Origin of the sequence: Brevundimonas sp. 'scallop' (assembly GCF_011045535.1) — a bacterium.
Lineage (GTDB): Bacteria > Pseudomonadota > Alphaproteobacteria > Caulobacterales > Caulobacteraceae > Brevundimonas > Brevundimonas vesicularis.
This window is the reverse complement of sequence record NZ_CP039382.1, coordinates 506,569-953,910: the sequence shown is the minus strand read 5'-3', so window position 1 is coordinate 953,910 and position 447,342 is coordinate 506,569. Positions and strand designations below refer to the sequence as shown.

General features: G+C 67.0%; 444 protein-coding genes, 6 tRNA genes and 1 riboswitch (2 of these 451 cut by a window edge). Of the genes, 203 read left to right on the top strand and 247 right to left on the bottom strand.

The features are described 5' to 3' along the window. Positions 1-2,172 carry the 3' portion of an efflux RND transporter permease subunit gene (locus E4341_RS04665; protein ID WP_165115552.1) on the top strand. The gene continues 921 nt to the left of window position 1, outside the view, so 2,172 of the gene's 3,093 nt are visible here — the last part of the coding sequence; its start codon lies beyond the left edge, outside the window; the stop codon is at positions 2,170-2,172. 231 nt (positions 2,173-2,403) lie between these two features. Here the strand turns inward: E4341_RS04665 and E4341_RS04660 are convergent, their stop codons facing one another. From E4341_RS04660 to E4341_RS04635, 6 genes are all read right to left on the bottom strand, one after another. Continuing rightward, entirely contained in the window at positions 2,404-3,387 is a 984-nt protein-coding gene (locus E4341_RS04660; RefSeq protein WP_165115551.1) for a sensor histidine kinase, read from the bottom strand. A 227-nt stretch (positions 3,388-3,614) separates the two neighbouring features. Next, positions 3,615-6,254 carry a TonB-dependent receptor gene (locus E4341_RS04655; protein WP_165115549.1) on the bottom strand — a complete coding sequence of 880 codons (2,640 nt, stop codon included), beginning with the start codon at positions 6,252-6,254 and terminating at the stop codon, positions 3,615-3,617. Positions 6,255-6,457: 203 nt separating this feature from the next. Next, positions 6,458-7,702, bottom strand: coding sequence for a Na+/H+ antiporter NhaA (gene nhaA / locus E4341_RS04650; protein WP_165115547.1), 1,245 nt, complete (start codon positions 7,700-7,702; stop codon positions 6,458-6,460). A gap of 164 nt (positions 7,703-7,866) precedes the next feature. Then, a complete protein-coding gene (locus E4341_RS04645) occupies positions 7,867-8,190 on the bottom strand; it encodes a YnfA family protein (RefSeq protein ID WP_165115545.1) in 324 nt (107 codons plus the stop codon). Beyond that, the gene (locus E4341_RS04640) at positions 8,187-8,978 is read right to left on the bottom strand and encodes an RNA methyltransferase (protein WP_165115543.1); all 792 of its coding nucleotides are present in this window, start codon (positions 8,976-8,978) and stop codon (positions 8,187-8,189) included. The genes E4341_RS04645 and E4341_RS04640 overlap by 4 nt, the downstream gene beginning before the upstream one ends. 5 nt (positions 8,979-8,983) lie before the next feature. Continuing rightward, on the bottom strand, positions 8,984-10,003 hold the full coding sequence (locus E4341_RS04635; protein WP_165115541.1) for a S1/P1 Nuclease: 1,020 nt from the start codon (positions 10,001-10,003) through the stop codon (positions 8,984-8,986). Between the two features lie 213 nt (positions 10,004-10,216). Between E4341_RS04635 and E4341_RS04630 the strand changes: the two genes are divergently transcribed. Further along, positions 10,217-10,837, top strand: coding sequence for a DUF4168 domain-containing protein (locus E4341_RS04630; protein ID WP_165115539.1), 621 nt, complete (start codon positions 10,217-10,219; stop codon positions 10,835-10,837). 3 nt (positions 10,838-10,840) lie between these two features. On the opposite strand, the gene E4341_RS04625 is transcribed toward E4341_RS04630, so the two are convergent. After that, entirely contained in the window at positions 10,841-12,703 is a 1,863-nt protein-coding gene (locus E4341_RS04625; protein ID WP_165115537.1) for a monovalent cation:proton antiporter-2 (CPA2) family protein, read from the bottom strand. Positions 12,704-12,867: 164 nt separating this feature from the next. Between E4341_RS04625 and E4341_RS04620 the strand changes: the two genes are divergently transcribed. The 5 genes from E4341_RS04620 (at position 12,868) to E4341_RS04600 (ending at position 19,205) form a co-directional block, all read left to right on the top strand. Next, the gene (locus E4341_RS04620; protein WP_165115535.1) at positions 12,868-14,688 is read left to right on the top strand and encodes a von Willebrand factor type A domain-containing protein; all 1,821 of its coding nucleotides are present in this window, start codon (positions 12,868-12,870) and stop codon (positions 14,686-14,688) included. Between the two features lie 60 nt (positions 14,689-14,748). After that, complete coding sequence (locus E4341_RS04615; protein ID WP_055752885.1) at positions 14,749-15,156, top strand: CBS domain-containing protein; 408 nt, start codon at positions 14,749-14,751, stop codon at positions 15,154-15,156. Between the two features lie 76 nt (positions 15,157-15,232). Beyond that, entirely contained in the window at positions 15,233-15,802 is a 570-nt protein-coding gene (locus E4341_RS04610; RefSeq protein ID WP_165115533.1) for a hypothetical protein, read from the top strand. 89 nt (positions 15,803-15,891) lie between these two features. After that, entirely contained in the window at positions 15,892-18,276 is a 2,385-nt protein-coding gene (locus E4341_RS04605; protein ID WP_165115531.1) for an ATP-binding protein, read from the top strand. A gap of 50 nt (positions 18,277-18,326) precedes the next feature. Next, positions 18,327-19,205 (top strand): hypothetical protein, encoded by an 879-nt coding sequence (locus E4341_RS04600; RefSeq protein ID WP_165115529.1) that lies wholly within the window; start codon positions 18,327-18,329, stop codon positions 19,203-19,205. Positions 19,206-19,230: 25 nt separating this feature from the next. On the opposite strand, the gene E4341_RS04595 is transcribed toward E4341_RS04600, so the two are convergent. The 5 genes from E4341_RS04595 to E4341_RS04575 form a co-directional block, all read right to left on the bottom strand. After that, a complete protein-coding gene (locus E4341_RS04595) occupies positions 19,231-20,427 on the bottom strand; it encodes an acetyl-CoA C-acyltransferase (protein WP_165115527.1) in 1,197 nt (398 codons plus the stop codon). 47 nt (positions 20,428-20,474) lie between these two features. Then, complete coding sequence (locus E4341_RS15420; protein ID WP_240893615.1) at positions 20,475-21,497, bottom strand: flavin reductase family protein; 1,023 nt, start codon at positions 21,495-21,497, stop codon at positions 20,475-20,477. 155 nt (positions 21,498-21,652) lie between these two features. Beyond that, the gene (locus tag E4341_RS04585; RefSeq protein ID WP_165115525.1) at positions 21,653-22,279 is read right to left on the bottom strand and encodes a DUF1190 domain-containing protein; all 627 of its coding nucleotides are present in this window, start codon (positions 22,277-22,279) and stop codon (positions 21,653-21,655) included. A gap of 4 nt (positions 22,280-22,283) precedes the next feature. Continuing rightward, positions 22,284-22,697 carry a DUF350 domain-containing protein gene (locus E4341_RS04580; protein ID WP_017506364.1) on the bottom strand — a complete coding sequence of 138 codons (414 nt, stop codon included), beginning with the start codon at positions 22,695-22,697 and terminating at the stop codon, positions 22,284-22,286. Between the two features lie 26 nt (positions 22,698-22,723). Next, positions 22,724-23,371 carry a DUF2491 family protein gene (locus E4341_RS04575; protein ID WP_165115515.1) on the bottom strand — a complete coding sequence of 216 codons (648 nt, stop codon included), beginning with the start codon at positions 23,369-23,371 and terminating at the stop codon, positions 22,724-22,726. Positions 23,372-23,509: 138 nt separating this feature from the next. Here E4341_RS04575 and E4341_RS04570 point away from each other — a divergent pair, with 138 nt between their 5' ends. The 7 genes from E4341_RS04570 (at position 23,510) to E4341_RS04540 (ending at position 29,729) form a co-directional block, all read left to right on the top strand. Then, positions 23,510-24,190, top strand: coding sequence for a YjfI family protein (locus E4341_RS04570; RefSeq protein WP_165115513.1), 681 nt, complete (start codon positions 23,510-23,512; stop codon positions 24,188-24,190). Positions 24,191-24,206: 16 nt separating this feature from the next. Then, entirely contained in the window at positions 24,207-24,947 is a 741-nt protein-coding gene (locus tag E4341_RS04565; protein WP_165115511.1) for a PspA/IM30 family protein, read from the top strand. 3 nt (positions 24,948-24,950) lie between these two features. After that, positions 24,951-26,129 carry a glutathionylspermidine synthase family protein gene (locus E4341_RS04560; RefSeq protein WP_091748625.1) on the top strand — a complete coding sequence of 393 codons (1,179 nt, stop codon included), beginning with the start codon at positions 24,951-24,953 and terminating at the stop codon, positions 26,127-26,129. A gap of 71 nt (positions 26,130-26,200) precedes the next feature. Continuing rightward, the gene (locus E4341_RS04555) at positions 26,201-27,079 is read left to right on the top strand and encodes a hypothetical protein (RefSeq protein ID WP_165115509.1); all 879 of its coding nucleotides are present in this window, start codon (positions 26,201-26,203) and stop codon (positions 27,077-27,079) included. 145 nt (positions 27,080-27,224) lie between these two features. After that, complete coding sequence (dusA, locus tag E4341_RS04550) at positions 27,225-28,256, top strand: tRNA dihydrouridine(20/20a) synthase DusA (protein WP_165115507.1); 1,032 nt, start codon at positions 27,225-27,227, stop codon at positions 28,254-28,256. 61 nt (positions 28,257-28,317) lie between these two features. Beyond that, a complete protein-coding gene (locus E4341_RS04545) occupies positions 28,318-28,986 on the top strand; it encodes a hypothetical protein (RefSeq protein ID WP_165115505.1) in 669 nt (222 codons plus the stop codon). A 185-nt stretch (positions 28,987-29,171) separates the two neighbouring features. Continuing rightward, entirely contained in the window at positions 29,172-29,729 is a 558-nt protein-coding gene (locus E4341_RS04540) for a 3D domain-containing protein (RefSeq protein ID WP_165115503.1), read from the top strand. Positions 29,730-29,803: 74 nt separating this feature from the next. On the opposite strand, the gene E4341_RS04535 is transcribed toward E4341_RS04540, so the two are convergent. From E4341_RS04535 to E4341_RS04525, 3 genes are all read right to left on the bottom strand, one after another. Beyond that, positions 29,804-30,694, bottom strand: coding sequence for a hypothetical protein (locus E4341_RS04535; protein ID WP_165115501.1), 891 nt, complete (start codon positions 30,692-30,694; stop codon positions 29,804-29,806). A gap of 82 nt (positions 30,695-30,776) precedes the next feature. Continuing rightward, on the bottom strand, positions 30,777-31,100 hold the full coding sequence (locus tag E4341_RS04530) for an Mpo1-like protein (RefSeq protein ID WP_026108600.1): 324 nt from the start codon (positions 31,098-31,100) through the stop codon (positions 30,777-30,779). A gap of 47 nt (positions 31,101-31,147) precedes the next feature. Beyond that, positions 31,148-33,046 carry a DEAD/DEAH box helicase gene (locus tag E4341_RS04525; protein WP_165115499.1) on the bottom strand — a complete coding sequence of 633 codons (1,899 nt, stop codon included), beginning with the start codon at positions 33,044-33,046 and terminating at the stop codon, positions 31,148-31,150. 206 nt (positions 33,047-33,252) lie between these two features. Between E4341_RS04525 and E4341_RS04520 the strand changes: the two genes are divergently transcribed. After that, positions 33,253-33,462 (top strand): flagellar basal body rod C-terminal domain-containing protein, encoded by a 210-nt coding sequence (locus E4341_RS04520; protein WP_066623816.1) that lies wholly within the window; start codon positions 33,253-33,255, stop codon positions 33,460-33,462. Positions 33,463-33,466: 4 nt separating this feature from the next. Here E4341_RS04520 and E4341_RS04515 read toward each other — a convergent pair whose 3' ends face one another. Further along, positions 33,467-34,150: a helix-turn-helix domain-containing protein gene (locus E4341_RS04515; RefSeq protein ID WP_165115497.1), complete on the bottom strand. Its 684-nt coding sequence runs from the start codon at positions 34,148-34,150 to the stop codon at positions 33,467-33,469. Positions 34,151-34,208: 58 nt separating this feature from the next. Between E4341_RS04515 and E4341_RS04510 the strand changes: the two genes are divergently transcribed. The 5 genes from E4341_RS04510 (at position 34,209) to E4341_RS04490 (ending at position 36,893) form a co-directional block, all read left to right on the top strand. Next, the gene (locus tag E4341_RS04510) at positions 34,209-34,652 is read left to right on the top strand and encodes a VOC family protein (RefSeq protein WP_165115495.1); all 444 of its coding nucleotides are present in this window, start codon (positions 34,209-34,211) and stop codon (positions 34,650-34,652) included. After that, positions 34,652-35,113: an SRPBCC family protein gene (locus E4341_RS04505; RefSeq protein ID WP_165115493.1), complete on the top strand. Its 462-nt coding sequence runs from the start codon at positions 34,652-34,654 to the stop codon at positions 35,111-35,113. The genes E4341_RS04510 and E4341_RS04505 overlap by 1 nt, the downstream gene beginning before the upstream one ends. 60 nt (positions 35,114-35,173) lie before the next feature. Further along, positions 35,174-35,581, top strand: a complete 408-nt coding sequence (locus tag E4341_RS04500; RefSeq protein WP_165118559.1) for a VOC family protein — start codon at positions 35,174-35,176, stop codon at positions 35,579-35,581. A gap of 22 nt (positions 35,582-35,603) precedes the next feature. After that, positions 35,604-35,957, top strand: coding sequence for a DUF1428 domain-containing protein (locus tag E4341_RS04495; protein ID WP_112863566.1), 354 nt, complete (start codon positions 35,604-35,606; stop codon positions 35,955-35,957). A 69-nt stretch (positions 35,958-36,026) separates the two neighbouring features. Beyond that, positions 36,027-36,893, top strand: coding sequence for a Ku protein (locus tag E4341_RS04490; RefSeq protein WP_165115491.1), 867 nt, complete (start codon positions 36,027-36,029; stop codon positions 36,891-36,893). Here the strand turns inward: E4341_RS04490 and ligD are convergent. From ligD to E4341_RS04460, 6 genes are all read right to left on the bottom strand, one after another. Beyond that, complete coding sequence (ligD, locus tag E4341_RS04485; RefSeq protein WP_165115489.1) at positions 36,890-39,463, bottom strand: DNA ligase D; 2,574 nt, start codon at positions 39,461-39,463, stop codon at positions 36,890-36,892. The two genes, E4341_RS04490 and ligD, sit on opposite strands and share 4 nt — an antisense overlap. A 34-nt stretch (positions 39,464-39,497) precedes the next feature. Continuing rightward, complete coding sequence (locus E4341_RS04480) at positions 39,498-40,241, bottom strand: extensin family protein (RefSeq protein WP_165115487.1); 744 nt, start codon at positions 40,239-40,241, stop codon at positions 39,498-39,500. A gap of 56 nt (positions 40,242-40,297) precedes the next feature. Next, the gene (locus E4341_RS04475; protein ID WP_165115485.1) at positions 40,298-40,477 is read right to left on the bottom strand and encodes a DUF2256 domain-containing protein; all 180 of its coding nucleotides are present in this window, start codon (positions 40,475-40,477) and stop codon (positions 40,298-40,300) included. A 49-nt stretch (positions 40,478-40,526) separates the two neighbouring features. After that, positions 40,527-42,473 carry an RNA polymerase sigma factor RpoD gene (gene rpoD / locus E4341_RS04470; protein WP_091748719.1) on the bottom strand — a complete coding sequence of 649 codons (1,947 nt, stop codon included), beginning with the start codon at positions 42,471-42,473 and terminating at the stop codon, positions 40,527-40,529. A 74-nt stretch (positions 42,474-42,547) separates the two neighbouring features. Further along, positions 42,548-44,407 carry a DNA primase gene (gene dnaG / locus E4341_RS04465; protein WP_165115483.1) on the bottom strand — a complete coding sequence of 620 codons (1,860 nt, stop codon included), beginning with the start codon at positions 44,405-44,407 and terminating at the stop codon, positions 42,548-42,550. 265 nt (positions 44,408-44,672) lie between these two features. Further along, the gene (locus E4341_RS04460; RefSeq protein ID WP_165115481.1) at positions 44,673-45,509 is read right to left on the bottom strand and encodes an LD-carboxypeptidase; all 837 of its coding nucleotides are present in this window, start codon (positions 45,507-45,509) and stop codon (positions 44,673-44,675) included. 69 nt (positions 45,510-45,578) lie between these two features. On the opposite strand from E4341_RS04460, the gene murC reads away from it, so the two are divergent. Then, a complete protein-coding gene (murC, locus tag E4341_RS04455) occupies positions 45,579-46,988 on the top strand; it encodes a UDP-N-acetylmuramate--L-alanine ligase (protein ID WP_165115479.1) in 1,410 nt (469 codons plus the stop codon). A gap of 22 nt (positions 46,989-47,010) precedes the next feature. Here the strand turns inward: murC and E4341_RS04450 are convergent, their stop codons facing one another. The 12 genes from E4341_RS04450 to E4341_RS04395 all read right to left on the bottom strand — a co-directional run bounded on the left by E4341_RS04450 (position 47,011) and on the right by E4341_RS04395 (position 60,134). Beyond that, entirely contained in the window at positions 47,011-48,375 is a 1,365-nt protein-coding gene (locus tag E4341_RS04450) for a sulfite reductase subunit alpha (RefSeq protein WP_165115477.1), read from the bottom strand. Next, entirely contained in the window at positions 48,372-49,478 is a 1,107-nt protein-coding gene (locus E4341_RS04445) for an FAD:protein FMN transferase (RefSeq protein WP_205751357.1), read from the bottom strand. The genes E4341_RS04450 and E4341_RS04445 overlap by 4 nt, the downstream gene beginning before the upstream one ends. 10 nt (positions 49,479-49,488) lie before the next feature. Next, positions 49,489-50,289 carry a DUF4198 domain-containing protein gene (locus E4341_RS04440; protein ID WP_205751356.1) on the bottom strand — a complete coding sequence of 267 codons (801 nt, stop codon included), beginning with the start codon at positions 50,287-50,289 and terminating at the stop codon, positions 49,489-49,491. A gap of 11 nt (positions 50,290-50,300) precedes the next feature. Continuing rightward, positions 50,301-50,813, bottom strand: coding sequence for a DUF2271 domain-containing protein (locus E4341_RS04435; protein ID WP_165115473.1), 513 nt, complete (start codon positions 50,811-50,813; stop codon positions 50,301-50,303). An 11-nt stretch (positions 50,814-50,824) separates the two neighbouring features. Continuing rightward, a complete protein-coding gene (locus E4341_RS04430; protein WP_370458466.1) occupies positions 50,825-51,502 on the bottom strand; it encodes a PepSY-associated TM helix domain-containing protein in 678 nt (225 codons plus the stop codon). 67 nt (positions 51,503-51,569) lie between these two features. Then, complete coding sequence (locus E4341_RS04425; RefSeq protein WP_165115471.1) at positions 51,570-52,256, bottom strand: Fe2+-dependent dioxygenase; 687 nt, start codon at positions 52,254-52,256, stop codon at positions 51,570-51,572. A gap of 75 nt (positions 52,257-52,331) precedes the next feature. Continuing rightward, positions 52,332-54,698, bottom strand: coding sequence for a TonB-dependent siderophore receptor (locus E4341_RS04420; RefSeq protein ID WP_165115469.1), 2,367 nt, complete (start codon positions 54,696-54,698; stop codon positions 52,332-52,334). A 95-nt stretch (positions 54,699-54,793) separates the two neighbouring features. Continuing rightward, complete coding sequence (locus E4341_RS04415; protein ID WP_165115467.1) at positions 54,794-55,579, bottom strand: peptidase; 786 nt, start codon at positions 55,577-55,579, stop codon at positions 54,794-54,796. 61 nt (positions 55,580-55,640) lie between these two features. Next, positions 55,641-56,483 carry a transglutaminase family protein gene (locus tag E4341_RS04410; protein ID WP_165115464.1) on the bottom strand — a complete coding sequence of 281 codons (843 nt, stop codon included), beginning with the start codon at positions 56,481-56,483 and terminating at the stop codon, positions 55,641-55,643. A gap of 2 nt (positions 56,484-56,485) precedes the next feature. Next, entirely contained in the window at positions 56,486-57,424 is a 939-nt protein-coding gene (locus tag E4341_RS04405) for an alpha-E domain-containing protein (RefSeq protein WP_112863549.1), read from the bottom strand. After that, the gene (locus E4341_RS04400; protein WP_017504409.1) at positions 57,424-58,845 is read right to left on the bottom strand and encodes a circularly permuted type 2 ATP-grasp protein; all 1,422 of its coding nucleotides are present in this window, start codon (positions 58,843-58,845) and stop codon (positions 57,424-57,426) included. The genes E4341_RS04405 and E4341_RS04400 overlap by 1 nt, the downstream gene beginning before the upstream one ends. Before the next feature lie 80 nt (positions 58,846-58,925). Continuing rightward, positions 58,926-60,134, bottom strand: a complete 1,209-nt coding sequence (locus E4341_RS04395; protein WP_165115462.1) for an NAD(P)/FAD-dependent oxidoreductase — start codon at positions 60,132-60,134, stop codon at positions 58,926-58,928. A gap of 150 nt (positions 60,135-60,284) precedes the next feature. Here E4341_RS04395 and E4341_RS04390 point away from each other — a divergent pair, with 150 nt between their 5' ends. The 13 genes from E4341_RS04390 (at position 60,285) to E4341_RS04330 (ending at position 72,463) form a co-directional block, all read left to right on the top strand. Beyond that, positions 60,285-60,575 carry a YerC/YecD family TrpR-related protein gene (locus tag E4341_RS04390; protein WP_017504407.1) on the top strand — a complete coding sequence of 97 codons (291 nt, stop codon included), beginning with the start codon at positions 60,285-60,287 and terminating at the stop codon, positions 60,573-60,575. Positions 60,576-60,585: 10 nt separating this feature from the next. Continuing rightward, positions 60,586-61,467 carry an ATP phosphoribosyltransferase gene (gene hisG, locus E4341_RS04385; RefSeq protein ID WP_055752833.1) on the top strand — a complete coding sequence of 294 codons (882 nt, stop codon included), beginning with the start codon at positions 60,586-60,588 and terminating at the stop codon, positions 61,465-61,467. Next, the gene (gene hisD, locus E4341_RS04380) at positions 61,467-62,774 is read left to right on the top strand and encodes a histidinol dehydrogenase (protein ID WP_165115460.1); all 1,308 of its coding nucleotides are present in this window, start codon (positions 61,467-61,469) and stop codon (positions 62,772-62,774) included. The genes hisG and hisD overlap by 1 nt, the downstream gene beginning before the upstream one ends. After that, complete coding sequence (hisB, locus tag E4341_RS04375) at positions 62,771-64,207, top strand: imidazoleglycerol-phosphate dehydratase HisB (protein ID WP_165115458.1); 1,437 nt, start codon at positions 62,771-62,773, stop codon at positions 64,205-64,207. The genes hisD and hisB overlap by 4 nt, the downstream gene beginning before the upstream one ends. Further along, the gene (hisH, locus tag E4341_RS04370; protein ID WP_165115456.1) at positions 64,204-64,806 is read left to right on the top strand and encodes an imidazole glycerol phosphate synthase subunit HisH; all 603 of its coding nucleotides are present in this window, start codon (positions 64,204-64,206) and stop codon (positions 64,804-64,806) included. The genes hisB and hisH overlap by 4 nt, the downstream gene beginning before the upstream one ends. Further along, positions 64,800-65,537: a 1-(5-phosphoribosyl)-5-[(5-phosphoribosylamino)methylideneamino]imidazole-4-carboxamide isomerase gene (gene hisA / locus E4341_RS04365; RefSeq protein ID WP_165115454.1), complete on the top strand. Its 738-nt coding sequence runs from the start codon at positions 64,800-64,802 to the stop codon at positions 65,535-65,537. The genes hisH and hisA overlap by 7 nt, the downstream gene beginning before the upstream one ends. Before the next feature lie 31 nt (positions 65,538-65,568). Then, complete coding sequence (gene hisF / locus E4341_RS04360; protein ID WP_165115452.1) at positions 65,569-66,336, top strand: imidazole glycerol phosphate synthase subunit HisF; 768 nt, start codon at positions 65,569-65,571, stop codon at positions 66,334-66,336. After that, positions 66,333-66,956, top strand: coding sequence for a bifunctional phosphoribosyl-AMP cyclohydrolase/phosphoribosyl-ATP diphosphatase HisIE (hisIE, locus tag E4341_RS04355; RefSeq protein WP_165115450.1), 624 nt, complete (start codon positions 66,333-66,335; stop codon positions 66,954-66,956). The genes hisF and hisIE overlap by 4 nt, the downstream gene beginning before the upstream one ends. A 48-nt stretch (positions 66,957-67,004) precedes the next feature. Then, complete coding sequence (zwf, locus tag E4341_RS04350) at positions 67,005-68,465, top strand: glucose-6-phosphate dehydrogenase (protein ID WP_165115448.1); 1,461 nt, start codon at positions 67,005-67,007, stop codon at positions 68,463-68,465. Further along, a complete protein-coding gene (gene pgl, locus E4341_RS04345) occupies positions 68,458-69,174 on the top strand; it encodes a 6-phosphogluconolactonase (RefSeq protein WP_165115446.1) in 717 nt (238 codons plus the stop codon). Before zwf ends, pgl begins: the two co-directional genes overlap by 8 nt. 1 nt (position 69,175) lies before the next feature. After that, on the top strand, positions 69,176-71,065 hold the full coding sequence (gene edd / locus E4341_RS04340) for a phosphogluconate dehydratase (RefSeq protein ID WP_165115444.1): 1,890 nt from the start codon (positions 69,176-69,178) through the stop codon (positions 71,063-71,065). A 30-nt stretch (positions 71,066-71,095) separates the two neighbouring features. Continuing rightward, positions 71,096-72,067, top strand: coding sequence for a glucokinase (gene glk, locus E4341_RS04335; RefSeq protein WP_066623911.1), 972 nt, complete (start codon positions 71,096-71,098; stop codon positions 72,065-72,067). A 90-nt stretch (positions 72,068-72,157) separates the two neighbouring features. After that, a complete protein-coding gene (locus E4341_RS04330) occupies positions 72,158-72,463 on the top strand; it encodes a hypothetical protein (RefSeq protein ID WP_055752822.1) in 306 nt (101 codons plus the stop codon). An 80-nt stretch (positions 72,464-72,543) separates the two neighbouring features. Here the strand turns inward: E4341_RS04330 and E4341_RS04325 are convergent, their stop codons facing one another. Further along, positions 72,544-72,906 carry a hypothetical protein gene (locus E4341_RS04325; RefSeq protein ID WP_165115442.1) on the bottom strand — a complete coding sequence of 121 codons (363 nt, stop codon included), beginning with the start codon at positions 72,904-72,906 and terminating at the stop codon, positions 72,544-72,546. Beyond that, entirely contained in the window at positions 72,903-74,198 is a 1,296-nt protein-coding gene (gene hmgA, locus E4341_RS04320) for a homogentisate 1,2-dioxygenase (RefSeq protein ID WP_205751355.1), read from the bottom strand. Before hmgA ends, E4341_RS04325 begins: the two co-directional genes overlap by 4 nt. A 114-nt stretch (positions 74,199-74,312) precedes the next feature. Between hmgA and E4341_RS04315 the strand changes: the two genes are divergently transcribed. After that, positions 74,313-74,816, top strand: coding sequence for a hypothetical protein (locus tag E4341_RS04315; RefSeq protein ID WP_045811869.1), 504 nt, complete (start codon positions 74,313-74,315; stop codon positions 74,814-74,816). Here E4341_RS04315 and E4341_RS04310 read toward each other — a convergent pair. Beyond that, positions 74,813-75,070 (bottom strand): Lrp/AsnC ligand binding domain-containing protein, encoded by a 258-nt coding sequence (locus E4341_RS04310; RefSeq protein ID WP_039244189.1) that lies wholly within the window; start codon positions 75,068-75,070, stop codon positions 74,813-74,815. The two genes, E4341_RS04315 and E4341_RS04310, sit on opposite strands and share 4 nt — an antisense overlap. Here E4341_RS04310 and E4341_RS04305 point away from each other — a divergent pair. Both E4341_RS04305 and E4341_RS04300 read left to right on the top strand, forming a co-directional pair. Then, the gene (locus E4341_RS04305) at positions 75,057-75,923 is read left to right on the top strand and encodes an alpha/beta hydrolase (protein WP_165115440.1); all 867 of its coding nucleotides are present in this window, start codon (positions 75,057-75,059) and stop codon (positions 75,921-75,923) included. The two genes, E4341_RS04310 and E4341_RS04305, sit on opposite strands and share 14 nt — an antisense overlap. Before the next feature lie 71 nt (positions 75,924-75,994). Continuing rightward, complete coding sequence (locus tag E4341_RS04300) at positions 75,995-76,675, top strand: bifunctional 4-hydroxy-2-oxoglutarate aldolase/2-dehydro-3-deoxy-phosphogluconate aldolase (protein ID WP_165115438.1); 681 nt, start codon at positions 75,995-75,997, stop codon at positions 76,673-76,675. A 14-nt stretch (positions 76,676-76,689) separates the two neighbouring features. On the opposite strand, the gene E4341_RS04295 is transcribed toward E4341_RS04300, so the two are convergent. The 14 genes from E4341_RS04295 to E4341_RS04230 all read right to left on the bottom strand — a co-directional run bounded on the left by E4341_RS04295 (position 76,690) and on the right by E4341_RS04230 (position 91,447). Continuing rightward, positions 76,690-77,202: a periplasmic heavy metal sensor gene (locus tag E4341_RS04295; protein ID WP_165115436.1), complete on the bottom strand. Its 513-nt coding sequence runs from the start codon at positions 77,200-77,202 to the stop codon at positions 76,690-76,692. Beyond that, positions 77,199-77,600, bottom strand: coding sequence for a hypothetical protein (locus E4341_RS04290; protein ID WP_165115434.1), 402 nt, complete (start codon positions 77,598-77,600; stop codon positions 77,199-77,201). The genes E4341_RS04295 and E4341_RS04290 overlap by 4 nt, the downstream gene beginning before the upstream one ends. Continuing rightward, positions 77,597-78,169, bottom strand: a complete 573-nt coding sequence (locus tag E4341_RS04285; protein WP_165115432.1) for an RNA polymerase sigma factor — start codon at positions 78,167-78,169, stop codon at positions 77,597-77,599. Before E4341_RS04285 ends, E4341_RS04290 begins: the two co-directional genes overlap by 4 nt. Positions 78,170-78,234: 65 nt before the next feature. Next, positions 78,235-78,876 (bottom strand): EF-hand domain-containing protein, encoded by a 642-nt coding sequence (locus E4341_RS04280; RefSeq protein ID WP_205751354.1) that lies wholly within the window; start codon positions 78,874-78,876, stop codon positions 78,235-78,237. Positions 78,877-78,923: 47 nt separating this feature from the next. Further along, positions 78,924-81,848, bottom strand: coding sequence for a bifunctional [glutamine synthetase] adenylyltransferase/[glutamine synthetase]-adenylyl-L-tyrosine phosphorylase (locus E4341_RS04275; RefSeq protein WP_165115428.1), 2,925 nt, complete (start codon positions 81,846-81,848; stop codon positions 78,924-78,926). Between the two features lie 4 nt (positions 81,849-81,852). Next, on the bottom strand, positions 81,853-83,280 hold the full coding sequence (locus E4341_RS04270; RefSeq protein ID WP_165115426.1) for an ATP-binding protein: 1,428 nt from the start codon (positions 83,278-83,280) through the stop codon (positions 81,853-81,855). A gap of 3 nt (positions 83,281-83,283) precedes the next feature. Further along, complete coding sequence (locus E4341_RS04265; RefSeq protein WP_165115424.1) at positions 83,284-83,688, bottom strand: endonuclease domain-containing protein; 405 nt, start codon at positions 83,686-83,688, stop codon at positions 83,284-83,286. Between the two features lie 74 nt (positions 83,689-83,762). After that, positions 83,763-84,434 (bottom strand): response regulator transcription factor, encoded by a 672-nt coding sequence (locus E4341_RS04260; RefSeq protein ID WP_017504381.1) that lies wholly within the window; start codon positions 84,432-84,434, stop codon positions 83,763-83,765. A gap of 85 nt (positions 84,435-84,519) precedes the next feature. Beyond that, a complete protein-coding gene (locus tag E4341_RS04255; RefSeq protein WP_165115422.1) occupies positions 84,520-86,055 on the bottom strand; it encodes a Do family serine endopeptidase in 1,536 nt (511 codons plus the stop codon). 108 nt (positions 86,056-86,163) lie between these two features. After that, positions 86,164-86,670: a cytochrome c-type biogenesis protein gene (locus E4341_RS04250; RefSeq protein ID WP_165115420.1), complete on the bottom strand. Its 507-nt coding sequence runs from the start codon at positions 86,668-86,670 to the stop codon at positions 86,164-86,166. Then, positions 86,667-88,655, bottom strand: a complete 1,989-nt coding sequence (locus E4341_RS04245; RefSeq protein ID WP_165115418.1) for a heme lyase CcmF/NrfE family subunit — start codon at positions 88,653-88,655, stop codon at positions 86,667-86,669. Before E4341_RS04245 ends, E4341_RS04250 begins: the two co-directional genes overlap by 4 nt. Next, the gene (gene ccmE / locus E4341_RS04240; RefSeq protein ID WP_165115416.1) at positions 88,652-89,158 is read right to left on the bottom strand and encodes a cytochrome c maturation protein CcmE; all 507 of its coding nucleotides are present in this window, start codon (positions 89,156-89,158) and stop codon (positions 88,652-88,654) included. Before ccmE ends, E4341_RS04245 begins: the two co-directional genes overlap by 4 nt. Before the next feature lie 70 nt (positions 89,159-89,228). Continuing rightward, positions 89,229-90,047, bottom strand: coding sequence for a c-type cytochrome biogenesis protein CcmI (gene ccmI, locus E4341_RS04235; protein ID WP_165115414.1), 819 nt, complete (start codon positions 90,045-90,047; stop codon positions 89,229-89,231). Between the two features lie 44 nt (positions 90,048-90,091). Next, positions 90,092-91,447, bottom strand: a complete 1,356-nt coding sequence (locus E4341_RS04230; RefSeq protein ID WP_165115412.1) for a hypothetical protein — start codon at positions 91,445-91,447, stop codon at positions 90,092-90,094. A gap of 164 nt (positions 91,448-91,611) precedes the next feature. Between E4341_RS04230 and E4341_RS04225 the strand changes: the two genes are divergently transcribed. Genes E4341_RS04225 through E4341_RS04205 form a run of 5 tightly spaced genes read left to right on the top strand, consistent with a single transcriptional unit; the run spans position 91,612 to position 96,246 of the window. Next, positions 91,612-92,544, top strand: a complete 933-nt coding sequence (locus tag E4341_RS04225; RefSeq protein WP_165115410.1) for an ABC transporter ATP-binding protein — start codon at positions 91,612-91,614, stop codon at positions 92,542-92,544. Continuing rightward, positions 92,541-93,308: an ABC transporter permease gene (locus E4341_RS04220; RefSeq protein ID WP_055752804.1), complete on the top strand. Its 768-nt coding sequence runs from the start codon at positions 92,541-92,543 to the stop codon at positions 93,306-93,308. The genes E4341_RS04225 and E4341_RS04220 overlap by 4 nt, the downstream gene beginning before the upstream one ends. 42 nt (positions 93,309-93,350) lie before the next feature. Next, positions 93,351-94,409, top strand: a complete 1,059-nt coding sequence (locus E4341_RS04215; protein WP_165115408.1) for a hypothetical protein — start codon at positions 93,351-93,353, stop codon at positions 94,407-94,409. A 59-nt stretch (positions 94,410-94,468) separates the two neighbouring features. Then, positions 94,469-95,899, top strand: coding sequence for a metalloprotease TldD (gene tldD, locus E4341_RS04210; protein ID WP_165115406.1), 1,431 nt, complete (start codon positions 94,469-94,471; stop codon positions 95,897-95,899). A 59-nt stretch (positions 95,900-95,958) separates the two neighbouring features. Beyond that, positions 95,959-96,246 (top strand): hypothetical protein, encoded by a 288-nt coding sequence (locus E4341_RS04205; RefSeq protein ID WP_045809440.1) that lies wholly within the window; start codon positions 95,959-95,961, stop codon positions 96,244-96,246. 3 nt (positions 96,247-96,249) lie between these two features. Here E4341_RS04205 and E4341_RS04200 read toward each other — a convergent pair whose 3' ends face one another. Continuing rightward, complete coding sequence (locus tag E4341_RS04200; protein ID WP_165115394.1) at positions 96,250-97,161, bottom strand: TraB/GumN family protein; 912 nt, start codon at positions 97,159-97,161, stop codon at positions 96,250-96,252. Between the two features lie 187 nt (positions 97,162-97,348). Here E4341_RS04200 and E4341_RS04195 point away from each other — a divergent pair, with 187 nt between their 5' ends. Then, on the top strand, positions 97,349-99,418 hold the full coding sequence (locus E4341_RS04195) for a TonB-dependent siderophore receptor (RefSeq protein ID WP_165115392.1): 2,070 nt from the start codon (positions 97,349-97,351) through the stop codon (positions 99,416-99,418). A gap of 71 nt (positions 99,419-99,489) precedes the next feature. On the opposite strand, the gene E4341_RS04190 is transcribed toward E4341_RS04195, so the two are convergent. Next, positions 99,490-101,424 (bottom strand): peptide MFS transporter, encoded by a 1,935-nt coding sequence (locus E4341_RS04190; protein WP_066624011.1) that lies wholly within the window; start codon positions 101,422-101,424, stop codon positions 99,490-99,492. A 281-nt stretch (positions 101,425-101,705) separates the two neighbouring features. On the opposite strand from E4341_RS04190, the gene E4341_RS04185 reads away from it, so the two are divergent. After that, entirely contained in the window at positions 101,706-102,857 is a 1,152-nt protein-coding gene (locus E4341_RS04185; RefSeq protein ID WP_165115390.1) for an N-acetyltransferase, read from the top strand. On the opposite strand, the gene mscL is transcribed toward E4341_RS04185, so the two are convergent. The 7 genes from mscL to aroA form a co-directional block, all read right to left on the bottom strand. Beyond that, entirely contained in the window at positions 102,858-103,280 is a 423-nt protein-coding gene (mscL, locus tag E4341_RS04180; protein WP_066624021.1) for a large-conductance mechanosensitive channel protein MscL, read from the bottom strand. It abuts the gene before it with no gap. A gap of 23 nt (positions 103,281-103,303) precedes the next feature. Then, positions 103,304-103,594: an integration host factor subunit beta gene (locus E4341_RS04175; RefSeq protein WP_039244165.1), complete on the bottom strand. Its 291-nt coding sequence runs from the start codon at positions 103,592-103,594 to the stop codon at positions 103,304-103,306. A 328-nt stretch (positions 103,595-103,922) separates the two neighbouring features. Next, positions 103,923-105,626, bottom strand: a complete 1,704-nt coding sequence (rpsA, locus tag E4341_RS04170) for a 30S ribosomal protein S1 (RefSeq protein WP_066552585.1) — start codon at positions 105,624-105,626, stop codon at positions 103,923-103,925. 198 nt (positions 105,627-105,824) lie between these two features. Next, positions 105,825-106,469, bottom strand: a complete 645-nt coding sequence (cmk, locus tag E4341_RS04165) for a (d)CMP kinase (RefSeq protein WP_165115386.1) — start codon at positions 106,467-106,469, stop codon at positions 105,825-105,827. Positions 106,470-106,569: 100 nt separating this feature from the next. Then, positions 106,570-106,851, bottom strand: coding sequence for a hypothetical protein (locus tag E4341_RS04160; RefSeq protein WP_205751352.1), 282 nt, complete (start codon positions 106,849-106,851; stop codon positions 106,570-106,572). Continuing rightward, complete coding sequence (locus tag E4341_RS04155; protein ID WP_165115382.1) at positions 106,848-107,117, bottom strand: hypothetical protein; 270 nt, start codon at positions 107,115-107,117, stop codon at positions 106,848-106,850. The genes E4341_RS04160 and E4341_RS04155 overlap by 4 nt, the downstream gene beginning before the upstream one ends. Beyond that, positions 107,114-108,436, bottom strand: coding sequence for a 3-phosphoshikimate 1-carboxyvinyltransferase (gene aroA / locus E4341_RS04150; protein WP_370458480.1), 1,323 nt, complete (start codon positions 108,434-108,436; stop codon positions 107,114-107,116). Before aroA ends, E4341_RS04155 begins: the two co-directional genes overlap by 4 nt. Positions 108,437-108,558: 122 nt before the next feature. Here aroA and E4341_RS04145 point away from each other — a divergent pair, with 122 nt between their 5' ends. Together E4341_RS04145 and E4341_RS04140 are read left to right on the top strand one after the other, a co-directional pair. Next, positions 108,559-109,020, top strand: a complete 462-nt coding sequence (locus tag E4341_RS04145) for a TIGR02300 family protein (protein ID WP_055752793.1) — start codon at positions 108,559-108,561, stop codon at positions 109,018-109,020. A gap of 290 nt (positions 109,021-109,310) precedes the next feature. After that, positions 109,311-109,386, top strand: a tRNA-Ala gene (locus tag E4341_RS04140). 165 nt (positions 109,387-109,551) lie between these two features. Here the strand turns inward: E4341_RS04140 and E4341_RS04135 are convergent. Both E4341_RS04135 and rsgA read right to left on the bottom strand, forming a co-directional pair. After that, entirely contained in the window at positions 109,552-109,875 is a 324-nt protein-coding gene (locus E4341_RS04135) for a hypothetical protein (RefSeq protein WP_055803275.1), read from the bottom strand. Positions 109,876-109,955: 80 nt separating this feature from the next. Beyond that, a complete protein-coding gene (rsgA, locus tag E4341_RS04130) occupies positions 109,956-111,032 on the bottom strand; it encodes a ribosome small subunit-dependent GTPase A (RefSeq protein WP_165115378.1) in 1,077 nt (358 codons plus the stop codon). Positions 111,033-111,209: 177 nt separating this feature from the next. On the opposite strand from rsgA, the gene E4341_RS04125 reads away from it, so the two are divergent. Next, positions 111,210-111,461 (top strand): DUF2171 domain-containing protein, encoded by a 252-nt coding sequence (locus tag E4341_RS04125; protein ID WP_055805252.1) that lies wholly within the window; start codon positions 111,210-111,212, stop codon positions 111,459-111,461. A gap of 18 nt (positions 111,462-111,479) precedes the next feature. Here E4341_RS04125 and E4341_RS04120 read toward each other — a convergent pair whose 3' ends face one another. Beyond that, positions 111,480-112,133: a DUF1345 domain-containing protein gene (locus E4341_RS04120; RefSeq protein ID WP_165115376.1), complete on the bottom strand. Its 654-nt coding sequence runs from the start codon at positions 112,131-112,133 to the stop codon at positions 111,480-111,482. Positions 112,134-112,279: 146 nt separating this feature from the next. Between E4341_RS04120 and E4341_RS04115 the strand changes: the two genes are divergently transcribed. Together E4341_RS04115 and E4341_RS04110 are read left to right on the top strand one after the other, a co-directional pair. Next, positions 112,280-112,423: a hypothetical protein gene (locus E4341_RS04115; protein WP_165115374.1), complete on the top strand. Its 144-nt coding sequence runs from the start codon at positions 112,280-112,282 to the stop codon at positions 112,421-112,423. A 99-nt stretch (positions 112,424-112,522) separates the two neighbouring features. After that, the gene (locus E4341_RS04110) at positions 112,523-113,275 is read left to right on the top strand and encodes a DNA polymerase III subunit epsilon (protein ID WP_165115372.1); all 753 of its coding nucleotides are present in this window, start codon (positions 112,523-112,525) and stop codon (positions 113,273-113,275) included. Between the two features lie 52 nt (positions 113,276-113,327). Here the strand turns inward: E4341_RS04110 and E4341_RS04105 are convergent. Next, positions 113,328-113,402 (bottom strand) — tRNA-Val (locus E4341_RS04105). A gap of 136 nt (positions 113,403-113,538) precedes the next feature. Continuing rightward, on the bottom strand, positions 113,539-113,895 hold the full coding sequence (cpdR, locus tag E4341_RS04100; RefSeq protein ID WP_017506825.1) for a cell cycle two-component system response regulator CpdR: 357 nt from the start codon (positions 113,893-113,895) through the stop codon (positions 113,539-113,541). Positions 113,896-114,007: 112 nt separating this feature from the next. Here cpdR and E4341_RS04095 point away from each other — a divergent pair, with 112 nt between their 5' ends. Continuing rightward, positions 114,008-114,832, top strand: a complete 825-nt coding sequence (locus tag E4341_RS04095; RefSeq protein WP_165115370.1) for an N-formylglutamate amidohydrolase — start codon at positions 114,008-114,010, stop codon at positions 114,830-114,832. Between the two features lie 261 nt (positions 114,833-115,093). Here the strand turns inward: E4341_RS04095 and E4341_RS04090 are convergent, their stop codons facing one another. Further along, on the bottom strand, positions 115,094-115,777 hold the full coding sequence (locus E4341_RS04090; protein ID WP_055803258.1) for a DUF599 domain-containing protein: 684 nt from the start codon (positions 115,775-115,777) through the stop codon (positions 115,094-115,096). A gap of 139 nt (positions 115,778-115,916) precedes the next feature. On the opposite strand from E4341_RS04090, the gene ppa reads away from it, so the two are divergent. Continuing rightward, positions 115,917-116,477, top strand: coding sequence for an inorganic diphosphatase (ppa, locus tag E4341_RS04085; RefSeq protein WP_066552596.1), 561 nt, complete (start codon positions 115,917-115,919; stop codon positions 116,475-116,477). Positions 116,478-116,542: 65 nt separating this feature from the next. Here ppa and E4341_RS04080 read toward each other — a convergent pair whose 3' ends face one another. After that, positions 116,543-117,073 (bottom strand): GNAT family N-acetyltransferase, encoded by a 531-nt coding sequence (locus tag E4341_RS04080; protein WP_165115368.1) that lies wholly within the window; start codon positions 117,071-117,073, stop codon positions 116,543-116,545. Between the two features lie 135 nt (positions 117,074-117,208). Between E4341_RS04080 and hslU the strand changes: the two genes are divergently transcribed. Continuing rightward, positions 117,209-118,510, top strand: coding sequence for an ATP-dependent protease ATPase subunit HslU (gene hslU / locus E4341_RS04075; RefSeq protein WP_112863498.1), 1,302 nt, complete (start codon positions 117,209-117,211; stop codon positions 118,508-118,510). Here the strand turns inward: hslU and E4341_RS04070 are convergent. Further along, a complete protein-coding gene (locus tag E4341_RS04070; RefSeq protein WP_240893614.1) occupies positions 118,500-119,804 on the bottom strand; it encodes a YihY/virulence factor BrkB family protein in 1,305 nt (434 codons plus the stop codon). The genes hslU and E4341_RS04070 overlap by 11 nt on opposite strands. Positions 119,805-119,866: 62 nt before the next feature. On the opposite strand from E4341_RS04070, the gene prmC reads away from it, so the two are divergent. Both prmC and E4341_RS04060 read left to right on the top strand, forming a co-directional pair. Next, a complete protein-coding gene (gene prmC / locus E4341_RS04065; protein WP_165115366.1) occupies positions 119,867-120,778 on the top strand; it encodes a peptide chain release factor N(5)-glutamine methyltransferase in 912 nt (303 codons plus the stop codon). Positions 120,779-121,017: 239 nt separating this feature from the next. Continuing rightward, positions 121,018-121,374, top strand: a complete 357-nt coding sequence (locus E4341_RS04060; RefSeq protein ID WP_165115364.1) for an endonuclease domain-containing protein — start codon at positions 121,018-121,020, stop codon at positions 121,372-121,374. A 229-nt stretch (positions 121,375-121,603) separates the two neighbouring features. On the opposite strand, the gene E4341_RS04055 is transcribed toward E4341_RS04060, so the two are convergent. Then, on the bottom strand, positions 121,604-121,990 hold the full coding sequence (locus tag E4341_RS04055; RefSeq protein ID WP_165115362.1) for a hypothetical protein: 387 nt from the start codon (positions 121,988-121,990) through the stop codon (positions 121,604-121,606). An 88-nt stretch (positions 121,991-122,078) separates the two neighbouring features. Here E4341_RS04055 and E4341_RS04050 point away from each other — a divergent pair. Next, a protein-coding gene (locus tag E4341_RS04050; RefSeq protein ID WP_156796487.1) for an IS5 family transposase occupies positions 122,079-122,836 on the top strand; the annotation gives its coding sequence in 2 pieces (ribosomal slippage) (positions 122,079-122,400 and positions 122,400-122,836; 759 coding nt in all). Positions 122,837-123,425: 589 nt separating this feature from the next. Here E4341_RS04050 and clpB read toward each other — a convergent pair. Next, positions 123,426-126,014, bottom strand: coding sequence for an ATP-dependent chaperone ClpB (clpB, locus tag E4341_RS04045; protein WP_165115360.1), 2,589 nt, complete (start codon positions 126,012-126,014; stop codon positions 123,426-123,428). Positions 126,015-126,187: 173 nt separating this feature from the next. Here clpB and E4341_RS04040 point away from each other — a divergent pair, with 173 nt between their 5' ends. Continuing rightward, positions 126,188-126,829 carry a LysE family translocator gene (locus E4341_RS04040; RefSeq protein ID WP_240893613.1) on the top strand — a complete coding sequence of 214 codons (642 nt, stop codon included), beginning with the start codon at positions 126,188-126,190 and terminating at the stop codon, positions 126,827-126,829. Between the two features lie 22 nt (positions 126,830-126,851). Here E4341_RS04040 and E4341_RS04035 read toward each other — a convergent pair whose 3' ends face one another. Beyond that, complete coding sequence (locus tag E4341_RS04035; protein ID WP_205751351.1) at positions 126,852-129,155, bottom strand: outer membrane beta-barrel family protein; 2,304 nt, start codon at positions 129,153-129,155, stop codon at positions 126,852-126,854. A 160-nt stretch (positions 129,156-129,315) separates the two neighbouring features. On the opposite strand from E4341_RS04035, the gene E4341_RS04030 reads away from it, so the two are divergent. Next, positions 129,316-131,217, top strand: a complete 1,902-nt coding sequence (locus tag E4341_RS04030) for a BCCT family transporter (protein WP_165115358.1) — start codon at positions 129,316-129,318, stop codon at positions 131,215-131,217. Positions 131,218-131,222: 5 nt separating this feature from the next. On the opposite strand, the gene E4341_RS04025 is transcribed toward E4341_RS04030, so the two are convergent. Both E4341_RS04025 and E4341_RS04020 read right to left on the bottom strand, forming a co-directional pair. Next, the gene (locus tag E4341_RS04025; RefSeq protein ID WP_165115356.1) at positions 131,223-132,566 is read right to left on the bottom strand and encodes a S41 family peptidase; all 1,344 of its coding nucleotides are present in this window, start codon (positions 132,564-132,566) and stop codon (positions 131,223-131,225) included. A gap of 26 nt (positions 132,567-132,592) precedes the next feature. Then, positions 132,593-133,036, bottom strand: coding sequence for a MarR family winged helix-turn-helix transcriptional regulator (locus tag E4341_RS04020; protein ID WP_233156434.1), 444 nt, complete (start codon positions 133,034-133,036; stop codon positions 132,593-132,595). Positions 133,037-133,180: 144 nt separating this feature from the next. On the opposite strand from E4341_RS04020, the gene E4341_RS04015 reads away from it, so the two are divergent. Then, positions 133,181-134,821 carry a serine hydrolase gene (locus tag E4341_RS04015; RefSeq protein ID WP_165115354.1) on the top strand — a complete coding sequence of 547 codons (1,641 nt, stop codon included), beginning with the start codon at positions 133,181-133,183 and terminating at the stop codon, positions 134,819-134,821. Positions 134,822-134,910: 89 nt separating this feature from the next. Next, positions 134,911-135,381 carry a hypothetical protein gene (locus tag E4341_RS04010; protein ID WP_165115352.1) on the top strand — a complete coding sequence of 157 codons (471 nt, stop codon included), beginning with the start codon at positions 134,911-134,913 and terminating at the stop codon, positions 135,379-135,381. Here E4341_RS04010 and E4341_RS04005 read toward each other — a convergent pair. The 4 genes from E4341_RS04005 to E4341_RS03990 form a co-directional block, all read right to left on the bottom strand. Continuing rightward, positions 135,378-136,121, bottom strand: coding sequence for a DUF4893 domain-containing protein (locus tag E4341_RS04005; RefSeq protein ID WP_205751350.1), 744 nt, complete (start codon positions 136,119-136,121; stop codon positions 135,378-135,380). The two genes, E4341_RS04010 and E4341_RS04005, sit on opposite strands and share 4 nt — an antisense overlap. A gap of 60 nt (positions 136,122-136,181) precedes the next feature. Next, positions 136,182-136,856, bottom strand: a complete 675-nt coding sequence (locus E4341_RS04000) for a DUF4893 domain-containing protein (protein WP_165115348.1) — start codon at positions 136,854-136,856, stop codon at positions 136,182-136,184. 39 nt (positions 136,857-136,895) lie between these two features. After that, entirely contained in the window at positions 136,896-138,194 is a 1,299-nt protein-coding gene (locus tag E4341_RS03995) for a hybrid sensor histidine kinase/response regulator (protein ID WP_165115346.1), read from the bottom strand. A 71-nt stretch (positions 138,195-138,265) separates the two neighbouring features. Continuing rightward, positions 138,266-139,252, bottom strand: a complete 987-nt coding sequence (locus E4341_RS03990; RefSeq protein WP_240893612.1) for a DUF4167 domain-containing protein — start codon at positions 139,250-139,252, stop codon at positions 138,266-138,268. A gap of 371 nt (positions 139,253-139,623) precedes the next feature. Here E4341_RS03990 and E4341_RS03985 point away from each other — a divergent pair, with 371 nt between their 5' ends. Together E4341_RS03985 and E4341_RS03980 are read left to right on the top strand one after the other, a co-directional pair. Next, positions 139,624-140,856, top strand: a complete 1,233-nt coding sequence (locus tag E4341_RS03985; protein WP_165115342.1) for an NAD-dependent epimerase/dehydratase family protein — start codon at positions 139,624-139,626, stop codon at positions 140,854-140,856. A gap of 8 nt (positions 140,857-140,864) precedes the next feature. Next, positions 140,865-141,758, top strand: coding sequence for an SDR family NAD(P)-dependent oxidoreductase (locus E4341_RS03980; RefSeq protein ID WP_165115340.1), 894 nt, complete (start codon positions 140,865-140,867; stop codon positions 141,756-141,758). Between the two features lie 57 nt (positions 141,759-141,815). On the opposite strand, the gene E4341_RS03975 is transcribed toward E4341_RS03980, so the two are convergent. The 7 genes from E4341_RS03975 to E4341_RS03945 form a co-directional block, all read right to left on the bottom strand. Further along, entirely contained in the window at positions 141,816-142,427 is a 612-nt protein-coding gene (locus E4341_RS03975; protein WP_165115338.1) for a DUF1134 domain-containing protein, read from the bottom strand. Between the two features lie 124 nt (positions 142,428-142,551). After that, the gene (locus E4341_RS03970) at positions 142,552-143,892 is read right to left on the bottom strand and encodes an APC family permease (protein WP_165115336.1); all 1,341 of its coding nucleotides are present in this window, start codon (positions 143,890-143,892) and stop codon (positions 142,552-142,554) included. Positions 143,893-143,936: 44 nt separating this feature from the next. Further along, the gene (gene pheT / locus E4341_RS03965) at positions 143,937-146,360 is read right to left on the bottom strand and encodes a phenylalanine--tRNA ligase subunit beta (protein ID WP_165115334.1); all 2,424 of its coding nucleotides are present in this window, start codon (positions 146,358-146,360) and stop codon (positions 143,937-143,939) included. After that, a complete protein-coding gene (locus tag E4341_RS03960; protein WP_165115332.1) occupies positions 146,357-146,752 on the bottom strand; it encodes a hypothetical protein in 396 nt (131 codons plus the stop codon). Before E4341_RS03960 ends, pheT begins: the two co-directional genes overlap by 4 nt. Continuing rightward, positions 146,749-147,162, bottom strand: a complete 414-nt coding sequence (locus E4341_RS03955) for a hypothetical protein (protein WP_165115330.1) — start codon at positions 147,160-147,162, stop codon at positions 146,749-146,751. Before E4341_RS03955 ends, E4341_RS03960 begins: the two co-directional genes overlap by 4 nt. Positions 147,163-147,174: 12 nt before the next feature. Next, positions 147,175-148,251, bottom strand: a complete 1,077-nt coding sequence (gene pheS, locus E4341_RS03950) for a phenylalanine--tRNA ligase subunit alpha (protein ID WP_091748933.1) — start codon at positions 148,249-148,251, stop codon at positions 147,175-147,177. Between the two features lie 41 nt (positions 148,252-148,292). Continuing rightward, entirely contained in the window at positions 148,293-149,267 is a 975-nt protein-coding gene (locus E4341_RS03945; RefSeq protein ID WP_165115328.1) for a polysaccharide deacetylase family protein, read from the bottom strand. Between the two features lie 168 nt (positions 149,268-149,435). On the opposite strand from E4341_RS03945, the gene E4341_RS03940 reads away from it, so the two are divergent. Continuing rightward, positions 149,436-151,031, top strand: coding sequence for an ATP-binding protein (locus E4341_RS03940; RefSeq protein ID WP_165115326.1), 1,596 nt, complete (start codon positions 149,436-149,438; stop codon positions 151,029-151,031). Positions 151,032-151,122: 91 nt separating this feature from the next. On the opposite strand, the gene rplT is transcribed toward E4341_RS03940, so the two are convergent. The 5 genes from rplT to E4341_RS03915 form a co-directional block, all read right to left on the bottom strand. Beyond that, positions 151,123-151,476 (bottom strand): 50S ribosomal protein L20, encoded by a 354-nt coding sequence (rplT, locus tag E4341_RS03935; protein WP_017506327.1) that lies wholly within the window; start codon positions 151,474-151,476, stop codon positions 151,123-151,125. 55 nt (positions 151,477-151,531) lie between these two features. Then, complete coding sequence (gene rpmI / locus E4341_RS03930) at positions 151,532-151,729, bottom strand: 50S ribosomal protein L35 (protein ID WP_003166435.1); 198 nt, start codon at positions 151,727-151,729, stop codon at positions 151,532-151,534. Positions 151,730-151,891: 162 nt separating this feature from the next. Beyond that, complete coding sequence (locus E4341_RS03925) at positions 151,892-153,196, bottom strand: MFS transporter (RefSeq protein WP_165115324.1); 1,305 nt, start codon at positions 153,194-153,196, stop codon at positions 151,892-151,894. 84 nt (positions 153,197-153,280) lie between these two features. After that, on the bottom strand, positions 153,281-153,802 hold the full coding sequence (gene infC / locus E4341_RS03920; RefSeq protein ID WP_055752751.1) for a translation initiation factor IF-3: 522 nt from the start codon (positions 153,800-153,802) through the stop codon (positions 153,281-153,283). A 125-nt stretch (positions 153,803-153,927) separates the two neighbouring features. Continuing rightward, positions 153,928-154,890, bottom strand: coding sequence for a glycosyltransferase family 9 protein (locus E4341_RS03915; protein ID WP_165115322.1), 963 nt, complete (start codon positions 154,888-154,890; stop codon positions 153,928-153,930). 71 nt (positions 154,891-154,961) lie between these two features. Here E4341_RS03915 and E4341_RS03910 point away from each other — a divergent pair, with 71 nt between their 5' ends. Next, positions 154,962-155,702 (top strand): alpha/beta fold hydrolase, encoded by a 741-nt coding sequence (locus tag E4341_RS03910; protein WP_165115320.1) that lies wholly within the window; start codon positions 154,962-154,964, stop codon positions 155,700-155,702. A 1-nt stretch (position 155,703) separates the two neighbouring features. Here E4341_RS03910 and aguB read toward each other — a convergent pair whose 3' ends face one another. The 5 genes from aguB to E4341_RS03885 all read right to left on the bottom strand — a co-directional run bounded on the left by aguB (position 155,704) and on the right by E4341_RS03885 (position 164,012). Continuing rightward, positions 155,704-156,567: an N-carbamoylputrescine amidase gene (aguB, locus tag E4341_RS03905; protein ID WP_165115318.1), complete on the bottom strand. Its 864-nt coding sequence runs from the start codon at positions 156,565-156,567 to the stop codon at positions 155,704-155,706. Beyond that, positions 156,564-157,583 carry an agmatine deiminase family protein gene (locus E4341_RS03900; RefSeq protein ID WP_165115316.1) on the bottom strand — a complete coding sequence of 340 codons (1,020 nt, stop codon included), beginning with the start codon at positions 157,581-157,583 and terminating at the stop codon, positions 156,564-156,566. The genes aguB and E4341_RS03900 overlap by 4 nt, the downstream gene beginning before the upstream one ends. Positions 157,584-157,715: 132 nt before the next feature. Then, positions 157,716-161,039 carry a TonB-dependent receptor gene (locus E4341_RS03895; RefSeq protein WP_165115314.1) on the bottom strand — a complete coding sequence of 1,108 codons (3,324 nt, stop codon included), beginning with the start codon at positions 161,037-161,039 and terminating at the stop codon, positions 157,716-157,718. Between the two features lie 168 nt (positions 161,040-161,207). Further along, positions 161,208-162,296 (bottom strand): capsular biosynthesis protein, encoded by a 1,089-nt coding sequence (locus E4341_RS03890; RefSeq protein ID WP_240893611.1) that lies wholly within the window; start codon positions 162,294-162,296, stop codon positions 161,208-161,210. A 561-nt stretch (positions 162,297-162,857) separates the two neighbouring features. Continuing rightward, entirely contained in the window at positions 162,858-164,012 is a 1,155-nt protein-coding gene (locus tag E4341_RS03885; protein WP_165115310.1) for an OmpA family protein, read from the bottom strand. A 154-nt stretch (positions 164,013-164,166) separates the two neighbouring features. Between E4341_RS03885 and E4341_RS03880 the strand changes: the two genes are divergently transcribed. Continuing rightward, the gene (locus tag E4341_RS03880; RefSeq protein WP_165115308.1) at positions 164,167-165,075 is read left to right on the top strand and encodes an SDR family NAD(P)-dependent oxidoreductase; all 909 of its coding nucleotides are present in this window, start codon (positions 164,167-164,169) and stop codon (positions 165,073-165,075) included. A 145-nt stretch (positions 165,076-165,220) separates the two neighbouring features. Continuing rightward, positions 165,221-166,423: an acetyl-CoA C-acyltransferase gene (locus tag E4341_RS03875; RefSeq protein ID WP_165115306.1), complete on the top strand. Its 1,203-nt coding sequence runs from the start codon at positions 165,221-165,223 to the stop codon at positions 166,421-166,423. 159 nt (positions 166,424-166,582) lie between these two features. Here E4341_RS03875 and E4341_RS03870 read toward each other — a convergent pair whose 3' ends face one another. Genes E4341_RS03870 through E4341_RS03860 form a run of 3 tightly spaced genes read right to left on the bottom strand, consistent with a single transcriptional unit; the run spans position 166,583 to position 168,311 of the window. Next, positions 166,583-167,146: a demethoxyubiquinone hydroxylase family protein gene (locus E4341_RS03870; RefSeq protein ID WP_165115304.1), complete on the bottom strand. Its 564-nt coding sequence runs from the start codon at positions 167,144-167,146 to the stop codon at positions 166,583-166,585. A gap of 4 nt (positions 167,147-167,150) precedes the next feature. Then, on the bottom strand, positions 167,151-167,696 hold the full coding sequence (locus E4341_RS03865) for a disulfide bond formation protein B (protein WP_165115302.1): 546 nt from the start codon (positions 167,694-167,696) through the stop codon (positions 167,151-167,153). A gap of 39 nt (positions 167,697-167,735) precedes the next feature. Then, positions 167,736-168,311 (bottom strand): YqaA family protein, encoded by a 576-nt coding sequence (locus tag E4341_RS03860; RefSeq protein ID WP_165115300.1) that lies wholly within the window; start codon positions 168,309-168,311, stop codon positions 167,736-167,738. 87 nt (positions 168,312-168,398) lie between these two features. On the opposite strand from E4341_RS03860, the gene E4341_RS03855 reads away from it, so the two are divergent. The 11 genes from E4341_RS03855 to E4341_RS03805 all read left to right on the top strand — a co-directional run bounded on the left by E4341_RS03855 (position 168,399) and on the right by E4341_RS03805 (position 177,183). After that, positions 168,399-169,043 (top strand): exopolysaccharide biosynthesis protein, encoded by a 645-nt coding sequence (locus tag E4341_RS03855; protein ID WP_165115298.1) that lies wholly within the window; start codon positions 168,399-168,401, stop codon positions 169,041-169,043. 134 nt (positions 169,044-169,177) lie between these two features. Next, positions 169,178-170,287 carry a DUF5694 domain-containing protein gene (locus E4341_RS03850; protein ID WP_165115296.1) on the top strand — a complete coding sequence of 370 codons (1,110 nt, stop codon included), beginning with the start codon at positions 169,178-169,180 and terminating at the stop codon, positions 170,285-170,287. Between the two features lie 128 nt (positions 170,288-170,415). Next, complete coding sequence (hppD, locus tag E4341_RS03845) at positions 170,416-171,528, top strand: 4-hydroxyphenylpyruvate dioxygenase (RefSeq protein WP_165115294.1); 1,113 nt, start codon at positions 170,416-170,418, stop codon at positions 171,526-171,528. Then, a complete protein-coding gene (locus E4341_RS03840) occupies positions 171,529-171,714 on the top strand; it encodes a hypothetical protein (RefSeq protein WP_045810597.1) in 186 nt (61 codons plus the stop codon). 136 nt (positions 171,715-171,850) lie between these two features. Next, complete coding sequence (locus E4341_RS03835; RefSeq protein WP_165115292.1) at positions 171,851-172,885, top strand: hypothetical protein; 1,035 nt, start codon at positions 171,851-171,853, stop codon at positions 172,883-172,885. Positions 172,886-173,199: 314 nt separating this feature from the next. Continuing rightward, positions 173,200-174,276, top strand: coding sequence for an isoaspartyl peptidase/L-asparaginase family protein (locus E4341_RS03830; protein ID WP_165115290.1), 1,077 nt, complete (start codon positions 173,200-173,202; stop codon positions 174,274-174,276). Positions 174,277-174,333: 57 nt separating this feature from the next. Next, on the top strand, positions 174,334-174,600 hold the full coding sequence (locus tag E4341_RS03825) for a hypothetical protein (protein WP_017506239.1): 267 nt from the start codon (positions 174,334-174,336) through the stop codon (positions 174,598-174,600). Positions 174,601-174,643: 43 nt separating this feature from the next. Beyond that, positions 174,644-175,663 carry a fumarylacetoacetate hydrolase family protein gene (locus E4341_RS03820; protein ID WP_165115288.1) on the top strand — a complete coding sequence of 340 codons (1,020 nt, stop codon included), beginning with the start codon at positions 174,644-174,646 and terminating at the stop codon, positions 175,661-175,663. 63 nt (positions 175,664-175,726) lie between these two features. After that, positions 175,727-176,263, top strand: a complete 537-nt coding sequence (locus E4341_RS03815) for a CcdC protein domain-containing protein (RefSeq protein ID WP_165115286.1) — start codon at positions 175,727-175,729, stop codon at positions 176,261-176,263. Beyond that, on the top strand, positions 176,260-177,045 hold the full coding sequence (locus tag E4341_RS03810) for a hypothetical protein (protein ID WP_165115284.1): 786 nt from the start codon (positions 176,260-176,262) through the stop codon (positions 177,043-177,045). The genes E4341_RS03815 and E4341_RS03810 overlap by 4 nt, the downstream gene beginning before the upstream one ends. A 53-nt stretch (positions 177,046-177,098) precedes the next feature. Continuing rightward, positions 177,099-177,183: transfer RNA gene (locus tag E4341_RS03805), tRNA-Leu, on the top strand. A 12-nt stretch (positions 177,184-177,195) separates the two neighbouring features. Here E4341_RS03805 and E4341_RS03800 read toward each other — a convergent pair. Together E4341_RS03800 and E4341_RS03795 are read right to left on the bottom strand one after the other, a co-directional pair. After that, positions 177,196-178,047 carry an alpha/beta hydrolase gene (locus E4341_RS03800; protein WP_165115282.1) on the bottom strand — a complete coding sequence of 284 codons (852 nt, stop codon included), beginning with the start codon at positions 178,045-178,047 and terminating at the stop codon, positions 177,196-177,198. A 58-nt stretch (positions 178,048-178,105) separates the two neighbouring features. Next, positions 178,106-180,055, bottom strand: coding sequence for an AsmA family protein (locus tag E4341_RS03795; protein WP_240893610.1), 1,950 nt, complete (start codon positions 180,053-180,055; stop codon positions 178,106-178,108). 263 nt (positions 180,056-180,318) lie between these two features. Between E4341_RS03795 and E4341_RS03790 the strand changes: the two genes are divergently transcribed. Beyond that, entirely contained in the window at positions 180,319-180,624 is a 306-nt protein-coding gene (locus E4341_RS03790; protein ID WP_165115278.1) for a hypothetical protein, read from the top strand. Between the two features lie 75 nt (positions 180,625-180,699). On the opposite strand, the gene E4341_RS03785 is transcribed toward E4341_RS03790, so the two are convergent. Both E4341_RS03785 and E4341_RS03780 read right to left on the bottom strand, forming a co-directional pair. Next, a complete protein-coding gene (locus tag E4341_RS03785; RefSeq protein ID WP_165115276.1) occupies positions 180,700-182,811 on the bottom strand; it encodes a S9 family peptidase in 2,112 nt (703 codons plus the stop codon). 69 nt (positions 182,812-182,880) lie between these two features. Beyond that, positions 182,881-184,968 (bottom strand): S9 family peptidase, encoded by a 2,088-nt coding sequence (locus E4341_RS03780; protein ID WP_165115274.1) that lies wholly within the window; start codon positions 184,966-184,968, stop codon positions 182,881-182,883. Positions 184,969-185,083: 115 nt separating this feature from the next. On the opposite strand from E4341_RS03780, the gene E4341_RS03775 reads away from it, so the two are divergent. From E4341_RS03775 to E4341_RS03740, 8 genes are all read left to right on the top strand, one after another. Beyond that, positions 185,084-185,938: a GNAT family N-acetyltransferase gene (locus E4341_RS03775; RefSeq protein ID WP_165115273.1), complete on the top strand. Its 855-nt coding sequence runs from the start codon at positions 185,084-185,086 to the stop codon at positions 185,936-185,938. Beyond that, positions 185,935-186,393, top strand: a complete 459-nt coding sequence (gene tsaE, locus E4341_RS03770; protein ID WP_165115271.1) for a tRNA (adenosine(37)-N6)-threonylcarbamoyltransferase complex ATPase subunit type 1 TsaE — start codon at positions 185,935-185,937, stop codon at positions 186,391-186,393. Before E4341_RS03775 ends, tsaE begins: the two co-directional genes overlap by 4 nt. Beyond that, on the top strand, positions 186,386-187,477 hold the full coding sequence (amgK, locus tag E4341_RS03765; RefSeq protein ID WP_165115262.1) for an N-acetylmuramate/N-acetylglucosamine kinase AmgK: 1,092 nt from the start codon (positions 186,386-186,388) through the stop codon (positions 187,475-187,477). The genes tsaE and amgK overlap by 8 nt, the downstream gene beginning before the upstream one ends. Before the next feature lie 29 nt (positions 187,478-187,506). Then, a complete protein-coding gene (gene murU, locus E4341_RS03760; RefSeq protein ID WP_165118542.1) occupies positions 187,507-188,202 on the top strand; it encodes an N-acetylmuramate alpha-1-phosphate uridylyltransferase MurU in 696 nt (231 codons plus the stop codon). After that, entirely contained in the window at positions 188,199-191,264 is a 3,066-nt protein-coding gene (gene addB / locus E4341_RS03755; protein ID WP_165115260.1) for a double-strand break repair protein AddB, read from the top strand. The genes murU and addB overlap by 4 nt, the downstream gene beginning before the upstream one ends. Further along, on the top strand, positions 191,261-194,686 hold the full coding sequence (gene addA, locus E4341_RS03750) for a double-strand break repair helicase AddA (protein WP_165115258.1): 3,426 nt from the start codon (positions 191,261-191,263) through the stop codon (positions 194,684-194,686). The genes addB and addA overlap by 4 nt, the downstream gene beginning before the upstream one ends. A 116-nt stretch (positions 194,687-194,802) precedes the next feature. Then, positions 194,803-195,132, top strand: a complete 330-nt coding sequence (gene trxA / locus E4341_RS03745) for a thioredoxin (RefSeq protein WP_017506226.1) — start codon at positions 194,803-194,805, stop codon at positions 195,130-195,132. A 72-nt stretch (positions 195,133-195,204) separates the two neighbouring features. After that, positions 195,205-195,390, top strand: coding sequence for a hypothetical protein (locus tag E4341_RS03740; protein WP_165115256.1), 186 nt, complete (start codon positions 195,205-195,207; stop codon positions 195,388-195,390). Here E4341_RS03740 and E4341_RS03735 read toward each other — a convergent pair. Next, positions 195,387-196,673: a folylpolyglutamate synthase/dihydrofolate synthase family protein gene (locus tag E4341_RS03735; RefSeq protein WP_165115254.1), complete on the bottom strand. Its 1,287-nt coding sequence runs from the start codon at positions 196,671-196,673 to the stop codon at positions 195,387-195,389. The genes E4341_RS03740 and E4341_RS03735 overlap by 4 nt on opposite strands. 36 nt (positions 196,674-196,709) lie before the next feature. Here E4341_RS03735 and E4341_RS03730 point away from each other — a divergent pair, with 36 nt between their 5' ends. Continuing rightward, complete coding sequence (locus E4341_RS03730) at positions 196,710-197,153, top strand: DoxX family protein (protein ID WP_165115252.1); 444 nt, start codon at positions 196,710-196,712, stop codon at positions 197,151-197,153. On the opposite strand, the gene accD is transcribed toward E4341_RS03730, so the two are convergent. The 8 genes from accD to E4341_RS03690 form a co-directional block, all read right to left on the bottom strand. Continuing rightward, a complete protein-coding gene (accD, locus tag E4341_RS03725) occupies positions 197,108-197,998 on the bottom strand; it encodes an acetyl-CoA carboxylase, carboxyltransferase subunit beta (protein WP_165115250.1) in 891 nt (296 codons plus the stop codon). The two genes, E4341_RS03730 and accD, sit on opposite strands and share 46 nt — an antisense overlap. 10 nt (positions 197,999-198,008) lie before the next feature. Continuing rightward, positions 198,009-198,851: a tryptophan synthase subunit alpha gene (trpA, locus tag E4341_RS03720; RefSeq protein ID WP_165115248.1), complete on the bottom strand. Its 843-nt coding sequence runs from the start codon at positions 198,849-198,851 to the stop codon at positions 198,009-198,011. Beyond that, complete coding sequence (locus tag E4341_RS03715) at positions 198,848-199,327, bottom strand: hypothetical protein (protein ID WP_165115246.1); 480 nt, start codon at positions 199,325-199,327, stop codon at positions 198,848-198,850. Before E4341_RS03715 ends, trpA begins: the two co-directional genes overlap by 4 nt. After that, positions 199,324-200,526: a tryptophan synthase subunit beta gene (trpB, locus tag E4341_RS03710; RefSeq protein ID WP_153924874.1), complete on the bottom strand. Its 1,203-nt coding sequence runs from the start codon at positions 200,524-200,526 to the stop codon at positions 199,324-199,326. The genes E4341_RS03715 and trpB overlap by 4 nt, the downstream gene beginning before the upstream one ends. 89 nt (positions 200,527-200,615) lie before the next feature. Then, positions 200,616-201,257 (bottom strand): phosphoribosylanthranilate isomerase, encoded by a 642-nt coding sequence (locus tag E4341_RS03705; RefSeq protein ID WP_165115244.1) that lies wholly within the window; start codon positions 201,255-201,257, stop codon positions 200,616-200,618. Between the two features lie 40 nt (positions 201,258-201,297). Continuing rightward, positions 201,298-202,050: a pseudouridine synthase gene (locus E4341_RS03700; RefSeq protein WP_165115242.1), complete on the bottom strand. Its 753-nt coding sequence runs from the start codon at positions 202,048-202,050 to the stop codon at positions 201,298-201,300. A gap of 32 nt (positions 202,051-202,082) precedes the next feature. Then, positions 202,083-202,982 carry a class I SAM-dependent methyltransferase gene (locus tag E4341_RS03695; RefSeq protein WP_165115240.1) on the bottom strand — a complete coding sequence of 300 codons (900 nt, stop codon included), beginning with the start codon at positions 202,980-202,982 and terminating at the stop codon, positions 202,083-202,085. A gap of 4 nt (positions 202,983-202,986) precedes the next feature. Beyond that, the gene (locus tag E4341_RS03690; protein ID WP_165115238.1) at positions 202,987-203,787 is read right to left on the bottom strand and encodes an undecaprenyl-diphosphate phosphatase; all 801 of its coding nucleotides are present in this window, start codon (positions 203,785-203,787) and stop codon (positions 202,987-202,989) included. A gap of 138 nt (positions 203,788-203,925) precedes the next feature. On the opposite strand from E4341_RS03690, the gene E4341_RS03685 reads away from it, so the two are divergent. Further along, the gene (locus E4341_RS03685; protein ID WP_165115236.1) at positions 203,926-204,918 is read left to right on the top strand and encodes a cation diffusion facilitator family transporter; all 993 of its coding nucleotides are present in this window, start codon (positions 203,926-203,928) and stop codon (positions 204,916-204,918) included. A gap of 61 nt (positions 204,919-204,979) precedes the next feature. Then, positions 204,980-205,666 (top strand): glutathione S-transferase family protein, encoded by a 687-nt coding sequence (locus tag E4341_RS03680; RefSeq protein ID WP_165115234.1) that lies wholly within the window; start codon positions 204,980-204,982, stop codon positions 205,664-205,666. On the opposite strand, the gene E4341_RS03675 is transcribed toward E4341_RS03680, so the two are convergent. Continuing rightward, positions 205,663-205,998 (bottom strand): GIY-YIG nuclease family protein, encoded by a 336-nt coding sequence (locus tag E4341_RS03675; RefSeq protein ID WP_165115232.1) that lies wholly within the window; start codon positions 205,996-205,998, stop codon positions 205,663-205,665. The genes E4341_RS03680 and E4341_RS03675 overlap by 4 nt on opposite strands. A gap of 58 nt (positions 205,999-206,056) precedes the next feature. Here E4341_RS03675 and E4341_RS03670 point away from each other — a divergent pair, with 58 nt between their 5' ends. Together E4341_RS03670 and queG are read left to right on the top strand one after the other, a co-directional pair. Further along, a complete protein-coding gene (locus E4341_RS03670; protein WP_165115230.1) occupies positions 206,057-206,632 on the top strand; it encodes a DUF2239 family protein in 576 nt (191 codons plus the stop codon). A 22-nt stretch (positions 206,633-206,654) separates the two neighbouring features. After that, positions 206,655-207,764, top strand: coding sequence for a tRNA epoxyqueuosine(34) reductase QueG (gene queG / locus E4341_RS03665; RefSeq protein WP_165115228.1), 1,110 nt, complete (start codon positions 206,655-206,657; stop codon positions 207,762-207,764). A 44-nt stretch (positions 207,765-207,808) separates the two neighbouring features. Here the strand turns inward: queG and E4341_RS03660 are convergent, their stop codons facing one another. Together E4341_RS03660 and E4341_RS03655 are read right to left on the bottom strand one after the other, a co-directional pair. After that, positions 207,809-208,324 carry an FKBP-type peptidyl-prolyl cis-trans isomerase gene (locus tag E4341_RS03660; RefSeq protein ID WP_165115226.1) on the bottom strand — a complete coding sequence of 172 codons (516 nt, stop codon included), beginning with the start codon at positions 208,322-208,324 and terminating at the stop codon, positions 207,809-207,811. Next, complete coding sequence (locus E4341_RS03655) at positions 208,305-209,507, bottom strand: threonine ammonia-lyase (protein WP_165115224.1); 1,203 nt, start codon at positions 209,505-209,507, stop codon at positions 208,305-208,307. Before E4341_RS03655 ends, E4341_RS03660 begins: the two co-directional genes overlap by 20 nt. 174 nt (positions 209,508-209,681) lie before the next feature. On the opposite strand from E4341_RS03655, the gene E4341_RS03650 reads away from it, so the two are divergent. Together E4341_RS03650 and E4341_RS03645 are read left to right on the top strand one after the other, a co-directional pair. After that, the gene (locus E4341_RS03650; RefSeq protein ID WP_165115222.1) at positions 209,682-210,197 is read left to right on the top strand and encodes a hypothetical protein; all 516 of its coding nucleotides are present in this window, start codon (positions 209,682-209,684) and stop codon (positions 210,195-210,197) included. A gap of 115 nt (positions 210,198-210,312) precedes the next feature. Next, positions 210,313-210,510 carry a hypothetical protein gene (locus E4341_RS03645; RefSeq protein WP_039244035.1) on the top strand — a complete coding sequence of 66 codons (198 nt, stop codon included), beginning with the start codon at positions 210,313-210,315 and terminating at the stop codon, positions 210,508-210,510. Between the two features lie 16 nt (positions 210,511-210,526). Here the strand turns inward: E4341_RS03645 and E4341_RS03640 are convergent, their stop codons facing one another. The 5 genes from E4341_RS03640 to E4341_RS03620 form a co-directional block, all read right to left on the bottom strand. Beyond that, a complete protein-coding gene (locus E4341_RS03640; protein ID WP_045810625.1) occupies positions 210,527-211,060 on the bottom strand; it encodes a GNAT family N-acetyltransferase in 534 nt (177 codons plus the stop codon). A gap of 167 nt (positions 211,061-211,227) precedes the next feature. Beyond that, the gene (gene rpmA / locus E4341_RS03635; RefSeq protein WP_039244031.1) at positions 211,228-211,515 is read right to left on the bottom strand and encodes a 50S ribosomal protein L27; all 288 of its coding nucleotides are present in this window, start codon (positions 211,513-211,515) and stop codon (positions 211,228-211,230) included. Positions 211,516-211,614: 99 nt separating this feature from the next. Further along, positions 211,615-212,169 carry a 50S ribosomal protein L21 gene (rplU, locus tag E4341_RS03630; RefSeq protein ID WP_017506418.1) on the bottom strand — a complete coding sequence of 185 codons (555 nt, stop codon included), beginning with the start codon at positions 212,167-212,169 and terminating at the stop codon, positions 211,615-211,617. Between the two features lie 160 nt (positions 212,170-212,329). Next, positions 212,330-212,863, bottom strand: coding sequence for a phosphoribosyltransferase (locus tag E4341_RS03625; RefSeq protein WP_055754434.1), 534 nt, complete (start codon positions 212,861-212,863; stop codon positions 212,330-212,332). Beyond that, complete coding sequence (locus E4341_RS03620; RefSeq protein WP_165115220.1) at positions 212,856-213,794, bottom strand: MJ0042-type zinc finger domain-containing protein; 939 nt, start codon at positions 213,792-213,794, stop codon at positions 212,856-212,858. The genes E4341_RS03625 and E4341_RS03620 overlap by 8 nt, the downstream gene beginning before the upstream one ends. Before the next feature lie 71 nt (positions 213,795-213,865). On the opposite strand from E4341_RS03620, the gene E4341_RS03615 reads away from it, so the two are divergent. From E4341_RS03615 to E4341_RS03595, 5 genes are read left to right on the top strand one after another with little or no spacing between them, the layout of a single operon-like run. Next, entirely contained in the window at positions 213,866-214,576 is a 711-nt protein-coding gene (locus tag E4341_RS03615; RefSeq protein WP_165115218.1) for a cell division ATP-binding protein FtsE, read from the top strand. After that, a complete protein-coding gene (locus tag E4341_RS03610) occupies positions 214,573-215,487 on the top strand; it encodes an ABC transporter permease (protein ID WP_084375396.1) in 915 nt (304 codons plus the stop codon). Before E4341_RS03615 ends, E4341_RS03610 begins: the two co-directional genes overlap by 4 nt. Beyond that, positions 215,484-216,128, top strand: coding sequence for a YdcF family protein (locus E4341_RS03605; RefSeq protein WP_017506413.1), 645 nt, complete (start codon positions 215,484-215,486; stop codon positions 216,126-216,128). The genes E4341_RS03610 and E4341_RS03605 overlap by 4 nt, the downstream gene beginning before the upstream one ends. Next, entirely contained in the window at positions 216,129-216,866 is a 738-nt protein-coding gene (locus E4341_RS03600; RefSeq protein WP_066552743.1) for a 1-acyl-sn-glycerol-3-phosphate acyltransferase, read from the top strand. A 35-nt stretch (positions 216,867-216,901) separates the two neighbouring features. Beyond that, on the top strand, positions 216,902-217,681 hold the full coding sequence (locus E4341_RS03595; protein WP_112863418.1) for a MipA/OmpV family protein: 780 nt from the start codon (positions 216,902-216,904) through the stop codon (positions 217,679-217,681). 47 nt (positions 217,682-217,728) lie between these two features. Here E4341_RS03595 and hisC read toward each other — a convergent pair whose 3' ends face one another. Genes hisC through E4341_RS03570 form a run of 5 tightly spaced genes read right to left on the bottom strand, consistent with a single transcriptional unit; the run spans position 217,729 to position 223,966 of the window. After that, positions 217,729-218,832, bottom strand: coding sequence for a histidinol-phosphate transaminase (gene hisC / locus E4341_RS03590; RefSeq protein ID WP_165115216.1), 1,104 nt, complete (start codon positions 218,830-218,832; stop codon positions 217,729-217,731). A 14-nt stretch (positions 218,833-218,846) separates the two neighbouring features. Next, positions 218,847-219,533 (bottom strand): hypothetical protein, encoded by a 687-nt coding sequence (locus E4341_RS03585; protein WP_165115214.1) that lies wholly within the window; start codon positions 219,531-219,533, stop codon positions 218,847-218,849. Continuing rightward, positions 219,533-220,591, bottom strand: coding sequence for a DUF2125 domain-containing protein (locus tag E4341_RS03580; protein WP_165115212.1), 1,059 nt, complete (start codon positions 220,589-220,591; stop codon positions 219,533-219,535). Before E4341_RS03580 ends, E4341_RS03585 begins: the two co-directional genes overlap by 1 nt. Before the next feature lie 32 nt (positions 220,592-220,623). Next, the gene (gene ybaK, locus E4341_RS03575; protein WP_165115210.1) at positions 220,624-221,097 is read right to left on the bottom strand and encodes a Cys-tRNA(Pro) deacylase; all 474 of its coding nucleotides are present in this window, start codon (positions 221,095-221,097) and stop codon (positions 220,624-220,626) included. A gap of 1 nt (position 221,098) precedes the next feature. Beyond that, positions 221,099-223,966: an ATP-dependent DNA helicase gene (locus tag E4341_RS03570; RefSeq protein ID WP_165115208.1), complete on the bottom strand. Its 2,868-nt coding sequence runs from the start codon at positions 223,964-223,966 to the stop codon at positions 221,099-221,101. A gap of 151 nt (positions 223,967-224,117) precedes the next feature. Between E4341_RS03570 and E4341_RS03565 the strand changes: the two genes are divergently transcribed. The 3 genes from E4341_RS03565 to E4341_RS03555 all read left to right on the top strand — a co-directional run bounded on the left by E4341_RS03565 (position 224,118) and on the right by E4341_RS03555 (position 227,835). Beyond that, the gene (locus tag E4341_RS03565) at positions 224,118-226,532 is read left to right on the top strand and encodes a ligase-associated DNA damage response DEXH box helicase (RefSeq protein ID WP_240893652.1); all 2,415 of its coding nucleotides are present in this window, start codon (positions 224,118-224,120) and stop codon (positions 226,530-226,532) included. Further along, positions 226,529-227,281 carry a ligase-associated DNA damage response endonuclease PdeM gene (gene pdeM / locus E4341_RS03560; protein WP_165115204.1) on the top strand — a complete coding sequence of 251 codons (753 nt, stop codon included), beginning with the start codon at positions 226,529-226,531 and terminating at the stop codon, positions 227,279-227,281. The genes E4341_RS03565 and pdeM overlap by 4 nt, the downstream gene beginning before the upstream one ends. 92 nt (positions 227,282-227,373) lie before the next feature. Then, a complete protein-coding gene (locus E4341_RS03555) occupies positions 227,374-227,835 on the top strand; it encodes a hypothetical protein (protein ID WP_165115202.1) in 462 nt (153 codons plus the stop codon). Here E4341_RS03555 and E4341_RS03550 read toward each other — a convergent pair. From E4341_RS03550 to E4341_RS03540, 3 genes are all read right to left on the bottom strand, one after another. Then, on the bottom strand, positions 227,832-228,392 hold the full coding sequence (locus E4341_RS03550) for an HNH endonuclease (RefSeq protein WP_026108602.1): 561 nt from the start codon (positions 228,390-228,392) through the stop codon (positions 227,832-227,834). The two genes, E4341_RS03555 and E4341_RS03550, sit on opposite strands and share 4 nt — an antisense overlap. 141 nt (positions 228,393-228,533) lie before the next feature. Next, positions 228,534-229,193 (bottom strand): trimeric intracellular cation channel family protein, encoded by a 660-nt coding sequence (locus E4341_RS03545; protein ID WP_066552818.1) that lies wholly within the window; start codon positions 229,191-229,193, stop codon positions 228,534-228,536. Beyond that, positions 229,190-229,840: a DNA-3-methyladenine glycosylase gene (locus E4341_RS03540; protein WP_165115200.1), complete on the bottom strand. Its 651-nt coding sequence runs from the start codon at positions 229,838-229,840 to the stop codon at positions 229,190-229,192. Before E4341_RS03540 ends, E4341_RS03545 begins: the two co-directional genes overlap by 4 nt. A gap of 78 nt (positions 229,841-229,918) precedes the next feature. On the opposite strand from E4341_RS03540, the gene gluQRS reads away from it, so the two are divergent. After that, a complete protein-coding gene (gluQRS, locus tag E4341_RS03535) occupies positions 229,919-230,782 on the top strand; it encodes a tRNA glutamyl-Q(34) synthetase GluQRS (protein ID WP_205751348.1) in 864 nt (287 codons plus the stop codon). Here the strand turns inward: gluQRS and E4341_RS03530 are convergent. The 3 genes from E4341_RS03530 to E4341_RS03520 all read right to left on the bottom strand — a co-directional run bounded on the left by E4341_RS03530 (position 230,766) and on the right by E4341_RS03520 (position 235,466). After that, positions 230,766-231,575: a TIGR02186 family protein gene (locus E4341_RS03530; protein WP_039244008.1), complete on the bottom strand. Its 810-nt coding sequence runs from the start codon at positions 231,573-231,575 to the stop codon at positions 230,766-230,768. The two genes, gluQRS and E4341_RS03530, sit on opposite strands and share 17 nt — an antisense overlap. Continuing rightward, positions 231,575-232,498, bottom strand: a complete 924-nt coding sequence (locus E4341_RS03525) for a sulfite exporter TauE/SafE family protein (protein ID WP_017506607.1) — start codon at positions 232,496-232,498, stop codon at positions 231,575-231,577. Before E4341_RS03525 ends, E4341_RS03530 begins: the two co-directional genes overlap by 1 nt. Before the next feature lie 97 nt (positions 232,499-232,595). Further along, on the bottom strand, positions 232,596-235,466 hold the full coding sequence (locus E4341_RS03520) for a hypothetical protein (RefSeq protein ID WP_240893609.1): 2,871 nt from the start codon (positions 235,464-235,466) through the stop codon (positions 232,596-232,598). Between the two features lie 216 nt (positions 235,467-235,682). Between E4341_RS03520 and E4341_RS03515 the strand changes: the two genes are divergently transcribed. Both E4341_RS03515 and E4341_RS03510 read left to right on the top strand, forming a co-directional pair. After that, positions 235,683-235,901 carry a hypothetical protein gene (locus E4341_RS03515; RefSeq protein ID WP_045810644.1) on the top strand — a complete coding sequence of 73 codons (219 nt, stop codon included), beginning with the start codon at positions 235,683-235,685 and terminating at the stop codon, positions 235,899-235,901. 60 nt (positions 235,902-235,961) lie between these two features. Continuing rightward, complete coding sequence (locus E4341_RS03510) at positions 235,962-236,459, top strand: pyridoxamine 5'-phosphate oxidase family protein (RefSeq protein WP_091750666.1); 498 nt, start codon at positions 235,962-235,964, stop codon at positions 236,457-236,459. A gap of 64 nt (positions 236,460-236,523) precedes the next feature. On the opposite strand, the gene E4341_RS03505 is transcribed toward E4341_RS03510, so the two are convergent. The 6 genes from E4341_RS03505 to E4341_RS03480 all read right to left on the bottom strand — a co-directional run bounded on the left by E4341_RS03505 (position 236,524) and on the right by E4341_RS03480 (position 241,741). Further along, positions 236,524-237,000, bottom strand: a complete 477-nt coding sequence (locus E4341_RS03505; protein WP_165115196.1) for a hypothetical protein — start codon at positions 236,998-237,000, stop codon at positions 236,524-236,526. Then, positions 236,997-237,911 (bottom strand): ornithine carbamoyltransferase, encoded by a 915-nt coding sequence (gene argF, locus E4341_RS03500; protein WP_165115194.1) that lies wholly within the window; start codon positions 237,909-237,911, stop codon positions 236,997-236,999. The genes E4341_RS03505 and argF overlap by 4 nt, the downstream gene beginning before the upstream one ends. A 140-nt stretch (positions 237,912-238,051) precedes the next feature. Beyond that, entirely contained in the window at positions 238,052-239,227 is a 1,176-nt protein-coding gene (locus E4341_RS03495) for an aspartate aminotransferase family protein (protein WP_165115192.1), read from the bottom strand. 109 nt (positions 239,228-239,336) lie between these two features. Then, positions 239,337-239,861 (bottom strand): YcxB family protein, encoded by a 525-nt coding sequence (locus E4341_RS03490; protein WP_165115190.1) that lies wholly within the window; start codon positions 239,859-239,861, stop codon positions 239,337-239,339. Continuing rightward, complete coding sequence (locus E4341_RS03485) at positions 239,858-240,868, bottom strand: M28 family metallopeptidase (protein WP_165115188.1); 1,011 nt, start codon at positions 240,866-240,868, stop codon at positions 239,858-239,860. The genes E4341_RS03490 and E4341_RS03485 overlap by 4 nt, the downstream gene beginning before the upstream one ends. A gap of 42 nt (positions 240,869-240,910) precedes the next feature. Next, complete coding sequence (locus E4341_RS03480) at positions 240,911-241,741, bottom strand: ABC transporter permease (protein WP_045810698.1); 831 nt, start codon at positions 241,739-241,741, stop codon at positions 240,911-240,913. Positions 241,742-241,971: 230 nt separating this feature from the next. On the opposite strand from E4341_RS03480, the gene E4341_RS03475 reads away from it, so the two are divergent. After that, positions 241,972-242,508, top strand: coding sequence for a GcrA family cell cycle regulator (locus E4341_RS03475; RefSeq protein WP_017506617.1), 537 nt, complete (start codon positions 241,972-241,974; stop codon positions 242,506-242,508). A 215-nt stretch (positions 242,509-242,723) separates the two neighbouring features. On the opposite strand, the gene apaG is transcribed toward E4341_RS03475, so the two are convergent. Beyond that, positions 242,724-243,131: a Co2+/Mg2+ efflux protein ApaG gene (apaG, locus tag E4341_RS03470; protein WP_017506618.1), complete on the bottom strand. Its 408-nt coding sequence runs from the start codon at positions 243,129-243,131 to the stop codon at positions 242,724-242,726. Positions 243,132-243,212: 81 nt separating this feature from the next. On the opposite strand from apaG, the gene E4341_RS03465 reads away from it, so the two are divergent. Further along, positions 243,213-244,238 (top strand): 2'-deoxycytidine 5'-triphosphate deaminase, encoded by a 1,026-nt coding sequence (locus tag E4341_RS03465; protein ID WP_091750682.1) that lies wholly within the window; start codon positions 243,213-243,215, stop codon positions 244,236-244,238. Positions 244,239-244,320: 82 nt separating this feature from the next. Here E4341_RS03465 and E4341_RS03460 read toward each other — a convergent pair whose 3' ends face one another. Both E4341_RS03460 and E4341_RS03455 read right to left on the bottom strand, forming a co-directional pair. Next, positions 244,321-245,496, bottom strand: a complete 1,176-nt coding sequence (locus E4341_RS03460) for an MFS transporter (protein ID WP_370458479.1) — start codon at positions 245,494-245,496, stop codon at positions 244,321-244,323. Between the two features lie 125 nt (positions 245,497-245,621). Next, on the bottom strand, positions 245,622-246,098 hold the full coding sequence (locus E4341_RS03455; RefSeq protein WP_165115186.1) for a cupin domain-containing protein: 477 nt from the start codon (positions 246,096-246,098) through the stop codon (positions 245,622-245,624). Between the two features lie 42 nt (positions 246,099-246,140). On the opposite strand from E4341_RS03455, the gene dapE reads away from it, so the two are divergent. After that, positions 246,141-247,328 carry a succinyl-diaminopimelate desuccinylase gene (gene dapE / locus E4341_RS03450; protein WP_165115184.1) on the top strand — a complete coding sequence of 396 codons (1,188 nt, stop codon included), beginning with the start codon at positions 246,141-246,143 and terminating at the stop codon, positions 247,326-247,328. 120 nt (positions 247,329-247,448) lie between these two features. Continuing rightward, entirely contained in the window at positions 247,449-248,237 is a 789-nt protein-coding gene (locus E4341_RS03445) for a DUF4145 domain-containing protein (RefSeq protein ID WP_165115182.1), read from the top strand. A gap of 52 nt (positions 248,238-248,289) precedes the next feature. Here E4341_RS03445 and E4341_RS03440 read toward each other — a convergent pair whose 3' ends face one another. Next, positions 248,290-249,591 (bottom strand): amidohydrolase, encoded by a 1,302-nt coding sequence (locus E4341_RS03440; protein ID WP_205751347.1) that lies wholly within the window; start codon positions 249,589-249,591, stop codon positions 248,290-248,292. A 90-nt stretch (positions 249,592-249,681) separates the two neighbouring features. Between E4341_RS03440 and E4341_RS03435 the strand changes: the two genes are divergently transcribed. Together E4341_RS03435 and E4341_RS03430 are read left to right on the top strand one after the other, a co-directional pair. After that, positions 249,682-250,038: a hypothetical protein gene (locus tag E4341_RS03435; RefSeq protein WP_165115180.1), complete on the top strand. Its 357-nt coding sequence runs from the start codon at positions 249,682-249,684 to the stop codon at positions 250,036-250,038. Between the two features lie 46 nt (positions 250,039-250,084). Beyond that, the gene (locus E4341_RS03430) at positions 250,085-250,525 is read left to right on the top strand and encodes an SRPBCC domain-containing protein (RefSeq protein ID WP_165115178.1); all 441 of its coding nucleotides are present in this window, start codon (positions 250,085-250,087) and stop codon (positions 250,523-250,525) included. Here the strand turns inward: E4341_RS03430 and E4341_RS03425 are convergent. The 9 genes from E4341_RS03425 to E4341_RS03385 all read right to left on the bottom strand — a co-directional run bounded on the left by E4341_RS03425 (position 250,522) and on the right by E4341_RS03385 (position 259,816). Beyond that, a complete protein-coding gene (locus E4341_RS03425) occupies positions 250,522-251,499 on the bottom strand; it encodes a type II secretion system F family protein (protein WP_165115176.1) in 978 nt (325 codons plus the stop codon). The genes E4341_RS03430 and E4341_RS03425 overlap by 4 nt on opposite strands. 10 nt (positions 251,500-251,509) lie before the next feature. Continuing rightward, a complete protein-coding gene (locus E4341_RS03420; RefSeq protein ID WP_165115174.1) occupies positions 251,510-252,487 on the bottom strand; it encodes a type II secretion system F family protein in 978 nt (325 codons plus the stop codon). Positions 252,488-252,491: 4 nt separating this feature from the next. Continuing rightward, positions 252,492-254,159 carry a CpaF family protein gene (locus E4341_RS03415; protein ID WP_235551299.1) on the bottom strand — a complete coding sequence of 556 codons (1,668 nt, stop codon included), beginning with the start codon at positions 254,157-254,159 and terminating at the stop codon, positions 252,492-252,494. Between the two features lie 3 nt (positions 254,160-254,162). Then, positions 254,163-255,749, bottom strand: coding sequence for a cellulose synthase operon protein YhjQ/BcsQ (locus E4341_RS03410; RefSeq protein ID WP_165115172.1), 1,587 nt, complete (start codon positions 255,747-255,749; stop codon positions 254,163-254,165). A gap of 2 nt (positions 255,750-255,751) precedes the next feature. Next, the gene (locus tag E4341_RS03405) at positions 255,752-256,429 is read right to left on the bottom strand and encodes a CpaD family pilus assembly protein (RefSeq protein ID WP_165115170.1); all 678 of its coding nucleotides are present in this window, start codon (positions 256,427-256,429) and stop codon (positions 255,752-255,754) included. A gap of 8 nt (positions 256,430-256,437) precedes the next feature. Continuing rightward, the gene (locus tag E4341_RS03400) at positions 256,438-257,973 is read right to left on the bottom strand and encodes a type II and III secretion system protein family protein (RefSeq protein WP_205751346.1); all 1,536 of its coding nucleotides are present in this window, start codon (positions 257,971-257,973) and stop codon (positions 256,438-256,440) included. Positions 257,974-257,984: 11 nt separating this feature from the next. Further along, a complete protein-coding gene (gene cpaB, locus E4341_RS03395; protein ID WP_165115168.1) occupies positions 257,985-258,902 on the bottom strand; it encodes a Flp pilus assembly protein CpaB in 918 nt (305 codons plus the stop codon). 118 nt (positions 258,903-259,020) lie between these two features. Beyond that, complete coding sequence (locus E4341_RS03390) at positions 259,021-259,539, bottom strand: prepilin peptidase (RefSeq protein WP_165115166.1); 519 nt, start codon at positions 259,537-259,539, stop codon at positions 259,021-259,023. A 100-nt stretch (positions 259,540-259,639) separates the two neighbouring features. Further along, positions 259,640-259,816 (bottom strand): Flp family type IVb pilin, encoded by a 177-nt coding sequence (locus E4341_RS03385; RefSeq protein WP_165115164.1) that lies wholly within the window; start codon positions 259,814-259,816, stop codon positions 259,640-259,642. Positions 259,817-260,053: 237 nt separating this feature from the next. Here E4341_RS03385 and E4341_RS03380 point away from each other — a divergent pair, with 237 nt between their 5' ends. From E4341_RS03380 to E4341_RS03370, 3 genes are all read left to right on the top strand, one after another. After that, positions 260,054-260,479 (top strand): pilus assembly protein N-terminal domain-containing protein, encoded by a 426-nt coding sequence (locus E4341_RS03380; protein ID WP_165115162.1) that lies wholly within the window; start codon positions 260,054-260,056, stop codon positions 260,477-260,479. Positions 260,480-260,557: 78 nt separating this feature from the next. Beyond that, the gene (locus E4341_RS03375; RefSeq protein ID WP_240893607.1) at positions 260,558-261,028 is read left to right on the top strand and encodes a TadE/TadG family type IV pilus assembly protein; all 471 of its coding nucleotides are present in this window, start codon (positions 260,558-260,560) and stop codon (positions 261,026-261,028) included. Beyond that, entirely contained in the window at positions 261,025-261,579 is a 555-nt protein-coding gene (locus E4341_RS03370) for a TadE/TadG family type IV pilus assembly protein (RefSeq protein ID WP_165115158.1), read from the top strand. The genes E4341_RS03375 and E4341_RS03370 overlap by 4 nt, the downstream gene beginning before the upstream one ends. A gap of 2 nt (positions 261,580-261,581) precedes the next feature. Here the strand turns inward: E4341_RS03370 and E4341_RS03365 are convergent, their stop codons facing one another. From E4341_RS03365 to E4341_RS03335, 7 genes are all read right to left on the bottom strand, one after another. Then, complete coding sequence (locus E4341_RS03365) at positions 261,582-262,889, bottom strand: anthranilate synthase component I family protein (RefSeq protein ID WP_165115156.1); 1,308 nt, start codon at positions 262,887-262,889, stop codon at positions 261,582-261,584. After that, positions 262,886-263,680, bottom strand: coding sequence for a tyrosine-protein phosphatase (locus E4341_RS03360; RefSeq protein WP_165115154.1), 795 nt, complete (start codon positions 263,678-263,680; stop codon positions 262,886-262,888). Before E4341_RS03360 ends, E4341_RS03365 begins: the two co-directional genes overlap by 4 nt. 21 nt (positions 263,681-263,701) lie before the next feature. Then, positions 263,702-264,004 carry a transcriptional regulator gene (locus tag E4341_RS03355; RefSeq protein WP_165115152.1) on the bottom strand — a complete coding sequence of 101 codons (303 nt, stop codon included), beginning with the start codon at positions 264,002-264,004 and terminating at the stop codon, positions 263,702-263,704. Positions 264,005-264,006: 2 nt separating this feature from the next. Beyond that, a complete protein-coding gene (locus E4341_RS03350; protein WP_240893606.1) occupies positions 264,007-264,630 on the bottom strand; it encodes a hypothetical protein in 624 nt (207 codons plus the stop codon). Between the two features lie 140 nt (positions 264,631-264,770). After that, positions 264,771-264,950 carry a DUF1328 domain-containing protein gene (locus E4341_RS03345; protein WP_039243970.1) on the bottom strand — a complete coding sequence of 60 codons (180 nt, stop codon included), beginning with the start codon at positions 264,948-264,950 and terminating at the stop codon, positions 264,771-264,773. 97 nt (positions 264,951-265,047) lie between these two features. Further along, positions 265,048-265,458: a hypothetical protein gene (locus E4341_RS03340; RefSeq protein WP_091750734.1), complete on the bottom strand. Its 411-nt coding sequence runs from the start codon at positions 265,456-265,458 to the stop codon at positions 265,048-265,050. Continuing rightward, on the bottom strand, positions 265,458-265,802 hold the full coding sequence (locus E4341_RS03335) for a YqjD family protein (protein WP_017506144.1): 345 nt from the start codon (positions 265,800-265,802) through the stop codon (positions 265,458-265,460). Before E4341_RS03335 ends, E4341_RS03340 begins: the two co-directional genes overlap by 1 nt. 137 nt (positions 265,803-265,939) lie before the next feature. Between E4341_RS03335 and E4341_RS03330 the strand changes: the two genes are divergently transcribed. The 3 genes from E4341_RS03330 (at position 265,940) to E4341_RS03320 (ending at position 268,256) form a co-directional block, all read left to right on the top strand. Beyond that, positions 265,940-266,608, top strand: coding sequence for a fumarylacetoacetate hydrolase family protein (locus E4341_RS03330; RefSeq protein ID WP_165115150.1), 669 nt, complete (start codon positions 265,940-265,942; stop codon positions 266,606-266,608). After that, positions 266,605-267,240, top strand: a complete 636-nt coding sequence (gene maiA, locus E4341_RS03325; RefSeq protein ID WP_165115148.1) for a maleylacetoacetate isomerase — start codon at positions 266,605-266,607, stop codon at positions 267,238-267,240. The genes E4341_RS03330 and maiA overlap by 4 nt, the downstream gene beginning before the upstream one ends. 95 nt (positions 267,241-267,335) lie before the next feature. Further along, positions 267,336-268,256 carry an aldo/keto reductase gene (locus E4341_RS03320; RefSeq protein WP_197071015.1) on the top strand — a complete coding sequence of 307 codons (921 nt, stop codon included), beginning with the start codon at positions 267,336-267,338 and terminating at the stop codon, positions 268,254-268,256. On the opposite strand, the gene E4341_RS03315 is transcribed toward E4341_RS03320, so the two are convergent. Then, entirely contained in the window at positions 268,240-270,063 is a 1,824-nt protein-coding gene (locus tag E4341_RS03315) for a TonB-dependent siderophore receptor (RefSeq protein WP_165115144.1), read from the bottom strand. The two genes, E4341_RS03320 and E4341_RS03315, sit on opposite strands and share 17 nt — an antisense overlap. A 146-nt stretch (positions 270,064-270,209) precedes the next feature. Continuing rightward, positions 270,210-270,418: riboswitch (cobalamin riboswitch) on the bottom strand. A gap of 128 nt (positions 270,419-270,546) precedes the next feature. Between E4341_RS03315 and mutS the strand changes: the two genes are divergently transcribed. Beyond that, positions 270,547-273,165 carry a DNA mismatch repair protein MutS gene (gene mutS / locus E4341_RS03310; RefSeq protein ID WP_370458478.1) on the top strand — a complete coding sequence of 873 codons (2,619 nt, stop codon included), beginning with the start codon at positions 270,547-270,549 and terminating at the stop codon, positions 273,163-273,165. Positions 273,166-273,225: 60 nt separating this feature from the next. On the opposite strand, the gene lpdA is transcribed toward mutS, so the two are convergent. The 3 genes from lpdA to E4341_RS03300 all read right to left on the bottom strand — a co-directional run bounded on the left by lpdA (position 273,226) and on the right by E4341_RS03300 (position 277,676). After that, positions 273,226-274,632: a dihydrolipoyl dehydrogenase gene (gene lpdA, locus E4341_RS03305; RefSeq protein ID WP_165115140.1), complete on the bottom strand. Its 1,407-nt coding sequence runs from the start codon at positions 274,630-274,632 to the stop codon at positions 273,226-273,228. A gap of 178 nt (positions 274,633-274,810) precedes the next feature. Next, entirely contained in the window at positions 274,811-275,185 is a 375-nt protein-coding gene (locus E4341_RS15470; RefSeq protein WP_240893605.1) for a TonB-dependent receptor, read from the bottom strand. Beyond that, entirely contained in the window at positions 275,106-277,676 is a 2,571-nt protein-coding gene (locus E4341_RS03300) for a TonB-dependent receptor (RefSeq protein WP_240893604.1), read from the bottom strand. The genes E4341_RS15470 and E4341_RS03300 overlap by 80 nt, the downstream gene beginning before the upstream one ends. A 241-nt stretch (positions 277,677-277,917) precedes the next feature. Here E4341_RS03300 and E4341_RS03295 point away from each other — a divergent pair, with 241 nt between their 5' ends. Then, positions 277,918-279,018 (top strand): phytase, encoded by a 1,101-nt coding sequence (locus E4341_RS03295; protein WP_165115138.1) that lies wholly within the window; start codon positions 277,918-277,920, stop codon positions 279,016-279,018. A 41-nt stretch (positions 279,019-279,059) separates the two neighbouring features. Here the strand turns inward: E4341_RS03295 and E4341_RS03290 are convergent, their stop codons facing one another. After that, positions 279,060-280,010: a hypothetical protein gene (locus E4341_RS03290; RefSeq protein WP_165115136.1), complete on the bottom strand. Its 951-nt coding sequence runs from the start codon at positions 280,008-280,010 to the stop codon at positions 279,060-279,062. A 244-nt stretch (positions 280,011-280,254) separates the two neighbouring features. On the opposite strand from E4341_RS03290, the gene E4341_RS03285 reads away from it, so the two are divergent. Together E4341_RS03285 and E4341_RS03280 are read left to right on the top strand one after the other, a co-directional pair. Next, a complete protein-coding gene (locus E4341_RS03285) occupies positions 280,255-280,944 on the top strand; it encodes a response regulator (RefSeq protein ID WP_165115134.1) in 690 nt (229 codons plus the stop codon). Beyond that, a complete protein-coding gene (locus E4341_RS03280; protein WP_165115132.1) occupies positions 280,941-281,996 on the top strand; it encodes an ATP-binding protein in 1,056 nt (351 codons plus the stop codon). The genes E4341_RS03285 and E4341_RS03280 overlap by 4 nt, the downstream gene beginning before the upstream one ends. A 77-nt stretch (positions 281,997-282,073) precedes the next feature. Here E4341_RS03280 and E4341_RS03275 read toward each other — a convergent pair whose 3' ends face one another. From E4341_RS03275 to E4341_RS03255, 5 genes are all read right to left on the bottom strand, one after another. Next, the gene (locus E4341_RS03275; protein WP_017506134.1) at positions 282,074-282,346 is read right to left on the bottom strand and encodes an HPr family phosphocarrier protein; all 273 of its coding nucleotides are present in this window, start codon (positions 282,344-282,346) and stop codon (positions 282,074-282,076) included. Then, a complete protein-coding gene (locus E4341_RS03270; RefSeq protein WP_017506133.1) occupies positions 282,343-282,747 on the bottom strand; it encodes a PTS sugar transporter subunit IIA in 405 nt (134 codons plus the stop codon). The genes E4341_RS03275 and E4341_RS03270 overlap by 4 nt, the downstream gene beginning before the upstream one ends. A gap of 120 nt (positions 282,748-282,867) precedes the next feature. Continuing rightward, the gene (locus tag E4341_RS03265) at positions 282,868-283,296 is read right to left on the bottom strand and encodes an HPr kinase/phosphorylase (RefSeq protein WP_165115130.1); all 429 of its coding nucleotides are present in this window, start codon (positions 283,294-283,296) and stop codon (positions 282,868-282,870) included. Next, positions 283,293-284,903: an ATP-binding protein gene (locus E4341_RS03260; RefSeq protein ID WP_165115128.1), complete on the bottom strand. Its 1,611-nt coding sequence runs from the start codon at positions 284,901-284,903 to the stop codon at positions 283,293-283,295. The genes E4341_RS03265 and E4341_RS03260 overlap by 4 nt, the downstream gene beginning before the upstream one ends. Further along, positions 284,872-285,576, bottom strand: coding sequence for a response regulator transcription factor (locus E4341_RS03255; protein ID WP_039243953.1), 705 nt, complete (start codon positions 285,574-285,576; stop codon positions 284,872-284,874). Before E4341_RS03255 ends, E4341_RS03260 begins: the two co-directional genes overlap by 32 nt. A gap of 255 nt (positions 285,577-285,831) precedes the next feature. Here E4341_RS03255 and E4341_RS03250 point away from each other — a divergent pair, with 255 nt between their 5' ends. Then, positions 285,832-287,550 (top strand): hypothetical protein, encoded by a 1,719-nt coding sequence (locus tag E4341_RS03250; RefSeq protein WP_165115126.1) that lies wholly within the window; start codon positions 285,832-285,834, stop codon positions 287,548-287,550. 6 nt (positions 287,551-287,556) lie between these two features. Here the strand turns inward: E4341_RS03250 and E4341_RS03245 are convergent, their stop codons facing one another. The 3 genes from E4341_RS03245 to ahcY all read right to left on the bottom strand — a co-directional run bounded on the left by E4341_RS03245 (position 287,557) and on the right by ahcY (position 291,037). After that, positions 287,557-287,934, bottom strand: coding sequence for a zf-TFIIB domain-containing protein (locus E4341_RS03245; protein ID WP_055754375.1), 378 nt, complete (start codon positions 287,932-287,934; stop codon positions 287,557-287,559). Positions 287,935-288,391: 457 nt separating this feature from the next. Beyond that, complete coding sequence (locus tag E4341_RS03240; RefSeq protein WP_240893650.1) at positions 288,392-289,549, bottom strand: aminoacetone oxidase family FAD-binding enzyme; 1,158 nt, start codon at positions 289,547-289,549, stop codon at positions 288,392-288,394. A 96-nt stretch (positions 289,550-289,645) separates the two neighbouring features. Continuing rightward, positions 289,646-291,037, bottom strand: a complete 1,392-nt coding sequence (gene ahcY / locus E4341_RS03235) for an adenosylhomocysteinase (RefSeq protein WP_017506126.1) — start codon at positions 291,035-291,037, stop codon at positions 289,646-289,648. A 135-nt stretch (positions 291,038-291,172) separates the two neighbouring features. Between ahcY and E4341_RS03230 the strand changes: the two genes are divergently transcribed. After that, a complete protein-coding gene (locus E4341_RS03230; RefSeq protein WP_055807568.1) occupies positions 291,173-291,571 on the top strand; it encodes a hypothetical protein in 399 nt (132 codons plus the stop codon). A 9-nt stretch (positions 291,572-291,580) separates the two neighbouring features. On the opposite strand, the gene E4341_RS03225 is transcribed toward E4341_RS03230, so the two are convergent. Then, a complete protein-coding gene (locus E4341_RS03225; protein WP_165115122.1) occupies positions 291,581-293,758 on the bottom strand; it encodes a primosomal protein N' in 2,178 nt (725 codons plus the stop codon). Positions 293,759-293,788: 30 nt separating this feature from the next. Here E4341_RS03225 and fsa point away from each other — a divergent pair, with 30 nt between their 5' ends. Genes fsa through E4341_RS03210 form a run of 3 tightly spaced genes read left to right on the top strand, consistent with a single transcriptional unit; the run spans position 293,789 to position 296,104 of the window. Beyond that, on the top strand, positions 293,789-294,442 hold the full coding sequence (fsa, locus tag E4341_RS03220) for a fructose-6-phosphate aldolase (protein WP_026108568.1): 654 nt from the start codon (positions 293,789-293,791) through the stop codon (positions 294,440-294,442). 37 nt (positions 294,443-294,479) lie between these two features. Continuing rightward, entirely contained in the window at positions 294,480-295,193 is a 714-nt protein-coding gene (locus E4341_RS03215; RefSeq protein WP_165115120.1) for a DUF484 family protein, read from the top strand. Then, the gene (locus tag E4341_RS03210; protein ID WP_165115119.1) at positions 295,175-296,104 is read left to right on the top strand and encodes a tyrosine recombinase XerC; all 930 of its coding nucleotides are present in this window, start codon (positions 295,175-295,177) and stop codon (positions 296,102-296,104) included. The genes E4341_RS03215 and E4341_RS03210 overlap by 19 nt, the downstream gene beginning before the upstream one ends. Here the strand turns inward: E4341_RS03210 and E4341_RS03205 are convergent. Next, positions 296,101-296,457 carry a hypothetical protein gene (locus E4341_RS03205; RefSeq protein WP_165115117.1) on the bottom strand — a complete coding sequence of 119 codons (357 nt, stop codon included), beginning with the start codon at positions 296,455-296,457 and terminating at the stop codon, positions 296,101-296,103. The two genes, E4341_RS03210 and E4341_RS03205, sit on opposite strands and share 4 nt — an antisense overlap. A 202-nt stretch (positions 296,458-296,659) precedes the next feature. Here E4341_RS03205 and E4341_RS03200 point away from each other — a divergent pair, with 202 nt between their 5' ends. Then, complete coding sequence (locus E4341_RS03200) at positions 296,660-297,607, top strand: retroviral-like aspartic protease family protein (protein WP_165115115.1); 948 nt, start codon at positions 296,660-296,662, stop codon at positions 297,605-297,607. On the opposite strand, the gene E4341_RS03195 is transcribed toward E4341_RS03200, so the two are convergent. Continuing rightward, positions 297,608-298,399, bottom strand: coding sequence for an SDR family oxidoreductase (locus tag E4341_RS03195; RefSeq protein ID WP_165115113.1), 792 nt, complete (start codon positions 298,397-298,399; stop codon positions 297,608-297,610). 141 nt (positions 298,400-298,540) lie between these two features. Between E4341_RS03195 and E4341_RS03190 the strand changes: the two genes are divergently transcribed. From E4341_RS03190 to uraH, 3 genes are read left to right on the top strand one after another with little or no spacing between them, the layout of a single operon-like run. Further along, on the top strand, positions 298,541-298,918 hold the full coding sequence (locus E4341_RS03190; RefSeq protein ID WP_161639964.1) for a hypothetical protein: 378 nt from the start codon (positions 298,541-298,543) through the stop codon (positions 298,916-298,918). Positions 298,919-298,971: 53 nt separating this feature from the next. Continuing rightward, positions 298,972-299,526, top strand: a complete 555-nt coding sequence (locus tag E4341_RS03185; RefSeq protein WP_165115111.1) for a lipocalin family protein — start codon at positions 298,972-298,974, stop codon at positions 299,524-299,526. A 44-nt stretch (positions 299,527-299,570) separates the two neighbouring features. Beyond that, the gene (gene uraH / locus E4341_RS03180) at positions 299,571-299,969 is read left to right on the top strand and encodes a hydroxyisourate hydrolase (protein WP_165115109.1); all 399 of its coding nucleotides are present in this window, start codon (positions 299,571-299,573) and stop codon (positions 299,967-299,969) included. 48 nt (positions 299,970-300,017) lie between these two features. Here uraH and E4341_RS03175 read toward each other — a convergent pair. Next, positions 300,018-300,093 (bottom strand) — tRNA-Ala (locus E4341_RS03175). A 163-nt stretch (positions 300,094-300,256) separates the two neighbouring features. Between E4341_RS03175 and E4341_RS03170 the strand changes: the two genes are divergently transcribed. The 6 genes from E4341_RS03170 (at position 300,257) to E4341_RS03145 (ending at position 306,300) form a co-directional block, all read left to right on the top strand. Further along, positions 300,257-300,562 (top strand): YggT family protein, encoded by a 306-nt coding sequence (locus tag E4341_RS03170; RefSeq protein WP_017504977.1) that lies wholly within the window; start codon positions 300,257-300,259, stop codon positions 300,560-300,562. A 104-nt stretch (positions 300,563-300,666) separates the two neighbouring features. Continuing rightward, positions 300,667-301,548 (top strand): 3-hydroxybutyryl-CoA dehydrogenase, encoded by an 882-nt coding sequence (locus E4341_RS03165; protein WP_165115107.1) that lies wholly within the window; start codon positions 300,667-300,669, stop codon positions 301,546-301,548. After that, positions 301,545-302,102: a phthalate transporter gene (locus E4341_RS03160; protein ID WP_137720670.1), complete on the top strand. Its 558-nt coding sequence runs from the start codon at positions 301,545-301,547 to the stop codon at positions 302,100-302,102. Before E4341_RS03165 ends, E4341_RS03160 begins: the two co-directional genes overlap by 4 nt. 57 nt (positions 302,103-302,159) lie before the next feature. Then, on the top strand, positions 302,160-303,404 hold the full coding sequence (locus E4341_RS03155) for a DUF418 domain-containing protein (protein WP_165115105.1): 1,245 nt from the start codon (positions 302,160-302,162) through the stop codon (positions 303,402-303,404). Positions 303,405-303,445: 41 nt separating this feature from the next. After that, positions 303,446-305,329 (top strand): cobaltochelatase subunit CobT, encoded by a 1,884-nt coding sequence (cobT, locus tag E4341_RS03150; protein ID WP_165115103.1) that lies wholly within the window; start codon positions 303,446-303,448, stop codon positions 305,327-305,329. Next, on the top strand, positions 305,326-306,300 hold the full coding sequence (locus tag E4341_RS03145) for an esterase-like activity of phytase family protein (protein ID WP_165115101.1): 975 nt from the start codon (positions 305,326-305,328) through the stop codon (positions 306,298-306,300). The genes cobT and E4341_RS03145 overlap by 4 nt, the downstream gene beginning before the upstream one ends. Before the next feature lie 4 nt (positions 306,301-306,304). On the opposite strand, the gene E4341_RS03140 is transcribed toward E4341_RS03145, so the two are convergent. The 3 genes from E4341_RS03140 to otsB are packed head-to-tail and all read right to left on the bottom strand — an operon-like array spanning position 306,305 to position 310,277. Further along, positions 306,305-307,717: a trehalose-6-phosphate synthase gene (locus E4341_RS03140; RefSeq protein WP_165115099.1), complete on the bottom strand. Its 1,413-nt coding sequence runs from the start codon at positions 307,715-307,717 to the stop codon at positions 306,305-306,307. Positions 307,718-307,759: 42 nt separating this feature from the next. Continuing rightward, positions 307,760-309,544 (bottom strand): glycoside hydrolase family 15 protein, encoded by a 1,785-nt coding sequence (locus tag E4341_RS03135; protein WP_165115097.1) that lies wholly within the window; start codon positions 309,542-309,544, stop codon positions 307,760-307,762. A gap of 4 nt (positions 309,545-309,548) precedes the next feature. Further along, positions 309,549-310,277: a trehalose-phosphatase gene (gene otsB, locus E4341_RS03130; RefSeq protein WP_165115095.1), complete on the bottom strand. Its 729-nt coding sequence runs from the start codon at positions 310,275-310,277 to the stop codon at positions 309,549-309,551. 198 nt (positions 310,278-310,475) lie between these two features. Between otsB and E4341_RS03125 the strand changes: the two genes are divergently transcribed. From E4341_RS03125 to truA, 9 genes are read left to right on the top strand one after another with little or no spacing between them, the layout of a single operon-like run. After that, complete coding sequence (locus E4341_RS03125; protein WP_165115086.1) at positions 310,476-311,468, top strand: SIS domain-containing protein; 993 nt, start codon at positions 310,476-310,478, stop codon at positions 311,466-311,468. Between the two features lies 1 nt (position 311,469). Continuing rightward, positions 311,470-312,753: a glycosyltransferase family 1 protein gene (locus E4341_RS03120; protein WP_165115084.1), complete on the top strand. Its 1,284-nt coding sequence runs from the start codon at positions 311,470-311,472 to the stop codon at positions 312,751-312,753. A gap of 30 nt (positions 312,754-312,783) precedes the next feature. After that, on the top strand, positions 312,784-313,956 hold the full coding sequence (locus E4341_RS03115) for a polysaccharide biosynthesis/export family protein (RefSeq protein ID WP_165115082.1): 1,173 nt from the start codon (positions 312,784-312,786) through the stop codon (positions 313,954-313,956). 4 nt (positions 313,957-313,960) lie between these two features. After that, on the top strand, positions 313,961-314,539 hold the full coding sequence (locus E4341_RS03110) for a hypothetical protein (RefSeq protein ID WP_165115080.1): 579 nt from the start codon (positions 313,961-313,963) through the stop codon (positions 314,537-314,539). 33 nt (positions 314,540-314,572) lie between these two features. After that, positions 314,573-314,974 (top strand): acyl-CoA thioesterase, encoded by a 402-nt coding sequence (locus E4341_RS03105; RefSeq protein WP_161639946.1) that lies wholly within the window; start codon positions 314,573-314,575, stop codon positions 314,972-314,974. A 57-nt stretch (positions 314,975-315,031) separates the two neighbouring features. Then, complete coding sequence (gene def / locus E4341_RS03100; protein ID WP_165115078.1) at positions 315,032-315,607, top strand: peptide deformylase; 576 nt, start codon at positions 315,032-315,034, stop codon at positions 315,605-315,607. Continuing rightward, entirely contained in the window at positions 315,607-315,885 is a 279-nt protein-coding gene (locus E4341_RS03095; RefSeq protein WP_082854149.1) for a hypothetical protein, read from the top strand. Before def ends, E4341_RS03095 begins: the two co-directional genes overlap by 1 nt. An 18-nt stretch (positions 315,886-315,903) precedes the next feature. Further along, entirely contained in the window at positions 315,904-316,827 is a 924-nt protein-coding gene (gene fmt, locus E4341_RS03090) for a methionyl-tRNA formyltransferase (protein WP_165115076.1), read from the top strand. Next, the gene (gene truA / locus E4341_RS03085) at positions 316,827-317,570 is read left to right on the top strand and encodes a tRNA pseudouridine(38-40) synthase TruA (RefSeq protein ID WP_165115074.1); all 744 of its coding nucleotides are present in this window, start codon (positions 316,827-316,829) and stop codon (positions 317,568-317,570) included. Before fmt ends, truA begins: the two co-directional genes overlap by 1 nt. Before the next feature lie 18 nt (positions 317,571-317,588). Here the strand turns inward: truA and E4341_RS03080 are convergent, their stop codons facing one another. From E4341_RS03080 to E4341_RS03060, 5 genes are all read right to left on the bottom strand, one after another. After that, positions 317,589-318,632, bottom strand: a complete 1,044-nt coding sequence (locus tag E4341_RS03080) for an aspartate-semialdehyde dehydrogenase (protein ID WP_165115072.1) — start codon at positions 318,630-318,632, stop codon at positions 317,589-317,591. Between the two features lie 87 nt (positions 318,633-318,719). Then, positions 318,720-318,911, bottom strand: coding sequence for a hypothetical protein (locus E4341_RS03075; RefSeq protein WP_165115062.1), 192 nt, complete (start codon positions 318,909-318,911; stop codon positions 318,720-318,722). A 57-nt stretch (positions 318,912-318,968) separates the two neighbouring features. Further along, complete coding sequence (gene fabB / locus E4341_RS03070) at positions 318,969-320,186, bottom strand: beta-ketoacyl-ACP synthase I (protein ID WP_017504958.1); 1,218 nt, start codon at positions 320,184-320,186, stop codon at positions 318,969-318,971. Positions 320,187-320,252: 66 nt separating this feature from the next. Continuing rightward, positions 320,253-320,786, bottom strand: coding sequence for a 3-hydroxyacyl-[acyl-carrier-protein] dehydratase FabA (gene fabA / locus E4341_RS03065; RefSeq protein ID WP_055754351.1), 534 nt, complete (start codon positions 320,784-320,786; stop codon positions 320,253-320,255). A gap of 69 nt (positions 320,787-320,855) precedes the next feature. Further along, positions 320,856-321,428: an SH3 domain-containing protein gene (locus E4341_RS03060; RefSeq protein WP_240893603.1), complete on the bottom strand. Its 573-nt coding sequence runs from the start codon at positions 321,426-321,428 to the stop codon at positions 320,856-320,858. Positions 321,429-321,495: 67 nt separating this feature from the next. Between E4341_RS03060 and E4341_RS03055 the strand changes: the two genes are divergently transcribed. After that, complete coding sequence (locus E4341_RS03055; RefSeq protein WP_165115060.1) at positions 321,496-322,482, top strand: D-glycerate dehydrogenase; 987 nt, start codon at positions 321,496-321,498, stop codon at positions 322,480-322,482. Here E4341_RS03055 and E4341_RS03050 read toward each other — a convergent pair. After that, on the bottom strand, positions 322,479-323,687 hold the full coding sequence (locus tag E4341_RS03050; RefSeq protein ID WP_165115058.1) for a DUF6880 family protein: 1,209 nt from the start codon (positions 323,685-323,687) through the stop codon (positions 322,479-322,481). The two genes, E4341_RS03055 and E4341_RS03050, sit on opposite strands and share 4 nt — an antisense overlap. 119 nt (positions 323,688-323,806) lie before the next feature. Here E4341_RS03050 and E4341_RS03045 point away from each other — a divergent pair, with 119 nt between their 5' ends. Continuing rightward, positions 323,807-324,058 carry a hypothetical protein gene (locus tag E4341_RS03045; RefSeq protein WP_055807490.1) on the top strand — a complete coding sequence of 84 codons (252 nt, stop codon included), beginning with the start codon at positions 323,807-323,809 and terminating at the stop codon, positions 324,056-324,058. Between the two features lie 3 nt (positions 324,059-324,061). On the opposite strand, the gene E4341_RS03040 is transcribed toward E4341_RS03045, so the two are convergent. Together E4341_RS03040 and E4341_RS03035 are read right to left on the bottom strand one after the other, a co-directional pair. Continuing rightward, positions 324,062-324,799 (bottom strand): molybdopterin-synthase adenylyltransferase MoeB, encoded by a 738-nt coding sequence (locus tag E4341_RS03040; RefSeq protein ID WP_165115056.1) that lies wholly within the window; start codon positions 324,797-324,799, stop codon positions 324,062-324,064. A gap of 54 nt (positions 324,800-324,853) precedes the next feature. After that, positions 324,854-325,225, bottom strand: a complete 372-nt coding sequence (locus E4341_RS03035; RefSeq protein ID WP_240893649.1) for a BLUF domain-containing protein — start codon at positions 325,223-325,225, stop codon at positions 324,854-324,856. A 164-nt stretch (positions 325,226-325,389) separates the two neighbouring features. On the opposite strand from E4341_RS03035, the gene hslV reads away from it, so the two are divergent. Beyond that, positions 325,390-325,950, top strand: coding sequence for an ATP-dependent protease subunit HslV (gene hslV, locus E4341_RS03030; RefSeq protein ID WP_017504950.1), 561 nt, complete (start codon positions 325,390-325,392; stop codon positions 325,948-325,950). A gap of 13 nt (positions 325,951-325,963) precedes the next feature. On the opposite strand, the gene E4341_RS03025 is transcribed toward hslV, so the two are convergent. After that, complete coding sequence (locus E4341_RS03025; RefSeq protein ID WP_165115052.1) at positions 325,964-326,545, bottom strand: ClpP family protease; 582 nt, start codon at positions 326,543-326,545, stop codon at positions 325,964-325,966. Next, positions 326,545-326,751 carry a hypothetical protein gene (locus E4341_RS03020; protein ID WP_055754345.1) on the bottom strand — a complete coding sequence of 69 codons (207 nt, stop codon included), beginning with the start codon at positions 326,749-326,751 and terminating at the stop codon, positions 326,545-326,547. The genes E4341_RS03025 and E4341_RS03020 overlap by 1 nt, the downstream gene beginning before the upstream one ends. Positions 326,752-326,903: 152 nt before the next feature. Between E4341_RS03020 and hisS the strand changes: the two genes are divergently transcribed. After that, positions 326,904-328,394, top strand: a complete 1,491-nt coding sequence (gene hisS, locus E4341_RS03015) for a histidine--tRNA ligase (RefSeq protein ID WP_165115050.1) — start codon at positions 326,904-326,906, stop codon at positions 328,392-328,394. Between the two features lie 364 nt (positions 328,395-328,758). On the opposite strand, the gene E4341_RS03010 is transcribed toward hisS, so the two are convergent. Then, positions 328,759-330,882, bottom strand: a complete 2,124-nt coding sequence (locus tag E4341_RS03010) for a M13 family metallopeptidase (protein ID WP_165115048.1) — start codon at positions 330,880-330,882, stop codon at positions 328,759-328,761. Positions 330,883-331,038: 156 nt separating this feature from the next. Here E4341_RS03010 and E4341_RS03005 point away from each other — a divergent pair, with 156 nt between their 5' ends. Next, positions 331,039-332,874, top strand: coding sequence for a cation:proton antiporter (locus tag E4341_RS03005; protein WP_165115046.1), 1,836 nt, complete (start codon positions 331,039-331,041; stop codon positions 332,872-332,874). A gap of 191 nt (positions 332,875-333,065) precedes the next feature. Then, positions 333,066-333,707, top strand: coding sequence for a TetR/AcrR family transcriptional regulator (locus tag E4341_RS03000; protein WP_039243898.1), 642 nt, complete (start codon positions 333,066-333,068; stop codon positions 333,705-333,707). 66 nt (positions 333,708-333,773) lie between these two features. Here the strand turns inward: E4341_RS03000 and E4341_RS02995 are convergent, their stop codons facing one another. From E4341_RS02995 to E4341_RS02985, 3 genes are read right to left on the bottom strand one after another with little or no spacing between them, the layout of a single operon-like run. Beyond that, on the bottom strand, positions 333,774-334,355 hold the full coding sequence (locus E4341_RS02995) for a Smr/MutS family protein (protein ID WP_165115044.1): 582 nt from the start codon (positions 334,353-334,355) through the stop codon (positions 333,774-333,776). Continuing rightward, on the bottom strand, positions 334,352-334,591 hold the full coding sequence (locus E4341_RS02990; RefSeq protein WP_017504942.1) for a helix-turn-helix transcriptional regulator: 240 nt from the start codon (positions 334,589-334,591) through the stop codon (positions 334,352-334,354). The genes E4341_RS02995 and E4341_RS02990 overlap by 4 nt, the downstream gene beginning before the upstream one ends. 24 nt (positions 334,592-334,615) lie before the next feature. Beyond that, positions 334,616-335,221, bottom strand: coding sequence for a DUF2975 domain-containing protein (locus E4341_RS02985; RefSeq protein ID WP_055754340.1), 606 nt, complete (start codon positions 335,219-335,221; stop codon positions 334,616-334,618). A gap of 453 nt (positions 335,222-335,674) precedes the next feature. On the opposite strand from E4341_RS02985, the gene rdgB reads away from it, so the two are divergent. Together rdgB and hemW are read left to right on the top strand one after the other, a co-directional pair. Next, positions 335,675-336,277 (top strand): RdgB/HAM1 family non-canonical purine NTP pyrophosphatase, encoded by a 603-nt coding sequence (rdgB, locus tag E4341_RS02980; RefSeq protein ID WP_165118526.1) that lies wholly within the window; start codon positions 335,675-335,677, stop codon positions 336,275-336,277. Continuing rightward, positions 336,270-337,430 carry a radical SAM family heme chaperone HemW gene (gene hemW, locus E4341_RS02975; RefSeq protein WP_165115042.1) on the top strand — a complete coding sequence of 387 codons (1,161 nt, stop codon included), beginning with the start codon at positions 336,270-336,272 and terminating at the stop codon, positions 337,428-337,430. Before rdgB ends, hemW begins: the two co-directional genes overlap by 8 nt. Here hemW and E4341_RS02970 read toward each other — a convergent pair. Continuing rightward, positions 337,427-339,082 carry a GNAT family N-acetyltransferase gene (locus E4341_RS02970; RefSeq protein ID WP_165115040.1) on the bottom strand — a complete coding sequence of 552 codons (1,656 nt, stop codon included), beginning with the start codon at positions 339,080-339,082 and terminating at the stop codon, positions 337,427-337,429. The genes hemW and E4341_RS02970 overlap by 4 nt on opposite strands. Positions 339,083-339,238: 156 nt before the next feature. Here E4341_RS02970 and E4341_RS02965 point away from each other — a divergent pair, with 156 nt between their 5' ends. Continuing rightward, complete coding sequence (locus E4341_RS02965) at positions 339,239-339,730, top strand: hypothetical protein (protein WP_165115038.1); 492 nt, start codon at positions 339,239-339,241, stop codon at positions 339,728-339,730. Between the two features lie 143 nt (positions 339,731-339,873). Here E4341_RS02965 and E4341_RS02960 read toward each other — a convergent pair whose 3' ends face one another. Further along, a complete protein-coding gene (locus tag E4341_RS02960) occupies positions 339,874-340,128 on the bottom strand; it encodes a GlsB/YeaQ/YmgE family stress response membrane protein (RefSeq protein WP_039243891.1) in 255 nt (84 codons plus the stop codon). A 188-nt stretch (positions 340,129-340,316) separates the two neighbouring features. Here E4341_RS02960 and E4341_RS02955 point away from each other — a divergent pair, with 188 nt between their 5' ends. From E4341_RS02955 to E4341_RS02945, 3 genes are all read left to right on the top strand, one after another. After that, complete coding sequence (locus E4341_RS02955) at positions 340,317-340,697, top strand: helix-turn-helix domain-containing protein (protein WP_370458465.1); 381 nt, start codon at positions 340,317-340,319, stop codon at positions 340,695-340,697. A gap of 70 nt (positions 340,698-340,767) precedes the next feature. Continuing rightward, on the top strand, positions 340,768-341,553 hold the full coding sequence (hisN, locus tag E4341_RS02950; RefSeq protein ID WP_165115036.1) for a histidinol-phosphatase: 786 nt from the start codon (positions 340,768-340,770) through the stop codon (positions 341,551-341,553). Between the two features lie 75 nt (positions 341,554-341,628). After that, complete coding sequence (locus E4341_RS02945) at positions 341,629-342,198, top strand: hypothetical protein (protein WP_165115034.1); 570 nt, start codon at positions 341,629-341,631, stop codon at positions 342,196-342,198. Between the two features lie 4 nt (positions 342,199-342,202). Here E4341_RS02945 and E4341_RS02940 read toward each other — a convergent pair whose 3' ends face one another. The 3 genes from E4341_RS02940 to E4341_RS02930 all read right to left on the bottom strand — a co-directional run bounded on the left by E4341_RS02940 (position 342,203) and on the right by E4341_RS02930 (position 345,056). After that, entirely contained in the window at positions 342,203-343,237 is a 1,035-nt protein-coding gene (locus E4341_RS02940; protein WP_165115032.1) for an alpha/beta fold hydrolase, read from the bottom strand. Continuing rightward, positions 343,234-344,154 carry a class I SAM-dependent methyltransferase gene (locus E4341_RS02935; protein ID WP_165115030.1) on the bottom strand — a complete coding sequence of 307 codons (921 nt, stop codon included), beginning with the start codon at positions 344,152-344,154 and terminating at the stop codon, positions 343,234-343,236. Before E4341_RS02935 ends, E4341_RS02940 begins: the two co-directional genes overlap by 4 nt. A gap of 95 nt (positions 344,155-344,249) precedes the next feature. Continuing rightward, the gene (locus tag E4341_RS02930) at positions 344,250-345,056 is read right to left on the bottom strand and encodes a class I SAM-dependent methyltransferase (RefSeq protein ID WP_205751345.1); all 807 of its coding nucleotides are present in this window, start codon (positions 345,054-345,056) and stop codon (positions 344,250-344,252) included. 271 nt (positions 345,057-345,327) lie between these two features. Here E4341_RS02930 and E4341_RS02925 point away from each other — a divergent pair, with 271 nt between their 5' ends. Further along, on the top strand, positions 345,328-345,807 hold the full coding sequence (locus tag E4341_RS02925; protein WP_091750981.1) for an Hsp20 family protein: 480 nt from the start codon (positions 345,328-345,330) through the stop codon (positions 345,805-345,807). Between the two features lie 49 nt (positions 345,808-345,856). On the opposite strand, the gene E4341_RS02920 is transcribed toward E4341_RS02925, so the two are convergent. Both E4341_RS02920 and E4341_RS02915 read right to left on the bottom strand, forming a co-directional pair. After that, a complete protein-coding gene (locus E4341_RS02920) occupies positions 345,857-346,333 on the bottom strand; it encodes an RNA pyrophosphohydrolase (RefSeq protein WP_066628099.1) in 477 nt (158 codons plus the stop codon). Next, positions 346,333-347,523, bottom strand: a complete 1,191-nt coding sequence (locus E4341_RS02915) for a divergent polysaccharide deacetylase family protein (protein WP_165118522.1) — start codon at positions 347,521-347,523, stop codon at positions 346,333-346,335. Before E4341_RS02915 ends, E4341_RS02920 begins: the two co-directional genes overlap by 1 nt. Positions 347,524-347,725: 202 nt before the next feature. Between E4341_RS02915 and ppc the strand changes: the two genes are divergently transcribed. After that, positions 347,726-350,425 (top strand): phosphoenolpyruvate carboxylase, encoded by a 2,700-nt coding sequence (ppc, locus tag E4341_RS02910; protein WP_165115026.1) that lies wholly within the window; start codon positions 347,726-347,728, stop codon positions 350,423-350,425. Here the strand turns inward: ppc and E4341_RS02905 are convergent, their stop codons facing one another. Then, on the bottom strand, positions 350,426-351,391 hold the full coding sequence (locus E4341_RS02905; RefSeq protein ID WP_165115024.1) for a magnesium and cobalt transport protein CorA: 966 nt from the start codon (positions 351,389-351,391) through the stop codon (positions 350,426-350,428). It abuts the gene before it with no gap. Positions 351,392-351,529: 138 nt separating this feature from the next. Beyond that, a complete protein-coding gene (locus tag E4341_RS02900) occupies positions 351,530-353,716 on the bottom strand; it encodes a M3 family metallopeptidase (protein ID WP_165115022.1) in 2,187 nt (728 codons plus the stop codon). A gap of 129 nt (positions 353,717-353,845) precedes the next feature. Between E4341_RS02900 and E4341_RS02895 the strand changes: the two genes are divergently transcribed. Next, a complete protein-coding gene (locus E4341_RS02895) occupies positions 353,846-354,703 on the top strand; it encodes a glutamate racemase (protein WP_055754324.1) in 858 nt (285 codons plus the stop codon). Positions 354,704-354,707: 4 nt separating this feature from the next. Here the strand turns inward: E4341_RS02895 and E4341_RS02890 are convergent, their stop codons facing one another. The 5 genes from E4341_RS02890 to argH form a co-directional block, all read right to left on the bottom strand. Then, positions 354,708-355,697 (bottom strand): cation diffusion facilitator family transporter, encoded by a 990-nt coding sequence (locus tag E4341_RS02890; protein ID WP_165115020.1) that lies wholly within the window; start codon positions 355,695-355,697, stop codon positions 354,708-354,710. 78 nt (positions 355,698-355,775) lie between these two features. Beyond that, positions 355,776-356,432, bottom strand: a complete 657-nt coding sequence (locus tag E4341_RS02885; RefSeq protein ID WP_165115018.1) for a hypothetical protein — start codon at positions 356,430-356,432, stop codon at positions 355,776-355,778. A gap of 49 nt (positions 356,433-356,481) precedes the next feature. Then, entirely contained in the window at positions 356,482-357,756 is a 1,275-nt protein-coding gene (lysA, locus tag E4341_RS02880) for a diaminopimelate decarboxylase (protein WP_165115016.1), read from the bottom strand. A 1-nt stretch (position 357,757) separates the two neighbouring features. After that, entirely contained in the window at positions 357,758-357,988 is a 231-nt protein-coding gene (locus E4341_RS02875; RefSeq protein WP_055807399.1) for a hypothetical protein, read from the bottom strand. Further along, entirely contained in the window at positions 357,985-359,424 is a 1,440-nt protein-coding gene (gene argH / locus E4341_RS02870; RefSeq protein ID WP_370458464.1) for an argininosuccinate lyase, read from the bottom strand. The genes E4341_RS02875 and argH overlap by 4 nt, the downstream gene beginning before the upstream one ends. On the opposite strand from argH, the gene E4341_RS02865 reads away from it, so the two are divergent. Further along, positions 359,423-360,088, top strand: a complete 666-nt coding sequence (locus E4341_RS02865) for a TlpA disulfide reductase family protein (RefSeq protein WP_165115014.1) — start codon at positions 359,423-359,425, stop codon at positions 360,086-360,088. The genes argH and E4341_RS02865 overlap by 2 nt on opposite strands. A gap of 6 nt (positions 360,089-360,094) precedes the next feature. On the opposite strand, the gene E4341_RS02860 is transcribed toward E4341_RS02865, so the two are convergent. Beyond that, positions 360,095-360,406 carry a hypothetical protein gene (locus E4341_RS02860; protein ID WP_165115012.1) on the bottom strand — a complete coding sequence of 104 codons (312 nt, stop codon included), beginning with the start codon at positions 360,404-360,406 and terminating at the stop codon, positions 360,095-360,097. A 134-nt stretch (positions 360,407-360,540) separates the two neighbouring features. Between E4341_RS02860 and E4341_RS02855 the strand changes: the two genes are divergently transcribed. Further along, on the top strand, positions 360,541-361,008 hold the full coding sequence (locus E4341_RS02855) for a hypothetical protein (protein WP_165115010.1): 468 nt from the start codon (positions 360,541-360,543) through the stop codon (positions 361,006-361,008). Positions 361,009-361,085: 77 nt separating this feature from the next. Continuing rightward, positions 361,086-361,394 carry a hypothetical protein gene (locus E4341_RS02850; RefSeq protein ID WP_156494712.1) on the top strand — a complete coding sequence of 103 codons (309 nt, stop codon included), beginning with the start codon at positions 361,086-361,088 and terminating at the stop codon, positions 361,392-361,394. Between the two features lie 811 nt (positions 361,395-362,205). On the opposite strand, the gene E4341_RS02845 is transcribed toward E4341_RS02850, so the two are convergent. Beyond that, a complete protein-coding gene (locus E4341_RS02845) occupies positions 362,206-363,018 on the bottom strand; it encodes a hypothetical protein (RefSeq protein WP_165115008.1) in 813 nt (270 codons plus the stop codon). 1,059 nt (positions 363,019-364,077) lie between these two features. Next, positions 364,078-364,154, bottom strand: a tRNA-Met gene (locus E4341_RS02840). Between the two features lie 380 nt (positions 364,155-364,534). On the opposite strand from E4341_RS02840, the gene E4341_RS02835 reads away from it, so the two are divergent. The 4 genes from E4341_RS02835 to E4341_RS02820 all read left to right on the top strand — a co-directional run bounded on the left by E4341_RS02835 (position 364,535) and on the right by E4341_RS02820 (position 369,479). Beyond that, positions 364,535-365,578: a PQQ-dependent sugar dehydrogenase gene (locus E4341_RS02835; RefSeq protein ID WP_370458463.1), complete on the top strand. Its 1,044-nt coding sequence runs from the start codon at positions 364,535-364,537 to the stop codon at positions 365,576-365,578. Positions 365,579-365,636: 58 nt separating this feature from the next. Next, positions 365,637-365,858, top strand: coding sequence for a hypothetical protein (locus tag E4341_RS02830; RefSeq protein ID WP_165115006.1), 222 nt, complete (start codon positions 365,637-365,639; stop codon positions 365,856-365,858). A 205-nt stretch (positions 365,859-366,063) separates the two neighbouring features. Then, on the top strand, positions 366,064-367,269 hold the full coding sequence (locus tag E4341_RS02825) for an acetyl-CoA C-acetyltransferase (RefSeq protein ID WP_039243871.1): 1,206 nt from the start codon (positions 366,064-366,066) through the stop codon (positions 367,267-367,269). Between the two features lie 17 nt (positions 367,270-367,286). Next, positions 367,287-369,479, top strand: coding sequence for a 3-hydroxyacyl-CoA dehydrogenase NAD-binding domain-containing protein (locus E4341_RS02820; protein ID WP_165118518.1), 2,193 nt, complete (start codon positions 367,287-367,289; stop codon positions 369,477-369,479). Between the two features lie 71 nt (positions 369,480-369,550). Here E4341_RS02820 and E4341_RS02815 read toward each other — a convergent pair whose 3' ends face one another. From E4341_RS02815 to E4341_RS02780, 8 genes are all read right to left on the bottom strand, one after another. Then, the gene (locus E4341_RS02815) at positions 369,551-370,147 is read right to left on the bottom strand and encodes a hypothetical protein (protein WP_165115004.1); all 597 of its coding nucleotides are present in this window, start codon (positions 370,145-370,147) and stop codon (positions 369,551-369,553) included. Between the two features lie 174 nt (positions 370,148-370,321). Beyond that, positions 370,322-371,404, bottom strand: a complete 1,083-nt coding sequence (gene recA, locus E4341_RS02810; RefSeq protein ID WP_165115002.1) for a recombinase RecA — start codon at positions 371,402-371,404, stop codon at positions 370,322-370,324. Positions 371,405-371,573: 169 nt separating this feature from the next. Beyond that, complete coding sequence (locus tag E4341_RS02805) at positions 371,574-373,214, bottom strand: MHYT domain-containing protein (RefSeq protein WP_165115000.1); 1,641 nt, start codon at positions 373,212-373,214, stop codon at positions 371,574-371,576. Between the two features lie 79 nt (positions 373,215-373,293). Continuing rightward, positions 373,294-375,144 carry a M20/M25/M40 family metallo-hydrolase gene (locus tag E4341_RS02800; protein ID WP_165114998.1) on the bottom strand — a complete coding sequence of 617 codons (1,851 nt, stop codon included), beginning with the start codon at positions 375,142-375,144 and terminating at the stop codon, positions 373,294-373,296. A 66-nt stretch (positions 375,145-375,210) separates the two neighbouring features. Continuing rightward, positions 375,211-376,161 carry a right-handed parallel beta-helix repeat-containing protein gene (locus E4341_RS02795; RefSeq protein WP_165114996.1) on the bottom strand — a complete coding sequence of 317 codons (951 nt, stop codon included), beginning with the start codon at positions 376,159-376,161 and terminating at the stop codon, positions 375,211-375,213. Position 376,162: 1 nt separating this feature from the next. After that, positions 376,163-376,960 (bottom strand): PA-phosphatase, encoded by a 798-nt coding sequence (locus E4341_RS02790; RefSeq protein WP_165114994.1) that lies wholly within the window; start codon positions 376,958-376,960, stop codon positions 376,163-376,165. Then, positions 376,957-377,454: a hypothetical protein gene (locus E4341_RS02785; protein ID WP_165114992.1), complete on the bottom strand. Its 498-nt coding sequence runs from the start codon at positions 377,452-377,454 to the stop codon at positions 376,957-376,959. The genes E4341_RS02790 and E4341_RS02785 overlap by 4 nt, the downstream gene beginning before the upstream one ends. 75 nt (positions 377,455-377,529) lie before the next feature. Then, positions 377,530-377,808, bottom strand: coding sequence for a ribonuclease (locus tag E4341_RS02780; RefSeq protein ID WP_165114990.1), 279 nt, complete (start codon positions 377,806-377,808; stop codon positions 377,530-377,532). Between the two features lie 102 nt (positions 377,809-377,910). Here E4341_RS02780 and E4341_RS02775 point away from each other — a divergent pair, with 102 nt between their 5' ends. Continuing rightward, a complete protein-coding gene (locus E4341_RS02775; RefSeq protein ID WP_165114988.1) occupies positions 377,911-378,915 on the top strand; it encodes an LLM class flavin-dependent oxidoreductase in 1,005 nt (334 codons plus the stop codon). Here E4341_RS02775 and E4341_RS02770 read toward each other — a convergent pair. Next, on the bottom strand, positions 378,912-379,883 hold the full coding sequence (locus E4341_RS02770; RefSeq protein ID WP_165114986.1) for an alpha/beta fold hydrolase: 972 nt from the start codon (positions 379,881-379,883) through the stop codon (positions 378,912-378,914). The two genes, E4341_RS02775 and E4341_RS02770, sit on opposite strands and share 4 nt — an antisense overlap. A 47-nt stretch (positions 379,884-379,930) precedes the next feature. Between E4341_RS02770 and E4341_RS02765 the strand changes: the two genes are divergently transcribed. Then, positions 379,931-380,767, top strand: a complete 837-nt coding sequence (locus tag E4341_RS02765) for an aldo/keto reductase (protein WP_112863276.1) — start codon at positions 379,931-379,933, stop codon at positions 380,765-380,767. Here the strand turns inward: E4341_RS02765 and E4341_RS02760 are convergent. Together E4341_RS02760 and E4341_RS02755 are read right to left on the bottom strand one after the other, a co-directional pair. After that, positions 380,764-381,165 (bottom strand): HIT domain-containing protein, encoded by a 402-nt coding sequence (locus tag E4341_RS02760; protein WP_369814637.1) that lies wholly within the window; start codon positions 381,163-381,165, stop codon positions 380,764-380,766. The genes E4341_RS02765 and E4341_RS02760 overlap by 4 nt on opposite strands. Continuing rightward, positions 381,162-382,064: an SIMPL domain-containing protein gene (locus tag E4341_RS02755; RefSeq protein WP_165114984.1), complete on the bottom strand. Its 903-nt coding sequence runs from the start codon at positions 382,062-382,064 to the stop codon at positions 381,162-381,164. The genes E4341_RS02760 and E4341_RS02755 overlap by 4 nt, the downstream gene beginning before the upstream one ends. A 139-nt stretch (positions 382,065-382,203) precedes the next feature. Between E4341_RS02755 and mdh the strand changes: the two genes are divergently transcribed. Beyond that, positions 382,204-383,166, top strand: a complete 963-nt coding sequence (gene mdh / locus E4341_RS02750; RefSeq protein WP_165114982.1) for a malate dehydrogenase — start codon at positions 382,204-382,206, stop codon at positions 383,164-383,166. A gap of 213 nt (positions 383,167-383,379) precedes the next feature. Here mdh and E4341_RS02745 read toward each other — a convergent pair whose 3' ends face one another. Continuing rightward, positions 383,380-383,877: a YbjN domain-containing protein gene (locus E4341_RS02745; protein WP_165114980.1), complete on the bottom strand. Its 498-nt coding sequence runs from the start codon at positions 383,875-383,877 to the stop codon at positions 383,380-383,382. Between the two features lie 34 nt (positions 383,878-383,911). Beyond that, entirely contained in the window at positions 383,912-385,003 is a 1,092-nt protein-coding gene (gene zapE, locus E4341_RS02740) for a cell division protein ZapE (RefSeq protein ID WP_165114978.1), read from the bottom strand. 143 nt (positions 385,004-385,146) lie between these two features. Here zapE and E4341_RS02735 point away from each other — a divergent pair, with 143 nt between their 5' ends. The 3 genes from E4341_RS02735 to E4341_RS02725 all read left to right on the top strand — a co-directional run bounded on the left by E4341_RS02735 (position 385,147) and on the right by E4341_RS02725 (position 388,796). Beyond that, positions 385,147-386,193 carry an aspartate-semialdehyde dehydrogenase gene (locus E4341_RS02735; RefSeq protein WP_055807329.1) on the top strand — a complete coding sequence of 349 codons (1,047 nt, stop codon included), beginning with the start codon at positions 385,147-385,149 and terminating at the stop codon, positions 386,191-386,193. Between the two features lie 136 nt (positions 386,194-386,329). Then, on the top strand, positions 386,330-387,256 hold the full coding sequence (gene rarD / locus E4341_RS02730; protein ID WP_205751344.1) for an EamA family transporter RarD: 927 nt from the start codon (positions 386,330-386,332) through the stop codon (positions 387,254-387,256). Between the two features lie 25 nt (positions 387,257-387,281). Then, entirely contained in the window at positions 387,282-388,796 is a 1,515-nt protein-coding gene (locus tag E4341_RS02725; RefSeq protein ID WP_165114974.1) for a DHA2 family efflux MFS transporter permease subunit, read from the top strand. On the opposite strand, the gene E4341_RS02720 is transcribed toward E4341_RS02725, so the two are convergent. From E4341_RS02720 to E4341_RS02695, 6 genes are all read right to left on the bottom strand, one after another. After that, positions 388,781-389,914: a serine hydrolase domain-containing protein gene (locus E4341_RS02720; RefSeq protein ID WP_165114972.1), complete on the bottom strand. Its 1,134-nt coding sequence runs from the start codon at positions 389,912-389,914 to the stop codon at positions 388,781-388,783. The genes E4341_RS02725 and E4341_RS02720 overlap by 16 nt on opposite strands. Before the next feature lie 84 nt (positions 389,915-389,998). Beyond that, complete coding sequence (locus E4341_RS02715; RefSeq protein WP_165114970.1) at positions 389,999-390,268, bottom strand: ATP synthase F1 subunit epsilon; 270 nt, start codon at positions 390,266-390,268, stop codon at positions 389,999-390,001. Positions 390,269-390,270: 2 nt separating this feature from the next. Further along, positions 390,271-391,809 (bottom strand): F0F1 ATP synthase subunit beta, encoded by a 1,539-nt coding sequence (gene atpD / locus E4341_RS02710; RefSeq protein ID WP_066628188.1) that lies wholly within the window; start codon positions 391,807-391,809, stop codon positions 390,271-390,273. A gap of 37 nt (positions 391,810-391,846) precedes the next feature. Next, on the bottom strand, positions 391,847-392,725 hold the full coding sequence (locus E4341_RS02705) for a F0F1 ATP synthase subunit gamma (protein WP_066628192.1): 879 nt from the start codon (positions 392,723-392,725) through the stop codon (positions 391,847-391,849). A gap of 33 nt (positions 392,726-392,758) precedes the next feature. Then, a complete protein-coding gene (atpA, locus tag E4341_RS02700; RefSeq protein ID WP_055754289.1) occupies positions 392,759-394,291 on the bottom strand; it encodes a F0F1 ATP synthase subunit alpha in 1,533 nt (510 codons plus the stop codon). A gap of 72 nt (positions 394,292-394,363) precedes the next feature. Further along, complete coding sequence (locus E4341_RS02695; protein ID WP_165114968.1) at positions 394,364-394,918, bottom strand: F0F1 ATP synthase subunit delta; 555 nt, start codon at positions 394,916-394,918, stop codon at positions 394,364-394,366. A 344-nt stretch (positions 394,919-395,262) separates the two neighbouring features. On the opposite strand from E4341_RS02695, the gene E4341_RS02690 reads away from it, so the two are divergent. Both E4341_RS02690 and E4341_RS02685 read left to right on the top strand, forming a co-directional pair. Beyond that, on the top strand, positions 395,263-396,090 hold the full coding sequence (locus E4341_RS02690) for a TerC family protein (RefSeq protein ID WP_055807309.1): 828 nt from the start codon (positions 395,263-395,265) through the stop codon (positions 396,088-396,090). A 5-nt stretch (positions 396,091-396,095) separates the two neighbouring features. Next, positions 396,096-396,869, top strand: coding sequence for a glutaminyl-peptide cyclotransferase (locus tag E4341_RS02685; RefSeq protein WP_165114966.1), 774 nt, complete (start codon positions 396,096-396,098; stop codon positions 396,867-396,869). 68 nt (positions 396,870-396,937) lie between these two features. Here E4341_RS02685 and katG read toward each other — a convergent pair whose 3' ends face one another. Beyond that, complete coding sequence (katG, locus tag E4341_RS02680; protein WP_165114964.1) at positions 396,938-399,208, bottom strand: catalase/peroxidase HPI; 2,271 nt, start codon at positions 399,206-399,208, stop codon at positions 396,938-396,940. Between the two features lie 146 nt (positions 399,209-399,354). On the opposite strand from katG, the gene E4341_RS02675 reads away from it, so the two are divergent. From E4341_RS02675 to E4341_RS02665, 3 genes are all read left to right on the top strand, one after another. Beyond that, complete coding sequence (locus E4341_RS02675) at positions 399,355-400,254, top strand: hydrogen peroxide-inducible genes activator (RefSeq protein WP_066553170.1); 900 nt, start codon at positions 399,355-399,357, stop codon at positions 400,252-400,254. Positions 400,255-400,326: 72 nt separating this feature from the next. Beyond that, positions 400,327-400,578, top strand: coding sequence for a hypothetical protein (locus tag E4341_RS02670; protein ID WP_165114962.1), 252 nt, complete (start codon positions 400,327-400,329; stop codon positions 400,576-400,578). 93 nt (positions 400,579-400,671) lie between these two features. Continuing rightward, positions 400,672-402,045: an NAD-dependent succinate-semialdehyde dehydrogenase gene (locus E4341_RS02665; RefSeq protein WP_165114960.1), complete on the top strand. Its 1,374-nt coding sequence runs from the start codon at positions 400,672-400,674 to the stop codon at positions 402,043-402,045. 78 nt (positions 402,046-402,123) lie between these two features. Here the strand turns inward: E4341_RS02665 and acnA are convergent, their stop codons facing one another. Beyond that, a complete protein-coding gene (acnA, locus tag E4341_RS02660; protein WP_165114958.1) occupies positions 402,124-404,850 on the bottom strand; it encodes an aconitate hydratase AcnA in 2,727 nt (908 codons plus the stop codon). 208 nt (positions 404,851-405,058) lie between these two features. Between acnA and ccmA the strand changes: the two genes are divergently transcribed. The 6 genes from ccmA to E4341_RS02630 are packed head-to-tail and all read left to right on the top strand — an operon-like array spanning position 405,059 to position 408,252. Continuing rightward, on the top strand, positions 405,059-405,682 hold the full coding sequence (ccmA, locus tag E4341_RS02655; RefSeq protein ID WP_165114956.1) for a heme ABC exporter ATP-binding protein CcmA: 624 nt from the start codon (positions 405,059-405,061) through the stop codon (positions 405,680-405,682). Next, the gene (gene ccmB / locus E4341_RS02650) at positions 405,679-406,389 is read left to right on the top strand and encodes a heme exporter protein CcmB (RefSeq protein WP_165114954.1); all 711 of its coding nucleotides are present in this window, start codon (positions 405,679-405,681) and stop codon (positions 406,387-406,389) included. Before ccmA ends, ccmB begins: the two co-directional genes overlap by 4 nt. A gap of 39 nt (positions 406,390-406,428) precedes the next feature. Beyond that, positions 406,429-407,148, top strand: coding sequence for a heme ABC transporter permease (locus E4341_RS02645; protein ID WP_165114952.1), 720 nt, complete (start codon positions 406,429-406,431; stop codon positions 407,146-407,148). A gap of 4 nt (positions 407,149-407,152) precedes the next feature. Next, positions 407,153-407,371, top strand: coding sequence for a heme exporter protein CcmD (ccmD, locus tag E4341_RS02640; protein WP_091751486.1), 219 nt, complete (start codon positions 407,153-407,155; stop codon positions 407,369-407,371). Beyond that, entirely contained in the window at positions 407,368-407,928 is a 561-nt protein-coding gene (locus E4341_RS02635; protein WP_091751490.1) for a DsbE family thiol:disulfide interchange protein, read from the top strand. The genes ccmD and E4341_RS02635 overlap by 4 nt, the downstream gene beginning before the upstream one ends. A 45-nt stretch (positions 407,929-407,973) precedes the next feature. Continuing rightward, a complete protein-coding gene (locus E4341_RS02630) occupies positions 407,974-408,252 on the top strand; it encodes a hypothetical protein (RefSeq protein WP_066553196.1) in 279 nt (92 codons plus the stop codon). Here E4341_RS02630 and E4341_RS02625 read toward each other — a convergent pair whose 3' ends face one another. From E4341_RS02625 to E4341_RS02615, 3 genes are all read right to left on the bottom strand, one after another. Further along, the gene (locus E4341_RS02625) at positions 408,253-409,008 is read right to left on the bottom strand and encodes a M48 family metallopeptidase (RefSeq protein ID WP_165118516.1); all 756 of its coding nucleotides are present in this window, start codon (positions 409,006-409,008) and stop codon (positions 408,253-408,255) included. A 68-nt stretch (positions 409,009-409,076) separates the two neighbouring features. After that, positions 409,077-410,615, bottom strand: coding sequence for a cryptochrome/photolyase family protein (locus tag E4341_RS02620; RefSeq protein WP_165114950.1), 1,539 nt, complete (start codon positions 410,613-410,615; stop codon positions 409,077-409,079). Positions 410,616-410,627: 12 nt separating this feature from the next. Beyond that, positions 410,628-410,984, bottom strand: a complete 357-nt coding sequence (locus E4341_RS02615) for a thiol-disulfide oxidoreductase DCC family protein (protein ID WP_165114948.1) — start codon at positions 410,982-410,984, stop codon at positions 410,628-410,630. A gap of 95 nt (positions 410,985-411,079) precedes the next feature. Here E4341_RS02615 and E4341_RS02610 point away from each other — a divergent pair, with 95 nt between their 5' ends. Next, a complete protein-coding gene (locus E4341_RS02610; RefSeq protein ID WP_165114946.1) occupies positions 411,080-411,544 on the top strand; it encodes a DUF3429 domain-containing protein in 465 nt (154 codons plus the stop codon). Positions 411,545-411,618: 74 nt separating this feature from the next. Here the strand turns inward: E4341_RS02610 and E4341_RS02605 are convergent. Both E4341_RS02605 and E4341_RS02600 read right to left on the bottom strand, forming a co-directional pair. After that, positions 411,619-411,693 (bottom strand) — tRNA-Gly (locus E4341_RS02605). Positions 411,694-411,811: 118 nt separating this feature from the next. Further along, positions 411,812-412,594: an SDR family NAD(P)-dependent oxidoreductase gene (locus E4341_RS02600; protein ID WP_165114944.1), complete on the bottom strand. Its 783-nt coding sequence runs from the start codon at positions 412,592-412,594 to the stop codon at positions 411,812-411,814. 55 nt (positions 412,595-412,649) lie between these two features. On the opposite strand from E4341_RS02600, the gene E4341_RS02595 reads away from it, so the two are divergent. Next, positions 412,650-413,054, top strand: coding sequence for a YkvA family protein (locus E4341_RS02595; RefSeq protein WP_165114942.1), 405 nt, complete (start codon positions 412,650-412,652; stop codon positions 413,052-413,054). Positions 413,055-413,093: 39 nt separating this feature from the next. On the opposite strand, the gene E4341_RS02590 is transcribed toward E4341_RS02595, so the two are convergent. Beyond that, the gene (locus E4341_RS02590; RefSeq protein WP_165114940.1) at positions 413,094-414,095 is read right to left on the bottom strand and encodes an NADPH:quinone oxidoreductase family protein; all 1,002 of its coding nucleotides are present in this window, start codon (positions 414,093-414,095) and stop codon (positions 413,094-413,096) included. Between the two features lie 99 nt (positions 414,096-414,194). Here E4341_RS02590 and E4341_RS02585 point away from each other — a divergent pair, with 99 nt between their 5' ends. Beyond that, positions 414,195-415,064: an isoaspartyl peptidase/L-asparaginase family protein gene (locus E4341_RS02585; RefSeq protein ID WP_165114938.1), complete on the top strand. Its 870-nt coding sequence runs from the start codon at positions 414,195-414,197 to the stop codon at positions 415,062-415,064. On the opposite strand, the gene E4341_RS02580 is transcribed toward E4341_RS02585, so the two are convergent. Then, positions 415,061-416,782 carry an ATP-binding protein gene (locus tag E4341_RS02580; protein ID WP_165114936.1) on the bottom strand — a complete coding sequence of 574 codons (1,722 nt, stop codon included), beginning with the start codon at positions 416,780-416,782 and terminating at the stop codon, positions 415,061-415,063. The genes E4341_RS02585 and E4341_RS02580 overlap by 4 nt on opposite strands. A 247-nt stretch (positions 416,783-417,029) precedes the next feature. Between E4341_RS02580 and E4341_RS02575 the strand changes: the two genes are divergently transcribed. Beyond that, on the top strand, positions 417,030-419,894 hold the full coding sequence (locus E4341_RS02575; RefSeq protein WP_165114934.1) for a pitrilysin family protein: 2,865 nt from the start codon (positions 417,030-417,032) through the stop codon (positions 419,892-419,894). A 332-nt stretch (positions 419,895-420,226) separates the two neighbouring features. Here the strand turns inward: E4341_RS02575 and E4341_RS02570 are convergent, their stop codons facing one another. The 3 genes from E4341_RS02570 to E4341_RS02560 form a co-directional block, all read right to left on the bottom strand. Further along, positions 420,227-421,060, bottom strand: a complete 834-nt coding sequence (locus tag E4341_RS02570) for a serine protease (RefSeq protein WP_165114932.1) — start codon at positions 421,058-421,060, stop codon at positions 420,227-420,229. Between the two features lie 12 nt (positions 421,061-421,072). Beyond that, positions 421,073-421,513 carry a DUF350 domain-containing protein gene (locus tag E4341_RS02565; protein ID WP_091751531.1) on the bottom strand — a complete coding sequence of 147 codons (441 nt, stop codon included), beginning with the start codon at positions 421,511-421,513 and terminating at the stop codon, positions 421,073-421,075. 69 nt (positions 421,514-421,582) lie between these two features. After that, a complete protein-coding gene (locus E4341_RS02560; RefSeq protein ID WP_165114930.1) occupies positions 421,583-421,915 on the bottom strand; it encodes a metalloregulator ArsR/SmtB family transcription factor in 333 nt (110 codons plus the stop codon). 90 nt (positions 421,916-422,005) lie between these two features. On the opposite strand from E4341_RS02560, the gene E4341_RS02555 reads away from it, so the two are divergent. Together E4341_RS02555 and E4341_RS02550 are read left to right on the top strand one after the other, a co-directional pair. Next, the gene (locus E4341_RS02555; protein ID WP_165114928.1) at positions 422,006-422,917 is read left to right on the top strand and encodes an acyl-CoA desaturase; all 912 of its coding nucleotides are present in this window, start codon (positions 422,006-422,008) and stop codon (positions 422,915-422,917) included. Continuing rightward, positions 422,914-423,444: a hypothetical protein gene (locus E4341_RS02550; RefSeq protein ID WP_165114926.1), complete on the top strand. Its 531-nt coding sequence runs from the start codon at positions 422,914-422,916 to the stop codon at positions 423,442-423,444. The genes E4341_RS02555 and E4341_RS02550 overlap by 4 nt, the downstream gene beginning before the upstream one ends. On the opposite strand, the gene rlmN is transcribed toward E4341_RS02550, so the two are convergent. Further along, positions 423,401-424,561: a 23S rRNA (adenine(2503)-C(2))-methyltransferase RlmN gene (gene rlmN, locus E4341_RS02545; RefSeq protein ID WP_066553234.1), complete on the bottom strand. Its 1,161-nt coding sequence runs from the start codon at positions 424,559-424,561 to the stop codon at positions 423,401-423,403. The genes E4341_RS02550 and rlmN overlap by 44 nt on opposite strands. A gap of 80 nt (positions 424,562-424,641) precedes the next feature. Next, positions 424,642-424,941, bottom strand: coding sequence for a DUF6356 family protein (locus E4341_RS02540; protein WP_052247537.1), 300 nt, complete (start codon positions 424,939-424,941; stop codon positions 424,642-424,644). 171 nt (positions 424,942-425,112) lie between these two features. Between E4341_RS02540 and E4341_RS02535 the strand changes: the two genes are divergently transcribed. Beyond that, positions 425,113-426,444 (top strand): trypsin-like peptidase domain-containing protein, encoded by a 1,332-nt coding sequence (locus E4341_RS02535; protein ID WP_205751343.1) that lies wholly within the window; start codon positions 425,113-425,115, stop codon positions 426,442-426,444. 324 nt (positions 426,445-426,768) lie between these two features. Then, entirely contained in the window at positions 426,769-427,104 is a 336-nt protein-coding gene (locus tag E4341_RS02530; protein ID WP_165114922.1) for a DUF2794 domain-containing protein, read from the top strand. A gap of 53 nt (positions 427,105-427,157) precedes the next feature. Here the strand turns inward: E4341_RS02530 and E4341_RS02525 are convergent, their stop codons facing one another. Further along, on the bottom strand, positions 427,158-427,907 hold the full coding sequence (locus E4341_RS02525; RefSeq protein ID WP_165114920.1) for a Bax inhibitor-1/YccA family protein: 750 nt from the start codon (positions 427,905-427,907) through the stop codon (positions 427,158-427,160). Between the two features lie 130 nt (positions 427,908-428,037). Here E4341_RS02525 and thpR point away from each other — a divergent pair, with 130 nt between their 5' ends. The 4 genes from thpR to mmcB are packed head-to-tail and all read left to right on the top strand — an operon-like array spanning position 428,038 to position 430,226. Beyond that, on the top strand, positions 428,038-428,577 hold the full coding sequence (thpR, locus tag E4341_RS02520) for an RNA 2',3'-cyclic phosphodiesterase (protein WP_055754259.1): 540 nt from the start codon (positions 428,038-428,040) through the stop codon (positions 428,575-428,577). Next, complete coding sequence (locus E4341_RS02515) at positions 428,574-429,155, top strand: GNAT family N-acetyltransferase (RefSeq protein ID WP_165114918.1); 582 nt, start codon at positions 428,574-428,576, stop codon at positions 429,153-429,155. Before thpR ends, E4341_RS02515 begins: the two co-directional genes overlap by 4 nt. A 57-nt stretch (positions 429,156-429,212) precedes the next feature. Next, positions 429,213-429,737 (top strand): lipocalin family protein, encoded by a 525-nt coding sequence (locus E4341_RS02510; protein WP_165114916.1) that lies wholly within the window; start codon positions 429,213-429,215, stop codon positions 429,735-429,737. A gap of 45 nt (positions 429,738-429,782) precedes the next feature. Continuing rightward, positions 429,783-430,226, top strand: coding sequence for a DNA repair putative endonuclease MmcB (mmcB, locus tag E4341_RS02505; RefSeq protein ID WP_055754257.1), 444 nt, complete (start codon positions 429,783-429,785; stop codon positions 430,224-430,226). On the opposite strand, the gene E4341_RS02500 is transcribed toward mmcB, so the two are convergent. Continuing rightward, positions 430,223-431,005 (bottom strand): C40 family peptidase, encoded by a 783-nt coding sequence (locus tag E4341_RS02500; protein ID WP_165114914.1) that lies wholly within the window; start codon positions 431,003-431,005, stop codon positions 430,223-430,225. The genes mmcB and E4341_RS02500 overlap by 4 nt on opposite strands. A 70-nt stretch (positions 431,006-431,075) precedes the next feature. Between E4341_RS02500 and E4341_RS02495 the strand changes: the two genes are divergently transcribed. After that, positions 431,076-431,669 carry a hypothetical protein gene (locus E4341_RS02495; RefSeq protein ID WP_165114912.1) on the top strand — a complete coding sequence of 198 codons (594 nt, stop codon included), beginning with the start codon at positions 431,076-431,078 and terminating at the stop codon, positions 431,667-431,669. A 3-nt stretch (positions 431,670-431,672) separates the two neighbouring features. Here the strand turns inward: E4341_RS02495 and E4341_RS02490 are convergent, their stop codons facing one another. Continuing rightward, the gene (locus E4341_RS02490; RefSeq protein ID WP_165114910.1) at positions 431,673-433,058 is read right to left on the bottom strand and encodes a M17 family metallopeptidase; all 1,386 of its coding nucleotides are present in this window, start codon (positions 433,056-433,058) and stop codon (positions 431,673-431,675) included. A gap of 86 nt (positions 433,059-433,144) precedes the next feature. Between E4341_RS02490 and E4341_RS02485 the strand changes: the two genes are divergently transcribed. The 7 genes from E4341_RS02485 to E4341_RS02455 all read left to right on the top strand — a co-directional run bounded on the left by E4341_RS02485 (position 433,145) and on the right by E4341_RS02455 (position 439,542). Then, positions 433,145-433,981, top strand: a complete 837-nt coding sequence (locus tag E4341_RS02485; protein ID WP_165114908.1) for a tetratricopeptide repeat protein — start codon at positions 433,145-433,147, stop codon at positions 433,979-433,981. 42 nt (positions 433,982-434,023) lie between these two features. Then, positions 434,024-434,683, top strand: a complete 660-nt coding sequence (locus tag E4341_RS02480; protein ID WP_055754463.1) for an HAD-IA family hydrolase — start codon at positions 434,024-434,026, stop codon at positions 434,681-434,683. A gap of 56 nt (positions 434,684-434,739) precedes the next feature. After that, the gene (locus E4341_RS02475) at positions 434,740-435,195 is read left to right on the top strand and encodes an iron-sulfur cluster assembly scaffold protein (protein WP_165118514.1); all 456 of its coding nucleotides are present in this window, start codon (positions 434,740-434,742) and stop codon (positions 435,193-435,195) included. A gap of 95 nt (positions 435,196-435,290) precedes the next feature. Further along, entirely contained in the window at positions 435,291-435,521 is a 231-nt protein-coding gene (gene yidD, locus E4341_RS02470) for a membrane protein insertion efficiency factor YidD (RefSeq protein WP_039243812.1), read from the top strand. Between the two features lie 3 nt (positions 435,522-435,524). Beyond that, positions 435,525-437,453: a threonine--tRNA ligase gene (thrS, locus tag E4341_RS02465; RefSeq protein ID WP_165114906.1), complete on the top strand. Its 1,929-nt coding sequence runs from the start codon at positions 435,525-435,527 to the stop codon at positions 437,451-437,453. A 97-nt stretch (positions 437,454-437,550) separates the two neighbouring features. Further along, complete coding sequence (locus E4341_RS02460; RefSeq protein WP_165114904.1) at positions 437,551-438,051, top strand: ferritin-like domain-containing protein; 501 nt, start codon at positions 437,551-437,553, stop codon at positions 438,049-438,051. Positions 438,052-438,240: 189 nt separating this feature from the next. Then, positions 438,241-439,542 carry a HAMP domain-containing sensor histidine kinase gene (locus E4341_RS02455; RefSeq protein ID WP_165114902.1) on the top strand — a complete coding sequence of 434 codons (1,302 nt, stop codon included), beginning with the start codon at positions 438,241-438,243 and terminating at the stop codon, positions 439,540-439,542. Here E4341_RS02455 and dapD read toward each other — a convergent pair whose 3' ends face one another. From dapD to argB, 3 genes are read right to left on the bottom strand one after another with little or no spacing between them, the layout of a single operon-like run. Continuing rightward, a complete protein-coding gene (gene dapD / locus E4341_RS02450) occupies positions 439,543-440,412 on the bottom strand; it encodes a 2,3,4,5-tetrahydropyridine-2,6-dicarboxylate N-succinyltransferase (protein ID WP_165114900.1) in 870 nt (289 codons plus the stop codon). Beyond that, the gene (locus E4341_RS02445) at positions 440,409-441,083 is read right to left on the bottom strand and encodes a pyrimidine 5'-nucleotidase (protein ID WP_240893602.1); all 675 of its coding nucleotides are present in this window, start codon (positions 441,081-441,083) and stop codon (positions 440,409-440,411) included. The genes dapD and E4341_RS02445 overlap by 4 nt, the downstream gene beginning before the upstream one ends. After that, positions 441,080-442,009 (bottom strand): acetylglutamate kinase, encoded by a 930-nt coding sequence (argB, locus tag E4341_RS02440; RefSeq protein WP_017506718.1) that lies wholly within the window; start codon positions 442,007-442,009, stop codon positions 441,080-441,082. Before argB ends, E4341_RS02445 begins: the two co-directional genes overlap by 4 nt. Before the next feature lie 292 nt (positions 442,010-442,301). Between argB and E4341_RS02435 the strand changes: the two genes are divergently transcribed. Continuing rightward, positions 442,302-442,787, top strand: a complete 486-nt coding sequence (locus tag E4341_RS02435; protein ID WP_165114898.1) for a dTDP-4-dehydrorhamnose 3,5-epimerase family protein — start codon at positions 442,302-442,304, stop codon at positions 442,785-442,787. A gap of 61 nt (positions 442,788-442,848) precedes the next feature. Here E4341_RS02435 and E4341_RS02430 read toward each other — a convergent pair whose 3' ends face one another. Both E4341_RS02430 and E4341_RS02425 read right to left on the bottom strand, forming a co-directional pair. Then, the gene (locus E4341_RS02430; protein WP_165114896.1) at positions 442,849-443,832 is read right to left on the bottom strand and encodes an NAD-dependent epimerase/dehydratase family protein; all 984 of its coding nucleotides are present in this window, start codon (positions 443,830-443,832) and stop codon (positions 442,849-442,851) included. A gap of 94 nt (positions 443,833-443,926) precedes the next feature. Continuing rightward, positions 443,927-447,342, bottom strand: partial view of a glycosyltransferase gene (locus E4341_RS02425; protein ID WP_165114894.1) — the 3' portion only. The gene runs 598 nt beyond the window's last position; only the last 3,416 of its 4,014 coding nucleotides appear in the window; its start codon lies beyond the right edge, outside the window — the gene reads right to left on this strand; it ends in the stop codon at positions 443,927-443,929.

The window sequence follows — 447,342 nt, the reverse complement described above, 5'->3', positions numbered from 1 at the left end:
GACGACGCCCATCCCGAACTGACGATCCAACAGGTCACCGCCAGCGTCGAACAGATCGAGGAATCCTATCTGGCCTCGCTGGAGGCTTTGCTGCTGGGCGCCGTGCTGGCGGTCATCATCGTCTTCATCTTCCTGCGCGACTGGCGGGCGACCTTCATCGCGGCCATGGCCATGCCGATGTCGCTAATCCCGACCTTCGCCATCCTGGGCCCGCTGGACCAGTCGCTGAACGTGGTGACCCTACTGGCCCTGTCGCTGACGATCGGCATCCTGGTCGACGATGCGATCGTGGAGATCGAGAACATCGTGCGCCACATGCGCGACGGCAAACCGCCCTATAACGCCTCGCTGGAGGCGGCCGACGAGATCGGCCTGGCGGTCGTGGCCACCACTGCCACCATCATCGCCGTCTTCGCGCCCGTTGGTTTCATGCCCGGCATCATCGGGCAGTTCTTCAAGGCCTTTGCGCTGGCCGCGTGCGTCTCCGTCGCCTTCTCGCTGCTGGTGGCGCGCACCCTGACGCCGCTGATGGCGGCTTACATCCTCAAGCACACCAACCATGAGGATCGCGATCCGTTCTGGATGGGCGGCTATCTGAATGCGCTGCGCTGGTCGCTAGGCAACCGGTGGAAGGTGTTGATCCTCGGCGTGCTGTTTCTGTTTGGCTCCATCGCCACAGCCGTCGTCGCCAAGATGTCGTTCGAATTCATGTCGCCCGGTGATACCGCCCGCGCCGCCTTCCAGGTCGAACTGCCGCCTGGCGCGACGCTGGCCCAGACCGACGCCGTGGTTCGGCAGGTCACAAAGCGGCTGGAAGCCCGCCCCGAGGTCATCTCGGTCTATGCCGCCATCGGCGGTCAGGACGTGACCCAGGCTAATGTCTATGCCGACATGGTGCCCAAGGGCGACCGCGACCTAAGCCAGCAGGTCTTCGCCCGCACCATGGTGGACGAGCTGAAACAGATTCCCGGCGCCCGAATCCGCGCGGGCATCGCCCAGCAGGGCGGCGGGCCCGGCGACGGCACCAGCTACACCTTCTCGATCCTGAGCGATAACCCCGACGCCCTGAACGCTGCGGCGAGAAAGGTCGAGGAAGAGATGCGCGGCGTCCCCGGCCTGGCCAACGTCGTCAACTCGGCCGCCATCGCCCGACCCGAAATCCTGGTCACGCCACGTCCCGACGAGGCGGCCCTGGCCGGCGTTTCGGCGGGCGCCATCTCTCAAGCTGTGCGGGTCGCCACCATCGGCGACGTGGATCAGAACCTGCCCAAGTACAATCTCGGCGACCGCCAGATCCCGATCCGCCTGCAACTGACCGCAGATGCGCGTGAGGATCTGACCGTGCTGGAGAACCTGCGCGTGCCGGCGACGGGCGGAACTTCTGTTCCGCTCAGCGCCGTCGCCGATATCCAGTTCGGCGCCGGTCCCGCCACCGTCACCCGCCAGGATCGGTCGCGTATCGCCTCGATCAGCGCAGAGTTGGACGGCATCACCACCGGTGCGGCGGGCGCGGCCGTCAACCGCCTGCCCTCGGTCAAGAACCTGCCCGCCGGCGTGCGTCAGGTGCCGGCCGGCGACGCCGAGTTCATTCAGGAGATGTTGACCGGCTTCGCCATCGCCTTCGCCTCCGGCATCCTGCTGATGTATGCGGTTCTGACGCTGCTGTTCAAAAGCTTCGCCTATCCGATCACCATCATGGCGGCCTTGCCGCTGGCCATCGGCGGCGCCTTCATCGCCTTGGCTATCGGCGGCGCCAACTTCTCCATGTCGGCCCTGATCGGGGTGCTGATGCTGATGGGGATCGCGGCCAAGAACTCCATCCTGCTGGTGGATTATGTCATCATGGCCGAGCGAGAGGGCATGCCGCGCCACGAGGCCATCATGGACGCGGCGCACAAGCGCGCCCGGCCGATTTTGATGACCACATTCGCCATGGGCGCCGGCATGGTGCCCATCGCCCTTGGGGTGGGCGCCGACGTCCAGTTCCGCTCGCCCATGGCCATCGCCGTGCTGGGCGGACTGATCTCATCGACCTTCCTGTCCCTGCTCTACATCCCCGCCATCTTCACCATCGTCGACGACATCGCCGGCTGGGGCCGCCGCATCCTGAGCCGAAAGACGGCCGGGCAGCGGGAGTTGGCGAAACCGAGGGCGGGGACAGTGGTGGAGTAGCGCGCGGCGCTGTTCACACCGCACCTTCGTCACCGTCTCCGTCACCCTCGGCAAAGAACCCGAGGGTGACGGTTCTAAAAAAGGCAGGTTTCCCGCCTCGATCCGGACCGGAACAGACTGAGCGGAACGCGCAGCCGGTCTACCAATTCATGGAAAATGATGGCGCGGAGAGCCTATGCCTTCGCGGCACCTTCCCGACCGAGACCTTTTCGCGTGGCGGTATCTAACGAGTTAGGGCGCGACGGGCGCGCTGGGCCACGACAGGCGGGCGATCGCGCCGGGCGATGAGGGCCGCAGAGACCATTCTCCGCCGAGTTGGCGGGCCAGGGCCGTAATGATCCGCAGACCCAGGCTGGTCGGTTCGGCGCCCGTATCCTCGGCGACGCCCACGCCGTCGTCGGCGATGGTCAGGGTGCGCACCGTGCCGTCGTCGCACAGGTCGATCGTGATCCGTCCGGGCCGGTCAGGGAATCCATGCTCCAAGGCGTTGTTCACGCATTCCAGCATTATCAGCACCACGGGCGTGGCCTCCTCGGCCGACAGAACCACGTCGCCGCTGGAGATGGAGACAATCACGTCGTCACGCGCGGCCGCCGTCAGCGCATCGTCGACGATCGATCGCGCCAAATCCTGAAAAGCGGTGTTCTTCTGGTCTGCGTCGGCCAGACTGCGCTGGATGCGGGCCACCAGACCCGTGCGGGACGAGGCGTCGGCCAAAGCCTTTCTGGCGTCTGGGTCGGCGGCGGCGCGCGCCTCCAGGCTCAACAAGGCGCTGACCACCTGAATATTGTTCGACACCCGGTGCTGCACTTCTCTGAGCAGAATGTCGCGGCTTTCCGCGAGCGCAGCGTTGCGCTCGACTTCGCGCGCCAACTTTCCTGACGCCTTGTCCATGCCGACGATGAAGAAGATGTCGACGGCGACGACGAAGGCATAGAAGCCGATGGCGACGAAGGTCGCGACGCTGAGGTCGAACCCAGCCGGGCCGATCCAGAACCACCAGGCCGACAACCCCGACAGGGTCGCTGTCAGGACCGCCGGGCGCAGGCCCGCATAGAAGGCGACCAGCACGACAGCCGGAAAAAAGGTCAGATAGGGAAAGCCCGGCGGAAACCAGTGCGCCAGGCCGTAGCGAATGGCGAAGGCGACCAGCCAGGCGGCTATGGCGAAGGCATAACCGCGCCAGACGGGCGTTCGAAACTTCTGATGACGCATTCGCTTCCTCAATGGACGCAGTGCGTCGACAAAGCCTTGTATCGGGCAGTGGAACGTCCGCGTCCAGCATGGCTTGACGAGGGAAACCGGTCGATTGGCGAAAAGTCGATAAGGAGAGCCTGCTGTGACAACGCGAGGTCGCACCCGCCCACGGGCTTGATTGCACAGAAAAAGGGCCGGCCGGTCTCCCGGTCGGCCCTTGGTCGGTCAGCCTTGAGGGCTGGCGATCAGTATTTGACCTTCAGCGTCACGCCGTAAGTGCGCGGGGCGCCGAGGTAGGCGTTGTAGGTCGCCGTGTCGGTGGCCTGGTTGTAGAAGGTGCCGTTGGCTTGCGGCGTCGTGGTGTTGGTGAAGGCCGTGCCTTGCAGCGGCGCGGCAAAGCCGACCTGAGTGTATTCTTCTTCCAGCAGGTTCTGGCCCCAGACCTCCAGCGTCCAGCGTTCGTCGGCCGAACCGATCGAGACCCGGCCGTTGACGACGGTGAAGGCGTCCTGGTTCTTGTACGGCAGCAGGTCCGAGCCGGTGTTGTATTCGGTCGAATATTTGGCCGACAGGTTGAAGCCGCCGCGCAGGCCGCCGCCCAGTTCGCGATCGAACGCCAGGGCGCCGGTCAGCGACCATTCCGGAGCGAAGGACGCACGCGCGCCCGGCAGCAGCGACAACTGCGGGAAGCGGCCGGGGCTGGACAGGTCGCCGGCGCCGAACTGGCCGTATTTGGCGTCGGTGTAGGTCACGCCGCCCTGGAAGCTCAGGCCCTCGACCGGGGTGAACCAGACCATGTCGGCGTCGACGCCGCGCGAGGTCAGCTCCGGGATCGATTCCACCACGAAGGCGGTGCCCAGGAAGGTGTTCAGCTGGAAGTTCTCGAACTTCTGATCGAAGTAGGTGACGTTCAGCAGCATGGTGCGGTCGAACAGGGTCGTCTTGACGCCCGCTTCATAGCTGTCAACGGTCTCGGCCTTGAAGAACAGCGAGGCGTCCGGCGTCACGCCCGTCTGCACCCGGTCCATATTGTAGCCCGCGCCCTTGTAGCCGCGCGCATACGAGCCATAGACCATGATCGACGGGTTGAAGCGGTAGGACGCCTTGATCGTGCCCGACAGGTCGGTGTCGCTGAACTTCTCCTGGATCCGACGACCGTCGTACAGCGGGTTGGACCAGGGCAGACACAGCAGACCGAGCGCGGCGGCCGGCGTCGCGACGTTGGCGGTGCCGGGGATCGGCGACACGGTGCGATTGGCCGGGTTCTGATTGGCCAGGGCACCGCCGCAAGCTGCGCCGTTGGTGCCCAGATTGTCCTGAATCCCGAACAGACGCTTGCTGTCGTAGGTGTAGCGCAGACCCAGGTTGATATCGAAGGCCTCGGTCACCCGGTAGGTGTTGTTTGTGAACACGGCGACCGATTCCGACTTTTGGGAATAGTGGTCTTCATAGGCCTTGCCGACACCGAAGGTCGGGGCGGCGGCGCTGGGCGGCACCGCGCCGATCACGCACAGCGGCTGGCCCGCGGCCGCGCCGGCGGTGCCGACCAGGAAGCCGTTCGGATTGGTGAAGCAGCCCAGGCGCGACGGGCTGGGGCCGCCCACGGCCGCCGGTAGCGAGGCCGTCAGCAGCAGGGAGGCGAAGGCGTTGTAGTCCGAGCCATAGACGTAGCTGTCGTCGCGATAGACGCCTTCCTTGGTGGCGAACAGACCGACCAGCCAGTCCAGCTTGTCCGACGTGCCGGCCAGGCGGAACTCTTGCGTCAGGTTGTCGACGCCGTAGCCGTTGGAGCCGTCGTTGGCGCGGTACAGGATGTCGGCGCCGGTGTAGTCCAGGTCCATCCCTTGCTGGAACGACCAGTCGCGCCACGAGGTCTGCGACGTCAGGGTGGCGTTGATGCTGGGGAAGTCGATGGTCGCTTCCGCCGACAGACCCATGTCCTCGATCTCTTGCGGCGTCTCGCGGTTGGAATAGGCCAGACGCGAGAAGGGCACCGTGCCGAAGCCGGCGACCGGCGGACGCTGGCCCGGGCCGTTCGGGGCCGTCAGCGCGGCGATGAAGGCCTGGGTCGGGCCGACGCGCGTCTGCACGGCGACGCAGCAGTATTCCTCGCGCTTGGTGTAGTCGGCGATCAGGCGCACCGAGACGTCGTCGCTGGGCAGGATCAGCAGCTGGCCGCGTGTGGTCCAGTAGTCCTGGGTCTGGTCGTCCTTGCGGGTGTTGGGCCCGTCGCCGTTGTTGACGTCGTAAAAGCCGTCACGCTCGCGGTGCGCGACGAACAGGCGACCGGCCACCTGGTCGGTCAGGCCGCCGGTGACGGAAACCGAACCGCCGATGGCGCCGAAGTTGCCGCCGGTCAGTTCGCCCGAGATCGACGGATCGAACGAGGGGCGCTCAGTGATGATGTTGATGACGCCGGCCGAGGTGTTCTTGCCGAACAGGGTGCCTTGCGGGCCCTTCAGGACCTCGATACGGCTCAGCTCGCCCAGATCGCCGAAGCCGACCGAGTTGCGCGAGCGATAGACGCCGTCGATCACCACGCCGACCGAGCTTTCCAGGCCGGGGTTGTCGCCGACGGTGCCGGCGCCGCGGATGCGCACGGTGGTGGAGGCTTCCGACTGGGTCGAAGTGACGGTCATGCCCGGCGTCAGGATCTGCAGATCCTTGATGTCCTGCACGCCCGCGCCGTCCAGCAGTTCCTGCGACAGGGTCGTGACCACGATCGGCACGTCCTGCAGGCTCTGCTCACGCTTCTGGGCGGTGACGATGATGTCGTCGACGGTCGCCGGGGCTTCCTGCGCGGCGGCGACGCCGGCGAATCCCATGACGGCGGCGCCCATGACGGCGGCGGACACGGTGGTCCTGAGTTGAAGATTGCGGCGCATAGGCGTCCTCCCGGCTGAAGCCGCGACGCCAGTGGCGATCGCAGCGTTTCCTGTTCCCTCGACGTCCCCTACGTGGGGGATCATTCGTTAGGGACAGGCTAAGCGCGGTTCGGGCCGACCGACAAGCGAGCGTTGTTCGCCGCGACGATTTTTCGCCGCGGATTCGCCTTTGTGTGTCAGGGAAGCGACAGAAAACGCTGACGCTAGGTCAGTTTTTGCCCGTCTTTCGGCCCCAGAGGCTCGACCTCAGGATGCAGGGCGGCGGGATCCACCTGGCGGGCCCGACCGGCGAAACCCAGCACCAGGGCCGCCGCGATCGCCGACAGGATCGAGCCGCCGATAACGCCCAGCTTGACCTCGACCTGCTCGGGCGAATCGACCGCGCCGGGGAAGGCCAGGACGCCGATGAACAGGCTCATGGTGAAGCCGACCCCGCATAGCATCGAGACGCCGTAAACCTGCAGCCAGCTGGCGCCCGTCGGCCGCGCGCCGATCCTCAGCGCCGAGGCCAGCCAGGCGGCGCCCAGGACGCCGATTTGTTTGCCGAAGAACAGGCCCAGCGCAATGGCGATGACCAGAGGCGCGAACGCCTGCTCCATCGACAGACCAGCGAAGGACACGCCCGCCTTTGCGAAGGCGAACAGCGGCAGGACCAAAAAGGCGTTCCACGGATGCAGATCGTGCATCGCCTCCTTCAGCGGGCTTTGACCGTCTTCGGCGCGCCCCTTGATCGGCACGATCATGGCGAAGGCCACTGCGGTCAGGGAGGTGCTGAGGCCCGACAGCACGGTCAGATACCAGACCAGGGCGAACCCCAGCACCCAGAAGGGCGCGGGGATGCGGATGCGGTGCGCCGCGACCGCGCCGACAGCCAGAGCGCCCAGCGCCCAGAATAGCGGCGTCCAGTTCGCGCCCTCGCTGAACAGCACAGCGATCAGGGCGATGGCGCCGAGGTCGTCAACGATGGCCAGGGTCAGCAGGAAGACCCGCAGCGACGAGGGCAAGCCCTTGCCGACAAAGCCGAAGATGGCCAGCGCAAAGGCGATGTCGGTCGCCAGCGGAATGGGCCAGCCCGCATGCGGCGCGCCGATGGCGCCGGACAGCAGCAGATAGACCGCCGCCGGCCCCGCCATGCCGCCCAGCGCCGCCAGCACCGGCGTCGCCAGCTTCTTCGGGTCGCTGAGTTCGCCGCGCACGATCTCGTATTTGATCTCCAGCCCCACGACGAGGAAGAAGATCGCCATCAAACCTTCCTTGATCCAGTCGGAGATCGTCTCCTCCAACCGGATCGGGCCGATCTGCAAGACGTGGTCGCTCTTCAGCCAAGCGAAATAATCGGCCGACCAGGGCGAGTTGGCGATCGCCACGGCGGCGATGGCGGCCAGCGCCAGCGCCGAGCCGGATGCGGCCTCGGTCTTGAGGAAATCAAGTGTCAGTTTGCGCGCCACGGCGGCCTCCAAGCGAACGGAAGTTTCGTCGTGACGCCAGGTTATCGACGGGCGTCGGACCGGATTCGCAAACCAAACTCGGCGCGCCGGCCTGGCCGCACGGGGCGACCTGATGGCTGGAGCCAGAATAGAGGATCAGGGCGGCCAAGCCAAGCCGAAGCAGGCTAGCCTCGCGGGCCGAACAGAATGAGCCCGGCGCCGACCAGGCAGACAAGGCCGCCCAGGATGTCCCAGCGATCCGGCGGGGTCTTCTCGACCAGCGCCATCCAGATCAGGGAGGCGCAGATATAGACGCCGCCGTAGGCCGCGAAGGCGCGGCCCGCCGCGTCGCTGGGGACTAGGGTCAGGAGCCAGGCGAAGGCGATCAGGCAGGCGACGCCGGGCGCCAGCCACAGGGGTGAACGATCCAGCTTCAGCCAGGCCCAGAAAGCGAAACAGCCGCCGATCTCCGCCAGGGCCGCCAGCGGATAGATCAGCCAGGCTTTCACTCGGGCATGTCCGTCTTGGCCTTCGCCGCGCGTTCGGCCGCCAGCTTGGCCAGGACCCGGCCGCGGCCGCGCGACAGGGCGTGGATGGCACCGCGCATGGTGGCGACCTCTTGTTCGGAGAAGGCGGCGCGGCCCAGCATGACGCGCAGGTTCTGGCTCATCGAGCGCTTCTTCTCGGGCGGATAGAAGAAGCCGCCGTTTTCCAGCTCTTCCTCCAGATGCTCGTACATGCCGACCAGCAGGTCGTTCGACGCCGGCGGTTCGCTGTCGCGAAAGCGCGGCGGCGGGGCGTCCAGGATCAGGGTGCGCCATTCATAGGCGTTGATCGCCACGGCCTGGGCCAGGTTCAGCGAGTGGTGCTTCGGGTCGATCGGAATGGTGACGATGCCAGCGCACAGGGCGATGTCCGTCGTCTCCAGCCCGGCGCGCTCGCCGCCGAACAAGAGGCCCGTCTTCAGGCCCGAGGCCGTGTCGTCATAGAGGACGCGGCTGGCCTCGCGCGGCGTGCGCACGGGCTGGCGCGTCTCGCGCGGGCGGGCGGTGGTGGCGAAGACGGTGTTCAGGTCGGCGACGGCCTCGGCGACACTGTCGAACACCCGCACGCCGTCCAGCACCCAGTCGGCGCCCGAGGCCGTGGCCCAGGCCCGTTCCTGGGGCCAGCCGTCGCGGGGCGTCACCAAACGCAGGTCCGACAGGCCGAAATTGGCCATCACCCGCGCCACCGCGCCGATGTTCTCGGCCATCTGCGACTTGTCGAGGATGACGGCGGGAGGTGTCAGCTCGGACAACGAAATCAGTCCTCGCCCACCATGGCGATCCAGGGGTCGGCGGTTCCGGCCTCGACCTCGGCGACCTTGACGGCGGGCCAGCCGATGGAGGCGCTGCCGGATGCGGTCCAGGCGGAGACGATGAAGTCGCGCAGTTCGCCCGCGCCCGCCGCCAGACGTTCGTTGACGAAGGCCGCGCCGCGCGGATCGGCGTCGCGGAAACCGCCGGCCTTCTCCAGCCGATAGAAGGGGATCACCGTGCCGAGCGTCGTGGTCAGGTAGGAGACGGTGCGCGCCTTGACGTCGAAACCGTCCAGTTTGGCGGCGGGCATGGCGGCCTCCACAGCATCCAGTCGGGCGACGCGGTTGGTGAACTCGCCCTCGAACACGGCGTGGGTCTGGCGCGAGTTGGTGAAGCCTTCCGGGTTCGGGAAGTCGCCCCAGCCGTTGTAGTGAATGCTGGTGTGATGCGGTTGCGAACCGTCGCCGACGTAGTGGCCCATGACGCCGATGTCGCGCAGGATCAAGGCCTCGCGGCGGATGCGGTCGGCGCGATACCAGGCCTGACGCTCCATATTGGTCTCGCGCTGCTCGGCGGCGTTCAGCACGCGCCAATAGGCGAAGTCGCGGCCCAGCTGCTGCCAGGCGTCCATCATGGCGTAGGGCAGATAGCCGGCGTCGTTGACGTCCAGACCGGCCTTGGTCAGGGCGGCGTCATATTCGGACTTCAGGCGCGGCAGATCGTTGAGGCTCATGCCGCGCTGGTCGTAGACGCGCCCCTGATCGTCCAGGTCGACGAAGTGGGCGGTGTCGCGCTCGCGATCGTGCGGCTGGCCGGCGCCCTTCCAGCGGTCGGGCTCGCGCGCCAGTTCCCCCACATCGGCGATGGCGGCCGGGGTGCGCAGGAAGGCCGGCAGTTCGTCCGGCAGGGCCCGCATCGCCGCCACGCCGATCAGGCGGTGGCCGGTGTTGCCCCAGGCGGTGACGGTGACAGCCGGCGCGGCGACCGCGACGAGGGCCAGGGCGGCGATGGCGAGACGTTTCATGGACAAACCTCAACAAGGATCACGCCCGTCTAACGCATCCTTGATCGCGCCTCCAGCGTCCAAGGGGTGGTGTGAGGCGCATCGGCGCCTAGGTTATGAAGGCTCCCCCTTCGTCTGTTTCAGGCTCCACGCTCTGGGGAGCGATGATGTGATTGCGTCGTCGCCGTCGTCGGACGGCCCTTCCAGTGGACGCCAGACCGAAAGGACATTCCCATGCGCACGCCCCGCATCGCCCTTCTTGCTTCCGTCGCCCTTCTTGCGACCGCCGCGACCGCTCACGCCCAAAACGCATCAACGGCGGCGCAGACGCCGACGGCCGCGCCGATGGCCGGCTCGACCACATTCACCGATGACGAGCTGAAGAAGTTCGACGACGCCATGGCCAAGGTGAGAGCCGTCAGCGACACGCTGAACGGCGCCCAGCCGACGCCGGAACAGCAGGCGCAGATGGCCGCCGCAGTGCAGGATTCGGGGCTGGAGGTGACGCGCTTCAACACCCTGTCCAACGCCGTCGCCGCCGATCCGGCCCTGGCGGCGCGCATCCGGGTGGTGAACGCCACGCCGCCGGCGCCCGGCACCCCGGCCGCCGCCGTGACCGATGACGAACTGAACCGCTTCGTCACCGCCATGACTCAGATCCGCGCCGTCACAGCCGAGGTGCAGAACAACCAGGCGACGCCCGAGCAGAGCGCCAAATTGACGGCGGCGGTCGAGGCGTCCGGCCTGACGACCGAGCGCTTCAACGCCATCTCGCAACTGGTGTCCGCGACGCCCTACCTTCAGGCCAAGGCGCAACTGGCCGGCGCGCGTCTGGAGAAGGGCGTGAGCCAGTAGCGATCAGGTGTCTGCGGGCTCGCGCCGGGTGTCCGGCGCGGCCGGACCCGCCTCGTCCTCGTTCAGCAGACGGCCTTCGCGACGGGGCTTGATGTAGGGTGCGGGCTGGGGCGTCGGCATATTGCCGCGCATCAGCTGACGGCCGGCCTTGAGCCCGCCGGTCAGCTGCAGGTCAAGGCGGGCCTCGTCGCGACGGCGCACGTCGCCGATGGTCTCGGCCGCCTCATGCTCGTCCAGCCCCAGTTCAACCAGGGCGCGCTCGCCGAACTTGAGCGCCGACTCGAAGGTCTCGCGGATCTGGTAGTCCACCCCGGCCTGGATCAGGCGCATCGAATGCCCTCGGTCGAAGGCGCGGGCCATGATCCGGGTGGTCGGGAACTCCGACTTGACCAGTTCGACGATGCGGTCGGCGGCCTCGGGCTTGTCGACGCAGACCAGGACCATCTCGGCCTCCTCCGCGCCCGAAGCGCGCAGGGTGTGCAGCTGGGTGCCGTCGCCGTAGTAGACCTTGAACCCGAACTGGGAGGCGGCTTGGATCATCTCCACGTCGTTCTCGATGATCGACACGTCGACGTCGCGGGCCAGCAGGGGTTGGGACACGACCTGGGCGAAACGGCCGAAGCCGATGATCAGCACCTGGCCGCGCAGGTCCTTGGCGAAGTCCACGGCCTCGGCGCTTTCGGCGTCCTGGACCGGCTTGGGCGACAGACGCGCGATCAGCAGCGAGGTCAGGGGCGTCAGGGCCATCGACAAGATGACCACCGCCGACATCATCGCGCCGATGCGGGCGTCGAACAGGCCGGCGGCGACGGCGGCGCCGTACAGGACGAAGGCGAACTCGCCGCCTTGCGCGAACAGGCCCGCGCGCTCGACCGCCTCATGGTGCGAGGCCTTGAACAGGCGCGCGACGGCATAGATGCCCACGCCCTTGACCAGCATGAAGGCCACGACCCCGCCCAGCACCAGACGCCAGTCGGCGACGACCACCGACACGTCCAGCGACATGCCGACGCTGAGGAAGAACAGGCCCAGCAAGATGGCGCGAAACGGCTCGACGTCGGCCTCCAGCTGGTGACGGAAGGTGGATTCCGACAGCAGGACCCCGGCCAGGAAGGCGCCCATGGCCATGGACAGGCCGCCCAGCGACATGGCCCAGGCGGCGCCGACCACGACCAGCAGGGCCGCCGCCGTCATCACCTCGCGTCCGCCGTACTGGGCCAGGAGACGGAAGACCGGATTGACCAGATATTTGCCGGCCAGCAGCACACCGCCGACCGCCGCGACCGCGAAGCCGACGGTCTGCCACAGGGGCGGCGCCTGTTCGTTCGCCACGCCCAGCACCGAGGCCAGGACGGCGACGATGGCCAGGAGCGGCACGATGGCCAGGTCTTCGAGCAGCAGAATGGAGACCGCGCGCTGGCCCGGCCCGCCCGCGATTTCGCCGCGCTCTTCCAGCATCTGCATGATGACGGCGGTGGACGACAGGACGAAGCCCATGGCGCCGACGAAGGCGACGGGCGCGGAGAAGCCGGCCAGCATGGCGGTCAGGGTCAGGATCAGCCCGCAGAACAGCACCTGGGCCGCGCCGAGGCCGAAGATTTCCTTGCGCAGTCCCCAAAGCCGTTTGGGCCGCATCTCCAGCCCGATGATGAACAGGAAGATGACCACGCCGAACTCGGCGACGTGCAGGATGGTCTCGGGCTCGCGGAACAGCTTTAGGCCGAAGGGACCGATGGCGAGGCCCGCCGCCAGATAGCCCAACACCGATCCCAGGCCGATGCGCTTGAACACCGGCACGGCGAGCACGCCTGCGGCCAGCAGAGCGGCGGCCGCGCCCAGATCCAGTCCCGTCGTCGCCTCAGCCATCGCATCCCCCAAGCTTGGCCTCTATTGTGGAGGGCCTTAGCGGCGATTGCGAGAGGACACGAAAGACACGCTGAAAGATCATCGTGCGTCGAGGGGGATTTGGCGCCACAGTTTCGCCCCATGACGACCCGCGACTGGCGGCAACAAAACAACCGGAGGAAGCCATGTCACGCGTAATCAGGATCGCGGCCCTGTCCGTTCTGAGCCTGTCGTTCGCCGCGCCGCCGGTCGCCGTGCCGACCGTCGCCCTGGCCAAACCGCTGGATGGCGAACCGACGCCGGCGGCGTGCCGACCGCTGGGGTTTGAGCTGCCAGTTCGTCGTGAGGCGGAGGATGTCGTCGTCACGGCGTCGCGTATTCAGGGCCGTAGCTCGACGAGTGCGCCGCCGGCGCCTCCTCCTCCTCCTCCTCCTCCTCCTCCTCCTCCGCCGCCGCCGCCGCCGCCGCCTTCGTACGCCCCGCCGCCAGCCGCGATGGCAGGCAGCGTGGCGGTCACCGGCTCGCGTGTTTCGCCCATCACGCCGGCGCCAGCGCCACCTTCCGCGCCCGCCGACACCGAACGCTACCCTGATGCGACGCCCAATCCGGTGAAGCGGACCAGCGATCAGCCGGTCTCGACCTTCTCCATCGACGTGGACACGGCGTCGTATTCGAACGTGAAGCGCTTCATCGACGAGGGTCGTGCGCCGCCCAAGGATGCGGTGCGGGTCGAGGAGCTGATCAACGCCTTCGACTATGATTATGCCCGCCCGACCAGCCAGACCCGGCCCTTCGCCATCACCACGGCGGTCGCGGCCTCGCCCTGGGCTGACGGGCGTCAGATCGTGCACATCGGCCTGCAAGGATATGAACTGCCGGCGGGCGAGCAGCGGCCGTTGAACCTGACCTTCCTGGTCGACGTCTCCGGCTCGATGGGCTCGCCGGACAAGCTGGACCTGGCCAAGAAGGCGATGAACCTGGCCATCGACCGGCTGAGGCCGCAGGACACGCTGGCCGTCACCTATTACGCGGAAGGCGCCGGCACGACCTTGCAGCCCACGAAGGGCGACGAAAAGCTGAAGATGCGCTGCGCGGTCGCCAGCCTGCGGGCGTCCGGCGGCACGGCCGGGGCGACCGGCATGACCAACGCCTATGACCAGGCCCAGGCGAACTTCGCGCGTGACAAGGTCAACCGCATTCTGATGTTCACCGACGGCGACTTCAACGTCGGCGTGACCGACGACAAGCGGCTGGAGGACTATGTCGCCGACAAGCGCGGGACGGGCATCTATCTGTCGGTCTATGGCTTCGGGCGGGGCAACTATCAGGACGCGCGGATGCAGACCATCGCGCAGGCGGGCAATGGGGTCGCGGCCTATGTCGGGGACCTGAGGGATGCGCGCCGGCTGTTCGGAGCGGCCTTCGACAAGGGCGCATTCCCCATCGCCGACGACGTCAAGATCCAGGTCGAGTTCAATCCCGCGCGCGTCGCCGAATGGCGGCTGATCGGCTATGAGACCCGGCTGTTGAACGAGGAAGACTTCAACAACGACCAGGTCGATGCGGGCGAGGCCGGATCCGGCGCCAGCGTCACGGCCCTGTACGAGATCACCCCCGTCGGCGGCCCGACCCAGGTTCCCGAAAGGCGCTATCCCGATAACCGTATCGGGGTCGGCGGCGGCGATCCGAACGGCGAGATCGGCTTTATCCAGGTGCGCTACAAACAGCCGGGCCAGAGCCGCTCGGACCTGATCCAGCAGCCGCTGACCAACCGCGCGGGCGGGTCGGTCAGCGCCCAGCCGCCCGAAGCCACGCGCTGGGCGATCGCGGTCGCCGGCTTCGGTCAAAAACTGCGGGGCGATCCGTGGATGACGGCCGACTATGGCTGGGATCGGATCATCGATCAGGCGCAAGGGGCCAGGGGCGAAGACCCCTATGGCGATCGGGCCGAGTTCGTTCAGCTGGTGCGGGCGGCCCAGGGCCTTCCCCCTATGCGGACGCCCTGACCGGAACCGCCACGCTCGCGGCGGGTTTTCCAGCGCAACGCTTCAACCAAGGAACCCGCCATGAAGATCCGCGACGTGATGACCAAGGACGTGCATCTGGCCCGCCCCGCCGACACCATCCAGGACGTGGCCAGCCGCATGGCCAAGGGCGGCTTCGGCTTCGTGCCCGTGGCGGACGGCGATCAGCTGATCGGCACCATCACCGACCGCGACATCGTGGTGCGCGCCCTGGCGACGGGCGCCGCCTCGAGCGCCTCTGTGGTGGAGTTCATCACCCGCGATCCGCAGACGGTGCTGGACACCGACGACCTGAAGGTCGTGCTGGACCTGATGGGCGCCAAGCAGATCAGACGCGCCCCGGTCGTGGACAAGCATGGCCGCGTGGTCGGCGTCGTGTCGCTGGGCGACCTGTCGACCCGCGTGAAAGAGAAATACGCCGGCGAGACGTTGGAAAGCATCTCGCGTTAAGACCTGCGTAACCGCGCCCCGACACCGGGCGTCAAGGATCGTCGTTCATGCTGTTCTTCGAATATCGGAGGATGGCATGGCGCGCGCGCAGTTCCAGAAGGGTCAGAAGGTCTGGGTCGAGTGCGTCGGCGCCTGGGCCTTTATCGAACAGGTCCAGCCCGTGTGGGCCAAGGGGTTCGAAGAGCCCGTACGCGTCACCTATGACGTAGGTCTGGGCCGCGAGTTCACTGCCAACGAACTGTTGCTGGCGACCGACGATCCGGCCTCGGATCAGGGCTTGGGCGACTGGCGGCTGCTGCGGGCACGCAACAAGTGGCAGCTACCCGAGGATTGCCTGCACCACCCCCACCCCGGCACCTATCCGGTCGTCGTTACCGATCGGGCGGACTGGGGCGGTTGGCGCGTGCCGGGCGCCGAATACGACCGCGATCCCCAGCATATCGAGTTTCAGGCCCGGCTGATCGCCGCCGCGCCCCAGCTGATGCGCCTGGCCCAGGATCTGGTGGATCTGGTCGCCGAGACGCCGGACGATGCGCCGCCGGCCGTCCTGACCCTGGCCCGACAGGCGCGCGATGTGCTGCATGGGGTGACGCGTGTGCTGGAGCCCGCGCCCGAACGCCTGCTGTCGCCGGTCGCCGCCGCTTAAAAACCCGTTAAAAGCGCGCGCTGAGCCTCGACACGAATCCGCGACGCAGCCTAGATTCCCGCAACGAAGCGTTTTCGGAGGGTCGGGGCTTGCGGGACGAGGAGCGGCGGGAAAATCGGTCGGGGCGTCGCGCCTCCGACCGCGCCGCCGGCGCGCCCGCCTGGTTGCGGATCGCCGTCCTGGTCCTGGCGCTGATCGCGGCCGCCTATGCCCTGATGGCGTCGCGCGAGTTCAGCCAGCCGACCCGCGAAATCAGCCGCCTGGAAGCCGAAAATCTGAAGCTGAGCGCCGAATTGGTCGCCAGCCAGACCGCGGCGCTGATCCAGTCGGCCGATGCGGGCCTGGCCGCAGGCCGCACCGCCATTGTCGCCAAACGCGCCCCCATAGAGGTCGTGGAAACCGCGCAGGCCGCTGCGCCCAAGGTCGCCTTCACCCTGGTCGGTCCCGGCGAGACGGTGCAGGCCGCCAAGGGCGAAGGATCGGTCGTGGTCGGCCAGGCCAATGCCGACGGCCTGAGGCTGGAGGCGCGGATCGCGCCGGTCCTGCCGAAAGGCGGCGAGACGCGTATCGTGTCGGCGGGCGGCGTGGTGCTGGCCTCGGCGCGCGCCGCCGAGATTGGCCAACCCATCCGCACCCTGATCGGCGTCGATGCCTCGGCCTTGGTCGGTCAGGCCGAACCGCGCGCCGTGAAACTGGGCGACCAGGCCGGCCTTGCTGCCGCCGCTCAGGCCCGGGCGGGCGGTCCCTATGGGGTCGCGATCTCGGAAGGGACGACCGCCTCCTTCTTCGACGACGCCTGGGTGGTGCTCGCGCCGCTGCTGCTGGGGGTCGGGGTCGTGGTCCTGTTCGTCCTCTATGGCCTGCGCCAGACGCGCCAGCACCGCGAACGGGTGGCGACCGAAAAGCGGTTCCGCATCGCCGTGGAAGCCGCGCGGTGCGGGGTATGGGAGTGGGATCTGGCCAAGGGCGAGGTGTCGCTGTCGGACTATATGGCCGCGCTGCTGGGCTTTTCGCGCGGCGGTGTGACCGACGCCGAAGATGTGATCGGCCGCGTCCATCCCCGCTTTCAGGAAGATTTCCGCCACGCCCTGCGCCAGGCGGCGGCCTATGGCGCCTTTGAGATCACCTTCCCGGTGGCGGGCCCGGACGGGCGGGCGCGGTGGATCGACGCGCGGGGCCAGGCGCGCGGCGAGCGCGGCGATATGGGCTTTTCCGCCATCCTGGGCGTTGCGCTAGACATCACCGAGGCCCGCCGCGCCAAGGCCGCCGCCCAGGCCGCCGAAAGCCGGCTGCGCGACGGGGTGGAGAGCATCTCCGAAGCCTTCGTCCTGTTCGATCGTCAGGGGCGGCTGATCCTGTGGAACCAGGCGTTCGAGGACGCCTTCGGCTTCGATCACGGCGTGGTGCGGCGTGGCGCCATGAAGGACGAGCTGAACCGGATCGCCGGCCTGGCCATCAAGGCTGAGCGTCGTCCGGCCAGCGGTCGTGCGGGCCTGCGCGAGGTCGAGCTGAACGACGGGCGCTGGCTGCAACTGTCCGAGCGGTTCACCTCCGAAGGCGGCTCGGTCGTGACCGCCGCCGACATCACCGCCATCAAACGCCAGGAGGCCGAGCGCCGCCGCGCCGCCGACGATCTGCGGGCCACTGTCGACCAGCTGGAATCCAGCCAGGAAAAGCTGTCGCTGCTGGCGCGCAAATACGAGGTCGCCATGACCCGGGCCGAGGCCGCCAACCAGGCCAAGTCCGAGTTCCTGGCCAATATGAGCCACGAGCTGCGCACGCCGCTGAACGCCATCAACGGCTTCTCGGAGATCATGGCCAGCGAGCTGTTCGGGCCGCTGAACGAGAAATACAAGGGATACGCCGGCGACATCCTGAAGTCGGGCCAGCACCTGCTCAGCCTGATCAATGACGTCTTGGACATGGCCAAGATCGAGGCCGGCAAGATGACCCTGCACTATGAGCCGGTGTCCTTGCGCGAGGTGTGCGAGGACGCGGTGCGGCTGATGCGCGGCAAGGTGCAGGAGGCAGGCTTGAAGATCGCGGTCGAGGCCGGCGACCTGCCCGACATCGAGGCCGATCAACGCGGCGTCAAACAGGTGATGCTGAACCTGATCTCCAACGCCGTGAAGTTCACGCCTGAGGGCGGCTCCATCGTCGTGTCGCTGAAACCCTTCATTGGCGCGCAGGGCGAGGACCGCGTTCGCGTCGCCTGCGCCGACACCGGCATCGGCATCGCGCCCGAGGACCTGGTCCGCCTCGCCCGCCCGTTCGAACAGGTCGAGGGCCAGCATTCCAAGACCACTCAAGGCACCGGCCTGGGTCTGGCCTTGACCAAGTCCCTGATCGAGATGCACGGCGGCCAGCTGAGCATGGAAAGCCAACCGGGCGTCGGCACGGTCGTCAGCTTCGACCTGCCGGTGAAGCGCCCGGATCAGACCGTGCAGCCGATCCGGGCGGCGTTCGCGGCTTGAGCATGGTCTGCACTATTGCAGATTGACGCGATGCGGATCACGCTCACCCCATGATCATCAAGCTTTCCACATCGTTCGCCGTCGCCTTGGCGGCCATCGCCGCCGTGGGATCCTTACAAGCGCAGACTTCTGGCGCACTAGCCACGATTAGGGTGACAGGAGATCCCTATGACACACTGCCGAATGAGATCGTGATTGAACCCGATACACCGCACATCGGGCGAACCCGGCGGGAGATAGAGATGCGGACCTGGCGGGCTGTGAGGACATCCGAAGGCCGGACCGATAGCATCACCTCGGATCAATGCCCGGCCCTTCGCCACGCTGCCTTGGCGTTCGGCAACATATCCGGCCAAGCATTGCGGGCGCGCGCCCTGACCGTCGCGTCAGACCCCATTCCGATGGGACCGACGATGAAGGACGGCTTTTCAACGGAGGTGACGTTCACCGGGCTTCAGGGCGATGGCGCGAGCGTCGAGCTCACGGCCAAGGGCGGAGCTTTCGCCCAGTGGGGCCACGCCACCGTCGCCGCCCTGCTTGACTGTTGGGCGCCGCTTATTCCTTCACCGCCTTCTGACCTAACGCCGCTGCAGCTTTTGAGCGGCCTGGACCTGACCTCTTTCCGCAACTCGACTGGCCCTTCCAGAGCCGAAGGCTTGAAGCGTCCCCACGATTGGGGTTTCGCCCGCGTTGTGATCCGCGACGACGTCGTCGCCTTGGAACGCCCCGGCGACTGGATCGTCGGTTTGCGAACTATTCGATGGACGCCCGAAGGCTTCATCGTCTGCTTTACGGACAAAGCTCTGAACGGCAGTTCCTATAACGCGCAGAGCACCCTGCGGCTGACCAACGATGGCTTGGGAGGCTTCAAGGCGGAAGAAACGCTGGCGCCCGATCCCACCTGCTCGCCAAACGCAGGACAGGGCTGACCAGCCGCCAACGCCTGAGCCCCCCCTAAACCAACTCCACGCCCATCGCGGTGGCTTCGCCGCCGCCGATGCAAAGGGCGGCCATGCCGCGGGTTTTGCGGTGGGCTTTCAGGGCGGACAGGAGGGTGGTCAGGACGCGTACTCCTGAAGCCCCAAGCGGGTGGCCCAGGGCGCAGGCGCCGCCGTTGACGTTGATCTTGTCGTGGGGAATGCCGAGTTCCTGCATGGCGATCATCGGCACGATGGCGAAGGCCTCGTTGACCTCCCAAAGATCGACGTCGTCGGCGCTCCAGCCCGCCTTCTTCAGCGCCTTTTGCAGGGCGAAGACGGGGGCGGTGGTGAACAGGTGCGGCTCATGGGCGTGGGCGGCCTGGCTGACGACGCGGGCGACCGGCGTCAGGCCCAGGGCTTGGGCCGTCGACTGGCGCATCATGACCAGGGCGGCGGCGCCGTCCGAGATCGAGGCGGCCGAGGCGGCGGTGATGGTGCCGTCCTTACCGAACGCGGGCTTCAGATTGGGGATCTTGGACGGGTCGGACCGGGTCGGCTGTTCGTCGCGGTCGACGGTGACGGGACCTTTGCGCGTCTTGACCTCGACCGAGGCGATTTCGGCGTCGAAGGCGCCTGTCTCCTGGGCGCGCTTGGCCCGGCCGGCGCTCTCAATGGCGTAGGCGTCCTGCTGCTCGCGGGTGAACTGATAGGCCTTGGCCGTGTCCTCGGCGAACTGCCCCATCAGCTTGCCGGGGGTGTAGGCGTCCTCCAGCCCGTCCAGATACATGCTGTCGGAAATGACGTCGTGGCCGATGCGCGCGCCGCCCCGGTGCTTTTGCATCAGATACGGGGCGTTGGTCATGGACTCCATGCCGCCCGCCACGATCACATCGGCCGAACCAGCGGCCAGCGCATCGTGCGCCATCATCGCCGCCTGCATGCCCGAGCCGCACATCTTGTTGATGGTGGTCGCCTCGGTCGAGACGGGCAGGCCTGCGCCCATGCCCGCCTGACGCGCCGGCGCCTGGCCGAGGCCCGCAGGCAGGACGCAGCCCATGATGATCTGCTCGACCTTCTGCGGATCCAGGCCCGCGCGGTCCAGCGCCGCCTTGACCGCGACGGCGCCCAGGTCGGTGGACTTGGCGTCGGACAGCGCGCCCTGGAAACCGCCCATCGGGGTGCGGGCGTAGGAGACGATGACGACGGGATCGGCGGACGTGGTCGCGGACATGGGACGGCTTCCTCTATATTCGGGCGAGAGATAGCGATCCCGGACGGTCAGGAAAAGTGCAGCCGCCGATACTTGCCTCGGAAATAGAGCAACGGATCGCGGCGCGGCTCGAACCGGGCGCGCCGGACCCGGCCGATGATGACCAGGTGATCGCCGGCCTCGACGATCTGTTCGGTTCCGCATTCGAAACTGGCCAGGGCGCCCGAAAGGATGGGCGCGCCGGTTTCCCATGTCTCCCACGCCACGTCCTGGAACCGGTCGGCCTGAGATCGGGCGAAGACGCCGGAGGTCGGCTGCTGGCCGATATGCAGGACGTTGATGGCGAAATGTTCGGCCTGGCGGAAACGGTCGACATTGGTGGACGAGCGGGCCAGGCAGAACAGGATCAGCGGCGGGTCCAGCGACACCGAGGAGAAGGAGTTGGCGGTCAGGCCGACAGGCTGTCCGGCCTCGTCCAGGGTCGTGACCACCGTCACGCCGGTGGCGAAACAGCCCAGGGCGTCGCGCAGGGTGCGCGGGTCGGAACCGGCCTGGTAATGCAGGGCGTCGCGCGGGGCGTGGCGTTCGAGGAAGCCCAGGAGGGCGGCGTTCTCGGCCTCGACCGCGTCCGGCGCCTCGGCGCGCGCGATCGTCTGGATCGGAACGCCGGCCAACTGTGTCTCAAGCTCGAGCGAGACAGCCCCCTGCCCTTCGGCGACGACCACCAGACAGCTGGCCAGGGCCGGGCCGGTGACGGCGAGCGCAGGGACGACGGCCGCCAGCGTCGTGTCGGAACAGACGATGGCCGGGCGAGAGGGAAGCTCGGTCAGCAGTCGACGCAGGGCGGCGGAGCTGTCGTCCGCTTTATCAAAATCGGCTGCGAGCATGACGTGGCGGCCGGCCTCGACCAGCGCGCGCACCGACCGGCGCCAGTCGCCGGACAGATGCTCGGGCGCGCCGATCAGCAGGACGATGGGATCCTCGGGGTCGCCCCAGCTTTCGACGTCCAGGCCTAGAGCGAAATCGGTTGCGTTGGACGCAGTCCGACGCGGCTCAGATTTCGCTCCAGCATCCTCTGGAGCCTGATTCACGGCATCAGCGGGATCGCGAAGCGATCCCCCCTCAGCCGATCAGGCTCTAGGTTCGGGGGCGGCGATGCGGTCATGAGGCGGGGCGGTCCGGTCTGTCGTGAAGCGTGAGAGCGATCCCTATTAGGGGAAGACCGGCGCCGGGCGCCAGAACTGTATCAGCCGCCGTAGCCCCGGCCGCCGCCGCCGAAGCCGCCGCGCGAGACGACGGTGGTGCGGCTCTGCACCCGCGTCGGGGCCTGACGGGCGACGTCGCCATGCTCGCGCGCATTGGTCAGGGTCTTGCCGGTGCGATAGTCGCGGTAGGCGTAGCCGCCGCCATAGCCGTTGGACAGCCGCCCCTCGCGGTCGCGGTACAGCGGTCCGCCGCCGCGATAGCCGCCGCCGTTCAGCATCTGGCCGACGATGAAGCCGGTCAGCAGCGGGGTGAAGAAGGAGCCGCCGTTGTTGTTCGGCTGGCATTGCGACGGTCCCCACTGACCCTCGCACTCCTCGCGCGTGGCGTAGCGCGGCGCGGTCTTGGCGGCCTCCTGCTGAGCCTCGGTCAGGGCGGCGTCGCATTCGTTGTCGGGAATGTCGTTGGCGGCCTTGCACTCGTCCAACGACTGATAGGCCAGGGTCGGTTCGGGCTCGGGCGCAGGCACGCGCTGGGGCGAGCCGCAGGCGGCCAGCGAGAAGCTGGCGGTCGCCATCAGGCTGCTGACGTGCAGGACGCGCGAGCGCTTCAGCCGGCGCATGGTGTCGGTCTTGGCCAGGTTTTGGGGCAGGTCTTTGGGGTCGGTCATGGGTTCACGACGTCATGCAGGCGGCGTTGAGCAGGCCGACGCAGATGGAGATGGAGGCCAGATAGACGGCCGCAGCGATCTCGCCCGCCTCGATGCGGACGACCAGGTTGCGGAAGGCCATTCGGCTGATGGCGACGAAGACGACGATCTGGATCACGCCGGCCAGCAGAGCCCAGGCTGCGAACTCCATCAGGCTGACGGTGTGCGACAGGGCCGAGGCCAGAGGCAGGACATAACCGATCAGGGCGCCGCCCAAGGCGATGGCGGCGGCGGTGTTGCCTTCCCGGATCAGCGTATGTTCGTGATACGGCGTGACCCACTGGTAGATCAGTTTGAAGGCCAAGGTGAAGGCGCCCGCCATGGCGAAGGCGATCAGGAAGGCGATCGCCCCCTGCTGAAAAATGAACCAGTCGAACATCGGTCTTGCCCCCTAGGATTGCGCGCTCAGGCGCGGAACTCGGCCATTTCCAGCGGAATGCCGATCATGATTTCGTGCGTGGTGTCGCCGCCCTCGGGCTGCTGCTCAAGCGCCAGCATCAGCTCGCGCCCGCCGCCCAGTTCGCGCGCATACAGCATGCAGGTCTGGAAGATCTTGGCATAGGGCGCCGTCGCGGCGCGGTCGTCCCAGATCGTCTCCCAAAGGGTGACCGGCGGCTGGATCGCGTCGCTCTCGGCGAACCAGAAGCGGGGATAGTCGGGCAAATCTTCGGCCCCGCCGTGAAAGACCGGCGCCGACAGGCGGTCGCGCCAGATGCGGCGTTCGCGCTCGCCCGGCGGATAGGCCGAGGTCCAGGGCACGAACAGGCTGAAGTCGTAGGATTCCAGCCCGGCCTCGTCGTCGCTCATGGCCTGAAGCATGACGTGGTCGTCGGTGTAGAAGCGATGCACGAACTGACCGCTGTCCAGGCTGACCAGCCCCTGCGCCGATATGTCCAGCACGTCGCGATCCAGGCTGAAATGGGTCTCGTCGCCCAGCCGGCGCCAAGCCAGCGGATCCAGCGACACGGTGCGGCCCACGGTGATGTTGCGCACCGTCGCCAACCGATTGGCAGGCGCAGCCTTCTCCGACGATCCAAAAAGCTTCTTGAACATGGGCGACTATCTAGGCCCGATGCGCGCCGACGGCGAGCGAACAGAAGCGATGCGACCGAATGAGGCGGTTCATGGCGCGACATTCCGTCCGATCTTGCGTCAAGTCAAGCGTTCATGTTACGCGTTTCATGTAACGATATGCCGACCGACACATCGCCCTCTTCCGCCGCCAACGATCGCATTCGTGCGTGGCGACAGGCGCGTCGCGAGGCGGGCCTGGTCAAGCTGGAGCTTTGGGTGCCGGCCGCCGCGCGCGACGACGTCAAGGCGGCCGTTCGGGCCATCGTCACCGACTCAACACGCGGGCCGCAGCTTGCGGGGCGCCCGCGCCGCTCCACTTCCGATTCCATCACCCCTGGAGACGACCATCAAATGGACGCCGTGATCGAGACCCCCTGGACCGTACCCGCCATCAAGGCGGCGCTGGACGGCTCAACCCTGCTGCGTGACGGCGAAATGACCCTGCGCGTGGTCGAGGGCGCCGAGCCGGTGCTGCTGGCGACCATGCACGAATACGGCGACCTGCCGGTCTATCTGAGCGTCGGCGGCGCCCAGATCGTCTGTTCGGTGCTGCTGTGGCCCGTCGCCGAGCAGAGGGATCGCCACGCCTTCAACGAGTTTCTGCTGAAGGCCCAGCGTGTGGTGCCCCTGTCCAACTTCGCCATCACCAATGTCGGTGGCGAAGACGTGTATGAGCTGATGGGCGAACTCTCTTGCAAGACGACGCTTCAGACCATCCTCATCGAACTGCGCACCCTGGCCGAGAATGCGATCGACGCCACCGAACTGCGTGAAACCTTCGGCGCCGACGCCGCCTGATCCCGGAAGACCGACCATGTCCATGCTCAGAAAACTGTCCGCCCTGTTCCGCGGCTCGGCCCACGATGCGGCCCAGGGCGTCGTCGACGCCAATGCGCTGAAGATCCTCGACCAGGAAATCCGCGACGCCGACAACGCCCAGGGCAAGGCCCGCGATGACCTGGCCGGCCTGGTGGCGCGCCGCCGCATGGCCGAAAACGAGATGGCCAGCTTCCGCGACCAGGTCGCCAAATACGAAAGCTCGGCCCGCACAGCCCTGGGTCAGGGCAAGACTGATCTGGCGCGCGAAGTCGCCGGCCGCATCGCCGAGCTGGAGGCCGAGATCACCAGCCGCGGCCCGCTGATCGAGGACATGAAGACGGCCGAGACGCGCCTGCGCACGGCCATCGCCTCGACAGACCAGAAGATCGAGACGCTTCGTCGCGAGATCGACATCGTCAAGGTCAACGATTCCGTCCAGAAGGCCCAGACGTCGGTCGCCCTGAACTCGGCCGGCGCCCAGTCGCGCATCGGCTCGGCGGCGGACAGTCTGCAACGCATCAAACAGCGCCAGGCGATCCAGGAAGAGAAGCTGAACGCCAGCCAGGCGCTGGAGGATCGTCGCACCGGCGCGGACCTGGACGCCAAGCTGCGCGAGGCCGGCATTCTGCCCGGCCATTCCTCGGCCGACGACGTCCTGGCGCGCCTGAGCCAGCCTCAGGTGACGGTGGTCACGCCGCGCATCGGCCAATCCACGCCCGACAAAGACCCGGCCTGATCCATGGAGCGTCTGCGCTTCGATCCCCGCACCGACTGGGACGCCAAGGCCGAGGAACTCGGCTTCACCTGGCGCCACACCGACGGCAAACCCTATTGGGACGAGACGGCGGCCTATGCCTTTTCGCTGGCCGAGATCGAGGACGGGATCGAGGCGCCGACCGAGGAACTGCACGGCCTGTGCCTGGAGCTGGTCAACGAGGCGGTTCAGTCCGAGCGGCTGATGGAACAGCTCGATATTCCCGAGACCATGCGGGACTATGTGGCCGACAGCTGGAAGCGGGGCGACCCGTCCCTCTATGGCCGGTTCGACTTCGCCTATGCCGGCTCGGGGGACGGGACGGGTCCGGCCAAGCTGTATGAATACAACGCCGACACCCCGACCAGCATCTATGAGACGGCGGTGTTTCAATGGCTGTGGCTGGAGGACCAGATCAAGGCCGGCGCCCTGCCCGCCGATGCGGATCAGTTCAACAGCCTGCATGAGAAGCTGGTCGATCGCTTCCGCGCCATCTTCCCGAACGGCGGCTTCGTGCATTTCGCCTCGGACGCCGATTTCGTCGAGGACCGCCAGACGGTACGCTTCCTAGAAGACCTGGCCCAGCAGGCCGGGCTGGAACCCCAGTTCGTCGCTATCGACCAGATCGGGCTGAACGCCGACGGCCGGTTCGTCGACCACGAGAACTGGATCATCCAGGCGATGTTCAAGCTCTATCCCTGGGAGCAGATGCTGCGCGACGACTACGCCGCGCCCCTGCCGACGGCGGACGTGACCGTGCTGGAGCCGGCGTGGAAGAGCATCCTGTCCAACAAGGCCATCCTGCCTCTGTTGTGGGAGCGGCATGCGGGCCACCCCAACCTGCTGGAAAGCTATTTCGAGGGTGATCCGGCCGAGGCGGCGCTGGGCTCGTCCTATGTGCGCAAGCCGTTGTTCTCGCGCGAGGGCGACAATGTCGAACTGATCGACCAGGGCGTCAGCGCCGCAGAGGTGGTGGACGGCGGCTATGGCGAAGGACGTCACATCCGCCAGGCGCTGTGCGATCCGCCCCTGTTCGACGGCAACCATGTGATCGTCGGGTCTTGGGTCGTGGGAACCGAACCGGCGGGCATCAGCCTGCGCGAGGACACGGGGCGCATCACGAGGAACACCTCGCGCTTCGTGCCGCACTTCATCCGCGACTGAGACGCAGGCAGGCAACCAAGCCGGACGACCATCGTTTTGTCGGCTGACATCAACCGACAAGAAGCCTCCCCATGCGCAACGTCCGCCTCGCCCTGATCGCCACCACCGCCCTGACCCTCGCGGGCGGCGCGGCAGTCGCCCAGACGCAATATCCTTCGACGACCCAGGATCGGCTGGGCGCAGTCGTGGGCGCCCTGTTCGGCGATCGTCTGGGCCTGTCGGCGATGGATCAGGCCTGGCTGCGCGGCGGCCGTCCGCTGCGTGACGGCCAGAGCCAGTTCTCGACCCGCGTGGACGCCAGCGTGCGCGCCGGAAGCGTCTCCGCCTCGGCCGCGACCCGGCTGCGCGCCGACTATTCGGCGCTGGTCGATTTGGAGAACCAATACGCCGTCGGCGGCATCTCGGCCCAGGAACGCGCCGATCTGAACGCCCGCTACACCGCCCTGACCCAGACGCTGGAAGCCGGCGCCTCGGGCTATGCCGACATAGACACCGTCGCCCAAGGCCGTGCGGACTTCGAGACCCGCGTCAACGCCGCCGTGACCGCGCGCCGCATCACCCGCACAGAGGCGACGCGCCTGAAGTCCGACTATCAGGCCCTGATCCAGCTGGAGAGCCGCTACAGCGCCGATGGATCGATCAGCGCCAGCGAGCGCGCCGATCTGGACGCCCGTCTGGACGCCCTGGACCTGCGGGTCGGCGACGGCCCAGCCGGACAGACGCCGTCCGCCAACCTGCCCGCCCGCACCCGTCTGGCGAACCTGGAAACCGCCCTGACCGCCGCCGAGCGTTCGGGCGTCGTCAGCCGCACCGAGGCCGCCGACATCCGCGTCGAGGCCGGCGATCTCGCTCGCCTGGACGCCGCCTACAGCCGCACCAGCCCCTCGTCCGACGACACGGCCTACCTGAGCCGCCGCATCGGCGAACTGGAACTGCGCGCCCGCCGCTAAGCGTGACCAAAGCGTCCCGTGTGATCCGGCACGGGACGCCTCTCCGGCTACACCTGTGCATTGGGAGCTCTGATTTCACGGCAGCGCGGAAATGGCGTATGGGCACCCGCAGTCGCCCCTGCATCGCCGGTCAAGCCGCAACCCCATGTCCCTGAAAGCCTCCCGCACGCTGTCCATCGCCCCGATGATGGACTGGACCGATCGGCATTGCCGGGCGTTTCACAGGGCGTTGACGAGCCGGGCCTTGCTCTACACCGAGATGGTGACGGCGCCGGCGGTGTTGCATGGGGATCGCGAGCGGCTGCTGGGGTTCGATGCGCTGGAGCATCCGGTGGCCTTGCAGCTGGGCGGGTCGGATCCGGCGCAGTTGGCCGAGGCCGCCAAGGTCGGCGAGGCGTTCGGCTATGACGAGATCAATCTGAACGTCGGCTGCCCGTCGGACCGGGTGCAGTCGGGCCGGTTCGGGGCCTGTCTGATGCGCGAGCCGGAGCTGGTGGCGGACTGTATGGCGGCCATCGCCGAGGCCGTCAGCGTGCCCGCGACCGTCAAATGCCGCATCGGCGTGGACGATCAGGATCCAGCCGTCAGCCTGTTCGCCACGGTGGACGCCTGCGCCGCCGTCGGGATCGAGGTCTTCGTCGTCCATGCGCGCAAGGCCTGGCTGAAGGGGTTGTCGCCCAAGGAGAACCGCGACGTGCCGCCGCTGGACTATGATCTGGTGCGCCGGCTGAAGCGCGAGCGGCCGCATCTGAACATCTCGATCAATGGGGGCATCGCCTCAATGGACGCGGCCGAGGCGCATCTGGCCGAGGTCGACGGCGTCAAGCTGGACGGGGTCATGCTGGGCCGCGCCGCGTATCACGAGCCGGCCATTCTGGGTCAGGCGGATCGTCGCCTGTATGGCGCGCCGGTCGAGGACACCGACGCCTTCGCCGCGCTGGAGCGCTATCGGCCCTATATGGCCGCGCGTCTAGATGAGGGCGTCGCCCTGCCCGCGATGGCGCGGCATATGCTGGGGTTGATGCACGGCCGGCCGGGCGCGCGGGCGTTCCGTCGCATTCTGACGGTCGAGGCGATCAAGCCCGGCGCCGGCCTGGAGGTGCTGGACCGCGCGGCGGAGGCCGTGCGCGAGGCTGAGGCGAGGCGCGACACGGCGCCCGGCGACTGGGCGGCGTAACCCAATCTTCAGAGCTGGCCGGTAAGGTTAAGAGAACCCTGCCGTTTCGGACCCGCACGCCATGAAGACCCTGCTGATCGCCGCCGTCATCGCGACCGCCCTGCCCGCCACATCGGCCCTGGCGCAGGCTGACGGCCGGTTCGCCGTCGGCGCCCAGGTCGGCACGCCGGGCGCCGGCCTTCAGGCCCAGTTCGCGCTAAGCCCGGTCGTGGTGCTGCGCGGCGGCTATGACGTGCTGAAATGGGATCGGGACCAGACCTACAAGGGCATCGATTACGACGCCAAGATCGACTTCAAGTCGCCGGGCGCCTTTGTGGACCTGCATCCGTTCCGCAACGGCTTTCTGATCTCGGGCGGGGCCTATTTCGGCGATCGCAAGGTCGATCTGGATGCGACGCCCACCGGAAACGTCAATGTCGGCGGCGCGACCTTCACCCCGGCCCAGGTCGGGACATTGACCGGCCGCATCGACCTGGAGAGCACCGCGCCCTTCGTCGGCCTGGGCTATGACAACACCTTCACGCGCGGCGGAAGGCTCGGCTTCCGCATTCTGGCCGGCGCGGCCTTTGGCGATGCGCCGCAAGTGGATCTGGACGCTCACGGCGGGACGCTGTCGAACGACCCTACCTTCCGTTCGCGTCTAGATCAGGAAGAGCGTGAGATTCAGGCCGAGGCCGATGATTACAAGGTCCTGCCGGTGCTTCAGGCGGGCCTCAATTTCAAGTTCTGACGCCCGGGGCGTCGTGCCCAAGCGCTAAGGCTGGGGATAAATAAGTTATGCAAAACAGGGCATTAACCTAGAAACAAATCGTAACAGACGGCGCCGAGGCGGGTTTCGCCACTTTCTCGCCACAGGTTAACGCGACAAGGCCAGCGCCGGCGGCGTTGGGAGCCGGTGTCTCCTGAGCGAAACTCATGATCGGCGCCTCCGCTGCTATCGCCATGCTTTGGGCTGCCGTATCGTCTGTGACGAGCGGGCCTGTCCCCTACAAAGACGTCGTAGCGGCGGATCAAGTCAGGACTGAAACCCCTGCCGCCATCGTCGGTTCCGATGAAGTCGAGACCGCTCTGAACGCCGAACAGGCCGAGCTGATGGCCTCCGATCCGGACTGGCGCGCCTCGGCGCGCCTCTATCACGCAGGCGGCGGCGGCGCGACGGGCAACGATTCGCTGGGTTGCCGTCCGATCGCCATGCGCACCGTCGCGGTCGATCCCCGCGTGATCCCGCGCCGCACCAAGCTGTTCATCCGCGAAACGGTCGGCATGCGTCTGGCCGACGGTTCGATCCACGACGGCTACTGGTACGCCTCCGACACCGGCGGCGCGATCAAGGGCCAGAAAATCGACCTCTATACCGGCAACGGTCGTGGCTCGATGAACCAGGCGCAGCGCCTGAACATGCGCACCCTGACCATCGTGGACGCCGGCGATTTCGAAGGTTGCCCCCCGGCCTGGACCACCGCTTCCAACTGATCCGGCCGATCATGAAAAACGCCGGCTGACCGCGAAGGTCAGCCGGCGTTTTCGTGTCTGATGGCTTACGCCGATCAGTCCAACTCGGACACTTCCAGCGTCGACTGCACCATCGAGCCATTATAGGTGCCGACCCAGATGTCGTAGCGGCCGCTCTGCGGATTGGTGATCGTCACCTTCGGATCGACGCCGCCCGCGCCGTCGTCGTCGCAGTAGAAGCGGCCGTTAGGCGTATTGATCAGCAGGGTGGTGTCCTCGTCCGCGCGAACGCGGAAGGTCAGATCGGCGTCGCCCGGCTCGAAGAAGATCTGGATGTCCGGGGCCGAGCTGACCGAACCCTCGCAGCCCGCCTTGGCGGCCGAGGCGGGCGAGGAGCCGCCGGCCAGGATCGACTTGGTCCAGGGGTCGGGCGTGAAGCCGCCGCGCAGATTGGCCGTGCCGTAGTTGGGCTCAAGATCGATATTGGGCGCCGCGCCCGCCGTCGCAGCCGTGCCGCCCAGTTCGCTGATCTGCAGCGTCGACTGGACCATGTTGTCGTTATAGGTGCCCAGCCAGATGTCGTAGCGACCGCTCTCGGGATTGGAGATGGTCACCATCGGGTCCAGGTCGCCGCCGCTGTCGTCGTCGCAATACCAGCGGCCGCCGGGGCTGTTGACCAGCAGCGTCGTGTCCTCGCTGGCGACCGCCTTGATGGTCAGGTCCAGATCGCCGGCTTCGAAGTTCAGTTGCAGATCGGGCGCGGCGCTGACCTTGCCCTCGCAGCCCGACTGCGCCGCCGAGGCGGCGATCGAACCGCCCGCCAGGATGGACTTGGTCCAGGGATCGGGCGTGAAGCCGGTCTCCAGCCGCACCGAGCCGTAGTTGGGGTCCAGGGTGAAGTCGGGCTTGGCCCCGCTCTTCTGCGCCAGGCTGACGCCAGGGGCGAGCAGCACGGACGCGGCGGCGATGACGGCGATGGATTTCATGATGCTCCCTCCAGCAGCGGCGCAACGCCGCAGGGGGAGACTATTCCGTTTCGCCGAACCGTGCAGCTTGAAATGCGGTCTTTCAGAAGCGGCGCTTGCCCGTCACTGTCTCGAAGAACAGGCGAAAGTCGCCCATCAGGCTCCACAGCGGATATTTAAACGTCGCGGGCCGGTTCTTTTCGAAGAAGAAATGCCCGACCCAGGCGAAGCCGTAGCCCAGCAGCGGCATGGCGAGCAGCCACCAGGCGTTCCGCGTCGCCACGAAGGCGACGAAGGCCGAGATCACCAGAAAGGTGCCGACGACGTGGATGCGCCGACACGTCCGGTTGGAATGCTCGTGGATGTAATAGGGATAGAAGGCCTCGAACGAGGCGTAACGGCCCTCAGGTGCGGACGGCGTGCTCATGGGCGGAGGGTGCGCCTCCGCCCACGATCAGGCAAGTGCCGGCATGATCAGCCCTTGGGCTTGCCTTTGAAGCCGTCCTTCTTGAAGCCCGGTTTGGCCTTGAAGGGCTTCTTGGCATAGGGCTTGTCGCCCGAGGCGTTCGAGCGCGGATTGGCGCCGCCGTCAGCCTTCGGCGCCCAAGGCTTCTTCTTGAACGGCGGGCGGGCGTCGCCCTCTCCGCCATCGGCGCGCTTGTAGGGGGTCTTCTTGAAGGGACGGTCGCCATCCTCGCGCGGCTTGCCGGCGAAGCGGCTGGCCTTCATCGAGCCGGGCGTCGGGGCTTCCGACGGCGTGATCTTCACCTCGTCCTTGGAGGCGGCGACGGCTTCGCGGAAAGCCTTCTCGTGGGTTTTGGCGACCTCGAACCGCGTCTCTTCGGGGAAGGTGCGGATGGCGCCGATCTGAGGCTTGGAAATGCCGCCGATGCGGCAGATCAGCGGGATCAGCCATTTGGGGTCGGCGTTCTTGTTGCGGCCCACGTCCAGACGGAACCAGACCACATCATCAGCGCCCAGGCGGTCGCCCGGCCAGGGTTGAGCCGCCGTACCGTCGTCGTTGCGAACGGTGCGTTCGCGCTTGGCCGGACCGCGATCCGAACCCGGATCGGACAGTTCTTCCGGCGCCGGCTGTTCCTTGCGCAGCAGACGCACCAGGGCGGCGGCGATCTCGTCGGGCGTGCGCTCGGCGATCATCCGCTTTGCGACGACCATGTCCTCGTCGGAGACGTCAGCCTCGAAGAACTCGGGCGACAGCAGACGGCCTTCGTCGGCTTTGCGGATTTCATCGAAGGTCGGGGCGCCGGTCCAGACGGCGTCGACGCCGGCCTCGTCCATCAGCCGCTCAGCCTTGCGACGGCGCGAGTGCGGGACCAGCATGACCGAGATGCCCTTCTTGCCCGCCCGGCCCGTCCGGCCCGAACGGTGCAGCAGGCCGGCGCGGTTCATCGGCAGTTCGGCGTGGATCACCAGACCCAGGTCCGGCAGGTCCAGACCGCGCGCGGCGACGTCGGTGGCGACGCAGACGCGGGCGCGGCCGTCACGCAGCGACTGAAGCGCATCGGTGCGCTCGCGCTGACCCATTTCACCCGACAGGCTGACGGTCGAGAAGCCGCGCTCCAGCAGAGAGGATTGCAGGTGACGCACGCTGTCGCGGGTCGAGCAGAAGACCATGGCGCGCGGCGCCTCGAACCAGCGCAGGGTGTTGACCACCGCGTGCTCGATCTCGTTGGGCGCGATGCGATAGGCGCGGTATTCGATGTCGGCGTGCTGGCGCGTCTTGTCGGTCGCGTCGATGCGGACCGCGTCCTTCTGATAGCGTTTGGCCAAGGTGGCGATGTCGCGCGCGATGGTCGCCGAGAACAGCAGGGTGCGGCGTTCGGCCGGCGCCTGGTCCAGGATGTGCTCCAGGTCCTCGCGGAAGCCCATGTCCAGCATCTCGTCGGCTTCGTCGAGGACGGCGACCTTCAGCTCCGACAGGTCTAGGTTGCCCCGGTCGATGTGATCCTTCAGGCGGCCCGGCGTGCCGACGACGATATGGACGCCAAAGCCGAGCGCGCGAGCTTCACGCCGCGCATCCATGCCGCCGACGCAGGTGGCGATCTTGGCGCCGGAGTCGGCGTACAGCCATTGCAGCTCGGCCGCGACCTGCATGGCCAATTCCCGCGTGGGCGCGATGGCCAGGCAGAGCGGCGCGTCGCCGGGGCCGAAGATCGGCTTGTCGCCCAGCAGGGTCGGCGCAGCGGCCAGACCAAAGGCGACGGTCTTGCCCGAACCCGTCTGGGCCGAGACCAGCAGGTCGCGATCCGCATGCTCCGCCTCCAGGACGGCGGCCTGAACCGGAGTGGGTTCAGCATAGCCCTTGTTGATCAGGGCGCGGTCGAGCGCGGGATGGACGGCGGGAAAGGGCATAGGAAACCTGGGACAACGGACAAGGGCGGTCGCCGAAACGACCGCGCCCGGCCGAGGTCAGACCTCAGGCCGGGCGAATGATGGCGCTCTATACATCAATAAGGGCGCAAGCGGGGCGGAAAACGCCGTTCACCCTGTTCCTTCAGGCGACGTTGACCTGAAAGACGCAGTCTGGCGATCGAACCCACCGCGTCCGGAGCTTCGCCATGCAAGCGCTTTCCATAGCCGCCGCCGGAATGACGACCGCGCAGAACCGGTTCGACAACAGCGCGCGTCGCACCGCCACCGCGCCGTTGGACAATCTCGCCGAGGAAACCGTGGAGCGGATCCAGGCCAAGACCGCCTTCAACGCCAACGCCGCCGTTCTGCGCACCGCGGACGACATGACCGGCACGCTGCTGGACATGCTGGCCTGAAGCTTCAGACCGGCGCCTTCTCAGGCAGGTTGAAGAGGCCCGCGAAGCGGTCGAACACGGCCCGGTCGCCGGTCAGGGTCATCAGGTCGTCAGCCTCGAAGGCGGCAGGCGGAACCTTGCCGTAAACGCACGCGGCGACCAGCGGCGGTTGGGTCGTCAGGACGACATCGGCGGTGTCCGTGGCGCCGCGACGGGTCGTGATCGTCCCCTTTTCGATCTGAACGACAAAAGGTTCGTCGCCGAAGACGAAGCCGACGGTCATCGCAGCGTCTCCGGCCAGGGCCGGATCGAACATCGTCTCGAACGACTGCATGATCGACACCGCGCTGATCGGCAGTGTCGGGTCGTGGCGAGGCGAGCGCGCGGCCCAGCCGCCCAACACCATGAAGACCGGCTTGATCTCGTATCCCCAAGGCGTCAGCTCATAGACCTGGACCGAGGCGGGCGGCGGGAGCTTGCGGCGGGTCACGATGCCCGAAGCCTCCAGCCCCTCCAGTCGCTGGGTCAGCACGTTGGCGGAAATGCCGTGCAGATCATTTCGCAGATCACCGAACCGACGCGGGCCCATCATCAGTTCGCGGATCACCAGCAAGGCCCAGCGCTCGCCGATCAGGTCCAGCCCGTGTGCGGCGCCGCAGGCGTCGTGATATCGGCGACCAGCCCTATCGGTTATCTTTTCTAACTTCATAGTTGACTATCGTAATCATCGGAGTCAGGTTTCGCAAATAACAAGGAGAGGAAACGCCGTGGCCCAGCTGATTTTCATCAACCTGCCGGTCGCCGACCTGCCCCGATCGATCGCCTTCTATGAGGCCGTCGGCGCGACCAGGAACCCGATGTTCAGCGACGACACGGCCGCCTGTATGGTGGTGTCGGACGTGATCCACGTCATGCTGCTGACCCACGACAAATGGCGCACCTTCACCGACCGGGCGATCCCCGACGCCCATGCCTCGGCCCAGGTTCTGTTGTGCCTGTCCCGGGACAGCCGCGAGGCGGTCGACGCCGTCGTAGCCCAAGCGGAGGCCGCTGGCGGCGAGAGCGATCCGAACGCGCCCCAGGATTACGGCTTCATGTACGGCCGCAGCTATGCCGATCCGGACGGCCACATCTGGGAGGTGATGTGGATGGACCCGGCCGCCGTCGCCGCCGGTCCCGAAGCCTTCGCCGCCAACGCCATGGTGTCGTGATGGCCGACAGTCGTGAACTGAGCATCAGCCGTCTGATCAAGGCCTCGCCGGAGACGGTGTGGAAGATCTACACCGAGCGCACCGACGAATGGTTCTGCCCCCGCCCCTGGACCACGCCGGTCGTGGATTGGGACCTGCGCGTCGGCGGGCGGGCCAATGTCGAAATGGCTTCGCCAGAGGGCGAGCGGCATCCCTATTCCGGCGTGTTTCTGGAGGTGGTTCCGGGCCGCAAACTGGTCTCGACCGGCGCCTTTACAGAGGGCTGGGTTCCGCAGGCCGGCGACATGAATTTCGTGCGGATCGACACCTTCGAGCCCGAGGCCGGCGGAACCCGCTACACCGCCACCGCTCGGCATTGGGACGAAAAAGCCGCCGAAACCCACAAGGCCATGGGCTTCGAACAGGGCTGGGGCGCCGTCGCCGATCAACTGGCGGCGTTGGCGCAGGGAGATGCGGCATGAGCGACAAGATCATTCCCTGCCTGTGGTTCGACGGCTGCGACCGCCTTTTATGTCAGCCTCCTGCCCGACAGCCGCATCACCGCCGTCAACCGCTCGCCGGTCGATACGCCCTCCGGCGCTGAAGGCACGGTCCTGACGGTGCAGTTCGTGCTGGCGGGTCGCGAGTATCTGGCGCTGAACGGCGGACCGACCTTCCGCTTCACCGAGGCCGTCTCCTTCATGGTGATGACCGAGGATCAGACCGAGACGGACCGGCTGTGGGACGCCCTGCTCGCCGACGGCGGCAGCGAAAACGCCTGCGGCTGGCTCAAGGACCGCTGGGGTCTGTCGTGGCAGATCACGCCTCGTCGCCTGATGGAACTGACCACCGATCCGAACCCCGCGCGCGCCAAGGCCGCCATGCAGGCCATGATGGGTATGATCAAGATCGACATCGCGGCGCTGGACCGCGCCGTCGCCGACGTTTGAATCCAGAAAGAGGAGACGACTGATGACCTATGTGACCGGCTTCCTGACCCCCGTGAAAACCGAGGACAAGGCGCGCTACGTCAAGTCCGCCGAGGCCTCCTGGCCCCTGTTTCAGAAATACGGCGCCCTGTCCCAGGTCGAGACCTGGGGCGAGGACGTGCCGGACGGCAAGGTGACCAGCTTTCCCATGGCGGTGAAGCTGGAAGAGGGCGAGGTCGTCGTCTTCTCCTGGGTCACCTGGCCCGACCGCGCCACCGCAGATGCCTGTTTCGGCAAGATGCAGGACGACCCCGACTTTGCGAACATGGACATGCCCTTCGATGGCAAGCGCATGATGTGGGGCGGTTTCAGCGTCGCCTTCGAAGGCAAGGCCTGATGCCCAGGCGGCGGCCCTGTTCGAACGCAAATCGCCCTGACGCATTGTCACGGATCGAGGAGAACCGACATGGCCGCCCGCCCCACCTGGCAAGGACATCTGAAGCTGTCGCTGGTCACCTGTCCGGTGGCCCTCTACACGGCGACGACCAGCACGAACGACGTGCGGTTTCACCTGATCAATCCTGACACCAACAATCGCATCCGCATGGTGCCGACCGACCCGGACGCCGGGCCGGTCGAACGCAGCGATCTGGTGCGCGGCTATGAGGTGTCCAAGGACGAATACGTCCTGTTCGACGACGCCGACTTCGACAAGGTGAAGCTGGAAAGCACCAAGACCATCTCGATCGACAAGTTCGTCGATGAGGACGACATCGACCGACTGTATTGGGACGATCCCTTCTTCGTGGTTCCCGAGAAAGGCGCGGGCGTCGAGGCCTTCGCCGTCATCCGCGACGCCATGAAGAAGCAGGGCAAGGTGGCGCTGGGTCAGCTGGTCTTGCGCGGCAAGGAGCGCCAGCTGGCGCTGGAGGTCCGGGGCAAGGGACTGATCGCCTACACCCTGCGCGCCCATGACGAGGTGCGCGATTCCGACGATTATTTCGACGACATTCCGACGGTGAAGGCCGATCCCGACATGGTCGAGATCGCCGCGCGCATCATCGGCCAGAAGGAGGCGGACTTTGACCCGACCGATTTCAAGGACGGCTACGACGACGCCCTGCGCGCGATGATCAAGGCCAAGTCGAAGGGCGGCAAGGGCGTGGTCGATGTCGCCGAACCCGACGACACCAATGTCATCGACCTGATGGCCGCACTGCGGAACAGCCTGAAAGGGTCGGCGACGGGGACGAAGAAGCCAGCCGCGAAGAAGGCCCCGGCAAAGAAGGCGACGCCCAAGAAGGCTGCGGCAAGGAAGAAGACAGCGGCCTAGACGCCCATCGCTTTCAGCGCCGATTTCAAACTGACCGCCGAGGCGCGGAAATCGGCCCAGGGATCGGGCTTCTTCAGCAAGGCCGCATAGGTCCAAAGGTTGAATGCGGCGGGGTCCAGCCCGGCCTTCACCTGCCCCCACGACAGCGGGAAGGCGATCCCCGCCCCCGGCCGCGCGCGCGGCGACCAGGGCGCGACCGCCGTCGCCATTCGCCCGTTGCGCAGATAGTCGATGAAGATCTTTCCGCCCCGCGCCTTCTTGGCCAGGGTGGTTGTGAACCGGTCCGGCGCCTCGGCGCGGATGGCCTCGGCCACCGCCTTGGCGAAAGCCTTGTTCTGATCCCAGGTCACGCGCGAGCGGGCGTCGGTCTTGATCGGCACGACGACGTGCAGCCCCTTGCCTCCGGTCGTCTTGACGAAGGCGGCGAGACCCAGCGCCTCGATCTTCGCCTTCACGACCTTGGACGCGGCGATGACGTCGGCGAAGTCCAGCCCCTCGTCGGGATCCAGGTCGAAGGTGATCTGATCGGGGACTTCCGGCTGGCCGGGCGCACAGCCCCAGGGGTGCAGTTCCAGCCCGCCCGACTGGGCGATGGCGACCAGGCCGCCGACATCGACGGCGGCGACGTAAGGGGTCCGGGCCTTGACGTCGATCAGCTTCAGTCGCGGGTTTGACCCCGCCATGGCATGACGCTGGAAGAAGGTCTCGCCCCCGATTCCCTCGGGCGCCCGGATGATCGAGGTCGGCCGGTTCGCCACATGGGGCAATATCCGCTCGGCGGCCGCCTCGTAATACCGGGCCAGATCGGCCTTGGTGATCGCCGGCCGGTCGCCCACGGCGGGCCACAACACCTTGTCAGGGCTAGAGAGGGTCACGCCCGCCACGACCACCTTGCCGGGCTTTCCAGCCGGTCGCACCGTGGTCGTGGCCTTCTTCGCGTCGCCCATGTCGGTGGGCGGCTGCGGAGCCTCGGTGACCTCGGCGGCCGTCTTGTCTTCCCGCAAACCCTTGAACACCGCCTGCCGCAGCGATCCGGATTCGGTATAGCCGCCGTGCTCGACCTCGGCGACCAGCACCGGCTTGACCCAATGGATGTCCTTGGCCGCCTTGGGCGCGCCCGCCCCGGCGAAGGGGGATTTATCCGCCGCCACGCCCTTCAGCGCAGGAACAAGCGTCTTCGTCACCGCCTCGCCATAGCCGGTCCCGACCCGGCCCAGATAGCGCAGGCCGCCCTTTTCCCTGACCCCGACCAGCAGAGAGCGGAACCGCGTGCCGCCCTCGGACGACCAGCCGCCGATCACGACTTCATCGCGCCCGCGGCATTTGGACTTCAGCCAGGTCGATGACCGCCCGGCATGGTAGGGGGCATCCAGTTTCTTGGAGATCACGCCTTCCAGATCCATGCGGCAGGCGCTCTCCAGCACCGCCTGGCCGGTCGAGGCGAAATGCTCGACGTAACGCAGCCGCGCCCCGGCCGCCCCCGACCCTGGAGCGCCGATCCGGTCCACATAGGCCTGCAGTCGCGCCTTGCGATGCGACAGCGGCAGTTTACGCAAATCCTCCGCCCCCTCGAACAACAGATCGAAGGCGAAATAGACCAAGCCTTCCGTCTTCTCGTCCGAGATGGCCGCCTGCAACGCCCCGAAGTCCGGCATGTGATCGTCGTCCAGCGCGCACAGCTCGCCGTCGATCACCGCGTCGGGCCAGGTCGCCGCATCCGCCGCCAGATCCGCGAACTTGTCGCTCCAGTCCAGACCCTTGCGCGTCCGCAAGACCGCCCGACCGCCGCCCACGCCGATCTGGATGCGATAGCCGTCGAACTTGATCTCGTGCGCCCAGCCCGTCCCGCCCGGCGGATGGTCAGTCACCTTGCACAGCTGGATCGGCACGAAGGCCGGCGGCTTCTTGGCCTTCGCCGCCGCTTTCGAAGGCTTGGGCTTGGCCGGGCCTCTACGCCCGGTCGGCTTGGACGCCGTCCACTCCTTCGTCCCATCCGCGATCTCGGCCAGCGACCGCCCTGTCGTCACAGAGGCGTCGATTTCGGCCAGCGCATCACCCTCGCCCGCCACGGCGAAGTCGTCCTTCTCCTTTAGCAGCAGCCAATTGTTGCGTTTGGAGGCTTTGCCCCGATCGCTCTTCAGCCGGATCAGCGCCCATTTGCCCTTCAGCCGCTCGCCGTGAAGGATCATCTTGATCTGACCCTTGGCCCAGGCCGCCTCCAGGTCCGGCTCCTGCGGCTCCCAGGTGCCCACATCCCACATCTGCACCGTGCCGGCGCCGTAGTTGCCGTCGGGAATCGTCCCCTCGAACGACCCGTAATCCAGCGGATGATCCTCGACTTCGACCGCCAGACGTTTGACCGCCGTGTCGCGCGACGGCGCCTTGGTCACGGCCCAGGATTTCAGCACCCCGTCCGACTCGATACGGAAATCATAGTGCAGACGCGTCGCCGCGTGGCGCTGGATCAGATAGCGGAAGCCGCCCTTCGCACGCCTGGCCTTGGCGCCCTTCGGCTCGGGCGTTTCGCCGAACCGGCGCTTGGCCTGATAGGTCTTCAGTTCACCGCGCATAGGGGCGTAATCCGCCCCGCGCCAAAGCGTTGCCTCAGCGACAGAAGCGCGTGTCGGTCGCCTCGAGGTGCAGGTGGTCGTAGTGGACGGTATTGTAGTCGGGGCTGAGCGTCGTGCCGAAGATGCGACAGGCGTCGTCGCGGATGCGCTTTAGGAAGCGCGCCTCGGGCGTGTCGCCGCTCCAATCCTTGGTGACGGTGATGCGCCGCCCGTCTCTCAGCCGCACCCCGGCGAAGTCCAGCGCCGCCGCCTGGGAATGGGCGCTGATGCGGTTGGAGCCCACGCCGTTGTTCACGTTGCGACAGGCATAGGCCCCCATATGATCGATCTGCACGACGTCAGAGCCCAAAATCTCACGCGCCGCCGGCTCCAGCGACTGCCGACGCCAGATGCTCAGCGCCAGCGCGGTCTGGCAGGTCATCTCCCCATCGCCCGGCGCCATGCGCGCCACCGTCCCCAGGTCGGCGCCCAGCACCCCGCCCTTGCTCAGCCCGCAGGTCGCGGTGTTTTGGCGATCCGGCACGGGACTGAACCGCACGCGGGCAGCGTTCAACTCGGCCAGGCAACGGCCCAGATCGCCGCCTTCTCGCACGACCAGGGCCTGTGTCCCGCCGTCGATCATCCGATCCACCAGCCCCCCGACCAGCGGCGCCTCGGTGCGCGACGGATAGGGCGATGGGGGCCGCAATGGCTCGGGCGGCCGCCGTACGCAGCCGCTGAGGATCAGCAGGACGCCGAGGCCGATGAGAAAGGGAGAGACGCGCGACACGGAAAGCATGGCCGCGACGCTTAGCTGATTCCCGCCGCCGCCGTGGTCACGAGGCGGAGAGCCGTCTATCGGCGCTCTTCGGACGCGCCCTTGGCCCGGCACCGATCCGAACAGAACCGCACCTGATCCCAGTCCCGCGCCCACTTCTTGCGCCAGGCGAATGGCAGGCCGCAGCCGGCGCAGAGCTTTTGCGGCAGCTCGGACTTGGCCGGCGCCGTGCCGAGATTGACGTGTTTTCGGGCCATGTCGCCTGCCAGGAAAAAGGGCGGCCCGTCGGAGCCGCCCTTGATCGTATCAGCTGTCCAGGAAGGACCGCAGTTTGCGCGACCGCGACGGGTGCTTCAGCTTGCGCAGCGCCTTGGCCTCGATCTGACGGATGCGTTCGCGGGTCACCGAGAACTGCTGGCCGACTTCTTCCAGCGTGTGGTCCGTGTTCATGCCGATGCCGAAGCGCATCCGTAGGACCCGCTCCTCACGCGGCGTCAGGGACGCCAGCACGCGGGTCGTGGTCTCGCGCAGGTTCGACTGGATGGCGGCGTCGATCGGCAGGACGGCGTTCTTGTCCTCGATGAAGTCGCCCAAGTGGCTGTCTTCCTCGTCCCCGATCGGGGTTTCCAGCGAGATCGGCTCCTTGGCGATCTTCAGGACCTTGCGCACCTTCTCCAGCGGCATGGCCAGCTTTTCGGCCAGCTCTTCCGGCGTCGGCTCGCGGCCGATCTCGTGCAGCATCTGGCGGCTGGTGCGGACGATCTTGTTGATCGTCTCGATCATGTGCACCGGGATGCGGATGGTGCGCGCCTGGTCGGCGATCGAGCGGGTGATCGCCTGACGGATCCACCAGGTGGCGTAGGTCGAGAACTTGTAGCCGCGTCGGTACTCGAACTTGTCGACCGCCTTCATCAGGCCGATGTTGCCCTCCTGGATCAGGTCCAGGAACTGCAGGCCGCGGTTGGTGTATTTCTTGGCGATCGAGATCACGAGGCGCAGGTTGGCCTCGACCATTTCCTTCTTGGCCTGACGCGCTTCGCGTTCGCCCTTCTGCACCGTCTGGACGATGCGGCGATAGTCGTCGATCGGCAGGCCGGCTTCCAGCGCCACGGCGGCGACGTCGGAGCGGATGGTCGCGATCTGGCTGGCTTCGTTCTCGCTGAACTTGGTCCAGCGCACGCCCTGATCCTTGATCCGGTCGGTCCAGGTGGGGTCGAGCTCGGAGCCGAAATAGGCCTTGAGGAACTCGGGCCGCGAAATGCCGTAGCTGTCGGCCAGGCGCAACAGACGGCCTTCCAGACCGATCAAGCGCTTGTTGATCGCATAGAGCTGCTCGACCAGCGCCTCGATGCGATTGTTGTTCAGCTTCATCGTCTTCAGACGGTCCGAAATGGACGTCGTCAGCGCCTGATAGGCCTTTTCATCCTTGGCGCTCAGCACCTCGCCCTTCAGGCGTGTCTGAACCAGCTTGTCCTGCAGGGCGCGGAAGGCGCCGAAGTCCGCCGCGATGGCGTTCAGGACGTCCATCACCCCGTCGCGCAGCTCGGCTTCCAGCGCCGAGATCGACATGCCGCCGCCGTCGTCGAAGTCGTCGTCATCGTCGTCGTCGGACTCAGGCTTGTCCTCGGCGGCCGGCTTGTCCTCGGCCTCTTCTTCCTCTTCGCCTTCAGGCTGGGCGGCGCCCGGCAGGGACGAAGGGTTCAGAACGCCATAGGTGGCGTCCAGGTCGATGACCTCGCGCAGCAGGATGCGGTTGTTTTCCAGCTCGTCGCGCCAGACCATGATGGCCTCGAAGGTCAGGGCGCTTTCGCACAGACCCGAGATCATGGCGTCGCGGCCGGCCTCGATCCGCTTGGCGATGGCGATTTCGCCCTCGCGGCTCAGCAGTTCGACCGAACCCATCTCGCGCAGGTACATGCGCACGGGGTCGTCGGTGCGGTCATAGGCCGACTTGGCGGGCGTTTCGGCCACGGCGGTGCCGGCGGCAGCGGCCACGTCGGTGGACTGCTGCTCCTGCGCGTCCTCCTCGGCCTCCACGACGTTGACGCCCATTTCGGACAGCATCGCCAGGGTGTCTTCAATGGCGTCGGGCGTGACTTCTTCGGACGGCAGGACCTTGTTCAGCTCCTCCATCGTCACATAGCCGCGCGCCTTGGCTTGCTTGATGAACTTCTTGACGCCGGCGTCCGTCAGATCGAGCAGGGGCCCATCGGTCGAAACCTCGGTGTCCTGCGTCTCGGTCTGTGCGTTCATAGTCAGTCTGTCTCCAGCCGAGAGGGTGATCAGTCCGCCCCGGCGAAAAATACAATGCTTGGCGTGCCGTAAGGTTACGTGCCCGCGCTGTCTTCCCAAATCGTCCCGGCTTTGATCGCACGGCGAAGCGCATCCCGCTCGGCCTTCAGCCGGCGGAACGCCTCATCCTGCCCAGGCACATCACGTGCATGGGCCAAGGCGTCCTCCAACGCGGCGACCCGCGTCGAAGCGTCGAACGCCTGCGACCATCGGACCCTTGCCTCGGCGAGGGGCGCATTTGCGGCCAGGAATGGCGCGCCGGACTTTGCCGCCGCCTTCTCGACCTCGCGCACTAAGGCATCATGACCCGATTGCGCCAGATGGCGTCGCAGGGCGGCGGAGTCAAGGCTATGTCCCGACAGACGCAGGCGAACCAGCTCCTGCGCCAGTCCATCCAGCCCCTTGTCGCCGAATCCGTGGGCGGCGATCTCTTCCAGACGGTCGTCCATCCGTTCGGGGTCGTCGATGGCGCCGTGGGCCAGAGCGGCCGGCACCGGCTCGATGGCGCGAAACAGCGACTGCATCGCCTGGGCGCCCTCCGCCGTCTGACCCAGTTTGGGCGGCGGACCGAAACCGCGTTTGCCCTGCCCCGGCGTCCAGGGCGCGCGTTGAGGGCTGCGCGGGAACAGGGCGTCGAAACGGTCGAAGAGGTCGCGGCGGTATTGCTCCGCCAGATCTTTATCCTGGATGGCTGAGGCGGTGTTCCTCAGCCGCGCCTTGAAGCCGGCCTTGCGTTCCGGCGTGTCCAGCGGCTCCAGATCCTGTTCGCGGCGGAACAGCACCTCGGCGAACCCATGGGTTTCGGCCAGGGCCTGACGCAGCGCGGGCGCGCCCTTGTCGCGCAGGATGTCGTCGGGATCCTGCCCGGCGCCCAGCAGCGCGAACCGGAATGAGCGCCCTGGCTTCAGCAGCGGCAGCGACCGTTCGATGGCGCGATAGGCGGCGCGCAGTCCGGCCGCATCACCATCGAAGCACAGGATCGGCTCGTGAGACACGCGCCACAGCCGTTCCATCTGCTCCTCGGTCAGGGCGGTGCCCATCGGCGCCACGGCCGGCAGGCCCGCGCGCTGGCAGGCGATGACGTCCATATAACCTTCGACCACGATGATGGCCTGATCGTTCTTGGATTCCGCGCCCAGAATCCGTCGCGCTTCGGGCAGGCCGTAGAGAGTCGCGCCCTTATGAAAAAGCGGGCTTTCCGGACCGTTCAGATATTTGGCGCGGTCGTCGGGGTTCATGGCCCGGCCGCCGAAGCTGACGATCCGGCCGCGCGCATCCAGGATCGGGAACATCAGCCGGTCGCGGAACCGGTCATAGGGCTGGCCGCCGCTTTCGGGCGAGATCAGCAGCCCGGCCTCGACCAGTTCGGCCGGCTTGGCGCCGCGCTGGACCAAGGCCTGCTTCAGCCCCTCACGGTCGTTGGGCGCATAGCCCAGGCCGAACCGCTCCCACTGATCCTCGGGCAGGCCGCGCTTGTCCAGGTATTCGCGCGCTGCCTTGCCCGGCGTGCGGCGCAGGTTTGCGGCGAACCATTTCTGGGCCAGGTCCATCCAGTCCGACAGACCCGCCCGCTTCTGCTCGCGCTCGGCTTCCTTGGGGTCTTCGGCGGGAAGCTGCATCCCCGCCTCGCCGGCCAGGCGCTGCACCGCCTCGACGAAACTCAGCCGCTCGGTTTCCTGCAGGAATGAGATGATGTCGCCATGCTTGCCGGACGAGAAGTCGTGGAAGAACCCCTTGTCGTCATTGACGAAGAAGGACGGCGACTTTTCCTTCGAGAAGGGCGACAGGCCGACGTATTCGCGCCCCTGACGTTTCAGCTTCACCGTCCGCCCGATCACGTCGGACGGCCGAAGGCGGGCCTTCAGTTCATCGATGAATCTCTCGTCGAAACGCACCCGCGATCCTTAAGCCCTGCGGCCCTCAACGTCGATGGATGGGAAGACGATCAGGCGGCTCGTCCGGGCATCCCCCGATATCCGAACGAACCGCCGCATCGCAGAAGGCGCAAACCGCAGCGTCCCCCAACGCCTTGGCTAACGAAGTCCTAACGCCTCGCGGACCGGCATCTGAAGTCAGGACCGGCGTTCTGTCGAGAGGCGGGCAGCTCCGCCATAGCGAATAGAGGCGAGACTGTGTCCTTTTCGTCGCGCGTCGTTCGCCTTACGGGCGACCGAAGGGGACGATCTTGTTGGCGGCGTCATGCCCGATATCGGCGCTTCCCAGGAAGGGTATGCCCGAACGCAGGCACCAGTATCGAACGATTTCCTCCGGAGTCTGACCATAATCGGGATCGTTTGGCGTGACGTCCGAGACCCGTCCCAGGCGAATCCCGGCCACACGTCGGATGCTGGCCTGGCTGGTCAAGTGAAACATCATTCTGTCGATCCGGTAGGCGGCCTCGGACACCTCCTCCAGCATCAGGACGTGGTCGGACAGATCGGGCTCCAGCGGCGTGCCGGTCAGTTCGTTCAGGATGGTCAGGTTGAAGGCGACGGCCGGGCGCGGATCGGCCGCTAGCGACGGCTCGATCCAGTCGGTGCGTCCGGTGGTCAGCCAGGACAGGGCGCCGCGCGCGGTTGCGTCGTCGCGCACCGAATCCGAGGCCATCGGTCCGTGCGCCAGATGCTGGAATCCGGCCTTGTACATTCCGGCCAGCAGGCTGCCGGCATCGGAATAGCCCATGTAGCGCTTCTTGCGGGCGACGGCGTCCAGGCGCGGGATCACCGCATCAGCGATGCGACACGAACCGTATCCGCCGCGCGCGAACCAGATGGCGTCGATGCGGGGGTCGTTGGCCAACTCGACGAAGGCGTCGGCGCGCGCCCGGTCGTCGCCGGCGAAATGACCGTGTTTCAGAAAACAGGCGGGGTGAAAGACGACGGCGACATCGCGGTCGGGATGGTTGTGCGCCATCCAGGCCTCGACGGCCTCGGCGCGCTCTTTCGCAAAGCGCGAACTGGCGCAGACGACGCCGATCTTGAAACTGTTGGTGGTCACGTCCGTCTTCTTCGTCGTTTTTGCGATCCCCTACTGGCGGACCGGCCCGATCCCCTGTTCTAAGGGGGCATGAACCAAGACGCCTCCTATTTCTTCTGCGGCATCGGCGGGTCGGGCATGCTGCCTCTGGCCATGATCGTCCAGGCGCGCGGCGCTGTGATCGAAGGGTCGGACCGGGCGCTGGACCAGGGCCGCACGCCCGAGAAGTTCGACTGGCTGCGCGCCCACGGCGTGACCCTGCACCCCCAGGACGGGTCGGGCGTGACCCGCGCGGATCAGACCGTCATCGCCACCGGCGCCATCGAGGAGACGGTGCCCGACGTCGGCGCGGCCAGGCGCGCGGGCGCGACCATCAAGACCCGGCCCGAACTGCTCAGCGAACTCTTCAACGCCGCCCCGACCTCGGTCGGGGTCGCGGGCACCAGCGGCAAGTCCACCATCACCGGCATGATCGCCTGGATCCTGCATCAGACGGGCCGCGAGCCGACCGTCATGAACGGGGCGGTGATGAAGAACTTCGCCGACCCCGACCATCCGTTCGCCAGCGCCCTGATCGGCGGGCCGGACGTGTTCGTGTCGGAGGTGGACGAAAGCGACGGCTCGATCGCCCGCTACGATCCAACGGTGGCGGTGGTGTCCAACATCTCGCTGGATCACAAGTCGATGGAGGAGCTGCGCGACCTGTTCGGGGGCTTCACCGCGCGGGCGACGACGGCCGTGTTGAACCTGGACAACCCCGAGACGGCGGCCCTGGCCCAGGAATTGGCCCAGACCTTGCCGGCGGGCAAGGCGATCACCTTCGGCCTGGGCGAAGAGAAGGCCGACCTGTCCGCCCATGATCTTCAGCCCCTGCCGACGGGCATGCGGTTCCGGCTGATCGAAGGCTGGAGCGAACACGACGTGGTCCTGAACGTGCCCGGCGCGCACAATGTCGCCAACGCCCTGGCGGCGCTGGGCGCGACCCGGGCGCTGGGCGTGCCGACGGCCGAGGCGGTCAAGGCGCTGGAGACCTTCGCCGGCATCCGTCGCCGGATGGAAGTGGTCGGAACGGCCGGCGACATCACCGTCATCGACGACTTCGCCCACAACCCGGACAAGATCGCCGCCACGCTGAAGACCCTGCACGCCTTCGACGGGCGCCTGCTGATCCTGTTCCAGCCGCACGGTTTCGGCCCGCTGAAGCTGATGAAGTCGGAGTTCATCGACGGCTTCGCCGGCTTGATGCGCGAAGACGATGTGCTGCTGATGCCCGAGCCGGTCTATTACGGCGGCACCACCGACCGCAGCGTGGGATCAGAAGACATCGCCTCCGGCGTCCGCGCCGCCGGCCGTCAGGCCGAGGCGCTGCCGACGCGCGCCGACTGCGGCGACCGGATCGTCGAGATCGCCAAGCCCGGCGACCGGATCATCGTCATGGGCGCGCGCGACGACACCCTGTCGACCTTCGCGGCGGAACTGTTGGGGCGTCTAGGCGGGTAACCGCCATCGGCAAGGACAGGGTTCAGTACACGTCACGGCGATAGCGCCCGTCTTCCAGCAGTGTCAGCACCACGTCCGCGCCCAGCGCGCTTTCCAGCGCGGCATGCACGCCTTGCGACATGCCGTCCAGACTGCCGCAGACATAGATCGCCGCGCCGCGCGCGATCCAATCTCGAAGCTCGTCGGCCGCCGCCGCGACCAGGTCCTGCACATATCGGCCGTCGCCCGCATCGCGCGAGAAGCTCCGGTCCAGCCGCCGCAGCACGCCCGACGCCAGCCAGGCCTGCAACTCCGCATCGAAGAAGGCGTCGTGCGCCTGGGTGCGTTCACCGAACAGCAGCCAGGCCCCGCCCGTGTCGGTGCGCGCCTTCAGGTGCGCGCGCAGTCCGGCGATGCCCGTGCCGTTGCCGATCAGGATCATCGGCGTCTCGTCCGCCGGGCCGTGGAAGCTGCGGTTCGTGCGCAGCCGCATCCCGATCTCGCCGCCGAGCGACAGGTCTTGCGTCAGCCAGCCCGAGGCCAGGCCCGGCGCGCCGTCAGGATGGCGCATCAGTCGGATCAGGAACTCGACCCGGCCGTCCGACGGCAGGGAAGCGATGGAATATTCACGTGAACCCGGCGTGACGCCATCACGCTCAGGCAGGCCGACCTCGGCGATGTCGCCGGCCGACCAGTCGGACGTCGCGCCCACGGCCTCGAACGCCAGATGATAGGCCTCGCCGCCGGGACTGCCCGGATTGACCAGGGTGCGTTCGACCAGCCGCCAGGGGGCGTAGGCGGGCGGAGTCCAGTCGGGAGCCGTGACGCTGCCCGTGATCTGGTTCAACTGGTGCTGCCAGTGGCGAAGGGCGCCGGCCTCGCCGTTGTCGACCTCGACCATGTCGAACAGCGGTTCGGCGCCGGCGCGTCGCAGCCAGCCGTCGACCGCATGGCCGAAGCCGCAGAACTGGTCATAGCTGCGGTCGCCCAGCGCCAGCAGACCGAAGCGCAGTTCCGACAGGTCCGTCGCCTCGCCCATGACCTTGCGTACGAACCGGGCCGCGCTGTCGGGCGGATCGCCCTCGCCGGTCGTCGAGACGATCAGCAATGCGCGGTCCGCCGCCTTCAGGGTCTGCACATCCAGATCGGCGAGGGACAGCACCCGCGCGCCCACGCCGCCGTCGCTTAAGGCGCGCGCCGTCATCCACGCCAGTTCTTCGGCGAAGCCCGTCTGGCTGGCGAAGGCGATCAGCACCGGCTGGCCATCGCCTGCGCCCGCCAGGGCATCAGACCGCGCGCGGGCCGCCGCCCTCGCCTTGCGCTCACGCCAGACGATGACGGCGATCAGGGCCAGCCAAAGCGCCAAGGCCCCGACCGCCCACAGCCAGCGCTGCGGATCGGCTGTCACCCCGGACGATCTCCGTCGTCGTCGAGCAGGGCGGCGAAGGCCGGCGACATCCGCTCGACCGGGCCGCGCTCGGTGCGTTCGACGAAATGGGCCATCAGGCCGACGGCCTCGGCGTAGTCCGGTCCGTCGAACGGTCCCATGACGGTCAGGGCCGTGGCGTAGGCGTCGGCCATCATGGCAGAGGGGTGCAGGACGGTGACCGAACTCAGATTGTTGCTGACCGGCCGACCGGCCGATCCGTCGATGGTGTGGGGATAAATGCGCCCGTCATGGCGGAACGCGCGGCGATAGTCGCCGCTGGTCGCCACGGCGAGATCGAACAGGGCCGCCACGGTGTGGGGCGCAGGCGAACCCTCGACCCGCTCGATTTCGACCCACCAGGGCTGGGCGTCCGGCTTGACGCCGCGCCCCTTCAGCTCGCCCCCGATTTCGATCAGGTGCGAGGTCGCGCCCATGGCCATCAGGCGGTCGGACACGCGGTCCACCGCATGACCCTTGGCGATGCCGGAGAAGTCCAGCCTCATCCCGCCCATCTGCATCACCGCGCGCGCATCGCCGTTCAGCCGCAGCTTTTGCCAACCCGAGACGGCCGCAGCCGCCGCGATCTCGTCCTCGGACGGGACGGGCAACAAGGCCGAGCGCGGTCCGGGCGGGCCGAAGCCCCACAGATCGACCAAGGCGCCCAGGGTCGGATCGACCGCGCCGTTGGTCTCGTCACCCAGGGTCATCGCCGCATCCAGCAGATCCCAGAACGGCTGGGACACCGCCCAGACGCCGGCCGGCGCGGTGTTGAAGCGGCTGGTTTCGCTGGACGGCTCCCACGGGCTGAACAGACCGACGACGGTCGCCAGTTCCTCTTCGATCGCAGACCGGATCTCGGCCTCGCCCACGCCTGGCGGGGCGATGACGCGCGCGCTCCAGGTCGTGCCCATGGTTTCGCCGCCCAGCGAGCGGATCAGGTCGCTGGGCGGACGGGGCGGCGCGCCTTCGATCGCGGGCACGAGGACGCGGTTGTCGGCGCGGTCGCCCAGAGGGGCGGCGTCGCCGATATTGACCGTGGGCGGGGCGGCGCGGGAACCGCGCGAGGGGGGAATGTCGGACATGGCCCTTCGCTTAGGGCAGGACTTCCATCGCCGCCACATAGCTGGCGTTGGAATCCAGCGTTTCGCCCTGGCCTTCGGTGCGGACCGAGGCGTTCAGCCAGTACATGCCCGCTTCCGGCCAGGTGATGGTGAAAGCGCCCTCGGCGTTGGTTTTGAGCGTCGATTCTTCGGGGTTGTCGCGGTAGCGCAGACCACCGCGCGCCACGGTGACATCGACGTCCGCCGCCGGCTGGCCATTGTTCAGCAGTTTGAAGGTGGCGGGTTCGCCGACCACCAGATCGTTCGGGTGGGTGACGGGAACCAGCTCAAGCCCCTCGCCGGTCGTCTTGAAGACGGTGTCGGAGGGGTTGTTCAGGGTGACGAAGGTCTCGATGCGGCTGGCAGTGCGGGTCGCCTGAACATTGGTCGCGCCCTCGGGCAGGCCCGCCGGGTATTCCGAGGCCGCGCCGCGCCAGCGCTTCTGTTCACCGTTCAGGGTGTAGCTGGCCATCACGCCGTTCATGACGTTGGCGATCTTGTAGGTGCCGTTCTGGGTCAGATGGGCGTCGAAGGTCGAGCGATAGCGGCCCTGCATGGCGTTCTCGGGCTGGACCGCCGAGCCATCCGGCGCGGTGATGGTCAGGCCGGTCAGGCGCATGGCGGCGTGATCGGGGTTGAACACCTGGTTCGACATGCCGGCGTCGAATCCGACCCAGGCGTCCGTGCCCGACAGGGTCGAGGCGGTGGGCGCCAGCCAGGCGCGGTGGGCCTGGGCGGCCATGGGGGCGGCCAGCGCTGTGGCCAGCGTCAGCAGGGCGATCGTCTTCTTCATGGTCATGATCCTCAGCGAGAGACGGCGACGCGCACGGCGCCCAGTTCGGTGGAGCCGGTTCCGGCGCCGGTGTTGGCCACGCCCCAGCGGAAGGGTACGCGCACGACTTCGCGTCCGCCCAGTTCGCGGGCCGCCTCGACGACAATGTTGTACTGGCCGGGCTGAAGGTTGCGCAGGCGTGCGGCGGGCACGGTGACGGTCTGGCGGCCCGGCGCGCGCGTGGCGCCGGATACGCCGTCGGCCGGCAGGCTCATGGCCCGGCCGCCCTTGCGCCACCAGGTGCGCAAATCCTTCAGCCAGTCCTTGCCGTCGCCCTCGTTATTCCGGGTCTGCTGATACCAGACGGCCAGGGTGCGTTCGGCCGACTGGTCCGGCTTTTCGATCCACATCGCGACATAGGGGCGATGATAGGAAGCGGTGTTCAGACGCGGAATCTCGACCGACACCGTCAGGTCGGCGGCCATGGCGGGCGCAGCGGCGGCGGCCAGGCCGACGGTGGTGATGACGACGGGGAGAAGGTGCATCGGAAAACTCGTCAGTGAATGAAGATCAGGGCGATAACGACGGGGATCAGCAGGCCCAGCGCCGCCAGCGGCCAGGTCGAGGGCCGACCCTTGGCGTGCAGGACTATCAGACCCAGGCCCGTGACGGCGAAGATGACGCAGGCCGCCGCGAAGACGTCGATGAACCAGAACCAGACCACGCCGGCGTTGCGGCCCTTGTGCAGGTCGTTGAGGTAGGCGATCCAGCCGCGCGTCGTCTTCTCGTGCAGCGTCTCGCCGGTCGAACGGTCGATGGTGACCCAGCCGTCGCCGCCGGGCATGGCTAGGGCGACATAGACCTCTTCCGCCGTCGTCTCGGTCGGCTTGTCGGCGATCTCGACCTTTAGAGCCTCGGACGCCCAGCGGGCGACCGCGTCGGGAACGGGATCGGTCGTCTCCTGCGGGAAGCTGGCCAAACGCTGCAACAGGGGCGGCGGCAAGGTCGCGGTCTGTTCGACCGTGACCGGATCGCCGGGGATCGCGGCCGCGTGGTTCAGGGTGATGCCGGTGACCGCGAACAGGATCATGCCGATCAGGCTGACCGCCGCAGAAATCCAGTGCCAGCTATGCAGCTGCTTCAGCCAGAACGACCGCGCGCCGTTCAGCGCCGCCTTGGGTTTGGGGTCCTTGGCTGCGGTTTCGGCCTGACGCTGTGTGGCGAGTTCGGTCACGGCCTCGCTGTGCCATTGTTGCGAACGGGTTGCAATAGCATTTAGCGGCGTCGTGGCGCCTTGGGTGTCAGACCTCGGTCCAGCGCCGCAGCAGATTGTGATAGACGCCGGTCAGTTCGATCACCGCCTGATCCTTGGGCCCCTTTTCGGACGCCACGCGCTGGGTGGCGATGTCCAGGCGGAACAGGGTTTCGCGATCGGCGTCGTCGCGCACGAGGCTCTGCATCCACATGAAGGACGACACCCGCGCCCCGCGCGTCACGGGCGTGACCCGGTGCAGGCTCTTGGACGGATACAGGACCAGATCGCCAGCCGGCAGCTTGATCGCCTGCGACCCGTACATCTCCTCGATGATCAGTTCGCCGCCGTCGTAGTCCTCGGGCTCGGACAGGAAAAGGGTCGCCGACAGGTCGCTGCGAATGCGGATCGCCCCGCCGTTACGGGACTGGCGGATGGCGTTGTCGACGTGCAGGCCGAACTGGTCCCCGCCTTCGTAGCGGTTGAACAGGGGCGGAAAGATCGTGTGCGGCAGGGCCGCCGCCACAAACATCGGATTGGCGTTCAGCGCCTGGACCACCAGGGCCGAGACCTCCTTCGCCACGTCCGACTCTTCGGGCAGTTGAAGGTTCTTCTTCGCCGTCGCCGATTGATGGCCCGAGGTGGCGTTGCCGTCCGCCCACGGCCCGGCGTCCAGCCGCGCCCGCAGAGCCGCGACCTCTGCCTTGGAGAAGACTTCCGGAATCTGCAGCAGCACGGGCGTTCTCGCTGAAAGACGAAACGGCCCCGCGGGGGATCGCGGGGCCGTCAAACTAGGCCGGGGAAACGGCCTTTAGAAGCGCAGGTTCAGGGCCAGGATGGCCTGGCGACCTGCGGCCACGTCGGCGTGGTGAACGCCGTTGGTGCGCATGATGTATTCCTCGTCCGTCGCATTCTTGACGTTCAGCTGAAGCGTTGCGCGGTCCGTCAGATCATAGGCGGCGAAGGCGTCCACGCGGGTCCATTCGGACGCATAGATGCGGTTGTTCCCGCCGCCCGCGCCGCCTTGGTTCCCGCCCAGAGATTTGGATGTGTAGTAGACGCCGCCGCCGACCGTCAGCCGTCGCAGGACGCGATAGGTGGTGAACAGGCTGGCGCTATGCTTGGGCGTGTTGGCCAGCGGGTCACCTTCAAAGGCGCTGGGCCTGCACACCGGCGGCGTCACCGTGGCCTCGACCGTGCAGGCGCCATTCACCAGTTCGGAGTCCATGTAGGTATAGCCGCCGAACACGGTCCACTTCGGCGTGATGCTACCTGACACGCCCAGCTCGAAGCCGTTGACTTCGACCTCGCCTTCCTGACGGAAGATGTTGGGCTCAACCAGGATCAGGGCGTTCTTGCGGGTCAGATGGAAGGCGGCCGCCGACAGGGCGAGACGGTCGTTCAAGACATTGGCCTTGGCGCCGATCTCGAAGCTTTCGGTGTCTTCCGGATCCAGAACGGTGTTGGCGACGCCATCGACCGTGCCCAAGCCGCCCGAGGCGTTCTGGTCGCCCGCCGAAATGGTCGGCGGCGTCGAAGAGGTGGACCAGGACGCATAGACGCTGCTGTTCTGCGTCGGCTTGAACACCAGACCGACCTGATAGTTGGTGAACTCCCAGGTCTGTTCCGGAACGGCCGTATAGCCCGTCGTCGTCCAGACCCCGGCTGACTGGGTCGCCGCCGCGTTCACGCCCTTGACCGAATACTGGTCCCAGCGAACGCCCAGGTTCAGGATCAGTCGCTCGGTCAGGGTGATGCTGTCGTTGGCATAGACGCCGATGGCCTCGGTCGTGTTCGAACTGGTCGGGCCGCGATTGATCACGCCGGTCCAGGCGTCGTCGGGATTGGGGTTGTAGATCGGGGTGCAGTCTCCCGCGCCCAGCGACCCGGCGGCGGTCGGATACGACCCGCTGACGGTCGTCAGACCGGTCGGACAGGCCGAGCCCGAGGTGGTGTAGGTCGAATAGGAGGCGTTCTTGTTGTGCTCGCGCGACAACTCCACGCCGACATCGTAGCTGTGCTTGATCGAACCGATGGCGAACTGGCCGAAGACGTCCGTCACATTGGCCAGTGTGGTGACCGGGTTCCACCGGGTCTTGGTGCCCCGCTTCATCCAGTAGGTCCCGTCCGCCGCGCGTCCGACATAGCCGCCGTCGCCGGGATTGGTGACGATGTAGTCATTCAGCGTCTGCGAATAGCGGCTGACGTTGCGGATCGTGGCGAAGTCGTTGAGGCGATGCTCGGCCTTGAAGGTGAACGCATCCACCTCATTGGTCAGGTAGTCGCGCGCCTTCAGCCCGTAGAAGCTGTCATAGGGCACATCCAGAACGCCGCTGTCGGTCGTGCGTGACTGGATCTTGGTGAACAGCGGAATGCCGTAGTCGGGCATCTGGTCGCTGGTCAGGTGATAGTAGCTGAAGACCATCGACGACGGCGTGCCCAGGCCGGCGCCCAGGCTGATGGCCGCACCCCATTTGTCGTAATCGACGGCGTCGCGGCCGGGCACGTCGCCCTGGGCGCCCATCAGGTTGATGCGCAGGGCGGCGGTCTCGCCCAGCGGCAGGTTCGCATCGACCGTGCCGCGCAGATAGCCGTCCGTGCCCGCGCCCGCGCTGACATTGGTGAAGGCGTTCAGCTTTGGCGATTTGGAGGCCAGGTTGATGCTGCCGCCGCCCGAGCCGCGTCCCGAATAGACGGCGTCCGGCCCCTTGATGACCTCAACCTGCTCCAGGTTGAAGACCTCGCGCTGCTGGCCGCCCGTATCGCGGATGCCGTCCACGAAGATGTTGTTGCCCGACGACTGACCCCGGATGAAGGGACGATCGGCCAGCGGCTGACCGCCCTCGCCTGCCCCGAAGGTGATGCCGGGGGAGTTGGACAGCAGGTCCTGCAACGAAGAGGCCGAGGTCTGTTCGATGATGGCCTGGGGGATCACCGTCACGGCGCGCGGTGTATCCACCAGGGGCGCGACGAACTCGGGGCTGACGGGAGCCGGCTTCTTGAACTGACCGTTGACGTCGATCGTGCCCAGATTGGCGGGCTGGGACTGGTCGGCCGTGACGACCACGCCGTCCTCGGCGGTCACGTCAGCGGCGATGGCGGGGGCGGCGACCAGCATGCCGGCGGCGCTGGAGACGAACAGAAGCGAGCGGAGCGCGGCGGCGCGGGATTCGGACATACTCTTGCGACCTTTTGGTCTGATTTTGCGATGCGCTCGCAATAACCAGCTCCACAGGAAGGCACAAGACAATTGCGAACAAATCGCAATCTTAATTAGCCGACGGCGCTGATGCCCCTCTGAGGCGCCGACGTCTCGATATCGAGCCAGGTCGGATCAGGCATGGCGCGGTGGGCGGCGGCCAGGGCTTCGGACCAACGCCGGCCCAGGTCGCGGAAATAGGGATCATCCGCTTCGATGCGCCGCGCCGTGCCCGTCAGCTGGTCGCGCGGCATGACAATCAGGTCCAGCGGCGGGCCGACGGCGATGTTCGAGCGGATGGTCGAATCGAACGAGATCAGCCCCAGCTTCACCGCCTCGGACAGGGAGGTGGAGCTGTGCAGGGCGCGATCCAGAATGGGCTTGCCGTATTTCAGCTCGCCGATCTGCAGATAGGGCGTATCGGGTCCGCACTCGATGAAGTTGCCCTGCCCGTAGATCAGATACAGCCCCATCTTGCCGCCAGCGATCTGACCGCCCAGCAGCATGGAGGCGGTGACGTTCAGCCCGTCGGCGGTCGGCGTCGGCGGCGTATTGATGCTGGCGCGTACGCTGGCCATCGCATGACCCAGAAGTTGGGCGGCGCGAAACAGGGTCGGGGCGGTCTGTAGCGTTTCAAGCTCGGTGGAGTCCGGCAGTTTGACCCCGGCTGCGACCATGGCCAGCGCCGTCTGGGTGACCGACAGATTGCCCGCCGTCGCGACCGCCAGGATCCGCTCGCCCGGCGACTTGTAGATGTGCAGTTTGCGATAGGACGAGATGTTGTCCACGCCCGCATTGGTGCGCGTGTCGGCGATCATCGCCAACCCGTCGTCCACCAGCATGCCTACGCAATAGGTCACTTCGCTCTATTCGCTCCCCGCGTTGCGAATCCCCAGACGCTAACAGATTCGCGCGTCATGCCTATCGGGGCCATCCACTGGATTGCAGTTGTTGCTGGCTCTGTTGCACCGGCCGCACATTCAGGGCGACGGTCAGCTGCTCCTGGCCGCCGCCATAGCTCGTGCCCCGGATCGGGGTGGCGCCCCGTGCATCCAGGCCGACCGCGACCCGAACATAGTGTTCGGTCGGACAGATGCCGTTGGCGGGATCGAACCCGACCCAGCCCAGATTTTCGACCCAGGCCTCGGCCCAGGCATGGGCGGCGTCCTGATCGTGGCGTCCGTCCTGACGGCTGAGGTGGCCCGAGACATAGCGGGCCGGCACGCCCATCAGGCGCGCGGCCGAGATGAAGATCTGCGAATGGTCCTGACAGACGCCGCGCTTCTGGGCAAAGGCCTCGGCGGCGGTGTGGGAGGCGGAGGTCGAGCCGACCTCGAACGCCACCGTGTCCTTCAGCGCGCCCATCAACTGATGCATCCGGCCCAGCGTCGCGCCCTCAGGAATGGAGCGGGCGAAATCGACGATACCGGCGTCGGCCTTGGTCATCGGGGTGTCGCGCAGATAGACGATGGGCGACAGGCGTTCGGCCTGCCCTTTCACGACGCCGCCCGTCTCGACGGTCGAGACCTCGCCGGTGACGCGGATGGTCAGGGCGTCGGTCGGCCGCTCGGTGTAGAGGCTGTGAACGATGTTGCCGAACGCGTCCTCGCTGCGCCGTAGCCGGGCGTCCACATCGGTTTCGATCCGCCAGTCGCGGACCTGTTGGCTCTCACACGACTTGGGCGTCAGCCGCAGCATCTGGACGATGAACCGCGCGGGCCGGGCGTAGGCGTAGCGGGTGGAGTGATCGATCCGGATCCGCATGGTCAGACCAGATACTGTTCGTGGACGGCCGCGGCCAAGGCGTTGTTCTCGTTCAGGAAGCCCTGGATGTATTCGTGCAGGCCGGACTGGAAGATGTCCTCGATCTTGGCCTCGTTGAACTGGCTCAGGCGATTGGAGGCTAGCCGTTGCGCCGGGCCGCGCCGGCCATAATCGGTCGCCAGCTTCTCCAGATAGCTGACGATCATGCCCTGGCACGAGGCCAGCGAACGCGGCATCTGGCGGTTCAGCACCAAGAGGTCCGCCACCAGCCAGGGCCGCACGCTTTCGCGGTAAACCCAGCGATAGGCGGTCAATGCCGAGACCTCGCGCAGAAGGGTCGTCCACTGGAAGTAGTCCAGTTGCCCCCCCACCCGTTCGCCGGGCGGCAGCAGCAGGTGATATTTAACGTCCAGCAGGCGTGCGGTGTTGTCGGCCCGCTCGATCGCCATGCCCAGTCGCAGGAACCAGTAGGCGTCGTTCCTGAGCATGGTCCGCGACGAGGCGCCTTCGACCGCCAGGGATGTCGATTTCACGAAGTCGAGGAAGTTGGTGAAGTCGTCGCGCTTGGTCGGTTCGCCCAGCTCGTTCAGACCGTTCCAGGCGCCGTTGATCGCCTCCCACAGTTCGATGGTCAGGGCGGTGCGCACCGAGCGCGCATTGGTCCGCGCCTTGGTGATGCAGGCCTTGATCGAGGTCGGATTGTCGAAGCCGAAGGCCAGATATTCCCGCACGGACTTTTCCGACACGGTCCGGCCGGTCGCATCGAAGCCGGCTTTGACCCCCGATGAGGCGATGGCCCCGGCCCAGGCGGTGACGGTGGCCTGATCTTTCGCCGGCAGGGCGGCGAGACGGATCGCCGCCTCCAGAATGCGGGCGAGAAAGTCCGCCCGCTCCATGTAGCGGCCGGTCCAATAGAGGCTGTCTGCGGTGCGTGAAAGCATCAGTTGTCCAGCACCCAGGTGTCCTTGGTTCCGCCGCCCTGGCTGGAGTTCACCACCAGCGACCCTTCCTTCAGCGCCACCCGCGTCAAGCCGCCGGGCGCGACGCGCACGCCGGCCGGGCTGGACAGCACGAAGGGCCTAAGATCGACGTGGCGGGGCGACAGGGCCCCGCCGTTCAGCGTCGGAGCCGTCGATAGGCTCAGCGTCGGCTGAGCGATGAAGTCGTCGGGATCGGCGATCAGCTTGGCGCGGAAATCCTCGATCTCGGCCTTGGTCGAGGTCGGCCCGACCAGCATGCCGTAGCCGCCCGATCCGCCGACTTCCTTGACCACCAGTTCCGGGAGCTTATCCAGCACTTCCTTCAGGGCGTCCGGCTCGCGACAGCGCCAGGTCGGCACGTTCTGCAGGATCGCATCCTCACCCGTGAAGAAGCGGATGATCTCGGGCATGTAGGTATAGACGGCCTTGTCGTCGGCCACGCCCGTCCCGACCGCATTGGCCAGGGTCACCCGTCCAGCGAAATAGGCCGACATCAACCCCGGCACCCCGATGGTGGAGTTGGGCATGAAGGTCAGGGGATCGAGGAAGTCGTCATCGATACGGCGATAGATAACATCGACGCGCTTGGGCCCCTCGGTCGTGCGCATGAAGACCGTGTCGTCATTGACGAACAGGTCCGTGCCTTGAACCAGCTCGACGCCCAGCTTATCGGCCAGGAAGCTGTGCTCATAGTAGGCCGAGTTGAAGGGGCCGGGCGTCAGCACGACGATGGTCGGATCCGCCCCCGCCCCTGCCGGCGCTGAGGCCTGCAGCGAGCGCAGCAGCATGTCGGTGTAGATCTCGACGGGACGCACGGCGTGTTCCGCGAACAGGTCGGGGAACAGCCGCATCATCATCTCGCGGTTCTCCAGCATATAGGAGACGCCCGACGGCGTGCGGCAGTTGTCTTCGAGTACGTAGAAGCCGTCCTCGCCCGTGCGCACCAGATCCACGCCCGAAATATGACACCAGACGTCGCCCGGTGGACGACGCCCCTGCATCTCCGGCCGATAGTGCGGATTGGTCAGGATCAGATCGGCCGGGACGATGCCCGCCTTGATGCAGTCCTGCGGCCCATAGATGTCTTTCAGGAAGGCGTTGATGGCGGTGACCCGCTGCTTCAGCCCCTTTTCCAAACCGCCCCACTCGTCCGCGCCGATGATGCGCGGCACGACGTCGAAGGGGATCAGCCGCTCGTTGGATTCCTCGTCGCCATAGACGGCGAAGGTCACGCCCATGCGGCGGAAGAACAGCTCTGCCTGGCGCGAGCGCGCTTGCAGCAGGTCGGCCGGCGCGTTTTCCAGCCACGCCGCTAGCGTCTTGTAGCTGTCGCGGATCGCACCCGATCCACCGCCATTCATTTCGTCGAAAGCTCTCGTCATCCGCCCCCGCCGCGTTGAAGTCGCAGCTTGAACGGTCACGAACGTAAAGCGCAACAGTTTTGTTGCACTGCGGCGACGCCTTATCCGACGGCCACCGCCTTCATCGACACCGCCGGATCGGCCAGCTTGTCCACGTCCACAGGCGTCGCCTTGGCGATCAACTGCTTGCCGGCCATGAACTCGGGCGGAGCGTTGACGGCCTCGACGCAGACGATGCGGTCGCCGTTCAGATGGAAGACGGCAAAGCCCGACGCCGTCGGGTCGCCACGCACCACCTGTCGGTCGGCGTCGAACGGCAGGCCGGCGATCTGAAGCTTGACGTCATACTGGTCCGACCAGAACCACGGAACCTCGGGCGTCGGCCCGGCCCGTCCGACGATGGCGGCGGCCGCCTGTTTGGCCTGCTCCAAGGCGTTGGACACGCTCTCCAGCCGATGATGCATGCCGCCGTGGACCGGAATGGGTCGTCGCGTCATGTCGCCGATGGCGAAGATCGCCGGATTGCTGGTGCGCGCCTCGCTGTTCACCACCACGCCGTCGTCGCAGGTCAGGCCGGCCGACCGCGCCAGGGCGTCGCATGCCAGGGCGCCGACCCCCACCAACACCGCATCCGCTGACACCACCGATCCGTCGGCCAGGCTCACGCCGTCGCGGGCCACGGCGACCACCTCCGCGTTCGTCAGGATTTCGACGCCGTGCGCCCGGTGCTGCGCCGTGAAGAAGGCCGACAGGGTTTCGGACGCCACTCGCGCCAGCACGCGCGGCGCGCGCTCGATCACCACCGCCTCGGCGCCCAAAGCCCGCGCCGAGGCCGCCGCCTCCAGCCCAACATAGCCGCCGCCGACGACCGCCAGACGCTTGCCGGGCCCGAGGACCGCCTTCAGTCGCTCGGCGTCCTTCATCGTGCGGAGTTCCAGCAGATCGGGATGGTCCCCGCCCGGAACCGGCAGCTTGCGCGCCGTCGATCCGGTCGCCAGCACAAGAATGTCGTAGGTCTCGGACGACCCGTCGTGGAAGGCTACCGTCTTCGCTGCGGGGTCCACCGCCACGGCGACCATCGAGGGTCGGAAGTCGATGTTCTGCTCGGCGTAGAAACTCAGAGGCCGCAGCAGCAGCGCCTCCAGATCCGCCTCTCCCTTCAGCCAGGCCTTGGACAGGGGCGGCCGCTGATAAGGCGGCGCATCCTCCTCGCCGATCAGCACGATGGGCCCCTCATGGCCGTACTGCCGCAGGAAGGCCGCGACGGAGCCGCCGGCGTGCCCGGTGCCGATGATGAGAACCTTGGTCATGGGCGGACAGATAGAGCGGTGCGCGGGCGGGTGTAAGTCGTGATTGGTGAATCGTGAGCCGGGACTGACGTCTGCCCGTTCAATCACGAGTCACGCGTCACGTCTCACGAGCTCTTGACTGTTCCACCGTTACAGCATAGTGGAACGCGCATGACGACCCCGCCCGCCCGTGACGACCTGCATGACGCCCTGCTGTCGATGCAGACGCGCGCCGAGATCGACGCCTTTCTGGCCGATCTTTGCACGCCTGCGGAACTGCGCGCCTTCTCCGAGCGCTGGCAGGTCGCGCGCCTGCTCGACGCCGGCGGCAAATCCTATCGCGAGATCGCCGCAGAGGCCCATGCCAGCCCCACCACCGTCGTCCGCGTCGCCCGCTATCTGAAAGACATGCCGCATCAGGGCTATCGCCTCGCCCTGGACCGCCTGAAGAACAAGAACTGAGTATCCGAACATGAGCACCGTGCAGGGCCGGCTTCGCATCGCCGTCCAGAAATCCGGCCGTCTGGCCGACCGCAGCCTCGACCTGATCCGCGACGCGGGCCTGAAATGGGTCAAGGGTCACAACGACCTGCTTTACCGGGTCGAGAACTATCCGATCGACCTGCTGCGCGTCCGCGACGACGACATTCCCACCTTCGTGGCGGATGGCGTCTGCGATCTGGGCATCGTCGGCGAGAATGTGCTGGAGGAAGGTCGCAACGGCGGGCCCAACGCCTCGATCGTCATGCCGCTGGGCTTCGGTCGCTGCACGCTCAAGATCGCCACGCCTCCGACCCTGGCCTACGACGGCCCGGCCTCGCTGGACGGGCTGCGCATCGCCACCTCCTATCCTAAAATCCTGCGCCGCTTCCTCGACGAACGCGGGGTCAAGGCCGACATCGTGGTGATGCGCGGGGCCGTCGAGGTCGCCCCCCGGCTGAAACTGGCCGCCGCCATCTGCGACCTGGTTTCGACCGGCGCGACGCTGGAGGCCAACGGCCTGGGGGCCAAGGATACGGTTCTGGAAAGCCAGGCCGTGCTGATCCAGTCGCCTGTGGCGCCCGAGCCCGCCTTGCAGCAGCTGTTGGACAGCGTCATCGAGCGGATGGCGGGCGTGGTGTCCTCGCAAGGCGCCAAATATGTCATGCTGAACGCCCCGCGCTCGGCCTTGGACGAGATCACCGCCATCCTGCCCGGCGCCGGCTCGCCCACTGTCATGCCCCTGATGGGTCGCGACGATGCGGTCGCCGTCCACGCCGTCTGTCAGGAGGCCGTCTTCTGGGAGACGCTCGAGAAGCTGAAGGCCGCCGGCGCCTCGGCCATTCTGGTCCTGCCGATCGAGAAGATGATGTGATGAAACGCATCGACTGGTCTTCCCTCGACGCCGCCGGCAAGACGGCCGCCCTGGCCCGCCCGGCCCAACGCACCGCCGGCGACGTGACCGAGGTCGTGCGCACCATCTTGGACGACGTGCGCCAGCGCGGCGGCGCGGCCGTGACTGACTGGTGCCTGAAGCTGGACAAGGCGCCGCCCCGTCGCATCGCCATCACGCCCGAGACGGTGGCCGAGGCGCGCAACGCCCTGCCGCCCGGCGACGTGCGCGCCCTGCGCATGGCGGCCGACAATGTGCGCGTCTTCCACCAGGCGACCCGGCCCGAGGACACTCCGTTCATCGAGACGACGCCCGGCGTGCGGTCCAAACTGGCCTGGCGTCCCATCGCCTCGGCCGGCCTCTACATTCCCGGCGGCACCGCGCCGCTGTTTTCGTCCCTGTTGATGCTGGCCATCCCGGCCGGCGTTGCGGGCGTAGGCCAGCGCGTCGCCGTCACGCCGCCGAACAAGGATGGCGGCATCCACCCCGCCATGATCCTGGCCGCCGCAGAGGCGGAGCTGGACGCCATCTGGCTGATGGGCGGCGCCCAGGCCATCGCCGCCCTGACCTTCGGCGTCGAACTGGAGGACGGTGTTATCCCCGCCTGCGACAAGCTGTTCGGACCCGGCAACGCCTATGTAGCCGAGGCCAAGAAGCAGGCCTCCGCCCTGCCAGGCGGTCCCGCCGTCGACATGCCGGCCGGCCCGTCGGAGTTGATGGTCATCGTCGATCGCGACGCCGCACCCGAGATCGCCGCCGCCGACCTGCTCAGCCAGGCCGAGCATGATGCGGATGCGCAGGTTCTGCTGGTCTCCACCAGCCGCGCCACCATCGACTACATCCTGAGCGAGGTCGAGGTGCAGGTCGCAACCCTGCCCCGCGAAGCCATCGCCCGCGCCTCTCTGAACGAGGCCCGCGCCATCCTGGTCCGCGACCTCGACGCCGCCGCAGAAGTCGCCAACCTCTATGGTCCCGAACACCTGGCGATCCAGATCGACGATCCCGAGCCGCTGGTCGATTCGATCAAGGCCGCCGGGGCCGTCTTCGTCGGCCGGTTCGCCGCCGAGACGCTGGGTGACTATGCCGCCGGTCCCAGCCACGTCCTGCCGACCGACGGCGGCGCCCGCACCCTGGGCGGCGTCACCACCGCCAGCTTCATGACCACCATGTCGGTCCAGCTGGTCACCGAGGCGGGCGCCCGTCAGCTGGCCCCTATCGCCGCCCGTCTGGCCCGGATGGAGGGCTTGGATGCCCACGCCCGCGCCGCCGATCTGAGGGCTGAAGGATGACGCTGCCTGCTCCCTATCCGCCGCTGGTTTCCGGCGGCGAAGGTCTGGATCGCTATCCCGACGACGCCTCCGCCCTCGCCGCTCGCATGGCCGCCGTCTATGGCGTGCCTGCCGAACAGGTGCTGCCGGTGCGCGGCCTGACCCACGGGCTGGAACTGGCCTGGCGCCTCGCCGCTCGCGACGGGGGATCGGTCGAGGCCCCGAAGGCCGAACCCTATGACAGTCTCGCCGCCATCTATCCGGCCAAGGGCGAAACGGCCCCAGAGAAAAGTATCGTCGTCATCCGCGCCTTGGGCTCGCCCGAAGCCGTCGGCGAAATGGCCGCCCGCGTCGCCCCCGCCCTGCTGGTGGTGGACGAGGGATTGATTGAATTCTCCGACAGCGCCTCGGCCGTGACGATCGTTAGCGATCAGCCGAACCTGGTCGTGCTGCGCAGCCTGTCCCTGGCCTATGGATTGGCCGGCGCCCGCGTCGGCGCGGCGATCGCCAAAGCCCAGACCCTGGTGCGTCTGGCGTCAGTGCTGGAACCCTATGCCCTGCCCGAACCGCTGGTTCGGCTGGCGATGCAGGCGCTCGATCCGTCGCGGATGATCGAGACTGCCGAGCGGATCGCCTCGGTCCGGCGCGAGCGCGAACGGGTTGTGCGCGAACTGGGTCGCCAGATGCCGGTCGAACCGGGCGTCGGTCCCATCATCATGGCTCGCCCAGAGGAGCCTGCCGCCGCCCTGGCTGGTCTGAAAGCCTACGGCGTCGAGGCCGATCTGTCCGGCGAGCGTCTGCGCCTGCCGATCTCGATCAAGTCCGAGGTCAACGATTGGCTGCTCGCCGCCTTCGGCCTGACGCCCGCCAAGCGCCGCCCCGCCCGCGTTGGTCAGGCCGTGCGCGACACCAAGGAAACGCGCATCGTCTGCGCCGTCGATCTGGATTCGCCCGGTCCGGTGAAAATCGAGACCGGCGTCGGCTTTTTCGATCACATGCTGGAGCAGATCGCGGCCCACGGCGGCTTCTCGCTGCGTCTGCAATGCGAAGGCGACCTGCACACCGATCCGCACCACACGATCGAGGACAGCGCCATCGCCTTGGGCCAGGCGCTGAAACAGGCGCTGGGCGAGCGCAAGGGCATCGCTCGCTATGGCTTCGTCCTGCCGATGGACGAGGCGAATGCGACCGTCTCGATCGATCTTTCCGGCCGCCCGTATCCGCTGTTCGAGGGCACGTTCGAGACCCCCTTCATCGGCGAATACCGCACCGACCTGACCCCCCACGTCTTCCGGTCTCTGGCCGAGGCCATGGGCGCGGCCGTGCACATCAAGGTCACGGGCCAGGACGACCACCACAAGACCGAAGCCGTCTACAAGGCCTTCGGCCGCGCCCTGCGCCAGGCCATCCGGGTCGAGGGCGACGCCGTGCCGTCGACCAAAGGTGTGCTGTGACCGAGGTCGCCGTCATCGCATACGGCGCCGGCAATGTCGCCTCGGTCCAGTTCGCGCTGGAGCGGCTGGGCGCGACCGTGCGCCTGACCGACGATCCGACGGTGATCGCCGAGGCTGAACGGGTCATCCTGCCCGGCGTAGGCGCGGCCGGATACGCCATGAAGCGCCTGTCGGACTTGGGTCTGATTGAGCCGATCCGCGCCTTCCCACGCCCCCTGCTGGGTGTCTGCCTGGGTCAGCAACTGCTGTTCGGATCGAGCGACGAAGGCGACGGCGTCGATCTGCTGGGTCTCATTCCCGGCGCGGTGACCCGGCTGAGACCTGCGGGCGATCTGCCGGTGCCGCACATGGGCTGGAGCCGGTTGACGCGCGACCGCGACGACCCCTTGCTGGAGGGCGTCGCCGACGGCGCCTATGCTTATTTCGTCCACGGCTTCGTCTGTCCCGACGGACCAGCGACCCTGGCGCGCGCCGACTATGGCGGCGTCGTTCCGGCTGTGGTTCGATCCGCCAACCGCTGGGGCTGCCAGTTCCACCCCGAACGCTCGGCCGAGGCCGGGGCGACCATCCTCAAGAACTTCCTGGGCCTGTCATGCTGATCTACCCCGCCATCGATCTGAAGGACGGCGTCTGCGTGCGCCTGATGCACGGCGACTTCGCCCAGGTGACGCATTACGACCAGCAGCCGGCCGCCCGCCTGACGACCTTCGCGGCCGAGGGCGCGGAGTGGATTCACATCGTCGATCTGGACGGAGCCGAGGCGGGCGAGGCCCGCCAGCACGCCCTGATCGGTGAACTGACCCAGGCCATCGACGTCAAGGTCCAGTCGGGCGGCGGCGTGCGCAGCGCCGACGATGTAAAAAAGCTGCTGGACGCCGGCGTGTCGCGCGTCGTGGTCGGATCGCTGGCGGTGACCCAGCCCGAGGCGGTGGCGACCTGGTTGGAGACCTTCGGCGTCGAGCGCGTCACCCTGGCCCTGGACGTCAAGATCGAGGACGGCGTGCCCGTCCCGGCGCTCAAGGGCTGGACCCAGTCCTCGGGCATGACGCTTTGGGAGGCGTTGGATCGGTATCCCAAGGGAATGGCCAAACACCTGCTGGTGACCGATGTCGGTCGCGACGGCGCCCTGACTGGGCCGAACCTGGAGCTGCTGGCCGAGATCCGCAGCCGTCGACCGGATCTGGTGCTGCAGGCCTCGGGCGGCGTTTCCTCGCTGGACGACATCGCTGCGGTCAAGGCGCTGGGCTGTCACGGCGCCATCGTCGGACGCGCGCTCTACGAAAACTCCTTCACCCTGCCCGAGGCGATCGCGGCGGCCAAACGCTCGTGACGGCCCATCCTGCATCAAGCGGGGCGGCCAAATGACCGCCCGGCGGATCATTCCCTGCCTGGACGTGAAGGACGGCCGGGTGGTCAAGGGCGTCAAGTTCGTCGGTCACACCGATATGGGCGATGCGGCCGAGCTGGCCGCCCGCTATCGCGATGCGGGCGCCGACGAACTGGTCTTCTACGACATCACCGCCAGTCCAGAAGGCCGGACGCTGGACTACGGCTGGATCAGGGACATCGCCCGACTGCTGGACATTCCTTTCTGCGTCGCCGGCGGCATTCGCACCGTGGAGCAGGCGGCGCGCTGCCTGGATCACGGGGCGGACAAGGTCTCGATCAACTCCCCGGCTCTGGAACGGCCCGAACTGATCGCTGACATGGCTGCGCGGCTGGGCAGCCAATGCGTCGTCGTCGGCGTCGATAGCAGGTTCGAAGACGGCGAATGGGTGGTCCACAAATATACCGGCGACCCCGATGCACGCCGTCATGCCGGCAAACGCACACTGGACTGGCTGGACGAGGCGCAGAGCCTGGGCGCCGGAGAGATCGTGCTGAACTGCATCGATCAGGACGGGGTTCGGCGCGGCTATGACATCGAACAACTGTCCGCCGCGCGGGCACGCCTGACCATTCCCCTGATCGCCTCGGGCGGCGCTGGCGCGCCCGAGCATTTCAAGGCTGTGTTCGAGCAGGCTGACGTCTCCGGCGCCCTGGCCGCCAGCGTCTTCCACACCGGCGCCATCGCCATTCCAGACCTGAAACAATACCTGGCTGACCAAGGCCTGGAGATGAGATTGTGATCGACCCGAACACCATCGACTTCGCCAAGGGCGACGGCCTGGTTCCCGTCGTGGTGCAGGACGCCGCCACGCTGCAGGTCCTGACCCTGGCCTATATGGATCGCGCGGCGCTGGACGAGACGATCGCCTCCGGCGAGGCCACCTTCTTCTCGCGTTCGCGCGGAGGGCGTTGGAGGAAGGGCGAGACCTCGGGCGACCGGCTTCACGTCGTCTCTATCACGGCCGACTGCGACGCCGACGCCATCGTGTTGGGTGTCAGGCCAGTCGGAAACGCCTGCCACCTGGACCGGACGAGCTGTTTCGGCGAGGCCGACGCGCCGGGCCTGGGTCGGATCGCCCGGCTGGAGCGCACCATCGCCGAACGGGCCGCCGCCGATCCGTCCGAAAGCTGGACCGCCCGACTGATCGCACAGGGGCCCAAACGCATCGCCCAGAAAGTCGGTGAGGAGGGCGTGGAGACGGCTTTGGCCGGCGTCGCCGGCCCGGACGAGGAACTCGCCAGCGAGGCTGCGGATTTGATCTATCACCTGCTTGTTCTTCTCCATGCCCGTAACATGGTGTTTCAGGACGTGCTGGACGTGTTGGCCTCGCGAGCGGAAGCGGCCAAAGACAGCGGCTAGACCGTAAAGGCGTGCGTCCCGACAAATGGGATCATCGAGGGACAAGATATGGCGGCTCTCATTCTGTTTGGCGGCGGCGGCGATCTGGCGATGCGCATGCTTCTGCCGTCGCTCTATTTCCTCGAACACGACGGCCTGCTGCCTGAAGGGCTGAAGATCATCGGCGCCGCGCGTTCCGAAGAGAGCGCCGACGACTATATCGCCAAGGTGCACGAGGCGGTGAAGGCGCGCGCCGAGGCGGACAAGGTCTGGGACGAAGCCAGCTGGTCGCGGATGAAGGCTCGCCTGGACTATCTCGCCGTCGACGCCACCTCGCCCGAAAGTCTCAAGCCGCTGAAGGACAAGGTCGGCGACGGCGAGGTCACCTCCTTCCTGGCCGTCTCCCCCTCGCTCTATGCCCGCATTGTCACGGCGATGAAGGCGGCGGGTCTGGCGGAAAAGAACTGCCGCATCGTGCTGGAAAAGCCTGTCGGGCGCGACCTGAAGTCGTTCCTCGAAATCGACGACGCCGTGGCCCACGCCTTCAGCGAGAATCAGGTGTTCCGCATCGACCACTACCTGGGCAAGGAGACGGTGCAGAACCTGATCGCCCTGCGGTTCGGCAACACGATCTTCGAGCCGCTCTGGAACAACCTGTCCATCGACCACGTGCAGATCACGATCGGCGAGACGGTGGGGGTCGGCGATCGCTGGCCCTACTATGACGAATACGGTGCGCTGCGCGACATGCTGCAGAACCACATGCTGCAGCTGCTGTGCCTGGTGGCGATGGAGCCGCCCAGCGACCTGGACCCCGACTCGGTGCGCAACGAGAAGGTCAAGGTGCTGAGGTCCCTAAGGCCCGTCACGGTGGACGAGGTCGAGCGCGTGACCGTGCGGGGTCAGTATGTGGCGGGCGTCTCGGAGGGCAAGCCGGCCAAGGGCTATGACGAGGAGCGCGGTCAGCCGTCGGACACCGAAACCTTCGTCGCCGTTCGCGCCGACATCGACAACTGGCGCTGGGCGGGCGTGCCCTTCTTCATGCGGACCGGAAAGCGCCTGCCCGAGAAGCGCACCGAGATCGTTATCCAGTTCAAGCCAGTACCGCACTCGATCTTCGACCGCGACGACCGGGGCGAGGTTCAGGCCAACCGGATGATCATCGAGCTGCAGCCCGAGGAAGACATCTCGCTGACGGTGATGAACAAGCGTCCGGGCCTGGATCAGCGCATGCAGTTGCAGCCGATCAAGATGAGCCTGTCGTGGGGTGTGGACGGCAAGTCCGCCGCCCCGCCGCGCCGCCGCATCGCCTATGAGCGGCTGCTTCTGGATGCGATGGCCGGAGACTCGACCCTGTTCGTGCGACGCGACGAGGCCGAGCAGGCCTGGAAATGGGTGGACGAGGTGTCCGAGGCCTGGGCCGAATCCGGCCTGAAGCCCGACGACTACGTCGCCGGAACCTGGGGTCCCGACAGCGCCGACATGCTGATGGCCCGCACCGGCCGCGACTGGAACACCACAGATGTCTGAGACCCCCGTCATCGAAACCTTCGCCGGCGTTGACGCCTGGGCCGAGGCCATCGCAGCGCGGCTGAGCGAAACCCTGGCGGCCGCGCTTAGCGACAAGGGCGCGGCCCTGTTCGCCGGGCCGGGCGGTTCGACGCCCGCGCCCGTCTACCGCCGCCTGGCGGCCACCGATCTGGATTGGTCCAAAATCGCCGTGACCCTGGTGGACGAGCGGTATGTGCCCGAGACCTCGCCGGAATCGAACGCCCGTCTGATCCGCGACGTGCTGTTGCAGGACAAGGCGGCGACGGCCCGCTTCATCCCGCTCTATACGCCCGAAGTCACCGTGGACCGTGCGGCCATCGTGGCGGCCAAGGCCCTGGCCGATGCCGGCGGGCGGTTCGATGCGGCGCTGCTGGGCATGGGCGAGGATGGCCATATCTGCTCCATGTTCCCCGAAAGCCCGACGCTGAAGACCCTGCTGACGCCGACGCTGAAGCCGACCGTCCTGGGCGTGCCACATGGGCGCGACGGCATGGCGCCGACGCTCGAACGGCTGTCGATCAACCTGCCCTATCTGATGTCTGCGGGCCGGGTGATCCTGGGCCTGAAGGGCGCCGCCAAGCGTCATGTCTTCGAAGAACAGGCCCAGGGCGATCCAAAGGTTCAGCCCATCGCCGCCTTGATCGCCGCCGGCGTTCCCCTTGAAGTTCTATGGACGGAGGAAGGCTGAAATGGCGCTTCATCCCACCGTGGCGGCCGTCACCGCCCGCATCGTCGAAAAAAGCCGCGAGACCCGCGCCGACTACATCCGTCGCATGGACGCCGCGCGCGACAGCGGCGCTGGACGCGCCAAACTGTCCTGCGCCAACTGGGCCCACGCCTTCGCGGGCCAGACCATCGCAGACAAGCTGACGGCGATGGACGGGTCCAAGCCCAATCTGGGCATCGTCACCGCCTATAACGACATGCTGTCGGCCCACCAGCCGTTCGAGCGCTTCCCCGACGTGGTGCGCAAGGCCGTGCGCGAGGTCGGCGCCACGGCCCAGGTCGCCGGCGGCACCCCCGCCATGTGCGATGGCGTCACCCAGGGTCGTCCCGGCATGGAGCTGTCGCTGTTCAGCCGCGACCTGATCGCCATGTCGGCGGGCATCGCCCTGACGCACGACGCCTTCGACGCCGGTCTGATGCTGGGCGTGTGCGACAAGATCGTACCGGGCCTGTTCATGGGCGCCCTGGCCTTCGGCCATCTGCCGGTCGTCTTCGCACCCGCAGGGCCGATGCCGTCGGGCATTCCGAACGCGGAAAAGGCCCGCGTTCGGGCCGAATATGCGCAGAACAAGGTCGATCGTCAGACCCTGCTGGAAAGCGAGATCGGCAGCTATCACTCGCCCGGCACCTGCACCTTCTACGGCACCGCCAACTCCAACCAGATGATGATGGAGCTGGGCGGACTGCACATGCCCTCCACCGCCTTCGTCCATCCCGACACCGGCTTGCGCGACGCCCTGACGGCGGCGGCGGCGAAACGGGCGGTCGAACTGGCCCGCAGCGGCGAGTGCCGCATGGCCGACGTCATCGACGAGAAGTCCATCGTCAACATGATCGTGGCCCTGCTGGCCACCGGCGGCTCGACCAATCACGCCATCCACCTGGTCGCCATGGCGCGGTCGGCGGGGGTTCTGATCGACTGGACCGACATGGACGAGCTGTCGTCGGTCACGCCGCTGTTGGCGCGGGTCTATCCCAACGGCTCGGCGGATGTGAACGCCTTCCAGGCCGCCGGCGGCGTCGCCTTCATCGCGCGTGAGCTGGCGATGGCGGGCAATATCCACACCGACGTCACGACCATCATGGGTCAGGGCATCCAGGCCTATTTCCAGGAACCGTCGATGGTGGACGGCGAGCTGGTCTGGCGCGATGGGGTCCAGGAAAGTCTTGATCTCGATATCCTGCGCCCGGCGTCCAATCCCTTCGACAAGGAGGGGGGGTTGCGTCTGGTTCAGGGTGACCTGGGTCGTGCGGTCATCAAGATCTCCGCCGTCAAACCCGAGAACCGCATCGTCGAGGCGCCCGCCGCCGTGTTCGAAACCCAGGAAGATGCGCTCCAGGCCTTCCGGGACGGCAAGCTGTTCCGCGACGTCGTCGTGGTCCTGCGCTTCCAGGGACCCAAGGCGAACGGCATGCCGGAACTGCACAGCCTGTCGCCGGCCCTGTCGGTCATTCAGGACAAGGGGTTCAAGGTCGCCTTCGTCACCGACGGCCGCATGTCGGGCGCCAGCGGCAAGACGCCCGCCGCCATCCACGTCAGCCCGGAGGCCCTGGCCGGCGGTCCGCTGGCCCATGTTCAGGACGGCGACATCATCCGCCTGGACGCCGAAGCTGGCGTTCTGACCACCGTCGGCGTTCCCGACCTGACCGCCCGTCCGCTGGCCGCCCGGTCCGCCGCCAACGCCGAGGGTTCGTCCTGGGGCTATGGCCGTGAATTGTTCGGCGCCTTCCGCCATGTGGTCACGACGGCCGAACAGGGAGCGACGGTCTGTTTCGCCCTGCCGACCGGTTCGCGCGGCAACGACGACACCCCGCCCAATCCCAACTTCGTCGATCGGACCGTGGACGCCTGATCCACCGAACCGAGCGCAGGAAACGCCCCAATGAATGACAAGACCCTTCTGGTCGGCGATGTCGGCGGCACGAACGCCCGCTTCGCCGTGGCCCGCATGGTGGACGGCAAGCCCGTGCTGGACCATCACGAGAGCTTCCCGGCCGAGACCTATCCAACCTTCCTGGAAGGCGTCGCCGCCTTCATCGACGGCTGCGAGGTCAAGCCGACGGGCGGCGTGATCGCCGTCGCCGGCCCGGTCACGGACGGCGCCATCGACCTGACCAACTCGCCCTGGCAGGTGTCGGAGGCGGAGCTTCAGACGCTGGGCCTGAAGCCGGTCAAGCTGATCAACGACTTCGAGGCTCTGGCCTGGGGCGCGCCCATCGTGCCGGAAGATCAGTTGGAGAGCCTGGGCGGTCCGGTCGACGGCGATCCGCACTGCACCGTCGCGGTGCTCGGCCCCGGCACCGGCTTCGGGGTCTCGGCCCTGGTGCGCGATGCGGCCGGCAAGGAAATGGCCATGCCGTCCGAGGGCGGGCACGCCTGCTTCCCCCCCGGCGATCCGGTCGAGGACGAAATCCTGCGCATCCTGCGTCGCCGCTATGACCGGGTGTCGATCGAGCGCCTGATCTGTGGGCCGGGCCTGCTGAACATGCACCGGGCCCTGGCCGAGATCGACGGACGCGAGACCCACATCGACGATCCCGCTCAGATCACCGCAACGGCCCTGGCCGATCCGAACAGCCCGTGCGGCGCGACCCTGGCCCGCTTCTGCGCCATCCTGGGCGCGGTCGCCGGCGACATCGCCCTGACCACCGGCGCGCGCGGCGGCGTCTATATCGCCGGCGGCATCGTTCCGCGCATCCTGCCCTTCATCAAGGCCAGTCCCTTCCGCCAGCGGTTCGAGCGCAAGGGCCGGTTCAAGGAGTATATGCAGGACATTCCGACCAAGGTGATCATGCACAAACACGCCGCGCTTCTGGGCGCCGCGAGGGTCGCCTTCGCCCAGTCGGAGGGCTGACGCGGCGGGCGATCACGAAAATCTCACGGCGGCGTGAACCGAACCGTCACCGTAGCGTTTGAGAGTTTCCACCTAGGAGAGGAACCTCAAATGAAAAAGTTCGCCATCGCCGCCGCTTCGGTCTTCATGCTGGCCGGCGTCGCCGCCTGCGGTGAAAGCGCCGCCGACAAGGCAGCTGAAAAGCAAGCCGACGCCATCGAAGCGACGGGCGAAGCCCGCGCCGACCAGCTGGAATCGCAGGCCGCGACCGCTCCGACCGCTGCTCAGGCCGACGCCCTGAACGCCCAGGCTGACCAGGTCGAGAAGAACGCCGACCGCAAGGCCGACATGGTCGAGCAGCAAGCCGGCAACGCCGATGGCGGCGCCACGACGGCCAACACGCCTTCGACCCACTAAGGTCTGGCGACCGACTAAATCCGTTTACGGATGGATCAGCCCCCGTCGTTCGCGACGGGGGCTTTTTCGTGCCTGCGACCTCAGTCGATGCACAGGGTCGGGCCGGCCTTGCCGTCCTCGACCGTCGTATTGCAGCCGAAACGGTCGCTGGTCGCCTGGCAGACGCCGGTCGCCGCCGTCCCCGGCGCCACGCCGCTATTGCCCTCGATGCGGCAATCGCCCTGGCACTGATCGCCGTCGGTGCAGCGCTTGCCGGCGTCGGCGTAAGAGATGACGCACTGCCAGGATTGCATCCGCCCGACCTGTTTCATCGTGCCGCCGCGCGTGGCGCAGGACGCGGCGTCGGCGCTCTGCATCGGTGCATCCGACACCGCTCCCGTGGTCTGGGGCGAGCAAGCGGCGGCCAGGAGCGCGACGGCGGCGATGAGGGAAATGCGGATCATGAGATCTGTCCTTTGGTGAAGCCTGACCAGACGTCGTCGTAGTCGAGCTGCATCTGCGGTGATTTCGACGCCCATTTCGTGACGCGGATCGGCATGCGCGTCTCGAACATGAAGGCCAGGGTGTTTTCGATCTTGTGCGGCTTTAGTTCAGCCTTGATCGCGCCGTCATAGCTGGCCTGATCCGGGCCGTGGCCGCTCATGCGGTTGTGCAGCGACGCGCCGCCTGGCGCGAATCCGCCCGCCTTGGCGTCATAGGCGCCGGTCACCAGACCCATGAACTCGCTCATCACGTTGCGATGGAACCACGGCGGGCGGAAGGTGTCCTCGGCCACCATCCAGCGCGGCGGGAAGATGACGAAGTCGATGTTGGCGGTCCCCGGCGTCTCGGACGGACTGGTCAGGACCGTGAAGATCGACGGATCAGGGTGGTCGTAGCTGACGGTGTTGATCGTGTTGAACCGCGCCGTGTCATAGCGGCAGGGTGCCAGATTGCCGTGCCAGGCGACCACATCCAGCGGGCTGTGATCGAAGGTCGTGGTCCAAAGGCGACCGCCATATTTCTGGACGCACTCGGTTGGGTGATCCACGTCCTCATAGGCCGCGACCGGCGTTTCGAAGTCGCGCGGATTGGCCAGACCGTTCGACCCGATGGGGCCGAGATCGGGCAGGCGGAACGGGCTGCCGTAGTTCTCGCAGACATAGCCGCGCACCGGCCCGTCCACCTCGACACGGAACCGCACGCCGCGCGGGATCAGGACGATGTGACCCGGCCGGGCCTCGATGACGCCGAACTCGGTGACGAAGCGGTGGTCTCCTTCTTGAGGCACGATCAGCAGTTCGCCGTCGGCGTCATAGAAGACCCGGTCGGTCATCGACCGGTTGGCGACATACAGGTGAATGCCCGCCCCGGCCCCGCCGTCCGGTTCGCCGTTGCCGCCATAGGTCGTCAGCCCCTCGACCCAGTCGGTCGCAGCCTGCGGCATCGGAAGCGGGTCCCAGCGCATCCGGTTGGGATTGGGCGGCGTCTCGTCGAACGGACCGGAGCGGACCCGCCCCTGATCGGAGGGGGTGTAAGGTCCATGCTGGGCCGAGGGACGGAGGCGATAGAGCCAGCTGCGCCGGTTCTCGGCGCGCGGCGCGGTGAAGGCGGTGCCGGACAGCTGTTCGGCATACAGGCCCATCGGCGTCTTCTGCGGCGAGTTTCGCCCCACCGGCAGGGCGCCGGGCGCGGCCTCGGTCGCGAAATGATTGCCGAAACCGGTCATGTAGGCGGGCGCGTTGGATCGCGTCATGTCGTGTCTCCCTATGCCCCTCGTTTAGCCGTCCCCGGCGCCAGCGTCACCCTTTGCCCGTCAGGCAACAGCTTGGCGGTTGGCGCGTTTCTGTGGCCTCGCGGAGGGATTCCCATGACCTATCTGACCCGGGCGGTGTTCGCCTTCGCCAGCCTGCTGCTGTTGCTGGCGGCCATGGCCCTGATCGGGTTCGGGGTGAAGGATGCGCTGCACGGCATCGGTTCGCCCGACAAGTCCGGCGCCGACGCGGTTCTGGACGTGCTGGGCTATGTCATCGTCGCCATCGCCGTCTTCGACGTGGCCAAATACATCTTCGAGGACGAGGTGCGGCGCGGCAACGAAAAGCGCAGCGCCGCCGAGGCCCGGCGCAGCCTGACCAAGTTCCTGTCGACCATCGTCATCGCCCTGTTCCTCGAAGCGTTGGTCGTGGTGTTCAAGACGGCGCGCGAGGACGTGGCGCAGCTGCTTTATCCCACCGCCCTGCTGATCGCCTCGGTGCTGGTGCTGGTGGGCCTGGGCGTCTTCCAGCGCCTGTCGGCCACGGTCGAGGAAAAGGTCGGCGACGACGACGAGGCCGAGGACCGCAAGGACAAGGTCAGGCGAAAGGCCGCGCCCTAGCCTTTGCTCGGCAGGAAGGGCGAGAAGGTGATGACGGTGAAGGTGTCGCGCACGTGCGGCCGCGTCTGGACCTGTTTCGTCACAAACGTGCCGATGTCGGCGTCGCGCGGCAAGTTGAACTTGGCCAGCAGGTCGTGCTGACCCGAGGTGGAATAGACCTCCGAGACGTTCTCGACATTGTCCACGATATCGGCCGCCACGTCGTTGGCGTAGCCCAGCTCGCATTTGATGAAGACGAAGATGGCGGTCATCATGGCGGATCAGTCCTCTGGTTCGAGGGCGCTTCTAGCGGACGAAGACGTGACGGGTAAGCCGCAAGACACAGACGCTGGGTTGGAGGCGCAATACAACAACCGCGCCCTGGTCCCCGACCACCCCGCCGTAATGGCGCGCTGGAAGGCGGGATCGGAGTCCGCCCGCGCCGCTCATCCGCCCCAGGTCCTGAAATACGGCCCAGGCGAGCGCGAGCGGATCGACTGGTTCGACGCCGGGGACGGCGCGCCGGTCGTAGTCTTCCTGCACGGTGGATACTGGCAGGCGCTGGATGCGAGTTGGTTCAGCTTCGTGGCTCCGCCCCTGCTGGCCCACGGCGTCAGCGTCACCATCCCGACCTATGACCTGGCGCCCAGCGTGCGGCTGGGCCGGATCGTCGATCAGGCGCGGGCGGCGGTCGACCTGATCCGCGACCGCACCGGCGCCGCGCCTGTCGTTAGCGGCCATTCGGCGGGCGGGCATATGGCGGCCTGCCTGCTGGCGGACGGGCGGGCCTCGGCGGCTGTCGCCATATCGGGCGTGTTCGATCTGGAGCCGCTGATCCCCACCTCGCTCAACATCGCCCTGGATCTGAATACGGCCGAGGCCCAAGCCCTGTCGCCGATCCGCTGGCCGGCGCCGGCCAGCGCAGTTCTGGACTGCATCGTCGGCGGCGCCGAAAGCGACGCCTTCGTGGACCAGAGCCGCGCCATGGCCGCACGCTGGGGCGACGCCGGGGCCGAGACGCGGTTCGAGCCCCTGCCCAACCTGAACCACTTCACCGTCCTGGACCCGCTGTTCGACGCGGACAGCGCCTTGGTCATGCGTCTGACGGCCTTAGCGCAGGGTCGCTAACGCGGTTTGACTTGACCTTGCGTCCGCGACAGCGGAGGTCGGACGCGAACCTATCGCAGAGGAACCCGTCCATGGCCCATGATCGCGTCAGCGTGCTTCAGGCGCTTCAGACCCAGGGCGTGTGCCCGGTCTTCTATCATCCCGACGCCGAGGTCAGCCTGAACGTCATTCGCGCCTGCGCGCGCGGCGGAGCGCCGGTGGTCGAGTTCACCAATCGCGGCGACTTCGCCTGCGACCTGTTCGGCGAGATCAATCGCGAACTGATCAAGACCGACCCGAATGTCGTCCTGGGCATCGGTTCGGTCGTCGATACTGGAACGGCGTCGCTTTACCTGAACCGGGGCGCCCGGTTCGTGGTCAGCCCCTGCCTGATCCCCGACGTGGCCAAGGTCTGCAACCGCCGCATGGTCGCCTATTTCCCTGGTTGCGGGTCGGTGACCGACATCGGCGAGGCGCACGAACTGGGCTGCGACATCGTCAAACTGTTCCCCGGCTCGTCGGTCGGCGGCCCGGACTTCGTCAAGGCGGTGAAGGGCCCGATGCCCTGGGTCAAGATCATGCCCACCGGCGGCGTCGATCCGGACGAGGCGTCGATCGCCAAATGGTTCGGCGCGGGCATCGTCGCGGCGGGTATGGGCTCCAAACTGGTGACCGATGACGCCGTGAAGTCGGGCGACTGGGCCGCCATCGAGGCGTCGGTGCGTTCGGCGGTAAACGCCGTCGCCGCCTTCCGCGCGTCCAAGAAGGGCTGAGCGCTCAAGCGCCGTCAGCGGGGCGCGCGGTCGTCCGGCTGACGGTGATCTGGCCCGTGCGCGACGGCGCGACGGGCGGCGCCCTTACGCTTAAGGATCGGGGCCAGGGCCTTACGCTCCTCGGGCGTCAGCGTCGCCAGCACCGCGACCGCGCCGTTTTCCAGGCGCGTGCGGCCCCGCATCTCGGCGGCTCTGGACTGCTCCAGCAAGCTTTCGACCCGGGCCGCGTCCAGGGTCGGCTGACCGGCGACATCGATGGCCTCGCGCCGGGCGGCGCGGGCCGCCTCGAAATCAGGACGCGCCGCCAGGGCCGATTCTCGCAGCGAGGTGCGCACGCGCTGGCGCACGGCCGGATCCAGATCGGCCAGCACCTCGGCCAGCGGTCCCTCGCGGCCCGGACGGCGCTGATCCTCGATCCGGCGTTCGATCCGGTCGCGATTGACGACATAGGTGACCCCGCCCGCCACGGCGAACAGGTTCAGGGCCACCGAGACGGCCAAGGCGATCTTCAGGCTCTTAGACGTCATCCCAACAGTTCCGTGTCATCCACGCCCGTCAGCGAGGATTGGTAAAGCACCGCATCGGCGCGCGCGTCGGCGGTCAGATGGGTGGTCAGGCCGACGCCGGCGACCACGCCCGCACAGGCCGCGGCGGCCCAACCGGCGCCGAGGTACCAGATCGCCTTGCCCAGACGGCTTTTCGCCCGGGGCGCAGCCGCAAGGATGCGCGCGGTCAGGGCGGCGGACGGGACAGGTCTGGGCGCGGCGTCGAGCAGAGCGTCCAGCGCGGCCGCCTGATCAAGCACCGCCTTCAGCGACGGATTGGCAGCGATCAGGCTTTCGGCGAAGGCGCGCTCGGACGCGGGCCACCGACGCAGGTCGGCGCCATAAGCGTCCGCCAGTTCGCGCAACCGTTCCGCCTTCATCGTCCGTCTCCTCTAATCGACCCCGGACCGATGTCCGAAAGGGCCAGACGCAATGCGCGACGACCGCGCGACAACAAACTCTCCAGCGCCTCGACGCTGATCTCCATCAGGGCCGCCGCATCGATATTCGACAGCTCCTGATAATGGCACAGGACGATGGCCTCGCGCTGTCGGTCCGGCAGACGTTTCAGGGCCGCCGTGACCCGCACGCCCGTCTCGGCCGCCAGCAGACCGCGATCCGGCGCCGGGCCTTCGTCGGGACGATCCGGCGGCGTGTCGGTCGGGATTTCGCGCCGACGCCTCAGCCGATCGTAACAGAGGTTCAGCGAGACCCGGTGCAGCCAGGTGTCGAACCGGGCCTTGCCGGGCGTCCATCTGGGCGCCTGACGCCAGGCCTTGAGCATCGCCTCCTGGGCCACGTCCTCGGCCTCGACCGCATCGCCCAACATGCGCTGAGCCAGAGACAGGATGCGCGGCAGCTTGCGCGAGACGAGCGTCTGCGCCGCCGCCGGGTCGCCCTGCCCCACGCGTCGCACCAGATCCTCGTCGAGGTCGACGATCACGACCAAACCTGCCTCTTCCGCTACTGACGAAAGGGACCGGTGCGTTCACGACGGCCGACCCCGACACCGTCTTACTCCGAAGCCGGGACGGGGGAAGCGGGTTGTTGCGCCTGATGCTGAGCCTGGCGGGCCGCGCGGCGTTCCTGCCGTTGCTCACGCTGAGCAGACATAGCCGCCCGGCGCTCGTCGGCGGAGATTACGCCGTCGCGATCAGCGTCCATCTTGTCGAACCGCTCGCCCAGCTTGGCGGAGGCTTCGGCGATCACCACCGGCCCGCGTTCGCGTCCTTGTCCGTGCATGGCGTGATGCGCGCCGCCGCGACGACCCTCACGATGACCGGCGCGTTCGGCGCGCGGACCGCGATCCGGGCGTGCGGCATGGCCGGCGTCGAACTCGGCGCGGCTGATGGAGCCGTCGCCGTTCGCGTCCAGCTTGGCGAACCGATCGCCCGCGCGTTCGGCGCGACGGGCCTGCATGGCGGCGGCGCGTTCCTCGGGGCTGACCACGCCGTCGCGGTTCGTGTCGAGCGCGGTCAGACGCTCGATGCGCGCATCGACGAACTCGGCGCGGGTGATCTGGCGGTTCGGATCCGCGCGCATGTGATGCGGCGCGGGGGCGCCGGCGGCGGGGACCGGGGGAACCTGTGCGGTCGCGGCGCCGGCGGCGGCGGCCAGAGCGATGACGCCCAGGCCGGTCAGAAAGGTGTTTCTCATCTCGATCATCTCCACGGGCGCGTTTGGCGCCCTTTGACATTGCCCTGTCAGGAGATTGAACGCGGCGTTGCGGATTCTCCGTCGCGGCCTGCTGGAACCGCCCGCTCGAAGGCCTTTCGCGCCCGCGCGCGCAGGTCGGTCAGCTCGATCTTCAGCGTGTCGAAGTCCGGCGCGCCGGCGGCCTCGGCCAGGCGCAGCTGGAAGACGCCGGGCTCGCCCTCCGGATCGACCCGCCCATCGAAGGTGGCGGCCAGAAGATGGGCCAGGCGCTGCTGCACGCGCCAGGCCTCGGCCAGGACTGGGTCGTCGTGCAGGGCCTCAAGCGTCGACAGGGTCAAAGGCTCACCGATGGCGGCGGCCTGAAGCTGGCGGAACTGGGCCGCGAACTCGGCGTCCACCTGCCCGCCGGGCGATAGCTTCAAGTCCCAGAAGCCGTGCGGGCGACGCTCGCGATCCATCAGCGCGCGCATCTTTCGGATGTCGGCGGCGACATCGACGCCGGGACGCGGGCGACGCAAGGCGGCCTCGATAGCGGCCGAAACCTGGGCGCCGAACTTGGGATCGCTGGCCCAGACCACGCGAGCGCGAGTCAGGACCATGAACTCCCAGGTCTCGGCCTCCTTGGCGTAATAGGCGTCAAACGCCTTCAGCCGCACCGAAACCGGGCCCTTGGAGCCGGTGGGGCGCAGGCGCATGTCCACCTCATAAAGTCCGCCCTCCGCCGTATGCGCCGACAGGGCCGCAATCAGCCGCTGGGTGAAGCGGGCGTAGAAGACATCGGCGGTCCAGCCCTTGATCTCGGACGTCGCCTCGGGCGGCGCCTCGTACAGGGTCATCAGATCGAGATCCGATCCGGCGGTCATCTCGCGCGAACCGGCCTTGCCCAAGGCGACCACCGCGACCGCACCGGGGAAGGCGCCGCCCAGTCGTTCGGTCTCGGCCAAAGCGGCGGGCGACAGGGTGCGCATGGCGGCGTCGGCCAGGGCGGCGTAGGCGCGGCCCGCCGCCTCGGCCCCCGCCCGACCGGTCAGGGCGTGGATGCCGATGCGGAACATCTGCTCGCGATGCAGGCGGCGCACGGCGTTCATGGCCCCTTCGAAATCCTCGGTCTCGCCGGCCTCGCGCAGCATCTGTTCGGTCAGACCGGTCTCTTCGGACAGATCGACCAGGAAGCGGGCGTCCAGCACGCCGTCCAACGCCGCCGGTTGCCGGCCCAAGGTGCGCGCCAGACGCGGCGCGAAGGCCATGACGCCCAGCACCATCTCGAACAGTTTGGGCTGGTTCAGGAACAGGGCCTGGATCTGCACGCCCGCCGCCAGGCCGGAGAAGAAGACCGCGAAACGCCGGAACGCCTCGTCCGGCGCACCGGACCGGGCCAGGGCCTCCAGCAGGCGCGGCGCCAGGCGGGTGAACAGTTCGCGCCCCCGCGCCGTGCGCGTCGCGGGGATGCGGCCGTGGTGCCAGCTGCGGATCGTATCAGCGACCGACGGCGCCTCGGAAAAGCCCATGCGACGCAGGGTTTCCAAAGTCTCGGGATCGTTCTCGACCCCGGTGAAGACCAGGCTGCCGTAGCTGGAGTCCAGATCTTCGCCGCCCTCGAACAGTTCACCATAGCGGGCGTTGACCCGCGCCAGCAGGGCCTCGACCTGTCCGTCGAAGGCGGCCAGGTCGTTCGAACCAGCCAGGGCGGCGACGGCGGCGCGGCGTTCGGCGTCCTCGGGCAGGCGATGGGTCTGCTCGTCGTCGAGCATCTGCACGCGGTGCTCCAGCCCGCGCAGCTCGACATAGGCGGCGGACAGTTCCTCGCAGACCGCCTGGGGCACATGGCGCGCGTCGGCCAGAGCCTTCAACGCCTCCAGCGTGCGCTGTTTGCGTAAAACCGGATCGCGGCCGCCCAGGATCAGCTGCTGGGTCTGGGCGTAGAACTCGATCTCGCGGATGCCGCCGCGACCCAGCTTCAGATTGGCTCCTGCGGCCTGCAGCCCCTCGCCCGTCTTGTGGACGTGGATCTGTTTCTTGATCGACTGGATGTCCAGCACGGCGGCGTAGTCCAGGCTGCGGCGCCAGATGAAGGGGATCATGGCCTTCAGGAACCGGCCCGCCGCGCGCATGTCGCCCAGCACCGGCCGCGCCTTGATGAAGGCCGCCCGCTCCCAGTTCTGACCCACGCTCTCATAATAGGCCAGGGCCATCGGCCCGGCGACGACCGGCGGGGTCGAGGATGGGTCGGGCCGCAGCCGCAGATCGACGCGGAAAACATAGCCGTCGCCCGTTCGCTCGGTCAGCAGGGTGGCGATCCCCTTGCCGACGCGATTGGCGAAGTCCTGCATTTCCTCGCCTTCGCGCAGGGCCAGGCCCATCAGGCGCGGCTCGAAGAAGAGGGAGATGTCGATGTCGGACGAATAGTTCAGCTCATTGGCGCCATGTTTGCCCATGGCCAGGCCGAACAGGCCGGGAATAGGGCCGCGCGGATCGCCGGGCGGCGAGATCAGCCGGCCGCGCGCCCTCTGTTCGGCGGCGACCGCGCGCAGGGCGGCGCGGCACGAGGCGTCGGCGAACCGGGACAGGGCGTCGGTGACCTGGTCCAGATCCCACACCCCGCCCAGATCGGCCAAGGCGGTCAGCAGGTGCAGGTCGGCCTTCAGCACGCGCAGCGGGGCGCGCACCGCGTCCGGTTCGGCGTCCAGCGCGTCCGTGTCACGGATGATCCGCTCCAGCGCTTCGACCGGATCGGCTTCCAGCAGGCTTCGCAGATGGGCGGGCCGGCGGCGCATCAGACCGGCGAGATAGGGCGAAGCGCCGGCGACGGGGGCCAGGGCGGGCCAGGCGGCGTCCAGAGCATCGCGCCAGCCGTCGGCGTTGGCGGCTTCGATCAGGGTTTCTAGGAGGCGGTCGGCGGCGGCGATGTTTGTGACCGGACCGGCGGGCGTGAGGCTGTAGGCCAGCGGGATCGAGGTTTCTGGATGGGCCATCACATCATCCGCTCATCCCGGTCGAGGCCGGCGGCAGCACTAGCGCCACCCGCAACCCCGGTCCGAAGTCGCCATAGGCGCCTGGACCTTCGTCCAGCACGACCCGTCCGCCGTGGGCCTCGGCGACGGCGGTGACCAACGAAAGCCCCAGGCCCGAGCCGGGTTCGGTGCGGCTGTTGTCCAGGCGCACGAACCGCTGGACCACCCGCTCTCGGTCCTCTTCAGGCACGCCCGGTCCGGTGTCGGTGACCGAATATTCGATCTCGCCAGACGAGCGCCGTCGCGCGCGCAGCTTCACCGCCCCGCCGGCCGGGGTGTATTTGATGGCGTTGTCGATCAGGTTGGCCAGGGCCTGGGCGAGGAAGGGCTGGTTGCCTTCGATCATCAGCCCCTTTTCGACCTCGGACGAGAAGTCGATGTCCTTGTCCTCGGCTGCGGGTTCATAAAGCTCGGCCATGTCGGCGGCGAGGTCGGCGGCGTCCATGACCTTGGGGTCCGGCGCCCCGCCCGCCTGCAGCCGCGCGATGGCCAGGACGGTGTTGAACGTCTTCAGCAGATGGTCCGCCTCGTCCAGAGCGATGCCCAGGGCGTCCACCCCGTCGATCTTGCCGGCTTCGGCGTCGATCAGAGCGACCTCCAGCTTGGCCCGCATCCGCGTCAAGGGCGAGCGCAGGTCGTGGGCGATGGCGTCGCCGGCGTGGCGGATCGAGGCCATGGACGCCTCCAGCCGATCCAGCATGGTGTTCAGCCCCTGGCCCAGCTCGTCCAGTTCATCGCCGGTGTGTCGCACGGGCGCACGGACCTTCAGATCGCCTTCCTGCACCGACTGAACGACCCGGTTCAGCCCGGCCATGGCGTTTTCGACCCGCCGGCTGATGTAGAGACCGCCCGCCAGGCCCAGCAGCATGACCAGAGCCATGGCGCCCCACAGGGCCTGGGTCAGACGCGCCAGATAGGCTTCGATGTCGCCGATGTCCTGACCGACGAACAGATGTTCGCCGCCGGCCAGGGTGGTGATCACCCCGATGGAGCGACGCCGCTGGACCTTGCCCTGGGCGTCCGTGTCGGTCAGGCGGAAGGTCTCCCAGTCGCTGGCGCCGGCCGGCAGGCTGAGGTCGATGTCGATCGGGGATTCGGTGATGTTGCCGGTGATCGTCTTGCCGGCCTTGTCGGTCAGCAGATACAGATACGGCCCGCCCCGGATGGAGCGTTCGACCAAGGCCTGGTTCAGGGCGTCGATGCCGCGCGTGCGGTGGATCGCCGTCAGGGCGCCCAGCTCGATCTCCACATCCGCCTTGGCCCGGCCTTGAGCCTCCGACGCCGAGGCGAAATAGACATAGGCCAGGATCGCCCCCGCCGCCGCCACGAACAGCGCCAGGAACAGCAGCGTCAACCGGAAGGGCGTGCGGCGAAGGAGGGAGGGAAGGCGCATGACTCAGGAGATATCTTCTCCCTCCCCCCGCGGGGGAGGGTGGTCGCCGCGCAGCGGTGACCGGGTGGGGCGGGCAAGGCAACGCGCGCGCACATCTTCGACGACGTGAGCCAACTGATCTCGCACCATGAGATTGTCATACCTCAAGGTCAGGAGCCCTTCCCTGGCCAAAACAGCATCGCGCACACGATCCTGCCGCATGCGATCTTCACTGAGATGAGAGCCGCCATCGACTTCCACAATCACACCCCGAGACCAACAAAAGAAGTCGAGGTAGTAGCCGCGCAAGGGAACCTGTCGGCGAAAATGCAAATCGTCGCGTCTGAGTTCGCGTAAAGCGACCCAAAGACGCGCTTCCGATGGGGTGAGCGCCTTACGCATCGCGCGGGCTTTAGCGATGATCGCCATGTCGCCTTGCCCTCCCCACCCGGCCGCTAAGCGGCCACCCTCCCCCGAGGGGGAGGGAGAATTCCGTGCGCCGCTTAGGCCTCCAACCGATACCCGGCCCCGCGCACGGTCTGCAGCATGGCGCGGTCGAAGCCCTTATCGATCTTGGAGCGCAGGCGGCTGATGTGGACGTCGATGACGTTGGTCTGGGGGTCGAAATGGTATTCCCAGACCTTTTCCAGCAGCATGGTGCGGGTCACCGACTGGCCGGCGTGGCGCATCAGGAACTCGAGCAATTGGAACTCGCGCGGCTGAAGATCGATCTCGGTCGTGCCGCGATGCACCGTGCGGCCGATCAGGTTCATCTCCAGGTCGCCGACCTTGAGCACGGTCTGCACCCCGCCGGTCTCGCGACGACGCGCTAGGGCCTCGACCCGCGCGATCAGTTCGGCGAAGGCGTAGGGCTTGACCAGATAGTCGTCGGCGCCGGCCTTCAGGCCCGTGACCCGGTCCTCGACCTCGCCCAAGGCCGACAGGAACAGGACCGGCGTCTGATCGCCCCCCTTGCGCACCGTTTCGACCATGCCGACGCCGTCCAGGCGCGGCATCATCCGGTCCACCACATAAACGTCGTAGCCGCCCTTTTGCGACTCCAGCAGGCCAAAGGCGCCGTCCACGGCGTGGGTGACCTCATGTCCGGCTTCGGACAGGCCCCGCACCATGGCGGTCGCCGCCTCGGCGTCATCCTCGACCACCAAAATCCGCATCGAAACCCCTCCCGGAATCAAAATCGCCGCCGATGGTAGCGCATCGGCGGCGATAGGGTGAGTTAAGGCTTGGTCAGAATGCCGATCAGTTGCGCGGCAACTCCAGCACGACCGAAATCGCGCCGCCTCTTTGGCTACGAACCATGAGCAACACACCCGGGCGACCCGCCGCACGGGCTGCCGCAATGGCGCGCTCCAAATCGGCAGGCGACGTGACCACCTGATTGTTGGCGCGCTGAATGATCGACCCGACGGGAATGCCCAACTGAGCGGCCTTCGAACCAGGCACAGTTTCGGTCACGACGACGCCCTGCACATCATCCGCGAGACCGAAACGTTGACGCGCCGCTGCATTCAATGGCGACACCTTCATCCCTTCGACCGTCGCTCCTGACGAAGATCCTGGGACAGGAGCTTCGTCATTTCCGCCGGACGATGCAGCTAATTCTTCTTCAGAAGGTCGCTTCGCCGCGCGGATATTGATCTCCTGGCGACGCCCGTCACGGATGACGGTGAAGCGTACGCTCTGTCCTGCTTCGGTAGCGGCGACCATGCGACGCAACTCGGTCGAACCATCAATGTCGCGACCGTTGACCTGCACCACAACATCACCGACCTGGACACCCGCCTTCTGTGCAGGACCATCAGGCGTAACCTCTCCGACGTAGGCGCCTTTGGTGTTGGCTGGAAGCGCCAGCGCCTCGACGGCCCCTTTTGGAATGTCCTGAATCGCCACGCCGACGTAGCCGCGCTCTATTGACTGGCCCTGCATCAGGCGCGTGGTGACGTTTTTCGCTGTCTCCGCCGGAATGGCGAAGCCGATGCCGACCGAGCCGCCGGTGGGCGAATAGATGGCCGAGTTCACGCCGATGACGCGGCCGTGGATGTCGAAGGTCGGACCGCCCGAGTTGCCCCGGTTGATGGCGGCGTCGATCTGGATGTAGTCGTTGTAGCCCGACGGATCGATGTCGCGGGCCTTGGCCGAGACGATGCCCGCCGTGGCGGTGCCGCCCAGGCCGAAGGGGTTGCCGATGGCGATGACCCAGTCGCCCACCCGCGGCTCGGCCGTTTCTTCGAAGCTGACGTATTTGAAGTCGTTGCCCTCGACCTTGATCACCGCCAGGTCGGTGCCGGGATCGCGGCCGATCAGGCGGGCCGGCAGCTCGCGACCGTCCGACATCTTGACCTTGATCTCGGTCGCGTCGGCGACGACGTGGTTGTTGGTGACGATGAAGCCGTCCTGCGAGATGAAGAAGCCCGAACCGGCGCCCTGGGTCGTCTGCGGCTCGTCATTGCCCTGACCGCCACGGCCTTGCGGCGGCACGAACTGGAACGGCAGGCCGGGGATTTGGAAGGCGCCGCCCTGGGGCTGGTCCACCTTGACCGTCACGTCGATCTGAACGACGGCGGGCGAGACCTGGTCGAAGATGGTCGCGAAGCTGCTGGGCGCGCCCGGCGGGGGCGTGAAGGCGTCGCCATTGGCCGGGACCGGGGTGATCCGGTTCACCGCCTGCGGTTCCGCGTGCGCGCCGGGCCAGGTGATGACGCCGCCGGCGGTCGCCGCCGCCGCCAGGGTCAGGCCGGCCGCGGCCCCGAGAATGAACTCCTTGCGCTTCAGCATCGTGGTCCTTGCGATCCTCTTGTCCAGCGCCAGACGGGCGCCGGTTTCGCGATTGATATAGGCCGAACCGGCTTTGCGCCAATCCCGACCGCCGATCGTTGATCTCGACTAGCGCCCGTCGTGAGGCGAGGTTGCGTCAGGATCGCGGCGAAGCTTCTCATTTCGTAGAACTTCGTCCAGCCGGCGTTCTTCTTCTGGCGTGAGGGGGACGGCCTCAACCGGACGACGGCGTGCGCGCAGGGCCAGAACGGCGGCGGCCAGCAGCAACAGGGCGAACGGGCCGAACCACAGCAGGTAGGTCCCCGCCCGGACCGGCGGGGTGAAAAGCACATAGTCGCCGAAGCGCCGCACCAGATCGTCGCGCACGGCCTGATCCGAGGCGCCGGCCGCGATCTCCTCGCGGATCAGGCGGCGCATGTCGCCGGCGACGCCCGCCGGGCTGTCGGCGATGGCCTCGTGCTGGCAGACGACGCAGCGCACGTCCTTGAACAAAGCCTGGGCGCGGGCCTCCTGGGTCGCATCGGCCAGAGGACGGTCCGGTGCGGCGGGCGGCTCGGCCGCCGTCAGCATCAGCGCCATGACCGGCGCGGCCAGCAGGATCGCCAGGCGCCTCATGCGGTCTTGCGCCGGCGCGCGCCGATCCCGAGCCTGAGACGACGATCCAGCAGCGACAGCACCCCGCCCAGCGCCATGATCATCGGCCCCAGGAAGATCAGTCGCGCCCAGGGGTTCCAGTACAGACGCACGACCCAGGCCGGCTGTTCGGGACTGCCCGCCCGTTCGCCGATCACGACATAGACGTCGTCCAGGCCCCGGAAATCGAGGCCGACCTCGGTCGTGGTCTGGCCGCCCGCGGGGAAGAAGCGGCGTTCGGCGGTCACGGTGCTGGCGCGGCCCTGATCGTTCGTGGCGCGCACGGTCAGTCGGCCCTGCTCGGCCAGATAGTTCGGCCCCTCGACGACGCGGACGTCGTCAAGCGTGACGGTCCAGGGCCCGGCGGACACGCTCTGGCCCAGCGAGACGGCGCGGGCGGCCTCGGCCTTGAAGCCCGTCTCGACCACCGCCCCCAGGATGAAGACGCCCAGACCCAGATGCGCCAGGGTCATGCCCCAGGCGCCCAGCGGCAGCCCTTTCAGTCGGCGCAGCGTCTCGGCCATCGAGGCGCGGAACAGGCGCGTGCGCTCCGCGACCTCGGACAGCGATCCCAGGATCAGCCAGGCGCCCAGGCCGATGCCGGCGGCGGCGAAGGCCTTCTTCGGCTCCCATAGGGCGTAGGCCGCAAGCGCGCCGACGATCGCCAGACCCCCCGCGACCGCCAGACGCTGCATCGCGCCGGGCAGGTCGCCGCGCTTCCAGGCCAGCAGCGGGCCGGCCGGCAGGATCAGGAAGGCGACCATCATCAGCGGGGTGAAGGTGGCGGCGAAATAGGGCGGGCCGACCGAGATGGTCGCGCCGGACGCCGCTTCCAAAATCAGCGGATAGAGGGTGCCCAGCAGGACGGTCGCGGCCGCCGCCGTCAGGAACAGGTTGTTCAAGACCAGCGCCCCCTCGCGGCTGACCGGCGCAAACAGGCCGCCGCCCTTCAGCTGCGGCGCGCGCCAGGCGAACAGGGCGAAGGCGGCGCCGGCCGTCACGCCGAGGATGGCCAGCAGCATCAGCCCGCGCTGGGGATCGACGGCGAAGGCGTGGACGGATGTCAGGACGCCCGAGCGCACCAAAAAGGCGCCCAGCATCGAAAAGGTGAAGGCCAGCAGGGCCAGGAAGACGGTCCAGCCCGCCAGCGCGCCGCGCCGCTCGGTCACGACCGCGCTGTGCAACAGGGCCGCGCCCGCAAGCCAGGGCATGAAGGAGGCGTTCTCGACCGGGTCCCAGAACCACCAGCCGCCCCAGCCCAGCTCATAATAGGCCCAGAAGGAGCCCAGGGTGATGCCGACGGTTAGGAAGGCCCAGCTGGCCAGCGCCCAGGGTCGGACCCAGCGCCCCCAGGCGGGCCAGAAGGCGGTCTGCGCCCGTCCCTCGATCAGCGCCGCGACGGCCAGGGAGAAGCAGACCGAAAACCCGACGTAGCCGGCGTAGAGCAGCGGCGGATGCACGGCCAGGGCCGGGTCCTGCAACAGCGGGTTCAGCGACGCGCCCTGGAACGGCGCGGGGTCCAGACGGGTGAAGGGGCTGGAGGTGAAGACGGCGAAGGCCAGGAACAGCGAGCCCAGCGCGCCCTGTACCGCCACGGCCGAGGCCTTCAGCCCGAACGGCAGGCCGCGCGCCCGCGCCAACGCCCCGCCGAAGACGGTCAGCACCAGACACCACAACAGAAGCGACCCCTCGTGGCTGCCCCAGGCGCCGGCGACCTTGTACAGCATCGGCTTGTCGGTGTGGCTGTTGGCCGCGACGTTGGAGACCGAAAAGTCAGACACCACGAAGGCGTAGATCAGGGCTGCGAAACTGAGCGCGACCGCCGCAGCCGCCGCCAAAGCCGCGCCCTGGGCGGCCCCGGCCAAAACCGGGCTGCGCCGCGTGCGCCCGGCCGCCGAAAGCCCGGTTTGCAGGATCGACAGCGCCAGCGCCAGCGCCAGGGCGAAGGCCCCAAGCTCGGCGATCATAAGCGCGTCGGTGGGCTATCGGCCGGCGGCCTACTTGAGCGCGTTTCGGAGCCGTCCGGCCGCCACTCGCCTTTTTCCTTCAGACGGTCGGCGACCTCGCGCGGCATATAGTTCTCGTCGTGCTTGGCCAGGACCTGGCTGGCGTGGAAGGTGCGATCGGCGCCGAAGGCCCCTTGCGCCACGATCCCCTGCCCTTCGCGGAACAGGTCGGGCAGGTCCCCGTGATAGACGACGCGGGTCGTGGCGGCGTTGTCGGTGACGACGAAGGCGACCACGCCGTCGCCGGTCTTTTGCACGCTGCCGGCCTCGACCAGACCGCCCAGGCGGATGTTGCGCCCCTCCGGCGCCTTGTCGGCGGTAGCTTCGGACGGCGAATAGAAGAAGGTCACGCTGTCCTGCATCGCCCACAGCGACAGGCCGACCGCCAGCGCCAGGATCGGCGCCACGGCGGCGACGACCCACAGGCGGCGACGCGCCTTCGGCGATTTGGGCAGCCAGCTCATGCGACGGACATTCCGGATTCCAGGGACGGACCGGCGGCATATACCGCCGTCGTCGCGCAGGACCAACGCGTCATTGCGCGCTGTCCTTCGGCAGTCGGCGTTCCAGATCCAGACGGCGCGGATCGGCCGGGTCGAGCGCGGCGATCAGAGGCGTCCACAGGGTGCGGGCCTCGACGGCGTTGCCGCGCCGCAACGCGGCCTCGCCCAGGAAGAAGCGCGCGCCGAGCTGGTCGGGGTCCAGTTTCAAGGCCTCGCGGAAGGCGGCCTCGGCGTCGCCGCCGATCTGGTTGTCATTGGCGACAACAAGGCTTTCGCCCAGCCGCGCCCAGGCCTGGGCGTCGCGGGGGTCCAGGGCGATCAGACGGCGAAAGGCGGAGGCGGCGCCCAGCGGATCGCCGGCGGCAAACCGGGCCGCGCCCAGCATGGCCAGCGCCTGCCGATCCTTGGGCCGTTCCTGAACGACCCGCGCGGTCACCGCCGCCAGTTGCGCTGGCTCCAGCCGATCCAGATTGGCGGCCCAGTCGTCGACACGCCGCTCATAGGCCTGATCCGGCAGGCCGGGCGAGCCGGTGAAAACATAGAGGCCGAGAGCGGCCGCGACGGTCACGCCGATCCCGCCCAGCACCCAGAACCGATCGCTGGCGCCGGCCACCGGTGTCGTGGTCGCCGAAACGGCCAGAAGCCGCCGCCCCGCCTCGGCGCGCGCGCCCGCATAGGCCGCCTCGTCCAGCAGGCCGCGCGCCTTCAACCGATCCAGTTCCTCGATTTCGCGCGAGCCGGCCTGGGTTTCGGCTCCGGCCGCCGGATCGGCGCCGCGGCGCGCGCCGGTCAGCACCAGAAGGGCGGCCAGGGCCGCCGCCAGTCCCGTCATTATCCAGAACACGATCATCTTCGCCGTCTAACCCATCTGCGAAGGTCGGGCGAGGCGTCGTTTCAGCCCAGCCGCGCCATTTCCGCTGAGGCTGCGCGTCGCCTGACCGCGCGCGCCGCCTCCAGCGCCTCGATCACGGTCAGGAACCGCGCCGCGACCCCGATCAGACGCAGCACGTGGTCCGGATTTTCGGCCTCGCCGTCCGACAGACTGTTCAGCGCCTCGTCGGACCAGGTGGAGAGGTAGTCGGTCAGGTCGGCCTTCAGTCCCGAGCGATCGGCTTCGCAGCCGAAGGTGACGGCCGCGCCGCGCAGGGCCGCCACCGCCGCCAGCAAGGCCGCCGCAGCCTCGATCGGTTCGCCCTCGGCCGGCGCCTCCAGCCACGGCGACATCCGCGTCATGCGTCCGGTGATGACCTGACGCTTCATCGGCAGGGCGGCGTGGACGGCGCTGGAGGCGGACTTCATCAGACCCGAAAGCTGGCCCGACACCTGGACTCGCGCCATCCGCGCCGCCTTGCCCCAGCTTGAGTCGGGCCGCACCTGCAGGCTGAGGTCCATCTCGGCCAGCACGCCCGCGCACCAGTTGACGTCGTCCACCACGCCCAGCATCGCGGTCTCGCCGAGCGACGAACGGACCACGGCGGCGATCTTCTGCACCCGCGCCTGCACGGAGGTCAGCAGCCGCTCGACAAAGACGCCCATGTCGGAATGGCTGAGGGTGATTTCACGGTCGGCGAGGCGGCTGGTCCGCGTCACGACTCGCAGCATCCGCTCGGCGTCCGCCACATGGGCGAACAGGATGTCGATCATGCGCCGCCCGCCGTCCGGCGACATCGCCAGACAGTCCTGGATCAGCAGCCTCAGCCCCGCGAGCTGATTGTCGTCGGGACGTTCCAGCCAGACCGGCAGGCGCGGCAGGGCGCTGCGGGCCAGAGGCGTCAGGTCGAAACAGCCGGCCAATTCGACCGGAGTGGATGGGGGCTGGCCGTCGGCGGGACGCTGAAACTCGGGCCAGACGTCGCGCGGCCGGTCGCGCAGCACGGCGGCCGCCTTTGCGCACAGCCGATCGGCGGCCAGGGTCCATTCGCCGTCCACGGCCACAGCCCTGTCCAGCAGCGGCACGAAGTCCTCCTCGCCCTGCACCGCCTGGCGCCACACCCGTTTCAAGACCTGAGCCGGAAAGACCAGGGCGGGCACGCCGTCGGCGCGCGGCTGGAACAGTGGCAGCAGGGGCGCAAACGCCGTGCCGCGACGGGCGCGATCGCGCGCCTCTGTGGCGACGATGTTCGCCAGTTCGGCCGCCTTGTCGCCCTTCAGCGCCGCCACGGCTGCGCCCAGCATGCCCAGCGATGCGTCGGGACAGGCCTCGACGATCGCCGTCAGAGCGGCGTGGTGGGCGGCGGACAGGGACGGCACGAAAGCTCCTGCCAAAACTCAACTCAGGCCGGCACCGTGCGGCAATCGGGTTAACAACGACTTGGCGTCTATTGAGCGGCGCCGCCACTTGAGTCAGGCGTCAGGCACGCCATATTGCCGCCACACCCGGCCCGCGCCGCCGCGCGCGCCGGAAAGGAAAGCCTATGCCCGTAATCGAGATCGACGGCCTGACCAAGACCTACAAGTCGGGGCATCAGGCGCTGAAGCGCATCGACCTGACGATCAACAAGGGCGAGATTTTCGCCCTGCTGGGACCGAACGGCGCGGGCAAGACCACGCTGATTTCCATCGTCTGCGGCATCGTCACGCCCACGACCGGGACGGTGGTCGCCGACGGCCATGACATCCAGTCCGATTTCCGCGCCGCACGCACCAAGATCGGTCTGGTGCCGCAGGAGCTGACCACCGACGCCTTCGAGACCGTCCTGGCCACCGTCACCTTCAGTCGGGGCCTGTTCGGCAAGGCGCCGAACCCCGCCTTCATCGAGGGCGTGCTGAAAGACCTGTCGCTGTGGGACAAGCGCGACGCCAAGATCATGACCCTGTCGGGCGGGATGAAGCGGCGGGTGATGATCGCCAAGGCCCTAAGCCACGAGCCGGACATTCTGTTCCTGGACGAGCCGACCGCCGGGGTCGATGTCGAGCTGCGCCGCGACATGTGGGCCATGGTCAGAAAGCTGCGCGAGCGCGGCGTGACCATCATCCTGACCACCCATTACATCGAGGAGGCCGAGGAGATGGCCGACCGGGTGGGCGTGATCCTGAAGGGCGAACTGATCCTGGTCGAGGAAAAGTCGGCCCTGATGAAGAAGCTGGGCAAGAAAACCCTGACGCTGAACCTGATCGAGCCGTTGGCCGCCCTGCCCGCCGAACTGTCCGACTGGGACCTGACGCTGAAGAACGAGGGCGGCGAACTGGAATACAGTTTCGACGCCAACGCCGACGACACCGGCGTGCCCTCGCTGATCCGCCGGCTTGAGGCGCTGAACATCGGCTTCAAGGACTTGAACACCCGCCAGAGCTCGCTGGAAGACATCTTCGTCAGCCTGGTCCACCAGAACGGAGCCGCGGCATGACCTTCAACGGATACGGCGTCTGGGCCATCTATCGCTTCGAGATGGCGCGGGCGCTGCGCACCTTGTGGCAGAGCGTGGTCACCCCGGTGATCACCACGGCCCTGTATTTCGTCGTCTTCGGCGGCGCCATCGGCAGCCGGATGCAACAGGTGGACGGCGTACCCTACGGCGCCTTCATCGTGCCGGGACTGATCATGCTCAGCCTGTTCACACAGTCGATCTTCAACGCCTCGTTCGGCATCTACTTCCCCAAGTTCACGGGGACGATCTACGAAATCCTGTCGGCGCCGGTGTCGTCGCTGGAGATCGTGCTGGCCTATGTCGGCGCGGCGGCGACCAAGTCGGCGGTGCTGGGCCTGATCATTCTGGCGACGGCGGCCTTCTTCGTGCCGCTGCAGATCCTGCATCCAGTCTGGATGATGGCCTTCTTGATCCTGATTTCGGTGACCTTCAGCCTGTTTGGCTTCATCATCGGGGTCTGGGCCAATGGGTTCGAGCAGCTTCAGATGATCCCGATGCTGGTCGTGACGCCACTGACCTTCCTGGGCGGCGCCTTCTATTCCATCGACATGCTGCCGGACGGCTGGCGCACGGTGACCCTGTTCAACCCTGTGGTCTATCTGATCTCGGGCTTCCGCTGGGCCTTCTATGGTCAGGGGGATGTGGCCATCGGCGTCAGCGTCGCCGCCACCCTGGCCTTCTTCGCCGTCTGCCTGGGAATCGTCATGTGGATGTTCAAGACCGGCTACCGGCTCAAGAACTGATCCGTCACGAAACGGGCCAGATCGCCAGCGATTGAGAAGACCATGTCCGACGACCAGAAGACCCCGCCCCAGCCCTTCGCCCGCAAGCCGGTGACCTGGGGGCGCATGCCCGCGACGACCTTCCACGTCGGGCCGGTGCCGGTCGCGCCCAATCCGCTGGACCGCATTCCTAATCCGCCGCCTCGCAAGCCCACGCCGCAACAGCAGCAGGCCTCGATCCACACCCAGAGCCAGGCCTCCGGCGTCGCGCCGGCCAAGGGTCAGACGACGCCCGCCAATCCCGCCCCGCGTCCCGCGCCCCGTCCGCAGGGGTCAAGCATCCTGGGCGGATCGCTGATCCCGACGGCGCGCCCGGCCCAGCCCCAACCCCAGGCTCCAACGCCGCCGCAGCCCAGGCCGCAGCCGGCGCCGGCCGCTCAACCCGATCTGACCGTGCGGCCCCTGCCGGCGCCCGAGACGACGCCCGCCCCTGCGCCGAAGCCGGTCGCGGCCGAACCTGTCGCCGCCCCGCCAGCGGTCGCGGCCAGACCCGCTGTTTCGCCTGCGGCTGCGCCGATCACGCCCCGCTTCGCCCGTGCGCCCGCCAAGACCTCGCGCCTGCCGCTCTATGTCGGAGTCGGGGTCGTCGCCCTTCTGGTCGCCGGAGGCGGCCTGTGGTTCGCGATGCGTCCCGCCTCGACCCCCCCGGCGCCCACGCCCGCCGTCGTCGCCGATGCGCCTCTGACCGCCCCGCCGGCCGATACGGTTCCTGCCGACGCCGCCCCTGTCGCAGCCACCGAACAGCCCGCGCCCGCCGCGACGACCACAGCGACGCCGCCCGCCCCCGCCGCTTCCGCGCCGGCAACGACGACGCCGCGCGCGACGACGGCCGCGCCCCGCACGCAGACGCCGACCCAGACCCAGACGCCCGCCGCAACGACGCAACCGACGCCGCGGGCGCCGACGACGGCCACCCCGGCGCCGTCAACGCCGGCGCCGACCGTCACGACCGAGCCGCTGGTGATCGTGCCGACGGCGCCGACGCCCGCCCCGACCGCTGCACGTCCGTCGAGCAGCGATCCCGACGGTCCGGTGGTGACGCGGCCCCAGCCGCTGGACTGATCGGCGGTTTCGCGCGCCGGGCAGGTGACGAAACGGCCTTCAGCCCCTACCTACAGGCCATGACCGTTCACGCCTCCCCGCCGCCCATCCTCGACGCCGCCGGCGTCGATACTGATGAAGCCCTGTCGATCCTGAAGACGGCCCTGTCCGGCGCCGACGACGGCGAACTGTTCCTGGAGCGGTCCGAGAGCGAGAGCCTGGTGTTCGACGATGGCCGGCTGAAGTCCGCCGCCTATGACGCGACCGAGGGCTTCGGCCTGCGGGTCGTGGCGGGCGAGACCGCCGGGTACGCCCACGCCAACGAGATCTCGGCCGCCGCCCTGCGTCGCGCCGCCGACAGCGCCGCCCTGGCCAAACAAGGGCATGAGGCCCGGGTCGCCGAAGGCCCCCGCGCCACCAATCAGAAACTGTATGGCGAGGCCGATCCCCTCGCCTCGCCCGCCTTCTCCGACAAGATCGCTCTGCTGGCCGAGATCGACGCCTGGGCGCGCGCCCGTGATCCGCGCGTGGTTCAGGTGTCCGCCTCCCTGATCGGTGAACGTCGCGCCATCGAAATCCTGCGCGCCGACGAACGGGCGGTGCGCGATGTTCGCCCCCTTGTTCGGCTGAACGTCTCCGTAACCGTCGAACAGAACGGCAAGCGCGAGAGCGCCTCGTCCGGCGCCGGCGGCCGGGCCGGGTTCGAAGCCTGGGTCGCGCCCGAACGCTGGCAGGCCCAGGTAGACGAGGCCCTGCGTCAGGCCCTGGTCAATCTGGACGCCGTCGATTGCCCGGCGGGCGAGATGGACGTGGTCCTGGGCGCCGGCTGGCCCGGCGTCCTGCTGCACGAGGCCATCGGCCACGGCTTCGAGGGCGACTTCCACCGTAAGGGCTCGTCGGTCTTCAACGGCATGATGGGCCAGCGCGTCGCCGCCCCCGGCGTCACCGTGGTCGATGACGGCTCGATCGCCGGACGGCGCGGATCGCTGTCCGTGGATGACGAGGGCACGCCCACATCGCGCACCGTGCTGATCGAGGACGGGATCATGGTCGGGTTGATGCACGACCGGTTGTCAGCGCGGCAGCTAGGCGTCGCCGCGACCGGCAACGGCCGGCGCCAGTCATTCGCCCATATGCCGATGCCGCGCATGACCAACACCTTCATGGAAGGGGGCAAGGATTCGAAGGCCGACATGATCGCCAATACGAAGCGCGGCCTCCACGCCGCCAACTTCTCGGGCGGCCAGGTGGACATCACCAACGGCAAGTTCGTGTTCCAGTGCAATGAGGCCTATCTGATCGAGGACGGGGTGATCACCGCACCCGTTCGGGGCGCCACCCTGATCGGCGACGGGGCCACAGCCCTGACCAAGATCCAGATGGTCGGCGACGACTTCGCCTTCGATCCGGGCGTCGGCGTCTGCGGCAAGGCCGGACAGGGCGTCCCCGTCGGCATCGGCCAGCCCAGCCTCAAGATCGGCGGCCTGACGGTCGGCGGCACCGCCGTCTAAGCGAGCGGAACCGTATCGCTGCAAAGGGTGTTTCCCCGCCACACTGGAGAGGAAACACCATGCCTACTGAACGCGAAGTCCAACATCCCGATGGCCGGGTTGAACGCATCACTGAAACCAGCGCGGCGCCCACCACGGTCGTCGAGCGTCGCGGCAGCGGCATGGGCGCCATCGTCGCCCTGATCGTCGGCCTGCTGGCCGTGCTGGTGATCGGCTACTTCCTGATGAACATGAACCGCAGCGACGCGGTGAAGGACAACGCCATCGCCGGCGCGGCCGAGAGCGTCGGCAACGCCGCCGACAACATCGGCGAAGCCGCCCGCGACGCCGTTCCGGAACGCAAGTAAGCTTTAGCTCGCCGATTGAGCGGGGGCGGAGGGGCGCCATTCGGGACCGATCGGTTCCAGCCCCTCCGCCTCCAGCCGATCCAATACGCCGTTCGGCTCGGCCAATAGCCGCAAGGGCGCAATAGCGACGGTGACTCCGTCCTCGGCCAGCGCCTTGTCCACCGCCGTGTTCCATATTCGACGCAGATCGTCCGCCTGGGCCATCACCGACCAGTAGGAACAGGCCGTGGCCGCCTTTTCCAAGGGCGAATCCAACACCGCCGGAATCCGGCGCAGACGCCAGTTCTCCGCACGTTGCGCGCCCGCCTCGACCCCGGCCTCGGCCGCCGTCGCCGCAGCGTCGATGCAGTCGAGATAACGTTCGGGCGGCGTCGTCAGAACCTTTTCGATCAGCTCGTCACCCATGAAGATGCCGACGGGTTCAGCGGGCGTGCGATTGGCGCGCGTCGCCTGACGGACCAGGCCGGACACCGGACGCCCTCCACTGTTGTAACCGCCCAGTTCCATCAGATCGCCCGACAGGATCAGCATGCTGTCGCGGGTCGGGCCTTCGCCTGTCAGGCTTTCGACCCGGGCTTCAAGGTCAGGTGACAGATAGTCGGCGCTGGTGCGCCCATTCGGCAAACGGGTCAGCGTCCGAAACCGCCAGATCAGCCGGCCCACATCGGCCAGCGAGGCCCGCCCCTCGACGGGAAACAGAACGCGGTCCGCACGATCAACCGCCGAGATGAGAGCGTCGGTGCGCCACTCCATCTTTCTGGGCAAACCGTCGATCGATCCGACCAGGATCAGGACGCTGTCGCCGCGCCGCACCTCCCACATCGGCGCCTCGATCCGGCGGGCGGTGACGACGATATCCTCGACGGCGTCCGAAGGCGCGTCCTGCGCGATTGCAGGCGCGGTCGTCAGGGCCATCGCTGCAAGTAAAAGCACTAGAGAAGATGAGCGTCTGATCATTACATCGCTGTAAACTTTATTACAGTCACTGGTGTAATGAAATCGCTGTAATGATGTCGTCGATTTAATCCACCTTGCGGCCTTGTAACTGGAGATGAATGCGCCGGATCGGCACACCTCTCGCCAACACCCGAGGGGAAGACCAATGACAAAGACCCTGCTGCTGGCCAGCACCGCCCTGCTTTTCACCGCCGGCGCCGCATTCGCTGGCGACAAGCCGCAAGTCGCCGAGGCCCCGGTGCCGACCGGCCCGACCAACCAGGCGCCCCTGGCCGACGCCAGCCAGCGCGGCGTGCTGGTCTTCACGCCGGACTTCTTCGCCGCCCAGCGCCCCAATACGGCGCTCGACATGGTCAACCGCGTCCCCGGCTTCTCCATCGACAACGGATCGGGCGCGCGTGGCTTTGAAGGGGCGGTCGGCAATGTGCTGATCAACAACAACCGCCCCGCCTCAAAGAACGATTCGGGTTCGAACGTCCTGGGCCGGACCCTGGCCAATCAGGTCGAGCGCATCGAACTGATCCGGGGCGGTGCGCCGGGCATCGACATGCAGGGCTATTCCGTCGTCGTGAACGTCATCCTGAAGACGACCGACAGCCGCCAGTCGATCCTGACCTGGAACGCCATGCTGTTCGAAGGCGGCCATGACATCTATGGCGGCTCCTATCAGTTCACGCAGAACAAGGGCGATCGCAGCTGGGGCGTGACCCTGTCGGACGGAATGGGATCCAGCGATTCCAACGGCGTCGGCCGGTCGGTCCGTCGCAACGCCGCCGGCGATGTCATCCGCGACGAGCGGTACGAGAACGACGGCTGGGGCGGCGGCCAAGGTATTCGCGGCAACTACACCGGCCCGTTGTTCGGCGGAAAGCTGGAAGGCACCGCCCGCTATGGTCTGAACGACTATCAGAACTGGACCGAGCTTTCGTCGCCAACCTCCCTGCGCCGCAGCGACTATGCCGAAGACGGCGATTCCGGTGAGTTGGGCCTGACCTGGACCCGCACCCTGAACCCGCGCTGGACCCTGGAGACGCGTCTGATCCACGAATTCTCCAGCTTCGACAGCGTCTCGGGCAGCAACGAGACCCTAAACGGGACGGCGGCGCCGGAGCAGCAGTTCAAATCCAACGGCGACTCGTCGGAATCCATCCTGCGCGCCCTGGTGCGTCACGAACGCTCGCCTGCCCTGACGATCGAGGCCGGCGCCGAGATCGCCTACAATATGCTGGACGTGAACCAGGCCTTCACCATCGGCGGCGTCGGTGTTCCCCTGCCCAGCGCCTCGGTCAAGGTCGAGGAGACGCGCGGCGAGGCCTTCAGCAAGGCGACCTGGCGGATCAATCCGAAGCTGACGCTGGAGGGCGGCGTGCGCCTCGAGGCCTCCACCATCAGCCAGTCGGGCGATGCGGACCAGGAAAAGAGCTTCTTCTTCGCCAAGCCGCGGCTGCTGGCGACCTGGACGCCGATGGCCGACAACCAGCTACGTTTCCGCTTCGAGCGCGAACTGGGTCAGCTGGACTTCGGCGACTTCGCCGCCTCAGCTGAGCTGAGCGACGGCACGGTGTTCGGCGGCAACGTGGATCTGGAGCCGGAACAGCGCTGGATTTCCGAGCTGTCCTACGAACGCCGCTTCTGGGGCGAGGGCGTGGTCTCGATTGGCTATCGCCACGACCGCATCATCGACGTGATCGACCGCCTGCCCCTGCCCGGCGGCCTGTCGGCGACCGGCAACATCGGCGACGGAACGCTGGATCAGCTGTCGCTGAACGTGGTCGTGCCGCTGGACAAGGTCGGGATTTCCGGCGCCCGCTTCACCTTCAGGAACGACTGGAACAAGACCAACGTCAACGACCCGACCACGGGCGAGGACCGCCGCATCTCGGGCGTGCGCCCCAGCCAGGCCAATGTCGGCTTCCAGCAGGACATCACCTCGTGGAAGACCCAGTGGGGGATCAACTGGCTGCCGCGTCTGGGACAGGCGACCTACGATCCGGACCAGACCTTCGCCTGGCGCGGCGCGGACTATCTGGAGGCCTTCGTCGAATACAAGCCCAGCCCGACCCTGTCGCTGCGCGCCCAGCTGAACCTGTGGGACGACTTCACCCAGCAGCGCACGGTCTACGCCACACGCAATCCGCGCACCGTGGCCTTCGTCGAGGAGCGCTCCATCGACCCGCGCACCTTCGTCTCGTTGCGGGTCCGCAAGACCTTCTGAGGTCGCGCTTCACGCAGCAAAAAGCCCCGGCGGATCGCTCCGCCGGGGCTTTTCCATTGGTCAGGCGCGGATCAGTGGCTGGGCGTCGAGGCCGCAGGACGGGCGACGTTGCCGTCTTCCTGACCGCGATCGTTCAGCGCGGGGCCAGGGTGGTTGTCCCCGTCATTGGCGCCGTGCGACCAGCCCTTGATGAAGTGGCTGATGACGATAAAGGCCACACCGATACCCATGCCCCACAGGCCCAGCAGCTTGAACACTTCAAGCGAGGTCTGCAGCGCAAGGCCCGGGTTCAGCACCTGGCCGCCGACCGTCTCCGTACCCGCCAGGCCGGCGATCCAACCACCGACATATTGGGCGATGGAGCTGGCCAGGAACCAGACGGCCATCATGAAGCTGACCACCTTGGCGACGGACAGTTTGGTGATTTCCGACAGGCCCACCGGCGACAGGAACAGCTCGCCGGTCGTGTGGAACAGATAGAGCAGACCCAGCAGGAGCAGCGGCATCTGGAAGGCCGAGTTGGCCATGCCGGCGCCCCACACCACGATCATGAAGCCCAGTCCGACCTGGAGAAGGCCGAGGCCGAACTTCAGCGTGGGGTTGGGGTCCAGGTTGCGCTTGCCCAGGAAGGACCAGAGCGCGGCCATGATCGGCGCGAAGATCAGGATGAAACCCGCATTGAACGACTGGGTCTGGGCCGCCGTGATGGTGGCGTCGATCCAGGGACCCGACGTGCTGAGACCGGCGGCGGCGATCTGGGCCGGGGTACCGACGGTGACGCCCAGAAGCTGGAAGGCCTGTGGCGTGATGCTCAGATCGACGTTGCGGTCGGCGAACAGGTTCAGCGAGGTGCCGGCCTGTTCGAACAGGGTGAAGAAGACGACCGACCCGAAGATCAGCACCAGGGCCAGCATCATCCGCTCGCGCTGCGCCTTGTTCTCGCAAACCTTGACGATGACGTAGAGGATGAACAGCAGCGACGCGACGGTGGCGGCGCCCAAGACCCAGCCCACCAGGGCGTTGCGCTGAACCATGAACCAGACGACGCCGACGCCCAGGATGCTGAGCAGGTAGATCGACCATTCGCGGTTGATCGGACCCAGCATGGGCTTGCTCAGATTGGCTTCGGCCGGAGGCTCGCCCTTGCCTTGTAGCAGGGGTTTGCCCAGCACGAAGACCACCCAGCCCAGCGCCATGCCGACGCCGGCCAGGCCAAAGCCTGCCCACCAGCCGACGGTCTGACCCAAAAGGCCGCACAGCACCGCCGCCCAGAAGGCGCCGAGGTTGATGCCGTAATAGTAGAGGGTGAAGCCGGAATCCCGCCGCGGGTCACCTTGCGGATAGAGCTGTCCGACGATGGTCGAGATGTTCGGCTTCAGGAAGCCGACGCCCATGATGATGAAGGACACCGCCAAATAGAAGACGTTTACGCCCGCCATGTCGCGGGTCGCGTCGATCTTGTATTCGCCGGTCGGCAGCACGGCCGGCAATGGCGAGGCGGCCGGCAGGTTCTCGATCGCCAGGCCGTTCTCGGCGGCCTCGAAGGCGTATTTCTGGCCGTTGACGACGATCGACACTTCACGCGCCGCGCCGCGGCCTTCGGCGTCGATCTGATAGGTCTGACCGGCGTAGGTCAGGGTTTCGGTCGCGGGACGGCCCTCGAAAGCCATCATGCCGTGACCGGCGACCAGGAGCAGGGCGCCGAAGGCGACGGCCTTACGCGTGCCGATGAAGCGGTCGGCCATGATGCCGCCCAGCAGGGGCAGCAGATAGACCAGGGAGGTGTAGGAGCCGTAGGTCGACCCCGCCATGGCGTCGTCGAACAGGAAATGTTGCGTCAGGAAGAAGATCAGGATGCCGCGCATGCCGTAGTAGGAGAAACGCTCCCACATCTCGGCGAAGAATAGGATGATCAGTCCGCGCGGGTGGTTTTTGAGGATCTGCATCAGCACCGGCACGCCCGTGGCGAAGGTGATGATCAGTCCAAGGGCGACGACGATGTTCATGCGCGCGTCCCCCTAATCGTCTTCACGCGTCGTGTAAGTCGCGCCTTCCCCAAATCCGTCCTCAACGGCTCACTCCCAACTGCCGCGCCGCTTATCGGGCGCGCGAAAGGCGCATACCCAGCACAGCGGGCGAATCCGAACAAGTGTTAAGGCTGTCGCGGGGGCGGCCAGGCGACGTGTGAAGGAAGAGAAAAACAACCCTTAGGGATGTCTGATGGCGTATATCCTGCTAGGTCGTTCGTCAGAAACGCACACGGTTTCATAATGGGAAGGAGCGCCAGATGTCTGTCAGACCGATCGACGCTCCCGACCATGCGGCGCTGAACCGGCTGCATCGTCAGGTTGGCTGGCCCGAGCGGTCTCCGGCCGGATGGCGCTGGCTCGAGGCCAATCCTGCGCGATTGATGCTTGGCGCGCCGGCCGGCTGGGTGGTTGCGGACGAGAACGACAACGCCGTCGCCATGCTGGGTAACTTCATCCAGCGGTTTCGATACGGCGTCCAGGACCACTTCGGCGCCACCGGGTTTTCGATCATCGTGCCGCCCAGCCAGAAGGGCGCCAGCCGGCCGCTAATCCGCACCTTTTTGAAACAGCCAGGGCTGTTCGCCCGCTACACCTTCAACGCCAATGCGCGCTCGGCGCCGCTGTACGGCCTGTTCGACATGAAGCCCTGGCCGGCCCAAACCCACGGGTTGAAGCTGTCGTGGATCACCGATCGTCTGGCCTGCGCTCAGGGTCGAGGGCTGCGCCTGCTGCTGGGCCGCACCTCCGCCGAGACCGCCGCGCGACTGGGCGAACGGCTGATGAACGGGCGCGTGTTTCGCCAGACGCCGCTGGTGCTGCCGGCTGGGGTGACGGTGCTGCGCGACTTGTCGGACGCCTCGCCCTATGCGGACTTCTGGCGTCGGCTGTCGCAAGAAGATCGTCTGCTGGCGGATCGCGGTCCGGAAGTGCTGCGCTGGCGGTTGGCGGACCCCGACCTGACCCTGCCCCCGGTCATGTTGGCCTATGTCAAGGACAGCCGCATCGTCGGAATGGCGATGGCGCAGATGACCAAGACCAGCCTGATCGAGCCGCCCTATCTGGATATTCTCGATCTGATCGCGCTGGAGACGGCGCCCGAGGCGATTGGGCTTCTGACCCAGGCGTTGATCGACAACGCCCGCGCGCTGGGGGCCGCCAAGGTGCGGCTGCAGGTGGTGACGCCGCGCCTGCTGGCGCAGTTGGGCGATCTGGCGAAGACGGCTCGGCGCGAAGGCGGCTGGGGACACTGCCACGCCATCATCGACGATCCTGCACTGGCGGCCGCCTGGGCGCCGGCGCCGTTTGACGGCGACTACGGCATCTGTTCACGCACGCCGCCGATGCCCAAACCCTTGGCTGCCGCCGCAGTCACGCGCCCCACCTTGGGCGGGCGCGTGTCCAAGGCCTGATCAGGCGTTGGGGCGGGCCTTCAGCTCGTCGCGTATCTCGGCCAGCAGGGCTTCGGTCGCCGTCGGCGCGGCGGGCGCCGGATCGGGCTTGGCGGCTTCCTGACGACGCAGGGCGTTGATGCCCTTGACCACAAGGAAGACGACCCAGGCGACGATCAGAAACTGGATCACGGTGTTCAGGAAGGCACCGTATTGGATCGCCACCTTCTCGACGGCCTCGGTCGCCGGGTTCTCAGCCCTCAGCACCCATTCCAATTCCGAGAAATCGATGCCGCCGGTGATCAGGCCGATGGGCGGCATCACCACCTGATCGACCAGGCTTTTGACGATGCCGTTGAAGGCGGCGCCGATGATCACGCCGACCGCCAGGTCCACGACATTGCCCTTGACCGCGAACTCGCGAAACTCCGACAGCAGGCTCATGAGATTTCCTTGAGAAAGTTAGATCAGGCGTCGCCCGAGGCGTTCAGCCGCTCGCGCAGCTCCTTGCCGCTCTTGAAGAAGGGGACGGCCTTGGCGGGCACCTCGACGGTTTCGCCAGTACGCGGATTGCGACCCGCGCGCGCCGGGCGCGACCGCACAGACAGGGCGCCGAAACCGCGCAACTCGACCCGGCCGCCTTCGGACAAGGCCGAGGTCATGGTGTTGAGGATCACATTGACCAGCCGCTCGACCTCGGCGTGGGTCAGGTGGGTGTTTTCCGCTGCAAGCTTCTCGATCAGTTCGGACTTGATCATCTGCGCCCCCGCGAGCTCGGAATGACGGGCTGTTTCGCCCGCCGTCGATCCAGAGCCCACACCCTAACCTTCGACAGGCTCTGTAAAAAGCCCTTATCCGACAATGATGCGCGCCATTCTCAATAAAAATGTCCGGAAGTGCACACAGCAGTGTGCCAGACAGAGAAAAGGGCGACGGGATTGCTCCCGCCGCCCTCATTCGTTGTCGCTATCGCAGAGCGCGCGGCGCTCTGCTGCTTGAGCGAGATTGCCGCTATCGCAGAGCGCGCGGCGCTCTGCTGATTGAGCGAGGCGACCGAAGGACGCGATGCGCCCTTCGGCTTGAGCCTTACTCCTTGGTGCCGGCGTTCTTCAGCGCGGCGCCCAGGATGTCGCCCAGCGAAGCGCCCGAATCGGACGATCCGAACTGTTCGATGGCTTCCTGCTCGTCCTTCATTTCCAGCGCCTTGATCGACACCGAGACGCGGCGCGAGGCCTTGTCCACGGCGGTGATCATGGCGTCGACGCGGTCGCCGACGGCGAAGCGTTCCGGACGTTGCTCGTTGCGATCGCGCGACAGGTCCGACTTGCGAACGAAGGCCGTGACCGGCGCGTCGTCTTCACCGAACTTGACCTCGATGCCGCCCGACTCGATCGCCGTCACGGTGACGGTGATCTGCTGGCCGCGACGATAGGTGTCGCCCTCGCCGATCGGATCGCCGCCCAGCTGCTTGATGCCCAGCGAGACGCGTTCCTTCTCGACGTCGACGTCCAGGACCTTGGCCTTGACCATCTCGCCCTTGCGGTAGCGCTGGATGGCTTCTTCACCCGACACCGACCAGTCGAGGTCGGACAGGTGCACCATGCCGTCGATGTCGTTGTCCAGGCCGATGAACAGGCCGAACTCGGTGGCGTTCTTGACTTCGCCCTCGACGGTCGAACCGATCGGGTTGTTGGCGACGAAGGCGTCCCACGGATTGTCCTGAGCCTGCTTCAGGCCCAGCGAGATGCGGCGCTTGGAGGCGTCGACATCCAGAACCACGACGTCGACTTCCTGCGAGGTCGAGACGATCTTGCCGGGGTGGACGTTCTTCTTGGTCCAGGACATTTCCGAGACGTGCACCAGGCCCTCGACACCGGCTTCCAGCTCCACGAAGGCGCCGTAGTCGGTGATGTTGGTGATGCGGCCCGTGTACTTGGCGCCGACCGGATACTTGGCTTCCACGCCGTCCCAGGGGTCCGACTGCAGTTGCTTCATGCCCAGCGAGATACGCTGGGTGTCCGGGTTGATCTTGACGATCTGGACCTTGACGGTGTCGCCAACGGCCAGAACCTGGCTCGGGTGCGAAACGCGCTTCCACGACATGTCGGTGACGTGCAGCAGGCCGTCGATGCCGCCCAGGTCGACGAACGCGCCGTAGTCGGTGATGTTCTTGACGACGCCTTCGCGGACTTCACCCTCGGCCAGCTGACCGACCAGTTCCGTGCGCTGTTCGGCGCGGGCTTCTTCCAGGATGGCGCGACGCGACACGACGATGTTGCCGCGCGGACGGTCCATCTTCAGGATGGCGAAGGGCTGTTCCTTGCCCATCAGCGGGCCGACGTCGCGGACCGGACGAATGTCGACTTGCGAACCGGGCAGGAAGGCCGAGGCGCCGCCCAGGTCGACGGTGAAGCCGCCCTTGACGCGACCGACGATAGCGCCGTTGACCGGCTGGCCTTCGGCGAACACGACTTCCAGACGGGTCCAGGCTTCTTCGCGACGGGCCTTGTCGCGGCTGATGACGGCTTCGCCCAGGGCGTTCTCGACGCGCTCCAGGTAAACCTCGACGTTGTCGCCGACCTTGGGCAGGGCGCCGTCGTCGCCTTGGCCGAATTCGCGCATGGCGATGCGGCCTTCGGTCTTCAGACCAACGTCGATGATGACGATGTCTTTTTCGATGCCGACGACGCGGCCGTGGACGACCTGGCCTTCGCCGAAGTCGCGACCCGACAGTTGTTCGTCGAGCAGCGCCGAGAAGTCGTCGCGCGTGGGGTTGAGAGTATCAGACATGAAGCTCTGGTGTTTCCAGTGGGGCTGTGGCGCGTGACCGAAGAACGATCCCGCGCGAGGTGGACCCCTGACGCAGCGAAAGGCGGCGCGCGGGGCGATGGGAAAAGATGGAATCAGGTCGTCGGGATGCGAGACCGTTCAGAACGATCAAAACGCCCGCGGAGGCCGAGGGTGGGAGCGTTGGATTTGCGAAATGGGTCAGAGACCGTGTTTCGCGCGCGCCGCCTCGACGATACGGCGGGCCGCATCGAAGGCGGCCTCTATACCCAGATCGGTCGTATCCAGCAAGACCGCGTCATCGGCCTGAACCATCGGGGCCGCCCCGCGCCCGGCGTCGCGCTCGTCGCGGCGCTGGATGTCGGCCAGCATGGCGTCAAAGGCGATGTCCGATCCGCGCGCCGTCAGCTGCTTCCAGCGGCGTGTGGCCCGCACCTCGGGCGTCGCGGTGACGAACAGTTTGGCCTGGGCGTTCGGCGCAATCACCGTGCCGATGTCGCGTCCGTCGAGAACCGCGCCGCCCGCCTGGGCCGCGAAGGCCTGCTGTAGTTCCAGCAGAGCCGCCCGCACGCCGGCGAAGCTGGCGACACGGCTGGCGGCCTCGCCCGCCTCGCCTGTCGTCAGGCGCGGATCGTCCGACAGACCCGCCGCGTCGAGGCCCCGCGCCGCCTGCGTCGCCGCGGCCTCGTCATCCAGCGATCCGCCGTCCGCCAGCACCTTTGCGCCCACGGCTCGATACAGAAGCCCCGTATCCAGATGCGGCAGGCCATAGGTCTGGGCCAGACGCGCGGCGATGGTCCCCTTGCCAGAGGCGGCCGGTCCGTCGACGGCGATGATCAGGGTCAAGCAGGTCTCCGCAGCGCGTGGCGCATTTCAATCTCGATCCCAAACGCACGGGAGGCCGAACCTGATAGCGAGGATCGCCCGACCAATCCAGCCGAAGCCCTCAGTCCTGGCGTCCGACCAAATCACGAATTGCAAGGCTGGCCAGCAGGACCGCCAGGCCCGCCCCGGCCGCGACCGACGCCACATAGAAGCCGAGGACGCTCCAAAACAGCAGGGGTCGGTCCGCCAACAGAACGTCCGGCCCCTTTCGGTTGTTCAGCACCCCGGCATCCAGGCTTTGGACGATCTCTCGGGCTCCGATCACGCAGAACCAGCCGATCAGGATCGCGATCGCCAGCGTCAGGATCGGCTTGATCCAGCCCGACGGCCCCGGCCGGTTCACGACCATGCCTTCCAACGCGCCAGAACCACGACCGCGAAGGCCGCCAGACCCAGCCAAACCAAACAGGCGACGCCGTTCAGCGCCACGGTCGAATAGAAGAAGGCGTCGCCCTCGGCCCTGAGATGCACGGCGCCATGCTTGCCCGAGACCTGGCCTGTCGTCACCCCTTGCCAGACGATCCAAGCCGTCCAGCCGGCTCCGCCCAGACAGGTCAGAAAACCGAGGACCGCGATGCCTCGACCGAGGACGTCGCGCGCCGACTTCACGCGATCCGCCCGCCCAGCCCGTTCATCGTCTCGACGAAGCCGGGGAAGCTGGTGGCGATCATCCCAGGCTCGTCGACCGAGACCGGCTGTTCGGCGGCCAGGCCCAGGACCAGATGGCTCATGGCGATGCGGTGGTCGTGGGCGGTGTGGACCAGGCCGCCTCCACGCACGGACTCGCCCTGGCCGGCGCCGGTGACGATGAAGCCTTCCGGCTCCTCCTCGACCTGAACGCCGCAGGCGCGCAGGCCCTCGACCATCAGCGAAATGCGGTCGCTTTCCTTGACCCGCATTTCACCCACGCCGCGCATGACGGTGACGCCGTCCGCAAAGGCCGCCGTCGCCGCCAGGATCGGATATTCGTCGATCATGGAGGCGGCGCGATCCTCGGGCACGACCACGCCCTTCAGGGACGAGTGACGGGCGGTGATGTCGCCGACCTCTTCGCCCCCGGCCTCACGCCGGTTGGTGATGGTCAGGTCGGCGCCCATCTCGATCCAGGTGTCGAACAGGCCGGTGCGAAGCGGGTTCAGCATCACGCCCTCGACCGTGACCTCAGACCCCGGCACGATCAGACCGGCCGCCAGGGGAAACGCCGCCGAGGACGGATCGCCCGGCACGGCGACGAAGGTCCCGGTCAGGGCCTGTCCGCCCTTCAGCGTCACCTTCCAGCCCTCGCCCCTCTCCTCGACGCCCACCTCGGCGCCGAAGGCCCGCAGCATCCGCTCGGTATGGTCGCGGCTCTTTTCCGGCTCGACCACGGAGGTGACGCCCTCGGCGTTCAGACCCGCCAGCAGGATGGCCGACTTCACCTGGGCCGAGGCCACCGTCTGCACATAGTCGACGGCCTTCAGCGCGCCGCCGGTCAGGGCCACAGGAAGCCGATCCTCGGCCGCCTGCCAGTCGAACGCCGCGCCCATCTCGGCCAGCGGTCCCGTGACCCGCTTCATCGGACGCTTCCTCAGCGAACCGTCGCCATCGAAGGTCGCCGTTAGCGGATAGCCGGCCGCCGCGCCCATCAGCAGGCGCACCCCGGTTCCGGCGTTGCCGCAGTCGATCATCGAAGCCGGCGTCTTAAAGCCCCCCGCCCCCTCGATCCGCCATCTGCCGTCTCCGGTCCGCTGGACCTTGGCGCCGAAGGCTTCGACTGCACGGGCGGTGGCCAGGACGTCGTCGCCTTCCAGAAGGCCCTCGACCTCGGTCACGCCCGACGCCATTCCGCCCAGGATCATCGATCGGTGCGACATCGACTTGTCGCCCGGCGCGCGGACCTTTCCGGTCAGGGCGGATGCGCGGCGCGAAGTCAGTTGGGACGGCATGATCACCCGCTTCAGGCTGTATTGTGCGAAGGGCCGCGCGGGCGGCGCGAAAGACAGCTTTTGACAGCGGGTCAAAGGGGTGGCAAGGGACCGCCCCGAATTCAACCCGTTGAAAGCATCCAAACGTGGCCAATCCCGAACTGGGCGCCAAACAGGTCTGCCCCAACTGCCAGGCGAAGTTTTACGACCTGAACCGTCGCCCTGCACACTGCCCCAAATGCGGAACCGACTTCGATCCCGAAGAGGCGATGAAGCTGCGCAGCCGCCGCGCCCGTCCCGGCTATCCGTCCGACGATGAGGACACGGAAGATCAGGTCAAGGACAAGAAGGTCGACGGCGACGAGGACGAGGAAGACGACGTCAAGACGCCGGAAATCGACGAGGAAGGCCACGAGCCGATCCTGACCCCGGACGACGAGGACGAAGACTCCCCGGCTGACGCCTCGGAAGAAGCCGGCATGGGCTCGACCGACGGCGACGACGATCTGCTGGCCGACGACGATGACGACTCCGTGCCGTTCATCGAGGACGAAGACGACGACTCGATCGACGACGAGATCGCCAAGCCGTCGCGCGACGACGACTAAATTCTTGGGCCTATCGCGCTTCGCGCGACTTGAAGCCCGACTTGCTGTGGGCTTCTCGCGATCTGGCTCAGATTCTTGTTGCACCCGCCGCATTTCCCGTTAGGGAGACGCGGCGGGACAGCAGGCCTTTCACACCTTTCGGTTTGAAAAACCTGCGTATTTTCACCCTTGGGAACGCGGTGAAAATAAATCTCGAAACGGGCTTGATCGCAGAAAAAGCCTGACCTAGTTTCCGCCGCCTCGCCGGGGGCCATCGCAAGATGAACCGGGCGATCCAGACCGCCAGGTCCGGGGCTTTAGCTCAGTTGGTAGAGCGCTTGCATGGCATGCAAGAGGTCAGCGGTTCGACTCCGCTAAGCTCCACCATCGTCACCTCCGAGCACCGCAAGGTGTTCGGAGGGACGGCCATCCTCCCCGACATTTTCGATCCGCAGAAATCGCCATTCGGCGGGCGACCAGGCGCCCGTCTATTGTCCGATGACCGATGCGGCAGGCGGCTCGATCCGAACCTCCCGCCGCGATAGCCGCCGATCAGTTCTCGACTTCGGTCGACCCTTGCCGGAACTCTTCGGCCGGTACAAAGGCCGAGCCTTCTTCATCCAGCACCCAGACGCCGATCAGGGCGGGGTGATCCGGGGTGACGTCTTCGTCCAGCAGGTCGCCCTCATAGACGCCGACGTTGCTGTAATCGAAATCCAGCAGCAGCTGATCGGCCATGTCGATCATCTCGTCGGCCATGCGCCGTGCATAGCCCACCGCCTCGCTGGCGTCGGAAAAGTCGTCGGTCAGCGTGTTGACCTCTGCGGCCTCGCTGCCCTGAACGGCGCTGGTGGTGACGATGGTGAATGCGGACATGGTGATCTTTCTTGAGTCTAAGGACTTCACCTAGCCCGTTTGGCCCCGCAACACGTCGAAATTCGGTTGCGCCATCGACGCTATCGATCGGCCCCGCCGCGATCGTTGCGCTTCGTCGCGCGATAGACCTTCTGCAGGCCGCCCAGCCGCCGACGTTCCGCAGCCTTGGCGATCCGGTCCGCCTTGTCCCCCGCCGCCGCCAGTTCCGACTTCAGCTTCTGGAAATGCGCCCAGCGCGATCCCTCCAGCGTGCCGTCCGCCAGGGCCGCCTGGACAGCGCATCCCGGCTCGCTCACATGGCCGCAGTTGGTGAAGCGGCACTCCTGCATCAGGTGTTCGATATCGTCGAAGACCGCTTCCACACCCTCTTCGGCGTCGATCAGGCCCACTTCGCGGATGCCGGGCGTGTCGATGATGAGACCGCCGCCGGGCAGCGGGAGCAGCTGGCGGTGGCTGGTGGTATGCCGTCCCTGGTCGTCGGATGCGCGGATCGCCTGGGTCGCCATCCGATCCTCGTTCAGGAAGGCGTTGACCAGGGTGGACTTGCCGACACCCGACGAGCCGATCAGGACACAGGTCTCGCCCGGCTTCACCTGAAGACGCAGCGCCTCTAGGCCAACGCCTTCGCGCGCCGAGACGGTCAAGACCAGTGTCTGCGCCTCCAGCGCCGCCACCTGAGCGAGCTCGGCTTGGGGGTCGGCGCTGAGATCCGACTTCGTCAGAACGAGAACAGGCCGCGCTCCGCTGTCCATCGCGGCAGCCAGGAAACGCTGTATCCGGCGCGGATTCAGATCCGCATTCATCGAGGTGACGACAAAGGCCACGTCGATATTGGCCGCCAGGATCTGGGTTCGACGCACGCTGTCGGCCGCCCGCCGCACGAAGGCCGTGCGGCGAGGCAGGACGGCGTGGATGGTGGCGGCGCCGTCCTGAGGGTTCGGCGACAGCGCCACCCAGTCGCCCACCGCAGGGGGCCCAGTCTCCTGGGCTTCGTGCCGCAGTCGGCCGGACGCCTTGGCCTGAAGCTCGCCCGCATCCGTGACGACCAGATAGCCGTTGCGATGCTGGAGGATGACGCGGCCCGGCGTGTGACCGGCATGGGCATGCGGCGCAAACGCCGTCGCCCAGACCTCGGACCATCCATACTGTTCGATCAAGTCAACGGCATCCCTGTCGCTCGCGCTCCTCAGCCGGCTTGTGCTGAACACTGTCCCAAAGCCTTGCCAGTCGGCGGGGCCGCGAACAAGCATGCTCGCCGTCCCAGCGCCTCGGGAACGAAATGTCGGTCGGCGGCGCTCCGCTATCGAGACGATGTTCAGCGAGGAAAAACAGCGATGAGCGAGATCAAGGAAGGCATGGAAGTCATCGGAGCCGACGGCGTGCACGTCGGCGTCGTGGACCGGGTGGAGAGCGACCGAATCAAGCTGACGCGCCGCGAGAACACCGGCGCCCACGCCGATCACCACCACTATATCGAGAACGGTTTCGTCGCCGGCGTCGAGGGCGACAAGGTACGCCTGTCGGCCAACGCGGATGTCGCCGTCACGCTTGAAGAAGAGGAATCCGGTCGCCCGGTCGATCTCTGACCGAACGGCTCCGCGTGCCTAAAGCAGCGTCGCGGCCAGATTGACCGTCAGCGCCAGGATAACGGCGTTGAAGAACCAGGCGATCAGGCTGTGAAACGTCGCCAGACCGCGCAGCTTGCGGCTGGAGATCTGCACGTCGGCCGTCTGGTTCGCCACGCCGATGATCAGGGCGAAGTGTAGAAAATCCCAGTAGTCCGCGTCATCCTCACCCGGAAAGATCAGCCCGCCCTGATCGCCCTTGCCGTCGTCACTCGGGGCGTAGAAGCCGTGGGCGTAATGCAGGGCGAAGATGATGTGCACGTACAGCCACGACAGGCCGACGGTGCACACTGAAAAGACCGCCTGCCCGACGGTCGGCTTGCCGTCGCTGGCCACCATGGCGAGGACGAGGACCACGACGCTGGCTACGGCCGCCGCCATGCTGAGCGGCAGGACCATAACGCCCGCCTGATCCAGTTCCGCCGCGCGACGCCGCATCGCCTCCTGAGAACGCGCGCGGAAGATCCGCACAAAGGTGGCAACGAAAAAGGTCGCCACGCCCGCGTCCCAGCCGGCCGCCAGTCGCATCGGCCAGCCGACGCTGGCCGGCGCCAGCGCCGCGACGACCGCCAGGACCAGAAGCCCGAGCCATAGCGACAAATGCAGACGGAACAGGCGCGCGACAGATCCCATGCCGCGAGATTGCGCACTTCTAGCCGCACGTCCAGCGACCGCGCGGCCTGCGGAGAGGCTACGACAAAATGGATTTCGTCCCATTGAGGGACACGTCTGTCGGCGACGTCATAGAAGTGTCGCTTATCGTTTCGGGGGAAACGCGAATGCTGGTGTCGATCGTGATCGGCGAGGCTCTCTATCTGGCGCATCGCTGTCGGCGGCCCTTGATCGCCTCGCCCGTGGTGCTGGTCGGTCTGTGGGCCGTGATGACCGTCATGCCGCACGGGTCGATCCGTCTGCCGAACTGACGAGAGGCTGTCGGCGGTCTTTTCAGGCACCGGACCGAATCCGGCGTCCCAGGCGTTGTCAGGTGTGAACCCCACGCCGAGGACGCCCTGACCGACTTCATGCCATCCCCCCAACGCATCCGCGTCATCGACCTGGAGACGGCCGGATCCGGCCCTCAGGACGTCTGCGAGGTCGGCTGGCAGGACGTGGTGCGTGACGGGGCCGGCCCATGGCGTCTGGATATGACGCGCGGCGCCCGTTTCGTAAATCCCGGTCGGCCGATTTCGCCCGACACCATGGCGGTCCATCACATTCTGGACGAGTGGGTTCAAGACGCCGGCTATTGGAAGGCCGTCGCGCCGCCCATCCTTCGCCCGGAGACGGGCGTGATCGCCCTGGCGGCTCACCGGGCCAGCTTCGAGCAGCGGTATTGCACCCCTGCCCTGTCAGGCGGCGCAAGGTGGATCTGCACGTGGAAATGCGCCTTGCGGCTGTGGCCCGACCTGCCGCGCTTCTCCAACCAGATGCTGCGCTATGTGCGCCGGCCCGAGGGATTGGTGCACGAGCTGGGCCTGCCTGCGCATCGCGCCCTGCCCGACGCCTATGTCACCGCCCACCATCTGCGCGACCTGCTGAACCAAACGACCGTCGAGCAGCTTCTGGCCTGGAGCCGCGAACCTGGACTGTTGCCCCGCGTGCCCGCGGGCCCTGAACGCGGCAAAGCGTGGAGCGCGGTGGATGCTGACCGACTTCAGATCTTGGCGTCAGGACGCGACATCGACATCGCCTTCACCGCCGCGACGGAGCTTCGTCGCCGCGGCCTGACGACGGACACGGCCGTCCGGACGTCGGATCAGGGACGGCTGCTCTAGCGCGCAATCGCGAGCCAGGGCTGATGGCGACTGATCTGAAAAGAAAGGGAAATGGTGGACGCGACAGGGATTGAACCTGTGACCCCCTCGATGTCAACGAGGTGCTCTCCCGCTGAGCTACGCATCCGCCGTAGGGCTCCGAAAAACGTCTTCGGAGCGGGAAGAGCGGTCGTATAGCGGCGAGGCCGGTCGGCATCAAGCCGATTTAGCGGCAAGAATGCGATTTCTCGCCAAACGCTGCTCGGCCCAGCCGTCGTTAGTGTTCAGGCGGCGACCATCCGCTCGACCTCATTGACCAGATCGCGCAGGTGGACGGGCTTGGACAATACCTTGGCGTCCGGCGTGGCCTGGGCGGCGGTCAGGGCCACGGCGGCGAAGCCGGTGATAAACATGATGCGCAGGCCGGGTTGGCGGGCGGCGGCGACGCGGGCGACCTCGATCCCGTCGGCGCCCGGCATGACGATGTCGGTCAGCAGCAGGTCGTAGGGACCGTGTTCCAAGGCGTCGATCGCGTCGTCGCCGTTCTCGCAGTCGATGACCTGGTGGCCTGCCCGCTCCAGCGCGCGCGTCAGAAATCCGCGCAACGAACCGTCGTCTTCGGCCAGGAGAATACGCGCCATTCGAGAAACACCCTTGAAACAGACCGCAAATCTAGAGCCCGAACGGTAAACCGCCGATGAAATTCGCCGATCAGCCGACTTCCTTCCACAGCGAAACGCGCTAAGCGAAGGCATGACCGACGGCGGCGACAGCTTTTCGATCACCGCCCCGGCGGCGGACGCGCCCGCGACGGCGCTGATCTTCGCCTCGCCCCACTCGGGCGACCTCTATCCCGACGACATGGGCGCCGCGCCGGACCTGTCGCGCGCCAGCCTGAAAAGCGCCGAAGACGCCCTGGTCGGGCGCTTGGTCGCAGAGGGACCACGCAGAGGGGCCGCGCTGATCGAAGGGCGGATCGGCCGGGCCTATGTCGATCTGAACCGTGATCCCTCTGAGCTTGACCCGGTCTTGATCGAGGATCTGGAGGGGCCGGTGGGGGCCAAGACGGCCGCCGGTTATGGCGTGATTCCCCGATTGGCCGGCGACGGCACGCCGCTCTATGCGCGCCGGCTGACGCTGGCGGAGGCCACGCACCGCATCGCCAGGGTCCACGCCCCCTATCACCAAGCCTTGGGCGAACAGATGCAGACGACGCGCGCGACGCACGGACGAGCCGTGCTGATCGACTGGCATTCGATGCCGGCGCGCGCCGTCGGGGCCGAGGTCGTGCTGGGCGATCGATACGGCTCGGCCTGCAGTGCGCAGCTCAGCCGACGGCTGCGCGAGTTGTTCGAGGGCTTAGGCTGGCGCGTGGCGCAGAACCATCCCTACGCCGGCGGCTGGTCGACCCAGCGCTGGGGACGGCCGGACGAGGGCTACGAGGCCATCCAGATCGAGCTGAGCCGCAAACTGTATCTGGACGAGACGACGCTGGCGCCCAACGCGACCTACGCCAGGACGCAAAAGGCGCTGTCCCGCGTGATCGCCACCTTGTGCGCAGATGCGTGGTCGGCCTGACTGATCGCTGATCAGATCAAAAAAAAAGCCGCACCCGAGGGTGCGGCATTAAAAGTCTATAGGGAGGAAACGCCCAGGAAGGGCAAGACGCCCGGAGGCGTCAGAGGTCAACTTAGGTTGCGATGCACAATGGGTCAAGACCAATGCGCGCCTGCACGGTCACGCCTTGTTACGGAAATATGGCGGATCGCCCGACAAGACGGCGCTCTTTCGACCAAAGTCGGACGGGGCGCTCAATCTCGCAACTGCGAAAGGATCGGGTCAGTTGTCCAGCAGACGCCGTGCGTTGCGAATGGCGCGGGCGGCAGGTGACGCCTCTTGGCGATAGATCAACAGACCGAAGGATGAGGCGACGCCCAGCGCCAGCCACAGCGGTCCGAACAGCCAGGCCGCCGCCGCCAGGGCGAAATAATAGCCGCGCACACCCTGACTGAAGGAACTGAGCGCCGGGTTCAAAAGCTGGCCCGCCGCCTCGCTGAAGGCCTTGCGGTCGGTCTTGGTGTGGATCTCCGGCGCCGCGCCGATCAGCGCCAGGGCGTAGTTCATCTGGCGCAGCGCCCAGATAAAATCCAGAAAGCCGCGCGCCAGGCAGATCAGCACCAGCGCCAGCTTCGCCTCCAGAATCTTCATCGGCACGTTTTCGGCGCCGACGGCGGCGAACCCCTGAAGCGCGCTCTCGCCGCCGAACAGGATGCCTGCGACCGCCGCGATCAGCAGCAGGTTGGTGGAGGCGAAGAAGGAGGCGGAGTTGATCGAATGGCCCATCAGCTGGCTGTCAATCAGCTTCATCTCGCGATGGGTCATGGACTGCATCCAGGCCGCGCGGACATGCTCCATGTCCTGGTTCAGCGAGCCGCCCCGTCGGCTGATGAACGCCAGGATGGGGCTGTATCCCAGCCAGCAGATGAAGAAGAGGGCCAGCGCCGCCCAATCGGTCCAGGTCATGATCCAGATGTCCGCGATGATGCGCCGAGACGCAAGTCCGCCGGGCCCGTGTTCGCCACATGTCGCCCTTGCCGTGACGGGCCGGGGAGCCTATCACCCTTCGCCTTTCAAAGTTTCGCAGTCGCAGCAAAGACCCGCCATGAACCTCGACGCCATTCCCGTCGGCCCGAACGCTCCCTGGGACATCAACGTCATCATCGAAATTCCGCAGGGCGGCCTGCCGGTGAAATACGAGATGGACAAGGCCTCGGGCGCGCTGTTCGTCGACCGCTTCCTGCACACCGCCATGTACTATCCGGGCAACTACGGCTTCGTGCCGCACACCCTGTCGGACGACGGCGACCCCTGCGACGTGATCGTGCTGAACCCGACCCCTGTCGTTCCGGGCTGCGTCATCCGTTCGCGTCCTATCGGCGTGCTGAAGATGACAGACGAGGCCGGCGGCGACGAAAAGATCCTGGCCGTGCCGGTCGACAAGCTGAACCCCTACTACACCGAGATCGCCAGCTATCGTCAGCTGCCGGCCATCCTGATCGAGCAGATCGAGCACTTCTTCACCCGCTACAAGGACCTGGAGAAGGGCAAGTCGGTCAAGGTCGAGGGCTGGGGCGACGCCGGCGAGGCCGCCGACCTAATCGCCAAGGGCATGCAGGCCCACCAGGACAAGCTGGCCAAGAACAAGGCCGCCAACGCCGCCTGATCCGGGCGACAAGCGCGTGAAGCCTTAAGGCGTCCTCCGATCAGGGGACGCCTTTTTGCTGACCGTCAGACTCGCCACTCGTGTCGTAGAAGGGCGTACTGACACGTGTTGACGTAGATCGGCTGGCCCGCGGCGTCGTTCACGAACGAGATGAACTCGCGGAACAGTCCTTCTCGCCGCATGCCCAGCCGTTCGCAAAGCCTCTGTGACGCCAGATTGTCGTCCTCGACATAGGCGTACAGGCGACGGGCCGCCTTGTCCTTGAACAGATGGTCGACCAGGGCGCGAGCCGCTTCGGACGCATAGCCGGCGCCCCCATAGGCGCTGTTGAAGTTCCAGCCGATGGACCAGGTGTCCGGCGCCTCGAACGTTGCGAAGACATCACCGATGACATGGCCGTCGGCCTTGGACTGGACGGCGATATATTCGCCCTCGGCTCCGCGCTTGAGGACCTCCTCTTCGGCCGCCGCCATGTCCTGAAGCGTCATCGCGGCGAAACAGGCGGCGCGCGGCTGATGAAGGTAGGCGAACAGGTCTGCGGCGTCGCCGGCCTCAAAGCGTCGAATGGTCAGACGATCCGTTTGCAGAGGTGTCATCGTTGGCCTGTGGTGCAGCGTGCGCGGTCCTGACGACCGGCATGACGCCCTTTCGCCGATGACGATAGGATTTTGTGCACGCTGCGACGCCCCGCCCCTCTCCCGCAACGGTTCGGCCTCTCCTATCTGCGTCGCATGACCGAACTGACCCCCCGCGAGATCGTCTCCGAACTGGATCGCTATATCGTCGGCCAGAACGACGCCAAGCGCGCCGTCGCCGTCGCCCTGAGGAACCGCTGGCGCAGGAAGCGCGTGCCGGCCGACCTGCGCGACGAGGTGACGCCGAAGAACATCCTGATGATCGGCCCCACCGGCGTCGGCAAGACCGAGATCGCGCGCAGGCTCGCGCGGCTGGCCGGCTCGCCCTTCCTGAAGGTCGAGGCGACCAAGTTCACCGAGGTCGGCTATGTCGGCCGCGACGTGGATCAGATCGTGCGCGACCTGGTCGAAAGCGCCCTGATCATGGTGCGCGAGCGCCGGCGCGGCGACGTGCGGGCCAAGGCCGAGGCCGCCGCCGAGGACCGGATACTGGACGCCCTGGTCGGACCGGGCGCGGGGCCGGCGACGCGCGACAGTTTCCGAAAGAAGCTGCGCGCCGGAGAACTGGACGACAAGGAGATCGAGATCTCGCTGGCCGACACCGCTTCGCCGATCCAGGGGCTGGACATTCCGGGCGGCGGCAACGTCGGCCTGCTGAACCTGTCGGAGATGCTGGGCAAGATGGGCGGCGGGCGCACCAAGACCGTCAAGCTGGCCGTGCGCGACGCGACGACGCCCCTGATCGCCGAAGAGGGCGACAAGCTGCTGGACCAGGACAGCCTGACGCAGGAGGCGCTGAAACTGGCCGAGAACGAGGGCATCGTCTTCCTGGACGAGATCGACAAGGTGGCGGCCCGGCAAGGCGCATCCGGCGCGGACGTGTCGCGCGAAGGGGTGCAGCGCGACCTGCTGCCCCTGATCGAAGGCACCACGGTCTCGACGAAGTATGGGCCGGTGAAGACCGACCATGTGCTGTTCATCGCCTCGGGCGCCTTCCACGTCGCCAAGCCCAGCGACCTGCTGCCCGAGCTTCAGGGACGGTTGCCGATCCGGGTCGAACTGAAGGCTCTAACGCGCGACGACTTCAAGCGCATCCTGACCGAGCCGGAAGCCAATCTGATCCGTCAGAACCAGGCCCTGCTGGCGACCGAGGACGTGACCCTGACCTTCACCGACGATGCGGTCGAGGCGATGGCCGATGCGGCGGTGGCGGCCAACAGCGCGGTCGAGAACATCGGCGCGCGCCGGCTTCAGACCGTGATGGAGCGGGTGCTGGAAGAAACCAGCTTCAAGGCCTCGGACCTGTCGGGCCAGACCGTGACCTTCGACGGCGATGCGGTGCGCGAGAAGATGGACGCCCTGACCAAGGACGTCGATCTGAGCCGTTTCATTCTGTAGCGACGCGCTCGGCGGCCTTGCGGTTCTGGCGGCCGCGCAGGCGGTCCGCCACCCGCTCGGCCTGGCGCTGGGTGAAGGCGAGAGCTGCTGGGTTGCCGCGTCGGGCGCCGATGCTGTCGGCGACCTTGGCGCCGCGCTCGCCGATCGGCAGGGGCTTGCCGGTCGTGGTGTCCACGGCGGTCTGGTGCTCGATCTCGGCGTTCAGCTCGGCGCCCATCAGGATCACCTGCACCGACAGCCAGGTCCACAGCAGAAAGCCCATCATGGCCGCCAGCGGGCCGTAGCTGTCGGTCCGCACGAAGTTCGACAGATACCAGCTGAACAGGAAGGACACGGTCAGGCTGAGCACCGCCGAGAAGATCGCGCCCGGCGTGACCCAGCGCCAGCGCGCGCGCTGACGGCAGGGGCCATAGCGGTAGATGACGGTCAGGGCCGCGATATAGCCCGCCAGCAGCAGCGGCCAGCGCAGCGGGGCGATCAAGCCCCACTCCTCCTCCAGCCCGAACAGCCGCACCACCACCGGCACGCCGACGACCAGGACCGAGGTCAGCAGCACGGCGATGATAGCCCCGACGGTGAAGGCCATGCAGATCAGGTTGTAGCGCACGATGTTGCGGCGCTCGACCTCGTGATACGCGACGTTCAGGCCGTAGAACAGCACCTTGACCGCCCCGTTGGCCGTCCACAGCGACAGGGCCAGGGTCCAGATCAGGGTGAAGGTCAGCTGACTGTTGGAGTTCTCGGCCAGCCGCTGCATCTCCCCGCCCAGGAACTCGGCGATGCTGTCGGGCAGTAAGGCGTAGAGGAACTGCAGCCGGCCCCAGGCGTCGGCCGGATCGGCGAACAGGCCGTAGAGGGTCACGAACGTCCCGAGGAGCGGGAACAGCGACAGCAGGGTGAAGAAGGTCACGCCGCCGGCGACGAAGCCGACCCGGTCGCCGAAATAGGACCCGCCGGTGCGCCACACGATGTCGGACCAGCCCCTGTGCGGAATGTGCTCGGGCCGTTTGGCCATGCGGCCGCGACCGGGCTCCTGGGCCTCATAGTCCTCGGGCGTCGGGACCTTGGGCGGCAGGGGCTCGGGGCGGGGGGCGCGCAGCTCGACCCCGACCTTGTGCCCCTGGCTGTAGAGCAGGTGGGCGGCGCCGGCGCCGGCGGCCAGACCCCCGGCGGCGGCGGCCAGGAACTTCCACACCCGGCCGCGCTCGGCCTGCGCTGGCGCGCGGGCGAAAAGGTTGCGAAGCGGGGCGAGGCGGGAGGGGCGGCGCGCAGTCATCCCGACGCGAACGGTCAAGCTGGCCTCGCGTTCCTCCCGTCGCGCTTGAAATCGGCGCCGGGCCGGGCCAATCAACGCCCATGACCGACCCCATCACGCCCAAGTCCGACACCGACGCCCCGACCCTGCTGACCGCCTGGAAGGCGGCGCAGGCCCGGCTGAAGACCGGCCGCATCGACAGCCCCGCCATCGACGCCCGCCTGCTGCTGGAGGCCGCCGCCGGCGCCAGCCGCATGGACATCCTCACCGACCCCTATCGGCCCATCACCGCCGACCAGCTGAGCGCCTATGAGGCCATGGTCGAGCGCCGGCTGAAGCGCGAGCCCGTCTCGCGCATCGTCGGCAAGAAGGGCTTCTGGAAGATCATGCTGAACGTCACCCCCGACGTCCTCAGCCCCCGCCCCGACACCGAGACCCTGATGGACGTCTCCATGCTGGCCTTCGGCAAGACCGAGGCCTTCGACGCCATCGACCTGGGCACCGGATCCGGCGCGATCCTGTTGGCGCTTCTGGCCGAGCGGCCGGCCGCGCGCGGGGTCGGCACCGACATCTCGTCCGAGGCGCTGGCGGTGGCCAAGGAGAACGCCGCCAACCTGGACCTGAACGAGCGCGCGACCTTCCTGCGCACCGAATGGGCCGCGGGCTTCGGCGACGCCAGCTTCGACCTGGTGCTGTCCAACCCGCCCTATATCCCGACCGACCATATCGCGACCCTGGACCCGGAGGTCCGCGATCACGACCCGCACCTGGCCCTGGACGGCGGCCCGGACGGCTTGCAGGCCTATCGCGACCTGGCGCCCGAGGTGAAACGCATCCTGAAGCCGCTGGGCGTCTTCGCCGTCGAGATCGGCTTCGATCAGGGCCCGCAGGTCAAGGAACTGTTCGAGGCCGCCGGCTTCACCGACGTCAAGATCATCAAGGACCTGGGCGAACGCGACCGCGTCGTCACCAACGGCCCGGATCCCCGGACCAATCCCATCCCGCAGGACTGACCGAGATCAGACGGTCGGCTGACAAAAACACCGTCTAATTCGTCTAATTCGTCTGATCTGGCCCTCCCCGACCGTGCGATGCGTCCCCTGCGGACGAACCGAGACAGGATCGCACGGTTTGAGGGCGTGTGCAGGATGATGACGCTGGCGGGCGGCAGGGTATTGAAATCGTTGGCGGTATCCGTCGCAGATGCGCGGAATGGCGGCTCTGCGTTAGGGTGCGCCGAGAGGAGCCGCCCATGACCACCAACCGCCTGACGCCGCGCGCTCGCGGACTGCGCCAAGTCGGCGGGTTAGCCGAGGAGCGGATCTGGGCGCGGTTGCGCGACGGCGCCGTCGACGGTTGGAAAGTGCGACGCCAGCACCCGGTCGGCCGGTTCGTGGTCGATTTCGCCTGCGTGCCGCTGCGCCTGGTCATCGAGATCGACGGCGGAGTGCATGAGCGCGACGAGGTCGTCTTGAACGACCACTATCGCCAGCAGGCGATCGAGGCGCTGGGCTGGACCGTCATCCGCTTCACCAACGCCGAAGCCCTGGCCGACCCCGCCCGCATCGACGCCGCCATCCGCGACCGCGCGAAGACGCTGGGTCTATGACCTCCCTCTCCCATTGGGAGAGGGCTTGAGCGCCCGAGAGCGCAGCGAGCGGCCTTGCGCGAAAGGGTGAGGGTCGTCTGTCCCCGGCCATCCTCTGCGGCCCGACCGCTGCGACGGCTCGCGCCGACTTCAGCACTCGACCCTCATCCGTCCGCTTCGCGGCCACCTTCTCCCAATGGGAGAAGGATAGCTCTGACCTACCGCCAGCGCTCACCCTCTCAAGGCTGCCTTAAAAGGGCATCATATCTTTGAGCTTACCGATGATAGCATCGACAGCTTTGTCAGCGCCCTTCATCTGACGCTTCGCCGTCCGCACCGTATTTGCCATCAACTCATAGTAGCTCTCAGCATTGCGCGTTGGCGCGTATCCGCCACGCGATATGTCGACATCTGTAAATTTGTCTATCTCAGATTCCCACTCGTCGAAAATAACGACGTGATAGTCACTTTCCGAAAACTCAGAATTTCGTTCATAAATCTCAATGCTATAATCACCGAGAGTTGTCCGAATTCCGTCGTACACACGAGGCTCGACCCATTTAATCGTTTCATAGATCGTATTTTGGGCAAGTTCCTCGATCAAGACTCTATGTTTTTGCGTGGCATCTTCGATCATTTGACCACTTTCTCAAAACGAGTGCTAGGCTCAGGACCCATTGATGTGATGTGCTCGATCTGATTCAGGCTCTGTAAGGAGACTGGATATGAGCGACCTCTATTGGCTGACGGACGAGCAGATGGCGCGGCTGCAGCCGCACTTCCCCAAGAGCCACGGCAAGCCCAGGGTGGATGATCGTCGGGTGTTGAGCGGGATCATCTTCGTCAACCGCAACGGGCTTCGCTGGCGTGACGCGCCGCCGGTCTATGGCCCACACAAGACGCTGTACAACCGCTGGAAGCGTTGGAGCGAGGCCGGGATCTTCATCCGGATGATGGAGGGACTGTCCGGCGCTCAGGCCGAACGGCGCACCCTCATGATCGACGCGACCTATCTCAAGGCGCACCGTACGGCTTCGAGCCTCGCGGTAAAAAAGGGGGTCTTGGGCGGCTCATCGGACGCACCAAAGGCGGCATGAACACCAAGCTTCACGCCGTAACCGATGCGAACGGACGCCCCATCAGCCTGTTCATGACGGCAGGCCAGGTCAGCGACTACACCGGTGCTGCGGCCCTGCTGGACAGCCTTCCCAAGGCCCAATGGCTGCTGGGCGACCGGGGCTATGACGCAGACTGGTTCAGGGACGCTTTGGAGGCCAAGGGCATCACGCCCTGCATCCCCGGTCGAAAATCCCGGACCGCGCCTATCCGTTACGACAAGCGCCGGTACAAAAGCCGAAACCGCATCGAAATCATGTTCGGCCGGCTCAAGGACTGGCGTCGCGTCGCCACCCGCTACGATCGGTGCCCGACCGTCTTCCTGTCCGCCATCGCCCTCGCCGCTACAGTGCTATTCTGGCTATGAGTCCTGAGCCTAAGTCGCGTCGCTGACAGATGAAACGCAGAAAGAGTTTCAATCGCTTTGGGTGCGCTCACAGACTGAGAACCCTTTGATTGACTTCGGATTATCTTAGTCTGCAATAATGTTAGGGTATTGCCCATGCTATTTAGCGTCGCACGATCTGCTGCATCAAGCCGATCGTGTAGATCGTGCAGCCGCACTACGGATACTTGCGCCTCGCGCAAGCTATCGACAGCGTGGTTCCAGCCACCGCTTCCAATATGTCTAAGGCTCTCTTTCAGAGAAGAAACTAATCTGGTTACTTCAAATGCCGCATCAAAACGCAAAGCTTCGCTTTTTGCCTGCTTAGCAGCTATTTCCGCTGCGCGAGCAGCGGAGCGAGTTTTCTGAATTTGCCAGAACGTAAGCCCGAAACCAACGAACGTGAGGATGAAAGACCATCCTGACACTGATGCCGAGTTTTCAGCGGCGAACAACCATACTCGGAGCTTTTCCAGTCAGTGTTCCTCCAGCCAGCTAGTTTAAAAGACAATGTTCTTTTTCCAACGTCAATAGCTCTAGTATTGGCCATCATCTAAATGCCCAGTTGGCTTTAATGCACCCGCATCTTCCCGATCTCCAACCCGCCTTCGCCGGCGGTGACGGCGATCACGCCGCCGTCCTCGATCTCGCCAGCCAGCAGTTTGCGCGCGATCGGGTCGACCAGATCCTTCTGAATGACGCGTTTCAACGGGCGCGCCCCATAGGCGGGGTCGTAGCCGCGGTCGGCGAGCCAGGCCAGGGCGCTGTCGTCCAGGTCCAGGGTCAGGCGGCGGTCGGCGAGCAGCTTCTCGAAGCGTGACAGCTGGATGCGGACGATGCCGCCCATCTGGTCGCGACCCAGGCGGTGGAACAGGATGATCTCGTCGATCCGGTTCAGGAACTCGGGCCGGAAGTGGGCGCGCACGGCGTCCATGACGAAGGGGCGCACGGCCTCGACATCGTCCCCCTCGCCCTGATCGGCCAGATACTGGCTGCCCAGGTTGGAGGTCATGATGATCAGGGTGTTCCTGAAATCGATGGTGCGGCCCTGGCCGTCCGTCAGGCGGCCGTCGTCCAGCACTTGCAGCAGCACGTTGAAGACGTCGGGGTGGGCCTTTTCGACCTCGTCGAACAGGACGACCTGATAGGGGCGACGACGCACGGCCTCGGTCAGGGCGCCGCCCTCGTCGTAGCCGACATAGCCGGGAGGGGCGCCGATCAGGCGCGAGACGCTGTGTTTCTCCATATATTCCGACATATCCAGGCGGGTGATGGCCGCCTCGTCGTCGAACAGGAAGTCGGCCAGCGCCTTGGTCAGTTCGGTCTTGCCCACGCCGGTCGGGCCCAGGAACAGGAAGCTGCCCAGCGGACGGTTGGGGTCGTTCAGGCCGGCGCGGGCGCGGCGAACGGCGTCGGAGACGGCGGCCAGCGCCTCGTCCTGACCCACCACGCGACCGCCGAGCGCAGTCTCCATCTGGAGCAGTTTTTCGCGTTCGCCCTCCAGCATCTTGTCGACGGGCACGCCGGTCCAGCGGCTGACAACGGCGGCGATCTGTTCGGCGTCGACGACCTCGGGGGTCAGGGGGCCCTTGCCGGAGGTCTCATTGGCCTCGGCTTCTTCGAGCTGCTTTTCGATCTGGGGGATCTGACCGTAGGCGATCTCTGACGCGCGGCCCAGGTCGCCGGCGCGCTGGGCGTTGGCGAGTTCCAGGCGCAGGCGGTCCAAGGTTTCGCGCAGCTGGGCGCCCTGGCCGACCTTGTCCTTTTCGGCCTTCCACTGGGTGGTCAGGTCGTCGGACTGGCCTTCCAGATCGGCGATCTCGTCCTCCAGCTTTTCCAGACGGTGTTGGGAGGCCTGGTCGGTTTCCTTCTTCAGGGCCTCGCGTTCGATCTTGAGCTGGACCAGGCGGCGGTCGATCTCGTCCAGGGCCTCGGGCTTGGAATCCACGGCCATGCGCACGCGGCTGGCCGCCTCGTCGATCAGGTCGATGGCCTTGTCCGGCAGGAAGCGGTCGGTGATGTAGCGGTTCGACAAAGTGGCTGCGGCCACAATCGCGCTGTCGGAAATGCGCACGCCGTGGTGGACCTCGTACTTCTCCTTCAGGCCGCGCAGGATGGAGACGGTGTCCTCCACCGTCGGTTCGGCAACGAAGACCGGCTGGAAGCGGCGGGCGAGCGCGGCGTCCTTTTCGACGTGCTTGCGGTATTCATCCAGGGTCGTGGCGCCGACGCAGTGCAGCTCGCCGCGCGCCAGCGCAGGCTTCAGCAGGTTGGACGCGTCCATGGCCCCGTCGCCCTTTCCGGCGCCGACCAGGGTGTGCATCTCGTCAATGAACAGGATGATGCCGCCCTCAGCCGCCGAGACCTCGGACAGGACGGATTTCAGCCGCTCCTCGAACTCGCCGCGATACTTCGCGCCGGCGATCAGGCTGCCCATGTCCAGCGCCATGACGGTCTTGTCGCGCAGGGATTCGGGCACATCGCCGTTGACGATGCGCAGGGCCAGGCCCTCGACGATGGCGGTCTTGCCGACGCCGGGCTCGCCGATCAGGACGGGGTTGTTCTTGGTGCGGCGGGCCAGGACCTGGATGGTGCGGCGGATTTCTTCGTCGCGGCCGATGACCGGGTCGATCTTGCCGTCGCGGGCCGCCAGGGTCAGGTCGCGGGCGTAGCGTTTCAGGGCGTCATAGCCGTCCTCGGCGCCGGCGCTGTCGGCGGTCTTGCCCTTGCGCACCTCAGCGATGGCGGCCTCCAGCTTGTCGGCCGTGGCGCCGGAGGATTTCAGCACCTCGGCGGCGACCCCGCCTTCCCTGGCGAGCGCGGCCAGCAGCCGTTCGGTGGTGACGAACGCGTCGCCGGCGGTCTTGGAGGCCGCCTCGGCGGCGGCGAAGACGCGCGCGGTGTCTCCATCCAGATAGAGCTGGCCCGAGCCGCCGGTGACCTGGGCGCGCTTCTTCAGCGCGGTTTCGACATCGGCCTCGGCGCGGCGGGCGTCGCCGCCGGCGGCGGTGATCAGGTTGCGGGCCAGGCCGTCGCGTTCCTCCAGCAGCACCTTGAGCAGATGCTCGGGCGCGAACTGCTGGTGACGGCGGGCCAGGGCCAGCGACTGGGCCGACTGGACGGCCTGTTTGGCGCGGTCGGAATAGAGTTCGAGATTCATGGTTTCAGTCCCCTCGGGAGGCGGATGGATTTCAGCGCGCCCTCTGCCAAGCAGCGCGCCGTTGAGATCGAGGTGGGTGTGACGATCGGGTCACACAAGGGGTCCGCTGGGCGGCTTTCGGGGCTGTCCGTTTCGCCGCCGCGCGCCTAGGCTCTGGCGAACAGGAGCGCCTCGTGATCGCCCATTCCGCCTGGCCCGTCGATCCGGCCGTCGTCGGCCCCTTTCTGATCGCCGTGGCGCTGATCGAGCTGACGCCGGGGCCGAACATGGGCTGGCTGGCGCTGGTCGCCCTGGCGCGGGGACGGCTGGCCGGTTTCGCGGCTGTGGCGGGCGTGACCCTGGGGCTGGCGGTGTGGATGCTGGCGGCCGCCTATGGGCTGACGGAGGTCTTTTCCGTCTGGCCGCCGCTGTATCAGGGCCTGCGTTGGGCGGGCGTGCTGTTTCTACTGTGGCTGGCGTGGGAGGCCTGGCGCGCGCCGACGATCGAGGCGGCGCCGACGCCGGACGGCCGCTCGCTGCGCGGCCTGTTCGTGCGCGGCCTGATGGGCAATCTGCTGAACCCCAAGGCCGCGGTCTTCTACGTCGCCCTGCTGCCGACCTTCATGCGACCGGACCACGGCGCGCCGCTGAGCCAGGCCCTGACGCTGGGAAGCCTGCATCTGGCGGTCGCCGTCCTGGTGCACAGCCTGATCGTGATCGGCGGCGCGGGCGCGGCGCGACTGGCGCCCCGGATGCAGGGTCGCGCCCTGCGCGCGGTGATGGCCGGCGGCCTGATCGTGGTCGCCGCCTGGCTGGCCTGGGAGACGCGGACCTGAGCCCGCGCCTCCCGTCAGGTCGTCAGCCCCCGGTCGGGCCGGTCGAGAAGTCGAACTGTTCCGGCTGGCGGCGCGGACCGCCGAAGTTCCAGGTCAGGCCGATGTAGAAGGCCCGCAGCTTGATGTCCTGCTCCGAGCGTTCGCGGAACTGCGGCGTCTCGTAGATGGTCGTGGTGTTGAAGGTGTTGAAGATATCCCGCGCGGTGAAGTTGAACGACAGCTGCTCGTTCAGCTTCCTGCGATAGCCCAGATTGACCATGCCGCCGGCCTCGCGCCTTCCCTGGGCCAACAGGCTGTCGCCCTGCCAGAAGCTGGAGACCTGGACGAAGTCCTTGGCGGTCGGCTGCCAGTTCAGGCTGAGACGGCCGCTGGCCAGGGTGGCCTCGCGGTCGCCGCCGCCGACGACAGCGCCCGAGTCGATCTCCTGACGGAAGACGTTGACGCTGGCGCTGTAGCGCAGGGTCGGATGCAGACGCCCGTTCGCCGTCGCCTCCACGCCTAGGTCGCGACGCGAGCCCAGGTTTTCCGGACGGGTCAGGAAGACGCCGCCGCCGATGTCGGACGCCACGTCGGTGAAGGCCTTGTCGGTGTTCCGCAGATAGGCGGTGGCCTGATAGAAGCTCTGGCCCTTTCGCATCTGCCACATGGCCTCGAAGCTGTCGGTCTCCTGCGGCTCCAGATCAGGATTGCCCGAGCGGACGTTCAGCGGGTCCTGATAAACGACGAAGGGATTCAGCTGGCTGGGCTGGGGCCGCTGGATGCGGCGCGAATAGCTGGCGCGCAAGGTCTGTTCGGGCGTCAGCTGATACTGGAGGTGGGCGGTCGGATAGGCGCGGAAATAGTCCTGAGACGCCGAGGCGCCGCCGGTCAGATCCTTGATCTCGATGTCCGCCTGCTCAAGCCGCAGACCCAGTTGTGCCGACAGCTTCTCGCCCAGCGGCCGCTCATAGGTGGTGTAGAGGGCATGCACCGTCTGGGTCGCTTCGAAGCGGTTGTTCAGGGCCGGAACCGGCGCCAAGGCCGCCTGCGAGGGACCGCGCAGGAACTCGGCGTCCTGCTCGGGACGCTGGGCGTTCAGCTCATAGCCCAGGCGCAGCTTGCCGCCGTCGGACATCGGGCGGGTATAGGCGCTGGTGAAGCCCCAGGTCACCTGATCGACCGCGGTCCTGGTCCGTTCGTACAGAGCCGCGCCCGCCGGGGTCAGGAAGGTGGTCAGGGTCTGGCTGGTGGTGTCGTTGGCGTTGGAATCGTAGCGCAGTTCGTTGGACCACTCGTGGCCGTCGCCGTCGAAGCGGCGCAGAACGCGCGCCGTGGCGCCCCAGTTGTTGAAGGTGAAGTCGGAATCGCCGACCCGGCGATAGGCGCTGGTCACCGCGCCGGCGGCGTTGCGGGTTTCATACAGGCCGTCGCCCGACCCAGTGCCGTCGAAGGCCACGCCGCGCAGTTCGCCGGTCAGCTGGGTCTTGTCGTCCAGTTTGTATTCGGCGGTGAAGCGGGCGAAGGCGCCGTTCTGCTCGGACTCGACCGGCTGTTCGACCGTCGTTGTCGACACTACCGCGCCGGTGACCGGATCCAGCTGTTCGCGGACGCGGTTGAAGGTCAGTTCGGTCGGATCGGAGCGATAGCTGGCGTCGCCCGACAGGGTCAGGCGATCCTTCTGGTACGAGCCGCTGAGGCCCGCGTTCCAGCGGCCGTTGTCGCCGACGTTGACGCGCAGCGAGCCGGTCGTCTGGGTCCCCGGCTTGGGCGCCGTGGGCTTGGTGATCAGGTTGATGACCCCGCCCGAACCCTCGGGGCTGTAGGCGGCGGACGGATTGGTCATGACCTCGATACGGGCGTACTGGCTGGCCGGCAGCTGGATCAGGGCCTGACCGCGACCGGGGCCGGTCAGGATGCCGGACGGGCGGCCGTCGACCAGAATGGTGACATTGGCGTCGCCGCGAAGCGACACATTGCCCTCCGGGTCCACGTCCACCGACGGCACGTTGCGGAGCGCGTCGGCCAGACTGCCCGTCGTCGCCTGAAGATCGTTGGCCAGGCTGTAGCTGACCGAGTCGATCGAAGTGCGCACGTCATTGGCGCGGGCGTTGACGACCACGTCGCCGACGCTGGCGGGCTGCTGTTGCTGGGCCGGTTCGGTCGTCTGAGTGCGCGGCGCGGGCGTCTGGGCCGCCGTCGCCGGGGTTTGGGCGGCGGGCTGGCTCGTCGTCGCCGGCGGCGGGGTGTGCGAGGCGGTCTGGGACGAATTCTGGGATTGAGCCAGAGCGGCGCCGGGCAGGGCGACGGCGGCCGCACCCAGCATGAGAACGAGTTTGGAAGAGGTCATGCCCCGGCGATCCTGAAAGAGTGCGCGGGCGTCTGTTTGCGCCCGTCGATAAGCCTGACTATCGACGTTACTTTGAATCGCAAAGTTACATCTTCTTCATCGAGACGGCGCGGTTGTGGCCAAGCTGGGAACTGTCAGCTTCGCCATACGCTTTGACCCGATGCTGACCACGAAGATGAACCCCCGCGTGTTCTGGGGCGCGAGCGCCATCATCGCGCTGCTACTCCTTGTCGCTATCGTCGCGCCGGGAGAATCCGACCGCCTGTTCCAGAGTGTTCAGGCCTGGGTGATCGACACCTTCGGCTGGCTTTATATCGCCTCGGTCGCCGCCTTCGTGGGGCTGGTGCTGGTGCTGGCGATCGGCCCCACGGGCGCGCTGAAGCTGGGGCCGGACGACGCCGAGCCAGACTTTCCCTATCTGTCCTGGCTGGCCATGCTGTTCGCCGCCGGCATGGGGATCGGCCTGATGTATTTCGGCGTCGCCGAGCCGATCCAGCACTATATCAATCCGCCCGAGGGCGCCGGCCGCACCTTCGACGCCGCGCGTCAGGCCATGGGCATCACCTTCTTCCACTATGGGGCGCACGCCTGGTCGATCTATGCGCTGGTGGGCCTCAGCCTGGCCTTCTTCGCGCACCGCAAGGGTCTGCCGCTGACGCTGAGGTCGGGCCTGTCGCCCTTGTTAGGCAAGCGCGTCAACGGGCCGATCGGCGATGCGGTCGACATCTTCGCCATCTGGGGCACGGCGTTCGGCATCGCCACGTCTCTGGGTTTCGGCGTGTCGCAGATGAACAGCGGCCTGACCTATCTGCTGGGCATTCCCAACACGGCCTGGGTTCAGGTCGGGCTGATCGTCGTGGTCATGGCGGCGGCGACCGCCTCGGTCATGAGCGGGGTCGGCAAGGGGGTGCGCCGTCTGTCGGAGCTGAACCTGGTTCTGGCGGTGCTGCTGATGCTGTTCGTGCTGGTGGTCGGGCCGACCGGCTTCCTGTTCAAGGCCCTGGTCCAGAACTTCGGCTTCTACCTCAGCCATTTCGTCGAGCGGACCTTCACCCTCTACGCCTATGAGCCGCGCGCCTGGATGGCGGACTGGACCCTGTTCTACTGGGCCTGGTGGATCGCCTGGTCGCCGTTCGTTGGGATGTTCATCGCCCGGATTTCACGCGGGCGAACAGTGCGGGAGTTCCTGCTGAACGTGTTGCTGGTGCCGGCCGGCTTCACCTTCCTGTGGATGACGGTCTTCGGCAATACGGCGATCAGCCTGGACATGGGCCAGGCGGCAGGCGCGATTTCCAACGCCGTCTCGGCCGACCTGTCGACCGCCCTTTTCTACTTCCTGGAGCAACTGCCGGGCGCGGCCTTCACCTCGGGCCTGGCGATCCTGCTGGTGGCGGTCTTCTTCGTCACCTCCGCCGATTCGGGGGCCCTGGTGATCGACACCATCGCCTCCGGCGGCGCCGACGACACGCCGCGCTGGCAGCGGGTCTATTGGTGCCTGCTGCTGGGCCTGATCGCCGCCACCCTGCTGCTGGCGGGCGGGCTGGGCGCACTGCAGGCCGCCACCCTGGCCGCCGCCCTGCCCTTCGTCCTGATCATGATCCTGCTATCGATCGGCCTGGTGCGCCAAATGAACGCCGACGTCGCGGGTCGCAGTCTGGAGACCGAAGGCGCGCCCCTAGCGCAGCAGCTGAAACGCATCCTGGCCCCGGCCAGCCGCAGCGATATCAACGATGAGATCGAGCGCCACGGCCTGCCCGCGCTGGAAACGGTTCACGCCGCCATGGAGGCCGAGGCGGCGGACTCCGAGATCGGGCGCGACGACGGCGTCGCCTGGCTGACGGTCAAACAGGGCGAGCGCACCTTCATCTATCGCCTGGGCGCTCGCTCGCGTCCGCGTCCCGCCGTGACCCAGCGCGAGACGCCCGAAGGCCGCCGCCTGCTGGAATGGCGACTGACCGCCCAGACCGGCCAAGGCGAACGCCCCCACGACATCACCGGCTTCACCCGCGACCAGATCGTGACCGACGTGCTGGAAAAGCTGCAACGCTGGCGACTGGCGTAGAGACCTCAGGTCTTCGGGATGATGCGCGGCGCGGGCTCGTCCTTCCACCACAGCTGCAGGGCGCCGTCCTTGAAGCCGATGCGCAGGACGTCGAGACCCTCGACTGCAAACAGGCCGTCGGCGGTCAGCGCTTGCAGCTTGCGCGGCGCGGGCCACAGCGGGTGGCCGGGCCGGGCGACGACCAGGGCGCCGTCCTGCATCGTGACCACATAGTTGCGATAGGCGCCGGGCGCGGATTGCAGCAGGGCGGCGTCGGTCACGGGCGGGTTCAGGCGCGCCTCGACCGCAGTCAGGGCCCAGGCGTAGTCCGTCTTGGCGGCGTCGGACGTCGTCGTCGACAGCAAGCCGCGCAGGGCCTCGGCCTGGGCGGCGTCCAGCGCCTGGACGGAGGAAGTCGGGGTGTCCGGCGCCACGCCGACGCCCTCCCAGTTACCGCCGCTGACCGCGTGAACGGGTCGGCCGACCGACAGGCTGAGCATGAAGCCCGGCGCGATGGGTAAGAAGTCATTGTTGTTGGCGGCGCCCGCCGTCTTGGCTCCCACCAGCCGGCCGAGTTTGAACTTCTGAACGTCATAGGCGAAGGATTCCGCCGCAGAGGCCGAGGCCTGGTCGATCAGTACATACAGGGGCGTGCCGTTCAGTCGCCCGGCGGGCAGATTGTCGAGCGCGCGCGTCTGCACCGGCTCTTGCCCGGCCTTCAGGAAGGTGATCTCCAGCGTCCCGGCCTGAAGGAAGTGGCTGACCAGATACTGGACCGCCTCGGACGCTCCGCCGCCATTGCCCCGCAGGTCGATGATGACCGCGTCGCCGCCCTTCAGGAACCGCATGGCGTCGTCGTAGGCGCGGCCCGTTTCGTCCGAGACCCAATGGAAGGCGTCGATTTTCAGATAGCGGACGTTGCCGGGCAGGATTTCCATGGCGCTGAGACCGTGGTTGTCGCGACGGGCGGCGGCGGCGTCGATCTCTGAGAGGGCTTGGGTCGCGTCGGCGCCGGCCGAGGCGGCGGCGAAGCGATCGGGCGCATATTCCAGATAGACGTGACCGTCTTGGCTGGCGTCGCGCAGGTCGCCGCTGATCAGCCCCGCCAGTTCGTTGGGCGAGGGCACGTCGTAGCGGCCGGACGTTTGGGCGGCGTCCAACCGAGCAAGGATCGCCGGCGCCCGGTCGGGAAAGACGTAGGAGGACTGAATCGCCTGTCGGATCGCGCTCAGGACCGCAGCGCGCTGGGTCGCGGACAATTCAGCCTGGGTGGCGGCCGCGACGGGCGGACGGGACTGAGCGTGTGCGACGCCTTGGACGCCCATCAGGGCGAGCGCCATCGCAGCGGCGCTGAGCAGCTTAGATTGCATGATAGATTCCGGTGGAGGGGTTGAGGTTAGACGGCCGACTGCGTCTTTGCAGCGGCCTGAATGCGTTGGCCGAAGGGTTGATCCGTCAGGGCGGCGATGGCCTCCTTGACCACGCCGGAGAGGGGCGCCGACAGCTCTTGGTCCAATGTCTCGGCCGCCTGGTTCACGGCCGCCCATTGCCCTTGCAGACGCGGGATCATCGCTTCGGTCTTGGCGGTCAGCATCACGATCCGCTCTCGCGCGTCGGCGCCGGGCTTCAGCAGAACCAGCCCATCCTTGACCATCTGGGTCACGGTCTGACTGACGGCCGAATGGCTGATGCCGATCTGCTGCGCGATGGCCTTGATCGACTGCCCGCCGTCGCGCATCAGTACGCGAAGGATCGGCGTGTAGCGGGGACGCCAATTCAGGCCAGAGGCCGCATAGGCCGCCTCGACCTCTCCATCCAGAAGATCGATCAGATGACGCAAGAGCGTTCCAAGGGTGGGTGATGCAGACAACATGAGGGCTTATATATAAGCGCTTATATTTATCGTCAATCGTCCTTTTGTCAGCAGCGCTTGGCCTTGGGCTGGCGGGGCGCTAGCGTCCGGCGGTCTTCGCTGGAGTTCGCCATGTCCCTTCGTCTGTCGCGCCGCACCCTGTTCGCTTCCGGAGGCGCGGCGGCGCTGGCGGCGGGGCCAGTGTTCGCCCAGAACACGCCGGCGAACGATGATGCGTCGCTGGCGGCGGCGGTGGACGCCTATGTGGCCAAGTGCATGGCGGCTTGGCCGGATCAGCCGGCGCTGGGCGTCGCGGTGGTCAAGGACGGGGCGACCGTTCTGGCGCGCGGTTATGGCGTCAAGGTTCAGGGCAAGCCGGCCCGTGCCGATGAGCACACCCTGTTCGCCATCGCCTCCAACACCAAGAACGTCACCGCCGCCGCCCTGGCCATCCTGGTCGACGAGGGCAAGGTGAAGTGGGACGAACCGGTCCGGACCTATCTGCCCGGCTTCACCCTGTCCGATCCCTATATCGGCGAACACATCACGGTGCGCGATACGCTGAGCCACCGGGCCGGGTTCGGCCTGGGCGCCGGCGACCTGCTGTTCTGGCCCAACTCGGACCGCACCCGCGCCGAGGTGCTGGCCCAGGCGGCCTTCGTGCCGATTGAGGACGGATTTCGGGCGCGCTACCACTATTGCAACCTGATGTTCGTGGTCGCAGGCGCAGTGCTTGAGGCCGTGTCGGGGATGAGCTGGGAGGCCTTCATCCAGACGCGCATCCTGGACAAGGTCGGGATGACCGAAACCGTGCCGCTGGCGCGTCTGGCCGATGCGTCCAAGTCCGCCCTGCCCCACGGCCGGGTCGGGCCGCCGCTGCGCTATCAGGGGGCGATGACGCCGATCGCCAAGTCCATCGTCGAGGTGTGGAACTGGGATTCGGCGGCGGCGGCGGGGGGCATCTGCACCACCCCAACCGACTGGGCCAAATGGATCACCGTGCGGCTGAACGACGGCAAGCTGGCGGACGGGACGCGGCTGTATTCCGAAGATGCGGCGCGCGAGATGTATCGCCCCAACATCATCGTCGGCTCGTCGGCCGGCCCGACGGCGGAACTGCCCAACCGATCCATCGCCTCGACCTATGCGATGGGGCTGCAGGTTCAGGACTATCGCGGCGAGCGGATCGCCAGCCATGGCGGCGGCTCGCCCGGCGGGATTTCCGCCACCGTGCTGATCCCCGGCCGTAAGACCGGCTTCGGCGTCTTCTCCAACGCCGAGGAGAGCTTCCTGCTGCGCGCCTTGCGGTCCGGCATCACCGACATCTGCATGGGCAAGGTCGATGTGGACTGGATCTCAGACTCCAAGAAGCTGGAGGCCGAAGGCAATGCGAAATCCATCGCCGCCGCAGCCGAAATCGACGCCAAACAGGCGGCCGGCGCGCCCCCGTCCATGCCGCTGGAATCCTACGCGGGGACCTGGCGCGATCCGTGGTACGGCGACATCGTCATTGCGCCCAAGACCGAGGGACGCGGCCGAAACAGGAAGAGCGGCCTGTGGCTGAGCTTCACCCACACGCCCGCCCTGCAAGGCTGGCTGGAGCCGTATGACGGCGAGACCTTCCGCACCCGTTTCCCGGACAAGCGCGAGGAGGACGCCTTCGTCACCTTCTCGATCCTGACGGCCAAACCGGCGACCGCGACGATGAAGGGGGTCAGCCCCGACATCGACTTCAGCTACGACTATCAAGATCTGAGACTGACCCGCGTGTGACCTCGGACGACCCTGTGACCCAGGGTCGCAAACCGGAACGGCCCTGGCGTCCTGACGCTGTCTTCCCATCAATCGAAAGGGAGACCGTCATGTCCAAGACCCCAAACCCGCGCGCGCTGGATCGCGACGAGACGGATATGGTCGAACAGACGAAGGCGCTGGCCGAGCGTTCGCCTGCGGAACTGCGCGACCTGATCGGGCGGCTGCGCGCGCGGCGCGACCGGGTGCAGCGTCAGATCCGAGGACGCGTTCGTGCGGGAGAGAGCGGCCCAGATGCGGGCGCTCGCGAGAAGAAGGCGCTGCTGACCGAGGCCATCGCCCGCGTCGCCAATGAGATGGACCGGCGTAAATCCGGCCCTAAATCCGGCGGGGCGGCCGCGACCGATAATCTGCGCGATGCCGTTCGTCGCAAGGCCGAAAGCCCGACCTGGACCGGGCCGGACGATCGCACCGCCGATCTGGGACCCAGCGAAACGCCGAACACCAAGATCGCCCCGTCAGGCGCGCTTCACGCCGAAGGCATGCGCGCCGCGATCGCCCGCTCGACCGGCGCGCGCTAGCCGGTGATCTCCAGTAGCTCCAGCTTGGCTTCCTGCTTGGGCCACGGCAGGACCAGGCGCCAGCGGTTCTGGCCTATGCGTTCGATGACGCCGACCTGATCGCGTTCGGCCTTGTCGCCATAGGCGGGGAAGGTCTTTTCGTCGGCGCCCCAGGCCTGGGCGCCGACATAGACGGCGCGGCGGTCGGTGTCGGGATAGATCAGGCCGCGCGTGCGCTGCGATCCCGTCGTCTTGGTCAGGACTAGGTCGCCGCCGGGCGTTAGCTCGACCGAACAGGCAAACCAGGGATATTCGACATAAGCCAATCCCTGGCCCTCGACGCGGCGGCCCATCTTGATGGTGCGGCAGCGATAGGTTCCGGGGCCGGGTTGGATGCGGCCCGTCTGGGCGGCGTTTGGGTCGGCGAGCGGCCCCAGAGCCTCCACCTGACGCGAGAAGCCGCCATCCTCGGCCTCGGCGCGGGCCATACGCCAAGCCTGATCCAGCCGGCCAAGCAAGCTGGCGTCGGCGGCTTTGGCGACCTGACGCCAGGAGTCGGTTCCGCCCTGCATCCCCTCGTCGGAAGCGGCTGCAGACTGCGGCGTCGCCGTCGCCTCAGGTGCGGCCTGGGCCGGCACGCCTGGCGCGGGGGTGGTGACGGCGGCCGAGGCCTCGGTCGGCGCGGCGGGACTGTTGTCGCCACAGGCCGCCAGGGCTGTCGTGGTCATTAGGGCCAGAACGGCCAAAGGGGTGCGGCGCATCAGCGTCTCCATCGGTTGTCCTGACCGAACGTGACAGGGCGCCCGAGGTTCAGCCGAACCTTAGCCGCGCGGCGCCGGGACCAGTTCGATCAGGTCCAGATTGGATTCGGTGTTGGGCCACGGCAGGACCAGGCGCCACCGCGCCTCGCCGATGCGTTGCAGGATGGCGACCAAATCGCGGTCGGGGTTGCGGCCATAGGTGTTGGCGGCCGGCTCCTGCGCCAGGGCCAGCGAGCCGAGCATCACCATATGGCGGTCGTCTTCGGGAAAGAGCAGGCCGGAGGGGCGCTGCGAGCCGGTTAGCTTGGAGAACTTCAAGCCTTTCGGCGTCTGTTCGATGCGGCAGGCGAACCAGCCGTAGACGACATAGCCCAGCCCGTCCTCGCCCCCCTGGGTGCCCAGTTTGACCGTGCGGCAGCGATAGTCGCCGGGCAGGGGCGCGACGCCGGGCCAGTCGGCCTTGGGGTCGATCAGATCGCCCAGGCTGTTCAGGTCGCCGGAGCCGCGCTGACGCTTGGCCTGTTGCAGGGCCAGCGTCCAGGCGGCATCGACGCGGCGATAGCGATCCCGGTCGGCCGAGGTGATGACGCCGCGCCAGTCCATCAGCGCGCCCGATGCGCCGGACGGCGGCGGGGGTGGCGGCGGCGGGGTCGAGGCGCAGGCGGCGACGGCGCACAGGACGGCCAGCGGCGCCAGACGACGCGTGAGCGAGCGGAACGAGACGAACGGGGACATCGACGCTTCCCTTGGGGCGACCAGGCGAACTTAAGCCTCTTAGGCCCTCTCGCGACCGTCGGCGTCAACCTCCGGGCCGCCCAGCGCCGTATTCAGCGCCGCCGCCAGGGCCGCGAGATCCAGCGGCTTGGCCAGCCAAGCGTCGAAGCCGGCGGCGCGACCGCGCGCCCGGTCCGGCGCCGATACGGCCGCCGTCAGCGCAAGGACCGGCACATGGCGCGTCAGGCGATCGACGTCCAGCCGCGCCTTGACCTCATAGCCGTCCATGTCCGGCAGGCCGATGTCGAGCAGGATGACGTCGGGTCTGAGCGCACGCGCCAGATCCAACCCCTCCGGTCCCGTCGTCGCGGCGTGCAGGGTCAGGCCCAGGCCGCTCGCCGCCTGGCGCATCAGGGCGATGTTGGCGGGATTGTCCTCGATGTAGAGCACCACCGCCTGACGCGATGACGCCAGACCCGGCGCGGGGGCTGCCGGCAAACTCAGCGAAAAGATCGTGCCCGCGCCGGGGTTGCGCGCCATGGTCAGGGCGCCGCCCATCCGCTCGGTCAACCGCTGGACCGAGGCGACGCCGAGGGCGGTGCCGCCTCTCGCGTCGTGACCATCCAACGGGCGGAACGGTCGGTCGTCGCCCGCACCGACGGGGATCATGCCGGCGTCATGGATGGCGATGACGATCCGGTCCTCGGCGCGCGACATCTCCATGCGCACCGTGCCTCCGCCGGGCGAATGGCGCAGGGCGTTCTCGACCAAGCGGCGCAGGATGCGGCGGATCTGGCCCGGATCGGCCATGACGCACAGGCCGTGGGCGGGCGGCGGACAGGCCAGCGTCACCCCCGCCTCCCGCGCCTGCGCCTCCAGCCCATCGCAGACCTGACGCAGCGCCAGACGCAGATCGACGCGGTGCAGCGAAGGCGAACCGCCGCCGTCGCCGCCGCTCATGAAGGCTTCGGTTTCCTCGATCAGGGCCAGCAAGACACCGGCCGCGGCCTCGATCTGACGCACGGACTGAGTCTGGCGCGCGGTCAGGGGATTGGCCGGGTCGTCGGCGCGCAGCAACTGGGCGAAGCCCATGATCGTGGTCAGGGGACTACGCAGTTCGCGCCCGAGGGCCTGCATGATCTCGTCCCGCGTCCGAAGCTCGGCGGTCAGACGGTCGACCTCGCCGTCGGCCGTCGTCAGGGCGCGGCGCAGGCCTTGGGTCTGCTGGGCGATGCGGGCTTCGAGCCGGGCGTTCTCACGACGCAAGCCCTCGGCGACCCCGTGCGCCTGAAGCCAGAGCCAGATCTCCGCGCAGGTTCCCGCCAGCGCCAGGGACAAGACAAGTAAGACGAAATCCATGACGCCCCTCCGACGCGCCATATTGACGCGTCAGAGTTGCATTCAGGTAAATGCGCCCGCTTGGGTTGCTATCAGTCTTCGCTGGCTGCGGCGGCTTCGGGCTTGCGACGCGGCGCACGGCGACGCGGGGCCGCCTCGCCTTCGGCTTGCTCGGCCGGGGTCGACGACGCCGGCGCGCGGGTCAAAAAGCCCGGCAGGGCGGTCGGGGCGTCGCCCTCGTCCGCCGCGACAGCGGCGGCGCGGCGCGGACGGCGTGCGGGCCGTTCGTCGGCGGCCGGCGCCTCGACGCTGGGCATTTCAGCGACTGGGGCTTCAGCGGCGGGCGCTTCGCTGACGGTTTCGGCGCGGTCTGCCTCGCCGTAGGCGGGGGCGGCGCCCTCAGCGCCGTCTTGGGCGCTTTCCTGATTGTCGAAGCGACGATTGCGTTCCTCGCGGCGACGCTCCCAGCGTTCGCGACGGCTTTCGCGACGACCGCCGCCCTCGCCCTCGGCGCGGACCTCGTCGCCCTCTCGCGGCTCGCGGGGTTCGCGCGGCTGCTGGCTGTCGCGGTTCTGGTCACGATCACGGTTCTGATCGCGGTCGCGGTCGCGGTCGCGGTTGTCACGGTCCCGGTCGCGATTGTAATCGCGGTCGCGGTTCTGATCGCGGTTCTGGTTCTGCTCGGCGCGTTCGGCGGCCTCTGCGGCCTGACGGTCGGCGGCCTGCTGGGCGGCGACGAAGGCGGCGGCCTGGGCGCCGGATTCGTCCTCGAAGTCGATGTCGAAGCCCTGGTTGGACTGTTCGCGCGCGGCGATGTCCGAGAAGGACCGCTGCGGCTGGAGCGCGCGCAGGACGCGGTAATAGTGTTCGGCGTGCTGCTGATAGTTTTCGGCCAGCACCCGGTCGCCGCTGGAGGCCGCATCGCGGGCCAGCTGCTGATAGCGTTCGTACACCGTCTGGGCGTTGCCCCGGACCTTGATGTTCTCGGGGCCCTGCGAATCCCACGAACGATTCGGATTGGCGTTGTTGGCGTTGTTGGCGCCCGCCTTGTTCCGATTGCGTCCGCGCTGACGCTTCATGCCCTTGAAATCTCTCATTCGCGCTACCGTGTGCAGGGGCGGACCAAAGCCTGAAGGCCGGTTCCGTCCGTTTCGTGGTTCCGTCTCGCTCGGGGCCGATCCCCGATTGTCGAACTGTCGGAATGCCTTGTCGCCCGCATGGTGCGCCGGTCCTTTCGGGACCGACCGTCATGGCCGGCTCAAGCCGCGAACAGCCGGGTATGCGCCCGTAAAGCTGCGATTGAGTGGGAGACGGCAGAGACTTAACCCGAGTGGGCGGCCTTTCCAAGCGATATTCGTCAATGCGTCGCACCGAACCCTGCACAGCGCCGCTTTGCCAAGCCCGCCGGCTGGGCTAGGCATGACCTTTGAGACGACGACGAGGCTATCCCATGCGCGTGCTGGTTCTGGGCGGCGACGGTTTTTGCGGCTGGCCCACGGCCCTGCATCTGTCGGCCGAAGGGTGGGACGTGACCATCATCGACAACCTGAGCCGCCGAAACATCGACAACGAGCTGGAGGTCCAGTCCCTGACGCCGATCCGCACCATGGGCGAGCGGATCAAGGCGTGGAAAGAAGTCTCCGGCCGCGACATCGTCTTCGTCAACATGACGGTGGGCAAGGAATTCGACCGCTTGGTCGCCCTGATTCGCGACTTCGCCCCCGACAGCGTGGTGCATTTCGCCGAGCAGCGGGCGGCCCCCTATTCGATGAAGTCGGCGCGGCACAAGCTGTACACCGTCGACAACAACATCAACGCCACCAACCATCTGCTGGCCGCCATCGTCGAAAGCGGCCTGGACGTTCATCTGGCGCACCTGGGGACGATGGGGGTCTATGGCTACGGCACCGCAGGCCTGCGCATTCCCGAGGGCTATCTGAAGGTGACAGTGGATACCGACAACGGCCCCGCCGAGCAGGAAATCCTGTTCCCGCCCAATCCCGGCAGCATCTATCACATGACCAAGACGCAGGACGCCCTGCTGTTCCAGTTCTATGCCCGCAACGACAATCTGCGCATCACCGACCTGCACCAGGGCATCGTCTGGGGCACCCAGACCGAACAGACCAAACAGGACGAACGGCTGATCAACCGCTTCGACTATGACGGCGATTACGGCACGGTGTTGAACCGCTTTTTGATGCAGGCGGCGGTCGGCTATCCTCTGACGGTGCATGGATCGGGCGGCCAGACGCGGGCCTTCATTCATATTCAGGACACGGTGCGCTGCGTCGAACTGGCGCTGAAGAACCCGCCCAAACGCGGCGAACGCGTCAAAATCCTGAACCAGATGACCGAGAGCCGCCGCGTGCGCGATCTGGCGGCCATGATCGCCGACAAGACCGGCGCCGAAATCCACAATGTCGCCAATCCGCGTCAGGAGGCCGACGAGAACGATCTGGTCGTCGCCAACGACCAGTTCCGCGATCTGGGGCTCAAGCCGATCACCCTGGCGCAGGGTCTGATGGACGAGGTGACGGACATCGCCCGCCGCTATGCCGATCGGGCCGATCTGGGTCGGGTGCCATGCGTCTCCGCCTGGAACCAACGCCGGGCGGAGGCGCTGGAAAATGAGGCGCGGCCGACAGTTGACGCGCCGCCTTCCCAAGTTCTGACGGCCTGAGTTTCGTAATGCCTATCGTCTCCCCTCCCCTCGATCTGCTGGTCTTCGGCGGCGGCTATCTGGGACGGGCGGCGGCGCTGGAGGCCATGAGGCGCGGCGGGCGGGCGACCGCCACCTCGCGCGATCCCGAGCGGCGTCGCGCCATGGCGGCCGACGGGATCATGGCCATCGATCCGGGTGATACGGCAGCCCTCAAAACGGCGCTGGAGGCGGCGACGGCGATCCTGATCACCGCCGCGCCGGACGCCCAAGGCTGTCCCGGTCTGCGGGCCCTGGGGCCCCTTGCGGGCGACGCCTGGCCGGACTGGATCGGTTATGTTTCGTCCACCTCCGTCTATGGCGATCGGGCCGGCGGATGGGTGTTCGAGGACGGGCCGCTGAACGCCGCCAATCTGGAGGGCGCACGCCGCGTCCGGGCCGAACGCGATTGGCTGGATGGTGCGCAGGGGATGGGGCTGACGGTCCAGATCTTCCGCCTGCCCGGTTTCTACGGGCCGGGCCGCAGCGTGGTCGAGCGGCTGAAGGAAGGCACGGCGAAGCTGGTCAGGAAGCCCGGCCAGGTCTTCAACCGCATCCATGTAGATGACATCGTCTCGGGCCTGTTCGCCTCGATGGCGCAGCCGCGACCGGGCACCGCCTACAATCTGACCGACGACGAACCGTCGCCCGCCGATGTGGTGATGGAATGGGCGGCGGACCGGATGGGTCTGCCCCGCCCGCCAGAGGTGGACTGGACCGACGACAGCGTCAGCGAGGCGATGCGTCGCTTCTATCTGGACTCCAAGCGCGTCTCGAACGCCCTGGCCAAGGCCGAGCTGGGCTGGCGGCCCGCCTATCCCAGCTGGCGCGAAGGGCTGGCGACGCTGATGGACGCACCGCCGCCGCTGCGATTGGTTAGCTAACCCGCGAAACGGCCACGCGCTCAAGCCGCGAGCGACCGCGTCGCGAGCCCAGCGCGCTTAGAAGGGCAGCAGATTGCGCTGGCGGCTATAGCTCATGGTGCCGACGTTGGCGCCCAGGCGCAGGCCGACGCCGGTGCGGATGGGGGCCAGGACGATGCCGTCGGCGCGCTGATAGTTCACGCCCAGGCCCGCGACCAGATAGGCCGAGCCCTCGATGCCGGGATAGCGGCGATAGATCATGTCGGGGTGGTACAGGCCATAGACCAGGGTGAAGACGCGGCTGGCGTTGCCGCCCCAGTCCCAACCCACCGACGCGCCCTGCCAGAACACTTCCTGAGAGGCCGACAAGTCCTTCATGTGAAGGGCGCCGCGGCCGTAGCGGGCGCCGACAACGACGGCGCCGGAGCCTTCCTCGCCCGCGATATAGGCGGTCGGGCGGTCGCCCTGGTCGGCGAAGACGCGCTCGATCGCGCCGCCCACGACCTCAGCCGCGATGCCCAGCTCGCGCGAGCCGGCCGAAACCAGTTCATCGAAGCTGTAGGCCTGAGCCGTCTGGTCCGAGCGGATCGGATAATTGGGATCGCGCGGCGGCGCCGAGGCGCAGCCGCCCAGCGACGAGGCGCCGGCGGCGGTGGCGAGGCCCGAAAGGATCAGTTGGCGGCGATGCATGGAGGGCGCTCCGAAAGGCGACGAGAGGACGTCCGGCTGGCGCGCCGGTCTTGGCCTCACCGTCCCCGACCTTTGCGGCAGCCTTGCGGCTTCAAGGTTAACGGGGTCTTACCGGGCGCGCCGATCAGGCCGCAGCGCGCTTTCGCCGGACCAGCAGCCAGGCCAGGCCGATCAGGACCGCCAGCATTCCAAAGGCCTTTCCGGCCGTCAAAGGATCCTCGACCACGAAGATCACGAACAGGGTCGTATTGATCGCCAGGGCGATGATCGCCGGCAGGGGATAGAGCGGCATCTTCCACGGCCGGTCCAGATTGGGCTCGCGCACCCTCAGCACGATGACGGCGGCGTTCACCAGCACGCTCATCAGCGCCAGCAGTGACGTCGAAAAGGTCAGCAGGGTCTCATAGACCCCGATCGTCGCCAGCAGCCCGCCGGCCAGCACGGTCGCGATCAGGGCCAGACGCGGCGTGCCGTTGGCGGCGACACGGGTCAGGGCCGAGATCTGATACTCGCGCGCCATGGCGAACAGAACGCGCGGGAACACCATGACCATCGCATTGATGATCGTCACCAGCGACACCAGCGAAATGGCCGTGACGATGGGGCCCGCGACATCGCCGAACACCCGACCGGCCGCATCTGCCGCGACGAGGTTCGAGCCGGCCATCTCGGCCGGCGTCAGGACGTTCAGATAGGCCAGGTTGGCGAGCACATAGATCACCGTCACCACAGCGATGCCCGAGAAGGTCGCCCGCGCGATGGTCCGGCCCGGATCGACGACCTCTTCGCAGAAATAGGAGGCGCTGTTCCAGCCGTAGTAGGTACCGGAAATAGCCCTCAAGGCCATGACGATGCCGCCGAAGGTCAGGGCCGCCGCCGTCGCCGGCGCGATCTCGGTCGCCACGGGCGCGCCGCGCGGCGCCAGGAAAAGGCCGATGATCAGCACGGTGAACAAGGCCGCCTTGACCGCGCTGCCGACCTCCTGCGACCGACCGCCGACCCTGGTGCCCAGCCATTGCACGCTGCCCACCACGACCACGATCAACAGGGCGAGGACGCCGATGGGCACGCTGGTCGCGACGCCCAACCGGTGCAGATATTCGCCGAAGACCACGGCGATGAAGGCGATGCCGCCCATATTGCCCAGCCAGTCGCAGACGCCGACGGCGAGGCCGGTCAACGACCCGAAGGCGCGCCGGGCGAAGATATAGGGGCCGCCCGTCTTGCGGATCGAGGCGGCCAGTTCGACCGTCGACATGGCGTCGATCCAGGCGACCAGACCGGCGACGCACCACAGGGCGATGATGATCGTGGGGTTCTGAACCCCCTCGGCGACCACGCCGGGGGTGCGCAATATACCCTGACCGATGACGCCGCCGACCACGACGGCGACGCCGAACGTTACGCCCAGGACGCGCAGCAGATGGCCGCGATCCGGTTGGCCCGCCTGAGGTTCCGTCGTCATCGCCTATGTCCCCCGCGCCGCCCGAAAGACGGCGCTGCGCCCCCTCAAGCCCGCAGCCTGCCGCCCTGCTTTTCGACCGCTCCGACGACCTTGGCGGTCAAGGCCTCGATCTCGGCTTCGGTCAGAGTGGCCTCGCGCGGCTGGATCACGACCTCCAGGGCCACGGACTTGAAGCCCTCGTCCACGCCCTTGCCGCGATAGACGTCGAAGACGCGCACGTCGGCGATCAGGGCCTTGTCGGCGCCCGTCGCGGCCCGGACCAGATCGCCCACCGGCTTGGTGCCTTCGACCACGAAGGCGAAGTCGCGCGTCAGGGGCATGAGGGCCGACAGGTCCGCCGACCCGCGCGCCTTGCCGCTTTTGCCGCGCGGCTCGGGCACATTGTCCAGCACGACCTCGAAGGCCAGCATGGGGCCGTCGGCGTCCAGCGCCTTCAGAACGCGCGGGTGGAGTTCGCCGAACTCGACCATCACATTCTTGGGGCCGAGTTGCAGCCGGGCCGAACGGCCGGGGTGCCACCAGTCGCGGTTCTGGCCCTGGACCAGTTGCAGCGAGGCCACCGGGGCGCCGATCTCCTCCAGCAGGGTGGTCAGGTCGCCCTTGAGCGTGAACAGGGCGTCTTCGCCGGCGCCCGCCCAGTGACGGGCGGCGTGCGGGGCGACCAGACCGGCGATGACCGTGCGCTGATCCGCCGGACCGTCGCCCAGATAGATAGGGCCGATCTCGAACAGGGCGGCGTCGGCGAAACCGCGCGCGGCGTTCCGCGCCGCCGCCTGGACCAGGTTCGGCAGGGCCGACGGCCGCATGCAGTCCAGATCGGCCGCGATGGGATTCTCCAGCACCAGCCGGTCGTCGCCGCCGCCGAACAGGGCCGCCGTCGATTGCTTGGTGAAGGACCAGGTGACGGCCTCGGCGTAACCGAGGGCCGCCAGGGCCCGGCGCGCGGTGCGGACGCGGGCCTGGCGCGGGCTCAGCACGCCGCCGGCGGGGCGAGCGACCTCGGGCAGAGGCGTATCGGGCAGGCTGTCGAAGCCCTCGATGCGCGCAACCTCTTCCACCAGATCGGCCGGACCTTCGACGTCGCGACGCCACGACGGCGGGGTGACGAGCCAGGCCTCGGCCTGACCGGCGGGCGCAGCCTGAACCAGGAAACCGAGCTGGCCCAGGATGGTCCCGATCCGGTCGTCGGCCAGGTCCATGCCGCTGAGACGCTTCACATAGGCGGGGTCGAAGGCGAAGGGCGCGGGGCTGGCGGGCGGTTCGCCGACGAAGACGATTTCCGACGGCTCGCCGCCGCACAGGTCCAGGATGAGGCGCGTGGCCAGTTCCAGACCTGGCGTGACCGAGACCGGATCGACGCCGCGCGCGAACCGGTACTGGGCGTCGGAATGGATGCCCAGCGCACGGCCGGTCTGGGCGATGACCAGCGGGTCGAACCAGGCGCTTTCCAAGAAGACGTCCGTGGTGGTCTCATCGCAGCCGGTCGATTCCCCGCCCATGACGCCGCCCAGGCCGATGGGGCGCTCGCCCCCGCCGTCGGCGATGACGCAGTCGGCTGCGGATGCGGCGTAGGTCTTGCCGTCCAGGGCGATCAGATGTTCGTGGTCGCCGGTCGCGGCCGAAACCTGTCCCGCCCGCACCACGATCTCGGTCCCCGACAGCTTGGCGACGTCATAGACGTGCAGCGGCCGGGCGCGGTCATAGGCGATCAGATTGGTTACATCGACCAGACGGTTGATCGAGCGCAGGCCGATGGCCGTCAGACGCTTCTGCAGCCAGACCGGCGACGGGCCGTTTTTGACGCCGCGAATGACCCGACCGGCGAAGACCGGGCACATCTCGGGAGCCTCCAGCCGCACGCTGATCGGCGACGGGAAGGCCCCGCGCACCACGGCGATGTCGAAATGCTTCAGCTTGCCGACACTGGCGGCGGCCAGATCGCGGGCGATGCCGGCGACACCCAGCCAGTCGGGCCGGTTAGGCGTAACTTCGAAATCAATGACCGGCTCTGCGCCGAACAGGCCGGCGACCGGCGTGCCGACGGGGATCTCCGGCGGCAGTTCCTGAATGCCGTCGCTCTCGTCCGACAACTCAAGCTCCGAGGCCGAGCACAGCATGCCGTTCGACACCACGCCGCGCACCGGCTTCTCGACCAGGGTCACGCCCAGGCCCGGCACATAGGCGCCGATGGGCGCGTAGATGGTGGTCAGGCCCGCCCGCGCGTTCGGAGCGCCGCAGACGATCTCCTTCATCCCATCGACCGTCTCGACCTGGCAGACCTGCAACCGGTCGGCGTTGGGATGACGCTCGGCCGAAACGATCTTGGCCACGGTGAAGGGCGCCAGTTTGGCGGCAGGGTCGAGCACCTCCTCGACCTCCAGCCCGGCCATGGTCATGGCGTCGGCGATCTGATGAACATCCGCCTCGGTTTCGAGGTGGTCCTTCAGCCAGGACAGGGTGAACTTCATGCCGTCGGCCCCGCCACCGTCGGAACGGCCGCCAGTTGCTCTAGAATCTCGGTGGCTCCGGTGAAGCCGACATTGTAGAACTCGCAGCCCACGAAGGTGCAGTCATGCATCGGGATGGTGCCCAGCGCCTTGTCCCCCATCGGCTGAAGCAGAAGGTTCTTCATACCCCCGCGCGAGTCGCCGAAGTTCGTCTCATCGAACGTCGTGCCGGGTCCGACCAGAACGATCGCCGGGCCATCCAGCCGGCAACCGGTGAAGGTGCGCCCTACGACCGCACCCTTGTCACGGCAGTGCTGATAAAGATCGTGCAGGTTCAGATCGACGTTCTCGAATGTGGTCTGGGTCAGGTCGCTCGCAAGATTGACGGGACGGTTGATCGGAAGCCGGCTCATGCTTGGTTCTCCCGTGCGCTGAGGAGGTCGGCCTCGATCTGCTCAAGCAGATCCGGGGCGCCAGTGAAGCCAATCTGCACGAAGCGGCAGCGGACAAAGCGGCAGTTGGACATGCCCACGACGCCCGCGATCATATCGCCCATCGGCTGAAGCAGCAGCGTGCGCGGGTTGGACGCCACGCCCATGTTGCAACTGTCAAACGTCGTGCCGTTCATTACGGCCATGACCGCCGGTCCTTCGATCAGACAGTTCGTGAAGGTCTTGTCCTCGATGAACGTCTTTCCGGCGTTCATGTGATGAACGGCCAACGACGGGAGCCACACGGCCTCCTTTTCAAAGGTCGTGCGGGCCACCAGTTCGCGGCCGAATTTTTCTTCGGCCGACATTGGCGTTTCAGTTTGATCGGTCATCTTGAAACTCGTTCAGCTCAGGCCCGAGGCCGGGTTGGGGGCGGCGAAGGCCGAGAAGCCGTAGTGGGACAGCCAGCGGGTGTCGGCGTCGAACATGGGGCGCAGGTCGGGCACGCCGTATTTCAGCATGGCCAGCCGATCCACGCCCATGCCGAAGGCGAAGCCCTGATATTCGTCCGGGTCGATGCCGCAGTTCCTGAGCACATTAGGATGCACCATCCCGCAGCCCAGGATTTCCAGCCAGTCGTCGCCGGTGTTGAACACCAGTTTCCCGCCCGAACGGTCGCAGCGGATGTCCATCTCGGCCGAGGGCTCGGTGAAGGGGAAATGGTGCGGCCGGAACCGCGCCTGGACCGCGTCCAGCTCGAAGAAGCGGGCGATGAAGGTCTGGAGCGTGGTCTTCAGGTGACCCATGTGGATGTCGCGGTCGATCACCAGGCCTTCGATCTGGTGGAACATCGGCGTGTGGGTGGCGTCCGAATCCTTGCGGAAGGTGCGGCCCGGCGCGACGATGCGGATCGGCGGCTTCTGGCTCATCATGGTGCGGACCTGCACCGGGCTGGTGTGGGTGCGCAGGACCTTCCGCTCGCCCGTCTCGGGGTCCGGCTTCAGGAAGAAGGTGTCATGCATTTCCCGCGCCGGGTGTTTTGGCGGGAAGTTCAGGGCGGTGAAGTTGTGGAAGTCGTCCTCGATGTCCGGACCTTCGGCCACGGCGAAACCCATTTCGGCGAACAGGGCGATCATCTCGTCCATCACCTGCATGGTCGGATGGACCCCGCCCTTCCTGCGCGGACGCGCCGGCAGGGTCAGGTCGATGCGTTCCGACAGCAGGCGGGCGTCCAGCTCGGCGGCTTCCAGCGCGGTCTTCTTCGCGGCGATGGCGGCGGCGACGCGGTCGCGCAGGCCGTTGATCATCGGCCCCTGTTCGCGGCGTTCGTCGGGGCTCATCGCCCCCATGCCCTTCAGCAGGCCGGAGACGGAGCCGGACTTGCCCAGGGCGGCGACGCGCACCTCTTCCAGGGCGGCGACGGTTTCCGCGCCGCCGATGGCGTTGATCAGGTCGAGTTCGAGTGTGGCGAGATCGGTCATTTGCCCCGTGCCTTAACGGGTGGAAGCCGTTTCGTCACCCTTCAACGGGCCGATGCGATGGCCTGAAGTTCCGACGCCGGCGCCTTGTTGGCCGCAACGATCCAGGCAGGCGGTTCCGGCTCCCAGCGGATGGGCCGGCCGTCGGTCTGCATCCAACGGTGCAGCCACGAGATTCCGTTGGCGCGGACATAGGTGTCAGGGTGCTGATAGATCGGATCGGCCAGCGCCACTTCCAGCGGCACGAAGCGATAACCGCGCGCCAGATACAGGGCGTGGATCTGCGGATACCAGGCCTGGTTCAGGGTGTTTGCGTGCAGCAGCAGCACCTGCGCCGGTTCACGCCCGCCCGCCACCTCGGCGCTGTAGGGTTCGAAGAAGTCCAGCACCGTCGCCATATGCGCCACATAGGCCTGACCGATGCGCTGCATCAGCGCCTGATCGCCGATCTGCTCGGCCTTGCGATAGACGTCGGCGAACATCCAGTCGTTGTTGTCGAGGGTCACAGGCGCGATCGCATAGCCGCGCTGGGCCAGGCCGGCGGCGATGGCGTCGTGCTTTTCCTGCGTCTCGCCGGTGAACAGATAGGGGTGGCGGAACCAACGCAGGGTCTGGCCGCGCGCCTCAAGCGCCTGCCGAACGATCGGCGCCCCAGCGTCCACATCGGCCAGATAGGCCTCGACCGTCTTCGAGTGGATGTTCAGATGGATGTTGGTGTGGTTGCCCAGGTCCAGACCAGCGTCCAGCCAGACGTTCAGCACGCGCGGCAGGATCGTGGCGCGCTCGGCCTCGCACACCTTGCCAGCATTGACGAAGGCGACGCCATGCGTGTCCAGCGGCTTCAGCATGGCGACGAAGTCCTGGGTGATCGTCATCAGGCGCGCCGGATCGCACAGGGTCGCCGCATCCGTCTGGAACGGCAGATCGTCGAAGGTCACGGCGACGCGTCGGTCCTGCGCGGCGGCGGGAGTGATCAGGGCGAGGGCGGCAGCCAGGCCGCAGATCAGGGTGCGCATCATGCGGCGAGGCTATCGAAGTCGCGTGCGCGAGGGAATATCGCGCGCAATACGGACTTTCCATCCGCCCACGGATCGACTGTCGAAAACCCGCCGCGAAAGGTTCATGAACGGCAAAGCTGGCGTTAAATATCACCGTCTAATCAGGCCTCCGGACTCGCGAGGACCTTGATGCCGCTGATCGGTGATTTCGTCGACTTGATCGCGCCTGTGGCTCCGTCCACGCCGGGCGCCGATGTGTTCGAACGGTTCCAGACCGAGCCGAACACCCTGGCCCTGGCTGTCGTCGATGACGATGGCCGCCCCCTCGGCATCATCGAACGCAACGCCTTCACCCTGAGGATGGCGGCCGAGTTCGGACGCGCCCTGTATGCCCGAAAGCCCGCAGAAAGCCTGATGGATCGCAATGCGCCGGTGGCGGAGGCGGCGACCAGCGCCGAGGCCTTCTTCCACGCCTATGACGCGGCGGAACTGGGCGCCTTGCTGACGGGCTTCATCGTGGTGGCGGACGGCCACTACGTCGGCGTCGGCACGGCGCTACAGGTGGTTCAGGCGGGCGCGGCCCTGCACCGCCAGCGGGCCGAGGAAATGAGCGCCCTGGCCCGCGACCTGGCGCTGGCCGAGGCCGAGGCCGTCGCCTCCAGCCGGGCCAAGTCCGAGTTTCTGGCGGTGATGAGCCACGAGATCCGCACACCCCTGAACGGGGTGCTGGGCGTCGCAGCCCTGATGGACAAGAAGCTGGAGCAGGAAGAGCTGCGTCCCTACGTCCGCACCGTAATCGATTCGGGCCAGAGCCTGCTGCGGCTGCTGACCGACGCGCTGGACATGTCACGCGCCTCGGCCGGCATGCTGACGCTGGAGGAGGAGCCGCTAGACCTGTCGGCCGTCGCCTTCGACATCGACGCCCTGTGGCGCGCGCGGGCCGAGGAAAAGGCCCTGGCCCTGACCATCCGCACCGACCTGGCCGTTCCTTGCGTTCAGGCCGACGGGATGCGGTTGAAGCAGTTGCTCAACAATCTGATCGGCAATGCGCTGAAGTTCACCCTGACGGGCGAGGTCGTCGCCCTGATCGAAAGCCACGCCGACGGCGAGGTGATCTTCACCGTGGACGACAGCGGCCCCGGCGTGCCCGAGGCGGCGGCCGCGACCATCTTCGACCCGTTCAACACCGGAAAGGCCGGGCGCGAGGGGGCGGGCGCGGGCCTCGGTCTGGCCATCTGTCGTCAGATCGCCGAACGGATGGGCGGCGCGATCTCGCTGGGCGCCTCGCCCCAGGGCGGCGCGCGGTTCCAGGTGCGCCTGCCGCTGCGCGTCGCGACCGAGAGCGCGGCGCCCGCTCCGGCCATGGCTGAGCCGACCCCGCACGACACCCTGCATGTGCTGGTGGTGGACGACAACGCCACCAACCGCTTCGTCGCCGGCAAACTGCTGGAGATGTTCGGCTGCACCTGCGAGATGGCCGAGAATGGGCGCGAGGCGGTGGATGCCGTCAGCGAGCGTCCGTTCGACCTGGCCTTGATGGACATCAAGATGCCGGTGATGGACGGCGTCGCCGCGACGCGGGCCATCCGCGCCCTGCCCGGCCCGGCCGGCGCCCTTCCGATCCTGGCGCTGACGGCGAACGCCGATGAGCGCGACGAGCTGGACTATATCGCCGCTGGCATGAACGGGGTGGCGCAAAAGCCCATCCAGCCCGACGCCCTTCTGAACGCCATCCGCATGGTGCTGGCGCAGAGCCAAGCATCGCATGTCCCCAAGGCAGCCTGAAACGAAGAACGCCCGCCCCGGAAACCGGAGCGGGCGTCATTCTTGTTGCGCTACGCTCGCGACGCGATCGCTCGCGGCTTGAGCGCGGCCCTTAAGCCAGGGCGGCGCGGACCTTGTCGGCGACGGCCTTGAAGCCGGTCGCATCGGCGGCGATCGCGGCCAGAACCTTGCGGTCCAGTTCGATGCCGGCCTTGTTCAGGCCGTTGATGAACTGGCTGTAGGTGAAGCCTTCCAGACGGGCGGCGGCGTTGATGCGCTGGATCCACAGGGCGCGGAAGTTGCGCTTCTTGGCGCGACGGTCGCGATAGGCGTATTGCCCGGCGCGGTCGACGGCGGCCTTGGCCGTACGGATGGTATTCTTGCGGCGGCCGGAGAAGCCCTTGGCCTGCTCCAGAACCTTCTTGTGCTTGGCGTGCGAGGTTACGCCACGTTTAACGCGAGCCATGTCGCTATTCCTTCAAATTCTTTGGGATGGAGATCAGTCGTACAGCGCGCGCCGATCAGGCGTACGGCATGTAGGATTTGATCTTCTTGGCGTCGGCGTCGGCCATGACCGAGGTGCCGCGGTTCTGGCGGATGTATTTCGAGTTGTGGCTGATCAAGCGGTGACGCTTGCCCGCAACGCCGGCCTTAACCTTGCCAGTGGCCGTGAATTTGAAGCGCTTCTTGGCGCCCGACTTCGTCTTCAGTTTCGGCATTTCAGTCTCCTTTTTGAGGGGCTACCGGTCTTCGAGCTGCTTGAGCCCGTCGTGCGGTGTTTCCTCAGAGTTTAAGAACCGCCCAGGCATGCCTGTTCGCCTGGCGGTTCGGTACGCGAAGGCGCGGCTTCTACGTGAAGAGCGCCGCCATTGCAAGACGAGTCAGGCCGGGGCTTTGACGCCGCCCTCGCCGCTGCGAATGACGCGTCCGGCGTTGATCGCCATCAGGGCCGCCGGGATGGTCAGCAGCGCCCCGATCACGAAGGGCCAGTCATGCCCCAGCCCCGAGAACAGCGCGCCCGCGATCATCGGCCCGAAGATGCGCGCCACCGAGCTTGAGGCCATGTTCAGGCCCAGCATGGCCCCCTGCCGATCTGGCGGCGAGGCGCGGCTGATCATGGCCGAGATGTTGGGCATGGCCAGCGACATGCCGCACGCGCCGATCGCCATCACGATCGGAATGATCCAGCCCTGGACGACCGGGATCGTCAGGGCGCCCAGCTCGAGCCGTGTCGCGGGAAACCACGCGACCGGCGCCAGCACCTGCAACACCAGCGAGGTTCCAAACAGCAGCATGCCGGTGGCCAGCACGCGCGATTCGCCGAACCGCCGCGCCAGCCGCCCGGCGAAGAACCCCTGGTTCAGCGTGGAGACGATGCCCACGATCATGAAGCTGAGCCCCACCTCGCGCGCGCCCCATTGATAGCGGCTCTCGGACCACAGGCCGAACACGCTCTCCATCGCTGAAAACCCGGCCATATAGATCAGGGTCACGACCAGCACGCGCGACACCACGGCATTGTCGCGCGCATCCTTCAGCCCCGCCAGGAAGGCCGGACGCGGGGCGGCGGGATCGGCCTTGGCCCGGCTCTCGCGCAGGAAGACGACGACGCCGAGCGCCGCGACCGCCGCCAACGCCGCCGCCAAGAAGATCGGCAGCTGATAGCCCAGCCGTCCCAGCTGCGGCTGCGTCAGCAATCCGCCTAAACCCGGCCCGACAATGAAGCCCAGGCCGAACGCGGCGCCGATCAGACCCATCCGCCCGGCCCGCTGCTCGGGCGGGGTTACATCGGCGACATACCCCTGAACCGTCGAGATATTGCCCGCGCCCAGGCCGGTGAACAGCCTGACCGCGATCGCCAGCCAGATGTTGGGCACGAAGGCCAGCATCAGATAGCCCAGCGCATTGGCGATCAGGGTCATCAACAGCACGGGCTTTCGCCCGATACGGTCCGACAGCCGACCCCAGAACGGCTCGGCGAAGAACTGACCCAGCGAATAGGCCGAGAACATCAGCGTGATCTGCCAAGCCTCGGCCTTCAGGCTCTGGGCGAAGAACGGCAGCAACGGCACCACCAACCCGAACCCAACCAGATTGATGAACACCGTCGCAAACAGCACCGCCAGCGCCGGTGTCTTAAGCTTGGGCGGCGGGTTGCGCGCAGCGACCGTATCGGCGTTCGTCATTTCCCACGCTTAGCCGTTTCTCCAGCAAAGAAAAACGCCCCGGTCGCGGGACCGAGGCGTTTGGTATTCAGCGATGGATCGCGATCAGCGCGGGGCCAGGATCATGATCATCTGGCGGCCTTCCATCTTGGGCGAGAACTCGACCTTGGCGACTTCGTCGAAGTCGGCCTGGACCTTGTTCAGCAGCTTCATGCCCAGTTCGGGGTGGGCCATTTCGCGACCGCGGAAGCGCAGGGTGACCTTGACCTTGTCGCCTTCCTCGAAGAAGCGGTGCATGGCCTTGGCCTTCACCTCATAGTCGTGGGTGTCGATGTTCGGACGGAGTTTGATCTCCTTCAACTCGACGACCTTCTGGCGCTTGCGCTGCTCGGCCTTCTTCTTCTGTTCCTGGAAACGGTGCTTGCCGTAATCGAGGATCTTGGCCACCGGCGGCTCGGAGGTGGAGACGATCTCGACCAGGTCCATCCCGGCTTCCTCGGCGGCTTCCAGAGCAGCGGAGGTGGGCATGACGCCCTGTTTTTCGCCGTTCTGGTCGATGAGCAGAACGCGAGGGGCGCGGATATCCTGGTTCATACGCGGCCCGTCTTTCACGGGTGGCGCTTGCATGGGACGGCGAATGGGCGTCGTTTCCTTATGTGGTCAGAGAAGGCGTGTGTCGTGGTGAGCGAATGCACGCGGCGATCGCCACGTTCCCCTCAAGGCCGGCAATATGCGCCGCGAGCCCCGATTTTTCAAGGGTTCGCAGGCGTTTCGACGATGTAGGCGTCATGCAGCGCCAGCACCGCGTCGAAGACGTGATCTACCGTTAGGTCCTCGATCGGCGCGAACTGGCCGCGCGTCTCGTTGGACGCCGCCGTGCGCGTCTTGGGCCCCCACGGCCCATACAGCCACCACTCGGTCGGACCGAACAGACCCAGGGTCGGTCGGCCCAGCGCCGCCGAGACGTGCATCAGACCCGAATCGTTGCCGACGAACAGATCGGCCCGGTCGATGGCGGCGGCCGAGGCCAGGATGTCGCCCTTGCCGACGAAATCGATGCCGCGCGGCCCCGCCGCCTCCAAAGCCGGGGTCGCCGGGGGCCGGTCGCCCGGCCCGCCCACGGGCATGAACCGCCAGCCGTCAAAGCGCGGCTCGGCCTTCAGCTTCTCGACCAGGGCGCCCCAGCGGTCGGCGGGCCAGCTCTTGCCCGGCTGATGCGCGATGGGGGCCAGGGCGATTATCGGGCCGGGACCCGCGCCGCCCGCCAGCTGCGGATCGATCACGGCAGCGGCCTCGGCCCGCGCCTGATCGTCCAGGAAGATTTCGGGATCCAGCGGCGTCGGCGAACCCATCAGGCGCGACACCATCTCGACCTTGCGCAGGCCCGTCTCCCACGAGCGGTTATAGACGATGCGCCGCTTCGCCGGGATCAGATAGCTGAGCGCCGAACCCCGGATGTCGATGACCAGGTCCCAGCGCGTGCCGACGACCTGTTTCCACAGATCGAGCCAGTGGCCGGACAGCTTCTTCTTGTCCAGCACGATGGTGCGCACCACGCCGGGCGCATTGCGGAAGAAGGGCGCGGGCGGCCGACCGCACGCGACGGTGATCTCGGCCCCCGGGACCTGACGCGCGATCTCGCGGATCACGCCGGACGAGATGACGCAGTCGCCGATGCGGTTGGAGGTGACGAACAGGACCTGGGGTGCGGACATGGGTCTGTGTTTCGCCATCGCGCGTCGCGGTCAAGGGTGACGACGGCGGAAAGTCGGGGCAGAACGGCGCCATGACCGACATCCAGCACCTGTCCCGCCCCGATGGCGAAACCCTGGCCTTCAAACGCGTCGACGGCGACGGCCCGACCGTGATCTGGGTCGGCGGCTTCCGTTCGGACATGGAGGGGACCAAGGCCCTGGCCCTGGACGTCGCCGCGCGCGAACGCGGCTGGAACTTCGTCCGCTATGACCACTTCGCCCACGGCCAGTCCTCCGGCGATTGGCGCCAGGCCACCATCGGCCGCTGGCGCGAGGACGCCGTCGCCCTGATCGACAGTCTTTCCGGCCCGGTCATTCCGGTGGGCTCCTCGATGGGCGGCTGGGTCTCGCTGCTGGCGACCCTGGCGCGGCCGGACCGGATCAAGGGCCTTATTCTGGTCAATCCGGCCCAGGACTTCACCGAGCGGCTGATGTGGCCCGGCCTGGCGGACCACGAGCGTCAGGCCATCCTGCGCGAGGGCGAGACCCTGATCGTTGAGGAAGGGCTGGGCGAATACGTCCTGACGCGGCGCATGTTCGAGGAGGCGCGCGACTGGCTGCTGCTGGACGGCGTGATCGACGTCGCCGCGCCGGTTCACATCCTGCAAGGCCGCGCCGACGACGTCGTGCCCTGGCGACATCAGGTCGAGCTGGTCGAACGGCTGAAGGGCGGCGACGTGCGCCTGGACCTAATCGAGGGCGGCGATCACCGGCTTTCGACGCCGACGGACCTCGATCGACTGGTCGCGGCGGTCGAGGCGATGAGGGGCTAGATCAGCCCTTACCCGTCAGCGCCCCATACAGGTCCGTCCGCCGATCGCGGAAGAAGCCCCAGGCCGCGCGGTATTTGTCCAGCTCGTCCAGATCGAAGCGGTGCACCAGCACCCCCTCCTCCTCGGCGCCCAATTGCTCGACCAGTTCGCCCTGCTGATCGGCGATAAAGGAATGGCCGTAGAAGGTCTGGCCGACCTCGGTCACGCGCTCATGCCCGATCCGGTTGGCGCCGACGACCGGCACGGCGTTGGACACCGCGTGTCCCTGCATGGCGCGCCGCCACGGCTCGGCCGTGTGTAGGGTCGCATCATGCGGCTCGGTGCCGATGGCGGTCGGATACATCAGGACATCGGCGCCCATTAGCATCATCGCCCGCGCCGCTTCCGGGAACCACTGGTCCCAGCAGATCCCAACCCCGACCTTGCCGAAGCGCGTCTTCCAGACCTTGAAGCCCGTGTCGCCCGGCCGGAAATAGTATTTCTCCTGATAGCCGGGGCCGTCGGGGATATGGCTCTTGCGATAGACCCCCAGCGCCTCGCCGTCGGCGTCCAGCATCACCAGCGAGTTGTAATACTGCGGCCCGTCCTTCTCGAAGATGGACACTGGAATGGCCACGCCCAGTTCCTTGGCCACCGGCGCCATGGCCGTGACGCACGGATGTTCGCGCCACTCATAGGCCTGGCTGAACCAGTGCTCTTCCTGTGACACGCAGAAATACGGCCCCTGGAACAGCTCCGACGGCAGGATTACCTGCGCGCCCCGCCCCGCCGCCTCGCGCACGAAGGCGATGGTCTTGTCGATGTTCGCCTGCATGTCCTCGCCGTACGAGGTCTGGATGCCGGCGACGGTGATATTGCGGGTCATGCGGGCTCCTGCTGGGAGATGCAATGGAACGAGCCGCCGCCGATCAGGACGGCGTTGGACGGCAGCGGAATGATCTCGCGATCGGGGAAGGCGTCCTTCAACGCCTGACAGGCCATGTCGGCGGCGCGCGCATCGCCATAGGTCGGCACGACCACGGCACCATTGGCGATCAGGAAGTTCATGTGGCTGGCCGGGATCGGGCGTTCGTCCTCGTCCAGCACCAGGCCCGGCGACGGGATGCGCACGACCTTCAGCCGACGGCCCGCCGCATCGGTCACGGCGGCCAGATCGCGCGCCGTCGCGTCATAGACGTCGGCGTTGACGTCGTTCGTCCCCCAGGCGACCGGGCAGGCGACCACGCCCGGCGCGACGAACCGCGCCAGGTTATCGACGTGCCCGTCGGTGTGGTCGTTCAGCAAACCGTCGCCGAGCCACACCACCACCTTGGCGCCGACAGCCTTCTCCAGCGCCGCAGCCGCGACGGCCTCATCCTGGTTCCAGGCGGGATTGCGGTTCGGGTTCAGCAGGCATTGGCGCGTGGTCAGGACGGTGCCCTCCCCGTCATGATCCAGCGACCCGCCCTCCATGACAAAGTCGTTCCAGGTCAGGTCCACGCCCGCATGTCGGCCGATCTGGCCAGCGACCAGATCGTCGCCCGGCATGTCATATTTCCCGCCCCAGCCGTTGAACTTGAAGGCCGCGGCCGTTTTGGATCCCGCGCCGAAGATCGGCCCGGTGTCGCGCAGCCAGACGTCGCCAAACTGGCCGGCCACGACCTCGACATTGGCCACACCCGCAAAACGCGCCTGGGCGTCGGCCAGAGCCTCGGCCTTGCCGACCATCAGCTTGACCTGCTCGCGGCCCGGTCCGGCCAAGGCCCGCACCAGACCCTCGACCTCGTCCTGCGCCTGCTCCAGCGCCTCGAACCAATATTCCGCATGGCTGGGCCAACCCACCCACATGGCGCGGTGCGGCGCCCATTCTGCAGGGATGGCGGCAGCAGTCGGATCGGTCATGCGGGCGTCCTCAAGAAGGGCCGAACTGGGAGCCGCGCCATATGGCCCCAAGCGCCCCCGACTTCAACGTCGGCCACGAAAAAGGGCGGCCCGCGAACGGACCGCCCTTCGTCGTTTCAGTCAGACGTACGCTTAGAAGGAGTAGCGGACGCCGACCTTGATCTGCCAGACCGAGTTCGTGCCGAAGGTCGACGGCGAACGGTCCTGGAAGCTGTTGTAGGTGTAGAACTGGTTGCCCGTGCGCGTCGCCGTGATGTTGTTCGACGTATAGGGGAAACCGATCTGTTGGATCACGCCCCATTCGTCGTTCAGCAGATTGCCCAGGTTTTCGATGTCCATATAGCCGACCAGCTTGGCGCCGCCGGGGAAGAAGGCCGGCAGTTCCTGCTCGATGTGCATATCGACAGTGGTGACATAGGGCGACTTGAAGGCGTTACGCGGGGCGATCGAACCCGCGTAGTCGATCAGACCCGTACGCTTCAGGAAGGCGTTGAACGCGGCCAGGTCGAACGGCGTGGTCACGCCGCCCGAGGTCGTCGAGCCGTAACGCACCAGCGGGTCGCTCGTCGCCGTCACGTTTCCGCTGGAGTCGACTTGCGGCACGTAGAGCAGCTGACGCTGGGTGGTGATGTATTCGCCAGTCAGCGACGCCGGGCTGGTGCCGAAGGTGTAGCTGAACGGCAGACCCGAACGGCGCTGCGCATACATGTTGATGCGGGTGCGGTAGTCGCCGAAGAAGGCGCGAGAATAGCTGACGTTCAGCTTCAGCGCGTGCTCGATCTCATAGTTCGAGGTCGTCAGGGCCGGGTCGTTCGGGTCCGACAGGGCGATGTTGCCGTAGTTGGAGCTGGCGGTCGACGACGTGGCCGGCGAACGGTCGGTTACATCCAGGTAGGTGTAAGACAGGTTGAAGCCCGCACCTTCCAGCAGACCGTCGTACCAGTCTTTGCCCAGGGCGACAGCGAACTGATCCGTCTGGCCGCCATTGAAGTTGGTCATCATCAGGACCTGTTGGCCGGTACGGGTCGGGTTCGGACCGAAGACCGGGCGACCGTCAGGAGCCGTGCCGTTCTGGGTGCGCGCCAGCGACAGATCGACCCAACCGATCGCGTCCTGCAGTTCCGAGTGCACATATTCGGCCGTCAGGTTCCAGCCCTCGCCCATGCGGAAGCGGCTGAGATCGAACGCCTTAGTCGCGCCGATCGAGGTCTTCCAGATCGAGGGCGTCTTGAAGGCCGGATCGATCAGATTGATGTTGCCGGTGCCCTGATTGGCGCTGGCGGTCACGGCAGTCTGAGCAACAGGCTTGACGGCAAGACCATCGACATTCGTCAACGCGGCCTGCTGCGCGGCGGAGCAGACGGGGAAGGCGGATGCGAACTGCGATTGATACGTCGAGCTGATCTTACACTGGAACGAGCCGATCAGGTTGCCGGGGTTCGAATAGGAGTTCGAGATCCAAACGTTCGGCGAACCGCCCTGGAAGCGACCGAAGCCGCCATACACCGTCACATCCCACGGCGCGCGCCAGTTAAAGGCGAAGCGCGGCTGCAGAATGCCGACGCCGTCCAGATTCTTGTCGTTGCCAAAGCCGAAGCGTTGGACAAACCCGGGGTTCAAGAGCGGCTTGTCATCCGACGTATAGAGGTCGTAGCGCAGGCCGGCGGTGACCGTCAGGTTCGGCGTCGCCGTCCACTCGTCCTGGAAGTAGAAGCTGTTCTGAGCGTAGCTGAACGAAGCAGCGCCATCGGCCTTGTTGTTCGTGGCGGCGTTCGAATAGCCGATCGAGGCGGCCTGACGCGCTTGGAAGCTGGCGATCGAGTCGAACTCGTATTCAGCGTTCGCGACCTGCACGAACAGGTTGAAGATATCCTGCTCTTCACGCTCGATGCCGGCCGTGAAGCGGTGGCCGAAGCCGGCGTCATACTTGCCGACGAAGCGGTACTGCGTCGTATCGACCGTCAGGGCGTTGGCGTGGCGCGAGCGCTCCGGTCCGAAGCGGATCGAGCGACGAACGCCGGTTTGGGCGCCGTAGGGGGAGTCCAGATAGACCTGCATGGCGGCGAAGTCGTTGCCGGCCAGGCCTTGCGAGATGTTTTCGACTTCCTTGCGCGTGAAGGAGAACTCGGTCGAGAAACGGTCGGTCCAGTCGGAGAACAGTTGAGCCTTGTAGGCCTTCAGGTTCGTGACGATCTCATAGGCCGAAGACAGCAGTCCGACCGAGAGGTTGTTGCCGCTGGTCGTCGTATTGTTCAGGCGCAGGTCGCTGCCTTCGGTCTGCTGGTAGGAGACGACGGCGCGATGGCGATCGTTGATGTTCCAGTCCAGCTTGGCGAAGTACTTCTCGTCATAGGTTTCCAGCGCGCCCGCACGCCAGTCCAGCGGATCGTAGCCATAGACGGTCGTGGCGATCTGACGAACCTGATCGATCTGAGCCTGGGTGATGCCCTGGGCCTCGTTGGGCAGACCGGCGCCTTGCGGACCGGACAGAACGGGCGTGGCGCTCTCGAACTTTTCGTAGTTCAGCAGGAAGAACAGGCGGTCCTTGATGATCGGACCGCTGAGCGTAGCGCCCCAGGTCTTTTCCTCGAACTCGCCGACAACCGAGCGGTTCTGACGCTGGCCGGTGACGAAGTCTTCATAGCTGAAGGTTTCGCCGCGCAGGTCCTGGTCGGTCTTCTCGTAGAAGAGTTCACCGTGGAAGTCGTTGCCACCGGACTTGGTGACCGAGTTGACCACGCCGCCAGTGAAGGAGCCGTATTGAACGCCGTAAGGCGCCACATCGACGCTGACCGCCTGGATGACCGAACGCGAGATCGGCGAACCCAGCGTGGGGTAGCCGTTCTGGTTCAGACCGAAATCGTCGTTCTGGCGCACGCCGTCGATCAGGATGGCGTTGAAACGCGTGTTTTGGCCGCCGATCGACAGGGCGTCGTTGTTGGTGGGGTCCACCGTGGCGAACGGCGTGGTGCGAACAATGTCCTTGATGTCGCGACCGATCGACGGAAGCGTCTCGATGTCCGCCAGGTTCAGGTTGCTGCGCGGCGAGGTGCGCAGACCGCCGGAGCGGACGCCCGTAACCACGACATCGGCCACTTGTGCGGCGCTGTCCGCAGCACCGGCCACAACCAGTTCAACCGATGCCGGAGTGCCGATACCGATGGTCGCGACCTGAGCGACCGCATCGCCCGCCGACGAGGTGCTGCGAACGGTGTAGGGGCCGCCGACGCGCAGACCGCGCGACGAGAACGAGCCGTTCTGATCCGTAACGGTCGTCGAAGTGGTGCCCGACGGCTCGTGGGTCACCGTCACGGTCGCGCCCGCGACCGGCGCGCCGGCCGCGTCATAGACAGCACCCGAGATGCCGCCCGTCGTTTCTTGGGCATACACCGCCGTCGAGGCGGACATCATGATGGCGACGGCCGAAGCGCCGTACGCCAGTTTGCGGAAGGTCATTAAGCTATCCCCAGCTGGTGGACCGAAAATGGTCGAGGACATGTTCCGGACATGTCGCAATCCAGCCCCCTCTAGGGCGGATGTCAGAACCTAGGGCGACAGTTATGTAACGGTAATATGACAGCGACAGAGGGTGGTGTCGGCGCCACACTGGTTAGGGATTGCGCCCTAGTCCGTCGCGCGTTCGAACACGTCGGCGATCCCGTTGGCGGTCGGAATGATCGCATGGGGCTCGTGAAAATTACCGTTCACCTGGCTTTGGGCGATCACGTGAGCGCGGAAGCGCGTGAACAGCCGGCTGTCCGGGGCCTCGGGATCGCTCCAGAAGACGTCCAGCGGCTTCTGATCGGTCAACCCCTCGAAATCGAAGAAGGCGTCGCCCAGCACCTTGACCGGCGTGTGGAAACCCATCGCCGACAAGGCGGCGCTGGAGTTGTTGACCACCATGCCCTGCGAGGCGCGGCACAGTGCTGCGAGATTGCCGCCATCGATGAAATCGACACGGCCGGCGACGCCATGCTGCTCAGCAAGACGCAAGGTGATCGCGCGCAGATTGACCAGGCCGGGGTCAAGCGGATGATTTTTCACGACCAGACGCGTCTTCGGCGGCGCCTTTGAGGCGAAACTGGCGATCACCGCCGTGAGGAAGGCGCGGTTGTCGCAGTAGCGCGAATAGCGCAGCAGTTGGGCGTCGCCCTCGCGCTGCAGACACGCGATGAAGAAGTCGCCCTTCGCCTTTATGACATCGGCGTCGCAGTTTTCAGCCCGTCTGAACGCCAGGCTCAAATAGCGCCGGATATGACCGAGGCATTGGTTCAGCGGCGAGAAAACGTAAGGCGCGGTGTAGTTCGGGAACAGGGCTTTTCCCGCCACCTGCACCGTGTGGTAGGCGCTGATATTGGCGACGTGATGCGGCAGGATTTTTCCGACCGTAAAGGGCTCAGGCAGCAATGGCGCAGGCTCAGGATAGCCGCCCTTGAACCGCGGCAGGGCGCTCGATCCATTGACGCCGTTTCGCTCGACCGTGATCCAGTCGGGACGGAAATAGCCGTTCTCCAAGACCCAGACGCGCGCCTTCAGGCGGTCGGACGCCGCCAGGACCGCGCGGTTGTACTCTCCCGCCTCGCCAAACAGGATGATATCGGTGAAGGCGGAAGCGAACTCGACCAGATTCTCGGTCCACGCCTTTGCTGGGTCCTTGAACACAATGCCCCCGGACCGACGCCAGTTCATCGCGTCGCCGGCATTGAAGATCATGCGATTCACAAGGGCGCCCCGCGCCTCAAGAACAGACGCCATCACCGGACCGAATCGCCCGAACGGCGCCGAAACGATCAGGAAGCGACGCCCCGACAAGGCGGTCGGGCCAAACTTTCTTTTGCCCGGGAAAGCGGAAATCGTCGCCGACTGCGAAGGCCGCGACGTCTGCAATCTCGGGCGGACCTCGGGCCGCACCGCATCGCCACGAAGCCGATATCTGCGCCGACGCCTTGCCGACAGAAGTCTGGAGGATGATCGCAAATCCACCATCACGCCCATCCTCTATCCGCCACCGAGGCGTGCATTGCTGCGCTCCGGCTGCGACCAAGATGTCTGTGATTACGGATCATCGCCATGCTTGTGTCCCGCAGTTTGGACGCGATCAATTGAAATCGCTCAAGTCCCGGGGATTTTGAAACGCAGGACGGTTGGCGTTGCTTTATGGCACCAAAACCGCCGCCGCCCAAAGGGCGACGGCGGCATGATGTTGTCATATCGACGACCTTCATGACCTTGAGAGCGCCGGGCCGGACGAACCGCACCGGCACTCCGAAAGTCTTAGAAGTTGATGTCGATGGTCGCGCGGCGGTTGAGCGGTTCGCGCACACCGTCGGCGGTAGGCTTGGCCAGGTTTGTCTCGCCCTTGCCATCCAGGGCGATGACGCCGCCGTTGACGCCCGAGGCGACCAGGGCGTCCGCGACGGTGCGCGAACGACGGTTGGACAGGCCCAGGTTATAGGCGGCCGAACCCGAGGTGTCGGTGTAGCCGACGATCAGGACGCGCGTCGGACGACCCGACTTGGCGTAGTTGGCGGCCTGCGTCACCACCGAGCGGGCTTCTGCGGTCAGGTCCGAGCGATCCCAGTCGAAGTAGACGACGAACTGGCGAGGCATCGGGGTCTGAGCGACCGGCGGAGGCGGCGGCGGGGGCGGAGGAGGCGGCGGGGGCGGGGGCGGCGGGGGAGGCGGCGGCGGGGGAGCGTCTTCCGCACCGAAGCTGTAGCGCAGACCCAGGGTCACGGTGTGCGACTGATCGTAGTCGCCGTCCCATTCGCCGAACTGCGTGGCGCCCACGCCCGTGCCGGCCGTCGTCGAGGCGAAGTTGGCGTCGCCCGTCAGGTAGCGGTAGGTCAGGTCGATGTTGGCGCGGTCGCCGATGGCCCAGGCCAGACCCGCGATCGCCTGAGCGGCGAACTTGGTCGAGGTGTCGTCGGCGGCGAAGGTGGCCAGACGGTTGGCGCGCAGAGCGCCGATCGTGTTGGTGTCGACGCGGTTCACACCGGCGCCGAGACCGACGAACGGACGAACGCCCCAGTATTCGAAGCCGAAGTCATAGATGACGTTGGCCATCAGGGTGGCGGATTCGATGTCGCCTTCGGGCGAGAAGCAGCCGCCCGTCGCCGGGGTCAGGTTGCACAGGCCTTGCGTGCCCGAGACAGCGCGCACGGTGCCGATGTCGCCCGAGCGGTAGCCGCCTTCCAGTTCAACGCGCCAGTTCGGGTTGAAGCGGTAGCCGAGGCGAGCGAACGCCGCCCAGCCGTCGTTCACTTCCCAGTTCCAGTTGGCGCCGGTCGTGGACGATTCAGCGTTGATATCGTCGATCATGTGGTAGCCGGCGTCGATGGCGCCGTACCAACCATTGGGTTCCGCCGATGCGGCGCCGGCTGCGAACAGTCCGGCGGCGGCAACGGAGGCGAGAAGTTTGAGCTTCATAGCTTCCTCACTGTGTGAATGCGCGAAGCTGCGCAATAGCACAGCATTCACCCGACCGAACGGCGTGGCTGGCGCACGGTTCCGCGCTTGAGCTACGATTGTGTCGACTGTGGCGCCGTTTCAACACATTGGGTGCCTGCGAAAGGAAACGAATATGGCGATGCGGTTTGACGGACAGGTGGCGATCGTGACGGGTGCCGGAGGCGGCTTGGGGCGAGAACACGCGCTCGCTCTGGCGGCGCGCGGGGCCAGGGTGGTGGTCAACGACCTGGGCGGGGCGCGCGACGGTTCGGGCGGGTCGGCGACGGCGGCGGAAGCGGTCGTGGCGGAAATCGAGGCGGCCGGCGGCGAGGCCATCGCCAATGCGGCCTCGGTGACGGACTATGCCGCAGTCCAGGCCATGGTCGATCAGGCCATGGCGAAATGGGGCCGGATCGACATCCTGGTGAACAACGCCGGCGTCCTGCGCGACAAGACCTTCGCCAAGATGGAGATCGAGGACTTCCGCTTCGTCGTCGACGTCCACCTGATGGGGGCGGTCAACTGCACCAAGGCGGTGTGGGAGATCATGCGGGGACAGAACTACGGCCGGATCGTGATGACCACCTCGTCGTCCGGCCTGTACGGCAACTTCGGCCAGTCGAACTATGGCGCCGCCAAGATGGCCCTGGTCGGCCTGATGCAGACCCTGTCGATCGAGGGGGCCAAGAACAACATCCGCGTCAACTGCCTGGCGCCCACCGCCCACACCCGCATGACCGAGGATCTGGGCGCCGCCCTGCCGCTTGAGGCCCTGTCCCCTGCCCTGGTGACGCCGGGCCTGCTTTATCTGGTCAGCCGGGACGCCCCCAGCCGCGCCATCCTGGCCGCCGGCGCCGGCGGGTTCGAACGGGCCTATATCACCCTGACCCAAGGCGACTTCGTCACCGGCGAGGATGCGCCTGAACAGGTCGCCGCCCGTTTCTACGCCATCTCGGACCGCGCGAGCGAGATCGTGCCGGACATGGGCGCCGCCCAGGGCATGATCGAACTGACCAAGGCCCAGAAGGCGCATAGTTCTTAAGGGGCCTATCGCGCCCCGCGTTACTTGAGGCCGTCGCCGCCGATCCGGCCTTGCGTTGACGTGGGGTCAGGCGCCTAACTTCGCTTCAGAGGAAACCCGGCCTCAAGCAGCCCGAAGGGCGATAGGCCAAGCGAAGAGAGCATCCATGCGCGAAGCCGTCATCGTCTCCACCGCCCGCACCCCCATCGGGCGCGCCTATCGCGGCGCCTTCAACGACACCCAGGCGCAGCAGCTCGGCGCCCATGCGGTCAAGCACGCGGTCCAGCGCGCCGGGGTCGATCCGGCCGAGATCGAGGACGTGATCATGGGCGCGGCCCTGCAGCAGGGTTCGACCGGCACCAACGTCGCGCGCCAGATCGCGCTCGCCGCCGGCCTGCCCTCTTCCGTTCCGGGCATGAGCCTGGATCGTCAGTGCGCGTCGGGCCTGATGGGCATCGCCACGGCGGCGAAACAGGTCGTCTTCGATCAGCAGAAGATGGCGGTCGGCGGCGGGCTCGAAAGCATCTCCCTGGTCCAGAACCAGCACATGAACCTGTACCGGATGAAGGACGAGGCGCTGCTGAAGCTGTCGCCCCACATCTATATGTCGATGCTGGAGACGGCCGAGGTTGTGTCGCGCCGCTGCGGCGTCAGCCGCGACCGCCAGGACGAGTATGCGTTGAAATCCCAGCAGCGCACCGCCGCCGCCCAGGACGCCGGTCGCTTCGACGCCGAGATCGTGCCCATGACCACCACGATGCTGGTCATGGACAAGGCGACCGGCCAGACCTCATCAAAACAGGTCACCCTCTCCAAGGATGAGGGCAACCGTCCCGACACGACGCTGGAAGGGCTGAAGGCGCTGAAGCCCGTCTTCGGCGGCGGCGAGGAGATCCAGACGGGCGAGTTCGTCACCGCCGGCAACGCCTCGCAACTGTCCGACGGCGCCTCGGCCTGCGTCGTCATGGAGGCCGGTGAGGCGGTGAAGCGCAATCTGCAACCGCTCGGCGCCTATCGCGGCATGGCCGTCGCCGGCTGCGAGCCGGACGAAATGGGCATCGGCCCGGTCTATGCCGTGCCCAAACTGCTGAAGCGCCACGGCCTGACGGTGGACGACATCGGCATCTGGGAGCTGAACGAGGCCTTTGCCGCCCAGGTTCTGTACTGCCAGGACACGCTGGGCATTCCCGACGACCGGCTGAACGTCTCGGGCGGCGCCATCTCCATCGGCCACCCCTACGGCATGTCCGGCGCCCGCATGACCGGCCATGTCCTGATTGAAGGCAAGCGTCGCGGAGCCAAATACGGCGTCGTCACCATGTGCATCGGCGGCGGCATGGGGGCTGCGGGATTGTTCGAGATTTACTGACTTTCGTCTCCTCCCTGTCGCGCAGCGATGGGGAGGTGGCGCGGCGCTCCTTTAGCGCCGCGCCGGAGGGGTTCTGCGACGCCTACAGGAGACAGTGAGACTTCAAGAGCCCCTCCACCGCTTCGCGGTCCCCCTCCCCACAGGTGGGGAGGAGACGCGTCAGACCCGCTCGCTGATCTTGATCGCCGCCTTGCAGCCCACCTTGATCACGCCGGACAGTAGGCGATAGGCCGGCGCTTCGCGGCTGCCGTGTTCGATGGCGTGGTCGTGGTGGGCCAGCTCCTCGTCGCGGAACTGCTTCAACTCAGCGGCAAGAGCCGGGTCGCGATCGCCGATCTCGGCGATCTGGTCGGCATAGTGTTTCTCGATCACGCTCTCGACCGCCTCGGTGCAGGCGTGCGCCGCCTTTTCACCCATCAGGGCCGTGCCGGCGCCCAGGGCCGAGGCGGCGATGCGCCACAGGGGCGTCATGACCGTGGGTCGCACCCGCCGCTCGTTCAGCAGCCGCTCGAAGCGCGCCAGGTGCACCGCCTCCTGGTCCTGCATCTCCGACAGGTCCTGGACGATGCCGTCACGCCCCTTGCGCCCTTCGAACACCGCCTTCTGGGCGCGATAGATCAGGACGGCCGCATATTCCCCGGCGTGGTCGACGCGCAGGATTTCGTCCATCCGCGCCTTGTCGGCGCCTTGGCCAGGACGAGGGAGAGGAATGGAATGGCTCATCGCATCAGGCCTTTTCGATCCGGGGCGCGCGGGCGTCCTTGGGACGTTTCGCCGCCAACAGGCTGAACACCGCAAGCGCCGAGGCGATGATCGCGTTCCATCCTGCCATCGACAGGCCCAGCCAGCTCCAGACCACATCGCCGCAGCCGATCACCTTGGTCACCGGCCCCGTGCCCATGGCCAAGGCCGTCAGACTGTCCATATCGACCGAGCCGCCGACGGACGAACAGGTCGCAGGCAGCGCCCACCATTTGTATTCGCCGCCCATGTGGAAGATGGCCGTAATGGCGCCTGTGGCGAAGACGGCCGCCAACAGGAAGGCGGCGATGCGCGGCGTGCCCCGGCGTCCGCCGCTGAAAAGGGTCCAGCCCGTGGCCAGTACCGCGACGACCACCGCGCCCCAATAGACCTCGCGCTGCTTCAGACACAGGTTGCAGGGCGCAAGGCCGCCGAACCGTTCGAACGCATGGGCTGCGCCCAGCATGGCCAGCGACGCGGCCAGGGCGAAGGCGGTCCACCAACGGGTCAGAAGGCGATAGACATCGATCATCTTGAAACGGTCTTACCCCGCCCCGAACGCGGCGTCGACTTACAGAAGCTTCAGGACGACGATCAACGCGACCAGCGCGATCAGGCCGATCACGCTCCACATCGCCAGCCGCTTTTCGACCTGCGCCAGCATGGCCGGCCCCCAGCGTTTCAGGATCCACGCTTCCAGAAAGAACCGTCCGCCCCGCGTCACGACCGACGCGGCCATGAAGACCGGAAAGCTGAACGCCGCTAGGCCCGAGGCGATGGTCACCAGCTTGTAGGGGATGGGCGTCAGCCCCTTGATCAGAATGACCCACAGGCCCCACTGATCGAACCAGGCGCGGAACTGCTCCAGCCCATCCGAATGGCCCAGCACCCGCATGATCGCCAGACCCAGATCGGTCAGGAAATAGCCGATCGCATAGCCGAGAATCCCGCCCAGCACCGACGCTGCAGTGCAGACGGCGGCGTAGAAATACGCCTTCTGCGGCCGCGCCAGGATCATGGGCGCCAGCATCACGTCGGGCGGTATCGGAAAAAACGAACTCTCGGCGAAGGAGACGACCGCCATGGCCTTTGTCGCATGGCGGCTGCGCGCCAGATCGAAGACGCGGTCATAGAGTTTACGCAGCATGGCGATCCTTCAGGCGGCACGGCGCGTTAGCACCCCTGCGGCGTTGCGTCATCCTCGTCCGTCACATCCACTTGCTAGAGCGCCTGAATGACGACCCCCGCCTCTTCCCCGTCCACGGTCCAGCAGGACGACGTCAGCCATAACGTCACCCGGCTGCTGCGGCGGCTGGCCGACGACGGCGGCGACGCCGGGCTGACCCTGCACGAAATCCGCGACCGGCTGGACGAGCGCGCCTATGGGCTTTTGATCCTGCTGCTCTCCATCCCTTGTCTCGTGCCGGGCCTTTACGGCGTGCCGCAGGTGGTCGGGCTGATCGTCATCCTGCTGGCCGGCCAGATGCTGGTCGGGCGCGAGGAGCCTTGGCTGCCGCGCTGGTTTCTGAACCTGCGGTGCAGGGGATCGTGGCTGAAGGCCATGGCCGATTTCGCCGAAACCAAACTGGGCTGGATCGACCGGCTGTCGCGCCCCCGCCTGCGCCGCTTCGCGGATGGACCGGGCGAGAAGCTGGCCGCCGTCTTCATGATCCTGGCGACCGTCACCATCGTCATGCCCCTGACCAACACCATCCCCTCCATCGCCCTGGCCCTGCTGTCGGTCGGCCTGATCCAGCGCGACGGCCTGTTCGTCCTAGCCGGCTGCGCCGTCACGACCGTCTGGCTGACCATCCTGGGCGCGCTCGGGACCGGCGTTCTGATGGGTGCCGAATGGGCGACCCGCTGGCTGCCGGGCTGACGCAGACACAGGTTTCAACGCTGCAAGCGTAGCCTTAGAAGTCCAAGAATTAACGGGCGCCCGGGCGGTGATCCGTGGAAGGTGGCGTGACCGACCGACGGTCGATCCTTCTCAAATTCCTTTCACGGCGTGTCATGGCCTTGCCTCTTCGTTTCTCCCGCATCCTGTTCGTCGCCGTCGGTGCGCTGTTGGCGACCGCCCTGCCCGCAGCCGCGCAGGACTACCACCAGCCTTTCCATCCCGATCAGCTGAAGGGACCGCCAGCCGGGGCGCTGAACGAGGTGCTGGTCCTGGGCAAGCCGCACCTGTCGAACCTGGGCGACGGCTTCAAGGCCAAGAGCCTCGCGCCGCTGCTGGATCGGTTGGCGGGCTGGAAGCCGACCGCCATCGCCACCGAGGACCTGTCGGGCCTGCAATGCGACAGCCTGCGTCGCTATCCGTCGCGCTATGCCGAGACGGTCGACACCTATTGCTGGGATCCCGCCCCCGCCGCCCTGGCCACCGGTCTGGACGTATCCGCCGCCAACGCCGAGGCCGAGCGGCTGCTGGCCGAATGGCCCGCCCAGCCCACGGCGGCCCAGCGGCGTCATCTGGCGGCGGTCTTCCTGGCGGCTGGCGAGCGGGGATCGGCCTTGGTCCAGTGGCTTCGCCTGCCCGCCCGGGACCGCATCGCCGGGGACGGCCTGAACGACGCCTTGGTCGGCGTGCTGAACCAGATCGAGGAACAGGCCAACGAGACCTTCCTGATCTCCGCCCCCCTGGCCGCGCGCCTGGGACTGGAACGGCTGTGGAGCGTCGACGACCACTCCGCCGATTCGCCCGACCCTGCCGACCCCGTGGAGAAGAAGGCATCACAGGACGCCGTCATGGCCGCCTGGGACAATCCCGCCAGCACGGCCCGTCGGGCGCAAGACGAACGTCTGAGCGCCGCCCTGGATCAGCCGGGCGGCCTTCTTCAGATGTACCGCGCCTACAATGCACCGACCGTCCCGGCCATGGCCTATCAGTCCGATTTCGGCGCAAATCTGGTCGAGCCGTCACCCCAGGCCTTCGGCCGCCGCTACCTCGGCTTCTGGGAGACCCGAAACCTGCGAATGGTCGCCAATATGCGCGATGTCCTGGGCCTCTATCCGGGCACTCGGATGCTGACGATCGTCGGCGCCTCGCACAAGGGCTACTACGAAGCCTATCTGGATCAGATGCATGACGTCCGGCTGGTCGATCCCGAGCCCGTTCTGCGCTGAGCGGAACGCGCTGGGGGTCGTCCGTCATCACGACCCCGTGGCTTCGTCTTGGCTCCGTCGTCTTCTGTGACTAGGTTCCGCGCCAATCGGCGGCCAGACCGCCCTCAAGATCACGCGGGAGACGCGCCATGAACGACATGACCCAGGCCCAAGATCAGGCCACGGCGGAACAGATCGACCAAGAAAACCCCCTCGGCGTCGACGGTTTCGAGTTCGTCGAATTCACCGGCCCCGAGCCCGAGGCGATGATTTCGCGCCTGGAGCTGATGGGCTTCACCCAGACGCACGTAAACCCCAAGACCGACGTGGTGCGCCTGAAGCAGGGCGATATCAGCTTCCTGGTGCAACGCTCGCCCAAGGGTCAGGCCGCCGACTTCGCCAAGGATCACGGCCCGTCCGCCAACGGCATGGCCTTCCGCACCACCGACGCCAAGGCCGCCTATGAGGGCGCCCTGGCCCGCGGCGCCGTCGCCGCGACGGACGCCGCCGGCGGCGCGCTGGGCGACGACTACCCCTACATCCTGCAAGGGATCGGCGGCTCGCTGCTCTACGTCATCGACCAGTACGGCGACGCCGGCTCGCTCTATGACGCCTGGGACGAGATCGAGGGCTGGGAAGAAGCCGAGCGCAAGAACTCGATGGGCCTGGAGATCCTGGACCACCTGACCCACAACGTCCGTCGCGGACAGATGCGCACCTGGTCGGGCTTCTACAACTCGATCTTCAACTTCGAAGAGCAGAAGTATTTCGACATCAAGGGCAAGGCGACGGGCCTGTTCTCCCAGGCCATGATCGCGCCCGACCGCGCCATCCGCATCCCGCTGAACGAAAGCCAGGACGAAAACTCCCAGATCGAGGAGTTCATCCGTCGCTACAACGGCGAAGGCATCCAGCACATCGCTCTGACGACCGAGAACATCTTCGAGACGGTCGAGGCGATGAAGGAACGCGGCGTCGCCTTCCAGGACACCATCGAGACCTATTTCGAACTGATCGACAAACGCCTGCCCAACCATGGCGAGGACGTGGAGCGGATGCGCAAGAACCGCATCCTGATCGACGGTTCGGACGAGGAAGGCCTGCTGCTGCAGATCTTCACCCAGGACACCTTCGGCCCGATCTTCTTCGAGATCATCCAGCGCAAGGGCAACGAAGGCTTCGGCAACGGCAACTTCCAGGCCCTGTTCGACTCCATCGAGCTGGACCAGATCCGTCGCGGCGTCATCAAGGTCGACGCCTGAATGACGATGCGGCCGCCGACCTGGCTGCCCTGGCTCGGCCCGGTCCTGGCGGCCGGCGCCGGGGCCCTGGCCGGCGAATACTGGCTGGGCGGCGGCTTCTGGATGGTCCTGATCGCCGCCCTCCTCTGCGGCTTCGCCCCCATCGTCGGCTATCAGGTGTGGAAGCGCCTGCACCACAGGGGGTGAGGGCGGCCGATTGGCTTTTGCCAGATGCCCGATTTTGGGAAGTTGAATCTGCACATGATGTCGCTTGACTGACACCAAGCGAACGAGGCTGAAATTGGGTCAGGACGCCGCTCTATTCTCGCGCTAAGGTCGCGCAATGCGCACCTTTGCCGTTCTGCTTGCGATCTGTTTCAGCGCCAGCCCAGCAATAGCTCAAATTGGCTCATCGGCTCCGAACGATCCGGTGCTCGGCGCTCGGCTTGTCGAGGGTGTCGCCACGGCGGATCAGCTCTGGCTTAGAAACGAAGCCGGAGCGCTGGTCGTTTTCGATCGGGCCGACGCCAACCGGCGCATTATTGTCGAAGAAGGCGCTGCGGATTTGCTGCGCGACGCTGGGCGAACCCTTGTTCTTCAGTCAGATGGCGGAACTCCAAGACGTTTTTCTGTCCAAGAACCAGAAACAGGCCGATCCTTAACACCGCCGCTCCAGGCCGACGCTCTCGGTTTTCTGCGTGAAGGCTTAGACTGGATCGTCATTACGAAAGACGCCCTCTACCGCAGCGATGGCGGTGAGTGGCGCCGCCAGCCGTTCGAAGGCTTCGGGCGCCACTTCGGCGTCATGACTTTGGCCTCTACGCCTGACGGGTCGATATATATTGGTTTCAATCAAGGCGAATGGGGCGGCGGACTTTGGCGGATTGCTCCAGGCTCCTCAAGGTTGGTTGAAATCCGCAAGGTCGATGATGATCCCTGTCACGGTCCACTTGCATCTGAATGTGATCCGGTCACAGGTTTGGCGCCAGACGTTGATCATGCCGGATGTCTACTGGCCTCGATTGGTCTATCCCACATGCTGTCACACGGCCGCGTCATGCGTGTCTGCGGCGATGAAGCAACCTTAGTCTTCAGCCGAGAACTGGATGCTCTTCCTGGATCGATCGAAGCATTCTCACACAGCACATGGCCCCTATTTGGTCTCGCGGCGACCCCGCGCGGCTGGGTTGCTGTCACACAAGACAAGTTGTTTGTTTCGGATGGCGGCGAGGTGAAAATCCTGGAGATGCCCGATGTCAAGTCGCTCGCTGGCATTCAAACTGTGCAATTTGAAAACATTTTAGTTGTTCCAACAGACATCAATTGGGGCATGTCTCTGAGCGGCTACACGCCTATGCTTATCGCCGTCACTGACTAGACGCGCTTAATAATCCCCGTGTCCGTTTGGCTACAGAATGGTTTGGGTGGCGAAAACAAGGTTAGGACAACGACTTCGAACTCAGCGGTTTTTTTGCTGTGATCATTCTGATGTCGGCCTTCTCCTGACTCGCGGCTACATCTCAGGCCGTAGACGCGTCTTGCTAGCCATCAGCTATCTAACATTTAGACCTTCCGAGCTTATTAGACCAATTGACCTGACATGCCCGAAGGCGGCGTTACACTGCGACCGACCGGCGTCATTGGGGAAAGTGCACCGATTGCACTCGTTTTTCGGCCCGGAGGAGGTTCACGATGCGCATCGCCTGTTCGGGACTGATTGCACTCTTTGCACTGTGTTTTTCCTCGGCCCACGCCCAGGCCCACGCCCAGGACGCTGCGCCGCAATGGTCGCTGGCGATCCACGGCGGGGCGGGCGTGATCGAGCGGTCCAGCCTGACGCCCGAGCAGGACGCGGCCTATCGCGCGGCGCTGCAAGGCGCGCTGGACGCCGGGTCGGCCGTGCTGAAAAGCGGCGGCTCGGCGCTGGATGCGGTTCAGGCCGCCGTTCAGGTCATGGAGGACGATCCCCTGTTCAACGCCGGGCGCGGGGCGGTCTTCACTGCGGCCGGCCGTAACGAGCTGGACGCCGCCATCATGAACGGATCGGACCTGACCGCCGGGTCCGTCGCCGGCCTGACCACCACGCGTCATCCCGTCGCCGCCGCCCGCGCAGTGATGGAGCGGTCGCCTCACGTCATGCTGATCGGCCCAGGCGCCGACGCCTTCGCCGCCTCGGTCGGGTTGGAGCAGGTCGATCCGGCCTTCTTCTTCACCGAGCGCCGCTGGCAGGGGCTGGTCAAGGCCCTGACCGAGGCCGGACAGCCGATCCCCGAGCGCCCCGCCGGCGCGCCCGCCTCCCCAACGGCCCCAGGCGCTCAGGCCGAAATCGCCCCGCCGCTAAATGAAAAGAAGTTCGGCACGGTCGGCGCCGTGGCGCTGGACAGCCAGGGGCGTCTCGCCGCCGCCACCTCGACCGGCGGCATGACCGCCAAACGCTGGGGCCGGGTCGGCGACGTGCCGATCATCGGCGCCGGAACCTACGCCTCAAACACCGACGGCTGCGCGGTGTCCGCCACCGGCGACGGCGAATATTTCATCCGCGCCACCGTCGCCCGCGACATCTGCGCGCGGATTGCAGGAGGGGCGGCGACGCAGGCCGCCGGTCAGGCGGAGATCGCTGACGCCGAAAGGCTGGGCGGCAAGGGCGGCGTCATCGTCATGGGCCTGGATGGCCGCCCTGCCTTCGCCATGTCCACCTCGGGCATGTATCGCGGCGCGGCCTCCTCGACCGACCCCGCCCGCGTCGCCATCTACGCCGACGAATTCTGAGCGCCCGCTCAGACCAATTAGACGAATTAGACTCTCTTTTTTCCCAGACCGAGACCCATGCCTGCATCCGATGACGAACTGACCGTGATGGCCAACGAGGAGTTGGACGCCGCCTGCGCCATGCCCTTCGTCGAGGTCAGGAAGATCACCCCGTGGGGCGACAGTTACGAAGGCTTCGCCCCGTCCGGCCGCACGGTCGAGGTCGAGCGTCGCTACCTGTGGGCCGTCGAGCCTGAGGGCGGCGTCATCGTCGAGGTCGAGGTCCGCGACCGCGCCGCCCGCACCGGCGCCGAGGCCCGCGCCCTGCTGACGGCCGCCGACTGATTCCGCCGTTCCCAACATCGCAAATCCGGTCTAGGCCTTGGTCATGAAACTCGCCTCGCTCAAGCACGGCCGCGACGGCCGCCTCGTTGTCGTCTCTCAGGACCTAAACTGGTTCACCGACGCCTTCCTGATCGCCCCGACGCTGCAGGCGGCGCTGGATGACTGGGACCGCTGCGGCCCTCGCCTCGAGGCCTTGGCCGAAAGCCTGGAGCATGAGGCCGTGCCGCGCGGCCGCTTCCATGAGCGCGACGCCGCCTCCCCCCTGCCCCGCGCCTATCAGTGGGCGGACGGCTCGGCCTATGTGAATCACGTCGAACTGGTGCGTAAGGCGCGCGGCGCCGACATGCCCGAGAGCTTCTGGACCGACCCGCTGATGTATCAGGGCGGCTCCGACAGCTTCCTGCCGCCGCGCGATCCGATTCCGCTGGCCGACGAGGCCTGGGGCTGCGACCTGGAGGCCGAGATCGTGGTCGTCGTCGGCGATGTGCCCCAAGGCGCGACGCGCGATCAGGCGCTCGACGCCATTCGCCTGGTCGGCCTGGTCAACGACGTGAGCCTGCGCAATCTGATCCCTGCCGAACTGGCCAAGGGCTTCGGCTTCGTCCAGTCCAAGCCCGCCAGCGCCCTGTCGCCGGTCTTGGTCACACCCGATGCGCTGGGCGACCAATGGAAGGACGGCAAGCTGCACGGCGCCCTGTCGGTGCAGCTGAATGGCGAGGACTTCGGCAAGGCCGATGCCGGCGTCGACATGACCTTCGACTTCGGAACCCTGATCGCCCATCTGGCCAAGACCCGCTCGCTGGGCGCCGGGACCATCATCGGCTCGGGCACGGTGTCGAACAAGGACGCCGACGGCGGCCCCGGCAAGCCGGTTTCGGAAGGCGGCCTGGGCTACTCCTGCATCGCCGAGGTCCGCACGGTCGAGACGATCCTGCGCGGCGCGGCCGACACGCCCTTCCTGAAACACGGCGACACGGTGCGCATCGAGATGCTGGACGAGCGTCATCATTCGATCTTCGGCGCCATCGAACAGACCGTAGCGCCGCTATCCAGCGCGGATTGACGCCGCTAGGGTGCTGAGAGCGGTCTCGGGGGAGGCCGCATCCGGTCTTTGGGGAGAGACGACGTGCCGCCTGAAAAACTGATCCCGCTGCTCATGATCCCGATCATGCTGGTGGTCGTGCTGCTGAAGAACCGTCGGAAGCGGGTACTGAAGCCGCAACTGCTGTGGGTCATGCCGGCCATCGTCCTGCCGCTGATCGGCCTGGGGCTATGGGGCACGGCCCAGAACCCGAACATGGCCCATGCGCCGTTCGGTCCCGACGCCTGGGCGGTGCTGGCCATCGGCGGGATCTTGGGCGGCGTCGCCGGCTGGTATCGCGGCAAGACCGTCACCATCGAAAAGGAGCCGGACGGCTCCCTGATGGCCCAGGCCTCGCCGCTGGGTCTGATCCTGCTGGTCGTGCTGTTCGCCGGCCGGTCGCTGCTGCGCGACCTGATCGAAAGCCATGCCGCCGCCTGGCACCTGAACGCCCTGGCCGTCACTGACGCCTTCCTGGTCTTCGCCATGGGCCTGATCGTGATGCAGCGTGTCGAAATGTACATCCGCGCACGCCGCATCCAGTCCGGCGGCACGGACAGCCATGTGGAAGTCGTCGCATGAAGAACGCCGTAGTCGCTCTCGCTGTCGCCTTGTCGGCCGGCTCAGCCGTCTCGCAGGATGCGCCGAACACCGGCGAAGACTGGGATCTGGTCAAGGACGCCCGAAAGAAATCGACAATCGCTTACGTCACGACCACGCCGGGCCTGTCGATCGCGACTCGCTGCATGGACGGCGCCTATTCGGCGCTGCTGTTCGGGTTGCCGGAGGTGGCGCGCCGGACGAAAACGCGCCCGATCACAATCATCTTTCGAGACGAAGAAGCCAAGGAATGGCGCTGGAACGTCACGACCGATCGTGCGGGCGCCGTCGCCGATTTTCCAGCCCCCTTTGCCCGCGAACTTCGCCAAGGCGGACGCATTCAGATCATCGTGCCCGATGGCGGCGGCGCGGGTCGAAACCTCCGCTATGATCTGGAACTCCCTGCGTCCGGTTCGGCGATCGACGAAACCCTGACGGCCTGCGGCCGCCCGCTTGTCGACCCTCGCGACCAGGAACTCGACGCCATCTCCGAGGAAGGTCTGCAGGTTGGAATGCGATGGGCGCGTCAGATTCGTCCGCGCTATCCCGCCACCAACTATTCGGAGGGTTTCGCCGTCGCCACATGCGTCGCCCAGCCTGACGGTCGCTTGCGCGACTGCGTCATCGAAACCGAACATCCCGCCGATGGTCGTTTCGGCGAAGCGGTGCTTAAGGCGGCCCGTGACGCCACCGTCGCCTATGACGGCGACCAACCGACCGCGCCGCGCATGATGGCCTTCCGCGTCAACTTCATCATGCAGTGACACAAAGGCTGGACCCGCCTCATCCCTCTGTGGCATGAGGCGGTCCTTCCGCTGCGGGCGTGGTGGAATTGGTAGACGCGCTGGACTCAAAATCCAGTTCCGAAAGGAGTGCCGGTTCGACCCCGGCCGCCCGCACCATTCTTCGTCGGTTCAGCCCAGCTGCCGGTGGAAGAAGTCCGTCACATCGGCCAGCACCGTCGCCTTCTTGCGGAACAGGGGCGAGAAGGTTGCGATCAGGTCGGCGTGGTCCAGACCTGGATAGAGCTTAGCCTCCGAGCGCCCGCCCACCGCGCGCATCCGCTGATCCAGAATGACCGTGTCCTCGTCGTGGACCACCGTGTCGGCCGTGCCGTGGCCCAGCCAGATCGGCGGGGCGTCGGCGCGGACGAAGGTCACGGGCTGGGTCAGGGTCGGATCCGGCGCACGGCCGAAGGCGTTCTGCGACGCCGCCACGTCGAACGGCAGGAAGTCGTACGGGCCCGCGAGACCTGCCGCCGCCTTGATCAGATCGGGACGGCCGACGGCAGCCATATAGCGTCGGTCCAAGGCGATCATCATCGCCAGATGCGCGCCCGCCGAATGGCCCAGCACGCCAAGCCGCGCCGGATCGCCGCCGTACTGACCCACCACCTGCGCCGCCTTGCCCGTTGCGGCGGCCGCGTCGTCGATGAAGGCCGGGAAGACGACTTGGGGGACGATGCGGTAGTCCGGCAGGGCGACCACGAACCCGCGCGCCGCCAAGGCTTGCGCCGCCCAGCCATATTGGCTGCGCGAGCCCGAATCCCAGCCGCCGCCATAGAAGAAGACCAGGGTCGGATAGGGGCCAGGCGCGGTCGGCGCATAGAGATCCATCTGCTGGCGCGGATCGTCGCCATAGGGAATGTCGCGCGCGACGCGTCGCACGCCGCCGTCCCTCGGTCCCAGGGTGTTCAGCAGGCTCAGAGGCGAGCAGGCGGCGGCGAGAAGCCCAAGGGCAGGCGCGAACAGTCCACGGCGTGTCATGCAAAAGGCTCCATCACCCACAATACGCTCGGATCGCCGGATCGGTCGTCATCAACGCTCAGCGGGCGTTGGCGATCAGCCGGCCGCAGTCGGCGTCTTCGGCCAGCCCAGGATCGACGAAGGCGAACAGGGCCGTCACCGGCGCCACGACCGCGCCCAGCAGGCCCGCGAGACCGCCCTGCGACACCACCGAACCGACATCGACCCCAACCTTGGGCGCGGTCAGGGGGCCCGAGACTGTGATCGGCGCCCACAGGCGCAACAGTCGCGGCTTCTTGGATTCGCCCTCGATCCGCAGGTTCATCGTCTCGGCGCCCAGGTTGATGCTGCCCTTGCCCTGGGCCAGGACCACATCGGTGTCGATGACGAAGGTGCGGGCCGTCGCCGTACCGCCGCTGACGTTGAAATCGGCGACGGCGCAGCGAATCTGGCTTTCGGATTGGTCTCCGCTCAGCAGCTTCAGCAGCCCGGCGCTGGCGTTGATGCCGAGCAGTTCGGCGAAGGCCGCCCGCATCTTGCCGTTCGGCACCACCAGGCTGAGCGAGCCTTTCGATGCGGCGGCGAAATCGTGGATCGAGGCGCCCGGCCCCTCCAGCTTCGCCCGGCCCAGCGCCCTGCCGGTGACGGGCGCCGAGCCGTTGCGGGCCGGGATGATGGACTCCAGCGGATAGCCGGCCAAACGCAGATCGACCGTGCTGTAGGGGGTGTCCTTGGTCGCATCGATCCGTGCCGTGCCGTTCAGTGCGCCGCGATTGAAGTCGAAGCTGATCGGATCCAGCTTCAGGATGCCGTCCTTCAGGTCGGCGCCCAGGTTCACCTGACGCACGTCGAAGGCGTTCGCCTTCACCGATCCGGCCCGATAGGACAGGGTACCGTCCATGGTCTGCAGCCGCTCGGTCTGCAGCTTGGCGTCCGGCAGCAGCTTGCCGCCGACCAAGACCGGCGCCTCGGTATCGGTGCCCGCCGCATTGGTCCGGGTCCGCGCGCCCAGGACAGCGGCCAGGTCGTCGATGTCCAGACGACGCGAGGTCAGGTCGGCGTCGACGCGCAGACGCTGGCCCGACTGGACCTTGACCTCGCCCGACAGATCGGACGCGCCGACACGTCCGTCGAAATCCTTGAAGGTCCAAATCCGCCGATCGCGGTTCAGCGCGCCCGACAGCCGGTAGGGCGGCGTATTGGGCAGGGCGACGCCGGTCAGCAGATAGAGGTCCGACATATTGCGTCCTTGGATCGTCATGGTCGCGTCGAACCGCCCCAGATCGAACGGTCGGGTGATCGCCCCCTTGGCGACCAGGGACGAGTCCGCGCCGGTCACATCGGCCTCGAACCGATAGGGACGGTCGCGCCGGATGTTGATGAACGGGCCGCCCTCGATCCTGACGGTCATGGGCGCGCCGCGCACATCGCCGCGCCCGTCCAGCACGAAACCGGCCTGGCCGCTGGACGCCTCGCGCGCATTGACCGCCGCCTCCAGCGTCAGTCCGCGCCTCTGTTCCTCGAAGGTCAGCCGCCCGTCCTTGATGACCAGTTGCTGGATGACCGGCAGATTCAGCCCTTCGCCATTGTCAGGTTTGTTGGGATTCAACTGCCAGCTCTTGCGGCCGTCCTTGGTGGAGATCAGCACGACTCGCGGCCGGGTGAAGCTCAGCAGGGGCATCTCAACCTGACCGGCCAGCAGCTTTCGAAGGCGCACCGAGGCCTGGACCTCATCGACGTCGGCCGTGTCGCGATCGCGCGCCCAATCGGGGCCGCCGATCTTAAGCCCCCGCACCACGGCGGACGGCGTCCAGCTGAACAGATTGACGTCCAGATCGCCGGTCAGGGCGATTTCGCGATCGTATTTGACCGAGGCCCAGCGGCCGATGGGCCCGCGCAGCATGTTCCAATCGAACAAGGCCAGGAAAAGAACGATGGCCGCCACGAGCACCAGCACCACGCCCGCCGCCCATTTTTCCGCCGCCCCCGGTCGTCGAGCCGCGGCATAGACGGGATCGTTGTCGCGCACCCAGTTGCGCCAAGTGCGCAAACGCGCCCCGGCCGGCGCCCACGCCCGCTGGTTCAGGTCGGCCCGAAAAGTGCGCCAATTCCGTGGGTTCGACAATCGCTCGTCTCCGTCAGCCAGAGGAAACGCGCCAGCCCCGGTTTGGCGCCGCAAGGTCAGCTTGTCGTCGATCTGACGCGAAGTTGTCGCATAATCTTTACAAATGACAGGATTGGCGCATAATTCATCAGAGTCCTGATCTTAATTCAGGCGGTGGAGGATTGCCGATGACCCGTTTTCTGACCCCCGCCCTGATCGCCGCGGCCCTGGCGGCCGCAACGACGCCGGTGATGGCGCAAAGTCCGCGCCCGGCCGAGCGCGCGGCCGTGCTGCAAACCGTCAGGGTATGCGGAACCGATGTGGCCTCACGCACGGCCTATCAGCGCGACCATGGCGCGACGCCGAGCTTTGTCACGGCTCAACAGGCGGTCGCCGCCTATCAGTCGGGCCAGCGCTGGGCCGCGCCGCGCTGCATGACCGCGCATCAGTATGACCGCCTGGCCGGCGCGCCGATGCAGCGCGCGGCGCTCTGATCCTGAATAAACGGGCATGAAGAAGGGGCGCGGTCGTTGGACCGCGCCCCTTTTTGTCGTCCGGATGGACGCCTGTTACTGCGTCGGCGTCAGATATTTGTTCAGCCAGCCGAAAACCTCATTGTGCCATTGCAGGCTGTTGGCCGGCTTCAGCACCCAGTGGTTCTCGTTGGGGAAGACGATCAGGCGGCTGTCGATGCCGCGCCGTTGCAGGGCGGTGAAGGTCGACAGGCCCTGGGCGGTCGGGATGCGGAAGTCGCGGTCGCCCTGAACCACCAGCATCGGCGTCTTCCAGTTATCGACGTGGTTGGCCGGGTTGAACTTCTGATAGCCCTCGGGCTTGTCCCACGGCGTGCCGCCGTATTCCCACTCGGTGAACCACAGTTCTTCGGTGGAATAGCCCATGCCGAAGGTGTCGAAGACGCCGTCGTGGTTGACCAGGCATTTGAATTCATTGGACCAGTTGCCGGCGATCCAGTTGATCATATAGCCGCCATACGACGCGCCCAGCGCACAGGCGTTGTCGCCGTCCAGGAAGCTGTACTTCTGTTGAGCCGCCGCCCAGCCCTTCTGCAGGTCTTCCAGCGGGCGGTCGCCCCAGTGTTGGCTGATCGCGTCGGTAAAGGCCTGGCCGTAGCCCGTCGAGCCGTGGAAATCGATCATCACCACCGCATAGCCCGCGCCCGCGTAGGTCTCGGGGTTCCAGCGATAGGACCAGCCGTCCCCGAACGAACCCTGCGGCCCGCCGTGGATCAGGAAGGCGACCGGATATTTGCGGCCCTCGACGTAGCCGGCCGGCTTGATGACATAGCCGTGGACCGTCTCGTTGTTCCAGCCGGCGAAACTGAACTGCTCATACTCGCCGAACTGTTTGGCGGCGAAGGCGGGGTTGGACTGCGTCAGACGACGCGGCATTTCGCGGCCCAGATAGGTCTTGAAATACAGGTCGCCCGGCTCGCGCAGGCTGTCCTGGGCGAAGACGAAGCCCGTGGGCGTCTGCTGGAAGCCCGAGACGTGGCCTGCGCCCGTGATCGGCGTAACCACGCCGTTGCGCGTGTCCACCGAAAACAGCTTGGTCGAGCCGACGTCGCCCGCCGTCGTGTACAGCGTCTGGCCGTCGCGCGACCATTGCAGCGTATCGGCCGAGCGATCCCAGTTCGAGGCGATCTCGCGCTTCTGGCCCGTTTCGACGTCCATCAGCACGATCTGGTAGCGGTCGGCCTCAAAGCCCGGCCGCGCCATGGCGCGATAGGCCAGGGTCCGTCCGTCCGGCGAGAAGACCGGGCCGGTGTCCCAGGCGTCGTTGCCGTCGGTCAGGTTGGTGAAGGTGCCGTCGCCCGACAGGCCGTTGGTCTTCCACAGGTCGAAGTTGGTGCTCCACGGCTCGGTCTGACCGGCGAGACGCGCAGAGAAGACCACGGCGTCGCCAGCCGGCGTGAAGACGAACTCGCTTTCGTCGCCGAAGGGCTTGGAGGGCGTGTCGCCGTCAAAGCCCTTGGTGATCCAGGTCGGTGTGCCCGTAGCCTTGCCGTCGCGGCCGATCGACTGGACGAACAGGTGGTTCTGGGTGTGGTCGTTCCAGGTGTCCCAGTGACGCACGAACATGCGGTCATAGACCTGGCCCGTCGTTTTCTGCTCGGCGATGGCCTTGCCCTGTTGGACCGAGGCGTTCAGGTCGGCCGCGTTCGGATAAACGGCCAGCGACACCGCCACCTTGTCGCCCGACGGGCTGATCCGATAGGCGTTCACGTCGGTGGGCAGGTTCGTCACCTGAACCGGCGCCGACGTGGGCGAGGCCACGCGCCAGACCTGGCTCGCGCCAGACTTGCCCGACAGGAAGTACAGATTGCCGTCCCCGCCCCAGCGCGCGGTGTTGGCGCCCTGATCCGAGATGGCCAGGCGGCGCGGGGCCGTGTCCGGCGCGTTCAGGTCCAGGATCCACAGGCTGCTGGCGCGGCGGTTGGCCTCCACGTCCGTCGTCGTGACCGAATAGACGACGTAGCGGCCGTCCGGCGACACCTGCGGATCGCCCAGCCGGTTGGCCGAGATCATATCCTTGTAGGTGAAGGTGTCAGGCGTCGCGGGCGCGGCCGGAACCGGCGCGGGCGGCACCTGGGCCAGGGCAGGCGCGGCGCTCATCAGCGCAACAGCCGCGCAGGCGGCGGACAGAAGGGAACGGTGACGCATCAAGATCTTCCTCGCGAAGCTTTCTGGCCGCGAGGCGTAGCACCCTGCCAAGGCGCGTCAATGGGTCGCTCAGCCCGCCGGCGCCGTATAGCGGCCCACCCAATCCAGGATTTCCTGCTGCCAGTCGACCCAGGTGCGAGGTTTCAGCACCCAGTGGTTCTCGTCCGGCACATGGACGAAGCGGCTAGGCACGCCCTGACGCTGAAGCGCCGAGAAGGTCGCCAGCCCCTGCTCCATCGGCACGCGGAAGTCTTTGGAGCCATGCAGCACCAGCATCGGCGTCTTCCAATCGCCAGCGTAAGTCTCAGGATTGAAGGCGTCATACACGGCCTTGCGCTCCCAGCTTGGTCCTCCGAACTCCCAGATGAAGTTGCCGATATCCATGGCGTTCATCAGCTGCGGCACGTCGAACACCCCGGCGTGGTTGACCAGGCAGCGCCACGGCCCGTTCCACTTTCCGGCGATCATATTGACCATATAGCCGCCGTAGGAGGCGCCCAGCGCGCAGGCCCGGTCGCCGTCGATCCACGGATTGCTCGACAGCGCCGCCGCCCAGCCCTTCTCCAGATCCTCCAGCGGCCGGTCGCCCCAGTGATCGTTGATCGCGTCGGTGAAGGCCTGGCCGTAACCGGGCGAGCCGTGGAAGTTGATCATCACCACAGCATAGCCGGCGGCCGTATAGACCTGCGGATTCCAACGGTAGGACCAGTTTTCGGTCCAAGGCGATTTCGGCCCGCCGTGGATCAGATAGACCGCCGGATAGCGCCGACCTTCGACCGCGCCCGCCGGCTTGAACACCCAGCCCTGCACCGGCTCATTGTTCCAGCCGGCGAAGGTGAAGGCCTCGCCCTTGGGCAGGTCCAGCTGCGCCAGCACCTCGGCGTTCTGGCGGCTGATCTGGCGGGGTTCGCCGCGCGTCTGCACAAAGATCTGGGTCGGGGCGACGAAGCTTTCGTGGGCGTAGGCCAAGACCCCGACCTTCTCCTCATAGGCGCCGACCGTGCCGTTTCCGGTCAGGGGCGTGATCCGGCCGGTGCGGGCGTCGACCGAGAACAGCCGATTCTGGCCCTCGTCCGCCGCCGAGACCAGCAGCGACCGGCCATCGGTGCGCCATTGCAGGCCGCCCGCGCCGCGATCCCAGTCGGTCAGCTTCCTCGCGCCGGAGCCATCGGCGTTCGCTACCCAGACCGCCGCCTGATCCCCGCCGACGTTCTCGCGCGGCGCCGATAGCCAGGCCAGTTGGCGACCGTTCAGAGAGAAGACCGGATTGCCGTCCGACCCCTTGTTCGTCTCGGTCAGATTGACCGGCGTCCCGCCCTCGAGGCTGACGCGGAACACGTCGCTGTTATTGGTGAAGGGTTCGCCCGCCCCTTGCGTCTGCGTGCCGTAGACCAGGGTGCGGCCGTCCGGCGAAATGTCGAAGCTGGAATCGCCGGCCGAGACATCGGCGTCCAGGCCCGCCATCAGATCGCGCGGTTCGCCGCCACTCAAACCCGACCCGTTCAGCGGCTGGACGAACAGATGGGTGCGGCGCGTATCGACCCAGTGGTCGAAGTCGCGCAGCGGCAGACGGTCATAGGACTGGAGCGTCGATTTACCCCGAGCATCCAGCCGCGTCTTGGTGCAGGCCAGGGTGTCGCAATCGACGAAGACCGAGACGGCCAAGACCAGCGACCTGCCATCCGGCGCGATGCGGAAGCCCGACACGTCGAAAGGCAGAGTCGTCACCTGGGCCGCCGCCATGCCGGCCGCATCCGTGCGCCAGACCTGGTTCGACCCGCCCCGCGACGACAGGAAATAGATGGCCCCGCCGTCCGGCGCCCAGCGCGCGCCCGAGGCGCCGCCTTCCGAGATCGCCAACTTGCGCGGCTCGCCGCCCGACACGTCCGCCAGCCACAGGCCGTTGACGCCCTTGTTGCCCTCCCAGTCGGTGGTGCGCACGGCGTAGAGGATTTGGCGGCCGTCCGGCGAGACGCGCGGCTCGCTGACCCGCTCCATCATCGCCAGATCCTTCAGCGACAGGCCGCGCGGCTGAGCTTGGGGCTGGGCTGCCGGCGACTCTGCAGCGGCAGGCGCCGTCTGCTGGGCGAAGCTCGGCGCAGCGGCCAGGATCAGGCTTCCAAAGGCGACCGCCGCCATCCAGCGTGAACGCGTCATGTCTTCATCCCCCACAGCTTTTCGACAGTGATAGGGGCCGCCCGTCCGATCGCCAAGCGTCCACGACGCCGCGCATCTTGCCCCCTCCGACCGAACCGGCGACAAGCGATCTTTCATGACCGCCGCCACCCTTCCCGCCCGCCGTCAGCCCCACATCGTCGATGTGCTGATCGCCGAACGCGCGCCGCGCCTGACCAGTTCGCCGCTGTGGCCGGTCGTGCGGCCGGCGCTTTACGGCGTGCTAGGCTATGGGGCGGCGGTGCGAATGGCCGACGCCATCCGCGACCTGTCGGGGACCGAGACCTTCGATTTTGTCTCGGACCTGCTGAGGCTGAAGGTTACGACGACGAATCTGGAGCGCCTGCCCGCGACCGGCCGTTGCGTCGTCGTCTGCAACCACCCCACCGGCATCGCCGACGGGGTCGCCGTGTTCGACGCGATCAAGCAGCGGCGCACAGACATGATCTTCTTCGCCAACGCCGACGCCATCCGCGTCTCGCCCCGGCTGGACGAGACCATCATCCCCGTCGAGTGGGTCCACGACAAACGCACCCGCGAAAAGACCCGCGCCACGCTGAATGCCGCCAAGGAGGCGTTCGAGGCCGAACGCTGCGTCGTCATGTTCCCCGCCGGCCGTCTGGCGCGCGAGAAGAACGGCGTCCTGACCGATCCCGAATGGGCCCCGACCGCCGCCTCCATGGCGCGTAAATACGGTGCGCCGGTCGTGCCCATGCATGTCACAGGCCCCTACAGCCGGCTGTTTCACCTGTTCGACAAGGTCTCGCAGGAGTTGCGCGACGTGACCCTGTTCCATGAGTTGCTGAACAAGGAAGGCAAGCTGTTCGGCGTCGATGTCGGCCTGCCCATTCCCGCAGACCGGCTGGACGCGGACGCGGCCAAGGCCACCGAGGCGCTGAAAACCTTCACCGAGCGCACCCTGGCCGCCGATCCTGATGCGGTGTTTCCATGAAGATCGCCCTGCCCGACGCCGAGGCCACCACCGCCCTGGGCCAGGCCATCGCCCCCCTGCTGGCGGCGGGCGACAGTCTGCTGCTCTACGGTCCGCTGGGCATGGGCAAGTCGACCCTGGCGCGCGGCCTGATCCGCGCCCTGACCACGCCGGACGAGGACGTGCCCAGCCCGACCTTCACCCTGGTCCAGTTCTACGAAAGCGACCCGCCAGTCGCCCATTTCGACCTCTATCGCCTGACCCGACCGGAAGAGGCATTCGAGATCGGCCTGGATGAGGCGCTGGACGAGGGGTGCGCCGTCATCGAATGGCCCGAACGGCTGGGTGAGGAACCGGGCCAATTCCTGGGGCCTGACCAACTGATCATCGAAATCTCCGAACAGGGCGAAGGCCGCCTTGCGACCGTTTCCGGCGTAGGCCGATGGGAAACGGGGCTGAAGGATCTACATGTCTGACCGCGAAACCCTCCGTCTTGACTTCCTGAAGGCCGCCGGCCTGGCCGACGCCGTGCGCGCCCCCCTGCCCGGCGACGCCTCGACGCGGCGGTATGAGCGGCTAACGCCGACGACCGGTCCGACCTTGATGCTGATGGATCAGGCGCCCGCCGCCGAAAGCCGGCCGTGCGATCCGCGCTGGACGCCCGAGCAGCGTCACGCCGCCGGCTGGAACGCCGTCGCCCGCCTGTCCGCCGGCCGGATCGAGGCCTTCGCCGCCGTCGCCGCCCATCTGAAATCTCTGGGCCTGTCCGCCCCCGAAATCCCTTCGCTGGACGCCGCCAACGGCCTGGCCGTGCTGGAGGATTTCGGCGACGACCTGTTCGCCCGCGTGATCGAGAGCGGCGCCGACGAGACGCCGCTTTATCTGGCCGCCATCGAGGCCCTGGCCGTTCTGCACGAGGCCGGCGCTCCGCCCGAAACCCTGCACGGTCCCGGCGGCGACTGGCCGCTTCTGACCTATGACGATACGGCGCTTCAGGGCGGGGCCGATCTGTTCGTAGACTGGCTGCCGAGGCTCGACGACCGCGTCCGCTTCGACGCCGTCGCCGTCGCCGACTGGCGCGCCGCCTGGGCGCCGATCGTCGCCTCGGGCGCGGCCGGGGCCTCGGTCATGGCTCACCGCGATTATCACGCCGAGAACCTGATCTGGCTGCCCCAGCGCGACGGCGCCGCCCGCGTCGGCATGATCGACTTTCAGGACGCGGTGCGCGCCCACCCGTCGTGGGACCTGCACTCCCTGCTTCAGGACGCCCGCCGCGACGTCTCGCCGGCGCTGGAGGTCGAGGCGCTGGACCGCTATTTCGCGCTGCGGCCCGGCATCGACCGCGCCGCCTTCATGGCCGACTACGCCGGCCTCGCCGGCCTGAACGAGGCGCGGATCATCGGCATCTTCGCACGGCTGATCGCGCGCGACGGCAAGCCGCGATACCGCCAGTTCCTGCCGCGCATGTGGCGACACCTGAACGCCAATCTGGACCAGCCGGCCCTGGCGCCCGTCGCCCGCTGGTTCGACCGTCACGTTCCTGCCGAGGTGCGCGCATGACCGCTCCAAAGACGGCCCCCAAGACCGCAATGGTGCTCGCCGCCGGCCTGGGCACGCGCATGCGCCCCCTGACCGACGACCGACCCAAGGCCTTGGTCGAGGTCCATGGTCGCGCCCTGATCGACCATGTGCTGGACCGTCTGGCGGACGCCGGCGTCGAAAAGGCGGTAGTGAATGTCCACTGGTTCGCCGACCGACTGGAAGCGCATCTCGCGGCGCGCGGGCGCGGCCCCGAAGTCGTGATTTCCGACGAACGCGCCGAACTGCTGGAGACCGGCGGCGGGCTGAAGAAGGCTCACGCCCTGCTGGGCGAGGAGCCCGTCTTCGTCGCCAATATCGACAGCGTCTGGATCGACCGAGGCGGTGCGTTGGCCGATCTGGTCCGTCTGTGGAACCCAGAGACGATGGACGCCGCCCTGCTGCTGGCCCGCCGCGAAGGCTCCATCGGCTTCGAGGGCGACGGCGATTTCTTCATGGCCGACGACGGAAAGCTAACCTTCCGCGGCGACGGCCCTTCCGCGCCGTTCGCCTATATGGGCGTCCACATCACCCGCCCCGGCTATGCCGATCACGGCCCCGACGGCCCCTTCTCCCTCAGCCCCCTTTGGCGCCAGTCCGCCGCTGAGGGACGTCTGTTCGGCTGCGTCCTGGACGGCGATTGGATGCACGTCGGCGACCCGCAGGCGCGCGATGAGGCCGAGGCGAAACTGGCGGGAGACGCGTGAGCCTGTTCGATCCCTTCCTGGGCGACACGCCGCGCTGGTATGCCATCCCCGCGCACCGGCCATTCCTTGAGGATTTAGCCGCCGGGGTGCTGGCCTGGCTGGGCGATCTGCCGCCCGAAACCCTGTCGGACGCGACCATCCTGCTGCCCAACCGCCGGGCCGCGCGCGCCTTCACCGGCGCCCTGTCCAAGCTGTCGCAGGGTCGCCCCATCCTGCTGCCTCAGGTGCGGCCGCTGGGCGATCTTGAGGAGGACGAGCCGCCGTTTACGCCCGGCGCCCTGGGTCTGGACCTGCCGCCCGCCATCCCCGCCCTGACGCGCCGGTTCGAGATGGCGCGGATGATCGTCGAACAGTTCGATGCATCCCTGAGCCCGATGCGTGCATTGGACCTCGCCGACGCGCTGGGCGGCTTCCTCGATTCCTGCCAACTGGAAGAGATTCAGAACCCCGAGCGGATCGCCACATTGGTCGACGGCGAAATGGCCGAACACTGGGAACGGTCGGCCGAGTTTCTGGGTCTGGCGGTCGAGGCCTGGCCCAAGCGTCTGGCCGAACTGGGTTTGGTCGATCCGGCCTGGCGTCGCGCGACCCTGCTGCGCCGCCTCGCCGAGCTGTGGGACCGCGAGCCGCCGCGCCAGCCCGTCATCGCCGCCGGTTCGACCGGCACCGTCCCCGCCGCCGGCGACGTGCTGAAGGCCGTGGCGCGGGCGCCGCTGGGCTGCGTCGTCCTGCCTGGCCTCGACCTGGATCTGGACGCGGGCGTCTGGAACCAGCTGGACGAACAGCATCCGCAAAGTGCGATGAAGCGGCTGCTGGACCGCTGCGAGATCGCGCGCGAGAGCGTCCGCCCCTGGTTCCGTCCCGCCGTTCCTCCGGCCCGCGAGGCGCGCGGACTGGCGCGCCAGCGGCTGGTCAACGAGGCCCTGCGTCCCGCCGAGGCGACCGACGACTGGCGCCGCGCCATCCGCGACATCCGCTTGGCGGCCGTTGCCCGCAAGGAGGCGCGTGATCCGATCGCCGAGGGCTTGCAGGGCCTTTCCCATCTGTCCGTCCGCGCCGAGGAAGAGGCCGCCGCCGCCATCGCCCTGATGATGCGCGAGACGCTGGAGACACCCGGAAAGACCTGCGCCCTGATCACGCCGGATCAGGCCCTGGGCCGCCGCGTCACCGCCCGGCTGGAGCGTTGGGGCGTCATCCCCGATTCGTCCGCCGGCGCCCCCCTTTCGCGGCTGCCCGCCGGCGCCCTGATCGATCTGTGCGCCCGCTGGATCGCCGATCCGGTCCAGCCCCATCTACTGCTCGCCGTCGTCAAACATCCGCTGGTCCGGTTCGACCTGGGCGACACCTTTCAAGCGGCAGCCGTCGTCGCGCTGGAGGAACACGCCCTGCGCGGCCCCCGCCCACGCGACTTCGCCGCCATCCATCGCCGCCTGCTGGAGGCGGTACAGCCCGACCGGCGCGGCAAGGCGCCGCCCGAATGGAAACAGGCCCGGCTGTCGGCCGCGACCCGTCTGGTCGATCAGCTTCAGGCCGCCATCGAGGCCGCGACCGCCGTCTTCGCGCCCGATGCGGATCTAGACGTCGCCGCCTCGGCCCTGACCCGGCTGATCGAAACCTTAGCCGGCCAGAACGCCTGGGCCGGCCCCGACGGCGAGGCCGCCGCCGCCCTGTTGTCCGGCCTGATCGAGGGCGGGGCCTCGTTGGGCCGTATCCGCCGCGCGGAACTGGCCGAACTGGTCACGTCCCTGGTCAAGGAAAACGTCGTGCGCACCGGCGGGGCCACCCATCCGTCGCTGCGGATTCTGGGGGCCATCGAGGCGCGTCTGGTCAGGGCGGACCGTATGATCCTCGCCGGGCTGGAGGAAGGTGTGTGGCCCCAGGCGGCGCCGACCGACCCCTTCCTGTCGCGCCCGATGCGAAAGGCGCTGGGCCTGCCCCCGCCCGAGCGCCGCCTGGGCCAGACGGCGCAGGACTTTGTCCAGGCCGCCTGCGCCGATGAAGTCATCCTGATCCACAGCGAGCGGCGCGGCGGCCAGCCCGCCGTCCGCTCGCGCTGGCTGTGGCGGCTGGAGATGCTGACGCGCGGCGCGAACGCTGTCGAAACACCCGTCGCAATCGCCCGCCCGGCGGCCGTCATCGATTGGGCCCGCGCCTTGGACGCACCGCCGCCCGGCCCACCCCAGTTCGCCAAACGGCCCGAGCCGCGCCCGCCCGTGCATCGCCGTCCGCGCAGCCTGTTCGTCACCCGCATCGAACGCTGGGTGCGCGACCCCTACGCCATCTACGCCCTGTGGGTGCTGGGGCTGGAGGCGATGGAGCGGCCCGGCGCGTCTGCCGAAGCGCTGGCTCGGGGCAACGCCGTCCACGCCGCCATCGAACGGCTGACGCTGGACTGGCCGAACGACCTGCCTGACGACTGCGAGGCCATCCTGCACGACCATCTGCTGCGCGAACTGGGCGCGCGCGGGTTCGAGGATGCGGCCATGGCCCGCGAGGCGCCGCTGGCCCGCAACTGCGCCCGCTGGCTGACAGAGTTCGAGCGCCGACGCCGCGCGCGCGGCGTCGACATCATGGTCGAACAGCAGGGGACCATGACCTTCGACGCCCCCGCCGGCCCCTTCACCGTCAAGGCTTTCGCCGACCGGATCGAGCTGGCGTCCGACGGCGCGGCGGTCATGGACTTCAAGACCGGGGCGGCGCCGTCCGCCAAACAGGTCAAGTCCGGCTTCGCGCCGCAGCTCACCCTGACCGCCGCCATCCTGGCCGACGGCGGGTTCAAGGACACCAACGGCCCGGTCACGCCCGACGAACTGACCTATGTCCGCGTGGTCGGGCGAAAGACGGCGGGCGAAGTCGTCACCCGCGCTTCGGGCTCTGAGGCCGCCGATTTAGCGCAGGCTGCGCTTGACGGCCTGAAGCGCCGCGTCGCCCGGTTCGACAACGAGAACACGCCTTACGTCTCCTGGGCCGCGCCTCAGTTTATGGGCAACCAAGGCGGCAACTACGATCATCTGGCCCGCGTCTGGGAATGGTCTGTGATCGGCGATGGGGACGAAGAATGAGCATCGCCCCCCAGATCGTCGCCGCCGACCCGCGCCTGACCGTCTTCGTCACCGCCAACGCCGGTTCGGGCAAGACAACCACCCTGGTCAACCGGGTGGCGCGGCTGCTGCTGGATCAGGTCGATCCCGGCGCCATCCTATGCGTCACCTACACCAAGGCCGCCGCCGCCGAGATGCAGGCCCGGCTGTTCGACCAGCTGGGCGGCTGGGCCGTGCTGGACGACGCCGCACTGTCGCGCGAACTGGCCCGGCTGGACGACGGCGACCCGCAGGCGATGGATCACGCCGCCCTGTCCCGCGCGCGCAAGCTGTTCGCCCGCGCGCTGGAGACGCCGGGCGGGCTGAAGATCCAGACCATCCACGCCTTCTGCGAAAAGCTGCTGCGGCGGTTCCCGCTGGAGGCTGGGGTCTCGCCCCGCTTCACTGTGCTGGAAGACCAGGCCGCGACCGCCCTCAGCCACGCCGCGCGCGAAGACCTGGCCCGCGCCGCCGTCGCCGATCCGGACGGCCCCATCGGCCAGGCCTACAGCCATTTCGCCGTCGAACTGGACTGGCAGCGGTTCCAGGCCCTGCTGTCGATGATCGAGGCCAGGCGCGCCGACCTGCTGGACTATATCGACCGCGCCGAGGCCGGAACCGCGCCCGATCCCTGGGCCCTGACCGGCGCCGAGCGCGATCGCAGCCCGGAGGAGCTGGAGCGAGACTTCGTCGCCTTCATCGATCCCGGCGAATGGAACCGCATGGCCGAGGCCATGGAAACCGGCTCGGCCAATGACAAGAAGATCGCCGACGCCATGAGCGTCGCCGCCCCGCCTTACGCCGAGTTCGCGGCCCTGGTCGGGGTCTTCTGCACCCAGGCGGGCGAACCGCGTAAGAGCATGGGCACAAAGTCGGCGCCGCAAGGCGCGGTCGGTTGGCTGCTGGACCTTCAGACCAAGTTCCTCGCCACGCGCGAGGCTCTGCGCAAGGCCAAGGTCGCCGACGATACGGTCAAGGTCCTGACCCTGGCCCGCGCTCATGCCGCCCTCTACGAAGCCGCCAAGGCCCAGCGCGGGGCGTTGGACTTTCCCGACTTGGTCGCGCGCGCCGCCGCCCTGCTGACCGAAAGCGGGGCCGCCGCCTGGGTGCTTTACAAGCTGGACGGCGGGGTCGATCACGTTCTGATCGATGAAGCCCAGGACACCGCCCCCGAACAATGGGCCATCGTCCGCGCCCTGACCGGCGAGTTCTACTCTGGCGAAAAGTCCGGCCGCACCGTCTTCGCCGTCGGCGACGAGAAACAGTCGATCTATTCCTTCCAGGGCGCCCGCCCCGAACGGCTGCGTCAGGAACGTGGCGCCTTCCTCGCTCTGGCCGAGGGCGCCGGCGAGCCCTTCGCCGGGCCGGAACTGAACACCTCCTATCGCTCCACCGAAGAGGTGCTGGCCTTCGTCGACGCCGTCTTCGCCGATCCCGACCGCACCCGCGCCCTGACCGGCCCGCAGGGCGATATCGCCCGACACCTGCCCGCCCGCATCGGCCAGCACGGCGCCATCGACCTGTGGCCCCTGTTCCTGGACGAGCCCGCGCCCGAAACCGACGCCTGGGATGATCCGGTTGATCAGGAGAGCGCCGGCAGCGCTCGCAAGCGCCTGGCCCGCGACCTGGCCCGCGAGATCCGCCGTCAGGTCGAGAGCGGCGTCGCCGTCTTCGATCGCAGCACACGCGACCTGCGCCCCGCCGGCTATGGCGACTACATCGTCCTGGTCCGACGTCGCGACGCGACCTTCGAAGAGATCATCCGCGCGCTGAAGACCGAAGGTGTGCCAGTCGCCGGGGCGGACCGGCTGAAATTGTCCAGCCATATCGTTTTCGACGACCTGATCTCGCTGGCGCGTTTCGCCCGCTTCCCCGACGACGACCTGTCCCTGGCAGAGGTGCTGCGCAGCCCGCTGTGCGATGTGGACGAGGACGGCCTTTATGCGCTGGCCGGACGCGAAGACCGCAAGGCCGGCCAGCTGTGGCGCGACCTGCGCGACCGGGCGCACGAACGCCCTGAATGGGCCCGCGCCCGTGATGCGTTGCAGGCCGCCATCGGCGCGCGCGGCGGCGATCCTTTCGCCTTCTTCTCTCAGGCCCTGAACCGCGTGGACGATACGGGGCGGTCCGGCCGCGCCCGCATCCTGGCCCGTCTGGGGCGCGAGGCGGAAGAAGCCATCGACGAGACCCTGAACCAGGTGCTGGCCGCCGAAAATCGTGGCGCGATCGATTTGGAGACCTGCCTGGCGCAGTTGGAGGCCGCCGACGTCGAGGTGAAGCGCGAACTGGAAGGCGCGCGCGGCGAGGTCCGCGTCATGACCGTCCACGGCGCCAAGGGGCTGGAGGCGCCCACCGTCATCCTGCCCGACACGACCATGAAGGCGAAGGCGCAAGGTCCGTCCCTGATGCCTGCGGTCACGCCGGAGGGCGAAGGCGAGGCCTGGCTGATGGCCCCCAGCTCGGCGAAGGACGACTGTCCGGCCTCGGCCGACGCCCGCGCCGCGCGCCAGGCCCGCACCGACGACGAAACCCTGCGCCTGCTCTATGTCGCCCTGACCCGCGCGCGGGACCGCGTCATCGTCATGGGTCGCGCCTCAAGCCGAGGCGCCGAAGCCGGCAGCTGGTGGTCGATCCTCTCGGAAACCTTCGATCGCCTGGGCGATCAGGTGCGCGAAGTCGACAACGGCGTGCGTCGCTATGGCGTCGATCCCGAGTGTCGCCCGGTCGCCACCGATGAAGTGCGGTCCGTCGCCGTCCTGCCCGCCTGGGCCGCCTCGCCGCCGCCGGCGGACGCCGCCGCCCGCTTCGCCTCGCCGTCGCGGATGGAGGGCGGCGCGATCCGGATCCCCGCCCCTTCGCCCCTGGCCCGCAGCGCGGCAGGCGGGGCATCGCTGGGCCGATTCCGGCGCGGCGACCTGATCCACCGTTTGCTGGAACGCCTGCCCGAGATCGCGACCACCGACCGCCCCGACGCCGCCCGGCGCCTGCTGGCCCGCGAGACCGATCTGGACGAGGTCCAGCGCGCCGAGATGATCGCAGCCGCCTTCTCTGTGCTGAACGACGCCCGCTTCGCCCCGGTCTTCGGTCCCGGCTCCCGCGCCGAGGTCGCCCTGACGGGATCTGCGCCCGACCTGCCGCCCGGCGTCGCCATCAACGGCCGCATCGACCGGCTGGTGGTCACGCCTGAGAAGGTTCTGGTCGTCGATTACAAGACCAACCGCCCTGCGCCAGACGCCGTCGAGGCGGTCGATCCCGCCTATGTGCTGCAGGCCGCCGTCTATGTCGCCGTGCTGAAACGCCTCTATCCCGACCGCCCGGTCGAGGCCGCGCTGGTCTGGACCGACGGACCCAAGCTGATGCCCATTCCCGAGACCCTGCTGGCGGCGGCGCTCGCGGGCAGTTGAATTGCCCGCGATTCGCTCCCACATCTGCGGCTGAACCCGGACGCTCCGGCCAACATCAACCTGCGCTCAAGTAGCGAGGCGCCGCGCGCCGAGCGATAGCGCCCAAGGAGCCATTTATGGCGACAGTGAAAGTCACCGACGAAAGCTTTGACGCCGACGTCCTGAAATCTTCGACCCCGGTCCTGGTCGATTTCTGGGCCGAATGGTGCGGCCCCTGCAAACAGATCGGCCCGGCGCTGGAACAGATCGCCGACGAGCTGGGCGGTCAGGTCACCGTGGCCAAGATCAACATCGACGACAGCCCCATGACCCCGTCGAAGCTGGGCGTGAAGGGTATTCCGACCCTGATGCTGTTCAAGGACGGCCAGATGGCTTCGATGAAGGTCGGCGCCATGCCCAAGGGCAAGATCGTCGAATGGCTGGCCGAGGCCGGCGTCAAGGCCTGAGCCTTTTCGACCCTGTCAGATCAAGCGCCCGCCGGTCCGACCGGCGGGCGTTTTTCATGCTAGGATGGCGTCATGAGCGACGAAGACACCCCGAAACCGGCTGACGACATTCCCGGCGAGACCCCGGTCCAGAAGGCTCTGCGCCTGAAGACCGCCAAGCTGGATGCGCGCGCCAAGCCGCCGCGCGGCGGTCGCTTCCAGCGCGAACAGGCCGCCCGCATCGCCGCCGGCAAGTCCAAGCCTTGGATGACGCGCTAGACCGGCCAGGTTTCCTCGCTGGCGCCCATGACCTCGCCGGCCAGATACAGCGATCCGCAGATGGCGACCCGGCCCGCGCCCAGGCGTAGCGCCAGGTCCAGCGCCTCAGAAACCGATCCCGCCGGGGTCGCCGCCAGCCCATGCCCGCGGGCCACGGCCGCCAGGGCCGTTGGCTCGGCCGCCGCCCCGTCGAAGCCGACGGTGAAGACGGTGGCCTGGCTCTCCTTCAGCGCGGCGAAGAAACCGCCCGCATCCTTGTTGTTCAACATGCCGCAGATCAGGGCCAGGGGACGCGGCGCCCGCGCCTGACGCTCGGCCAGAAACGCCGCCAGCGCCCGCGCCGCATGGGGATTATGCCCCCCGTCCAGCCACAGCTCCGCCTCCGCCGCCTTGGCCGCAGCGCCGTATGGCCCCGCCGAAATCCGTTGCAGACGCGCGGGCCAGCGTACCCGCTTCAGCCCCTCGGCGATCGCAGCCTCGGGCAGGTCCAGTTCGACCGCCGCCGCCACGGCCAGGGCCGCATTGTCGATCTGATGCGCGCCTGCCAGGGCCGGCGCCGGCAGGTCCATGAACAGTTCGGCCGTCTGGAACGCCAGACCGCCCCGCTCGGCCCAGGCGTCGAAGTCGACTCCCAGCACGGTCAGCCGTGCATGGACGTCGGCGGCGCGACGTTCGATGGCCGCCATCGCCTCTTCCTTCTGGCGCGCGATCACGGCCGGCGCTCCGGCCTTCAGCACGCCTGCCTTTTCCGAGGCGATAGCGGCCAGATCCGTGCCAAGGAACTCCGCATGGTCGTAGTCGACCGGGGCGATGACGCTGAGCAGCGGCCGCTCGATCACATTGGTCGCGTCCAGCACCCCGCCCAGACCCACCTCGATGATGGCCAGGTCGGCGGGCGTCTCGGACATGGCCAGGAAGGCGGCGGCGGTGGTGCTTTCGAACACCGTGGCCTCGCTGTCCGTCTTGGCCATGACCGCCTCGATCCGGTCCAGGATCGCATTCAGATGATCGTCCTCGATCAGCGTTCCAGCCAGTCGGATCCGCTCGTTGAACCGCACCAGATGGGGCGAGGTGTAGGCGTGCACCTTCAGCCCCGCCGCCTCGGCGATGGCGCGGATAAGGGCGACGGTCGACCCCTTGCCGTTGGTGCCCGCCACATGGATCACCGGCGGAAGCTTGTGTTGCGGATCGCCAAGGGCCGCGCACAGCACGCGCATTCTTTCCAGCGAAAGGTCGATCCGCTGGGGGTGGCGCGCGCGTAGTCGTTCGGAGACGGGATCCATCCGCCTCCTTTACCCCCTGATTTCGAGAACCGCGACATGACTTCCAGGCCGCAGATCAGAACAGCGGCGCGCATTGTCCTCGCGGCCGTCTTCCTGGGCGCAGGGGTGCTGCATCTGATGGTCCCCGGCCCCTTCGTGCGGATCACGCCGGCGTGGGTTCCGCAGCCGGCCCTGGTCGTGGCCCTGACGGGGATCGCCGAACTGCTGGGTGCGGCGGGTCTGATGATCTCGCGCCTGCGGGTCGCCGCCGGCTGGGCGCTGGCCGCTTACGCCGTCTGCGTCTATCCGGCCAACATCCAGCATGCCGTGAACTTCATGACGTCGGGCGCAGGGTTAGGCTGGGCCTATCACGGCCCGCGCCTGCTGTTTCAGCCGGTCATCGTCTGGTGGTGCCTGTGGGCCTCGACCGCGATCGACTGGCCCTTCAGACGGTCTCAGGCGGCGGCGCGGGTTCCGCCCATCAGCATGGACAGGATCTGACCCAGGGTGCGCGGCAGGTCGGCGCGGGTCACGACCCGGTCCACCATGCCCTTTTCCTGCAGATATTCGGCGCGCTGGAAGCCGGGCGGCAGCTTCTCGCGGATGGTCGCCTCGATCACGCGCGGTCCGGCGAAACCGATCAGGGCGCCCGGTTCGGCCAGATGCACATCGCCCAGCATGGCGTAGGAGGCCGTCACCCCGCCCGTCGTCGGATCCGTCAGGACCACGGCGTAAGGCAGTCTGGCGTCTTTCAGCTCCTCGATCGCCAGGGTGGTGCGCGCCATCTGCATCAGCGACAGGGCGCCCTCCTGCATCCGCGCGCCGCCGGCGGCGGTGAAACAGACCAGCGGAACCTCGCGGCTCACCGCCTCGCGCGCCGCCTTGATGAAGGCCTCGCCCGCCGCCATGCCCAGCGACCCGCCCATGAAGGTGAAGTCCTGAACAATCACGACCGCGTTCTGACCGCCGACCGAACCATAGCCGATGGCCATGGTGTCCTTGCGGCCCGCGGCCTTGCGCGCGGCGTTCAGGCGATCCTTGTAGGATTTGCCGTCCGAGAATTTCAGCGGATCTTCCGGCACGTCCGGCGTGTCGATGGCCTGGAAGACGCCGCCGTCGAAGGTGGCCTTCAGGCGGGTCGGCGCATCGATGCGCATATGCCGGCCCGACGGCGTCACCCAAAGGGCGGCCTCCAGGTCCGAGCGATACAGCATCTCGCCGCTGTCGGGATCCTTGACCCAGAGATTGTCCGGGGTGTCGCGGCGCGACACGATCTTGCGGACGCCGGGCGCAAAGCGGCTCAGCCAGCCGCCGCGCTTTTCCTGAGGCTTGGTCTTGTCGTTCATCCGCGCGCTCTTAGACGGTTTCCACCACGGAAGCACTAGCGGCGACGGATCGAACCGCATCGCCCAGCGCCTTCACCCGGGCCAAAACGCGCGCCGCGACGGGTTCGTTCGCCTCCAGCGCCGCCGCCACCTCGTCCACCAGGGCCGAACCCACGACCACCGCATCGGCGACACGGGCGATCTCGGCGGCCCGTTCCGGCGTCTTGACCCCAAAGCCGACCGCGACCGGCAGGCCCGAGGCCTTGCGCACCCGCTCGACGGCCGGCGCCACCACGTCGGCGTTCGCTTCCTTGACGCCCGTCACGCCCGCGACGGCGACATAATAGACAAAGCCCGAGGTGCCCTGGACAACGATCTTCAGCCGGTCGTCATCCGAGGTCGGCGTAGCCAGGCGGATCAGCGAGATCGACACCTTGTCCAGCGCCTCGATCAGTGGCCCGGCCTCTTCCGGCGGACAGTCCACCACGATCAGCCCGTCGATGCCGCAGTCGGCGGCATAGGCGGCGAAGGCGTCATAGCCCAAGCTCTCGATCGGGTTCAGATAGCCCATCAGCACGATGGGCGTGGCGTCGTCGCCCTTACGGAATTCCTTGGCCAGATCCATGGTCGAGCGCAGGCCGAACCCCGCCGCCATGCCCCGGATCGCCGCCCGCTGGATCGGCGGCCCCTCGGCCATCGGATCGCTGAACGGAAAGCCCAGTTCGATGATGTCCGCGCCTGCAGCCGGCAGGCCGTTCAGGATCGCCAACGCCTCTTCGCGCGACGGATCGCCGCCCATCACATAGGGAATAAAGGCGGCGCGGCCCTCGGCCTTCAGCGCCTTGAAGCGCGCGTCGATACGGGCGGTGGTCATTGTTGCGGCGATCCGGCGGCGGCAGGCGGTGTCGCGGCCGCGGCAGCCGCGCACACGTCGCCCGGAATGGTGGCGAAGCCCAGATAGCCGGGCAGTTCGGCGACGGCGGTCTTGGTGGTGTCGTAGAAGGCGACCATCTGCATGCCGTCGCAGCCGCCGGCCTCGCGGCGCTTGATGAAGACGACGCGGTTGTCGTCACCGCCGGCGGCCAGCCAGTTCTTGCTTTCCAGATCGGCGATATAGGCGTCGGCCAGAGCGCCGATCTGGCCCAGCTGTGCGGTCACGCAATAGGCCCGCCCCGTCAGATTGTTCAGCCCTCCGCAATCGGGCGACAGCTCCGCGCCGGGCAGTAGGCCGACGTTAGCCGGACCGCCTTGCGGCGCAGCGGGGGCCGGCGTCGGGGTAGGCGTCTGGGCCTGCGCAGCGGCGGCGGACAGGCTCAGGACGGCGGTCGCCGCAAGAAGGGTACGGATCACAGGTTCACTCCCAGATGTTTGGCGACCTGGAAGATGTCCTTGTCGCCGCGCCCCGACATTAGCAGGACGACATCGCCGCCCTTGCCGACTTCGCGCGCCACTTCGCCCGTCCGCGCCAGGGCGTGGGCCGGCTCCAGCGCAGGAATGATGCCTTCCAGCTTTGAGCACAGCTGGAACGCCTCCAGCGCCTCATTGTCCGTCGCCGAGCGATATTCGGCCCGGCCGATGTCGTGCAGCCAGGCGTGCTCCGGCCCGATGCCGGGATAGTCCAGCCCGGCCGAGATCGAGTGCCCTTCGACGATGTTGCCGTCCTCGTCCTGCAACAGGTACGTCCGGTTGCCGTGCAGCACGCCCGACCGCCCGCCCTTCAGCGAGGCCGCGTGATCCGGTGTATCCAGCCCATGGCCGGCCGCTTCGACGCCGATCAGGCGCACGCCCTCGTCCTCGATGAAGGGGTGGAAGGCGCCGATGGCGTTCGAGCCACCGCCGATGCAAGCGACCACCGCTTCGGGCAGCTTGCCCATTCGGGCCATCGACTGGCTCTTGATCTCCTTGCCGATCACCGACTGGAAATCGCGCACCATGGCCGGATAGGGGTGCGGACCCGCCGCCGTGCCGATGATGTAATAGGTGTCCGAGACGTTGGTGACCCAGTCGCGCATCGCCTCGTTCATCGCGTCCTTCAGGGTCGCGGCGCCGGCCGTGACCGAGAAGACTTCCGAACCCAGCAGACGCATGCGGAACACGTTCGGCTGCTGCCGCTCCACATCCACCGCGCCCATATAGACCGTGCAGGGCAGGCCGAACCGCGCCGACACGGTCGCCGAGGCGACCCCGTGCTGACCCGCGCCGGTCTCGGCGATGATGCGGGTCTTGCCCATGCGACGGGCCAGCAGGATCTGGCCCATGCAGTTGTTGATCTTGTGCGCGCCCGTGTGGTTCAGGTCCTCGCGCTTCAGCCAGATGTTGGCGCCGCCGAAATGTTCGGTCAGGCGCTCGGCGAAATACAGCGGGCTTTCGCGACCGACATAGTGGGTCAGAAAGCTGTCCAGCTCAGCCTGGAAGCTGGGGTCCGCCTTGGCCGCCTTATAGGCCGCGTCCAGCTCGTGGATCAGCGGCATCAAGGTCTCGGCCACAAACTGACCGCCATACGGACCGAAGCGACCCTGCGCATCCGGCCAGGCGTAGGCGTTCGACAGCGGCTGGGCGGAATCGGCGGCTTGGATGGGGGCCACGATGGGAGTTTGGGCGTTCACGGTTTCGACTTTCACGCGGAGAGGCGTCGCAATTACGACCGGCGCGCGTTTTGGATGAAGGTCGCGATCCGGTCGGCGTCCTTAACACCCGGCGCGCTTTCCACGCCAGAGGACACATCGACCATGGGCGCAGCCGTAATCCTCAGCGCCTCGGCCACATTGTCCGGGTTGAGACCGCCCGCCAGGAACCACGGATGGCGAAACGCCCGGTCCGCCAGCAGGGTCCAGTCGAAAGCCAACCCATGCCCTCCACTGTAGAAGGCTCCCTTGGGCGCTTTGGCGTCCAGCAGCAGGTGGTCTGCCGACGCTTCCATCGCTTCCAGTCCGACCAAGTCCTCTGCGCCGGCCACCCCCACCGCCTTGATCACTGGAATTTCCCAGTCGGCCCGTGCGTTGCGAACCTGAAGCGGCGTTTCGCGACCATGCAGCTGGATCATGTCGGGCCGAAGATCATGAACCAGATCGTCCATCTCAGGACCGACCATGTCGGCAAACAACAATACGGTTTTCGCTCGGCCGCGCGCCCGATCCACCAGCCGCTTCGCCAAGGCCGGCCCCGCGTACCGCGGACTGGCCTTGACCATCACGAAGCCGACGAAATCCGCCCCAGCATCCAGCGCGGCATCCAGCGTGTCCGGCGTGGTCAGGCCGCAGATCTTGATCTTGGTGGTCATCCCTCGACCTGCGCGTTCGATCCCGCAGGCGTCAAGAGCTTCAACCCAGGCTCTCGGGCGTCGTGAAAATCGAGGCGACCTCATCCGCCGTCGCGAGGCGCCACTGACCGGGCGCCAGATCGGCGGGTAGGACCAGTCCGCCCAGCCGTTCGCGATGCAGGGTCTCGACGTGGTTGCCGGCGGCGGCGAACATCCGGCGCACCTGGTGATAGCGGCCCTCCGTCACCGTCAGCAGGGCCTCGGTCGGCGACACCACCTCCAGCACCGCCGACGCCAACGGCTTGTCCTCGCCCTCCAGCACCAGCTCGCCCGAGGCGAACAGCGCGCCTTCCGTGCCCGTCAGAGGCCGCGCCAGACCCGCCCGGTAAACCTTGGCCACATGGCGTTTGGGCGAAATCACCCGGTGCAGCAGATCGCCGTCGTCGGTCAGCAGAAGCAGGCCCGTCGTCTGCTTGTCCAGCCGTCCGATGGTCGAGATGGCGGGATCGCGCGCCCGCCACCGTCCCGGCAGGATGTCATAGACCAGCGCCCCCTCTTCCTTGTGTGAGCAGGTCATGCCCAGCGGCTTGTTCAGCAGGATCACCAGCCCCTGCACGGGGTCCAGCGGCTCGCCGTCGATCTCCATTCGCGTGGGCAGGTCCGGCGTCACCGCAATGCGTTTGGACACGTCCGTCAGGTCCGCCCCGTCCAGCACGATGCCGCCCGCCTTGGCCATCCGCGCCATTTCGGCGCGTGATCCATAGCCCATCGAGCCCAGCAGACGATCGACCCTCGACGTCGGGGTTTTCTTCATGCGCTACCGCCCTTCGGACTGCTTGAGCGCGGTCACTTCACCGCCTCGAACAGCTTGTAGCCGCCCGCCTCGGCGACCAGCCGCACCCGTTTGAACGCCGCGTTCAGCTCGGCCTCATAGGGCAGGTGCCGGTTGGCGACGACCCAGGCGACGCCGCCCTTCTTCAGAAGTTCCGCCGCCTTGCGGATGAAGGCCTGACCCAGCCGACGGTCCTCAGCCCCACCGTCGTGGAAGGGCGGATTGCTGACCACGAAATCCTTGTCGCCCTTGGCCTCCAGGGTGCGGGCATCCGACCACCAGACCTTGGCGCGGTCGTCCTCGATATTGCGGCGAGCGGCCTGGATGGCGCGGCGATCCAGATCGACCATCTTCAGTTTGCTCACGGCGGGCGAGCGCAGCACCACGATCGACAGCGCGCCATAGCCGCAGCCCAGATCGACGCCCTCGCCCTTCATCGCCGGCAGATGTTCGGCCAGCAGCGCCGAACCCGGATCGATCCGGTCCCAGGCGAATACGCCGGGCTGCGACCAGGCCTCCAACCCCGGCACGATCTGCGGCCCACCCGCGGCGATGGCCTCGTCCAGCCCCTCGACCGTTTCGGGTCGAATGACGATGCAGCGGCGATGGTGCGCCTTGGCGGTCTCGGCGACCTCGAGCCCAAACCCTTTGAGCTCCTTGCCCAGGCGCGATCCGCCCTTGTCCTTGGGCGCCATGACATCCAGCCGTCCGCCGACCTTTAGCGCCTTCAGCGCCAGGGCCAGCACGTAGCGCCGCTCCAGCACGCCGGGCGGGGCGTAGATCATGACGCTGTCAGCCGAGCCGGGGTCCTGCGCCTCCAGCGCAGCCGAGTCCGGGATCAGGGGCGATGTCTGGGTCGCATCGCCGGGCGGATCGAAGACGACCGGCGGGCGGCCGTACAGAAGCGTGGTCATGGTCTCAGAACCCCGCCTGCAACAGCACCAGACCCACGACCCCGACCACGATACGCCACCAGGCGAAGACGCCGAAGCCGCGCTTGGACACGAAATCCAGCAGGAACCGCACCACGGCCAGGGCCGAGATGAAGGCCACGACGAAACCCACGACGATCAGGCCGATGTCGCTGAAATCCAGCGTCTTGTGGTTCTTCAGCAGGTCATAGGCCACCGCCGCCCCCATGGTGGGCAGGGCCAGAAAGAAGCTGAACTCAGCCGCCGACCGCTTGTCGGTCTTCAGCAGCAGCCCGCCGGCGATGGTGGCGCCGGACCGCGACACGCCGGGAATCATGGCCAGGCATTGGAACAGGCCGATCAGGAAATAGATCCGCATCGGATAGGCCTCGGCGTCCAGCCATTTGGGCCGCTTGTCCATCCGGTCCAGCAGCAGCAGGATCACCCCGCCGACGATCAGGGCGATGCACACCACCTGCGGCGTCTCGAACAGCACCGTCTTGATGAAGTCATAGGCCAGGAAACCGATCACGACAGCCGGCGCGAAGGCGACCAGCAGCCCGATCAGGAACCGGCGCGCCTCGGCGTCGAAGGGCCAGCGCGTCGCCAGGGTCCACAACTTCTTGAAGTAAACGCTGACGATGGCCAGCAATGCGCCCAGCTGGATCACGATCTCGAACGTCTTGCCCGCGCTCTCGAAGCCCATGAAATGGCCCAGCAGCAGCATATGGCCGGTGGACGAGACGGGAATGAACTCGGTCAGCCCCTCGACCAGACCCAGAATAATGGCGGCAAGCCAGTCCGACATGAGACCCTCGAAAACCAATGCGCCCGGAACGCGCCGCGCCCGGATGCCTTCCCCCTAGAGCATGATCGTTTCTGACGGAACGACCCGTTTGGGCCAGCGGTTGGCTTTCAGCCACGATTGCGCGAGAAGAAGCCGACAATGACGACGCCCGCCCCCGCCCCCGCCTCGCTTGACGACGCCCATCTGGCCACGCGCCGCATCACCCGCCTGTCGGTCGGGGTCGCGGTGGTGCTGATCGCGATGAAGGCCTTTGCGCTGGGCGCCTCAGGCTCGGTCTCCATTCTGGCGACCTTGGCGGATTCGGTGCTGGATCTGGCGGCGTCCCTGACCACCTTCTTCGCCGTGCGCTGGGCCGCCGCCCCGGCCGACGAGAACCACCGCTATGGCCATGGCAAGGGCGAGGCCCTGTCCGCATTGGTCCAGGCCGGGCTGGTCTTCGCCTCGGCTATCTTCATCGCCTGGGAGGGGGTGCAGCGCATCTTCGACCCCCGTCCCGTGACCGCCGGCCTGTGGGCGAGCGGGATCGTGATCGCCACCATCGTCATCACGGCCTGGCTGGTGTGGATGCAGACCCAAACGCTGAAGAAGACCGGCTCCGTCGCCGTCGCCGGCGACCGCGCCCACTATGCGGCGGACCTCGCCGCCAACGTCGTGGTGCTGATCGGCGTGATTTCAGGCGCCTTCCTGGGCGCGCCGGGACTGGATGCGGCCGCAGGCATCGTCGTCGCCGTCTGGCTGTTCTGGGGCGCGACGGGCATGTTGAAGGCCGCCGCCGATCACCTGCTGGACCGCGCCGTGCCCGAGGCCGACCGCGCCGCCATCACCAAGGCCGTCCTGGCCGATCCCCAGGTCTTCGGCGTGCACCAGCTGCGCACCCGCATGTCCGGTCAGGTGATGATGGTCCAGATGCATGTCGATCTGGACGCGCACCAGACGCTGGACGCCGCACACGCCATCGTCGTTGCCGCCGAAAACCGGGTGCTGGCCCAGTATCCCGCCGCCGACATCCTTATCCACGCCGACCCGCGCGGCCACGCCCGTCCGCAGCGTGCGATCCCGGCCGCGGCTCCCGCCGAGCCGCAAGCCGCGCCCGCGCCCACCGGCCCAGCGCCCAAGGGGCCATGGTCCTGACCTTGCGTCCAATTTCAATGCAGTAAACGCGCATTAACGGGTCCGGGCGCATCACCCTTAGATGGCCGACCCTTGCGTTCTCTTCCACTTCGCCTTCCAGCCCGCCTCGCGCGCCGCGCGACTGGCGTTGGGCGAGGCGCGGATCGAATGGACCGACACCCCGGTTCGTCCGTGGGAGGACGATTGCCCGGTCAATGACTTCAACCCGTCCGGCCTGCCGCCGGTGATCCAGACGATGGATCGCGGCCGCCCCCTGGTGCTGTGCGAACTGCCCGCCGTCCTGGGCTGGATCGAGGATCAGCAGAAGGCGCCCCTACTGCTGCCCGCCGACCTCGCCGAACGGGCCGAGGCGCGGCGCCTGACCGGCTGGTTCGAGCGTCGCTTCATGGACGAGGTCGACGCCGTCCTGCTGCACGAGCGGATGGAAAAACCCCTGCTCAAGCTCGGCCCGCCCGAGGCCCGCGCTCTGCGCGACGGGCGCGACGCCCTAAAATCCCACCTCGCCATGCTGGAAGACCTGGTCGCCGCGCGCGACTGGCTGGCCGGCCGCCGCCTGTCCCAGGCCGACCTGATCGCCGCCGCCCACCTGTCGGTGCTGGACTATTTCGGCGAAGTCCAGTGGAAGACCTGGCCCGGTCTGAAGACCTGGTACTCCAAGCTTAAATCCCGCCCCTGCTTCCGCCCCCTCCTCGCCGACCGCTTCGTCGGCGTGCCGCCTTCGGCATGGTATGCGGATCTGGATTTCTAAAGCGCCTCCGCGCTCAACCGGGCGATCCACAGCTTGGCGCGACTGACCTGTTGGTCCTTGCGCCGCATGTCCGAGATGTCTTCCGGCAGGCGGTCCAGCTGTTCGAAGCGGAAATCCTCGGGCGTGTGCGCCTTCCACGCCGCCTGAAGCGACCGATACGGACTGCCGCCGTGGCGCAGCGCAAACCACAGGCCGTTCTGTTCTGTGTCGATGTGGCGGCTCTTGCCGACCCAGGCCTGACCTGTCGCGCTGCAGATCACGGCATAGACCCCGGCGATGGTCGCGCGCTCCTTATATTCGGCGATCAGGCTCTTGCGATTTGTCGGAGTCATGGCGCTCTCTTATTTATCCGGGTACAAACATGACAGACAATTTTATCCGGGTAAATACATGAACGATGAAGATCGCGATCTGGTCCTGTTCGACGGTCCCCGCCGCATCGCCAGAGGCTCGGACGCCGCCGTGGCTGCCGCTTTCCGCAAGGCCCTGGCGGCCTCGCCTCAAGCCGCGCTGCGCGTGTTCGATCTGGCGACCGGTCGACCGGTCGACCTGGCCCTCCGCGAACAAGAACCGGCTCCGGCTCCAAAGCGCGGCCGTCCGCGTCTGGGCGTCGCCGCGCGCGAGGTCACGCTGTTGCCCCGTCACTGGGACTGGCTGGCGACCCAGCCGGGCGGCGCCTCGGCCGCCCTGCGCCGTCTGGTGGAGCAGGCGCGCAAGACCGGCGCCCACGACGATGCGCGCCGCCGTCGCACCGACGCCGCCTACGGCTTCATGGTCGAGATGGCCGGCGACGCCCCCGACTTCGAAGAGGCCAGCCGCGCCCTGTTCGCGGGCGATCGCGACCGTTTGACCGCCCTGATCGCCCCCTGGCCCACTGACATTCGGGCCGAGATTCTCGAATTGTTCGACGGCGATGCGGCATCCAGCGATTGCCAAAGACGTCTCTCAGCCACTGCGTGCAAATGAGACTTCATGCTATCCCCCGGCCGTGTCCGACCGCCTGAAAACCTTCATCCGCCAGCGCGCGGCCGAGCTGGGCTTCGATGTCTGCCGGTTCGCCTCGGCGGCCGACGCCTGGCCGGCGGGCGAGCGGCTGCGGCGTTTCGTGGACGAGGGCCGGCATGGCGACATGGAATGGATGGAAACCACGCTGGATCGCCGCCAGCATCCGACCGCCATGTGGGACGAGGCCCGGACCGCCATCGTCCTGGGCATGAACTACGGCCCGGAGCAGAACCCGCTGGATCAGCTGGCTGACCGTTCGGCCGGCTACATCTCGGTCTATGCGCGCGGCGACGACTATCACGAGGTCATCAAAGGCCGGCTGAAACAGTTGGCCGGCCAGATCGCGGCGCGCAACGGCGCGGACATCAAGGTCTTCGTCGACACCGCCCCCCTGATGGAAAAGCCGCTGGCCCAGCGCGCCGGCCTGGGCTGGCAGGGCAAGCACACCAATCTGCTCAGCCGCACCCACGGCAACTGGCTGTTCCTCGGGACCATCCTGACCGCCGCCGAGATCGCGCCGGACGCGGCCGAGAGCGAACACTGCGGCCGCTGCACCGCCTGTCTAGACGCCTGCCCGACGAACGCCTTCCCCGCCCCGTTCCAGCTCGACGCCCGGCGCTGCCTGTCCTACCTGACCATCGAGTTCGCCGGTCCCTGGCCGGTCGAGTTCCGCACCCTGACCGGATCGCGCATCTATGGCTGCGACGACTGTCTGGCGGTCTGCCCTTGGAACAAGTTCGCCCAGGAAGCTCGCGAAATCCGGCTAATGCCACGCGAGGCCTTCGAAAGCCCGCGCCTGTCCGACCTGCTGACGCTGGACGACGCCGCCTTCCGCGCCCTGTTCACCAAGAGCCCGGTCAAGCGCATCGGCCGCGACCGCTTCCTTCGGAACGTGCTCTACGCCGTCGGCAACTCGAACGACCCGTCCCTGATCGAACCGACGCAGGCGCTGTTGGCCGACCCCTCGTCCCTGGTGCGCAGCGCGGCGGTTTGGGCCCTGTCGCAACTCACGCCGCCCGACGACTTCGCGGCCCTGGCCAAGGCGACGACCGAGACCGATCCTCAGGTTCTAAGCGAATGGCGGCGCGCTTGAGGTCTAGGTCCCGCTTCGCAGCGAGTCGACGGATTGCGTGAGGGTCACCCCATGGCCGTGCCGACGCCCGATCCGCCGCCAGGCACCTTGGCCACGTCGAGCAGTTTCAGGCGGAAGATCAGCACGGAGTTGGCGGGGATCTTGGGATTACCCTGCTCGCCATAGCCTAGCTCGGGCGGGACATAGAGCAGCCATTCGTCGCCGACGCGCATCTTCTGCAGCGCCTCGGTCCAGCCCTTGACGACCTCCTCGGGCGTGAACACCGCCGGCGCGCCGCGTGCGAAGGAGCTGTCGAACACGCTGTTGTCGACCAGCTTGCCCTCGTAATCGACCTTGACCAGGTCGTTGCGGTCCGGGCTGACGCCGCCGGCCGGTCCCGCCTGCACCACCTTGTATTGCAGGCCGCTGGGCAGGGTCTGGACGCCCTCTTCCTTGGCGTTCTTGGCCATGAAGGCGGCCGCCTCGGCCTTGCCCGCGTTCGGATCAACCGGCTCGGCCTGGCCGCAGCCCGCCAGCAGCACCGCAGCGAGCAGAGCCGCCTTACCCCATCCGAAGTTCATAGCCGCGTTCCTTCAAGGCCTCGCCGATCTCGTCGGCGTGGGCGCTATCGCGCGTTTCGACCATGATGTCGAACTCGGCGCCCTTGGCCGGCACGTCCAGCGCCAGACGGTTGTGGACCACGTCGATGATGTTGCCGCCCAGGCCGCCGATCACCGCCGCCATGGCCGACAACATGCCCGGCCGGTCGTCGCCCAGGATGCGATAGACGATCAATCTCCGCTCACGGACCATCTCGCGATTCAACACGACCGCCAGCATCCGCGCGTCGATGTTTCCGCCGCAAAGCTCCAGCCCGACCTTCATCCCCTTGAACCGGTCGGGATAGGCCAGAAGCGCCGCCAGACCGCCGGCGCCCGCGCCTTCGGACACCGTCTTCTCATAGGTGACATAGGTGGCGACGGCCCGTTCGAAGTCGGCTTCCTCGCAGACGAAGACCTCGTCCACCAGCGGGTCGGCCAGGGCGAAGGGAATGTCGCCCACGGCCTTGATGGCGATGCCTTCGGCGATGGTCTGGCCGGTGCAGACCGGCGGCTGGCCCGCCCGTTTGGCGGTGAAGGAGGGATAGCGGGCGGCCTCGACGCCGAAGACCTTGATGTCCGGCTTCATCGCCTTGGCCGCGATGGCGCAGCCCGCAATCAGCCCGCCGCCGCCGATGGGGATGATCAGGGCCTCGACCTCGGGCGCATCCTCCAGAAGCTCGATCGCGCAGACGCCCTGGCCCGCCACGATGCCTTCGTCGTCAAAGGCCGAGACGAAGACATAGCCCTTTTCGGCTTCCAGCCGCTTGGCCGCCTCGGTCGAGCCGGTGAAGTCCAGCCCTTCGATCACCACGGTCGCGCCGTGCGAGCGGGTGCCGTTGATCTTGGCGAAGGGCGTGCCCTCCGGCATCACGATGGTCACCGGCACGCCCAGCCGTCCGCCGTGATAGGCCAGGGCCTGGGCGTGGTTGCCGGCGCTGGCGGCCACCACGCCGCGCTTCATCTCCTCGGGGCTCAGCATCAGCAGCCGGTTCAGGGCCCCGCGCTCCTTGAAGCTGCCGGTGAATTGCAGATTGTCGAACTTCACCCAGACCTCGGATCCGGTCAGCTGCGACAGCTTTCTGGAATAGCGGGTCGGGGTGCGGTCGACCGCACCGGCGATCCGGGTGCGCGCGGCTTGGATATCGGCGAAGGTGACGGTCATACAGGGCGTTTCCGAGCTGTCGCGCCTCGACGAATGGGCGCGTTGTCGGGCCTGTTTCGCGCGTTGTCGGGTCCGGGTCCAGAGGGGGAATCTTGAGCGTGGAAGTCGCCCGGCCTGTCGTGCGATAGTGGGGGAAGTCGTCCCCCACGACCCCGAAATCCCGGAGGAAGCCCCATGTCGATCCGTTCGTTCGCCGCCCCTGGCCTGGCTCTCGCCCTGACCGCCGCAGCCCTCTCCGCCTGTGCGCCCACTGCTGGCGGCGGCCTGCCGAACGGGGGCCCCGCCGCCTTCAACGAGGCCGATTTCGGCTGGTCCCAAATGCCCGGCCGCAACAGCATTCAGGGCCAGATCGCCTTCGCCCGGGACGGCAAGGCCTTCGACTGCGTCGCCAGCGTCGGCCTGACGCCGGACACCCCCTACACGCGCGCCCGCATTCGCACCCTGTACGGTTCGACCCAGCGCGCGGCCGTGCCCGCCGCCGTCGTCCGCGCCCGCACCGTCGCCGACGCCAACGCCGACTATCGCAACTATGTCCGCTCCGAGCGGTGCGAGAACGGCCGTTTCCGCTTCGACGGCCTGCCGGACGGCGGCTGGTTCCTGATCGTGCCGGTCACCTCGGGCGACGCGCCCCTGGTGCTGATGCAGTCGGTGCAGACGCGCGGCGGCCGGGCCGTCTCCGTCACCCTGTGACCCGCACGCCCCTTCTCACGAAGATGCGACCCCGGTAACGCGGATCGCCATCTTCTGACCACGAGCGCCCCGGACTGATCGCTGCTTCTGTGCGAGAGTTCGGGGAGCTTTTTTCTTGTCCCAACACAATATCATAGGATCCGAGGCCTTTACGCGAGGGCCGTCGGTCATCATCCGCAAGTACAAGGCGGGCGGCATGCGGCGTCGCCGGTCCAAGACCATCGCGACCTTCATCGCCGGCGCGGGCGCCATGCTGGTGGTGGGCGCCGTCGCCGTCGCGGCCGTCTATGGCCCCGCCCTGGCGGGCGGCTGACATTGCGGGCTGGCCGTCAGGCCAGCCAAACCATCATGCGCGTATCGGCCTCGGCCCGACGCGCCCGGCTCCACGCCCGGCGCGTCTCGCCGGTGTAGAGGAAGCCCGCCTTTTCCAGCACGCGGCCAGAGGCCGGATTGTCGGCGAAATGGCCGGCGACCAGCGCCCGGCGCTTCCACTTTCGGCTGGCCCAGACCAGGGCGGCGTCCAGCGCCTCGGTGGCGAAGCCCCGACCCCAGTATTCACGCCCGATCCAATAGCCGGTTTCCGGCACCCGATCCTCGCCCTCGAACAGACCGATGACGCCGATGGGCCCCACGTCCTCATGGTCGATGACGAAGGTGTTGGCTCGCCTGGGATCTTGCGAGGCGACCTGCAGCACGAAGTCGTCGGCGTCGCGCATCTGGAACGGATGCGGCATCCGCTTGGTCATGCGCGCGATGTCCAGGTCGTTGGCCAGGGCGGCGATGCGCGGCGCATCCTGGGGCGCGGGCGCGCGCAGGATCAGGCGCCGGGTCTCGACGACAGGAGAGGTTTCGATGACGCACATGGGCGTTGCCTCGGATTGTCGACCATCTCCTTGAAGGGCTCGGACGGTCTTCGAGGCGGGGAAACGCAAACGGGGAGCCTGGTGATCCAGACTCCCCGCGGATTATCATCCCTGGTCCGGATCGGCTGCTGGCAGGAGCAACGCGATCCGGGAAGGTCCAGACTGCGTTACTCGGCGGCCATCGCCTGAGCGGCGTCGTCGTTGGCCGCGAGGATCGACACGTAACAACGGCCGCCACGTTTGGTGGTGAATTTCACAGCGCCGTTCGTCAGGGCGAACAGGGTGTGGTCGCGGCCCATGCCCATGTTCTCACCGGCGTGGAAGGTGGTGCCGCGTTGGCGCACGATGATGTTGCCGGCCAGCACGCGCTCGCCGCCATACTTCTTCACGCCAAGGCGCTTCGACTCGGAGTCGCGACCGTTACGCGACGAACCACCGGATTTCTTGTGAGCCATCTTGCCGCTCCGTACTTTCTTGAGGGTCCTACCGGCCTTTCGGCCTACTTGAGGACGTCTCTCTTAACTGGTCTGGCGCGGTGAGCGCCGGTGAATGTCTTAGGCTTCGTCGCCGGCGGCTTCAGCCTTGGGCGCAGCCTTCTTTTTGGCCGGGGCCTTCTTGGCGGGAGCCGAGCTCTCGACCACGACGCCCTTGACCTCGGCGCCGTCCACGTCGGTCACGACCGTCTCGGTCGAACCCAGCGAGGAGGTGGCGTCACGAGCGGCCAGGTTGCGAGCGCGCAGGTTGATCTCGGCCTTGGTGGTCAGATCGACCTTGCCGTCCCACTTGGCGGTCTCGCCGGCGCCTTCGATGCCGGTGATGCGCAGGACCGATTCCATCTGGCGATGGCCGTTCGTGCGGCGATAGCCCTGCCGACGGGTCTTCTTGAAGATCTTGATCTTCTCACCCTTGCGGGTCTCGACCAGGGTCGCGCCGACGAAGGCGCCGTCGATCAGGGGGGCGCCCAGGGTCACGCCCTTGTCGCCGCCCAGCATCAGGACGCTGTCGAACTTCAGCTCAGCGCCGGCGTCGCCGTCGAGCTTTTCGACGACGATGGTGTCGCCCGGTTGGACCCGGTACTGCTTGCCGCCGGTCTTGATCACCGCGTACATGTTGAAGCCTCAGCGCAAACGCAAAAAAAGATACGCCCCCGGAGAGGGCCCCGGCGGCGAAGAGCGGCGACATATACGGAAGGGTGTCGGAGAGTCAACGCCGAACCGGGCGGAAATTCAGCCCCGGACGGATTATCCCCGCTGTCGCCGCGCCTCAAACTCAGTCCAGGGCGCAGATGTCCGGCAGGCCCCTCAGCGTCCCAGCGTGGTCCAGGCCATAACCGACCAGGAAGCGGTTCGGCGCCTCCCAGCCCACGAAGTCGGGCTCGGGCGCGCGGGGCTTGGGCCAGGGCTTCCTGGCGAAGACGCAGGTCAGGACTTCGGACGCGCCGGCGTCCTTGGCGATGCGCACGGCCTCCGCCAGCGACAGGCCGGTATCGAACACGTCGTCGAGTATTAGGACGCGGCGTCCCGCGATCGGGCGCTGGAACGGCGCATAGACGTCGATCCGGCCCCGGCTGGTCTGTTCATCGCCATAGGAGGCCAGCCACAGGGCGTCGAAACGGACGTTGCGGCCAACGCGCGACAGGGCGCGGGTCAGGTCGGCCGCGAACCACAGGCCGCCGGTCAGCAGCACGGCGGCGACCGTGTCGTCGTCGATGACGGGCGCGATGCGCTGGGCCAGGTCGGCGACGATGCGCGCCACCTCGGCCTCGGACAGAAGAACGGTCGGCGTCGGAGAGGGATCAGCCATGATGCGAGGCCGATACCGCCTCACCATGCCCCTTGTCCACAGCCCCGACCGGTCGCGCGTCGATCGGCGCGGCCGTGTTCGGCGCCTCGGCGCCGGGCGCCGTCGCCGAGCGCAGCCCCTGCGAGGTTTCGGCGGCGGGCTGCGCTGCATGCGCGGGCGCGGCCTTCGCATCATGTCCGCCGTGTTCAGCTGGGGGTTTGGCGGGCTCAGGGCCGGCCGGCGCGAAGTCGACGCCGATCCCCGCCCCGTGGCCGCCCGGATCGGGGATCAGGGCGGCAAAGCCCTGGACCTTGCCCGGCAGGACCGGCGCCGCGTCGATCTTTACGATCTTGAACCCGACCTCGGCGCCGGCGGCGTCCAGCAGAGCCACGCGAATCGGCGGCGAGACGATCTCGACGTCGCGCACATTGCGGATGGCGCCGGACACCACGACCATGCCGGGATGGTTCGGCGCAGCCTTGGCCGTCAGCGCCTCGAAGTCCAGCCCGACCGGATTGACCGGCGCGCCGAAGAATTTGTAGGCCGAAGCGGCTCGGGGGAAGGCCTGGACGATCTCGACGCGGAACAGGAAGGCCGAAACGATCAGGCCGATGAAGACGCTGGCCAGACCCGCCCAGATCACGCCCTGAGTGGCGGCGCGGCGCAGCTTCTTTTGGCGATCGGCGCGGGCGCGGAACGCCCGGGGCAACTCCGGCGCCGGCGTTTCGGCCAGGCTGGCGGCGGTCGGCGCCGGATCGGGTTCGGGCGAGGTTGCAGGCGTGGCGGCGGCTGCGACCACCGGGTCGGGCGTCAAGGTCAGTTCCAGCGGCTCGTCCGGCGTCGCGCGCCAGACTTCGCCGCACGATTGGCAGCGCACCTTGCGGCCTTCGGGGCCTATGGCTTCGTCACGAATGAAATAGCTGGTGGCGCAGGCGGGGCAGGTCAGTATCATGTGGCTGACTGCGAGGCTGTCGCCCCCTCCCGTAAGGCGCGAGACCGCGCCCTGTTCCTGAAACACATACCATGCCGTCCTCGCCCGCCGAACCCGCCGCTATGACCGAGACCGTTCGCCTGTCTGGCGTCGGCTTCGGCTATGTCGGCGCGCCCGACGTGCTGCGGGACGTTAACCTCATTTTGCCGCGCGGCTCTTTCCACTTCCTTACCGGGCCGTCCGGGGCCGGAAAGTCTTCATTGCTGCGTCTGCTGACGCTGGCGGACCAACCCCGAACGGGAACCCTCCGCCTGTTCGGATCGGATGTCACGCGCATCGATCGTCGCGACATCCCGGCCTTTCGGCGGCGGATGGGCGTGGTGTTCCAAGATTTCCGCCTGCTGGATCATCTGTCGGCCTTCGACAACGTCGCCCTGCCCTTGCGGCTCGCGGGCGGATCCGAGGCCGAGTACGCCGACGACGTGCGCGAGATGCTGAAATGGGTGGGCCTGGGTCGCCGGATGGAGGCCCGTCCCCCCGCCCTGTCCGGCGGTGAGAAGCAGCGGCTGGCCATCGCCCGCGCCGTCATCACCCGCCCCGGCCTGATCGTGGCGGACGAACCGACCGGCAGCGTGGACGCCGTGATGGCTGACAAGCTGCTGCGGCTGTTCCAGTCGCTGAACAAACTGGGCGCCACCGTCCTGATCGCCAGCCATGACGAGGCCCTGGCCCAGCGATCCGGCGCGCGCGTCTTGAGGCTGGAGGCCGGACGGCTCAGCGAATCCTCGCGGGCCACCGCATGATCCGTCTGTCCGATTTTAGTCTCTCCAGCCGCCGGCCCGGCCTGCTGCCGCCCGCCGCGGCCGGCGAGCCGTGGCTGATGACCGTTATCGCCGTCCTGTGCTTTTTGGCCTGTCTCGCGGCCGTCGCCGCCTCCGCCGCCGACCGCGCCGCGCACGGCTGGGCCCGACAGCTGGGCGCCGAGGCCACCGTGCAGGTCCGTCCCCGCGTCGGCGAAACCGGCGACACCGCGGCCGCGCGCGCGGCCGAGACCTTATCCGGCGTCGATGGGGTGGAGGAGGCCGCCGCCCTAAGCCGCAAGGCGGCCGAGGACCTGCTGCGCCCCTGGCTCGGCGACGCAGTCTTGCCCGATCTGCCCCTGCCCCATCTGGTGACCGTGCGGTTGAACCGCGACGCCCCCGCCAGCGCCGTCACCCTGAGCCGCGCCCTAGCCGAGGCCGGGCTGGACGCCACGGTGGACGATCACAGCCTGTGGCGCGGCGAGGTCGAGCGGTCCGCCGGCATGATCACGGTCCTGGCCGGCGCCGCCTTCCTGGCCGTCGCCTTCGCTGCGGCCGCCGCCATCGCCTATGCGACCCGGGCGGGGTTGGCGGCGGGTCAAGGCGTGATCGAGACCCTGAGCCTGAACGGCGCGACCGACGGGGCCATCGCCTGGCTGTTCCAGCGGCGGTTCGGTCTGATGGCGGCCGGCGCGGGCGCGATCGGCGCCGGGCTGGCGGCGGTCCTTCTGATCCTCCTGCGGTTCATCGGCGGATCGGGCGGCCTGACGGCGGCCCTGCCGATCAGCTGGAGCGACCTGGCGTTGCTCTCGCCTTGCCCGCTGCTCGCGGCTACGGTTGCGGTTCTCGCGGCGAGATTCGCCGCCATGCGAATGCTGGCTTCAGGACGGCCGACAGAGGGAGGGGGCGCATGAGACTGTTGAGCGTCATCTTCATCGCCGGTCTGATCTGGCTGGTCGGCCTGTTCGCCTTCGCCCACCGGGTGCGCGAACTGACGCCGGCCGACGACCCCGCCCGCGCCGACGCCATCGTGGCCCTGACCGGTCCGTCGTCCGAGCGGGTCAACACCGCCATCCGCCTGCTGGAACAGGGCAAGGGCGAGCGGGTGCTGATCTCCGGCGTCAATCGCGAGGTGCGCCGTCAGGAGCTGCGCGAGCTGACGCCCGGCTCCAGCCGTCTGTTCAACTGCTGCGTCGACCTGGGCTTCGAGGCCGAGGACACCGTCGGCAACGCCCAGGAGATCGCCGCCTGGAGCCGCGCTAAGGGCTATCGCAGCCTGATCGTCGTGACCTCCGACTATCATATGCCGCGTTCGCTGGTCGAAATCCGGGGCCAGCTGCCGGGCGTGAAACTGACGCCCTACGCCATTTCCACGCCCTCGCTGGACAATGCGCGCTGGTGGCGGGCGGCGGTGACCGCGCGTCGAATGACGCTGGAATATATGAAATACCTCGCCGTCCTGGGCCGTGAGGGCGTGCGTCGCATCACCCGCGACCGGCCCGCCGCCGTCACGGCCGAGACCGAAACCGCCCCTGACGAAAAGGCCGCGTCCTAAGTGAACACCCTGCGTTCCCTGATCTTCACCGCCTGGCTCTATTTGTCGATGCCGATCATCGCCATCGGCCTGTCGCCGGTCCTGCTGCTGCCGCACCGCTATGTGCAGGGCGTGTGCAAGCTGTGGGCGAAGATCGTCCTGTTCGGCCTGCGCTGGATCGCGGGGGTCAAGGTCGAGGTGCGCGGGTTGGAGCACGCCCCGTCGGGCGCCGCCCTGATCGCGTCCAAACACCAGGGAATGCTGGACATCGTGGCGCTGCTGGCCGTCCTGCCCGACGCCTGTTTCGTGATGAAGAAGGAGCTGATGCCCCTGCCTTTCTTCGGCTGGTTCGCCTGGAAGGCCAAGATGATCGCCGTGGATCGCGCGGGCCACGCCAAGGCGCTGAAGGATATGACGCGACAGGCGCGCGACCGCCTGTCCGAAGGCCGCCAGATCGTCATCTTCCCCGAGGGCACTCGCAACGATCCGGGCGTGCCGGGCGACTACAAGCCCGGCGTCGCCGCAATCTATCGCGATCTGGAAGGCCCCTGCTGGCCCGTCGCCACCAACTCCGGCGTCCACTGGCCGGCTCATGGTTTCCGCCGGTATCCCGGCACGGTCGTTTTCGAATTCCTTGAGCCGATCCCGGCCCAGCTGAAGCGCGGGGCCATGATGGCGTTGCTGGAAAGTCGCATAGAGACGGCGTCGTTGGCGCTGCTGGAGCCAAAGGCCCAGCTTGCGCATTCTGAACCGGCCTGACCTCCCCGCTCGGGCGCCATTCATGGAAACGCCCGATGCTTCGCCCCCTTCTGCTCTCCGTCGCCTTCGCCGCTGTCGCCGGCTCCGCCCTGGCCCAGTCGCAACCCTACGAGCAGATCAGGCCCGCCCCCCAGAACTGGACCGTCGATCTCGGCGCGGGCGTCCTTTATCGCAACGACTCCAACGGCGACACGGGCTCCAAGACGACGGTCGCCCCGTGGGTTTCGGCCAACTATCGCGACCTGGTCTATCTGAACCCGATCGACGGCCTGGGCTGGAACGCGATCAAGACCGACGACTTCCGCGCCGGCCTGCAACTGCGCCCGCGCTTCTCGGCCGATGATATCGAGGGCCTGACGCTGGATCGTCCGGGCTTCGGCGCCGACCTGGCCGCCTACGCCTACAAGCGTCTGCCCGGCAATGTGGTGGTCGGCGGTCGGATCAGCCGCGACGTGTCCGACGTCAGCGAGGGCACGGAATACTATGCCTCCGTCGGTCATCAGCGCGTGACGTCGGTCGGCCTGCTGAACGCCTCGGTCTATGTGCGCGGCGGCGATTCCAAACTGGCCGATGCCTACTATGGCGTCAGCACCGCCGAGGCGGCCGCCAACGGCATCAGCGCTTATTCCCCCGGCGGCGGCCTGCAGGGCGCGGGCGCCAGCCTGGTCCTGCTGGTCCCGATCGGCGACAAATGGGGTGCGGGCGGCCTGATCAACTACGAACGCCGCCTGGGCGACGTGGCCGACAGCCCCCTGTCGCAAAGCGACGACGCCGTCCGCACGGGCGTCTTCATCGCCCGTCGCTTTGGCGGCTAATAGCAATGCGACGGCTGCGAATGCGGCCGCCGCTTTTTGCCATTTGATCAGGTAGCCGCGAACTCGCTGAGCGCGTCGATGACGGCGCGGTTCTGGTCTTCCGTGCCGATGGTGATGCGCAGGGCCTGGGGCAGGCCATAACCGCCGACAGGGCGGACGATGATGCCCTTGGTGTTCAGATAGTCGTTGGCGGCGGCGGCGCGCTCGGCGCCGTCGAACAGCACCAGCACGAAGTTGCCGGCGCTAGGCAGGACGTTCAGCCCAAAGCCGCGCAGGGCCTGGGTCAGGCGCGGCTTCCAGTTCGAGATCAGATCGCGCGACGCCGTCTGGTGCGCCTCGTCCGACAGGGCGGCCGTCGCGGCCTCAAGCCCCGGCACCGAGACGTTGAACGGCAGGCGGATACGGTCGATGGCCTCGGCGACCTTCAGCGGCGCATAGCCGAAACCGATGCGCAAACCGCCCAGGCCGTGGATCTTGGAGAAGGTGCGGGTGACGACGATGTTCTCGGCGTCCTTGGCCAACGGGAAGGCGGTTTCCCAGTCGGCCTCGGTCACATACTCAGCATAGGCCTCGTCCACGACTAGGATGATGTGGGCCGGCAGGGCGGCGTGCAGGCGGCGGATTTCCTCGCCCGTATTGTAGCTGCCAGTCGGGTTCGACGGATTGGAGACATAGACGATTTTGGTGCGGTCATCGACCTGGGCCAGGAGCGCATCGACTTCGGCCTTGAAGTTCGGCTCGGGCGCCAGCTTGACCTGGGCTTCGCAACCCAAGGCGCTGATGCGGTAGGCGAGAAAGCCGTACTGGCCGCAGACGATGTTGTCGCCCGCCGTCAGATAGGTCTGGTTCAACAGGGCGAAGACCTCGTCCGAGCCATTGCCGAAGATCAGCCGCTCGGGCTCCAGCCCATGCAGTTCCGACACCGCATTCCGCAGCTTGGTCGCCCGGCCGTCGGGATAGATGTGAATGTTCTTGATCGCCGCCTCATAGGCCGCACGCGCCTTTTCGCCCGCGCCCAGCATGTTCTCGTTGGAGGACAGCTTCATCGGTTCGGCGACGCCGGCGATGGACGACTTGCCGCCGACATAGGGGGCGATGTCGAGGATGCCGGGCTTGGGGGCAGGGCCGTGTGGCGCGGTCGCGTCGGTCATGGAAAGCCTTGATCTCAGAAGATGGGGGCGGCGCCGATCACGCCGTTCATTCGTCCGGGCGCGCTCTTCAGCCGCCCGTCGTCGACCTGCACATAGCCCGTCAGCATGAACAGCTTCAACCCGCCCGCCGCCGCCAGCGGATCGGCGACCAGTCCCGCGTCGCCCAGGGCATCCACGATCTTGGTCTCGGACCAGCCGCTGTCGGTGACCCAGAAGCTGCGGTCGTCGCCCGTGGGGCCGGACATCTCTTTGGACACAACGAAGGCTTGTGGCCGGCCGCGCCGGTCGTCCGGCAGGGCGGCGACGATCTTCAGTTCGGGCCGCGCCAGCAGGCGGCCCCACCACGGCCGGTCGGGCGACAGGTCGATCACGGCGCGCGAGCCCGCCTCGGCCGCCTTCAACGCCTCGTCGGCGGACAGGGGCCGCGACCGCAGGCCATAGCGGTCCGTGGCCAGGGCCTGGGCCACGCCGCCGCAGACGACCAGCGCGGGTCCGGTCGCCACCTCGATCCGGCCCCACACCGCCTTGACCGCCGCACCCTCATCGGGCGAGGCGCCGTCCAACAGTTGACGCAGGGCGATGGCCGAGGCGTCGGCTCGGTCGCGCGGACCGGCGGCGACCCGCGCCCGCACCGCCTCGACCAGGGCGCGATCCAGCGCCAGCAGGGCGTCGTCGGCTTCGGGTTCGTCCAGCAGGGCCATCAGAACAGCTTGGGCGCCGGGGCCAGCGGGAAAGGGCCGAGCCAGGTGCGGCCGTCGCGGAAGACCAGCGTCAGCGGCAGCTGTTCCTGTCCGGTCGCCTCGGCCGCGCCCGCTGCTGCTGCGGCCCCGGCCGCGCCGATCCGGTTGACCGGTCCCTGACGCGTCGCCATCAGGCCAGCCAGGGCGGGCAGAGGCTTTTGCGCCTGGAGCTGGACCTGACCGGTCAGCCGGCCGTTCGCATCGGCTCTCAACACGTCGCTGGAGAGGGTCGCACGGCTGTCGCCGGCCTGCAGATCGCCGCGCACATTGCGGAACGTCCCGCCCGCCTTGGTCCAAGCCGAGAAGACGCCCACCGCGTCGCCGCCGGTCTTCAGCAGGCTGGCCTGGCCGATCTCGGCCTCCAGCTGGGTCGTCAGGCGGCCGTCCTGGGCGAAGCCCTCGACGGGGCCGTCCGCCCGCCCCTGCCCGTCCACCAGACGAAACATGACATCGACGTCGTCGGTCGGCGCGGTCGAGCCCTCCAGATGCGGCCGAGCATAGAAATCGATCCGCGCCGCGCGAGCGATGGGAAAGGGTTCGGCGCCGGTCTGGGCCGTGAAGACCGGATTGACCATCTCCAGCGCCAGGTTGGGCCAGCGTTGATCGATGCCGCTGGCGCTCATGCGGATGGCGTCGCCCTTGACCGCGACCTCGCCCTTGCCGGCGCGGGTCAGCATCAGGCCTTGCGGAGCCACCACCACCCATTTGGTCGGCTGATAGGCGTTGGCCTCTGCGGTCAGTTCGGTCGCCTTGATCGCATGGCCCGACGGCGCCTGAACGATCAGGTTCGTCAAGGCCACATGGGTGCGAAACGGCCAGCCGTTGATGGATTTGTCGGCGAAGCGAATGTCCCAGCCAGCGTCACGCAGGCTCTGGACCTGGGCCTCCAGCCGCGTATCGATCTGGCGCGTCAGGAAGATCCACCATCCCGTCCAGGCCGCCAGCGCGATCAGCACCAGGATGAAGGGCGCATACAGGCCCTTGCGGCTGTGTCGCTTGGTCGTCGAGGCGTCGGTCATGCCGGACCTATAGCGCGCCGCACCTGGCGCTTCTAGGCGGTCAGGTCGGCCAGCACCGCCTTCGCCGCCCGCCGCGCATCCTCCGGCGCCAGACCCAGCAGAAGCCCCCGCTGACCGCCGTTGATCAGGACCTGATCGAACAGGATGGCGGTTGCGTCCATCGCGGTCGCCACGGCCTTTCGCTGGCCGAACGGGCTGACCCCGCCGACCTTGTATCCGGTCAGCCGTTCGGCGTCGGCCGGCTTCATCATCTGGGCCGACTTGGCCCCCAGCACCGCCGCCAGCTTCTTCATGCTGACCTCGCAGTCGGACGGCACGATGACGCAGGCCGGAGCGCCATCGACCAGGACCATCAGCGTCTTGAACACCTGCTCTGGCGCCACGCCCAACGCCTCGGCGGCCTGCAGACCTATGCGCGGCGCGTCGGGATCATAGTCGTATGGAAACAGAGCGAAGGCGACGCCGGCCTTGGTCAGGGCGACGGTCGCGGGCGTGGTCTTGGACATCCTACGTCGTCTCTGGGTTCAGGAAGCTGCGGGTCAGTTCGACCGCATCGGCCAGGCCCATGCGCTGGACCTCGGTTCCCGGCGGCAGGCTGGCGAACAGGCGGGTGGGGGTGGCGGCGTCCAGCATCAGGAACACCCCCTTATCGTCGCCGCGCCGGATCAGCCGGCCGAACGCCTGGGCGATGCGGGCGCGGGCCAGGGCATCGTCATAGCCCTTGCCTCCCAACCGCTCGCGCCGCGCCTTGTGCAGCAAGTCAGGGCGAGGCCACGGCACACGGTCGAAGGCCAGCACCCGCAGCGACCGTCCCGGCACGTCAACCCCGTCGCGCACGGCGTCGGTGCCCAAAAGGCAGGAATTTTCCTCGACCCGGAACATGTCCACCAGCGCCCCCACCTCCAGCGGATCGACGTGCTGGGCATAGAGCGGCACGCCCGATCGCGCCAGATCCGGCCCCAGCCGCTCATAGACCGCCTTCAGCCGGCGAATGGCGGTGAACAGGCCCAGGCCCCCGCCGCCCGCCGCCAGGAACAGTTCGCGCATCGCGGCCGCCGTCTGGCGCGGATCGTCCTTGACCAGGTCGTTGACGACGATGACCCGGCTGTTGGCGGCATAGTCGAACGGGCTCTCGACCTTCAGGGTGCGAGGCGGTTCGATCAGACGCGCCGAGCCGGTCCGCAGCCGCGCCAGGTCGAACGGGTCTTCCTGTAGGGGATCGGACAGGGTGGCGGAGGTCACCAGCACCCCGTGCGACGGCACGATCACGGCGGCCTCCAGCGGAACCGTCGGGTCGATCCAGTGGCGACGCAGCGCCACGTCGTGGATGCGGCCGAACGCCGTCTCGGCCGACAGCCAATCGACGAAGTCGGGATCGGGCTGATCGCCGCCGTCCTCCAGCGCCGCCAGCATCGACCGCCACCCCGGCAGAGTCATGCGCGCGCGCCGATCCAGCCCGCGCAGCGCCCCCTCGATCCGCGACCGTTGCGATCCGTCCAACTCGGCCGCCTCGTCGTCGAGGATGTCCTCCAGATGCCGCGACAGGGCCAACAGCGGCGCCTCGATGGCGGCCAGGGCCTGGGCGGCCGCGCGCGCCGTTTCGGCGACGGGATCAGTCACCGGCTTCAGCGCGCACTCCATGCCGAACTCGGGCCCGCCCCCGAATCCGCCATTGCTGTTGGTCTCCGCCGTGCGGGCGCGCAGCTGGTCCAGGGCGGCGGCCAGGAAGGCTTCGATCGGGCCGATCGGATTGACCTCGCCCGAGGCCGGCGCGACGCGGCCCGACACGCCTTCCCCCGGCAGGGCGGCGGAGGCGCGGATGGCGTCCTGCAGCGCCTTCATCGCCGCCTCATTGTCGTTGACCATGTCGCCCAGCCGCTGTTCCAGCCCGCGACCGCGACGCCCCCGCCCCTCCGGTCCTCGGATCCAGCGGCGCAGCTCGGCCGCCTCCTGGCCCGACAGGCAGGCGGAAAAGGCGCTGTCGGCGGCGTCGAACAGATGGTGGCCCTCGTCGAAGACGATCCGCTTCAGCGCCGCCGTCTCACCGTCCTGCTTCTGGCCCCGCGCCGACCGCGCACCGTCGAACGCCGCCTGGGTCAAAACGAGGGCATGATTGGCGATGACCAGATCCGCGCGGCGGCTGGCGCGGATCGTCTTTTCGACGAAACAGGTGCGGTAGTGCGGGCAGGCAGCATGGACGCACTCGCCCCGTCGATCCACCAGATTGGCCGCCCCCGCCGCATGGGCGGCCGGCATGGCGAACAGGCCGGGCAGCCAGCCGGGGAAGTCCCCGCCGGTCATGTCCCCATCGCGCGTATGCAGCGCCCAGCGCCCGGCCATCGCCAGGCCGATCAGGTCGCCATTCCCCAGCTGGGCCGCCTGGACCATGTCCTGCAGGTTCAGCACGCACAGATAGTTCTCGCGACCCTTGCGGATCACCGCCTTCTTCTTGCGCTCGGCCGGATCGGGCCACAGCGAATGGCTCTCGCGGTCGATCTGGCGCTGCAAGGCGCGGGTATAGGTCGAGATCCAGGCCGCCCCCTGGTTCCGCTCGGCCCACAGCGAGGCCGGCGCCAGATAGCCCAGCGTCTTGCCCGTGCCGGTCCCCGCCTCGGCCAACAGGACACGCGGCCGCCCCTCCTCGTTGCGTGGCGAAAAGGCGAAGGCGGCCTCGGCGGCATAGTCGGACTGGGTCGGACGCGTCTCGTCCAGGCCCGAGGCCTGAAGCAGCTTCTCCAGCCGGATGCGGGCGCTCTCGCTGTCGACCGGGGCCGAGCCCGCCTCGCCGCGCGGCGCCTCGTCCTCCCATTCGGTCAGGCGCGACCAGACGTCCAGACCCGACCCGCGATGCTGGCGCGCGCGCACGCCGCCGGCCTCCAGCGCCTGAACCACGCGCTCGCCCCAGGCCCAGCCCGCCCGCTGCATCGTCAGCGCCAGGACATAGGCCGCCTCGCGCTCCGGATAGGCCGGATCGGCCAATTCGCGCAGCAGCAGTCCCGCCGCCTCACGCAGGGCCGCCGCCTGTTCCTCCGCCGACTTCGGCTCGGCCAGACCCAGCGACAGCGCCAAGCCCGTCGGCGACGGCGCACAAAAGCGCGCCGGTCGCACGAAGGCGTAAAGCTCCAGCACATCCATCAACTCAGACGATCGCGGCGGCGGCGTCAGCCCCAACCGGCGCGCCGTCAGCGACGCATGCGCCACCATCACCGGCCCGGTGCTGAAGAACCCCTCGGCCGCCCCGCGCCCGATCTTCCTGGCCCCCGCCTCGTCGCCCACAGCCCCTGCGCCCGGCGGCGTTGCGAGCGCCGGCGGCAAGTCCGCCCACGGCTGGGCGCCGCTCAGGCGGGTTTCGGAAATGACGGATTCGTCGGACACGTCCGATAGATAGCGAGCCTGGGGCTGAAACGGAACGGGAACATGCTATATCCCGTCCGTGACGACCGCCGCCGCTCCCGCAACGCTTCCGCCCCTGTTCGCCGACTGGTTTGCGTCGCGCGGCTGGGCCCCCCGGCGACATCAGCTGGAGATGGTCGCGGCGGGTCAGGCCGGCAGCCACGCCCTGCTGGTCGCGCCCACCGGCGGCGGCAAGACGCTGGCGGGGTTTCTGCCCAGCCTGATCGACCTAGCCGAGCGCGGACCGAAGCCGGCGACCGGGCCGGGGTCGGGCGTGCATACGCTTTATCTGTCGCCGCTGAAGGCCCTGACGACGGACGTCGAGCGCAATCTGATGACCCCGATTCGCGAGATCGGGTTGAACATCCATGTCGAGACGCGGACCGGCGACACCAAACAATCCAAACGCCAGCGACAGCGCGATTTCCCGCCCGACATCCTGCTGACCACGCCTGAGCAGCTGGCCCTGTTCTGCGCCTGGGAAGGCGCGCGTTCCTATTTCGCCGATCTGAAGTGCGTGGTGCTGGACGAGGTGCATGCGATCTGGAGCGGCAAGCGGGGGGACCTGCTGTCGCTCGGGCTGGGCCGCTTGCAGAGCTTCGCACCCGACATGCGCCGGGTGGGTCTGAGCGCGACCATCGAGGATCCCGATCTGATCCGGGGGTGGCTCAGTCCCTCGCCCGGCGTCGCGGACGTGGCCTTGGTCCGCGGCGACCCCGGCGCGCCGGCGGTCATCGACGTGCTGATCTCAGAGGGCAAGGTCCCTTGGGCCGGCCACACCGGCCAGCACGCGATCCCGGAGGTCTATGCCGCCATCCAGCGTTCGACCCTGGCGCTGATCTTCGTCAACACCCGCTGGCAGTCGGAGTTTGTGTTCCAGCAGCTGTGGGCCATCAACGACGAAAATCTGCCCATCGGCCTGCACCACGGCTCGCTTGCCGCCGAGCAGCGGCGCAAGATCGAGGCGGCCATGGCGCGCGGCGATCTCAGGGCCGTGGTCTGCACCTCGACGCTGGATCTGGGAATCGACTGGGGCGACGTGGATTTGGTCATCCAGATGGCCGCGCCCAAGGGCTCCAGCCGCCTGGTCCAGCGGATCGGCCGCGCCAACCACCGCCTGGACGAGCCGTCTCGCGCGCTTCTGGTGCCCGCCAGCCGGTTCGAGATGCTGGAGTGCCAGGCGGCGCGCGAGGCCGTCGCCGACAACGCCTTCGACTGGGAGCCGGTCCATATCGGCACGCTCGACACTTTGGCCCAGCACGTCATGGGCGTCGCCTGTTCCGAGCCGTTCGACATGCAGGTCTTGTATGACGAGATCACCGGCTGCGGCCCCTATCGCGCCCTGATGTGGGAGCAGTTCGAGGAGGTGGTCGATTTCGTCGCCACCGGTGGCTATGCGCTTCGCACCTATGACCGGTTCGCGCGCATCGTGCGCACGCAAGACGGCCGCTGGAAGGTCCGAAACCAGCGTATCGCCCAGCGCCACCGCATGAATGTCGGGGCCATCGTCTCGGCCGGAACGCTGAATGTCCGCGTCGCCAGCCGTCGGGGCGGCGCCTCGCGCCAGCTGATCGGCGGCCGCAAGGTGGGCGAGGCCGAGGAGTGGTATTTCGAACAGCTGACGCCCGGCGACACCTTCCAGTTCGCCGGCCAGACCTGGGCATTTCAGGGCATCACCGGGACCGACGCCCTGGTCACCCACGCCAATGACAGCGACCCCAAGATCCCATCGTGGGGCGGATCGAAGTTCCCGCTGTCCACGTCCCTGGCCGACCGGGTGCGTACCATGATCCACGACCGCGACCACTGGCGCGTCCTGCCGCCCGACGTTCAGGAATGGCTGGAGTTGCAGGAAGCTCGGTCCGTCATTCCCGACGCCGAATCCATGCTGGTCGAAACCTTTCCGCGCGGCAGCCGGCATTTCCTGGTGGCCTATCCGTTCGAGGGCAATCTGGCCCACACCACCCTGTGCATGCTGCTGACCCGGCGGCTGGACCGGATGGGCGTCGGGCCGCTGGGGTTCGTTGTGACCGACTATTCGCTGGCGATCTGGTCGATCAAGCCAATGGATGCGATCGATCTGGACGCCCTGTTCCAGCCGGACATGCTGGGCGACGACCTGGAAGCCTGGCTGGAGGAAAGCTTCATGATGAAGAGATCCTTCCGCAACTGCGCCCTGATCTCGGGCTTGATCGAACGCCGCCAGCCCGGCGCCGAAAAGACCGGCCGGCAGGTGACCTTCTCCACCGACCTGATCTACGACGTGCTGCGCCGCCACCAACCGGACCATCTGCTGCTTAAGACCGCCCGCGCGGACGCCGCCTCCGGCCTGCTGGACGTGGCGCGCTTGGGCCAGATGCTGACCCGCATCGAGGGGCGTATCCGTCACCAACCCCTGAGCCGCGCCTCGCCCTTCTGCGTGCCCGTTCTGGTCCAGATCGGACGCGAGCGGGTCAGCGGAGACGCCGCCGAAATGATCTTGGACGAAAGCGCCGACCTGCTGATCGCCGAGGTCATGGACGACGCCGAGCCAGAATCCGCCGCATGAACGCCGCCCTGCGCCAAACCCTGTCCCCGGCCCGTAAGATCTGCGGTTCGCTGAGCGTGCGGATCGCGGGAGAGGCCTGCGTGCTGCGCTGTTCCGGAGCGATGTGGGTTCCGGCCTACGGCGCCCTGATCGTCGCGGATCTGCATCTGGAAAAGGGCTCTGCCTTCGCCGTGCGCGGCCAGCTTCTGCCGCCCTATGACAGCCGCGCCACGCTGGACAGGCTGGAAGCCGAGATCGTCGAACTGAACCCCGCCATGGTCGTGCTGCTGGGCGACAGTTTCCACGACACAAAGGCCATTCCCCGTATGGCGGCCGACGACCGGGCGCGTCTGGATCGTCTGGCGGCCGGGCGCGATTGGCTGTGGCTGGAAGGCAATCACGACCGCGAGGCGCTCGCTCGCGATGCGGACACGGCATCCCGCCTGCCCGGCCGGATTGTCGGCGATATGGCCTTGGGCGCGTTGCGCCTGACCCACGAGCCGGAGGCTCTGACCGCCGACGACGACCGTCGTGGCGAGGTCGCGGGCCACCTGCACCCCGCCGCCAAGGTCGCCGCCTATGGACGCGGCGTGCGCCGTCCTTGCTTCGTCACCGACGGATCACGCATCGTCCTGCCCGCCTTCGGCGCCTTCACCGGCGGGCTGAACGTGCTCGATCCCGCCATCGCCGACCTGTTCGCCGCCCCTCCCTTGGCCGCCGCCCTGGGACGTGACCGGGTTCACGCCCTGGATTGGGCGATCCTGCGATAGTCTGTTCGTAAAGCGTTCAGCACGTCGCTTCACCGCATCTTGGCGGAAGGCGATGCAGGATGACGGCGATCAAGGTCACGGACACCCGTCTCATGCTCACGCCCCGTCGCATCGTCATGGCCGCCCGTCTCGGCTTCGCTCTGGCAGCCTTGGGCATGGCGGTCCTGATGCTGGGCCCATTTCAGGGCCTGGAGCAGGTCTTCGGCCTGAACGACAAGGCCGCCCACGTCATCGCCTTCTATGGCGTGGCCAGCGGCCTATTCCTGATCGCGCCGAACCAGCGCCGCGACGACCTGGCCCTCTATGTCATCGCCGCCGCCTTCGGCGCCGAACTGCTTCAGGCCCTGACCGGCCGCAGCGTCTCCGTCATCGATTTCCTGGCGGGCGCGGCCGGCGTCGCCGCCGCCTGGGCGCCCGGCCGGATCGAACAGTTGCGCCAAGCCTTCCGCCGCCACCCGGATATGACCCTGGCCGAGATCGACCGTCTGGATCGCCGCCTGCGCCGACGCCGCGTGGAAACCAGCCGCCCGGGCATCGCCGTCGTGCGGCCTTAGGGCTCCAGCTCGATGTCCCAATAGAGGTAGTCCAGCCAGCTCTGGTGCAGATAGTGCGGCGGGAAGCGTCGGCCGGCGTCCTGTAGCTGCCAGGCGTTGGGGCGATAGGGTTCGCGGCGGATCGGCATCATGGCCTGGCGCGGCGTTCGTCCGCCCTTCGCCAGATTGCAGGGGCTGCAGGCCGCGACGATATTGTCCCAGGTCGTGCGTCCGCCCTGTGAGCGCGGGATGACGTGGTCGAAGGTCAGTTCGGCCGACTGACCGCAGTACTGACAGGCGAAGCCGTCGCGCAGAAAGACGTTGAAGCGGGTGAAAGCCGGGCTGCGGTCCTGATCCACATAGCTGCGCAGCGCGATCACGCTGGGAAGCTGCATCTCCATCGATGGCGAGCGGACGACCTTGTCATACAGGGACACGACGTCCACGCGGTCCTGATAGACCGCCTTGACCGCCTCCTCCCACGGCCACAGCGACAGCGGATAGTAGGACAGCGGCCGGAAGTCGGCGTTCAACACCAAGGCGGGAAAGCCGGAGGGCGGTCGATGGAGAACCTGCATCAGGCCCTTCCGCGCGGACGGGGGGATTTTGAGGCGACAGAGGTGAGGACACGTCTCCTTCCCTAGTCTTGTGAGATCAGCCTACCCCTGATTCCCGCTCATCGCCATGACCAGTGTGCAGCGTTTTCGTGACGTCCTGCCTCAGACCCGGCGCGCATGGGTCGGGAACCCCGGCAGGGTCCAGCCCCAGCGCAAGGCGGCCGCGCGCAGCAGGAAACCCGACAGCGCCGCGACGATGGCGGCGGGCCAGACGCCGACGCCCGGCGCTCTCAAGACCATATAGACAGTCGCCGCCAGGATCGCGGCCGTGACGTTGATCTCTCGCCGCAGCAGGATCGACGGCTGACCCGCCAGGGTGTCGCGCACCACCCCGCCGAAACAGGCCGTCAGCGTGCCCATGACGATGCATATCAAGGCCGGCGCCCCGGCCGCCTCGGCCTTGGCCGCCCCCATCACGCCATAGGCCGCGAGACCCACGGCATCCAGCCACAGCAAGGCGCGGAACCGCCAGTCGCGCTGCCCCACCAGCCATAAGGCCGTCGATGCGAACAGACAGACCGCCAGATAGCGCCAGTCCTGCACCCAGAAGACCGGCAGGCCCAGCAGCAGGTCACGCAGCGTCCCGCCGCCCACGCCGGTGATGGCGCCGAAGAAGGCGAAGGTGACGACATCGTGCTTCTCGCGCGCGGCGGCCAGGGCGCCGGTGGCGGCGAAAACCGCCACGCCGGCGAAATCCAGCGCGGTCAGCACGGTCTGCGGATTGCGCAACGGTTCGGTCAGAGCGGGATCGAGCGGGGTCATGCCGGCGCATCCAGCGCGATCTCGCCGCGCTTCACGCCCGTGTACCAGGCCCACAGCAGGTGGGTGGCGACCGCACGATAGGGCCGCCAGATCTCGGCGCGGGCATAGGCCCCCTTCTGATCGGGCCGCACCTCTGCGCTGTCCGCCCAACGGATCGCCTCCTGCAAGGCCACGTCGCCGCCGGGGAAGACATCCAGCCGCCCCTCGCACATCATCAGATAGGCCTCGGCCGTCCACAGGCCCACGCCCTTCAGCGCCGTCAGGGAAGCGATCGCCGCCTCGTCGTCCAGATTGGCCAGATGCTCCAGATCGATCTCGCCCGCGATCTGCGCCCGCGCAATCCCCTGACCATAGGTCGCCTTCTGTCGCGACAGGCCCATGCCGCGCAGCTGCTCCAGATCATGCGCCAGCAACAGCTCGGGCGTGATGCCGCCCATGCCTTCACGCAGCCGCGCCCAGACCGAAGCGGCCGAGGCCACCGACACCTGTTGCTCCACGATCATGCGGAACAAGCCTTCGAACCCGCCAACTCTCAACCGCCATTCCAGCGGCGGCGTCTGGGCGTCCACGCGCACGAGCGCCGGATCGGCGGCGACCAGCGCGCGACGCGCGGCGGCGATATCATCAGGCGTGGGTGCGAGCGGCATTCGCCATGCTTACGACCCGTCGCGCTTGTCGGAAAGAGCGGGGGCGCCGTTGAGGGCCGCAAACCGCTAAGGACCGTCTTGATGTTCGCCACCCGCTTCGCCCCCTCGCCTACCGGCCGCCTGCACAAGGGCCACGCCTTTTCGGCCCTGACCGCCTGGACGGCGGCGAAGTCGGCGGGCGGGCGGTTCGTACTGCGCATCGAGGATATCGATCCGACGCGATGCCGGCCGGAATATGAGGCGGGCATTCTGGAGGACTTGGCTTGGCTGGGTCTGGATTGGGAGACGCCGGTCCGGCGCCAGTCGGATCATCTCGGAAAGTACGCCGCCGTGATCGAAAATCTGCGTACGCGAGGCCTGCTCTATCGGTGTTTCCGCACGCGCAAGGAGATCCTAAGCGCCATCGGCGACGCACCGCACGGAGCGATGGAGGCGGCGAGGCCCGGTCCGCATTCAGCAGACGAGGAGGCGCGACTGCTGGCCTCGGGCGCTCCGTTCGCCTGGCGGCTGTCGCTGGATCGGGCGCGCGAAACTCTGGGCGAGGCGGCCTGGAACGGCCTGAGTTTCGTCGAGAAGGGCCAGGGTCCGAACGGCGAAACCGGCGTCTTCGCCGTCGATCCCGAGGCGGCGGGCGATGTGGTCCTGGCGCGCAAGGATACGGGCGTCGCCTATCATCTGGCCGTGACGCATGACGACGCCTTGCAGGGGATCAGCCATGTGATCCGGGGTCAGGACCTGTTCGAGGCGACCCATGTGCAGCGGCTGATCCAGACCCTGATGGGCTGGCCCGCGCCGACCTATTGTCATCATGCCTTGCTGACAGGGCCGGACGGGCGGCGCTACGCCAAGCGCGATCGCTCGATCACCCTGGCCGAGCTGAGAGCCGGCGGATTGACGGCCGCCGCCCTGCGCGCCGAGCTGGGCTTTAGCTCCGCCGGCTGAAGATGCGCGAGGCGCCATAGCCGGTCAGGGCGGCCAGCACGACGCACAGCACGCCGTACAGCCATGGCCGACGGTGGGCGAACTCATAGATGTCGCGCTCCAGCCCGACCTTTTCGACCGTCAGCGTCAGGTTCGACACCGACTGCGGCTCGCCGTCCTGAAACAGCCAGACCTCGGCGTAGTATTTTCCGGTGGGCGCGACGGTCGGCAGTTTGACCTCGGCGCGGAACAGGCCCCGGTCCACGAACTCGACCCCTTCGGAATCGGTGTCGTAGAGGGCGGCGGCTTCCTTCAGCCGGATCACCGCGCGGCGCCAGTCCAGATAGTCGTCGCCCAGACGACTGACCACCACATCGCGCACGCCGTAGCGGGTGACGGTGCGGCTTTCCTCGGGCGCGTCGATGCGCAGGTGATCGACGCCGACGCCCAGCCGGCGCAGCTGGCCGAAGTCCGCGATGTCGCTGAGCGGGCGCGTCGAGGCGGTCATGTAGAAGCCGGGCGCACCCTCGAACAGCACCGGCCGGCTGTTCAGCCAGACACCGGACGTGCGGGTCTTCTTGACCAGGCGGATCGGCGCGTCCGGCCCCCGCACCACCACCACGACGTCCGCCGGCTCTGGCGTCGGATTGAACACCGCGCCGTAGAGGACGATGGACGCGCCCCGGAAACTGCTGTCGACCCGGACCTGGGCGTCGGTCAGGGCGGCGGCGACACGCAGGTCGCCGGTCGTCGCTTCGGACCGATCGAGCGGCGGGGCCGCGACAGCGGGCGGAGGGGGAGGAAGCGCCTGCATCAGTCGGCGATCCCCGGCGCGATCATGAAGATGTCATTGGGCCGCACGAACAGATCCAGCCCCATCTGTATCCCGACCAGCAGAACGATCAGGCCTAGCGCCGCCCGCAGTTCCTCGGCGCGGAACCGCCCGGCGAAGCGCGCGCCGATCTGGGCGCCCACCACGCCGCCCAGCAGCAGGATGGTGGACAGGACGATGTCGACCGTCTGGTTGCGCCCGGCCTGAAGAATGGTGGTGATGGCGGTGGTGATGATGATCTGGAACAGGCTGGTGCCCACCACCGCGCCCGCCCGCATGCGCAGGATATAGAGCATGGCCGGCACCAGGATGAAGCCGCCGCCCACCCCCATGATGGCCGACAGGACGCCTGCGAAGACGCCCAGGCCGAACGGCGGCAAGGCGCTGATATAGAGGCCCGACTTGGGGAACTTCATCTTCAGCGGCAGACCATACAGCCACATCGGCCGCCGACGCTGCTTGTGCGGCGCAGGCAGCCCCCGGCGGCGGCGCAGGATCTCGGTCAGGCTCTCGTTCAGCATCAGAATGCCGATCGCGCCCAGGAAGACGAGATAGGACAGGGCCACGACCAGATCGGCCTGGCCCAGCAGGCGCAGGTAGCGAAACAGCTCGACCCCCGCCAGGGCGCCGGCCGCGCCGCCTGCCGCCATCACCGACCCCATCTTGAAATCGACCGAACCCGCCCCGGCATAGCGGATGACGCCCGACGTCGAGGAGGCAACCACGTGGCTGGCCTGGCTGGCGACGGCGACGGTCGGTGGGATGCCCAGGAACACCAGGATCGGCGCCATCAGGAAGCCGCCGCCGATGCCGAACAGGCCGGACACGAATCCGACCACCGCCCCCAGGATCACCAGGGTCGGCCAGTTCACCGAAACCTCGGCGATCGGCAGATAGATGTCCAAAGGACGCGCCTTCGGCTGGAGCGGACACAAGAATCGCCGTCAGGCGGGCGAGGTCGGGGACGACCGGGCGACCGATAGCCGCCCGGCGCCTAGGAATCTAGCCTGTCGCCTGGGTTTGGGCCTGAGACTGACCCTGCGACTGGGCCACGAAGGCGTCGGCGGCGGTGCGGGCCGCGCGCTGGGCCGTGGCGCTGGCCGTCGGACGCAGGCGCGTCACGGCGGCCTGGGCCTCCGCATCCCCGCCGCGCGCGGCGATCATGTACCATTTCAGCGCTTCGGTCGGATTCTTGGCCACGCCGTCGGCGCCGGTCTCATAGATGCGCGCGACATTGTACTGGCTGTCCGGAAGACCGCGCTCGGCCGCGTTCAGCAGCCAGGTCAGGGCCTCGGCCTGATTGGTCGCGCCACCGTCGCCTTCATAGAGCTGCATCCCATACAGATGCATCCCGCGCGGATCGCCGCCCTCGGCCGCGCGACGGCCCCACTGACGGCTTTGGGCCGGATCGGCGGGCACGCCATTGGCGCCGTCCAGATACAGCTGACCCAGATAGGTCTGGGCGGGGGCGTAACCCAGGTTGGCGGCGCGCTTCATGCCGTCCAAGCCAGAGTTGTCGCCGGCCTCCAGCTTGCCGATCGCCGCCTCATAGTCCGCCGCGCCGGGGCCGCCGATGTCGAAGGTCGCTTTCGGACCGGTCGGCGTCACCGCCGACGCGGCCAGCGGCATGGCGCCGTTTGTCGTCGAGCCGCCGCCGAAGCTGGGCATCTCGAAGTCCGGGGCGTCGCCGTCGGTCAGGGACAGATAGCCATATACGCCGCCGGTCAGGGCGACCGCCGTAACCGAAGCCAGAAACGCCTTCTTGACCGTCGATCCGTCCTTGGACGCCTGTCGGTCCAGCCGTTCCTGCAGCTTGGACTTGCCGCCGCGCTTCAGGCCGAAGCCTGACCGGGGCGCAGGTTCCGGTTCAGCCGGCGCGGTGATTGCAGCCCGGGCGGCGTCGATGGTGCTGCGGGTCGAGGCGGCGCGGCCGGCGGCGGCGGCGGCTTCCATGCTGGAGCGCAGCCGGCGCGGATCCACAAACTCAGTCTCGCCGCCGAAATCGTCGTCGTCCGCGTCTAGTACCGCGGCGTCACGCTTTTCGGCCGGTGCGGTCGAGAAGCCCGGCGACGTCGCCTCCAGCGCATCCTCGACGTCGGCGCCGCCGAAACCGCTGAAGGGCTGGATGATGGGTTCGACGCCGTCGGGATCGACCTGGCGCATCGGCATGTCGTCGGTCAGCGCCTCGGCGGGCTCGGCCTCGGTCTGACCGACGGGCGCCGATGGGAAGGGCGCAGCGGTCGCGACTTCGGGCGTCACCGGATCGCTGGACCAGGCGTCCTGGTCGGTGAAGGTCTCATCGGGGAAGGCGGCGGCGCGCCAGTCGCCTTCGATGGATGCGGACTGGATCGGCGCCTGTATGGTCGCCGAGGCGGCGCGTTCCAGCACCTGTCGCGCCGGGGTCCACGCGGGCTCATTGTCCAGCGGCTTGTCGCGGATCGGCGTCGGCGCGCGGGCGTCGATGCTTTCGCGGGCCTCGGCCAGCAGACGGGCGGTGCGCTCCTCGCTCAGACGCATCCGCTCGGCCAGTTCGCCCGAGGCGCGATCGTAGCGCTGCTCGATCTTGTCCGAGCTTTCCGACAGGCGTCGGCCGATGTCTTCGAGCGCCTGCTGCGAGCGGCGCTCGGACTGGGCGATGCGATCGCTGAGTTGGTCCGAGATGCGGGTGATCTCACCGCCCAGCTTCTCCAGCGCGATGGCGTGGCGATCGTCGCTGGCGGTCAGGCGTTGGTCGACGCGGTCGACGTGGCGGGCGAACTCCTGATCCAGACGCCCTGCGCGGCGGGCGACCTCGGTTTCAATGGTCTGGCTGACGACGTCGGCGGCGGCGCGGGCGACGGCTTCGGTGCGACCGTCGTTGTCCGTCTCGACCTTCTTGACCCGCGCATTCAGGTTGCGGGCGATGCGCAGGACCTCGCGGCCCATGGCTTCAAGACCGATGGCGCCCTTCTCTTCGGACGCCTTCAACTGATCGCCGACGGCCTGGACGGCGCGTTCGATGCGGTCGATGCGCGCGCCGGTTTCGGCGGCGTCCAGACGCTGCATCATTTCGGCGCGATTGTTGTCGATCTGACGCGACAGGCTTTCGGCCAGCTTCTCGAAACGGGCCAGGTCGCGCGCGCTTTCCGGCTCGACGCGGCTTTCGGCCGTCCGCATCCGCTGGTCCAGTGCGGCGAACGAGCGTTCCAGCGTCTTCAGGGCTTCGGTCGTGCGGTTCTGGGCCTCGTCCAGACGCGCGCTGACCTGGGCCAGCATTTCCGTGCCGACGCCGGGGCCGGCGGCCTTCTCGACCGCCTCCATCCGCTCGCGCAGATCGCTGACCCCCAGACGCTGGCGTTCCTCGATGTCGTACAGGCGCCCGGTCAGCGCGCCCAGGGAGGTCTCGATCTTGCCGAAGGCTTCCTGGGTCGACGGGCCGGTGTCGCGTTCGAAGGCGCGCAGGCGGCGATGCCCTTCGCGCAGTTCCTCGGCGATGTCGTCGATGCGGCGGGCGGCGCCCTGGGCCTCGGCCTCCTGGCCGTCCAGCCGGCGCATCAGGCCCGCGACGGCCTGATCCACGCCCTGAATGGCGACGGTCGAGCGACGTTCGGCGGCTTCCAGCCGTGCGGCGATCACATCGATGGAGGCGCTGATCCGCTGCTGGCTGTCTTCGACCTCATAGGCGTCGTCCAGACGACGGCTGCGGTTGCGGCGTTCGTATTCGGCGGCCTGGGAGCGACGCGGCAGGGTGGCGTAACCCTCCTCCTCGTCTTCCATGATCATGGAGTTGAGCCATTCGCCCAGCGTCATGCCGGACCGGCGCGCCAGATCCTTGGCGACCTCGCGTGCTTTGGGATCGATTCCCTTAACGCTCCACGGCGCTGCAGCGCTCACTGATTCGTCTCCCGGCCCATGCGACGAAGGCTATACCGTCAATATCGAGGGTGTAAACTGATGGTTAACCGCAATATCTAGCAGCGATATCCCAATCCTGTGGACATCACGCCAGACAGCCGGATTTGTGAATCATCTCGGTTAACGCGGCATGAAGATTAACCTCCCAGCAAGGGTTCGCTTGCCAAGCGGCGCGGCTTTCGTCACCTGCGGCGCATGAGCCTGACCACCACCCTCGTCCTGCTGGGCGTCGCCCTCGCCGTCATGGTCTTTTGCGGATGGCGCGGCGCCCGGCCGCCAGATCCGTTCAAGGGACCGCGCCTGATGCCGTGGCGGTTCCTTATGGTCGGCGCGGCGGCGATCGCCATGCTGCTACTGATCCACCTGGCGACGCTGTTCGGCGCCGAGCGTGCGCCTTGGATACCCGGCGCCTAGAGCGGGAACCCGATTACGGCCGGTCGGTTGAACCTTGCGAACCACTCAAGGAGAGACCACGTGTCCGACAAACTGACCCCCGCCGAGGCCGAGAAGGAATTCTGGAAGAGCCTGAAGGAGTCCAACACCGGCATGCTGGGCATCGATCGCCCCGGCTATCACCACCAGCCCATGACCGGTTTCGGCGAGGACGAGACGGGTACCATCTGGTTCTTCACCCGCGACGACACCGATTTCGCCCGCGACGTCGCCGGCGGCGGCCAGAACGGCATGTTCTGCTATCAGGCCAAGGACGGCAAGGTTCAGGCCTGCATCCACGGCCGCCTGGCTATCGATCAGGACCGCAGCCGCATCGAGAAATACTGGAACCCCGTCGTCGCCGCTTGGTACCCCGACGGCAAGGACGACGCCCACCTGACCCTCGTCCGCTTCGACGCCGACGACGGCCGCGTCTGGGTGTCCGACAAGGGCGCTCTCGGCTTCGGCTATGAAGTTCTCAAGGCCAACCTGACCAAGAGCGTCCCGGATGTCGGCGGCGTGTCGGACGTGAAGCTGTAAGAAGACTGATTACTAATCTGTCGTGATCTGGAAAAGCCGGGCAGCGATCCCCGGCTTTTTACTGTCAGCAGCCAGATATCCGCTCGACCCCGGATATTCGCGAGCGGTCCACTCCCAACGCATCGAGCCGATCGGCACACTCCAGAAAAACATGATCGTTCGAGGCCAAGCGGACGATCGCGTCGTCAGCTGACGGCCAGAACTTGGCTCTTATAAATCCGACGTTGACCTGCTGGCCTTGGCGCAGCCCTCTGACCAGCGCCAAATCAACGCAGGCCTGGTCACGATCATAAGGGTTGCATCGCGACGCGTGATTGCGGCCCTCTCTGTCAGTGATCACGAGCACCGGCAGCCCCTTGTAAGACGATACGCCGACGCGACCTTCAACGGTGACGGCTTCATAAAAGAACTTGCCCGGATCAAGCGTCGGCGCCGCCGCGGTGAAGAGCGCGAAGGCGCCGACCGAAACAGCCAGAAGCATTACAACGACAAACCAGAAGCGCGACGCGGTCGACATCGCCTTCCAGTCCTCCAATGTCATCCCCCGAAGCACCAGGCCAAAACGGCCTTCTGGGCGTGGATGCGGTTTTCGGCCTCGTCCCAAACCAGCGAGCGCGGCCCGTCGATGACGGCGTCGGTGACTTCCTCGCCACGGTGGGCGGGAAGGCAATGCAGGAAGACCGCTTCGGGATCGGCGAGATCCATCAGGGCTTCGTCGACGCCGTAATGTTCGAACGCCGACAGGCGCGCCTCATAGTCCTGATCCCCCATGGAGACCCAGGTGTCGGTGACGACGACGTCGGCGCCCTTGACCGCCTCGCGCGGATCGCTGGTCAGGGTGACGGCGTCGCCGCCCTTGGCCAGGTCGCGAAGATCCGGGTGGTATTCCGCCGGGCAGGCGACATTCAGATGGAAGCCGAACTTGGGCGCCGCGTGCATGAAGCTGTGGCAGACGTTGTTGCCGTCGCCGATCCAGGCGATCGTCTTACCGGCGATCGGTCCGCGATGCTCTTCGATCGTCTGCAGATCGGCCAGGATCTGGCACGGGTGCGAACGGTCGGTCAGGCCGTTGACCACCGGCACGGTCGAGACGCGGGCGAACCGCTCGACATCCTCGTGATCGTTGGCGCGGATCATCACGGCATCGACCATGCGCGACAGCACGCGGGCGGTGTCCTCCACCGGCTCGCCGCGCCCCAGCTGCATGTCGGAGGCCGTGGCGATGATGGACGAGCCGCCCAGCTGGCGGATCGCCGCGTCGAAGCTGAACCGCGTGCGGGTCGAGTTCTTCTCGAAGATCATCGCCAGAACGCGGTCCTTGCCCGGCGCATCGGCGTCGGCGCGACCCTGGAGCCAGCCCCTGCGGGCGGCCTTGCGGGCATGGGCGTCGTCCAGGATGGCGCGCAGATCCGCCGCGTCCAGCCGGTGGATGTCGAGGAAGTGCCGGACCATATGTCTAGCTCCGCTCATCCCCGCGAAGGCGGGGATCTAGTGCTGTGGGCGACAGCCGCCCGTCGGGTGTTTCATCCGCCGACCCCGCGTTCTCGAAAGAACTGGGTCCCCGCTTTCGCGGGGATGAGCGGATGTCGGGCTCAGGCCGCCAGCTTTTCGCGGGCGACCTCGCAGGCCGCTTCGAAACGGGCCACGGCTTCGCGGGCCTCGTCCAGCGTCAGGTTCAACGGCGGCAACAGCCGCACGCAGTTGTCGCCGCCGCCGGCGATCAGCAGCTGCTGCGTGTCGCGCGCCAGGGCCATGAACTCGCGATTGTTCGGCACCATCTTGATGCCGATCAGAAGGCCCTTGCCGCGCACGTCGGCGATCACATCGGGGAAGCGTTCCTGAAGGCCCGCGAACTGCTGCTTCAGATAGCCGGCGACCTCGTTGACGTTGTTCAGCGTCTCGGGGCTGTTGATCAGGCTCAGCGCCTTCTGGCCCACGGCCATGGCCAGGGGGTTGCCGCCGAAGGTCGAGCCGTGAACGCCGACCGTCATCCCCTTGGCCGCCTTGGCCGAGGCCAGGCAGGCGCCGATGGGGAAGCCCCCGCCCAGGGCCTTGGCCACCGCCATGATGTCCGGCGCCATGCCCGCCCATTCATGGGCCCACAGCTTGCCGGTCCGGCCCATGCCGCACTGGACCTCGTCAAAGATGATCAGGACGCCGTGTTCGTCGCACAGGTCGCTCAGACCCCGCAGGCACTGTTCGGGCACGGCGCGGCAGCCGCCCTCGCCCTGCACAGGCTCGACGATGATGGCGGCGGTCGTGGGGTTGGCGATGGCGGCCTTGATCGCCTCGTGGTTGCCCCACTTCAGCTGGTGGAAGCCCTGCATCGGCGGGCCGAAGCCCTCGGTGTAGCTGGGGTTGGCGGCGGCGTTGATCGCGCCATAGGTCCGACCGTGGAACGAGCCGTCGAATCCGTAGATGTCGATCCGCTCAGGCGCGCCATTGGCCGAGTGGTATTTCCGCGCCGTCTTCAGCGCGCATTCGACGGCTTCGGTGCCCGAGTTGGTGAAGAACACCACGTCGGCGAAGCTGGATTCGCACAGGGCGTCGGCCAGGGCTTCCTGTCCCGGAATGCGAAAGATGTTGGAGACGTGCCACAGCTTCTCGGCCTGATCCTTGACCGCCTGGACCAGTTCGGGGTGGGCGTGGCCCAGACCATTGGTCGAGATGCCGGCGACGCAGTCGAGATATTCGGTCCCGTCGGTCGCCCACAGACGCGCGCCTCGGCCGCGTTCCACTTCCAGCGGCGCGCGATTGTAGACACCCATCAAATGCTCAGTGGACACGGGACCAAGACCTCCAAAAGCGAGACGGCCCCGGCGCGAGCGCGACGGAGCCGGATCAATACGGTCAGGCGTTGTCGGACGCGCGCGGGTCTTAGTCAACACCGGCGCCGAGGACGCCTCGCGCTCGCACATCGGCGATCAAGACGCGCAGCGCCTGCCGTTGATCCGTCTCCAGCACGCGCAGGGGCAAAATGAAGTTGGTGTTGGGCGAGGCCGCGAAGATCAGGCGATCCTTGTCCTCCACCACCGCGACCAGATTGCGCCAGCCGATGCGGGTTTCGAAATCCACACCCGACAGAGCCAGACCGCTGTCATCAATGCGCCAGTCGGTTGGCTTCTGCGCGATCGGCGACCGGCGCGCCGCCGCCATGACCCTGGAATGCGCCACGACCGACAGCCCGATAAAGCCATACAGCCCGACCAACTGAAGACCGACGATCCAGCCGGTTCGCTCCAGGGGCAAACCGATGCAGACGGCGATGGTCGCCAGCATGGCGCCGCCGAGAAACAACACGGGCAGGTTCGCCCAGCGCCGGACGACGGGCCACGCCTTGACGGCCGCCCGGCCCTCCTTCGGCGTCGGCTGAACGCCGCGAACCTCGATGACCGTCGTCACTCGTCGCCGGGCGTCGTCGCCGGGGCCGCCGGCGCGGTTTCGGCGGCGACGGCCGCGTCCTTGGCCTGGATTTCGACCAGCTTCTTGTCCAGCGCCAGGCCCAGATCGGCGATGAACAGGCCGAAACGGGCGACGTCGACGCCCTTCAGATAGGACAGCTTGTCGTCGGTCGTATGGATGCGCTGGAAGACGGGCGGGACGAAGCCCTCCTTCAGGCCGTTGTCCTTGCCGCCGTTGAAGGCCAGCCACATCTGGTGGGCGCCGACCGCATCCTGAGTGCCCATCGACACCACCGGCACGCCCGCGGCCGAGAAGGCGCGGTCGTCGCTGGGCGGATAGGTCGGATAGGGCATGCAGTCGAAGCCGCGTTCGGCGCACAGGCCGCGCAGCGTCTCCAGCACGAAGGCCGACTGCGGCCCATTGTTCTCGCCATACATGACCGTCTGGCCATAGGCGGCGACATCGGCGTTGATGACGGCGGCGATCCGGTCCTTGCTGTGTTTCTCAAGGAAGGCCTTGGCGCCCAGAAGGCCCAGCTCTTCCTGGTCGGTGAAGACGAAGACGAAGCGGTGGGCGACCGGCTGACCTTCCAGCGCCATGTCCAGCGTCTTGGCCGCCTCCATCATCGCCATGACCGAGCCGACGTTGTCGACGATGCCCTGCGACAGGGTTCCGTCGCGCAGCTTCACCGCGTCATAGTGGGCGGTCAGGACGATGTCCTTGTCGCCCTGACCCACCGTGACGACGACATTGGCGCCTTCCATCGGGCCGGTGGCCTGGTTGCCGCCTTCGAAGGTCTGAATTTCGGGCGTGAAGCCCAACGTCGTCAGGAAACCGACCAGGACCTGGGTCCGCTCGGCGTTGGTGGGCTTGATGAACTGGGCGGCGCCGGCGGCGATGTCGGGGCGGTCGCCGGCCTGGGGCGTCGCTTCCTGAGCGAAGGCGGGCCCAAAAGCGAATGTGGCGGCGAACAGGGCCGTGGCGGCGACGAGCGAACGAAACAGCATGAAGCGGACCTCTCGGGGGAGCGATCCGCAACAGGTAGCGATCTAGCTCTTAAGACGCCAGCCCGAGCGGAACACCAGCCAGCAGACTACACCCATGACGGCCATCAGCACGGCCGACCCTATGACGCCGACCGTCAGATTGCTCTCGGCATGGCCGATGAAGCCGTAGCGGAAGCCGTCGATCAGATAGAAGAAGGGGTTGTAGCGGCTCAGCGCCCGGAACGGCTCGGGCAGGTTCTCGACCAGATAGAAGGTCCCCGACAGGAAGGTCATCGGCATGACGATGAAATTCTGGACCGCCGACAGGTGGTCAAACTTCTCGCTCCACAGCCCCGCCAGCACCCCGGTCATGCCCATGATGAAACAGGCGGCCAGGGCGAACCAGACGATGGCGAAGATGTTGGCGATGCCCAGAGGCGCGAACGGCAGCACGCAGATCGCCGTCACCAGACCGACCGCCAGCCCACGCGTCGCGGCGCCTAGCGTAAAGCCCAGCGTCAGCTCCAGCGGGCTGAGCGGCGGGGTCAGGAAATCGGTCGCGGTACCCATGATCTTGGCCTGGATCAGGCTGGACGAAGCGTTGGCGAAAGCGTTGTTCAACATGGCCATCATGATCAGGCCGGGCGCGACGAACAGGGCGAACGGCGTGCCGTGCAGCGGCGGCCGCGCGTTCTGAAGCGCCACCACGAACACCAGCATATAGAGCAGCGTCGTGACCACCGGCGCCGCCACCGTCTGGGCGCCCACCTTCCAGAAGCGACGCACCTCGCGCAGATACAGAGTCTGCACCCCGATCCAGTTGATCCCCGGATAGCGACGCGGCTGCGGCAGGCCGGCAGGCCGGGTGGAGATCAGATCGGGCGTATCGGTCATGGCTCGCCAGATGCGCTCGACCGCCGCGCTTCGCAAGAGATCAGGCGAGATCGTCCCGAAAACGACGGCGCCGCCTTAACCTTAACGATGATTCAATATCTGGTTTCTGTGGACAGGACGATTCGCACATCTTGCGTCTCTTAACGGCTGGTTTACGATTAGTTGTAGGTCAAGACCCCGGAGGGGGAGCCTGGACCCAGATATTGAATCCAAACTCGCTGGAGGGTGGCATGACCGCAGGCTGGACCGACGACCGCGTAGGCGCGCTAAAGAAGCTCTGGCTTGAGGGCCAGTCCGCGAGCCAGATCGCCAAACAACTGGGCGGCGGGGTCACCCGCAACGCCGTGATCGGCAAGGTGCACCGTCTGGGCCTGTCGGGCCGGGCCGCCCCGTCGCAACCGGCGCGCACCGTCGCCGCGACCTTCCGCACCGCGCGTCCGCGTCCGGCGCCGGCCGCTCCGGCGCAGCAACCTTCGGCCCCGCGCCGTCTGGAAGCCGTCCAGCCCAAGCCGGTCGAACCCGCCGCGCCCGTCCCCGCCCCGATCCCGGACCTGCCGGGCACGGCGACCGTGATGACCCTGGGCGCCCACATGTGCAAATGGCCGATCGGCGACCCGTCGTCGCGCGAGTTCAGCTTCTGCGGCCGCCGCTCGTCGGAAGGCGTCTATTGCGTCGAACACGCCCGCGTCGCCTACCAGCCGCAAGTCCGTCGCGGCTCCAAGGAAAGCGGCTCCGACCTGGCCCGCAGCCTGCGTCGTTACATCTAAGGGCGCTACCGCGCTTCGCTCTACATGAGCGCGGCGCTTCGCGCAGGGCGCACGACTGCGCTCAAGTCGTGCGCGACCGCGTCGCGAACGTAGCGCCAAAAAGATGCTCCTTAGGGAGCCGACTTCCCCCTCGCCGGTGCGCGCAAGCGGCCGGCGAGACTTCAGGGGCGGGGCTGCGGTTCATCCGGGTTGACGCAGCCCCATCCGCCCTTCGATCAGTTAAGCACCCGCCGCGCATCCGGCGTATCCAACGAGAACGCCGGAATCTGCGCCTCGAAACTGCGCCCATCCGCATCCGTCATATAATAGGCGCCCACCATCGAGCCGCTGTCGGTGCCCAGCGGACAGCCCGAGGCGTAGGCGTAGCTGCCGCCCGGCTCGATCACCGGCTGTTCGCCGACGACACCGGGGCCGCGCACCTCTTCGACATGGCCGTGGCCGTCGGTGATGGTCCAGCGACGCGCCATCAGCTGCACCGTCGAACCCGTCAGGTTCACGATCTCGATCTGGTATGCCCAGACCCAGCGGCCTTCGTCTGGATCGGACTGGCCCGCCAGATAGCTGGGGCGCACCCGGATCAGGATGCCGTTCGTCTCGGCGGTATAGGCAGGACCATCGTGCATGGGCTATATGCTCGCCCCGCCGCGCGCGGGCTGCAAGCGCGACTTGGAGACAAGTCGTGAAAACCGTGTGAGACAGACGCCATGAGCTCCTTCCAAGCGCCCCGTCCCGGCATCCTGCCCGCCCAGTCCATCGAGACGTTGATCGCCACAGGCGCCGTCACGTCCGACACCCCCTTCGACCACGACCAGGTCCAGCCGGCCAGTCTGGACCTGAGGCTGTCGGATCAGGCGTGGCGCGTGCGCGCCTCCTTCCTGCCCGGCCGGCGCAAGGTCGAGGACCGCATCGCCGACGTGGCCATGCACGCCATCGAGATCACCGAGGCGGGCGTCGTGCTGGAAAAGGGCTGCGTCTACATCGTGCGCCTTCAGGAGCGGCTGAAACTGCCCCAGGGCCTGATCGCCCGCGCCAATCCGAAAAGCTCGACCGGCCGTGTCGACGTCTTCGTGCGTCTGCTGACCGATCAGGGCGCCAGCTTCGATGATGTGGCGGAAGGCTATGACGGCCCCCTCTATATGGAGGTCGCGCCCCAGACCTTCTCCATCCTGGTCCGTCCCGGCACGCGCCTGAACCAGCTGCGGCTCAAGGCCGGCGATCCGCCCAAGCTGGAGACCCGCTCGGTCGGCGTCGATCTGCAGGGCGGCGACATCGTCGGCTTCCGCGGGCGTCGCCATGCGGGCGTGGTCGATCTGGACCACATCGACGGCCACGATCCGCGCGACTTCTGGGAGCCGCTGAGCCTGCGCCGTGGCGAACTGCTGCTGGATCCGGGCGAGTTCTACATCCTGGCCTCGTCCGACGACGTCGAAATCCCGGTCGATCAGGCCGCCGAAATGACTCCCATCGATCCGTCGGTCGGCGAATTCCGCGTCCACTACGCCGGCTTCTTCGACCCCGGCTTCGGCACCGACGAGGCGCATGGCGCGGGCTCGAAAGGCGTCTTAGAAGTCCGCACCCACGACACGCCGTTCCTGCTGGAACACGGCCAGATCGTCGCCCGCCTGGTCTATGAACCCCTGACCGAACGCCCCAGCCGCCTGTATGGTGAAAGCGGCAGCCACTATCAGAACCAGGGCCTGAAGCTGTCGAAGCACTTCAAGGCGTGGTGATCGCGCCGAGTGGCGAGTAGTCAGTGGCGAGTGACGAGCCGTTCGCTATCGTCTTCGCCACTCTTTACGCGATACTCGCCACTCAAGTGAGCTTGTCCGCCTTCCTCAGCCCCGGGAACATCGTCGCCCAGGCCCCGGTCGCGGCCAGGGCGCCGAACCCGCCGAACACCGCCGCCCCGACCGCGCCCAGCAGCCGGACCATGACGCCGGAATAGGCCTCGCCCAGTTCATTCGAGGCGCCGATGAACAGCATGGACACCGACGACACCCGGCCGCGCATGTGATCGGGCGTGGCCAGCTGGATCAGGGTCTGGCGCACATTGACGCTGATCATGTCCGCCGCCCCGCCAATGAACAGGGCCAGGCCCGACAGCCAGACGATGCGCGACAGGCCGAAGGTGATGGTGCACAGGCCGAACACCGCCACCGCCGCGAACATCCAGCGCCCGCCGTTCTGACGGATCGGATAGCGGCTCAGATAGATGGCCATGACCATGGCCCCCACGCCGAACGACGCACGCAACAGGCCGAACCCTTGCGGTCCGACATGCAGGATGTCGCGCGCGAAGATCGGCGTCAGCAGGGCCACGCCCGCCAGCAGCACCACCACCAGATCCAGCGAAATGGCGCCCAGCACGATCTTGGTCTTCCACACATAGGCCAGACCCTCCTTGACCGAATCCACCGGCGACAGCGGATTGGCCTGGGGCGCAGGTCTCCCGCTGGTGCGGATCAGGATGAAGGCCGCGACGGCCAACAGGAACATGCCCAGCGACACCGCATAGGCCAGGGGCACGTTCACCCCCACGATCACCCCGCCCAGGGCTGGGCCGGCGATGGCGCCGGTCTGAAAGGCGATGGACTGGGCCGCGATGGCCGGCGGCAGGGCCTTGCGCCCCACCACCATCGGCAGGAAGGCCTGGCTGGCCGGCGCCAGAAACGCCCGCGCCGCGCCGAACAGGGCCGCGACCGCCAACAGACCCCACAGCGGCGGGTTTCCATGCAGGGCCATGGCCAGAAACGATCCCGCACAGGCCGCCTCGACCAGGATCGAGATCCACACCGTGCGCTTCCTGTCGCGCCGATCCGCCATCGCCCCGGCGGGTAGGGTGAAGGCCAAGAGCGGCAGGAACTGACACAGCCCGACCAGCCCCAGATACAGGCTGGCCTCCTCGATCGGATGATCCCGCCGGGCGATCTGATAGACCTGCCACAACAGGGCCGACGACTGGATCTGGATCGCCAGCACCGCCACCACACGCCCGAACCACAAAAGGCGGAAGTCGCGAATGCCCCACGGGCTGGACGGGCCTTCCGGCCCCCCAGATGACGGAGACGGCGGAACGGGCGGGGCGGCGGGGCCGGCAGCGATGGATTCTGTGGTCACGTTCTTCTTGGGTATTTCGGATAGGGCGAGCCGTCGCGGTGGAAATAGCCGTCGACGCCGGCGTGCAGCACCATGTCGATGTCGGGATAGTCGGCGGGGGTGGTCGTCGGGCTGCGCGTGCCGACTTCCAGCAGAACCGCCTCGCGGCCGGATCGGTTCTCCAGCTTATGGCCGTTCGGCACGCCGGACTTGAACCCGGCGCAGTCGCCGGCGCACAGGATCGTTTCGCCATCGTCCTCGATCAGCACCACCTCGCCCTCGATCACCATGACGAACTCGTCCTCTTCGGCGTGCCAGTGGCGCTGGCTGGACCAGGCGCCGTCGGGCAGGCGCAGCAGGTTGACACCGAACTGGCTCAGCCCCGCCGCATCGCCCAGCCGCCAGCGGCGACGCGGCTTGCACGGGCCCGCGTATTCCTCGGGATAGGTGGTGCCGTTCGTCGTCGGCGCACTGTCGATGTCGATCTTGGGCATGGCTCTTCTCGCCTCCGCACGATGGTCCTAAAGCATAGCCGCATGAGCCGCGCATCAACTCCCGTTATCGATCCTGTCGAACTGACCCGCGACCTGATCCGCATTCCGTCCGTCACGCCCGCCGACGAAGGGGCGATGGATGTGCTGGAACGGCACCTGATGGCGCTGGGCTTCACCTGCCGCCGCCTGGCCTTCGAGGGACCAGGCGGACAAGGCGTCCATGCGCGGATCGAGAACCTGTATGCGCGACGCGGGAACGCCTCGCCCAACCTCTGTTTCGCCGGCCATACGGATGTGGTTCCGACCGGCCCGTCGGATCAGTGGTCGTCGCAACCCTTCAACGCCGAGGTCAAGGACGGCGTCCTGTACGGTCGCGGCGCGGTGGACATGAAGGGCGGGATCGCCGCCTGGGTCGCCGCCGTGTCCCAGGTGCTGGCGGACGGGGAACCCGCCGGCTCCCTCTCTTTCCTGATCACCGGCGACGAGGAAGGCCCGGCGCTGCACGGCACCAAACGGGTGGTCGAGGCCCTGGCCGCCGAGGGCGAGGTCATCGACGCCTGCGTCGTCGGCGAACCCTCCTCGTCGCAGCAGCTGGGCGACATGATCAAGGTCGGGCGGCGCGGCTCGCTGAACACCTGGATCACCGTCCACGGGAAACAGGGCCACGTCGCCTATCCCGAGCGCGCCGCCAACCCGGCCCCGGTGATCGCACGCCTGATGGCCCGCCTGAACGACCACGTTCTGGATCAGGGCTACGAGAACTTTCCCCCGTCGAACCTCGAAATCACCACCATCGACATCGGCAATCCGGCGACCAACATCATCGCGGCCCAGGCGACGGCGCGGCTGAACATCCGCTTCAACCCCAGCCATACGGGCGACGCCCTGATCGACTGGCTGAACCGCGAGGCCGGCGCCATGCAGGCCGAGACCGGGCTTCAGATCACCCTGGAGCACCTTTGCTCGGGCGAGGCCTTCCTGACCGAGCCGGGCGCCTTCGTGGAGGCGGTTCAGGACTCGGTCGAGGCCGTGGCGGGCCGCCGCCCCGAAGCCTCCACCACCGGCGGCACCTCCGACGCCCGCTTCATCCGCGCCCTGTGCCCGGTGCTGGAACTGGGCCTGGTCGGCCAGACCATGCACCAGATCGACGAACGGGTGCCGACGGCGGAGCTGGAGACGCTGACGGCGGTGTATCGCCGCGTGATCGAGACGGTGTTCGAGCGGTTGTAGCTTGCCGCGGGAGTAGGTTGCTTTTGCGACAACCACCCTGCACCTCCTGACACGATCAGACATTGCAGCCTGTAGTAAACAGGCGTCCAATGGATATTCGCTATGGACGAGTGTGGGCGGATGGAAATTCAAGCTGCATCCCTAGGCCGCAGAGCCTTCACGTGCCCGCATTGTCATGCTCACGCACAACAGGGTTGGTGGGGCCTTTACGCGGCGTTTCTGGACGAAGAAGCTATTCCCACCTCTTTAGACCCTGAGCGCATCCGGCAGGTTCTGGCGGAAAATCCGGACGACGGTTTGTTCCAGAAATATGGCCTTGCCTTACTTGCAACGGACGCTCGTCCCGCCCAAGAAAAGGAAAGCACATATGTGAACTATAAAGTACCCAATCTACACTTGTCACGTTGTTTCGTTTGCAAACGAGGCACCCTATGGCTTGGAGATAGGATAATCGATCCCGTTTCAGATGTTGCGGTAATTCCAAATGAGGACCTACCCGACGATGTGCGAGACGATTTTATGGAAGCCGCACACATTGCGCACCTTTCTCCACGGGGTGCGGCGGCTCTACTTCGCTTATCGCTTGAAAAACTCTGTCGCCACTTAGGGAAGACAGGAAAGATAGACACTATGATTGCCGATCTTGTGACAGACGGCCTGAACATGAAGGTTCAGCAGGCATTAGACGTTGTCCGCGTCATAGGTAACGAAAGCGTACATCCGGGGTCTATTGATCTTCGGGACGACCACGCAACCGTCCAAGCGTTATTTCGGCTTGTTAACATCGTCTCCGAGACAATGATTACTGATCGAAGGAAAGTGGCTGAACTGTTCAATGGGCTTCCTGCGGAGAAACTCGCGGGGATCCAACAGCGAAATGAAAGAGCGTTGAAAGCAGCCAAGAAGTAATTAGGCGGTTGATTTGGAAAATCGATCATAGCCTCCCGTCAAACTTCTCGCCTTAGCTCCGCTCCAAGAACCGCAGCGCCGTCAGGACGTGCGTCTTCACCCCCAGTGGCAAGACCTTCTCGTTCGGTGAGAACTCCGGCGAATGGTTGGGCGCGGAGGTCGCCGGATCAGCGCCGTCGGGACTGGCCCCAAGATGGTAGAAGACGCCGGGGATGACCTGCTGGAAATAGCTGAAGTCCTCGGCCACCGTGGTCGGGGGCGTGGCGGGGTTGACGTTCCCCGCTCCGGCCGCCTCGGTCAGGACCGGGGCCAGCCAGGCGGACAGGCCGGGGTCGTTGAACACCAGGGCGGCGTTCTGTTTGACGCCGAACTCGGCGGTGGCACCATAGGCGGCGGCGACGTGGTCGATGGCGGTCTCGGCTCGGGCGACCAGGGCGTCGCGCTGGGCCGTATCGAAGGTGCGCAGGGTGCCTGACAGCGTCGCGCTGTCGGGGATGATGTTGTAGCGGACGCCGGCGTTGATCGTGGCGATGGTGAAGACGGTCGGGGTCGTGGTCGGATCCACCGTGCGGGCGGTCAGGGTGTTGACCGTCTCGACCACCTGACCCGCCACCGCGATCACATCGACCCCGCGCCAGGGCCAGGCGCCGTGCGTCTGCTTGCCCTTCAGGCGGATATCCACGCGGTCCGAGGCGGCCATGAACCCCTCGGGCCGATAGAAGACGCTGCCCGGACGGCCCGGCACGACGTGCAGGCCAAAGATGGCCTCGGGCTTGGGATCGTTCAGCGCCCCTTCGGCGATCATCAGGGCCGCCCCACCCTTGGGCTCTCCCGGAGGCGCGCCCTCCTCGGCCGGCTGGAAGACGAAGACCACCGTGCCGGCGATCCGGTCCTTCATCCCCGCAAGCACCTCGGCTGCGCCCATCAGCATGGCCATATGCATGTCGTGGCCGCAGGCATGGGCCACCGGCACCGTATTGCCCATATAGGTCCCGGTGGCGGTGGAGGCGAAGGCCAGGCCCGTCGCCTCCTGCACAGGCAGGGCGTCCATGTCGGCGCGCAGGGCCACCGTCCGGCCCGGCCGTGCGCCGCGCAGCACGCCGATCACCCCTGTCTTGCCGACCCCGGTGCGGACCTCCAGTCCCAGCGATCGCAGATGGTCGGCGATCACGCCGGCCGAGCGAGTCTCGGCGAAGCCCAGTTCGGGATGCTGGTGGAAGTCGCGCCGCCACGCGACGACCTCGGGCATGACGCGCTGCACGGCGGCGTCCACGCTGGCCGTGTCGACCTGCGCCTGAGCGGCGCCGGCGGCAAGCAGCAGCGCCATTGTGGAGGCGGCGAACAATCGGCGCATGTGAAGGTCCCGTGAAATTTTCAGCCCGACGACAGGTGACGGCGCCGCACCCGCTTGTGCAAGCCGTCGCGAACGGCGATTTCTGTCCGCATGGGTGAGAAGGCCTTCAAGAGCGCAAAGACCGAATGGCGCGACGTCGTTCTGGTCTGCCGCAAATGTTCGAAAAAGCTGGACGGCGGCTTCGGCCCCGGCGGCGATCTGACGCTGAAAAAGGCGCTGCGAAAATATCTGCACCTGAAGAAGGGCAAACAGGGTCGCAAGGGCGAGGTGACGGTCGTCGGCGCCGACTGTTTCGACATCTGCCCCAAGGGCGCCGTCGTCGCGGTCAACACGGCCCAACCCAAGAAGCTGCTGATCATTCCGGCCGGCGCCGATCTGTTCGAGGTCAAGACGCGGCTGGGGCTGGATGACGGACGGCGGTTGAAGCGGGTCGACGCCGCCGACTGAGGCTCGGCGCCTTTCTTCCGGCGGCCAGCCGTGTCAGAGCGAAACCATGGATGACACTCGCATCGAAAAACGCGTCGGCGTTCAGGCGACCTCGGACCGCATCTGGGACCTGGTCGCCGACCTGTCCGGCTGGGGCGCCTGGAACCCGATCGACAAGGACGTCGAGGGCGCCATCGCCTATGGCGGCCGTCTGACCATGACCGAGGCGTGGCCCGACATGGCCGAACGCCAGTCGGCGGCCCAGGTGGTGGAATGGCAGCCGCGCGCGCGGCTGGTCTGGGCCGAACGGCGCGGATTCCTGTTCCAGAGCCTGCGCTACATCCAGATCGAGGAGCTGGCGCCCGGGAACTGCATCGTCGCCATCGGCATTCGCTTTTCGGGCATTCGCGGCGAGCTGTTCCACGATAAGCACCGCCCGGCGATGAAGAAGGCGCTGGAAAGCGCCGCCGAGGGTCTGAAGGCGGCGTCGGAAGCTGAAGCGGCTTAACCGCCCTTCATCATGTCCATGACGTTCAGGATCGCCGGTCCCAGAATGACGACGAACAGCACCGGCAGGAAGAACAGGATCATCGGCACGGTCAGTTTGGCAGGCAGGGCCGAGGCCTTCTTCTCTGCGGCGGACATCCGCAAATCGCGATTTTCCTTGGCCATCACGCGCAGAGCGGTCGCCAGCGGCGTGCCGTAGGTTTCGGCCTGCGTCATGGCGGTGGCCACGGACTTCACGCCCGGATGATTGGTGCGCTTGCTCAGGTTTTCATAGGCCATGCGACGGTCAGGAAGATACGACAGCTCGGCCGAGAGCAGCGACAGCTCCTCCGCCAGATCGATCGACGACGGACCCATCTCCTGGCTGACCTTGGCGATCGCCGCCTCGATGGACATGCCGGCTTCGACGCAGATCAACAGCAGGTCCAGCGCGTCAGGAAACGCCTGCATGATCGAGGTGCGGCGCTTGTCGATCCGATTCTTCAGATACAGGTTCGGCGCATAGAAGCCGGCGACCGCCGCCGCCATCGTCGCCGTCACCTTGTTCATCGTGGGCCAGTCCACGACCTTGAGGATGAACAGATAGAAGGCCGCCAACACCATGAAGATGAAAGGCGAGGCGAAGCGGAAGAAGTAGAAGGTCGTCAGCGGACGCGGCCCGCGATAACCGGCCTGCACCATTTGACCCGCGACCTTGGGATCCTCCAACAGCTTGCTGAGGTTCAGCCGATCCACGATCCGCTTCTTGAAACCGTCATCGGTGTGACGCAGCGCGCCCTGACCGCCGGCCATGTTCGCCCGCGACCGGCGTTTCAGGTCGTCGCGGCGTTCCGCGACGGCCTTCATCCTCTTGTCCAGCGCAACCCCGCCCGTCATCGACGACATCAGGGTGAGGACGGTGGCGAAGACCAGCACGCCCACGCCGATGCTGAGCAGGTTCTGCGGATCGGTGATGAAACGGATGAAGCTTTCCATGATCCCGGCCTCAGAACTTGAACGAGATCATGCGTTTCATCACGAAGATGCCGGTCGACATCAGCACAGCCGCGATGAGCAGGAGGAAGTTGCCGCGGAAGTCATTGAATAACGGCATCATGTAGCCGGGCGTCGTGAACATGACCATCGTCATCACCGCCGGCGGCAGGGACGCGATGATTCCCGCCGAGGCCAGCGCTTCGGACGACAGCGCCTTGATCTTCTCGCCCATCATCCGACGGGCGCGCAGAACGGCCGACAGATTGCCCAGCGCCTCGGCCAGATTGCCGCCGGTTTTCTGCTGAATGGCGATGACGATGGTGAAGAAGCGCAGTTCTGAAGTCGGCATGCGGCCGTACATCTTCTCCAGCGCCTGCTCCAACGTCAGGCCGACGCCGAGCCCTTCCACCAATTGCTGGAACTCAGGCCCCAACGGCGCAGGGCTTTCCCGGGCGATGATCTTGAAACACTCGTGGACCGGCAGGCCCGATTTGATGCCGCGTACGATCACGTCGACAGCATTAGGAAACTCCAGCGAGAATTTCTTCATGCGGCCCTTGGCGAGGAAGCCGACGACCCAGCGCGGCAGGCCCAGGCCGAAGATCAGGGAAATGCCCAGCACCACCAGGATCGGCAGTCCGAAGATTAGTGCGCCCAGGCCAGTCACCAGCCCGACCACCGCCGATATGATGTAGAAGGTGCGCACGCTTAAACTCAGGCCGGCCTGTTTCAGGCGGGCCGCTAGGGTCGTGCGCGCCTTGCGCTCGCGCCGGTCTGCGTCCTGCAACTGAACCAGAATCTGCTTGCGGCGCGCCTCGGGCGTATTGGCGGCGGCGGCCTTGCGGGCGATCGCGGCGCTCTTCTTGGGTTCGCCCAAGCTTTGCGCGCGCTTGACGGCCTGGGCCGACGAATCGTCTCCGCCGACGAAGACCCAGCCCAGTCCGCCGATGGTGATGAAGGCCAGAACGGCGGCGAGAATCGGAAGCATCGTCCTACTCCGCCGCGTCCAGAGCGTCGGCCAGCTCACGCTCCAGCCCGTAGTATCGGGCGCGGTCCCAGAAGCGGGGACGGGCGATGCCGGTCGAGCGATGACGGCCGATGATCTTGCCGTTCTCGTCCTCGCCAGTGATGTCGTAGACAAACAGGTCTTGCGTCACGATCACATCGCCTTCCAGGCCTACGACCTCGGTGATGTGAGTGATGCGGCGCGAACCGTCGCGCAGGCGGGCAGCCTGGATAATGACGTCGACCGAGCCGACGATCATCTCGCGGATCGTCTTGGACGGCAGACCGTAACCGCCCATGGTGATCATGGACTCCATCCGGCTGATGGCTTCGCGCGGGCTGTTGGCGTGCAGCGTGCCCATGGAGCCATCGTGGCCCGTGTTCATAGCCTGCAACAGGTCGAACGCCTCGGGTCCACGCACCTCGCCGACGATGATCCGCTCGGGACGCATCCGCAGACAGTTCTTGACCAGATCCCGCATCGTGATCGTGCCCTGGCCTTCCAGGTTCGGCGGGCGGGTTTCCAGACGCACGACGTGCGGCTGCTGCAGTTGCAGTTCGGCGGCGTCCTCGCAGGTGATGACCCGCTCGGTCGGGTCGATGAAGGCCGTCAGGGTGTTCAGCAGCGTCGTCTTGCCCGAGCCGGTGCCGCCCGAGATGACGAGATTGCATCGCGACGCGCCGATGACGCCAAGGACGCGCGCGCCCTCGGGACTGATGGAGGCGTACTCCACCAGATTCTTCATCGTCAGCTTGTCTTTCTTGAACTTCCGGATCGTCAGCGTCGGGCCGTCGATGGCCAGCGGTGGAGCGATGACGTTGACGCGCGAACCGTCCGGCAAGCGGGCGTCGCAGATGGGGCTCGACTCATCCACGCGGCGCCCGACCTGGCTCACGATCCGCTGGCAGATGTTCATCAGCTGGGTGTTGTCGCGGAAACGGACGTTGGTCAGCTGGACCTTGCCCGCGACCTCGATGAAGACGCGGCCTGCGCCATTGACCATGATGTCGGCGATGTCGTCGCGGCTCAGCAGCGGCTCCAGCGGACCATAGCCCAGAACGTCGTTGACGATGTCCTGAACCAGATGCTCCTGCTCGGCGACCGACATGGAGACGTTCTTGATCGCCACCAATTCGGCGACGATGTCGCGGATCTCTTCCGACGCCGCCTTCTGGTCCAGATGCGCCAGCTGGGCCAGGTCGATGGTGTTCATCAACGCGTTGAAGATCGTCGTCTTCGTGGCGTGATAGTAGTCGCTCTGTTCCCGGACGATCTCGGCGACCGCCTGGGCCTTTTTCAGCTGCTCGAGACCCGCCGTGGCCTTCGGGCCCGTACCGGCGACATTGCCGGTGGGACGCGGAGCCTCAGGCGCCGGCTTGGGCTTGGGACGCGAGGCCAGAGCGTCCAGACGATCGGCCGGCGCGGGCTGGGTCGGCGCAGACGCCCGATCGAAGGCGTCGGCCGCCGGCTCCAGATCCTCGTCGGCATAGGCAAAGGCCGATGCGTTGGTCGTGGCCGCCATCGGCGCGGCGGCCGTCTGCATGCTGAACACGGACACAGGTTCGCCGCCGGGCGCAGACGCCGGTGCGGGGGCCGGGGCCGGCCGCAGGGGCGCAGGGGCGGCGCCGGGCTGACCTGTGCGTTTGCCGAACATCCGTCAGCGCTTCTTGAACATATTGGCGAAAAGGGATTTCGACGCCCCATCGGCCGGCTTTGTCTTCTCGGCCTTGCCAGCCTTTGCCGGCTTGGCCTTGGGTCCCGCCACCATCGGCAGTTCGCGGCGCGACACGATCTGGGCCAGGGTCTGGAAGGCTTCGGCCGACTTGGTCTTGGCGCCGGCGTCCAGGATCATCTGGCCGTTGTTGGCCGCGGCGCCGAAGGTCTTGGCGTCGAACGGAATGATCAGGCTGGGGTGCACGCCAAGCGCCGCGCCGAAGTCCTTGGCCGGGATCTCGGGGCGTCCCGGCACGCCGACCTGGTTCAACACCAGGCGCGGCGGCGCGTCATTGGGGCGGCCCTGACGGATCAGGTCGATCATGTTCTTGGCGTTGCGCAGGGACGCCAGGTCCGGCGTCGCCACGACCACCACCTCGTCGGCGCTGATCAGGGTGCGGCGCATCCACGGCGACCACAGGTGCGGAAGGTCCAGCACGACGAAGGGCGCCGTGGCCCGGATCTGGTTGGTGACCTCCTCGAACGCCTCGGTCGAGATGTCCCAGTCCGTATCCAGGCTGGCGGGCGCCGCAAACAGGCTCAGCTTGTCGGTGCAGCGGACCATCATCCGGTCCAGCAGCGTCGAATCCAGCCGATCGGGCTGGCCCAGGGCGTCGGCGACGCCGTTCAGCGGGTCCTGGTTGAAATCCAGGCCGGCGGTGCCGAACGGCAGGTCATAGTCAACGATCACCGTATTGGCGCCGATCCGCTCGGAAATCGCATAGGCGGTGTTGTGCGCCACGGCCGAGGCCCCCGCCCCGCCCCGCGCGCCGACGAAGGCGATGGTGCGACCGACGAAGGGCTGGGCCGGGTCGTTGAACAGGCCGCCGATGGCCGCGATCAGCTGCAGCGGCTGCAAAGGCGCGACCAGATATTCACTGACCCCGCGCCGCATCAATTCGCGGAACAGGATGATGTCGTTCGTCGCGCCGATCACCACGACCTTGGTGCCGGCGTCGCAGACCTCGGCAAGCTGATCGACTTCCCACAGCAGGGTCTGGGGGTCTTTCAGGCACTCGACGATGATCAGCGGCGGCGTCGGCTCATGCTGGTAGGTCTCGACGGCCGCAGCGACGCCGCCGACACGGATCTGAGTCGTGGCGCGCGACAGACGGCGATCTTGAGCGGCGCGCTCGGCTGAGGCGAGGGTGTCCTGGCGCTCGGCGAAGACATGGATGGCGATGCGCGGCACCGATACTTCGCCGATGTTGCTGGCCGGGGCCAAACCAGTGAAGGCCAGCCCCGTATCCATCAGGCTGGCTTGCGCCTGGGCGACCACGTCACCGACCGGATTGAAGCCAGCGGCGTCGGGCGCAAAGGCCGGGGCGGCCTGGACCGGCGCCAGGGGCGCGGCTTGAAGCGGCGATTGGGGCTGAGGCGCCGCACCGGCCGGCATCGCCGACGCCGCAGGCGTGAACTGAAGCGGGCTGCGCGGCGCGGCGACGTCGTCAACCGGAGGCGCGAACTCCATATCGACATCGAACGCGTCGTCGAAGGTGTCGAACTCGCGAGGGGCTGGGGCTGTGCTCATGATCAGTTCACCGCACGGGACACGGCGGTATCCCGGATCAGGTCTTCACGATCCGCCGACGTCGGCTTGCCACCGCGATAGGCATCGAACACCACAGTGCGGCGCCCGGCGTCCGCCTGCGTCATGGCGCGTGGCCGCTGGATGTCGCGAGGATCTTCGATCTGGGCCGCCAGATTGGCCGTCACGGCGCATCCGAAATTCGACGCCGACTGGTTGTCGCCCGTCCGGCTCAGATTGCCCCAGGCGGCGCCGCATCGGGGCACTGCCGCGCGAATGGTTTGATAGCCCACGACCACCGGTGCCCTGGGGTCCGGTGCGGCGTAGCTGACAAGCGTGATCCGGTCCGGCGATACGCCATAGGCGGTCAGGGCCGATTTGATGTCGTAAGCTGTCTTTAGCGCCACCGGATGGTTGCCGGCAGGAGCTTCGATGACCATTGGCACGGCGTCGACGTAGCGATAGCGCCCGACCAGCTCCTGTAAGGCACCGTTTTGCGCCGGCGACAGGCCGCTGTCGTGAACCGCCAGAGCGATCCGGTCGAGATTGGGCTCGACCTGGAGCTGATAACGCGAGGTCGGCGTCAGCGGCGGCTCGCCGCCCAGGCTGGCGGGGCCGCCGACGCAGGCGCCCAGCGCAAGGGCCGTGGTCGTCAGAAATGCGGCAAACAGGGTGCGAGTCATGGATGTGCTCACTCGATCACATAGCCGACCGAACCGGCCGGGGGCGCATTCGGCAGCCCATAGACCTGGTTCAACTGGCCAAAGAGGATGGTCTGGCTGTCCTCGGCGATCCGCAGGCCGTCCGCCGGCGTCTGCATTCGCGACGGCGACGTCGGGCTGACGATATAGGGCTCGACGATGACGACCAGTTCGGTTTCGCCCATCAGATAGTCGCGCGACCGGAACAGCGATCCCAGCACCGGCAGGTTCGTGACGCCCGGCAAAGAGTCCACCGTCTGGCGGCTGTTTTCCTGAAGCAGTCCGGCGATCATCATCGACCCGCCCGAGGGGATCTCGATCGTGTTCTCGCTGCGGCGGACCGTCAGGCCCGGCAGGGTGATCGACGAAGGCGTCCCGGCGCCGATCGTCAGGCCGCCTTGCGACGACAGTTCGGACACCTCGACCTTGACCTGCAGGCTGATGCGCCCTCCGGACAGAACCACCGGGCGGAAAGAAAGGCCGACCCCATAGGGTTTGTACTGGACGGTGATCTGACCTTGCGAATCGCGGCTGGCCGGCACGGGGAACTCGCCCCCGGCCAGGAAGCTGGCGGCTTCGCCGTTGACGGAAGTAAGGTTTGGCTCGGCCAGGGTACGCAGCAGGCCTACACGCTCAAACGCCTTGAGGGTAGCCTCGCCCTTGTTCAGCCCATCCGAGCCAGGGCCCGTGCCGGGTTGGGCGGTATCCCAGTTGACAGAATCCTCCGGGCCTCTGACCGTGAACGGACACAGGGCTCCGGGCTGCCAGCCCGCTCCAACGCATGGACGCTGCATCTGATAGTTTTTCGTCGTGTCGATCGACGTTCCAGCGCTGATGCCGCCTAGCAGGGCGCCGTTGACGCCCCAGGTCGCGGCATTGCCCAGGAGCCACTGTGCGTCGCCTAACTGACCCAGCACCGCCGAGGTATTGAAGCCCAGTTGCTTGATGACGTTGCGTTGAACCTCGACCACACGAACCTTCAGCGTCACCTGATCCGAGCCCGGTACGGTGATCAGGTTCAGAACCTTCTCGGGCGCCGAAACGAAGGCGGCGGCGATGCGGCTGGCCTGCGTCGATTGCGCAGGGTTTTCGGCGACCCCGCTCAGGATGATGCTGTCGTTGACGGCCTCGGCCCGAACGCCGCCCCCTGGAATCATGCGATCCAAGGTGTCCTGAAGCGCGCTGGTGCCGGCATCCACACGAACGCGCAGGCTCAGGATGGTGCGACCCGCCGCATCCAGAAACACGGCGTCAGTCTCACCCGGCGCGATACCGATGACGGTGATGCGGCGCGGCGAGTGCAGCATGGCCTCGGCCACCTGCGGATTGGAAACGATCACGTCGCGGGCGTCGGCCGGCAGATCCACCGCGAACGAGGTGCCGCGCGGCAGGTTGATCAGACGCTGCGCCGCACCCGTCGAGACGGCGGCGCGGGTCTGGGCGACGCCAGCAGGCGCGGCGGCCAGAGTGGCTAAAAGGGCGCAGGCTGCGGCGGCGGCGGCATTGCGCATCGTGGGTCGGCGCATCGGTTGGGTCCTCATGGCACGGCCACCACTTCCGGCGCGCCGCCGCGATAGATGCGCACGGCCTGGGGTTGGGAAACGGCCGCAGATGGGCGGCGCGTGGCGCCGGATGGTCCGGCGGTGTCGGCATAGGATCGCAGCGACAGCGACAGTTCGCCCTCGGACTTGGCCTGGGCCAGCAGAACCGAGTCCTGCGGTCGGACTTCCAGGGTCGCGGTGGCGCCGACCACCGCCTGGGCGTCATCGCCGACGCGGGTGGCCTGGTCAATGGCCAGGACCTTGATGTTCTGCAGCACGACGCCCGAGGCGAACTTGGACTTGGTCGCGCCCTCGACGGCGCCGTCGCGGTTTGTTTCGGCGGTCAGCACCACATCGACGCGATCGCCCGGCAGGATAAAGCCGCCGGCGGCGGATTCGACCGTCACAGCGATGGCCATGGCCCGCATGCCGGGCTCCAGATAGGCGGCCAGATAGCCGCTGTCGCCGGCGCGCACGATTTTGCGCGACACGATGGGCTCTCCGGCCAAAATGGGTTCGCGGACCACCGAGCCGATGTAGTCGGACTTGGCGCCGGTCGTGGCCAGCTCCGTCGCCGCCTTGGCGACGCGGTTCACGGCGTCCGTCGCCTTGGCCGTCGCGCTTTCCGCAGAGGGCTTGGCGGGCACCGGCGTGGAGCCGTCAGTGATGAAGACCGGATTGACCTCGTCGACGGGCCAATCTTTCCATTCCAGGTCAGCCTCCACCAGACGCTTGCCGGGTTCCAGATCCTTGGCGGCGACCAGCACCTTGGCCATTGGGCGGACTTCGACGGGAGCGGCGGCGGCGGGTGTCGTGGGCTCGTTCGACGACGACCCCATGGCTCGGACGACCAGGGCTAGACCGATGGCCGAGACGGCGGCGATGCAGATGACGACGATGCGGGCGGGCTTCATCCAGGATGTCTCCAGCAGGCGCTGTGTTTCGGATTCATCCCCCGACGCCTACCGTTAACGATCATGGGCCTTGCGGGTTAACGCTTCCTAAGCGCCGCGAACGCCGGTCACCGGGGTGTCAGCGACCCGAGGCGAAGGTCAGCAGCAGCCCGCTCTCGGGCAGGGCCAGCAAGGCGCCGATGGCAATGGCGACGCCGTAGGGAATGTCGCCCTTGGGCTGCATCAGATTGATGACCCAGCCTTGCGACACCGAAGGGGCGACCATCGGAAAATACTGACGCGCGGTCATCAGCAGCAGGCAGAAGGCCCCGCCCGCGATGCCGGTGTAGATCAAAAAGGGCGCGACGCCGCTCATCCCCATCCACAGACAGCTGGCGGCCAGCAGCTTGGCGTCGCCTCCACCGATCCAGCCGGCGGCGAACATGCCCATGCCGACCAGCAAGGCCGCGAATCCGATGCCGACATGAATAGCGACATCCATCGGCGCGGCGCCGATCAGAAAGGCGATGGGGAAGAAGGCTCCGATCAGGGCCAGCGAGATCCAGTTCGGGATCTTCATGGTGATCAGGTCGTGCAGACCCCCGACGACGACCAGGGCCGGAAATACGCCGAGCAGGGTGAGCAGCAGAATATCCATAACGCCCATTTTCCTCGGCAGGGCTTAAGTTTGGGTTGCCAACAGGAAAAGGCCGGAGCTTTTCAGCTCCGGCCCCGTCCCTGCGTCGATCGCTCGACGATTAGGCGTTCGCTTTATTAAGTTCGGTGGAAACCTTTGTGAAGGTCGCCTTCAGGCTGCCGTTCATCGTGGTCAGGACGGTGATCAGAGCAACGGCGACCAGGGCGGCGATCAGGCCGTATTCGATGGCGGTGGCGCCCGATTCGTCTTTGGCGAAGCGCGAGATGAACTTGGTCATGGGTAGTTCCTTTTTCAAATGGTCTAGCGAGCAACTTGGCGGGGGGAGCCGGTAGCCCGCTTGACCCCCAAACGCAGGATCAAAATGCACGAGGCCCGTTAAATCTGAGTCACGAGGTTTGGTTACGCGAAGATTTACCAAAGAAAATTCTCATATCGGTGCTTCAGCCTTTGTTGAGGATCACGGCTGCATCATGCGCGCGTCCGCGTTTGCACGCGCCACTATCAAGAGCCGCCGATGTCTCGCATCCCGTCCTTCCTGATCGCCGCCGCCTTCTTCGCTGTTCCCCTGGCCGCCCCCCTGGCCGCCAACGCCCAGGACGGTGCGCTGAACGTCGAGATCGATCGCTCGGCGCGCGTTCAGCTTCGCGGCGCCGCGGCCTCCATCATCGTCGGCAACCCCCAGATCGCCGACGTCTCTCTGGTGGACGCCAACACCATGTTCATCGTCGGCAAGGGCTATGGCGTCACCGAAGTGGTCGCCGTCGATGGCGTGGGGCGCACCCTATTCAAACGCGAAATCGTGGTGACCGGCGGCTCGACCGGTTCGGTTCGGGTCTGGCGCGGAGCCCAGGCCACAGAAATGGCATGCGGCGCCTCCTGCACGCCCAGCGTCCGATCCTCATCCTCGTCGGCGGCCGCCGCAGCATCCACCGCACCCTGATTTCGGCCGATGCCCCCCCTGAGATCATCGCTGTCACGAACGGCGCGCTCGAAGCGCAGGCGTGAAGGCGCGGCCGCCGTGGAATTCGCCATGGTCGCCATCCCCTTCTTCCTGATGATCTTCTCCATCCTGGAGCTGGGCGTCGTCTTCGTGCTGGACTCGGTCCTGGAGACGGCGACGATGGAAAGCGGCCGCCTGATCCGCACGGGTCAGGCCAAGGAACAGAACTTCGACAAGGAGAAGTTCAAGACCCAGGTCTGCGACAAGATGGTGGTCTTCAAGTCCGACTGCGCGAACCGAATGACGGTGGACGTGCGCGTCATACCGAAGTTTTCATCTCCGAACGTGCCGGACCCCATCACCAACAACGCCATGGACCCCGCCAAGACCACCTATGACGGCGGTCAGGCAGGGTCGTTGATCCTCGTTCGCGTCTGGTACACCCATCCGCTGGTCACGCCCTTGCTGAGCCAGGCCGTTTCGCGCGTCGGTCCGGGCAAGGTATTGATGACCGCGACGACCGCCTTCCGCAACGAGCCGTGGCAATGATGCGCGGGCTGGATCGCTTCTGCGCGCATCTTCGGGCGCTCCGGCACGACGTCCGGGGTGTCGCCGCAGTCGAGTTCGCCTTCCTCGCGCCGATCCTGATCCTGTTCTACTTCGGCATGGTGGAGTTCTGTCAGGGCTATATGGCGCTGAAGCGCACGGGCCACGTCTCGTCCATGGTCGCCGACCTGGTGTCTCAAAGCGACAGCGTGACCAAGACCGATCTGACGGATGTCTTCGCCATCGGCGACCTGATCATGGCGCCCTTCGCCGCCACGCCTCTGACCCAGCGCGTCAGCAGCGTCACGCGCGTCAACGCCACGACCTACAAGGTGGATTGGAGCGTTGGTAAGGGCGTCGCGTCCAAACTGACCGTCGCCGAAGCGAAAATTCCTTCGGACATGCTGGAAGAGGGTGAGTCCGTCATCGTCGCCGAAGCCTTCTACGACTACAGCTCGCCTTTCGATCAAGTCGCGCCGTATGTGACCAAGTTCAGCCGCATGTCCTATCTGCGACCACGCACCGTCGACACCATCACCTGCAGCAACTGTTGAGCTCAGACACCGACCAGCGCCTGTCGCATCGCTGACATCTTGACGTCCGTCTCCGCCTCTTCGGCGGCCGGATCGCTGTCCGCGACGATGCCGGCGCCGGCGAGGGTGCGATAGCGCCAGACGTCGTGTTTCAGCTCGAAACCGGCGGTCCGGATCAAGACCGATGCGGTCAGGGCGCCGCCGTCGCCGATCAGGAACAACGACCCGCACCAGGGGCCGCGCGGCGGCTCGTGCGCGGCGATCACCTTCATCGCCTGATGTTTGGGCGCGCCGGTGATCGAACCGGGCGGAAAGGTGGCTTCCAGCAGGTCGGCTGGACCGACCGCAGACATGGCTTCGCCCGTCACGGTCGACACCAGATGATGCACCGTCGGATGGTGTTCGACCTCGAAAAGCGCCTCGACCTTGACCGACCCCGGCTGCGACACGCGGGCCAGGTCGTTCCGCATGAGGTCCACGATCATCAGGTTCTCGGCGCGATCCTTGGCGCTGCCGCTGAGTTTGTCCGCCATGGCCGCATCCTCTCGAGGCTCGTCCGCGCGCGGTCGGGTGCCCTTGATCGGACGCGCCTCGATGCGGCGGCTGGCGGGATCGAAGGCGAGGAACAGTTCGGGGGAGTTCGACACCAGCGCCCGATCCCCGATCCGCCAATAGGCCCCGAACGGCGACGCCCGCTCCTTTTGCAGCCGCAGAAAAACCTCGAACGGATCGCGGCCGGGGCTCAGCTCCCCAGACCAAGCCCGGGCGATATTGGCCTGGAACAGCTCCCCCGCCCCGATGCGCTCCACCACATCCGCGACCGCGTCGCGGTAGGCGCTCGCCGGCGCCTCGGCCTCAAACTGGTCGGCCGGCGCAGAGGGGGTCACGACCCGCGCGGCCGTCGCCAGCCAGGTCAGGGCCCGCTCGGCCGCCGCTGTCGCCTGCTCCGCCGTCGCACCTCTTCCCGTGGCGCTCACCAAGCGCTCAAGATGATCGAAACTCAGCATGGCGGGATAGCGCGCCAGCATCAGGTCGGGCCAGACCGTCTGGCGCCGTCCGGTGGCCGGCCGGGCGCCTGCGTCATAGGCGGCCAGACCCACCACCCCGGCGGCAAAGACCGCATCACGCAGCGCCTCGAACGGCGCGGCGTCATCCACCGGGCCGACCTGCACGACGTCCGGCGCCTGGGCGACGTGGGACCAGCGACCGCCCGGCCCGCCGTCCGACAGCAGGGCCAGCGCGCCGTCGCCGCCGCCCAGACCCGCCGCCACCGCGACCGGATCGACCCAAGGCGCGTCGCGCGTGACGCTGTGGCTGAAAACCTCGCTCACGCGGTCAGCCGCTCCACGATCCGATCACGCCGCGCCGCATCGACGCCCAGCGCCTCCTTCAGATAGGCGTCCACCGATCCATGGCGCGCCTCGACCTCGGCAAGGGCGGCTTCCAGATAGGCGGCCTCGACCCCCAGGAAGGCCACGATCGCGTCGTCCGAGGCCACCCGACCCGTCATCTTGTGCAGCTGTTTGGCGATGCCGGGCGCCCGGCCCGCCAGATCGACGGCGGTGTTGGTCAGTAGATAGTCCTCGACCATGTCGTCGCGCGACACGCCCAGCAGATGGTGGGTCAGGGCGGCGAGAAAACCCGTCCGGTCCTTGCCCGCCGCGCAATGGATCACCACCGCCCGATTTCGAGAAGTTTCGGCCTGATCCGCCAGGGCCTGGAAATAGCGGCCGAACACGTCCTGATGCGAGGCGTCGAACGGCAGGGTGCGATAGGTCTGGGTCATGAAGCGCCGCCCGGAGTCCGGCGTCAGGTCGGCGGTTTTCAGAAAGGTGATGTGCGGCGCCTCCGCGCCGTCGTCCACGCCGCCTTCGATGATCTGCCCGCTGAAGCCTTCAGGCCGACGCGATGGCTGGTCGCGGCGCTCGCTGGGTCGGCGCAGATCGACCACGGCCCCGATGTCCAGCGCCTTCAGACGCTCCAGGTCCGCCTCGCTCGCCCGCGCGTGATGGGCCGAACGCAGCAGTCGGCCGGGCTTCACGCGCCGCCCGGCCGCCGTGGCGTAGTCGCCATAGTCCCGAAAGTTGTCGATGGCCTCGAAGGCGTGAAGGCGGTCGGTCATGACCGCGCTTCTAGCCTATGTTCACCGCTCTGGCAGCAGGCCCGCCATCGCATCCAGATAGGCGACGAAGGCGTCGCGTCCCTGATCGGTCAGACTGGCCTCCGTCAGCGGCTTGCGACCGTTGAAACTCTTGGAGACGGCGACAAACCCCGCCTCTTCCAGCTTTCGCAGATGGACCGAAAGATTGCCGTCCGTCGTCTGCAACCGGGTCTTCAGCGTGGTGAAGTCGGCCAATCCGGCCCCGGACAGATAGGCCATGATCCCCAGCCGGATGCGTCCGTGAATGACGTCGTCGATCCGGCTGATGTCGAAGTCGTCGGCCATGCTCAGACCACCTCCGACGGTTCCTGACGCATCAGGACGATGCCGGGGACCAGGGCCACGGCCAACAGGATCACGGCGAAGACCGGATAGATCGTGGCGCTGCCCATGAACCAGGCGACGGCGACGGCGCCGACGTAGGAAGCCAAGGCCGTGTAAGACATCCAGCGCGTTTTGGTCATGGCCGCGCCGATCATCCAGGCCGAACCATAGGCGACCAGGACCACTGTCGGCATCACCGCCATCCAGGACCACTGGCCGGTCTTTAGGGATAGAGCGACAAGCGCCAGCCAGGTGACGAAGATCCCGTAACCCACACCCTCCCACGCCGCGCCGACCGCCTTGTTGCCGGCCGAGTTGACACCGGGCTTCTTCTGAATGCGGCCGATCAGGACGGTCAGGGCGATGGCGAACACCACGCCGGCGACGATCCAAACCCACAGTTGGGACCAGGGGTTCAGCCGAACGAGTCCCGACTGGATGGCCCATTGGATCAGACTGGTCGTTCCGAACACGATGCCGGCCGTCACCAGGATCGGACCGGCCAGAAGGGGGGCATGCCGCCCCTCGTGGGCCAGGCTGCGCATATAGGCGATGTCGTCCTGAATGGCTTGGGTCTCGCGGGTCATGATGCTCTCCTCCTGGAACCGTTGAGACAACATCACTCATTTGCTTTGTATTGTAAAGTTCTTTCTTATACACCCGCGCTGCGCATGAAAATGGGGCGAAGCCTTCGGCTTCGCCCCTCGTTCGACTTTATGTATTTAGCCTAAAGTCGTGGCGCGCCGCGTCCACGCAGTCCGCCGGCCACCAGGGCGATGACGAACAGGATGATAGCGACGACGGCGACGAACTTGGCGATCTCGAACGAGAAGTTCGCAATGCCGCCGAAGCCGAGAACGGCCGCGACGAGGGCCACGACGAGGAAGATAATTGCCCAGCGCATCATGGGTTTAGCTCTCCTGAGTTGATGTTGCCGTCGGCGACCCGGGAGCCGTTCGTCGGTCTGCATCATCAACGCCAGGGTCGCCTGGCCGTTCCATCGCCTATCGACGGCGACGACGCGAATAGCCGCCTTGATCCATCTTGCGATCCGCGACCATGCTGGCGACGATCGCCGCCAGAGCCGGGTTGCGTAGCAGCAGGAAGGCCGCGCCCAGACCGCCCACGGCGCCGACGATCGGACGCTCGCGAACGATGTGAATCACCTTGCCCAAAAGGCCCTCAGGCTCATCTTCCTCTTCGGCGTCGTCGTGCTTGTCGCCCTTCAGGAAGACCAGCGCCACGATCAGGGCGACCAAGGCGAACAGACCAAAGGTCACGGCCGCCGCGCCGAGCGGCGTCAGCGTCAGGCTGAGCGCATAGAAGATGGCCACGCCCAGGAAGACGACGGCCAGAAACGCACTGGCGGCGACGACAGCCGTCGCCACCAGTTTTTTGACGATGCCCTTGAACATCAGCGACGGCGGCCGGCCAGCAGCATGCCGAGGATGACGCCGACGCCGAGCGCCACAGCGGTCGATTGCAGCGGACGCTCCTGCACGCGCTCGACGACATAGCGTTGCGCCTCATCGAAGCGTTCGGCCGCGTCGTCGTAATATTCGCGACCCTTAACGCGGGCCTCGTCGTAATAGCTGCGGGCCTGCTCGCGGACTTCGTCGCTCTTGGCGCGCAGCTTGGCTTCGGCCTCGGCGGCCTTGTCGCGCAGGCGTTGGGTCTCTTCGCGGGCGCCGGTCTTCAGATCCTCCTTGAGGGTCTTCAGGTCGGCCTTGATATCTTCTCGGGCCTTGGTGGTGGCCATGGTGCGCGCTCCGTTGAAAGCTTGGCGGTAGAATAGAGAACCCCGTGTTGCAACGCCACATGCGCAACGAGGTTCCTTTAGTTGGGTCGGGCGTGCGCCTCTCGCCACGGGCTTTTCGCCGCACTAGAACGGTCGCCATGACCCAATGGCTGTTCGCGCCCCGCCCCGCCCCCTCCTTGCCGATCGTCGGATCGGACCAGCGTTTCCCCGTTCGCCGCATCCTGTGCGTGGGCCAAAACTACGCCGCCCATGCGCGCGAAATGGGGTCGGACCCCGACAAGCAGACGCCCTTCTTCTTCACCAAGCCGGGCGACGCCATCATCTCGGACGGCGCAAACCCATCCTATCCGTCTGCGACCGCGAACCTGCACTACGAGGCCGAACTGGTCGCCGCGATCGGGCCGGGCAAGGATGGCGGCGTCGCCATCGTCGGCTGGGCCGTCGGCTGCGACCTGACCCGTCGTGATCTTCAGGCCGAGGCCAAAAAGGCCGGCCGCCCCTGGGACGCCGCCAAGGGGTTCGATCAGTCCGCGCCCTGCGGCCCCATCACCTTGGGCGACCTGCCTTCGCCCGACGGCGCCATTCGCCTGAGCGTCAATGGCGAAACCAAACAGGACAGCGTCCTGAACGACATGATCCTGAACCCCGACCGGATCGTCGCGGCGGCCGCCGCCCTGTGGTCGCTGCAACCCGGCGACCTGATCTTCACCGGCACGCCGTCCGGCGTCGGTCCGGTCAAGCCGGGCGACCGCGTCGTTGTCACCATCGATGGCCTGGAGACGCTCAGCTTCGAGGTGCAGTCGTGATCCTGCACGGCTACTGGCGCTCGGGCGCCAGCTACCGCGTTCGCATCGCTCTGAATCTCAAGGGGATCGGCTACGAAAACGCCGCTCACGACCTGCGCAAGGGCGAACAGAAGACGCCCGACTATGTGGCGCTGAACCCGCAGGGTATGGTCCCCGCCCTTCAGGACGGCGATTTGGTCCTGACCCAGAGCCCGGCCATTCTGGAATGGCTGGAGGAAACCCGCCCCGACCCGGCCCTGCTGCCGAAGGGGGCGAACGACCGGGCGACCGTGCGCGCCATGGCCGCGCTGATCGGCTGCGACATTCACCCGCTGAACAATCTGCGCGTGTTGAAGGCCATCCGGTCTGAGTTCAACGCCGATCAGGCCGCCGTGGACGCTTGGGCGGCCCGGTGGATCGCGCCGGGCTTCGACGCGCTGGAGGCTCTGATCGCACGCCACGGGGCCGGCTGGAGCTTCGGCGACGCCCCGACCCTGGTCGATTGTTATTTGATTCCGCAGATGTATTCGGCGCGGCGCTTCAACATGGACCTATCGCCCTGGCCGCGTCTGCTGGCGGTCGAACAGACCGCCTTGGCTCACCCCGCCTTCGCCTCGGCCCACCCGGACTTGCAGCCTGACGCCGACGCCTGATTTTCGCCTCAGTGCGCATATCAGCGGTGGATAAGTAGGGTTCGCTTAAGGTCTCGCTCAGCGTCCCTTAAGCATTGGCGATCATAGTGTCGGGCGTGTCGTATTCCCCCGCCACACCTTCGGCGTCGTCGCCCATCCATCGCCTGGCCCTCGCCGTGGTGACCGAGCCCGAGCGCGCGCCCGGCGCCTTCATGAGCGCGCCTTCCGGCGCCCGCGAAGAAGCCATGCGTTTTCTGCTGCAAACCGGAGCCGACGCCGGGGTCAAGCTGATCGCCACCCGGCCCGAGGGCGACGGCGAACGCCTGCTGGGTCAGGCCTGGCCCTTCCCCTCGCCTTTCCAGGTTACGGTCCGCACCGTGCCGCTCAGCGAAGGTCTGGACCGGGTCGAGGCCCGCGCTCGTCGTTCGCTGGAGCGGATGGGCCTGCCGCGCGGCGATGTTCTGCTGATTTCCAACGCCGCCGATCTGGCCGGCGCCGAGGGCCGCGCCCTGTGGGATCGCGCCCGCAGCCTCAAGGATCGCGGCCTGTTCCGCCGCATCGGTTTCTGCGCCACGATCGAGGACGGTCCCGCGCTTCTGGCGCGCCGTCTGGAAGCCGATGTGGTCCAGGTGCCGTGCAGCCTGCTGGATCAGCGCGCGGCCCAGGACGGCGTTCTGGAAGCCATCGCCGACACGGGCGCCTCGGTTCATCTGTCTTCGGTCTTCGCTGGCGGCCTGCTGTTCGCCGGCGGCGACGATCTGCCCGCCGAACTGGCCAGTCATGCCCAGGCCTTGTCGCGCACGCGCCGGCGTCTGGCCGAGCAGCGCTGCGATCCGATGCAGGCGGCTCTGGGGTACGCCCTGGCCCTGCCTGGCGTCGACAAGGTCGTGGCCAGCGTCGCCTCCGCCGCCGAACTGCGCGCCATCCTGGCCGCCGCCCACGCCCCCTGTCCCAATCTGGACTGGGCGGCCCTGGCGCTCGAGGCGCCGGCGGCCTTCACCGCCGACGCCCGCGCCCGGATCAGTAGCGCAGCCTGATCCCGACATAGCCGGACCGTCCCGGCTCGCCGTATCCAAACACCTGCTGATAGTGTTCGTCGCCCAGGTTTTCGATCCGCGCCGTCAGGGTGACCTTGTCGGTCAGTTCATAGGCCGCGTTCAGATTGGCGGTGACGAAGCCGTCGCGCGCCACGGTCGAGAAGCCGCCGCTGTCGTCCTGATCGCCTTCCGCCCGCACCGTCAGCGCGCCGGACAGACGGTCGCCCGTCCAGCCCAGGGTCGCCGAACCGGCGTGTTCCGGCACGCGCAGCAGGCGCGCGCCCGTCGTGCGGTCCGTCGCGTCGGTCCAGGCATAGGCCAGCGTCAGGTCGATGCCGCCGCCCAGCAGGGCGCGGCCTTCCAGCTCGAACCCGTCCGAACGCGTCCTGGCGACGTTGATGTAGCGACCGGCCGAATAGGTGATCTGGTCTTCGACGTTCAGGCGATAGAGGGTCGCCCGCCCATCGAACCGACCGTCGGCCGAGGCCCAGCCCAGGGCGATCTCGACGCTGTCGGCCGTTTCCGGCTTCAGCTCGGGATAGGGCCGAGGCGCAAAGCAGAAGTCGCAGACCGCCTGGCTGACCGTCGGCGACTTGAAGCCCGTGCCGTAGGCGCCCGACAGGATGAAACCCCCGGCCAGATCATAGGCCGCCGACACCCGCCCCGTCGTCTTGGAGCCGAAATCGTCGGTGTCGTCGTAACGCAATCCGCCGGTCAGGTTCAGCGCGCCGACATCGTACTGGGCCACGCCGAACACCGAGGTGATCGACAGGTCGCGCGACAGGCCCGACGACAGGGCCGCCGAGGCCTCGTTCCGCTCGACGCCGAACGCATAGTCGATGTCCTGCGCCTGGCCGTTCGCCTGCCAGCGATAAGCCTGACGGTCGCCGGTGAAGGTGGAGCCGAAGCCGCCGCTGACCGAGCTGCGATCCAGGTCCGACGCCGAGACGCTGAACTGATGCGTCAGGCCGAACGCCTTGGCCGTCACGCGGCCAAAGCCCGACCATTGCTCGCTTTCCTGGGTGTCGGCGGTGTCGGCCAGAATAAAGTTCGGCGCCGGGAAGCCGTCGATATCGGCCTTGGACTTGTTCCAGCGCACCGATCCATCGACCTTGACCGCATCGGACAGGACATATCGCCCCTTGGCGCCGAGCGTCGTGCTGCGGAAGCCGTCGGCTTCCGTGTTGCCGTCCGCCTCGTCCGCCGCCGAAATCCCGTCGGTGTCGAAGCGCGAGGCATAGGCGCTGAAGGCGTAGGTCTCGTTGGCGACGCCCGTCGACACGCGGCCCCGCACGGTGTGGAAGCTGCCGGCCTCGGCCTCGGCGCGCAGGCCGTCGATCTCTTGCGTCGTGAAGGAAATCACCCCGCCGATGGCGTCGGATCCCCACAGCGACGACTGCGGCCCGCTGAGCACTTCGATCCGCGCAATATCGGCCAGTTCGAAGCTGGAGAAGTCATAGGCTCCGTTCGGCTCGGCCGCATCGTTGACCGGCGCGCCGTCGACTAGGACCAGGGTCTTACCCGGCGTCGCGCCGCGCATCCGCACCTGGGCTACACCGCCAAAGGCGCCCGAACGCGTCACCGACAGACCCGGCACATCGGCCAGGATGTCGGCGGCGAAGATCGCGCCGCGCTGTTCGATGGTCTTGGCGTCGATGACGCGGGCGCCGGGCGTGTCGCCGACGATGGCCGGGATGCGGGTGGCGGTGACGATCACCTCGTCCAGCTGGGTCGCGTCCTCGGCAAAGGCAGGCGCGGCGAAGGTGACCGCAATCGCGGCCGTCGAGAGAAGAATGGAACGCTTCATTGAGCGATACCCCCGTGTTCGGTCCCGCGAATGCGCGCGAGAGACCGTCATGAGCGAACCGACCCGCCAGACCGCTTAGGGGTCTGGACGGCGCAAGGTCGGGTCGCTTCCACGGAGAAACCGCGCTGCTGTCTGGTCCCGGACAGAAGCGAGCGACGTCGGCGGCCAGGTCTCCTGGCTTGCGGGTCGTAAACCGCCGTCCTCGCCTTCCCAGTTTCCCAGTGGCGCCGGGATCGAAACCCCGGACGGACGACGCTCTCGCCGCCTACAGTTGCGGGCACAGCCACGGCGTCACACCGTGTTCCCTTAACCGCCTGGCGCGGTCTATCGCAATGGCGACAAGACTGTGCAAGGGCCGTTCAACGGCCTTGAGCCGCCGGGCGCGATCCGTCACCCTGTGGCCACATGAACGCGCCCGCCAAATTCCCCGATAATGGGCATCCCCCGGAAATCGCCGCCTCGCTGGAAGGCGCGACGCCGTTCATGGCGCAATATCTGACGGCCAAGGCGGGCCAGCCGGACGCCATCCTGTTCTTCCGCATGGGTGACTTCTACGAGCTGTTCTTCAAGGACGCCGAGGTCGCGGCGGCGGCGCTCGGCATCACCCTGACCAAGCGGGGCAAGCATCAGGGCGAGGACATTCCGATGGCCGGCGTGCCGGTCCATGCGATGGAGGGCTATCTCGCCCGCCTGATCCGCATCGGCCACAAGGTCGCCATCTGCGAACAGCTGGAAGACCCGGCGGAGGCCAAGAAGCGCGGCGGCAAGGCCGTGGTGCATCGCGGCGTGGTCCGGGTTGTCACCCCCGGCACCCTGACCGAAGACAGCCTGCTGGACGCGCGCGGCGCCAATCGTCTGGCGGCGGTCGCGGTGCGTAAAGGTCGGGCGGCCGTCGCCGTGGCCGAACTGTCGTCGGGCGCGGTCGACAGCGTCGCCTGCGCCATCGAGGATCTGGGCGCGGCCCTGGCCGCCTTCCGCCCGTCCGAAGTCCTGGTCACCGACCGGATGTATTCGGACGAGGCGACGCGTGACGCCCTGGACGGCTCGGGCGGCGTGGTCCAGGCGCTGGCCGGCGCCATCGCCGAACCCCAGGCCGCGCGCGCCCGCGTCGAGCGGCTGTACGGCGTCTCGGCGCTCGACGGCTTCGGCGCTTTCGAGGAGGCCGAGGTTTCGGCGCTGGGTCTGATCGCCGCCTATCTGGAGACGACCCAGGCCGGCAAGGTCCCTGCCCTGGCCCCGCCGCGGCGTCTTGGCGAAAGCGGCTTTCTGGCCATTGATCCGGCGACCCGCGCCAGCCTTGAGATCGACCGCACCCAGCGCGGCGAGCGCGAGGGCAGCCTGCTGGCCTGCATCGACCGCAGCGTCACCTCGGGCGGCGCCCGGGCCCTGGCCGAACGCATCGCCCGGCCCTTGCGCGATCCGCTGGCCATCAACGAACAGCTCGACGCTGTCGAATGGCTGCTGGAGCGCCGCGACCTGCGCCGCGACCTCCGTGACGCGCTGAAGGCCTCCTCCGACATCGCCCGCGCCGTCGGACGATTGGCGCTGGGTCGGGGCGGCCCGCGCGACCTGGCCGCCGTGCGCACCGGCCTGTCGATCGCCGAGGGCGTCGCCGGGCTTTTCGTGGGCCAGGTCGATCCTCTGACCGGCCAGCCGCGCCGCATCGCCTCGGCGCTGGACCGCCTAACCCTGTCGCCCGACGTCTCGCGGTTGAAGGCCGACCTGATCGACGGCCTGGTGGACGAGCCGTCCCATCTGGCGCGCGACGGCGGCTATGTGCGCCCCGACTATCGCCCCGAACTGGACGCCGCCCGCACCCTGCGCGACGACAGCCGCCGCGTCGTCGCCGATCTGGAGGCCCGCGCCGTCGCCGAGTCCGGCGTGCCGTTCAAGATCAAGCACAACGCCGTGCTGGGCTATTTCCTCGAAACCAGCGCCAAGGCGGCCGAAGCCTTGCTCCGCGCCGGGCCCGACAGCCCTTTCATCCATCGCCAGACCCTGGCGGCCCAGGTCCGCTTCACCACCGTCGAACTGTCGGAGCTGGACGCCAAGATCAGCCAGGCCGGCCACCGCGCCTTGGCTATCGAAGGCGAGACCTTCGAGGGCTGGCGACGCGAGGCCGCCCGCCTGGCCCAGCCTCTGCAGGCCGTCGCCGAGGCGCTCGCCGAACTGGACGCCCATGCCGCCCTCGCCGAATGGGCCCAGGAAGTCGGCGCGACCCGCCCGATCGTGGACGACACCCTGACCTTCTGCGTCGAGGCCGGCCGCCATCCCGTTGTGGAGGCGGCGGTCAAGGCGGGCGGGGATCCCTACACCCCCAACAACGCCCGGCTGGACGGGTCGGGCCAGGACGGATCGCGCCTGGCCATCGTCACCGGCCCGAACATGGCCGGTAAATCGACCTTCCTGCGCCAGAACGCGCTTCTGGTGATCCTGGCCCAGGCCGGCGCCTTCGTGCCGGCCCGCTCGATGCGGCTGGGCGTGGTGGACCGGCTGTTCAGCCGCGTCGGGGCCGGCGACGACCTGGCCCGCGGCCGCTCCACCTTCATGATGGAGATGGTCGAGACCGCCGCCATCCTGACCCAAGCCACGCCGCAAAGCTTCGTCGTTCTGGACGAGATCGGGCGCGGCACCGCCACCTACGATGGCCTGGCCATCGCCTGGGCCACGGCCGAGGCCCTGCACGAGACCAATCGCGCCCGCACCCTGTTCGCCACCCATTATCACGAGTTGGCCCAGCTGGAGACGCGGCTGGACCACGTCTGCAACCTGTCCATGGTCGCGCGCGAGTGGAATGGCGAACTGGTCTTCCTGCACGAAGCGGCGCCCGGCGCGGCCGATCGCTCCTACGGCGTCCAAGTCGCGAAACTGGCCGGCGTCCCCGCCTCCGTCGTCGCCCGCGCCCGCTCGGTTCTGAACCGGCTGGAAGGCGAAAAGGCCGCCGCCGCCCGCCTGGACGACCTGCCCCTGTTCGCCGTCGCCGAGCCGGAACCGATGCGCGGCCCCTCCCCCGTGGAACTGGCGCTTCGCGACGTCGACCCCGACGACCTGACCCCGCGCGAGGCGCTGGAGGCGCTTTATCGGCTGAAGGGTCTAGCCTGATATGACGAAGGCCCGGACGTCGCCGTCCGGGCCTTGCTTGGAGTCTCGATGCGTTTCGGATCAGGCCTGCATCATCCAGCCTTCGACATCCATGGCCGCCTGACGGACGGCTTCCGAACGGGTCGGGTGGGCGTGGCAGGTGCGGGCGATGTCTTCCGACGCGCCGCCGAAGCTCATGGTGATGGCCGCCTCGTGGATCATCTCGCCGGCCTGCGGACCCATGATGTGGACGCCCAGCACCTTGTCGGTCGCGGCGTCGGCCAGCACCTTCACGAAGCCGTCGGTCTCGTGATTGATCTTGGCGCGGCTGTTGGCGGTGAAGGGGAATTTGCCCTTCTTGTACTGCACGCCGGCCGCCTTCAGCTGGTCCTCGGTCTGACCGACCCAGGCCACTTCGGGGAAGGTGTAGACGACGCTGGGCACCAGGGCATAGTCGACGTGGCCATACTTGCCGGCGATGGTGTCGATCACGGCGACCGCGTCTTCTTCCGCCTTGTGGGCCAGCATCGGACCGTGGGTCACGTCTCCGATCACCCAGACGCCGTCCGCGACCTTGAAGTGGTCATGGTCGATGAAGCCGCGCTTGTCCGGCGTCACGCCGACGCTGTCCAGGCCCAGACCGTCCGTGTACGGACGACGGCCGATGGCGACCAGCACCACATCGCCCTTGATCGTCTCGGCGGCGCCGCCGGCCGACGGCTCGACGGTCAGTTCCACCCCGTCCTTGCCCGACTTGGCGCCCGTGACCTTGGCGCCCAGTTTGAAGCTCATGCCCTGTTTGGTCAGGGTGCGCTGGAAGGCGGTGGCGACCTCGGTGTCCATGCCGGGCGTGATCCGGTCCAGGAACTCGACCACCGTGACCTCGGCGCCCAGACGACGCCAGACCGAACCCAGTTCCAGGCCGATGATGCCGGCGCCGACCACGATCAGCTTCTTGGGCACGGCCGGCAGCGACAGGGCGCCGGTGGAATCGATGACCTTGCCGTCCTCGAAGGCGACGCCCGGCAGCGGGGTCGGCTCCGAGCCGGTGGCGATGACGATGTTCTTGGCGTCCAGCGTCTGGACCGAGCCGTCGGCGGCGGTCACCTCGACCTTGCCTTTGCCGACGATCTTGCCCTTGCCCTTGATCCAGTCGGCCTTGTTCTTCTTGAACAGGAAATCGATCCCCTTGGTCAGGGCCGTGACGCTGTCGTCCTTGGCCTTGTGCATCTGGTCCAGGTGCAGCTTGGGCTGGACCTCGATACCGATCTTGGCGAACTCGGTGTTGGCGGCGTTCCACAGTTCCGAGGCATGCAGCAGGGCCTTGGACGGCATGCAGCCGACGTTCAGGCAGGTGCCGCCCAGCGTCGAACGCATCTCCACGCAGGCGACCTTCAGGCCCAGCTGGCCCGCCCGGATCGCGGCGTTATAGCCGCCAGGGCCTCCGCCGATGATGACGACGTCGTAGGCGGCGGTGGCTTCGGCCATGGTATCCTCTGGTCTTCTGGCGCGCGGGGAAAGGCGCGCGGACACTAGCGTTGGCCCCGCGTGGGTCAACCGCTGGAGCCCATATGGGGCCGCGTTTCGACCAATTGGAGAGGCGGAAACCACGAAAAAGGGCCGGACGTCGCCGCCCGGCCCCTTCGATCATGTCTGACCGCCGCGCTCAGAGCTTGAAGCGCACACCTAGGAAGACGTTGTAGCCGAACTTCTCGTATTCGTAGGTCCGCTCCTTGACGCCATAGTAGCGCACGCCCGCGCTGTCGGTCAGGTTCTTGGCCTCGCCGAACACTTCCACCCCATTGCCGAAGTCGTAGCTGGCGGTGAAGTCCAGTTGGCCGCGACCCTCGACATAGAGGTCCTTGCCGGGGTTGGTCGCGTCGATCGCCTCCAGGAAGTCGCTGCGGTGCGTGTAGGAGACGCGCGCGCTGAAGCCGTACCGTTCGTAGAACAGGGCCGCGTTATAGGTCTCGTCCGACTGACCCGGCAGGGTGAAGGTGTCGCGACCGGCGAAGGCGCGGCTGGTTTTTGATCTCCGCATCCGTCAGCGTGTAGTTGGCGAAGACGCCGAAGCCCGACGCCCAGCCCGGCAGGAAGTCGAACGTCTGCTGCCAGTTGAACTCGATGCCGGCGATATGGCCGTCACGGGCGTTGCGGGCCTCGGTGACCTGGGCGACCGTGGTGGTCGGGGTGACATAGGGCACGCCGTCCGTCACCAGGGTGAAGCGGTAGTTCGACAGGTCCTTGTAGAAGGCGTTGGCCGAAATCACGCCCAGCGGACGCAGATAGTATTCCAAGCCCGCATCGACGTTGTTCGACAGGGTCGGCTTCAGGTCGGGATTGCCGCGCGTCACCGTCGTGCGGCCGCTGTCGGTGGTTTCCAGAACGCGCGGAACGATGTCGGTATAGTCCGGGCGCGAAATGGCGCGGGTCAGGGCGAAACGACCAACCAGCTGATCGCTGAAGCTGTGGCGCAGCGTCAGGTTGGGGAAGAAATCGGTCTGGTCGCGATCGACCTTGACCGGACTCTGGGCGCCGGACAGGGCCACGCTGGTCGCCGAGCCTTCGAAGTCGGTCTTCTCGACACGCAGGCCGACCAGCACATTGGTCGCGCCGATATCGAACCGGGCCTGGCCGTAACCCGCCAGAATATCTTCCTGCGCGATATAGTCGGCGGTGATCGACTGCGGAATGCGGCGCACGCCGGCGGCCGGGTCGGGGTTGGTCGAGCCCGCGCGGACGCGATCGAAATAGTCGGTCACCAGACCCGCATCGAACTTGAAGCCCAGATTGTAGTCGTAGTTCTGCGACGGACGATCGCTCAGCAGCGGGGCCAGGGCGCCGGAGCTGGCGGCCGCGCTCCGATCGCGGAACCGCTCTTCATCGGCCGTGACGTCGCGGGTGCTGTATTTGGCGCCGAACTTCAGCTCGACCTCGCGGCCGCCGATGACGGTGGGCAGCGACAGATTGGTCTTGAACGCCACATCGTCCTGCTCGGTCGTGTTCGAGCGGAAGGTGTTTTCGCGGAAGCTGTAGTTGTTGGCGTTCAGATAGAAGCCCGTCGGCTCGCTGAAGGCCGAATAGGTCGGCTGATAGTGGTCGGCCGTGTTGTAGGACAGGGTAGTCGGGCTGGAGCGATAGACCAGCTCGTCGCGGTGCGGATAGGTCTGTTTGCTGTTGGCGAACGACAGGGCGCCGTCCCAGACCGCCCCATTGCCGAACGTCTGCTCGCCGCCCAGCACCAGGGTGGAGATGTCGTTCTCCTGGGTGCGGTGACGCAGTTGCTTGTAGATGCGGGCGTTGTTGAAGGTCGCGCTGGTGTCGGTCGAACCCGGCTGCAGCGTTCCGTCGCTGTAGGTGAAGTTCAGCGTGTTGCGGAACTCGTCGTCGCGGAACTGGGCGTAGGAGCCCTTGACCCACAGACGGATCGCGTCGCTGGGCCGCCATTCAAGCGCGCCGGTCACGGCCTTGCGGGTCCGTTCGGTCTCGTAGTCCTTGAACAGGGTGTTCTCCAGACCCCAGACCTGGCCGCCGCCTTGCGCAGCGTTGCGATTGATCAGGACCCAGCCGTTCTCGACGTTGTCCGGTCGGCGGTTGGTTTCGGAGAAGCTGACCGACACCAGGGCGCCGAAGGTCTGGTCCGGGCCGAAGACGTTGGAGACGTTCGCGCCCGCGCGATAGTCCTGTCCGCCGTAGTCGTTGTAGCTGCCGCCCGCATAGCCGCTCAGCGCCAGGCGGCGCTTGTCGAAGGGCGAGCGGGTCTTGATGTCCACGGCCCCTGCGATGGAATCGGCGTCCTGGGCCGGCGTCAGGGTCTTGGACACCTCGACGCTGGAGACGATGTCCGACGGCAGGGTGTCCAGATCGACCGCGCGGGTCGTGGGCGACACGGCCGGAATGGCGACCCCGTCCACCGACACGGCGGTGAAGGCGGCCGGCGCGCCGCGCACATTGATGTAGCGCCCTTCGCCCTGGTCGCGTTGGATGGCGATGCCCTGAACGCGTTGCAGCGATTCGGCGACGTTCGGGTCGGGGTAGCGGCCGATGGCGTCGGCCGACAGGACGTTGACCGTGCCGTCGGCATTCTTCTGCTGGTTCAGCGAGCGGGCCACGCCGTCGGTGATGACGCCGGTCACGATCACATCGGCCACGTCGGTCGCCGCCATCCCCCCTGAAGATTGCGCGCCCAGGACGATGGCGACATTGGCGTCTTCGCCCGGCGTGGTCACGACCGTCTGGCTGGTCGAGGGCAGGCCCAGATAATTGACCTCCAGCACCATGGCGCCGCTGGCGGTCGGCAGGGTGAACTCGCCCTGGGTGTTGGTCACGGCCCGCTGGCTGGTCCCGCGCACCAGAACCTCGGCGCCCGGCAGGGGCGCGCCGGCGGCGTTGGTCACCCGGCCGTAGATCACGTCGCCGGCGACCGCAGTTGAGGCCGAGGCTGCGGCGTCGACATCGGCATGGGCGGGCATGGCCAGCGGCGCCAGGATCATCGGCGCCAAGGCGACGCCCATCAGCAGGTTCAGTTTCATGTCAGGTCCCCTTCGGCGAGCGACGTTTCGCTTCAGCCGCTGGAGGGGCCGCTTAACCTTTGGCGGCGACGCGACAGCGACGATTCCACGACGCCTCGTTCGCGGTTTTCAGACGGAACGGCGACGCTTGATCCCTTGACGGAACATCAGTCATCGAACCGGCGCCGAACCGTCACGCTCGCGCCGTTGACCCACGGGCGGCTTGCCGACAGGGACGCGTCCAGATCGTCCGGAGACCGACATGCGCCCTTCCCTCGCCCGCTCGCTGAGCGCCTGCGCCGCCCTGGCCCTGCTCGCCGCCTGCGCCACGCACGAGGTCGATTATCAGGGCGAGGGCGCGGGCCTCGTCGGTCCGGGCGCCCCGGTTACGGCCGTGCTGGAAACCCCGTCGGTCGGCACGGCGGGTCAGGACGCCGCCGACGATCCCGCCGTCTGGGCCTCGGCGAACCCGGTCACGATCATGGGGCGCCAGACGCCCGGCTTCGTCGCCGGCACGGACAAGAAGTCCGGCCTCTACATCTACGGCTTCGATGGCCAGATCCTGCAGTTCCTGCCCGAGGGCCTGCTGAACAATGTCGATGTGGTCGAGGGCCTGTCGGTCGGCGGCCGTCCGCAGGTGGTGCTGGGCGCCAGCGACCGCACGCCGGGCAAGACCGGCATCTCTCTCTACACCTTCGATTTGGCCGGGACGGGCCAGAACGGCGTGCGCTATTGGGGCGCCGTCGCCACCGACGTGGTCGAACCCTACGGCTTCTGCTTTGCGCGGCGCGGGGCCGAGGTTCACGCCATCCTGGTCGGCCATGAGGGCGAGCTGCGCCAGTTCGTCCTGGGCGTAGACGCCGCCGGCCGGCCCACGGCGCGTCTGGTCCGCACCGCCGAGATCGGAACCATCTCCGAGGGCTGCGCCGCCGACGAAGGCACCGACGCCCTCTATATCAACGAGGAGAACGTCGGCCTGTGGCGCTATGGCCTGAACCCGGCGTCGGGTGCGGCCCGCACCCTGATCCAGCCCATCGCCAAGGACATCCTGGTCGCCGACGCCGAAGGCCTGACCACCATCACCGACGGCTCGGGCCGCTACCTGATCGCCTCCAGCCAGGGCGATTCCACCTTCCCCGTCTGGCGCATCGACGGCCCGGCGCCCGAATACAAGGGCCGGTTCAAGGTCGTCGACGGCGCCGTCGACGGCGTCACCGGCACCGACGGCCTGGCGGCCGCCAGCGGCCAGGTCGGCCCCTTCCCCGAAGGCCTGGTCGTCATCCAGGACGACGTCAACGACGTGGGAACCCAGAACTTCAAATACGTCGACTGGCGCGACATCCGACGGGCGTTGGGGCTGTAGCGGCCCCTCGGCGGCGGTCGCCCTCGATCACGTCTCTTTCATCAAGATCCTACGGCATTCAGCGCCGTGCGGGTGCAGTCGGCCATGTCCCTGACGACGTGTCGGCCGATGCAGAACATGTCTTCGTAGCTAGGCTTGGCGGCGGCCAGGCACTGAAACAGGTTCAGCTTGGACATCTGCAGGCAGAAGGTGGCGTTCGGATCCTGCAGGACACCGTCGATTCCATCATCTTTCACGCTTTCGCCCAATAGCGCCCGAGCGGCGACGGACAGGGACCGGGCCACCGCCGGTTTATAGGGAGCCGCCAGAGGCGACGTCGGGATCCGAGAGGGTTCGGCGTGGGCAACCTTCAGCAGCGTCTCGCTCTCGACGTCCGACGCCAGCTGCATTGCGGCGGACGCGGCCTTCGCACGCTCCAGCCGCCCCTGTCGGTCCGCGACGGGCTGGCCCGCCCATCGACGGCGCGGATCGCTACGCGCCTGGATCGTATAGGCATCCGTCTCCACCCGATCCGCTGCGGCCTCGATGGCTGCGGCGCCCTCCTCCATGACCTCGGCGATCAGCCCGGCCGCCACGTCTGCGCCAGGCAAGGTCACGGCATAGGCGGGGTCGGCCGTCAGACGGTCCAGGATTTCGCGGCGCTGCGTAGGATCGGCGGCATAGGACCGCACCCCCGCAACGAAGTCCGGCGACTGCATCGCCAGCACCGCTCCATAGGCTACCAGCCCCCGCGCCAACTGCTCGGCGTTGGAAGTCGCTCCGCGCTGCAATACCGCCTGCACCGCCTCCGCATCGACGAAGCCGCCCTCGAATGTGGCGACATCCCGCATGAAGACCAGATAGACCGACGCCGTCTGCGCCACGCTGTCGTCCAGCTGAATCGAAGGCGGCGGAGGCGGGGGCGGCGCAGGCGGTTCGACCGGCTTGGCGCACCCCGCGATGAGCGCGATCAGGCTCGCGGCCGCCGCAATCCGCGCCCAATGCCGATCCATGCGCTTCACAGCATTGCCAGGATGAACACGCCACAGGCGGCCAACACGGCGACGTTTACGGCGGTCATGGCGGCGACGAAGATCTGGTGGGCGCTGAACTTCATTGGATCTCGGAAGCGGTTCCGGTTTGGGGCCGCTTCGCACGGGGCCGTGGGGCCTGGGTGTGGACTTGATGGAGAAATCGTGGAGACACCCCATCTGGTCTGGATCGCCGTCCATCGCTGGGCGATGTCGTGGAGACACCATGAGCGCCTTGGTCATCATCGCCGAAGACGAACCCGAGATCGCCGCCGTGCTTGACGCCTATCTCGTGCGCGAGGGGTTTCGCACGGTCCGCGCCATGGATGGCCAGATCGCGCTGGACCTGCACGCCGCCCTTCGGCCTGATCTGGTGCTGCTGGACGTGCGCATGCCGCGCGTCGATGGGTGGAGCGTGCTGGGCGAACTGAGGCGTAGAGGCGAGACGCCCGTCATCATGCTCACTGCGCTGGATCAGGACATCGATAAGCTTCAGGCGTTGCGCATCGGCGCGGACGACTATGTCGTCAAACCGTTCAATCCGGTCGAGGTCGTGGCGCGCGCCCACGCCATACTGCGACGCAGCGGCGGCTCGGGCCAAGGCGGCGTAATCCGCCTGGGTCCGCTCGAGATCGATCTGGAGGCGCACATCGTCCAGTGGTGCGGGCTGGACAAGCCGCAGCGCCTGCCCCTGACCCTGACCGAGTTCCGCATGCTGGCCCACATGGCGCGCTATCCGATGCGGGTCTTCTCTCGCGCCGAGTTGGCCGACGCCTGCTTGAAAGGCGATGAGGTGCTTGATCGCACGGTGGACAGCCATCTCAGCAAGCTGCGGCTCAAGTTACGAAACGCAGGCGCCGACGGCGTTCTCGTCGGCGTTCGTGGCGTGGGTTATCGCCTCGAGGTCCTGACGTGAGGGCCGCCCGCGCACTCGGCCGTCGCATCGCCGTGCGTACGGCTCTGGTCATCCTGGGGGTGCTTGGACTTAGCGCCGCCGGCGCATTCGCCCTGTACGGGTGGGTCTTCGAAAATTATCCCGATGCGGTGGCCTCGCCTCAGGCCTGGCGACCGCAGTCCGTGGATTATGTCGCTCTGGCGTCAGCCGCCGTCGTGGCCCTGATCGGCGCGACCGTGGCCGGGCTGCAGTTGGCCCGCCGCCTTGTCATGCCTCTCGCCTCATTGTCCGGCGCCGCGCGAGCGATCGCCGATGGCGACCTGTCGGCGCGCGCCATGACTGGCGATCGGTCTTTTTCGGAGACCGCCGACCTGGTTGACGACTTCAACCTTATGGCTGCGCGGCTTGAGACGCTCGCCGCCGACATGACGACTTGGAACGCCTCGATCGCGCACGAACTGCGAACGCCCGTCACGATCGTCAAAGGCCGCCTGCAAGCGGCCGCCGACGGCGTCCTGCCGCTGGACCGCGAGATGATCCTGACTTTGCTCAAGCCGGTCGACGCCTTGGGCCGCCTGATCGAGGATCTGCGTGTCGTCAGCCTGGCCGATAGCGGTCGTTTGCAACTGCGCCTGACGCCCCAGGACCTGGGTAAGCGATTGGAGGATGTCCGCGCCCTGGTCGACGCTGAAGCCGAGGCAGAGGGCTATCCGATCACCTGGACGACGCCGACTACTGTGGTCGTTTGCGACGGCGACCGCATTCAGCAGGCTGTCTTGGCTCTGCTCGACAACGTGCGCCGCCACGCCGATCACGGCCCTGTCTCGGTCAGCTTGAGGGCCGATGAACGCTTCGCCGTCATCGCCGTGGAGGACAGCGGTCCAGGCCTGCCCGACGCCATGACGCGATCCGTTTTCACCGCCTTCAAACACGGGTCAGGCGAGAATGGCGGGACCGGCCTGGGCTTGGCCGCGGTCCGCGCAATCGCCGAGGCCCACGGCGGATCGGCACGTTACTTGACCGGCGCTCGCCTGGGATCCCGCATCGAGATCTGTATCCCCGCCGTCTCGTAGATGCGGTTCGAAATCACCCGTGCGGTGGAAGACACCTCAAAAATTTAAGCGGTTCCAAGGCCGGGGATGACGACGCCTTACTGATCCTCGTCGAACTTGCGCGCGACCAAGTCCGTCAGGGCTTCCATGGCCTCTTCGGCGTCCGGGCCTTCGGCGGAGACGTCGATGCTGCAGCCGATGCCGGCGCCCAGCATCAGCAGGCCCATGATCGAGCGGGCGTCCACCGTCACGCCGTCGCGGGTGACGTGGATCTCGCTTTCGAAGCTGGAGGCCAGTTTGACGAACTTGGCCGAGGCGCGGGCGTGCAGGCCGCGCGTATTGCAGATGTTCAGGGTCGCGGTGACGGTCATTTTTCGCCTGCGAGCACCCAGGACGCGACGGAGATGTATTTGCGCCCGGCATCCTGCGCATGGGCCACGCAGGATTCCAGCGTCTCGCGCCCACGCACGCTGGCCAGTTTGATCAGCATGGGTAGGTTCAGCCCGGCGATGACCTCGGCGCGGGTCTGTTCCATTACCGAGATGGCCAGGTTCGACGGCGTGCCGCCGAACATGTCGGTCAGCAGGATGACCCCTTCGCCGTCGTCCACGGCAGCGGCCGCGTCCACGATGTCGCGACGCCGACGCTCCATGTCGTCGTCGGGCCCGATGCAGATGGCCGCGACGCCGCGCTGCGGGCCGACCACATGCTCCATGGCGGAGAGAAACTCGGACGCCAACCCGCCGTGGGTGACGATCACCAGACCGATCATGAGGACTTCACTCGCATCCCGCCCCGAACCGTCCCAGGCATTCCCCCGCCCGGCAAGGGAGGCCGGACGCCGCCCTCTATGGACCGCAAGGGGCGTGTCATAGACCCGTCTTTCGGGGTTTCAAAGCGTCTCCAACGCCGCTGCGACCACATCGACGGCTGAGGCGGGTCGGGGATCGAGCGCCAGCAGGGGCAGATCGACCCCCGCGAACGCCCGTGTCTGCGGCTCCGGAAGCCGTTCGACCCCTTCCGCCATACAAACGACGGCCAGCGCCACGCGACAGACCGGGCGTGTTCTGGCGGCCACGATTCCGAGGCCGCGCACCTCGATCCGACCCGCGATGGAGGCCGGCGCCGACGCATGAACGGCCCCGTCCGAGGCCCAGACCTGGGTGTAGTCGTCGCTGACCAACCGCCAGCCGCGCCCGATCAGCCGCAGCGCCAGATCGCTCTTGCCCGCGCCCGACGGGCCCAGGATCATCACCCCCTGCCAGGCCCCACGTCGGCGCACGGCGACGGTGGTGGCGTGGACTGGCTGGCCCGGAGTCACGACCAGCGGCCGACCGCCGGGAAGACGATCTCGAACCGCGCCCCGCCTTCGGACTTGTTTTCGGCGTGGACACGACCGCCATGCGCCTCGACGATCTGACGCACGATGGACAGGCCCAGGCCCGAGTTGGAGCCGAACACCGCCCCCTTGGGCCGCGAAGTGTAGAACCGCTCGAACACCGTCTCCAGGTTCTCGGCCGGAATGCCCGGCCCCTGGTCCTCGACCCGGACCCGGATCGGCAGATCGTCCCCGATGTCCTCCAGCGTCACCCGCACCACGCCGCCTGGGGGGCTGAACGAGCGGGCGTTGTCGATCAGGTTGCGGAACACCTGCCCCAGCGGTCCGTCGCGCCCCATGACGCGCAGGGCCTGTTCGGGCGCCGTCAGCACGACCGGAATATCGCCGGGCTTGGCCGTCGTCTCATAGACGCCGACGATATCGACCAGCAGCCGGTTCAGATCGACCGGCCGCGGCCGATAGCGCGACAGCTCCGCATCCAGCCGCGAGGCGTTGGAGATGTCGGTGATCAGCCGGTCCAGCCGACGCACGTCCTGCTGCAACAGCGCCGTCAGCTTCTCACGGTGCGCATCGGTCTTGACCAGCGGCAGGGTTTCCAGCGCCGAACGGATCGAGGTCAGGGGGTTCTTGATCTCGTGGGACACATCGGCCGCGAACCGTTCGATGGCGTCCATCCGCGTCGACAGGGTGTCGGTCATCGATTCCAGAGACCGCGCCAGATCGCCGATCTCGTCCTTGCGATCCTCGAGGTCCGGCAGGGAGATGGCCCGCGCGCGTTGCAGCTTCACCTGATCCGCCGCCGCCGACAGCCGCATGATCGGCCGCGCCACGAACAGATGCAGCAGCAGCGATCCCAGCAGATTGACCCCCAACGCCACCAGCGCGAACGGGAACAGCGCCTGCCGCTGAGCGCCCAGGATTTCGTCCACGTCCCCGGACTCGACGGTCAGCACGCCCAGCACCTGACGCACATGGCGCACCGGAATGGAGACGGAGACGACGCGGTCGCCGGATTCGTTGCGACGCAGGGTCGATTGGGGCGAGCCGTCCAGCGCTGCCGCCACTTCCGCCGCCAGTTCGCTGTCGGCGCGCGCGACCCGGCGTTCGGACAGCAGATTAGCCTTGGCCGCGTCCTCGGTCGCCGTCCCCGCCGGCTGCGCGTCGGGCAGGGGCCGCCCGCCGATGGCCTCGGTCACCTGATAGCTGTCGACCAGCAACAGGCCGTTCACATCATACAGCCTCACCCGTTGGCCCGCCGGGATGAACCGGTCGGTCAGCCAGATCGACGCGCGGATGGGGTCTAGTTCGGGCGTCGGCTCCCCCCGCGTCACGCCTTCTTCGCGCAACACATTGGCCAGCAGCTCGGCCTGGACCGTCAGCGATTCCTGACGCGCCTCGATCAGGCCCGGACGCCATTCGTTGATCGCCAGCGCCCCGCCGAACAGGATCAGCAGGCTGAGCAGATTGAGCACCAGGATGAAGCCGCCCAGCCGCGATCCGCCGAAGCGGAACAACGGCCGGCGCTGGGGCTCCTCGTCGGGCTCGCGCCCGCCCGGTTCAGCTCTCGCGGTAGCGGTAGCCGACGCCATACAGGGTCTCGATCGCGTCGAACTCATTGTCCACGGCGCGGAACTTCTTGCGCATCCGCTTCACGTGGCTGTCGATGGTGCGGTCGTCGACATAGACCTGATCGTCGTAGGCGGCGTCCATCAGGTTGTCGCGGCTCTTCACGAAGCCCGGACGCTGCGCCAGGGCCTGCAGCAGCAGGAACTCGGTCACGGTCAGCTTGACGGGCTTGCCGTCCCAGGTCGACTCGTGGCGCGCCGGGTCCATCGATAGCTTGCCGCGCTTGATCGCCCGGCCCGAGACTTCGGCGGCCGATTCCGGTTCGCCGCCATCGGCGCCCGTGCGGCGCAGCAGCGCCTTGACCCGCTCGATCAGCAGACGCTGGCTGAAGGGTTTGTGGATATAGTCGTCGGCGCCCAGGTTGAAGCCCAGGATCTCGTCGATCTCCTCGTCCTTGGACGTCAGCATGATGACGGGGATCTGCGAGGTCTGGCGCAGACGACGCAGCACCTCCATCCCGTCCATGCGGGGCATCTTCACGTCCAGGATCGCCAGATCGGGCGGCGAGGATTCCAGCGCGGCCAGACCCGAGGCCCCGTCGTGATAGGCGGTGATCTTGTGGCCATGGCTTTCCAGCGCCAGCGAAACGGACGCCACGATGTTCTCGTCGTCATCGACCAGAGTGATATTGGCCAAGGGTGTCTTCTCCTGAACTTTACGTTCCCGCGAGCAAGAACGCACAGCAAGCGTAACCGTTCGATCTCGGTCACATTAGGGCTAGAGCGTTTCGGGCCGAATGAAAATCGCCTGCAACCCGAAAGCGGTTTGGTGACAGTCAGATGGTCACGGCGCCGCCTCGATTCAACGCGCTCGCACCGTCGCTCCGGCGTGCGCATAAACATTCCGGCTTCGAAAACCTCGCCTTAAAGGCTTGGGATGCAGGATCGGCCCATGGCGGGTCCGATCCATTACGAAGTCTATGTCCGCAAGAGCGCCCCGTCGTCGTGGACGCTGCTGATCGCGACCGAAGACCGCAAACACGCCATCGAGACCGCCGAGGAACAGCTTCGAGACCGTCTCGCCATCGCCTCGCGCGTGACCAAGGAGACGCTGGACCCAGAGACCATGGAGTTCAGCTCCCTGACGATCCTTACGCTGGGCGCGCCGGAGGAGCGAAAGAAGAAGGTCGCCGACAAGGCGGTCCCGCCGGCCTGCAGCAGTCCGGCCGAACTCTATTCGCCCCATGCCCGCGCCCTGATCGGCCGGGTGCTGGAGGACTGGCTGAAACGAGAGGGCGTGACCGCCTTCGAACTGCTGCATAGGCCCGATGTGGCCGAACGGCTGGAGGCGGCCGGGGTCGAGCTCCAGCACGCCATCCAGAAGGTCGCGGTCCCCGAAAGCCAAGCCACGGGCCAGGAGGTGCACGGGGTCGTGCGCCACTATCAAAAGCTGACCGAACAGGCGATGGCCCGGCTGCGCAAGGCCGGACGCGACGGCCTGTTCCCCGCGCTGGACGACCGCTCCATCGCCGATTTGGCGCATCGGCTGACCGGCGCGCCGGATCGGGCGCTGCGCATGGGCGGCGTCGTCGCCGGCGCGCTGAAGGATCGGCGCGGCGCCCGTGATCGCCTGACCGTGCTGATGGATTTGATGGACGCCGCGCCCGCCGACGGCCCGCCGCGCGCCCTGGTCGTCGTGGTGGTCGAGCAGATTGTCGCCGAAATGCTGGCCGTGCGGACCAACCTGACCGAGATCTTGGGCCCTTCATTGGACCAGGGCGCCAATCTGGCGGCTATCGTGCGCATGGTCGCGCCGGACGAGATGGACGCCCTGTTACGGATGGACCCGCGCCTCGCCCTGATGATGCCCCAGGTCGAGGGACCGGCCGCGCGCCTGGGCCTGCATCTGGCCTCGGGTGAGTTTCCGCTTCTGGCCGCGTCCTTGGCTCGCCTTGTCACCCGCGAACTGACCAGCCAGCGCCGCCTCCGCCCCCATGATCCGGTCGGAGAGATCGACATCCTGCGCCTGCTGGCCATGGCCCTGACGGCCTCGGCCGGCCGTCTGCTGACGCTGGAAGAGGTCCAGACCGCCTTCGTCGAACGCTCCAAGAGCCTGGTCACGGCCGATTTCGTCGGCGCCTACGTCAACCCCTGCCCGACGGTACTGGCCGAGGCCGAGCAGCTGACCCGCCTGTGCGAGAACGTGACCGGCGGGGCCAACAAACGCGCCGCCGCGCGGTGGCTCAGCGCCTGTATCGGCTCGCTGCGCTTCGAAACCGAGATCCGCCAGTCCGTCCCCGGCGGCCCCAGCGCCTCGCACAAACTCGCGACCCTGGCCCGGCTTCAACGCTCGGTTCAGGCCGCGCATCTGGCCGACCACGACCAGGCCCAGATCAGGGACGCCATCGGCGCGGTCGGCGCCAATCTGGAGGCCGACGCCCATCTGGTCGCCCAGATCGTCCGCGCCCAGGCGGCTGCGCCCCAAAAGCTGACAGCCCTGCTGAAACTGGCCACCGGGGAAGCCGGCCCGCTCGGCCCCGTCGCCGACCGCGCCCGCGCCGAGGCCATAAAGCTGCTGCGCTCGCCCGACGTCCGCACCGCCCTGACCGCCGCGCCGCAAAACGTCGCGGCGTTGAGAGGCCTGATGCAGCAGGCGGGCCTGGCCGCCTAGGCGGCCTCAGTCGAAGATGTCGAAGATGCTGTCGCGCTTCTTTTTCTTGTAGCGATAGTCGTCGTCGCGATGCCGGTCGTCGCGGTATTTGTCGCCCCGGTAGCCTCGATCGTCGCCGCGATACGGCTGTGACGCCCCGCCGCCCCACGGTTGGGCTGGGGGCTGGGCATAGGGCTGAGGCTGCGGCGGCGGCGCATAGGCCTGCGGCGCGGGCGCGACCGGGGCTGTGGCGCGGCCCTCCTCGACGGCGGCGGCCATCAGCTTTTCCAGCTCGCCGCGATCCAGCCAGACGCCCCGGCAGTCGGGGCACATGTCGAACTGGACGCCGTTGCGCTCCAGCGTTTGCATGGCGGCGTTGTCGTTGGGGCACATCAGAAGGGGCATGTCGGGCTCCGATCGAAAAAGAATGGGCGGTCGATGCGACAGGCCAGGAGGGGAAAGCTTCGCCGCATCGACACGCCCTTGCGGTCCGACATCGCGTCGCACGATCCGGCGCAAGGAAGGGGGACGCCAGACCGCGAGAACGCCAGAGGGGCCCGTTCCGCCTCTTCAAGCTAGGCGCCGTCGCCGCCCGCCGCCATGCGTCGCGGGGCCGCAGGGGGCTTCGGCCGGCCCCGCCATCCTATTAGCGACGACGATTGCGAGATTTTACCACGGCTTACGACCGACCAGCGACCCTTCGCCTGTCATGACCCTGGACCGGGTTAGAATGGAGCCCCGATCTTTGACATCTTCGCGCGCCGCCAGAACGCGCGCCGAATTAGACAGATTAGACGAATTAGACGGTGTTTTTTGTCAGCGCACGCGCCGGCTGAAGTGCACGGATTGCACTTGGAAAATTTCAGCAGACCTGCCCGGCGGCCCAGCCCGACGACCAGGCCCACTGGAAATTATAGCCGCCCAGCCAGCCGGTCACATCGACCGCCTCGCCGATGAAATATAGCCCCGGAACCGCCTTGGCCTGCATCGTCTGCTGGTCCAGCGCGGCCGTATCGACCCCGCCCAGCGTCACCTCGGCGGTCCTGTAACCTTCGGACCCCACCGGCTTGACCGCCCAGGCGTTGACCGCCTGGTCCAGCCGCCGCAGCACCTTGTCCGACAGGTCCGCCAGATTGCCCGACGCCCCTTCGCGCTGGCACAGGCTCTCGGCCAGACGACGCGGCACGATATGGCCCAGCGCCGTATGCACGGCCTGTTTGCCGTTCGACGCCTTGGCCGCCTTCAACTCCTCGAACACGTCGCGGCCCGGCGCCATCGACGCCACCACCGCCTCGCCCTCGCGCCAGTAGGAGCTGATCTGAAGAATGGCCGGACCCGACAGGCCACGGTGGGTGAACAGCATGGCCTCATCAAAGCTGGGTCTACCGCCCTTCGGGCTGCTTGAGCCCGTTGTCACTCTCGCGTCCACCGCCACCCCCGCCAGCGACGTCAGCGTCTCCAGCAGTCCCGCCTCGAACGTCAGGGGGACCAGCGCCGGCCGGGTCTCGGTGACGCGAATGTCGAACTGACGCGCCACCTCATAGGCCCATCCGGTCGCTCCCATCTTGGGGATCGACTTGCCGCCGGTCGCCACGACCAGCGACGCCGCCGTGACCTTCGATCCATCCGACAGGATTGCGGTAAAGCCGTCGCCGGATCGTTCGATCCGCGGCACCCCGGTCTTCAGGCTCAGGGTCACGCCCGCCGCCGCCATGTCGTCGGTCAGCATACGGACGATCTGCTTGGCGCTGTCGTCGCAGAACAGCTGGCCCAGCGTCTTCTCATGCCAGGCGATCCCGGCCTTATCGATGCGCTTGACGAAGTCGTGCTGGGTGTAGCGGCGCAGGGCCGAGGTCGCGAACCTGGGGTTCTCGCCCAGGAAGTTCGCCGGCCCGCAGCCCAGATTGGTGAAGTTGCAGCGCCCGCCGCCCGAGATGCGGATCTTCTCGCCCGGCCGGTCGGCATGGTCCACCACCCTGACCCGCCGCCCGCGTCGCCCGGCCTCGATGGCGGCCATCATCCCGGCCGCGCCGGCCCCGACCACCAGGACGTCGACGAGGACGTCCGAAGACGCCCTCGTCACTTGGAACCTCGCGGTTCCAGCCTCGGGGAGAGCTTAATAACGGTAGTGATCCGCCTTGAACGGGCCTTCGACCGGCACGTTGATGTAGTCGGCCTGGTCCTTGGTCAGGACGGTCAGCTTGGCGCCCAGCTTGGCCAGGTGCAGCATGGCGACCTTCTCGTCCAGGTGCTTGGGCAGGGTGTAGACCTTGTTCTCGTACTTGTCGGCGTTGGTCCACAGTTCGATCTGGGCCAGCGTCTGGTTGGTGAAGGACGCCGACATCACGAAGGACGGGTGGCCCGTGGCGTTGCCCAGGTTCACCAGGCGGCCTTCCGACAGCAGGATGATCTTCTTGCCGTCCGGGAACTCGACGTGGTGGACCTGCGGCTTGATCTCGTCCCACTTGAAGTTCTTCAGGCCGGCGACCTGAATCTCCGAGTCGAAGTGGCCGATGTTGCAGACGATGGCGTTGTTCTTCATCTGCCGCATGTGGTCGACGGTGATGACGTCCTTGTTGCCGGTCGTCGTCACATAGATGTCGGCGCGGCCGGCGGTGTCGTCCAGCGTCTGGACCTCATAGCCTTCCATCGCGGCCTGCAGGGCGCAGATCGGGTCGATCTCGGTCACGATCACGCGGGCGCCGCCCTGGCGCAGCGAGGCGGCCGAGCCCTTGCCCACGTCGCCGTAGCCGCAGACCACCGCGACCTTGCCCGACAGCATGACGTCGGTGCCGCGACGGATCGCGTCGACCAGCGATTCCCGGCAGCCGTACAGGTTGTCGAACTTGGACTTGGTGACGCTGTCGTTGACGTTGATGGCGGGGAAGGGCAGCTCGCCCTTTTCGGCCATCTGATACAGGCGGTGCACGCCCGTGGTCGTCTCTTCCGACACGCCGCCGATGGCGTCGCGGATGGCCGAATAGAAGCCGGGCTTCTCAGCCAGATAGCGCTTCATGACCTTGAAGAGGGCCTCTTCTTCTTCGTTCTGGGGATTGGCCAGAACCGAAATGTCCTTCTCGGCCTTCGGACCCAGCACGCACAGCAGGGTCGCGTCGCCGCCGTCGTCCAGGATCAGGTTCGGATAGCCGCCGTCGGCCCATTCGAAGATCTTGTGGGCGTAGTCCCAGTACTCTTCCAGCGTCTCGCCCTTGGTGGCGAAGACCGGCGTGCCGTTGGCGGCGATGGCGGCGGCGGCGTGGTCCTGCGTCGAGAAGATGTTGCACGAGGCCCAGCGCACTTCGGCGCCCAAGGCTTCCAGCGTCTGGATCAGGACCGCCGTCTGGATCGTCATGTGCAGGCTGCCGGCGATGCGGGCGCCCTTCAGCGGCTGGCTGGCGCCGAACTCGTCACGCAGGGACATCAGGCCCGGCATTTCGGTTTCCGCGATCTCGATTTCCTTGTTGCCCCAGTCGGCCAGGGTGATGTCGCGAACGATGTAGTCGGTCATGGCTTGGGCTCCCGGCCGCAATGAGTTTGGGCCCTCATAGCCCGGCGCGCGTCGAGTATCAACAAACACATAAAGATATCCTTATGCGATCCAGGCTCAGCAGTTTCTTAAATCCTGGCCGGTAGAGAGCTCATCATGGAACGTCGCGCTCTTCTCGGTCTCGCCGTCGTCGCAACGGCCGCCGCCTCGACCTCCGCCCGCGCTTCGAGCGGCGGCGCAGCGCCGTCGGCCGACACCTATATCCGGCTGCCAGTCATCACCGCCTCGATCCTTCAGGCGAACGGTCGTCGGGGCGTGCTGACCATCGAAACCGGCGTCGATGTGCCCGATGCGACCCTTCGCACCCGCGCCCAGCAGTCCGCGCCGCGCCTGCGCGCCGCCTACAACACCGCCGCCCAGCGCTTCGCCAACGGCCTGCGTCCCGGCGTCGTTCCCGACATCGACCAGCTGTCGGCCGCGCTTCAGGCGGCGACCAACGCCACCCTGGGCCGCCCCGGCGCCCGTCTGCTGCTCGGCACCGTCATGGCGGTCTGACTTCCGCCTCTAGAGGAACGAGTAGGGGTCCACGTCCACCGTCAGGCGGACGGAGCCCGGCACCTTCACCCGCTGAAGCCAGGCCCGCAGGAAGGCCTGGAGGTTTACGTCCCGGTCGGCCCGCACCAGCAGCCGCTTGCGCCGCCTCCCCCGCACCAGGGCCAGCGGCGCATCGGCGGGGCCATAGACCTCCAGCCGTTCGGCGTTGGGAATGGCCTGGGCCAGGTCGTTCGCCGTCTTCTCCACGGCGGCCGCATTCTCGCTGGACAGGATGATCGCCGCCAGCCGGCCATAGGGCGGCAGGGACGCGGCTTCGCGCTCAGCCATCTCGGCCTCGACGAAGGCGTCACGATCGCCGGCCGCCAGGGCCATAAGCACCGGGTGCTCGGGCGTCCAGGTCTGAAGCAGCGCCCGCCCCGGCCGATCCGCACGCCCCGCTCGCCCGGTCGCCTGGGTCAAGAGCTGATAGGTCCGCTCGGCCGCGCGCAGGTCGCCGCCCCGCAGGCCCAGATCCGCATCCACCACGCCCACCAGCGTCAGACGCGGGAAGTTGTGGCCCTTGGCCGCGGCCTGCGTCGCCACCAGAATGTCGATCTCCCCGTCCGTCATCCTCTGGATCAGGGCGCGCGCCGACCGGGCGTCGGGCGCGGTGTCGGAACTGAACACCGCGGTGCGCGCCTCAGGAAACAGCTGGCGCACCTCTTCCTCGACCCGCTCGACCCCCGGCCCCACCGAGACCAGCGAATCCTCAGCCCCGCACGAGGGACACAGTTTGGGCCGCGCCATAGAGAAGCCGGTCAGGTGACAGACCAGCCGCCCGGTATAACGATGCTCGACCAGCCAGCTATCGGTGTCCGGAGCCGTCAGCCGATGGCCGCAGGCGCGGCACAGGACCACTGGCGCATAGCCGCGCCGGTTAAGAAACAGCAGGGTCTGCTCACCGCGCAGCAGGGTCTCGCCGATGGCCAGACGCAGGGGTTGCGACAGCCAGGTCTGCGGGTCAGGCGTGTTCTGCCTCAGGTCCAGCAGGGCGATGTCCGGCAGAACCGCCGTCCCGTGCCGTGCGCCCAGCTTCAGCCAGTCGTAGCGCCCGCTCTGCGCGTTCCACAGCGTCTCCAGCGACGGCGTCGCTGAGGCCAGGACCACCGCCGCCCCCTCGATCCGCGCCCGCGCCACGGCCAGGTCGCGGCCGTGATAGACCAGGCCTTCCTCCTGTTTGAACGAGCCGTCATGCTCCTCGTCCACGACGATCAGGCGCAGATTGACGAAGGGCAGAAACAGGGCCGAGCGCGCCCCGACCACGATGTTGCAGCGCCCGGCGACGACCGCCTCCCAAACCTGGCGGCGGCGCGGCGGGGCGACCCCGGAATGCCATTCGGCCGGGGCGGCGCCGAACCGCGCCGTGATCCGCTCGATCAGGGCCTGGGTCAGAGCGATCTCGGGCAGCAGGATCAGGATCTGCGCCGTTGGATCGGCCCGCAGCACCCGCGCGATGGCCTCCAGATAGGCCTCGGTCTTGCCCGAGCCCGTCACCCCATCCAGCAGGAAGGGGCGGAAGCCGCCGCCCGCCACGCCCTCCGCCAACGCCGTCGCCGACGCCGCCTGGTCGCCGTTCAGCGCGGCGGGGGCGTGGTCGGGGTCGGGCCGGTCGAACGCCGCCTCGGCCGCGATCTCGATGATCTCCAGCACGCCCTCGTCGATCAGGCCCTTGACCACGCCCGACGACACGCCCGCCGCCCGCGCCAAGTCGGCCGGCGGCATGGCGCGATCGCCCAGGGCCTCCAGCACGCCCGTCCGGGCCGGGGTGGCGCGCGACGGTGACCGCTCGCCCACGCGTCGCACCCGGCGTTCCGGCCGGGGCCGAGGCGCGCGCAAGCCCTTCAGCGCCGTCGCCGCCATCTCGCCGGGCGCCGACAGGGTCCAGCGTCCGGCCCATTCGATGAAATCCATGACGCCCGCCGGCAGGGGCGGATCATCCAGGCGGCTGTCGATCGCCTTTAGGCGCCGGTTCGACCCCGTCGTCTCGAACACCTCGGACACCACGCCCCGGATCAGGCGCGGCCCCAGCGGCACGGCGACCTGATCGCCTCGCGCCAAATCTCCGTGGGCCAGGCTCAGCGCCTCGGGAACCTCGTAGTCGAAGGCCTCCGGCACCGGCAGGGGAATGAGGACCGAGGCGACTTTCACCGAACTGCGCCCTCGGCTATGAAGCCGCCCATGAAACTCTTTCTCGATACCGCCGACGTCGCCGTCATCAAGGACATGGTCCCCACCGGAATGGTGGATGGCGTCACCACCAATCCGTCGCTGATCGCCAAGTCGGGTCGGAACATCGCCGAGGTCATCGCCGAAATCTGCGCCCTGGTCGAGGGGCCGATTTCCGCCGAGGCCGTCTCGCTCGATTTCGAGACAATGGTCAAGGAAGGCGACAAGCTGGCCGCCATCGCGCCGAACGTGGTGGTGAAACTGCCCCTGACCTGGGATGGCCTGCGCGCCTGCCGCGTCTTCACCGACAAGGGCATCAAGACCAACGTCACCCTGTGCTTCTCGGCCGCCCAGGCGCTGCTGGCCGCCAAGGCCGGCGCCACCTTCGTCTCGCCGTTCGTCGGACGTCTAGAAGACAACGGCGCCGACGGCATCGGCCTTCTGGAAGAAATCCGGGTCCTGTATGACGTGCACGGTTTCGAGACCCAGATCCTGGCCGCGTCCCTGCGCAATGTCGGCCATGTCGCCGCCGCCGCCGTCGCAGGATCGGACGCCGCCACCTTCGGCGCCGACACATTCAAGGCCTTGGTGAACCACCCGTTAACCGACAAGGGTCTTGATGCCTTCGTGGCGGACTGGGCCAAGACGGGTCAGTCTATTCTGTAGCATCGCGGTTCCCGGAGAGGTCTGTTTGAGCGGCTCATTGGACCTTTTCGAAACGTCGGAATCGGACGCAACGCCCCATATCGGCGACGGCTTGCATTGGCCCGACGTGCGCGGCTGGCTGCAGACCCATCCTCAGACCCTGCTGGACGACCGCTCCCTGCTGGAAGAGATCGGTCTGCGGCCGCACGGCCGCAATGTGGTCGAGTTCGGCGCCGCCGCCCTGACGCGGCTAGAGGCCGTGGTCGAGCGCGAGACCGGCGCCCGGCGCGAGATCGAACTGATCGCCCGCGCCAACTTCGCCGCCCAGACCCAGACCCACGTCGCGACCCTGGACCTGATGGAGGCCAAGAACCATTCCGACCTGGCCCGTCGACTGGATGCGGCGGCGCAGGGGCGGTTCGGCTTGGCCGGCGCCGCCATCGCTCTGGAAAAACCGGGCGGCGTGCCCTTCGGCTGGCGTGCCCTGGAAGAAGGCGATGTTGACAACCTGCTGGGCGAGCATGGCCTGACCTGGCTCGGCCCAATGATACAAGGACTGAATTTCTTCGGCGCGACCGAGGATCAGGTGCGGTCCATCGCCCTGGTCCGCATGGCCCCGCATCTGACGCCGGGCGGCCCGCCCCGCCCCTGCATCTGCGCCTTCGGCTCGCCCGAGCCCGAGGGCTTCACCCCCAACATGGGCTGCGAACTGGCCGCCTTCCTGGCGCGGGTGACGGAGCGGATGGCCGAGCGATGGCCGGTTCTCAACTGACCGCCTCCGACGCCCTGCGCGCTTGGCTTGACCACTTGGCGCACGAGCGTCGGCTGTCGCCGCGCACGCTGGAGGCCTATGGCCACATCGGGCGGCTCTATGTCGCCTTCCTCGAACGCCATCGCGGCGAGGCGCTGTCGCTCAGGGACATGGGCACGATCACCGCCGCCGAGGTCCGCGCCCACATGGCCGAGCGGCGCTCAGGCGATCACCCGCTGGCGGCCCGGTCGCTGAGCCAGAGCTTATCGGCCATTCGCGGTTTTCACGCCTTCCTCGACCGGCGGCTGGACACGCCCGCCCCGCAGTTGGCCCTGGTGCGCGGTCCCAAGGTCAAGCCGTCCCTGCCCCGGCCGGTGACCGAGGATCAGGCGCGCGCCCTGCTGGGCGAACCGGACGTCGATCCCGACGCCGAACCGTGGGAGGCCGCGCGTGACCGCGCCGTGCTGACCCTGCTGTACGGCTGCGGCCTGCGGATCTCCGAGGCCATGTCCCTGACCCGCGCCGATGCGCCGCTGGGCGAAACCCTGCGTATCGTCGGCAAGGGGTCCAAAACCCGGATCGCGCCGATCCTGCCCGCCGTCCGCACCGCAGTGGACGCCTATCTGGCTCTATTGCCCTTCCCGCTCCAGCCTGCCGACGCCCTGTTCCGCGCGCGCCGCGGCGGCCCGCTCAGCCCCCGTCACGTCCAGGCCTCGATCCAGCGGCTGCGCGGCCGGCTGGGCCTGCCCGAGCGCACCACGCCCCACGCCCTGCGCCACAGTTTCGCGACCCATCTGCTGAGCGCCGGCGCCGACCTGCGGTCGATCCAGGAACTGCTGGGCCACGCCAGCCTGTCGACGACCCAGAAATACACCGGCATCGACGCGGATCGCCTTTTGAACGCCTACGCGGCCGCCCATCCCCGCGCCTAGCGACGCGGCGCGGGCGGAGCCGGCGGCACGACGACATCGGGCTGCGCCGGCATCAGGTTTCGACCCAGCGCCCGTTGATCCGGCACGGCGTAGCTGATCGGCAGGGGGCAGTTGTTCTGATCGCGCCGGTCCAGCAGCAGATAGCGCCGGACCTGTCCGCCATCGAGCGATCGATCCAGCGACAGGCCTGGCTGCTGCTGGCTTTTGCGCTCAGCCTGCAGCAGAGGGTCGGAGCAACTCACCATCGCCTGGTCCACAACGGGTGCGACATGCACCATGGCCTGATCGACCACCGGCGCCGGATGGACGATGGCCGAACTATTGGACAGGGCCAGCATAAGCACGGTCAGCATCGCATCCTCCTGTGTCGGCTGGGACGATACGCCGACAACCCCGGATTGGCCAGACAGCGACGAACGTTTGGCGCGCAGGCGCGGCCGCTCTGAGACGCGACAGACAAGAATATGTCTCAGGCTCTTCGCCAAATGCGCGTAGCGTGCCCTGCCCTGGCGGAGGCCCAAGGAGGACAGGCGGGTGGGTGTCGAAGGATCGAGCGTGAAGACGTCGCGGCGCAAGACGCTGGGCCTGCTGGCGGCTGCGCCGTTCGTGTCCGCCCAGACCGCCGTCCCGGCAGACCCGCCCGATCAGGTCCAGCTGGTGCAAAATCTGCTGACGCGAATGGGCGTCGGCGTGCGTCTGAACGGAAGCGTCCAGCAGGTCTTCGTCATTGACACCGGCGCCGAGCGCAGCGCGGTTTCGGCCGAGTTGGCCCAGGCCTTGGCCCTGCCGCCCGGCCGCCCGGTCGTGGTGCACGGGATCACGGCGGCCGAGGTCACGCCGACCGTCGAACTGGCGCAGATCGAGATCGGACGCCGACGCTTCACCGATCTGACCCTGCCGGTCTTTCCACGCGACGCCCTGGGCGCTGGCGGCCTGTTGGGGCTGGACCTGCTGTCGCGCTTTCGCCTGACGCTGGACGTCAACGCCCGCCAGGTCGCCCTGTCGCCATCGGGTACGACCGGCATCGCTTTGACGACCAGCGCTGACGCCACGCGGCTTCGTCAGCAGGACGTGCTGGTTGCCGGTCGTCGCGGCCGATTTGGTCAGTTACTCCTGACCCGGATCAATGTCGCCGGCGTGGAGGTCGCCGCCTTCATCGACAGCGGCGCGCAATATTCGATCGGCAATCTGGTCCTGATGCAGGCGGTCGAGATGGGCCAGGCCCCCGCCTCATCCGAGCCCGTGCGCATGATCGGCATCGTCGGCGGCGCGGTGACGGCCCGCACCGGCACGACGCCCGCCCTGCATATCGCGGGACGATCGCTGGGACCGACCCCGCTGCTGTTCGCTGACCTGCATGTGTTTCAGGTCATGGACCTGATCGACAAACCGACCCTGCTGCTGGGCGCCGATATCCTGAGCCGGTTCAGCCGCATCACTCTGGATTACGGGCGCAGCCGCGTGGCCTTCGGCGGCGTGCTGCGCCGTCGTGCGCCCGGCTGATCAGATCGCCTTGATCGCTCCGCCGTCCAGTCGGATCAGCGAGCCGGTGACATAGGCCGCCAGCGGACTGGCCAGGAAGGCGGCGGTGGCGCCGAACTCCTCGGTCGTGCCGATCCGGCCGACCGGGATCGATTTGACGGATTCAGCTCGCGCCTCTTGCGGCGTCGTGCCGGTGCGCTCAGCGGTCGCCTGGTCCAGCCTTTCGATCCGCGGCGTATCGATCCGCCCCGGCAGCAGGGTGTTGACCGTCACCCCGTCTGGTCCGACCTCATTGGCCAGGGTCTTGGCCCAGGCCGCGACCGAGGCCCGCAGGGTGTTGGACACGCCCAGCGCCGCCGACGGCTCGACCACCGTGATCGAGGCGACGTTCAGGATGCGCCCCCAGCCGGCCACCCGCATGGCCGGCAGCACCCGGTCCGTCAGGCGGAAGATCGACAGCACCATCGACTCGAAATGATCGCGCCACACCGCCGGCTCAAGCCCCGACACGCCCGACGGCGGCGGCCCCCCGGTGTTGTTCAGCAGGATTTCGATCGGCCCGCCTAACAGATCCTCGGCCCGATCCACCGCCTTCAGCAGCGCCTCGTGATCCGCCAGGTCCGCCGCCGCCACGACCGCCCGACCCGGCCCGGTCGCGTTCAGCGCATCCGCCACGGCCTGAAGCTTGTCAGCATCGCGCGACAGCAGGGCTACATGCGCCCCCTCGGCGACCAGGGCCGTCGCCACGGCGCGACCCAGGCCGGATGAGCCGCCGCAGATCAGGGCGCGCTTGCCGTTTAGTTTTAGGTCCATGGTCGATCTCCGGCTCCGGTTTCCAGCTCCGCATATCGGACGCCGCTACGGCCGGCGCAACGCGGCGTTAACCGACGCGGCGCACCTTCGTATCCGAGCGGCCGCCAGCACCCGTTTGGACAGGCCGGGAAGGGCCCGCCCATGCCGACCAAGATGACCTCCAGCATCCGCCGCCACAGCGATCATTTCGAACCCCAGGACACCGATCCGCACGAGCAGCGTCGCCTGCGCGGCCAGCTGGAGCAGATCGACTACGCCGCCTACATCGCCAACAAGGAGGTGATCGGTCACGCCCTGAACGGCGTGGACGCCGCATCGCTGCAAAAGCTGGCGGTGATGACCGCCACGGCGCGCGCCAAATGGGTGGCGGAATCCCTGCGTCTGGCCCACTCCGGCTCGGCCGTCACGCCCGACCAGGTCGCCCGCCTGACCGCCGCCCGCACCGCCTTCGACGAACTGGCCGAAGCCTATGAGGCGCTGCGCCGCATCATCGAACGGGGCTACGTCGCCCTGAGGTGACCGCATCGCCGGGCGTGTCCGGAACCGGGCGCCCTCATCATCGTTCTGCGGCCATGAAAATCGCTCGCATCGCTTCCATCGCCCTGATCGCCGGCGCAGTCCTGACGCTGGGCGCCTGCGCCACCCTGCAACGCGGCCCCGTCGGCAACGCCGCCGTGCCTCAACCCGCAAAGCCGGTCGATCTGAACCGCTACGCCGGCCTGTGGTATGAGATCGGGCGCTACGAAAACGGCTTCGAGCGCGGCTGCGAAGGGGTGACCGCTCAATATACGGTGCGCGACGACGGCCTGGTCGGGGTGCTGAACACCTGCCGCCAAGGCGCGGTCGATGGTCCGGAAAAGACCTCCGAGGGCAAGGCGAAGATCGTCGAGGGTAGCGAAAACGCCAAGCTGAAGGTGTCCTTCTTCGGCCCCTTCTACGTCGGCGACTATTGGGTGCTGGACCACGCCGACGACTATTCCTGGTCCATCGTCGGCGAGCCGTCGGGCCGCTACCTCTGGCTGCTCAGCCGCACGGCGCAACCCTCGGCCCAGACCCGCGAAACCATCCAGAACCGCACCCGCGCCCTGGGCTACGACCTGACGCTGGTCCGGCCAACCCAACACTGATCGCCCGCCTCACGCCGCCCCGTCGCCACTTTCAAGGATCTTCCATGCGTATTGCAGCGCTCGCCGCCCTGTCGGCCTTTCTGGTGTCCGCAGGATCGGCCTCGGCCGAGACCATTTCGACCCACGTCCTGGATTTGGCGCGCGGCGTCGGCGGCCGCGATGTGCCCGTCACTTTGGCGATCAAGGACGGTGACGGCGGCTGGCGACAACTGGCGACCGTGCGCACCGACGAGAACGGTCGCGTCCGCTCGTTCGGCGATCAAGTCACGACCCAGGCGGCGACCTACAAGCTGACGTTCGACATGTCGCAATATGGCGAAAAGGACGCCCAGCCCTTCTTCCCCGAGATCGACGTGGTGTTCCAGGTCCGCGACCCCAGCATCCACTACCACGTCCCCGTCGTCGTCAGCCCCTACGGCTACAGCACCTACCGCGGCAACTGAGCAGGGGCCGGCCGATAGGCTTATATCTCGGGTCTTATCAGGCACGCCTGGTGGAGCCGAGGGGAGTCGAACCCCTGACCTCGTCATTGCGAACGACGCGCTCTACCAACTGAGCTACGGCCCCGTTTCCAGCGTGGGATCGGGTTTCACAGGCGTGGCGGACATAGAAGGCGGGCGGGCGTGGTGTCAACGGGCTTGTGCGCGCAAAGCGCGCAGGTCGGATACGGCCGTTGTCGGAGCAGGGGCGAACAGGCTAGAAGCGCCGATCCAAGCAGGAGTTACCGTTCATGGGCTATGCGCTCGTCTGGTTGATCAACACAATCATCAGTCTGATGATCTGGTTCATCATCGCCCAGGCCATTCTGAGCTGGTTGGTGGCGTTCGACGTCGTCAACTATCGCAACCGCTTCGTCTATTCGGTCGGGACCTTCCTGGACCGCGTCACCGCGCCCCTGCTGGAGCCGTTCCGCCGCATCATTCCGAACCTGGGCGGCATCGACATCTCGCCCATCGTGGTGATTCTGCTGCTGCAGTTCATCAGCGTGCTGTTCAACCGCACGGCGGCGCCAGCCCTGATCCAGTTGCTCGGCTGAGGCGACACGGCGGACGGAAATCTGATGCGAGAGGGTTGATCCGCTCTTGCGCCGCGCGCCTTCCTTTCTAAAGGTGCCCGCCCGACCACTTTCGACCACGGTTCATGACCACGATCACCACAGTCGCCATTCTGGGCGCCGGACAGATGGGCGCAGGCATCGCGCAGGCGGTCGCGCTCGGGGGCTATTCGGTTCGCCTTTATGACGTCGTCGCCGACCGGTTGCCGCTGGCGCAGGGCGAGATCGCGGCCAGCCTGGCGCGTCACGTCGGACGCGGCCTGGTCGATCAGGCCGCCGCCGATGCGGCCCTGACCCGCATCACGACAAGCGACGGAATGGCCGAGGCCGTCGCCGGCGCCGATCTGGTCATCGAAGCGGCGCTGGAAGACGAGGCCGTCAAGAAGGCCATCTATGCGCAGGTCGTGCCGCACCTGGGGCCGCAGACCCTGCTGGCGTCCAACACCTCTTCGATCTCGATCACCCGCCTGGCGTCTTCGACGGACCGGCCGGACCGGTTCGTCGGCCTGCACTTCATGAAGCCGGCGCCGGTGATGAAGCTGGTGGAGATCATTCGCGGCATCGCCACCTCGGCCGAGACCCATTCCGCCGCCGTCGCCTTCGCCGAAAGCCTGGGCAAGACCACCACGGACGCCGAGGATTTTCCCGCCTTCATCGTCAACCGCATCCTGGTGCCGATGATGAACGAGGCCATCTTCGCCCTGTACGAAGGGGTCGGCAATGTCGCCTCGATTGACAAGGCGCTGCGCTTGGGCGCCAATCATCCGATGGGCCCGCTGGAACTGGCGGACTTCATGGGTCTGGACGTCGTCCTGGCCATCATGAACGTGCTGTATGACGGGCTGGCCGACAGCAAGTACCGCCCTTGCCCCCTGCTGGTGAAATACGTCGAGGCCGGCTGGCTGGGCAGGAAGAGCGGACGCGGCTTCTATGACTATTCCGGCGCGGCGCCGGCGCCGACGCGATGAGTCGGTTCGAGAGCTATTCCGACCTACCCGGTCAGGCGACCATCGCCGCGCGGCCTGGGCGGACACCTCGGATTCTGGCCTGTTTGGCCGGCGCGGCCTGGCCACCCCTCTGGTTGACCCTGCCCTTCTGGCGGCCGCACGCCTATCTGCCGGGTCGCGACATGGATTGGCGGCTGGTGGTGATGCTGATCGGCCTGATCACCGTGCCGCTGGCGCTGTATCGCGTGCTGAACGAGCGCAAGCGCGACGGCCGGCCGGGCACGCGGCTGGGCGTCGTCTGGCGCTTCATGATGTACGGCGGCCTGGCGGCGGCCCTGGTCCAGATCGTCGTCGCCCTGGGCATGAGCGTGATGGGCTGGTTCGAGGCCGGCGATGTGATGCAGGCCCTGGGCGCGACCGAGACGACCCTGTTGATCTTCGGCGTCGGCGGCCTGCCCATCGCCATGATCGTGGGCGTCAGCTACGCTCTGTGGGCCGGGTTGTGCGCCGCCTTCATCGCCTTCGAGGCGCGGCCGGCGGTCAAGGATCGACTGGGCTTGATGCCCAAGGGCTGAGACGCAGGGTTGGCATTCGCGCCTGACGCCTGAGTTCGAGGATTGGGGGATCCGAGAATGACCATGGACGACACGGACAAGGATGCGGCGGAGATCCTGTCGCCCGTCGCGGCGACCTCGCGCATCGCCAGCCTAGACGTCATGCGGGGGCTGGCGGTGCTGGGCATCCTGGCCGTCAATGTCGTCTCGTTCGGCCTGCCGGTCATGGTCTATCAGGACGCCAGCCTCAGCCCGTTTCCGGTCACCGGCGCCAACGCCGTGGCGCGCTGGACGATGGACGTCTTCTTCCATCAGAAGTTCATCACCCTGTTTTCGATGCTGTTCGGGGCCTCGATCTATCTGGTCGGGGGCGAGCGGGGCGATGCGGCGCGTGGCAAACTGCTGCGACGCCGCCTGTTCTGGCTGGCCGTCATAGCCCTGATCCACGGCCTGGCCTTCTGGTATGGCGACGTGCTGCTGCTCTACGCCTGGTCGGGCCTGTTCGTAATGCTGATGCGGTCGATGCGGGCCGGGACGTTGATCGGGATCGGCCTGGGCGTGACCCTGTTGCTGGGCGCGATGCAGGCGGGTGCGACCTGGCTGATGGTCGCCGGGCCGCCGGCGATCACCGAGGCGATGAACCAGGGCGGGCCGCATTACACCGCCGCCATGGTGGCGGAGTCGATCGCCGCCTATCGCAGCGGCTGGACCGGGGCGATGGGCCAGAACCTGCAGAACTGGCTGCTGCTGCAGGGCGCCAGCCTGACGATGTTCGTCTTCTCGACCGTGGCCCTGATGATGCTGGGACTGGGCCTGTTCAAGGCCGGCGTGTTCAGCGGCCGGGCGCCCAACGGGGTTTATGTCGCGTTGATCGCTGTCGGCGGCGCCGTGCTGGCCCTGCTGGGCGTGCTGGAATGGCGCGAGGCCATGGCCCCGGCCGGAACCCACCCGACGCGCGGCTTGGCGGAGGTCGTCGCCTCCTTCCCCATCTTCGTCACCCTTGCCTATGTCAGCCTGATCGTGCTGGCGACGACGCGAGGGGCGGCCTGGATCACGGCGGCGCTGCGGCCGGTAGGTCAGATGGCCTTTACCAACTATCTGACCCAGACCCTGATCATGAGCACCCTCTTCTATATGCCATGGGGGCCGCGCCTGTTCGGACGGGCCGACTATGTGCAGATGTGGGGCCTGGTCGTGGCGGTCTGGGCGCTGCAACTGATCTGGTCGCCGCTGTGGTTGTCGCGGTTCAGCATGGGGCCGCTGGAGTGGGTTTGGCGCTGTCTGACCTACGGCCGTCGCGTGCCGATTTCAAAAGGCGGCTGACGGCGCTTTTATCGCAGGCGCGAAACGATTAACTGAGGGCCATGGCCGCCCCGGATACTCCCGCCGAAACCTTCAAGCGCGCGCTGGGTCATGCCGCGCGGGCGCTGGCCGAACAGCCCGATCTGGAGGTGGTGTTCGGGTCCGACGGGCCCAAACTGTCGAACGGCGTCCTGACCCTGCCCCATCCGCCCCGCGATCCGTCCGGGCCCGAGAGCGCGTCCTTGCGCGGCCAGGCCGACCGGCTGGCGCTGCGTCTGGCCAATCACGATGCGGCGGTGAACAGCCGGATGCGGCCAGCGGACGCCAAGGCGGCTGAGGTGTTCGATGCGGTCGAACAGGCGCGCGTTGAGGCCTTCGGTTCTGAACATCTTGCCGGAGTGCACGACAATCTGGGCGCCGCCCTGATCACGCGATTGGAAAAGACCGGCGCCCTGCGGATCAGCGACGCCGACCGCGTGCCCGTGTCCGAGGCCGTGGCCCTGCTGGTGCGCGAGCGGCTGACCGGGCGCCCCGCCCCCGACGGCGCCCGGGCCATGCTGGATCTGGTGCGCGCCAACATCGAGGCCAAGGCGGGCGCCAAGCTGGACGCCCTGGCCGGAACGGCGGGCGATCAGGAAGGCTTTGCACTGAAGATGCGCGAGGTGCTGCGCGCGCTGGACCTCGATCCCGGCGACGGGCGCGGCGAAGATACGTCCGAAGATCCCGGCGACGAGGAGCCCGATCCTCAGGACCCTGCGGCCGACGACGATCAGGACGAGGAGGGAGAGCAGGACGGCGGCGAAGGCTCCCAATCGATGGAGGGCGACGCCGACGATCAGTCTTCCGAGCAAGAGCGCGAAAGTCGCCCCGAAGGCGCGCCCGCCGATCCCGACGGCGAAGGCGCCGACGATGGCCCGGAACTTCAGGAAGGCCAGCAGCCGAACCGTCAGCAGACGGCCGACGACGGTCGCGCGGTCGATTTCTACCGCGTCTTCATCACGGCCTTCGACGAGGTGGTGGACGCCGCCGACCTGTGCGACCCCGTCGAGCTGGATCGGCTGCGCGCCCTGCTGGACGGCCAGCTGGCCATCCTGTCCAGCGTCGTGTCGCGCCTGGCCAACAAGCTGCAACGCCGCCTGCTGGCGCAGCAGAACCGCTCCTGGGTCTTTGATCTCGAAGAGGGTATGCTGGACACGGCGCGCCTGACCCGGATCGTCACCGACCCGACCGCCCCCCTGTCGTTCAAGGCCGAGAGCGAAAGCCCGTTCCGCGATACGGTCGTGACCCTGCTGCTGGACAACTCCGGCTCGATGCGCGGGCGGCCGATCATGGTGGCGGCGGTCTGCGCCGACATACTTGCGCGAACGCTGGAACGCTGCGGCGTGAAGGTCGAGATCCTGGGCTTCACCACCCGCGCCTGGAAGGGCGGACAGAGCCGCGAGGCCTGGATCACGGCCGGAAAACCGCAAAACCCCGGCCGCCTGAACGACCTGCGCCACATCATCTACAAGGCCGCCGACGCGCCTTGGCGCCGGGCCAAGAAGAACCTGGGCCTGATGATGCGCGAAGGTCTGCTGAAGGAGAATATCGACGGCGAAGCCCTGCAATGGGCGCACAATCGCCTGCTGGCCCGCACCGAGCAGCGCCGCATCCTGATGGTCATTTCCGACGGTTCGCCGGTCGACGATTCGACCCAGTCGGCCAATGCGGCCCTCTATCTGGACAAGCACCTGCGCCAGGTCATTGCCGAGATCGAGGATCGCTCGCCGGTTGAACTGCTGGCCATCGGCATCGGCCATGACGTGACCCGCTGGTATCGCAAGGCCCTGACCATCGTGGATGTGGAACAACTGGCGGGCGCCATGACCGAGAAGCTGGCCGAACTTTTCGAGAACGAGGGCGCGGCCGGTCCCACCCGTCGCACCAAGCGAAAGCTGGTGGCATGAGCCGTTTCGGCCGGCTGGCCAGTGTCTGGATCGCCCTGTCGCTGTCGGCCTGCGCCGCCTCGCTGGGCGCGCCGCGTCCCTATCCGTTGTCATCGGACGGCTGGACGCCCCAGGTCGCGGAACTGCGAAGCGTCAGCCTAGGCCTGCCCGGCGGCACGCAGCTGGCTGACGGCGTGACGTTCGCCGGCGGCCTGCAGATCAGCGCCGCGCCGACCTCGCCGCTGCACAGCCTGTCGGACCTGAAGCTGACCGGCGACGGCGGTTTCGTCACGGTGTCAGACACCGGTGATCTGGTGCGCGGCGACATTCGCCTAGACGCCCGGGGGCGGCTGGTCGGGCTGGATCATTTCCGCTCGCGTCGGCTGACCCTTCAGGACGGCGCCGCGATTTCCGACAAGTCGGACGGCGACGCCGAGGGCCTGGCCATCACCCCCTCCGGCGATCTGCTGGTCAGTTTCGAGCGGCGTCACCGGATCTGGAACTACGGTCCCCTGTCGGCGCTGAAGACCCATCCGACGCCGGTGCGGTCGCCCGACTTCGCCTTCACGGAGAACGACGGGATGGAGGGGTTGGCCGTTGCACCCGGCGGCTGGCGCGTCTCTGGCGAGGCGGGCGGCATCTGGGACTGCACGGCGGCAAGATGCACGGTCGTCAGCGCGCCACCTGCAAACCCCATCCCCGACAGCGAATACCGCATCACCGGCCTGGATCGCGATCCGTCCGGCGCCGGATGGGTCGTGGTCCAGCGCCTGTACCGGGCGCCCATCGACATGCGCGCGCGCGTGCGCCGCATGGCCCCCGACGGAACGCTGGGGCCGGTGTTGATCGAGCTGAAACTGCCCGGCACGACCGACAATTTCGAGGGTATCGCCGCAGAGATGCGAAACGGCGGGACCCGCCTCTACATCCTCTCCGACGACAACTTCAATCCGGCCCAGCGCACCCTGATGCTGGCCTTCGACCTCCGCTAGGCAGTCAGGCCGCGCCGGCCCACTGCGTCGGTTGCGAGGTCGATTCATCGGCTTGCAGGGCGCGCACGAAATCATCGCGCCAGATGCCGACATCGGTCGCGCGAACCACATCCATCAAGGCCTCCCATTTTCGGATCCGCTCGGCCAGCGGCATGGTCAGCGCCTTCTGGATGGCGTCCGACAGCTCTTCGCGACTGTAGGGATTGACCAGCAGCGCCTCGCCCATCTGTTCGGCCGCCCCGGCAAAGCGCGACAGGATCAGCACGCCGGGATCGTCCGGATTCTGGGCGCAGACATATTCCTTGGCCACCAGATTCATACCGTCGCGCAACGGCGTCACCAGCCCCACCCGCGCCGCGCGGTAGATGCCCGCCAGTTGATCCCGGCGATAGGTGCGGTTCAGATAACGGATCGGCTGCCAGTCCATGTCGGCGAAGGCGCCGTTGATCCGTCCCGCCAGGGCGTCCAGCCGCGAACGAATGTCCTGATAGCTGTCCACGTCGTCGCGCGAGATGGGCGTGACCTGCAACAGGAAGACCTCGCCCCGCATCGAGGCGTTGTCGTGCAGGAACTGTTCGTAACCCAGCAGCCGCTCTTCCAGCCCCTTGGAATAGTCCAGCCGGTCCACCCCCACGATCATCGACCGGAAGGCCGACGACGCCGCCATCCGGTCATAGGTTCGCGCCCCAAGCGCGGAGTTTCGCGCCGCCAGGAACCCGTCCACATCGATGCCGATGGGGAAGACGCCGGTCTGGACCTTGCGACCGAAACACTCCAGCCCGCCGGTCCCGTCCAACTCGCCCTGAGCCTCGGACACCACATAGTCGGTGAACAGATCGCTCCATTCCTGGGTATGGAAACCGATCAGGTCGAAGTCGAACATCGATTCCACCAGCCGCCGGTGATGCGGCAGGGTCACCAGCAACTGCCGCGCCGGCCATGGCGTGTGAAGGAAGAAGCCGATCCGGTTGCGCACGCCCAGGCGGCGCAGATCCCGCGCCATCGGGATCATGTGATAATCGTGGATCCAGATCATGTCGTTGGGCTGGATCAACGGCGCCAGCGCCTCGGCGAAACGCCGGTTCACCCGCTCATAGCCCTCGCCGTAGGACCGCTCATATTGGGCCAGGTCGATGCGGTGGTGGAACAGCGGCCACAACGTCTTGTTGGCGTAGCCGTTGTAGTACTCGTCGACGTCCTGCCCCTCCAGGTCAACCAGCCCTACGGTGACGCCGGCCCGGTCCTCGATCTTCACCTCGCCGGTGTAGTGATCCACCCGCTCGCCCGACCAACCGAACCACAGGCCGTCGTATTTTCTAAGTGCGGCGGACAGGGCCATCGCCAAGCCGCCGGCGGACCCGGCGGCGGGGTCGGTCGGGGCCGAAACCCGGTTCGAAACAACGATCAGGCGGCTCATGACTTCACTTCACACGGCGACCCCAGCCCCGGGGTCCAGACATTAACGCACATCGGTCCAGGAACGGCTCAACAGCACGGCGCAATTGATGATGCCGACCAGGGAATAGGTCTGCGGATAGTTGCCCCACAGCTCGCCATCGTCGATCGAGATGTCCTCGCTCAACAGCCCTGCGGCCGTTCGCCGGCTCAGCATTTCCTGGAAGATGGTGCGCGCTTCCTCGATGCGGCCGTTCTGATGCAGCGCCTCGATGAACCAGAAGGTGCAGAAGTTGAAGGCGGTCTCCGGCTCGCCGAAGTCGTCCGGCTCCACATAGCGGAATAGGTGGCTGCCCTTCTTCAGGTCGCGCTCGATGGCGTCGAAGGTGGCGACCTGACGCGGATCGTGCGCCTCTAGGAAGCCCAGATCGGTCATCTGCAGCAGGGAGGCGTCCAACTCGCGGCCGCCGAAGCTGGCGGCGAATCGACCCTCATCAGGCAGATAGGCCTCGGCTTCGATCCGCTGACGGATGATCTGCGCCCGCTCACGCCAGAAGGCGGCACGATCCGGCAGGTTCAGATGTTCGGCCGCCTTGGCCAAACGGTCGCAGGCGGCCCAGCACATGACGGATGAATAGGTGTGGACCCGCGCAATGGTGCGGAACTCCCACAGGCCCGCGTCGGTCTGATCGTGCATGGCGAAGGCGCGCTCGCCGATCGCCTCCAGCGCGTGGAAATCCTCCAGCGTACCCGGACGCAGGAGCCGTGCGTCATAGAAGGCCTGAACCAGAGGCAGCACGATCTGTCCGTAGACGTCGTGTTGCAGATGTTCGTGCGCCTGATTGCCGATCCGTACCGGCTTCATGCCGCGGTAGCCCTCGACGCTGTCGATGATGCTCTCGCCGATTCCAGGCTCCAGACCCACGCCATAGACCGGCTGGACATGACCGCCGGCGGAATCGTCGACCAGATTCCTCAGATAGACGAGGTAGTTTTCGAGGATGTCGACCGCACCCAACCGGTTCAGCGCCCGCACCGTGTAATAGGCGTCGCGGATCCAGCAGTAGCGATAGTCCCAGTTGCGCCCGCTCTCCTTGAACTCGGGCACCGACGTCGTCATGGCGGCGACGATGGCGCCGGTCTCTTCATAGGCGCACAGCTTCAGCGTGATCGCCGCGCGGATCACAGCTTCCTGATAGTCGAGCGGCAGATAGAGTTTGCGCACCCAGTCCTGCCAATAAGCGACCGTGCGATCGAGCGCGCCCTGCACGCCGTGGCCGACATCCTGGTCGTAGCCCTCGTCCGGGCCCAGGAAGAAGGCGTGCGACCGCTCCAGCCGGAATACGCGCTCCTCCAGCACATGCGACACGGGACAATCGGTCGTCAGGCGGAAGGTGACGTCGGCGCACATATAGCGGATGTGGTTGGATCCGGAGGTGTGCGGCGCCGGGCGCGCGCCCCAGTCTGTCGAGGGCCGCAACCGCACACGGATGCGCGGCGTCCCCGACAGCGGCCGCACGATGCGGGCGAAAGCCAGCGGCCGATAGGTGCGCGAATGTTTCGGATGACGCGGGGCGAAGTCGATGATCTCGGCTGACGATCCGTCATCGGCCGTCATGACCGTGCGCAAAACCGGCGTGTTGCGGACATAGGTCTGATCGATCGACTTCACGTCCTCCATCTCGATGGCCCAGAAGCCGTGCTCGGGCGCCATGCCATCCATCAGGGCGGAAAAGACCGGGTCGCCGTCCACGCGCGGCGCGCAGGCCCAGACGAAACGCCCCTGGCGGTCGATCAGGCCGCTGACGCCGCAATTGCCGATGGGAAACAGATCCAGATTGGGCTTCATCGGTTCAGGCCTTCGCTACGGCTTCAAGCCAGGTGAGCACAGCATCCACATCGTCCAGTCGGTAACGGGCCGCTGTTTCGCGCTCGGGGCCGACCAGCACGCCGTATCCGCCCAGCGCCGCCGCAGCCTCGAACCCGTATTCATCGGTCAGATCGTCGCCCAGCATGACCGGGACCGCCCCCTTGAACGGCGCCTCTTGCATAAAGGCCGTGACGGCCGTGCCCTTGTCGGCGCCAGGCGTCTTCAGCTCCAGCACCATATGACCGGGTTGGAGCGTCAGTCCCGTTTCGGCCTGAAGCTCGGCCGCCAGCCCCTTGGCGGCGCCGGCTTCATCCGGCGCCTGACGATAGTGCAGACCGACGGAGACGCCTTTGTCCTCGACGATCACGCCGGGGCGATCGGCGGCGAATTCCTCGAACGCATCCAGCGCCTGGGCGACGCCGGCGTCGGGCGTCTTGCGTTCAATTGAGCCGTCCTTCAGACGCCGCTCCAGGCCATGCACGCCCGAGCCCGAGACAAGGGCATGATCGGAAATGCGGTCGATCTCGGCGATGGTGCGGCCGCTGACGATGGCGACGCGGCCCGCAAGTCGCGCCTCGACAGCCTTCAGCGCCGCCGTACGACGGGCGGTCGGCACCACCGCATCGGGGGTCGGCGCCATCGGGGCCAACACGCCGTCCATGTCCAGGAACAGCGCGATCCCGTCGGCGACCACAGGCGGTGTCAGGAGCAATAGCGAAGCGGCTCCGGCATGAGACGGCATTGACGATCAAACTCTTTGTTTTAGTTCCCCGGTCGATGTAACGCGCCAGAGCGGCAAAGGTTGACCAGAAACCGACAAAGTCGTCTGAAAGGGAGGCGGCGCGCGAAACGCACTCATGGCGGATCGCGCTCGTCAAAGAAGGAGAGCCCGGCTGCGGGCCAGAACACTATGACCGAGATCGCTCACTCGACCCCCGACGACATCGCCGTGATGACCGACCGCGCCCGTGAGGTCGTGCGCCTGAACATCGAAGCGCTGGAGGCGCTGGAACGCTCGATCGACGTGTCGATGGCGCGCGCGGTCGATGTCATCATGAGCCGGCCGGGTTATGTCGTCGTCACCGGCATGGGCAAGTCGGGCCATATCGGCGGCAAGATCGCCGCCACACTGGCCTCGACCGGCACCAACGCCTTCTTCGTTCACCCCGCCGAGATGAGCCACGGCGACTTGGGTATGCTGCGTCCCGACGTGACGGTGCTGGCCATCTCCAACTCGGGCGAGAGCCGCGAACTGCGTGATCCGCTGATCTATTGCCAACGCAACGGCATTCCGGTGATCGCCATCACGCAGCGGCCCGCCAGCTTCCTGGGTCGAAACGCGGCGGTCTGCCTAACCATGCCGAAGGTGGCCGAGGCCTGCCCCAACGGCTTGGCGCCCACCACCTCGACCCTTATGACCCTGGCCTTGGGCGATGCCTTGGCCATGGTGCTGATGGATCGTCGCGAGTTCACGGCCATGGACTTCGGCCTGCACCACCCCGGCGGCGCCCTGGGCATGAGCCTACAAAGCGTGCGCGAATGGATGGGCGACAACGCCGCCGTCCCGGCCAGCGTGCCGTTGAACGCCAGCTTTGGCGACGTGGTCTCCGCGATCACCGAAGGCCGAAAGGGCGCCGTGGCCGTCCTGGACGCCGATGGCGCTCTCACGGGCATCGTCACCGACGGCGACCTGCGCCGAGCCTTCCAGCGCGACACCACCCATCTTACGGCGGCCGATATCATGGGCGCCAATCCCATCACCGTGGATCCGGATGCGCGGATGAGCGACGTCGTCGATCTGTTGACAGCCAACAAGATCGCCAATCTGTTCGTGGTCGAGGACGGCAAACCAACGGCCATCGTCCATATCGCCGAACTGATGCAGGCCGGCTACGTCGCCTAGTATGCGCATTCTCTACGACGCCAGCCGGCTGATGAGCCGGGCCGAACGGTCGGCGCCCACGGGCGTGGACCGGGTGTGTCTGGCCTATGCCGAATGGCTGCTGGCCTCGCCTGATGTCACGACCATCCCAGTGCGTGGCCGCAAGAACCGGCTGGTCGCCGTCGAGATCGGCTGGTTCCGGCGGTTCGTGGCCGACCTGCGCGCCAAATGGAACGGCGCCGCCAGCACGGCGGCCGATCTGGCGCACGAACAGCGGCTACTCGCCGCCCTCACGACGGACCGACGGCCGACCGCCTCGGTGCTGTGCCCGGCGCCCGCGCCCGAGAAGGAAAAGCCTGCCGACAAGACGCGGGTGTTCAAACAGTTCTTCCGTTCGCGCCACGTCGCCCCGCTGCCGCAGGCCGACCTGTATCTGACCGTCGGCCACACCACCCTGCACGAGCCGACGGCGCTCGAAGATCTGAAGGCCGCGGGGATCGAACGCGTCGTGCTGCTGCACGATCTGATCCCCGTCACCCATCCTGAGTTCTGCCGGCCCGGCGACGGCGACAAACATCATGCGCGGGTCTCAAACACCCTGCGTCTGGCCAGCAGGATCATCGTCAACTCCGCCTACACTGGCGACGAACTTCGCGCCTTCGCCGAGCGCGAGGGCCTGCCGCTGCCGCCGGTCCACGTCGCCCACCTCGGGTTAGAGCCGGCCTTCGTCGCAGGGGACGCCTTTGCGGTGCCACGCCCCTATTTCGTCCACGTCGGCACGATCGAGGCGCGCAAGAATTTGGCCTTGCTTTTGACCCTCTGGCGGCGCCTCGAAGAACGGATGGGCGATCAGACGCCGTCCCTGGTGCTGGTCGGTCGCTACGGCTGGGAGAACGAGGCGGTGCTGGATCATCTGCAGCGCTCGCCCAATCTGCAAGGGGTCGTTCACCAGGCGGCGAATCTCTCCGATGCTGTCTTGGCCAGGCTGATGCGCGGGGCCCGCGCCATACTCGCCCCCTCGTCCGTCGAAGGCTTCGACCTTCCCGCCGTAGAGGCCTGCGCCATGGGTCTGTCGCTGATCGCCTCCGACATTCCGCCCCACCGCGAGTTGACGCCGAACGCCGAACTGATCGATCCGCTTGACGGCCTAGGTTGGCTGGCCGCCATCGAGCGCGCGACCAAGGCGGCGCCGATACCCTCGCCCTCCTACAGGGCGCCGTCCTGGACCGAGCATTTCCGCAGCATCGCTGACGCCATCGGGCTTCAAACCGTTTCGCCACTGGCGAGCGCGCCCAAAGGCTTGTAATCAATCCGCGAACGAGGGCTTTCCAGCTTCATGACGCGCACCATCCTGCCGCTTGCTATTGTCGCCATTCTCGGCGGCTGCTCCACCCTACCTAGAGACGGACCCTCGGGCGCTTCGGTCAACGCCGGGGCCACCACCGCTTCGGCGTTGGGCAGCTACGCGCTGGTGCCGCTGACGTTCGAAGCCACCGAACGTATGAAGCAGATCCCGCCGCAGTTCTTCGGCAGCCTCGCGGCAGGATCGAGCGATCAGCCCGCAGACGTGATCGGCGAGGGCGACACCCTGGCGATCTCGATCTTCGATCCGTCCGGCTCGCTGTTCGGAGGAACCCTAGGCGCCGGCTCGGCGTCGGGCCGAAACGCCGCCACCATGTCCGGCGGCAATCAGGCGCTGCCCGGTGCGACGGTCGATCGGTCAGGCTCAGTGACCATACCCTTCGGCGGTCAGGTTCGTGTTCAGGGCCTCACATCCACCCAAGCGGCGGCGGCGATCCGGCGCGCCCTGGTTGGCAAAGTCGCAAATCCGCAGGTGCTGGTGTCCATCGCCGGCAACGCTTCCAACACGGTCAACGTGCTGGGCGACGTGCGCCAGCCGGGTCGCGCGCCCTTGGGCGTCAACAGCGACCGCATTCTGGACGTGATCGCCGCAGCCGGCGGCTCGGCCCGCACCACCGACGACCTGACCATCTCGATCCAGCGCGAGGGCCGCACCTACACCGCGCCCCTGTCGGCGGTGACAACCGAGTTCGGCGAGAACGTGCGTCTGCAGCGCGGCGACGTGGTCAATGTTCAGTACAAGCCCCGTCGTTTCTCGACCTTCGGCGGCCTGAACGCCGTGGCCCAGGTCGATATGCCGGCCGGTCCCGTGACCCTGACCGGCGCCCTGTCCAAGGTCGGCGGCCTGAACACCAATACGGCCAATGCGCGTCGCGTTCTGATCTTCCGCTTTGAACGTCCCGAGGTGGCCCAGGCGCTGGGGATCAATCAGCCGGCCACCCCGCGCGGCGTGCCGGTCGTCTATGAGCTGGATTTCAGCGACGCCGCCAATGTCTTCGCCGCCACCAACATGGAGGTCATGCCCGAGGACGTGATCTATGTGCCCCTGGCCGGCGCCGCGGAGATGCGCAAGTTCTTCGAGGTCGTTCAGAGCCTGACCCGCGTCGTCTATGACGTGTCGGTGACCAGCACGCTCAACAACAACTGACGTCATGGCCAGACGGCGGGCGCTGCTTTCGGGACTGTTTTCACGCAAGTCACCGGCTGCGCCCGTCGACGACACGATCGACGCGTTCGAGCGGCCGACCGAGCTTGAGCCGGAAGAACCCGACGCCTTGAGCCTGGCCTTGGCTGAAATCGAGGCCGGGGCGCTGGAGATCTATGCGCAGGCCGGCCTTCCCACCCAGCCGGGCCACTATCGTCGCGATCCCGAGACGACGGACTGGATTTTCATAGCCCGCCGAATCGAGCCGTCCGAGCGCTTCGCCCTGGCCTTGCGCTATCCGCCCGAACACGGCTGGCGCTTCGCCCGCCTCGAGGATTTGGGGGCGCGGTCGGACCGCGAGGATGTGCAGGCCGCTGCGCGTCTGATGGCCGATGTCTCGACCTTGCGGGCGTCTCGGCGCGGCGTGTTGACCCACGATCATCTCTTGACCGCCATGGAACTGGGCGCCGCCTGGCGCGCCCTGCGCGATGCACAGCCTTTTCGCACATCCCGTCTCACCCTGTCCGTGCCAGAGCCCGCACGTCCCAGGGCGCTCAAGGGCGACAAGCCGCCAAGGCCGCGCTAGAGAGCCGGCCTCCCCGAACTGCAGGCTCCTCCTATGTCCGACGCCCCCGAATATCCGCCCGAAGATCAGCCCGTCGGTCGCATCATCGCCATGCCCGCCGACACCAATCCCGAGGGCGACATCTTCGGCGGCTGGCTGCTGGCCCAGATGGACCTTGCGGGCGCGACCCCGGCGTTCGAACTGGCCTGCGGGCGCTGCGCCACCGTGGCGCTGGACGGCATGGTCTTTCACCAGCCCGTCTCGGTCGGCGACGAGGTCAGCATCTACGCTCACGTCATCGGCTCGGGCCGCACCTCCATCCGCGTCCAGGTCGAGGCGTGGAAACGCGCGCGGGGCCAGCCTCAGGCCGCGTCGGTACGCGTGACCCAAGGCGTCTTCACCTATGTCGCCATCGACGAGCACCGCAAACCTCGTCCTCTGCCCGGCAAGGCGTAAAGCCCGGCAAGAGGCGCAAATCTTGACCTTGCGCCGGGGCGGGCCTACGTCCCGGCCATGGCCATTCGACGCATACTCACCATCGACAACGCCGCCGACCTGGCGATCCTGAAGCAGATATCCAAGCCCGTCGCGGCCGTGGACGACGCCGTCCGCGCCCTGATGGATGACATGCTGGAGTCGATGTATGACGCGCCGGGCATCGGCCTGGCCGCCGTGCAGATCGGCGCTCTGGACCGGGTGATCGTCATGGACCTGGGCGACAAGGACGGCGTGGTCTGCGAGACCGAGGAAGAGGCGGCCGAGAACGCCGAGGCGCGCAAGAACCCGCGTTTCTTCGCCAACCCGGAAATCCTGTGGACCTCGGACGAGCTCTACACCTACGAAGAGGGCTGCCTGTCGATCCCCGAGTATTTCGACAAGGTGGAACGCCCGGCCCGCGTCCGCATTCGCTATCTGAACCGTGACGGTCAGTCGGTGGAGGAAGAGGCCGAGGGTCTCTACGCCGTCTGCATTCAGCACGAGATGGACCACCTTAACGGCGTGCTCTTCATCGACCATCTGTCGCGTCTCAAGCGGGACCGCGCCGTGACCAAGGTCAAGAAGGCCGCCCGCGACAGGATCGCCGCCTGATGACCAAGATCGTCCGCCCCGAACGTATCGAACGCGCCGCACGTCGTATCGCGCCGTCCATCCCGCGCGGCCGATCGCTGATCATCGACTCCTCGGGCCGTCGTCGCCTGACGCGCAGCCAGAAGGTCGGCGTCGCCGGTGTCGCGACGCTGGCCGGTGTGGCCTTGCTGGGCGTCGTGGCGGGTCTGCTGCTGGATCGCCTGCTCGACTTCGACGACGCCTTGGATGCGGGCGGCGAATGGGACGAGGGCGGCGGCGTCTTCACCCGCTGGCAGTAAACCTCTAAAGGCGTGCCCATGCGCCTTGCCTTCATGGGAACTCCCGACTTCGCCGTGCCGTCCCTGGCCGAGCTGATCGCCTCGGGTCACGAAATCGTCGCCGTCTATTCGCAGCCGCCACGCCCCAAGGGCCGGGGCCAGAAGCTGACGCCGTCGCCCGTCCACGCCTTCGCCGAGACCATGGGCCTGCCCGTCTTCACGCCCGAAAGCCTGAAGGATGCCGAGGCGATCGACACCTTCAGAAGTCTGGATCTCGATGCGGCCTGCGTCGTCGCCTATGGCCAGATCCTGAAGACCGAGGTGCTGGAAGCGCCACGCCTGGGCTGTCTGAACCTGCATGGCTCCCTGCTGCCGCGCTGGCGCGGGGCTGCCCCGATCCAGCGCGCCATCATGGCCGGCGACAAACAGACTGGCGTCCAGATCATGCAGATGAGCCTGGGTCTGGACGAAGGCCCAATCCTGCTCAGCGAACTGATGGACATTCTGCCCGACGACACGGCCGCCAGCCTGTCCGAACGGATGGCCCATGTCGGCGCGGGCCTGTGGCCCCGCGCGCTGGCCGCCATCGACCGGGGCGGGGTCACGCCGTCCGAGCAGGTCGGAGAGCCGACCTATGCCAAGAAGATCACCCCGGCCGAGGCCCGGATCGACTGGACCCGCCCGGCCGCCGAGGTGGACGCCCACATCCGCGGCCTGTCGCCCTTCCCCGGCGCCTGGTTCGAGGCGCCGTCCGACACCGGGCCGGTGCGCGTGAAGGCCCTGCTGTCGGCCCTGGCGGACGGTTCGGGGGCGCCGGGCGAGACTCTGGACGACGCCCTGACCGTGGCGTGCGGGACCGGCGCTGTGCGTCTGATCCGAGTCCAGCGCGAAGGCAAGGCGGCGCAGTCGGCCGACGAGATGCTGCGCGGTTTTGCGTTGCCGACCGGGACCGTGCTCGGCTGATGCCGCGCTACAAGCTGACGATCGAATACGACGGCACGGCCTATAACGGCTTCCAGGCCCAGGCGGACCAGCCGACGGTCCAGGGCGCGGTCGAGGCCGCGATCTTTGCCTTCTCCGACGAGCGGATCCGGATCGCTGCGGCGGGCCGCACCGACACCGGCGTCCACGCCACGGCCCAGGTCATCCATGCCGATCTGGAGCGCGACTGGCCGGTGGACACCGTCCTGAACGCCATCAACGCCCATCTGATCAAGCAGGACGTCTGCGTCCTGGCGGCCGAATATGCGCCCGATCCCGACTGGCACGCCCGGTTCTCGGCCACCGGCCGGGGCTATCTGTACCGGATCCTGAACCGCCGCCCCCAGCCGGTGCTGGAGCGCGACCGGGTCTGGCACGTCAAGAAGACCCTTGACGCCGAGGCCATGCACCAGGCGGCCCAGGTCCTGGTCGGTCATCACGACTTCACCACCTTCCGCGATATGGCCTGCCAGTCCAGGTCGCCGGTCAAGACCCTGGACGTGGCCCGCGTGTCCCGCTTCGGCGAGGAGGTGCATCTGGTGTTCCAGGCCCGCAGCTTCCTGCACCGCCAGGTCCGCTCCATGGCCGGAACCCTGGTCGAGGTGGGCCTGGGCCGCTGGAGCGCCCACGACGTCAAGGCGGCGCTGGAGGCGAGGGACCGCGCCCGGTGCGGCCCCGTCGCCCCCTCGGCGGGGCTCTATCTCAGCGGCGTGTGCTACGACTGAACCCCGCCTGCCGGCCGGTCAGCCGCGCTGCTGAACCAGAACCTCGGCGATCTGCACCGCATTCAGGGCCGCGCCCTTCCTCAGATTGTCGTTGGAGACGAACAGGGCCAGGCCGTGCTCGACCGTCGGATCGGGACGCACCCGGCCGACGAAGACCGGATCCTGGCCTGCGGCCTCCAGCGGATTCGGCACGGCGGTGACGATCACGCCCGGCGCCCGGCCCAGCAGGTCCAGCGCCTGGGCTGCGGACAGCGGTCGTTCGAACTCGACATTGATCGACAGGGAGTGGCCGGTGAAGACCGGCACCCGCACGCAGGTGCCCGACACCGGCAGGCCGGGGATATCCAGGATCTTGCGGCTCTCGTCGCGCAGCTTCAGTTCCTCGTCGGTATAGCCGTCCTCGCCCAGCGTGTAGTTCAGGGCCACGACGTTCGCGGCGATCGGCACGACCCACTTTTCGGGCGCGCCGAAGTCCACGGCCCCGCCGTCGCGGGCCAGGGCCGCGCCCTGCCCCACGGCCGCACGCGACTGATCCTCCAGCACACGGATCCCCTCGACCCCGCCGCCCGACACCGCCTGATAGGTCGAGACCGTCAGCCGCTTCAGGCCCGCCGCGTCATGCAGGGGCTTCAGCACCGGCATGGCGGCCATGGTGGTGCAGTTGGGGTTGGCGATGATCCCCTTGGGCAGGTGGGCCAGGGCGTGGGGGTTCACCTCGGCGACCACCAGCGGCACATCGGGGTCGCTGCGCCAGGCCGAGGAGTTGTCGATCACCAGCGCCCCGGCCGCCGCCACCTTGGGCGCCAGGGCCTTGGACGTCTCGCCCCCCGCCGAGAAGAAGACGATGTCCAGACCGGCATAATCCGCCGTCGCCGCATCTTCGACCACGATGTCGTTGTCACCGAAGGGGATGGTCTTGCCCGCCGACCGGGCCGAGGCGAACAGTCGCAGCGAGGCCAGCGGGAAGTTCCGCTCGGCCAGCAGGCCGCGCATCATCTCGCCGACGAGGCCGGTGGCGCCGACAATGCCGACATGAGGCGGATTGGACGGGGAAAAGGACATGTAGGCGTCTCCAGGAAAGATGGAGGCGCGGGGTTCAGCCGGTTCGACTGCCCCGCGCATCGGCGGGGCTTGGGATCGGGTTTGACGCTAGACCGTGCGCGCACCCGAAACCGCCCCGCCGAAGCCGGTGGTTTTCAGGGTCATCGCTTTGGTCAGGCGCTGCGTCACGGCGACGCTCTCTAAGGGTGAGAACCGGTCGTGTAAACGGCCGATCTCGAAAAAATCGACGGCGCAAGCCTGATCGCGGGCTTGCGTGCGCAACAAAGCCGTCGATTTCACTTCCGTCTCGTCATCCTCAGGCTTGACCCTAGGATGACGGAGCCGAACGGTTTCGTATCAGACCTTCGACAGGATCAGCGTACCGTTGGTGCCGCCGAAGCCGAAGCTGTTGGACATGACGTGGGTCAGTTCGCCGTCGTGGCGCTGGCGCAGGATCGGCATGCCTTCGAACGCCGGATCGAGATTTTCGATATGGGCGCTTTCGGCGGCGAAGCCGTTCTGCATCATCAACAGGCAGTAGATGGCTTCCTGGGCGCCGGCCGCGCCGAGCGAGTGGCCGGTCAGCGACTTGGTCGAGGAGATCATCGGCATCTGGTCGCCGAAGACGGCGCGCACGGCCTCCATCTCCTTGGCGTCGCCCACGGGCGTCGAGGTCCCGTGCGGGTTTAGATAGTCGATCTTCGGATTGCCGGCCTGTTCCAGCGCGATCTTCATGCAGCGTTGGGCGCCCTCGCCCGAGGGGGCGACCATGTCGTAGCCGTCCGCGTTGGCGCCATAGCCGGTGACTTCGGCGTAGATGGTCGCGCCGCGCGCCTTGGCCCGCTCGTATTCTTCCAGCACCACGATGCCGGCGCCGCCGGCGATGACGAAACCGTCGCGGTTGGCGTCATAGGCTCTGGAGGCGACCGACGGATTGTCGTTGAAGTCCGACGACATGGCGCCCATGGCGTCGAACATGTTGGACATGGACCAGTCGATGTCCTCGCAACCGCCGGCGAAGACCACGTCCTGCTTGCCCCACTGGATCTGTTCGACCCCGGCGCCGATGCAGTGGGCGCTGGTCGCGCAGGCCGAGCTGATCGAATAGTTGATGCCGCGCATCTGGAACCAGGTCGACAGCACCGCCGACGGGCCCGACGCCATCGCCTTGGGCACCGCGAACGGGCCGATGCGCTTGGGCGCGCCCTTCTCGACCGTGGTCGCGGCCGCCTGCAGGATCACCTGGGTCGAGGGACCGCCCTCGCCGACGATCAGGCCGATCCGGTCATCCTTGATCTCGTCAGCCGTCATGCCCGACGACTTCAGCGCCTCTTCGAAGGCGATATGGCCCCACGCGGTGCCGTTGGCCAGGAAGCGCGCGGCGCGACGGTCGACCAGCTCTTCCCACGGGCCGATCTTGGGCGGCGCCCAGACCTGGCTGCGGAAGCCGTATTTGGCGTGGTCGGGGGCATGAACGACGCCCGAACGGGCTTCGCGCAGGGACTGGGTCACCTCCTCGGCGCCATGGCCGATGGAAGAGACGATGCCCAGGCCGGTGACGACGACACGACGCATGGTGTTTCCTTCTTGATGCTTCCTGGTCCGAGGACCGTCCGCCTTGTTCGCGGTTATATAGGGGCGTTAACCGCCCGCCGCCTCATCCTTGGCGCCGAACAGGCCGACCCGCATGTCGTTGCAGGTGTAGATGACCTGGCCGTCGGCCTCCAGCACGCCGTCGGCGATGCCCATGACCAGCTTGCGGTTGATGACGCGTTTCAGGTTGATCTTGTAGACCACCTTCTTGATGTCCGGGGTGACTTGGCCGGTGAACTTGACCTCGCCGACGCCCAAGGCGCGGCCGCGACCGGGACCGCCGATCCAGCCCAGATAGAAGCCGACCAGCTGCCACATGGCGTCCAGGCCCAGGCAGCCCGGCATGACGGGGTCGCCGATGAAGTGGCACTGAAAGAACCAGAGGTCGGGATGGATGTCGAGTTCGGCCTCGACATAGCCCTTGCCGTGCTCTCCGCCGTCCGCATTGATCGTGGTGATGCGGTCGAACATCAGCATCGGCGGGGCGGGCAGCTGGGCGTTGCCGGGACCGAACAGCTCGCCGCGGCCCGAGGCCAGCAGGGCCTCATGATCGAAGGACGAAGGATATTGGGACTGGGTCAAGGCGCTTCCGTTTCTTGATACGTTGCGCGCGGGTTACACGACCGCGCCGCTTCGCTCAACAGCGTGCGGTCAGTTGCGACCCGTGCCCGCAGGCCGATTGGCGTTGCACAACGCCCGCTCCTGGGTGCCGAACACGGCCCGCTGAGCCACGAAACCCTCCAGCCGTCGCGCCCGGACCTTGCACCAGCCCTCTGCGCATTCGTCCAGCATCACCAGGGCGCGCGGCGACAGGCGCGCGCGCACCGAAGCCGTCTCGGATCGGCCCGATCGGATCGGCACTTCCTCGGCGGTCGTATTGAAGACATAACGCCGGCCCGATGACACCGTACGGTGGATCCAGGCCACGGCCCCGTCGGGATCGCAGATCTTGCGCCATTCCGTCGTCTCGGCGATCACCTGGACCGGCAGGCCGGCGGCCCGGTATTCCCAAAGGATCGGAAAATCCAGACCCGGCCCCTGGCGCGCGCGGACGTGCGAGGACTTCAGCGAAATCCAGCGCGGCACCTCAAGCCCGGTGGGCGTCGGGCGGCCGTCGGGCATGGTCGCGCCGGCGCTCGCCATGACGCCGAGGCCGAGAACGGCTCCAACGAGGGCGATGCGGCGTCGCAGGCTTTGGAAGATGGCGGCGGCTTTGCTAGACACTGATTGGAACGACCCGTCGCGCGGGCTTTGATCCGTCTGAATCGCCGCCCGCTAACCAAGGCCGAGAATGTCCCCCCGCAAGCTTAAGGTCGTATTAACCAGACGCCTGCCCGACGCGGTCGAAACGCGGATGCGCGAGCTGTTCGACGCCGAGCTGAACCTGAAGGATCAGCCGATGGATCGCGCCGCCTTGCAGGCCGCCGTCCAGCGGGCCGAGGTTCTGGTGCCCACCATCACCGACGTCATCGACGCCGACCTGATCCATGGCGCGGGCGAGCAGTTGAAGATGATCGCCAACTTCGGCGCGGGGGTGGACCATATCGACGTCGATGCGGCCGTGGCGCGCGGCATCATCGTCACCAACACGCCCGGTGTCCTGACCGAGGACACCGCCGATCTGGCCATGAGCCTGATCCTGGCCGTCAGCCGCCGCATCGTCGAGGGCGCGCAGGTCGTGGCCGAAGGCCGGTTCGAGGGCTGGACCCCGACCTGGATGTGCGGACGCAAGCTTTGGGGCAAGCGGCTGGGCATCGTCGGCATGGGCCGGATCGGCCAGGCCCTGGCCCGGCGCGCCAAGGCCTTCGGGCTTCAGGTCCACTATCACAATCGCAAGCCCGTCCCGGCCCTGATCGAGGAAGAGCTTGGCGCGACCTACTGGGACGACCTGGACCAGATGCTGGCCCGGATGGACATCGTCTCGCTGAACTGTCCGGCGACGAAGGACACCCACCATCTGCTGTCGGCCGAACGCCTGGCCCGGCTTCAGCCCCACGCCATCCTGATCAACACCGCGCGCGGCGAACTGATCGACGAGGCGGCTCTGGCCCAAGCGGTGGCCATGCGCGCCCTGTCCGGCGTGGGCCTGGACGTGTTCGAGAACGAGCCTGCGATCCATCATGGCCTGCTGGGTCAGTCCAATGTCGTGCTGCTGCCCCACCTGGGTTCCGCCACGCTGGAAGCGCGCCAGGACATGGGCGACCGCGTCATCGCCAACGTCATGACCTATCAGAACGGCCACCGCCCGCCGGATCGGGTCATCCCCGCAATGCTTTAGGGCGCAGCCAGCAACCGCTCGGCCGCATCGGGATATTTCTGCGCCAGCCGCGCCGCCCAGTCGGCCTTGAGCGGCAGCGGCGCGCGCACCTCGCGAATGCGGCGCTCGACCAGGGCGGCGGCCTCGCGGTGCGCGGGCCAGTCCATCAGAAACCCCAGCGCCGTCTCGACATCGGCGTAGGTCGCGGCGTGAGCCAAGGCGCGGTCCAGCGCCTCCACATCGTCGAAGTCCGGCAGGCGCGCCAGATAGGCCCGCAGCACCGGCGCGGACAGGTCGCGCTCGAACATCGCCCAGCGCAGGTCCTGCGCCTCGTCCTTGCGGCCCTCGGCTTCCAAGAGGTCGATCGAGGTCGCCTCCCATGCCGGGGTCAGGACCGGCGGTCCGGCCTGCGGCGATCGCCCGAAGGTCCAGCGCCGGTTGCCGGACGACGGTTTCAGCGCCGCCTCCAGCGCCTGACGCGCTTCTGGAATGCGATCAGCGACCAGCAGCCGCTTGGCCATCACTGCCGCGAAATCCGGCGAGCCCCGCTCCTCCGGCGTCGTCATCAACAGCCACAGGTCCAGATCGCCCGCCCGGTCGGCCAGCCGTCGCACGACCGTTCGCATGCCGCGCGCGCTCGATGTGGTATCGAGACGATCCAGCAGCCTCTTGGCCACGTCCGCCGTCAGATCGTCGCCGCCCGCCCCTATCCAGCGGGCGTATTCGAGCGGTTGCCGCGCCACCGCCTCCGCCATCAGAGCCACTGTGCTGTCGTCCGTCCGAACCGCGGCCTCGGCGATCCGCCACAGGTCCGAGGCCGCCGTTTCGAACGCGGCGGCCAGTTCGCCCTTCTGATCCTTGACCCGCGACGCCAGGCCGCGAAACAGATCGAACCAGCCGATCAATCGCTCCAATCCCATCGCCGGCGCGGCCTCGGCCAGATCCTCGACGATTGCAGCCCGCAGAATCTCCAGATCGCGCAGCAGGTCCGGCCGCTTTCGCCACGACACGCGCGCGCGGCTGGCCGCGATGGTCGTCAATCGCTTGTCGATTTCCAGGGCCAGCAGATCCGGCCCTGCCTCGGCCGCCATCACCAGCCTGAGCCGCCGCTTCAGGATCGCATCCGCATCCGCCGCCTGCATCAGCAGTTCGCCCAGACGCTCAGCCCCTAAGCCGCTGAGATTCGCAGCATTCAGCCGTTTGGGCGAGGCGGGACGTCGGGCCATCAGGCCTCCTTTTCACAAGTCTGTCGGACCGAACTCACACGGCTGTCGAAAACCGCTAGCAGGGGAGGAACCGTCGTAAACGCGCTTCGTTTCCGGCGTCCTGATTGAGGAAGTGTGCGTTGGACTCCTACTACTGCATCGTCAACCTGCCCGGCGTTCCGGTGCGGGACATCTGCGTCCTCGACGCGGCGAACGACACGGCGGCCAATCAGGCGCTGGAGGCGATCGCCCGCAACTGGGTCGGGTTCGAGACCCTGTATCTCTATTGCGGCGAACGTCTGGTTACGGTGCTCAGCAACCCGGCGCTGGGCTTCGCTCCGCCGCTGCCTGACTTGGATCTGGCCGACATCCGTTTCGCGACGGCCGCCTGATCGTCAGCCGCCGCAGACCGGGCATTCCGGATCGGCGGCGACCCGCACGGTCCGCGCCGAGCCCGCCAATCCATCATACAGCAGCAGCCGTCCCGTCAGGGCCTCGCCCGCGCGGGTGATCAGCTTGACGACCTCAAGCGCCGCCATCGACCCGATCACGCCGGTCAGTGCGCCCACGACGCCGACGCGCGCACAGGTCTCCGCATCCGGCGGGATTTCGGGCACCAGGCATTGATAACAGGGCTTTCCCGAAAACACCCCGATCTGCCCGTTCCAACGGCCCAGCGCACCCGACACCAGCGGCTTGCCCGCCGCGACGCAGGCCGCATTAACCCACAGCCGGGTCTGGAAATCGTCTGTCCCGTCCAACACGATGTCGAAGGCTGCGATCCGCGCCGCCGCATTCTCGGCGGTGATCCGCTCGGCGAAGGTTTCGATCGCGACATGCGGATTGAGGGCGACCAGCCGTTCCGCCGCCGCCTCGACCTTCGACCGGCCGACCTGCGCCGTCGAAAAGGCGATCTGCCGCTGAAGGTTGGACAGGCCCACCACGTCGTCGTCAATCAGGCCCAGCGCCCCGACACCCGCCGCCGCCAGATAGAGCGCCGCCGGAGACCCCACGCCGCCCGCGCCGACGATCAGCACCCGCGCGCGCCTCAGCGCCTGCTGCCCCGGTCCGCCCACTTCGGACAGGACCAGATGGCGCGCATAGCGTTCGACTTCGTCTTCGGAAAAGATCACCGCCCTATCTAGCGCCGCAGAGGTTCCGGCGCGAGGGGCCTGTCGCCTGTCGCCTTAAGCGGCCATCCGGACGTGTTCGCACGACAGCAGCTTTTCCAGACCCGCGCTGGACAGATCGCTCAGGCGCCGTCCGCGCAGAATGTCAGCGGCCTGCTGAGCGCTGAGGGCGCACAGCCGTGCCGGTTCGCGCATCCGCCGCTGCATGACGGGTCGATCATCCAGGACGCGGATGTTGCGATGACGCGGGTCGTTCCAGAGGCGCGACAGCAACCGGTCCACGTCCGCACGGGCGCCTTCGATGACCTGGGCCATCTCGCCCTCGTAGAACAGCATGGCGCTGCCGATCTCGTCGCGGCGATTGTTTCGCTCCGACGCGCCGAGGATTTCGGCAAGCGATTGGGTCGTGTGGTTCGCACCACCGATCATTTCACTCACGAAAACGACGCGATAAAGCAAAACCTGGCCCTCGATGTCTAAGAACCGCGAAAGCGGATTGCGCCTTCTAGCTAATATTGGGGTCAAAATAAGACAGCGTTACACCAAGGCGCGACAGACTTGATGCCGGCCCCCGGCCGCGCCATCTGATCGTCATGACCCAGACCGCATCCAATTTCCCCGACTGGCACGGCACCACCATTCTGGCGGTGCGCAAGAACGGACGCACCGTGATCGCCGGCGACGGGCAGGTCTCGATGGGCCCGACCATCGTCAAGGGCGCCGCCCGCAAGGTGCGCACTCTGGCCGGCGGCAAGGTGCTGGCGGGCTTTGCCGGCGCCACGGCCGACGCCTTCACCCTGATCGAACGGCTTGAGGCCAAGCTGGAGCAGTATCCTGATCAGCTGGCGCGCGCCTGCGTCGACCTCGCCAAGGATTGGCGCACCGACCGCTATCTGCGCCGGCTCGAGGCGATGCTGCTGGTGGCGGACAAGTCGTCCATCTTCACCGTGACGGGCGTCGGCGATGTGCTGGAGCCGGAGTATGGCGTCGCCGCCGTGGGTTCGGGCGGCAACTACGCCCTGTCGGCCGCCCGCGCCTTGATCGAGGAAACCGATCTCGACGCCGAACAGGTCGCCCGCAAGGCCATGAAAATCGCGGCCGAAATCTGCGTCTACACCAACGGCAATCTGACCGTGGAAACGCTTCAGGCCTGATCTGGCCGACGGGTCAGATCACTTCGGCGATCAGACCGCGAGCCTTTGCCTCCTGGGCCTCGATGTACCAGTTGGCGGGGGCGCGTTTCAGCACTTCCTCCATCGTCACCGACGATCCTCGCACCAGGTTCTCGAAGCCCTCGTTCTGGATGGCTATGGAGTGTTCCAGCTCGTTCAGCATGGCGCGGACTGAGGCGATGCAGGTCGTCAGCGGCCCGGTGACGTGAAGTTGCTTATCCATCTTGCGCTCGTGGATCATCACCCGGGCGCCGCGTGTCAGATAGCGGTTCTCTACGGCAAAGAAGCTCATGAAGGTCGCGCCGGCGGAATAGATCGCCGCCTTGCCCAGGAAGACCAGCCGGCGGGACGGATTGATGTCGCTTTGAAAGCGCACGTCCTCGCCCATCATGCGCGCCACCTCCGGATCACCACCCAGGGTCGACAGTTCGATGACGATCAGACCGGTGTCGGGCGCGTCCGCCATCTGCTGGCGAAATCTCTCGTACATGGCGTAGTCGACCGCGCCGGCGAGCAGGATACGCGGCGTATCGAAAGCTTCGGCGGTCAGAATGCCGCTCGGCGCCGCGTCGGACATCAAAGCTCGGCCGCAGCGGCGGCGTCGTCGCTGACGGGATAGCCCTGCGCCGACGCCCAGGACCGGGCTTCACGGATCGAGAAGAAGGCCTGGTTCTGCAAGCGGCGCGATCCGGCGTCATCGATCAGTTCGCACTCCCACCACCGGATCGTGCGGCGATCGGAGGTGTTGCAGGTGCGCGGAACGAGAAGGGCGTGGGGCGTCATGCGCCATCAACGAAAAATCCGCACAGCGGTTCCGCCGAGATCGGGATTTCGTCTTTAGGAACAGACCATTGCATGGCGCCGACGGACGCTGTCTTTATGTCAGCCGCCGTGCAGAATTTGCGATCAAGGGCGCCTTGGCTTAAGCGCGCGCCATGACCGACGCCGCGCCTCCCCGCCCCCTCGCCCGCAATCCGCGCGGCTTCGCCGACAAGCGCGGCCTTGATCTGACCGCCGAGCGGCGCATCGTCGCGCGCGTGTCCGAGGTTTATGAGCGCTGGGGCTTCGAGCCGCTGGAGACGCCGGCCTTCGAATATGCCGATGCGCTGGGCAAGTTCCTGCCCGACGCCGATCGGCCGAATGAGGGCGTCTTCGCACTACAGGACGACGCCGGATCGGACGAGCCGGGCGAATGGATGGCCCTGCGTTACGACCACACCGCGCCCCTGGCCCGGTTCGCGGCCCAGACTTGGGAGACCCTGCCCAAGCCGTTCCGCCGCTATGCCTATGGTCCGGTCTGGCGGAACGAGAAGCCCGGCCCCGGCCGCTTCCGCGAGTTCTGGCAGTGCGACGCCGACACCGTCGGCTCGGACCGGCCTGAGGCCGACGCAGAGATCATCGCCATGGGCTGCGAAGGTCTGCGCGGGGCCGGTCTGGATGCGGGCCAGGCCCAGATCCGCGTCTCGAACCGCAAACTATTCGACGGCCTGTTCGACGCGGGCGGCGTGACCGAGGCAGGGCAGCGCCTGACCGCCCTTCGCGCCATCGACAAGTTCGACCGTCTGGGCTGGGACGGCGTGGTCCAGCTTCTGGGCGAGGGCCGTCTGGATGAGTCCGGCGACTACACCAAGGGCGCCCAACTGCCCGCCAAGGTCACGGCCGCCATCGAGGCGTTTCTGGCCTCGGCCAATACCCCCGGCCTGTCGCGGGCCGAGACGCTGGACGCCGTCGCGCGCTCCGGCGACCTCGGCGCGGCGGGCGAGGCGGCGCTGAACGAACTGGCCGCCATCGACCGGGCGCTGGCCGCCATGTCGGTCGGCCAAGACGCCGTGAAGTTCGATCCGACCATCGTGCGCGGCCTGGAATATTACACCGGCGCCGTGTTCGAGGCCGAGCTGCTGCTCGACACGGTTGACGACAAGGGTCGTCCCGTCCGCTTCGGCTCCATCGGCGGCGGCGGCCGCTATGACGATCTGGTCGCCCGCTTCACCGGTCAGAGCACGCCGGCGACCGGCTTCTCCTTCGGCGTCTCGCGTCTGGCCTCGGCCCTGCGCGCGGCGGGACGGGGTGCCGAGGACGCCGTGCGCGGCCCCGTGGTCGTCATCGTCTTCTCCGAGGACGACATGACCCATTATCTGACCGCCGTGGCGGAACTGCGCGCCGCCGGAATCGCGGCCGAGCTTTATCTGGGTCGCGCCGGCATGAAGGCGCAGATGAAATACGCCGACCGGCGCGGCGCCCCGGCTGTCGTCATCCTGGGCGGCGATGAGATCGCCGCCGGCGAGGTCACGATCAAGGATCTGGACGCCGGCCGCGCCGCCGCCGCCGCCATCACGGACAACGACGCCTGGAAGGCGGAACGCCCCGGCCAGATGAAAGTCCCCCGCGAAGGCCTGGTGGCCGCCATCAGGTCCATTATCGAATAAGCTTCGATAATGACTGGTTCCTGAAATGGGTTATCAGTGATAAGTCGAAGAAAGTTCGACTCTTGCCAAACCGGCCGTTGACGACCGACCGGCCCTTGCGTCAAATGACCTCACTCGAGGGCAAGCGTTGCTCAAGCGCGCAGCACTCGAAGGCGTTTCGGGGAGGAAACGTCCGCTCTTTAAAGAGCGCGAAAGCCCGCTGCGATGTATCCCCCGCAGCGGGCTTTTTCGCGTCTGGCGCTCAGACAAACGCCCATAAAATTTCGACAAATTCTCGATACGGTGTCGAAATCGAGTAGCCCTGTCTCGATATGAAAAAGGCCGGGGCGAACCCCGGCCTTTCCATTCTCGAACAAGCGTCGCCCTACCAGAGGCGGACGCGTTCCTCGGGCGTCAGATAGTATTTCGTGCCCGGCTGGACGTCGAAGGCGTCGTACCAGGCGTCGACGTTGCGCAGCGGGCCGATGACGCGGAACTGGGCGGCCGAGTGCGGGTCGGTGGCGACCTGCTGCTTCAGCGCCTCGTCGCGGTACTTCGACTGCCAGACCTGAGCCCAGCCATAGAAGAAGCGCTGGTCGCCGGTCGTGCCGTCGATCATGGGCGCCGGCTGACCATTCAGCGACAGGTGATAGGCCTCGAGACCGACGGCCACGCCAGACGCGTCACCGATGTTCTCGCCCATCGTCAGGCCAGGGTTGATGTGATAGCCGGCGATCGGCTCATAGGTCGCATATTGCGCGCCCAGACGCGCCGTCAGGGCCTCGAAGTTGGCCTTGTCTTCCGGCGTCCACCAGTTACGCAGCACGCCGTCGCCGTCCGACTTGGAGCCCTGGTCGTCGAAGCCGTGGCCGATCTCGTGACCGATCACGCCGCCGATGCCGCCATAGTTGACCGCTGCATCGCCATTCGGATCGAAGAAGGGCGGCTGCAGGATCGCGGCTGGGAAGACGATCTCGTTGTTGGCCGAGTTGTAGTAGGCGTTGACGGTCTGCGGGGTCATGCCCCACTCCGACTTGTCGACCGGCTCGTTCAGACGGGCCAGATCATAGTTCCATTCGAACAGGCCGCGGCGCTCGGCGTTGCCGACCAGGTCGTTCGCGCGGATGTCCAGGCCGGAGTAGTCGCGCCACTTGTCAGGATAGCCGATCTTGACGGTGAACTTGCGCAGCTTTTCCTGCGCCGCCGCCTTGGTCTCGGTCCCCATCCAGGTCAGGTTGTCGATCCGGTGCGACAGGGCGGCGCGCAGATTGGCGACCAGTTCTTCCATCTTTGCCTTGGATTCGGCCGGGAAATACTGGGCCACGTAGAGCCGGCCCGTAGCCTCGCCCAGCGATCCTTCGGCGAAGGAGATCGCGCGCTTTTCGCGGGTGCGCTGCTCAGGCTGACCCGACAGATCGCGCGAACGGAACTCCCATTGGGCGTCGGCGAAGCGTTTGGACATGAGGGGCGCCATGTCGTCGGCGGTGTGGAAGGCCTGCCAGGCCTGCAGAAGTTCGACCGGCGTCTCGGCGTAGATGGCCGCGATCTTGGACATGGCCGTATCCTGACGCACGATCAGGCGCGGCACGCCGCCCAGCTTGGCCGCATCGTAATAGGCCTGCCAGGCGAAGCCCGGCGCGTCCTCGGCCAGTTTGGCGATGGTGAACTCGTTGTAGGTCCTGTCGCGGTTGCGGTTCTCCACCGGGGTCCAGTGGGCCTCGGCGATCTTGGTTTCCAGCGCGACGATCTGGGCGGCGGTCTCGGTCGGGTTGGTCCAGCCGATCATCTCCAGCATCCGGCCGACATAGGCCTGATACTTCTCTTTCTTGTCGGCGAAACGGGCGTCCAGATAATAGTCGCGGTTCGGCAGGCCGATGCCCGACTGGCCCGTCGAGACGACGTAGCGGGTCGGTTGCTTGGAATCGATCGTGATGCCGGTGCCGAAGAAGGACGAGCCGAAGCGGCCGGCCGTCTGGCCCATATAGACGGCCATCTTGTCGTGGCTGTCGGCGGCGCGGATCGCGGCCAGATAGGGCTGCAGCGGCTGGGCGTCCAACTGCTCGATGCGCGCCTCGTCGATGTAGGAGCGATAGGCGTCAGCGACCTTGGCCTCGTCCGATCCGGGCGCCAGGTCGGTGCGGTTGGCCAGGCCCAGCACCAGTTCCTTCATGCGGTTGTCCGACAGTTCGCGCAGCAGGGCGAACGAGCCATAGCTGGTGCGGTCCGACGGAATGACCAGCTTTTCCAGCGCCTTGCCGTTGGCATACTGGAAGAAGTCATCGCCCGGCTTCACCGAGGTGTCACGGCCGGCCATGTCGAAGCCCCAGGTCCCGTAGCGAGGCGCCTCTGTCCCCTGCCAGCCGGCTGCCGTCTCTTCGCCCGAGAACAGCGAAACGATGGTGCAGGCGTCGTCGATGCAGGCGTGGTCGTGACCGATATCCTGAGCCAGAACCGTGCTGGCGGGCAGAAGAAGGGCGCCGACGGCGGCCCCGATAAGCAGACGTTTCATCACTATGTCCCTGTTCCCACCCGGCATTTGGATGGTTCGGCGCAGACCCTAGTCCGGCGAGGGGGGGTGTCGCCTTAAAAAAAGTTCATGATTCCGATGCGGCCTCTCGCCACAGCGCCGGGATCAGGGTCAGATACGCCGACGCGAGGAGGGCGGATGCACGGTCAGGGCGGTGACTATAAGGATCTGGTGGTCTTTCTGGCGGCCGCCGGCGTCATCGTGCCCCTGGTCAATCGGCTGAAGGTCAGCCCCGTCCTGGGCTTCCTCGCTGCGGGCGTTTTGCTGGGCCCGGACGGCCTCGGCCGATTTGCGCAAAGCCTGCCCTGGCTGTCGTGGCTGACCATCGGCGATCCGGGCCAACTGGCGCAGCTGTCGGAACTGGGCGTCGCCTTCCTGTTGTTCATGATCGGTCTGGAGCTGTCGTGGGAGCGGCTGCGCGCCATGCGTCGGCTCGTGTTCGGCCTGGGGCTGATGCAGGTCGTCGTCTGCACCGCCGTGCTGGCGGGCGGCTTCATGCTGATGGGACAGACCTTGGCCAGCGCCGTGGTGCTGGGCATGGGCCTCGCCCTGTCCTCGACGGCCGTGGTCATGCCCGTACTGGCCGAGCGGGGGCGGCTGAAGGGAACGGTCGGCCGTTCCACCTTCGCCATCCTGCTGGCTCAGGATCTGTCGGTCGCCCCGATCCTGATCACGGTCACCGTCCTGGCGGCCCTGGCCCAGCAGGGCGGCGCGCTGGATCCCGCCGTGCTGGGACGCGCCCTGTTCACCCTGGTTCCGGCCGCCATCGGCCTGGGTCTGATGGTGCTGCTGGGTCGCGTGGTGCTGCGGCCGATGTTCCGATCGGTGGCCAGGGCGCGCAAAGCCGACCAAGGCGGCGAACTGTTCGTCGCCGCCTCCCTGCTGGTGGTGGTCGGGGCCGGTCTCGCCGCCCAAGCCAGCGGCCTGTCGATGAGTATCGGCGCGCTTCTGGCCGGCGTGCTGCTGGCCGAGACCGAGTTCCGGCGCGAGGTCGAGGTTTCCATCGAACCGTTCAAGGGTCTTTTGCTGGGCGTCTTCTTCGTCGGCGTCGGGCTGGGTCTGGATCTGGACGCCGTCGCCGCCGATCCGGTCGGCGTCTTCGGCCTGGCCCTGGCCCTGACGGTCGTGAAGACCGGCGTCATTTTCAGCCTGGCGCGTTTCTGGGGCCTGGGCGTCCGACCGGCGTTGGAGACGGCGCTCGTTCTGGCGCCGGCGGGCGAGTTCGCCTTCGTGGTCTTCGCCACCGGCCTGGTCGAAGGCCTCGCGCCGCCGCAGCTGACCAACACCGTGGCCCTGTCGGCGACCGTCAGCATCTTTTCGATCCCCCTGCTCGCCCTGCTGGGTCAGAAGCTGGCGCGCAAGTCGTCCGCCGCAGGCCAGCCTGTCGAGCTTCCAAAGCTGGAGGCGGCCGACGGCGCGGTCATCATCGTCGGCTTCGGGCGCGTCGGCCGGTTGATCGGGGAAATGCTGAAGGCGCACGATCAGCCCTTCATCGCCCTGGACACCGATGCGGGCGCCGTCGCTAAGGGCCGACGTGACGGATTCGATGTCTTCTATGGCGATGCGGGGCGGCGCGAGATGCTCCAGCACTGCGGCGTCCAGTCCACCCGCGCCCTGATCGTCACCATGGACGCGCCGACGAAGGTGGACGAGGTGGTCACTACGGCGCGGTCGATGCGCGACGACCTGATTTTGATCGCCCGCGCTCGCGATGATCAGCACGCCATTCGGCTTTATGGACTGGGCGTCACCGACGCCGTGCCGGAGACGACCGAGGCCAGTCTGCAGCTGGCCGAAAACACCCTGGTCGATCTGGGCGTGCCCATGGGGCTGGTGCTCGCCTCGGTCCACGAACGTCGCGATCAGTTTCGCAAGGCCTTCCAGTCAGCCATCCCGATCGAGCGTCGCAATCGCCCCAGCCGCGCACTGCGCCGCACGCTGCGCCCGGCGCGGGTCGACCCCGCGCCGGAGTAAGGGAAGCCCCTTACAGACTGTCGCCGGACCCATTTTCGTCATGGTTCCGTGATGCAAGCGCGCCTCTCCATGACTGCATCTGCGGAGCAGAAGCGCCCTTTCGGTTCGATCCAAGGGCTCAGATATTCATTCGAGGTCGCTGCCGGGCCCGCCCCGACCAGAGGCCGAAAGTAGAGTAAAAGCCTGATTATATGACAGATACCGTCGCCTCCCTCGCTGTCGAGCCCCGCTTGAACCGCCGCCAGGCCGCCAAGATCCGCACGCGACAAAAGGTTCTGGACGCCGCCCGCTCGCTCTTCGCCGAGCGCGGGTATGAGCCCGCCACGATCCGCGACATCGCCAAGGGCGCGGGCATGTCCACCGGCGCCGTCTTCGCCAACTTCCAGGACAAGGCCGAACTGTTCGAAGCGGTCCTGACCGAGGACATGACGCGTCTGGCCGAGGTGGTCGAGGCCGCGGCGCCTGAAGGCGAGCCCGTCCGCCAGCGCCTCGTCAGCGCGCTGAGCGCCGGCTATCACTCGTCGCTGGACCAACTGCCCCTGTTCCAGGCCATCGTGGCCCGCTCGTGGTTCCAGCCCCTGGCCGCCGAAATGCGCGCCCGCGCCGCGACCAAGAACCTGCTGCTCGCCATCAGCAACATCCTTCAGGATGCGGTGGCCAAGGGCGAACTGTCCAAGGACGCCGACAGCCGTCTGCTGGTCGAGTTGATCTGGGACGCCTATCTGTCGAACTACCGCCGCGCCGCCTATGACGAATGGGACGCGCAGGCCCTGTCGGACCATATGGGCAAGCAGATCGACGTGATCCTGGCCGGCGCCATTGCCGCTAAATAAGCCAGAGCAAAGCCGCTTATCGAAAGGCCGGGTCCGCCAGCGCGGGCCCGGCCTTTTTCGTGAGCGTCAGGTCCGGCGTTTCAGGGTGACGTAGAAGGCGCCGTTTCCGCCGTGCTTCTGGTGGGCGATGGTGAAGCCTGACACCACGCCGCGCAATGCGGGCGAATGCATCCATTCCGCAAAGGCCGAACGGATTACCCCGCCGCCCATCCGACCCTGACCGGTGATGACCAGCACCGCACGCATTCCACGCGCCTGGCACGATGTCAGGAATCCTCGAAGCTGATCCTCGGCCTCGAACCGGCCGAAGCCATGCAGGTCGATGCGCGCCTCGATGGGGTCGCGTTCGCGCGACAGCCGCTGCTTGCGGCGCGGCTCCAGATCCTCGGGCGCGGGCTTGGGTTTGTTCGGCGAAGGTCGCTTTTCCGCCGGCGGCGCGACAGCGGTGCGTTTGGGAGACGCCTTGACCAAGGGGCGCGGCCGCTCGACCGGCGTCACTACGATCTCGGGCGGCGTTTCGGCGCCGGGCGTGACGCGGGCGGCCTTTCGCGTCCTCGGCATCACAACCGATCCGGCGACGCGGGTCCAGATGCGACGGTCTTCGGGCGTCAGTCCGTTTTCGTCACGGCTCGGGCCCTTTCGCCTCATGCCTCGCCGTCGTCCTCGATGGTGTCGCCCGGGCCGGGCTCATGCGCCAGCAGATCGCCGGGCTGGCAGTCCAGCTCGCGGCACAGGGCGTCCAGGGTGGAGAACCGAACCGCGCGCGCCTTGCCCGTCTTCAGGATCGACAGGTTCGCCACCGTCACCCCGACCCGGTCGGCGAGTTCGGTCAACGACATGCGGCGTTCCACGAGGACGCGGTCGAGCTGGACGCGGATGGCCATGCGTAAATCCTACTTCGAAACGGCTCAGATCGTCAGTTCGGATTCGCGACGCAGGCGCGCGCCCTCGCGGAACACCTCCGCCAGCACGAAGACGATGAGCACGGAAAAGATGGGGGTCAGCAGTTCGCCGAAGCCCTGTGGATCCATGACGCCGGGCGCCAGCCGCTTGGCGACGAAGCCTTGAGCCACCCAGACGCCGCCGGTCACGACCGCCAGGGTCAGGCCGATCTGGCGCAGACGGCGCACGTTATCGGGCTGGAACGGGTCGCCCATGGTCAGGGTGCGGATGATGCGGCGCAGGCTGCGCAAGATCAGCATGAACCCGCCGAAGTAAGCGGTCGCGGCGCCCAAGCCGAACAGCAGCAGGGTGCGCGTCAGCGGCAGTTGCTTGCCGCCGGAATCCCCGCTGACGGTGATGTTCACATTGTCCAGGGGAATGAAGATCGCGGCGATGACCAGCAGCAGCAAAATGCCGGTGATCAGCCAGAGAAGGATATAGGCGACGTCCAGAACTACTTTCAGCACGCTGGACACCGAACCCGGACCGAGCGCCTTGATCGGCGCGCCCAGCCAGTTCGGAACGCTTGCCTCGCCTCGCTTCAGCGGATTTGGCGGCAGGGGCAGGCGCATGGTCTTTTTGATCTCAAGCCGGGGAAGGCGGGGCGATGGCCACGCGGGGTCCGGCGAACCCGCGCGCGGCTCTATACATCGCGGTCTTCATGCAGGTCGTCAAAGCTCCAGTGATCGAAAAGCGAGGGATCAAAGGGCTTGGAACAGGGTAACGACCAGGGCGGTGGGCAGGGCGGCGATCAGAACGGTGCTGACAAAAGCAGCGCCGACCTTGTCGAGCCACATCGAGGTGTTCATCGTATGCATTGTGGTTCTCCGTCTTTCGTGTTTGGGCGATTATCGCCGTTTGGATTTATTAGCCGCATGATCGTTCCCGGTTTTCCGGAAGTCCTGAACGCTGCGGCCTCGTTCCTGACGATCAATAGATAGGCCGTGCGTGCGGAAAAGGCACGTTACATATCGTTTAACGATATTAAACTTTGGCAATAGACTGTTTCAGGAGCGTGATCGATGATGAATCTCAAGCTTATCAAAGGGATGCGGATCGTCGTGGCGACGCATAACGCCGGCAAGGTTCCCGAAATCTCGGCGCTGCTCGGCGGAAATTACGAACTCGTCACCGCCGGCCAGCTGAACCTGCCCGAACCTGACGAAACGGAGAGCACCTTCACCGGCAACGCCATGCTGAAGGCGCGCCACGCGGCCGAACTGTCGGGAGAGGTTTCGCTGGCCGACGATTCCGGCCTGTCGGTCGCGGCGCTGGATGGCGCGCCGGGCATCTTCTCTGCGCGCTGGGCCGGGCCGGGCAAGGATTTCGCCGTCGCCATGAAGAAGGTCGAGGAGCGGCTGGAAGAGATCGGCGCGACGGACCGGACCGCCTGGTTCACCTCGGCCTTGGCGGTCGCCTGGCCGGACGGCCCCTGTGTGGTGGTTCAGGGCGAGGTCCACGGCCAGCTGACCTTCCCCCCACGCGGGGATCGCGGGTTCGGCTACGACCCGCTTTTCATTCCGAATGGCGGCGACCGGACCTTCGGCGAGATGGAGCCGGCGGCCAAGGACGCCATCAGCCACCGCACCGTCGCCTTCGCCAAGCTGAGAGCCGCCCTGATTGACTGATCCGCTTGATCCGGGATCGGACGTCGGCCTCTACGTCCACTGGCCCTATTGCGCGCGCATCTGCCCCTATTGCGACTTCAACGTCGTGCGCGATCGCGGACGCACCGAGGAACAGGCCGGGCTCGTCGAGGCGATCCTGGCCGACCTGTGCGCCCAGAGAGATCTTACAGGCCCGCGACGGCTGGCCTCGATCTTCTTCGGCGGCGGCACGCCGTCGATGATGGCGCCAGACGCCGTCGCGCGCATCGTGGCGGCGGCCCGCGACCTGTTCCCGCCCGCGGGCGACATCGAGATCACGCTGGAGGCCAATCCCACGGACGCCGAGGCCGGCCGGTTCGCCGCCTTGGCCGACGCCGGGATCAACCGCCTGTCGATGGGGGTTCAGGCGCTGGACGACGCCGCCCTGCGTTTTCTGGGTCGCGACCATTCGGCGGCCGAGGCCCTGCGCGCGGTCGATCTGGCCCGCCGCGCCTTCGACCGTCTGTCCATCGACCTGATCTACGCCCGCCCGGACCAGACGCCTGAAGATTGGGCCGCCGAACTGACGGCGGCGCTGGCGCTCGGGTTCGAACATGTCTCGCCTTATCAGCTGACCATAGAGCCGACGACCGCCTTTGGTCGGGCCTTCGCACGGGGAACCCTGACCCCGCCCGACGAGGACCGGGCCGCATCCCTCTACGAAACCACCCAGGATGTCCTCTCGGCCGCCGGCTTCGAAGCCTATGAGGTGTCCAACCATGCGCGCGGTCCCGCCGCCCGGTCGTCGCACAATCTGCATGTCTGGCGCGGCGGCGACTATCTGGGTGTCGGCCCCGGCGCCCATGGCCGGCTGACGCTGGACGGCGTCAGGACCGCGACCGTCGCCCACCGACGCATCGCCGACTATGTGGCGGGCGTTTCGGGCCGCACGCCTTGGTCCGAGCGCGACGCCCAGACCCCAGTCGATGCCGCCGAAGAATGTTTGCTGCTGGCCCTGCGCACCACCGAAGGCGCGCCTGTCGCCCTGCTGTCGGCGCTCGGCCTGTCGGCTGAATGCGCGCCGGTCGCGGACCTGATCGCCGACGGATTCCTGATGCTGAAGGCCGAGCGACTGATCGCCACCGAGCGCGGCCGCCCGGTGCTGGACGGCGTGCTGAAGGCGCTGCTGACCTAGGCCTTCTTCAGCCCCAGCATTCCCAGCCAGCCGCCGCTGGTCAGCAGAGCGACGTCCAGCAGGGCCAGCGGCAGCGGCGTCGAAACCGGCGCGGCGATGAAGCGCGAGCGCCAGTCCGGGCCGAACTTGGCCTTGTAGCTGCGCAGACCCTGGAAGCCGTAGAGCGCCCCGCCCTCTTCGAACACCAGGGCGCCGACGCGAGCGAAGACCGGCGCGATGCGACGATCCTCCAGCCCAGCCAGCGGCGCCATGCCCAGGTCGAAGCTGGCCAGGCCTTCCGCCTTGGCCCACTGGGCGCAGCGAATGAACAGATAGTCCATCACCCCATGCGGCGCGTCCGGCCGATGGCGCATCAGATCCACCGCCGCTTCGTCCGGCGAGGTCAGCAGATTGGCGAAGGCGACGATGCGGCCGCCCTCCTTGACCACCGCCAGCGGCGTCAGGTCCAGATAGTCGACGTCGAAGCGCCCCAAGGAGAAGGATTTCTCCGAGCCCTCGTGCATGGCCAGCCAGGCGTCCGAAATCTCGCGCAGCTCGTCCGCGATCGCTGCGGCCGAACCGGGCGGAAGAACCTCGAACGAGGAGCCTTCACGCTCGGCGCGATTGATGGCTGTGCGAAGGTTCTGCTTGCCCTTGCCCTCGATGGAGAAGCGGTGGGCGTCGATCACGGCCGTCTCGCCGACCTTGCGCACCGCCAGCCCCATGGTCGCAAGATCGCCCAGCACCTCTTCGCTGACCGAATAGAAGACCGCCGCCCCGCCGTAGCTGTCGGCCATCTCGGCGAAGGACCACAGCAACTCCAGCCGTTCGCTCTTGAGCCCTGCCGGTTCGCCCATGGCGATCCAGCGCCGCCCCCGCACGCGATAGGCCAGGAAGCTGGAACCCGACGGGCTGAACATCAGCGCCTTATCGCCCAGCATGGCCAGCCAGGCTTCGGGCGTGGCCGTATCGGCCGTCTGCAGCGCCTGGAGCGCGCGATCGATGTCGCCCTTGCTGGCCGGGCCGTGACTGTGGGCGCCGGGTGAGCTCAACAGCGAGCGGCCGGCCACCACCAGCGTCAGGATCGCCAGAACCAGCCCGGCCCGCAGGAAGCCGGACGCCTGGCGATCACTCAGGAAGCGCCACCACAGCTCGTCATTATAGGCGACGTCGCGATAGGCGAAGAAGCCCAGCCACAGCATGGCCGCCACCACCGCCGTCAGCAGCAACAGCCAGCTCGGCCGCAGCGGCTCGCTTAGACGCGAGCGCCGGTTGAAGGCCGTGCGGCACGGCGCCAGGAGCGCGGCGACGACCAGCAGATCCGTCGCCTGCTGCCAGTCCAGGCCCTTCAGCACCGAGAACACCGCCCCAGCCGCCAGGACCAGCAGGGCGGCCCAGTAGGCGCCGCGTCGACGCCGCCACAGACCCGCCGACAAGAGCAGAAGAAGGAAACCGGCGATGCTGCCGACAAAGTGCGACAGGTCGATCAGGATGGGAGACACGACGCCCGTCAGCTGACGCAGCCGACTGTCGAACTCGGGCGTCACCGCAGAGGCCAGCATCAGTGCGCCCGCGCCAAAGGCCAGCACCGCAAAGATCTGGGGCGTCAGCTCGAAGGCCAGACCCGCCAGTCGGCGGATCAGACCGGATGTGTGCCGGGGGCGGCTGGACAAACGTGGCCTCTCGAATCGCGGATCGCCCGAACATAGACCAAGAATCGTCCAACCGGGGCGCTGCCAAGGTCATTTCGGGGCATACGAAACAATCCGTAACAGAGCGAGTATATAGGGGTGCGGGCGTCGGGCCCGTGTAACAGGGGATAGTCTCCCATGACCATCAAGACCGCTCTTCTGGCTGGCGCCGCCGCCGCCTTCATGACCGCCGCGCCGGCTCTGGCGCAAGAAGCCACGCCCGCTCCCGCCGCCGCGCCTGCCGCCGCTGCGTCCTCGCAGCAATCGCTGTCGCTGAACCCCGGATCGAGCGTTTCCGGTCCTGATGGCGAGCTGGGCAAGCTGGAAGGCGTTCAGAACAACGCCGAAGGCAAGCAGGAGCTTACCGTTCGCGGCGCCGACGGCCAACTTCGCGCCGTGCCGCTGAGCGGGATCCGACAGGAAGGAACCGGCGTCGTGGTGGCCTACACGAAGGCCGAGTTTGACGCCGCGGCTCCGATCGCCGGCGCCCCGGCGACCCCCGCCGCTGATCCAGCCGCCGCGCCCGCGCCGACCGCGGAACCTGCGGCTGAACCGACCGACCCGGCGACCACCGAACCGGCGACCCCGGCTTCGGACAGCGCCTCGCCGGCTCCGACCGAGCCGCAGTAAGTCAGTCTTCTAAGGCTGAATGATCAAGGGCGGTTGGGTTTCCCGGCCGCCCTTTCGACTGCCCGCAACGCAGCAGCAACAGTGGCGCAGCAAAAAGGGCGGCTCGTAAGAGCCGCCCTTTTCCTTATCGACCTACTGTCGGATCAAGCGCGACGCTTGACCAGTCCCAGAAGGAACAGCAGCAGGCAGGCGCCCAGAAACGCCACGATCAGGGTGACGAAGTTGAAGCCGCCAACCGGCGTGCCGAAGACGTTGTTCGAGATGAAGCCGCCGAGCAGAGCGCCGATGACGCCGACGATCAGGTTCGTCAGCAGGCCGTGATTGCGACCCATGACCTTTTCAGCCAGCCAGCCGGCGACGATGCCGATGACGAGCCAACCAATGATTCCGAGACCCATGCTGTGGTTCCTTCCTTTAAAAGCCAAGCTGTTGCAGTAAATGCGGCTCGAGCCATACGGTTGCGTCCTGGCTCCAACCTCGCCGCAATAAGGCCGAATTCGCGTCAGGCGCGATCCGGCACGGCGATTGCCGTGATCGACGTGTGTCGTCCCGCATCGGGACAGACGTTGAGACGAGGATCACCGTCATGGCCGACGACATCGACCTTCATCTGGGCCGCCGCCTGCGCCGCCGTCGCCGCCTGCTGGGCCTGACCCAGCAGCAGTTGGCCGTCCAGGTCGGCATCCGCTTCCAGCAGATCCAGAAGTACGAATGCGGCGCCAACCGCATCTCCGCCGCGCGCCTGTGGCAGTTGGCCGAGGCGCTGGAAACGCCCGTCGCCTATTTCTACGATGGCCTGGCCGAGGCGATGGAGGCCAACGCGCCGACGCCCAAGGGCGGCGAAGTCTTTTCGCGCAAGGAAACGCTGGATCTGATCCAGGCCTACTATCAGCTGGACGAACGGCCCCGCCGGCGTTTGCTGGATCTGGCCAAGTCCCTGCATGCGGGCGACGCGGCCGCCGCCTGATCTGCGGGTCTCCCCGATCTGCACGTCTCAAGGGGCGCCCATGCCGGCGAAAGCGCGGTAAGGGAATCCCATGACCGAATACGAAGCCTTCGCCATCGAACTGGCGCGCGAAGCCGCGCGCGTGATCCTGCCCTTTTTCCGCTCAGACATCGGGCATGAAGACAAGGGTGGCGCGGCCGGTTTCGATCCCGTCACAGAAGCCGACAGACAGGCCGAGGCCGCCATCCGCCGCCTGATCGCCGCCCGCTATCCCGACCACGGCGTCATCGGCGAGGAGTATGGCGAGGATCGGCCGGACGTCGAGCACGTCTGGGTGCTGGATCCCATCGATGGCACTCGCGCCTTCATCTCGGGCCTGCCGCTGTGGACCACGCTGATCGCCCTTCGCACGGCCAGCAAGCCGACCGTCGGCGTCATCGCCCAGCCCTATCTGGACGAAATCTTTATCGGCGGCCCGTCCGGCGCGCGCCTGTTGCGCGGCGATGTCGACACGCCGCTGGCCGTGCGGTCCTGCGAGACGCTGACCGACGCCGTCATCTCGACCACAGACCCCGACATCTTCAACGGCGCGGAACTGGGCGCCTGGACCCAGGTGCGTGCGACCGCCCGCCTCGCGCGTCTGGGCTGCGACGCCTACGCCTACGCCATGGTGGCGGCGGGCAAGATGGATCTGGTCGCCGAGACCAGCCTGAAGCCCTGGGACTGGTCCGCCCTTGTGCCTGTCATCGAGGCGGCGGGCGGCAAGGTCGTCAATTGGCGCGGCGCAGCGCCGGACGACAGGGGCCAGGTCCTCGCCGTCGGTGACGCGCGCCTGATCGACCAGGCCTTGGTGACGCTGAAACGCGCGGCCGCCTGACGCCCTCACCTGGCGCATATTGACGCAGGTCGCGAGACGGCGTCAGGGTGCGGACGGTTGAGGGGACGGATTTCGATGGCTGGGCAGTCCAAACTGGTTGTCGGCGTCGACGTGCCCTGGGTCACGAGCTGGACCGGCGAAGAGATTACGGGCGCCGCGCCGTGCCGAACCGTCGGCGGCCGTCTCGCCCTCATGCAGGCCAGCGCGCCCGGCAGTGGCAAGCCGCAATATTCGAAGAACCATCTGGTCCGACAACGCCTGACAGTCGCGCGCATGCTTTGCCCGATGTGCGGCGAGCCGACTGAGGATAGCGATCGCTGGACCCAGATCGCCGCGCGACGTTGCGCCGGACAGCTCAGGGCGCGCGGCGGTCAGGTTCGCGCCGACATCGCCGACGACCGGGTGATGATCGACGCCGGCTCGATCGCGCCCCTGCACCGGCGCTGCGTCGACCGCTCGATGAAATACTGCCCGCACCTGCGCGCCAGCGACGACGTGATGGTCATGCGCTTCCCGCGCGAGTGGATCGTTCTGCCCCTGCTGGTCAAGGCCGAGACAGGCCCCGGCGTCGCCGTCGCCTTCCTGCAGCTATGCGGCGTCACCCAGACGATCGACCGACGCTGGCGCGCCGAAACCGCCGCCTGAACGATCAGCCCGCCGTCACGTCAGTCGTCCTCGCCGACGGATCGGTGAGCGCGTCGGCCGCAGGCGCGACCAGATCGGCCATGGCGTCGAATTCGTTCAGGAAGACGGCGCGCAGGTCGTCGGCCTCCATGATGACCTCGTGCTTGGCGCCGGCGACCTCGACGTAGCGGCCGCGCGGGATGCGTTTGGCGGCCCATTGGTTGGTTTGTTTCCAGACCACGTCGTCGGCGCTGGCCTGGACGATCACGACCGGCGCCTTGACCGCCTTCAGGGCTTTGGGCTTCAGCGCGCGCTCGCCGGCGTCCAGCGCAAAGGCCAGCCAACCGTAGGTGGGACCGCCGATGGCCAGGTGCGGGCAGGCGTAAAGCTGCTGACGCCACATCTCATAGCGGGCCTCGTCCGAGGTCAGGGCGTCCTCGGCGAAGTTGTGGTCGAACGGATCGTCGGGGTCGCCCAGGATATAGTCGCCGGCCTGGCCGTGGCGGATGTTCCAGCGCACCACCAGCTTGACCGACCACATCGACCGTTTTCCGGTCTTGATGCGCAGCATGGGGCTGGACAGGACCGCGCCGGCGAAGCGGTCCTCGCCGCTTTCCAGCGACAAGAGATTCAGACAGCCGCCCATCGAATGGCCGACCATGATCCACGGCTTGGGGCACTGGTCTTCATAGGCGTTCAGCAGGCGGTTGTAGTCGTCCAGAAACTCCTCGACCGCACGGGCGTGACCCTTCAGCCGGTCGGGCAGCAGGCGGGCCGACAGCCCTTGACCGCGCCAGTCGTGGGTCAGCACGCACCAGCCGCGCGCCAGGAAGTTGCCGATCACCTCATAGTATTTTTCGATCGGCTCGGTGCGGCCGGGGCTGAGCACCACGGTGCCGTGCACCTTGTCCGCAGCGAGATGAGACGGCTTCCACAGCCCGGCGCGCAGGCGCATTCCGCCCGCGCCGCGAAACCAGTCGCCCTTTCCGCCGGGCGGCGGGGCGGCGCCGGGAACCCCCATCAACGGGGCGTTGGCGGCGAAGGCTTGGGCGCGGTTCACTCGGGCTTCCTGAACTTCAAGGTCATGCGATCGCTCTCGCCGATCGCGTCATATTTGGATCGGTCGAAGGCGGGGTCCGCCGGTTCGCCGCGCGGCGCCGTCAGGCGCGTGGGCGCCAGGGTGTCGACGCCGAACGGGTGATCCTTGGTGTCTTCCGGATTGGCGTTGATCTCGGACGCCTCGACGAAAACGAAGCCGGCCTCGGCCGCCAACTGGCGCACGAAGGCTTCCTGCACATAGCCGTTGGCCGCGACCGGATCCTGATCCTCCGCGGGGGACAGTCGATGTTGCTCGACACCCAGGATGCCACCCGGGCGAAGGGCGGCGAAGGCGTCGGCGAAGGCCTTTTCCGCAATGCCCGCCGCCATCCAGCCATGCAGGGTTCGCATGAACAGGCACATCTCGGCCGTGCCCGCCGCGATCACCGGGCCGGACCCCGCGCCGAAGACCGAAAACTGCGGTTCCCCATAGAGCTTCTTGTCGCTGGAGAACCGGGTGCGGAAGGCGGTGTTCAGCACGGCCTGCGCCGGATCGGCGGTCGGTCCTTCGGGGAACAGGGCGGCGACATAGGTTCCCGCCCCCTTGGCCAGATAGGGGGCCAGGATTTCGGTGTACCAGCCGCTGCCGGGCCAGAACTCCACCACCGTCATCTTGGGTTGAAGACCAAAGAACCGCAGCGTCTCCATCGGGTGACGGAAGGCGTCGCGCGCCTTGTCCTGGGCCGAGCGCCAAGATCCCTCGACCGCCCATTCCAGCGAGCCTTCCGGCGGCCCTGCGGGTGTGGGCGGCGCGGCGGGCGCCTTTGCGGCCTCGTCCTTGCGCCCGCAAGCCGCCACGCCGGTCAGCCCCAGCGCCGCAGCGCCGCTCAGCAGAAACCGACGCGACAATCCGCTCGCGCTCGCCAGACGATCAGCCATTCAAAACCTCCGCAGGACGCCGGGACCCGCGTCCGACGCACCCTGACGCCTTGGGCTTAATCGGGTTCGCAGGTCCGGTCAAAACGCAAGACGGCCTATTCGGGCTTGCGGAAACGCAGGGTCATCCGATCGCTCTCGCCGATGGCGTCGAAGGCGGCGCGTTCCTCGGGCGTCAGGGTGCGGCCGGACGGATCGTTGCGCGCGGCCGACTGGCGGATCGGCGGCAGGGTCCAGACCCCGAACGGGTGATCGTGGTCGTCCTTGGGATTGGCGTTCAGTTCGCTGCGCGCCTCCAGCACGAAGCCGGCGTTGCGCGCCTCATGGATCACATAGCTTTCAGGCACATAGCCGGTGGAGGCGACGTCAGCGACATTCAGCCCCTCCGCGCTGCGGTGCTGTTCGACGGCCAGCACGCCGCCGGGCTTCAAGGCCTTGAAGAAGGCCTGCAGATACGGCTGGGTCCGGCCGTCGCGTGACCAGTTGTGGAAGGCGCGGGCCACCAGGATGAAGTCGGCGGTTCCGTCCGCCACGCCCATGCTTTCCAGCGGGCGATTGACCGGCACATAACGCCCGCCGGTCGCCGCCGCATAGGGTTCGAGGATGTGCCGCCACCAGCTGGCGCCGCCCGGCTCGATCTCCACCACCGTCATGCCTGGCGTCAGCCCCCAGAAGGTCAGGGATTCATACGGATGACGATAGACGTCGCGCGCCCGGTCGGCGGCGGGGCGGGTCTCGGCGGCGATGGCGGTCTGCAAGGCCGTGTCGTCGGAGAAGCTCGGCATGGCGCTGGACAGGGCCGAACGCGGCGGCGTCCACGCGCCCTGGGTCTGGGGCGACTGTTGGGCCAGGGCGGGGGCGGCGGACAGCAGGACGGCGGCGAGGCCGTAAACGGCAAGGCGCATGATCGAGGGCTCCAGGTTCAGGTCGTTCTCCATAGGCAGGCGGACCGCCCGCGCAAATGAACTTCGCGAGACACAGGCGGATTTGACGCAAGCAAAATCGTGCGGGCGGCGCCCTTGACGCCGTTTCGCCGGTTCCCATCTTTGCTTCCGAGGACGCCGATTTCGGGTTCTCCAGACTGACGGCGCCGGTTTCGGGTCGTCGATCTGATACCCTACCGTCCGGGCCAAAACGCCGGGCGGCTCAACCTTGCTGATCCTCAGGAGGATGCTGATGCGTACCTATGATTTCACCCCGCTGTACCGTTCGGCCGTCGGCTTCGACCGTCTGGCCAATCTGCTGGAAAACGCCTCGCGCGCGACCAGCCAGGACACGGGTTATCCCCCCTACAACATCGAAACCACGGGCGAGAACGCCTATCGCATCGAGATCGCCGTCGCCGGCTTCAGCCCCGACGAGCTGAATATCGAGGTGAAGGAAAATCTGCTCACCGTGACCGGCCGCAAGACCGCCAATGACGATACGGCGACGCAGAAGACCTATCTGCATCGCGGTCTGGCCGAGCGCGATTTCGAGAGACGCTTCCAGCTGGCCGACTATGTCGTCGTCAACGACGCCAATTTGGTCAACGGTCTGCTGTCGATCTCGCTGAAGCGCGAGCTGCCCGAGGCGCTGAAGCCCCGCCGTATCGAAATCGGCGCCGGCCAGCCGCTGATCGAAGGCCAGGCCGAACAGAAGGCTGAAGCAGCCTAAACCGTTTCAAGGCGAACTATGAAAGGGCGGCGTTCGCGTCGCCCTTTTTCTATGCCGCCAGGTGCGAGAAGGCGGCGACGACCTTTTCATAGGCCGGGCGTTTGAACGGCACGATCAGGTCGCAGGCGTCCGACAGCGGCCCCCAGCGCCAGGCGTCGAACTCGACCTCGTCGTCGGCCGCCAGATCGATCTCGGCTTCGTCGCCGGTGAAGCGGAAGGCGAACCACTGCTGCTTCTGACCCTTGAAACCGCGCCAGGCCTTGGCGTTGTTCATGGCTTCGGGCGGGAAGTCGTACAGGATCCAGTCGTCCGTCCGCGCCAGCAGTTCGATCGAGGTGACGCCGGTCTCCTCATGCAGTTCGCGGCGGGCGGCCGCTTCCAGATCCTCGCCCGCATCGACGCCGCCTTGCGGGAACTGCCAGTTATGCGGGCCGGGCGTGGCGTGGCGCTGGCCGTACCAGACCAGGCCCTCGCGGTTGAACAGCACGACCCCGACATTGGGCCGATAGGCGTCGAGATCGGACACTAGCGCCCCGGCCGCATCGACATGGACGAGGCCGGCGCCAGTTGCAGGCCGCGCTGTTCCAGGCCGGCGGTCCAGCGGGCGGCGGCCTCGACCGTCACCGGATAGCTGAAGCCGGCCCCCAGGGCCGAACCGCGCAGCTTGGCCTGGGCTTCCAGACCATTCAGGGCGGCGACGATGGCGGCGGGCGACTGGGTCCGGTCGATGACGCGATCCGCGCTGGCCCGCGCCCAGGCGCCCGGTCGACGCTGGAACGAGCCGTCGTCCAGGAAGGCGACGCCGCGCTGGCGCAGGACGCTCAGGAAGGCGTTCATGCCCGTGTCCGAGCCGGCGAACCGGTCGCCCAGATAGTTGGTCACGCCGAAATAGCCGGTGGCGCGGCTCAGCAGCCAGTCCATCTTGGCGGTCACGTCATCGGCGCCGCCGTCGGCCAGCAGCGTATAGGGGCCGGGGTCGTTGTCGGGATAGCCGGTCGGCTCCATCGGCATTTCCAGCATGACCTCATGGCCCTGCGCGCGCGCCTGGTCTATCCAGCCCTGCAGATTGTCGGCATAGGGCACGAAGCTGAGCGTGACCTCCGGCGGCAACCGTTCGATCGCCGCGCGGGTGGTGACGGCGTTCAGGCCCAAGCCGCCGACGATCAACGACACGCGCGGCTTGCCGTTCGGTCGGAACGGTCGGGCATAGGCCTGCGCCGGTACGCGGCCGTCGGGCGCGATCATCGGCAGGGGACCGTTGGATCCGGGCTGCGACAGGCCGGCGATGGGCGCCTTGGCCAAGGGCGAGGCGGCGTGGACCGGCGCCGTGATGGGTGCGCCCTGACCCGAGACGCTGCCGCCGTCCGGCAAGGTGATGACGGCGTCGCCGCCTGCGGCCGGATCGGCGCCGCCCGCCAGATTTTGATACAGCCCCATCGCGCCCATGGAGAAGGCTTCGAAGCCCGTCGGCGCCGGCGCTGGCGCTGCGGCCGCCTCGCGTTCCAGCGCGACATGGGCCGAGGGTGTTCCCGCCTTGGGATCACCCAGCACCGTCAGGAACAGGGCGCTGGTGCTGAGCAGCAGCAAACCCGCCAGACCCGCCGCGACCGGCGGCCTCTTCAGGGCGTCGACGACAGGTTTCAGGCTCGGGCCGTCCTTGGCGCGCGGGGCGGTCCCGGCGGTGGCGGCGAGTGCGGATTGGCGTTTGGCGAACATGGGCAAGAGTGGAACCGATCTGGAATCCTACGCCCGCATCATCGCGCGCCGTCGGTTAAGAAACCCTAACGGGCGGTTCACCATGATCGACGCGGTGATTTCTGGGGGCGGCTGTCACGGATCGTGCGTTGACGCGGGCGACTTCGCCCTTCCAGATGCCGACCTCCCCGCGCCGACCCCAAGCCGTCCCAGGATATTTGAGATGATGAGCCCCGCCGCCGACGACGCCCTGCGTGACGAAGTTCGACTGCTGGGCGGCATTCTAGGCGACATCATCCGCGACGAGGGCGGTCAGGCCCTGTTCGACCATGTCGAGGCCGTGCGTCAGGCGTCCATCGCCTACCATCGGGACCCGGCTTCGCACCCCGCCAAGCGGCTGGAGAAGCTGCTGACCGCCATGTCGGTGGATCAGGCGGCCGGTCTGGCGCACGGCTTCGCCTTGTTCTCGCTGCTGGCCAATATCGCCGAGGACCGCTCCACCCGCCGCCGCGCCCAGAGCCAGGCCGAGGCCGGCGCCCGGCCCGACACGCCCGAAGGCGCGCTGAAGCGTCTGGCCGACCAGGGCGTGGACCGCGAGGCCGTGCGCGCCCTGCTGGATCAGTCGCTGATCTCGCCCGTCCTGACCGCCCACCCGTCCGAGGTCCGGCGCAAGAGCGTCATCGACCGCATTGCCGCCATCACCGACCTGCTGGACGCATGCGACAAGGCCGGCGACGCCTGCACCCTCGACACCATCGCAGAACCGCTGCGCCGCCAGATCGTCATCCTGTGGGCCACGCGCCTGGTCCGCACCCAGGGGCTGGTGGTGCAGGACGAGATCGACACCGTCGTCTCCTTCCTGGACCGCATCTTCCTGCACGTCGCGCCCAAGCAGTTGTCGGCCTGGCGGCGGTTGCTGGAGGCGCCCGAGTTGAAGCCGTTCATGCGCGTCGGCACCTGGGTCGGCGGCGACCGCGACGGCAATCCCAACGTGGACGCCACGGTCATGGCCGCCGCCTTCCGTAGCCAGGCGCGGGCCGTGCTGACCTTCTATCTGGACGAGGTGCACGCCCTGGGCGCCGAACTCAGCCTCGCGGCCGAACTGGCCCAGGTGTCGCCCGAGCTTCAGGCCCTGGCCGACGCCGCCCACGATCCCTCGCCCCACCGCGCGGACGAGCCGTATCGCCGCGCCTTGACCGGCGTCTATGCCCGCCTGGCCGCCACGCACGAGAAGCTGGGCGATGCCCCCCCGCCCCGTCGCCCGGCGGTCCAGGCCGAACCCTATCCCGGCCCCGACGCCTTCGAGGCCGACCTGAAGACGCTTCACGACAGCCTGGTGTCGCACCACGGCGGCGTCTTCGCCGACGACCGGCTCAGCGATCTGATCACGGCGGTCGAGGTGTTCGGCTTCCACATGGCGACCCTGGACATGCGCCAGAACGCCGACGTCCATGAACGCGTCGTCGCCGACCTGCTCAAGGTCGCGGGCGTCGAACTCAACTATCTAGCGCTGGACGAAGAAGGCCGCCTGAAGGTGCTGGCAGCCGAACTGGCGTCGTCGCGCCTGCTGTTCAGCCCCTATGCCGACTATGAGCCGGAAACCCTGAAGGAACGCGCCATCCTTCATGCCGCCGCGACAGCGCTCGCCGCCTTCGGCCCGCAGGCCATCCGCACTCATATCGTGTCCAAGACCGACGCCGCTTCCGACCTGCTGGAAGTCTATCTGCTGCTCAAAGAGGTCGGTCTCTACCGACCCGAAGACCCCGCCGCCTGTCCCATTCAGGCCGCGCCCCTGTTCGAAACCATCGAGGACCTTCGCGCCGCCCGCCCTACCCTGGAGCGGCTGTTGCAGGAGCCGTCTGCCCTCGCCGTCGCCAAGGCGCGAGGCGTGCAGGAGGTGATGATCGGCTATTCGGATTCGAACAAGGACGGCTCCTACCTGACCTCGGGCTGGGAGTTGCACGAGGCTTCGCGCGCCTTGGTCGAGGTGACGCAGAAGCACGGGCTGAAGCTGCAACTGTTCCATGGGCGCGGCGGCACGGTTGGGCGCGGCGGCGGTTCGTCCTTCGCCGGCGTCCTGGCCCAGCCCGAAGGCACGGTCCAGGGCCGCATCCGCACCACCGAACAGGGCGAGGTGATCGCCAACAAATACGGCGAGCCGGAGATCGCGCTTCGCAATCTGGACGCCCTGACTTGCGGCGCCATGCTGGCCTCACTGGGCAAGGGGACGGATCACGCCTTCACCGCCGAACACGGCGCGACCCTGTCGGACCTGTCGGCCCGGTCGATGGCCGCCTATCGCAAGCTGGTCTATGAAACCGACGGCTTCGTCGACTACTACCGCGCCGCCACCCCCATCGCCGAGATCGCCGACCTGAAGATCGGCTCGCGCCCGTCGTCGCGCACCGCCTCGACGCGGATCGAGGATCTGCGGGCCATTCCCTGGGTGTTCAGTTGGTCGCAGAGCCGGGTCATGCTGCCCGGCTGGTTTGGCTTCGGCTCGGCGGTTCAGGGCAAGGACATGGGCGAGCTGAAGGCGATGGCCGAGGCCTGGCCCTTCTTCAAGACCTTGGTTCAGAACATGGAGATGGTCATGGCCAAGTCCGACATGACCATCGCCCGCCGGTACGCCACCCTGGTCCCCGATGCGTCGCTGGCGTCGCGCATCTATGGCGAAATCCGCGAGGAGTGGCAGCGCACCCACGACGCCATCCTGGCCATCACCGGCCATGACGCCCTGCTGGGCGGCCAGCCCGAGTTGGACCGGCTGATCCGGCTGCGTATGCCCTATGTCGAGCCGCTGAACCACGTCCAGATCGAACTGATCCGCCGCCGCCGCGCAGGCGACGACGACCCCCGCGTCCGCGAGGGCATCCTTCTGGCCATCAACGGCGTGGCGGCAGGCCTGCGAAACAGCGGCTGACTACAGCCACTTCGTCCGTTTGAACGTCACATACAGCGCCGCGCAGATGGTCGCGATCACGCCCAGGACCGCATAATATCCGTACTCCCAGCGCAGCTCGGGCATGTGCTCGAAGTTCATGCCGTAGATGCCGGCGATAGCGGTCGGCACGGCCAGAATGGCGGCCCAGGCGGCCAGCTTGCGCGTGATCAGGCCCTGACGCTGCTGCTCCAGCAGATTGGCCACTTCGAACACCGACGACAGGATGTCGTTCAAGCCGCCCAGCCGGCTGGTCACCCGCCGCACGTGGTCGCCGACGTCGCGGAAATAGGGCCGAACGTCCGGATCGATACAGGGCAGGTCCAGCGACTGGAGCCGTCCCAGCACCTCTTCCATCGGCCCCAGGATGCGCCTGAACTTCAACAGTTCGCGTCGCAGGGTGAACAGCCGGCGGATCTCCAGGCGTGACAGAAACGCGTCCAGCGTCCGCTGCTCCATCTCCAGAACGCTGTCCTCGACATCGTCGACGATGGGGGCATAGGCGTCGACGATGAAATCCAGAATGCCGTGCAGGACGAAGTCGGGACCCTTCTTGAGCTGCAGGGGCGAGGCTTCCAGCTGTGTGCGCAGATGGTTGTGGGCGCGGGCCGAGCCGTGACGGATGCTGACCACATGGTCGTCGCCGACGAAGACGTGCGTTTCGCCATAGGCCAGCCGGTCATCGATCTTCATCGCCGTGCGCGCCACGACGAACAGTTCGCGGCCATAGACCTCGACCTTGGGCATCTGGTGCGCAGCCAGGGCGTCCTCGACCGCCAGCGGATGCAGCTTGAACCGATCGACCAGGATCTCGATCTCGGCGTCCGTGGGATCGTAAAGGCCGATCCAGACGAACTCACCCGGCTTCAACGCCAGCCCCTCCGGCGTCAGCGGCGCCTCTCGCACGCGCTGGCCGTCGCGATAAACGTAGGAGGCGACGACGGTCATGCGGGGTTCCGGGATCTGCGCGGGTCTCGACCTGCTCTAGGCCAGGTTTTCGCCAAACGAAACGGCCGGCGGATCGCTCCGCCGGCCGTCAAGTTCACGAACGCGCTCAAGCAGCGCGCAGCGCGGTAGCGCCCTCGATCAGGAGACCGGGAAACCCCGGACCTTCAGCAGGGCCGCCACGTCCGGGTCACGACCGCGGAAGGCGCGATAGGCCTCGGCGCGATCGGTGGTGTTGCCCGGCGCCAGCATGATCGACTTGAAGCGGCCGGCGATGTCCGGATTGAACACGTCGCCCGACTCTTCGAAATAGGCCCAGGTGTCGGCGTCCATCGTCTCGGACCACAGATAGCTGTAGTAGCCCGCCGAATAGGCGTCCGACGTGAACAGGTGATTGAACTGCGGCAGGCGGTGCCGCATCACGATCTCCCTGGGCATGCCGATCCGCGCCAGGCTGGCCTTTTCGAACGCGTCGATATCGGTTGGCGGCACGGCCTGGGTGTGCAGGTCCATGTCGACGATGGCCGAGGACAGATAGCTGACCGTCGCATAGCCCTGGTTGAAGGTGGCGGCGGCCTCGATCTTGTTGACCAGTTCGGCCGGCATGGCCGCGCCCGTCTGATAGTGCTTCAGATAGCCGTCCAGAATCGGGCGGCTCAGCACCCAGTGCTCGTGCACCTGCGACGGATATTCGACGAAGTCGCGCGGCGTATTGCCGTACGACGGATAGGTCACCACCGACGACAGATAATGTAGGGCGTGGCCGAACTCGTGGAACAAGGTCTCGGCGTCGTCCAGCGAGATCAGGACAGGCTCGCCCGGCTCCGGCTTGGTGAAGTTGTTGTTGTTCGACGCGAGAATGACCTTGGAGCCGTCCAGCTGCGAGAAAGACCGATAGGTGGTCATCCAGGCACCCGAACGCTTGCCCGGGCGGGCGTAATCGTCGGTGTAGTACAGACCGATCAGGCGGCCGTCGCGGCTCTTGTCGTAGACCTCATAGGCCTCGACGTCGGGCTCGAAGGTCGGCACCGATCCCTTGGGCAGCTTCTTGAACTGGAAGCCGTAAAGGCGCTCGGCCATGGCGAAGGAGCCGGCGCGGACCGCGTTCAGCTCGAAGTAGGGCTTCAGCTGGTTCTGATCCAGATCGTACTTGGCCTTGCGCACCTTCTCGGCGAAGTAGAGGTAGTCCCACGGCTCGATGTCGAAGCCGGCGATCGCCTTCATGTCGGCGACTTCCTCGGCGACGCGGGCCTTGGCCGGCGCCCAGACGCGATCCATCAGGGCCTGAGCATTGGCCGGGGTCTTGGCCATCGTGTCCTGCATGCGCAGTTCGGCGTGGTTGCGATAGCCCAAGAGCTTGGCGCGCTGGTCGCGCAGCTTCACGATCTCGGCGATGGTCGAGTTGGTGTCGTTGGCGTCGCCGTTGTCGCCGCGATTGACGAACTTCTTCCAGACCTGCTCGCGCAGGGCCCGGTCGTCGGCGAAGGTCAGGAAGGGATCGACCGCCGAACGCGTGTTCAGGATCGCCCAGCCTTGCAGATTGCGGCTGCGCGCGGCGCTGGCGGCGGCGGCCTTGTTGGAGTCCGGCAGGCCTCGCACGCCGGACTCGTTGGGGATCAGCGTCCAGGAATTCTCATCGGCGACGACCTTCTGGCCGAAGCGGGTGAAAGCGTTGGACAGGGCGGTGTTGATCCGGCCTAGTTCGGCCTTGCCGGCCGCGTCCAGATTGGCGCCCGAACGGATGAAGGCGTCGCGGCGACGCTCGGCCAGACGCTTCTGCTGGGCGCTGAGGCCCGCCGCGTCGGCGGTGTCAGCGACGGTCTTGACCCGCTGGAAAAGCTTCTCGTTGAAGGTGATCTCATCCGAAGCAGCCGACAGCAGCGGCGACAGCTCGGTGTCGACCGCGTCATAGGCTTCGCCGCCGATGTTGGAGGTCATCACGCCATAGACATTGGACGCCCGGTCCAGCGGCTCGCCGGCCAGCTCCAGCGCCGCCATGGTGTTGGCGAACGTCGGGGCCTCGGGGTTGTTGGCGATGGCGGCGATATCGGCGCGTTGCAGTTCGATGCCTTCCAGCATGGCTTCGCGCAGCTTGGCCGGCGTCACCTTGTCGAAGGGCGGAACGCCATCATACTTCCCGGTCCAGGCCTGCAGCAGCTCGGCGCGCGGCGTCTGGCTGGGCAGGACGGCCCGGGCGATGCGCGCTTCCTCGGCGACGCTGGCGGCGGACGGCGCCGCAGCGGACCCGCCCGAGGTCGCGCCTGTGGAAGCGCAGGCCGACAGGGCCATCAGGCTGCCGCCCGCGATGAGAAGCTGGCGTCTATGCATGGAGTGCTCCGAAACAAGATCATGGTTGTGGTACACTTAGGCGCACGGATCGCCCCCGTCACCTGACGCGGGGATAAACTTGTCGCCAATCCGGTTGGATACGTCGTCGCACTGTTCTAAAGCCGGGCCATGGCTATTGGCGTTTTCGACTCCGGCGTGGGCGGCCTGACCGTCCACCGCGAACTGACCCGACGCTTCCCCCAACGGGACTTCGTCTATCTGGCCGATCAGGCCCACGCCCCCTATGGCGGGCGAGGCGGCGAAGACATCGTCGAACTGACGAAAATCGGCTGCGAGCGGCTGTTCGACGCCGGCGCCTCTGTCGTCGTCCTGGCCTGCAACACCGCCAGCGCCATTGCGCTTCGCCGTCTGCAACAGACTTGGCTGCCGGGTCTGCGCGAGCGTCTGGGCCGCCCGGTCAACATCCTGGGCATCATCGTCCCGACCATCGAGGCGGCGACCGGCAAGCCCTGGAGCTTCGAGGCCGAGCGCCCGCAGGAGGGCGAAAAGGTCGCCTCCATCGACATCACCGGCGTCTTCTGCACCGCCGCCACCGCCATCAGCCGCGTCTATGAGATTGAGATCGACAAGCGGCGCGAGGACATCGCCGTCTTCTCCGAACCCTGCCCCGGCCTGGCGGGCCTGATCGAACTGGGCGCGCCGCCGGAAGAGCTGAAGGTGGTGATCGACGACCACGTCGACGCGCTGCGTCGTCGCATCGGCCGTCATCCGGACAAGGCCATCCTGGGCTGCACCCACTATGAGATTGTCGCCGAACTATTCGCCCAGGCTCTGCCTGCCGGCACCGTTCTGATCGAACAGCCGACGGCGGTGGCGGATGCGCTGGAGCGCTATTTCAAGGCGCACCCGGAATACGATCTGGGCGACAGCGGGCGCCGCGACTTCCTGACCACCGGCCAGGCCGGGCCGCAGTCGGAACTGGTGTCCCAATTCTGGGGCGCGCCGGTGACGTTCGAACAGGCCTAAGGGCTCAGCAGCCCGGGCAATCCGGCAGCGGCTCGGTCTCCAGCTGCAAGGTCGTATGGCCGATGGCGTAGCGCTTCGCCACCGCCTGGGCCTCGCAGATCAGGGCCGCCGTGTCGGCGCGGTCGTGGACCAGGTGGGCGGTCAGGGCCGTCTCGGTCGTCGACAATCCCCAGACGTGTAGATCATGCACGGCTCGCACGCCCGGCAGGCGGACCAGCGCCTGTTCCAGAGCCGGCACGTCCACGCCTGTCGGCGCGCCGTCCATGGCCAGATTGACCGAGTCCTTCAGCAGGCCCCAGGTCGACCACAGGATCACGACCACGATCACGAGGCTGACCAGCGGATCGACCACCGACCAGCCGGTCATCATGATCAGCCCGCCGGCCAGCACCACGCCCAGCGACACGCCTGCGTCGGCCATCATGTGCAGATAGGCGCCGCGCGCATTCAGGTCGTGCTGCGACTTCATGAACAGCAGCGCGGTGCCCAGGTTGATGACGAAGCCGATGCCCGCGACCGCCATGATGACGCCCGACCCGACCGGGGCGGGTTCGTTGAACCGCCGCACGGCCTCGAAGGCGATAGCCCCGCAAGCGAAGATCAGTAGCAACGCATTGCCCAGCGCCGCCAGCACCGTCGCCTTGCCGAAACCATAGGTCCGCCGACCGCCCGCCGCTCCATGTGCGCCGCGTCGCGCCAGCCAGGCCGCCCCGCCCGCCATGGCCAGACCCAGCACGTCCGACAGATTATGCCCGGCGTCGGCCAACAGGGCGGTCGAATCCGCGATCAGGCCGGCGCCGAACTCGCACGCCACGAACATTAGATTGACCACCAGACCGACGGCATAGCGCCAGTCGCCGGTGTCCACCGGGCCGTGGCTATGACCGCCGTGACCGTGGCTGTGTCTGTGGTGGCTGTGAGAATGCCCATGGCCGTGATCCGCATGATCGTGGTCATGCCGGTGGCTGGGGCTGTGGTCGTGCGCGGCGTTCATGGGTCGCCTATACGCCCTCTGGCGAAACAGCCAAGCCGCTACATGATAACGCATTGAATGTTATCATGTAATATCGCGTCAGTGTTGGTGCATGGCGACAACGAGGCCAAGACCAATCAGGGCCACGCCCAGTACCGCCCCCTCATACCGCGCCCATCGCTCCAGCCGCAGAATCGAGGCGCCGGCGCTGGCCAGGGCCGTGAAGACCGCCATGCCGGCGATGGTCCCCGCCGCGAACACCACCGTCAGCAGCGCCAAGGCCCCAAGGCCCGCCGAGGCCGACGACAGATAGATGGGCAGCAGCACTTCGCCCGGCGAGACCGCCATCATGGCGACCAGACCCAGGAAGGCGGCCTTGTCCGACACGGCCGGCTCAGGCGTCTCGACCGCAGGACCACCGGCCATCGCCGGGCGCTTCAGGGTCGCGCGCGCCAGATAGAAGGCGCCGAACAGGAACAGCAGAACCGCCGCCAGGTGGGGCAGCACGCCCTCGATCCACTGATCCAGCGCCAGACCCGCCGCCACGATCAGACCACCGACCACCGCCGTCGTGGCGATATGCGCCAGGCCCGCCGCCGTCACCGCCATCAGGATCCGCGACGGCCGCCAGCCTTGCGCCCGCCCCACCAGGGTGAACGGCAGCCAGTGGGTCGGCAGGGCCGCATGCAGAAAGGCCGCAACGAAGCCGCCGCCCAGCAGGGAAAGCATGACGGACTGTTCGGGACCGGGGGACATGACCGGCCCTATAGCGTGTTACTTTATAACGGTCGAGAAGAATCGGCAGTCAAAGCCAATCGGCGAACGGCTCGCGGTCCAACATCTCTTCATACGTCGGGCGCGGTCGGATCACGGCCCACTGATCGCCATCCACCAGCACCTCCGGGATCAAGGGCCGGCTGTTGTATTCGCTGGACATCACCGCGCCGTAAGCCCCCGCGCCGGTGAAGACGATCAGGTCCTCGGCCTCCAGCGGCGGCAGCGCGCGGTCACGCGCGAAGGTGTCGCCCGTCTCGCACACCGGCCCCACCACGTCATAGGACGTCGCCTTACCCTCGCGCGGATTGACCGGCTGGATGTCGTGGAAGGCGTCGTACAGGGCCGGCCGCATCAGGTCGTTCATCGCCGCGTCCAGCACCAGAAAGCGCCGTCCGTCCGAGCGTTCGTTGACCTGGATCACTTGGCTCAGCAACACCCCGGCGTTGGCGGCCAGCAGCCGGCCCGGCTCGAACGCCGCCTCGACGTCCAGCCCGTTCAGAACCCGCGCGGCCATGGCGACATACTCAGCCGGCGACGGCGGCTCGGTCCCACCGGAATACGGCACGCCCAGCCCGCCCCCCAGATCCAGGCGGGTCACGGCATGACCCTGCGCCCGCAGTTTGCGCGTCATGTCCGCCAAGACCTCGAAGGCGGCCTTCAGCGGCTCAAGATCAGTGATCTGGCTGCCGATATGGCAGGCCAAGCCCACCGGCGTGACATGAGGCGAGGCCGAGGCGCGGGCATAGAGGTCCATCGCCTCCTCGACCGGCACGCCGAACTTGTCGCCCTTGCCGCCGGTGGTGATCTTGGCGTGACCGCCCGCGCCCACGTTTGGATTCACCCGGACGGCGATGGCCGGCGACGCATCCATCATGGCTGCAACGGCGATCAGCCGATCCAGCTCGGCGCCGGATTCGACATTGATCTGACGCACGCCGACGCTGATGGCGAAGGCCATTTCCACATCGGTCTTGCCGACGCCGGAGAAGATGATCCGGTCGGACGGCACGCCGGCCGCAAGAGCCCGGCGGATTTCGCCCTCGGACACCGTGTCGGCGCCGGACCCCAGTTTCGCCAGGGTCGCAAGCACCGACAGGTTGGAGTTGGCCTTGACCGCAAAGGCGATCAGGGCCTCGCCTAGAGCGTCCCGATGCGCATCGGCGGCGGCGCGCAGCAGGCCGTAATGCCGCTTCAGGGTCGCGGTCGAATAGACATAGGCCGGTGTGCCGACCTCGTCCGCGATCAGCTCCAGCGGCACGCCCTCGGCATGGAGGGCGCCGTCCTTCAGGTCGAAATGGTGCAACTTACCGCGGGTCGTTCTGGGCGGCGCCGGCGCCGATCGGGTTGGACGGGCCGCCGTCGATCGGCACGCTGCTGGAGGGACGGTTCATGGTCGCCGGCTCGGGCAGACCCGGCGCGCGGCTGCTGCGCGGCGCACGCTCGGTCTCGCGCACCGGCGATTCCAGATCGGCCATCCGGCCGCAGGCGGAGGTCAGAAGGGCGAGCGCGCCCGCGAGGATCAGAGATTTTTTCACAGGCGGGCTCTCCAGTCGGCGATGCGCGCACGGACCTGTTCCGGCGCGGTTCCCCCATAGCTTTGGCGGCTTTGGCACGAAGCCTCGGCGGTCAGCACCTTGTAAACCGCTTCGGTGATCCCCGGCTCCAGTTTCTGCATTTCTTCCAGCGGCAGTTGCGACAGATCCACGCCCAGCGTCTCTGCCTGTTTGACCGCCGCCCCCGTCACATGGTGCGCCTTCCTGAACGGCAGGTTCAGTTCGCGCACCAGCCAGTCGGCCAGGTCCGTCGCAGTCGAAAAGCCCGCGCCCGCCGCCTGGGCCATTCGTTCGGTGTTGGGTTGCAGGGCCGAAACCATCGCCGTCATCGCGACCAAGGCCAGATCCAGGGCGTCGAAGGCCTCAAACACCGGCGGCTTGTCCTCCTGCATATCCTTGGAATAGGCCAGCGGCAGGCCTTTCATCACCGTGGACAGGGCGACCAGCGAACCCATGATCCGCCCGGTCTTGGCCCGCACCAGTTCGGCGGCATCCGGATTGCGCTTCTGCGGCATGATCGACGAGCCGGTGGTCAGGTCGTCGGGCAGGCTGGCGAAACCGAACATCGGCGTCATCCAGACCACGATCTCCTCGGCCAAGCGCGACAGATGCCCGGCCGTGATCGAGGCGGCGGCCAGGCTTTCCAGCGCGAAGTCGCGGTCCGACACGGCGTCCAGGCTGTTGGCCATCGGCCTGTCGAAACCCAGATCCGCCGCCGTCGCCTGACGATCGATGGGGAAGGGCGAACCAGCCAGGGCCGCCGCCCCTAGCGGGCTTTCATTCATCCGAGCGCGGGCGTCGGCGAAACGCCCCGCGTCACGGCCGAACATCTCGACATAAGCCATCAGATGGTGGCCCAGGGTCACGGGCTGAGCGGTCTGCAAATGGGTGAAGCCGGGCATCAGGTCGCCGGCATGCTGTTCGGCTCGCGTGAGCAGGACGGCCTGCAACGCCTTCAACTGGGCGACCGAGCGATCGCAGGCGTCGCGCACCCACAGGCGGAAATCGACGGCAACCTGATCATTGCGGCTGCGCGCCGTGTGCAGCCGGCCCGACGGCTCGCCGATCAGTTCATTGAGGCGCGCCTCCACATTCATGTGGATGTCCTCGAACTGGTCGCGGAACGGGAAGGTCCCGGCCTCGATCTCGGACTGGATGACCTCCAGCCCGCCCAGGATCGCGTCCGCATCGGCCTGCGCGATGATGCCCTGCTTGGCCAGCATGCGGCAGTGGGCCCGCGATCCGGCCAGATCCTGACGCCACAGGCGCTGGTCCACGCCGATGGAGACGTTGATCGCCTGCATGATCTCGGCGGGGCGCGACGAAAAGCGTCCGCCCCACATGTCTTGACCCGCGGGCTTCACCGGCGCAGTCGAACCGCCGGATGGATTGGCGTCGGAAGAAGGTGTTTCGGTCATGAGCGGCTCAAGAAAGGCGATCTGGGCGGTCGTCGGCGCGGTCGTCGTCGTCAGCACCATCGCCGGCGCCGGCGGCATGGCGATGTCGCTATACGCCAATCATCGCCAGAAGGCGCAAGTCGAACAGACCACAACCGCCGCCGAGGCGCCGAAAAGCGATCTGGCGCGCTTCGCGGTCGGATCCCTGGCCGCGTTGTCGACCCCGGCCGAGTCGAAACCGGCGCCCGAATACGCGTTCCGCGATCGCACGGGCACAGCCGTCCGTTTCTCGGCTTTTCAGGGCAAGGTCGTGGTCGTGAACCTGTGGGCGATGTGGTGCGCGCCCTGCAAGGCGGAAATGCCCACGCTCCAGGCGCTGGCGAAAGCCTATGAGGCGAACGAGGATCTGGTCGTCCTGCCGATCAACGTGGACGCCACACCCGAAGCCGCAGCCGAGGCGAAACGCTTCTTGGCCGGCCACGCGCCCCTGCCCTTCTACAGCGACGCCAAATTCCAGCTGCCGTTCGAGTTTCCCGGCAAGGGCGCCATGCCGCAGACCATTGTCCTAGATCGTCAAGGCCGCGTTCGCGCCGTGATGAAAGGCGAGGCGGACTGGTCCAGCCAAGACGCCCGCGCCCTGATCGATGCGATCCTGGCGGAAGGCGGCGCGCCGCCTCTCGCCTGATCGTCTTTAGTTAGTGTTCGCCGGAACGCGCTGGTCGGTCGCGGGATTGATCGCGCCAGGCTTGCCCTCGGCCGCCGCCTCGGCCTGTTCGGTTTCCAGCTTGTCAGCGACCTTGCCAGCCCCGCTCTCGACCGCCTGCGCCGCCTTCATCGCGCCGCCCTCGATCACTTCCCCGGCCTGAGACGCCACATCGGCCGTCTTGTCGGCCGCAGCCTCGGCATGCGCCTCGGTCTTTTCCTGCTCGGCCCGGGTGCAGGCGGCAGCACCCAGCGTCATTGCGGCGACGGCCGCCATTAGGGCTTTGGTTCGGATCGTCACGACGAAACTCCGGTCAAGGTTAAAGCTCGACCGGAAAACGCAGCACAACGGCGCAGGTTGCAGTCAGGCCAGAGCAAGCGGAACCATAGAACCCAACATGGGGTTTGGCTCCGAAAGTAGAGGAGGAGACGGCAATGGACGAGTTTCGCAGAGACGACCCGAATGTAATCATCCCGATCGCCAGCACGCTCCCGCGTGTGGAGGAAACAATCATCGTCGAGCGCGAAAGCACAACGGGCTGGTGGCTCGCCGCTCTGCTAGGCGCGATCGTAATCGGCGTTGCACTATGGTTGTTCACTAGGCCCTCCGATCGTGATCCATCGGCAGAGCTTCGCCTGGCCCAGGCCGAAGCCGCAGCCGCCGACGCTCAAGCCACCGCGCAAAGCGCCCTCGTCAGAAACAGTGAGGCCGACGCTCGCGACAGTATCGCGCTGGCTCAGGCTCAGGCCATGGCGGCCCGGGCGGAAGCAGACAGGGCGATCCAACAAGCACGCGCAGCACAGGCCCGAGCCGCCGAGCCGGTGGTGATCGAACGTCAGACGGTGGTTCGGCCGGCCTCGAGCGGAGACGTGGTGATCGCACCGACCTCACCTCAACCTTGAGTCTTTCTGCGACAAACTCTTGGATTGCCAGAAAGGGATAGACGTGGGAGCTTGTCTGGTCCGAAAAGGAGACAGCCGTGTTCCCAGTTTCTCTGCTCTTCGCCGCTACTCTCGCCGCTCAGGCTTCTGGTCAGACGTCGCCGGCTGGCGAGGTCGCAACGCCTCAGACTGGACCAGTCGCTCAGACCACAGCGCAGGAACGGCCTCGGCGTGTCTGCGAACGGCGGGCTCTGACAGGACGCCGGCTTGAGCAGACCATCTGCTACACGCCTGAGCAATATGCCGCTTTGGTCGAGGCCAAGCGCAAGGAACTTCGTGAAATCCAGAGCCGCGATGCGGTGCAATACGACCGCTCGATCGTCGGCATCCCTCCCGGACCGCTTTGATCTGTCAGTCTTAACACCTTGGGACTGCTGGCTGCAGCGCGGACCCAAGCGTTGCCGATTGCGGGGTGACTCGACAAGAACTCCGCACCGGATGCGCTCTCAGCAGCGCGCAAATGGCCTTGTTTGAACGATCATCCAGTGCCGGCCCGAGATAGCCAGCGAGCTTTGCTGTAAATTTGAACCCGAGCAGGAACAACCACTCACTAATTTTCAGGGGGACATTGTAGATGCGGTCTGTAGCATTCCTGGTTATCGGGACAGCTGTGTTGTCCGCTCCCGCATTTGCGCAAGACTCAGAGGCGCCAAAATACGTCGTGGCGGTCGCCTTGTCGCAGGCAGGTCAGGTCGTCGATGCTCCGTCCCTGGCCATATCTCTTGGCTCCTCCGCCCGTGCGCAAGTCGATGGACGTTATCGTATCGACACACGTCTGACAGAAGGCGCAGGTCAGCGACTGACGTTGGAAGCAACGATTTCTCGTCCTGAAGCTGAGCAATGGATCGTCGTTGCTCGACCGATGCTCACCCTCAACGAGGGGGGACGCGCGACAGTTCGATTGCCTGGCATAGGCGGGGACACAGTCGAACTGACCATCCAACCCGCACCAAGTTCTCCGCCCCTATGAATCTTTCAAGTTCTGCCGTCGTTTAAGCGCCCTGCTAAGCTTCAGGAAAGTTCGCCGAGATCCACGCGGTCCTGAACAGATCCGATACAAAGCGGATTTCAGCGGTGTCGACCGCTGACGAACTTGGACCCTGGTTCTTAGGGCTTGCAGGCCTCCGACCACACCGCACTGCGTCACTGTTCCAACTGTCAGTTCTGCACATGGGAGCGCCTTATCTTCGCCCCTTCGACGGCCCAGATCGTGTCGTTGCCCACGGTGACCACGTAGACGGGCAGGCGGTACAACAGCGATGCAAAGACATGGGTCTCCACCGGCAGTGGGGAGACGATGTGGCTCACGACAACCGCGTTCAACTGACCATCCCGGCCCGCCTCACGTCGGTCAGATATGATACAGGTCGCGGAAAGCTGGTCGCGACGCAGCAGCGAACGGCCGTCCGCCGAGATGCGAAAACGGTAGTGTCCGGTAAGGATCAGGCTATTGGGATCCGTGGTGGAGGCGAGCAGCCAGACCAGCCAATCATCGCTGTCCGGATCCTTGAGGACGACGGCATTATAGCGCCGAGCACAACGCAGCTCGCCGATCTGACTTGCAGCCGTCATGCGAGCCTCGAACCGTGCGAGTTGGTCTGCTGGCAGCACAGGATCGACAGCCGCTTCCACCGGCCCCGCGCCTCCACTGGTGACCAGCACATCCCATGCGGCGCGCCGCTGGCCATTCTCCTGGCTCAAAAAGCGGACTCGCTGGTTCTCCCCCTCATCGACCACGATCCAGCCGATCAAGCCCGCGGGAGGACGGTTGCGGAAATGTCGGGTGAGTGCGTCGCTAGCGACAGCCGCAGCGGCATCCTGGCGATACAGGGCCGCTCCGATGACCTGAACCTTCTCAAGCGACCAATCTTCGACAGGCGTGGGCGGCGCATCCTCACGCGCGACCGCAGGCTGCCCTCCTATAAGCAAGACAGCTACGGCAAAGACGAAATGTTTCAATAGGCTGCGCATGCAGAAAGCTCCCCAAGCCGAAGGCGTACCACCTCCGCGAGAGGAAAACACCCGCTAAACACCCGGTCAAATGCTGATCAGCTATTCGCAGACTGCCGCTTAAAGATCCGCCGGACCCGAGACCCGAAACTCGACATAGGCCAAGCTCGATTTCACTACGGGCATTCGCTGCCGAAGCAGAAATCAGGCGTACAGGCGCTCAAGAATTAGACTGCAGAGGGCCTTGCACACTCCAGACCTCATAGCGGACGACATTAGTCGATCATACTCAGTGTTAAAGTGGTGACTGGAGGCGGGATCACGCACAGATCCACATCGCCAGCAATGCGCATTGCGGGCTGAAGCAGGCCCGATCACAAGGGAATGACCGAATGCGATTGAGGGGCGGAGAACGCGCAGCCTACTAGCGGACATTTTGAAGTTCCGCCAATAGTGGTTAGCGGAACTGAGCCGAAACCCTCAGAGGCGGCCCTTTAGCCGTTCTGCGGCGGCCTGCATCCTAGAGTTTGCTGCCTGCTCCAGGTCTCGACATTCAGCAGCAGTTTTGTCGGGGCGGCTAGGGTCTGCGAGACCTTGCTCATACCCCTGCCTGAAACTCGAGACTAGCCAAGTCGGCACGCCCGGAGGCGCCTGATCGGACGTAAGGCCCTCCAGCCGCGCCTTGGCGCCGGCGGGTAGGTGAGCGGCGCACGTACCGGCGTATCTTCCTAAACCCATGAATGCGGCGACGGCTTCGGCGGCGTCAGGGTTCGCGGGAGTGATGATCGGAGGTCCTGCATCCTGCCCCATGAGGCTGGCACTCAGAAATGCAGCAATGATCATCTTCTTCCCCGTATCTGAGGACGGCCGACGGACAATCCCCGGATGATCCTTGCATATCGTCAGGCCGTTGGGGAGAGCCGTAACGACGACCATCCGAAAGACCGCCATGGGTCGACTTCGGCCTTAAACTTCCACCCGAAAAATGGATGTTCGGCTGCATATCGCGAAGCTGGTGGGTCTACGCGCGAAACAACCCAAACCAAGGACGCCTTAAGTTGTTGTTAAATAACAACAAAATGGTGACTGGAGGCGGGATCGAACCGCCGACCTGTGGGTTATGAATCCACCGCTCTAACCATCTGAGCTACCCAGTCCCGGGCCCTGCGCGAGGCCGGGGCCAGCGCGAAAGAGGCGTGCCTATATCGCCGTCGGGCGCGCGGTTCAAGTCGTCTCGGACCAGAACCTGCGGCGATAGAGCGCAAGACGCCTTGCGGCAGGAACGGTAACGCTTGCCTCGCCGTTTCGTAACGACTGCCTAAAGCCCAGCCGGAGTTCGCCCTTCATGCGCCTGATCGTCGCCGCCGCCTAGACATCCCTGCTCGTTCTCGCCGCCGCCTGTGGCGCAAATAGCGAGAGTGCCGGTGCTGCGCCTCAGGCCGAGGCCCCGCTGGAAACCCGTCCGGCGAACAATCCCGATCAGCAACCAGCCTTCGCCGGCCAGACCCGCGCGCCGGGCGTCAAGACCGAACAGGCCATGACCCACACGGTGGTCGCCTCGGGCCTTGTTCACCCTTGGGGTCTGGCGGCCCTGCCGGACGGCCGCTGGCTGGTCACCGAAAAGCCGGGTCGTCTGCGCATCATCACCGCCCAAGGCCAGGTCGGCGAACCGGTCGCGGGCTTGCCCGCCGTCGACGCGCGCGGTCAAGGCGGCCTGCTGGACGTGATCGTCGGGCCGAGCTTCACGCAGGATCGCATGATCTACTGGAGCTATGCCGAACCGCGCGAAGGCGGAAACGCCACATCTGTCGCGCGCGGGCGTCTGTCGGACGACGGATCACGCGTCGAAAACGTCCAGGTCATCTTCCGCGCCCTGCCCGTCTATGACGGCGACAAGCATTTCGGGTCGTCCCTGGCCTTCGCGCCGGATGGCAAGCTGTTCATCACCCTGGGCGAGCGTTCGGACAAGCCGATGCGGCCCCAGGCGCAGGATCTGGGCTCGCACATGGGCAAGACCATCCGCATCAACGCCGACGGCACGGTCCCGCAGGACAACCCCTTCGTCGGCCGCGCCGGAGCCCTGCCGGAAATCTGGAGCCTGGGACACCGCAACGTTCAGGGCGTCGCCGTTCAGCCGGGAACGGGCGCCATCTGGACCATCGAACACGGCACGCGCGGCGGCGACGAGGTCAATCTGGACAAGGCCGGCGCCAACTACGGCTGGCCGGATGCGGCCTACGGCGTCGAATATGCGGGCGGTCAGATTAACAGCGGCGCCACCCAGACCCCTGGCACCGAACAGCCCGTCTATTACTGGGATCCGGTCATCGCACCCGGCGGCGCGACCTTCTATCAGGGCGCCATGTTCCCCGGCTGGGACGGCAACCTGCTGGTCGCGGGCCTGAAGGAAAAACACATTGCGCGTCTGGTCATCCAGAATGATCGGGTGGTGGGCGAAGAGCGCCTGCTGACAGACCTGGGCGAACGCATCCGCGACGTGGCGGTCGGCGCCGACGGATCGGTCTGGGCCATCACCGACGAGCAGAATGGCAAGCTGGTCAGGCTGTCGGCGACACAGTAGTCTTCCAGGGCCGGGGGGCTATGCGGAGCGGTTGACGCTCCAAAGGGAGCACCGAACCATGCGTATCCTCATCCTTTCCGCCGCCGTCGTCCTGCCGCTGCTTTCGGGCTGCGGCACGATGGGGACGACCAATAGCTATCAGCAGGAGCTGAACGCTCTGGAAGCCGCGTGCACGCGTGACCGTGGCATTCTGACGCCGACCGGCGTTCAGACCGGGCGTCCGCAGACCGAATACGCCTGCAAGATTACCGGCGGCGCCACCCGTATTCCGCCGCGCTGACCGCGGGCGCTCGGCCGGCGTTGCCACGCCCTCCATTCCGTCAGTCCGTCGAAGCAGCCGCCTCAAGCGGCCGCGATCACGCGGCTTATTACTTGACGTTGACGTAAACGTAGGGTTCTTGGCGTCCACGCTTGGAACCGCCCTGTCCGTCGTGCCGCGACCTGCCGCACGTTGAGGATGGGCCCAAAGATGGAGACGCACTTCCATGGCTGATGCCTATATCTACGACGCCGTCCGCACGCCGCGCGGCAAGGGCAAGAAGGACGGCTCGCTGCACGAGATCACCGGCCTCAGCCTGGCGACCCAGGTGCTGGAAGCCCTGCGCGACCGCAACGACCTGGACACCTCCAAGGTAGACGACGTCATCCTGGGCTGCGTCACGCCCGTGGGCGAACTCGGCGCCGACATCGCGCGCACGGCCGTGCTCTCGGCCGGCTGGTCGCAATATACGGCAGGGGTCCAGATCAACCGCTTCTGCGCCTCGGGCCTGGAGGCCGTGAACATGGCGACGGCCAAGGTGAAGTCCGGCGAGGCCGACTTCGCCGTCGGGGGCGGCGTCGAGGTCATGAGCCGCGTGCCCATGGGTTCGGATATGGGCGCCTGGCCGACCGACCCCTCCTCGGCCTTCCCGACCTACTTTGTGCCGCAAGGCGTCTCGGCGGACATGATCGCCACCAAATACGGCTTCAGCCGCGACGACGTGGACGCCTATTCGGTCGAGAGCCACAAGCGCGCCGCCAAGGCCTGGGCCGAGGGCCGGTTCAAGAATTCGGTGATCGGCGTCAAGGACCAGCTGGGCCTGACCATCTTGGATCATGACGAGACGATCCGTCCGAACACGGACATGCAGGCGCTCGGCGGTCTGAACCCCTCCTTCGCCATGATGGGCGAGATGGCCTTCGACGGCGTGATCAACCAGCGCTACCCCGAGGTCGAACGCGTCAATCACGTCCACACGCCGGGCAACTCGTCCGGCATCGTCGATGGTTCGGCCGGCGTGCTGATCGGTTCGCTGGAAGCCGGCCAGGCTCTGGGCCTGAAGCCGCGCGCCAAGATTCTGGGCGGCGCCTCGATCGGCTCCGAGCCGTCGATCATGCTGACCGGCCCTGAATATGTGACCCGCAAGCTGCTGAACAAGCTGGGCATGACGCCCGACGACATCGACCTGTGGGAACTGAACGAGGCCTTCGCTGCGGTCGTCCTGCGCTACATGCAGGCGCTCGACATCGACCACGCCAAGATGAACGTGAACGGCGGCGGTATCTCGATGGGCCACCCGCTCGGCGCCACCGGCGCCATGATCACCGGCATCGCGCTTGACGAGCTGGAGCGCTCGAACAAGTCGACCGCCCTGGTCACCCTGTGCATCGGCGGCGGCATGGGCACCGCCACCGTCATCGAACGCGTCTGATCCGGGAGCAAATGGATATGGAAAACTTCAAGATCGACGTCGACGCCGACGGCATCGCCCTGATCACCTTTGACGTTCCGGGCCGTTCGATGAATACCCTGACTTCCTCGGTGATGAAGGAAATCCCCGAGCTGGTCGAACGCATCAAGACCGACGACGCCATCAAGGGCGCCGTCATCACCTCGGGCAAGGCGTCGGGCTTCTGCGCCGGCGCGGACCTGGGCGACATGGCCGGCGGCGTGCTGTCGGGCGGCGGCGACCTGAAAAAGGCGTTCGACGCCGGCTGGAAGCTGAACGGCGCCTTCCGTGCGCTGGAAACCTCGGGCAAGCCGATCGCGGCCGCGATCAATGGCCTGGCCTTGGGCGGCGGGCTGGAGTTCACCCTGGCGGCCCACTACCGCGTGGTCGAGAATAACAACAAGATCCAACTGGGCCTGCCCGAAATCAAGGTCGGTCTGTTCCCCGGCGGCGGCGGCACCCAGCGCCTGACCCGCCTGGTCGGCGTCCAGAACGCCATGATGGCGATGAGCGAGGGCAAGTCCTTCCGCCCGAACGACGCCAAGGGCGCAGGGATCGTCCATGAGGTGGTCGAGAAAGGTCAGTCGGTCGAGGCCGCCAAGGCCTGGATCAAGGGTGGCGGCAAGGCTGTCCAGCCTTGGGACGAGAAGTCGTTCAAACTGCCCGGCGGAGGCCCCTATCACCCGGCCGGCATCCAGAACTTCATGGTCGGCAACGCCATGCTGCGCAAGCAGTCCTATGGCAACTATCCGGCCGTGGTGAACCTGATGAAGGCCGTTTACGAAGGCGCCCAGGTGCCGATGGATGCGGCGCTGCGTATCGAGACCCGCTACTTCATCAAGACCCTGATGACGCCGCAGGCCCAGGCCATGATCCGTTCGCTGTTCCTGTCCAAGCAGGAGCTGGACAAGGGCGCCGTGCGCCCGGCCGGCGTGCCCAAGTCCGATCCGAAGAAGGTCACGGTCATCGGCGCCGGCATGATGGGCGCGGGCATCGCCTATGTGCAGGCGCTGGCCGGCATCGAGACCATCCTGATCGACCAGACCCAGGAAGCCGCCGACAAGGGCAAGGCCCACGTCGAGGAACTGCTGAAGAAGCGCCTGTCGCGGGGTCAGCTGACGCAGGAGAAGTACGACGCCCTGCTGGGTTCGGTCACGGCGACGACGGACTATGAGCTGATCAAGGGTTCGGACCTGGTCGTCGAGGCCGTGTTCGAAAACCGCGAGATCAAGGCCGACGTGACCAAGCGCGCCGAGGCGCAACTGGCCGAGGGCGCCGTCTTCGGCTCCAACACCTCGACCCTGCCGATCAGCGGTCTGGCCGAGGCCTCGGTGCGGCCCGAAGACTTCATCGGCATCCACTTCTTCTCGCCCGTCGACAAGATGATGCTGGTCGAGATCATCCTGGGCGAAAAGACGGGTCAGGCGGCCATCGCCAAGGCGCTGGACTATGTGCTGAAGATCAAGAAGACGCCGATCGTCGTCAACGACAGCCGTGGTTTCTACACCTCGCGCTGCTTCTCCACCTTCCTGATGGAGGGCATGGCGATGCTGGAAGAGGGCTACGGCCCCGCTCTGATCGACAACATCGGCCGCATGACCGGCATGCCGCGCGGCCCGCTGGAGATGCACGACGACGTCGCCCTGGACCTGTCCTACAAGATCGCCAAACAGACGGCGCTGGATCTGGGCGACAAATACGTCCCGTCGGAAGGGGCCGACATCGTCGCCAAGATGGTCGAGGGCGGGCGCTTCGGTCGCAAGAACGGCAAGGGCTTCTACGATTACGATCAGAAGCCCAAGACGATCTGGAAGGGTCTGGGCGAACTGGCCCCGACCACCAAGGGCATCGACCAGCCGGAAGAGCCGACTGCCTTCGCTCAGATCGACGAGCTGAAGACGCGCCTGCTGTATCGCCAGGCCGTCGAAGTGGCCCGCTGCTGGGAAGAGGGCGTCATCGACGATCCGCGCGAGGCCGATCTGGGCGCCATCCTTGGCTGGGGCTTCGCGCCCTGGACCGGCGGTCCGATCAGCATGATCGACGGCATCGGCCTGGCCAGGTTCGTCGAAACCGCAGACCGCCTGGCCGCGACGTATGGCGACCGCTTCAAGGTGCCCGGCTTGCTCCGCGACATGGCGGCGAAGAACGAGACCTTCTACGGCAAGTTCGCCCCGGAGAAGGCCGCCGCCTGATCGGCAGCGGACATCCACAGACGATGGAACGGGCGGCCTTCGGGTCGCCCGTTTTCGTTTAAAAGGCGTAGCTAGCCGCTGTACGCTAGGATCACGCGTTTCTCAGCCGGAGCCACGATGACGACGCTCCCACCTCGCCCATGGGCGTAAAACGCGTTGTCAGAACTTATGATGGCATTGACCCGCGACACGGTTTTCGGATCGAGTTTGCAGCGGAAATCATTGCGATCCAGGAAGGCCCCGATGCCGGGCTCTCGGCCGCAGTTATGCTCCCCATGTCTAGACCACAATGGAACGATCGGAGTGCGCTTCCAGTCCCAGTAGGTTCGACGCTCATTCGCCTTCCGCTGAGATGCACTCATCAGCATCGGAACTTCAGAAGCGTCAGACAGATAAGCCAATCCTCCTTCTTCGATCTTTGAAAGCGAAGCCTTCTCCAACCGATATATGATCAGTCCGACCTCGTCGGCGCCGGGTCCGAAGCCCCAAGCCGCTTGCTTCCGATATTCGATCCATCTTGCCTCGACGCCATGAGGCAAGAGGCTTTGATACCAGACGTACTGGTAGGTCTGCCAACCTGCGAGAGGCTCGCATACCAAGAGGGCGAGCAAAGCCAGACACCCAAAGCGATTTCGCATGGCCATCGTTATTGCGCGGCCCTGGGCCAATCACAATCTCCCCCCAGGCACGAAAAAAACCCGCCCGACACGAGGTCGAGCGGGTCGCTCCGCCGCCCTTCGCGGGGTCGGTGGCGGGTCGCTAGGGGCGACGGAGTAGCGGTGAAAAGACCGGACCGAGACCGGGACAAACTCTGAAAGTCCGCCCAGCCTCGGAGGCTGGCGTCAGCCTTCCAGGTCCTGGCCTTCGTCCGGCTCGGGCGTGCCCAGCAGTTCGTCGGCGATCTTGTTGGTCGAGGCGCGCACGGCCTTTTCGATCGAGGCCGCGATGTCGGGATTCTGTTTCAGGAACTCGCGCACATTCTCGCGGCCCTGACCGATCCGGGTGGAGTCATAACTGAACCAGCTGCCCGACTTCTCGATGATGCCGGCCTTGACGCCCAGGTCAATGACTTCGCCCAGTTTGGAGATGCCCTCGCCGTACATGATGTCGAAGATGACCTCGCGGAACGGCGGGGCGACCTTGTTCTTGACCACCTTGACCCGGGTGGTGTTGCCGACCACCTCGTCACGGTTCTTGATCGCGCCGGTGCGGCGGATGTCCAGACGCACTGAGGCGTAGAACTTCAGCGCATTGCCGCCCGTCGTCGTCTCGGGCGAACCATACATGACGCCGATCTTGTGGCGGATCTGGTTGATGAACAGCACGATGCATTTCGACTTGGAGATCGAGGCTGTCAGCTTGCGCAGCGCCTGGCTCATCAGGCGCGCCTGAAGGCCCGGGAGGCTGTCGCCCATCTCGCCCTCGATCTCGGCGCGCGGCGTCAGGGCCGCGACGGAGTCCACGACCACAATATCTACGGCGCCCGACCGGACCAGCGTATCTACGATCTCCAGCGCCTGCTCGCCGGTGTCCGGCTGCGACACCAGAAGATCATCCAGATTGACGCCCAGCTTCTGGGCGTAGACCGGATCCAGCGCATGTTCGGCGTCGACGAAGGCGGCGACCCCGCCCTTCTTCTGAACTTCGGCGACGGTGTGCAGGGCCAGGGTCGTCTTGCCGGACGATTCAGGACCGAACACCTCGATCACCCGCCCGACCGGCAGACCGCCGATGCCCAGCGCCATGTCCAGGCCCAGCGATCCGGTCGAGACGCTATCGATCTCGGCGACCACGCCTGCCTTGCCCAGTTTCATCACCGAGCCCTTGCCGAAGGCGCGATCGATCTGCGCGATCGCCGCCTCCAGGGCGCGTTGCTTGTCGCCGTCGTCCTTGCCCACCAATTTGAGTGCCGCCTGTGAAACCATTGCCTTCGTCTCCCTTGCCATGATTCCCGTCATTCAGCTTGGGAGAGACCCGCCTGGACCCGCCCCCGTTTCGTGAGGCGGACTATGTGCATGGTTTGTTCCGGTTCACAAGATGTTCTCATTGATCAAAACAAGAACACCAAAGGTCTACGACCGTTTTTGACGCAGGCTAAAGCGGAAGGCGTAGGCTGAAGCTGGCGCCTTCTGGTTCGTAGGTCATGACCGCAGACCCTTGCAGCGAACGGTTGATGGTCGAGTTGATCAGCACCGAACCGAAACCCTTGCGTTTGGGCGACGAGACTGTCGGACCGCCGCTTTCAACCCAATCCAGCAGCAAATGGCCGTCCGCCACGGACCAATCCACCCGTACGCAGCCCGAAGCATTCGACAGCGCCCCGTATTTGGCGGCGTTCACCGCCAGTTCGTGAAAGACCATCCCCATGCCCAAGGTCTGCTGCGCGTTCAGATCGACGGCCGGACCAGTCAGTCGAACCTGTTCCTCGGCATAGGGCGCCAGTTCCTGAACCAGCATGGCGCGCAGATCGACACGCTCCCAATTCGCCGCCGTCAGCAAATTTTGCGTATTGGACAGCGCCAGCAGCCGCGCCTCGAACAATGCGGTGAAGGTGGCGACATCCGGCGTGCGTCGCGCCGTCTGGTGGGCGATGGACTGCACGGTGGCCAGGGTGTTCTTCACCCGGTGATTCAGCTCGTTGATCAGCAATCGCTGCAAGCGTTCGCTGTCGGCTAGGGCTGCGAAAGCCTCGTGGCGGTCGGTAATGTCGGTGATGACCCCTGACATCTTGATCGGGCGGCCCGAACGGCTGCGGATCAGGCGTCCTCGCAGATGGACCCAGCGACCCGAGGCTGGCAGCCGCCATTCCTGATCATATTCACTCTCGCCCGCCATGGCGCGCTCTAACGCCTGGCGGTGCAACGGCAGATCGTCTGGCGACAGCCGGTCGCCGATCTCCGTGGCGCCCAGACGGCTGGACGCATCGATCGACAGGATTTCGCGCGCACGGCGCGACATCATCGTCGTCTTCATCGGCAGGGTTGCTTCCCAGAAGCCGACGCCACCGGCGTCCACGGCCGACAGGACATTGGCCCGCTGATCCACGATCGAGGCGCCGAGCGCGAGAAACAGCAAGGTCACCGCCCCAGTCGTCACCGCGACCGCCAATACGACCGGCGACGCCCCGCCCTCCACGGGCCCTGCGTCGGCGATCGGGCTCAGGATCAGGGCCGCCATGCCGACATGGTGCATGGAGACGATGGCCAGACCCAGGATCACAGCGGCGACCGCGCGCCAGGCCAAGTCCCGCTCCTGACGGGCGGCGATCAGGGCGGCATAGGCGGCGGCGACCGCGACGACCACCGACAGGGCGACCAGCACGGGCTGGTAACTCAGGACGGCATTCATCCGCATCGCCGCCATCCCGACATAGTGCATGGCGACGATGGATCCGCCCATCAGCAGGGCCGCCGGCGCTAGCCGCAAGGGGCTGGCCTGCGCTGTGCCCGCCGCCAGGAAGGCCGCCGCCGTGCCGGCCGTCGCCAGCAGGAACGACACCAGCGTCAGGCCGGGATCATAGACGACGGGGCCTTCGACTTCGAAACCCAGCATGGCGATGAAATGCATCGACCAGATGCTGACGCCAAGCGCCAGGGCCGCAACGCCCAGCCATCGCAACCGCGTCGCGCCCATCTGGTCGCGCGTTCGGTTGAACAGATCCAGAGCCGTCCACGCGCCCAAGATCGCTATCGCTAGCGACAGGACGGTGAACGGATTGACGTGAAGATGGTACAAACGCGCCGAGGCCCCGAGAAACAGCAGCGGTATGCTTAGCCCGGTTTCATCGCTCGGACGACTGCGAAACGCATCCGGATCAAGCGACTAACCTGGCCCCCACGGCGACTGCAACAGCCAGCGCCAGGCTGGCGGCGGCGAAGATCGGCAAGGCCCGCCCCGCGCCGGGCGCCAGCGGGCAGACCAGCATCGCGATCATCAGGGCGATCGGCCCCACCGCGCCGGGCATGTCCATGCCGACGCCCAGGAAGACGCCGTGCCCCTGAACCAGCAACCACCCGCCGACCAGCGCTGTGGCGACGACGGCGGGGGCGGAGGACGCCCACGACCCGAAGCGGGCGCCGATCACCGCCGTCGACGCGGCCGCCAGGGCGGCGATCAGACAGGGCCAAAGCAGCAGGAAAGCGGCTTCCGGCGCCGCCGCCTGCACTCCCGCGCCCAAGGCCAGAAGCAGGACGATCAGCCCCAGCCAGCCGCCCCAGACGGCGTCTGCGTCCTGCGGCCTCGGCCGCGTCAGGCTGAGCGCCAGGGCGATCACCGTCGCCCCCAGGACCGGCAGGCTGAAACCACCCAGCGCCGCTGCCATCGCGAATGCGGCCAGTATCGCTCCAGCTGCGCCCCATCGGCCCAGCAGGCGTCGCCCCGCGGTCAGCATCAGAATCAGGGCGAGCATTGACAGACCCACGGCGATTTCGAGAACCGGCAGGCGACGCAGCAAGGTGTAATAGGGGTCGGCCGAATCCACGCGACGGCCGATCGGCCCGGCCAGGACGCGCACCGCCTGTCCCACCACCATCGCACTGGCCAACAGCCACAGTCCGTCCGCCGCGCCCCGCACGACCGGCATGGCTCTCAAGCCCGTCGCATGGCGCGCGCCCCAGGCGGCGAAGGCCGTCGCAAGCCCCCCCACGATTAGCAGCAGCCAGCCGATCGCCGGCGAATGCTGCACGACGAACAGGCCGAAGACGTCGGCATAGACCGCGTTCTGCGTCGCCTGCGGCAGGGTCGCCGCCCGCAGCAGATGGTCGGCCATTTCCAGCGCCTGGGAGCCGATATGCTGCACGCTGCCCTGATCCAGCGCCTGCGGGGTCGAGGACAGTGAATGATACTGCGCCGGACGGCCGATGAAGGCCAGATTGATCCCCGCCAGCCTCCGATCCGCCGCCACGGTGAAGTCCGTGCCGTTAGGCATCAGCCGATAGACGAAGATGGCCAGGGCGTTGCTGGACGGCCCGCCCGTCGCCCTCCGGGTCGCCTGGGAATAGCGGGCGATGGTCTGGGCGTTGCCGGGTCCGGTCTCGAACATCATGGCGCGCCCGCCGCCGCCCCGCGCCTCCAGATTGATCACCGCCCCGATGTCGTCGCGCAGCGGATGTTCGCTGAAGAAGGCCCGCGCCCCGTCCAGATTCAGCTCCTCGGCGTCGCTGAACAGGACCACCAGCGTTCGCTCGGCGCCGCCCCGCGCCTTGATCGCGCGCACGGCCTCCAGAATGGCGGCCACGCCGGACGTATCGTCCGCGGCGCCCGGCGAGGTCGGCGAGGTGTCGTAATGCGCCATCATGGCCACGGCAGGCAGTGCGGGATTCCGTCCCGGCAGGACGCCGATGACATTGACGGCCTGAACGCCGCTTGCATTTCCACCCTCCCGCTCGAGCCGCGCGACGGCGGCGGGCGACAGGGCCCCGGCCTGGAGGCTGGGCTGAAGCCCCAGCGCCGTCAGCCTTTGGACCAGATAGATCTGAACCTGCCTATGCTCGGCCGAGCCGACCGGATGCGGCGCTCGTGCGATCCGGTTCACGTCCATCATGGCGCGCGCGGCCGAGAATTGGACCGCAGGCGCCGAGGCGGGCAGGGGTTTGGGCGTCTGGGCGGTCAGCACCGCCAAGCCGAAACCCGCCGCAAGGGACGCCAGAAACAACACCCAACGCATATCCCATCCCCTGATCGCTCTGTCCCGCAATCAGCCCCGAACCGCCGCTCTGCGCAAGGAGTCCGATCAGCGCCGCACGATGTTCCGCGCCGTCAGATTGCCCGCGGCGCCGTCGCCGTCGTCCGCGCTGGACCCGAACGGCCAGCCGCGGTCGTCGCCGCAGTAGCGTCGTCCGCCCTCGCGCGACCCGATCAAAACCGCGCGTGGCCTCAGCCACCCCGCGCCGGTGAACAGATTGTCCGTAATCTGATTATAGGACGGCGTCTGGTGGCGTATTACGCCGTCCTCGCCGCAGTTGCGGTATAGAAACACCCCGCCCTTGCCGTGCAGCGCCAGCCGGTTGCCGACGATGCGGTTGGCGCCCGACCCGTCCACCGCGATCTGCTCGCGTCCAGTGCGGATATCGAAATCGTTGTCCTGTATGAGCGCCCCCGCGGTCTCGGCGTCCAGATAGACGGCGGTCGAGGTCGAACGCCCCGTAAAGCGGGACCGCGTCACCGTGGTGCGCGTGACCCCGGGTCCGACATACAGGGGAATCGTCCCCACGCCCTCGAACCGGACCCGGTCCAGGGTGACGCGGAGCGGCGCGGCGGACTGGGCCGCTTGCGTGTGTCCGGCGGTGCGTGAAGAGGCCAGCAGATCGCGCATCGATCCGCCCGCCCCCATGCCCCAAATCCGCACATTGCCGACGACGGTGCAGTTTCGGATCGTCACATCGACCGGCCGCGACCACCGATCGCCCTCGCGGCGAGACCAGACGGCGATGGTCGGGGCGGCGGTCGTCGCCGGGCCCGGCGCGCGAATGGACCCGCCTCCGCAATCCAGTGACGCCCCTGAGCCTTCCGCGCCCTCGATCAGCACGCGGCGGCGGATATCGATCCCCGAAAGGTCGGCCTGGCACGTCAGGCGATACGGCTGCGTCGACGGCGCCGTCAGCGCCGCCAGCTCTTGCGGCGTGCACGGCCGGTCGGTCGGCGCCTGGAAGGTCAGCAGGGCGAGAGCCAGCGCCGCCGTCATATCAGGGCAAGGGGATCGCCAAGGCCGCGCGCTCGGCCGCGCAGCCGGGATTGGTCAGGCCGCTGCGACGCGCGGCCGCCAGCTCGGCCCTCGCCGCCGTCATGTCCGCCTGGAAGGCCGGGGTGGCGATGGCGCGGGCCGCGACGTCCCGCCCGATCCGTTCGCCGACCGCGACATCGGTCGGATAATGCATGGCGCAGACCAGGCGGCTGACCCCGATCTCGTGGCCGATCCGGCGCACGGCCTCGGCCCGGTCCGGCTCTAGCGCCGCAAAGGCCTCGCCATAGGCCGTCGCGACGGCGGCGCTGCCGGACGGATAGGAGGCGCTGCGTCTCGCCGCCGGTGTCAGGGTCTGACAGGCGCGGCGATTGGGATCGTCGCCGACCGGCCGCAGCCGCGCCTGGCGCGCCTTGACGCGTTCGGCCGCACTGTTCGCGTCATGGAAGATTTTCGCCATCACCCGGTCCAGCGCCGGCGTCTCGGCCGACCCCAGCCGCACCCCCAAGGCGCAGTCGAAATGTTGTAAGGCCAGGGGCGGACGCAGCTCGGCATGGGCGGTCGCCAGCAGCCATCGGTCGCCGTCTTCCAGAGCCACAAGACGGGCCGAGGCCGCCTTGTCCGCCAGGTCCGCGATCGACCCCGGGGCCGGAGCTGCCGGAACCGCATCCGTCAGTTGGGCGATTGCTTCATCGCCCAGGAAGCCCGCCGTCGGTATCTTGCCGCCTGGCTTGGGTGCGCCGGCGCACCCCCCGGCCAGCAGGATCGCCGTCGCCGCGCCAAGGGCGGCGACCCGTTTCATTGACCAGCGCTCCAGCCAAGCTGGACCGAGGTCTCGCCGGACTCGGTCGGCGTGGCGACGACCTGCAACGAGGCGCCGTTCACAGCGTCCGCCGCCGCGCCATAGGCGCGTGTGTCGCCCTGGTTCATTCCGGCGACGGAGCGCAGGCCCGCCTTTTCGGCGCGCTCGCGGTAGAAGGCGACGACATCGTCCGGCGAGGCGGTGGTGGTGAAGGTAACCAGGCCGCCCGGCCCGGCCTCGCCGCCAGCGGCCAGCGGCTGTCCGTCCACCTGTGCGCCGGGATAGAGGACCGCAAAGGACGGCGCGCCGTCGGCGGCGACGGGCGCAGCCCCCCCTACGACGGCGGGGGCTGTGGCTGCTGAAGGTGCCGCATCAGCGACGACCGGCGCCGACGCTTCGGGCGCAGCCTTGGCCTCGACCGGTTGGGCCGAGCGATCACATCCTGCAAGGCAAAACAGAACCACGACGGCGGAGGCCGCCAAGCGAAGCGTCATCGAGAGATCGTCCTTGGACCGAGAGGGTCAGAGCGCCACCGTGGCGCATGGTTGCGGCGGCGACAAGGCGCCCGCTCAGTCGGCGGCGTCGTCCTGATCCGCCGCACCTTTACCGGCCGAGCCTTCTTCGGCCAAACGCGCATTGATCTTGGCTGAATCGGGGTCGTCATCCGTGCCTGCTGCCGACCCGCCGCGCAGCGAACCCGCCCGCGTGTCCGATCCCGAATCGCTGCCGTCCAAGGCGTCGATCAGCGTATCCGCCTTGTGACCCAGATCAGGCTTTTCGCCCATGTCGGCGGCCTCGCGGGCGTCGTCGCAATCCGCTTCGGGCGTGGTGGGATCGGTGTCGGTCATGACGCAGTCTCCGTTCGTCGAGATGAGGTTAAAGCGCCTGATCCGGTTGCGGTTCCAGACCCTTGCCCTTGAACCCCGAGGGACAGACCCGATCTAGGCGTCATGATCCCGTTTTCAGTTCTCGACCTCTCTCCAATCGTCGAAGGCGGCGACGCTCGACGCGGCCTGGATGAAACCCTGGCCCTGGCTCAGGCCGCCGATCGGCTCGGCTATGAGCGGTTCTGGCTGGCCGAACACCACAATATGCCCGGCATCGCCAGCGCCGCGACCGCCATCGTCATCGGCCATGTCGCGGCGGGGACCGAGCGCATTCGCATCGGCTCCGGCGGCGTCATGCTGCCCAACCATGCGCCCCTGGTCGTCGCCGAACAGTTCGGCACACTGGAGACTCTGTTCCCCGGCCGGATCGATCTCGGCCTGGGCCGCGCGCCCGGCACGGACGGCGCCACCGCCCGTGCGCTGCGGCGCTATTTCGAAGGCGCCGACCAGTTCCCCCGCGACGTGGTCGAGCTGATCCAGTGGTTCGAACCGGCGTCTGAGAACCAGCCCGTCCGCGCCGTCCCGGGCGCCGGCCTGCGCGTGCCGATCTGGCTTCTGGGCTCGAGCCTGTTCAGCGCCCAGCTCGCCGGCCAGCTCGGCCTGCCCTACGCCTTCGCCAGCCATTTCGCGCCCGAACTGCTGCTGGAGGCCCTGGCCCTGTATCGCCGCGAGTTTGTCTCCTCGGACCGCCTGGCCAAGCCCCACGCCATGGCCGCGATCAACGTCTTCGCCGCCGATACGGACGCCGAGGGCGTGCGCCTGTCCACGTCGATGCAGCAGAGCTTCGCCCGCCTCTCGACCGGCAAGCCGGGTAAGCTGCCGCCGCCCGTCGATGACATCGCCGCGATCCTGACGCCGCAGCAGATCGCCGGCGCCAAGGGCCGGCTGCTCTATTCCGCCATCGGCGGCCCGGAGACCATCAAGCGCCAACTGACAGACTTCATCGCCCTGACCGGCGTGGACGAGCTGATGGTCACCGGCATGATGTTCGACAATACCGCCCGCATCCGCAGCCTGGAGATCGTGGCCGAGGCGCGTGATCAGATGACGACGAGGCAGGCGGCCTAGAGGCTCTGCAGGAAATCCAGCAGCAGACGGTTGATCTCATCCGCCCGTTCCTGCTGGATCCAGTGCCCCGCGCCCGGCACGACGACCGAGTGGATCAGGTTGGGCGCCCAGTCCTTCAGGCCCGCCTCGTGCCCGCCGGCGTAGTGGCGCACCGGGTCGTTCTCGCCGACGACGAACAGGGCGGGCGGCAAGATATTCTGGTCCTGAACGAAGGCCGTCAGCGACCAGTTCAGGTCCATCGCCCGATACCAGTTCAGCGGCCCCTCGAACCCGGCCGCCGAAAAGGCCTGCACATATTCGTCGAAACGCGCCTCGCTCATCCATGGCGGCAGGGTGGCGTCGTCAGTGATGGTGTCGAGCAGAGCCACGCCTTCGGGCATGAAGCCGGTCGATCTGCGATCGGCGGGGGTCGCGCCGTCATAGGCGTAAAACAGTTTCCTCAGCGCCATCACTGGATCGGCATCCAGCGCAAGGTGAGCATCCGGCGCCTGGAATCGGCTGATATAGAGGTCGCCCAGCCCGGCCCGTTTCGAGATGGCGGCCATGGCGGCGGTGGGCGGTCCCTTGGGTCGGCGCGGCTGGAACGGCACAGACAGGCCCGCGACCGCCGTGAACAGATCCGGCCTCAACAAGGCGCAATGCCAGGCCACCGGCGCGCCCCAGTCATGCCCGACGACGACGCAAGGCCCCCTGCCCAGCGCGCGGACCAGATCGACCATGTCACCGACCAGATGCAGGATCGAGTAGGCCTCCACCCCCGCCGGCTTGTCCGTCCCGCCATAGCCCCGCATGTCCGGGGCGACGACATGATAGCCCGCCTGCGACATCGCCTGGACCTGGGCGCGCCAGCTGATCCCCAGTTCTGGAAAACCGTGGATCAGCAGGACCAGCGGCGCGTTGTCATCCTCGAACCCAGCCTCCAGAACCTGTTGGACCAGACCGTCGGTCTTGATATGCCGGGTTCGCATCGCTTCCTCCGACGGCGTCTTCGCCGCTCATTATCGTCAGGACGGACATGACCCGCCTCGTCACTTTTGCGGACGGTACGACCGTTCCCGCCCTCGGCCAAGGCACCTGGGAGCTGGGCGACGACCCGGCCTGGCGCGATGAGGAGCAGCAGGCTCTGGCGCGCGGCATCGACCTGGGCATGACGCTGATCGACACGGCTGAACTCTATGGCGACGGCCGGTCGGAACGTCTGGTGGGCGAGGTCATCGCCGGGCGGCGCGATGAGGTCTTCCTGGTCTCCAAGGTCCGGCCTGAGAATGCGTCGGAGATGAAGATGATGCTGGCCTGCGAGAAGTCGCTGGAACGGCTCGGCGTCGAGCGGCTGGATCTCTATCTGCTGCACTGGGAAGGCCATGTGCCGCTGGAGGAGACCGTCGAGGCCTTCCGCGATCTGGTCGACGAAGGGATGATCGCCCGCTGGGGCGTGTCGAACCTGGACCTGCGCGCCATGGAGCAGTTGATGGAGATCGAGGGGGGCGAGGATTGCGCCGCCAACCAGCTGCTCTATAATCTCGCCTCACGCGGGGTGGAGTTCGACCTCTTCCCGTGGATGCAGGCGCGCGACATGCCGATGATGGCCTATTCGCCGCTGGGTCGCGGCGAACTGCTTGAGCAGCCCCTGATCCGCGACATCGCCAATCGCCATTCCGCCAGCCCGGCCCAGGTGGCGCTGGCCGCCGTCCTGCGCCACGACGGCGTCATCGCCATCCCCAAGGCCAGTTCGGTCGAACACGTCGAGGCCAACGCCGACGCCCTGGAGATCCAGTTCGACCTGGAGGATCTGGAACGGCTGGATGCGGCCTTCCCGCCCCCGAAACACGCGGTGCCGCTGGATATCATCTAGCTTCCGGCGACGATCGCCAGCCGCCGCGCCCGCTCATCGTCTGTATACGGAATAACTGGCCCGCGACCCCAGACCGGATCGGGCCACAGACCGTCGTCGCGGCGGCGGCCGACCACATGGACATGCAGTTGCGCCGTCACATTGCCGATGGCGCCGACGTTCAGCTTTTCGACCGAACCCAGCCGGCGCACCAGCGCCCCGGCCCGCACCGTCTCCTCCATCAACACGGCCCGCTGTTTGACGGTCAGATCCTCCAGCTCCAGCGCCCCTTCGACGCGCGGGATCAGGATCAGCCAGGGAAAGCGGGCGTCGTCCTGAAGCCGCACATGGCACAGCGGCCATTCGGCAGCGGCCACCGATCCTGCCTCGAAGGCCGGAGCGACCTCGAACCCCATCAGTTCAATCCGTAAATGACGCAGGCGCTGTCGAATAAGGTCTGCAACGGCGGCTGCAGCGCCAGTCGCGCCGCCTCGATCTGGGCCTCGCTCGGCCCCCCGTCGCTCGGCGGAGGCGGCGGCGGCGCGGGCGGTGGCGGCGGCGGGGCCGAACCATTGGCCCTGATCCGCGAACCCGTCACAACGACGTCGTCTACCGTCGTCGCCTGTCCACCCCCGGCGGCGTAGGAGGGCCATCCTGCGAGCACATCGGTTTGGCAGACTCGGCCCGTCGGATCGATAATCTTAACCCCCCCCAGAGCGGCGCCAGCATTGGCCGCCGCCGCCTCGGCGCGACGTCTGGCGTCCTTAATCGCCTCGGCCTGAAGATTGGCCCTCCAAATATTGTCGGGCTCGAGCCTGAAGGACACACGGCCGATCGCGGTCGGGCGCGCGGCGACGATCGTCGCGTAGACCCGTTCGATCAGGGCTACGTCCCGAACCGTCACGGCGACGGAGGCGTCGGCCTGATAGCGGGCCACGCGGTCGGCGCGGGTGTTGTCGCGCATCACCCCGTTTTCGTCGCGATACTGGTCATACAGCGGCTGGGTGGTGACGCTGGTCTCGACCCGGACCTTGTCCGCGCCATAGGCCGACAGCGCCCGGCTGAGCGCTCGGACCTGTTCAGCGGCGGCGCGCGACGCCTCCGTCACGCTGCGATCCACCGATTGAAAACTGGCGGTGACGGAGGCGCGGTTGGCCGGAATTTCCACCCGCACCTGACCGACCGAGGCGATGACCGGATCGCGCATCCACCAAGGTGCGGGAATATAGCGGTCGCCGATCGTCGCAGGCGGCGTCTGGGCCAGCACAGGCGTGGCGACCGACGCCAGCAGCAAGGCGAAAGCGAATGAACGGCGCATCGAAATCCTCCGGTTGTCGCCGGACCTTCGCAAGCCTGACCAAGGCCGTAAAGCGAGGTTCTTGCGACAGCCGCGCGAGGGGTCTAGACCGCCCGCACGATTAATCCCCATTTCGCACACGCAATAAACGGAGACATCCATGGCTCGCGCGAAGATCGCCCTTATCGGCGCCGGCATGATCGGCGGAACCCTGGCCCACGTGGCCGCGCGCGAAGCCCTGGGCGACGTGATCCTGTTCGACATCGCCGAAGGCACCCCGCAGGGCAAGGCGCTGGACATCGCCGAGGCCTCGGCCGTCTTCGGCCAGGACGTGGCCCTGAAGGGCGCCAACGACTATGCCGAGATCGCGGGCGCCGACGTCTGCATCGTCACCGCCGGCGTGCCGCGCAAGCCGGGCATGAGCCGCGACGACCTGATCGGCATCAACCTGAAGGTCATGAAGGCCGTCGGCGAAGGCATCAAGGCCCACGCCCCCAACGCCTTCGTCATCTGCATCACCAACCCGCTCGACGCCATGGTCTGGGCCCTGCAGAAGTTCTCGGGGCTCCCCAAGGAGAAGGTCGTCGGCATGGCCGGCGTGCTGGACTCGGCCCGCTTCGCCTACTTCCTGGCTGAAAAGACCGGCGTGTCGGTGCAGGACATCCACGCCTGGACCCTGGGCGGTCACGGCGACGATATGGTGCCGATGGTGCGCCACTCGACCGTCGGCGGCCTGCCGCTGCCGGACGCCGTCGCCGCCGGCTTCCTGTCGCAGGACGAGCTGGACGCCATCGTCGAGCGCACCCGCAAGGGCGGCGGCGAGATCGTGGCCCTGCTTAAGACCGGCTCGGCCTTCTACGCCCCGGCTGAATCCGCCATCGCCATGGCCAAGTCCTACCTGCTGGATCAGAAGCGCGTCCTGCCCTGCGCCGTCTGGCTGTCGGGCGAATACGGCCTGTCGGACCTCTACGTCGGCGTCCCCGCCCTGATCGGCGCCGGCGGCGTCGAGAAGATCGTCGAGTTCACCACCAACGACGAAGAAAAGGCGATGTTCGAAAAGTCCGTCGCCTCGGTTCAGGGCCTGCTGCAAGCCTGTAAAGATATCGACGGCTCGCTGGCGTAAGCCACGCGACGATCGAATGACGAAGGCCTGCGGAGCGATCCGCAGGCCCTTTTTTCTTTACCCCTTCTCCCATTGGGAGAAGGTGGCCCGCAGGGCCGGATGAGGGTCGGTTGGGGGGCCAGCTCGCACGACCCGACCCTCACCCTTTCGCACCAGAACGACGGCTATCGCCGCCGTGTGCTCAAGCCCTCTCCCACCGGGAGAGGGACATCATTACGGCGCCACATACCCCATCTGGCCCGCAAACTTGGGCAGCAGTTGCAGCCAGACCGTCAGCGGGTCCGCCAGTTGCGCCACGCCTTCGCCCGACAGCACGATGACGTCGTATTGCACCGTCGCCGTCGGCGTTTCGGCCCCAGTATGGAAGGCTTTCAGATAGCGGTTGTCGCGGTTCCAAGCGTTGACCGCATCCAGCGTCGCCCCGGCCCCGGGCACAACGGCGCTGAACTGAACCTCGCCGCAGCCAGACGCCTCGCAGCCATAGAAGAAGACCGCCCAGGTCAGGCCCGCATTGGTCACGGTGAAGAAGGTCAGGCCGTTCTCAGTCTGCACCGGCCCGACCCGCCCGCCCAGCCCGGTGATCCACGTCCCGATCTCGGCCGGCGTCAGACCGCGACTGGTCGTCGCCGGTGCCGTCTGTGCGAACGCTCCTCCCGCCGTCAGCGGCGATAAGGTCAAAGAAAGGGCGGCAGCGAGGGCGAGACGGCGCATGGACACACTCCGAAGGTCAGCCCTACCCTAGCCGTCAGTCGCGGACGTGCGCCAGCCAGTCCTTGCTCTGCATTTCGTTGAAGCGCGACACGGTGCGCTCGAACTCGAACGCCCCCACCCCTTCGGTATAGAGGGCCTCGGGCTTGGCCGCCGCCAGCACGATCAGCTTGGTCTTGGCCTCATAGAGGGCGTCCACCAGCGTCACCAGACGCCGCGCCTCGTGGTGGTTGGCCGAACTCAGGATCGGCACGTCTTCCAGGAACAGGGTGTGGAACCGCTGGGCGATGGCCAGATAGTCCTGCGGCCCCAGCGGCTTGGCGCACAGGTCGTTAAACGTCGCCCGCGCCATCGACCCCACGGTGCGCTCCACCACCACATTGCGACCCAGCACGGTCAGGTGCGCCGGCTCTTCTGGTTCGCCCCCCTTCAGCTCGCGCCATAACGCCTCGAACGCCGCGCGGTCGTCCGGCGTGTGCCAGACCTGGGCCGAGGTCATCCGGTCCAACCGCCAGTCGCGCGCCCCGGCCGTCTCGACCACCACGCAGCGCTCGCGGATAATGTCGATGAAGGGCAGGAAGAGCTGACGGTTGATGCCGTTCTTGTAGAGGTCCTCCGGCGCGCGGTTCGAGGTGATGGCCAGCACCACCCGATCCTCGAACAGGGCTTCGAACAGCCGGCCCAGGATCATGGCGTCGGCGATGTCTGTGACCTGCAATTCGTCGAAACACAGCAGCCGGGCTTCCGACGCGATCAGCTTCGCGATCGGCGGGATGGGATCGTCGCCCTTATGGGTTCCGAACACGGCCTTGCGAGTTTTCGCATCCCCTTCGCGCCACTGTTTCACCAGGTCGTGAATGCGGGCCATGAAGGCGTGGAAGTGGGCGCGCGTCTTTCGCGGTTCGGGCGTCGCCGAATAGAACAGGTCCATCAGCATCGACTTGCCGCGTCCGGGCGGACCGTAGAGATAGATACCCCGCACCTCCGGCGTCTTGCCGAACAGGCCACGTTTGGCCAGATCGACCTCCAGCCGCTCCAGCGCCGTGATCACGCTCTCCTGCGCCGGATCGGGCGTCAGCACGCCCTCTTCCACGCGGATGTCGTAGGCGTTGCGGATACGGGAGGTCATGGGAGGACTGCTTAAAGCCCGGCACAGTGAAAAGCGATTGCTTCGCGGCTGCGAACGCCTAAATGCACAGCACACACCAAATCGCGCTCAAGCAGCAAGGCTCCGCTGAGCCGAGCGGTAGCGCGTCCGAAGGACCAAGCATCATGGGTTATCGCGTCGCCATCGTCGGAGCCACGGGCAATGTGGGCCGCGAAATGCTGAACATCCTCGAGGAGCTGGAATTCCCCGTCGATGAAATCCACGCCATCGCCTCGCGCAAGTCCAAGGGCGTCGAGGTCTCCTTCGGCGACAAGACCATCAAATGCCAGGACATCGAACAGTTCGACTTCTCCAAGGTCGATATCGTCCTGATGTCCGCCGGCGGCGCGGTGTCCAAGGAATGGTCCGAGAAGATCGGCAAGGCCGGTCCTATCGTGATCGACAACTCCTCGGCCTTCCGCAAGGACCCCGACGTGCCGCTGATCGTGCCCGAGGTGAACCCGGACGCCATCAAGGACGCGACCAAGAAGAACATCATCGCCAACCCCAACTGCTCGACCATCCAGCTGGTGACGGCGCTGAAGCCGCTGCACGATGCGGCCAAGATCAAGCGGGTCGTGGTCTCGACCTATCAGTCGGTGTCCGGCGCCGGCAAGGAAGGAATGGACGAGCTATGGAACCAGACCAAGGCCATCTACGGCCTGGGCGACGCCACGCCCAAGAAGTTCCCCAAACAGATCGCCTTCAACGTCATCCCCTATATCGGCTCCTTCCTCGAGGACGGCTCCACCGACGAGGAGAAGAAGATGTCGGACGAGACGCACAAGATGCTGGACCCCGACATCAAGGTCACCGTCACCTGCGTGCGTGTGCCCGTCTTCGTGGGTCACTCCGAGGCCGTGAATGTGGAGTTCGACCGCCCCATCGAACCCGACGAGGCCCGCGCCATCCTGCGCGAGGCGCCGGGCGTGCTGGTCATCGATAAGCAGGAGCACGACGGCTATATCACCCCCGTCGACGCGGCCAGCGAACACGCCGTCTATGTCAGCCGCATCCGCAAGGATACGACCGTCGAGAACGGCCTGAACCTTTGGGTCGTGTCCGACAACCTGCGCAAGGGCGCCGCCCTCAACGCGGTCCAGATCGCTCAGTTGCTGGACGAGACCGGCGTGATCAAGTCGTCGTCGGGATATCGTTCGATCACGGTCTGACGCTCCACCCCGTCATCCTCGGGCTTGACCCGAGGACCGGATGTTCCGCCGCTGGTGCGAACGAGCGACGCACAGGCGCCCGCCGCGCCCGATCCTCGGGTCAAGCCCGAGGATGACGGCGGGGATGAAGGACCCCATGACCGCCTCCCTCTCTCCCAACGATCCCCGCGCCGTCGGCACGGCCATCGCCTGCTACACCCTGTGGGGGCTGCTGCCGCTGCTCTTCATGGCGATGGCGGCGCATGGCTTCGGCGCGCCCGAAATCCTGGCGCACCGGGCGGTCTGGTCGGTCTTCGTGGCGGGCCTGGTCCTGCTGCTGGCCGGGCAATGGGGCGAGGCGCGCCGGGTGCTGGCCACGCCGCGCACCCTGGGCTGGCTGGCCCTGTCCGCGCTGCTGATCGGCACCAACTGGAGCCTCTACGTCTTCGCCACCACGCATCACGCGACGCTGGAGGCCAGCCTCGGCTACTATATCAATCCCCTGCTCAACATGGCGGCCGGCGCCGTCCTGTTCCGCGAGAAGATCGACCGCTGGAGCGCGCTCGCCATCGGTCTGGCCGCCATCGGGGTCGTGATCCAGACGATCGCCCTCGGGCGTGTGCCGATCATCGGCCTGACCCTGGCCGTCACCTTCTGCGCCTATGCGGTGATCCGAAAGCGCGTGCCCGCCTCGGCCCAGACCGGTCTGTTCGTGGAATGTCTGGTGCTGCTGCCCATCGGCGCGGTCTTCCTGGCCTGGCTGACCACACACGGTCAGGCGGTCGGATTTGCGTCGCCCTCCGGTTTGATCTGGGCGCTGGTGAACGGCCCGGCGACCGTGATCCCGCTGGCGCTGTTCGCCTGGTCGGCGCGGCGTCTGCCCCTGTCCACGGTGGGTTTCATCCAGTTCCTGGCCCCGACGCTGCAGTTCGCCTGCGGCGTCGCAACCGGCGAGCCTCTGACCCTGCTGCGGATCGTGTCCTTCGTCTTCATCTGGGCCGGCGCCGGCGTCTTCGCCCTGGCCGCCTTCAATCGCAGCCGCGCCGCACGCGAGGCGTTGAAGACCACGGCGGAACCGGCGTAGCCTTCGCCCACACGGAGGCGAGGCCATGACGACCGCCCAACCGGGCCCCTGCGAAGGCGGACAGGTCCACGTCGCCGCCGAACCGGCCCATCCGCTGTCGGCGGCGCGCAAACGCTGGGTGCTGGCCGCGACGGTGCTGGGCTCCAGCCTGACCTTCATCGACGGCTCGGCCCTGGGCGTCGCCCTGCCCGCCGTGCAGCGGGATCTCGCGGCCGGCACGGCGGCGGTCCAGTGGGTGTCGAACGCCTATCTGCTGACCTTGGGCGCTCTCGTTCTGATCGGCGGCGCGGCCGGCGATCGGTTCGGACGGCGGCGGGTCTTTCTGATTGGGGTCGCGATCTTCGCCCTGGCCTCCATCGGCTGCGCCCTGGCGCCCACCGTCCAGGCCCTGGTCGCCGGCCGGGCGATCCAGGGGATCGGCGCGGCCCTGCTGACGCCCGGCGCTCTTGCGGTGATCGGCGCCACCTTCCCGCCCGAGGAGCGCGGCAAGGCCTTTGGGACCTGGGCCGGGTTCGGCGCCCTGACCGGCATGGTCGGGCCGCTGATCGGGGGATGGCTGGCCGACGCCGCCGACTGGCGCGCCATCTTCTGGATCAACGTCCCGCTGGCGATCCTGACCGCTGTGGTGACCCTGGCCGCCACGCCCGAGAGCCGCGATCCCGACGCGCGCGGTCTGGATGGTCTGGGCGCAGTTCTGGCCGTCGCCGGACTGGGCGCCCTGACCTGGGCCTTGACCGCCGCGCCCGATCTGGGGTTCGCATCGCCCGTCATACTGGCCGGACTTGTCGTGGGCGCGGCGCTGCTGGTCGCCTTCGTCTGGGCCGAGGCGCGCCAAAGCCACCCGATGATGCCGCTGGGCCTGTTTTCGTCTTCCGTGTTCAGCGGGATCAATCTGCTGACCCTGCTGCTCTACTTCGCCCTGGGCGGGGCGATGTTCTTCCTGCCTTTCGATCTGATCCGGGTTCACGGCTGGAGCGCGACCGAGGCCGGCGCCGCCATGCTGCCCTTCGCCGCCGTCATGGGCCTGTTCTCCGGCCTCGCGGGTCGGGTCGCCGATCGGTTCGGCGCGCGTCTGTCGCTCAGCGCCGGGCCGGCCCTGGCCGGCATCGGACTGGCGCTTCTGGCTGTGCCTGAGCCGGGCGCGGGCTATGTCGACGGACCGCTGGCGGGGATGACGGTGCTGGCGATCGGCATGACCCTGGCGGTCGGCCCTCTGACGGCGACGGTGATGGGGGCCGTCAAGGCGGGCCACACCGGCGTGGCCTCGGGCGTCAACAATGCGGTGGCGCGCGTGGCCAGCCTTCTGGCCGTCGCCCTCCTAGGCCTCGTGCTGTCTGCGGTCTTCGCCGGAGTCGCCAACCTGCCCGATGCCCGCGCCCAGCTGGCCCAGGTCATGTCGGGCGCCGAGATCACGCCCGTCGTCCGCGACGCCTTCCACGCGGCGTTTCGGGCCGTGATCCTGACCTGCGCCGGCTGCGCGGGCTTGGCCGGCCTGATCGGCCTGCTGACCGCGCCCGGCCCGGTTCAGAAGGCGGCGTAGAGCGCGTCCAGCAACCGCTTGGGCCGAGGGTCGCCGATCAGGTGCGGCGACTGACGCGTCATGACATAGGCTGCGGACAGTTTCCGCGACGGATCGGCCATGGCCATGGACCCGCCCCAGCCATAATGGCCGAAGGCTTCGTTGGGCCCGAACACCTTCAGTCCGTCATTGCGCATCAGACCGGCCGCCCAGCTGATCGTATAGGGCAACACCTTGTCCGGCCCGTGGATGCGCTCGCGCGTCAGCTGATCCAGCGTTCCCGCCGACAGCACCAACCGCCCGTCCAGCGCGCCGCCATTAGCGACCACCCCAAGCATCTTCGCCAGCCCCAGGGCCGTGCCGTGCAGATTGGCCGAAGGGATTTCCATCTCGCGCCAGGCCGCCGAACCGCGCCCACCCGGCGCCGAGCCGCGATCCAGGAAGGCCGCCTGTTTGATCGGATCGATGGTCCCCAGGCTGGGCGCCGCCGGGGGTTTGCGCATCTGTGCCACCCGTCCATGCTGGCTTTCCGGCATGCCGATCCACAGGTCCAGCTCCGGGAAGTCCTGGCGCAGCGCCTGGCCCATCGTCCGTCCGGTCGCGCGGCGATATACCTCATTGGCCAGATAGCCGACGGTGATCGGGTGATAGCCCGAGGCCGTGCCCGGCGCCCACATCGGCGCCTGGTCCGCCAGACGGGCCAGCACCGTGGACACATCGAACCAGATCGTTGGATCGACCGCCTCGGAAAAGCCCGGCAGGCCAGACTGGTGGCTCATCAACTGGGCGACGGTGACCTCCGCCTTGCCCGCCGCGCCGAACTCGGGCCACAGCGAGGCGACCGGCTGGTCATAGTCGATCCGCCCGGCCTCGACTGCGCTCGCCATCAGAATGGCCATCACCGCCTTGCCGGTCGAAAACACAGAGGTCAGGGTGGTGTCGGTGAAGGGCGTCGTCCTGGCCGTATCCGCATGACCCGCCCACAGATCGACGACCGCCTCGCCCTCAACCAGCACGCTGAACCGCGCCGCCTGCTCGTTCAGCCCCTCAGGAGCCTCGGTGAAGTTGGCGGCGAACGCCTCGCGCACGGCCTCATAGCCGGGTGCGCAAACGCCGTGGATGTCGATGAGATCGGTCATGGGCCGGTCCTAGCGCGGCCATCGCCCACGAAAAAGGCCTCCCGCCGAAACGGGAGGCCTCAAATCGTTCGACCCTTCGACGGATCAGGCCGCGACGACCTCGTTGGCCTGTTCCGCCAGGATGGTCAGGCCTTCGCCGTTCACGTCGGCGAAGCCGCCGTGGACGTCGTACTGGGTCTTCGAGCCGTTGTTATAGACGGTCACCAGACCCTCGCGCAGGGCGGTCATGAAGGGCGCATGATCCGGCAGAACGCCGAAGTCGCCCTCGACGCCGGGTGCATCGACCTGGTCCACGAGGCCCGAGAAGACCTCGCGTTCCGGCGAGACGAGGGAGAAGTTCAGCTTGCCGGCCATGATCAGGCTTCCGACGCCATCTTCTCGGCCTTGGCGACGGCCTCTTCGATGGAGCCGACCATGTAGAAGGCGGCTTCCGGCAGGTGGTCGTATTCACCGGCGACGATGCCCTTGAACGAGCGGATCGTATCGGCCAGCTCGACGAACTTGCCGGGCGAGTTGGTGAACTGTTCGGCCACAAAGAAGGGCTGCGACAGGAAGCGCTGGATCTTGCGGGCGCGCGAGACGACCAGCTTGTCCTCTTCCGACAGCTCGTCCATGCCCAGGATGGCGATGATGTCCTTCAGGCCCTTGTACTGCTGCAGGACTTCCTGAACCGAACGGGCGACGTTGTAGTGTTCGTCGCCGATGACCAGCGGGTCCATGATCCGCGAGGTCGAGTCCAGCGGGTCAACGGCCGGGAAGATGGCCTGGGCGGCGATGTCGCGGCTCAAAACCGTCGTCGCGTCCAAGTGGGCGAACGAGGCGGCGGGCGCCGGGTCGGTCAGGTCGTCGGCGGGCACGTAGATGGCCTGGACCGAGGTGATCGAACCCTTCTTGGTCGAGGTGATGCGCTCCTGCAGGTTGCCCATCTCGGTGGCCAGCGTCGGCTGATAGCCCACGGCCGAGGGGATGCGACCCAGCAGAGCCGACACTTCCGAACCGGCTTGCGTGAAGCGGAAGATGTTGTCGACGAACAGCAGCACGTCCTTGCCTTCTTCGTCACGGAAGTATTCCGCGATCGACAGGCCGGTCAGGGCGACGCGAGCGCGGGCGCCGGGGGGCTCGTTCATCTGGCCGTACACCAGGGCGCACTTGGACCCCTCGGTCGAGCCGCCGTTCTTGGACGGGTCCACGTTCACGTTGGACTCGATCATCTCGTGATACAGGTCGTTGCCTTCGCGGGTGCGCTCGCCCACGCCGGCCAGAACCGAATAACCGCCGTACGCCTTGGCGATGTTGTTGATCAGCTCCTGCATGGTCACGGTCTTGCCCACGCCGGCGCCGCCGAACAGGCCGATCTTGCCGCCCTTGGTGTAGGGGCACATCAGGTCGATGACCTTGATGCCCGTGACCAGGATTTCAGACGAGGTCGACTGCTCTTCGAAGCTCGGCGCTTCCTTGTGGATCGGGCGGTATTCGGTGGTGGCGATCGGGCCGGCTTCGTCGATCGGCTGGCCGACGACGTTCATGATGCGGCCCAGGGTGCCGGGGCCGACCGGCGCCTGGATCGACGAGCCGGTGTCGGTCACGGGCTGGCCGCGCGTCAGGCCTTCGGTCGTGTCCATCGAGATGGCGCGGACCATGTTCTCACCCAGGTGCTGGGCGACTTCCAGAACCAGGGTGAAGGGCTCGCCCGTCTTCTGGTCGATGTTCTGGGTGTGCAGGGCGTTCAGGATCGCCGGCAGATGGCCGTCGAACTCGACGTCGACGACGGCGCCGATGACCTGGGCGATCTTGCCCGTGGCGACGGCCGCGCCGGGCGCGATCGCGGCGACAGGCGCCTTCTTGACGGCGGGCTTTTTGGCGGCGGGTTTCTTGGGGGCGACGGTGTCGGTCATGGTCAGGGTCCGTATCGGAATGTCTGTTCGGTCGGGATCAGAGGGCTTCGGCGCCGGCGATGATCTCGATCAGCTCGGTGGTGATCTGGGCTTGGCGCTTGCGGTTGTATTGCAGCGTCAGGGCGTTGATGAGGTCGCCCGCATTGCGCGTGGCGTTGTCCATCGCCGCCATTTGCGAGCCGAAGAAGCCCGCCTGGTTCTCATACAGCGCGGCCAGAATCTGGGTCGTCAGCGCGCGCGGCAGCAGGGTTTCCAGGATTTCCTCTTCCGAGGGCTCGTACTCATAGACCGCGCCGTTCAGGTCGATCGGCTGGGCGTCGCCCTCGACCACGGCCGGGATCAGCTGCTTGGCCGTCGGGACCTGTTGGATCACCGACTTGAACTGGCTGTAGAACAGGGTGACCACATCGGCCTGACCCTCTTCGAACGCCGTGGCGATCATCTCGGCGACCGGCTGGGCCGACGGCAGGCCGATCGTCTTGTGGTCCGACAGTTCGAAGGTGTGGACCACCTTGTCGCCGTACAGACGCGCCAGCTGATCGCGCGACTTTTTGCCGACGGCGATGATCTTCACGTCCTTGCCGGCATTGATCAGGCTGTTGATCCGCTCGCGCGCGGCGCGGATGACATTGGTCGAGAAACCGCCCGCCAGACCCTTGTCCGCTGTCGCCACGACGATCAGGTGACGCTGGTCCTGACCGGTGCCCGACAGCATCTTGGGCGCGTCGGCGCCCGAGACGCCAGCAGCCAGGTTGGCGATGACCGAGGCCATCTTCTGGGCATAGGGCCGGGCGCTTTCGGCCTGGTCCTGGGCGCGCTTCAGCTTGGCCGCGGCGACCATCTGCATGGCTTTCGTGATCTTCTGCGTGGCTTTCACGCTTCCGATCCGATTGCGCATTTCCTTGAGGCTGGCCATCCGGCGCTTACTCTCTCAGCTTACCAGACGGGTTCAGGCGAAGGTCTTGACGAAGGCGGCCAGGATGTCCTTCAACTCGGCTTCGAGGTCCGAGGTCAGATCCTTCTTGGTGCGGATGCCTTCAAGCAAGGAGGCGTGGTTCGCATGGATGCGCGCCAGCAGTTCCTTCTCGAAGCGGCCCACGTCGCCGACTGCGATGCCGTCGATGTAACCGCGCGTGCCGGCGTAGACCGAGACGACCTGCTCTTCCATCGCCAGCGGCGAATACTGCGGCTGCTTCAGCAGTTCGGTCAGACGGGCGCCGCGCGCCAGCAGCTTCTGGGTCGAGGCGTCCAGGTCCGAGCCGAACTTGGCGAAGGCGGCCATCTCGCGATACTGGGCCAGCTCGCCCTTGATCGAACCGGCGACCTTCTTCATCGCCTTGGTCTGGGCCGACGAGCCGACGCGCGACACCGAGATGCCGACGTTCACGGCCGGACGGATGCCCTGATAGAACAGGTCCGATTCCAGGAAGATCTGACCGTCGGTGATCGAGATCACGTTGGTCGGGATGTAGGCCGAGACGTCGTTGGCCTGGGTTTCGATGATCGGCAGGGCGGTCATCGAGCCCGAACCGTAATCCTCGTTCAGCTTGGCCGAACGCTCCAGCAGGCGGCTGTGCAGGTAGAAGACGTCGCCCGGATAGGCTTCACGGCCGGGCGGACGGCGCAGCAGCAGCGACATCTGGCGATAGGCGACAGCCTGTTTCGACAGATCGTCATAGACGATCAGGGCGTGCATGCCGTTGTCGCGGAAGAACTCGCCCATGGCGGTGCCGGCGAACGGGGCCAGGAATTGCAGCGGGGCCGGTTCCGACGCCGTGGCGGCGACGACGATCGTGTATTCCAGCGCGCCCGACTCTTCGAGGGTCTTGACGATCTGGGCGACGGTCGAACGCTTCTGACCGATGGCGACGTAGATGCAGTAGAGCTTGGCGCTCTCGTCGTCGGTCTTGTTGACGTTCTTCTGGTTCAGGATGGTGTCGACGGCGACGGCGGTCTTGCCGACCTGACGGTCGCCGATGATCAGCTCGCGCTGGCCGCGGCCGACGGGGATCAGGGTGTCGATGGCCTTCAGGCCGGTCTGCATCGGCTCGTGAACCGACTTGCGCGGGATGATGCCGGGCGCCTTGACGTCCACGCGGCGGCGCTCGGTGAACTGGATCGGGCCCTTGCCGTCGATCGGCTCGCCCAGCGGATTGACGACGCGGCCCAGCAGACCCTTGCCGACCGGAACGTCCACGATCTCGCCCAGGCGGCGCACGTCGTCGCCCTCGGCGATGGCGGCGTCGGCGCCGAAGATCACGGCGCCGACGTTGTCGCGCTCGAGGTTCAGGGCCATGCCCTTCACGCCGGCCTTGGTGAACTCGACCATTTCACCGGCCTGGACATTGTCCAGACCGTGGATGCGGGCGATGCCGTCGCCGACCGACAGCACGCTGCCGACGTCGGAGACATCGGCTTCGACGCCGAAGTTGGCGATCTGCGACTTGAGGATGGCCGAGATTTCAGCGGCGCGGATGTCCATGACGGGCTCTCTGTTCTTCAGTCTTCTGCGGTTGCGCCGTTCAGGCGCGCATTCTGGGTGGCGGGAGCGCGTTTAGGCGCGCTTGAGGGCGAACTTCATCTGGTCGAGCTTGGTCTTCAGCGAGGCGTCGAACAGTTTCGAGCCCACCTTGACCTTCAGGCCGCCCAGGATCGACGGATCGACGCGCGCGGTCAGTTCCGGCGCCTTGCCCAGGCTCTTGGACAGGGCGGCGGTGATGGCGGCGACCTGTTTGGCGTCCAGCGGCTGGGCCGAGACGACCTCGGCGGCGACGACGCCGGCGTGTTTGGCGTAGCGCGACTCGAACCCTGCGATCACGGCAGGCAGATCCTTGGCGCGATGGTTCTGAGCCAGCAGACCCAGGAAGTTGGTCGTGGTCTGTTCGAACTTGGCCTTGGCGGCGATGGCCACCAGACCCTTGGCCTGGTCCGGCGCGGCGATGACGGGCGAGGTCGCCAGGCGACGCAGGTCGGCGCTTTCGCTCCAGGCCGCCTTCAGCGACTTCAGGTCGGCGCGGACGGCGTCCAGGCGGCCGGTTTCCAGCGCCAGGTCGAACAGCGCCTGTGCGTAGCGATCGCCGACTTCCGTCGTTCTGAAATCATCAGCCACTGATTAGGGTCCGAGGTCGTTGTGTCAGGGTCGCAACCGACTGCGAGGCTCGCAACGGTCAAAAGCTTGAAATGCTTACGGAAAGCACGACGGAGGCCGTATCCGTAAATACGCCCCCTTCAAGCCGGGCGCCTGATAGCACGGGGTTTCGCCGCTCGCAACATTGCGTGAAGGCGCACCGATGACGCAGGGCGAGAGCGCGCCCCCGTTTCCTTCCACACAGAGTAGGAAAGGCGACCGAGCCCAGGGGGGTGCGACCATGACGCCGCACCCCATCGCTTGATCGGAACCTGCGTCGGCCCTAGCGCTTTCCGCTCAAGCTTTATCCTCCACCAGGAAACCCCATGCTCGACAGCATAACCCCCCTGCTCTCCGATCCGGCCGCCTGGGCCGCATTGGTGACCCTCATCGTGATGGAGGTCGTGCTCGGCATCGACAACCTGATCTTCATCTCAATTCTGTCGAACAAACTGCCCGAGCATCAGCGGCAGAAGGTGCGGCGCATCGGTATCGGCTTGGCGCTGATCATGCGTCTGGCCCTGCTGTCGATCATCGCCTGGCTGGTCGGTCTGGTGCAGCCGGTCTTCACCGTCATGGGCAATGAATTCTCTTGGAAGGACCTGATCTTGATCGCGGGCGGTCTGTTCCTGGTCTGGAAGGCGACCAAGGAAATCCACCACACGGTCGATCCGACGCCCAGCCACGACGTCATGGACAAGAAGGACGTGGTCATCGCCAACGCCGGCGCGGCCATCTTCCAGATCATCCTGTTGGACATCGTCTTCTCGATCGACTCGATCCTCACCGCCGTCGGCATGACCGAGCACCTGCCGATCATGGTCGTCGCCGTCCTGGTCGCCGTGACCGTGATGCTGCTGGCTGCCGACCCCCTGGCCAACTTCATCAACAAGAACCCCAGCGTCGTCATGCTGGCGCTCGGCTTCCTGCTGATGATCGGCATGGTGTTGATCGCCGACGGCTTCGGCTATCATGTGCCCAAGGGCTACATCTATGCGGCCATGGCCTTCTCGGCCGGTGTTGAGGCGTTGAACATGCTGGGTCGCAAATCCGCATCCAAGAAGGAAAAGGCCGAACTGGCCCGCAGCGAGGCGAACGCCGCTGAGGCCCGCGCGCAAAAGGCCGAGGCCGAAGCCGCCGCCGAGCGGGGCTGAGGCTCATGATGCGCCTGTCGTCCCGGCTCGCCGGCCTTGTCGCCGGTCTGCTGCTGACGACAGGCGTCGCCCTGCCGGTCAGGGCCGAAGTGCCGGTCCAGTCCTACGAGGTCGTGCGGGCCTATCCCCACGACACAGGGGCCTTCACCGAAGGCCTCTTCTTCCACGACGGTGGCCTTTACGAGAGTACGGGCCTTTATCCGTCTTTCATCCGTAAGGTCGATCTGGAGACCGGACGCGTGGAGCGTCAGCGCGATCTGCCGACCATCTATTTCGGCGAGGGCATGACCACGCTGAACGGCAAGCTCTACAGCCTGACCTGGCGCAACCACATCGGCTTCATCTGGAAGCTGGACGACTTCTCGGCGCTGGGCGGCTTTTCCTATCCGGGCGAGGGCTGGGCCCTGACCACCGACGGGCGCCGGCTGATCATGAGCGACGGCACAGACCAACTGCGCTTTCTGGACCCCGAAACCCTGGCCGAGACCGGCCGCGTCTCCGTCACCGCCGACGGCCGGCCGCTGGATCAAATCAACGAACTGGAATGGATCGACGGCGAGGTCTTCGCCAATATCTGGCAGGACAACCGCATCGCGCGCATCGATCCCGAGACCGGCGTGGTCAAGGCCTTCATCGACCTGACCGCCCTGGTCCCCAAGGGCGCGAACCTCGACCCCAACGACGACGTCCTGAACGGCATCGCCTGGGACGCGGCGGGAAAGCGCCTGTTCGTCACCGGCAAACGCTGGCCGCAGCTGTTCGAGATCAAGCTGCGCTGATCTGCACGAAGAAAAGGCCGGACGCTGCGACGCGCCCGACCCTCTTCTTTTTCAGCCTCTGCCCCGGCTCAGCCGTGCAGGTCGAACCGGTCGAGCTCCATGACCTTGGTCCAGGCCGCCACGAAGTCCGAGACGAACTTCCCTTCGGCGTCGGCCCCGGCATAGACCTCGGCCAGCGCCCGCAGCACGGCGTTGGAGCCGAACACCAGATCGACACGCGTGCCCGTCCACTTGGCTTCGCCCGTCTTGCGGTCGCGGCCTTCGAAGACGTCCTTGGCGTCCGAGGTCGCCGCCCACTTCACGTCCATGTCCAGCAGATTGACGAAGACATCGTTGGACAGCACGCCGGGCCGTTCGGTCAGCACGCCGTGCGTCGCGCCGCCCGTATTGATGTTGATGGCCCGCAGGCCGCCGATCAGCACCGTCATCTCCGGGGCCGTCAGCGTCAGCCGCTGCGCCTGATCGATCAGCAGCGACTCGGCCGGCACGGCATAGCGCGCCTTCTGGAAGTTACGGAAGCCGTCAGCGACCGGCTCCAGATAGCCGAAGGATTCGACATCCGTCTGCGCCTGGCTGGCGTCCGTCCGGCCGGGCGTGAAGGGCACGCTGGCGTCATGGCCCGCCGCCTTGGCCGCCTGTTCGACGCCTGCATTGCCGGCCAGCACGATCAGGTCGGCCAGAGACACCTTCTTGCCGCCCGTTTGCGCCTGGTTGAACTCGGTCTGGATGCGCTCCAGCGTCCTCAGCACCCGATCAAGCTGTTCGGGCTGGTTGACGGCCCAATCCTTCTGCGGCGCCAGGCGGATGCGCGCGCCGTTGGCCCCGCCCCGCTTGTCCCCGCCCCGGAAGGTCGAAGCCGAGGCCCAAGCCGTGCCGACCAGTTCGGCGGCGCTCAGGCCCGAGTCCAGCACCTTGGCCTTCAGAGCCGCCGCGTCCGTCGCGTCGATCTGCGGATGATCCACCTCCGGCACCGGATCCTGCCACAGCAGGACTTCGCTCGGGACTTCCGGCCCCACGTAGCGCGAACGCGGCCCCAGATCGCGGTGCGTCAGCTTGAACCAGGCCCGCGCAAAGGCGTCGGCAAAGGCCTGGGGATCGTTCAGGAACCGGCGCGAGATCTTCTCGTATTCCGGGTCAAACCGCATCGACAGGTCGGTCGTCAGCATGGTCGGCCGCTTCTTCTTAGCCGGATCGTGGGCGTCGGGGATGATCTCGCCCGCGTCCTTGGCCACCCACTGATGCGCGCCCGCCGGGGACTTCTCCAGCTCCCATTCGAAGCCGAAGAGGTTCTCGAAATAGAAGTTGCTCCACTGGGCCGGCGTCTGGGTCCAGGTGACTTCCAGGCCGCTGGTGATGGCGTCGGCGCCGTGCCCCGTGCCAAAGCTCGAGGTCCAGCCCAGGCCTTGCGCCTCCAAGCCGTCGCCTTCAGGCTCTGCGCCGACGTGGTCGGCCGGGCCCGCGCCGTGCGTCTTGCCGAAGGTGTGGCCGCCCGCGATCAGGGCGACGGTCTCCTCGTCGTTCATCGCCATCCGGGCGAAGGTGTCGCGGATGTCGCGCGCCGCCGCGATTGGATCGGGATTGCCGTCCGGCCCCTCCGGATTGACGTAGATCAGGCCCATCTGCACGGCGGCCAGCGGGTTCTCCAGATCGCGCGAATGCTTGTCGCCGTCCGCATTATCATCGCTGACAAGCACGGCCTCGTCGCCCGGCTTCACCACCCCGTCCGAGCCGTGGGCATAGCGTTCGTCGCCGCCCAGCCAGGTCGTCTCGCGACCCCAATAGACGTCCTGATCCGGCTCCCAGGTATCGGCGCGGCCGCCGGAGAAGCCGAAGGTGCGGAAGCCCATCGTCTCCAGCGCGACGTTTCCGGTCAGGATCATCAGGTCGGCCCAGGAGATGGCTTGGCCGTACTTCTGTTTGATCGGCCACAGCAGGCGGCGCGACTTGTCGATATTGACGTTGTCGGGCCAGGAATTCAGCGGCGCAAACCGCTGCTGGCCCCGCCCGCCGCCGCCGCGACCATCGCCGACGCGATAGGTGCCGGCGCTGTGCCAGGCCATGCGGATGAACTGCGGGCCGTAATGGCCGAAGTCGGCCGGCCACCAATCCTTGGAGTCCTTCATCAGCGCGCGCAGATCCGCCTTCAGCGCTTCATAGTCCAGCTTGGAAAAGGCCTCGCGGTAATCGAACGACTCACCCAGCGGATCTGACTTGGTCGAATGCTGGTTCAGCAGATCGACCCGCAGCTGATTGGGCCACCAATCGCGGTTCTGAACGCCGCCGCCTGCGACCGATCGGGGCGTCCGGCCGGAAAAGGGGCATTTGGCTTCGTCGGTCATGGTGTTTTCTCCCTGCTGCACTGGCGCACGACGGCGAGCGATTTTTGCATCGCCCTGTAGATGCTGGGGCCATACGACACGGGTCAAACGGATAAAGCCAATCGATTATCCTTGGCGTCAGCATAGGACAGGCCTATTTCGCTTCCATGCTCCCCACGTTGCGTCAGCTCCAGTATCTCAAGCTCCTGGCCGAACACGGCAGCTTCTCGCGCGCCGCCGAGGCCGCCCACGTCAGCCAGCCCGCCCTCAGCGCCGGGGTGCAGGAGCTTGAGCGCATCCTGGGCGCGCCGGTGGTCGAACGCGCGCGCGGCGCCGTGATCATGACCGCCGTTGGAGCCGAGGCCGTTCGCCGCGCCGAGGACGTCCTGGCCCGCACCGAGGATCTGGTCGAGGCGGCCAAGAACGCCGGCCGCCTGCTGTCCGGCCGCTTCCGCCTGGGCGTCATCCCGACCGTGGCCCCCTTCCTGCTGCCCGCGAAGCTGCCGTCGGTGAAGGCCGCCTATCCCAGCCTGAAGCTGTTCATCCGCGAGGATCTGACGCCCCGGCTGATCGCGGCGCTGAAGGCGGGTCAGATCGACGCGGCGGTCATCGCCCTGCCCTATGATGCGCCGGGCATCGCCCACGCCCGCATCGGCGATGACGAGATCATGGCCGCCGCCCCCGCCGACCATGCCTTGGCCGCGCCCGGCCCCATCCGTCCCGGCTCGCTACGGGCGGAGGATCTGATCCTGCTGGAAGACGGCCATTGCCTGCGCGACCACGCCCTGGCGGCCTTGGACATCGAGGCCCCGCGCGGCGACGACGTCTTTGCGGCCACCAGCCTGCACACCCTGGTTCAGATGGTCGGCTCGGGCCTCGGCGTCTCCTTCCTGCCGAAGATGGCGGTGCAGGCCGGTCTGGCCGACAACCCCTCCGTCGCCATTCGCGCCTTCGAGAACCAGGCCGACGGCGCCCCGCCCCACCGCGAGATCGTCGTCGCCTGGCGCGCCGGCTCCAGCCGCGCCGCCGAGGCCCGGCTGCTGGCCGAGGCCTTGAAGTTAGAGTGAAGCTAGAGCGAAAACGGACTGAGGCTCGATTGATCGATTGACCTGAGCGCCGAACAGGCCGCTTGGAAGCAGATGGCAACCGAAACCGTCTATATCGTCCAGGCCTATGTCCAAGGTCGGGGCAAGGCCCTGCGCGCAGAACCCCAGGTCGGCTGCAAGGACGCCGAAGAGGCGCGTCGCAAGGCCGAACGTCTGGCGCCGTTGCGTCTTGGCGTCGTCGCCTTCGCCGTCTCGGCCGACACCGAAATGGGCGATTACGACGAAGAGCCGACCATCCTCTTCACGTCCGGCCAACTCCCGCCGCCGTTCAGCGATCCGGACTGACAGCCAGGCAACCCGCCCCGACAGGTCGCGTTTGCCTTCCTGACAACGGATCGGCGCCGCCCCGGGCGTCCGACCGAAGCCTCAGGACGCCCCATGGCCTATCGCACCCTCAATCCCTTCACCGAACAACTGGTCGAGGACTATCCAGAACACACTGACGACGCCGTCGAGGCCGCCCTGGCCAAGGCCGACGGCCTGTTCCATTCGGATTGGTCGAAGGGCGACATCCAGCCGCGTCTCGCCGTGCTGAAATCCCTGTCGGGCCTTCTGACCGAAAACCGCGACGACCTGGCCCGCACCATGGCCGAGGAGATGGGCAAACCCCTGGCTCAGGGGCAGGGCGAGATCGATCTGTGCGCCGGCATCGCCGCCTACTATGCCGAGAAGGCCGCCGACTTCCTCAAGCCCGAAAAGATCGACAGCGAACTGGGCGAGGCCTGGGTCGAGTTTCACCCGATCGGCGTGCTGCTGGCGGTCGAGCCGTGGAACTTCCCGATCTATCAGCTGATCCGCGTGGTGGCGCCCGCCATCGCGGTCGGTAATCCCGTGCTCTACAAGCACGCGGGCATCGTGCCCCGCTGCGCCGCCCGGTTCGCCGAACTGGTGCGTGAGGCCGGCGCGCCCGAAGGTTTTGTCGCCAACCTCTACATCTCCTCCGAAAAGGTCGCCGAACTGATCGGCGACGACCGTATCCAGGGCGTGGCCCTGACGGGTTCCGAGGGCGCCGGCGCCAAGGTCTCGGCCAGAGCGTCGGAAATGCTGAAGAAGTCCACGCTGGAACTGGGTGGCAGCGATGTCTTCGTGGTGCTGGACGACGCCGACATCCAAAAGGCGGTCGCGGCGGGCGTCGAAGGCCGCCTGTCCAACGCCGGACAGGTCTGCACCGGCTCCAAACGCTTCATCGTCCAGAAGTCGGTCTCCGACGCTTTCATCACCGGCTTCGTCGAGGGCATGAAGTCCGCCGTCATGGGCGACCCGCTGGACGAGGCCACCGACCTGGGTCCGCTGTCGTCCGAGGATGCGCTGAAGACTCTGACCAAACAGGTGGAAGAGGCGATCCAGCACGGCGCCAAGGCAGTCACCGGCGGCAAGCCCGCCGACCGCACCGGCTTCTTCTACGAGCCGACCGTCCTGACGGACGTCGCGCGCGACAACCCGGCCTTCTATCAGGAGTTCTTCGGCCCGGTGGCCCAGGTCTTTGTGGTCGATGACGACGATGCGGTCGTGGCCCTGGCCAACGATTCCCACTTCGGCCTGGGCGGCTCGATCTTCTCGGGCGACACCGAGCGCGCCCGCAAGCTGGCCTCGCGGATCGAGACCGGCATGGTCTTCATCAACACCACCACCACCTCCATGCCCGAACTGCCGTTCGGCGGCGTCAAACGCTCGGGCTTCGGCCGCGAGCTGGGCGATGTGGGCATCAAGGAGTTCGTGAACCGCAAGCTGGTGGTCGTCAGCGCCGACTGACCACCGCCCTTTCGGCAAACGGAAAAGGGCCGGCGGATCGCTCCGCCGGCCCTCTTTCTTGTCTGGACGAACCGCGACCTATTCGGCAGCGATCGGCGCTCCGGTTTCCGGACCGCGCGCCAGGTTGCGCAGCACATAGGGCATGACGCCGCCGGCCAGCAGGTAGTCCAGTTCGGTCTGGTTATCGATGCGGCAGCGGACCGGGAAGCGGGCCATCTTGCCGTCCGACGGGCGGAACAGCTCGACCCACAGGTCCTGACGCGGCTTCAGCTTGCCGATGTTGGCGTCCGACAGGCCGCGGATCGTGACGATCTCTTCGCCCGTCAGGCCCAGCTTCAGCCAGCCGTCCTGCTTGAACTGCAGCGGCACGACGCCCATCCCGACCAGGTTCGAACGGTGGATGCGCTCGAAGCTTTCAGCGATGACGGCGCGAACGCCCAGCAGGCGCGTGCCCTTGGCCGCCCAGTCGCGCGACGAGCCGGTGCCGTATTCCTTGCCGGCGAAGACGACCAGCGGGCGGCCTTCCGACTGATACCGCATGGCCGCGTCATAGATCGACATCGTGTCGTTCGACGGGAAGTGCTTGGTCACGCCGCCTTCGATCTCGGGCGTGATGCGGTTCTTGATGCGGATGTTGGCGAAGGTGCCGCGCATCATGACTTCGTGGTTGCCGCGACGGGCACCGTAGCTGTTGAACTCGGCCGCCTCGACGCCGTGGTTGGTCAGATAAACGCCGGCGGGCGAGGTCTTCTTGATCGAACCGGCTGGGCTGATGTGGTCAGTGGTGATCGAGTCGCCGAAGATGGCCAGAACGCGAGCCTCGACCACGTCCTGAACCGGGGTCAGGTCCATCGACAGGCCGTCGAAATAGGGCGGGTTGGCGACGTAGGTCGAGCTGTCGTCCCACTCATAGGTCTGACCGCCGGTGACCTTGATGGCCTGCCAATGCTTGTCGCCCTTGAACACGTCCTTGTAACGTTTGGCGAACATGGCCGGAGTGACGGACTTACGCTGGATGTCGGCGATTTCCTGCGTGGTCGGCCAGACGTCCTTCAGGAAGACGTCGTTGCCCTTCTTGTCCTGACCGATCGGATCCTTGGTGATGTCGATCCGCATCGAGCCGGCGATGGCGTAGGCCACGACCAGCGGCGGCGAGGCCAGATAGTTGGCCTGGACGTCGGGGTTCACGCGGCCTTCGAAGTTGCGGTTGCCCGACAGGACCGAGGTGGCGACCAGGGCGTTGTCGTTGATCGCCTTGGAGATCGCCGGGTCCAGCGGACCCGAGTTGCCGATGCAGGTGGTGCAGCCATAGCCGACCAGGTTGAAGCCCAGGGCGTCCAGATCTTTCTGCAGGCCGGCGTCGGTCAGATAGTCGGTCACGACCTGCGAGCCGGGGGCCAGCGAGGTCTTGACCCAAGGCTTGGCCTTCAGGCCCAGCGCATTGGCCTTGCGCGCCACCAGACCGGCGGCGATCAGGACCGACGGGTTGGAGGTGTTGGTGCAGGAGGTGATGGCCGCGATGACCACGTCGCCGTCGCCGACGGTGAACTTCTGGCCATCCACCGAGACACGCTCGGCGTCGGACGGACGGGCGAAGACGTCGGTCAGGGCGGTTTCGAACGCCGGAGCGGCGGTGGTCAGTTCGACGCGGTCCTGCGGACGCTTCGGACCCGCCAGCGACGGTACGACGGTCGAGATGTCCAGTTCCAGCACATCAGTGAAGACCGGGTCTTCCGAATTCTCGTCGATCCACAGGCCCTGGGCCTTGGCGTAGGCTTCGACCAGGGCGACGCGCGTTTTGTCGCGGCCCGTGGCGGTCAGATAGCCGATGGTCGCGGCCGAGACGGGGAAGAAGCCGCAGGTGGCGCCGTATTCCGGAGCCATGTTGGCGATGGTTGCTTGGTCCTCGATGGTCATGTTCGGTAGGGCGTCGCCGAAGAACTCGACGAACTTGCCGACCACGCCCTTCTTGCGCAGCATCTGGGTGACGGTCAGCACCAGGTCGGTCGCCGTCGTGCCTTCGGGCATCGAACCCGTCAGCTTGAAGCCGATGACCTCGGGGATCAGCATCGGGATCGGCTGGCCCAGCATGGCCGCCTCGGCCTCGATGCCGCCGACGCCCCAACCCAGGACGGCCAGGCCATTGATCATGGTGGTGTGGCTGTCTGTGCCGACGACGGTGTCTGGATAGGCGACGGTCTTCTTGCCTTCGTCCAAGGTCCAGACGGTCTGGGCCAGGTTCTCCAGGTTCACCTGGTGGCAGATGCCGGTGCCGGGGGGCACGACGCGGAAGTTGTTGAAGGCCGACGAGCCCCAGCGCAGGAAGTTGTAGCGCTCGATGTTGCGCTCGTATTCGCGCTCGACGTTCTGGCCGAAGGCCTTGGACGTGCCGAAGTTGTCGACCATCACCGAGTGGTCGATGACCAGATCGACCGGCACCAGCGGGTTGATCTTGGCGGCGTCGGCGCCCAGGGCGCTCATAGCGTCGCGCATGGCGGCCAGATCGACCACGGCGGGCACGCCGGTGAAGTCCTGCATCAGGACGCGGGCCGGGCGGAAGGCGATCTCGTGCTCGACCGAGCCCTTGTTCTCGACCCAGGCGGCGACGGCCTTCAGGTCGTCTTCGGTGACGGACACGCCGTCCTCGTTGCGCAGCAGGTTCTCCAGCAGCACCTTCATCGAGCGCGGCAGGCGGGAAATCCCGGTCAGACCGGCTTCCTCGGCGGCGGGAAGGCTGTAATAGGCGTATTTCTTACGCCCGACGGAAAGGTCCTGGCGGGTCTTGAAGCTGTCGATCGACGGCATGGAGAGTTCCTCTGGTCAGCGCCGCCCGACAATCCGGTTGCGCCTTCGCGCGGCAGACGCAGCGGCTCACAGGGCCCCTGCGCGCGCGGCGAAAGCCTGCTGCGGCGACCGTGCCTATAGCCCCGCCACGCCGCACCGTCCATGTGTCCACACCCCTGACGTGGACATTGAGAAGGGTTCGCAGATTTGGCGCGGCGGGTGAAACGCGATGATCCACACCCTCGCCCTCTCCGGCCTGACCGTCTCGCGCGGCGAGCGTCGGCTGTTTCACGGTCTCGACCTGACCCTGCGCGCCGGCGAGGTGCTGGCCCTGACGGGCGCAAACGGGGCGGGCAAGACCAGCCTGCTGCGCGCGATCGCCGGCCTGTTGCGGCCCGACGCCGGGACGGTCGCCTTCCAGGACGGCGACGGCAATAAGCTGGACGAGCGGCAGGCGCGTGGACGCGAAACCCATTTTCTCGGCCATCTGGACGGGCTGAAGGGCGGCCGCACCGCGCGCGAAGAGCTGGGGTTTCAGTGCGACTGGTTGGGCCACACCCAGTACGGCGTCGACCACGCCGTCGAGGCCTTCGGCCTGAAGCCACTTCTGGACCTGGAGGTCCGGCGTCTTTCGGCCGGTCAGCGCCGTCGCCTGGCCATGGGCCGGCTGGTCGGATCGCCGCGCGCCCTGTGGCTGCTGGACGAACCGATGGCGCCGCTGGACACGCGTTGGCGCGAAGCCTTTGCCGAGCAGATGCAGCGTCATCTGGACGCCGATGGCCTGATCGTCGCCGCCGTCCACGACCCCCTGCCGCTGCCGACCCGCTCTCTCGATCTAGGGGCGCTGAAGTGAGCCGCCACGATGTCGAGCAGGAACCCCGTCCGCCCGGCCTGCGCGGCGCGACGCGCGTTCTGCTGGAGCGCGAGCTGGATCTGGCCTGGGGCGGGGGCGGCGGCCCCTTGCTGGCCTGCGGCTTCTTCGCCTGTCTGACCGCCATACTGCCGCTGGCGGCCGGCGGCGATCCGCGCACGCTCGGCCCGGTCGCCGGCGGCGTCGCCTGGTTGGCGCTCGCCCTGGCGTCCCTGCTGTCGCTGGAACGGCTGTTTGAGCGTGACATGGAGGACGGGGCGCTGGATCTGCTGGCCCTTGGCCATCTGGCGCTGGAGCAGGTCGTCTTGATCAAGGCCCTGGCGCAGTGGATCGCCGTTGGTCTGCCGCTCGCCCTGACCGCCCCCGTCGCAGCCCTGGCGCTTGGCCTGCCCGCGTCGCTGACGCCCCTGGTCGCACTGACCGCCCTGATCGGCGGCGCCGGCTTCGCATTCACCGGGGCGCTCGGCGCCGCCCTTGCGCTGGGCGCAAAGCGTGGCGGACTGCTAATCGCCGTCGTCGTCCTGCCGCTCTTTATTCCCCCCGTCGTCTTCGGCGCCGGCGCCCTGGAGCGCGCCGGATCAGGCCAGCCGGTCGGCCCGGCGTTGGCGTTGCTGTGCGCTTACGTGCTATTCGCCGCCATCGTCGCGCCCTTCGCCGGGGCGGCCGCCGTTCGGAACGCGCAAGGGTGAGCTTGCCCGTCAGCCCTTCGCCGCGTAAGCGCTGAACCGATGTTCGGCCTGTCCAATCCGCAGCGCTTCATGGCCTTCACCGGCCCGTTGACGCCCGTTCTGTGGGGCCTCGCCGCCGTGCTGCTGGGCGTCGGCGCCTGGCTCAGCTTCTCCGTCCCGGCCGATTATCAGCAGGGCGATACGGTGCGGATCATGTTCGTCCATGTCCCCGCCGCCACCTTGGGCCTCGGAGCCTATGCGGCGCTGGGCGTGTCCAGCTTCTTTGCGCTGGTTTTCCGCCATGCCTTGGCCGACGCCGCGGCCCGCGCCGCCGCCCTGCCGGGCGCCGCCTTCACAGCCCTGGCCCTGTTCACCGGCTCGCTGTGGGGCCAGCCGATGTGGGGAACCTGGTGGGTTTGGGACGCGCGCCTGACCAGCGTGCTGGTGCTGTTCCTCTTCTACCTCGGCTATATCGCGCTGAGAGCCTCGATCGACGACGAGCAAAAGGCCGGGCGCGCCGCCGCGGTCCTGGGTCTGGTCGGCCTCATCAATCTGCCGATCGTGAAATTCTCGGTCGATTGGTGGAACACCCTGCACCAGCCCGCCAGCTTCCTGACCCCCGGATCGTCGGGCCTCGACCCCGTCTATCTGCCGCCCTTTCTGACCATGCTGGCGGCCTATGGCGTGCTGTTCGCGGCTCTGTGGCTGACCGCCATCCGCACCGAGATCCGCCGCCGCCGCGTCATGACCCTGCGCGCCCGTCTGGCTCAAGAGGCCTGACGCCATGCTCGACCTCGACATGACGCCTTACGCCGCCTTCGTCTGGCCCGCCTGGGGCGTCAGCGCCCTGGTGCTGATCGTCCTGACCATCCGCGCCGTCGTCGCCTCCCGCAAATGGAAGCGCGAACTGGCCCGGCTTGAGGCAGACCAAGGCACACATCCAGAAGCAGCGGACACCAACCGCCCTCAAGCAGCGCGAAGCGCGTTAGGACAAGAGAAATGAACCGCTGGCTGGCCCTGATCCCGCTGGCGGTCCTCGCGGCGCTGGCGGCCTTGTTCGTCGGCTGGTCGCTGAAGCGCGATCCGGCGTTCAAGCCCGACGCCCTGGTCGGCCAGACCATCCCCGAGACGGTCCTGCCCCTGCTGTCGGGCGACCAAGCGGGACCGGGCAATCTGGACCTGAAGACCGCCGGCGTCGGCCGGCCCATGCTGGTCAATGTGTTCGCCTCCTGGTGCGCGCCGTGCCGGATCGAACACCCCAAGCTGCTGGCGCTGAAGGCGCGCGGCGTCGCCGTGGTCGGCATCGCCTACAAGGACGAGCCGGTCGCCACCCGCGCCTTCCTCGACGAACTGGGCGACCCCTATTCCATGGTGCTGGTGGACCGCGAAGGTCGCGCGGGCCTCGACCTCGGCATCTCCGGCGTGCCCGAGACCTTCGCCGTCGACGCCATGGGGCGCATCACCGCCAAACAGTCCGGCCCCCTGCTAGACGACGCCGACATCGACCGACTGGTCTCCTCCATGCAGGCCCCGCCTCGTCCCGCGCCGACCAAGCGGTGAGGCCGCGTTAACCCTTTTTCGAGGGTTTCCGTTAACCATGTCGGCATGAGCGCGATTCGTCCCGGCCTGCCGCTGAACACGCCCGCCCAGGGCCTTGATCTGCCGAGCGCCCGCAGCGCTCAGGCCGCCTTCTTCCGCGCTGCCCTGAACCAGAACGCGGTGGAGCAGACTGCGGCGCCCAAGCCGCCGGTCCCAGCCGCCGCCGTCATGTCCACGATCCGAACCGCCAACCCGGCCCGGCCGGTGGAGGCGCCCCCCGCCCCGGCCCAGCGCGAGGAGCCGCGGATCATGCGCCCTGGCTCCTATCTCGACATCCGGGTCTGATCAGTTCCAGCCGCGGCTGGCGATATATTGCTGCAACGCCTCGATCCGGGTCGCATCCGACGGGTGGGTCGAAGCGAACTGCGGCGTCTGGGTCTGACGCTGCGCCGCCATCAGTCGCCATAGCGCCACCGCCTGCGACGGCTTGAACCCGGCTCCGGCCATATAGTCCACGCCCAGACGGTCGGCCTCCAGCTCGTCGCGCCGTGAATAGGGCAGCAGCAGCCCGTACTGGGCGGCCAGACCGCCATAGGCGTTCACTGCATCTCCGTATCGACCCGCCGCCCCGCCGACAGCCGCCAGACCGACGCTGGTCACCGTCTGGTTCGAGGCCCGCTCGGCAGCATGGTTGGCGACGACGTGCCCGATTTCGTGACCGATCACGCTGGCCAGCTGATCGTCGTTCTGGACCAGGGCCAACAGGCTGGTCGTCACGCCGATCTGGCCGGACGGCAGGACGAAGGCGTTGGGGCTGGCCTCCGTGAACACCGCATAGTCCCATGTCCGACCGCCCAGACCCGCCGCCTCGACCAGACGGTCGCCGACGCGCCGGATCCGGTCGACCTGGGCGCCGGTCGTCATCACGCCCGGTTTGGCGATAGCCTCTCGCCAGGCCGCGGTCGATTGCTGCGACAGGGCGGCGCTGTCCACCAGCAGCAACTGATTGCGGCCCAGGGCTTCGTTATAGGCGCAGGCGGACAGGGCCGAGGCCGCAACGGCGGCGGCCAGGACAAGGGCGGAACGGCGGGGCAGGATCACGGGGGCGGCCTCTTCGAACAGGACGAAACAGCAAGGCAAATGGTCGCGCTGCGCCTGAGGTTCCACGGTCAATCGATCGGCGTCGCGCCCAGCAGGGTCCGGCACGCCTCCGCCTCGGCCGCCAAGGCCTTGCGCTTGGCCTCTCCGAACTTCTCCAGCGTGCGATAGGGCATGGCCAGCCGCACATTGTCCCGCAGCCGGCCGCGATTGCGCTCCAGAAAGCCCCAGTACAGCCGGTTGAACGGACAGGCCGCATCGCCGCTCTTGCTCTTCGCGTCATAGCGACACGCCCCGCAATAATCGCTCATCCGGTCGATGTAGGCGCCCGAGGCTGCATAGGGTTTGGACCCCACGATGCCGCCGTCGGCGAACAGGGCCATGCCGCGCGTATTGGGCATCTCGACCCATTCATAGGCGTCGGCATAGACGCACATGTACCAGTCATCGACCTGATCGGGATGCACGCCCAGCAGCAAGGCCAGATTGCCCGTCACCATCAGCCGCTGGATATGGTGGGCGTAGGCGTTGTCGCGCGTGGTCTTCACCACGTCGGCGACACAGGCCATGTCGGTCTCACCGGACCAGTAGAACCAGGGCAGCTTGCGGTCCGCATCCAGGAAGTTGCGCGCCCGATACTCCGGCGCCTTCAACCAGTAGATGCCGCGCACGAACTCGCGCCATCCCAGGATTTGCCGGATGAAGCCTTCGACCGCGTTCAGGGGCGCCTTGCCCGCCCGATAGACCGCCTCGGCGCGCTTACAGACGTCCAGCGGGTCCAGCAGGCCCAGGTTGATCGAGGTCGAGATCAGCCCATGCCACATCCACGGCTGACCTTCCGCCATCGCATCCTGCCAGTCCCCGAACGACGGCAGGACGTCCTTCAGGAAGTGCTTCAGCGAGGCTTCCGCCTCCTCCGCCGTCGTGGCCCAGCCGAACCCGTCCAGCGATCCGAAATGGTCGCCGAACAGCCGCTCCACATCCGCCATCGCCTCGCGCGCCACGGCGTTGGGCTGGATGCGCAGGCGATCGGGCGGCGTCACGCCCTTGGCCAGCTTCTTGCGGTTCTCGGCGTCATAGTTCCAGCGCCCGCCCTCCGGCTGATCGCCGTCCATCAGTATGCCCGTCGCGCGGCGCATCTCGCGATAGAAGAACTCCATGCGCAGCTGCGACTTGCCCGAGGCCCACCGGCGAAAGCGGTCGTGGCTGCTGATGAAGCGGCGATCCTCGCGAATCTCGACCGGCAGCCCCGCCCCTTCCGCAAAGGCGGCCAGATGCTCGGCCAGTCGCCACTCGCCGCATTCGGTCGTCACCACCGCCTCATGGACGCCATCCTCCAGCGCCCGGGCCAGTTCGCCGGTGATCGAGCCGCTGTTGTCCGCATCGTCGATCCGAACATAGCGCACATTGACGCCCCGCCCCTTCAGCCGCTCGGCGTGATTGCGCATGGCGGCGAAGACTAGGGCCAGCTTCTGCTTGTGATGCCGGACATAGGTCGCCTCGTCGCGAACCTCGACCATCAGAACCGTGTCGACGTCTGGGTTCAGATCTTTCAGCGCCGACAGGTCGTCCGACAGCTGATCGCCCAGCACCAGCCTAAGCACGGACATGCGTTATTTCCATCACCGGGCCCATTTGCGAGCGAGAGACTGAAGTCGAGGACGCAGGCGCAGAAACACCCGGTACGCTCTCTCCAACGCCGCAAGAACCCAGGGGATGCGTGCGGCCAGGCCCAGCGGACGCAGCAGCGGGATGGCCCGCCACATCGCCGCAAAAGCCGCCGCACCCGACAGCAGCCTTCCGTTTTCCGTCGCGTGGAATCGCGCCAACAGCGTCTCGCGATCCAGCGGGCAGCTCGTCTGACCGTCCGACACATCGACGAAGCGGATCGCGTCGCGTCGATCCAGCCGGCGCATCAGGGCGATCTCGCGTCGGCACAGGGGACAGCCGCCATCGTACCAGACAAGCAAGGGGGTCATGACGGTCGAAGGCTCTCGGCGACGGCGAACGGGCTCGCCATCCTATACGGCCGTCCTCTACAGTCTGGATCGCAACCCGCCTCGACAGGTGTCCGATGACGATTGAACCCACCGGCCGACATCGCTTGCCGCCGCTCGCCCGCATCCTGGGTTTCGCCGGCCTGCTGCCCCAGGCGGCGGCGGTTGTCGTCCTCCTTGCAGGCGATGCTGACCAGCAGACCGCCGCCCTCGGCCTGGCCTACGCCTACGCCGCCCTGATCTTCAGCTTCCTGGGCGGCGTCTGGTGGGGACTGGCGGTTGCGACGGGCCTGAAGGCGCCCAAATGGGTCTGGATCGCGTCTGTGGCGGCCTCGCTTGTCGCGCTGGCGACCAGCATCTTCCGGATGGCAGGTCCCGATCCGGCCGTGTCGCTGGTCGTGCTAAGCGTCTTCATCTCCGCCAGCGTCCTGGTCGATCTGAAGCTGAAGGCGGCCGGTCTGACGCCCGAGGGCTGGCTCGCGCTGCGGGCGCCGCTGTCGATCGGTCTGGGCGTGCTGACGCTCGCCGCCGGACTGATCTAAAAACTTCTCAGGCAGCGGGCAAAAAATCGGGGCCTGCCGCAACCGACAGGCCCCTGATTTTCGTCGTCTCGACTTGGAGCGGGCGAAGAGATTCGAACTCTCGACCCCAACCTTGGCAAGGTTGTGCTCTACCACTGAGCTACGCCCGCACTCCGTAGGAGCTAGGTGCGCTCCCCGTCGAGGAGGGGGCGTATAGCGGAGGGTTGATCGGTCCTGCAAGAGAGAATTTGCAAAAAGCGATCAAGTCCCGCTCACGCCCCCCGCGCCTCAGCGCGGCGCCAAACGAATGGCGCCGTCCAGACGGATGCATTCGCCGTTGATGTAGACGTTTCTAGCCAGTTCCAGCACCAGCGACGCATAGTCGGCCGGCGTGCCCAGACGGCTGGGGAACGGGATGGCGGCGGCCAGGGCGTCCTGAATCTTCTGATCCATTCCAGCCATCATCGGCGTCCACATGATGCCGGGCAGGATGGTGTTGCAGCGCACCCCTTCCTGAGCCAGATCGCGCGCGATCGGCAGGGTCATCGCATAGACGCCGCCCTTGGACGCCGAATAGGCCGCCTGGCCGATCTGGCCGTCCTGCGCCGCGACGGAAGCGGTGTTGACGATCAGGCCGCGCTCGCCGTCCGCCATCGGCTCCAGGGTCACCATGCCCGCCGCCGACTGCGACAGGACGCGGAAGGTGCCGAACAGATTGACCCGGACGGTGCGCTCGAACTGGGCCATATCGTGGGCCTTGATCTCGCCGGTGTCCTTCTTGCGCGAGACGGTCTTCTGGCCCGTGGCGATGCCGGCGCAGTTGACGGTCAGACGTTCCTGGCCATGGGCGGCGCGGGCCTTTTCGAAGGCGGCGGCGACCGAGGCGTCGTCGGTCACGTCCACCTGGCAGAAGACGCCCCCGATCTCAGCCGCGACAGCCTCGCCCTTGTCGGCGTTCAGATCGAACAGGGCGACCTTCGCCCCCGTCGCCGCGATGGCGCGCGCGGTGCCTTCGCCCAGGCCCGAGGCGCCGCCGGTGACCACTGCGGCGATGGTGTTGTCGAGTTTCATCCTGATCGTTCCTATATTGTCGTGAACCTGAGTTTCGTTTGAGGATTTAGCGGCCATGACCGCCAAAGCCAAACCCAAACCCGCCGATCCGTCGGATGTCCTGGACCCGAAAAAGGCGCTCGTGCCGTCGGTGGTGAAGATCAACGAGGCCCGAGTGGCCAAGGGCTTCTGGCCCAAGATCCAGCGCACGGCCGCCCGCATCCCCTTTGCGGATCAGGCCCTGGCCGCCTGGTACGCCGCGCGCGATCCGTTGACGCCGATGGCGGCCAAGGGCATGATCTTCGCGGGTCTGGCCTATTTCGTCATGCCCGTGGACGCCATTCCCGACATCTTCGCCGGGATCGGCTATACCGATGACGCGGCCGTCATCACCGCCCTGCTGGCCCTGGTCGGCGCCAACATCAAACGCCGCCACCGCGACCAGGCCGAGGACGCGGTGCAGCGGCTGAAGGCCAAATGAAAATCCTCCCCCGAGAAGCGTAGCGGAACGGGGGAGGATTCAGCTCTCGACCGTCACCACGATCTTGCCAAGCGCCTGACGGTCGCCCAGGGCCTTGATCGCCTCTCCGGCCTTTTCCAGGGGGAAGGTCTGCGACACGCGCGGCTTAATTTTACCGTCCGCGTACATCTGCATCAGTTCGGCCATGTTGGCGGCGTGGGCCTTAGGATCGCGCATCACCGCCGCGCCCCAGAAGACGCCGATCACCGACACCGACTTCAGCAGCGTCAGGTTCAGCGGCAGGGACGGAATGCCCGCCGGGAAGCCGACCACCAGATAGCGCCCGTTCCAGTCCATGGCCCTCAGCGCCGGATCGGCGTAGTCGCCGCCGACCGCGTCATAGACCACGTCCGCCCCGTCGCGGCCGGTCGCCAGCTTGAACTCGCCGGACAGTTCTTTCTGCGCCGCCTTGTCCATCGGTCCCGACGGATAGATCAGGCCGTTGTCGGCGCCCAATTCGAGCGCGAACTCGACCTTGTCGTTGGTCGAGGCGGCGGCGACCACCTTGGCCCCCATAGCCTTGCCCAGTTCGACGGCGGCGGCGCCGACGCCCCCGGCCGCACCCAGCACCAAGAGGGTTTCGCCCGCCTTCAGCTGCGCCCGGTCCTTCAGCGCATAGTAGCTGGTGCCATAGGTCATGATCAGGGCCGCCGCCTCTTCGAAGCTCATGGCGTCGGGGATGGGGATGACCGTCTCGGCCCGCACCGCCAGCCGCTCGACCAGCCCGCCCCAGCCCGGCACGGCGGTGACCCGGTCGCCCTTGCGCACGCCCTTGACGCCCTCGCCCACCGCCTCGACCACGCCGGCGACTTCGGCGCCCGGCGAGAAGGGCCGCTCGGGCCGGAACTGGTATTTGTCCTCGATGATCAGGGTGTCGGGATAGTTGATCCCCACCGCCTTGACCTCGATGATCACCTCGCCTGTCTTGGGCGTCGGGTCGAGCACGTCCTCCACGACCAGGGTTTCGGGGCCACCAGGCGTCTTGGACAGAACAGCGCGCATCTTTCCTCCTTGGCCGACATGGCGCGGCCTTCATCGCGACGCTAAAGAGCGCCACGCCCGTTTGAAAGAGGCGATAAAGACAAGGCTCAGGAAGACGACATGACCGCCCTCATCCTCCACGGCGGCGCCGGCGCCCGGCGCGAACGCAACTACGACGCCGAGGTCCTGCATATGCGCGAGGTGGTGGAAGCCATGAAGGTTCGTCTGGACGCTGGCGAAAGCGCCTTGGACGTCGCCACCGCCGCCGTCGTCATGCTGGAGGATTCCGGTCTATACGTCGCGGGCAAGGGCGCCTCGCCCAATCTGGCCGGCGCCTATGAGCTGGACGCCAGCATCATGGACGGATCGACGAAACGCGCTGGCGCCGTCGCCGCCCTGCAAGGGTTCCGCAATCCCGTCGTCGCCGCGCGCGCGGTGATGGAGAAGACGCCGCATATCATGCTGGCGGGCGAAGGCGCTGGCCTGTTCGCCCACGACCAGGGGCTGGAGCCCATCGCTGACGAGGCCGCTTGGTTCACCGGCGCGGGCAAGGGTGAGGACAACCATCCGCCCGGAACCCTCAGCCACGGCACCGTCGGCGCCTGCGTGCTGGACAGCCAGGGCCGTCTCGCCGCCGCCACCTCGACCGCCGGGGTGTTCGGCAAGATGCCGGGCCGGGTCGGCGACACGCCGATCCCCGCCGCCGGAACCTGGGCGGACGCCAAGGCCGCCGCCTCCTGCACCGGTCAGGGCGAATATTTCATCCGCGTCGCCGCCTCCGCCCAGGTCGCCTGGCGCGTCGCCGCCGGACAGGCTCTGGCCGAGGCAACCCAGGCCGTCATCGATGAGATCGGATCCATGGGCGGCGACGGCGGCATGATCGCCCTGGACGCCGCTGGAAACATCGCCGCCCCCTTCAACAGCCAGGGCATGAAGCGCGCCTGGCTGACGCCCGCCGGCGAGATCGGCGTCCAGGTCTTCCGCGACTAGGTCTTTGCGGACATCACGTCGGAAATGGTGGTCAGCAGCAGTTTCAGATCGACGGGTTTGCTGACCACCGCATCCATGCCCGCCGCCAGATAGCTCTCGACCTGCTCCACCATCGCATTAGCCGTCAGGGCGATGATCGGCGTGCGGACCAGCCCCTGGTCGGCCTCGCGTTGCCGGATCGTCCGTGTCGCCGTCGGACCGTCCATGTTCGGCATCTGCACATCCATCAGGATCAGGTCCCAGTCGCGCGTTTGCGTCGCTTCGACCGCCTGAAGACCGTCATCGACGATCTCGACCTCGATCCCGATCTGGCCCAGAAGGCCCCGGATTACCTGCTGATTGACCGGATGGTCCTCGGCGACCAGCACCCGCAGCGCCCGCTCTGGCTCGGCGTCCGGCGCATCCTCGCCGGCCTTCACGGGCTGCGCCGGCGTCAGCGGCAGCGTGACGACGAAGATCGCCCCTTCGCCCGCCTCGCTCTCCACCTCGATCCGGCCGCCCATCAGCTCCACCAGGGTCGCCACGATCGAAAGGCCCAACCCGGCCCCGTCACGCCGGTCGACGGCCGCCGCCTCGATCTGGGCGAAGCGCGTAAAGAGCTGCCTGATCTGGTCCGCTGGTATGCCCCGCCCGGTGTCCGACACCCTGAACACCACTCCGGCGTCCGTGCGCGCGACATCCAACGCCACCTGCCCCTGTGTCGTGAACTTAATGGCGTTGGACAGCAGGTTGAACAGGATTTGACGCAGCCGGACCGGATCGGCGCTGACCCATCGCAGGCCCGTCGACACGACGTGGAAGGCTAGGCCCTTGCTTTCGGCCAAGGGCCGCAGCGTCTCAGTGACCTCGTGCACCAGGGCGTCCGCATCGATGGGCTGCGGTACGATCTCCAGCCGCCCTTCCTCGATCCGCGACAGGTCCAGAATCTGGTTGATCAGGTCCAGCAGAGTGTGGGCCGACCGGTTCAGTATCTCCAGTCGCGCCTTCTGCCGATCCTCCAGCGCGTCGCCCGCCATGATCTGCGCCATGCCGATGACGCCGTTCAGGGGGGTGCGGATCTCGTGGCTCATATTGGCCAGGAAGCGGGACTTGGCGACATTGGCCTCGTCCGCCTCCTGCCGCGCGCATCGGGCGGCGTCGCGGTCCTGAACCGCCGTCGCGTGCGCCGCCTGCACTTCCACCAACAACGCTTTGTTGCGCTGGTCCGCCGCGAACAGGTCGCACCACAAGGCGTGGGTCGCGCGCGAGATGATGAACAGGATCGTCGCCAGCATGACGAAGGCCGCCGCCACCGCCAGACCGTGCGGCCCGATCAGCGAGGGATAGATGACGACCAGCACGGTCGCGCAGATCGGCGCCGCCGCCAGCGCCAATAGCCGAGGCGCCGCGCTGAACTGAACGAAGGCCACGCCGATTGACCAGACCTGGATCAGCACCACCACCAGCATCACATCGGCGCGGGGGTTCATCAGCCAGGCGATCAGCGGCCCGGACACCCCCAGGGCGAAGCGGATCGCCACGATGGCCATCAGCAGCGGCGGCCAGCCCGCGACGGGCGCCTCGGTCTTCTGGTATCGCTTGACCCGCCCTTGCGCCCAGGCGTCGAGGGCCATGCCGACGAGGGCGAACCCCAGCCCCACCCACGGCTGGCCGAGGGCCGCCAGGATCAGCCCGGCGGCCGCCCAACTGCCGTAGAGAACGGCGGGCGGAGTAACCATATTTTGCAGGACGAAGGCCCAGACCGCGATTTTTTCGTCGGAGACAGAAGTCGCTTTCGCTCGTCTCGGCACGCATCCTCGGTGGGGGGTCGCCGCTGACATGCGACATTGGGCGAATAGATCGCCGCCGGGGATTTGTCCATGAACGACCTGCGCTCCTTGCGCTTCATTACATCTCGGTAAGGTGCAAGACGCCCAATCGCTGATACGGTCTCGGCGCCCGGCGTTCCGGGCTTCGGAGCCCTTCATGAAATCCCGCCTGATCGCCACAGCTGCCGCCTCGGCCCTCCTTCTCGGCCTCGCCGCCCCCGCCTTCGCCCAGGGCGCCGCGCCCGCCGCAGCCGCCGTTCAATCGACCGGGCAGGCGCCGCAGGGCGTGACCGTGCCCCCGCTGGGCTTCACCAAGCGCGTTCTGGCGAACGGGCTAGAGGTCTATTCGGCGCGTGACGCCGACACTTCAAACGTCACGGTCCAGGTCTGGTACAAGGTCGGCTCCAAGGACGATCCAGCCGGCCGTTCGGGCTTCGCCCACCTGTTCGAACACCTGATGTTCAAGTCAACCACCAACCTGCCGCCCGAGACCTTCGACCGGCTGACCGAGGACGTGGGCGGCTCCAACAACGCCTTCACCGCCGACGACACCACCGCCTATTTCGAGATCGTGCCCGCCAACCACCTTGAGCGGATGCTGTTCGCCGAGGCCGACCGCATGGGGTCCCTGGTCGTAGACGAGCCGACCTTCGTCGCCGAGCGCGACGTGGTGAAGGAGGAATATCGTCAGCGGATCCTGGCCAATCCCTACGGTCGTCTGTTCGGCCTGTTCGTGCCCGAGACCATCTATCAGGACAGCCCCTATCGTCGCCCAGGCATCGGCTCGATCGAGGAGCTTGAGGCCTCGTCTCTGGAGGACGTGCGCCGCTTCCACGCCACCTATTATCGCCCCGACGCCGCCTATCTGATCGTGGCCGGCAACTTCGACCAGGCCCAACTGGATCGCTGGGTCGATCAGTATTTCGGCCCGCTGAAGAATCCGACCACGCCGATCCCGACCAACAACGTCGTCGAGCCTGAGCCGACGGGCCCGCGCAACGTCACCTACTACGCGCCGAACGTGCCGCTGCCCGCCGCCGTCGTCGCCTGGCCGACGGTGAAATACGCCGACGCCGACCGCGCCGCCCTGACCGTTCTGGACGGCATCCTGTCCACCGGCGAATCCAGCCGCCTGTATCGGTCGCTGGTCTATGACAAGCAGATCGCGGCCCAGATCGGCTCGACCCCCGACTTCGCCCAGCAGGCCGGCAATCTGTCCGCCCTAGCCATCATGGCCCAGGGCCATACGGCCGAGGAAGGCATCGCCGCCCTGAACGAGGAGATCGGCAAGCTGCGCGACACGCCTGTCAGCGCCGCTGAACTGGCCGAGGCCAAGAACGAGATCGTCGCCAATACGCTGCGCAGCCGCGAAACGGTCGACGACCGCGCGACGGCCCTGGGCTTCTCGCTGATCAACACCGGCTCGGCCGCCGCCGCCGACGAAGAGGTCGCCCAGATCCAGGCCGTCACCGTCGCCGACGTCCAGCGCGTCGCCCGCAAATATCTGACGCCGGAGCGCCAATCCACGATCACCTTCCTGGCCGCCGACGACCAGAACCCTGCCTCGGTCCAGAAGATGAACGTGGACGCCCCCGTGAAGGTCGCCGACCTGGCCCCCGCCGGTCCACCCGCCGTCCTGCTGCCCGAGGCGGAGCGCAAGCCCTTGCCTCAGCCGGGCGCCGAGGTCGCGCCCGTGACGCCGACCGTCGCCGACTTCCGCCTGGACAACGGCCTGCGCGTCCTCGTCGCCCCGACCGACGGCGTGCCGCTGGTTTCGGCCCGCCTCAGCTTCGACGCCGGTTCGTCCGATGATCCGACGGGCAAGGCCGGCGTCGCCGCCATGACCGCCGCGCTTCTGACCCAGGGCACCAAGACCAGGACCGCACCCGAAATCGCCACCCAGATCGAACAGCTGGGCGCCAGCGTGGGCGCATCGGCCGGGGTCGATTTCTCGAACGTCTACGCCAACGCGCCGTCGAACGCCTTCCCCGCGACCGTCGCCCTGATGGCGGATCTGGTGAAGAACCCGACCTTCGCCGGCGAAGAGCTTGAACGTCAGCAGGCCCAGACCCTGGACGGCCTGCGCGTCGCCCTCAGCCAGCCGGCGTCCATCGCCGGCATGACGGTCGGCCGCGTGATCTACGGCGACGCCCCCTATGGCGCGACGATCACCCAGCAGACGGTCCCGGCCATCACGGCGGCCGACGTCGCCGCCTTCCACGCCGCCCGCTACCGGCCGTCGGATGCGACCCTGGTCTTCTCGGGCGACATCACGCCGGCCGCCGCCCGCGCCCTGGCGCAACAGGCGTTCGGCGACTGGCGTCCGGCCGGCGCAGCCCCGGCCGCTGCGACCAATCCGGCCGGTCAGCCCCTGGCGCCGCGCATTGTCGTGGTGAACCAACCCGGCGCCGGTCAGGCCGCGGTCGTCGCCGCCGTTCGCGGCGTGTCGCGCACCGATGCGGACTTCTTCCCGCTGACGGTCGGCAACACCCTGCTGGGCGGCGGCTTCTCGTCGCGCCTGAACCAAGAGATCCGCATCAAGCGCGGTCTGTCCTACGGCGCCTCGTCGTCGCTGGGCGCACGGGCGGATGCGGGCCTGTTCACCGCCTCGACCCAGACCAAGAACGAGACCGCCGACGAGGTCGCCGATCTGATCCTGGCTGAGATCGCCAAGCTGGGAACCGAGACCCCGACCCAGGCCGATCTGGCCCCGCGCCGCGCCACCCTGATCGGCGGCTTCGGCCGCTCGCTGGAGACGGTGGACGGCCTGGGCGCCCTGGTCGCCAACCTGGCGCTCTATGATCTGCCGATGAGCGACCTCGCCGACTACGCCGGCCGGGTCCGCGCCGTCACGCCGGAACAGGTCGAGGCCGCCTTCGCCGAACACCTGCCGGTCAATCGCGCCAGCCTGGTCATCGTCGGCGATGGCTCGAAGTTCCTGGACGATCTGCGCGCCAAACATCCGAACCTCGAAGTCATCGAGGCGGGCGCCCTGAATCTGAACACCGGCTCGCTGAAGTAAGGCCGGATCGGCAAGCCCCCTCCTTCCCCTGGCGGCGAAGGAGGGGGTCGGCCGCCAGCCGTCCTATTTTCAGGACCGAAGTCGTCTCTTTTCAGGGACTTTCGGGACGCCGTCGACAATCATCCATACAGGCGTCGAACGGGGATATGATCCATCCCCGATCTTTGACATCGCGATCCCCACGCCGAGCCCTTGGCTCTCAAGGCCGGGCCCGACCTGCATCAACAATTGCACACGTCCACTTCGAGTGCAGATTTATCCAAACGATTTCCGTCCTTTGCCGCCGAATTGCACGCCATTGCACCTTTTTCGCCGCGTGCAATTTCTGTCCGCTAGACCGACAGACACACCACCTGGGCCACGCGCAGGTCGCGCCTTAGCCGGTTGGATACCTGGCCGTAATCCTCGGTCGTGATGGTCTGGCCGCGCGCGTCGTCGGCCGGCGTCTGTTCGCCGCGAATGGCCGGCCCGAAGGTCTCCGGCGCCGTCGTATAGATCCGGCCCCGCCTCGGCGCCTCGGCGATGGTGACGCCCACAACGCGGCCCTGCGCATCCAGGGCCGGCGCGCCGGACAGGCCCGACAAAGTGCCCTCAAGCCCGTTGGTGCGCCCGACCTCGGCCCAGGACAGCACCGGCTCGTCGCGCGCCCCGCGCCCGAAGACCTTCAAGGTCTCGCGCCCCAGCAGGCGTGACGTCACCTCGCCGGGACGCCCTTGCGGAAAGCCCGGATGGAAGGCGCGCTGACCCTTGCGCAGCGGCGCCTCGACCGCGACCGGCAACGCGGCGGGACCGCCGTCGGTGATCAGCAAGGCGACGTCGGCGCGCGGCGCCAGACGGACGTCGGCCGCGACCGCCCGCCCCTCGCCGACCACCAGCGCCGGCTTGCGGCACCCCTCGACGACATGGCGCGCCGTCACCCAGCGCCCCCGTCCTGCGATGGAGAAGGCCGTGCCCGACGACGGCTTGAACGGCGCCTCGCCCGCATCGACGGTTACGGCGGCGTCAAAGGGGGTGATGGGGCCCAACAGCGCGCCCTCGGCGACATCCGCATCGGCCTGCGCGACCGGCGGCGCATCGGCGTTCTCGCGTCGCCCCAGAGACACCGCCAGAAACACGGCCGCCACCGCTCCATAGATGGCCCAGTCCGGCAGGCGGGGAAACTGCATCGCTCCGGCCGATCAGCCGGTCAGCGCGGCGGACAGGATGACGGCCGTCGCCAGCTTGGCGCCCAGTAGCACCACCGCCGCCGAAATCTCGCCGTGGCGGATCCGCTCCGGCAGGCCTGTCAGCAGCAGGTCCACGACCCGGAAGGCCAGAAGCTGCAGCACCACGGTCGCCACGCCCCAGATGGCGATGTCGCGCACCGAGGTCGACACCGCCAGCGACACCGCCAGCGGCACGGCCAACCCCACCAGAATGCCCGCGAAGGCGATGGCGGCGGCGACATTGCCCTGACGGATCAGGGCGACCTCCTTCCACGGCGTCAGCAAGGCATAGACCGTCGCCCCCGCCGCGAGCAGCAGCAGGGTCACGATCAGGTGCATCACCATGACCGGGAAGCCCGAGGCGAAAGCCTGAACCTCGGCGCTGGAAAGGACGTTCGACAAAGAGGGGTCCATGCCCAGACGCCTTGCCCGATTGTCGCCCTAATCCGCAAGCGCGCTGCGGCCACACCTTGTGACTAAAGATTACAGATCGCCGTCGCCCTGGTTGTCTTTTCGCGCCTTCGCCAGGGCCGCGCTCTCGCGTTTCAGCGGCTTGGCGACGGGACAGACCTCCTGGACATAGCCGTTTAGGGTGTTGGTCAACTGGTCCGGGGCCAGGCTGTAGTGGACGTACTGGCCCTTCTTTTCGCTGGTCACCAGGCCTGCGACCTCCAGCACAGAAAGGTGCTGCGAGACCGCCGGCTTGGAGATCTCGAACTTGGCCGCGATCTCGCCTGCCGTCAGATCGGCATGGGCCAGATAGGCCAGGATCTTGCGGCGGATGGGACTGGATAGGGCTTCGAACACGCGTTGCATGAATGCGTATTTAAGCGATTTGCTAACGGCTTGCCAGAGGAGCAATTCGATGGTTAAGTCATTACCTAATTACCTATCTGGAGCGTCGCCATGTCCGATCATGATCCCTGCGCCGTCAGCCACCTGATCGATACGCCGGGCAGCAGTCCAGTGGAGGGCCGCGTGGTCTGGGATCCGGTCCATTCGCTGTGGAACGGAGGGATGCTGGCTGCGACCCTGATTTTCGGCGCCGCGACCTTTGGCTTGGGCGCCTTGGCCGTGTTCGTGGTCACGACCGGCGCGACCCTGCTGCTGGGCCACTCGGTCGGGTTTCACCGCCGCATGATCCACGGCAGTTTCGACTGCCCGCTTTGGCTGGAGCGGCGGCTGTCCTGGTTCGGAACCCTGGTCGGGATGAGCGGTCCGTTCTGGATGATCCGCGCTCACGACATCCGCGACTGGGCCCAGCGCCAGTCGGACTGCCACGACTATCTGGCGCACCGCCGACCCATGCTGATCGACGCCGTCTGGCAGATGCACGGCCGGCTGGAGTTGGAGCGCCCGCCCGCCTTCGACCTGGGCCGGATAGGCCGCGACCCTGTGCATCGGTTTCTGGAGCGCACCTGGATGCTGCAACAGGTCCCGGTCGCTACCGCTCTGTGGCTGATGGGCGGCTGGGGCTTCGTGGTCTGGGGCGTCTGCGCCCGCGTCTCCATCAGCGTCATCGGCCACTGGTTGGTCGGCCATCTGGCCCACCGACGCGGCCCCCAGACCTGGCAGGTGATCGACGCCGGCGTCCAGGCCCACGACGTGCCTTGGGCCGCTATCCCGACCATGGGCGAGGCCTGGCACAACAATCACCACGCCTACCCCGGCTCGGCGAAGATCGGCCTCCATCCTGGCCAGAGCGACTGGGGCTACCGGTTCATCCAGTTGCTGGAGCATTTAGGCATGGCTTGGAATGTGCGGACGCCGGACGACATGACGGGGCGGCGGGCGGCGCTGACGGAGTTCCGCGTATGACCTACCAACTGAAGCACCCTTTCCTTGGGCTGCTGGCAGGCGCTCTCTTCGGTGGGTTTGTCGTGAGCCTCTGGTTCTCCGTGCCAGGCATTCTATCCGGCCTAGCTGAGGGTGAGCTGCGGCAAACACTCCAAGAGTTGCGAAGCTTCATGCCGACCGTGATGATCATAGCTGCGATCATCTTCGCATTCGGCCTGATTTTCGTCGCCAGTCCGGCTTGGGTTTATCTACACAGCAGCGGCCGCACCCATCCCAAGCATGCCCTCCAGTTGGGCCTGGCGACCTGCTTCGTCGTCAGCTTGGGCGTCTCACTTACGGCCTCCTTGGACATGGGACTGTTCGCTGTCGATGGGCGCGCCTTGATTCTGGATGGCAAACGAACCGTGTATGGCTGGTTCGTCCTCCTGAAGGATGCCGTCTTGTTCGCGAACTTGGGCGGAATGGTCGCCCTCGTCATATGGCGGGTGGCCTATCGGCGGGTCGTCACGCCGCCGCCTGCTCCGCCTTTCGGAGCGCCGAGGCTCTGACCTTTTCGCTTTCGGACTTCAGCTGGCCGCAGGCGGCCAGGATGTCGCGGCCGCGGGGGGTGCGGATGGGTGACGCGTAGCCGGCCTTGTTCAGGATGGCGGCGAAGCGCTCGATCGTCTTCCAGTCCGAGCATTCGTATTCGACGCCGGGCCAGGGGTTGAACGGGATCAGATTGATCTTGGCCGGAATGCCCTCAATCAGCTTCAGCAGGGCGCGCGCCTCTTCGGGGCTATCGTTGACGCCCTTCAGCATGACGTATTCGAACGTCACCCGCCGCGCGTTCGACAGGCCCGGATAGGCCCGGATCGCCGCCATCAGCTGGTCCAGCGGGTACTTCTTGTTCAGCGGCACCAGCACGTCGCGAAGCGCATCGTTGGTGGCGTGCAGGCTGATGGCCAGCATGGCCGCTGTCCGGTCGCCCAAGGCCTGAAGCTGCGGCACCACGCCCGAGGTCGACACCGTGATCCGACGGCGCGACAGGGCGATGCCCTCATTGTCCGAGATGATGTCGATGGCGTCGGCGACGTGGTCCAGATTGTAGAGCGGCTCGCCCATGCCCATGAAGACGATGTTGGACAGGCGCCGGTCTTCCTTGGGCGACGGCCATTCCTCAAGGTCGTCGCGCGCGACCTGGACCTGGGCCACGATCTCGGCGGCGGTCAGGTTGCGCACCAGCTTCTGTGTGCCGGTGTGGCAGAAGGTGCAGTTCAGGGTGCAGCCGACCTGGCTGGACACGCACAGGGCGCCGGCCCGGCCCACATCGGGAATATAGACGGTCTCGATCTCGATGCCCGGCGCGGTGCGGATCAGCCATTTGCGCGTGCCGTCCTTGGACACCTGGCGTTCGACAACCTCGGGGCGGGCCAGGGTGAAATGCTCGGCCAGCTTGGCCTGCATGTCCTTGGCGACATTGCTCATGGCCGAAAACTCGGTCACGCCGTAGTGGTGGATCCAGCTCCACACCTGGCTGGCGCGCATCTTGGCCTTTTCGGGCGGACAGACGTTCGCGTCGATCAGGGCCTGGCGCAGGCCGGCGCGCGTCAGACCGCTGAGGTTGACGGGAGCCTTGACGGCGGGCGCGTTAGAGACGCGCGAAAGATCGAGCGTGATGCTCAAGGCGGCGATCCTGCGTGAGGTTGAGCCGGCCTATATAGCACGGATCCCGGCGATTGCATGGCCGGGGCGGATTCGACCGCCTAGAGGCCCACGTCCCAGACGCCGGCGTCGCGCATCCGGGTCTCGCGCGCCTCCTCGGCCCGACCGCCCATGTCCTTGGCCATGCTGCGGATGGCGGTCGAAACGGTAGCCTTGTGGACGCCCGGCACGATCGCGTGGGCGAAGGCGGCGCCCGCCAGGCCCAGCAGTTTGAAGCCGAAACCCGCCGAAGCGACCATGTGCTGGAGATAGGTCTCGTCGACCTCGCGCGGGTGGTCGCGGAACAGGCGGTCGAACGGGGTCGAGCCCGAACGGCGGCGGTCGATCGTCGTCTGGCTCATGGCGGCGGCCTTCCCTGCTTCGTCGCCTTATGGTCACGCCGGACGGCCGGCGACGCAACCCCCATCGCGATCTGTTCATTGGACGTGACCAACACGCGACCTGCCCGCTTCAGACCCATCGTCAGAAGTGAAAACTCGGTCTAGGGTCGGCGTTCGATCAAGGAAATGCCCATGCCGATCCGCCTATCGCCCGCCTCTTCCATGGCCGTCGCCCTGGCCCTGATGGCCTCGGCGACGCCGGTGCTGGCGCAATCGGGCGCAGCAGGCCTGCCCTATGACGCCCGGCGCGGCGTCTTCAGCTTCTCGTCGGGGCTCGAGGGCTCGCTTCCGGCGGTGGTTCAGGTCACGACCCTGGGCCAATCGCGCGGTCCCAGTTCGGACGCGGCCGACCCCAAACCCTACGCCTCCGGCTCCGGCGTCATCGTCGATGCGGCCGAGGGGCTGGTGATCACCAACAATCACGTCGTCGAGGGCGGGCGAAAGTTCACCGTCGATCTGACGGACGGCCGCCTGTTCGACGCCGTGCTCGTGGGGGCGGACAAGGCGACCGACATCGCCGTGCTTCGCATCACGCCCGACGGTCGGCCGCTGAACCTCAAACAGGTCCAGACGGTGGATTCCGACACCCTGCGCACCGGCGACCTGGCCTTCGCGGTCGGCTATCCGCTGGGCCTGGACCAGACCCTGACCATGGGCGTCATCTCGGGCCTGAACCGCTCAGGCTTGGGCGATGCGGTCGAGGACTACATCCAGACCGATGCTGCCGTGAATTCGGGCAATTCCGGCGGGCCGCTGCTGGATAGCCGGGGTCGGCTGATCGGCATCAACACCTCGATCCTGTCCGGCGGTCTCGGCGGCGGCAATGACGGCATCGCCTTCGCCGTACCGACGCGGATCATGCTCTATGTCGCCGACCAGCTGAAGAAGAACGGCGAGGTCAAGCGCGGCGCGACCGGGGCCATCTTCGGCTCGCTGAACGCTGAGCGCGCGCGCGAACTACATCTGGGCATCGTGCGCGGGGCCGTCGTCGCCGATGTCGCGCCGGGATCGCCGGCCGAACGCGCGGGCCTGCGCCACAACGACGTCATTACCCGGATCCAGGGCCGCCCCGTCGCCAACGCCGGCTCGGTCAACGCCACCATCGGCATCGCCGCGCCGGGCTCAGACCTCAGCGTCTCCTATCTGCGCGGAGGACGCGAAGCGACCACGTCGCTGGCGGTCGAGACACCCGCTGATCAGCCCGTGATCGTTGGGGCCCAGTCGGTGCTGGCCTATGGGGCGACGCTGCGAGACCAGGACGGCGGCGCCCAGGTCACGGCCGTCGCGGCCGGCTCGCCCGCCGCCCAGGCCGAACTGACGGCCGGCGATGTGATCACCGCCATCGCCGGCGCGCCCGTCGCCGACGCTCGCGCGGCCGCGACCGCGCTACAGGGCGCCTCGGGATCGGTCGAGGCGACCGTGCTCAGAAACGGAGAGACCCTGAACCTGACCCTGTCGCTCTAAGGCGGGGTCAGACGACGCCGACATGGCGCTGTCTGGCAAGCTCCAGACAGCGAAACGCCCGCCTTGCCAGGGAGGGGGAGGGGAAAGGCAGGGCGGGCGCTCGCTTGGAGGAAGCATCGGCCGCCGGAGCCCGTAAACTGGAAACATCCAGGGGGGCTGGGGGGGCTGTTCAGGATCCGGGACGCTTCCGAACTCCGACGAGCCGATGGTCGATATTTCGTTGCGCATACGGGCGGGCGAAGGACCGAAACGGGGCCATTTCGTGTCTGCGTCGATTTCCTGACCGCCTCTGGCGTCGGGCATCCAGCGGCCTAAGTTAAACCTATGAGCCTGAACCCCCACGACACGACGCCGGCGCCCGGCCCCGTCTTCTTCGACCGCCGCGAACTGGACCCGATCCTCAGGGTCTATGGCCGCATGGTCGCGCAGGGCGAATGGCGCGACTACGCCATGGTCGGGCACAAGGATTTCGCCGAGTTCGCCGTCTTTCGCCGCAGCGGCGACACCCCGCTCTACCGCATCGAAAAGCGACCTGCCCTCCAGACCCGCCAGGGCCAGTGGGCCGTCATCGGCGAAGGCGGCCAGATCCTGAAACGCGGCCGCGACCTGGCCCAGGTGCTGCGCGTCTTTGACGGCCGCAAGTTCCAGGTGGTGGAGTAGAAACAAAAAGGGCCCCGCGAGGGGCCCTTTCCGTATCCGTCTTTCGACAGACCTCAGTTCCGGTTGCCGCCCATGAAGGCCAGCAGGAATTGGAACAGGTTCACGAAGTTGATGAACAGGCTCAAAGCGCCGAAGCCCGTAGCCACGCCCATCGCGTTCTGGTCTCCACCCAAGGCGTAATAGGTCATCTTCAGACGCTGGGTGTCGTAGGCGATCAGACCCGAGAAGATCAGCACGCCCAGGCCCGAGATGATCAGATAGAAGGTCCCGGACTGCAGGAACATGTTCACGATCGAGGCGATGATCAGGCCGATCACGCCCATGATCAGGAAGGTGCCCATGCCGGTCAGGTCCTTCTTGGTCGTATAGCCCACCAGGCTCAAACCGCCGAAGGCCGCCGCTGTCACCAGGAAGGTGGTGGCCAGCGAACCGCCCGTGTAGCGCAGGAACAGGACGCCCAGGCCCGCGCCGATCGTCGCGACCACGGCCCAGTAGAGCATGTTCACGCCCTTGGCCGTCGGGTTCTTCATGAAGAACATCGAGCCGAACAGCATCACCAGCGGCGAAAACTGGACGATCATGCCCAGGATCGTCAGGCCGATCCGGCCGTCCGCCGTCTGGACGAACAGCAGCTGCTGCACCGCCGGCACATTGCCGGTGACATAGGCCAGGGCGCCGGCGACCACGAGGCCCAGAGCCAGCTTGTTGTAGACGCCCAGCATGAAGCTGCGCAGGCCGGCGTCGACCGACATGTCGGCCGTCTGCTGCAGAGGACGGGCGTAACCGTTGTTGAAATCGCTCATGGCGACGAACTTTCTCCGATTGGCCGGAGAGGCTTCTCCGGTCACAGGCTCTGAATATCGTGAGCCGAGGCCCGCGCTGCAAGGAAAACCGGACTTGGAGGCTTGTGTTCCGGCCGCTACTTTCGGTCGCATGCTTCGTCTGTTCACCGCCCTGACCCTGCCGCCCGACGTCGCAGAGACGCTGAAACGACGGCAATCGGGCCTGCCCGGCGCGAGGTGGCGGCCGCTGGACGCCCTGCACGTCACGCTCGCCTTCTATGGCGAGACCGACGAACGCCGCGCCGACGACCTGGCGTCGGAGCTGACGCGCGTGACGGGCGGTCCGTTCGAAATCGCGCTGAAGGGCGTCGGCTGTTTCGGCGACGACCACCGCAGCCATACGCTGTGGGCCGGGGTCGAAACGCCTAATGAACGCCTGTCGGTTCTCGCCGGGCGCTGCAAGGCTGCCGGAGAACGCGCCGGGATCGGCATGGAGGCGCGCACTTACAAGCCGCATGTGACCCTGGCCTATCTGAAGACCCAGACCAATCCCGACCGGCTCGGCGCCTGGGTGTCGGGGCACAATCTGCTGCACTCACCGCCGATCCGCATCGATCGCTTCGGCCTGTATTCCAGCGTCCTGACCGACAGCGGCAGCCATTACGAACTGGAGCGGGAGTATCTGCTGTGAGCACCGCCTACGCCCTGCCGCCCCATGTCGCTCTGGGGCCGACCCTGGAGACCGAGCGGCTGATCCTGCGTCCACCGGCGGTTGAGGACTTTCCGCGCTGGGCTGAATTCATGGCCGATCCCGAGACCGCCCGCTTCATCGGCGGGGTCCAGCCCGCACCCCAAGTCTGGCGCCTGATCTGCACCGTCGCGGGCATGTGGGCCCTGACCGGAGAGGGGATGTTCTCCATCCTGGAAAAGGAGACCGGCCAGTGGATCGGCCGTATCGGCCCGCTACATCCCTATGGCTGGCCGGGCCGCGAGGTGGGCTGGAGCCTGCATCGCGACGCCACTGGCAAGGGCTATGCCGTCGAAGCGGCCGCAGCCACGATGGACTACGCCTTCGAGGTGCTGGGCTGGGACGACGTGATCCACTGCATCGCGCACGAGAACCTGCCCTCGGCGGCGGTCGCGACACGGTTGGGTTCGCGCAATCGCGGGCCGGGCTTCCTGCCCGAACCCCTCCAGGACATCGCCATCGATCTGTGGGGCCAGACGCGCAACGAATGGATGGTGAATCGGGTGCGCCTAAAGCGCTGACCACAACCGAACGCGGCGGCGCGTCGTATCCCTTCCAAACCGAACGAGGATACGCCCATGTTCCGCGCCAGCCTGATCGCCGCCGCCGTCGCGCTCGCCGCCCTGCCGTCAATGGCGTTCGCCCAAGCGTCTAATGTCGATCTGAACCGCTTCGACGGCCGATGGTTCGAGATCGAGCGCAACCACAACAACGTCCAGAAGGACTGCAGCCGGGCGCAGATCGACTTCACGCCGCAGGGCGCCGCCGACCGCTACGCCATCACCGTCACCTGCGTCCGGCGCGCCGATGCCAAGGTCGAGACGCTGCGCGCCAACGCCCGCGTCACCGACACCACGACCAACGCCAAGTTCCGGTTCAGCCTGACCGGCCTGCTCAGCTTCGGCGGTCTGGCGGGCCAGAACTACTGGGTCTACGACCACGCGCCCGACTACAGCTGGGCGATCATGGGTCTGCCGGACAAGTCGAACTGGTGGATCTGGCACCGCAACCAGAATGCCTCTCAGGCTGAGCGCGACCGCATCTTAAACCGCGTGCGCGCCCTGGGCTTCAGCACCGGCCGACTGGTCCACACCGGCCTCTAAGGCGCCGCTTGCGATAGGAACGTAGGCGGAACATAAGCTGTCGGCATGTCCGCCGTCGCCCATCTCGAACTCGTCTTCAGCCGTCCCGAGACCACCCTTTCGGTGACGCGCGGCGCGGCACGGCTGATGATGGACATGGGCTATGCGCCCCTCTTGGAAGTCTGCCTGCCCAATGGCCGCCGCGCCGATGTCATGGCGATCGGGCGTAAGGGCGACATCGTCATCTGCGAGGTGAAGTCGGGCGTCGAGGACTATCGCGTCGACCGCAAATGGCACGAGTACGGACCGTTCTGCGACGCCTTCTTCTTCGCCGTCGCGCCCGAGTTTCCGCAGGACATCCTGCCCGACGAACCGGGCCTGATCGTCGCAGACGGGTTCGGCGGGGCGGTCGTGCGAGACGCGCCGGTGATCGGCCTGGCGCCCGCCCGCCGCAAGGCGCTGACGCTGGCCTTCGCCCGGCTGGGGGCGATGCGGACCTTGCGGGACTAGAGCCGACGGAAGACGGCGGTTGCGAAACCCTCGGCGACCAGACGCGCCTCGACCTCGGCCAGGGTCTCGATCACCACGCCCTTGCCGCCCGTCGCGTGAATGATGCGTTGGCCATCCAGCATCAGCGCCGAATGGCCCGTCCAGTCCTGATCGTCGTTCGGCGCCAGCCAGACGACGATGTCGCCGCGCTGTAGATCCGATGAAGACGCCGCGCGACCCATCTGGGCCTGCGCGTCCGACCGGCGGGGACCGGGCAGGCCGCATGCCAGCAGGGCCTGCTGCACCAGGCCGGAACAGTCGGTGGAGATCGAAGACCGTGCGCCCAACTCATGCGGACGGCCGAGCAGCCGCTCGGCCACCGCGACCAGATCCGTCTCGAACGCGCCGACCGGCTTCAGATCAGCCTCGGCCACATCCGTCGCCTTGACGACCAGAGCGTTCAGCGGCAGGGCGGCGTCCACCCCGGCGATCCAGTGCGTCGCCAACGGCGCGCCGGCCGACAGACTGTCCAGCACGACCCAGCCGACGACGCCGTCTCGACGCGCCCGGCCCCAGGCCCGGCCGTTAGACCGATCCAGAACGTCGAAGATCTCGCCATGCAGAAGCTGGTCGATCCGACCGTCAACGTCCGACAAAATGTCCGCCACGGCGACCCGACAATGCATGGCCTCGGTCGCCCGATAGGCGTCTGCGCGCACCAGCCCTTCCAGCGCCTGTTCGGCGAGCTCAGGGCGAACGAGGCGGTCGCCGGGCGGAAGAAGGTCGAGGACGTCGGTCAACGTGAACTCGCATTGCTGAACCCACAGCCTTATCCCCCGATGGCTTAGGGGCCGTTAACGCGAGACGCTTTTGCGAAAGAAAATTAACAGAACCGCGTTCTCGAAAACACGACGCCGCCTTGAAGCTTCGCCCAGCAACGCCATGTCGCTTGGCGGACGTCATGTCGATGCCTTGGAGGCTCTGGTGATTTTGTGGCTGGTTTTGCTGATTGTGCTGGCCCTGACGGTCGCAGACCAAGGACCTGTCGGAATCGCTCTAAGACGATGGCTCGTGGAAGCGCCGGCGCGCCATCTCTCGCGTCTGGCCGCAGGACAGACGGTGGGCCTTTGTCTGGTCTTGACGCTGGGCGTCGCCGCAATTGTTCTGTTCGAGGCGGATGGCGCCCGAATGTTCGCTTTGGCAGCGCCAGACATGATCGCCTGGGCGCTGATGTTCGACGTGACCGTGATTTTCGATCTGGTCGTACTAGCCATCAGTCTGCGCGCTGTCGCCGGGTGGCTCGGCCTGATGCGGCAGCGGGAATTGGCGACCCGCGTTGTCAGCACCGTGTTCGGACGCATCAGACGCGGCGCGCAGTCTCGGGGAGGGCGCACCAGAAAGCCCAGGCCGCCGCGATCCCCGTCCAACGACGCCGAGCTGGAGCCGGAGTTCGTCTTCGCCTGATCGTCAGGCGGTGTAGCGCGCCTTGAGCATGGCGTAGCAGGCTCTCAGCGCCTGGGCCTCGCCGCCTTCCGGATAGCCGGGGCGGGCGCGGGGGTTCCAGGCGAAGATATCCATGTGCGCCCAGGCCCCCGTGGTCGGAGCGAACTTCTGCAGGAACAGGGCGGCCGTCACCGAGCCGGCTTGGGCCCAGCCGGCCGGATCGTTCCGGAGATCCGCGATCTCGGCGTCCAGCGCGCCGCGATAGCCGGGCCACAGCGGCATTCGCCACAGGGGATCGCGCACCTGACCCGCCGCAGCAAGCAGCCCCGCGGCCAGGGCTTCGTCGTCTGTGTAAAGAGGCGGCAGCTCGGGCCCCAGCGCGATCCGCGCGGCGCCGGTCAGGGTGGCGAAGTCCAGCGTCAGATCGGGTTGGTGCTCGCCCGCCCGTGTCAGGGCGTCGGCCAGGATCAGCCGGCCTTCGGCGTCGGTATTGCCGATCTCGATGGTCAGACCCTTGCGACTGTTCAGGATGTCGCCGGGCCGGAAGGCGTCGGCCGACACGGCGTTCTCGACCGCCGCGACGATGACCACCAACCGCACCGGCAGGTCGGCCTGCATCACCAGACGTCCCAAGGCCAGCGCATGGGCCGAGCCGCCCATGTCCTTCTTCATATTGCGCATGCCGGCGGCGGGCTTCAGGTCCAGACCGCCGGTGTCGAACACCACCCCCTTGCCGACCAGGGCGACCAGCGGCAGGTCGGTCCGGTCCAGCTTCCAGCCGATCTCGATCAGGCGCGGCGCCCGGTGTGGAGCGGCGGCGCGCCCCACGGCGTGGACGGCCGGATAGTTGTCTTCCAGCAGGGCGTCGCCGGTCGTGACGGTGATCTCGGCGCCGGCGCTCTCTGCAATCTCGCGGGCGATGGTCTCGATCTGCAAAGGCCCCATGTCGGCGGCGGGCGTATCGACCATTTCGCGCGCCAGGGCGCAGGCGGCGGCGATGCGAGAGATCTCGGCGACATCCACGCCGTCCGGCGCGACCAGCCGCACGGACGTCCGGTCCGGCCGGGCCTTGTAGCGATCGAAGACATAGGCCCCCAGCAGGAAGGCCAGGGTCGCCAGTTCGGCATCGGGCGCTGCGACCTCAAGCCGATACAGACCGCCCGGCAGTCGCGCCGACAGTCCCCGCACGCTCATGGGGTCGAAGGTCGCGCCTGCGCCCACGACCACCTGGCCGATCTCGCCGTCCGCGTCCGGCACGACCAGCAGCTGGCCCGGCTTGCCTTCGAACCCATGCCGATTGCCCCAGCGGCGAGCGGCATCGTCCAGCACGCCGCCCGTCTGCAAGAAGCGGATCGGGATGGCGCCGTCGCCGTCTTGGGCGGAAACCAGCAGAGGATGCGAGACGGACATGAGGCCCTCGAAACGAAGTTAACCATCGGTTGACGCGAACCGGCGATTCTAGGGGCGAGACCTCTAGGACCGTCTGGACCTGACCCATGTCGCGCATGCCCGCCCTTCTCGCAACCGTCGCCCTGATCGCCCTGTCCGGCACGCCGACGCTGGCGGCCGATCCGACGGCGGCGACCGCGGCCCAGGCTCGCGCGCCGTCGTCGGCTGCGGTGCGCGCCACCTATGACCGGATGGAAGCCCTGTCGCGCTCGGTCTTCTGGGCCTCGGAGCAGCAGGCCGATCCGACCGACGCCGTGGCGGGCGTGAAACTGGCCCAGGCCCTGCGAGAGCTGGGCCGCTACGATCAGGCGGCCGAGGCCGCGCAGGCGACCCTGACGATCCAGCCCAACAATCTGGACGCCCTGCTGGAGCTGGGCCGCGCCCACATCGCGCGCGGCCAGGCCTTTTATGGCGTGGCGCCGCTGGAGCAGGCGCGCGACCTGGCGCCACGCGATTGGCGCCCCTATTCCCTTCTGGGCGTGGCCTATGAGCAGGTGCGTCGCACCGACGACGCGCGCGCCGCCTGGAACCAGGCCCTGGCCCTGTCGCCCGACAACCCCGACGTCCTGACCAATGCGGCCACCGCCGCCCTGACGCATGGCGATGCGCCGGGCGCCGAGACCCTGCTGCGTCGCGCCGTGGCCCAGCCGACCGCATCGGCCAAGGTGCGCCAGAACCTGGCCATGGTGCTGGGCCTTCAAGGCAAGATGGGCGAGGCCGAACAGATCCTGCGCCGCGAACTGCCGCCCGAGCAGGCCGAGCAGAACCTGCAATGGCTGCGTTCGCGCAGCACAGGCGGCGCGGCGACGTCCGGCGGCGGCGCGGTAAGTCCGTCGCCCGCGACCGACACCGCCCGCACCTGGAATTCGCTGCAAGGCGGCTGATCCGCCCGTTGCGGTCTGACCGCCCGCATGTTGGATGAGGCCATGACCGCCCTCCCTGCGTCCCGCGCCTATCAGGCCTTCCTGTTCGACATGGACGGCACCCTGATCACCTCGACCCTGGCCGCCGAGCGCGTCTGGACCCGCTGGGCCGCGCGCCACGGGCTGGATGCCGCCGCCTTCATCCCCACCATCCACGGCGTGCGCGCCATCGACACCATTCGTCGTCAGAACCTGCCCGATATCAACCTGGACGCCGAGGTCGCCTGGGTCGAACGTGGCGAGATCGAGGATGTGGACGGCGTCGCCCCCATCCCCGGCGCCGTCGACTTCGTCAAACGCCTGCCGCCCGACCGCTGGGCCGTGGTCACCTCCGCTTCAATCCCCCTCGCGCGCGCTCGGCTGAGGGCCGCAGGCGTGACCCCGCCCGCCGTCATGATCACCGCCGAGGACGTCGAACGCGGCAAGCCCGACCCGGCCGGCTATCTGAAGGCCGCCGCGACCCTGGGCTTCGACATCGCCGACTGCCTGGTGTTCGAGGACGCCGAGGCCGGCATCAAGGCGGGCGAAGCGGCCGGCGCCGACGTGCTGGTCGTCACCGCCGCCTGGACCCATCCGCTGGAGACGGATCATCCCACTCTGGCGGACTATGCGGACGCCACGTTGGAAGTCCGATCCGAGGGGCGTCTCGTCCTGACGCTGTAATCCTCCCCCATTACGCCGCGCTTCACGGGGGAGGATTGAGCGCCTATCTTCATCCCATGATCGACGACCTCTACAGCGCGCGCATCCTGTCGCTGGCGGCGAACCTGCCGCATGCAGGCCGTCTGCCCACGCCGCAGGGCACTGGCGAGCGGGTAGCCAAACTGTGCGGGTCGCGCGCAACGGTCGATGTGACGCTGGACGACCAAGGCCGCATCGCCGACTTCGCCCAGGACGTGAAGGCCTGCGCCCTCGGCCAGGCCGCCGCCGGGGTGCTGGGTCAATCGGCGATCGGGGCGTCGGTCGATGATCTCAGCGACGCCCGCGACGCCATGATCGCCATGCTGAAATCCGGCGGCGACGGCCCCGTCGGCCGGTTCGAGGATCTGCGCCTGCTCAAACAGGTCGCCGACTACCCCGCCCGGCACGCCTCGACCCTAGTCTCCATCGAAGCGACGCTGGAGGCGGTGAACAATGCCTCGGCCGCCCGAACTCGCCTCGCCGGCGCGGCCTGACGGGCACGATCGGTTGATCCCCCTGCGATGACAAGGGATAAGCCCGGCGAACCTCTCAAGCCCCCGGCCCCACCCAACTCCGGCAAAGGGACGTGATGTCTCTCTATGAACGCGGCGTGCGCGCGGCCCATCGGGGCTACAAGCTGACGCTGTCTCCCCTGATCGGCCAGCAGTGCCGGTTCCTGCCGACCTGTTCGGATTACGGGCGCGACGCCCTGATCCAGCATGGCCCGGTAAAGGGGGGGTGGCTCACCGTGCGCCGCCTCTGTAAATGCCATCCTTTCGGGGGATCGGGATACGACCCGGTCCCGCCAGTTAAAGACTGACACATGATCGACCTGAAATTTCCAGATGGCGCGGTGCGCCAATACCCGGCCGGCTCCACGGCGCGCGATGTCGCCACCTCGATCTCGCCGTCGCTGGCCAAGAAGGCCGTGCTGGCCGAACTGAACGGCGAGCAGCGCGACATGGGCCGGGTGCTGGAGACGGGCGGCGACTTCCGCCTGATCATGCGCGACGACCCCGCCGCCCTCTATACGATCCGCCACGACACGGCCCACGTCCTTGCCGAGGCGGTCCAGACCTTGTTCCCCGGCACCCAGGTCACGATCGGCCCGGCGATCGAGGATGGTTTCTACTATGACTTCTACCGCGAGGAGCCCTTCTCGACCGACGACTTCGCCGCCATCGAAAAGGAGATGGGCCGGATCGTGGATCGCGACGCCAAGTTCGAGCGCGAGGTCTGGGAGCGTGATGACGCCATCCAATTCTTCGAGGCGCGCGGCGAGAAGTTCAAGGCCGAGCTGATCCGCGACCTGCCCGGAACCGAAACCATCACCCTGTACAAACAGGGCGACTGGATCGACCTGTGCCGGGGTCCGCACTTCCCCTCGACCCGCCACGTCGGCAAGGCGTTCAAACTGACCAAGCTGGCCGGCGCCTATTGGCGAGGCGACTCCAAGCGCGAGCAGCTGCAACGCATCTACGGCACCGCCTGGGCGACCAAGGAGGATCTGGACGCCCATCTGCAGCGTTTGGAAGAGGCCGAAAAGCGCGACCACCGCAAGGTCGGCAAGGCGATGGAGCTCTTCCATATGCAGGAAGAGGGCCGGGGCATGGTCTTCTGGCACCCGAAGGGCTGGGTCCTGTGGCGCGTGCTGGAGGCCTATATGCGCCGCCGCCTGGACGCCGCGGGCTATGTCGAGGTCAAGACGCCCCAGGTGCTGGACCGCAAGTTCTGGGAGCAGAGCGGCCACTGGGACAAATATCGTCCGAACATGTTCGTCTGCGAGACGGTCGAGGGCGAGGAACTGAGCCTCAAGCCGATGAACTGCCCCGGCCACGTGCAGATCTTCGACCAGGGCCAGCGGTCCTATCGCGAACTGCCGCTGCGCATGGCCGAGTTCGGCGCCTGCCACCGCTATGAGCCGTCGGGTTCGCTGCACGGCCTGATGCGGGTGCGCGGCTTCACCCAAGACGACGCCCACATCTTCTGCCGCGAGGACCAGATCGTCGAGGAGACGGCTGAGTTCATCAAACTGGCCCGCAGCGTCCATGCCGACCTGGGCATGGAGACGGCCTATATCAGCCTGGGCACACGCCCTGAGAACCGCGCCGGCACGGACGAGTTCTGGGACAAGGCCGAGACCCTGATGGCCGAGGCCGCCCGCGCCGCCGGGACCGAGCCGGTCGTCACCGAGGGCGACGGCGCCTTCTATGCACCCAAGCTGGACTTCATCGTCAAGGACGCCATCGGCCGCGAATGGACCTGCGGCACGATCCAGCTGGACTATGTCCTGCCCGAACGGCTCGATGCGACCTACATCGCCGAGGATGGCCAGAAGCACCGTCCGGTCATGCTGCACCGGGCGATCCTGGGCAGCTTCGAGCGGTTCATCGGCATCATGATCGAGAACTACGCCGGCGCCTTCCCCCTGTGGCTGGCCCCGACCCAGGCTGTGGTGGCCACCATCACCTCGGACGCCGACAATTACGCCCGCGACGTGATGGCCAAGTTCAAGGCCGCCGGCCTGCGCACCGAGATCGACCTGCGCAACGAGAAGGTCGGCTACAAGGTCCGCGAACATTCGGTTGGCAAGGTGCCGGTCATCGCCGTCGTCGGCCGCAAGGAGGCGGAAGAAGGCATGGTCGCCATCCGCCGCCTCGGCTCCCAGGCCCAGACCCTGGTCACGGTCGATGAGGCCATCCGCCTCCTGACCGACGAGGCGACCCCGCCGGATCTGAAGCGCGCCGGCTGATCCGCTGCGCGCGAATTCGCGCATAGGAACACTAACGGGATGGATCGCTTGTGATGGGGCGCGCGCCTGCGCTCCATCACAGATGCGAGACCTCACCATGGCCGACAAGACCCTGGACACCCTGTTCCACGACACGCTCAAAGACATCTATTACGCTGAGCGCAAAATCCTGAAATCCCTGCCCAAGATGGCCCGTGCGGCTCAGTCGCCAGAGCTGAAGGCCGCCTTCGAGAAGCATAAGGGTCAGACCGAAGGCCAGATTGAACGCCTGCAACAGGTCTTCGAGCTGATCGGCAAGCCCGCCCGCGGCAAGACCTGCGACGCCATTGAGGGCATCCTGGCCGAAGGCGACGAAATCATGGAAGAATATATGGACACCCCGGCTTTGGACGCCGGCCTGCTGGCCGCCGCCCAGGCGGTCGAACATTATGAGATCACCCGCTACGGCACTCTGAAACGCTGGGCTCTGGTGTTGGGTTTGAAGGATGCCGCCGCTCTTCTGGACGAGACGCTTCAGGAGGAATCCCAGACGGACGAAGACCTGACCGGCATCGCCGACGCGACTGTCAATGCGGACGCCATGAAGACGGCCGCCTGATACAGGGATGGGAGGCGGCTGACGACCGCTTCCTGCCTCTCCACTCATTCCGCGCTATGTCCGACGCCGGACACTTCGCGCATAAAGTTTAGCGTTCATAGTCTCTTAGTCGGATTTGGGCGACGATGCGTCATCGAACCCCGAGATCCGACGTTGACGAACCACACACCCGGCCAAGATCGCTCATTGGTGCAACATCTGATTGCCGACGGTCATATGCGGTATCTGATCATCGCCAGTTGGGCGGTCGCCTTGTTCACCGTCACCGATTTGGCGACCGCAGTGTTGTGGTTTGCAGCAGCGACCGCGTCGGGCCTGCTGCGGACGTTCGCCGAACGTGTGCTGGTGTTGCGGGATGAGGGGCTTCACGGCCGGATCAAGCTGACGGCCGCCACCATTTCCTGCATCGCCTGGTCAGCAGCGCCTCTGCTCGCCTTCCTCTACGGCGGCGCCTATGGCGTGCCGCTGGGCGTGGCTCTTCTGATGGCCGGCTATGTGCTGGTCTTCACCCAGATGCGCGCCGCCCCCCGCGAGGCCCTGATCGCATCAGCGCCCTATTCGGTGGTCGTGGTGCTGCTGTTGGCGAAACTGTGGGGCACGCCCGGCTTTTGGGTGGTGCTCAGCATGATCCCGGTTCTGGCGATGGCCTTGTTGATCAAGGTGGCCATCACGCAGATGAAAGACAGCGATCTGGAGGCCGTCAACCGCCGCCAGGCTGAACTGATCTCCGAGTTGGAAGCCGCCCGCGACCGGGCCGACGCCGCCAGCGCCGCCAAATCCAACTTCCTGGGCGTCATCTCGCATGAGCTTCGCACGCCGATGAACGGGGTTCTGGGGGCCGCGCAACTGTTGCAGATGTCCGAGCTCAGCGACCGCCAGAAAGAATTCGTCGGGGTCATCCGCGACTCCGGCGAAGGGCTTATGGTGCTGCTGAACGACATCCTCGACATCACCAAGATCGAGTCCGGCAAGATGGAGCTGGACTTCGTCGACGTCGAAGCCGAGAGCCTCGCCGCCCGGCTGACGGGGCCGTTCAAGGCCCAGGCAGAGGCGGGCGGACTGACCTTCACGACCGACATCCGGGGCCCGCTGCCGCCGCTTCTCAGAATGGACCCGCTGCGCCTGGCCCAGGTGACGCATAACCTGCTGGCCAACGCCATCAAGTTCACGCCTCAGGGCGAGGTTCGCCTGATTATCGACAGCGAGCCGGCAGGCGAGGGGCGCACGAACTTACGACTTAGTGTGGTTGATTCCGGCATCGGTATCGCCGCCGACGATCTGACGCGCCTGTTCCAGCCCTTCTCTCAGGTGGACGGGTCGTCCACCCGCAAGTTCGGCGGCACCGGCCTGGGCCTCAGCATCTGCCAGCGTCTCGCCGCCCTGATGGACGGCGAGATCACGGTGACGTCGACCCCCGGCAAGGGATCGACTTTCACCCTTCACGCGACCTTCGACACGCCCCGGATCGAAGCCGTTCGCGTCGCCGCCTGATCAGTCACGCAGCAGTTCGTTGACGCCAGTCTTGGCCCGCGTCTGCGCGTCCACACGCTTGACGATCACGGCGCAATACAGCGACGGCCCGCCATGGGGATCCGGCAGCGAACCCGGCACGACCACCGAATAGGCCGGCACCTCGCCCCGGAAGACTTCGCCGGTCGCCCGGTCCACGATCTTGGTCGAGCCCGACAAGTAGACGCCCATGGCAAGGACCGCGCCCTCGCGCACGATCACGCCCTCGGCCACCTCGGCGCGGGCGCCGATGAAGCAGCCATCCTCGATAATGGTCGGATTGGCCTGCAGCGGCTCCAGCACGCCGCCGATGCCCGCGCCGCCCGACAGGTGCACATTCTTGCCGATCTGGGCGCAGGAGCCGACCGTGGCCCAGGCATCCACCATCGAGCCCTCATCGACGAAGGCGCCGATGTTCACGAACGACGGCATCAGCACCACGTTCTTGGCGATATGCGCGCCGTGACGGACGATGGCGCCGGGCACCGAGCGGAAGCCGGCCGACTGATAATCCGATGCGGTCCAGTCGCCGAACTTGTTGGGCACCTTGTCCCAGAAGGGACCAACGGCGACGGGATGATCCACCGACAGCGGCATGACGGACGGGGCGCCCGCCCGCATGATCTGGTTGTCGTTCAGACGGAAGGACAGCAGCACCGCCTTCTTCAGCCACTGATGCGTGGTCCAGACGCCATCGCCGCCGCGCGAGACGACGCGCGCCTGCCCGGAATCCAGCAGGGCCAAGGCGGTTTCAACGGCGTCGCGCACCTCGCCATGCGTGGCGGCGGACACCTCGGCGCGCTGTTCCCAGGCGGCCTCGACGACGGATTCGAGATGCGACAGATCGGTCATGCGGCGTCCTTGAAGCTCAGATCAGAGAGGAAGTCGAAAAGGTCCGGGGCCACATGGTCGATATGCGGCCCGATCGGCTTGCCATGGCCGTCGCCGATCAGAACCGTCGCCATGCCCAGCGCCTTGGCCGGCTCCAAATTCTTGGGCGTGTCCTCGAAAAAGGCGGATCGGTGCGGATCGATGCCGAACTGCTCCAGCATCCGGCGGAAGGTCGCGGGATTGGGCTTGGGCGTCAGATCCCCATCCTCGATGGCGAAGACGCCTTCGAAACAGTCGGCGACGCCGATCCGCTCCAGAACACGGTGGGCGTAGTCGCGCGCGCCGTTGGTGAAGACATAGCAACGACCGGGCAGGGCCTTCAGCTGCTCGGCCAGACGCGGATTGGGCTCGACCCCGTCCAGCGGCACGTCGTGCACCTCGCGCAGGAACCGTTCTGTATCGACCGCATAGTTGGCCATCAGCCCGGCCAGGGTCGTGCCGTGCTCGTCCAAAAACTGGCGCTGCATCGCGGCCGCAGCCTCGGGCTCCAGTCCGACGGCTTCGACCACGAAGGCGTTGATGCGCGCCTGGACCAGCCGCATCAGACCCTGCTCGCGCGGATACAGGGTGTCGTCCATGTCGAACACCCAGGCGCGCACATGCCCAAGGGATGTGGAATGGGGGTCGATCAAGACGCCTTCACCAGCGTGCCGGCGCCGAACTCTGTGAATAGCTCGACCAGCATGGCGTGCGGCCGACGCCCGTCCAGAATGACTACGGCTTCGACGCCCGCACGCACGGCGGCCATGGCGGTCTCCAGCTTGGGGATCATGCCGCCGGTGGCGACGCCCGTATCGATCAGGTTTTGCGCCTCGTCCAGCGTCATCTGACGGATGATGTCACCATCGGCGCCCTTGACCCCCGGCACGTCGGTCAGCAGCAGCATCCGCTTGGCGTTCAGCGAACCCGCGACCGCGCCCGCCACCGTATCGGCATTGACGTTGTAGGTCTGACCGTCTTCAGCCACGCCGATGGGGGCGATGACCGGCACCCAGTCCTCGGTCTCCGACGCGATCAGGCCGGCGATCAGCTTGGGATCCACCTTTGTCGGCTCGCCGACATAGCCCAGGTCGACCTCGTGCTCGATCATGCTGTCGGGGTCGCGCTTGGTGCGGCGCGTCTTCTCGACGGTCAGCAGACCGGCGTCCTTGCCCGACAGACCGACGCCGCGCACGTCCGCCTCCTTGCCGGCCATGGTGATCCAGTGCGCGATCTCCTTGTTCACCGCGCCCGACAAGACCATCTCGGCGACTTCCATCGTCGCCGGATCGGTGACCCGCAAGCCGTCGACGAAGCTGGACTTCACCCCCGCCTTATCCAGCATGGCGCTGATCTGCGGCCCGCCGCCATGCACCACCACCGGATTCACGCCCATCAGCTTCAGCAGCACGACATCGGCGGCAAACTGACGCGCCACAGCGCTCTCGCCCATGGCGTGACCGCCGTATTTGATGACCACGGTCTCGCGGTCATAGACCTGAATATACGGCAAGGCCTCGGCGAGCGTCTTCGCCGTCTCCCAGCTACGTTCTTCTGACTGGCGTTCTGTTTCGTTCATCACGCGCGCGAGATAGCGAGGGATGGGGGCGGTGTCACGCGGGAACGTGGCTTTAGCCGCTCAGCTCCAGAAAGCCGGTGCAGTCTATTTCTGGAATCACAGTTTGTGAACGCAAGTTTAGTAGCGAACGCAGCGCAGAAATGGTTGTAGAACAAGCAGAGGCCGCCGCCTGCCTCACCACCTCTCGCCATCTATTCCCATCGCTTCGGTTCTCGTTCATATGGCCACGCAGGACTACCGACTTACCCCTATCGGCGACATTGAAGGGCTAGCGTGGATTTCACCGCCGACAATGCACGACGCCCGCGGGTGGTTGAGCGAGCTTTACAGTCGCGATGCCTTTTTGGCCCTAGGGCTACCGGAATTTGTTCACGAAGTCGCTTCCGGTACCGAGCTGCGCGGAGTCGTTAGAGGTCTGCATTTCCAAACGCCGCCAATGAACCAGGCAAAACTCTTCCGCGTGGTAAAAGGGCGGGCCAGAATCGCCGTGCTGGATCTTCGTTTTGAGACTTACGGCGCCTGGGCCACCTTCGATGCTGGACCTGATGATCCTTGGATATATGTTCCTGATTACCTGGCGCAAGGCTTCCAGGCGCTTCAAGACAATGTCGAGGTTGTATTCAAATGTAGCAAGACATTCGGCCCTCACAATCTGGGGCAGATCGCTTGGGACGATCCTGATCTCCCTTGGTCTTGGCCCATAACTCCGCCCAGCTCCTTACGATCAGAAAGAGATGCCCTGTCTCTCCCGCTTTTTAGTTGGAGGGGTATTTTTTGAAGCCCACCACAAGGGGTATGAAGCCGCCCAATATGCGATACTCGACGGCCTCGCCCACCGATCAGGCCGCCTTCGGATAGTTATGGCGACGCTTTACCTGCTCTTGAATCCAAACGTATGTCTTCTCCATGCCATCCTTGAGAGATTGGCTCGGCTCCCATCCAAGCTTCTCACGGATCAGCCGATTGTCAGAGTTGCGACCGCGCACTCCAACAGGTCCAGGGATATTCTCGATTGAAAGATCTTTATCCCCGATCGCGATCACCATCCGCACCAAATCATTAATCGCGATCATCTCTTCTGAGCCAATATTGACCGGACCTTCGAAGCTGGATCGCAACAGTCGTATAGTCCCCTCTATGCATTCATCGACATACAGGAAAGACCGAGTTTGTAGACCATCGCCCCAGACCGGCAAGACGTCTCCGCTCGTGGCCATCGCTACTTTACGGCAAGTCGCAGCAGGAGCCTTTTCCTTACCGCCCTCCCACGTGCCTTCCGGGCCAAAGATGTTGTGGTAACGTGCGACGCGGCATTCCATGCCAAAATTGCGATTATAGGCGAGGTAAAGGCGCTCAGAGAACAGCTTTTCCCAGCCATATTCACTGTCAGGATTGGCTGGATAAGCACTATCTTCCGCGCAATTAGGATTATCAGGATCTATTTGGTTGTGGGCCGGATACATGCACGCTGAGGAAGAATAAAACACACGTTTAATATTACGCTTGTGACAAGCATCAAGCACATTCAGATTAATCGTCGCCGAATTGTGCATGATATCGGCGTCATTCTCGCCGGTAAAAATATAGCCGGCGCCTCCCATATCAGCGGCAAGTTGATAGACCTCATCAAACTTCCGATCGACGACAGCGCGGACAACGCTTTGCTCACGTAGATCTCCAATGACAAAATCATCGGCTTCAGTCTCGGCATATTCGTTAAACTTCAGGTCGACACCGCGAACCCAAAAGCCTTCTTTTTTAAGCCTCTTAACCAAGTGGCCACCAATAAAGCCACCTGCTCCGCACACCAGTGCTGTCTTCATAATTTTTCACTCCTTGTCGCGTCATCTTCTAAAGAGGAGCACAGCCGTATTGGCCGTGTTGAAATCTTCAGTCGTAGTTCGACCAATAAGTCGTCTAGCGCCTATTTTCTTGGGCCTTTGCCATGATTGAGTCCCAACTGCGGAAATAGCTGCTCCGCGAGGCAAAAGTCTCATAGAACTGGCGCCCGAGCTTAGCACGTTCCCTGCGCGCCTCTCCGCTGGAAAGCAGAGACGCAATGTCGGCTCCCATAGCGACCGCCCCATGGCAGGTTGGGAAATCGGCGGGCAAGCCGATCGCTTCTCTCGGAAATTCGGTTAGCGAGAAAGGGACCCCCCGAGCGAAAGCGTCGAGAACCTTGATGGGTACTCCAGCACCAGCAACTATCGGCAGAACCGCGATCCGCGACTTAGCATAATATTTATCGAGACAAGGCACCCAACCACAATAATCGATCTTGTCGGACAAATAACCAGAGTCCAGGCCTTCGACAATGGTTCCCACAACACGAAGGGTAATCCCACGATCATAAAGCATTGTTTTATATACATTATGAATAAACCATCGAGCACTGGCAACGTTCGCGTCATGCCGACTACCGACGATCAGAAGATCAGTTTCCTGAATCAGCTGATCTTCGCCGTCAGCTCTTACGTTGGCCACATTCGGCCTCTCGTCGATGAACGGCAGTCGCCAAGTTACACGTCCATCCGAAAGGACGCCTGACATCATCCGCGCCTCCTTCGCGCTGATGCTAACGACGTGATCGAATTTGCTGAGTTCGTTTAACTCCTCATCGATTTCGACCTGAGTTGGCGAACGGAGTTGCTGAAGCGCATACTGATAGGCTTGTATATCGTGAGCCTCGCATATTCTCACCATGTCGTTGTTTGGGCTCAGCTTTTCCAACGCATGGGCATGATGGGCATAGTTGATCACAGCGGTAGGGTTTTCGAACGCATTGACCATATTCTGGAAGCCGCTCGGGAAAATCAGCTTTTTCCAAGCCGCCGAGAAATTCTGATAGCTATTCCCTTCATTTTCCACGGCCGTAATAACTTGCTGCATCTCGCTGTCCAATTTGAAAGCAGGGAACACTTCAAGATCTTCCAAGAATGCAGCCCAGTCGAAATCACGTGGATTTTCCGCAGCCCAGCGACTGGGATACGGAACAACGACCTTAAACACCGCATGACCGGTGGACTCTAGGTACTTAATCTGGCTGTCATATACGACACCAGACCCCTCTCCTCTCGTGTCATTGGACAACCAGATCACAGGCTTGAATGGAGCAGAAGCCGCTTGCCCCTCGTCAGTCAAGCGGCGCACAAAATGGGCATCATCACCAAAAAGATGATCATTCCGCTTCCGATACATTTGGGCCTTTGCTTTAAAGGCTGGATACTCGCGAATAGCCTTTTCGAAAGCCCGAGCCAGTCCCATTTCGCTCTGATTATCGGGGAGCACAACACCAGCGCCCTCGAACGTGTCAGCAAGATCGAGTCCCTGAGAACACGCCATAACTTTACTAGCTGCGACTGTTTCAGTGGCCACGCCCGAACCGCGCCGCGTATAGTCGGGCGGGCCATAAGGTAACAACATGATGTCGGTCCTCTCAACCGCATCTGCGTACTCAGTTTCGGACAGGAAACGCCTGGTTTGGATGCGGGCGTCCTCAGCCGCTCGCCGTTCAATGTCAGCCTGAGCGGACAAAACCCAACCATGTTGATTCAATGGGCCGGCGCCTGTCTGGATAAAGAAGCAAATCTTATCCGCCAAGTCCGGCAGCGAAAGCAGATACTCGATAGCGAAAGGCACGACATGGAAGCCCTTTTCCACACGCGCTTCGCCAAGGTAACTCAAGCATAACCGCTTGTTGTCGCCTCCGGTCGGGATGAATTTGAGTCCCGATACATCTGCTTTGGGCAGTGGATTGAACAGCAAGGGCATCGTCTCGCCGGCCAGATCTTCGAAATACTTTTGGAGCCCTTTCGATTCGGCGAAGAAACGATAGTGCCCGCGCAAGCCAAAAAGGCGGATCAACTCGAATGCGCGGCGATAACTTATACGCGAGCTTGGAGCTCGAGCCTCGTCGCGATCAAACCGAATGGAAATCGTCGGGCGATCTTCCATTTTTCGAGCAAGCAAGAACGGAATGGTGCCAGCCAACATAGTTGGAGTGGCGCAAAATAGAGTTACGACATCATCCCCCATGATCGCAACTCGCTTTGCAGCGACTTCGAGTTCATAAGTAAACAATCCGATGTTGTTGACACCAGAGTATAGGTAGTCATCAAACGCACCGACAGCTAAAGCGTCCGGCTCGATCAGATTTTGCGGACAAGCGCGATTGCCCAGAACTATCGGCGTGCAGCCGTTCTCACGCGCGCCGCGCGCCAGACTACGAGCCACGGCGGAATGGTGGCCAACCAAATCCTTAAGTGAGGGATCAATAATGACCAGGCGCGGCCTCGCAATTCTCGTCGCGTCTTCACGCGCTCGTAGCGCCGCACGCGTCAGGCCGCCCGGCGTAAGCTCGAACGAGCCCAAGCTTTCGACCTTGAACGTGCATCCGGACAACGCCGCGCCTAGATCCCCCGAAATACGCGCGTCGTGTTCCGAAGTGAGCAAGACAGCAACGAGGTCGTGATAAAGATTGGCGACCGCTGTCGCCTTGGCGAGCACGGACGGACCCGCCTCTGTCAGAAATCCATCGGCCAGGATCGTAATATGGGTAGTGCGCGCGAACACGACCTCGTATGTGAGGGCCAAATCGCGCTCTGCAGGGCTTGCGTAGGCGGCACGACCGATACCCTCCGGAGGTCTTTCCCCACCATAGGGAGCGAGCACTACGGCCCGAAGACCAGGACTGGCCGACATGGCGTCCCTTATTTGTGAGTAGAGCTCTTCAGAAGGCGAAGAAACTGAAACGACAACCAACGTATTGCCGGCCTCACGACGCTTCACATCCGGCCAATGGGTGTCGGAAGACTCACGCCTGTCTTTAGAACCCCGACGCAAATGTCGAGCTTTCTCGCAGACCTCCGCGACCTGTTTTCCAAACGCCTCTCGCGCCGCGCTCGCATCCACGGGAGGCATCACAGGCGGCGGCTCATTGATGAAGTCCGCGAGCGCCGCAGCGAGGACGTCCGCGTCCTCGGGCGTGGGCAGAATGCGAACATTCTCAGCGTCCCTGGCGACGCTGAGGGACGGACAGTCGGCCGTTAGAATCGGCACGCCATTCACTGCCGCCTCGCAAACGGGAACCCCCCACCCTTCATAAAGGCTGGGATACACCACACCAATCGCCGCCCTTAGGACTGCTGCGTACTGCCCCTCCTGCATATAGGCGACGTGCTTGATGCGATCTTCCATATTCAACTGGGCGAGAAGATCCAGATGCAGTCCGCTATTCGCCTCTTTAGGGAAGACGCCAGTAAATATAAGATCGACGTCATCAGGAATCAGCCCCTGTGAGCACAGACGTGCGAAGGCTTGAAAGAGTCGGAAAT

Coding starts and splice junctions, on each gene's coding strand:
- E4341_RS04660 (WP_165115551.1), bottom strand. CDS start 3,387: ATGCGTCATCAGAAGTTTCGAACGCCCGTCTGGCGCGGTTATGCCTTC.
- E4341_RS04655 (WP_165115549.1), bottom strand. CDS start 6,254: ATGCGCCGCAATCTTCAACTCAGGACCACCGTGTCCGCCGCCGTCATG.
- E4341_RS04635 (WP_165115541.1), bottom strand. CDS start 10,003: ATGAAACGTCTCGCCATCGCCGCCCTGGCCCTCGTCGCGGTCGCCGCG.
- E4341_RS04630 (WP_165115539.1), top strand. CDS start 10,217: ATGCGCACGCCCCGCATCGCCCTTCTTGCTTCCGTCGCCCTTCTTGCG.
- E4341_RS04625 (WP_165115537.1), bottom strand. CDS start 12,703: ATGGCTGAGGCGACGACGGGACTGGATCTGGGCGCGGCCGCCGCTCTG.
- E4341_RS04620 (WP_165115535.1), top strand. CDS start 12,868: ATGTCACGCGTAATCAGGATCGCGGCCCTGTCCGTTCTGAGCCTGTCG.
- E4341_RS04615 (WP_055752885.1), top strand. CDS start 14,749: ATGAAGATCCGCGACGTGATGACCAAGGACGTGCATCTGGCCCGCCCC.
- E4341_RS04610 (WP_165115533.1), top strand. CDS start 15,233: ATGGCGCGCGCGCAGTTCCAGAAGGGTCAGAAGGTCTGGGTCGAGTGC.
- E4341_RS04600 (WP_165115529.1), top strand. CDS start 18,327: ATGATCATCAAGCTTTCCACATCGTTCGCCGTCGCCTTGGCGGCCATC.
- E4341_RS04595 (WP_165115527.1), bottom strand. CDS start 20,427: ATGTCCGCGACCACGTCCGCCGATCCCGTCGTCATCGTCTCCTACGCC.
- E4341_RS04585 (WP_165115525.1), bottom strand. CDS start 22,279: ATGACCGACCCCAAAGACCTGCCCCAAAACCTGGCCAAGACCGACACC.
- E4341_RS04580 (WP_017506364.1), bottom strand. CDS start 22,697: ATGTTCGACTGGTTCATTTTTCAGCAGGGGGCGATCGCCTTCCTGATC.
- E4341_RS04575 (WP_165115515.1), bottom strand. CDS start 23,371: ATGTTCAAGAAGCTTTTTGGATCGTCGGAGAAGGCTGCGCCTGCCAAT.
- E4341_RS04570 (WP_165115513.1), top strand. CDS start 23,510: ATGCCGACCGACACATCGCCCTCTTCCGCCGCCAACGATCGCATTCGT.
- E4341_RS04565 (WP_165115511.1), top strand. CDS start 24,207: ATGTCCATGCTCAGAAAACTGTCCGCCCTGTTCCGCGGCTCGGCCCAC.
- E4341_RS04560 (WP_091748625.1), top strand. CDS start 24,951: ATGGAGCGTCTGCGCTTCGATCCCCGCACCGACTGGGACGCCAAGGCC.
- E4341_RS04555 (WP_165115509.1), top strand. CDS start 26,201: ATGCGCAACGTCCGCCTCGCCCTGATCGCCACCACCGCCCTGACCCTC.
- dusA (WP_165115507.1), top strand. CDS start 27,225: ATGTCCCTGAAAGCCTCCCGCACGCTGTCCATCGCCCCGATGATGGAC.
- E4341_RS04545 (WP_165115505.1), top strand. CDS start 28,318: ATGAAGACCCTGCTGATCGCCGCCGTCATCGCGACCGCCCTGCCCGCC.
- E4341_RS04540 (WP_165115503.1), top strand. CDS start 29,172: ATGATCGGCGCCTCCGCTGCTATCGCCATGCTTTGGGCTGCCGTATCG.
- E4341_RS04535 (WP_165115501.1), bottom strand. CDS start 30,694: ATGAAATCCATCGCCGTCATCGCCGCCGCGTCCGTGCTGCTCGCCCCT.
- E4341_RS04530 (WP_026108600.1), bottom strand. CDS start 31,100: ATGAGCACGCCGTCCGCACCTGAGGGCCGTTACGCCTCGTTCGAGGCC.
- E4341_RS04525 (WP_165115499.1), bottom strand. CDS start 33,046: ATGCCCTTTCCCGCCGTCCATCCCGCGCTCGACCGCGCCCTGATCAAC.
- E4341_RS04520 (WP_066623816.1), top strand. CDS start 33,253: ATGCAAGCGCTTTCCATAGCCGCCGCCGGAATGACGACCGCGCAGAAC.
- E4341_RS04515 (WP_165115497.1), bottom strand. CDS start 34,150: ATGAAGTTAGAAAAGATAACCGATAGGGCTGGTCGCCGATATCACGAC.
- E4341_RS04505 (WP_165115493.1), top strand. CDS start 34,652: ATGGCCGACAGTCGTGAACTGAGCATCAGCCGTCTGATCAAGGCCTCG.
- E4341_RS04495 (WP_112863566.1), top strand. CDS start 35,604: ATGACCTATGTGACCGGCTTCCTGACCCCCGTGAAAACCGAGGACAAG.
- E4341_RS04490 (WP_165115491.1), top strand. CDS start 36,027: ATGGCCGCCCGCCCCACCTGGCAAGGACATCTGAAGCTGTCGCTGGTC.
- ligD (WP_165115489.1), bottom strand. CDS start 39,463: ATGCGCGGTGAACTGAAGACCTATCAGGCCAAGCGCCGGTTCGGCGAA.
- E4341_RS04480 (WP_165115487.1), bottom strand. CDS start 40,241: ATGCTTTCCGTGTCGCGCGTCTCTCCCTTTCTCATCGGCCTCGGCGTC.
- E4341_RS04475 (WP_165115485.1), bottom strand. CDS start 40,477: ATGGCCCGAAAACACGTCAATCTCGGCACGGCGCCGGCCAAGTCCGAG.
- rpoD (WP_091748719.1), bottom strand. CDS start 42,473: ATGAACGCACAGACCGAGACGCAGGACACCGAGGTTTCGACCGATGGG.
- murC (WP_165115479.1), top strand. CDS start 45,579: ATGAACCAAGACGCCTCCTATTTCTTCTGCGGCATCGGCGGGTCGGGC.
- E4341_RS04445 (WP_205751357.1), bottom strand. CDS start 49,478: ATGTCCGACATTCCCCCCTCGCGCGGTTCCCGCGCCGCCCCGCCCACG.
- E4341_RS04440 (WP_205751356.1), bottom strand. CDS start 50,289: ATGAAGAAGACGATCGCCCTGCTGACGCTGGCCACAGCGCTGGCCGCC.
- E4341_RS04435 (WP_165115473.1), bottom strand. CDS start 50,813: ATGCACCTTCTCCCCGTCGTCATCACCACCGTCGGCCTGGCCGCCGCC.
- E4341_RS04420 (WP_165115469.1), bottom strand. CDS start 54,698: ATGTCCGAATCCCGCGCCGCCGCGCTCCGCTCGCTTCTGTTCGTCTCC.
- E4341_RS04410 (WP_165115464.1), bottom strand. CDS start 56,483: ATGCGGATCCGGATCGATCACTCCACCCGCTACGCCTACGCCCGGCCC.
- E4341_RS04405 (WP_112863549.1), bottom strand. CDS start 57,424: ATGCTTTCACGCACCGCAGACAGCCTCTATTGGACCGGCCGCTACATG.
- E4341_RS04400 (WP_017504409.1), bottom strand. CDS start 58,845: ATGACGAGAGCTTTCGACGAAATGAATGGCGGTGGATCGGGTGCGATC.
- E4341_RS04395 (WP_165115462.1), bottom strand. CDS start 60,134: ATGACCAAGGTTCTCATCATCGGCACCGGGCACGCCGGCGGCTCCGTC.
- E4341_RS04390 (WP_017504407.1), top strand. CDS start 60,285: ATGACGACCCCGCCCGCCCGTGACGACCTGCATGACGCCCTGCTGTCG.
- hisG (WP_055752833.1), top strand. CDS start 60,586: ATGAGCACCGTGCAGGGCCGGCTTCGCATCGCCGTCCAGAAATCCGGC.
- hisD (WP_165115460.1), top strand. CDS start 61,467: ATGAAACGCATCGACTGGTCTTCCCTCGACGCCGCCGGCAAGACGGCC.
- hisB (WP_165115458.1), top strand. CDS start 62,771: ATGACGCTGCCTGCTCCCTATCCGCCGCTGGTTTCCGGCGGCGAAGGT.
- hisA (WP_165115454.1), top strand. CDS start 64,800: ATGCTGATCTACCCCGCCATCGATCTGAAGGACGGCGTCTGCGTGCGC.
- hisF (WP_165115452.1), top strand. CDS start 65,569: ATGACCGCCCGGCGGATCATTCCCTGCCTGGACGTGAAGGACGGCCGG.
- zwf (WP_165115448.1), top strand. CDS start 67,005: ATGGCGGCTCTCATTCTGTTTGGCGGCGGCGGCGATCTGGCGATGCGC.
- pgl (WP_165115446.1), top strand. CDS start 68,458: ATGTCTGAGACCCCCGTCATCGAAACCTTCGCCGGCGTTGACGCCTGG.
- edd (WP_165115444.1), top strand. CDS start 69,176: ATGGCGCTTCATCCCACCGTGGCGGCCGTCACCGCCCGCATCGTCGAA.
- glk (WP_066623911.1), top strand. CDS start 71,096: ATGAATGACAAGACCCTTCTGGTCGGCGATGTCGGCGGCACGAACGCC.
- E4341_RS04330 (WP_055752822.1), top strand. CDS start 72,158: ATGAAAAAGTTCGCCATCGCCGCCGCTTCGGTCTTCATGCTGGCCGGC.
- E4341_RS04325 (WP_165115442.1), bottom strand. CDS start 72,906: ATGATCCGCATTTCCCTCATCGCCGCCGTCGCGCTCCTGGCCGCCGCT.
- hmgA (WP_205751355.1), bottom strand. CDS start 74,198: ATGACGCGATCCAACGCGCCCGCCTACATGACCGGTTTCGGCAATCAT.
- E4341_RS04315 (WP_045811869.1), top strand. CDS start 74,313: ATGACCTATCTGACCCGGGCGGTGTTCGCCTTCGCCAGCCTGCTGCTG.
- E4341_RS04305 (WP_165115440.1), top strand. CDS start 75,057: ATGGCGGTCATCATGGCGGATCAGTCCTCTGGTTCGAGGGCGCTTCTA.
- E4341_RS04310 (WP_039244189.1), bottom strand. CDS start 75,070: ATGATGACCGCCATCTTCGTCTTCATCAAATGCGAGCTGGGCTACGCC.
- E4341_RS04300 (WP_165115438.1), top strand. CDS start 75,995: ATGGCCCATGATCGCGTCAGCGTGCTTCAGGCGCTTCAGACCCAGGGC.
- E4341_RS04295 (WP_165115436.1), bottom strand. CDS start 77,202: ATGACGTCTAAGAGCCTGAAGATCGCCTTGGCCGTCTCGGTGGCCCTG.
- E4341_RS04290 (WP_165115434.1), bottom strand. CDS start 77,600: ATGAAGGCGGAACGGTTGCGCGAACTGGCGGACGCTTATGGCGCCGAC.
- E4341_RS04280 (WP_205751354.1), bottom strand. CDS start 78,876: ATGAGAAACACCTTTCTGACCGGCCTGGGCGTCATCGCTCTGGCCGCC.
- E4341_RS04275 (WP_165115428.1), bottom strand. CDS start 81,848: ATGGCCCATCCAGAAACCTCGATCCCGCTGGCCTACAGCCTCACGCCC.
- E4341_RS04270 (WP_165115426.1), bottom strand. CDS start 83,280: ATGCGCCTTCCCTCCCTCCTTCGCCGCACGCCCTTCCGGTTGACGCTG.
- E4341_RS04265 (WP_165115424.1), bottom strand. CDS start 83,688: ATGGCGATCATCGCTAAAGCCCGCGCGATGCGTAAGGCGCTCACCCCA.
- E4341_RS04260 (WP_017504381.1), bottom strand. CDS start 84,434: ATGCGGATTTTGGTGGTCGAGGATGACGCCGAGGCGGCGACCGCCATG.
- E4341_RS04255 (WP_165115422.1), bottom strand. CDS start 86,055: ATGCTGAAGCGCAAGGAGTTCATTCTCGGGGCCGCGGCCGGCCTGACC.
- E4341_RS04250 (WP_165115420.1), bottom strand. CDS start 86,670: ATGAGGCGCCTGGCGATCCTGCTGGCCGCGCCGGTCATGGCGCTGATG.
- E4341_RS04245 (WP_165115418.1), bottom strand. CDS start 88,655: ATGATCGCCGAGCTTGGGGCCTTCGCCCTGGCGCTGGCGCTGGCGCTG.
- ccmE (WP_165115416.1), bottom strand. CDS start 89,158: ATGAGCTGGCTGCCCAAATCGCCGAAGGCGCGTCGCCGCCTGTGGGTC.
- ccmI (WP_165115414.1), bottom strand. CDS start 90,047: ATGATCGTGTTCTGGATAATGACGGGACTGGCGGCGGCCCTGGCCGCC.
- E4341_RS04225 (WP_165115410.1), top strand. CDS start 91,612: ATGCCCGTAATCGAGATCGACGGCCTGACCAAGACCTACAAGTCGGGG.
- E4341_RS04220 (WP_055752804.1), top strand. CDS start 92,541: ATGACCTTCAACGGATACGGCGTCTGGGCCATCTATCGCTTCGAGATG.
- E4341_RS04215 (WP_165115408.1), top strand. CDS start 93,351: ATGTCCGACGACCAGAAGACCCCGCCCCAGCCCTTCGCCCGCAAGCCG.
- tldD (WP_165115406.1), top strand. CDS start 94,469: ATGACCGTTCACGCCTCCCCGCCGCCCATCCTCGACGCCGCCGGCGTC.
- E4341_RS04205 (WP_045809440.1), top strand. CDS start 95,959: ATGCCTACTGAACGCGAAGTCCAACATCCCGATGGCCGGGTTGAACGC.
- E4341_RS04200 (WP_165115394.1), bottom strand. CDS start 97,161: ATGGCCCTGACGACCGCGCCTGCAATCGCGCAGGACGCGCCTTCGGAC.
- E4341_RS04195 (WP_165115392.1), top strand. CDS start 97,349: ATGACAAAGACCCTGCTGCTGGCCAGCACCGCCCTGCTTTTCACCGCC.
- E4341_RS04190 (WP_066624011.1), bottom strand. CDS start 101,424: ATGAACATCGTCGTCGCCCTTGGACTGATCATCACCTTCGCCACGGGC.
- E4341_RS04185 (WP_165115390.1), top strand. CDS start 101,706: ATGTCTGTCAGACCGATCGACGCTCCCGACCATGCGGCGCTGAACCGG.
- mscL (WP_066624021.1), bottom strand. CDS start 103,280: ATGAGCCTGCTGTCGGAGTTTCGCGAGTTCGCGGTCAAGGGCAATGTC.
- E4341_RS04175 (WP_039244165.1), bottom strand. CDS start 103,594: ATGATCAAGTCCGAACTGATCGAGAAGCTTGCAGCGGAAAACACCCAC.
- rpsA (WP_066552585.1), bottom strand. CDS start 105,626: ATGTCTGATACTCTCAACCCCACGCGCGACGACTTCTCGGCGCTGCTC.
- E4341_RS04135 (WP_055803275.1), bottom strand. CDS start 109,875: ATGTCCGCATTCACCATCGTCACCACCAGCGCCGTTCAGGGCAGCGAG.
- E4341_RS04125 (WP_055805252.1), top strand. CDS start 111,210: ATGAGCGAGATCAAGGAAGGCATGGAAGTCATCGGAGCCGACGGCGTG.
- E4341_RS04120 (WP_165115376.1), bottom strand. CDS start 112,133: ATGGGATCTGTCGCGCGCCTGTTCCGTCTGCATTTGTCGCTATGGCTC.
- E4341_RS04115 (WP_165115374.1), top strand. CDS start 112,280: ATGCTGGTGTCGATCGTGATCGGCGAGGCTCTCTATCTGGCGCATCGC.
- E4341_RS04110 (WP_165115372.1), top strand. CDS start 112,523: ATGCCATCCCCCCAACGCATCCGCGTCATCGACCTGGAGACGGCCGGA.
- cpdR (WP_017506825.1), bottom strand. CDS start 113,895: ATGGCGCGTATTCTCCTGGCCGAAGACGACGGTTCGTTGCGCGGATTT.
- E4341_RS04095 (WP_165115370.1), top strand. CDS start 114,008: ATGACCGACGGCGGCGACAGCTTTTCGATCACCGCCCCGGCGGCGGAC.
- E4341_RS04090 (WP_055803258.1), bottom strand. CDS start 115,777: ATGACCTGGACCGATTGGGCGGCGCTGGCCCTCTTCTTCATCTGCTGG.
- ppa (WP_066552596.1), top strand. CDS start 115,917: ATGAACCTCGACGCCATTCCCGTCGGCCCGAACGCTCCCTGGGACATC.
- E4341_RS04080 (WP_165115368.1), bottom strand. CDS start 117,073: ATGACACCTCTGCAAACGGATCGTCTGACCATTCGACGCTTTGAGGCC.
- hslU (WP_112863498.1), top strand. CDS start 117,209: ATGACCGAACTGACCCCCCGCGAGATCGTCTCCGAACTGGATCGCTAT.
- prmC (WP_165115366.1), top strand. CDS start 119,867: ATGACCGACCCCATCACGCCCAAGTCCGACACCGACGCCCCGACCCTG.
- E4341_RS04060 (WP_165115364.1), top strand. CDS start 121,018: ATGACCACCAACCGCCTGACGCCGCGCGCTCGCGGACTGCGCCAAGTC.
- E4341_RS04055 (WP_165115362.1), bottom strand. CDS start 121,990: ATGATCGAAGATGCCACGCAAAAACATAGAGTCTTGATCGAGGAACTT.
- clpB (WP_165115360.1), bottom strand. CDS start 126,014: ATGAATCTCGAACTCTATTCCGACCGCGCCAAACAGGCCGTCCAGTCG.
- E4341_RS04035 (WP_205751351.1), bottom strand. CDS start 129,155: ATGACCTCTTCCAAACTCGTTCTCATGCTGGGTGCGGCCGCCGTCGCC.
- E4341_RS04030 (WP_165115358.1), top strand. CDS start 129,316: ATGCTGACCACGAAGATGAACCCCCGCGTGTTCTGGGGCGCGAGCGCC.
- E4341_RS04025 (WP_165115356.1), bottom strand. CDS start 132,566: ATGCAATCTAAGCTGCTCAGCGCCGCTGCGATGGCGCTCGCCCTGATG.
- E4341_RS04015 (WP_165115354.1), top strand. CDS start 133,181: ATGTCCCTTCGTCTGTCGCGCCGCACCCTGTTCGCTTCCGGAGGCGCG.
- E4341_RS04010 (WP_165115352.1), top strand. CDS start 134,911: ATGTCCAAGACCCCAAACCCGCGCGCGCTGGATCGCGACGAGACGGAT.
- E4341_RS04005 (WP_205751350.1), bottom strand. CDS start 136,121: ATGCGCCGCACCCCTTTGGCCGTTCTGGCCCTAATGACCACGACAGCC.
- E4341_RS04000 (WP_165115348.1), bottom strand. CDS start 136,856: ATGTCCCCGTTCGTCTCGTTCCGCTCGCTCACGCGTCGTCTGGCGCCG.
- E4341_RS03995 (WP_165115346.1), bottom strand. CDS start 138,194: ATGGATTTCGTCTTACTTGTCTTGTCCCTGGCGCTGGCGGGAACCTGC.
- E4341_RS03990 (WP_240893612.1), bottom strand. CDS start 139,252: ATGAAGCGTCAGCGCGGACGCAATCGGAACAAGGCGGGCGCCAACAAC.
- E4341_RS03985 (WP_165115342.1), top strand. CDS start 139,624: ATGCGCGTGCTGGTTCTGGGCGGCGACGGTTTTTGCGGCTGGCCCACG.
- E4341_RS03980 (WP_165115340.1), top strand. CDS start 140,865: ATGCCTATCGTCTCCCCTCCCCTCGATCTGCTGGTCTTCGGCGGCGGC.
- E4341_RS03975 (WP_165115338.1), bottom strand. CDS start 142,427: ATGCATCGCCGCCAACTGATCCTTTCGGGCCTCGCCACCGCCGCCGGC.
- E4341_RS03970 (WP_165115336.1), bottom strand. CDS start 143,892: ATGACGACGGAACCTCAGGCGGGCCAACCGGATCGCGGCCATCTGCTG.
- pheT (WP_165115334.1), bottom strand. CDS start 146,360: ATGAAGTTCACCCTGTCCTGGCTGAAGGACCACCTCGAAACCGAGGCG.
- E4341_RS03960 (WP_165115332.1), bottom strand. CDS start 146,752: ATGAGCCGGCTTCCGATCAACCGTCCCGTCAATCTTGCGAGCGACCTG.
- E4341_RS03955 (WP_165115330.1), bottom strand. CDS start 147,162: ATGACCGATCAAACTGAAACGCCAATGTCGGCCGAAGAAAAATTCGGC.
- pheS (WP_091748933.1), bottom strand. CDS start 148,251: ATGACCGATCTCGCCACACTCGAACTCGACCTGATCAACGCCATCGGC.
- E4341_RS03945 (WP_165115328.1), bottom strand. CDS start 149,267: ATGATGCGCACCCTGATCTGCGGCCTGGCTGCCGCCCTCGCCCTGATC.
- E4341_RS03940 (WP_165115326.1), top strand. CDS start 149,436: ATGCCGCTGATCGGTGATTTCGTCGACTTGATCGCGCCTGTGGCTCCG.
- rplT (WP_017506327.1), bottom strand. CDS start 151,476: ATGGCTCGCGTTAAACGTGGCGTAACCTCGCACGCCAAGCACAAGAAG.
- rpmI (WP_003166435.1), bottom strand. CDS start 151,729: ATGCCGAAACTGAAGACGAAGTCGGGCGCCAAGAAGCGCTTCAAATTC.
- E4341_RS03925 (WP_165115324.1), bottom strand. CDS start 153,196: ATGACGAACGCCGATACGGTCGCTGCGCGCAACCCGCCGCCCAAGCTT.
- infC (WP_055752751.1), bottom strand. CDS start 153,802: ATGCAAGCGCCACCCGTGAAAGACGGGCCGCGTATGAACCAGGATATC.
- E4341_RS03915 (WP_165115322.1), bottom strand. CDS start 154,890: ATGTCCGCACCCCAGGTCCTGTTCGTCACCTCCAACCGCATCGGCGAC.
- E4341_RS03910 (WP_165115320.1), top strand. CDS start 154,962: ATGACCGACATCCAGCACCTGTCCCGCCCCGATGGCGAAACCCTGGCC.
- aguB (WP_165115318.1), bottom strand. CDS start 156,567: ATGACCCGCAATATCACCGTCGCCGGCATCCAGACCTCGTACGGCGAG.
- E4341_RS03900 (WP_165115316.1), bottom strand. CDS start 157,583: ATGACCGATCCGACTGCTGCCGCCATCCCTGCAGAATGGGCGCCGCAC.
- E4341_RS03895 (WP_165115314.1), bottom strand. CDS start 161,039: ATGACCTTCCGCAAACTGGCGTACGGCGCTTCGGCCGTCGCCATCATG.
- E4341_RS03890 (WP_240893611.1), bottom strand. CDS start 162,296: ATGATCTTCAATGCCGGCGACGCGATGAACTGGCGTCGGTCCGGGGGC.
- E4341_RS03885 (WP_165115310.1), bottom strand. CDS start 164,012: ATGAAGCTCAAACTTCTCGCCTCCGTTGCCGCCGCCGGACTGTTCGCA.
- E4341_RS03880 (WP_165115308.1), top strand. CDS start 164,167: ATGGCGATGCGGTTTGACGGACAGGTGGCGATCGTGACGGGTGCCGGA.
- E4341_RS03875 (WP_165115306.1), top strand. CDS start 165,221: ATGCGCGAAGCCGTCATCGTCTCCACCGCCCGCACCCCCATCGGGCGC.
- E4341_RS03870 (WP_165115304.1), bottom strand. CDS start 167,146: ATGAGCCATTCCATTCCTCTCCCTCGTCCTGGCCAAGGCGCCGACAAG.
- E4341_RS03865 (WP_165115302.1), bottom strand. CDS start 167,696: ATGATCGATGTCTATCGCCTTCTGACCCGTTGGTGGACCGCCTTCGCC.
- E4341_RS03860 (WP_165115300.1), bottom strand. CDS start 168,311: ATGCTGCGTAAACTCTATGACCGCGTCTTCGATCTGGCGCGCAGCCGC.
- E4341_RS03855 (WP_165115298.1), top strand. CDS start 168,399: ATGACGACCCCCGCCTCTTCCCCGTCCACGGTCCAGCAGGACGACGTC.
- E4341_RS03850 (WP_165115296.1), top strand. CDS start 169,178: ATGGCCTTGCCTCTTCGTTTCTCCCGCATCCTGTTCGTCGCCGTCGGT.
- hppD (WP_165115294.1), top strand. CDS start 170,416: ATGAACGACATGACCCAGGCCCAAGATCAGGCCACGGCGGAACAGATC.
- E4341_RS03840 (WP_045810597.1), top strand. CDS start 171,529: ATGACGATGCGGCCGCCGACCTGGCTGCCCTGGCTCGGCCCGGTCCTG.
- E4341_RS03835 (WP_165115292.1), top strand. CDS start 171,851: ATGCGCACCTTTGCCGTTCTGCTTGCGATCTGTTTCAGCGCCAGCCCA.
- E4341_RS03830 (WP_165115290.1), top strand. CDS start 173,200: ATGCGCATCGCCTGTTCGGGACTGATTGCACTCTTTGCACTGTGTTTT.
- E4341_RS03825 (WP_017506239.1), top strand. CDS start 174,334: ATGCCTGCATCCGATGACGAACTGACCGTGATGGCCAACGAGGAGTTG.
- E4341_RS03820 (WP_165115288.1), top strand. CDS start 174,644: ATGAAACTCGCCTCGCTCAAGCACGGCCGCGACGGCCGCCTCGTTGTC.
- E4341_RS03810 (WP_165115284.1), top strand. CDS start 176,260: ATGAAGAACGCCGTAGTCGCTCTCGCTGTCGCCTTGTCGGCCGGCTCA.
- E4341_RS03800 (WP_165115282.1), bottom strand. CDS start 178,047: ATGACACGCCGTGGACTGTTCGCGCCTGCCCTTGGGCTTCTCGCCGCC.
- E4341_RS03790 (WP_165115278.1), top strand. CDS start 180,319: ATGACCCGTTTTCTGACCCCCGCCCTGATCGCCGCGGCCCTGGCGGCC.
- E4341_RS03785 (WP_165115276.1), bottom strand. CDS start 182,811: ATGCGTCACCGTTCCCTTCTGTCCGCCGCCTGCGCGGCTGTTGCGCTG.
- E4341_RS03780 (WP_165115274.1), bottom strand. CDS start 184,968: ATGACGCGTTCACGCTGGATGGCGGCGGTCGCCTTTGGAAGCCTGATC.
- E4341_RS03775 (WP_165115273.1), top strand. CDS start 185,084: ATGACCGCCGCCACCCTTCCCGCCCGCCGTCAGCCCCACATCGTCGAT.
- tsaE (WP_165115271.1), top strand. CDS start 185,935: ATGAAGATCGCCCTGCCCGACGCCGAGGCCACCACCGCCCTGGGCCAG.
- amgK (WP_165115262.1), top strand. CDS start 186,386: ATGTCTGACCGCGAAACCCTCCGTCTTGACTTCCTGAAGGCCGCCGGC.
- murU (WP_165118542.1), top strand. CDS start 187,507: ATGGTGCTCGCCGCCGGCCTGGGCACGCGCATGCGCCCCCTGACCGAC.
- addA (WP_165115258.1), top strand. CDS start 191,261: ATGAGCATCGCCCCCCAGATCGTCGCCGCCGACCCGCGCCTGACCGTC.
- trxA (WP_017506226.1), top strand. CDS start 194,803: ATGGCGACAGTGAAAGTCACCGACGAAAGCTTTGACGCCGACGTCCTG.
- E4341_RS03740 (WP_165115256.1), top strand. CDS start 195,205: ATGAGCGACGAAGACACCCCGAAACCGGCTGACGACATTCCCGGCGAG.
- E4341_RS03735 (WP_165115254.1), bottom strand. CDS start 196,673: ATGGATCCCGTCTCCGAACGACTACGCGCGCGCCACCCCCAGCGGATC.
- E4341_RS03730 (WP_165115252.1), top strand. CDS start 196,710: ATGACTTCCAGGCCGCAGATCAGAACAGCGGCGCGCATTGTCCTCGCG.
- accD (WP_165115250.1), bottom strand. CDS start 197,998: ATGAACGACAAGACCAAGCCTCAGGAAAAGCGCGGCGGCTGGCTGAGC.
- trpA (WP_165115248.1), bottom strand. CDS start 198,851: ATGACCACCGCCCGTATCGACGCGCGCTTCAAGGCGCTGAAGGCCGAG.
- E4341_RS03705 (WP_165115244.1), bottom strand. CDS start 201,257: ATGACCACCAAGATCAAGATCTGCGGCCTGACCACGCCGGACACGCTG.
- E4341_RS03700 (WP_165115242.1), bottom strand. CDS start 202,050: ATGAAGAAAACCCCGACGTCGAGGGTCGATCGTCTGCTGGGCTCGATG.
- E4341_RS03695 (WP_165115240.1), bottom strand. CDS start 202,982: ATGACCACGCTTCTGTACGGCCGCCCGCCGGTCGTCTTCGATCCGCCC.
- E4341_RS03690 (WP_165115238.1), bottom strand. CDS start 203,787: ATGTCGGACTGGCTTGCCGCCATTATTCTGGGTCTGGTCGAGGGGCTG.
- E4341_RS03685 (WP_165115236.1), top strand. CDS start 203,926: ATGACGACGCCCGCCCCCGCCCCCGCCTCGCTTGACGACGCCCATCTG.
- E4341_RS03680 (WP_165115234.1), top strand. CDS start 204,980: ATGGCCGACCCTTGCGTTCTCTTCCACTTCGCCTTCCAGCCCGCCTCG.
- E4341_RS03675 (WP_165115232.1), bottom strand. CDS start 205,998: ATGACTCCGACAAATCGCAAGAGCCTGATCGCCGAATATAAGGAGCGC.
- E4341_RS03670 (WP_165115230.1), top strand. CDS start 206,057: ATGAACGATGAAGATCGCGATCTGGTCCTGTTCGACGGTCCCCGCCGC.
- E4341_RS03660 (WP_165115226.1), bottom strand. CDS start 208,324: ATGAACTTCGGATGGGGTAAGGCGGCTCTGCTCGCTGCGGTGCTGCTG.
- E4341_RS03655 (WP_165115224.1), bottom strand. CDS start 209,507: ATGACCGTCACCTTCGCCGATATCCAAGCCGCGCGCACCCGGATCGCC.
- E4341_RS03650 (WP_165115222.1), top strand. CDS start 209,682: ATGTCGATCCGTTCGTTCGCCGCCCCTGGCCTGGCTCTCGCCCTGACC.
- E4341_RS03640 (WP_045810625.1), bottom strand. CDS start 211,060: ATGTGCGTCATCGAAACCTCTCCTGTCGTCGAGACCCGGCGCCTGATC.
- rpmA (WP_039244031.1), bottom strand. CDS start 211,515: ATGGCTCACAAGAAATCCGGTGGTTCGTCGCGTAACGGTCGCGACTCC.
- rplU (WP_017506418.1), bottom strand. CDS start 212,169: ATGTACGCGGTGATCAAGACCGGCGGCAAGCAGTACCGGGTCCAACCG.
- E4341_RS03625 (WP_055754434.1), bottom strand. CDS start 212,863: ATGGCTGATCCCTCTCCGACGCCGACCGTTCTTCTGTCCGAGGCCGAG.
- E4341_RS03620 (WP_165115220.1), bottom strand. CDS start 213,794: ATGATACTGACCTGCCCCGCCTGCGCCACCAGCTATTTCATTCGTGAC.
- E4341_RS03615 (WP_165115218.1), top strand. CDS start 213,866: ATGCCGTCCTCGCCCGCCGAACCCGCCGCTATGACCGAGACCGTTCGC.
- E4341_RS03610 (WP_084375396.1), top strand. CDS start 214,573: ATGATCCGTCTGTCCGATTTTAGTCTCTCCAGCCGCCGGCCCGGCCTG.
- E4341_RS03605 (WP_017506413.1), top strand. CDS start 215,484: ATGAGACTGTTGAGCGTCATCTTCATCGCCGGTCTGATCTGGCTGGTC.
- E4341_RS03595 (WP_112863418.1), top strand. CDS start 216,902: ATGCTTCGCCCCCTTCTGCTCTCCGTCGCCTTCGCCGCTGTCGCCGGC.
- hisC (WP_165115216.1), bottom strand. CDS start 218,832: ATGACCGACGCGACCGCGCCACACGGCCCTGCCCCCAAGCCCGGCATC.
- E4341_RS03585 (WP_165115214.1), bottom strand. CDS start 219,533: ATGGCCCTGCTGGACGAACCCGAAGCCGACGACGCCCTGCTGGCGCTG.
- E4341_RS03580 (WP_165115212.1), bottom strand. CDS start 220,591: ATGACCGACGCCTCGACGACCAAGCGACACAGCCGCAAGGGCCTGTAT.
- ybaK (WP_165115210.1), bottom strand. CDS start 221,097: ATGTCCAAGACCACGCCCGCGACCGTCGCCCTGACCAAGGCCGGCGTC.
- E4341_RS03565 (WP_240893652.1), top strand. CDS start 224,118: ATGGTCGCGGCGGGTCAGGCCGGCAGCCACGCCCTGCTGGTCGCGCCC.
- pdeM (WP_165115204.1), top strand. CDS start 226,529: ATGAACGCCGCCCTGCGCCAAACCCTGTCCCCGGCCCGTAAGATCTGC.
- E4341_RS03555 (WP_165115202.1), top strand. CDS start 227,374: ATGCTCACGCCCCGTCGCATCGTCATGGCCGCCCGTCTCGGCTTCGCT.
- E4341_RS03550 (WP_026108602.1), bottom strand. CDS start 228,392: ATGCAGGTTCTCCATCGACCGCCCTCCGGCTTTCCCGCCTTGGTGTTG.
- E4341_RS03545 (WP_066552818.1), bottom strand. CDS start 229,193: ATGACCCCGCTCGATCCCGCTCTGACCGAACCGTTGCGCAATCCGCAG.
- E4341_RS03540 (WP_165115200.1), bottom strand. CDS start 229,840: ATGCCGCTCGCACCCACGCCTGATGATATCGCCGCCGCGCGTCGCGCG.
- E4341_RS03530 (WP_039244008.1), bottom strand. CDS start 231,575: ATGCAGGCGCTTCCTCCCCCTCCGCCCGCTGTCGCGGCCCCGCCGCTC.
- E4341_RS03515 (WP_045810644.1), top strand. CDS start 235,683: ATGAGCCTGACCACCACCCTCGTCCTGCTGGGCGTCGCCCTCGCCGTC.
- E4341_RS03505 (WP_165115196.1), bottom strand. CDS start 237,000: ATGACATTGGAGGACTGGAAGGCGATGTCGACCGCGTCGCGCTTCTGG.
- argF (WP_165115194.1), bottom strand. CDS start 237,911: ATGGTCCGGCACTTCCTCGACATCCACCGGCTGGACGCGGCGGATCTG.
- E4341_RS03495 (WP_165115192.1), bottom strand. CDS start 239,227: ATGGGTGTCTACAATCGCGCGCCGCTGGAAGTGGAACGCGGCCGAGGC.
- E4341_RS03485 (WP_165115188.1), bottom strand. CDS start 240,868: ATGCTGTTTCGTTCGCTCGTCGCCGCCACGGCCCTGTTCGCCGCCACA.
- E4341_RS03480 (WP_045810698.1), bottom strand. CDS start 241,741: ATGACCGATACGCCCGATCTGATCTCCACCCGGCCTGCCGGCCTGCCG.
- E4341_RS03475 (WP_017506617.1), top strand. CDS start 241,972: ATGACCGCAGGCTGGACCGACGACCGCGTAGGCGCGCTAAAGAAGCTC.
- apaG (WP_017506618.1), bottom strand. CDS start 243,131: ATGCACGATGGTCCTGCCTATACCGCCGAGACGAACGGCATCCTGATC.
- E4341_RS03465 (WP_091750682.1), top strand. CDS start 243,213: ATGAGCTCCTTCCAAGCGCCCCGTCCCGGCATCCTGCCCGCCCAGTCC.
- E4341_RS03455 (WP_165115186.1), bottom strand. CDS start 246,098: ATGCCCAAGATCGACATCGACAGTGCGCCGACGACGAACGGCACCACC.
- dapE (WP_165115184.1), top strand. CDS start 246,141: ATGAGCCGCGCATCAACTCCCGTTATCGATCCTGTCGAACTGACCCGC.
- E4341_RS03445 (WP_165115182.1), top strand. CDS start 247,449: ATGGAAATTCAAGCTGCATCCCTAGGCCGCAGAGCCTTCACGTGCCCG.
- E4341_RS03440 (WP_205751347.1), bottom strand. CDS start 249,591: ATGCGCCGATTGTTCGCCGCCTCCACAATGGCGCTGCTGCTTGCCGCC.
- E4341_RS03435 (WP_165115180.1), top strand. CDS start 249,682: ATGGGTGAGAAGGCCTTCAAGAGCGCAAAGACCGAATGGCGCGACGTC.
- E4341_RS03430 (WP_165115178.1), top strand. CDS start 250,085: ATGGATGACACTCGCATCGAAAAACGCGTCGGCGTTCAGGCGACCTCG.
- E4341_RS03425 (WP_165115176.1), bottom strand. CDS start 251,499: ATGGAAAGCTTCATCCGTTTCATCACCGATCCGCAGAACCTGCTCAGC.
- E4341_RS03420 (WP_165115174.1), bottom strand. CDS start 252,487: ATGCTTCCGATTCTCGCCGCCGTTCTGGCCTTCATCACCATCGGCGGA.
- E4341_RS03415 (WP_235551299.1), bottom strand. CDS start 254,159: ATGTTCGGCAAACGCACAGGTCAGCCCGGCGCCGCCCCTGCGCCCCTG.
- E4341_RS03410 (WP_165115172.1), bottom strand. CDS start 255,749: ATGAGCACAGCCCCAGCCCCTCGCGAGTTCGACACCTTCGACGACGCG.
- E4341_RS03405 (WP_165115170.1), bottom strand. CDS start 256,429: ATGACTCGCACCCTGTTTGCCGCATTTCTGACGACCACGGCCCTTGCG.
- E4341_RS03400 (WP_205751346.1), bottom strand. CDS start 257,973: ATGCGCCGACCCACGATGCGCAATGCCGCCGCCGCCGCAGCCTGCGCC.
- cpaB (WP_165115168.1), bottom strand. CDS start 258,902: ATGAAGCCCGCCCGCATCGTCGTCATCTGCATCGCCGCCGTCTCGGCC.
- E4341_RS03390 (WP_165115166.1), bottom strand. CDS start 259,539: ATGGATATTCTGCTGCTCACCCTGCTCGGCGTATTTCCGGCCCTGGTC.
- E4341_RS03385 (WP_165115164.1), bottom strand. CDS start 259,816: ATGACCAAGTTCATCTCGCGCTTCGCCAAAGACGAATCGGGCGCCACC.
- E4341_RS03380 (WP_165115162.1), top strand. CDS start 260,054: ATGTCTCGCATCCCGTCCTTCCTGATCGCCGCCGCCTTCTTCGCTGTT.
- E4341_RS03370 (WP_165115158.1), top strand. CDS start 261,025: ATGATGCGCGGGCTGGATCGCTTCTGCGCGCATCTTCGGGCGCTCCGG.
- E4341_RS03360 (WP_165115154.1), bottom strand. CDS start 263,680: ATGACCGACCGCCTTCACGCCTTCGAGGCCATCGACAACTTTCGGGAC.
- E4341_RS03355 (WP_165115152.1), bottom strand. CDS start 264,004: ATGGCCGACGACTTCGACATCAGCCGGATCGACGACGTCATTCACGGA.
- E4341_RS03350 (WP_240893606.1), bottom strand. CDS start 264,630: ATGACCCGCGAGACCCAAGCCATTCAGGACGACATCGCCTATATGCGC.
- E4341_RS03345 (WP_039243970.1), bottom strand. CDS start 264,950: ATGATGCGCTGGGCAATTATCTTCCTCGTCGTGGCCCTCGTCGCGGCC.
- E4341_RS03340 (WP_091750734.1), bottom strand. CDS start 265,458: ATGTTCAAGGGCATCGTCAAAAAACTGGTGGCGACGGCTGTCGTCGCC.
- E4341_RS03335 (WP_017506144.1), bottom strand. CDS start 265,802: ATGGCCACCACCAAGGCCCGAGAAGATATCAAGGCCGACCTGAAGACC.
- E4341_RS03330 (WP_165115150.1), top strand. CDS start 265,940: ATGACCCAATGGCTGTTCGCGCCCCGCCCCGCCCCCTCCTTGCCGATC.
- E4341_RS03315 (WP_165115144.1), bottom strand. CDS start 270,063: ATGAAGCGTTCCATTCTTCTCTCGACGGCCGCGATTGCGGTCACCTTC.
- mutS (WP_370458478.1), top strand. CDS start 270,547: ATGGCGCAATATCTGACGGCCAAGGCGGGCCAGCCGGACGCCATCCTG.
- lpdA (WP_165115140.1), bottom strand. CDS start 274,632: ATGGCCGAAGCCACCGCCGCCTACGACGTCGTCATCATCGGCGGAGGC.
- E4341_RS15470 (WP_240893605.1), bottom strand. CDS start 275,185: ATGCGGAGATCAAAAACCAGCCGCGCCTTCGCCGGTCGCGACACCTTC.
- E4341_RS03300 (WP_240893604.1), bottom strand. CDS start 277,676: ATGAAACTGAACCTGCTGATGGGCGTCGCCTTGGCGCCGATGATCCTG.
- E4341_RS03295 (WP_165115138.1), top strand. CDS start 277,918: ATGCGCCCTTCCCTCGCCCGCTCGCTGAGCGCCTGCGCCGCCCTGGCC.
- E4341_RS03290 (WP_165115136.1), bottom strand. CDS start 280,010: ATGGATCGGCATTGGGCGCGGATTGCGGCGGCCGCGAGCCTGATCGCG.
- E4341_RS03285 (WP_165115134.1), top strand. CDS start 280,255: ATGAGCGCCTTGGTCATCATCGCCGAAGACGAACCCGAGATCGCCGCC.
- E4341_RS03275 (WP_017506134.1), bottom strand. CDS start 282,346: ATGACCGTCACCGCGACCCTGAACATCTGCAATACGCGCGGCCTGCAC.
- E4341_RS03270 (WP_017506133.1), bottom strand. CDS start 282,747: ATGATCGGTCTGGTGATCGTCACCCACGGCGGGTTGGCGTCCGAGTTT.
- E4341_RS03260 (WP_165115128.1), bottom strand. CDS start 284,903: ATGGCGTCGGCTACCGCTACCGCGAGAGCTGAACCGGGCGGGCGCGAG.
- E4341_RS03250 (WP_165115126.1), top strand. CDS start 285,832: ATGGCGGGTCCGATCCATTACGAAGTCTATGTCCGCAAGAGCGCCCCG.
- E4341_RS03245 (WP_055754375.1), bottom strand. CDS start 287,934: ATGCCCCTTCTGATGTGCCCCAACGACAACGCCGCCATGCAAACGCTG.
- E4341_RS03240 (WP_240893650.1), bottom strand. CDS start 289,549: ATGATGGCCGCCATCGAGGCCGGGCGACGCGGGCGGCGGGTCAGGGTG.
- ahcY (WP_017506126.1), bottom strand. CDS start 291,037: ATGACCGACTACATCGTTCGCGACATCACCCTGGCCGACTGGGGCAAC.
- E4341_RS03230 (WP_055807568.1), top strand. CDS start 291,173: ATGGAACGTCGCGCTCTTCTCGGTCTCGCCGTCGTCGCAACGGCCGCC.
- fsa (WP_026108568.1), top strand. CDS start 293,789: ATGAAACTCTTTCTCGATACCGCCGACGTCGCCGTCATCAAGGACATG.
- E4341_RS03210 (WP_165115119.1), top strand. CDS start 295,175: ATGGCCGGTTCTCAACTGACCGCCTCCGACGCCCTGCGCGCTTGGCTT.
- E4341_RS03205 (WP_165115117.1), bottom strand. CDS start 296,457: ATGCTGACCGTGCTTATGCTGGCCCTGTCCAATAGTTCGGCCATCGTC.
- E4341_RS03195 (WP_165115113.1), bottom strand. CDS start 298,399: ATGGACCTAAAACTAAACGGCAAGCGCGCCCTGATCTGCGGCGGCTCA.
- E4341_RS03190 (WP_161639964.1), top strand. CDS start 298,541: ATGCCGACCAAGATGACCTCCAGCATCCGCCGCCACAGCGATCATTTC.
- E4341_RS03185 (WP_165115111.1), top strand. CDS start 298,972: ATGAAAATCGCTCGCATCGCTTCCATCGCCCTGATCGCCGGCGCAGTC.
- uraH (WP_165115109.1), top strand. CDS start 299,571: ATGCGTATTGCAGCGCTCGCCGCCCTGTCGGCCTTTCTGGTGTCCGCA.
- E4341_RS03170 (WP_017504977.1), top strand. CDS start 300,257: ATGGGCTATGCGCTCGTCTGGTTGATCAACACAATCATCAGTCTGATG.
- E4341_RS03165 (WP_165115107.1), top strand. CDS start 300,667: ATGACCACGATCACCACAGTCGCCATTCTGGGCGCCGGACAGATGGGC.
- E4341_RS03160 (WP_137720670.1), top strand. CDS start 301,545: ATGAGTCGGTTCGAGAGCTATTCCGACCTACCCGGTCAGGCGACCATC.
- E4341_RS03155 (WP_165115105.1), top strand. CDS start 302,160: ATGACCATGGACGACACGGACAAGGATGCGGCGGAGATCCTGTCGCCC.
- cobT (WP_165115103.1), top strand. CDS start 303,446: ATGGCCGCCCCGGATACTCCCGCCGAAACCTTCAAGCGCGCGCTGGGT.
- E4341_RS03145 (WP_165115101.1), top strand. CDS start 305,326: ATGAGCCGTTTCGGCCGGCTGGCCAGTGTCTGGATCGCCCTGTCGCTG.
- E4341_RS03140 (WP_165115099.1), bottom strand. CDS start 307,717: ATGAGCCGCCTGATCGTTGTTTCGAACCGGGTTTCGGCCCCGACCGAC.
- E4341_RS03135 (WP_165115097.1), bottom strand. CDS start 309,544: ATGAAGCCCAATCTGGATCTGTTTCCCATCGGCAATTGCGGCGTCAGC.
- E4341_RS03125 (WP_165115086.1), top strand. CDS start 310,476: ATGACCGAGATCGCTCACTCGACCCCCGACGACATCGCCGTGATGACC.
- E4341_RS03120 (WP_165115084.1), top strand. CDS start 311,470: ATGCGCATTCTCTACGACGCCAGCCGGCTGATGAGCCGGGCCGAACGG.
- E4341_RS03115 (WP_165115082.1), top strand. CDS start 312,784: ATGACGCGCACCATCCTGCCGCTTGCTATTGTCGCCATTCTCGGCGGC.
- E4341_RS03110 (WP_165115080.1), top strand. CDS start 313,961: ATGGCCAGACGGCGGGCGCTGCTTTCGGGACTGTTTTCACGCAAGTCA.
- E4341_RS03105 (WP_161639946.1), top strand. CDS start 314,573: ATGTCCGACGCCCCCGAATATCCGCCCGAAGATCAGCCCGTCGGTCGC.
- def (WP_165115078.1), top strand. CDS start 315,032: ATGGCCATTCGACGCATACTCACCATCGACAACGCCGCCGACCTGGCG.
- E4341_RS03095 (WP_082854149.1), top strand. CDS start 315,607: ATGACCAAGATCGTCCGCCCCGAACGTATCGAACGCGCCGCACGTCGT.
- fmt (WP_165115076.1), top strand. CDS start 315,904: ATGCGCCTTGCCTTCATGGGAACTCCCGACTTCGCCGTGCCGTCCCTG.
- truA (WP_165115074.1), top strand. CDS start 316,827: ATGCCGCGCTACAAGCTGACGATCGAATACGACGGCACGGCCTATAAC.
- E4341_RS03080 (WP_165115072.1), bottom strand. CDS start 318,632: ATGTCCTTTTCCCCGTCCAATCCGCCTCATGTCGGCATTGTCGGCGCC.
- fabB (WP_017504958.1), bottom strand. CDS start 320,186: ATGCGTCGTGTCGTCGTCACCGGCCTGGGCATCGTCTCTTCCATCGGC.
- E4341_RS03055 (WP_165115060.1), top strand. CDS start 321,496: ATGTCCCCCCGCAAGCTTAAGGTCGTATTAACCAGACGCCTGCCCGAC.
- E4341_RS03050 (WP_165115058.1), bottom strand. CDS start 323,687: ATGGCCCGACGTCCCGCCTCGCCCAAACGGCTGAATGCTGCGAATCTC.
- E4341_RS03035 (WP_240893649.1), bottom strand. CDS start 325,225: ATGATCGGTGGTGCGAACCACACGACCCAATCGCTTGCCGAAATCCTC.
- hslV (WP_017504950.1), top strand. CDS start 325,390: ATGACCCAGACCGCATCCAATTTCCCCGACTGGCACGGCACCACCATT.
- E4341_RS03025 (WP_165115052.1), bottom strand. CDS start 326,545: ATGTCCGACGCGGCGCCGAGCGGCATTCTGACCGCCGAAGCTTTCGAT.
- E4341_RS03020 (WP_055754345.1), bottom strand. CDS start 326,751: ATGACGCCCCACGCCCTTCTCGTTCCGCGCACCTGCAACACCTCCGAT.
- hisS (WP_165115050.1), top strand. CDS start 326,904: ATGACCGACGCCGCGCCTCCCCGCCCCCTCGCCCGCAATCCGCGCGGC.
- E4341_RS03010 (WP_165115048.1), bottom strand. CDS start 330,882: ATGAAACGTCTGCTTATCGGGGCCGCCGTCGGCGCCCTTCTTCTGCCC.
- E4341_RS03005 (WP_165115046.1), top strand. CDS start 331,039: ATGCACGGTCAGGGCGGTGACTATAAGGATCTGGTGGTCTTTCTGGCG.
- E4341_RS03000 (WP_039243898.1), top strand. CDS start 333,066: ATGACAGATACCGTCGCCTCCCTCGCTGTCGAGCCCCGCTTGAACCGC.
- E4341_RS02995 (WP_165115044.1), bottom strand. CDS start 334,355: ATGAGGCGAAAGGGCCCGAGCCGTGACGAAAACGGACTGACGCCCGAA.
- E4341_RS02990 (WP_017504942.1), bottom strand. CDS start 334,591: ATGGCCATCCGCGTCCAGCTCGACCGCGTCCTCGTGGAACGCCGCATG.
- E4341_RS02985 (WP_055754340.1), bottom strand. CDS start 335,221: ATGCGCCTGCCCCTGCCGCCAAATCCGCTGAAGCGAGGCGAGGCAAGC.
- rdgB (WP_165118526.1), top strand. CDS start 335,675: ATGAATCTCAAGCTTATCAAAGGGATGCGGATCGTCGTGGCGACGCAT.
- E4341_RS02965 (WP_165115038.1), top strand. CDS start 339,239: ATGACCATCAAGACCGCTCTTCTGGCTGGCGCCGCCGCCGCCTTCATG.
- E4341_RS02960 (WP_039243891.1), bottom strand. CDS start 340,128: ATGGGTCTCGGAATCATTGGTTGGCTCGTCATCGGCATCGTCGCCGGC.
- E4341_RS02955 (WP_370458465.1), top strand. CDS start 340,317: ATGGCCGACGACATCGACCTTCATCTGGGCCGCCGCCTGCGCCGCCGT.
- hisN (WP_165115036.1), top strand. CDS start 340,768: ATGACCGAATACGAAGCCTTCGCCATCGAACTGGCGCGCGAAGCCGCG.
- E4341_RS02945 (WP_165115034.1), top strand. CDS start 341,629: ATGGCTGGGCAGTCCAAACTGGTTGTCGGCGTCGACGTGCCCTGGGTC.
- E4341_RS02935 (WP_165115030.1), bottom strand. CDS start 344,154: ATGGCTGATCGTCTGGCGAGCGCGAGCGGATTGTCGCGTCGGTTTCTG.
- E4341_RS02930 (WP_205751345.1), bottom strand. CDS start 345,056: ATGCGCCTTGCCGTTTACGGCCTCGCCGCCGTCCTGCTGTCCGCCGCC.
- E4341_RS02925 (WP_091750981.1), top strand. CDS start 345,328: ATGCGTACCTATGATTTCACCCCGCTGTACCGTTCGGCCGTCGGCTTC.
- E4341_RS02915 (WP_165118522.1), bottom strand. CDS start 347,523: ATGTTCGCCAAACGCCAATCCGCACTCGCCGCCACCGCCGGGACCGCC.
- ppc (WP_165115026.1), top strand. CDS start 347,726: ATGATGAGCCCCGCCGCCGACGACGCCCTGCGTGACGAAGTTCGACTG.
- E4341_RS02905 (WP_165115024.1), bottom strand. CDS start 351,391: ATGACCGTCGTCGCCTCCTACGTTTATCGCGACGGCCAGCGCGTGCGA.
- E4341_RS02900 (WP_165115022.1), bottom strand. CDS start 353,716: ATGCATAGACGCCAGCTTCTCATCGCGGGCGGCAGCCTGATGGCCCTG.
- E4341_RS02895 (WP_055754324.1), top strand. CDS start 353,846: ATGGCTATTGGCGTTTTCGACTCCGGCGTGGGCGGCCTGACCGTCCAC.
- E4341_RS02890 (WP_165115020.1), bottom strand. CDS start 355,697: ATGAACGCCGCGCACGACCACAGCCCCAGCCACCGGCATGACCACGAT.
- E4341_RS02885 (WP_165115018.1), bottom strand. CDS start 356,432: ATGTCCCCCGGTCCCGAACAGTCCGTCATGCTTTCCCTGCTGGGCGGC.
- E4341_RS02865 (WP_165115014.1), top strand. CDS start 359,423: ATGAGCGGCTCAAGAAAGGCGATCTGGGCGGTCGTCGGCGCGGTCGTC.
- argH (WP_370458464.1), bottom strand. CDS start 359,424: ATGACCGAAACACCTTCTTCCGACGCCAATCCATCCGGCGGTTCGACT.
- E4341_RS02855 (WP_165115010.1), top strand. CDS start 360,541: ATGGACGAGTTTCGCAGAGACGACCCGAATGTAATCATCCCGATCGCC.
- E4341_RS02845 (WP_165115008.1), bottom strand. CDS start 363,018: ATGCGCAGCCTATTGAAACATTTCGTCTTTGCCGTAGCTGTCTTGCTT.
- E4341_RS02835 (WP_370458463.1), top strand. CDS start 364,535: ATGACCCACACGGTGGTCGCCTCGGGCCTTGTTCACCCTTGGGGTCTG.
- E4341_RS02830 (WP_165115006.1), top strand. CDS start 365,637: ATGCGTATCCTCATCCTTTCCGCCGCCGTCGTCCTGCCGCTGCTTTCG.
- E4341_RS02825 (WP_039243871.1), top strand. CDS start 366,064: ATGGCTGATGCCTATATCTACGACGCCGTCCGCACGCCGCGCGGCAAG.
- E4341_RS02820 (WP_165118518.1), top strand. CDS start 367,287: ATGGAAAACTTCAAGATCGACGTCGACGCCGACGGCATCGCCCTGATC.
- recA (WP_165115002.1), bottom strand. CDS start 371,404: ATGGTTTCACAGGCGGCACTCAAATTGGTGGGCAAGGACGACGGCGAC.
- E4341_RS02800 (WP_165114998.1), bottom strand. CDS start 375,144: ATGCGTTGGGTGTTGTTTCTGGCGTCCCTTGCGGCGGGTTTCGGCTTG.
- E4341_RS02795 (WP_165114996.1), bottom strand. CDS start 376,161: ATGACGGCGGCGCTGGCTCTCGCCCTGCTGACCTTCCAGGCGCCGACC.
- E4341_RS02790 (WP_165114994.1), bottom strand. CDS start 376,960: ATGAAACGGGTCGCCGCCCTTGGCGCGGCGACGGCGATCCTGCTGGCC.
- E4341_RS02785 (WP_165114992.1), bottom strand. CDS start 377,454: ATGACGCTTCGCTTGGCGGCCTCCGCCGTCGTGGTTCTGTTTTGCCTT.
- E4341_RS02780 (WP_165114990.1), bottom strand. CDS start 377,808: ATGACCGACACCGATCCCACCACGCCCGAAGCGGATTGCGACGACGCC.
- E4341_RS02775 (WP_165114988.1), top strand. CDS start 377,911: ATGATCCCGTTTTCAGTTCTCGACCTCTCTCCAATCGTCGAAGGCGGC.
- E4341_RS02770 (WP_165114986.1), bottom strand. CDS start 379,883: ATGCGAACCCGGCATATCAAGACCGACGGTCTGGTCCAACAGGTTCTG.
- E4341_RS02765 (WP_112863276.1), top strand. CDS start 379,931: ATGACCCGCCTCGTCACTTTTGCGGACGGTACGACCGTTCCCGCCCTC.
- E4341_RS02755 (WP_165114984.1), bottom strand. CDS start 382,064: ATGCGCCGTTCATTCGCTTTCGCCTTGCTGCTGGCGTCGGTCGCCACG.
- mdh (WP_165114982.1), top strand. CDS start 382,204: ATGGCTCGCGCGAAGATCGCCCTTATCGGCGCCGGCATGATCGGCGGA.
- E4341_RS02745 (WP_165114980.1), bottom strand. CDS start 383,877: ATGCGCCGTCTCGCCCTCGCTGCCGCCCTTTCTTTGACCTTATCGCCG.
- zapE (WP_165114978.1), bottom strand. CDS start 385,003: ATGACCTCCCGTATCCGCAACGCCTACGACATCCGCGTGGAAGAGGGC.
- E4341_RS02735 (WP_055807329.1), top strand. CDS start 385,147: ATGGGTTATCGCGTCGCCATCGTCGGAGCCACGGGCAATGTGGGCCGC.
- rarD (WP_205751344.1), top strand. CDS start 386,330: ATGACCGCCTCCCTCTCTCCCAACGATCCCCGCGCCGTCGGCACGGCC.
- E4341_RS02725 (WP_165114974.1), top strand. CDS start 387,282: ATGACGACCGCCCAACCGGGCCCCTGCGAAGGCGGACAGGTCCACGTC.
- E4341_RS02720 (WP_165114972.1), bottom strand. CDS start 389,914: ATGACCGATCTCATCGACATCCACGGCGTTTGCGCACCCGGCTATGAG.
- E4341_RS02715 (WP_165114970.1), bottom strand. CDS start 390,268: ATGGCCGGCAAGCTGAACTTCTCCCTCGTCTCGCCGGAACGCGAGGTC.
- atpD (WP_066628188.1), bottom strand. CDS start 391,809: ATGACCGACACCGTCGCCCCCAAGAAACCCGCCGCCAAAAAGCCCGCC.
- E4341_RS02705 (WP_066628192.1), bottom strand. CDS start 392,725: ATGGCCAGCCTCAAGGAAATGCGCAATCGGATCGGAAGCGTGAAAGCC.
- atpA (WP_055754289.1), bottom strand. CDS start 394,291: ATGGACATCCGCGCCGCTGAAATCTCGGCCATCCTCAAGTCGCAGATC.
- E4341_RS02690 (WP_055807309.1), top strand. CDS start 395,263: ATGCTCGACAGCATAACCCCCCTGCTCTCCGATCCGGCCGCCTGGGCC.
- E4341_RS02685 (WP_165114966.1), top strand. CDS start 396,096: ATGATGCGCCTGTCGTCCCGGCTCGCCGGCCTTGTCGCCGGTCTGCTG.
- katG (WP_165114964.1), bottom strand. CDS start 399,208: ATGACCGACGAAGCCAAATGCCCCTTTTCCGGCCGGACGCCCCGATCG.
- E4341_RS02675 (WP_066553170.1), top strand. CDS start 399,355: ATGCTCCCCACGTTGCGTCAGCTCCAGTATCTCAAGCTCCTGGCCGAA.
- E4341_RS02670 (WP_165114962.1), top strand. CDS start 400,327: ATGGCAACCGAAACCGTCTATATCGTCCAGGCCTATGTCCAAGGTCGG.
- E4341_RS02665 (WP_165114960.1), top strand. CDS start 400,672: ATGGCCTATCGCACCCTCAATCCCTTCACCGAACAACTGGTCGAGGAC.
- acnA (WP_165114958.1), bottom strand. CDS start 404,850: ATGCCGTCGATCGACAGCTTCAAGACCCGCCAGGACCTTTCCGTCGGG.
- ccmA (WP_165114956.1), top strand. CDS start 405,059: ATGATCCACACCCTCGCCCTCTCCGGCCTGACCGTCTCGCGCGGCGAG.
- E4341_RS02645 (WP_165114952.1), top strand. CDS start 406,429: ATGTTCGGCCTGTCCAATCCGCAGCGCTTCATGGCCTTCACCGGCCCG.
- ccmD (WP_091751486.1), top strand. CDS start 407,153: ATGCTCGACCTCGACATGACGCCTTACGCCGCCTTCGTCTGGCCCGCC.
- E4341_RS02635 (WP_091751490.1), top strand. CDS start 407,368: ATGAACCGCTGGCTGGCCCTGATCCCGCTGGCGGTCCTCGCGGCGCTG.
- E4341_RS02630 (WP_066553196.1), top strand. CDS start 407,974: ATGAGCGCGATTCGTCCCGGCCTGCCGCTGAACACGCCCGCCCAGGGC.
- E4341_RS02620 (WP_165114950.1), bottom strand. CDS start 410,615: ATGTCCGTGCTTAGGCTGGTGCTGGGCGATCAGCTGTCGGACGACCTG.
- E4341_RS02615 (WP_165114948.1), bottom strand. CDS start 410,984: ATGACCCCCTTGCTTGTCTGGTACGATGGCGGCTGTCCCCTGTGCCGA.
- E4341_RS02610 (WP_165114946.1), top strand. CDS start 411,080: ATGACGATTGAACCCACCGGCCGACATCGCTTGCCGCCGCTCGCCCGC.
- E4341_RS02600 (WP_165114944.1), bottom strand. CDS start 412,594: ATGAAACTCGACAACACCATCGCCGCAGTGGTCACCGGCGGCGCCTCG.
- E4341_RS02595 (WP_165114942.1), top strand. CDS start 412,650: ATGACCGCCAAAGCCAAACCCAAACCCGCCGATCCGTCGGATGTCCTG.
- E4341_RS02590 (WP_165114940.1), bottom strand. CDS start 414,095: ATGCGCGCTGTTCTGTCCAAGACGCCTGGTGGCCCCGAAACCCTGGTC.
- E4341_RS02585 (WP_165114938.1), top strand. CDS start 414,195: ATGACCGCCCTCATCCTCCACGGCGGCGCCGGCGCCCGGCGCGAACGC.
- E4341_RS02580 (WP_165114936.1), bottom strand. CDS start 416,782: ATGGTTACTCCGCCCGCCGTTCTCTACGGCAGTTGGGCGGCCGCCGGG.
- E4341_RS02575 (WP_165114934.1), top strand. CDS start 417,030: ATGAAATCCCGCCTGATCGCCACAGCTGCCGCCTCGGCCCTCCTTCTC.
- E4341_RS02570 (WP_165114932.1), bottom strand. CDS start 421,060: ATGCAGTTTCCCCGCCTGCCGGACTGGGCCATCTATGGAGCGGTGGCG.
- E4341_RS02565 (WP_091751531.1), bottom strand. CDS start 421,513: ATGGACCCCTCTTTGTCGAACGTCCTTTCCAGCGCCGAGGTTCAGGCT.
- E4341_RS02560 (WP_165114930.1), bottom strand. CDS start 421,915: ATGCAACGCGTGTTCGAAGCCCTATCCAGTCCCATCCGCCGCAAGATC.
- E4341_RS02555 (WP_165114928.1), top strand. CDS start 422,006: ATGTCCGATCATGATCCCTGCGCCGTCAGCCACCTGATCGATACGCCG.
- E4341_RS02550 (WP_165114926.1), top strand. CDS start 422,914: ATGACCTACCAACTGAAGCACCCTTTCCTTGGGCTGCTGGCAGGCGCT.
- E4341_RS02540 (WP_052247537.1), bottom strand. CDS start 424,941: ATGAGCCAGACGACGATCGACCGCCGCCGTTCGGGCTCGACCCCGTTC.
- E4341_RS02535 (WP_205751343.1), top strand. CDS start 425,113: ATGCCGATCCGCCTATCGCCCGCCTCTTCCATGGCCGTCGCCCTGGCC.
- E4341_RS02530 (WP_165114922.1), top strand. CDS start 426,769: ATGAGCCTGAACCCCCACGACACGACGCCGGCGCCCGGCCCCGTCTTC.
- E4341_RS02525 (WP_165114920.1), bottom strand. CDS start 427,907: ATGAGCGATTTCAACAACGGTTACGCCCGTCCTCTGCAGCAGACGGCC.
- thpR (WP_055754259.1), top strand. CDS start 428,038: ATGCTTCGTCTGTTCACCGCCCTGACCCTGCCGCCCGACGTCGCAGAG.
- E4341_RS02510 (WP_165114916.1), top strand. CDS start 429,213: ATGTTCCGCGCCAGCCTGATCGCCGCCGCCGTCGCGCTCGCCGCCCTG.
- mmcB (WP_055754257.1), top strand. CDS start 429,783: ATGTCCGCCGTCGCCCATCTCGAACTCGTCTTCAGCCGTCCCGAGACC.
- E4341_RS02490 (WP_165114910.1), bottom strand. CDS start 433,058: ATGTCCGTCTCGCATCCTCTGCTGGTTTCCGCCCAAGACGGCGACGGC.
- E4341_RS02485 (WP_165114908.1), top strand. CDS start 433,145: ATGTCGCGCATGCCCGCCCTTCTCGCAACCGTCGCCCTGATCGCCCTG.
- E4341_RS02480 (WP_055754463.1), top strand. CDS start 434,024: ATGACCGCCCTCCCTGCGTCCCGCGCCTATCAGGCCTTCCTGTTCGAC.
- E4341_RS02475 (WP_165118514.1), top strand. CDS start 434,740: ATGATCGACGACCTCTACAGCGCGCGCATCCTGTCGCTGGCGGCGAAC.
- yidD (WP_039243812.1), top strand. CDS start 435,291: ATGTCTCTCTATGAACGCGGCGTGCGCGCGGCCCATCGGGGCTACAAG.
- thrS (WP_165114906.1), top strand. CDS start 435,525: ATGATCGACCTGAAATTTCCAGATGGCGCGGTGCGCCAATACCCGGCC.
- E4341_RS02460 (WP_165114904.1), top strand. CDS start 437,551: ATGGCCGACAAGACCCTGGACACCCTGTTCCACGACACGCTCAAAGAC.
- dapD (WP_165114900.1), bottom strand. CDS start 440,412: ATGACCGATCTGTCGCATCTCGAATCCGTCGTCGAGGCCGCCTGGGAA.
- argB (WP_017506718.1), bottom strand. CDS start 442,009: ATGAACGAAACAGAACGCCAGTCAGAAGAACGTAGCTGGGAGACGGCG.
- E4341_RS02435 (WP_165114898.1), top strand. CDS start 442,302: ATGCACGACGCCCGCGGGTGGTTGAGCGAGCTTTACAGTCGCGATGCC.
- E4341_RS02430 (WP_165114896.1), bottom strand. CDS start 443,832: ATGAAGACAGCACTGGTGTGCGGAGCAGGTGGCTTTATTGGTGGCCAC.